This window comes from Bacteroides salyersiae (genome assembly GCF_031172035.1).
GTDB lineage: Bacteria > Bacteroidota > Bacteroidia > Bacteroidales > Bacteroidaceae > Bacteroides > Bacteroides salyersiae.
Genome location: NZ_CP133452.1, coordinates 1095756 through 1557128, shown reverse-complemented (window position 1 = coordinate 1557128; position 461373 = coordinate 1095756). Strand labels below are relative to the sequence as shown.

General features: G+C 41.7%; 342 protein-coding genes, 2 tRNA genes and 1 pseudogene (2 of these 345 running past the window's edge). 163 read left to right on the top strand and 182 right to left on the bottom strand.

Features of this window, described 5'->3' with window-relative positions; genetic code table 11:
- Nucleotides 1-203, bottom strand: partial view of a SusC/RagA family TonB-linked outer membrane protein gene (locus tag RB604_RS05755; protein WP_055293634.1) — the beginning only. Its footprint begins 3136 nt before the window's first position; only the first 203 of its 3339 coding nucleotides appear in the window; the start codon lies at nt 201-203; the stop codon falls past the left edge of the window.
- 234 nt (nt 204-437) lie between these two features.
- The gene (locus tag RB604_RS05750) at nt 438-1460 is read right to left on the bottom strand and encodes a FecR family protein (protein WP_055293345.1); all 1023 of its coding nucleotides are present in this window, start codon (nt 1458-1460) and stop codon (nt 438-440) included.
- A 448-nt stretch (nt 1461-1908) separates the two neighbouring features.
- Here RB604_RS05750 and RB604_RS05745 point away from each other — a divergent pair, with 448 nt between their 5' ends.
- Entirely contained in the window at nt 1909-2412 is a 504-nt protein-coding gene (locus RB604_RS05745; RefSeq protein WP_005927170.1) for an RNA polymerase sigma factor, read from the top strand.
- 508 nt (nt 2413-2920) lie between these two features.
- On the opposite strand, the gene RB604_RS05740 is transcribed toward RB604_RS05745, so the two are convergent.
- From RB604_RS05740 to RB604_RS05645, 20 genes are all read right to left on the bottom strand, one after another.
- Nucleotides 2921-3313, bottom strand: coding sequence for a hypothetical protein (locus RB604_RS05740; protein WP_007479136.1), 393 nt, complete (start codon nt 3311-3313; stop codon nt 2921-2923).
- The gene (locus RB604_RS05735; protein WP_007479138.1) at nt 3310-4068 is read right to left on the bottom strand and encodes an ankyrin repeat domain-containing protein; all 759 of its coding nucleotides are present in this window, start codon (nt 4066-4068) and stop codon (nt 3310-3312) included. The genes RB604_RS05740 and RB604_RS05735 overlap by 4 nt, the downstream gene beginning before the upstream one ends.
- 456 nt (nt 4069-4524) lie before the next feature.
- Nucleotides 4525-4707 (bottom strand): hypothetical protein, encoded by a 183-nt coding sequence (locus RB604_RS05730; protein ID WP_044093620.1) that lies wholly within the window; start codon nt 4705-4707, stop codon nt 4525-4527.
- A gap of 114 nt (nt 4708-4821) precedes the next feature.
- Nucleotides 4822-5073 carry a hypothetical protein gene (locus RB604_RS05725; RefSeq protein ID WP_021937227.1) on the bottom strand — a complete coding sequence of 84 codons (252 nt, stop codon included), beginning with the start codon at nt 5071-5073 and terminating at the stop codon, nt 4822-4824.
- Between the two features lie 175 nt (nt 5074-5248).
- Nucleotides 5249-5479 carry a hypothetical protein gene (locus RB604_RS05720; RefSeq protein WP_044093623.1) on the bottom strand — a complete coding sequence of 77 codons (231 nt, stop codon included), beginning with the start codon at nt 5477-5479 and terminating at the stop codon, nt 5249-5251.
- 6 nt (nt 5480-5485) lie between these two features.
- Nucleotides 5486-6400 (bottom strand): RHS repeat-associated core domain-containing protein, encoded by a 915-nt coding sequence (locus RB604_RS05715; protein ID WP_122282054.1) that lies wholly within the window; start codon nt 6398-6400, stop codon nt 5486-5488.
- Nucleotides 6401-7299: 899 nt separating this feature from the next.
- Complete coding sequence (locus RB604_RS05710; RefSeq protein ID WP_055293338.1) at nt 7300-7752, bottom strand: hypothetical protein; 453 nt, start codon at nt 7750-7752, stop codon at nt 7300-7302.
- Nucleotides 7749-7964 carry a DUF8192 domain-containing protein gene (locus tag RB604_RS05705; protein WP_055293336.1) on the bottom strand — a complete coding sequence of 72 codons (216 nt, stop codon included), beginning with the start codon at nt 7962-7964 and terminating at the stop codon, nt 7749-7751. The genes RB604_RS05710 and RB604_RS05705 overlap by 4 nt, the downstream gene beginning before the upstream one ends.
- A gap of 154 nt (nt 7965-8118) precedes the next feature.
- Nucleotides 8119-8637 (bottom strand): hypothetical protein, encoded by a 519-nt coding sequence (locus RB604_RS05700; RefSeq protein ID WP_055293334.1) that lies wholly within the window; start codon nt 8635-8637, stop codon nt 8119-8121.
- 2 nt (nt 8638-8639) lie between these two features.
- On the bottom strand, nt 8640-10313 hold the full coding sequence (locus RB604_RS05695; protein WP_055293332.1) for an RHS repeat domain-containing protein: 1674 nt from the start codon (nt 10311-10313) through the stop codon (nt 8640-8642).
- A gap of 9 nt (nt 10314-10322) precedes the next feature.
- Nucleotides 10323-11048 (bottom strand): hypothetical protein, encoded by a 726-nt coding sequence (locus tag RB604_RS05690; protein ID WP_055293330.1) that lies wholly within the window; start codon nt 11046-11048, stop codon nt 10323-10325.
- Between the two features lie 32 nt (nt 11049-11080).
- Nucleotides 11081-11620, bottom strand: coding sequence for a hypothetical protein (locus tag RB604_RS05685; RefSeq protein ID WP_122282056.1), 540 nt, complete (start codon nt 11618-11620; stop codon nt 11081-11083).
- A 107-nt stretch (nt 11621-11727) separates the two neighbouring features.
- Nucleotides 11728-12201, bottom strand: a complete 474-nt coding sequence (locus RB604_RS05680) for a hypothetical protein (protein ID WP_055293324.1) — start codon at nt 12199-12201, stop codon at nt 11728-11730.
- A gap of 64 nt (nt 12202-12265) precedes the next feature.
- Nucleotides 12266-12814 (bottom strand): hypothetical protein, encoded by a 549-nt coding sequence (locus tag RB604_RS05675; protein ID WP_055293323.1) that lies wholly within the window; start codon nt 12812-12814, stop codon nt 12266-12268.
- A gap of 40 nt (nt 12815-12854) precedes the next feature.
- Nucleotides 12855-19064: an RHS repeat-associated core domain-containing protein gene (locus RB604_RS05670; RefSeq protein ID WP_122282057.1), complete on the bottom strand. Its 6210-nt coding sequence runs from the start codon at nt 19062-19064 to the stop codon at nt 12855-12857.
- An 11-nt stretch (nt 19065-19075) separates the two neighbouring features.
- Nucleotides 19076-19507: a T9SS type A sorting domain-containing protein gene (locus RB604_RS05665; RefSeq protein ID WP_147398881.1), complete on the bottom strand. Its 432-nt coding sequence runs from the start codon at nt 19505-19507 to the stop codon at nt 19076-19078.
- 47 nt (nt 19508-19554) lie between these two features.
- Nucleotides 19555-20184 (bottom strand): hypothetical protein, encoded by a 630-nt coding sequence (locus RB604_RS05660; protein WP_055293314.1) that lies wholly within the window; start codon nt 20182-20184, stop codon nt 19555-19557.
- A gap of 48 nt (nt 20185-20232) precedes the next feature.
- Nucleotides 20233-21270 carry a hypothetical protein gene (locus RB604_RS05655; protein WP_055293312.1) on the bottom strand — a complete coding sequence of 346 codons (1038 nt, stop codon included), beginning with the start codon at nt 21268-21270 and terminating at the stop codon, nt 20233-20235.
- 18 nt (nt 21271-21288) lie between these two features.
- The gene (locus RB604_RS05650; RefSeq protein WP_172680651.1) at nt 21289-21711 is read right to left on the bottom strand and encodes a DUF3244 domain-containing protein; all 423 of its coding nucleotides are present in this window, start codon (nt 21709-21711) and stop codon (nt 21289-21291) included.
- Between the two features lie 166 nt (nt 21712-21877).
- Complete coding sequence (locus RB604_RS05645) at nt 21878-23584, bottom strand: hypothetical protein (protein WP_055293308.1); 1707 nt, start codon at nt 23582-23584, stop codon at nt 21878-21880.
- A 257-nt stretch (nt 23585-23841) separates the two neighbouring features.
- Between RB604_RS05645 and RB604_RS05640 the strand changes: the two are divergent.
- A pseudogene (locus tag RB604_RS05640) lies at nt 23842-24237 on the top strand (RNA polymerase sigma factor); the annotation flags it as partial.
- Between the two features lie 140 nt (nt 24238-24377).
- Here the strand turns inward: RB604_RS05640 and RB604_RS05635 are convergent.
- From RB604_RS05635 to RB604_RS05610, 6 genes are all read right to left on the bottom strand, one after another.
- On the bottom strand, nt 24378-25535 hold the full coding sequence (locus RB604_RS05635) for a hypothetical protein (RefSeq protein ID WP_055293306.1): 1158 nt from the start codon (nt 25533-25535) through the stop codon (nt 24378-24380).
- 427 nt (nt 25536-25962) lie between these two features.
- The gene (locus RB604_RS05630; RefSeq protein WP_309008949.1) at nt 25963-27138 is read right to left on the bottom strand and encodes an RHS repeat domain-containing protein; all 1176 of its coding nucleotides are present in this window, start codon (nt 27136-27138) and stop codon (nt 25963-25965) included.
- A 51-nt stretch (nt 27139-27189) separates the two neighbouring features.
- Complete coding sequence (locus RB604_RS05625; RefSeq protein ID WP_032536584.1) at nt 27190-28170, bottom strand: IS982-like element IS1187 family transposase; 981 nt, start codon at nt 28168-28170, stop codon at nt 27190-27192.
- A gap of 5 nt (nt 28171-28175) precedes the next feature.
- Nucleotides 28176-30236, bottom strand: coding sequence for a DUF6443 domain-containing protein (locus RB604_RS05620; RefSeq protein WP_309008947.1), 2061 nt, complete (start codon nt 30234-30236; stop codon nt 28176-28178).
- Nucleotides 30237-30266: 30 nt separating this feature from the next.
- Nucleotides 30267-33683, bottom strand: a complete 3417-nt coding sequence (locus tag RB604_RS05615) for a hypothetical protein (RefSeq protein ID WP_055293300.1) — start codon at nt 33681-33683, stop codon at nt 30267-30269.
- Between the two features lie 20 nt (nt 33684-33703).
- Nucleotides 33704-34861 carry a T9SS type A sorting domain-containing protein gene (locus RB604_RS05610; RefSeq protein ID WP_005927189.1) on the bottom strand — a complete coding sequence of 386 codons (1158 nt, stop codon included), beginning with the start codon at nt 34859-34861 and terminating at the stop codon, nt 33704-33706.
- A 644-nt stretch (nt 34862-35505) separates the two neighbouring features.
- On the opposite strand from RB604_RS05610, the gene RB604_RS05605 reads away from it, so the two are divergent.
- The 14 genes from RB604_RS05605 (at nt 35506) to RB604_RS05540 (ending at nt 52166) form a co-directional block, all read left to right on the top strand.
- Complete coding sequence (locus RB604_RS05605; RefSeq protein WP_122282058.1) at nt 35506-35952, top strand: HU family DNA-binding protein; 447 nt, start codon at nt 35506-35508, stop codon at nt 35950-35952.
- 105 nt (nt 35953-36057) lie between these two features.
- On the top strand, nt 36058-36978 hold the full coding sequence (gene rsmH / locus RB604_RS05600) for a 16S rRNA (cytosine(1402)-N(4))-methyltransferase RsmH (protein ID WP_005927195.1): 921 nt from the start codon (nt 36058-36060) through the stop codon (nt 36976-36978).
- Nucleotides 36979-36997: 19 nt separating this feature from the next.
- Nucleotides 36998-37357 carry an FtsL-like putative cell division protein gene (locus RB604_RS05595; RefSeq protein ID WP_005927197.1) on the top strand — a complete coding sequence of 120 codons (360 nt, stop codon included), beginning with the start codon at nt 36998-37000 and terminating at the stop codon, nt 37355-37357.
- A 151-nt stretch (nt 37358-37508) separates the two neighbouring features.
- Nucleotides 37509-39608: a PASTA domain-containing penicillin-binding protein gene (locus RB604_RS05590; RefSeq protein ID WP_005927199.1), complete on the top strand. Its 2100-nt coding sequence runs from the start codon at nt 37509-37511 to the stop codon at nt 39606-39608.
- A 16-nt stretch (nt 39609-39624) separates the two neighbouring features.
- Complete coding sequence (locus RB604_RS05585; protein WP_122282060.1) at nt 39625-41076, top strand: UDP-N-acetylmuramoyl-L-alanyl-D-glutamate--2,6-diaminopimelate ligase; 1452 nt, start codon at nt 39625-39627, stop codon at nt 41074-41076.
- Between the two features lie 55 nt (nt 41077-41131).
- Complete coding sequence (gene mraY / locus RB604_RS05580; protein WP_122282061.1) at nt 41132-42400, top strand: phospho-N-acetylmuramoyl-pentapeptide-transferase; 1269 nt, start codon at nt 41132-41134, stop codon at nt 42398-42400.
- 178 nt (nt 42401-42578) lie between these two features.
- Entirely contained in the window at nt 42579-43913 is a 1335-nt protein-coding gene (gene murD, locus RB604_RS05575; protein ID WP_122282062.1) for a UDP-N-acetylmuramoyl-L-alanine--D-glutamate ligase, read from the top strand.
- A 47-nt stretch (nt 43914-43960) separates the two neighbouring features.
- Nucleotides 43961-45259, top strand: a complete 1299-nt coding sequence (locus RB604_RS05570; protein WP_007479194.1) for an FtsW/RodA/SpoVE family cell cycle protein — start codon at nt 43961-43963, stop codon at nt 45257-45259.
- Nucleotides 45260-45276: 17 nt separating this feature from the next.
- Nucleotides 45277-46398, top strand: coding sequence for an undecaprenyldiphospho-muramoylpentapeptide beta-N-acetylglucosaminyltransferase (gene murG / locus RB604_RS05565; protein WP_007479196.1), 1122 nt, complete (start codon nt 45277-45279; stop codon nt 46396-46398).
- A 144-nt stretch (nt 46399-46542) separates the two neighbouring features.
- Nucleotides 46543-47922, top strand: a complete 1380-nt coding sequence (gene murC, locus RB604_RS05560; RefSeq protein WP_055293632.1) for a UDP-N-acetylmuramate--L-alanine ligase — start codon at nt 46543-46545, stop codon at nt 47920-47922.
- Between the two features lie 45 nt (nt 47923-47967).
- Entirely contained in the window at nt 47968-48702 is a 735-nt protein-coding gene (locus RB604_RS05555; protein ID WP_005927219.1) for a cell division protein FtsQ/DivIB, read from the top strand.
- Between the two features lie 139 nt (nt 48703-48841).
- A complete protein-coding gene (gene ftsA, locus RB604_RS05550; protein WP_055293295.1) occupies nt 48842-50269 on the top strand; it encodes a cell division protein FtsA in 1428 nt (475 codons plus the stop codon).
- A gap of 59 nt (nt 50270-50328) precedes the next feature.
- Entirely contained in the window at nt 50329-51627 is a 1299-nt protein-coding gene (gene ftsZ, locus RB604_RS05545; RefSeq protein WP_007479202.1) for a cell division protein FtsZ, read from the top strand.
- An 89-nt stretch (nt 51628-51716) separates the two neighbouring features.
- Complete coding sequence (locus tag RB604_RS05540) at nt 51717-52166, top strand: GatB/YqeY domain-containing protein (protein ID WP_005927230.1); 450 nt, start codon at nt 51717-51719, stop codon at nt 52164-52166.
- A gap of 374 nt (nt 52167-52540) precedes the next feature.
- Here RB604_RS05540 and recO read toward each other — a convergent pair whose 3' ends face one another.
- Nucleotides 52541-53269 carry a DNA repair protein RecO gene (gene recO / locus RB604_RS05535; protein ID WP_055293293.1) on the bottom strand — a complete coding sequence of 243 codons (729 nt, stop codon included), beginning with the start codon at nt 53267-53269 and terminating at the stop codon, nt 52541-52543.
- Between the two features lie 288 nt (nt 53270-53557).
- Between recO and RB604_RS05530 the strand changes: the two genes are divergently transcribed.
- The 5 genes from RB604_RS05530 to RB604_RS05510 all read left to right on the top strand — a co-directional run bounded on the left by RB604_RS05530 (nt 53558) and on the right by RB604_RS05510 (nt 57802).
- Nucleotides 53558-53629 (top strand) — tRNA-Glu (locus RB604_RS05530).
- Between the two features lie 42 nt (nt 53630-53671).
- Nucleotides 53672-53926 carry a 30S ribosomal protein S20 gene (gene rpsT, locus RB604_RS05525; protein ID WP_005927235.1) on the top strand — a complete coding sequence of 85 codons (255 nt, stop codon included), beginning with the start codon at nt 53672-53674 and terminating at the stop codon, nt 53924-53926.
- Nucleotides 53927-54129: 203 nt separating this feature from the next.
- A complete protein-coding gene (gyrB, locus tag RB604_RS05520; RefSeq protein WP_007479204.1) occupies nt 54130-56097 on the top strand; it encodes a DNA topoisomerase (ATP-hydrolyzing) subunit B in 1968 nt (655 codons plus the stop codon).
- A 91-nt stretch (nt 56098-56188) separates the two neighbouring features.
- Nucleotides 56189-56749: a hypothetical protein gene (locus tag RB604_RS05515; RefSeq protein WP_229103539.1), complete on the top strand. Its 561-nt coding sequence runs from the start codon at nt 56189-56191 to the stop codon at nt 56747-56749.
- Nucleotides 56750-56773: 24 nt separating this feature from the next.
- On the top strand, nt 56774-57802 hold the full coding sequence (locus RB604_RS05510) for an acyltransferase family protein (protein ID WP_055293291.1): 1029 nt from the start codon (nt 56774-56776) through the stop codon (nt 57800-57802).
- A gap of 286 nt (nt 57803-58088) precedes the next feature.
- Here the strand turns inward: RB604_RS05510 and RB604_RS05505 are convergent, their stop codons facing one another.
- From RB604_RS05505 to gpmI, 3 genes are all read right to left on the bottom strand, one after another.
- The gene (locus tag RB604_RS05505) at nt 58089-60128 is read right to left on the bottom strand and encodes a hypothetical protein (protein WP_055293630.1); all 2040 of its coding nucleotides are present in this window, start codon (nt 60126-60128) and stop codon (nt 58089-58091) included.
- A 163-nt stretch (nt 60129-60291) separates the two neighbouring features.
- Nucleotides 60292-60873, bottom strand: coding sequence for a DUF3109 family protein (locus RB604_RS05500; RefSeq protein ID WP_005927251.1), 582 nt, complete (start codon nt 60871-60873; stop codon nt 60292-60294).
- A gap of 61 nt (nt 60874-60934) precedes the next feature.
- The gene (gene gpmI, locus RB604_RS05495; protein WP_055293288.1) at nt 60935-62449 is read right to left on the bottom strand and encodes a 2,3-bisphosphoglycerate-independent phosphoglycerate mutase; all 1515 of its coding nucleotides are present in this window, start codon (nt 62447-62449) and stop codon (nt 60935-60937) included.
- Nucleotides 62450-62762: 313 nt separating this feature from the next.
- Between gpmI and RB604_RS05490 the strand changes: the two genes are divergently transcribed.
- The 3 genes from RB604_RS05490 to RB604_RS05480 all read left to right on the top strand — a co-directional run bounded on the left by RB604_RS05490 (nt 62763) and on the right by RB604_RS05480 (nt 67284).
- A complete protein-coding gene (locus tag RB604_RS05490) occupies nt 62763-63689 on the top strand; it encodes a magnesium transporter CorA family protein (protein WP_005927257.1) in 927 nt (308 codons plus the stop codon).
- Nucleotides 63690-64007: 318 nt separating this feature from the next.
- A complete protein-coding gene (locus tag RB604_RS05485; RefSeq protein ID WP_007479216.1) occupies nt 64008-65780 on the top strand; it encodes a hypothetical protein in 1773 nt (590 codons plus the stop codon).
- A 28-nt stretch (nt 65781-65808) separates the two neighbouring features.
- A complete protein-coding gene (locus tag RB604_RS05480; protein WP_007479218.1) occupies nt 65809-67284 on the top strand; it encodes a DUF5723 family protein in 1476 nt (491 codons plus the stop codon).
- Here RB604_RS05480 and rnhB read toward each other — a convergent pair.
- From rnhB to RB604_RS05465, 3 genes are all read right to left on the bottom strand, one after another.
- Complete coding sequence (gene rnhB / locus RB604_RS05475) at nt 67273-67875, bottom strand: ribonuclease HII (RefSeq protein WP_055293628.1); 603 nt, start codon at nt 67873-67875, stop codon at nt 67273-67275. The genes RB604_RS05480 and rnhB overlap by 12 nt on opposite strands.
- 97 nt (nt 67876-67972) lie before the next feature.
- Nucleotides 67973-68392 (bottom strand): lipocalin family protein, encoded by a 420-nt coding sequence (locus tag RB604_RS05470; protein WP_005927269.1) that lies wholly within the window; start codon nt 68390-68392, stop codon nt 67973-67975.
- Between the two features lie 325 nt (nt 68393-68717).
- Nucleotides 68718-70922: a sodium-translocating pyrophosphatase gene (locus tag RB604_RS05465; RefSeq protein WP_005927271.1), complete on the bottom strand. Its 2205-nt coding sequence runs from the start codon at nt 70920-70922 to the stop codon at nt 68718-68720.
- A gap of 354 nt (nt 70923-71276) precedes the next feature.
- On the opposite strand from RB604_RS05465, the gene RB604_RS05460 reads away from it, so the two are divergent.
- Nucleotides 71277-73202: a heavy metal translocating P-type ATPase gene (locus RB604_RS05460; protein WP_055293285.1), complete on the top strand. Its 1926-nt coding sequence runs from the start codon at nt 71277-71279 to the stop codon at nt 73200-73202.
- A gap of 86 nt (nt 73203-73288) precedes the next feature.
- Nucleotides 73289-73705: a Fur family transcriptional regulator gene (locus RB604_RS05455; protein ID WP_005927275.1), complete on the top strand. Its 417-nt coding sequence runs from the start codon at nt 73289-73291 to the stop codon at nt 73703-73705.
- Between the two features lie 134 nt (nt 73706-73839).
- Here RB604_RS05455 and RB604_RS05450 read toward each other — a convergent pair whose 3' ends face one another.
- The 10 genes from RB604_RS05450 to rimP all read right to left on the bottom strand — a co-directional run bounded on the left by RB604_RS05450 (nt 73840) and on the right by rimP (nt 87011).
- Entirely contained in the window at nt 73840-74160 is a 321-nt protein-coding gene (locus RB604_RS05450; RefSeq protein ID WP_005927277.1) for a heavy metal-binding domain-containing protein, read from the bottom strand.
- Between the two features lie 49 nt (nt 74161-74209).
- Nucleotides 74210-76447: a RagB/SusD family nutrient uptake outer membrane protein gene (locus RB604_RS05445; RefSeq protein WP_122282063.1), complete on the bottom strand. Its 2238-nt coding sequence runs from the start codon at nt 76445-76447 to the stop codon at nt 74210-74212.
- Nucleotides 76448-76492: 45 nt separating this feature from the next.
- Nucleotides 76493-77704 (bottom strand): cysteine desulfurase, encoded by a 1212-nt coding sequence (locus RB604_RS05440; RefSeq protein ID WP_005927282.1) that lies wholly within the window; start codon nt 77702-77704, stop codon nt 76493-76495.
- Between the two features lie 47 nt (nt 77705-77751).
- Nucleotides 77752-79095 carry a Fe-S cluster assembly protein SufD gene (gene sufD, locus RB604_RS05435; RefSeq protein WP_005927285.1) on the bottom strand — a complete coding sequence of 448 codons (1344 nt, stop codon included), beginning with the start codon at nt 79093-79095 and terminating at the stop codon, nt 77752-77754.
- A 30-nt stretch (nt 79096-79125) separates the two neighbouring features.
- A complete protein-coding gene (gene sufC, locus RB604_RS05430) occupies nt 79126-79881 on the bottom strand; it encodes a Fe-S cluster assembly ATPase SufC (protein ID WP_007479224.1) in 756 nt (251 codons plus the stop codon).
- Nucleotides 79882-79992: 111 nt separating this feature from the next.
- Nucleotides 79993-81447, bottom strand: coding sequence for a Fe-S cluster assembly protein SufB (sufB, locus tag RB604_RS05425; protein ID WP_005927291.1), 1455 nt, complete (start codon nt 81445-81447; stop codon nt 79993-79995).
- Nucleotides 81448-81450: 3 nt separating this feature from the next.
- Nucleotides 81451-81954 (bottom strand): CvpA family protein, encoded by a 504-nt coding sequence (locus RB604_RS05420; RefSeq protein ID WP_007479225.1) that lies wholly within the window; start codon nt 81952-81954, stop codon nt 81451-81453.
- A 130-nt stretch (nt 81955-82084) separates the two neighbouring features.
- Nucleotides 82085-85135 carry a translation initiation factor IF-2 gene (gene infB / locus RB604_RS05415; RefSeq protein ID WP_055293281.1) on the bottom strand — a complete coding sequence of 1017 codons (3051 nt, stop codon included), beginning with the start codon at nt 85133-85135 and terminating at the stop codon, nt 82085-82087.
- A gap of 143 nt (nt 85136-85278) precedes the next feature.
- Nucleotides 85279-86541: a transcription termination factor NusA gene (gene nusA, locus RB604_RS05410; protein ID WP_005927301.1), complete on the bottom strand. Its 1263-nt coding sequence runs from the start codon at nt 86539-86541 to the stop codon at nt 85279-85281.
- Between the two features lie 2 nt (nt 86542-86543).
- On the bottom strand, nt 86544-87011 hold the full coding sequence (gene rimP, locus RB604_RS05405; protein ID WP_021937203.1) for a ribosome assembly cofactor RimP: 468 nt from the start codon (nt 87009-87011) through the stop codon (nt 86544-86546).
- Nucleotides 87012-87810: 799 nt separating this feature from the next.
- On the opposite strand from rimP, the gene RB604_RS05400 reads away from it, so the two are divergent.
- The 4 genes from RB604_RS05400 (at nt 87811) to RB604_RS05385 (ending at nt 97876) form a co-directional block, all read left to right on the top strand.
- Nucleotides 87811-90471, top strand: a complete 2661-nt coding sequence (locus RB604_RS05400) for an MG2 domain-containing protein (RefSeq protein WP_055293279.1) — start codon at nt 87811-87813, stop codon at nt 90469-90471.
- Nucleotides 90472-90556: 85 nt separating this feature from the next.
- Complete coding sequence (locus RB604_RS05395) at nt 90557-93361, top strand: hypothetical protein (protein WP_055293277.1); 2805 nt, start codon at nt 90557-90559, stop codon at nt 93359-93361.
- A 209-nt stretch (nt 93362-93570) separates the two neighbouring features.
- Nucleotides 93571-95592 (top strand): glycoside hydrolase family 2 protein, encoded by a 2022-nt coding sequence (locus tag RB604_RS05390; protein WP_007479228.1) that lies wholly within the window; start codon nt 93571-93573, stop codon nt 95590-95592.
- Between the two features lie 46 nt (nt 95593-95638).
- Nucleotides 95639-97876, top strand: coding sequence for a GH92 family glycosyl hydrolase (locus tag RB604_RS05385; RefSeq protein ID WP_055293275.1), 2238 nt, complete (start codon nt 95639-95641; stop codon nt 97874-97876).
- A gap of 164 nt (nt 97877-98040) precedes the next feature.
- On the opposite strand, the gene RB604_RS05380 is transcribed toward RB604_RS05385, so the two are convergent.
- The 9 genes from RB604_RS05380 to RB604_RS05340 form a co-directional block, all read right to left on the bottom strand.
- Nucleotides 98041-99894 carry a discoidin domain-containing protein gene (locus RB604_RS05380; RefSeq protein ID WP_229103537.1) on the bottom strand — a complete coding sequence of 618 codons (1854 nt, stop codon included), beginning with the start codon at nt 99892-99894 and terminating at the stop codon, nt 98041-98043.
- A 128-nt stretch (nt 99895-100022) separates the two neighbouring features.
- Complete coding sequence (locus RB604_RS05375) at nt 100023-100385, bottom strand: hypothetical protein (protein ID WP_005927322.1); 363 nt, start codon at nt 100383-100385, stop codon at nt 100023-100025.
- A 345-nt stretch (nt 100386-100730) separates the two neighbouring features.
- Complete coding sequence (locus RB604_RS05370; RefSeq protein WP_007479232.1) at nt 100731-101408, bottom strand: hypothetical protein; 678 nt, start codon at nt 101406-101408, stop codon at nt 100731-100733.
- 270 nt (nt 101409-101678) lie between these two features.
- Nucleotides 101679-102161, bottom strand: a complete 483-nt coding sequence (locus tag RB604_RS05365; protein ID WP_007479233.1) for a helix-turn-helix transcriptional regulator — start codon at nt 102159-102161, stop codon at nt 101679-101681.
- A gap of 4 nt (nt 102162-102165) precedes the next feature.
- Entirely contained in the window at nt 102166-103731 is a 1566-nt protein-coding gene (locus tag RB604_RS05360; protein ID WP_007479234.1) for an O-antigen ligase family protein, read from the bottom strand.
- A 101-nt stretch (nt 103732-103832) separates the two neighbouring features.
- Nucleotides 103833-106760, bottom strand: coding sequence for a DUF4982 domain-containing protein (locus RB604_RS05355; protein WP_007479235.1), 2928 nt, complete (start codon nt 106758-106760; stop codon nt 103833-103835).
- A 19-nt stretch (nt 106761-106779) separates the two neighbouring features.
- A complete protein-coding gene (locus RB604_RS05350; protein ID WP_007479236.1) occupies nt 106780-108756 on the bottom strand; it encodes a T9SS type A sorting domain-containing protein in 1977 nt (658 codons plus the stop codon).
- Nucleotides 108757-108816: 60 nt separating this feature from the next.
- The gene (locus RB604_RS05345; RefSeq protein ID WP_007479237.1) at nt 108817-109827 is read right to left on the bottom strand and encodes a glycoside hydrolase family 43 protein; all 1011 of its coding nucleotides are present in this window, start codon (nt 109825-109827) and stop codon (nt 108817-108819) included.
- Nucleotides 109824-113831 (bottom strand): hybrid sensor histidine kinase/response regulator transcription factor, encoded by a 4008-nt coding sequence (locus tag RB604_RS05340; RefSeq protein ID WP_007479238.1) that lies wholly within the window; start codon nt 113829-113831, stop codon nt 109824-109826. Before RB604_RS05340 ends, RB604_RS05345 begins: the two co-directional genes overlap by 4 nt.
- A 695-nt stretch (nt 113832-114526) precedes the next feature.
- On the opposite strand from RB604_RS05340, the gene RB604_RS05335 reads away from it, so the two are divergent.
- Both RB604_RS05335 and RB604_RS05330 read left to right on the top strand, forming a co-directional pair.
- On the top strand, nt 114527-116299 hold the full coding sequence (locus RB604_RS05335; RefSeq protein ID WP_055293625.1) for a T9SS type A sorting domain-containing protein: 1773 nt from the start codon (nt 114527-114529) through the stop codon (nt 116297-116299).
- Nucleotides 116300-116376: 77 nt separating this feature from the next.
- A complete protein-coding gene (locus RB604_RS05330; RefSeq protein WP_055293273.1) occupies nt 116377-120681 on the top strand; it encodes a glycoside hydrolase family 2 in 4305 nt (1434 codons plus the stop codon).
- A gap of 640 nt (nt 120682-121321) precedes the next feature.
- Here the strand turns inward: RB604_RS05330 and RB604_RS05325 are convergent.
- The 35 genes from RB604_RS05325 to RB604_RS05160 form a co-directional block, all read right to left on the bottom strand.
- Nucleotides 121322-121525: a hypothetical protein gene (locus RB604_RS05325; protein ID WP_007479241.1), complete on the bottom strand. Its 204-nt coding sequence runs from the start codon at nt 121523-121525 to the stop codon at nt 121322-121324.
- A 131-nt stretch (nt 121526-121656) separates the two neighbouring features.
- On the bottom strand, nt 121657-121821 hold the full coding sequence (locus tag RB604_RS05320) for a hypothetical protein (protein WP_153881783.1): 165 nt from the start codon (nt 121819-121821) through the stop codon (nt 121657-121659).
- 197 nt (nt 121822-122018) lie between these two features.
- Nucleotides 122019-122489, bottom strand: coding sequence for a hypothetical protein (locus RB604_RS05315; RefSeq protein ID WP_007479244.1), 471 nt, complete (start codon nt 122487-122489; stop codon nt 122019-122021).
- Nucleotides 122455-122652: a hypothetical protein gene (locus tag RB604_RS05310; RefSeq protein ID WP_007479245.1), complete on the bottom strand. Its 198-nt coding sequence runs from the start codon at nt 122650-122652 to the stop codon at nt 122455-122457. Before RB604_RS05310 ends, RB604_RS05315 begins: the two co-directional genes overlap by 35 nt.
- A 1-nt stretch (nt 122653) precedes the next feature.
- Nucleotides 122654-123319, bottom strand: a complete 666-nt coding sequence (locus tag RB604_RS05305; protein ID WP_052315317.1) for a hypothetical protein — start codon at nt 123317-123319, stop codon at nt 122654-122656.
- 22 nt (nt 123320-123341) lie between these two features.
- Nucleotides 123342-123878: a hypothetical protein gene (locus tag RB604_RS05300; RefSeq protein WP_007479247.1), complete on the bottom strand. Its 537-nt coding sequence runs from the start codon at nt 123876-123878 to the stop codon at nt 123342-123344.
- A gap of 3 nt (nt 123879-123881) precedes the next feature.
- Complete coding sequence (locus tag RB604_RS05295; RefSeq protein ID WP_007479248.1) at nt 123882-124316, bottom strand: zinc-dependent metalloprotease family protein; 435 nt, start codon at nt 124314-124316, stop codon at nt 123882-123884.
- A gap of 23 nt (nt 124317-124339) precedes the next feature.
- Nucleotides 124340-124507 carry an RHS repeat-associated core domain-containing protein gene (locus RB604_RS05290; RefSeq protein ID WP_227096831.1) on the bottom strand — a complete coding sequence of 56 codons (168 nt, stop codon included), beginning with the start codon at nt 124505-124507 and terminating at the stop codon, nt 124340-124342.
- 7 nt (nt 124508-124514) lie between these two features.
- A complete protein-coding gene (locus RB604_RS05285) occupies nt 124515-125048 on the bottom strand; it encodes a hypothetical protein (RefSeq protein ID WP_007479250.1) in 534 nt (177 codons plus the stop codon).
- 937 nt (nt 125049-125985) lie between these two features.
- Nucleotides 125986-126534, bottom strand: coding sequence for a tetratricopeptide repeat protein (locus RB604_RS05280; protein ID WP_007479253.1), 549 nt, complete (start codon nt 126532-126534; stop codon nt 125986-125988).
- A gap of 292 nt (nt 126535-126826) precedes the next feature.
- Nucleotides 126827-127144 carry a hypothetical protein gene (locus tag RB604_RS05275; protein ID WP_007479254.1) on the bottom strand — a complete coding sequence of 106 codons (318 nt, stop codon included), beginning with the start codon at nt 127142-127144 and terminating at the stop codon, nt 126827-126829.
- Between the two features lie 239 nt (nt 127145-127383).
- Nucleotides 127384-127608, bottom strand: coding sequence for a matrixin family metalloprotease (locus RB604_RS21420; protein ID WP_007479256.1), 225 nt, complete (start codon nt 127606-127608; stop codon nt 127384-127386).
- Between the two features lie 25 nt (nt 127609-127633).
- Entirely contained in the window at nt 127634-127912 is a 279-nt protein-coding gene (locus tag RB604_RS05270; RefSeq protein ID WP_007479257.1) for a hypothetical protein, read from the bottom strand.
- A 180-nt stretch (nt 127913-128092) separates the two neighbouring features.
- On the bottom strand, nt 128093-128827 hold the full coding sequence (locus RB604_RS05265) for a hypothetical protein (RefSeq protein ID WP_007479258.1): 735 nt from the start codon (nt 128825-128827) through the stop codon (nt 128093-128095).
- A 4-nt stretch (nt 128828-128831) separates the two neighbouring features.
- Nucleotides 128832-132128: a DUF6443 domain-containing protein gene (locus tag RB604_RS05260; RefSeq protein ID WP_055293271.1), complete on the bottom strand. Its 3297-nt coding sequence runs from the start codon at nt 132126-132128 to the stop codon at nt 128832-128834.
- A 65-nt stretch (nt 132129-132193) separates the two neighbouring features.
- Nucleotides 132194-135364: a hypothetical protein gene (locus tag RB604_RS05255; protein ID WP_055293623.1), complete on the bottom strand. Its 3171-nt coding sequence runs from the start codon at nt 135362-135364 to the stop codon at nt 132194-132196.
- Nucleotides 135365-135392: 28 nt separating this feature from the next.
- Nucleotides 135393-136532, bottom strand: a complete 1140-nt coding sequence (locus tag RB604_RS05250; RefSeq protein WP_055293621.1) for a hypothetical protein — start codon at nt 136530-136532, stop codon at nt 135393-135395.
- A gap of 98 nt (nt 136533-136630) precedes the next feature.
- Nucleotides 136631-138583: a sialate O-acetylesterase gene (locus RB604_RS05245; RefSeq protein ID WP_007479262.1), complete on the bottom strand. Its 1953-nt coding sequence runs from the start codon at nt 138581-138583 to the stop codon at nt 136631-136633.
- 96 nt (nt 138584-138679) lie between these two features.
- Nucleotides 138680-141268: a xylan 1,4-beta-xylosidase gene (gene xyl3A, locus RB604_RS05240; RefSeq protein ID WP_007479263.1), complete on the bottom strand. Its 2589-nt coding sequence runs from the start codon at nt 141266-141268 to the stop codon at nt 138680-138682.
- A 25-nt stretch (nt 141269-141293) separates the two neighbouring features.
- The gene (locus RB604_RS05235) at nt 141294-143852 is read right to left on the bottom strand and encodes a glycoside hydrolase family 3 protein (protein ID WP_007479264.1); all 2559 of its coding nucleotides are present in this window, start codon (nt 143850-143852) and stop codon (nt 141294-141296) included.
- A 29-nt stretch (nt 143853-143881) separates the two neighbouring features.
- Nucleotides 143882-145276, bottom strand: coding sequence for a glycoside hydrolase family 30 protein (locus RB604_RS05230; protein ID WP_007479265.1), 1395 nt, complete (start codon nt 145274-145276; stop codon nt 143882-143884).
- 11 nt (nt 145277-145287) lie between these two features.
- Complete coding sequence (locus tag RB604_RS05225) at nt 145288-147576, bottom strand: GH92 family glycosyl hydrolase (protein WP_007479266.1); 2289 nt, start codon at nt 147574-147576, stop codon at nt 145288-145290.
- Between the two features lie 122 nt (nt 147577-147698).
- Nucleotides 147699-148685, bottom strand: a complete 987-nt coding sequence (locus tag RB604_RS05220; protein WP_005927401.1) for a BT_3044 domain-containing protein — start codon at nt 148683-148685, stop codon at nt 147699-147701.
- A 29-nt stretch (nt 148686-148714) separates the two neighbouring features.
- Nucleotides 148715-150727: a RagB/SusD family nutrient uptake outer membrane protein gene (locus RB604_RS05215; protein WP_007479270.1), complete on the bottom strand. Its 2013-nt coding sequence runs from the start codon at nt 150725-150727 to the stop codon at nt 148715-148717.
- Nucleotides 150728-150758: 31 nt separating this feature from the next.
- A complete protein-coding gene (locus RB604_RS05210; RefSeq protein WP_005927407.1) occupies nt 150759-153875 on the bottom strand; it encodes a SusC/RagA family TonB-linked outer membrane protein in 3117 nt (1038 codons plus the stop codon).
- 27 nt (nt 153876-153902) lie between these two features.
- Nucleotides 153903-155222: an IPT/TIG domain-containing protein gene (locus tag RB604_RS05205; protein WP_025819013.1), complete on the bottom strand. Its 1320-nt coding sequence runs from the start codon at nt 155220-155222 to the stop codon at nt 153903-153905.
- Between the two features lie 26 nt (nt 155223-155248).
- Complete coding sequence (locus RB604_RS05200; RefSeq protein ID WP_229103535.1) at nt 155249-157354, bottom strand: alpha-amylase family protein; 2106 nt, start codon at nt 157352-157354, stop codon at nt 155249-155251.
- A gap of 651 nt (nt 157355-158005) precedes the next feature.
- On the bottom strand, nt 158006-159325 hold the full coding sequence (gene fucP, locus RB604_RS05195) for an L-fucose:H+ symporter permease (RefSeq protein WP_005927413.1): 1320 nt from the start codon (nt 159323-159325) through the stop codon (nt 158006-158008).
- A 58-nt stretch (nt 159326-159383) separates the two neighbouring features.
- A complete protein-coding gene (locus RB604_RS05190; protein WP_005927415.1) occupies nt 159384-159773 on the bottom strand; it encodes an L-rhamnose mutarotase in 390 nt (129 codons plus the stop codon).
- 22 nt (nt 159774-159795) lie between these two features.
- Nucleotides 159796-161187, bottom strand: coding sequence for a rhamnulokinase (locus RB604_RS05185; protein WP_007479277.1), 1392 nt, complete (start codon nt 161185-161187; stop codon nt 159796-159798).
- A gap of 81 nt (nt 161188-161268) precedes the next feature.
- A complete protein-coding gene (locus RB604_RS05180; RefSeq protein ID WP_005927419.1) occupies nt 161269-161907 on the bottom strand; it encodes a class II aldolase/adducin family protein in 639 nt (212 codons plus the stop codon).
- 5 nt (nt 161908-161912) lie between these two features.
- Nucleotides 161913-163067, bottom strand: coding sequence for a lactaldehyde reductase (fucO, locus tag RB604_RS05175; RefSeq protein WP_005927421.1), 1155 nt, complete (start codon nt 163065-163067; stop codon nt 161913-161915).
- A gap of 9 nt (nt 163068-163076) precedes the next feature.
- A complete protein-coding gene (fucI, locus tag RB604_RS05170; protein ID WP_007479280.1) occupies nt 163077-164849 on the bottom strand; it encodes an L-fucose isomerase in 1773 nt (590 codons plus the stop codon).
- Nucleotides 164850-164921: 72 nt separating this feature from the next.
- The gene (locus tag RB604_RS05165) at nt 164922-165902 is read right to left on the bottom strand and encodes a GntR family transcriptional regulator (protein ID WP_007479281.1); all 981 of its coding nucleotides are present in this window, start codon (nt 165900-165902) and stop codon (nt 164922-164924) included.
- A gap of 208 nt (nt 165903-166110) precedes the next feature.
- Nucleotides 166111-168450, bottom strand: coding sequence for a glycoside hydrolase family 3 N-terminal domain-containing protein (locus tag RB604_RS05160; protein WP_055293269.1), 2340 nt, complete (start codon nt 168448-168450; stop codon nt 166111-166113).
- Nucleotides 168451-169022: 572 nt separating this feature from the next.
- Here RB604_RS05160 and RB604_RS05155 point away from each other — a divergent pair.
- Nucleotides 169023-169418, top strand: coding sequence for a hypothetical protein (locus RB604_RS05155; RefSeq protein ID WP_005927434.1), 396 nt, complete (start codon nt 169023-169025; stop codon nt 169416-169418).
- A gap of 14 nt (nt 169419-169432) precedes the next feature.
- Here RB604_RS05155 and RB604_RS05150 read toward each other — a convergent pair whose 3' ends face one another.
- Nucleotides 169433-170131, bottom strand: a complete 699-nt coding sequence (locus RB604_RS05150; protein ID WP_025819011.1) for a YgjP family zinc-dependent metalloprotease — start codon at nt 170129-170131, stop codon at nt 169433-169435.
- Between the two features lie 138 nt (nt 170132-170269).
- On the opposite strand from RB604_RS05150, the gene RB604_RS05145 reads away from it, so the two are divergent.
- Nucleotides 170270-171010 (top strand): head GIN domain-containing protein, encoded by a 741-nt coding sequence (locus RB604_RS05145; protein WP_055293267.1) that lies wholly within the window; start codon nt 170270-170272, stop codon nt 171008-171010.
- A gap of 12 nt (nt 171011-171022) precedes the next feature.
- On the top strand, nt 171023-171742 hold the full coding sequence (locus tag RB604_RS05140; protein WP_055293265.1) for a head GIN domain-containing protein: 720 nt from the start codon (nt 171023-171025) through the stop codon (nt 171740-171742).
- A 298-nt stretch (nt 171743-172040) separates the two neighbouring features.
- Here RB604_RS05140 and RB604_RS05135 read toward each other — a convergent pair whose 3' ends face one another.
- The 7 genes from RB604_RS05135 to RB604_RS05105 form a co-directional block, all read right to left on the bottom strand.
- Nucleotides 172041-172523: a DUF4252 domain-containing protein gene (locus RB604_RS05135; RefSeq protein WP_005927446.1), complete on the bottom strand. Its 483-nt coding sequence runs from the start codon at nt 172521-172523 to the stop codon at nt 172041-172043.
- Entirely contained in the window at nt 172523-173032 is a 510-nt protein-coding gene (locus tag RB604_RS05130; RefSeq protein WP_005927448.1) for a PG0215 family putative anti-sigma factor, read from the bottom strand. The genes RB604_RS05135 and RB604_RS05130 overlap by 1 nt, the downstream gene beginning before the upstream one ends.
- On the bottom strand, nt 173022-173531 hold the full coding sequence (locus RB604_RS05125; protein ID WP_055293263.1) for a GFO_1088 family ECF-type sigma factor: 510 nt from the start codon (nt 173529-173531) through the stop codon (nt 173022-173024). The genes RB604_RS05130 and RB604_RS05125 overlap by 11 nt, the downstream gene beginning before the upstream one ends.
- A gap of 62 nt (nt 173532-173593) precedes the next feature.
- Nucleotides 173594-174367, bottom strand: coding sequence for an acetylglutamate kinase (gene argB / locus RB604_RS05120; RefSeq protein WP_055293261.1), 774 nt, complete (start codon nt 174365-174367; stop codon nt 173594-173596).
- A 31-nt stretch (nt 174368-174398) separates the two neighbouring features.
- Nucleotides 174399-176291 carry a biosynthetic arginine decarboxylase gene (gene speA, locus RB604_RS05115; protein ID WP_005927456.1) on the bottom strand — a complete coding sequence of 631 codons (1893 nt, stop codon included), beginning with the start codon at nt 176289-176291 and terminating at the stop codon, nt 174399-174401.
- A gap of 120 nt (nt 176292-176411) precedes the next feature.
- On the bottom strand, nt 176412-176939 hold the full coding sequence (locus RB604_RS05110) for a shikimate kinase (RefSeq protein WP_007479296.1): 528 nt from the start codon (nt 176937-176939) through the stop codon (nt 176412-176414).
- Nucleotides 176940-177019: 80 nt separating this feature from the next.
- A complete protein-coding gene (locus RB604_RS05105; RefSeq protein WP_055293259.1) occupies nt 177020-177622 on the bottom strand; it encodes a nitroreductase family protein in 603 nt (200 codons plus the stop codon).
- A gap of 109 nt (nt 177623-177731) precedes the next feature.
- Between RB604_RS05105 and RB604_RS05100 the strand changes: the two genes are divergently transcribed.
- The gene (locus tag RB604_RS05100) at nt 177732-178367 is read left to right on the top strand and encodes a ribonuclease H1 domain-containing protein (protein WP_055293257.1); all 636 of its coding nucleotides are present in this window, start codon (nt 177732-177734) and stop codon (nt 178365-178367) included.
- Between the two features lie 7 nt (nt 178368-178374).
- On the opposite strand, the gene lpxZ is transcribed toward RB604_RS05100, so the two are convergent.
- The 5 genes from lpxZ to RB604_RS05075 form a co-directional block, all read right to left on the bottom strand.
- Nucleotides 178375-179613, bottom strand: a complete 1239-nt coding sequence (gene lpxZ / locus RB604_RS05095) for an LpxZ family protein (RefSeq protein WP_055293619.1) — start codon at nt 179611-179613, stop codon at nt 178375-178377.
- Between the two features lie 16 nt (nt 179614-179629).
- Nucleotides 179630-181462 carry an ABC transporter ATP-binding protein gene (locus RB604_RS05090; RefSeq protein ID WP_021935790.1) on the bottom strand — a complete coding sequence of 611 codons (1833 nt, stop codon included), beginning with the start codon at nt 181460-181462 and terminating at the stop codon, nt 179630-179632.
- Between the two features lie 206 nt (nt 181463-181668).
- Nucleotides 181669-182607, bottom strand: a complete 939-nt coding sequence (locus RB604_RS05085) for a glycosyltransferase family 2 protein (RefSeq protein WP_005927471.1) — start codon at nt 182605-182607, stop codon at nt 181669-181671.
- The gene (locus tag RB604_RS05080) at nt 182604-183401 is read right to left on the bottom strand and encodes a glycosyltransferase family 2 protein (RefSeq protein WP_005927474.1); all 798 of its coding nucleotides are present in this window, start codon (nt 183399-183401) and stop codon (nt 182604-182606) included. Before RB604_RS05080 ends, RB604_RS05085 begins: the two co-directional genes overlap by 4 nt.
- Nucleotides 183402-183417: 16 nt before the next feature.
- On the bottom strand, nt 183418-184239 hold the full coding sequence (locus RB604_RS05075; RefSeq protein WP_005927477.1) for an alpha-1,2-fucosyltransferase: 822 nt from the start codon (nt 184237-184239) through the stop codon (nt 183418-183420).
- A 1094-nt stretch (nt 184240-185333) separates the two neighbouring features.
- Here RB604_RS05075 and RB604_RS05070 point away from each other — a divergent pair.
- Complete coding sequence (locus tag RB604_RS05070; RefSeq protein WP_005927486.1) at nt 185334-186104, top strand: glycosyltransferase family 2 protein; 771 nt, start codon at nt 185334-185336, stop codon at nt 186102-186104.
- Nucleotides 186105-186145: 41 nt separating this feature from the next.
- Nucleotides 186146-187123 carry a glycosyltransferase family 2 protein gene (locus tag RB604_RS05065; protein ID WP_005927488.1) on the top strand — a complete coding sequence of 326 codons (978 nt, stop codon included), beginning with the start codon at nt 186146-186148 and terminating at the stop codon, nt 187121-187123.
- 1 nt (nt 187124) lies between these two features.
- On the opposite strand, the gene RB604_RS05060 is transcribed toward RB604_RS05065, so the two are convergent.
- The 4 genes from RB604_RS05060 to RB604_RS05045 all read right to left on the bottom strand — a co-directional run bounded on the left by RB604_RS05060 (nt 187125) and on the right by RB604_RS05045 (nt 191813).
- Nucleotides 187125-187919: a LicD family protein gene (locus RB604_RS05060; protein WP_005927491.1), complete on the bottom strand. Its 795-nt coding sequence runs from the start codon at nt 187917-187919 to the stop codon at nt 187125-187127.
- 10 nt (nt 187920-187929) lie between these two features.
- The gene (locus tag RB604_RS05055; protein ID WP_005927493.1) at nt 187930-188832 is read right to left on the bottom strand and encodes a hypothetical protein; all 903 of its coding nucleotides are present in this window, start codon (nt 188830-188832) and stop codon (nt 187930-187932) included.
- Nucleotides 188829-190649, bottom strand: coding sequence for an aminotransferase class I/II-fold pyridoxal phosphate-dependent enzyme (locus RB604_RS05050; protein ID WP_005927496.1), 1821 nt, complete (start codon nt 190647-190649; stop codon nt 188829-188831). The genes RB604_RS05055 and RB604_RS05050 overlap by 4 nt, the downstream gene beginning before the upstream one ends.
- A gap of 180 nt (nt 190650-190829) precedes the next feature.
- Nucleotides 190830-191813 carry a glycosyltransferase family 2 protein gene (locus RB604_RS05045; RefSeq protein ID WP_229103533.1) on the bottom strand — a complete coding sequence of 328 codons (984 nt, stop codon included), beginning with the start codon at nt 191811-191813 and terminating at the stop codon, nt 190830-190832.
- A 221-nt stretch (nt 191814-192034) separates the two neighbouring features.
- Between RB604_RS05045 and RB604_RS05040 the strand changes: the two genes are divergently transcribed.
- The gene (locus tag RB604_RS05040; protein WP_025819009.1) at nt 192035-193150 is read left to right on the top strand and encodes a glycosyltransferase; all 1116 of its coding nucleotides are present in this window, start codon (nt 192035-192037) and stop codon (nt 193148-193150) included.
- Nucleotides 193151-193156: 6 nt separating this feature from the next.
- Here RB604_RS05040 and RB604_RS05035 read toward each other — a convergent pair whose 3' ends face one another.
- The 5 genes from RB604_RS05035 to RB604_RS05015 are packed head-to-tail and all read right to left on the bottom strand — an operon-like array spanning nt 193157 to nt 198498.
- The gene (locus RB604_RS05035) at nt 193157-195118 is read right to left on the bottom strand and encodes an LTA synthase family protein (RefSeq protein ID WP_055293252.1); all 1962 of its coding nucleotides are present in this window, start codon (nt 195116-195118) and stop codon (nt 193157-193159) included.
- Complete coding sequence (locus tag RB604_RS05030; RefSeq protein ID WP_005927505.1) at nt 195115-195525, bottom strand: GtrA family protein; 411 nt, start codon at nt 195523-195525, stop codon at nt 195115-195117. The genes RB604_RS05035 and RB604_RS05030 overlap by 4 nt, the downstream gene beginning before the upstream one ends.
- Nucleotides 195519-196703 (bottom strand): glycosyltransferase family 87 protein, encoded by a 1185-nt coding sequence (locus tag RB604_RS05025; protein WP_007479338.1) that lies wholly within the window; start codon nt 196701-196703, stop codon nt 195519-195521. The genes RB604_RS05030 and RB604_RS05025 overlap by 7 nt, the downstream gene beginning before the upstream one ends.
- A gap of 21 nt (nt 196704-196724) precedes the next feature.
- Nucleotides 196725-197702 (bottom strand): glycosyltransferase family 2 protein, encoded by a 978-nt coding sequence (locus RB604_RS05020; protein WP_172680656.1) that lies wholly within the window; start codon nt 197700-197702, stop codon nt 196725-196727.
- A gap of 10 nt (nt 197703-197712) precedes the next feature.
- Complete coding sequence (locus RB604_RS05015) at nt 197713-198498, bottom strand: polysaccharide deacetylase family protein (protein WP_005927512.1); 786 nt, start codon at nt 198496-198498, stop codon at nt 197713-197715.
- A gap of 166 nt (nt 198499-198664) precedes the next feature.
- Here RB604_RS05015 and RB604_RS05010 point away from each other — a divergent pair, with 166 nt between their 5' ends.
- Nucleotides 198665-199795: a glycosyltransferase family 4 protein gene (locus RB604_RS05010; protein ID WP_044093646.1), complete on the top strand. Its 1131-nt coding sequence runs from the start codon at nt 198665-198667 to the stop codon at nt 199793-199795.
- On the opposite strand, the gene RB604_RS05005 is transcribed toward RB604_RS05010, so the two are convergent.
- From RB604_RS05005 to RB604_RS04995, 3 genes are read right to left on the bottom strand one after another with little or no spacing between them, the layout of a single operon-like run.
- Nucleotides 199792-200721: a lysophospholipid acyltransferase family protein gene (locus RB604_RS05005; protein ID WP_005927517.1), complete on the bottom strand. Its 930-nt coding sequence runs from the start codon at nt 200719-200721 to the stop codon at nt 199792-199794. The genes RB604_RS05010 and RB604_RS05005 overlap by 4 nt on opposite strands.
- A 45-nt stretch (nt 200722-200766) precedes the next feature.
- Nucleotides 200767-201804 (bottom strand): glycosyltransferase family 9 protein, encoded by a 1038-nt coding sequence (locus RB604_RS05000; RefSeq protein WP_005927520.1) that lies wholly within the window; start codon nt 201802-201804, stop codon nt 200767-200769.
- A 3-nt stretch (nt 201805-201807) separates the two neighbouring features.
- Complete coding sequence (locus RB604_RS04995) at nt 201808-202413, bottom strand: DUF4254 domain-containing protein (protein ID WP_005927523.1); 606 nt, start codon at nt 202411-202413, stop codon at nt 201808-201810.
- Between the two features lie 117 nt (nt 202414-202530).
- On the opposite strand from RB604_RS04995, the gene pdxB reads away from it, so the two are divergent.
- Nucleotides 202531-203574 carry a 4-phosphoerythronate dehydrogenase PdxB gene (pdxB, locus tag RB604_RS04990; RefSeq protein WP_055293246.1) on the top strand — a complete coding sequence of 348 codons (1044 nt, stop codon included), beginning with the start codon at nt 202531-202533 and terminating at the stop codon, nt 203572-203574.
- Nucleotides 203575-203647: 73 nt separating this feature from the next.
- Nucleotides 203648-204676, top strand: a complete 1029-nt coding sequence (locus tag RB604_RS04985) for an endonuclease/exonuclease/phosphatase family protein (protein WP_005927527.1) — start codon at nt 203648-203650, stop codon at nt 204674-204676.
- A 210-nt stretch (nt 204677-204886) separates the two neighbouring features.
- On the opposite strand, the gene purN is transcribed toward RB604_RS04985, so the two are convergent.
- Nucleotides 204887-205459, bottom strand: a complete 573-nt coding sequence (purN, locus tag RB604_RS04980; RefSeq protein WP_007479344.1) for a phosphoribosylglycinamide formyltransferase — start codon at nt 205457-205459, stop codon at nt 204887-204889.
- Between the two features lie 149 nt (nt 205460-205608).
- On the opposite strand from purN, the gene RB604_RS04975 reads away from it, so the two are divergent.
- The 3 genes from RB604_RS04975 to rnc are packed head-to-tail and all read left to right on the top strand — an operon-like array spanning nt 205609 to nt 208025.
- Nucleotides 205609-205845: an acyl carrier protein gene (locus RB604_RS04975; protein ID WP_002558672.1), complete on the top strand. Its 237-nt coding sequence runs from the start codon at nt 205609-205611 to the stop codon at nt 205843-205845.
- A gap of 16 nt (nt 205846-205861) precedes the next feature.
- Nucleotides 205862-207124 carry a beta-ketoacyl-ACP synthase II gene (fabF, locus tag RB604_RS04970; RefSeq protein ID WP_005927537.1) on the top strand — a complete coding sequence of 421 codons (1263 nt, stop codon included), beginning with the start codon at nt 205862-205864 and terminating at the stop codon, nt 207122-207124.
- Nucleotides 207125-207128: 4 nt separating this feature from the next.
- Complete coding sequence (gene rnc, locus RB604_RS04965) at nt 207129-208025, top strand: ribonuclease III (protein ID WP_005927539.1); 897 nt, start codon at nt 207129-207131, stop codon at nt 208023-208025.
- 2 nt (nt 208026-208027) lie between these two features.
- Here the strand turns inward: rnc and RB604_RS04960 are convergent, their stop codons facing one another.
- On the bottom strand, nt 208028-209041 hold the full coding sequence (locus tag RB604_RS04960; protein ID WP_007479364.1) for an ATP-dependent 6-phosphofructokinase: 1014 nt from the start codon (nt 209039-209041) through the stop codon (nt 208028-208030).
- Nucleotides 209042-209175: 134 nt separating this feature from the next.
- On the opposite strand from RB604_RS04960, the gene RB604_RS04955 reads away from it, so the two are divergent.
- Nucleotides 209176-210687, top strand: a complete 1512-nt coding sequence (locus tag RB604_RS04955) for a GH3 auxin-responsive promoter family protein (RefSeq protein ID WP_007479366.1) — start codon at nt 209176-209178, stop codon at nt 210685-210687.
- 109 nt (nt 210688-210796) lie between these two features.
- On the opposite strand, the gene RB604_RS04950 is transcribed toward RB604_RS04955, so the two are convergent.
- Together RB604_RS04950 and mnmA are read right to left on the bottom strand one after the other, a co-directional pair.
- Nucleotides 210797-211045, bottom strand: a complete 249-nt coding sequence (locus RB604_RS04950) for a hypothetical protein (protein ID WP_129647852.1) — start codon at nt 211043-211045, stop codon at nt 210797-210799.
- Between the two features lie 2 nt (nt 211046-211047).
- Nucleotides 211048-212109, bottom strand: a complete 1062-nt coding sequence (gene mnmA, locus RB604_RS04945; RefSeq protein ID WP_007479368.1) for a tRNA 2-thiouridine(34) synthase MnmA — start codon at nt 212107-212109, stop codon at nt 211048-211050.
- A 54-nt stretch (nt 212110-212163) separates the two neighbouring features.
- Between mnmA and RB604_RS04940 the strand changes: the two genes are divergently transcribed.
- From RB604_RS04940 to cysS, 4 genes are all read left to right on the top strand, one after another.
- Nucleotides 212164-215211, top strand: coding sequence for a DEAD/DEAH box helicase (locus tag RB604_RS04940; RefSeq protein WP_055293243.1), 3048 nt, complete (start codon nt 212164-212166; stop codon nt 215209-215211).
- Between the two features lie 151 nt (nt 215212-215362).
- Nucleotides 215363-219670: a pectinesterase family protein gene (locus tag RB604_RS04935; RefSeq protein WP_007479371.1), complete on the top strand. Its 4308-nt coding sequence runs from the start codon at nt 215363-215365 to the stop codon at nt 219668-219670.
- Nucleotides 219671-219854: 184 nt separating this feature from the next.
- Nucleotides 219855-220670, top strand: a complete 816-nt coding sequence (locus RB604_RS04930; protein WP_005927555.1) for a Cof-type HAD-IIB family hydrolase — start codon at nt 219855-219857, stop codon at nt 220668-220670.
- A gap of 58 nt (nt 220671-220728) precedes the next feature.
- Complete coding sequence (gene cysS / locus RB604_RS04925; protein ID WP_005927558.1) at nt 220729-222204, top strand: cysteine--tRNA ligase; 1476 nt, start codon at nt 220729-220731, stop codon at nt 222202-222204.
- A gap of 90 nt (nt 222205-222294) precedes the next feature.
- On the opposite strand, the gene RB604_RS04920 is transcribed toward cysS, so the two are convergent.
- Nucleotides 222295-223842: a sulfatase family protein gene (locus RB604_RS04920; protein WP_005927560.1), complete on the bottom strand. Its 1548-nt coding sequence runs from the start codon at nt 223840-223842 to the stop codon at nt 222295-222297.
- A 176-nt stretch (nt 223843-224018) separates the two neighbouring features.
- Nucleotides 224019-225221, bottom strand: a complete 1203-nt coding sequence (locus RB604_RS04915) for a glycoside hydrolase family 88 protein (RefSeq protein WP_007479372.1) — start codon at nt 225219-225221, stop codon at nt 224019-224021.
- Nucleotides 225222-225484: 263 nt separating this feature from the next.
- Here RB604_RS04915 and RB604_RS04910 point away from each other — a divergent pair, with 263 nt between their 5' ends.
- Nucleotides 225485-225889 carry a PaaI family thioesterase gene (locus RB604_RS04910; RefSeq protein ID WP_005927565.1) on the top strand — a complete coding sequence of 135 codons (405 nt, stop codon included), beginning with the start codon at nt 225485-225487 and terminating at the stop codon, nt 225887-225889.
- On the opposite strand, the gene RB604_RS04905 is transcribed toward RB604_RS04910, so the two are convergent.
- Together RB604_RS04905 and RB604_RS04900 are read right to left on the bottom strand one after the other, a co-directional pair.
- Nucleotides 225879-226754 (bottom strand): DUF3108 domain-containing protein, encoded by an 876-nt coding sequence (locus RB604_RS04905; RefSeq protein WP_007479373.1) that lies wholly within the window; start codon nt 226752-226754, stop codon nt 225879-225881. The genes RB604_RS04910 and RB604_RS04905 overlap by 11 nt on opposite strands.
- Nucleotides 226699-228603, bottom strand: coding sequence for an Ig-like domain-containing protein (locus RB604_RS04900; RefSeq protein ID WP_007479374.1), 1905 nt, complete (start codon nt 228601-228603; stop codon nt 226699-226701). Before RB604_RS04900 ends, RB604_RS04905 begins: the two co-directional genes overlap by 56 nt.
- Nucleotides 228604-228919: 316 nt before the next feature.
- Between RB604_RS04900 and RB604_RS04895 the strand changes: the two genes are divergently transcribed.
- From RB604_RS04895 to RB604_RS04875, 5 genes are all read left to right on the top strand, one after another.
- Nucleotides 228920-230080, top strand: coding sequence for an efflux RND transporter periplasmic adaptor subunit (locus tag RB604_RS04895; RefSeq protein WP_044093649.1), 1161 nt, complete (start codon nt 228920-228922; stop codon nt 230078-230080).
- 26 nt (nt 230081-230106) lie between these two features.
- Nucleotides 230107-233310, top strand: a complete 3204-nt coding sequence (locus RB604_RS04890; protein ID WP_005927577.1) for an efflux RND transporter permease subunit — start codon at nt 230107-230109, stop codon at nt 233308-233310.
- A 19-nt stretch (nt 233311-233329) separates the two neighbouring features.
- On the top strand, nt 233330-234715 hold the full coding sequence (locus RB604_RS04885) for a TolC family protein (protein ID WP_025819125.1): 1386 nt from the start codon (nt 233330-233332) through the stop codon (nt 234713-234715).
- Between the two features lie 28 nt (nt 234716-234743).
- Nucleotides 234744-235514: an acyl-ACP--UDP-N-acetylglucosamine O-acyltransferase gene (gene lpxA, locus RB604_RS04880; RefSeq protein ID WP_055293241.1), complete on the top strand. Its 771-nt coding sequence runs from the start codon at nt 234744-234746 to the stop codon at nt 235512-235514.
- Between the two features lie 369 nt (nt 235515-235883).
- Entirely contained in the window at nt 235884-236819 is a 936-nt protein-coding gene (locus tag RB604_RS04875; protein ID WP_007479395.1) for a tyrosine-type recombinase/integrase, read from the top strand.
- A gap of 1030 nt (nt 236820-237849) precedes the next feature.
- Here RB604_RS04875 and RB604_RS04870 read toward each other — a convergent pair.
- Nucleotides 237850-238491, bottom strand: a complete 642-nt coding sequence (locus RB604_RS04870; protein WP_005927644.1) for a carbohydrate-binding family 9-like protein — start codon at nt 238489-238491, stop codon at nt 237850-237852.
- Between the two features lie 73 nt (nt 238492-238564).
- Between RB604_RS04870 and RB604_RS04865 the strand changes: the two genes are divergently transcribed.
- The 6 genes from RB604_RS04865 (at nt 238565) to RB604_RS04840 (ending at nt 251683) form a co-directional block, all read left to right on the top strand.
- Nucleotides 238565-242605: a hybrid sensor histidine kinase/response regulator transcription factor gene (locus RB604_RS04865; RefSeq protein ID WP_055293239.1), complete on the top strand. Its 4041-nt coding sequence runs from the start codon at nt 238565-238567 to the stop codon at nt 242603-242605.
- 206 nt (nt 242606-242811) lie between these two features.
- The gene (locus RB604_RS04860) at nt 242812-244347 is read left to right on the top strand and encodes a sulfatase family protein (RefSeq protein ID WP_005927648.1); all 1536 of its coding nucleotides are present in this window, start codon (nt 242812-242814) and stop codon (nt 244345-244347) included.
- A 37-nt stretch (nt 244348-244384) separates the two neighbouring features.
- Nucleotides 244385-246217, top strand: coding sequence for an alpha-L-fucosidase (locus tag RB604_RS04855; protein WP_005927651.1), 1833 nt, complete (start codon nt 244385-244387; stop codon nt 246215-246217).
- Nucleotides 246218-246244: 27 nt separating this feature from the next.
- A complete protein-coding gene (locus RB604_RS04850; protein WP_055293237.1) occupies nt 246245-249283 on the top strand; it encodes a chondroitinase family polysaccharide lyase in 3039 nt (1012 codons plus the stop codon).
- A gap of 18 nt (nt 249284-249301) precedes the next feature.
- Complete coding sequence (locus RB604_RS04845) at nt 249302-250426, top strand: glycoside hydrolase family protein (RefSeq protein ID WP_007479399.1); 1125 nt, start codon at nt 249302-249304, stop codon at nt 250424-250426.
- Nucleotides 250427-250750: 324 nt separating this feature from the next.
- A complete protein-coding gene (locus RB604_RS04840; RefSeq protein ID WP_055293617.1) occupies nt 250751-251683 on the top strand; it encodes a lysophospholipid acyltransferase family protein in 933 nt (310 codons plus the stop codon).
- 19 nt (nt 251684-251702) lie between these two features.
- On the opposite strand, the gene RB604_RS04835 is transcribed toward RB604_RS04840, so the two are convergent.
- The 5 genes from RB604_RS04835 to RB604_RS04815 form a co-directional block, all read right to left on the bottom strand.
- On the bottom strand, nt 251703-252533 hold the full coding sequence (locus RB604_RS04835; protein WP_005927663.1) for a hypothetical protein: 831 nt from the start codon (nt 252531-252533) through the stop codon (nt 251703-251705).
- A 382-nt stretch (nt 252534-252915) separates the two neighbouring features.
- Nucleotides 252916-258039 (bottom strand): chondroitinase family polysaccharide lyase, encoded by a 5124-nt coding sequence (locus RB604_RS04830; protein WP_007479404.1) that lies wholly within the window; start codon nt 258037-258039, stop codon nt 252916-252918.
- An 82-nt stretch (nt 258040-258121) separates the two neighbouring features.
- Entirely contained in the window at nt 258122-259615 is a 1494-nt protein-coding gene (locus RB604_RS04825) for a RagB/SusD family nutrient uptake outer membrane protein (RefSeq protein ID WP_005927669.1), read from the bottom strand.
- 17 nt (nt 259616-259632) lie between these two features.
- Nucleotides 259633-262677 (bottom strand): SusC/RagA family TonB-linked outer membrane protein, encoded by a 3045-nt coding sequence (locus RB604_RS04820; RefSeq protein ID WP_005927672.1) that lies wholly within the window; start codon nt 262675-262677, stop codon nt 259633-259635.
- Between the two features lie 83 nt (nt 262678-262760).
- Nucleotides 262761-264536, bottom strand: coding sequence for a right-handed parallel beta-helix repeat-containing protein (locus RB604_RS04815; RefSeq protein WP_007479412.1), 1776 nt, complete (start codon nt 264534-264536; stop codon nt 262761-262763).
- Nucleotides 264537-264798: 262 nt separating this feature from the next.
- On the opposite strand from RB604_RS04815, the gene RB604_RS04810 reads away from it, so the two are divergent.
- Together RB604_RS04810 and RB604_RS04805 are read left to right on the top strand one after the other, a co-directional pair.
- Nucleotides 264799-265716 (top strand): alkaline phosphatase family protein, encoded by a 918-nt coding sequence (locus RB604_RS04810; RefSeq protein ID WP_005927678.1) that lies wholly within the window; start codon nt 264799-264801, stop codon nt 265714-265716.
- Nucleotides 265717-265854: 138 nt separating this feature from the next.
- Complete coding sequence (locus RB604_RS04805) at nt 265855-266790, top strand: tRNA-dihydrouridine synthase family protein (RefSeq protein ID WP_007479414.1); 936 nt, start codon at nt 265855-265857, stop codon at nt 266788-266790.
- 316 nt (nt 266791-267106) lie between these two features.
- Here RB604_RS04805 and RB604_RS04800 read toward each other — a convergent pair whose 3' ends face one another.
- The 4 genes from RB604_RS04800 to RB604_RS04785 all read right to left on the bottom strand — a co-directional run bounded on the left by RB604_RS04800 (nt 267107) and on the right by RB604_RS04785 (nt 273158).
- Complete coding sequence (locus RB604_RS04800; protein WP_055293235.1) at nt 267107-270178, bottom strand: chondroitinase family polysaccharide lyase; 3072 nt, start codon at nt 270176-270178, stop codon at nt 267107-267109.
- Nucleotides 270179-270203: 25 nt separating this feature from the next.
- Nucleotides 270204-270899, bottom strand: coding sequence for a DUF6250 domain-containing protein (locus RB604_RS04795; RefSeq protein WP_005927686.1), 696 nt, complete (start codon nt 270897-270899; stop codon nt 270204-270206).
- 142 nt (nt 270900-271041) lie between these two features.
- Nucleotides 271042-271593 carry a hypothetical protein gene (locus tag RB604_RS04790; RefSeq protein ID WP_005927688.1) on the bottom strand — a complete coding sequence of 184 codons (552 nt, stop codon included), beginning with the start codon at nt 271591-271593 and terminating at the stop codon, nt 271042-271044.
- A gap of 218 nt (nt 271594-271811) precedes the next feature.
- Nucleotides 271812-273158, bottom strand: coding sequence for an LruC domain-containing protein (locus tag RB604_RS04785; RefSeq protein ID WP_021936137.1), 1347 nt, complete (start codon nt 273156-273158; stop codon nt 271812-271814).
- A gap of 415 nt (nt 273159-273573) precedes the next feature.
- On the opposite strand from RB604_RS04785, the gene RB604_RS04780 reads away from it, so the two are divergent.
- From RB604_RS04780 to RB604_RS04760, 5 genes are read left to right on the top strand one after another with little or no spacing between them, the layout of a single operon-like run.
- Nucleotides 273574-274746 (top strand): HEAT repeat domain-containing protein, encoded by a 1173-nt coding sequence (locus RB604_RS04780; RefSeq protein WP_055293233.1) that lies wholly within the window; start codon nt 273574-273576, stop codon nt 274744-274746.
- Nucleotides 274747-274753: 7 nt separating this feature from the next.
- Entirely contained in the window at nt 274754-276223 is a 1470-nt protein-coding gene (locus tag RB604_RS04775; protein WP_005927694.1) for a glycosyltransferase family 2 protein, read from the top strand.
- Between the two features lie 13 nt (nt 276224-276236).
- Nucleotides 276237-279203, top strand: a complete 2967-nt coding sequence (locus RB604_RS04770; protein ID WP_172680650.1) for a tetratricopeptide repeat protein — start codon at nt 276237-276239, stop codon at nt 279201-279203.
- The gene (locus RB604_RS04765; RefSeq protein ID WP_055293231.1) at nt 279178-281343 is read left to right on the top strand and encodes a DUF4838 domain-containing protein; all 2166 of its coding nucleotides are present in this window, start codon (nt 279178-279180) and stop codon (nt 281341-281343) included. The genes RB604_RS04770 and RB604_RS04765 overlap by 26 nt, the downstream gene beginning before the upstream one ends.
- Before the next feature lie 12 nt (nt 281344-281355).
- Nucleotides 281356-281871 (top strand): DUF1573 domain-containing protein, encoded by a 516-nt coding sequence (locus RB604_RS04760; protein WP_005927703.1) that lies wholly within the window; start codon nt 281356-281358, stop codon nt 281869-281871.
- Nucleotides 281872-281875: 4 nt separating this feature from the next.
- On the opposite strand, the gene RB604_RS04755 is transcribed toward RB604_RS04760, so the two are convergent.
- Nucleotides 281876-283144, bottom strand: coding sequence for a DUF2851 family protein (locus RB604_RS04755; RefSeq protein ID WP_055293229.1), 1269 nt, complete (start codon nt 283142-283144; stop codon nt 281876-281878).
- Nucleotides 283145-283228: 84 nt separating this feature from the next.
- On the opposite strand from RB604_RS04755, the gene dapB reads away from it, so the two are divergent.
- The 10 genes from dapB (at nt 283229) to RB604_RS04705 (ending at nt 297985) form a co-directional block, all read left to right on the top strand.
- On the top strand, nt 283229-283981 hold the full coding sequence (dapB, locus tag RB604_RS04750) for a 4-hydroxy-tetrahydrodipicolinate reductase (protein WP_005927709.1): 753 nt from the start codon (nt 283229-283231) through the stop codon (nt 283979-283981).
- A 16-nt stretch (nt 283982-283997) separates the two neighbouring features.
- A complete protein-coding gene (lepB, locus tag RB604_RS04745) occupies nt 283998-285425 on the top strand; it encodes a signal peptidase I (RefSeq protein ID WP_005927712.1) in 1428 nt (475 codons plus the stop codon).
- A 46-nt stretch (nt 285426-285471) separates the two neighbouring features.
- Nucleotides 285472-286410 carry a signal peptidase I gene (lepB, locus tag RB604_RS04740; protein ID WP_005927715.1) on the top strand — a complete coding sequence of 313 codons (939 nt, stop codon included), beginning with the start codon at nt 285472-285474 and terminating at the stop codon, nt 286408-286410.
- 53 nt (nt 286411-286463) lie between these two features.
- Nucleotides 286464-287105, top strand: coding sequence for a WbqC family protein (locus RB604_RS04735; protein WP_005927718.1), 642 nt, complete (start codon nt 286464-286466; stop codon nt 287103-287105).
- Nucleotides 287106-287213: 108 nt separating this feature from the next.
- Nucleotides 287214-287417, top strand: a complete 204-nt coding sequence (locus RB604_RS04730; protein ID WP_025819120.1) for an alginate lyase family protein — start codon at nt 287214-287216, stop codon at nt 287415-287417.
- Nucleotides 287418-287661: 244 nt separating this feature from the next.
- Nucleotides 287662-291237 carry a rhamnogalacturonan lyase family protein gene (locus tag RB604_RS04725; protein WP_055293227.1) on the top strand — a complete coding sequence of 1192 codons (3576 nt, stop codon included), beginning with the start codon at nt 287662-287664 and terminating at the stop codon, nt 291235-291237.
- Nucleotides 291238-291892: 655 nt separating this feature from the next.
- Nucleotides 291893-294085, top strand: a complete 2193-nt coding sequence (locus RB604_RS04720) for a hypothetical protein (RefSeq protein ID WP_122282066.1) — start codon at nt 291893-291895, stop codon at nt 294083-294085.
- Between the two features lie 16 nt (nt 294086-294101).
- The gene (locus RB604_RS04715) at nt 294102-295871 is read left to right on the top strand and encodes an O-antigen ligase family protein (RefSeq protein WP_082430589.1); all 1770 of its coding nucleotides are present in this window, start codon (nt 294102-294104) and stop codon (nt 295869-295871) included.
- 25 nt (nt 295872-295896) lie between these two features.
- On the top strand, nt 295897-297420 hold the full coding sequence (locus RB604_RS04710; RefSeq protein ID WP_055293220.1) for a hypothetical protein: 1524 nt from the start codon (nt 295897-295899) through the stop codon (nt 297418-297420).
- 4 nt (nt 297421-297424) lie between these two features.
- Nucleotides 297425-297985 carry a DUF6705 family protein gene (locus RB604_RS04705; RefSeq protein ID WP_055293218.1) on the top strand — a complete coding sequence of 187 codons (561 nt, stop codon included), beginning with the start codon at nt 297425-297427 and terminating at the stop codon, nt 297983-297985.
- 88 nt (nt 297986-298073) lie between these two features.
- On the opposite strand, the gene RB604_RS04700 is transcribed toward RB604_RS04705, so the two are convergent.
- The 3 genes from RB604_RS04700 to RB604_RS04690 form a co-directional block, all read right to left on the bottom strand.
- On the bottom strand, nt 298074-298418 hold the full coding sequence (locus tag RB604_RS04700) for a HigA family addiction module antitoxin (RefSeq protein WP_055293216.1): 345 nt from the start codon (nt 298416-298418) through the stop codon (nt 298074-298076).
- Between the two features lie 258 nt (nt 298419-298676).
- Nucleotides 298677-300902: a glycoside hydrolase family 3 C-terminal domain-containing protein gene (locus RB604_RS04695; RefSeq protein ID WP_055293214.1), complete on the bottom strand. Its 2226-nt coding sequence runs from the start codon at nt 300900-300902 to the stop codon at nt 298677-298679.
- A gap of 119 nt (nt 300903-301021) precedes the next feature.
- Nucleotides 301022-302257, bottom strand: coding sequence for a M16 family metallopeptidase (locus RB604_RS04690; protein ID WP_055293212.1), 1236 nt, complete (start codon nt 302255-302257; stop codon nt 301022-301024).
- A 101-nt stretch (nt 302258-302358) separates the two neighbouring features.
- On the opposite strand from RB604_RS04690, the gene RB604_RS04685 reads away from it, so the two are divergent.
- The 6 genes from RB604_RS04685 to RB604_RS04660 all read left to right on the top strand — a co-directional run bounded on the left by RB604_RS04685 (nt 302359) and on the right by RB604_RS04660 (nt 308758).
- Nucleotides 302359-302898 carry an LOG family protein gene (locus RB604_RS04685; RefSeq protein WP_007479440.1) on the top strand — a complete coding sequence of 180 codons (540 nt, stop codon included), beginning with the start codon at nt 302359-302361 and terminating at the stop codon, nt 302896-302898.
- Nucleotides 302895-303500, top strand: coding sequence for an SIS domain-containing protein (locus RB604_RS04680; RefSeq protein WP_005927732.1), 606 nt, complete (start codon nt 302895-302897; stop codon nt 303498-303500). Before RB604_RS04685 ends, RB604_RS04680 begins: the two co-directional genes overlap by 4 nt.
- Nucleotides 303488-304405 carry a carbohydrate kinase family protein gene (locus RB604_RS04675; protein WP_021936125.1) on the top strand — a complete coding sequence of 306 codons (918 nt, stop codon included), beginning with the start codon at nt 303488-303490 and terminating at the stop codon, nt 304403-304405. Before RB604_RS04680 ends, RB604_RS04675 begins: the two co-directional genes overlap by 13 nt.
- Before the next feature lie 178 nt (nt 304406-304583).
- A complete protein-coding gene (locus RB604_RS04670) occupies nt 304584-305642 on the top strand; it encodes a tyrosine-protein phosphatase (RefSeq protein ID WP_055293210.1) in 1059 nt (352 codons plus the stop codon).
- A 74-nt stretch (nt 305643-305716) separates the two neighbouring features.
- The gene (locus RB604_RS04665) at nt 305717-307651 is read left to right on the top strand and encodes a DEAD/DEAH box helicase (protein WP_005927740.1); all 1935 of its coding nucleotides are present in this window, start codon (nt 305717-305719) and stop codon (nt 307649-307651) included.
- A gap of 243 nt (nt 307652-307894) precedes the next feature.
- The gene (locus tag RB604_RS04660; RefSeq protein ID WP_055293208.1) at nt 307895-308758 is read left to right on the top strand and encodes a DMT family transporter; all 864 of its coding nucleotides are present in this window, start codon (nt 307895-307897) and stop codon (nt 308756-308758) included.
- A 140-nt stretch (nt 308759-308898) separates the two neighbouring features.
- On the opposite strand, the gene RB604_RS04655 is transcribed toward RB604_RS04660, so the two are convergent.
- The 14 genes from RB604_RS04655 to RB604_RS04590 all read right to left on the bottom strand — a co-directional run bounded on the left by RB604_RS04655 (nt 308899) and on the right by RB604_RS04590 (nt 322673).
- Nucleotides 308899-311037, bottom strand: coding sequence for a S46 family peptidase (locus RB604_RS04655; protein ID WP_005927746.1), 2139 nt, complete (start codon nt 311035-311037; stop codon nt 308899-308901).
- A 50-nt stretch (nt 311038-311087) separates the two neighbouring features.
- Nucleotides 311088-312443, bottom strand: a complete 1356-nt coding sequence (locus RB604_RS04650; protein WP_055293206.1) for a TIGR00341 family protein — start codon at nt 312441-312443, stop codon at nt 311088-311090.
- A gap of 3 nt (nt 312444-312446) precedes the next feature.
- Nucleotides 312447-313892: a polysaccharide biosynthesis C-terminal domain-containing protein gene (locus RB604_RS04645; RefSeq protein WP_021936122.1), complete on the bottom strand. Its 1446-nt coding sequence runs from the start codon at nt 313890-313892 to the stop codon at nt 312447-312449.
- Between the two features lie 96 nt (nt 313893-313988).
- Nucleotides 313989-315011 carry a Holliday junction branch migration DNA helicase RuvB gene (gene ruvB / locus RB604_RS04640; RefSeq protein WP_005927755.1) on the bottom strand — a complete coding sequence of 341 codons (1023 nt, stop codon included), beginning with the start codon at nt 315009-315011 and terminating at the stop codon, nt 313989-313991.
- 117 nt (nt 315012-315128) lie between these two features.
- Complete coding sequence (locus RB604_RS04635) at nt 315129-316679, bottom strand: PD-(D/E)XK nuclease domain-containing ATP-binding protein (RefSeq protein WP_055293204.1); 1551 nt, start codon at nt 316677-316679, stop codon at nt 315129-315131.
- A gap of 79 nt (nt 316680-316758) precedes the next feature.
- Entirely contained in the window at nt 316759-317547 is a 789-nt protein-coding gene (gene tatC, locus RB604_RS04630) for a twin-arginine translocase subunit TatC (RefSeq protein WP_005927761.1), read from the bottom strand.
- Nucleotides 317537-317758 (bottom strand): Sec-independent protein translocase subunit TatA/TatB, encoded by a 222-nt coding sequence (locus RB604_RS04625; RefSeq protein ID WP_005927765.1) that lies wholly within the window; start codon nt 317756-317758, stop codon nt 317537-317539. Before RB604_RS04625 ends, tatC begins: the two co-directional genes overlap by 11 nt.
- The gene (locus RB604_RS04620) at nt 317758-318030 is read right to left on the bottom strand and encodes a CXXX repeat peptide modification system protein (RefSeq protein ID WP_005927768.1); all 273 of its coding nucleotides are present in this window, start codon (nt 318028-318030) and stop codon (nt 317758-317760) included. Before RB604_RS04620 ends, RB604_RS04625 begins: the two co-directional genes overlap by 1 nt.
- Nucleotides 318031-318108: 78 nt before the next feature.
- On the bottom strand, nt 318109-319050 hold the full coding sequence (locus tag RB604_RS04615) for a CXXX repeat peptide maturase (RefSeq protein WP_055293202.1): 942 nt from the start codon (nt 319048-319050) through the stop codon (nt 318109-318111).
- A gap of 4 nt (nt 319051-319054) precedes the next feature.
- On the bottom strand, nt 319055-320311 hold the full coding sequence (locus RB604_RS04610; protein WP_021936119.1) for a radical SAM peptide maturase, CXXX-repeat target family: 1257 nt from the start codon (nt 320309-320311) through the stop codon (nt 319055-319057).
- A 13-nt stretch (nt 320312-320324) separates the two neighbouring features.
- Nucleotides 320325-320636 (bottom strand): Cys-Xaa-Xaa-Xaa repeat radical SAM target protein, encoded by a 312-nt coding sequence (locus RB604_RS04605; protein ID WP_005927778.1) that lies wholly within the window; start codon nt 320634-320636, stop codon nt 320325-320327.
- Nucleotides 320637-320647: 11 nt separating this feature from the next.
- Nucleotides 320648-320989: a hypothetical protein gene (locus RB604_RS04600; RefSeq protein WP_055293200.1), complete on the bottom strand. Its 342-nt coding sequence runs from the start codon at nt 320987-320989 to the stop codon at nt 320648-320650.
- A 30-nt stretch (nt 320990-321019) separates the two neighbouring features.
- Entirely contained in the window at nt 321020-321460 is a 441-nt protein-coding gene (locus RB604_RS04595; RefSeq protein WP_229103531.1) for a hypothetical protein, read from the bottom strand.
- Nucleotides 321461-321968: 508 nt separating this feature from the next.
- Nucleotides 321969-322673 carry a DNA alkylation repair protein gene (locus RB604_RS04590; protein WP_021936117.1) on the bottom strand — a complete coding sequence of 235 codons (705 nt, stop codon included), beginning with the start codon at nt 322671-322673 and terminating at the stop codon, nt 321969-321971.
- A gap of 120 nt (nt 322674-322793) precedes the next feature.
- Between RB604_RS04590 and RB604_RS04585 the strand changes: the two genes are divergently transcribed.
- The 12 genes from RB604_RS04585 to RB604_RS04530 all read left to right on the top strand — a co-directional run bounded on the left by RB604_RS04585 (nt 322794) and on the right by RB604_RS04530 (nt 335157).
- Nucleotides 322794-324026 (top strand): spore maturation protein, encoded by a 1233-nt coding sequence (locus tag RB604_RS04585; protein WP_005927789.1) that lies wholly within the window; start codon nt 322794-322796, stop codon nt 324024-324026.
- A gap of 12 nt (nt 324027-324038) precedes the next feature.
- Nucleotides 324039-324455, top strand: a complete 417-nt coding sequence (gene ybeY / locus RB604_RS04580; protein ID WP_005927791.1) for an rRNA maturation RNase YbeY — start codon at nt 324039-324041, stop codon at nt 324453-324455.
- Nucleotides 324456-324692: 237 nt separating this feature from the next.
- Nucleotides 324693-325082 (top strand): hypothetical protein, encoded by a 390-nt coding sequence (locus RB604_RS04575; protein WP_005924744.1) that lies wholly within the window; start codon nt 324693-324695, stop codon nt 325080-325082.
- Between the two features lie 8 nt (nt 325083-325090).
- Nucleotides 325091-325966: an IS3 family transposase gene (locus tag RB604_RS04570; RefSeq protein ID WP_129649191.1), complete on the top strand. Its 876-nt coding sequence runs from the start codon at nt 325091-325093 to the stop codon at nt 325964-325966.
- A gap of 758 nt (nt 325967-326724) precedes the next feature.
- Nucleotides 326725-327633 (top strand): alkaline phosphatase family protein, encoded by a 909-nt coding sequence (locus tag RB604_RS04565; protein WP_005927793.1) that lies wholly within the window; start codon nt 326725-326727, stop codon nt 327631-327633.
- 198 nt (nt 327634-327831) lie between these two features.
- Nucleotides 327832-329706 (top strand): tRNA uridine-5-carboxymethylaminomethyl(34) synthesis enzyme MnmG, encoded by a 1875-nt coding sequence (gene mnmG / locus RB604_RS04560; RefSeq protein WP_007479468.1) that lies wholly within the window; start codon nt 327832-327834, stop codon nt 329704-329706.
- A 50-nt stretch (nt 329707-329756) separates the two neighbouring features.
- Complete coding sequence (locus RB604_RS04555; protein ID WP_122282119.1) at nt 329757-330287, top strand: adenine phosphoribosyltransferase; 531 nt, start codon at nt 329757-329759, stop codon at nt 330285-330287.
- Nucleotides 330288-330338: 51 nt separating this feature from the next.
- Nucleotides 330339-332183: an excinuclease ABC subunit UvrC gene (gene uvrC, locus RB604_RS04550; protein ID WP_007479471.1), complete on the top strand. Its 1845-nt coding sequence runs from the start codon at nt 330339-330341 to the stop codon at nt 332181-332183.
- Between the two features lie 166 nt (nt 332184-332349).
- On the top strand, nt 332350-332802 hold the full coding sequence (gene dtd, locus RB604_RS04545) for a D-aminoacyl-tRNA deacylase (protein ID WP_005927803.1): 453 nt from the start codon (nt 332350-332352) through the stop codon (nt 332800-332802).
- The gene (locus RB604_RS04540; protein WP_005927806.1) at nt 332802-333140 is read left to right on the top strand and encodes a nucleotide pyrophosphohydrolase; all 339 of its coding nucleotides are present in this window, start codon (nt 332802-332804) and stop codon (nt 333138-333140) included. Before dtd ends, RB604_RS04540 begins: the two co-directional genes overlap by 1 nt.
- On the top strand, nt 333127-334029 hold the full coding sequence (gene deoC, locus RB604_RS04535; protein ID WP_055293980.1) for a deoxyribose-phosphate aldolase: 903 nt from the start codon (nt 333127-333129) through the stop codon (nt 334027-334029). The genes RB604_RS04540 and deoC overlap by 14 nt, the downstream gene beginning before the upstream one ends.
- Before the next feature lie 408 nt (nt 334030-334437).
- A complete protein-coding gene (locus RB604_RS04530; protein ID WP_007479478.1) occupies nt 334438-335157 on the top strand; it encodes a DUF1266 domain-containing protein in 720 nt (239 codons plus the stop codon).
- Here RB604_RS04530 and RB604_RS04525 read toward each other — a convergent pair.
- Nucleotides 335133-336110 (bottom strand): polyprenyl synthetase family protein, encoded by a 978-nt coding sequence (locus RB604_RS04525; RefSeq protein WP_005927813.1) that lies wholly within the window; start codon nt 336108-336110, stop codon nt 335133-335135. The genes RB604_RS04530 and RB604_RS04525 overlap by 25 nt on opposite strands.
- Before the next feature lie 86 nt (nt 336111-336196).
- Here RB604_RS04525 and polA point away from each other — a divergent pair, with 86 nt between their 5' ends.
- Both polA and RB604_RS04515 read left to right on the top strand, forming a co-directional pair.
- Nucleotides 336197-339004 (top strand): DNA polymerase I, encoded by a 2808-nt coding sequence (polA, locus tag RB604_RS04520; RefSeq protein WP_055293977.1) that lies wholly within the window; start codon nt 336197-336199, stop codon nt 339002-339004.
- A gap of 174 nt (nt 339005-339178) precedes the next feature.
- Entirely contained in the window at nt 339179-339808 is a 630-nt protein-coding gene (locus tag RB604_RS04515) for an HD domain-containing protein (protein ID WP_005927820.1), read from the top strand.
- 240 nt (nt 339809-340048) lie between these two features.
- Here RB604_RS04515 and RB604_RS04510 read toward each other — a convergent pair whose 3' ends face one another.
- Nucleotides 340049-340822, bottom strand: a complete 774-nt coding sequence (locus tag RB604_RS04510; RefSeq protein WP_005927822.1) for a LytR/AlgR family response regulator transcription factor — start codon at nt 340820-340822, stop codon at nt 340049-340051.
- On the bottom strand, nt 340819-342855 hold the full coding sequence (locus tag RB604_RS04505) for a tetratricopeptide repeat-containing sensor histidine kinase (protein WP_055294025.1): 2037 nt from the start codon (nt 342853-342855) through the stop codon (nt 340819-340821). Before RB604_RS04505 ends, RB604_RS04510 begins: the two co-directional genes overlap by 4 nt.
- Before the next feature lie 124 nt (nt 342856-342979).
- On the opposite strand from RB604_RS04505, the gene epsC reads away from it, so the two are divergent.
- From epsC to RB604_RS04435, 14 genes are all read left to right on the top strand, one after another.
- Complete coding sequence (gene epsC, locus RB604_RS04500) at nt 342980-343879, top strand: serine O-acetyltransferase EpsC (RefSeq protein WP_005927827.1); 900 nt, start codon at nt 342980-342982, stop codon at nt 343877-343879.
- Nucleotides 343880-344010: 131 nt separating this feature from the next.
- Entirely contained in the window at nt 344011-345324 is a 1314-nt protein-coding gene (locus tag RB604_RS04495; protein WP_055293975.1) for a THUMP domain-containing class I SAM-dependent RNA methyltransferase, read from the top strand.
- Nucleotides 345325-345350: 26 nt separating this feature from the next.
- Complete coding sequence (locus RB604_RS04490; RefSeq protein ID WP_172680665.1) at nt 345351-345920, top strand: ORF6N domain-containing protein; 570 nt, start codon at nt 345351-345353, stop codon at nt 345918-345920.
- 7 nt (nt 345921-345927) lie between these two features.
- A complete protein-coding gene (locus RB604_RS04485; RefSeq protein WP_055294023.1) occupies nt 345928-348069 on the top strand; it encodes a S9 family peptidase in 2142 nt (713 codons plus the stop codon).
- A gap of 112 nt (nt 348070-348181) precedes the next feature.
- Nucleotides 348182-349456 (top strand): phosphoribosylamine--glycine ligase, encoded by a 1275-nt coding sequence (gene purD, locus RB604_RS04480; RefSeq protein ID WP_055294021.1) that lies wholly within the window; start codon nt 348182-348184, stop codon nt 349454-349456.
- Complete coding sequence (locus RB604_RS04475) at nt 349456-350460, top strand: hypothetical protein (RefSeq protein ID WP_005927842.1); 1005 nt, start codon at nt 349456-349458, stop codon at nt 350458-350460. Before purD ends, RB604_RS04475 begins: the two co-directional genes overlap by 1 nt.
- Nucleotides 350445-350915: a YqaA family protein gene (locus RB604_RS04470; RefSeq protein WP_005927846.1), complete on the top strand. Its 471-nt coding sequence runs from the start codon at nt 350445-350447 to the stop codon at nt 350913-350915. The genes RB604_RS04475 and RB604_RS04470 overlap by 16 nt, the downstream gene beginning before the upstream one ends.
- Nucleotides 350912-351640, top strand: coding sequence for a tRNA (5-methylaminomethyl-2-thiouridine)(34)-methyltransferase MnmC2 (gene mnmC2 / locus RB604_RS04465; protein WP_021936106.1), 729 nt, complete (start codon nt 350912-350914; stop codon nt 351638-351640). The genes RB604_RS04470 and mnmC2 overlap by 4 nt, the downstream gene beginning before the upstream one ends.
- Before the next feature lie 23 nt (nt 351641-351663).
- Nucleotides 351664-352545, top strand: coding sequence for a metal ABC transporter solute-binding protein, Zn/Mn family (locus tag RB604_RS04460; RefSeq protein WP_055293972.1), 882 nt, complete (start codon nt 351664-351666; stop codon nt 352543-352545).
- Between the two features lie 8 nt (nt 352546-352553).
- A complete protein-coding gene (locus RB604_RS04455; RefSeq protein ID WP_055293969.1) occupies nt 352554-353303 on the top strand; it encodes a metal ABC transporter ATP-binding protein in 750 nt (249 codons plus the stop codon).
- Nucleotides 353304-353632: 329 nt separating this feature from the next.
- Nucleotides 353633-356989 carry a glycosyltransferase family 117 protein gene (locus RB604_RS04450; protein ID WP_055293967.1) on the top strand — a complete coding sequence of 1119 codons (3357 nt, stop codon included), beginning with the start codon at nt 353633-353635 and terminating at the stop codon, nt 356987-356989.
- Nucleotides 356990-356995: 6 nt separating this feature from the next.
- Entirely contained in the window at nt 356996-357652 is a 657-nt protein-coding gene (locus tag RB604_RS04445) for a polysaccharide deacetylase family protein (RefSeq protein ID WP_055293964.1), read from the top strand.
- Between the two features lie 18 nt (nt 357653-357670).
- The gene (gene queG / locus RB604_RS04440) at nt 357671-358609 is read left to right on the top strand and encodes a tRNA epoxyqueuosine(34) reductase QueG (protein WP_055293962.1); all 939 of its coding nucleotides are present in this window, start codon (nt 357671-357673) and stop codon (nt 358607-358609) included.
- A gap of 66 nt (nt 358610-358675) precedes the next feature.
- Nucleotides 358676-359053 (top strand): hypothetical protein, encoded by a 378-nt coding sequence (locus RB604_RS04435; RefSeq protein ID WP_229103644.1) that lies wholly within the window; start codon nt 358676-358678, stop codon nt 359051-359053.
- 119 nt (nt 359054-359172) lie between these two features.
- Here RB604_RS04435 and RB604_RS04430 read toward each other — a convergent pair whose 3' ends face one another.
- The 12 genes from RB604_RS04430 to metK all read right to left on the bottom strand — a co-directional run bounded on the left by RB604_RS04430 (nt 359173) and on the right by metK (nt 369319).
- Nucleotides 359173-360414, bottom strand: a complete 1242-nt coding sequence (locus tag RB604_RS04430) for a BT3233 family polysaccharide utilization protein (RefSeq protein WP_055293957.1) — start codon at nt 360412-360414, stop codon at nt 359173-359175.
- Nucleotides 360415-360496: 82 nt separating this feature from the next.
- Nucleotides 360497-361291 (bottom strand): gluconate 5-dehydrogenase, encoded by a 795-nt coding sequence (locus tag RB604_RS04425; protein WP_005927873.1) that lies wholly within the window; start codon nt 361289-361291, stop codon nt 360497-360499.
- A gap of 153 nt (nt 361292-361444) precedes the next feature.
- Nucleotides 361445-362287: a 5-dehydro-4-deoxy-D-glucuronate isomerase gene (gene kduI / locus RB604_RS04420; protein ID WP_005927876.1), complete on the bottom strand. Its 843-nt coding sequence runs from the start codon at nt 362285-362287 to the stop codon at nt 361445-361447.
- A gap of 342 nt (nt 362288-362629) precedes the next feature.
- Nucleotides 362630-362700, bottom strand: a tRNA-Gln gene (locus RB604_RS04415).
- A 79-nt stretch (nt 362701-362779) separates the two neighbouring features.
- Nucleotides 362780-364072, bottom strand: coding sequence for a tyrosine--tRNA ligase (gene tyrS, locus RB604_RS04410; RefSeq protein WP_005927879.1), 1293 nt, complete (start codon nt 364070-364072; stop codon nt 362780-362782).
- 68 nt (nt 364073-364140) lie between these two features.
- Nucleotides 364141-364782, bottom strand: coding sequence for a TatD family hydrolase (locus RB604_RS04405; RefSeq protein WP_007479505.1), 642 nt, complete (start codon nt 364780-364782; stop codon nt 364141-364143).
- A 6-nt stretch (nt 364783-364788) separates the two neighbouring features.
- Complete coding sequence (gene yidD, locus RB604_RS04400; RefSeq protein WP_005927884.1) at nt 364789-365010, bottom strand: membrane protein insertion efficiency factor YidD; 222 nt, start codon at nt 365008-365010, stop codon at nt 364789-364791.
- The gene (rnpA, locus tag RB604_RS04395; RefSeq protein WP_055293955.1) at nt 365007-365387 is read right to left on the bottom strand and encodes a ribonuclease P protein component; all 381 of its coding nucleotides are present in this window, start codon (nt 365385-365387) and stop codon (nt 365007-365009) included. Before rnpA ends, yidD begins: the two co-directional genes overlap by 4 nt.
- Before the next feature lie 79 nt (nt 365388-365466).
- On the bottom strand, nt 365467-366219 hold the full coding sequence (locus tag RB604_RS04390) for a uroporphyrinogen-III synthase (protein ID WP_309008724.1): 753 nt from the start codon (nt 366217-366219) through the stop codon (nt 365467-365469).
- A 4-nt stretch (nt 366220-366223) separates the two neighbouring features.
- The gene (locus tag RB604_RS04385) at nt 366224-366949 is read right to left on the bottom strand and encodes a DUF4271 domain-containing protein (RefSeq protein ID WP_005927892.1); all 726 of its coding nucleotides are present in this window, start codon (nt 366947-366949) and stop codon (nt 366224-366226) included.
- On the bottom strand, nt 366946-367533 hold the full coding sequence (locus RB604_RS04380; RefSeq protein ID WP_055293953.1) for an LOG family protein: 588 nt from the start codon (nt 367531-367533) through the stop codon (nt 366946-366948). The genes RB604_RS04385 and RB604_RS04380 overlap by 4 nt, the downstream gene beginning before the upstream one ends.
- 493 nt (nt 367534-368026) lie before the next feature.
- Nucleotides 368027-369319, bottom strand: a complete 1293-nt coding sequence (metK, locus tag RB604_RS04375; RefSeq protein ID WP_007479509.1) for a methionine adenosyltransferase — start codon at nt 369317-369319, stop codon at nt 368027-368029.
- 208 nt (nt 369320-369527) lie between these two features.
- Here metK and RB604_RS04370 point away from each other — a divergent pair, with 208 nt between their 5' ends.
- From RB604_RS04370 to RB604_RS04340, 7 genes are all read left to right on the top strand, one after another.
- Nucleotides 369528-369710: a hypothetical protein gene (locus tag RB604_RS04370; RefSeq protein WP_005927901.1), complete on the top strand. Its 183-nt coding sequence runs from the start codon at nt 369528-369530 to the stop codon at nt 369708-369710.
- Nucleotides 369711-369816: 106 nt separating this feature from the next.
- Nucleotides 369817-371298 (top strand): tetratricopeptide repeat protein, encoded by a 1482-nt coding sequence (locus RB604_RS04365; RefSeq protein WP_007479510.1) that lies wholly within the window; start codon nt 369817-369819, stop codon nt 371296-371298.
- A gap of 135 nt (nt 371299-371433) precedes the next feature.
- Nucleotides 371434-371796: a DUF3244 domain-containing protein gene (locus RB604_RS04360; RefSeq protein WP_007479512.1), complete on the top strand. Its 363-nt coding sequence runs from the start codon at nt 371434-371436 to the stop codon at nt 371794-371796.
- Between the two features lie 95 nt (nt 371797-371891).
- Nucleotides 371892-372389: a hypothetical protein gene (locus tag RB604_RS04355; RefSeq protein WP_044093659.1), complete on the top strand. Its 498-nt coding sequence runs from the start codon at nt 371892-371894 to the stop codon at nt 372387-372389.
- Between the two features lie 17 nt (nt 372390-372406).
- On the top strand, nt 372407-373018 hold the full coding sequence (locus RB604_RS04350) for a hypothetical protein (RefSeq protein WP_055293951.1): 612 nt from the start codon (nt 372407-372409) through the stop codon (nt 373016-373018).
- Between the two features lie 4 nt (nt 373019-373022).
- Nucleotides 373023-373760 carry a hypothetical protein gene (locus RB604_RS04345; RefSeq protein WP_007479517.1) on the top strand — a complete coding sequence of 246 codons (738 nt, stop codon included), beginning with the start codon at nt 373023-373025 and terminating at the stop codon, nt 373758-373760.
- 85 nt (nt 373761-373845) lie between these two features.
- Complete coding sequence (locus RB604_RS04340) at nt 373846-374442, top strand: hypothetical protein (protein ID WP_007479519.1); 597 nt, start codon at nt 373846-373848, stop codon at nt 374440-374442.
- A 145-nt stretch (nt 374443-374587) separates the two neighbouring features.
- On the opposite strand, the gene folK is transcribed toward RB604_RS04340, so the two are convergent.
- The 7 genes from folK to RB604_RS04305 form a co-directional block, all read right to left on the bottom strand.
- The gene (folK, locus tag RB604_RS04335) at nt 374588-375055 is read right to left on the bottom strand and encodes a 2-amino-4-hydroxy-6-hydroxymethyldihydropteridine diphosphokinase (protein WP_005927903.1); all 468 of its coding nucleotides are present in this window, start codon (nt 375053-375055) and stop codon (nt 374588-374590) included.
- Between the two features lie 11 nt (nt 375056-375066).
- Nucleotides 375067-376122 carry a tRNA preQ1(34) S-adenosylmethionine ribosyltransferase-isomerase QueA gene (gene queA / locus RB604_RS04330; RefSeq protein ID WP_005927906.1) on the bottom strand — a complete coding sequence of 352 codons (1056 nt, stop codon included), beginning with the start codon at nt 376120-376122 and terminating at the stop codon, nt 375067-375069.
- 17 nt (nt 376123-376139) lie between these two features.
- Complete coding sequence (gene truB / locus RB604_RS04325) at nt 376140-376853, bottom strand: tRNA pseudouridine(55) synthase TruB (RefSeq protein ID WP_005927909.1); 714 nt, start codon at nt 376851-376853, stop codon at nt 376140-376142.
- A gap of 81 nt (nt 376854-376934) precedes the next feature.
- Complete coding sequence (locus RB604_RS04320; protein ID WP_007479522.1) at nt 376935-377735, bottom strand: undecaprenyl-diphosphate phosphatase; 801 nt, start codon at nt 377733-377735, stop codon at nt 376935-376937.
- A 2-nt stretch (nt 377736-377737) separates the two neighbouring features.
- Nucleotides 377738-377977 carry a DUF3098 domain-containing protein gene (locus tag RB604_RS04315; RefSeq protein WP_005927915.1) on the bottom strand — a complete coding sequence of 80 codons (240 nt, stop codon included), beginning with the start codon at nt 377975-377977 and terminating at the stop codon, nt 377738-377740.
- Between the two features lie 67 nt (nt 377978-378044).
- Nucleotides 378045-378926, bottom strand: a complete 882-nt coding sequence (locus RB604_RS04310; protein ID WP_005927918.1) for a cell division protein FtsX — start codon at nt 378924-378926, stop codon at nt 378045-378047.
- Entirely contained in the window at nt 378926-379825 is a 900-nt protein-coding gene (locus tag RB604_RS04305; protein WP_055293947.1) for a methyltransferase domain-containing protein, read from the bottom strand. Before RB604_RS04305 ends, RB604_RS04310 begins: the two co-directional genes overlap by 1 nt.
- Nucleotides 379826-380101: 276 nt before the next feature.
- On the opposite strand from RB604_RS04305, the gene RB604_RS04300 reads away from it, so the two are divergent.
- From RB604_RS04300 to RB604_RS04245, 12 genes are all read left to right on the top strand, one after another.
- The gene (locus tag RB604_RS04300) at nt 380102-380689 is read left to right on the top strand and encodes an RNA polymerase sigma-70 factor (RefSeq protein ID WP_005927928.1); all 588 of its coding nucleotides are present in this window, start codon (nt 380102-380104) and stop codon (nt 380687-380689) included.
- Nucleotides 380690-380820: 131 nt separating this feature from the next.
- The gene (locus tag RB604_RS04295) at nt 380821-381825 is read left to right on the top strand and encodes a FecR family protein (protein WP_007479530.1); all 1005 of its coding nucleotides are present in this window, start codon (nt 380821-380823) and stop codon (nt 381823-381825) included.
- Nucleotides 381826-382010: 185 nt separating this feature from the next.
- On the top strand, nt 382011-385490 hold the full coding sequence (locus RB604_RS04290; RefSeq protein ID WP_224206666.1) for a SusC/RagA family TonB-linked outer membrane protein: 3480 nt from the start codon (nt 382011-382013) through the stop codon (nt 385488-385490).
- A gap of 15 nt (nt 385491-385505) precedes the next feature.
- Complete coding sequence (locus RB604_RS04285) at nt 385506-386984, top strand: RagB/SusD family nutrient uptake outer membrane protein (protein WP_005927937.1); 1479 nt, start codon at nt 385506-385508, stop codon at nt 386982-386984.
- A 93-nt stretch (nt 386985-387077) separates the two neighbouring features.
- Nucleotides 387078-389030, top strand: a complete 1953-nt coding sequence (locus tag RB604_RS04280; RefSeq protein ID WP_007479535.1) for a putative Ig domain-containing protein — start codon at nt 387078-387080, stop codon at nt 389028-389030.
- 66 nt (nt 389031-389096) lie between these two features.
- Nucleotides 389097-390905 carry a T9SS type A sorting domain-containing protein gene (locus RB604_RS04275; protein ID WP_229103643.1) on the top strand — a complete coding sequence of 603 codons (1809 nt, stop codon included), beginning with the start codon at nt 389097-389099 and terminating at the stop codon, nt 390903-390905.
- Between the two features lie 4 nt (nt 390906-390909).
- Complete coding sequence (locus RB604_RS04270; protein WP_055293945.1) at nt 390910-392199, top strand: MFS transporter; 1290 nt, start codon at nt 390910-390912, stop codon at nt 392197-392199.
- Between the two features lie 19 nt (nt 392200-392218).
- Nucleotides 392219-393049, top strand: a complete 831-nt coding sequence (locus RB604_RS04265) for an endonuclease/exonuclease/phosphatase family protein (protein WP_055293942.1) — start codon at nt 392219-392221, stop codon at nt 393047-393049.
- Nucleotides 393050-393067: 18 nt separating this feature from the next.
- Nucleotides 393068-393907: an endonuclease/exonuclease/phosphatase family protein gene (locus RB604_RS04260; RefSeq protein ID WP_005927952.1), complete on the top strand. Its 840-nt coding sequence runs from the start codon at nt 393068-393070 to the stop codon at nt 393905-393907.
- Nucleotides 393908-393928: 21 nt separating this feature from the next.
- Nucleotides 393929-394633, top strand: a complete 705-nt coding sequence (locus RB604_RS04255) for an N-acetylmannosamine-6-phosphate 2-epimerase (protein ID WP_007479539.1) — start codon at nt 393929-393931, stop codon at nt 394631-394633.
- 30 nt (nt 394634-394663) lie between these two features.
- On the top strand, nt 394664-396118 hold the full coding sequence (locus RB604_RS04250; RefSeq protein ID WP_007479540.1) for a phosphohexomutase domain-containing protein: 1455 nt from the start codon (nt 394664-394666) through the stop codon (nt 396116-396118).
- Complete coding sequence (locus tag RB604_RS04245) at nt 396115-397389, top strand: acetylxylan esterase (RefSeq protein ID WP_055293940.1); 1275 nt, start codon at nt 396115-396117, stop codon at nt 397387-397389. The genes RB604_RS04250 and RB604_RS04245 overlap by 4 nt, the downstream gene beginning before the upstream one ends.
- A gap of 536 nt (nt 397390-397925) precedes the next feature.
- On the opposite strand, the gene RB604_RS04240 is transcribed toward RB604_RS04245, so the two are convergent.
- Both RB604_RS04240 and miaB read right to left on the bottom strand, forming a co-directional pair.
- The gene (locus RB604_RS04240; RefSeq protein WP_055293938.1) at nt 397926-399029 is read right to left on the bottom strand and encodes a glycoside hydrolase family 88/105 protein; all 1104 of its coding nucleotides are present in this window, start codon (nt 399027-399029) and stop codon (nt 397926-397928) included.
- Nucleotides 399030-399120: 91 nt separating this feature from the next.
- On the bottom strand, nt 399121-400494 hold the full coding sequence (gene miaB, locus RB604_RS04235) for a tRNA (N6-isopentenyl adenosine(37)-C2)-methylthiotransferase MiaB (RefSeq protein WP_007479543.1): 1374 nt from the start codon (nt 400492-400494) through the stop codon (nt 399121-399123).
- Nucleotides 400495-400841: 347 nt separating this feature from the next.
- Between miaB and RB604_RS04230 the strand changes: the two genes are divergently transcribed.
- From RB604_RS04230 to RB604_RS04215, 4 genes are all read left to right on the top strand, one after another.
- A complete protein-coding gene (locus tag RB604_RS04230; RefSeq protein WP_224203611.1) occupies nt 400842-401198 on the top strand; it encodes a hypothetical protein in 357 nt (118 codons plus the stop codon).
- Nucleotides 401199-401233: 35 nt separating this feature from the next.
- Nucleotides 401234-402733: a butyryl-CoA:acetate CoA transferase gene (locus RB604_RS04225; protein ID WP_005927971.1), complete on the top strand. Its 1500-nt coding sequence runs from the start codon at nt 401234-401236 to the stop codon at nt 402731-402733.
- 377 nt (nt 402734-403110) lie between these two features.
- The gene (locus tag RB604_RS04220; RefSeq protein WP_005927974.1) at nt 403111-404202 is read left to right on the top strand and encodes a DUF4434 domain-containing protein; all 1092 of its coding nucleotides are present in this window, start codon (nt 403111-403113) and stop codon (nt 404200-404202) included.
- Nucleotides 404203-404211: 9 nt separating this feature from the next.
- The gene (locus RB604_RS04215; RefSeq protein WP_055293936.1) at nt 404212-405612 is read left to right on the top strand and encodes a sugar porter family MFS transporter; all 1401 of its coding nucleotides are present in this window, start codon (nt 404212-404214) and stop codon (nt 405610-405612) included.
- A gap of 34 nt (nt 405613-405646) precedes the next feature.
- Here RB604_RS04215 and RB604_RS04210 read toward each other — a convergent pair whose 3' ends face one another.
- A complete protein-coding gene (locus tag RB604_RS04210) occupies nt 405647-406423 on the bottom strand; it encodes an endonuclease/exonuclease/phosphatase family protein (protein WP_005927981.1) in 777 nt (258 codons plus the stop codon).
- A gap of 282 nt (nt 406424-406705) precedes the next feature.
- Here RB604_RS04210 and RB604_RS04205 point away from each other — a divergent pair, with 282 nt between their 5' ends.
- The 23 genes from RB604_RS04205 (at nt 406706) to RB604_RS04095 (ending at nt 444434) form a co-directional block, all read left to right on the top strand.
- Nucleotides 406706-407278 (top strand): RNA polymerase sigma factor, encoded by a 573-nt coding sequence (locus tag RB604_RS04205; protein WP_005927984.1) that lies wholly within the window; start codon nt 406706-406708, stop codon nt 407276-407278.
- A 66-nt stretch (nt 407279-407344) separates the two neighbouring features.
- Nucleotides 407345-408382, top strand: coding sequence for a FecR family protein (locus tag RB604_RS04200; RefSeq protein WP_055293934.1), 1038 nt, complete (start codon nt 407345-407347; stop codon nt 408380-408382).
- Between the two features lie 15 nt (nt 408383-408397).
- Entirely contained in the window at nt 408398-411712 is a 3315-nt protein-coding gene (locus tag RB604_RS04195; RefSeq protein ID WP_055293932.1) for a TonB-dependent receptor, read from the top strand.
- 12 nt (nt 411713-411724) lie between these two features.
- The gene (locus tag RB604_RS04190; RefSeq protein WP_055293930.1) at nt 411725-413488 is read left to right on the top strand and encodes a RagB/SusD family nutrient uptake outer membrane protein; all 1764 of its coding nucleotides are present in this window, start codon (nt 411725-411727) and stop codon (nt 413486-413488) included.
- Nucleotides 413489-413525: 37 nt separating this feature from the next.
- The gene (locus tag RB604_RS04185) at nt 413526-415565 is read left to right on the top strand and encodes a DUF6259 domain-containing protein (protein ID WP_055293928.1); all 2040 of its coding nucleotides are present in this window, start codon (nt 413526-413528) and stop codon (nt 415563-415565) included.
- Nucleotides 415566-415569: 4 nt separating this feature from the next.
- On the top strand, nt 415570-417285 hold the full coding sequence (locus RB604_RS04180) for a phosphodiester glycosidase family protein (protein ID WP_055293926.1): 1716 nt from the start codon (nt 415570-415572) through the stop codon (nt 417283-417285).
- Between the two features lie 49 nt (nt 417286-417334).
- Nucleotides 417335-418609: a hypothetical protein gene (locus RB604_RS04175; RefSeq protein WP_224203606.1), complete on the top strand. Its 1275-nt coding sequence runs from the start codon at nt 417335-417337 to the stop codon at nt 418607-418609.
- A 131-nt stretch (nt 418610-418740) separates the two neighbouring features.
- Complete coding sequence (locus RB604_RS04170) at nt 418741-421053, top strand: beta-glucosidase (RefSeq protein WP_055293924.1); 2313 nt, start codon at nt 418741-418743, stop codon at nt 421051-421053.
- Between the two features lie 7 nt (nt 421054-421060).
- Nucleotides 421061-422179, top strand: coding sequence for an SGNH/GDSL hydrolase family protein (locus RB604_RS04165; protein WP_055294019.1), 1119 nt, complete (start codon nt 421061-421063; stop codon nt 422177-422179).
- Complete coding sequence (locus RB604_RS04160) at nt 422176-423450, top strand: DUF4855 domain-containing protein (protein ID WP_229103642.1); 1275 nt, start codon at nt 422176-422178, stop codon at nt 423448-423450. The genes RB604_RS04165 and RB604_RS04160 overlap by 4 nt, the downstream gene beginning before the upstream one ends.
- A gap of 242 nt (nt 423451-423692) precedes the next feature.
- Complete coding sequence (locus RB604_RS04155; protein ID WP_055293922.1) at nt 423693-424772, top strand: DUF4855 domain-containing protein; 1080 nt, start codon at nt 423693-423695, stop codon at nt 424770-424772.
- A gap of 49 nt (nt 424773-424821) precedes the next feature.
- Nucleotides 424822-425961, top strand: a complete 1140-nt coding sequence (locus tag RB604_RS04150) for a hypothetical protein (protein WP_055293920.1) — start codon at nt 424822-424824, stop codon at nt 425959-425961.
- Nucleotides 425962-425980: 19 nt separating this feature from the next.
- A complete protein-coding gene (locus RB604_RS04145; protein ID WP_055293918.1) occupies nt 425981-426739 on the top strand; it encodes a glycerophosphodiester phosphodiesterase family protein in 759 nt (252 codons plus the stop codon).
- A 507-nt stretch (nt 426740-427246) separates the two neighbouring features.
- Nucleotides 427247-427813, top strand: a complete 567-nt coding sequence (locus RB604_RS04140) for an RNA polymerase sigma-70 factor (protein ID WP_055293916.1) — start codon at nt 427247-427249, stop codon at nt 427811-427813.
- A 91-nt stretch (nt 427814-427904) separates the two neighbouring features.
- Nucleotides 427905-428873: a FecR family protein gene (locus tag RB604_RS04135; protein WP_055294016.1), complete on the top strand. Its 969-nt coding sequence runs from the start codon at nt 427905-427907 to the stop codon at nt 428871-428873.
- Nucleotides 428874-429079: 206 nt separating this feature from the next.
- The gene (locus RB604_RS04130; protein WP_007479554.1) at nt 429080-430951 is read left to right on the top strand and encodes a DUF4838 domain-containing protein; all 1872 of its coding nucleotides are present in this window, start codon (nt 429080-429082) and stop codon (nt 430949-430951) included.
- Nucleotides 430948-432840 carry a beta-N-acetylhexosaminidase gene (locus tag RB604_RS04125; RefSeq protein ID WP_007479556.1) on the top strand — a complete coding sequence of 631 codons (1893 nt, stop codon included), beginning with the start codon at nt 430948-430950 and terminating at the stop codon, nt 432838-432840. Before RB604_RS04130 ends, RB604_RS04125 begins: the two co-directional genes overlap by 4 nt.
- Nucleotides 432841-432964: 124 nt before the next feature.
- Nucleotides 432965-436306, top strand: a complete 3342-nt coding sequence (locus RB604_RS04120) for a TonB-dependent receptor (RefSeq protein WP_007479557.1) — start codon at nt 432965-432967, stop codon at nt 436304-436306.
- 11 nt (nt 436307-436317) lie between these two features.
- The gene (locus RB604_RS04115) at nt 436318-437745 is read left to right on the top strand and encodes a RagB/SusD family nutrient uptake outer membrane protein (RefSeq protein ID WP_007479558.1); all 1428 of its coding nucleotides are present in this window, start codon (nt 436318-436320) and stop codon (nt 437743-437745) included.
- A gap of 7 nt (nt 437746-437752) precedes the next feature.
- Nucleotides 437753-438256 carry a hypothetical protein gene (locus RB604_RS04110; RefSeq protein ID WP_007479560.1) on the top strand — a complete coding sequence of 168 codons (504 nt, stop codon included), beginning with the start codon at nt 437753-437755 and terminating at the stop codon, nt 438254-438256.
- 29 nt (nt 438257-438285) lie between these two features.
- A complete protein-coding gene (locus RB604_RS04105) occupies nt 438286-440787 on the top strand; it encodes a glycosyl hydrolase family 18 protein (protein WP_005928032.1) in 2502 nt (833 codons plus the stop codon).
- A 106-nt stretch (nt 440788-440893) separates the two neighbouring features.
- Nucleotides 440894-443308: a glycosyl hydrolase family 95 catalytic domain-containing protein gene (locus RB604_RS04100; protein ID WP_007479562.1), complete on the top strand. Its 2415-nt coding sequence runs from the start codon at nt 440894-440896 to the stop codon at nt 443306-443308.
- A 724-nt stretch (nt 443309-444032) separates the two neighbouring features.
- Nucleotides 444033-444434 carry a hypothetical protein gene (locus RB604_RS04095; protein WP_005928038.1) on the top strand — a complete coding sequence of 134 codons (402 nt, stop codon included), beginning with the start codon at nt 444033-444035 and terminating at the stop codon, nt 444432-444434.
- A 15-nt stretch (nt 444435-444449) separates the two neighbouring features.
- Here the strand turns inward: RB604_RS04095 and dacB are convergent, their stop codons facing one another.
- From dacB to RB604_RS04080, 3 genes are read right to left on the bottom strand one after another with little or no spacing between them, the layout of a single operon-like run.
- Nucleotides 444450-445850: a D-alanyl-D-alanine carboxypeptidase/D-alanyl-D-alanine endopeptidase gene (gene dacB / locus RB604_RS04090; protein ID WP_055293914.1), complete on the bottom strand. Its 1401-nt coding sequence runs from the start codon at nt 445848-445850 to the stop codon at nt 444450-444452.
- Nucleotides 445851-445866: 16 nt separating this feature from the next.
- Nucleotides 445867-447210, bottom strand: coding sequence for a dihydrolipoyl dehydrogenase (lpdA, locus tag RB604_RS04085; RefSeq protein WP_055294013.1), 1344 nt, complete (start codon nt 447208-447210; stop codon nt 445867-445869).
- A gap of 1 nt (nt 447211) precedes the next feature.
- Nucleotides 447212-447619 carry a PH domain-containing protein gene (locus RB604_RS04080; RefSeq protein ID WP_005928046.1) on the bottom strand — a complete coding sequence of 136 codons (408 nt, stop codon included), beginning with the start codon at nt 447617-447619 and terminating at the stop codon, nt 447212-447214.
- Between the two features lie 106 nt (nt 447620-447725).
- Between RB604_RS04080 and nadB the strand changes: the two genes are divergently transcribed.
- A complete protein-coding gene (gene nadB / locus RB604_RS04075; RefSeq protein ID WP_005928049.1) occupies nt 447726-449297 on the top strand; it encodes an L-aspartate oxidase in 1572 nt (523 codons plus the stop codon).
- Between the two features lie 139 nt (nt 449298-449436).
- Complete coding sequence (locus RB604_RS04070) at nt 449437-452316, top strand: TIM-barrel domain-containing protein (protein WP_055293912.1); 2880 nt, start codon at nt 449437-449439, stop codon at nt 452314-452316.
- A 2-nt stretch (nt 452317-452318) separates the two neighbouring features.
- On the opposite strand, the gene RB604_RS04065 is transcribed toward RB604_RS04070, so the two are convergent.
- From RB604_RS04065 to RB604_RS04050, 4 genes are all read right to left on the bottom strand, one after another.
- Complete coding sequence (locus tag RB604_RS04065; protein ID WP_055293910.1) at nt 452319-454604, bottom strand: alpha-N-acetylglucosaminidase; 2286 nt, start codon at nt 454602-454604, stop codon at nt 452319-452321.
- Nucleotides 454605-454761: 157 nt separating this feature from the next.
- A complete protein-coding gene (locus tag RB604_RS04060; RefSeq protein WP_005928059.1) occupies nt 454762-455649 on the bottom strand; it encodes a T9SS type A sorting domain-containing protein in 888 nt (295 codons plus the stop codon).
- Nucleotides 455650-455689: 40 nt separating this feature from the next.
- Nucleotides 455690-456925 (bottom strand): glycoside hydrolase family 88 protein, encoded by a 1236-nt coding sequence (locus RB604_RS04055; RefSeq protein ID WP_005928062.1) that lies wholly within the window; start codon nt 456923-456925, stop codon nt 455690-455692.
- 187 nt (nt 456926-457112) lie between these two features.
- Nucleotides 457113-458219, bottom strand: a complete 1107-nt coding sequence (locus RB604_RS04050) for an alginate lyase family protein (protein ID WP_055293908.1) — start codon at nt 458217-458219, stop codon at nt 457113-457115.
- Nucleotides 458220-458583: 364 nt separating this feature from the next.
- Here RB604_RS04050 and RB604_RS04045 point away from each other — a divergent pair, with 364 nt between their 5' ends.
- Both RB604_RS04045 and RB604_RS04040 read left to right on the top strand, forming a co-directional pair.
- On the top strand, nt 458584-459519 hold the full coding sequence (locus RB604_RS04045; RefSeq protein WP_055293904.1) for a hypothetical protein: 936 nt from the start codon (nt 458584-458586) through the stop codon (nt 459517-459519).
- Nucleotides 459516-461373 carry the 5' portion of a polysaccharide lyase family 8 super-sandwich domain-containing protein gene (locus RB604_RS04040; RefSeq protein WP_055293902.1) on the top strand. Its footprint extends 530 nt past the window's final position, so the window shows 1858 of its 2388 coding nt (coding positions 1-1858); it begins with the start codon at nt 459516-459518; its stop codon lies beyond the right edge, outside the window. The genes RB604_RS04045 and RB604_RS04040 overlap by 4 nt, the downstream gene beginning before the upstream one ends.

The following is a 461373-nucleotide window of genomic DNA, read 5'->3' as shown; positions in this document are numbered from 1 at the left end:
TTCTCAACAGAAACCACCCGATTCTTATCTATCGTCTTATCATTGTATAAAAACACAAAATCAGAAGTTTCTTCTATCCTATTCAAGACCTGTTCGACAGAGACCTGCGACATGGAAATAGGAACCTTTGTTTTCTGAGCGTATCCATTTCCGGCTCTAAGCTGTATCACAGCTACAAAAAGTAATACTAAAGCAATCCTCATAATTAAAGGGAGTTTAAGGTTGAGTACACACTTTGAACAATGTGTAACAATGGAATAATTTTTCTTCATAAACTTGTGGTTAACTAAAGTGTTTTATGAATTAATAAATAAAGATTTACACACCCGGATTCACGTAATACAACATCTCCGGTTTTTTCTCCAGTACAGGATCGATAAAGCAATCCCGTTTTTTACATTTAGAACTATACAATCATAGGCAGTCTATTTTTTATATCAATACAAATCCACTATTATCTTTTTCCTCACAAATGTTCCATCAGATTGCAGCACAGATTCTTCCTCCGTCTTCCACTTTATCATAGCCGATTTACTCAAATAATCAAGAATCTGTGACAATGTCTCATCTCTGAAAGTAGCCCGATATCTATACTGTTTTCCCGATCTGTTATTAAGTGCAATATCGACATTAAAATGCCGTGACAATCTTTTCAAGACCTCTTCTAAAGAAGAATTTCTAAAGATCAATTTTCCATCTTTCCATGCGACCTTCTCCGAGACATCAACTTCGGATTTCACAAATTGCAATGCTTTTTTATCATAAAGCAAATGTTCACTGGGTTTCAAAGCCACAGATGTTTCATACTTAGGAATAAATATATTGACACGTCCCGACTCCAATACTGTTTCAACATAATCTTCATTGTCATAAGCACAGACATTAAACCGTGTTCCATATACATATACCTGTACCCCCGAAGGCGTATTCACATAAAACGGATGCTTTTCATCTGACTGCACCTCAAAAAAAGCTTCTCCCTGCAAATCCACTTCACGCCTTTCTCCCTTAAAAATATTCGGGCAGCGAAGCTTGCTCCCCGAATTCAACCAAACGACCGAATTATCAGGTAGCTCATAACGAACAACCGAACCAACAGTTGCCGTTATATTGGTATATTGAATCTTTTCATCGGGTTTCTTAAAATACAAATACCCCAGCGCCATAGAAGAAAGTAATAGCGGGATGGTCAAAAAAGCGGCATACCTAACCAATCTCTCTTGAAATATTCTAATTTTTTTTGCTCTTATATCAGCCTTAATTTTCTTATAACCTAATTCCGCATCAACCGCTTCCATCAATTTTATATCTTCTCCCAAAGCCCATGCAATCTTAGAATCAAGGAATTGTAACCGATATGCCTCTGATCCGTTCAGCAACTTCTCAACTTCATCCTTTTCAGCCTTCGTACACAAGCCTCTATGATAGCGGAAGAATAATTCTGATTCCTGATGCTTCATCTATTTTTTTATTTGATTATTTTGGTTATTTTTCGTTTTTAAATTCGCTTTATAATTACTACAATTATTAAGAGACAAAAAGGACAAGACGTCTTGTGTTTTTTTTCATTTTTTGAAATTAACCACTCAAACAATTATCAGAAAAGAGAAAAAACAAAATAACATTGTGGTTATTTTCTGAAATCACATCAGATCACAAGCTTATTATTAACGAGAATATTCCATATGAAAGGACCCATGAAAGAGGATTTTAATAAAAATAGCTTTATTATCACATTAGGTTCCCTCTAAGACCACCTGAAAACTATCAAAAATGACCTGAAAACTATCAATTGATAGTTTTCAGGCTAAAGAAAGATAAAATCCCCCCTATCGCAATCAGCAAAATGCCGTAAACTTGCAACATCGAAATAAACAACGATATATTCACAATTTAAAAAGCAACGTTATGAAAAGTATAAGCTTCAGAAAAGATTTAATAGGAGTTCAGGATGAACTGCTGCGTTTTGCATACAAACTGACCACGGACAGAGAAGAAGCAAATGATTTGTTGCAGGAGACCTCATTAAAAGCATTGGACAATGAGGACAAATATATGCCGGATACCAATTTTAAAGGATGGATGTATACCATCATGCGCAATATCTTTATCAACAACTACAGAAAAGTAGTACGTGATCAGACATTTGTAGACCAAACAGAGAACCTCTACCACCTGAGCCTCCCGCAGGAATCGGGATTTGAGAGCACGGAAAGTTCGTATGACCTGAAAGAAATGCACCGCATAGTAAACTCACTGCCAAAAGAATACAAAGTGCCGTTCTCTATGCACGTTTCCGGATTCAAATACCGCGAAATTGCAGAGAAACTTAATCTCCCGTTGGGAACTGTAAAGAGCAGGATCTTCTTTACACGCCAAAAGCTACAGGAAGAATTGAAAGATTTCAGATAATCGCATTATATAACCTAAACCGACGACTTATCGATTTCTATTTCTATATGAGTAATTTTTAGTGCAGATTTTTAGTTGTGTTAATTTAGGAGCAAGAGGAAGAGATTCCACGCTTGCTCCTTTTTTATCCCATGAAAAGCCTCAACAAATCAATACTACATTATTTTCCCTTGAACTCTACCGTTTAGAACCCATACCTCTATAACATATGCATGATATATATTAAAGAAAGAGTTTAAAAACGGAACTATAGGCAACGAACTATTCATTTTGATTTATCTAAAAAACGACACCAAACCCAGAAAAACACACAGTATTCCGCAAAACAACAAAAAATACAATGGCGAACTCAATGATGTTTCTAAAACAGCGCTCTGCGGTTTCTGCGGATTATAAAAGTTCGCCAAAAGTATCTTCCATATTCAATTCATTCAATATAATAAAATTTTGCAGACCCATCTAATTCATTCGTTAGTTCCGAATCAAATTTAAAGTTATAAAGCATCCATCATATCTGTATCGCATTTATTATCACACGCATATCTTCTCCTTCATAATACAACAAGACTCCTGGGACACAAGATATAATGCAACCGAAACCTCTTCCATAAACACTATCCAAGGCATCTCTCAGCAACAGGTTTCTTTTATCTAAGGAAGACATGCTTGACAAAATATAGCAATCATCCGATGCACCTTTCTTCTTCAAATATTCCAAAATCATTTCAGTTGTAAAATTACTAGGAAGATTCGTAATATATTTATTTTCAAAGGCATTAAAATGATCTAACTTGGAAATAAACTTTGCCCGACCTTTTTTACTATTCAAAAGTAGCTTAATACGCTCTTTGCTGTCACTACTTATTACGTTAGGCAACAAAATTTCATGTACATTCATCATTTAAATTGTTCTAAATATTTATAGATATAAGGTAACTCTTTTGCTGTATTTTCGACTCTTTCCATCATCGACTTGGATAATAGATCTTCAAAATCAAGTGTATCACCTTGGATTGTCACAGTGTACACTTGATGAAAATCAGCATTTTGTTCTATCAATAAATATCTAACAATATTTGCCCGATTCCCTATTATCGCATTATGCAAAGGAGGGTAACCCGGTTCTATTGCCAAATTAACATCAGCACCTGCTTTTATCAATAATTCAACCTTTTCTATATTATCAGAAGCTGCACATATTAATGGGGTCTCTATTGATCGCATATAAGTTACAGAATCCGAATCTGACACACAATCGTTGGGGTCACCTCCATACTTTAACAACAACCTCAATATTTCAATATCCTCACCATAAGCACTCGAAGCTAATACAACAGGAGATTGTCCATTAAAATAATCATGCATATTAGGATCTGCACCTTTAGATAAAAGAAATTGAACCATTTCTGTTTTATTATGCCATATCGCCCAAAACAACAGACTTTGTCCAAAGATAGGTTCTCTATAATCAATATCAATGCTATCTCTTAATAAAATCTCATTAATACGAATTGTGTCACCGGAACGAACAGCCTTGGCGAGCTTCCAACCTGGAGTATCTTGCCATAAACGTATATTCCTACCTGTCATCTTTTCCTTAGGTACTTGACAAGAAAAGAATATAATTAGTAATAAAACAAACGCACCTATTCTCATTGCTATTATTTTTTTTAATTCTTTGTTATAGAACCAATAGAACAGTCACTACTACACTTCTAAAAGGCTTTCCTAATTACTGTAATCTCCGTTTTAGTATAATGCATACCCTCCGAGACTTCAACATAAAAGACGAGAGTTATTCTTATTGTTTTCATTGTAAAAAATATAACATGTATCTCTTAGGATAACAAAAGTAAATATCATCACCAACTTATTATACTTCATATCAACCTCTTTCAATAACATTGATTTTAATCTTTTCATTTTCCAAGTATTATTCAATTCATTTTGTCTTTCATCAAATTGCTTACATATTTTGTCCAAAGTTCCATTTGCATCATAATTTAACGCCTCATGGTAAATCCGGGTTTCCCGGAATATGCTTCATTCCACTTCCGGCATAAAAGTAATAATAAGTTTTAAGAATATTATCTGTTCTATCCATTTCAGTTTCTAAATTCCCTCTCGAATTGTATTAACCACTCCCACACCCGGTTTATATTGATAAGTCGTAATGTGTGCTGAAGGTAACTTCGCCCGTAATTGATTGTCCCAGATAAATTCATTCGCACCGACAGCAGTCAACAGAGCCTCCCTAAAGTCCGATAAAGTTACATTTGTGATTTTAGCTATCAAAAAGTAATCTCTTCACCATTTGGAATAGCTATCTTTATCAAATACCAAGAGGTGGCAATCCATTCATCCTCATACCACATAAGAAATCTATTGATATGTATCATCAAAGACTACCTATATCGGTCGATCACACTGAACAACCCATTGTCGTTTATGATTCAACAAAAATTTCCCTTGATAACCTCCAAAGTTAAAATAAAACTCATCCGGTGCAGTATCTTTAATCACTTTGTCGATATCTTGAGCAACCTGACGCAATCTTGTTCTTTGATTCCATTCGGCACTATTCAAAACTGAATATTGAAAATAATATCCGGCTTCTTTCCCACTACTGCCATAATGGAGATTATTGAATTCATCCGACATATCATTCACTATACATGAATACCAAAAAAATATTTCTCATATCATACAATGCTAAATCAATAAAATTCTCAACAGTTCTTCTCTGTTATGTCATCAAAAAATTATAAATCCCATTATTGCGTTCTCTACAGATTATAAAGAATACATAACGGTGATACCATATAAAACGGTTAAACTAATTATCAAACAATGACCGCGCCCACTCTATTGGAATACCAATGTAATGATCATAACCAACAACATGATTATTTAAAGCAACCAATATTATAAATACAATAACAGCCGCTATAATAATCCATGTCCCTAACGTATCATACCATTTCTCAGGTTTTATATACTCATTTTCATTCATCCTTTTTATATGGGTGTTTTTAGTTGTCCATTTTTTCTTTTTTCTTTTATTCATAAATCATCATCGTTGATTAAATTCTGGTAAGATTCTCTTTTCTTGTTGCATAGGTCGGAAGGTTTCTGGATTTTTAATAAATTCAATCATTATTAGATCCTTAGGTGATAGCCCTAACTTTTCCTCTATAATTTTCTTCCGTTCTGCAGACATTTTTATTATTTCCATTAACGATTTTCCCTCATAATCAAGTTCTCCTAAATTCTCATTTATTTTTGCAGCTCTATTTTCATAATCAAGTTGTTGAATAGCCAAATTAGGGTCACTAATCACAAGTTCTGTATTATTTTCAACGATACCATCTTCACCATACTTTACTGTAGTAACGATACTTGCTAATTTCTTCTTAAAATCAATATATGCATCAGAAAATTCAGTCCAATTAGTAATTTTATTTCCTATTACATTATTACTGCTCATCTGTACTTTATTTCCTCCCGGCGTATTGACTGTTTCTAAAAAAGTTTGCGGCCCTATTGGCATTGTTTGCCGTAAACCATTTCCTGTATAGGAGAGATTTGTAGTTTGCACATAAGATTGTGGTTTGATACCCCTTGGATAGAAAACGTAAGGATTTGGCCTTCCCGCATTTCTATAGCCTCTCCTAACTGGTGGTCTTATATGTCTTGGCTGATTTCCATCCGGATCAACATATTTAAGAGGATTATCCAAACAATACACATACGGACTCACCGAATAGTATTTCTCACACAACGGATCCATCGAAGTAAAGCTTGGAATAATCGAATATTGCCAACGTCCTGTAAAGTCATACTCATTCAGCCCATGCATGCTCACCAGCTCCTTTCCGCCAAACATGTACGGCTGACGTTCCTTTTCCGTGCTACGATCAAAAAGAACACCGGAGGGATGTATCAATTTGCTTAGCAGACCAACGAGGTCCATTGAAAGACATCTCATAATATCGTTTTTTACGAGGAGGAATATCAATAGTTATCAGACTATCAGGAGGACAATTATAAATAACTCTCACTTCACCTTCTGTCTTGTTATCAAATCGTATCCAAACAAAATAAGAACATCCAGACAAAAAAGACACAACAAATAAGACAAATACATTTTTTATACATAACATGAGTCCACTTTAAAAAAAAACAAAATATTTATACATCGTGTCAATGTGTTATATCGCAGATCCAATTGATGAATAGTATCAAGATACAGAAAAATATTAGATAGTAAAATTGTAATTACAACTAGTATTTACGTCTTATCTTGAAAAATAAAAGCAATGCCATTCATTGTAGCATAACCCTTGTCAATTAACAAGTCAATCAATTTGCCGCCAACCGATTTATTCAATTTTGACTTCATACTTATATTGGTTATATAGTTTTCCCAAATACTCTTGCACTTGTATCTCTTTGTTATTAATCGAAGGAATTTTATAAACTATCAATTTTTTTACAAGATTTTCACGTAATTGTTTCGAGGTATAATGGCTAAATACGATATTTATATAATAACAATTTTTGCTCACTACTGTGAATTCTACCTCTTTCATCTTACATTTCTCCATACTTTCCTTGGAAATACAACACGAAGAAGATATTACTATCATAACCATAACAAACATAATACACTTTAAATGCCCCATAATCATCTATAGTTTTGTAAATGATAAGAATTATTAATTAAAGATGGAGTAATCCCATTATTCCAAAGCCAAACAGATGCCTGCACTGTATAATAAAAGCCACGCCTTGCATCCCAATATTTAATAGGATATGCTACAATGAAGACTTTATCATAATAAAAACTTAACTAACTATTAAGTATAGATACCCATTGTTTAACATTCACCTCTTCAAGCTACGTGCTGTTAAAAAAATATCATCAGGCATTCTTATAAAATTATTATCACACTCAATAAAATTGTCCATATTCAAATAAAGAGTGTCGCTTACCTGACAATCTACGTAATACTGTACAGCGAGTATATCCAAACTATCTATCTTTACTATTTGATCAGATAACAAGGAGCGACCTGCTATTGACATTTTTAAATCAATTAGTTCTCCATTATGAGATATTCTAATATTCTTTGTATGAATATATACTGGGACATTGATGTTGAACGTTTGTGTCATTATATATTTCCTTTTGCCCAAGGTATGACATTCTAATTCTACTATACCACATTCTAATTTTATTTCTGTTGTATAACTGCCATTTATTTGTACATGATAAAAAATATCACATGAAAGAAAAGTTAATAAAATCGCTAATATTATTATTCTGATATTTTTCATACTTTACTAATTAAAACCATTATTACAAATATTATTTTTATCAAGAATATGCTTTTTTGCATATCAAAATAAAGGAATTTACTATTTTCTCCACTGTTGATAAATCCTATTTTCTTCCCATGAAAATCAAAACCATTTAAACTATCTTTGAAAACTACATTTAAATACTCACTTTCATAGCTATTTAATAATGGAGAATTATCAATACCCATTTTATCTAACTATTCCAAAAACACCTTTGGTATATCGTTAGAATTTTGTATTTGTCCAAATAGCCCACACTAAAAAGCAGCATAATTGACTCCATTAAATATCTCACAGTCTGATTGTTAACAAAAAAAACGAACATCTATTTTTGATAAAATTCTATTTTCTTTGAAGATCAAAGCTATTTAAACACATGTCTTCATAATATTTCAGCAATAGGGAATCATTATTAACTCCTGCTTCTTTTAACTCCACTTTCTTTTTCAAATTATACTTTATCAATAAATCATTAATCCATTTTTGATATTTAGTATTTTCAATTTTATATTGTTTTCGGTTACTCAAATTAATAATACATTTTTCACTAAGCAAAATATTATTTCCCAAGCCGTCTTTAATGTAAATTGAAAAAAAACATTCGTTTAGTTTCGTTTGGTGATGCCGTTTTGACTTAACTCTACTTAATATAACTTCAAACTGCGCTACCTCACTCTGAGATAATTCAATCTTTTTTACATTAGTTTTTTCCAAGTCAATAAATTGACCAACAGCCCCCATAGTTGTATATCCTCGATTTGGGAAAAACTCATAAAGATACATTTTTTGAGTATGAATAGTTTGACTATCTAAAGAGATAATAGGCAAACACGTCAGTAATACTAATAACATTGTTTTCATAATTAATTAAAGTATTCAAAATAATACGAATTGATGAATGGTCTAAATCCTATGGAACGCATATACATTTGAGCATGTAACAAATAGGGATGAATACCAATGTTAAAAACGCCACTCCTATTTAAAGCTCGGGAAACCTGAGAAACACAACTGTTAAAAAACAAATTATATCTCCCTCCTTCATTCAAATGCTCTGAAATCTTAGTAAGCCTACCTATATTTACATTTTTAACATTTAACGATTTCCATTTCATTTTTTCTGTGGAGATAGGAATTCCACCCTCATAAGAATTTGTAGCTTCTACCCATTTGAACTTCGTAGTTTCTACAGGCCCCCAATCTATCAAAATTTTATCATTATTATCAGATAATTGAGTATGTCCAATTAAATCCTTTTTCAGTCCCGGATCATTTTCTGTCCTAAGAACAGCGCTTCCTGGTTTCATTCCTGCCAGAATATCTTGCAAATTTCCTAATCCTCCTAATCCATACATCCAATTATCTATTTTTTTATTCCCTTTTTTTCCAAGATAGCCCAATATATTATTAGTCATATCATAAGATACTCCTCCTAAATTTAAAGATACGGGTACTTGCCCCCCTGACATCATATGCATTCCAATAGAATTAACATATGAACCAGTTAACATGGATGCAGTATTAGCCATAGGCATTCCAGAAGTAGCTACGTAAGAGCCCAAAACTCCAGATACCGCACCAATAATGGCACCACCGGCCATGTAACCCCATGTCTTACCAGAACTATAATCCCATTTGCCTGGGTTATAACTATGATTTGCAATACTTCCTCCAATATAAGTACCGATAATAGCACCTACAATTAACTCTACAAGAAACTCTCCGCTTGGATCCGTATACAACAACGGATTTCCATAACAATACCCATAGCGATTGTAGTTCAACCAATTACCCGGTGCCTGTACATAAGGATCGGGACTTAAGAACATACCTAACAAAGGATCATATACACGACCATTCATATTTATCAGCCCCAAAGCATCCAAATGTTCATGCAGGGTATACCCTCTGTCAATGATAAACTTAGTGCGTGTATCCGCGTCTTTCCATAAAGCAGGATTACGACGATTTCCCCACGGGTCATAGGCGTATTTCTCTTTGACAACCCCATTTATATCCGTCAAAGCCAACAGAGAGCCTTGATAATCACAATAGGCAGAATAGAAATTACTGTTGCCGTCATCGTTTATGTAAATTCCAGCTAAACCGTCTCCACCGCTGATATGATGGATCTTTTTAATTTTTCCGGACGAGCTGATCTCTTCTTCATAATTTCCTGAATAATAACGGATAAAAGTAACATTTCCCTCTTTAAAAACGCCTTTACGACGTTGTTTGTCAATCCCATAGTCCAAAACCAACGATTTATTTCCTAAACTGATTGTTCCGGTAGTCGGGTTATAGTTAATGCTGTTATTTACTTGTGAGACATTGCTTTTACTGACATCCCAGACTGTCAGTCGGTTCATTGTATCATACGTAAAGCCCTCCTTATGACCGGTGAACAAGTCGCTTCGGGAAAGCAGATGACCTTTATTATTAAAGGTATAAGCCATGCCTATGATCCCGGCTGCCGTAATGGAAGAAAGCAACCCCCAGCTGTCATAAAGCTGGATTTTCTCTATACTATTTCTCATTATAACAAACTAATTCACTTTTATAAAAGTTGCATTTTTATAAATCCCAGGTAAACATATGCTTCTCAATGAATTGCCATCCAGCCAGACCGAAAAAGTCGAACTTAGCGACATATCAACTAATACAATTTCATTTATACCTCCTTTCGCCAACTTGCCTTTAGACAAAAGCAATCCTTTATAAAATAACATATAATTATTTTCTTTTATACACATTGAATAATCGTCACCTGTCATTTTATAATATCCATCAAGAAACAATTTTTCCAATGGATAAGGGAAGTTTATCCGCCCTCCTTCTGCCGAAGATAAGTTCCACGTCATTTCAATATGATAATCAAAATCGTCTTCAAAAGATACAGACATAAAAAACTTATCTTTTAAAAAGGGGAAACAATGTATAAAAGACAGTCCTTCTTTTTCTAATCGGGCACTCATCTGTATATCGTGAACATGATCATACATTATTAATATGTTATCTTTTATAGAACACTCACCGTATGATATCAATTTAATAAAGTGTGAATCTGAATCGGGATACAACCCTATGGAGATAAGATACCTCTGTTTTTTCAAATCAACATCAACATCATAATAAAAAATCTCATCAATATCAAAAGTCGTTTCTTTATCCACATCTTTATCTGAAGAAATGTAACAGTATGACTCTTGTATCTGCGAATAGATAGGCAAAGACCATATAATAAATCCCCAAAATAATATTTGTTTAATCATCTCTAATTATATAAACCAAATTTAGAAAACTTCTAATTCAACCAGAAAAACTTCTTCTTTTTCGAATGTTCCCTTTGAATACCTTTATGAACCAGTTTTTTCTTACCCTCTTCCCATGAATAGAGACTAATAAATATAGAATCACTGTCTACACTCAATCGACTTTTCTTAATCCTTATAAAGAATTCTGGATTTTCAGCCACTAAATCAGAAAAGTGAATCTTTTTCCTATCATTCTTCGGGCAACTATAATTATCAGCCTTATAATCATTCCAACATATCGCTTTAATAATATCGTTATGCAACATTCTAATAAAAATGATTTTCTTACTTGTTTGCAAATCCATACAAACAATCGTGTCGTTTTTATATATTACACTTCCTTTAGCCCAACAGATCATTTCACTATCATAGTCTGCAGAACAATCAAAATACATTGTAAGGTCAAATTCATTATTAGAGCTAAGCGTCAAACGCAGTTTACTATTCGTAAACATATCCGAATAGAACATTACTTGACCAAAACCGGACAATGGGAACAGCAAATAAAATACAAAAATAAAATGTTTCATATCCAAGTTATCTACTTAGTTCAAATCTAAAAAACTCATAGTATATGTATTTTGAGCAACTCAAAAACAATCGAATACCATTTATCACATCACTTATTATCCCGATATTAAGGGATAGTATGTTTATATATTCTGGCACTTTCCCTATCTTCATTGACTACAAACTCAACCGCCGCCTGCCCCAAAATGGAAGGAACCGAAATAAGATGGATGGGCGATGGAACGTCAAGCGAACGAAAATCTTTCCATTTTTCATCTGCAAAATCCCAGTACGAAAGATCATCAAGCAACATATCGTCAAAATGAGCGAGAACCGGACAATCATTCCCTTTCACTCTGAGAAGAATATAAGCATCGCAAAGCTCTTCGCCGACATCTGTTGAGTTCGTAATTGGCGCTATCCAAGACTCATCCTGACCTTCTTCATAATCTTCCTCGTGGTCTATCGCAAATACCCAGATTGGATATTTCTCTAAATCGGATAGGAAAACAGCATCAATAGGCGAAAGCTTTCCTGTGATGTATTCCACTTTTTCTTTACGTTGGGGCGTCTTCTTAGAAAACAATTTACTTAAAAACATATTTTTTCCTCCTATATTTTATAGTAGGATGAATCCTACTTTACATATTTCGTTTTTTAAGATGCTATAAAAAAACTTTATTATAATACATTCCTTTTAAACCATAGGCCTCCATTGCTACCGCTGTATCTAAACCGACAATTATAAGTGGGAATTTACATCCATACGATGCAAAGTAATACTCCGAACGACATATAAAGTCGTCCGTTGGCATTGAAAAGTCTAAAGCTTTATAGAATATACTTCCAATTGTTTCATCATAGCTATCACAACAATCTCTTTTATCAATAAATCTTATTCTACTGCGAATATTATCTAATCTGTAAATATCTTCCGGCATAAAAAAATAATATCCCATAGATTTAGTTAATGCAACAAAGGTTAAATGCGGATATACTCTTTCATCACAAAAACTTTTAAAGTTTTCAGAAACAATACAAAAGCCATCATAAGTATAGAACATATCTCCTTTCTTTTTAGGAACTTTATACAAAGGATCCGGCACCTTCTCTATTGTATTGTGACAGATAGGGCATGTGCCTGGTCTATTCTCATTACTGTACATATGTGCAATGTCATGCCCCATTGCGATTTTTGCTACTAATTTTTCCATACCGTCCTATTTGTTTAATAAATTTAGTGTTACTTCTTTATTACCAAGGTCTCCATTGTCTCATGATATGATTATTCCGATAAAAGCCACGCCTTGCATCCCAATATTTAATAGGATAATTATCATAAAATCTTTTTAAAGCATCAAACCTTTGTGATTTAGGGAAATGTAGTCGAATGTCAGCACCTGAGTTATTCGGTAGAGGTCGCATATGATTTCCATTTGCATCCGTATGTTGCTCCAAATGGCGATACATATCCTGATGTAAATCTTTATGACGAGATACTGACATTGGAGTCAACCTTTGTTTGGGATCTCCACCTATAAATATCGGTTCAGTATGATGTCGTTGAATTGGTTCTCCGGTCCAAGGACTTACGCGCGCCTCTTTTGCCCTTTGCCATCCCGAGAAGGAACCGGTAGCTCCTCCAACAGCAAAACCTACTTTTGCAGAGTTCCAACCCGCTTGCATGGATTCTTCAAAACTGCCTCCACTGAATGCCGTCCATCCTGCACCAACAGTAAACCCGGTAGCTCCACTGACTACACTATTGGTAACCATATCTTGCAACATAGGACCATCGAATATTTTAGAAACGTACTTATTTACATAAGGGCTAAATTTATCAGACAATTTCCCTCCTAAAAAGCCGGTAATGGCTCCTGAAATTCCACTTATTCCGACTTCTCCCCAATTGATATAGCCACTCCAAGTGTTTCCACTTCCATATGCAAAACCTTGCGAGACAAGATTATTTCCTGCCCCCGTTATTCCTCCTGTTATAGCAGGTACAATAGCTGCCCCTACACCCGTTATTGATATTAAAGTTGAGGCACCTGCCAAAGCACCGACACCAAAATAACCAAGCCCTTCCCAAGTGAAATCGGCTCCATTTGTTGCCCAGTTTATGACAGCACCGACTGCAATAGGGATCAACCACCAAAGTTCCCCATCAGGGTCTGTATAAATCAATGGATTATTTAAACAATACCCATAGCGATTGTAATTCAACCAATTACCCGGTGCTTGTACATAAGGATCAGGACTTAAGAACATACCTAACAAAGGATCATATACACGACCATTCATGTTTATCAGCCCCAAAGCATCCAAATGTTCATGCAGGGTATACCCTCTGTCAATGATAAATTTAGTGCGTGTATCCGCATCTTTCCATAAAGCAGGATTACGACGATTTCCCCACGGGTCATAGGCGTATTTCTCTTTGACAACCCCATTTATATCTGTCAAAGCCAACAGGGAACCTTGATAATCACAATAGGCAGAATAGAAACTACTGTTGCCGTCATCGTTTATGTAAATCCCAGCTAAACCGTCTCCACCGCTGATATAATGGATCTTTTTAATTTTTCCGGACGAGCTGATCTCTTCTTCATAATTTCCTGAATAATAACGGGTAAAAGTAACATTTCCCTCTTTAAAAACACCTTTACGACGTTGTTCGTCAACCCCATAGTCCAAAACCAACGATTTATTTCCTAAACTGATACTCTTCACTTTCTTGAAATCGGTATACGTAATGGTTTGAGCCGAATGAGGAATCCTATCCGGCTTACCACTGATAGAAGTCAAGGCATGGGGCTTGCCATTTTCTTCACCATAGTTGAAAGTAAAACCGACATCACTCTTAGTAGTGATCGTTCCGGTGGTCGGGTTATAGCTAATGCTATTATTTACTTGTGAGACATTGCTTTTACTGACATCCCAAGCTGTCAGTCGGTTCATGGTATCATACGTAAAGTCCTCCTTATGACCGGTAAGCAAGTCGCTTCGGGAAGTCAGATTACCTTTGTCATTAAAGGTATAAGCCATGATTATAATCCCGGCTGCCGTAATGGAAGAAGGCAACCCCCGGCTGTCATAAAGCTGGGTTTTCTCTGTGTTTCCCTGCTTAGACTTGATAAGCTGTCCGCGAGCATTCGCCGACAGACCTTGCCAGATCTTATTATCATAAGAATCCGTTACAGATATCAGATTACCATAAGAATCATACGAATTGTTTACAGTGTATCCGTCCGGATAAATCTCCTTTTTTATCCTGCCAAAGGCATCATAAACAGTTTCCGTAGTATATGTCTTTTCATTCTTTATGTTTTCCACTACTTTTATAACCCTGTCCAGACGGTCATATGCAAATTGCTGGCTATGCTTACCGTCCATACGGATTCCACTTACCCTATTATTACTGTCATAATCATAATTCGTTATCTCACCCTGGCGATCTACCTTCGATAGTAACCCTTTCGAATAAGTATAGTTTGTGACCACCGGAGATTTTCCGATATGGATACTTTGTGTTTCACTTTTCAACTGCCCCCAAGCGTCATAAACAGTCGTAATAACACCGGCATCCGGATCAGTCAGTTTTGTACGATTCCCTACCAGGTCATATTCCATATTTATAGGTGCTCCACCTTCAGGAGTAGCAGTCTTCACCGCTCCGGAAGCATAATAGGTATAAGAGACCTTTTTACCGTTTGTAGTTTGTGAAACGGTTTCACCCAAGGCATTTTCTACAGTGACAGTGGTCGTGTTAGGCGATGTCACTTGGGTAGTCAGTCCGCTATAAGAATAAGAAGTAGTACCTAAGGGAGTAACCGAACGCTGCAAACGTCCGTAAGTATCATAATAATTAGTGGAGGCCCATGTCACTGTTTCTCCGGAGAAATAAGGTTCGGAAATCCGATAGAGACGGCCTTTAGTATCATATTCCTTACTCGAAGTGATCTCTTTTCCACCTAACCCGTAATACTTCTGTCCGAGTTCACGCTCCATAGGGTCATACCAGACGGTAACAGGAGACTCACCGGAAGTTTCCGTATATTCATAAAACTTGCTTCCCGCCATGCTTCCGGTACTCGCCCATTTCAAAAGTTTCACGGTCTCCACCTTATCCGGTGAAACCACTTTGGTCTGACGGCCGAATCCGTCATATGCATAAGTCGTAGTACCCAATCTGGAAGTTTCGCTTAAGAGCAGGCTCCGGCTTTCGTCATAATTGTAAGTGACGGTTTCATTTAACAGGTTATTGGTTTTCCGGGTGATAAAACGTCCGGTAGAAGAGTAAGCCAAAGAGGTAGAACGCGACTCATTGCCGGCCTTAAGTGTTATTAAGCCCGGATTTCCATATTTATCGTAATTACTATAAATGGTAGAGACGGCAAAGGAAGTGTTCGGATCTTCCGTCTTTGTCAAAAGATTGCCTTTACCATCATACGCATATTCTTGTGTGCGAATATCATCAGGAACACCGGTCCGAGACTTGGTTGTAGTCATTTTTTCTATTTTATTGGCACACCAGGAACCTTTCCTAATATATTTTATTTCTTGAGTCTCTGTGAAAGAATTATCATACTTCGTTACTATACTTTGAGGATTGTTGCTGTCGTCATAGCGATTGTATTCTTTGGTCACGGTGACATTGCGCAAATAGTCTTTCTGAGTTTGAGATTGAAGCTGGAGCCGGAATGCCCTTTGCTGCTTGACAAAGTTATAAACATTGGTATTTTCACTGATACGGCTATTGCTCGTAGTAGTCACCAATGTACTTTTGGGATACGTGACAAAATATTCAGTATTCATCTCATTTTCATTAACGGTTTTCCGACCGTTAATATTATCAGTTATCTGGATTTTTTTAAATCCGAAGAAGCCTTTTCCCTGTTTATGGATCAATGGAGTATTGAATGTATATACCTGATTAAATAGAGGTCCGGTTATCTGGCTTGTCACTTCAAACTCAGCAGGTAAAGAGGTAAGGATATTTGCGCTTTCAGTAATGCTTGTATTTCCATTGAAAGGGCTTTTTGCGCTTTTATAATTGATAACATATTCATTTTCATAAGCGTTTTTTACTTTTAGAATCTTATTGAACTTAACGCCCCGGCTGAATGTGTAATAATTAGGTTTTGTTGTTGATGATACAACTGAATTATTCTCTACAAAAACATTTTTATTCAAATCAGAATCAAATTTTCCATAAGCAGAAAAATCAAAATCCAGTGATTTTTTATTATTTAGCCCCAAAACATTAACAAATGTATTACCAACACTCAATAATAATTTCATGCTATAATCTTTTATTTGAGGAAAGTAACCACTATCATAATAATTCGGATATTTTACCAATATATCCGTCTTTCCGTCTTGATTTATATCCAACAACATCAATTTGACAGTATTATCATTTGGAATTACTTTTTTATCAATACCGATATCAAATAATGATGTACCCGTTGATCTCCAAATACTCCAATATCCATAAGAACGTATATACTCTTGTCTCAATATATCCGTATTACCATCTCCATTAAAATCACCAATATGTATCTTATCTTTATGATGAAATTTATCTGTTGAATATATTTTAACAAACGAATTAGACAATTTACTGTATTCATAAAAATTAGTAGTATTATCCGTCATACACATCAGCTCCTGTTTGCCATTTCCATTTATATCAGTAAGATATACTTTTTTAGAGTAACCTATATTAACGGTAACACCACCAATAGAAAAAACCCCCAAATAATTGTTAGCAACTACCATCATAAATTGAGTACTTCCATTCCCTAAAAAATCACCAGGAATTGCATAAACTTTCTCTCTCTCTGCAAATTCATCAGAAGATAATCCCATATTAATATCATCACTTTTATCAGTTCCAAATACACCATTTCTATATTTGTAACATTTTATAGTATAGTAAGGTCTAACAGAAGCTTCTCCTATGTAAAGTTCATCTTTCCCATCATTGTCATTATCTGCAAATGCAAATGTCGTACAAGTATCCCAATTAAACTCAGCGTCAATTACTGAATAATAATAACCATTACCGCCATTACGATACATAGTCCATAAATATTTCATATCCCCATTATCTTTATGTGTCAGTTTGAATTTAAGCAATGGATCCGAAATACCATCTCCATTAATGTCACCCCAGTACTTCACTATAAATGAAATTCTATAACCTTTTGCAGCTAAAGCTTCCATTTTCGGAGATTGGTAGATATCTTTTACGGCAGTATAATCTTGAGTATATTTATGTTCGCCCCATGTGAATTCTATAGGCAAAAATGATTCACCGTTTGCATTGGTTTTCTTTACACTACTCAAATGATAAAGATCCCTCTCTGTCTTATAACTCAAGTCATAGGTTTCAAGCACTTGAGAGTTTCGTCCTTTAACAATTATCTTTCTTAAGCAGTTACGGTTTCTTATTTCCATTCCACTAATATACATCTGCGGCATATTAGATAGGATATCATACTCAAAATCAATGGATGCAATTGTTTGTGTAATTCCATTCTCTTCGTGTCCATAGTTAATAGACGAAAGCCGAGTATCGCCCAATAGATACGACCCGGAATAAGGATTCGTTACATAAATGTATTCCACAAAATTATGATTCGGATCAGTTATTTTATGAATAGCCCAACCTAAATTGTAGAAATCAGTATTCGGAAGAGTTAATGAAGGTGATTTAATTGGAAAATAAGAAGCCAAAGACGATGGATCCCCATATTCCAAAACATTCCCATCTTTTTGGAATACCTTGAAATATTTAGGTCCCCATGCCGTAATATTGTAACCGACTATTTTATTGGATTCATCATTCTCCGTCCGATACTCAATCGTATCGGAAGAAGATTCCAAAGGCCCATTTACAACCAAACGTTGTCCGTCCAGTGCCAATGGAGAATACTTGTCCCAAATGATTCCACTCTTTTCGTTATCATAATAATAATTTTTAGGAACACGGGAAATCATGGATAATCCACCCAAATTCCATCCCCAACCGGCAATACCGTTACCGGATTGGCTATTATAAACCAAAGACAAATTAGGCTGCATGCCGTTAATTCCCGGCGGACAAGAAATAGGAATTGTATACGTTGCTGCTCCACTGGGACTCACATTCAACTCTCCCGGTATTTTGCCAACAACAAATCCCTGCGAAGCATCTCCCACAATTGTTCCGTCAGGTCTGGCATAAGTATTATCTGACGGAGGAAATAAAAGACAAGGATTCGTATACGCATGAAAGCTTTCTTCCTTGTTCGCTTTATAAGAAAATCCGGGCTTAAGCAGTATATAGTCACGAGCTACATAAGAGCTATTGCCCGACTGAGGTGTTTGAAATACCCAATTGGGTTGTACATTTTGTGCCTTACCGTTAACTATAAAACATATCACGAGGATATAAATAAAACATATCTTTTTCATAGCAGCAGATTTTATTGTTTGATGATCTTATATTGCACGGTCTCTTCACCATATCTCAGAATAAGAATATAAATACCGGCAACATATGCAGATAAATCAAAAGAGACATCTCCGTTTCCTATTAACCTTTCACCTAATAACTTTTGTCCGGAAGAAGAATAAAGTGTAAAATTATAACAACAGTTTTCCTCACCGGCAGATATTTTCATATTCAAAAAACCTTTTGTCGGATTTGGAAAAACATGTATCTGACATTTGACCAGTTCTTGCTCCAAAGGAGAAACATCAGCATCCATTGACTTAGCCTGCGCATTCATCGTGATAACAGTCCTGCTTATACGATTACCTGCATGATCATACTCATAAACCACCTTATAAGTTTGTGCCAATAGTTGGGATACGGCAAAAAGCAACAACAGGCAGGATAGATATACTCGTTTCATATCGTTTGGTATTTTATAGTTCAACAAATAGTATACTTTTCATAATATCAATTATTCACTTGTGATTTCAAGTCCTCTATCTCTTGCTTTAATTCAATAATATACAAAGTCAATTCTTCAATTTTTTGAAGTAATAAAACATCCGTTTCTGCCAAATTAACCCCATTAGCTTTTACCTCTTTTTCCGAAGGTACACCGGGAAGAGTTCCTTTTTCTTCAATATGCTGTTCCACTTCTTCTAAAGTAGGAAGGTTATAGTCTTTCTTAAAGACAAAATCCGCCCACTCGGATTCCACCTTAACTTCTTTGGCCCTAATTGTACCATTTACATCCAATTTGTTTTTGGGATTAGCTATCCCAATTCCCATATTGCCATTAGTTTGAAATACAAACTGCTGTGTAAACTCTGCCTCATTCCAAAATTTTCTACCAATGACGAACTTGTCTTTATCATCGTCACCTAAGCTCAATATTAGATCAGTTCGATCAGATTCTATATTATTTCTTATAAAATATACATCATCACTGTTACCTTTAGGACTTCCGAATTGCAATTTCTTTCCATAACCTTCAGTAATCAAACCTCCTATTTGCACATCCTTATCTATGACCTCGGTCTGGGAATAAGCGCCACAGCAAAACAATCCTAAGAATAATCCTATTAAAACCTTTTTCATAAAAACATCTTTTTATAATCAGAACACACTCTTTTTCAATAAAACCTGCTAATCTACCTTCATCATACTGTCAATTTTGGCTTCCATCACTTCCATCCGTTTTTCCTGTTGAATAATGTACAAAGTCAATTCCTCAATTTTCTGTAATAACAGGACATTCGTTTCAGCAAGATTAACCCCATTAGCTTTTACTTCTTTTTCCGAAGGAACACCGGGTAAAGTCCCATTTTCCTCAATATGCTGTTCCACTTCTTCTAAAGCAGGAAGGTTATAGTCTTTCTTAAAGACAAAATCCGCCCACTCGGATTCTACTTTAACCTCTTTGGCGCGAATTGTACCATTTACTGCCAACTTATAACCTTGTGTATCCGACGTTCCTATACCGACATTACCGTTTACGGACAAATCATTGAGATCGGTTGCCTCATAATAAGAGGGATATCCGATATTCAACCCTCCCTTTGGACCAATTATGACACAAGAATGCGAGCTTTCCCCACGACATGTTTGGATAGCAAAACGTCTCTTACAACAGTCATCTTGCGATACATCAGCAGGATACTCCCATATTTCATAACCATTCGATTTAACCCCCTTATATCCGGCGTAAGATGCCGTCATCATTTTCCAACGATGCGGCTGACCATTCACTCCCTTATTACTAAGAATATAAGAAATAAGAGACTCCTCATTCTGATTAGCAGGATGTCCTGCTACTTCTATATTACCATCTAAATCACATAAGACCAATTTATTCCAGACATTCCATGATGTTTTAGACGCATCTCCATTCCTATAAAACACACCGTTATTATTAAAATTTAATTGATGGATATAACCGGCAGAAGCGTCAGGCCATGGAGAAATTGTCAGGTTAGTAGAGAATCCATAGGCAGTACTGATACCAGCAGTCGCCAATGTTTTTAAATCAGCCCTGATTTCCTGTTTAAAAAACGAAGGAGGCTCGTTTACATCTCTTGTATCACGTACCATCAACGCATCCGTCTTTTGCGAGCTCTGTGCATTGACAGCGACTTGAGAAGAACAGAGAAGACACATAAATAGTACAAAAAAGCTCTTTTTCATATATAACTATTTTTTATATTAACGAATAAATTCCCCCTCCAGAAAGCCATCCTGCGGATTCGTGAGACGTAAGACATACGTACCTGAACCGGAACAAACAACAGGAACAAGTACTTCAACATCAGCCGGAAGATCAACAAAAGATTCGTAAATGACACATCCGTCTTTCAACACGTTTACCGTAACATCAGACAAGGAGGAGGAAGCATTCAGATAAATACCCTCATTTTCCACAAAAACAGCATCTACAGGAGCAGCCAAAGGCAACGAACGTTCCGGTTGTTTGATAAATCTTCCTTTCAAAACAATAGTAGTAGCTTTATCCGTAGTTTTTTTGCCACCATCATCCATAATAACACCGGTTGCAGAAAAGGTATTCGCAAAAAAAGGAATTGAAGACATCAAAAACAGTCCCAATAATAAAAAGTAAATCTTCTTCATACATTTGATCATTTAAAAGTTAATGCCCAAACGTAAGAAAAATTAAGGGGAGGAAAGAAATATTCACATAGACAAATAAAACGCTTATTATCAATAGAATAAGTCACAGACACGTTCTACACCACCCTGTAAGCGTGCATTCACATAGACAAATTAAGAAGCATTTTTATAAAGTACAGATCAAATCTTCCAGTTTACGAGCATCTGCATGCACATATCTTGATTTCAACCGCGATTTTCTTCGACTCAAAGTCTCGGACGTATTCCCTAAAAAATCGGCCACCTGTTGATGAGTCAACCCGATACGAAACAAGATACACACTAACTTATCCTGAGGAGTAAGACCGGCCAACACTTTTTCCAAAGAAACGATAAAGGCGGCATCAACGGTCTGATAGTAAACAACGACATCTTTACAGTCTTTTGTTTGCAATGTTGTACGCTTTTTACCAGTCAACGCATTTTGACAGATATTCATACCATTAACAATGGAGACACAAGTACACATTTTCTGATAATTGGCACGCTTTGCTTTGTAAAGCTCCTTCAGCTCACTCAACTCGCTCTCGCGTTCCTCAACCAATTTTCGAAGCCTTTCTATCCCTTCTGAGTTTTTCCGTTCGGAACTTTCGGCCAATTCCAGACTCAACTTATAGGAACTGATCTCCTGCTCTTTCTGAGAAATGATATTCCGGAAACGAATCTCCATTACAGTTTTCTCCTTCTTATTCTTCGCATATAACAACCAAATGATAAAAAGAATGACGATACAAAACAAAGACAAGCACAAAAGAAAAATCTTATATTGCAGGTTGGCAACCTTCAACACTTCATTATCATAGCGGGCCTGAATCTCTGCAACTTCTTTCGCAGTTGTGCGCCGATACAAAGAATCGGCATAAGCAATATAAGAAACAGCACGATCAGCAGCCACCCTATAATCTCCTTCTGCATACGCGAAATCAGACAGACATTTATAGAGATAAGCTTTTACTTCCGGGTCTTCCGTAGCACACGCAACTTTCCAACATTGTTGTGCCTTGTCTTTATCTCCTTGCTCATAATAAAGCTCACCCATAACAACATAAGAACGGTATAACTTATCCGAATTCCGGGATTTTTTCATTGTCTCCCCGAGATAACCGAGTGCTTTATCCGGACTACCGCAATAGAAATAGAGAACAGCCATGTTATGCCAAATATCACAAAATTTTTCATCCGCTTTTACACCCGGCAGCAAAGACTGCATTTTCTCCACACAATAAGAAACGCTATCCGGCTGCTCCAACAATATAAAACACTGACCTATATTTTGTAAGTTAGATATCATGCGCAAAGTATCCCGGCAATCTTCTGCATAATTAAAAACCTTTCGGAACTGTACAATAGCTTCAGGATACAAATCCGATTCATAATCAGTATAGCCTAAATTATTACAAATCAAACTTACCAACCGCTTATTCCCTGCACGTAAAGCGTATTCTTCGGCTTTCTTAAAAGCAACAGTCGCCTCTTCATAATGCCCAATATCATAACAGATACGGCCTTTATAAAAATAACAAAATGCTTTATTACCAAAATTATCCGAATCGGCATAATAACCGGTTATCAAATCAATCAATGAATCCATTTCTACAATGGACTGGCCACATTTGTCCATAGCCTGTATCAATAATAAATGGTAACGCATTTGATCCCTATCGTTTAATTCCTGCACAGAAAAGGAGGTCCGGAGGATATTTAATACACTATCCGGCTTCTCTTCCACCAACGTTTCTACAATAGACAATCTTTTATCCACAGGGTCACAAGCCGCCCAAAAAGAACAAAGCAAAACCAAAAAGCAGAAAATAGATAGCAATCGTCTCATCATAATTTTTTTTGTCGAATACAAAAATAGTGAAAAATCCTGCTAATAAAATATTACGCACACCTTAAATTACCAGTATAAAATCCACGGCGTCTCTATATGGATCCCAACCCCCTCATTCACAAGGCATAACAAAAAGATATCTTTTTGTTATGCCGTAGCACATGGTTATTACTTGCACAGCCATATACTTTAGCATATCTTTGTGAAAAGATTCAGCACTAAAGACATCCCCATGTTGTCGTTCAAAAGTCACAAACAAGACGGTTTCAAAAGCATTGGACAATGAGGACAAATATATGCCGGATACCAACTTTAAAGGATGGATGTATACCATCATGCGCAATATCTTTATCAACAACTACAGAAAAGTAGTACGTGATCAGACTTTCGTAGACAGAACAGAGAACCTCTACCACTTGAGCCTTCCACAGGAATCGGGATTCGAGAGCACGGAAAGTTCGTATGACCTGAAAGAAATGCACCGCATAGTAAACTCACTGCCAAAAGAATACAAAGTGCCCTTTGCAATGCATGTTTCCGGATTCAAATACCGCGAAATTGCAGAAAAGCTCAATCTACCGTTGGGAACCGTAAAGAGCAGGATCTTCTTTACACGCCAAAAGCTACAGGAAGAATTGAAAGATTTCAGATAATCGCATTATATAACCTAAACCGACGACTTATCGATTTCTATTTCTACATGAGCAATTTTTAGTGCAGATTTTTAGTTGTGTTAATTTAGGAGCAAGAGGAAGAGATTTCCATACTTGCTCCTTTTTTTATTTCATTCCTGTCAGAATGAATAGCCCAAAACACCGGACCATCCGGTAAAGACACTGTTCCGTGCAAAAGTATCCCTCGTTCCTTCTAATTGCGCACGAATCATGATAGCATGTTGCCATTTTTTAGAAACGGGAATCAGCAAACCAAGATTTACATAATATCCTGGAAAAGCTCCACCAAAGGGTTCCAACCGTGTGTTCCCTATTTTATACTTAGCCGATAGAAAGCCACAGACCACTGCACCGGCTCCAATAAAAGGACGTACTGCTCCCCTCGGAAAAGTATATCCCCCACCCAACTTGCCGGAGAGCAATATACTTGAATAGTCGCTCTTCCTTCTTGTATCCTTCGCCGACAGCTTGGACACAGACAAATCGACAACCAAACTAAGCGAACTTATCCAACGGGGACAAGAAACAGCAGCATTAACCCCCACCAAGTATGTTAGTACAGGTTTTCCATATTCTTTTAGATCATCGTGCGAAGTGTATTTTTGCAAACCGATATACGGAGTTACAGCGACATGAATTTTCGGTTTGTCCGCCTTTGCCACAAACTCGATACAGTCTTCTTCATTGTTACACATCATACCGTGATAAGCTTTCACCAGATCGACCATTCCCTTATGCGTAAAAGGGGTACGATCTATTTTATCCTGAATCCCGAAACAATCCCGAAAGACATAGTGTAATGTCGGAATATAACGATTCACTTCTTTCTTAAACGTACGCCCATCGCTCTGTGTATTTTCAATCAAAGGTGCATCCAATTTCACCAACCTGTCATGACTTTCTATAAAATAAAACTCTTTATTATCCTCGCTTTCATAGTAATACAAATTCTTCATACCCTGAAATAAGCACTCCAGAAATAGTTGAACAGTACTGCCATGACTCAATTCAACCGAACGCGAAACATACAATTTTCCATCGTTCACAAAATGATATTCTTGGATATCACCGGGGTAATAAATAACAGGAGATGCATCCATATCCGACTTAAACATGCAGCAAGCTGCATTTATCTTATCCGTCCGCAAATTGATTAACCCTTGCACAGTATCCTGTTTAAGGGTAATGATATATCCCTTGTTATAATTATCTTGGGCAAATACGGAATATGAAACCCAAAGTACTGAGAAACTAATTAGTAACTGTTTTAAATCCATCTTTGTAATATTTTATAAACCTATTAAATCATAAAAGAGATATTTCCGACACCATTTTGATTTATCTAAAAAGCGACACCAAGCCCAGAAAATTACTATGGGCAAAAGGGGGGCGTACTACGAAAACATAAACCTTGCTAAAATTATTTTCTCCTTATGACAAAGATTGACAAAACCAATCCACATATAGCATAACCAACAATAATTTTAGCAAATAAAATCAATTCTTGGAAAAATTCTTTTTTGCAAATTGGTATTGTGTTCTCGCTACTGTATATCGGAGTTGGAAGAGAATGGTCAAAATAGTATTTCATATTGACCATTTGACTGATAATAAACAACAATCCGTAAATGATTATCACCAACGACACTATTATAAACAGTGAAAGAAGTATCTTTTTTAATATTGTATTCATAATTACCAAAGTTATTCATTGGGTAGCTTTAATTCCTTTTTGATTTCTTCAGTAGGAATTTTTATCACATTACTTTCTCTTTGTTCTGACTGTACATTAAGTACATCTCTTACCGCCATAGGACCTTTCAAATTACCAAGCTTTAAATCTTGTTTTGACCCACTTTGTACACCTTCCACAGAAGTAGTAACACAATTATTAGTAAGTACATTATATGTATCAATCACTTTCGCATTTTCTTTACCAACATAATCACCTTTTGCTGGAGTTTTATTAGAACTATCAAATTTGCCATCAAAATGCTTTGACACTGCTTCATCAGACCCTTTGGTAAACTCAAAAGCGACAGCTCCTTTGTTTGTTATTTGGTCTTGAATAAATGATTTTGCTTCATCGCCAGTCAATTTTATAAGAACTCCTTCTCCTGTTGGCGTTGTACTTCTTGCGGAACTTTTATTTTTACCTAATTCACCATATCTGCCATAAGTATAAACAGTAGTGTTATTACCTGTTCCTGTTGTTACAAATACGTGTCCAAAACCTTGTGTTTCCACATAAATTCTCGGTTCTCTCCCATCAGGGTCAATGAATCTGATAGGATTATTCGCACAGTATGCATACGGACTTATCGAATAATATTTCTCACAAAAAGGATCTATTGTTAAAAATCCTCCGACGACTCCATCATAAGGCCTCGCACCGAAATCATACCAATCTAGCCCATGCATCCTATCCAATTCCTTACCGCCATATTTGTAAGGCTGCTTACTCTTTTCCACTCCTTCTCCAAATAAACCACCGTAAGGATAATAATGATTCACCTCTTCTACAGTACCATATTGATCTGCCACAACTCGATTATTTCCTTGATGATCACGTAAATAATAATGATAAGTAGACACATTACCATTCAATGTTATATATCCGTCTTCCGTTAAGATTCTGCTTAACTCCCCGTCTTCATATATAAAATTACCACAATAATCGGTACAAGTATATCCCTTATAGCGTGCGCGTGAATCTAAAACAAGGTTAGATACATCCCGTTGCATTGCTAAAGAAGAAGCTAAGTTATTCGATATTTGAAAACCCGGAATCGGATCGACTACCTGTTCCAATTTCGTATAAGACTCTTTACGGCGTTTTACACCATCCGCACTGTATTGATAATCGATATATCCACTCATATGTAGAATTACTTGCGAAGGCAAATTTAAACTATTAACCTGTTGGCGGAATTAATTTAGTGCATACTTAATTCTGCCAATGGGCTTGTCGTTAATGAAGTTTACGTATTGCAGAATGGTAAGTGCACTAATTTTGCCAATGATTCTGGCAAACAAACCATTCGTTATTTTCGCGTAGTTCCTGATGACCAAGAACTGGTCTGTAAGTTGTGAGAATATTGTCTCAATCCTCTTTCTTGCCTTTGCAAACGGAATGAATGTCGGTTTCCAATCCTTTTGGTTGAGCCGATACGGACACTCCAGTCTTATGTGTGCGGTTTCGAACAAGTCAAGCTGTACGTCAGCTCCAATATACCCTTTGTCACCATAGATGCTACAGTCGTGATAAGTATGTTTTACATCCTTCATATAATGGAGGTCAGCCACACTTGCCTTTGACAGATCATAGGAATGGATAACTCCACTTAACCCACAGAGAGCGTGTAACTTATAACCAAAATAATACGTGTTCTGCGAAGCACAGAAGCCGAAGTCGGGAGCTTGCGAGAAATTGCCGGCACGCCCCATCTTGCAACGTTTTCCTCTTGCAACCCTACAGACCTCTATCGGCTTGGAGTCAACAAAGAATTGTTCCTCTCCGCCATCCATTTCCATGGCAATCCGCTTGCGCAGTTCCTCACACAGGCCTGACGTTTTCTTCCTGCGGTCATTGAACTGTCTCCTTGATATGAGATTGGGAATGCTGTCCTTGTATTCTTGCAATTTATAGTCGAACAACCACTTCTCACTATCAATGCTCTCGGTCTCTGCCGTCAGGGATAGCGCCACCACTTCCAAATCCGAAAACTTGGGAACAGGACCACGACGTGGAACATTACCCGAATCATTGACGAGATTTTCAGAGAATTGCTTGCATATCTCAAGTATTTTGACGAATTTTGCATAAAGGTTGTACATACGATGGTTTGAACTTAATGTTTTAATCACCACTAAGTTACTAAAAATCAGCGACATGTACAACTTTTTACTCATATTTATCAACTTAAATTAATTCCGCCAACGGGTCTATTATATCTAATTGAAGTAATTCCTTTATTTAAATCTTTAACCAAACTTCCATTTGCATCATAAAAATATTCCTGCGGTTTAGACGAACCATCTACAAAATTAAAAGCTCCCTCATAAAGAGGATCTCCCGCTGAATTATCGTCTATTGCTTTTAACTGATTCCCATTATAATCTATAAATAAATCATCAATCATATCAAAATCATCCGGTTTATTTAAAAGTCCATAACGTCTCACGAGAGTCAAATTACCCATTTTATCATATACATAATCAACTCCATAATCAGGACAATAGTTAGGATCATCATTACTTTCTCCATATATAGCTCTCTTTAGACGATTCAATTCATCATATTGAAAATTATAATTGCGTATAAGACCAGCTTCCGAAGTAACAGACCAATTCATCTGGCTAATATTCCCATTATAGCAAGGGGTATTGTCTTCATCTTGTTCATTATAAAACAATTTTTGAGTAAACTTTGAGCCAGTAATACCAGTCAGCCAATTACGAATATTATAAGTATATGTACTTTTAAGCGAATCATTCTGATGATAAGTTTTGGTTGATAATCGTCCCAATTCATCATAAGTATTTTCAGACAACACAACAATAGGGGCATTAGGGCCTAATTGATGGGTCGTTTTTACTAATCGATCTGCATGATCATAAGTATATTTATATATTTCAAGTTTAGCTGTTTCTTTTGTATGATAATGAGCATTGACCACCTGCGAAGGCTTACCTGTAAAAGTATAATTAGTAACAGTTATTTTATATCCACCAAGATGATCATCTTGAGTAACCCGAATGGGTCGGCCCTTTATATCATAATAAGCCGCAGTATATAGTTTGGCAGAAGTATCGAGTACTGAAGATATACTTCCTGTTAAAAAGCCATTCGCCGCTACAGTTTGAGCAGGAAATTTAGCACGATTCTGGAAACCGACCAATGACAAAAAGGAATAGTCATCATAATAATTAACCTGATGAATTATTGGAGAAACAAGCTCAAAGTCAGAACTATAACCAGTATTCTCCAATCCATCAGGAATAATACCACTATCATCTTTATTTAATGAGCATACCACTATCCTTTCACTCACCGAAGAAGTGTTAGTATTTCCACATATTCCTTTGACAGTTAACCGATGAAAATTATCATACAGATAAAAAGTCCATTCTAATTTTTCTCTCTGTACACCATCCTGTGAAAAAATCAAATTATCTGCCTGATCATACACATATTTGATTGGTTGACATCCCGGAATTTTTTTCTCTATACAATGGCCCCAGTTGTCATATTTATATTGATAAGCATATAAATCCAAATCAGGCTCGTCTTGGTAAGCTGGCGGAAGAACAAAAATCAGATTATCACAAGCATCGTACACAAAATAGGTATCATGTGGTATATCACCTAACATCTGACGGACTAACACTTTACGATCTTGCTTATCCCTAAAGGTATAAGTCTCATTATGATCTTCGTCTTTCTCTCTTACAACAAACAACTCCTTTTCTGCATAATTGCCATTTAAAACAAGTTCCCCTGTAAACGTGACTTTATAAAGTTTACACAAAAGTATCCCTGTTGCTTTATTAGAGGAATATCCTGTAGACAAATCTCTTGAGAAATTTTCACCAGGCCCCATTATACTAATTACGCGCTTCAATGGAGAATAGTCGTAAGCATATTCCGTATAATACACTCCATCATTATAAGTAGCCATAGCTTCTTTATATGAATAAACGCGGTCTGATGTTGTCACTATAGGGAGACGATCCTCTACGAGACGCCCTGTTTCATCACGCCATTGCTCAGTCAAAAGGTTTTTTCGAGAAGGAGTTACCCCTTTTTGAACGGTCATAAAAGAGCGCCCTAAACCATCAAAATATTGAATCGTTTCTATACATTTACTCGCTGCCTGATCCAACATCACGTAAGAATGAATATAATTCTTACAAGAGTCTTGAGAGTATAAATTCAACGTTAAACAGGATAAAATAAAGATATATAAATACTTCATACTTCTTCAAATTTAACTTACCTACAAAATTTATTGTTTATAATTATATTTTAAACGCTTAACAACTTTCCCATTATGATCCAAAATCGTTTGCAGACGTCCAAAAAGATCATAGTTATAGGTAGTATTCATCCCTGTTGGAGATACTGTCTTTTGAATTCCCCACGGTACTTTATAAGTATAAGTAGTAATCAGCGATTTCTTTAGTAAAGAGCGTAGATTTTCTATAGACGTCATAATCGGAGACAAAGAATTCTCAAATGAATCAATATTTCTAAGGTGCATAGCCACCTCATTATAAGTAGCATTCCGGATCTCTGCTATCGGATAAATACTTTTATATCCCCACAAGTATGTTACAGGTATATTATCTTTTTCAGACATCTGTACAATTTTACCATGTTTATTATATAGGTCTATCGAATATTTTTTTCGATAGAATGAACTATACATAGACAACGAAAGCGGAGAGGATGCTTTTAAAGCATACACTATTTTAGGTAGAATCAACCCTAAAGTATCTATATAACTCGTTTTTTCTGCTTTTGTAACAGAACCGCCACACATATAAATTGTTTCAAGAGGTTTATTAACAAGATTGCGGTTCCTCATCTTTTGCGACATCTGATCCGCATAATCGGTTGAATATTTATATTGTATCTGCCTAATACTCTTATCACTATTACCATAGGACACCATAGACGGTAAATCATTGGAAGATAAATATTTATAATCTTTATAAAACTGAACTGATGGAGTCCCATAATTACTGCCATAATTACTAGGGTCATATGTAGTTGTTATTTCTCGTGTCAAATTCCATCTCTCAGATACCGTATCATAAAACCTGGCATATATATAGTCAAATTCACTTGTCGAAAATGTTGAGAATATTAAAGGAATATACACCTTAAAGCCTTTAACCGTTTCTTGTCTATCTACGGTATAAATATAATTTGTTTCCTCTACCTTTCCCCCGTCATCATCATAGAGTATTTTCGACAATAATTGCCCATTTCGCAAACTCCCTGTAGTGGGAAATCCCGGTATATAAGATTCATCCGAAGATAATGCTCTATCCGGTACATTATAATAAGAATATTCTTCATACCCTGTACAAAAATTCTCGCGAACAGTAACCGTACTATATCCCACAGAAGCTCCCATAGCAGAAAAACTAAAAGGAGTATATGGATAAGACATACCACAAACATAAAATCCGGTCACATCTATCACATCAACCCTAACTCCTCCAATATCATACACTCCCCTTAAGGTCAAATTTCTTGTTGTAAAGGGATAAGTAAAAACCGGACTATTCATCAACAATCCTGTACTTTTCCCTTTTTTCATATAGCCATATTTTAAGTCAGAAATTATTTTTCCCTCAAACGTACTATAGATTCTTTTCACCCTAACACCTCCACCTTTAGACACAACATTTGTATCTATATTTTTCACAACCTCCATACTGACACTTAACGACATACCATAATTTCCGGGAGTTATAATATTCTGAGTTGCAACATTTACAGTATACTTTCCTGCGGGAAGTACAAGTTTTTGCAAAATAAATCGTCCCATTTCTCTTTCAACAACACTTATCTCTTTCAAAATTTTCCCCGATTCATTTTTTAAAAATGCACATCTATAAAAAGAAACTTCTCCATCCTCATCTTTTTTAGGCTCTTCATCATAAGTAAGAACTCTCCATTGCAATGTAATTTCAGTTTCTTTTGTCAATGTAAAAGCAGCCATTTTAGAATTCTCATACATATTCTCATCTTCATCTTCATCCCAAAGAAAGTTTTGATAATAAGCAACTCCTAATACCACTTGTTCTTTTTGAAGAGTACTATTACTTCCATTTTGAATAGCGTGAGGTTCGTATTCAAAATTCGTAATTAATCCTGTCGGATATTTCATTGAAGACAACATTCCGCATGTAACATATTCATTAACAACCTCACGACTTCTTCCTAAATAACTCAAATCATAAGTATATCCCGACAAAGGGCTCATTGTCTTCAAACGATAAGCAGGCACATAAGTAATATTAGATTCCCCTCCTTGCTGCTGTTCGGTACCCCAACGTCTATCCGAAATAGTCTTACCATTATAATATCCCCAATCATCAATGGCATTTGAATCTTTATTCGGAAGCTTAGAAGCTCTATCATATGTAAACTCATACACGTGTCGTTCTTCCCCAGCTTTATCTGTCACACGTTTCAAGAAAAGGCGGCAGCTACAATAGTTCGACACAAGACCTACATATTCATAGTCAAAAATTATATTTTTTACAACCAAACCAGAATTATCCTTTATTTTTATTTCTGATACTTTTTGAGGGAGCTTCGTAGTCTGTACTGATTCAATATCCAACCTGTTATCAGTAATAATCTCTATTGTCAACAAGTCTGTAACTATTTTCTTTAATACTTTCTGATTTATTTTAGAAAATGAATATACATAATTTTCTAAATCATGAATCATACCACTAGCAAACCGAGCAGGAACTGCATCCACTAAATGGTAAATAGTTTCCTGTCTTTGTTTTTGAGTGTAAATATAATCTTCTCCATATTCAAATGTTATTTTATTCTTCTGAGGAGATACAATAGAATCCAAATACCATGTAGTAATAACATCTGGTTGTATTCCTCTAGAGTCATGCATTATCCACCCACGAATAGTATTAGACAATTTTGAATTACTAGTAGTTGAAAACTGATAAGACTCTGTCATTTCATATGTATTAAAATAATAAATATATCCATCTCCATCTACTATTTCCCAACTTTTACTTTCAATATTATATTCCACCTTAAGATTATCTTTCACTTTTGTCAATAACGGATAGGCTCTATTAGCTAAGTTATTCCCAACCCCATTGCATTGAAAAAACATAGTACCACTATAATTTCCAAAATTAAAATGAAATAAGTCGGGCTCTCCGTCTCTTTGACTATAAATCGAATAATCCTTACATTCACTAACTGATCCATTTTGGTAATCATATCCATTATCTTCTGTTGGTATTGGTAAATTTGTATTCCAATAATAGCCTTTAGGGAATGACTCAAAATCATCAAAACCACGAACTTGCTTCGTTATAGCTCCATATCCTTGTAGTGCCCACCCCAAACCAATACAACCGGACTCTTGTGCCACCTTTATTCCAGATGCATGATAAGCAATATTTATAGGAAACTTCTTTCCATCAAGTGCTATCTCATACAAAGGAACCGAAATATCCGCCGTACCAGTATAGTGCCCAACTGGAATATAACCAAACTGTCCTAAAGAAGCAGCAGTCGGCGATACAGGAACAACCTGTACTACAGACGTATTTTCTCCTTTTAAGTATTCCCAATTTAGAATAGAAATGAATAGCATGCTAATCTTCAAGTAAGTTGTAACTTTATCATTTAATAGTAGTTTCATGTCTCAATTGTATTATTTTATTAAGGTTTCAATATTTTCTCTCCATACATCTTTCCATTAACCAATATTTGCAACAAATATTCACCAGAAGGATAAATATTAAATGACAACCGATCCTGATAACTTCCCTTCTGTAACAATCCTATATTCGATCTCAATAATTGTCGTCCTTGAAAGTCATACAGCATTACTTCAACTTTCGCATCTTCCTCGAGAAAGTAGTTCAATTGTAGATTACCCGTTTCATCCATATAAAAGCTATAAATCACATGTTCATCTTCATATCTTCTCCCTTTCCCTCTTTCAACAGTTCCCCATAAACGGTTGATTCCTTCTTCATCAACACGTTCTCGCCGTAATTGATTTTCAAGATCATCATTCAAATCATAAGATTGTCCATAAGGTGGATAATAAAATGACGTCGTAAAATGTTCATAACATTTACCAGATCTATAAGCCATACTTTTTATCGTTTCAAACACTGGATAACGATAGCCGTCAGCATACCAACGCCAAGTACTTATCTCTAAACAATCAGAATCATTTGCCAAATGAAAATCTATGCTATCATGACAGAGAACAAAAGGGATGGTATCATTCTTGCTTTTTTCTGAAACAAATTTTGTTTTTTCCACCACTTTCTTAATTGTATATATTCGTAAAACATTACGCAAAGTATCCCCATCAGGAAGAATCATGCCCCCTGTCGCATCAGCAGTTACAATAGATTTTCCTTGTATATGTATTCCTAAGCGATTGCAATAGTTGCCCATTCCATCGAAATAATCAGTAAAAGAGTGTCCATATGAAAAAGGAAAAATAAGCAAAGTCTCCGGTTCACGATAACGTATCCAAGTCGTTGGATTTTCATATCCCAATAATAAAAGAGAATCTGTAATTGATTGATAATAGTACATCGTACGATGCTCTATACCGACAATAGAATCAGAAAGTGTTTTAGGAGTAATATATTTTAATTTATAGTTCTCATTCACAAGATCTTGTTCACTAAAATCCCATATAACATTTTCCCCCTTAGGTCCTGGAGATTTACATTTCACCTGTTGTTTAATAATACAATCTCCTTCCCGAGGAGAATTCGAGGCACACCTCAAAAAGAACTGCGCCGACATCTGGGAAGGAGCAAAGAGTAGCAAAAAGAACAATAATAACTTCATATGCATTTATTTTTTATAAAGATAAAGAGTTTTAAATAAAAATTCCAAATATATAACCCGGACAAATCACAACTAACACTTTTTCCAATAAACATCTATTTATCAAAAAGATACAATAAAAAAGAGATTAAAAAAAATGATAATACCCGGACAATTCAAAAAAAAAATCATTGACCCTAATACAAAAAAAACAAAAAAGACCTCGTAAAGCCGAAAATTAGCGTACATAACAACTGAATCATTTATATTATTCTCTTCACACTTTATAGTACAAGCGACCTCTTCCACAAAAGCAAATTGGAATCCATAGGAGGAGGGGATATATCATTTCTTTGCCATTCCAATCTATTATGAGTTACAACCCACTCATTTACAAGGCATAACAAAAAGATATCTTTTTGACTGCCGTAGCACATGGTTATTACTTGCACAGCCATATACTTTAGCATATCTTTGTGAAAAGATTCAGCACTAAAGACATCCCCATGTTGTCGTTCAAAACATCCGGATGTTCTTGTTTACAACATGCCCATGTTTTGTATCAAGACATCCCCGTGTTTTTAAAGCAAAAGTATAAAGTCACAAACAAGACAGTTGCAAATTTATAAACAGTACAAGTATAATTATCAATAACAGAAGAATATATGGCTATTAATTATGTAGTTACCAAGAAGGTGGACACAACAAAGGGAGAAACAAACGTGCGTTATTATGCTACCACAAGAGCTTTACAAAAGAAACCCGTCGACAGTGCGGAAATAGCCCGGCAACTGGCGGAAAAGAGTTCACTGCAAGACGGGGATGTCATGTCGGTACTTGTACAGTTATCAGGTGTTATCGCCGAACATCTGCACCAAGGACGCACCGTTAGCATCGACGGGCTGGGCAATTTCTTTCCCACAATCACGAGTAAAGGAGTGGAAAAACCGGAAGAGTGTACTGCCGACAAGGTATGGGTAGCACGTATCGGCTTTAAATCAGCACCGGCATTTCTGAAAAAGATACGGATGAAAACCAAGTTTCTAAGCATCCAACTACAGGAACAGAAAAAGGCAAATACCCAAAAGAAAAACACTCCGGGGAACATTTAACAATCTGTTGAAAACTTTATTCCATATTTTCCATACAGGAGGTTCTTTTTTCTTTGAGAAATATGTATTTTTGCCGTCACTTGCTTATATAATAAGGTAGAACAGATGAAGGAGACACAAGAGGAATTGACATATCACGTACCGGTATTACTAAAAGAGAGCGTAGACGGAATGAATATCTGCCCGAATGGCACGTATGTAGACGTGACTTTCGGTGGTGGAGGGCATTCCCGCGAGATACTTTCGCGTTTGGAAAAAGACGGACGTTTATTAGGATTCGATCAGGACGAGGATGCCGAACGAAACATTGTCGATGACCCGCGCTTCATTTTCGTGCGAAGCAATTTCCGCTACCTGCACAACTTTCTACGCTATCACGATATAGAGAAAGTAGACGCCATACTGGCAGACTTGGGAGTATCCTCCCATCACTTCGACGACAGTGAACGAGGATTTTCTTTCCGCTTCGACGGTGCATTGGATATGCGTATGAACAAACGGGCCGGACTCACAGCAGCAGATGTGGTAAACACTTATGCAGAAGAACGGTTGGCAGATATCTTCTACCTGTATGGAGAATTGAAAAACAGTCGCAAATTAGCATCGGTCATCGTCAAGGCCCGTGCCAACGGACAAATAAAGACAATCGGCGAGTTTTTGGAGATCATCAAGCCACTCTTCGGCCGGGAACGCGAGAAGAAAGAACTTGCCAAGGTGTTTCAGGCACTTCGCATTGAAGTAAATCAAGAGATGGAGGCGTTGAAAGAAATGTTGACCGCAGCAACGGAAGCCTTGAAACCGGGAGGAAGATTAGTCGTTATCACTTACCATTCATTGGAAGACCGGATGGTTAAAAACATTATGAAAACCGGTAATGTGGAAGGTAAAACGACACAGGATTTTTTCGGTAACCTGCAAACGCCTTTTAAATTGGTGAACAACAAAGTCATTGTGCCGGACGAAGAGGAAATAGAACGCAATCCGAGATCACGGAGCGCCAAACTAAGAATCGCAGAAAAGAAATAAGCAGAAGAGATAGAAACTTATGGAAGAGAAAAAGATAAATAAAAACGAGAACAAAGAACCCAAAAAGAAAAAAAGGGCCTCTTTGAAAAGCATTTTAGGAGGAGATATCTTAGCTACAGACTTTTTCCGCCGCCAGACAAAATTGCTGGTACTCATTATGGTATTTATTATCTTCTATATCCATAACAGATATGCCAGTCAACAACAGCAGATTGAAATAGATAAGCTGAAGAAAGAACTTATCGACATTAAATATGACGCGCTCACACGTAGCTCGGAATTGATGGAAAGAAGTCGTCAGTCACGTATCGAGGAATACATATCGACCAAAGAGAGTGATCTGCAGACATCTACAAATCCTCCTTACCTGATAGAGTAAAAAAGGAAGAAAGGAGAAAAAAGGGAAAAGGGAGAATGGAGAGTGAAGAAGGAAAGAAAAAGTAAATTATCAATCATTAATTGTCAATTGCCATTTGTCAATTGTCATTTATAAATTATAAATAGTTTTGGCTGTCAATAAAAAAAACATAATGACCCGTTACTTCTTTGTTATCCTCATAATGGGGCTGATAGGAGTAGCAATCGTGGTAAAAGCAGGCATCACCATGTTTGCCGAGCGACAATACTGGCAGGATGTTGCCGACCGTTTCGTAAAAGAGAATGTAACGGTAAAGCCTAATCGGGGTAATATCATCTCCTCCGACGGCAAACTGATGGCAAGTTCACTGCCCGAATACCGCATCTATATGGATTTCAAAGCAGGAGCACCGGCCAAAACCGACTCCTTGAAAAAGCATATGAATGAGATCTGTGAAGGGTTGCACCGGATATTCCCGGATAAAAGTGCGGCTGAATTCAAAGCGCATCTACAGAAAGGGATGAAAAAAGGAAGCCGCAATTATTTGATTTACCCGAAACGTATCTCGTACATTCAATATAAAGAGGCCAAACGCCTGCCTGTTTTCAACATGAACAAGTATAAAGGCGGATTCCATGAGTTAGCTTACAACCAGCGCAAGAAACCATTCGGCTCTCTGGCAGCACGCACATTGGGCGATCTCTACGCAGACACCGCACAAGGTGCCAAGAATGGAATAGAACTGGCTTTCGATACCTTGTTGAAAGGACGTGACGGAATCACGCACCGCCAGAAGGTGATGAACAAATACCTCAACATCGTAGATATTCCTCCCGTAGACGGTTGCGACCTTATCGCCACCATCGATGTGGGCATGCAGGACATCTGTGAAAAAGCATTGGTAGATAAGTTGAAAGAACTAAATGCCAGTGTAGGCGTTGCTGTTTTAATGGAAGTCGCCACAGGCGAGGTGAAAGCAATCGTCAACATGATGAAAGCGGCGGACGGCAATTATTACGAAATGCGTAACAATGCCATCAGCGACATGCTCGAACCGGGTTCCACCTTTAAGACAGCTTCTATCATGGTGGCTCTTGAAGACGGGCACATCACCCCCGATTACGAAGTGGATACGGGAAACGGTATCAAAATGATGTACGGACGGCCGATGAAAGACTGGAACTGGCATCGCGGCGGATATGGCAGAATCAACGTAACCCGTATCTTGGAAGTGTCGTCCAACGTGGGGACATCCAGCATCATCGACCAATTCTATCATGACAACCCGCAAAAGTTCGTAGACGGACTGAAACGAATGAGCATCGACCAGCCGTTGCACCTGCAGATCGCAGGAGAGGGAAAGCCCAACATCAGAGGACCGAAAGAACGTTATTTTGCCAAGACTACCCTCCCGTGGATGAGTATCGGGTACGAAACGCAGGTGCCCCCGATGAATATACTGACATTCTACAATGCCATAGCGAACGATGGCGTAATGGTTCGCCCGAAGTTCGTAAAAGCGGCTGTAAAAGACGGGGAAGTAGTAAAGGAGTTCCCGACAGAAGTCATCAACCCGAAAATCTGTTCGGATAATACGCTGAAACAGATACGGGAAATTCTCTACAAGGTAGTGCATCAGGGACTGGCAGGACCGGCAGGCAGCAAGCAGTTTGCCGTATCCGGCAAAACAGGAACGGCACAGATTTCACAAGGCGCCGCCGGATACAAAACGGGCAGGACGAACTATTTAGTCAGCTTTTGCGGATACTTCCCTTCGGAAGCGCCGAAATACAGTTGCATCGTCTCCATTCAGAAGCCGGGGCTTCCGGCTTCCGGTGGGTTGATGGCAGGTAGCGTATTCGGCAAAATAGCAGAAAGGGTATATGCCAAAGACTTGCGTCTGCCACTGACAAACGCCATCGACACCAACAGCGTGGTAATTCCCGACGTAAAAGCCGGAGAGATGAATGATACCAAACGGGTACTCGATGAACTGAAGATACAGAGCCAGGCCAAGTTCGAAATCAAAAGCGGCAAAGAGACTTGGGGCAGTACACATGCCGCCCCCAAAAGCGTCATCTTAGAAAGCAGAGACCTGATGCGTGATTTTGTTCCGAGCGTGATCGGCATGGGCGCACGGGATGCTGTCTATCTGCTCGAAAGCAGAGGGATAAAAGTAAATCTGGTAGGTGTAGGCAAGGTAAAAAGCCAGTCGATAGCCAATGGAACAAGAGTAAGAAAAGGACAAACAATCGTATTGCATCTGAACTGATTATATATAATAAGGTATGAAACTGAACGAATTACTGAAAGCGATCCAACCGGTACAGGTTGTGGGGGCTTCGGACATAGAAATAACAGGAATCAACATAGACTCCCGACAGATAGAAGCAGGACATCTGTTTATGGCCATGCGCGGCACGCAGACAGACGGGCATGCCTATATCCCGGCTGCCATAGAAAAAGGGGCCGTCGCCGTACTTTGCGAGGACCTGCCGGAACAGCCGGCAGAGGGAATCACCTATGTGCAAGTGAAAGACAGCGAGGATGCCACAGGCAAGATGGCGACTCTGTTTTTTGGAGATCCTACTTCTAAAATGGAACTGGTAGGCGTAACGGGAACCAATGGGAAAACGACTATCGCCACCTTATTATATAATACATTCCGCTATTTCGGATATAAGGTAGGACTCATCTCAACGGTATGCAACTATATCGATGACGAAGCAATCCCAACCGAGCATACTACCCCCGACCCCATCACACTGAACCGTCTGTTAGGCAGGATGGCGGACGAAGGTTGCAAGTATGCTTTTATGGAAGTAAGCTCCCACTCCATCGCCCAAAAACGCATCAGTGGGTTAAAATTCGCCGGAGGTATCTTTACGAATCTGACCCGCGACCATTTGGATTATCATAAAACGGTAGAGAACTATCTGAAAGCCAAAAAGAAGTTTTTTGACGATATGCCCAAAAACGCATTCAGCCTTACCAATCTGGATGACAAGAACGGACTGGTAATGACGCAAAACACACGTTCGAAGGTATATACCTACTCTTTGAGAAGCCTGAGCGACTTCAAAGGGCGAGTATTGGAATCGCACTTCGAAGGAATGTTGCTCGACTTCAACAACCATGAACTGATGGTACAGTTCATCGGTAAATTTAATGCATCTAACCTTCTTGCCGTATTCGGCGCTGCCGTATTGCTCGGTAAAAAAGAAGAGGATGTACTGGTGGCGCTCAGTACACTACACCCGGTAGCAGGACGTTTCGACGCCATCCGTTCTCCGCAGGGGTATACGGCAATCGTGGATTATGCCCACACTCCGGATGCACTGGTCAATGTCCTGAATGCCATTCACGACGTACTCGAAGGCAGAGGTAAAGTCATTACTGTGGTGGGTGCCGGAGGCAACCGTGACAAAGGGAAACGCCCCATCATGGCCAAAGAGGCTGCCAAAGCGAGCGACCGTGTCATCATTACTTCGGACAATCCCCGGTTTGAAGAACCGCAGGATATTATCAATGACATGCTGGCCGGCTTGGATGCCGGAGACAGAAAGAAAACGATCAGTATTGTAGACCGCAGGGAAGCTATCCGCACAGCATGCATGCTGGCCGAAAAAGGAGATGTAATTCTCGTTGCCGGAAAAGGACACGAGAACTACCAGGAAATAAAAGGAGTGAAACATCACTTTGATGACAAAGAAGAGTTGAAATCAGTGATGAATGATTAGTGACAACATCACTTATCACCAATCACTCATCACTAACCCCTAATCATTATTTACAATGTTATATTATCTATTTGACTGGCTACACAAACTCAACTTTCCCGGTGCGGGAATGTTTGGTTATACATCATTCCGTGCATTGATGGCTATCATTCTGGCACTGCTGATCTCGAGCATCTGGGGGGATAAGTTTATCAAATTGCTGAAGCGAAAGCAGATCACGGAAACACAGCGTGATGCCAAAATCGACCCGTTCGGTGTAAATAAAGTAGGAGTGCCGAGCATGGGTGGCGTCATCATCATTGTAGCCATTCTGATCCCCTGCCTGCTGTTAGGAAAACTACATAATATCTATATGATCTTGATGCTTATCACTACCGTTTGGTTGGGATCATTGGGATTTGCCGACGATTATATCAAGATATTCAAGAAAGACAAGGAAGGATTGCACGGAAAATTCAAGATCATCGGGCAAGTGGGATTGGGACTGATTGTGGGATTGACCCTCTATCTCAGCCCGGACGTCGTCATTCGTGAAAACATAGAAGTACGGACACCGGGACGCGAGATGGAAGTCGTGCACGGGACAAACGACTTGAAATCGACACAGACCACCATACCGTTTTTCAAAAGCAACAACCTCGACTATGCCGATCTGGTAGCTTTTATGGGAGATCATGCCCAGACTGCCGGATGGATCCTGTTTGTGATCATTACCATCTTTGTAGTGACGGCCGTATCCAATGGCGCCAACTTGAATGACGGCATGGACGGGATGGCAGCAGGCAACTCTGCCATTATCGGACTGACTTTGGGAATACTGGCCTATGTATCGAGCCACATCGAATTTGCCGGTTACCTGAATATCATGTACATCCCCGGTTCGGAGGAGCTGGTAATCTTCATATGCGCTTTCATCGGTGCACTGATCGGTTTCCTATGGTACAATGCCTATCCGGCGCAGGTATTCATGGGCGATACCGGGAGCCTGACCATCGGCGGTATTATCGCCGTATTTGCTATCATTATACATAAGGAGTTGTTGATTCCCATTCTTTGCGGTGTATTTTTGGTAGAAAACCTGTCGGTCATTCTGCAACGCGCTTATTACAAGGTCGGAAAGAAAAAAGGGGTAAAACAACGCCTGTTTAAACGTACGCCGATACACGATCATTTCCGTACATCGATGAACCAGATAGAAAGCGGATGCCGGGTGGTATTCACCCAACCGGACAACCTCTTCCATGAATCGAAAATCACTGTTCGTTTCTGGATTGTAACAATCGTATTGGCAGCAATAACGATCATCACATTAAAGATCAGATAAATCATGGTTCAATGTGCCGATATGCCGATCGGGGAAGAAGCGGATGCAGGTGAAAAGGCAGGGAAGCGGCAATGAACCCATAAATAAAACAGAGAGAATTAACCGGATTATTAACCATTAAAGTTTATGTGTTGCCGGTGGCATACGGCCACATCGGTATATCGACACATTATTGAGAATGAAAAGGATTGTAATTTTAGGAGCAGGCGAAAGTGGCGCGGGTGCTGCCGTATTAGCCAAAGTGAAAGGATTCGAGACGTTCGTATCGGACATGTCCGCCATCAAGGACAAGTACAAAGAACTGCTCGACAGCTACGGTATTGCCTGGGAAGAAGGCCATCATACCGAAGAAATGATTCTGAATGCCGACGAGGTAGTTAAAAGCCCGGGTATTCCAAACGATGCTCCGTTGATTCTGAAATTGAAAGAACAAGGCACACCGATTATCTCGGAAATAGAATTTGCCGGACGCTATACGGATGCCAAGATGATCTGCATCACCGGTTCGAACGGAAAGACTACCACCACCAGCCTCATCTATCACATTTTCAAGAGTGCAGGATTGAATGTCGGCCTGGCCGGTAATATAGGCAAGAGTCTGGCCCTGCAAGTAGCCGAAGATAAACACGATTATTATATTATCGAGCTGAGTTCATTCCAACTGGACAACATGTACGATTTCCGTGCCAACATCGCCGTCCTGATGAATATCACACCGGATCATCTGGACCGTTACGACCACTGCATGCAAAACTATATAGATGCGAAATTCCGTATCACCCGGAACCAGACGCAGGACGACGCCTTCATCTTCTGGAACGATGACCCTATCATCAAACGGGAGTTGGAGAAACACGGACTGAAAGCACACCTATATCCATTTGCCGCAGTAAAAGAAGACGGAGTCATTGCCTATGTAGAAGATCATGAAGTAAAGATCAACGAACCGATTGCCTTCAATATGGAACAGGAGAAGCTGGCACTGACCGGACAGCACAATCTATACAACTCACTGGCAGCAGGCATCTCGGCCAATCTGGCGGGAATCACGAAAGATGATATCCGCAAAGCGCTGTCCGACTTCAAAGGAGTGGAGCACCGTCTGGAGAAGGTGGCCCGTGTAGGAGGAATCGATTTCATTAACGATTCTAAAGCCACCAATGTCAACTCCTGCTGGTATGCCCTGCAAAGCATGACCACCAAGACAGTCCTCATCCTCGGTGGAAAGGACAAAGGCAACGACTATACGGAAATCGAAGACCTGGTACGCGAAAAATGCTCCGCATTGGTGTACTTAGGATTACATAACGAAAAGCTGCACGCATTCTTCGACCGTCTCGGATTGCCGGTAGCCGATATACAGACCGGCATGAAAGATGCAGTGGAAGCGGCGTACAAGCTGGCCAAGAAGGGTGAGACCGTCTTATTGAGCCCCTGTTGCGCCTCGTTCGACCTCTTTAAGAGCTACGAAGACCGGGGAGATCAATTTAAAGAGTATGTGAGAGAATTATGATTCATAAATCTTCTCTCATAATTCATAAATTATAATTCATAAATCAAGTGGACTTATTAAAAAACATATTCAAAGGCGACAAGGTAATCTGGATAATCTTCCTTTGTCTCTGCCTCATCTCGATTATCGAGGTGTTTTCGGCAGCGAGCACGCTTACCTATAAAAGCGGAGATCACTGGGGCCCTATCACACAACACTCCATCATACTGATGGTGGGAGCAGTGGTAGTGGTACTAATGCACAACATCCCTTACAAATGGTTTCAGGTGTTTCCAGTCTTCCTGTACCCTGTCTCGGTAGTGCTGTTGGCTTTCGTCACTCTGATGGGAGTTATCACGGGCGACCGTGTCAACGGCGCGGCGCGTTGGATGTCGTTTATGGGTTTACAGTTCCAGCCTTCCGAATTGGCAAAAATGGCGGTGGTCATTGCCGTCTCCTTTATCCTGTCGAAAAAACAGGATGACGAAGGAGCCAATCCGAAAGCATTCAAATACATCCTGATTATTACAGGAATCGTCTGCCTGCTGATTGCCCCGGAAAACCTTTCTACAGCCATGTTGTTATTCGGAGTAGTATTCCTGATGATGTTTATAGGCAGGGTGGCAGCCCGAAAGCTGCTGATGCTGGTAGGTTCACTCGGATTGGTGGGTGCGGTAGGTGTCGTATTTCTGTTGGCTATCCCGAAAGATTCGGACATTCCCTTCCTCCACCGTTTTGATACCTGGAAGAGCCGTATCGTCAACTTCACCGAAAAAGAAGAAGTGCCGGCTGCTAAATTCGACATAGACAAAGATGCCCAGATTGCTCACGCCCGCATTGCGATCGCCACGAGTAATGTCGTAGGGAAAGCACCGGGAAATTCCGTTCAACGTGATTTCCTGAGTCAGGCATTCTCCGACTTCATCTTCGCCATCATCATAGAAGAACTCGGACTGGTAGGAGGTATATTTGTGGTATGTCTCTATATATGGTTATTGGTACGTGCGGGGCGTATCGCGCAAAAATGCGAACGAACCTTTCCCGCTTTCCTCGTAATGGGGATTGCCTTAATGCTGGTATCGCAAGCCATCTTGAATATGATGGTGGCCGTCGGCCTGTTCCCGGTAACCGGGCAGCCTTTGCCACTGATCAGTAAAGGAGGTACTTCGACACTGATAAACTGTGCATATATCGGTATGATACTGAGTGTGAGCCGCTACACTGCCTACCTTGAAGAGCAGAAAGAGCGCAATGCCCAGCTACAAATGCAGACAGAAGCAACCGGCACAACAGAAGCGCAGACAGCCGCCGAACCGACTGCACAAGTACTGAACAGTGACGCAGAATTCGAAGAAGAAAAGAAATAGGAAAATTACGAGTTACAATGGAGAAAGAACTTAGAATCATTATCAGTGGCGGAGGTACGGGAGGACATATCTTTCCGGCCGTATCCATCGCCAATGCCATAAAAGAACAATGTCCGGATGCCAAAATATTGTTTGTAGGTGCCGAAGGACGGATGGAAATGCAACGTGTCCCCGATGCCGGTTATGAGATTATCGGATTGCCGGTAGCCGGATTCGACCGCAAGCATTTATGGAAAAACTTTGCAGTACTCGTAAAGCTGGCTCGCAGCCAATGGAAAGCAAAGAGTATCATCAAAAAGTTCCGTCCGCAGGCAGCAGTGGGAGTTGGCGGTTATGCCAGTGGTCCGACATTGAAAATGGCCGGTATGATGGGAGTTCCGACATTGATACAAGAACAGAATTCGTATGCCGGAGTGACGAATAAATTGTTGGCAAAGAAAGCGCAAAAGATATGTGTAGCCTATGACGGAATGGAAAAATTCTTTCCGGCAGAAAAGATTCTGATGACCGGCAATCCGGTACGTCAAAACTTACTTGACCATGCCCTGAACCGCGAAGATGCGATACGCGCTTTCGGTCTGGACCCGAATAAGAAAACCATATTGATCCTGGGAGGCAGTTTGGGGGCACGTACTATCAACAACACGCTTATTGCCGGACTGCCGACTCTAAAAAAGAATAACGACATCCAATTTATATGGCAAACCGGTAAGATATACCATCAGCAGGTGATAGAGGCCGTCGGTAGTGCAGGAAGCATTCCGAACTTATACGTAGCGGACTTTATCAAAGACATGGCTACCGCCTATTCAGCTGCCGATCTGGTCATCTCACGCGCAGGCGCCGGTTCCATATCGGAATTCTGCCTACTGAGCAAACCGGTCATCCTGGTGCCTTCGCCTAACGTTGCGGAAGACCATCAAACTAAAAATGCACTTGCACTGGTAAATAAAGGGGCGGCCATCTACGTAAAAGATGCAGAAGCCGAAACAAAACTTTTGCCCGCAGCTTTGGAAACGATAGCCGATACGGCAAAGCTAAAAGACTTAAGCGATCGGATAGCCAAGCTGGCCTTGCCGGACTCGGCAACTATAATAGCGAAAGAGGTTATTAAATTAGCGGTGAGAGAGCAAGAGTAAGGGAGAATAGAGAGGGGAGAAGTAAAAAAAGAGATGAGAAACGGGCGATGATATCTCGCTACTGCATAAAAGAAATGTGAACAAAAAATGGTGAACAGTTTAATGGTGAATAGTTTAATGTAAACAGTAAATAAGATGGTGAATATCAATATAGATAATATTAAATCGGTGTATTTTGTCGGTGCCGGAGGTATCGGAATGAGCGCACTCGTACGTTATTTCCTCTCTAAAGGGAAATTGGTGGCCGGTTATGACCGTACACCCAGTGAACTGACGGAATGCCTGATAGCTGAAGGGGCGCAGATACATTATGAGGAAGACGTTCATCTGATTCCGGAAGCGTGTAGAGACAGAGAGAATACGCTCGTCGTGTTGACTCCGGCCGTTCCACAAGAGCATGAAGAACTAACCTACTTCCGTGACAATGGTTTTGAAATTCAAAAACGGGCACAAGTGTTGGGTACAATCACGCATTCCAGCAAAGGACTTTGTGTAGCGGGCACGCATGGCAAAACCACCACTTCGTCTATGACTGCCCATCTGCTATATCAGTCGCATGTCGGCTGTACGGCTTTTTTAGGAGGTATCTCCAAAAATTACGGAACCAACTTACTGCTTTCGCAAACAAGCCCTTATACCGTAATCGAAGCAGACGAATTCGACCGTTCTTTCCATTGGCTATCTCCTTATATGTCTGTTATCACAGCCACAGACCCCGATCATCTGGACATTTATGGAACAGCCGAAGCGTATCTGGAAAGTTTTGAGCATTACACCACCCTTATCCAACCGGGCGGGGCACTGATTATCCGCAAAGGAATTTCCCTGCATCCTCAAGTGCAACCGGGTGTAAAGGTGTATACTTACTCTCGCGATGAGGGTGATTTTCACGCAGAAAACATCCGTATCGGAAACGGTGAGATCTTTATTGATTTTGTCGGACCGGAGGTACGCATCGAGGATATCCGGTTGGGAGTTCCTGTAAGCATCAACATTGAGAACGGGGTGGCTGCTATGGCCTTGGCGCATCTGAACGGGGTGACGGATGAAGAGATCAAACAGGGAATGGCAAGTTTCCGGGGAGTGGACCGCCGTTTTGATTTTAAAATCAAAAATGACCGCATTGTGTTCCTCAGTGATTATGCCCATCATCCGTCGGAGATCAAACAAAGTGTACTGTCTATCCGCGAGTTATACCGGGATAAGAAAATAACAGCCATTTTCCAACCTCATCTTTATACCCGTACACGCGATTTTTACAAAGACTTTGCAGAGAGCTTGTCTTTACTGGACGAGGTAATCTTAGTAGATATCTATCCGGCACGTGAGCAACCGATACCCGGTGTGACCAGCCAACTGATTTATGACAACCTCCGTCCCGGTATTGAGAAAAGCATGTGTAAAAAGGAGGAGATACTCGATGTATTGAAAAATAAGAAAATAGAAGTTCTTATCACTCTCGGAGCCGGAGATATAGAAAACTATGTCCCTGCCATTACGGAAAAATTAAACACCATGGATTGAACAAATTCCGATTGTAATTTGTCAACCTATCGTAAATATCACATTATGCTGAAACGGATTCTTTTATCTATCGTTCTGTTGCTCATCACTGTCTACCTGGGTGTAGCTGTGACAGTATTCAATCGCAAACCCGCCGATCAGGTGTGCCGTGACGTAGAGCTGATTATCAAAGACACGGTGTATGCAGGCTTTGTCACCAAAGATGAAGTAACCGGTATATTGCAAAAGAAAGGCATCTATCCGGTAGGAAAAAAGATGGAGCGCATACATACGAAAACTCTGGAAAACGAGTTGGACAAGCATCCGCTTATCGATGAGACAGAGTGCTATAAGACCCCCAGTGGCAAGCTTTGCGTGGAGGTCAGACAGCGTATCCCGATCCTCCGTATCATGAGTAATAACGGTGAAAGCTACTATGTAGACAATAAAGGAACGATCATGCCGCCCGAAGCCAAATGCGTAGCCCGGCGAACAATTGTAACCGGAAACGTAGAAAAGTCGTTTGCAATGAGGGATTTATATAAGTTTGGTGTATTTTTGCAGAACAATCCGTTTTGGGATGCACAGATAGAACAGATTCATGTGCTTCCAAGCAAAGATGTAGAACTTGTGCCACGAGTAGGCGACCATATCGTCTATCTTGGGAAACTGGATCAATTTGAAGATAAGCTGGACCGCCTGAAGGTATTCTATAAAAAGGCGTTGAACGAAGTGGGATGGAATAAGTACTCACGTATCAGCCTGGAGTTCAATAACCAGATTATCTGCACAAAAAGATAATACATAATGGGCCAATGGGCTGATATGCCAATGAGCCAATTAAAGAATGAGAAAAGTACTAAATTGAATAATAACCAAATTAAAGCGCCAGCCAATCGGCATATCAGCCGATTGGCAGATTGGCACATTATTTAAATATATGGCAACAACAGAATTTATCGCCGCTATTGAACTGGGTTCATCAAAGGTAACCGGCATTGCCGGAAGAAAGAACAGTGACGGAAGTATGCAGGTGTTGGCTTATGCCAAAGAAGACTCCTCTTCGTTTATACGGAAAGGGGTTATCTATAATCTGAACAAGACAGCCCAAAGCCTCACTTCCATCATCAACAGACTGGAAGGCGATCTGAAAGAATCGATCGCCAAGGTATATGTAGGTATCAGCGGACAGTCACTCCGTACTGTACGGAATGTCGTAAGCCGCGACTTAAAAGAAGAAACACTCATCTCGCAAGAATTAGTGGATGCCATCTGCGACGAAAATCTGGAAATTCCGTTGATAGACATGGATATACTGGACGTTGCTCCCCAGGAATTTAAAATAGACAATTTTCTTCCGGACACCCCGGTAGGAGTGCTCGGCAATCATATTGAAGGACGCTTCCTCAATATCGTAGCCCGCGCCTCTATCAAAAATAACCTGGAACGTTGTTTTGAACAGGCAAAAATAAAAATTGCCGATCTCCTGATCGCACCATTGGTAACCGCCAATGCCGTATTGAGCGAAAGCGAACGCCGTTCCGGATGTGCTTTGGTAGATTTTGGTGCCGATACAACCACTATCTCCGTTTATAAAGGCAACATACTCCGTTTCATGACCGTACTCCCGTTGGGTGGTAACTGCATCACCCGTGACATCACCTCTTTGCGGATAGAAGAAGAGGAAGCGGAATCGCTGAAAATAACGTATGCCGATGCCACCTATGAAGAGGAAGGTGAAGAGAAAGCGACCTGCCAACTGGAAGACGAGGAACGAACCATCGAACTGGGCATGCTGAACGACATCATCGGTGCACGTGTGGAAGAGATTATCGACAACGTATGGAATCAGATACAGTTATCCGGTTACGACGACAAGCTTCTGGCGGGTATCATCATTACAGGCGGAACAGCCAATCTGAAAAATCTGGATGAGGTGCTCCGCAAGAGGACCAAGATCGATAAAGTGCGAATAGCACGCAATATCCGTAACACCATATACGCTGACGGAGACCTGATAAAGAAGGACGGAACACAGAATACGCTGTTCGGCCTTTTGTTTGAAGGAAAAGAAAACTGCTGCCTTGTAGAGACACGCCCTGTCACCCCGCCATCTGCCGCAACCGAACCGGTAAATATGTTCGAAGAGGACGAAGCGCTGAAAGAACAGGAAGCCGCCGCCCGTGAAGCGAAGAAGAGAAGAGAAGAAGAGGACAAGCGCCGAAAGGAAGAAGAAAAACGCCGCAAAGAGGAAGAAAAGAAAAAGAAAGAAGAAGCCCGTAGAAAGAAGAAAGAAGGACCGAGCTGGTTTGAAAAAACCTTCAATAAAATCTCCAACGAAATTTTCTCTGATGACGACATGAAATAAGAGAATGAACGGTGGAAACGAGCAAATAACAAATTGTAAATTATAAAACAGTAAATATTATGACGGACGAGATAGTACAATTCGATTATCCTCAAGACTCACCTAAGATCATCAAAGTGATTGGGGTAGGCGGAGGCGGAGGTAATGCCGTAAATCACATGTATAAAGAAGGTATACATGACGTAACATTCGTTCTCTGCAATACGGATCATCAGGCACTGGCCGACTCTCCGGTACCGGTCAAGCTACAGTTAGGTAAAGAAGGATTAGGAGCCGGTAACCGCCCGGCACGCGCACGCGAAGCAGCCGAAGAGAGCCTGGAAAGCATCAAAAGCATGCTGAATGACGGTACAAAAATGGTATTCATCACCGCCGGAATGGGAGGTGGTACGGGTACGGGTGCCGCGCCGATCATTGCCAAGACAGCCAAAGAAATGGATATTCTCACCATCGGTATCGTTACCATACCGTTCCGTTGGGAAGGTGACAAGAAAATCGACCAGGCATTAGACGGTGTCGAGGAAATCAGCAAGCACGTAGACGCATTGCTGGTGATCAACAACGAAAAGTTAAGCGAAATATATAATGACCTTTCCGTAGACGATGCTTTTGACAGAGCGGACGATACCCTCTCGATAGCCGCCAAGAGTATCTCGGAGATCATTACCCTGCACGGAAAAGTCAACCTCGACTTTAACGATGTAAAGACGGTGCTGAAAGACGGTGGCGTAGCCATCATGAGTACCGGATACGGGGAAGGGGAAGGACGCGTAAGCGCTGCCATACAGAATGCGCAACACTCACCGTTGCTAAACAACAACAATATATTCGACTCCAAGAAAGTATTGCTGAACGTCTCTTACAGTTCTCAGCACAAACTGATGATGAATGAGATGGACGAGGTAAAGGAATTTATGAACCGTTTCAGTCGTGATTTTGAGACCAAGTTTGGTATCGCTATTGATGACAGCTTGGGCGATCAAGTGAAAATCACCTTGCTGGCTACCGGATTCGGTATTCAGGACATTCATATGAAAGAAATGGATAACCGCATCTCGCAACGTAGCGTCGAAGAGCAACAACGTCTTGCAGAGCTGGAAGAAAAAGAGGAGGAAAGACGCAACCGCCGCGAAAGATTTTATGATGATAAAGGAGGAAGCAAACAGAGAAAGCGCCGCCATATTTATATCTTCAGCGCAGAAGATCTTGACAATGAAGACATCATCGCCATGGTAGAAAGCACCCCGACTTACCTGCGCAACAAGACAACCATAGATAAAATCAGAGGCAAAGCATCCTTGAAAGAGGAAATCACTCCTGAAGAAGCGGTGGATGAAAGCGGACTAATCACTTTTTAAGGGGAGAAAAGAGCATGGAGAGGGAAGAAGGAAAAAAGACCCTTCAACTTAATCGCGAATAATAAACAGCTAAATAGTAATATAGAATCATGGATTTATTTGAAAGAGTCAGCGAAGACATTAAAAACGCAATGAAGGCGAAAGACAAAGTAGCCCTTGAAACATTGAGAAACGTAAAGAAATTCTTCCTTGAAGCTAAGACTGCTCCGGGGGCTAACGATACTTTGACAGATGATGCAGCACTGAAAATCATTCAGAAGCTCGTGAAACAAGGAAAAGATTCTGCGGAAATTTACATCGGACAAGGCCGTCAGGATCTTGCAGAAGGTGAATTGTCACAAGTGAGAGTAATGGAAGCTTATCTGCCCAAACAAATGACACCGGAAGAACTGGAAGCCGCACTAAAGGAAATTATTGCCGAAACGGGCGCCACCAGCGGTAAGGACATGGGCAAAGTTATGGGAGTAGCTTCTAAGAAACTCGCCGGCCTGGCCGAAGGTCGTGCCATCTCTGCAAAAGTAAAAGAGCTCCTGGGATAATCACATTTTCCGTACAGGAAGGCTCGGGAATCGAAAAAATAGAGAAAAACAGGGTATTCCTGTTGTTTTTACTCCCTTCACCTGCTTCACCTTTTTGGGCAATCGCCCTATCCATCGGCGATACAGGGTGAAGGGTCGTTACATTTTTATGCATAGTGCAAAATCTTCCCGGAAACGGTACCTATCACCCCTAAGCACCGTACATACAGACTGAATGGACAGTGCTTACGATTGCCGATATGCCGCCATACCTTTCTCCCGCAGGCTTTTGGGGTAGGCCCTTCACCCTATATAGCCGATGAATAAGGCGTTTACCTCTAAAAGGTGAAGCGGGTGAAGGGGGCAAAAACAAACAGGATAAAACCGGAATAAAGTCAATCGAACAGCTCTTTTAATACATCTAAGGATTTTAGTACCGGAAAGTCGGGCAGATGGAGCCGGTAATATTCATTAATGATCGTAAGGCAACGCGCCCGTTCCAAACGGTTCATACCGAAAAGATGCATTGTGTCATAATTCATCCGCATCAGCACTATCAGCCGGGAAGCCTCCTGTGGAGTGATATAAGAAGAATGCAACTGTGGCCGCAACGAAGTAAAACAGGCATTCAGCATATCAAAATAATCTCCGTCATGATAATCCTCCAAATTAGGATATAATCCCAAAAAACGGGAAAGACGCATTAAAAACACCAAATGGAAATTAGCAAACCCCTCGCGGCATTCGTCCAGCCAAGTGATGGAATGTACCAGATAAGCAAACAACGGCCGATTCTCTGCCTCTTCACGAACCACACGATAAAGGAACTCGGCCAAGAAAAGCGCAATAGACGATTTATAAGGATCGTAAGGTATCGAAGAGAAAGGGAAAAAAGACTTCGCTTCTTTTATTTTATAAAGAGTGGCATTGGGACGGAAATCGGCTTCAATCTCTATCAAGGAAAGAGGTTGAAACAATACGGACTTTACCGCCGATTTCCTTGAACGCGGCACCGGAACCAAAAAAGAAACACGCCCCGACAGCTCGGTATACATCTCAACAATATTGGATGTATCATTGTATTTTAGTGTATGAAGAACTATTCCAACCGTTTTTTGTAACATTTTTCTTTCGTTTCAATTGATCGCAAAACTACAAAAAAAAGACGAGAAGTAATCAAGGCTACGCTCTATAACCCCAAAAAGCAAAGAAAAAAAAGAAAATTTTTCCTTGCGTTATCTCACTGATAATCAAAACTAAAAAACGTACAAAGGGGAAAAGCGCTCCATTTCTATGAAAATTTTTCCAGTGAAATATTTGCTAATTCAAAAAAAGTATCTACCTTTGCATCCGCAATCGAGAAACAAACACTCGAAAAGCGAAAAAGAAACGGAAACGTTTCACCAAATGATGGCCCGTTCGTCTATCGGTTAGGACGCAAGATTTTCATTCTTGAAAGGGGGGTTCGATTCCCCCACGGGCTACAATTAAAAAAATAAACGAATTAAAAAAACAGATTAGTCGAGATGGCAAATCACAAATCATCACTTAAGAGAATCAGACAAGAAGAAACAAGAAGACTTCACAACAGATATTATGGTAAAACCATGAGAAACGCTGTTAGAAAGCTTCGCTCAACTACTGATAAAGCAGAAGCTACTGCTATGTATCCTGGTGTTACAAAAATGCTGGATAAGTTGGCTAAAGTGAATATTATTCACAAAAACAAAGCAAGCAATTTAAAATCTAAATTGGCGATTTATATCAATAAACTTGCTTAATACAAGAATTTAGCAATACTTCATACAACACAGAGACTGAGCTTTTTAGCTTGGTCTTTTGTGTATTACAACAAGTCCAAAACCATATTCTCACGGTTCTCCCCTCCCCCTTTCTCCAATTCTTGTTTTTTCACCCTTTATTCTTCCTCAATTCATTTTTTTTTGCTATTTTTGCTCTGTTATTATAACTTAGAAAGGTAATTATGAGCGAAGACTTAATTCCCCAAGTTCCCCAGAACGAAGGATCGTATTCTGCCGATAGCATCCAGGTATTAGAAGGCTTGGAAGCAGTGCGTAAGCGCCCCGCGATGTACATCGGCGACATCAGCGTAAAGGGACTTCATCACTTGGTATATGAAATCGTTGATAACTCTATTGATGAAGCATTAGCAGGTTATTGCGACCACATTGAAGTAACCATCAACGAAGACAATTCAATCACCGTACAGGACAATGGACGCGGTATCCCCGTAGATTTCCATGAAAAAGAACAGAAATCAGCATTGGAAGTAGCAATGACAGTGCTTCATGCCGGTGGTAAGTTCGACAAAGGTTCGTATAAAGTTTCCGGTGGTCTGCACGGTGTAGGTATGTCTTGTGTAAACGCACTGTCTACCCACATGGTTACCCAAGTCTACCGTAACGGTAAGGTTTATCAGCAAGAGTATGAAATAGGAAAACCGCTTTATCCTGTAAAGGAGGTAGGTGTATCGGAACATACCGGAACCAGACAACAATTCTGGCCGGACAATACGATCTTTACCGAAACGGTCTACAAATATGAGATATTGGCAGGCCGCATGCGCGAACTTGCTTACCTGAACGCCGGTATCAAAATCACACTGACAGACCGTCGTACTGTAAATGATGAAGGACAGTTCAAACAGGAGGTATTCTATTCGGAAGAAGGTTTGAAGGAGTTCGTCCGTTATCTGGAATCATCACGTGATCACCTGATCAATGATGTCATCTATCTGAACACGGAAAAACAAGGTATCCCTATCGAAGTGGCTATCATGTATAATACCGGATTCTCCGAAAGCATCCATTCGTACGTAAACAACATCAATACCATTGAAGGCGGTACGCACTTGGCCGGTTTCCGCCGTGCGTTGACGCGTACGCTCAAAAAATATGCCGAAGACAGCAAAATGCTGGAAAAGGTAAAAGTGGAGATTGCCGGAGATGACTTCCGTGAAGGTTTGACAGGTGTCATTTCCGTGAAAGTAGCCGAACCGCAATTTGAAGGACAGACCAAAACGAAGTTAGGAAACAACGAAGTGATGGGAGCCGTAGACCAAGCTGTAGGTGAAGCTCTCTCCTACTATCTGGAAGAGCACCCGAAAGAAGCCAAACAAATTGTCGACAAAGTGATTCTTGCCGCAACCGCCCGTCATGCAGCTCGCAAGGCACGTGAAATGGTGCAGCGCAAATCACCGATGTCCGGTGGCGGACTTCCCGGTAAGCTGGCCGACTGTTCGGACAAAGATGCTACCAAATGCGAGTTGTTCCTTGTCGAGGGAGACTCGGCCGGCGGTACTGCCAAACAGGGCCGTAACCGTGCATTCCAAGCAATCCTGCCTTTACGCGGCAAGATTCTGAACGTAGAGAAAGCTATGTATCACAAAGCTCTTGAGAGCGAGGAAATACGTAATATCTACACAGCATTGGGGGTCACTATCGGAACAGAAGAAGACAGCAAAGCTGCCAATATCGATAAATTGCGTTACCACAAGATCATCATCATGACCGATGCCGACGTCGATGGTTCACACATCGACACGCTGATCATGACGTTCTTCTTCCGCTATATGCCACAAATCATACAGAATGGTTATCTGTACATCGCCACTCCTCCGCTCTACCTGTGCAAAAAAGGTAAAATAGAAGAGTATTGCTGGACAGACGCACAACGTCAGAAATTCATCGATACCTATGGCGGCGGTTCTGAAAACGCTGTTCACACCCAACGTTATAAAGGTTTGGGTGAAATGAACGCCCAGCAATTATGGGAAACAACCATGGATCCGGAAAACCGTATGCTGAAACAGGTAAATATCGAAAACGCAGCTGAAGCCGATTACATCTTCTCCATGTTGATGGGTGAAGACGTAGGTCCGCGCCGCGAATTCATAGAAGATAATGCAACGTATGCAAATATCGATGCATAATACGTTTTTATAAACCAACCTCACATCTTACAACGAAGAAGCGCCGGCAGCAAAGGTAAATCCTTTGAGCCGGCGCTTTTCTTTATAAGACATGGAAAAGCCAATCCATCCGAAAAAGAATCATTTATTTTTATTCTATAAAAATTTAGTACAAGCGGCACATATTCCCGTTTTTTTAGTATTTTTGTTTACAGTATTCAAAAAGGAGGTTCACATGAAAGCGACTACGGCATTCAAAAGTACATTTATCAGCTTGCTATTTTGCATCCCTGCTATTCCTGTATTTGCGCAATCCGTCCCAATAGTTGGAGAGACATATGCTCCATCCCCAAAGCAACTGAGCCCTGCCGATATAAATCTTCCCAACAATTTATTCCGTTGGGAACCTACATATCTACAGACATTAGCTAACCAAAAAGCTATGACAAACCAACACATTCCCTATTTAAGTTTAAATGAAATTAAAGAGAAGAAAGATGTATTCCCTAAAACCCGTCTTTCTTATCACTTAAACACATCTCCCATGACTTTTACAGACACCCTTTTAGGATTGATTAGTGTGGCAACCGAACTTTGGTGTAGCCATTATTACGGAAGAACCGGATCTGATATCTCCACCGCTATTCCCACAACACAAAGCAATACTTTTTAAACCAATCCTCAAATTAGTATTAAAATGCAATCCGACAGTAAAAGAATCGCCTTTTTAGACATTACAAAATGTTTCGCCATTTTTTGTGTTATACTTGGCCATGTCATTCAACAAACATTTCCGGGAGACCCATACCATGATAGTTGGCTATTTCAATTCATTTATTCATTTCATATGCCGCTTTTCATGGTAGTCAGCGGGTATTTCATGGAGAAGGCGTTCGCAATGTCTCCTCTATATTTTCTCAAAAGAAGGTCTATCCAATTATTACTCCCCACCTTAACCTTCTCTATATTATTCATCCTGTTTCACAATATCATATACACCCGCTTTACAGATAAAGACAGCATCAATTTCTTTGCATATTTATCCGGAGGCTGGATGTGGTTTTTGAAATATCTATTCATCTGCGCGGTTATTGCATATGCAAGTAAAAAGATATTCCGCAACGATATCTTAGCTGCATCTCTACCTACAATACTATTAATTATACTGACTCGTACCACCATATTCAGATTATTACCTTTCTTATGGCTTGGGTATTTCCTTCATAAGTACAATGACAGGTTATTTAGGCGTCCCTTAGTCCCCCTCATAGGCAGTCTGATATTTTTCATATTCTTTTTAATCTTTTGGAAAGGAGATTATGACGCCGCTTATCGCATCATTTTCTTCAAAGATGCAGTCAGATTTGATATGCAGAATTTCATCATAACACTCATCCGTTTAGGAGTAGGAGCAGCCGGCAGTATATTTTTTATCGCATTATTCAAAATACTGCTGGAAAGAATAAAAGGTGGAAAACTATTGCAGTTATGTAGCGAAACAGGAAGAAACACATTGGGCATTTATTGTATACAAATCTATCTATTGGAGTTTGGTTTAGAACATATAGCATTCAGATTTAACTTTCCCGGAGCAGTAGTCGCCCAATTAGTTTATGCCATCATCGTATTAATCCTTTGCGATGCCCTTGTCCGTCTCGTCAACAAGAACAAATGGACAGCACTGTTTATGCTGGGACGCTGGAGTCATAAGCCACAGACGAATTAAAAAGTATTTAACTTAAAGAGTATATCTATCTTAAATCCAAACAAATCCATAGACACTACCCTTAAAACAGGAGAATGTATCGAGACTCAATCTCAGAGAAAATAAACTTTTAATCTAAAACTTGACAATCCTCATCCGCAATAAAAAGAGCCATATCTTTACTCAAAAATAGAGTATAATATGGCTCTTTTATATTCACCAGTTATAGCCTGTAACTTTTCTGAAGATTCATTTTAGTTCTGACAACCTCTCACAAAAAACAATCCGACTAAAGATACCTTAAAAATCACTGCCTGAAAAAACGTTCTGTCCTTCCGGGCGAAAACAATTCCCAAAGAGAAGCGACCGTCCATCCCGGAGCAAAAATATCATTATAAAAACCTTTACCATTACGACCATAATCCCAATTGGTGTGTTGCACTACCTCCGGATAATATCCCGTTTTTGCAATGCCGCAAAAATGCCCCTTATGAGGAAGAAGTTGACGCATAGAGGTACTCATCACCGCAGCAAACTGAGAAAAACGGGGCTCGCCATATTCCTTCGAAAGCCAGTTGAGAATAGAAGCAAATTCAAAAACAAATACATCGATGTGATTATTTTCAACGGAGACATTGCCCCAACCACGAGTTTTAAACCCCAAGTCACCCAACATCTGCCCCGGTGCAAAGGGTACATCCCAAGTATAGTACCAGGAAAGGGCGAAATAGGCAGCTTTCTTAGCCAAAGCAGCATAATGCTCCCTTTCGGCTCCTTTGGAAACCAATGCCAGATAATAGGCAGCAGTAGAAGCATAAAGCGAAGCCTCCTTATCCTCACAGTTTGCATCCAGTGTAGACGAAAAGTAATCTGATTTTGAGATCAATTCTTTCTCCAGATAATTTACGGTACGCTTGGCACTCTCGAGATAACGTTTATCTTTGAAATATCGGGCCCCCATTACCAAAGGAAGTGTAGCCGATGGAGTACTCCCCCCACTCTTATCCGTAATGGTAAAGTCATCCTTAAACTTACGTGGAAAACTGCCATTCTCATTCTGGAGTTTCAAGAACATATCGAGCATCGTTTTCAAACGCTTTTCCCATTCGGGGTGTTTCCGCCCTCTCTCCTTTTCATATTGCAGATAATGCAACAAAGCATAAATCCCCTCTGACTGACGACGTATACTATGCATTTCACCAGAATCGCCCTGGTGATAGTCCACACGCTCATTGAAGAACCCAGACTCAGAGAAACCCTCCTCCAGATAGCTGTCGATAACTGCATTAGCATTTTGAACCAATTCTGCACGCTGATTTGCTTCTCCATATTCCAAAGCATTGAAGGCATTCAACAATGTGCGACCTACAAAACCGATTTCTGCCACAGAACCACTCTCACAAGTAGCCGTAAGCAAGCCTTCGCCAGAAAAGTAATTGGTAGCATTGCCACTTACATAACTCTCCACAAAGAAATTACTCATCACCTCTTTCATCTTATCCTCCGAATAGGGCGTTTCTACCGGCTGTGGTTTATAAGTGTCATAGCAATACTCCCAAGCCCGCTGTACAAACTGAGAAAAATCCTCACTTTTATCGTTGCGAAGTTCCCACACAAGGGAGATACTCTCCCCTTTAGCCAGTTTCTGAAAAGCCTCTACGGCAGATGCCAGCGTAAGTTTACGGATGTATGTTTTGGGAGCTTCCCGGAAAGGGAATCCGAAAGCGAGATAAGAGATACCACCTACATTCTCGAAACCCGTATATCCGACTGAAGTCTTTCCAGAGAGAATCACCTCTCCTTCTTTATGGGTAGTCAAAGCATCCGTATCGTAGGTTGCCAGACGAATCACCGACATCGATTCGCCGCTCTGTTCATTAAAAATAGCCGTCAAAGGAGAGCTCAACCGATCCTCACGTACCACCCAACTATCAGAGGTGTGAAAAGAGGGTGCTTCCTGGGGCGAACGCAAATTACGCCGATACCAAAAACCCGGTAAATAGAACTGACAGTCTTTATGATGAAATCCGGTTTTCACCTGCTGGCCGTAATTGAAATAAACGTCTTCCAATGCGGTTAAAAAGACAGTGATCCGTTCTCCATTATCACATTTTTCTACTTTCTGGAAAATATTCACCGGCAGTTTCTCCGTTCCAGCCAACTCGTAATCAAAGTAATTACCAACCAACCTCTGCATCTTGAGTGCATGAACTTCTGCCGAATTCCCAGGAACCTTTAATGCCAACGTAGCCGATACAGACTCCGGAGTATAATTGACTGCCCCCAACATTGCTATACCCGACAACGCTACCGCACAACAAAAAAATCGTTTAATCATTGCATTCATGTTCATTTATCTTTTTATTGAATATATACTTTGAAATAAACTTAATAAAGATAAGCTTAATGAATACAAAGATAAAGGCAATGAAGGCTTACAAATAAAACAAAAATTCCAATATATAAAACTATATAGTCAAATTCGCTTTTAAAAGAATATTTAAAGGGGATCAAATAATTCCTTGGGTCTCTAACTCCCGCGCTGTAAGTTCCAATTCTTCATACCATGCTTTTCCGAACTTACGAATCAACGGTTCTTTCAAGAATTTATAAACAGGCAGATTTTCTTTTCTACCAAGCAATACCGCCGCCTTGCAAACATCCCAACGATGATAGTTTACCGCTTTATAAGACCCATAATTTCCGACACGGATCGGGTATAAATGACATGAAACAGGTTTATAGAAATCAACCTTCCCGGCACGATAAGCTTTCTCTATTGCACAATAGCAGCAACCTTTCTCATCATAACAGGTAAATACACAATCTTTATTATTCACGATGGAAGTTACCAAGTCTCCCTCTTGATCCGTATATACCACCCCCTGCTCTTCAATCACCCTACGCGCTTCAGGTGACAATTCGTCCCAAATCGCAGGAAGTGCTTCTTCCAGTTTGGCTACTTCTTCCAATTCTACCGGCGCCCCGGCATCTCCTTCAATACAACATTCGCCTTTACAAGCATCCAGATTGCAAAGGAATTTCTCGCGAAACACATCAAAACTTACTACAACGTTGTCGATCTGAATCATAATCTTATTCGAAAAAAAGGGCGGATAGAAACCCGCCCTCATTATAATATAAGGATCGTTCTTACTTAATCAATACTTTGCCATTCATTTCGGCAGGGACTTCAAGGCCCATAATTTTCAAAATAGTAGGCGCTACATCGGCCAAGCGTCCATTTTCTACCTTAGCGTTCTTATTCTCTGTAACATAAACACAAGGAACAGGATTCAAAGAGTGGGCTGTATTCGGAGTGCCATCTTCATTCAATGCATGATCGGCATTACCATGATCGGCAATAATGATGGCTTCATAACCTTGTGCTTTAGCAGCTTCGACCGTTTCTTTGACACAAGCATCTACTGCAACCACTGCCTTTTCGATTGCCTCATAAATACCGGTATGCCCTACCATATCACCGTTTGCATAGTTCACAACGATGAAATCATACTTATTCTCATTAATGGCAGCTACCAATTTATCTTTTACTTCATAAGCACTCATTTCCGGCTTCAAATCATAGGTTGCCACCTTAGGCGAAGGAACCAGAATACGGTCTTCGTTTTCATAAGGAGTTTCACGACCACCATTGAAGAAGAAAGTTACATGAGCGTACTTTTCTGTTTCAGCGATATGAAGCTGTTTCAAACCTTTGGCTGCCAGATATTCACCCAAAGTATTCATTACGTTCTCCTTATCAAACAATATATGAACTCCTTTGAAAGAAGCGTCATACGGAGTCATACAGTAGTATTGCAATCCGGGTATGGTATGCATTCCCGCTTCCGGCATATCCTGTTGGGTAAGAACCACGGTCAATTCTTTGGCACGGTCGTTACGATAATTAAAGAAAATAACCACATCACCTTCTTTGATCGTACCATCTACATTGGCATTTGCAATCGGTTTGATAAATTCATCGGTAATCCCTTCATCATAAGACTCCTGCATAGCTTGGACCATATCCGACGCTTTTTTTCCCACACCGTTCACCAACAGATCATAAGCTTCTTTTACACGCTCCCAACGTTTATCACGGTCCATAGCATAGTAACGTCCGATGATAGAAGCTATCTTACCGGCAGACTTTGCACAATGCGCTTCCAGTTGTTCGATAAAACCTTTACCGCTCTTAGGATCCGTATCACGACCATCCATGAAACAGTGTACATACGTATTCTCAATACCGTATTCTTTGGATATATCGCAAAGTTTGAAAAGATGGTCCAATGAACTATGCACACCACCGTCTGAAGTCAGCCCCATGAAATGAATATTCTTCCCGTTTTCTTTAGCATAAGTGAAAGCAGAAACGATTTCGGGATTCTTCATGATACTGTTGTCACGGCAAGCCAGATTGATTTTCACCAAATCCTGGTAAACCACACGTCCGGCACCAATATTAAGATGACCGACTTCCGAGTTCCCCATTTGTCCATCCGGCAAACCAACATTCTCACCGCTTGCCTGTAACTGAGAATGAGGATATGTTTTTACTAAATAATCCCAATAAGGAGTAGGAGTATTGAAAATTACATCATCTTTCCCCTGGTCGCCTATTCCCCAACCATCAAGGATCATTAAAAGGGCTTTCTTACTCATAATATCTATAAATTAAATTGATTTTTATACTCATTCTTAATTTCGGGCGCAAAGTTACAAAAAAACAGCTGTTAACAGACTCTGTTTATCTATAAATTACCTAATATTCGATACTTTACGCAAAAAGAAAAAGGAAAATACAGGCAGTACAGAATAAAATCCGTACTTTTGCCTCGCTTAAAAAATAGATGAATATAAATATGGACGATTCAAACCCGCGAACGTGCAACAGTATTAACTAAAGCGAACAGAGCCATACAAGTGTCATGATGCCTCTGTTCGGATTAAAAAACAAACGAAAGGAGGCAATAAGATGAGAAAGTATCTTTATTGTGAGGCTGGCTTTGTGGAAAAATCACAATGGCTCCCCAATAGTTGGGTAAATGTAGTATGCCCCGATGCTAATGATTTTGAATTCCTGACCAAAGAACTACAAGTTCCCGAGTCTTTTCTAAATGACATCGCCGATACCGATGAACGTCCCCGTACAGACACTGAAGGCAATTGGCTATTGACAATCTTACGTATTCCCGTACAGAATAATCAAAACGGTATCCCATTCAGTACAGTACCTATCGGTATTATCACCAACAACGAAATCATCGTTTCCGTATGCTATCATAACACGGAATTACTTCCGGACTTCATAGAGCATACCCGTCGGAAAGGTATCGTTGTACGCAATAAACTGGATTTGATCTTGAGATTAATCTATTCCTCTGCCGTATGGTTTCTGAAATATCTGAAACAGATCAATGTAGATATCACTGCTGCAGAAAAAGAATTGGAAAAGAGTATTCGCAATGAAGACTTGCTCCGCCTGATGAAACTGCAAAAAACACTTGTATATTTCAATACATCCATCCGTGGTAATGAAGTGATGATCGGTAAATTGAAGAGCATTTTTCAGGACACAGACTATCTGGATCAGGAACTGGTAGAAGACGTTATCATTGAATTAAAACAGGCATTTAATACAGTCAACATCTACAGTGATATTCTTACAGGTACAATGGACGCTTTTGCTTCCATTATTTCCAACAATGTGAATGCCATCATGAAACGCATGACAAGCTTGTCTATTACGTTGATGATACCAACGTTGATAGCAAGTTTTTACGGTATGAATGTCGATATCCATATTGACGAAATCCCTCATGCTTTCGTCTGGATAGTACTGGCTTCTGCCATATTATCTGCACTGACATTCATTGTTTTCAGAAAAATTAAATGGTTCTGAATAACTTTCAGCACAAATACAAGCATCTTACCACACTATTATTTTAACTAAACGAAGCAAACGTTTCCACAGATAATAAAATCGTCCGGATGAAAAAGGCAATCAATTTCATCCGGACACTAAAAAATAGAAAAATAACGTCTAAGCGGTCTAAAATCATGTCTAAACATAAATAAGAAGTGCCTAACTATAACATATTGTCTTCTTACCCAATAAATTATAAAACACTTTTTAACCCCAAAATTTGCCACATTCAGTAATATTGTCTATTATTGCAAATAAAATTATATTAGCGTTAAAAACCCAAAGCAAACATTTATGGAAAAAAGACACTTAAGACTCATACCTATCGTCCTTTCCGCTTCATTATTTACATTTTCCTGTGTAGATAATGATTACGATCTGACCGATGACATTGATCTCACGATTCAAGTAGGAGGCAGTGAATTCGCTATTCCCGGAGGAGAAACAGAACCGATTCTGCTTAGTAAAATTCTGGACATAGAGGAAGACGGCGTTGTCAAGACAGATGAATACGGCAATTATTACTTATGGCAAGAAGGCTCAGAAACGACTACCGATATTTCAGTAGATGATTTTGAGATAAACAGTCCCGACATCAATCCAATAAATCAAGTGTTGAATTTCAACCTTCCATCTATAGGCGGTGTTCAGGAAAATCTTCCTCCTATCACTTTGGATGAAATGACTACAAATTTCAAACTTGACGGAACAGAACTTCCCAAAGAAATCAAATCTCTGTCTCTTATCAGTATGGACATGGAAGCCGTCGTTCATTTTTCATTTGAACCAGCTATTGCTGAAAACTTATACTTAGAAGTCATTAACCTGCAATTCCCGGAGTTCATACAATCATCTCGATTAACTCATGGACTTTTACAACTTGAAAATGAAAAAGCCAACAGGATAGATGGACTGTCTGTCACAGTACCTATTGATGGAATAGATTGCAGGCAAGATGGCGTCAGATTCGAAGGAGGCAATATCCTTATTGAGGGAAATATTTCTTTGACAGGTGAGGTAACTATTAATACCGGAGAAATCCTTGTAGGTGAGGGGCCTGCTTCCGTTACATTGAAAGTTGATATCACCCTGCAAGATAAACAGACTAAAAAACAAATCATCAAAATAAAAAGTATAGTAGGTAAAGTGGAACCGGATATCGACATCACTATTGACCCGGTAACTATATCCGGATTGCCCGATTTCTTGGATGACGAAAGAGTTACCCTGTCGGTAGAAAAGCCCATGATATTCTTCACAGCCAATAATAATACACCTGTAGCAGCCCAAGTAAAAGGTGAAATCACTTCTTATATCACTAAAGATAATCAAAAGGAACAACTTGGAGATCCTGTGAATCATCCTGTTAAATTCGATTTTACAATAAATAAGGAAACAGAAGAAAAGTTCTGTCTTTTGCCACCGGATGTACCGACAGATATTGAAGGAGTTACTACTTTTGTCGAAGTGGAAAATTTACCTACCTTGATTTCAAGAATACCGGATTTATTTGAATTCGAAGTAACCGCTGAAGCAATCCAGGCCGAAACGGAAATCCAACTAAACCATACTTATGGCATTACCACCGATTATGATGTCAATGTACCTTTTGTTTTCGGTAAAGACGTTACTCAAATTGTTTATAAAGACAGCGTAGACGGATGGTATGAAGACCTAAAAGACTATGAAATAAAACAAGTAAACGCAACAGCCACAGCTGTTAATAAAATACCGTTAGGATTGAACTTTACAGCGAAAGCACTGACTGTAGATGCTCAAGGTAATCCGGAAGAATTAAAAGGCGTAACAGTCACTGTAAAAGTTGACGGAGAGAAGGACGGTATCATCAAAGCCGGTAAAAACAATGTAGCCGCCGAAAGCGCATTAGTCATCGAAATAAAAGAAACAACCGCCGGTGCAGTTAAGAAATTAGACGGATTGGCTTTCGAGATCGTTGCAGCCTCAGGAACAGACGCCCAAGGACAACAACTAAACGAAAATCAAACGTTACAGTTAAAAAATGTCCGATTGAAAGTACCTGGCGGTGCAATTGTTGATTTGAATTAATTTGAAGATGTATAAAAACGATAAAACAATGAAACACTATAAATTAAAAGCCATACTGGCCTCATTCTTCATTCTTTATACCACAGGTGTAGGAGCACAGAATCTCAATTCAAGCTACTTCATGGAAGGTATGACTTATCGCCATCAGCTCAATCCGGCATTCATGGGTGAAAGCAACTATATAAACATGCCGCTTTTCGTATTGGGTAATTTTAATGTCGGCGTCCAGGGAAATATCGGCGTTAACGATTTCCTTTATAAATACAATCAGAATGGATATAAGCTGACTACATTTATGAATCCAAGCGTCAGCAATAGTGAGTTCTTAAGCAACCTACACACCAACAATCATCTAAGCATGAATTTGAGCATGCCGATCATTGCATTCGGCTTCCGGGGCTTTGGTGGTTTTAATACATTTGAAATAGGATTCCGCTCCAATACTTCTATCAATCTGCCTTATGGACTCTTTGATTTCATGAAGACAGGAATGAGCAATGAAGCCGGTAGTCACTACACTGTAGAAGATCTGACCGTACGCTCTAATAACTATGCAGAGGTAGCCTTAGGGCATTCTCACGAAATCATCAAAGACCGCTTAACGATCGGTGCTAAAGTCAAATTTTTGGTAGGAGGCGCCAATGCAGAAGCCAAAATTAAAAAGATGGATATCACCATGGGACAAGATGAATGGCTCATCGATGCAGAGGGACAATTAGAAGGATCACTAAAGGGTGGTTATTTTGAAAGCAAAGAGCCGGACGAAAATGGCAAGCCCGGTGAAATTGACGGTTTCGATATTGATGGTCCCGGCATAGGCGGTTTTGGTGTCGGATTCGATCTGGGTGCTGTATACAAAATGGATGACTTTGTAGAAGGATTGACGCTATCTGCAGCTTTGCTGGATTTGGGTTTCATCAAATGGAATAACGGATTAAAGGCTAAAATGATACATCGTTACACTTTTAAAGGATTTGAAAACCCGATTGCCGTAAAACCGGACGAAGGCCAGCCAGGTGATATCGACGACGAATTAGATAACTTGGGAGACCAATTCGAAGAATTCATCAAATTCCGCGATGAAGGTACAGTTAGCAGCCGTACTACTAAATTGGCAACAACAATGAATATCGGAGCAGAATACGTTCTTCCTTATTATAAAAACTTGAAATTCGGTTTGCTTTCATCCACTCACTTTAACAAACCGTTCACATGGTCGGAAGCACGCCTTTCTGCCAATGTTGCTCCGGTAAGATGGTTTGAAGCTTCCGTCAACTATGCAATAAGCAGCTTTGGTTCATCGTTAGGATGGGTATTGAATTTCCATCCGAACGGATTCAACTTCTTCATTGGAACAGACCATATGATTACCAAAGTTACACCGCAATATGTACCTGTAGGCAATGCTAATGCAAATGTAAGTTTGGGATTCAATATTACTTGGGGAAAGAAGAAGGCCAAAAAAGTTGTAAAGACTACTACAACTACAATATCAGAATTCTAAAGACAACTGACCATCTCCTAAGAGATTAAAAGTCATTCGATGATAAGGAGAGACACCGTGTTCTGCGATAGCAGCACGGTGTTTTTTCGTAGGATATCCTTTATTATGATCCCAATCATAGTAAGGAAACTCTTGGTGCAACCGGTTCATGTAATCATCACGATAGGTCTTGGCTAAAATGGATGCTGCTGCAATAGAAAGATATTTTCCATCCCCTTTTACCACCGTCGTATGAGGGATTTCCAGATATTTCTTGAAACGATTCCCATCAATCAGCAAATGTTCAGGACGTACCTTCAACTGATCTATCGCCCGATGCATAGCAAGAAAAGAAGCATTAAGAATATTTATCTCATCAACTTCTTCGGGAGAAACAACTCCTACCGCCCAAGCAACAGCCTCTTTCTCTATCACCTCACGCAATGTATAACGTTGCTTTTCGGTGAGTTGCTTAGAATCATTCAACAGTTCATTCCTAAAGTCTTGTGGAAGAATAACAGCAGCAGCATAGACAGAACCGGCCAAACACCCCCGACCAGCCTCATCACAACCGGCTTCTATTGTATCTCCATTCAAATACGGTAATAACATAATCGTTTTATTATAACTTAAAAACCGTACAAAGATAAGAGAATAAAAAAAGGATGCCGAGAAAAAGCATCCTTTTATATTGAACATAGTTCTAAAATTATATTTTTTGAAAAGTAGATTTGTCATAGTATTCATAGTCGGAATCTTTCTCTGATGACTCCAATATCAATTCAGAATCAGTCAGTTTCAGAACTGTGTAAACTTCATTATCTTCAGAATCATCATCATAGGCATAAATTATAGTCAACTTATCACCTTCCAATTTCCATTTTCCGGTATCACCATCAGCAACTACCGTACCATCTTCATTGAATGTAACTGTAAAATCCCCTTCTTCATTCCATTCATCATTATACTCTGGATTATTTGCATACTTTTCATATCCTTCCGACCAAGTGCATTGCCATTTACCTACCAAAGTATCTCTTCCTCCTATCTCATCATCATCGCCACAAGAAATAAGACTTACACTCATAATAGCAAACAACATAAAAGATAAAAACTTCAAGTTTTTCATATATAACAACTATTTTTCGCTTATGGCTCTCACTTTCAGCATTCATTAATAAAACATAGCACAAGAGCCTTTAAAGAGAATATTTCTCTCTAACATGCCATAAATAAATTATAATTCACAAAGATAAAGCTATTATAAACAACCAAAAAATACAAAAATAGCTAAACAAGAATATTTTGCAAAATAATGTGATTATTCAACATAAAAAAGTGATTATCTTGCAAAAAAAATCAGTGACCGATTATTATCAGATGAAACGATATAATAAAATAGTGGCGACTAAATGTATTTTCATTCAGCCGCCACTACCCTATATTTTTTAATTTTAGAATATGCTCCAAGCAACTGTTAAGCCTGCCATTACAATGGCTACCATACTCATAAGCTTGATTAAAATATTCAGACTCGGTCCGGAAGTATCTTTAAATGGATCACCCACCGTATCCCCCACGACAGTTGCCTTATGAACCTCACTCCCTTTACCGCCAAAGTTACCTTCTTCCACATACTTTTTGGCATTGTCCCAAGCTCCTCCGGCATTAGCCATGAAGATAGCCAACACAAAACCACTGCTCAAACCACCAATCAACAACCCAACGACTCCGGTTACCCCAAAGACAACTCCGGTCAGAATAGGGGCTATAATTGCAATAAGTGACGGAATAACCATTTCCCGTTGAGCACCTTTGGTAGAGATAGCTACGCAACGTTCATAATCCGGTTCTGCTTCTCCGGTCAAAATTCCTTTTATTTCACGAAATTGACGGCGAACCTCATCAACCATATGCCCGGCAGCTCGTCCAACGGCATTCATTGTTAATCCACAGAAGAGAAAAGCCATCATAGAACCAATAAAAATGCCGGAAAGTACCTTAGGATTCATCAAGGTAACATCGTAATAGTTCATGAAATCGACAAAAGTAGCATTAGCTGTTGCAATAATATCACCATTTGGCATCGTTAATTCTATGGTACCGAGACGGGTTAATCCGATGCGTATCTCTTCTATATAAGAAGCAAGCAAAGCAAGTCCGGTCAAAGCAGCAGATCCGATAGCAAAGCCCTTGCCGGTAGCTGCGGTCGTATTACCCAACGAATCAAGGGCGTCCGTCCGTTTACGGACTTCCTCACCGAGAGCAGACATCTCGGCATTACCACCCGCATTATCTGCAATAGGACCATAAGCGTCGGTAGCGAGGGTGATTCCTAAAGTGGAAAGCATGCCGACAGCTGCTATACCGATCCCATAAAGCCCCATGCCGACATTGTCGAAATCAAAACCGGAAGCAAACAGGAAAGAAGCAATAATACCTACCACCACTGCCAAAACCGGAATAGCCGTGGAAAGCATACCTAAACCAATGCCGGAAATAATAACGGTAGCAGGCCCTGTCTTACCGCTTTCACTCAATTTCTGTGTCGGACGATAGGATTGTGATGTGTAATATTCGGTAGAACGCCCGATAACAATACCGACGATCAATCCCACCACTACAGCACAGGAAATCCACATCCAGTTATCGAGTTGCAACAACCAGAGAATAAAGAAAGTGGCCACAACGATTAAAACAGAACTGAGATTTGTTCCGAAAGCAAGAGAATTCAAGAGGTCTTTCATTTTGGCATCTTCCTTCGTGCGGACAGAAAAGATACCGATAATGGAAAGTAAAATCCCTACAGCCGCAATCAACATAGGCGCAATAACTGCTTTGAACTGCATGACTGTATCTCCTGTATGCATAAAAGCGGCGGCTCCCAAAGCAGCAGTAGCCAAAATGGATCCGCAATAGGATTCATAAAGATCGGCACCCATGCCGGCTACATCACCCACATTATCACCTACATTATCAGCAATTGTAGCCGGATTACGCGGGTCGTCCTCAGGAATACCAGCCTCGACTTTACCTACAAGATCAGCCCCCACGTCGGCTGCTTTGGTGTAAATACCGCCACCCACACGGGCAAACAATGCCTGAGTAGAAGCACCCATACCAAAAGTAAGCATAGTGGTAGTAATAATGCATAGTTTATGAGTAGGAGTCAATACATCCGCAGGAATGGCCCAATTCAACAGCAGATACCAGAAAGATATATCAAGAAGGCCGAGACCTACCACCACCAATCCCATCACTGCCCCGCTACGAAATGCAATCCGCAACCCGGCATTCAAAGATTTACGAGCCGCATTTGCCGTACGGGCAGAGGCATAAGTAGCTGTCTTCATCCCCAAGAATCCCGACAATCCGGAGAAAAAACCTCCTGTAAGAAAAGCAATAGGTACCCACGCATTCTGTACTTGAAAGCCATAGGCCATAATTGAAAACAATATTACCAAACCGAAGAACACCCACCCCACAATCTTATACTGTTGTTTCAGATAAGACATGGCACCTTTGCGCACAGCAGCAGCAATCTTAATCATTTGAGGAGTACCTTCACTCTCTTTCATCATCTGCTTATGAAAATAATAAGCAAAGCAGAGAGCCAATACAGAGGCGGCCGGAACCAACCAGAAAAGCAAGCTATCCATAGAATAAATATTAGAGGTTTAACGAAAGGATAAAAGTATTGATTCTAAATGAAATAGGCAAATAAAAATTAAAGAAATTTCGATGGTCACACTCTGCTTTCTTTTCGAACGGACTACAATGAAATCATTTCGAACGAGAGAGAGCCTCTCCCTTGACAATCCGTATTCAACTTGGATCCGATATAACTTTTATTCCACATAGTTTCCCTATCTTCCAAAAAGCGATGTAGCATCATGATTATATCGAACTGAGGCTATATAGAGACGGCAATCAATAAATTCGTCCTTGTACTGGTTTGCAACACAGTTGCACCACAAATCTCCTACCTTTGCATCAACAAAAGAAAAAAAGTCATGGGATGTAATTGTAATCATCACTCCGGTTGTCATATACAGGAGGAAAAGAAGAAGAAAAGTAAAAACCTACCCGTCATTATCAGTCTTATAATGTTGGGAACGGGAATGGGAATGAATCATTTCGGTTGGTTCACCCTGCCGGGTAGTGCATTGGTATGGTATGCGATCGCCTACCTCATCGCAGGCTGGCCTGTATTGCGGGAAGCTTTCGAACAGCTCCGTCAAGGAGATTTTTTCAACGAATTCATGCTGATGGGAATTGCTACCATCGGTGCATTTTGTATCGGCGAATATCCTGAAGGAGTAGCCGTAATGCTCTTTTACTCCATAGGTGAGGCTTTTCAAGACCGTGCGGTAGGGAATGCACAACGAAATATTAAAGCCCTATTGGATGTACGCCCGGAGACAGCTACCGTGATACGTAACGGGCAGCCCGAAACAGTACATCCAGAAACAGTAAACGTAAATGAACTCATTGAAATAAAAGCCGGAGAACGCGTCCCTCTTGACGGAACAATGCAAAACGAACAAGCCTCATTCAATACTGCTGCTTTAACAGGTGAAAGCCGCCCGCGCACCATCCGCAAGGGAGAACCGGTACTTGCCGGTATGATTGCCACCGACCGTGTGATACAGCTCATTGTAAGTAAACCATATAATGAAAGTACACTTGCACGAATACTTGTCATGGTACAGGAAGCAAACGAACGGAAAGCTCCCGTAGAACTGTTCATCCGGAAATTCGCACGCATTTATACACCCATTGTAACCGGATTGGCCGTACTGATTGTTCTGATTCCTTTCTTGTACTCACTGGGCATGCCGGCATTCGATTATATATTTAGAGACTGGCTCTATAGAAGTCTGGTATTTCTGGTAATCTCTTGTCCTTGTGCACTCGTTGTCAGTATCCCGTTAGGATACTTCGGAGGAATCGGAGCCGCTTCTCGCGCGGGTATCCTATTTAAAGGTGGCAACTACCTGGATGCCATCACACAAATAAACACAGTGGTATTCGACAAAACAGGTACGCTGACAAAAGGAGTTTTCGAAGTACAACACGTAGAAAGCGTCTTATCTACCCAAGAAGAATTATTACGATACATCGTCTCTGCCGAACAACAGAGCACCCACCCGATAGCCCGCGCCATCAGTGAATATGCCTATAAGAAAGAAATCCCCCTACTCCCGTCTTCCGCCACAACGGAAATCCCCGGGCATGGGCTGGAAGTATATCTGGACGGACACAAAGTATTGGTAGGAAATCCACGACTGCTCTCCCGTTATCAAATAGCCTATCCTATGGAATTGAACACGATAGCAGATACCATTGTTGTCTGTGCTGTCGATGGTGTCTATGCCGGTTATCTGCTGTTATCGGATACTCCGAAAGAAGATGCCATAACCGCCGTCAAAGAGCTAAAAACATTAAATATTGATAATATACAGATCTTATCTGGAGACAAACAAGCAATTGTTTCTAAATTAGGGACGGAATTAGGGATATCACAGGCATACGGCGATCTATTACCGGAAGGAAAAGTTGCTCATATTGAAGCATTAAAAACCAATCCCTCCAATCGTATCGCCTTCGTGGGAGACGGTATCAATGATGCACCTGTACTTGCCATGAGTAATGTCGGCATAGCGATGGGAGGGTTGGGAAGTGACGCGGCTATCGAAACTGCAGATATCGTTATACAAAACGACCAACCCGCCAAAGTAGCTACCGCCATTCGTATCGGCCGTGCAACGAGACGCATTGTATGGGAGAATATCATTCTCGCTTTCGGGGTTAAGTTCGCAGTGCTGCTATTAGGCGCTATCGGCATAGCCACCATGTGGGAAGCGGTCTTCGCCGATGTCGGAGTTGCTTTAATCGCGATCCTTAATGCCATACGGATACAGAAAAAGAAATTCTAACCTCCTGTGGAAAGATGGAAATTGTTCTATCGGGGAAAGAAAGGTATTCGGGAAAAGTAAAATACCGTAAAAAAGGAACACTTATTATGGAAGAAGATATTTATTTGAAAAAACTGGCGCAACGGAACATCAAGCCGACTGCCATGCGGTTGCTTATCCTTCGCGCCATGATGCAGTTTGACCGTGCTTTCAGCCTGCTCGACCTGGAAACATACTTGGATACAGTGGATAAATCCACACTATCACGTACCATCAACCTCTTTCTGAAACATCATCTGATACATGGTATAGACGACGGTTCCGGTTCACTGAAATATGCAGTCTGCGGCAATGAATGTAATTGTGATATTGACGATTTACATGTACACTTTTATTGTACAAACTGTCATCGGACATATTGTTTGCGGAATATCCATATACCCACCGTAAGTCTTCCCCAGCACTTTACAGCAGAAAGTATCAATTATGTGATAAAAGGATTGTGCGACCATTGCTCACACTAAATAAAACAAAAAGGTCACACAAAGAGACTAAAACTCCCCCGATACCGGCTTTTGAACCGCACTCCAAAAGTTAACCACGAAACTTTTGGAGTGCAGTTTGATTTCCTGCCTGACAATCGGGGGAGTTTTATATTCTATTCGATGGTTACCGCAGTTCCGGTAGCTGTTACCATTAGCATGCTTCCGCTACCTCCTACGGTTTCATAATCCAGATCGACACCGATAACGGCATTGGCTCCCAAACGGGCAGCTTGTTCTTCCATCTCTCTAATTGCCGTATCTTTCGCCTGTCTCAGCACCTCCTCATATGCTCCGGAACGTCCGCCTACAAAATCGCGGATACCCGCCAAAAAATCACGAAACACATTGGCACCGATAATCGTCTCACCGGAAACGATACCATAATAACGAATTATTCTTTTCCCTTCAATAATGGGAGTGGTTGTTACTAACATACTCTTTTCTTTTTTAGTTTACTTGTACCAAATTAGACGTACAAACGACCTAAAAAGTTGCAGTTTCTTCCTGTTTTTTTCCCCATCCGGGATTCTGGATAAGTTTCGAATCCGGATAATCTATCTCTTGCTGAGGGATAGGCAGAAGCTGCTGATAGCTCTCTATCTTCAACTGTCCGGTAGCAAGATCATTACGACGCAAGAAAGCGAAGTAACTGCCAAAGCCTTTCAACTCACCTTGCCAGGTAGAACGCAAAGATTCAATAAAATCGGCTCCACTGACCGGCGGTAAATTACGGGCTTGCCGTACACGATTCAGATAATCCATAGCTTCGCCTTGATTACCCAAACGATAAGCACACTCGGATGCAGACAGCAGTACCTCAGTGTAAGTAACGAAAGGCACATAATCATTCTCTTTCAATACATTTTCATACGATTCCGGTTGTGCGCTGGTCAACAACCCCCAAATAAGTTCTCTTGAATTTCGGGTAAGAGAAGCACTCGAAGACAGTTCCAAAGCATATACACCGCTATCAATGATTCGTTTTAAATGAGCATAAGCTTGATCATAAGACTTTTGATGCAGATACATCTTTGCCAATAAAGCCAACGAAGCGCCTTGTGATGGATATAAGAAACTTTCCGAAGAGTCAAATTTACCCGGTTCCAGTTTGCTGTGTTCCACACAATAATTCAAATCCTCCACTAAATTCGCGAACAAGTCTCTACTAACCAACTGCTTGGTGACAGCAAACGAATTATCATAACTTATCACATAAGGAACGTTCTCCCACCAAGATGCCAACTGAAAATACTGAACGGCAGCCAATTGATGGATGTAAGCCATAAAAGGCGGAATCTCAGTCACTCCACTCCTTTCAAGCAAACTATCAAATATTTTAATTCTGCTAATGGTACTATACACATTGCCCCAAACACTATAAAGTTTACTGTCAGAAGGTGTCAATGTATGTTCGTAAATAAAACGATAAGCCGTACTTCTACCGTCAAAACTTTGTGTATAGTAGCCATCCAAATTAGAGAAATCCTGCATAGAAGTTGCCATCATAAGAGCTATGCCGGTAATCACTTTCTGACCATCCTCTCCAAATTCCACCGGTTTAGACGGATCTCCTTTTTGCGTAAGTCTAAGATCTACCGAAAGCCTTCCACTCGTAGTATAAACCGTAATCGTTTTATCTCTCACCAAAGCACCGGCAGCCGGTTGAACCACAATCTCCAACTCATTTTCCTGAATGGTTCCCGTATAATCGATATCGGAAAACTTAAAAATCTTCAAGGTTTCCACTGATATAGACTCTCCGGGTATACCCGCCGGTTTTTCCAAAGTAACCGGCACCTTACAGTCTATCTTAACACGGAAAGTCCCGCCCTCAGCAGGGATTTCCAATTCTTCCTTATCAAGAGTCAGTGTCACATCACCACCGGCATCCGGTTCATTGCCGGCAATACCGTCTCCATCCCAATCAATGAAATAATTCAAATTGGGAACAGTAACTTCCACACCTAAATCTTTATAGCGTCTAATGATATTATCCGAAATCTCATTTACTTTCAATAACATGGAACTCTCTCGGATTTTCTCTTTAGTATCATCCATAAACCTACCTTCCGCTTTGAATTCGGAACTCAACATAGCAAGGTATTCCGTCAATTCGGCATCACTACGATCTTTCAACAAAGCAGATGAAACGACAATCAACGCACCGGCCTCCTCTGTTCCGGAAGCAATAGAGAAATTACAAACATCCTGATCGGCATAGCGCTCCAAACCAAAATTTCTCAAAACCTCCTTCTGTACTTTCGCATCAGCCTCATCAAAATCCATGATATTGTTTCTGATAAGCTGCATCATACGTTGCGTCTTCAGGTGAGTAAGGATATTAACATTAGCCTGTTTATTATCAGTCAAATTTACAATCGATTGCATGGATATCTGACCATCAGACAATTCACCGTACACCTCATTAAAGTAATACCCGTCAGCCGTAAGCAACACATATGGAGAATTCAAATTAATCTCACCGAAATCAAAGGAACCGTCATTATCAGTAATAACGCCTTGATAGACTTCACCGGTCAGATTATAATTCTTATCCAACGCCTGTGCAGTAATCTTAGAACCATTAATAAAAGGCCCTTTTTCTACCTTACCCGATACATTATATGTTTTCGGAGTAAAAATATCCTCCTTATCTTCACATCCGGCAACGAATGCCAAAATAAAAAACAAACAAAAATAGTTTAGCAGTTTATGTTTCATAGTCTATGTTATTTACGCCTTACGGCCATATTTTACCGATCCAAATCAGAACATCTTACTCACTCTCTCTATACCGGCTACAAGTGCATCTACCTCTTTCTTCGTATTGTAAATGGCAAACGAAGCACGCACTGTACCCTCTATACCGAGACGCTGCATCAAAGGCTGTGCACAATGATGCCCGGTACGCACGGCAATACCCAGCCTATCAAGTAAAGTTCCCATATCAAAATGGTGAATATCCCCCACAAGAAAGGAGATAACACTGCTTTTATGTTCTGCTTGCCCAAAGATACGGATATTGGGTATCTCCTCCAATAATTTCGTACCATAAACCGTCAGCTCGTGCTCATGGGCCGCAATATTTTCGATACCGAGCCCAGTGACGTAGTCGAGTGCTTTTGCCAATCCGGTCGTACCTATATAATCGGGTGTACCGGCTTCAAACTTAAAAGGAAGTTCATTGAAAGTTGTTTTCTCAAAAGAGACATGTTGTATCATCTCCCCTCCACCCTGATAAGGAGGCAGACGATCGAGCCATTCCTCTTTTCCGTAAAGAACACCGACACCGGTAGGTCCATATACTTTATGAGCAGAAAAAACAAGAAAGTCCGCATCGAGTTCCTGTACATCCACTTTCAGGTGAGGAACAGACTGAGCCGCATCCACCAAGAAAGGCACCCCGTGTGCATGGGCTGTAGCAATCATCTCTTTAATAGGATTGACCGTTCCCAACACATTGGAAACTTGGGTTACACTGACAATCTTCGTCCTTTCCGAAAACAGTTTTTCATATTCATCCAGCAGTAGCTCACCTTTATCGTTCATCGGAATCACCTTGATGGTAATACCCTTGCGTGCAGCCAGCAATTGCCAAGGCACGATATTACTATGATGTTCCATGACAGAAACAATCACCTCATCCCCCTCCTGCATAAATTCCTCACCAAAGCTGGAAACAAGTAAGTTTATGCTCTCTGTCGTACCACGGGTAAAAACGATTTCGTTCGTACTCCGGGCATTGATAAACCGACGGACAGTCTCACGGGAGGACTCATGCAACTCCGTAGCCTGTTGGGAGAGATAATGCACTCCACGATGCACATTTGCATTGACGGAGTAGTATTCGTCAACAATAGAATCAATCACCAAACGAGGTTTCTGCGTAGTTGCCGCATTATCGAAATAAACCAAAGGTTTCCCATAAACCGTACGGTCAAGAATAGGAAAATCTTCACGTATCTTTTGTATATCCATAATGGTAATGATTAGTGAGTTGTGATAAATAATTAGTTACCACCAATTTACTTGCATATTGCACATCCCTGGCATTTGTTCAGTTCACCCCGGAAACGTTTTTCCACCAACAGGTGTAAACGATCTTTCAAGGCATCCAGACGGATCGTATCTATTACCTCATTCACAAAAGCAAACATCAGCAACAGGCGGGCCTCCTTTTCCGAGATACCACGCGCACGCATATAGAAAAGGGCACCCTCATCCAACTGACCTACCGTAGCGCCATGAGAACACTTCACATCATCGGCATAGATCTCCAACTGCGGTTGTGTATACATACGGGCATCACGTGTAGCACACAGATTACGGTTAGTCTGCTGTGAATTTGTATGTTGTGCATCCGGACGTACCAATACCAATCCGGCAAAAGCACCGACAGCCTGATCGTCAAGTACATACTTAAACAGTTCATTGCTGGTACAATTAGGAACTGCATGGTCTATCATGGTGTTATTATCCACATGCTCGTTCTTGTCTGCAATGGCCATACCGCAAAGATTTATTTCCGCTCCCTCTCCGGCAAGGGTCACTTCAGTAGTGTTACGGGTAGTACCGTTGTGCAATGTCATACCATTCAACAGTACATTACTGTTTGCTTCCTGCCGTACATAAAGGTTACTGATACGTACCGTACTTGTATGCGTCTCTTCCAGTTCATACAGATCGAATACAGAGTTCTCTCCGGCAAACACCTCGATAACCTGTGTTGACAGGAAATTTACATTATCCATAGCATGGTCACAAATCAGCAGACGTGCCTGCGCTCCATCTTCAAGGATTATCAGCACACGACGGTTTACCATGAAATTAACATCGGCACGCAAAATATTTACCAACTGAACAGGTCTTTCAACGATCACATTTTTAGGCACATACATCAATATTCCGTCCTGAGCGAAAGCTGTATTGAAAGCCGTCACTCCGTCTTTTGAAGTATCAGCAAGTTTGCTATAATATTTCTTCACCAACTCAGGGTGCTGTTCCGCCATTTCTTTCAATCCACCGAACAATACTCCCTCTGGTAAGTGAGATTTAGGCAGCTTCCTGCTATAGAACGCATCGTTCACCACAAAGAACAAAGACGTACTCATGTTCGGCACATCGCATTTGAACACCTCATAAGGATTCACCGGAATCTCCAACCGGTTCAAATTAAGTCCGTAATCGGGTTCAAAGAATTTGCTGATATCCGTGTATTTATATTTCTCCTGCTTGCGTGTCGGAAACCCCAACCGCTCGAAATCGGCAAAAGCCGCAGCACGCGGTGCATTCATCACCTCAGCACTATGCCGGCAAATCATAGCTTCCGTTTGAGAAAATAAATCTATATATTGTTGTTCTACAGTCATCTTATTGATTTATGAGTTATAGATTATGATTTATAAATCATCAACCTCTTTCTTAATCCAATCGTATCCTTTCTCTTCCAACTCAAGCGCCAGTTCCGGGCCGCCGGTCTTCACGATACGTCCTTTATAAAGCACATGTACGACATCCGGTTTGATATAATCCAACAGACGCTGGTAGTGAGTGATAACGATACAACTCGTATCGGGAGTTTTCAATTTATTAACCCCTTCAGCTACGATACGAAGTGCATCGATATCCAAACCGGAATCTGTTTCGTCAAGGATACTGAGACGCGGTTCGAGCATAGCCATCTGAAATATTTCGTTACGTTTCTTCTCGCCACCGGAAAAGCCTTCATTCACCGAACGGTTGGCAAGCTTGTTATCCAATTCTACCACCGCCCGTTTCTCACGCATCAGTTTCAAGAATTCACTGGCCGTCAGGGCAGGAAGTCCCTTATACTTACGTTGTTCATTCACAGCCGCACGCATGAAATTCACCATACTCACTCCCGGAATTTCTACCGGATACTGGAAACTAAGGAAAATGCCTTCATGGCTACGGTCTTCCGGACTCAACTCCAGCAGATTCTTACCATAAAAAGTCACACTCCCCTTCGTCACCTCAAACGCCGGGTTGCCCACCAGCACGGAAGAAAGCGTACTCTTACCCGAACCATTGGGCCCCATGATAGCATGTACTTCTCCTGCATTCACAGTCAGGTTGATGCCTTTCAATATCTCTTTGCCATTAATACTGGCATGTAAGTCTTTTATCTCTAACATGATTATATTTACGATTTTACAATTTACGATTTACGATTGGTAATACTTCTAAGACGATCCGCATTTACAATCCAGTTTCAATTGTAAATCGTAAATCGTCTGACCGTCCAATCATCCCACGCTGCCTTCCAACGATATCGTCAGTAGTTTTTGTGCCTCCACGGCAAACTCCATCGGAAGCTTGTTAAGCACCTCTTTGGCATATCCGTTTACAATAAGCCCGATAGCATCCTCAGTCGGGATACCGCGCTGATTACAATAGAATATCTGGTCTTCACTGATTTTACTGGTTGTAGCTTCATGTTCCACTACAGCCGTCTCATTATGAATATCCATATAAGGGAAAGTATGGGCGCCACATTTATCGCCCAACAGCAGTGAGTCGCATTGACTATAATTACGAGCATTATCCGCTTTCTCGGATACGCGAACCAGACCACGATAGGAGTTCTCACTCTTTCCGGCCGAAATTCCCTTACTTACAATCGTACTGCGGGTATTCTTTCCAAGATGTATCATCTTCGTACCGGTATCTGCCTGTTGATAATTGTTTGTCACTGCCACCGAATAAAACTCGGCTGTAGAGTTATCACCGGAAAGAATGCAGGAAGGGTATTTCCAGGTAATCGCCGAACCGGTCTCTACCTGTGTCCACGAAAGTTTGCTATTTACTCCCTTACAGTTACCACGCTTCGTCACAAAGTTATAAACACCTCCTTTTCCTTCGGCATCACCCGGATACCAGTTCTGAACAGTAGAATATTTCACTTCAGCCCGATCATGCACCATGATTTCCACAATGGCGGCATGCAACTGATTTTCATCACGCATCGGTGCGGTACATCCTTCCAGATAAGAGACATACGAATCTTCATCGGCCACGATCAAAGTACGTTCAAACTGCCCTGTATTTGCCGCATTGATACGGAAATAAGTCGAAAGTTCCATCGGACAGCGAACGCCTTTCGGTATATAGACAAATGAACCGTCGGAGAATACAGCCGAATTCAAAGCTGCAAAGAAATTATCACGATAACCAACCACCGAGCCAAGATATTTCTTCACCAAGTCGGGATGTTCACGAACCGCCTCACTGAATGAGCAGAAAATAATTCCCTTCTCCATCAATGTCTCCTTAAAAGTAGTCTTTACAGAAACAGAGTCCATCACAGCATCCACCGCCATCCCGCTCAGCGCCATCTGCTCTTCCAACGGGATACCTAATTTATTGAACGTTTTTATCAACTCCGGATCTACCTCATCCATACTTTTCGGCCCTTCTTTCTTCTTTGTCGGGTCGGCATAATAAGATATTGCCTGATAATCTATTTCAGGAATTCGGAGATGCGCCCAAGTAGGCATCTCTAACGTCAGCCAATGGCGATACGCTTTCAAACGGAACTCCAGTAACCATTCCGGCTCCTCCTTTTTGGAAGAAATGAGACGGATAACGTCTTCATTGAGTCCTTTCTCAATGATATCCGTATGTACCTCCGTAGTGAAGCCATATTTATACTTCTCCTGCGTAAGTTCCTTTACATATTTATTGGGTTCTTCTTGTTGCATCATTTAATTGAGTATATATTGTTGTGTCACTTCTTTTGCCACAGGGAAGAATATTCCCGCAAATTTTTCCATAGGATAATATAACACAGATTCCTCCTTCTTTGTTTTACTAATCAATGTGTTATCTGCATCGATAAATTCTATTACACAAATTATCAGACTGGTAAGCAACAGAAACTTCAATGCTCCCAAACCACTGCCAAGCCAACGGTTCAGCCATCCCAAAGAAACAGCCTCCATCGCTTTTGTCAACAAAGATGCCACTAAAGTAAAAGTTAGTGGCACAGCAATCCAGATGATAACAAAAGCAAGAATCTGCGCAACTGTCATCGAATCGGTTATCGTAGGACAAAGCTTCTCAGCCAATGACGCATACAACGCCTTTGCCGCCAGCAATCCCACGATTAGTCCCAATATGGAAGCAAGCTGCCTAATGAAACCCCTCATAAAGCCAACAACCACACCGGCACCAACAATAACCAAAATCACAATATCGATAGTTGCCATAAATACAGTTGAAAATTGAAAGTTGAAAGTCTGAATACAGTTAAGAGTTGAGAGTTAAAAACCAACAGTGCTGCTATCACACTGCAAGTAACTTTCAACTTTCAACTCTCAACTTTCAACTAAATAAGGCTTATAGCGTTTGTTTTACCTCTACCTCTTCATAAGTTTCGATCATATCGCCTATCTTCAGGTCGTTTGTACCTACCAGACTAATACCGCACTCGAAATTCGTGCCGACTTCTTTCACATCGTCTTTGAAACGTTTCAATGCGTTGATAGCACCCGAGAAGATAACGATACCGTCGCGAATCAAGCGCGCCTTGTCGCTGCGTTTCACTTTTCCGGTCTTTACCATCGCCCCGGCAACCGTACCGACTTTCGTTATATTGAACACCTCACGAACCTCGATAGTGGCAGTAACCACCTCTTTCACTTCCGGAGCCAACATACCTTCCATAGCCGCTTTCACCTCTTCGATAGCATCGTAAATAACCGAGTATTTGCGAATATCCACACCTTCTTTGTCAGCCATTCTTTCAGCAGAACCGGAAGGACGAACCTGGAATCCGATAATGATAGCATCAGAAGCAGCAGCCAAAGATACATCCGATTCGGAAATCTGTCCCACACCCTTATGGATCACATTCACCTGGATCTGCGGAGTGGAAAGTTTGATCAGTGAGTCACTCAGAGCTTCTACAGAACCATCCACGTCACCTTTCACGATAATATTCAATTCCTGGAAGTTGCCCAACGCAATACGACGGCCCAACTCATCCAATGTAAGAATCTTCTGCGTACGCAAGCCCTGTTCACGTTGCAACTGCTCACGCTTATTGGTAATTTCACGTGCTTCCTGATCGGACTCTACCACGTGGAAAGTATCACCGGCAGCCGGCGCACCATTCAATCCCAAAATCAATGCAGGCTCCGAAGGACCGGCCGACTTAATACGCTGGTTACGTTCATTGAACATGGCTTTCACACGCCCGTAGCTTGTTCCTGCCAACACGATATCCCCCACTTTCAACGTACCGTTGGATACAAGTACCGTAGCCACATAGCCACGCCCTTTATCCAAAGTAGATTCAATGATAGATCCCGTAGCATTACGGTTCGGATTAGCTTTCAGCTCCAGCATTTCAGCTTCAAGCAACACTTTTTCCATCAACTCACTAACGCCCTGACCTTTCTTGGCAGAGATATCCTGTGACTGATACTTACCACCCCATTCTTCCACAAGGTAATTCATAGCAGCCAATTCTTCTTTTATCTTATCCGGATTAGCCGTCGGCTTATCCACTTTATTAATGGCAAATACGATAGGAACACCGGCAGCCATTGCATGGTTGATAGCCTCCTTCGTTTGCGGCATCACATTATCGTCAGCTGCAACAATGATGATGGCGATATCCGTCACTTTCGCACCACGGGCACGCATAGCCGTAAATGCCTCATGACCCGGAGTATCCAGGAAAGTAATCTTACGTCCGTCCTCCATTGTCACGTGGTAGGCACCGATATGCTGTGTGATACCACCCGCCTCACCGGCGATAACATTCGCTTTACGGATATAGTCGAGCAATGAAGTCTTACCATGGTCTACGTGTCCCATCACAGTTACAATCGGCGCACGCGGTTCCAGATCTTCCTCCGCATCTTCTTCTTCGACGATAGCCTGTGCCACTTCCGCACTTACATATTCCGTCTTAAAGCCGAACTCTTCTGCCACCAGATTAATCGTTTCCGCATCCAGACGCTGGTTGATAGAAACCATTATACCGATACTCATACAAGTAGCGATAACCTGATTAACAGATACATCCATCATACTCGCCAACTCATTGGCTGTTACGAACTCCGTCAGCTTCAACACTTTGCTTTCTTCCATCTCCTGGTTTTCCAATTCCTGCATACGGTTGGAAACCATCTCCCGTTTTTCCTTACGGTATTTGGAAGCCTTGTTTTTGCCTTTCGTTGTCAGACGAGCTAATGTTTCTTTTACCTGCTTAGCTACATCTTCTTCGCTCACTTCCTGTTTTACAACCGGCTTTTTGAAGCGATCTTTATTATTGTTACGGTTACGGTTTTGTCCTCCGCCTTGTCCGCCATGTCCGGCAGGTTTCTGACTGTTAGGAGTAGGATGTGTAAAGTTGGAAGCCACATTGTTGACGTCCACCTTCTCCTTATTGATGCGGATGCGCTTTTTCTTTCCATTTGCATCGGCATTTTCTTTAGGAGCACTTTTAGCAACCTTACTGTCGTCTTTACGGATCTCCTTGATAATAGCATCTTTCATCTGCTTTCTCTGATCCTGACGCTGTTTTTCCTTTTCTTCGCGTTCTTTCCGTTTCTCCTCTTTCGATTTTTTCTTCGGACGGGTCGACTGGTTCAAAGCAGCCAAGTCAATCTGGCCGATTACATTAATCTTGGATACAAATTCCGGCTGACGAATCTTGAAAACATCCTCCTCTTGTTTCTCGGTTGCAACCGTCTCCGGAGTTTCTACTTTAGGCTCAGCCTTTTCTTCTTTTGTCACTTCCGGCATCACCTCCACCTTCGGTTCTTCCTTTTTCACTTCTTCCACTACTTTTTCTTCTACTACCGCCGGCTTCGGTTGTTCTATCACTACAGGCTCCACCTTTTCTTTCACAGGCTCCGTCTGTACGACCGGTGCTACGATTTCTTCTTTCTTCACCTCGGCGGCAACGGGTTTCGCTGCCTCCTCTTTTTTCTTCTCTTCAGTTACCACCGGAGCGGGCTGTTGAGTTTGAGGTTGCGACTGTTGTTTAGATTCGCTTACCGGTTCTTTTTCTACTTTCCGGTTGAATTTATTCAAATCAATTTTTCCGACAGGTTTAAACTTCGGACGTGCATCTTCGGGAACGACTGTCTTGATAACATCATCCGCCTTAGACTTCTCCGGCTGCTTTTCGTAACCATCGATAGACACCGATGCCTTATTACGATCCTTGTTCTGACGTTCTTGGATAAAACGTTCTGATTCAAGCCGAAGATTCTTATCCGTGCTAAACTCTTTCACGAGTATAGCATACTGTTCCTCGGTAATTTTTGTATTCGGGTTTGCCTCAACGGTATACCCTTTCTTTTGCAGGAACTCAACTACCGTTGCGATTCCTACATTCAAATCTCTTGTTACTTTGTTTAACCTTATCGTCATACTTTAAATTAAAAGAATAATGGAGCGAAGATATTTACGATTTCACGATTGACGATCAGACATTTAATTTCCTTTCATCTACAACCCACAATATAGAGAGCAGCTCCAATCGCAAATCGTAAACAGTCTAATCGTAAATGAAATTATTCATTGTCTTCAAACTCCGATTTCAAAATACGTAATACCTCGTCCACAGTTTCCTCTTCCAGGTCCGTCTTTTCGATCAACATCTCACGAGGTGCATTCAATACTGCCTTAGCCGTATCGATTCCGATAGCTTTGATAGCATCGATTACCCATCCGTCGATTTCATCTTTGAACTCTTCCAGATAGATATCTTCATCCTGCGCACTCTCATCCAGTTCACGGAACACGTCGATAGTGTACTCGGTCAACATACTGGCAAGTTTGATATTCAAACCGCCTTTACCAATAGCCAGCGAAACCTCTTCCGGGCGAAGGAAAACCTCAGCCTTGCGTTCTTCTTCATTCAATCGTATAGAAGAAATCTTTGCCGGGCTCAAGGCACGCTGAATAAACAAGGAGATATTCGATGTATAGTTAATCACATCGATGTTCTCATTGCGAAGTTCACGAACGATGCCATGAATACGACTTCCTTTTACACCTACACAGGCTCCTACCGGGTCGATTCTGTCATCATAAGACTCTACCGCAATTTTGGCACGTTCGCCGGGGATGCGGGCAATCTTTTTAATGGTGATCAGGCCATCGTTAATTTCCGGTACTTCCATTTCGAACAGACGCTGCAGGAAAACAGGAGATGTACGCGAAAGGATAATCTTCGGATTATTGTTTTTGTTATCCACACGGGCCACCACTGCACGTGCCGTTTCTCCTTTACGATAAAAATCCGCCGGAATCTGTTCTGTCTTTGGCAGCAACAGTTCGTTTCCTTCGTCATCCAGCAGCAGCATCTCTTTTTTCCAAATCTGATATACTTCTGCATTAATGATCGTACCTACTTTATCAATATATTTATTATAAATACTGTCTTTCTCAAGCTCAAGAATCTTAGAAGCTAACGTCTGGCGGAGATTCAGAATAGCACGACGGCCGAACTTTGCAAAAATCACTTCATCAGTAACCTCTTCACCGACTTCATATGAAGCATCTATCTTCTGTGCTTCCGTCAAGGAAATCTGCATATTCGGGTTTGTTAAATCTTCGTCTGCCACTACCTCCCGGTTACGCCATATTTCAAAGTCCCCCTTGTCCGGGTTCACGATTACGTCGTAATTTTCATCAGTGCCAAACATTTTCGCGATAACACTACGGAACGACTCTTCGAGCACGCTTACCATCGTTGTTCTATCGATATTTTTCAGTTCCTTAAATTCCGAAAATGTATCAATCAAGCTGATTGTTTCTTCTTTCTTGGCCATAATTATTTAAAACTAATTAAGTATTTAGTGTATTTTATCTCATCATAACGGAAGGTTTCGTCTTCTTCCATCAATTTAGGACGTTTTGCTCCTTCTACTTTCACTTTCTTTTGTACAGCCACCACAAACTTTTCCTCATCGGCATCTTTCAATACACCGGTCAGCTTGCGGCCATCTTTCGTCAAAACCTCCACATCGCTACCGACATGGTTGTAATACTGTTGCAACACTTTAAAAGGCTGCCCGATTCCAGCCGAACCTACTTCCAGTTCATAATCTTCCTCTTCACGGTTCAGCTTCGATTCGATAAAGCGGCTCAGCTCCACGCAATCTTCAATCCAAACACCTTCTGCATGGTCTATCTCGACCACAATCTTGTCGTCCGGGCTTACGGTCACTTCCACCAGAAAGTAGTCTTTTCCCTCCAGCCACTCTTCAACAATCTGACTAACAGTTTTCTTTTCTATCATTGATTAGCTATATAAGAACAAAAAAAGGAGCTTAATCGCCCCTCCACCTTTCATCCATTTCGGGTGCAAAGATATAAATAATCTGTTCGACTACAAAATATTAGAGAAAAAAAGTTTATTATAACATTGCCCATAAAGAGCATGATGAAATTTTGCGTAATCAACGAAGAGAGTACTATTCGCATCAATTTTGACTATTTCGGTACATTATCCACATCGTTTTTACCCCCTTCACTCTCTTCACCTTTTTCGCTTAACCGCTCTATTCATCGGTAATACAGGGTGAAGGTGCAATCTGGTTTTCCAAGCATAATGCGCACCGTCCATATGCATGGTGCCTACGAGTAGTATCCACGGTGCTTACAAGCCGTAAACACAGTACTTGGAAGACATTTGCATAGAGACTGGAGAACGGGAGCAGCCCTTCACCCTGTATTACCGATGAATAGAGCGATTAAGCGAAAAAGGTGAAGGGAGTGAAGGCAGTAAAAATATCATAGGGCAGGTATTCTGAAGAATAAAAAACACCTGCCGAAAAACAATATTGTACTTTTTCTTAAAACCTACCACTTCTTCTCCCGGCCTCTCCCCCAGTTAACGTACATGTAATCCTTTTACCCAACCCATGCAAAACAAATGACAGAAAGGACAGTGTAAACATCAAAACAGACACGACACCCCACATACAATTCGGCTACTTTTGTAAAATCAATTGAACAAATTTCATTCAATCACAGCAAGCAAGTTAGTGAAACCCAATTTACTATCACACTAACCTGCATGCACTTTTTAATATTATATGAAAACATGCATCTATTTAATATTTTCTTTATATGCCATATGCATTCAGGCTCAAGATATCTACAATAATTTAAACCAAAAGTTCACTCAATATTTAATCAAGACGCTCCCCGAAAACATTTATGTACAAACTGACAAGCCCTATTATGTAGTAGAAGACACCATCTGGATGAAAGCTTTTGTAGTGAATGCACAATTACTTCAACCCTCACCCAGCAACTTTGTTTATGTAGAACTCATAAATCAGCAAAATGAAGTACTAAACAGAATAAAGCTAAAAAAAGATTCTGCCGGATTTCAAGGATATATCAAATTAAACGAGCACATCCTCGCCGGAGAGTATGCACTCCGTGCCTATACAAATTGGATGAGAAACGAAGTGCCGGAATACTTCTTCCAAAAAAATATTACTATTGAACGAGTGAAGCAAACACCCCAGCTACTCACTATAAAATATATTCCTATCGAAAAAGACAGATTACAAGCCGTTGCCAAATATACATATAGCGACGGTTCAGCTATCAAAGGACGAAGAATAGATTTTACATACACCAAAGACGGACGTAAATATAGAAAAAACTATTCTGTCACTAATAATGAGGGAGAAATACGATTCAACATTCGGTTGAATGAAGAAAAACCTGATAAGCAGAAGCTGACAGCAACCATTTTCGATCAGAAATGGATCATCTCGCACGAACAGAATTTCGTTATTCCTAACCTCAAAAAAGATTTTGATGTACAGTTCTTCCCGGAAAGCGGCACATTATTAACAGAGACATGGCAATTTGTAGCTTTCAAAGCGATCGGTCCAGACGGACTATGTGAACACATCTCGGGAAAAGTGATCAGCGAAGGAGGAAATGAAATAGCCCAAATACACACCCAGCATGACGGTATGGGAAAGTTTGCACTGTGGCCTCACAAAGATAGTATATATTATGCTGTGGTAACTAACCGGGAGGGTGTTGAGAAAAAGCTCAAACTTCCCGAAGCACGAATTGAGGGAATGACACTCCGGCTTAACATTAAAGAGGAAAATTGCCTCTACTCTATTGAGAATCATACGGCATACTCAACGGATAGTTTATTTCTAATTGCCCATACACGTGGAATGATTTCCGTAACCAGACAACTGACCGAAGAGAAAAGAAGCGGAAAGTTTTCTTTAAGCCAATGCCCTGAAGGTATCTTGAATGTTGCCGTCGTCGACCGGATAGGAAACGTATTCTGCGAACGAATGTTATATGTCAAGAAAGCACATAGCCCGGCTGTACAAATTAAAACCAATTCACAGGAATACGGAAAACGAGAGAGAGTGGAAATGCTACTAAATACCGGACAGAAAGGAGAATTTTCCCTGTCTGTTACTGATGCGAAAGTTGTGAAATGGGATTCTCTGAATAACCATATCATCAGCCAATTATTACTGAAATCAGAAATCAAAGGACACATCGAAAAACCCGGATATTATTTCACAAGTGATAACAAGGTAGTCAACGAGCATTTAGATCTCCTAATGCTTACGCAAGGATGGAGACGCTATAATTTACCGAACATCTTACAACAACAAGTACCGGAAATGAAAATACCTTTAGAGCGGGGACAGGCTTTGAGTGGAAGAGTAAAACCTTTTCTCCGAAAGAAAATTAAGGGGGCAGAAGTAGTAGGATTCACTGATAAGTTGAAAGCCATACATGCAAAAGTAGATACCTCCGGAAATTATGTTTTCGAAGGAATTGAATTTCCGGATAGTACGGCATTCACAATCAATGCAGTTAATAAGAAAGGAAAAGCAAAAGGAATCATGATTTATCCGTCACCGGAGATATTTCCCGACACAAGAAACCTATTTATCCCAAATTCACACCACTTTGAGGAAGTGGAGGCACACCTTAGGCTATACAAAGAAACATATATACAAAACGATATAAGTAAAGAAATTGTATTAGATGACATCGTTGTGACACAAAAATATATCAGTCAGACCGGTAAATTGGCAGGTGAATTTGCCGCTTATGCGGATTATGTTGTAACAGACAAAACGATCGAGGAAGAATATAAGAATAAATCCGTGGCAGACATAATACATACTGCCATCATGCAACGTTTCCCTGGCATCACTATGGTAGAGGAAGACCATTTTTGGTATAGAGGAAAGCCACTACGATTTGCTGTTGACATGAAACTGATTCAATACGATGAATTACGATTCTATATGGCTGAAGAGATTGCATCAATCTCCTTCTTTAAAGAAGCCTCTGAGGTGCCTCTATATGTACCCATGCATGACGAATTCATAACGGCTCAAATGAACAAATATAGAGGAGTGATCCTTATCGAATTAAAAAAAGGGGGTACAGCTCACTACTTCCGCCCCTCACTCGGTCTGGCTACTCTCTATCCGTTAGGCTACCAAAAGCCGGCAGAGTTTTATTCACCCAAATACGATGTGCCCGATTCGTTACAAGCCGATAAAACTGATTTCAGAACCACCGTTTATTGGAATCCCAAGATACAAACCGATTCTACCGGACATGCCAAAGTATCTTTCTACACCACGGATATGAAACATGATATGGAATACATATTGGAAGGTATTACCGAGAACGGAATACCTTGCCGGGCGACAGGACGGATAAAAGTGAAGAAAGAATAGGGTAAATACCTAAAAAGAGTAGGGAAGTCCCTTTCCTTCGGGGATTTTCCTTTCTTACTTTTGAAAAATCAAAATCTTATTATGTATGAAACACATCATTTCTATTTTATTCATTTGTTTGTCAAATATGACTTCTCAAGCACAAAATAGTCCAAGTGATCTCAACCGGAAATTTGTCAATTATCTGACTTCCTCCCTCTCTGAAAGCATTTATTTACAAACTGATAAGCCCTATTATACGACAGAAGATACAATCTGGTTAAAAGCTTACGTAGTTAATGCACAAATTTACCAACCATCGCCCAGTAATTTTGTATATATAGAATTGATCAATCAACTCGACAGCGTGGAAAGGAGGATAAAAATCCGAAAAGAAAACAATGCTTTTTCCGGATATTTAGCCCTTGATAAAAAGCTTATTCCCGGAGAATATGCCTTACGCGCATATACCAATTGGATGCGAAATGATTCACCAGATTACTTTTTCCAAAAGAATATCTCAATCAGTAAAGTCATACAAAACCCTAAAATACTGACCGCCAAATTCTATCCGGCAAAGGAGAATAAACAACAAGCCCTTATTCAATATACTTATAGTGACGGTTCCCCGATTAAAAATTGCCGGATCGATTTTGCTTATAACAGGAATGGTAAGAAATATCGGAAAAGATATGCCTTAACCGATTCTAAAGGAGAAATCGAATTACAAATACAGCAGCAAGATCGTCCCACAGAAAAACAACAATTATCAGCTACTGTCTTTGATAATAAAGGAGGAATCATCTATGAACAAAAGTTTGCCATACCCGAAAGAGGAGAAGATTTTGACGTCCAATTTTTTCCCGAAAGCGGAATATTATTGGCAGGCACTCCTCAAACAGTCGCATTCAAAGCCATAGGAGCAGACGGGTTGAGTACCTCTGTATCCGGAAAAGTGTTCAGCGCGGGAGGAACATTTATGGCTGACATAACGACCCTGCACAATGGCATGGGAAAGTTTCCGCTATTAGCACAAAAGGATAGTATCTATTTAGCAATTATCACCGACAATAAAGGGATTGAAAAGCAATTCCGACTCCCCAAAGTACAAGAGAAAGGAATAACGTTACAACTCCGCCAACAGGGAGAGACTTGTATTTACATGCTCGAAAACAATACGAACTTCCCAACGGACAGCTTACTGATAATTGCCCATACTCGGGGGATACCTTCAATAGTCAAGCCACTAACTACAAACAACAAAACCGGTAAGTTCTCTCTAAGCCAAGTACCCGAAGGTATTCTTAACGTAGCAATCACCAACCAAACGGGCCGGGTATTCTGCGAACGAATGATGTACATAAAAAAGGAAACTCATATTACCCCCCGGATACAAACCGACCAAGCTGCATATGGGCAAAGAGAAAAAGTAGAAATGCAAATAAGTCTACCCGGCAATGGAGACTTCGCCCTTTCTGTCACTGATGCCCAACTTATAAAATGGGATTCATTGGAAAACAATATTAGTACTCAGCTTTTAATGAAGTCAGAATTAAGAGGGCATATAGAAAGCCCTAACTACTACTTCACTGCAAACACAACACAGATAAACGAACATCTGGACCTGTTGATGCTAACCCAAGGATGGAAAAAATACGATTTGTCATCTATCTTACAGGAACATGTACCTCAACCCCAACATCCGATGGAGATAGGACAATCACTTACCGGAAAGGTTAAGCCGCTCTTCTGGAAAAGCATGAACGGAATAGAGGTTGTCGGCTTCAGTAATCACTGGAAAGCCGTACACGCACAAGTAGACAGCGTAGGGAACTACTTTTTCAACGGAATTGAGTTTCCGGATAGTACCGCATTCACCATTAACGCCATTAATAAAAGAGGAAAAGCGAAAGGGGTAATGATTTACCCGGACGCAGAGGTATTTCCGGATTCCAAAACATTCATCCCCGCCCCCAAAGGAGTCATACAAGAAAGAACTCAAAGTGCGATGGACGAATACCATCAAATTTATCGGCAGAATAATATCTGGAAAGAGATTATGTTGGATGAGATAAACGTTACAGCCAAATATATCAGCAAGACAGGAAAATTAGCAGGGGAGTTTGCCGGATATGCCGATTATGTAATAACCGACAGGATGATAGAAGCAGAATACAAAAATAAGAGTGTGTGGGATATTGTCTATGAAAACATTATACTCAAAACACCGGGAATCGGAAAATTAACAGAAGACCAATATATATACCGAGGAAAAGAGCTGCGTTTTGTTGTAGATATGAACCTGGTAGAATCTACTGACTTGCAATACTATATGGCAAGTGAGATCGCATCTATCTCTTTTTTCCGGGATGCTCAAAGCGTACCGGTTTATGTCCCGAATGCACCTTTCCTGAAAGGAGCCGAATGGCAGGTAGGCCCCAAACTGAAAGAGAGTAACACGATCACCGGAGGAGTAAGCTTTAAGGAAAAAATAGAAGAAGGGTGGAAAAACGATGCAAACGAGAATACCGGATGGAAGAATACAGACTTTCAGAAGCATACCGCCGAAATGGACAAATACAAAGGTGTCATTCTCGTCGAATTGAAGAATGGAGGCTCCGCCCATTATTATCGCCCGTCGCTGGGATTGGCTACCCTTTATCCGTTAGGTTATCAAAAGCCGGCAGAGTTTTATTCACCCCAATACGAGGTACCCGATTCGCTACAAACCGGCAAGACCGATTTTAGGACAACTATTTATTGGAATCCCCAAATACAAACCGATTCTACCGGACGTACCAAAGTATCTTTCTATACCACAGATATGAATCACGATATGGAATACGTACTGGAAGGGATTACTGAAAATGGAGTACCCTGCAGAGTTACAGGACGGATAAAGACTAAATAGGACTTGCATCCAAGTAGAGTGATATTACTTAATTCAAGGTTTCAAAAAATAGAATATCCGTATCAAACGTTTTTTTCAAACCGAATTATTGTCGGAATAATACATATTTGCTATAAAATGAGTGCTTCGTTACTATAGAATCAGGATTTTCTACGCTAAATTTGCCATATCATCCTTATCAATATTGTTATCTTAAATTTTATGCACTCATGTACATACGAATGAAATTTATTATTGTTGTTGTTTTATGTTTATTCCCTTTTTTGCAATCTTCCGCCCAATTGCGCCAAAACCTTCTATTGGATCAAGAATGGGAGTTCCGTTCAGACAAAGACGGAAATAATTTAACTTGGGAAAAAGTAACAGTCCCGCATACCTGGAATGCAACAGATGGCCTGACTCCCGACTACTATCGGGGAACGGGCGAATACCGCTATCATCTGAACATATTGCCGGAGATGTTAAAACAACGTGCTTTCCTACGTTTTGAAGCAGTCAGCCAAGTAGCTGATGTCTTTGTGAACGGCATCCCGGTGGGGAACCATAAAGGTTCATTTAATGCTTTCTGTTTTGAGATAACTTCTTCATTAAAAAAGGGAGACAACCTTATAGAAGTAAAGGTTTCCAATCGTTTAGACAACGATATCGCTCCCCTATCCGGCGATTTTACTGTTTTTGGCGGTATCTACCGACCGGTATCTCTACTTGTACTGCCCAAGACTTGTGTCACTCCATTAGATTACGCTTCTTCGGGAGTCTATATACATCAAAACAAAGTAGATTCCAAACAGGCAGAATTATCTGTCGTAACCAAAGTGAATAGCAACAAGGCAGAAAAAGATTTATCTGTAAAAACCAGTGTGTTTAATGCGAAAGGACAACTTGTAGGCAACTGTATCACCCGGAAAGCATCCGGAAAAGACGAGACCGTTGAATTTGTCAACAAGCTGAACATAAAACAACCTGTTTTGTGGAACGGAAAAAAATCCCCTCATCTGTATCGTGTTTTTATAGAAGTAATGAAAGGAAATACCGTAGTAGACACTTTATCTCAGTATGCCGGGTTAAGATACTACTCCGTCGATGCTCAAAAAGGTTTCTTCCTAAACGGTAATCCCTATAAAATAAAAGGTGTAAACAGACATCAAGACCGGGCCGGAAAAGGATGGGCAATAACAAACAAGGAGCATAATGAAGACATGGAATTGATCAAAGAGATAGGAGCCAACGGAATAAGACTGGCCCACTATCCACATTCTGACTTTTTCTATTCGCTATGCGACCGGGAAGGTATGCTGGTATGGGCAGAGATTCCTCTTATAGGCAAAGCATCTCCTACCCCTGCCTTCACCGAAAATATAAAACTGCAATTAACCGAGTTAATCCGGCAGAACTTTAATCATCCTTCTATCTTTTGCTGGAGCTTGTTCAATGAACTGTGCGAAGGAGATGTAAAAAAACTGATACAGGAATTGAATGAAGTAGCCCATAAAGAAGATCCGGGACGTCTGACAGTTGCTGCCGCCAACGTAGAAAACCGACCGGAAAATGTAATTACAGATATCATGGCGTACAATACTTACCCGGGATGGTATTGGGCACAACCTTCCACTATGAAATCGTCCGTAGCACACTGGAACCGTCTGGTGGGAAGCAAAGGTATCTGTGTCAGTGAATATGGTGCAGGAGCCAATATCTGGCATCACCAACAAGACGTTCAATCAGCCCCCAAAACAGATGGAATCTTTCATCCGGAAGAGTGGCAGGCCATTGTTCACGAGCAGAATTACCGGGGAATAAGTAGCAGCGATTTCGTGTGGGGATCTTTTGTATGGAATATGTTCGACTTTGCAAGTGCCTCCAGAAACGAAGGAGATATACTGGGACTAAATGATAAAGGGCTGGTTACTTATGACAGAAAAGTCAAAAAAGATGCTTTCTACTTTTATCAATCGGCATGGTCCGAGTCACCGGTTCTACATATCACGAGCAAAAGAGATATTGCCAGAAGAGAACCCGCCACTGATATCAAAATTTATTCTAACTGTGATCACATTCACCTAAAAGTGAACGGACAAGACTGTGGACATCCTGACAGAGAGGATAATATCCTTATCTGGAAAAACGTATCACTCAAAAAAGGAGAAAACCGGATCGAAGCATCCGGAAAGAAAGGTACTGTCGAGCTGACAGACCAGTGTAAATGGGTTCTTTTAGATAAGAAAAAGTAAACATAACCCACTATCTTATAAATGTATAACACCCCAAATAAGCACCATGAAGAAAATACTTTTTTTGTTTCTATGTTTCTATACAAGTCTCACCTATTCTCAAACTAAAAAAGAGGTTGTGGACTATGTAAATCCTTTCATCGGCACTGCTCTCAAAGGTGAAGGAGGCACAGTACCCTACGTCGGTACACCTTTTGCCATGACCAGCTTTCTCCCGCAGACCAGAGAGAACAAAATGGGAGGTATGGCATACGTCTATGATGATAAACACATTATGGGATTTTTAGGTTCCCATCAACCCACCATCTGGATGGGAGATTACGGTTATGTATCGGTTATGCCCCAAGTAGGAGAAACGGTGAAAGTTCTTCCGGAAGACAGAAAGATGAGTTTCAATCACAAAGATGAAAAAGCCTCTCCCCATTATTATTCCGTCACTCTAACCGATAAACAGAAGAACCGCATTTTTACAGAATTGACAGCATCCAGCCGGTGCGCAATGCTCAACTTCCGTTTCCCCAAGAATCAGAAACCCCGGTTAATCATCCAAGGCATTAATCTGAACCCTGCCCTGAACGATTGGTGCAATCATCTGAGCCATCGCCTGAACACCATAAAAGGTTGGGTGAAAATAGATACGGAAAACAACGAGATTATCGGTTACAATCCGGACAGGCAATCGGCACAAATAGGACCGGACCTCCCCAATTTTAAAGGATACTTCATCATCCGCTTCAACCGGGATATAAAAGATTTCGGTTGCTGGAACGATTCCACCCTCTATCCGGGAGAGAAGGAGATATACGGCACCCGAATGGGAGCCTATATAGACTTCGATAAAAGCTCCCCGCAAATACAAGTGCAGATCGCAACCTCTTTCATAAGCATCGAACAGGCACGTATGAATCTGGAACATGAGGTTCCCGAATGGGACTTCAAACAGTTATGCAATAATACCAAAAAGGCATGGAACGACAAGCTCTCCAAATTCCACATCAAAGGAAACAATAAAGATGATGCACCGATCTTTTACACAGCACTTTATCATTGTTATCTGTTTCCCCGTGAGTTCTCAGAATACGGAAAATATTACAGCGCCTTTGATGATAAAATCCACGATGGATTCTCGTACAATGACTATTCCCTTTGGGATACATTCCGTGCATTCCATCCTTTAATGACCCTTATAGAGCCCGAGTTGACCGGCGACTGGATTACTGCATTACTACAAATGTATAAGGAGGGCGGCTGGCTGCCTATGTGGCCCAATCCCAGCTATACCAATATTATGATAGGTACTCATGCAGATGCCGTGATAGCCGATGCCTACATGAAAGGGATTCGCAACTACGATATCGGTCTGGCCTATGAAGCCCTACGCAAAAACGCAATGGTCCCTCCTGATTGCGACACACAAAGAAGATACGGAGACCGTGACTATTGGACCTCTTTTGAAGGACGTGCAGGAGCCAGCTATTACCACTCCCTCGGATATGTAGCCGATGACAAGACAGCAGAGTCCGTTTCCAGAACTTTAGAATATGCATACGATGACTGGTGCGTGGCACAAATGGCAAAAGACTTAGGAAAAACCGAAGACTACAACCGCCTGATGCAGTTCAGCCAGAATTACAGAAATCAATACAATGCCGAAAAAGGATTCTTCCTGCCACGTAATTACGACGGAAGCTGGATAGATTTGGACGATCACTCACGTCACGGATTAACAGAGGGTTCCAAATGGACCTATCTATTCTGTGTTCTTCAAGATATCCCCGGCATGATCGACATGATGGGAGGAGAAAAGGCATTCTCCGCCAAACTGGACCGTAACTTCGAAGAAGACCATTACCGGCACGACAACGAACCGGGACATCATTACATCTACCTGTACAACTACTGCAACGAACCGTGGAAAACACAGGAACTGGCTCGTAAACACGTGAGAATAAACTATAAGAATTCTCCCGACGGCGTAAATGGTAATGACGATTGCGGTCAAATGTCCGCCTGGTATCTTTTCTCGGCAATGGGATTCTATCCGGTAACTCCCGGAAGTAATGAATTTGCCATAGGAGCTCCCCAATTGCCGGAAATCAAAATCCAATTGAAAGATCACGAATTAACGATAAAAGCAGAAAACCTTTCAGAAGAAAACCAATATGTACAATCCGTATTTCTGGATGGAAAAAAACTTCTAAAGCCTTTTATCAACTATTTCGACTTGATCGGCGCTAAAGAACTACGCTTCATTATGGGAAACAAACAAACCGTCTACAAATAAACCAAATTACAACACGACTTTACTATTATTTTATCAAAGTATAAGAGGGTACTTCGCAAACAAAGAAGTACTCTCTTATCTGTTTTTGAAGAAGCTGATATATTGTCCAATACTGATAATCAGAAAATTTTACAACTAACTTGACGATTCATCTTGAGCTTCTTTTACCAGAACACCTGCTCTCCATCTACATACGTAAAAATTCGTTCTTCTTTTCCTCTCGTTAGGTTTCTTAAAAAATACAGTCCGCCAGAAGGCACTTCGGTATATTCCAACTTTATAGTAGTAGCAATTTGTTTTCCTAAAGAGGCCCAATGATGGTCTGTCCAATAGAACAATTCATATTCATCTCCAATACCGATTGTATTACCGTCGCCTCTCGGTGTATAAATAATTTTTTCTATATCCACCGGATGTCCAAAATCCATACCTACCCAACCACCGGCAGGAAGTGCCGAATCGAAAAAAGTAAGTAAATCTCCATCGAAAGCCGCCTCCTTATACGTATTCGGATCATTATTCCACGAGCGTGGAAGACCTATCACCTTACCTTGATTCCTCAGATGAGAGTCCCGTTCTACAAAGGTTATTTCAGCAACATTACAATGCGACCATTCCGGCTGAAACAATCGCCAATACCTATATTTATTACCTAAGGGGGGGATATTGATCTCTTCTCCTCTCGTACCCCATTTATCTATTCTATATATAGATACAGAATCTTCAAAAGTAGGTTTATTTACCGCTTGAAATTTAGCTCCCAGTATTCGATATGCTATATCCTGAACATGTTTAAACAATGGATACTTTCTGTAAAGAGTCATTGATTGCAATACCTTTTTATTGGAGATAATTGTTGTTACTTTGCCTTTAGAAGTTAGAATAAAAGGATTCCCCACTGGTTGTATTCCATACTCCGTATAACTAACCGGAAGATATAAAACATTCTTTCCCAATTTCTTGAATTGTGCAATATGGTTCTTGACTTTCGCAAATGCGATAGGAATCCAAGAAGGATTGTTAAAAACGGCCAAATAAACATATTTACTGTGTTCGCTGTCTATTTTAATATCCACATCACAAGTTGCCATATATTCAGCTGTCACATCCTTTATGAAAGAAGTTCGAAAAGTTTCAGGGACATATCTTTCACTTCCCAGCAAATCCTGCATTTCTGCATTCCTTGCATAGGTTCTCCTATAAACTTTTGCCATTTTCTCACCTAATTTGTGCGGTTCTCCCGGATTACTCTCCGCTCCGCTAAATGGGATATTCTTTCCATTATTAGCTAATAAAACATTCCAAGAATGCCCCAAGTCAAGAAAAGGCCACTGAGGAGTAAAATCCATCATAACAGGAATACCGTTACTCCGCATAACCGAAGTTGCCATTTCAACATAATCTTCACAAACACCAAAAGGCAGTTTCGTTTTCGTCCTTAAACGATGAATCGGATACATGTTATAATCAAGCAGATAAGGATGGACATCTTCCCTCAATTGATTATTCACACGATGAGTGGCCCAAACAGCCGACCCTCTATATGCCTCGCAGTACTGTAACTCATCAAGGCCCTTACTATACTTAATCCCCGCAGAATCTCTCCAACTATCAAAAGGCTGTAATTCCACTGCCTTATAAGGAAGCAGATATTCGCAGAAATCCTGAAAAGAGACATGAGTGGCCCATTCTCCCTCTTTCCATTGACTAAAAGCTTTTTCAATGTTTGCAATCAGAAAATCAGATCTGATAATCTCCACATCCGGAATGGTATAATAGTTCATAGCAAAATGCTGGGATACCTTCTCCAAAGTATCCCGTATCTCCTCCCTTGAACATTGCACATACTTTAATACAGAATCTACAGCATCATAATATTTCTCAATGCTATCCACCTCTCTATAAGAGTAATGTCCGGGCATATTCTTTATTAAAAACTTCGCAGCTTCCAGTTTCAATGAATCCTTTTCATAAAAGGCCAATGCCTTCTCCAGTTCTCCCCGATTTTCTTTTGCCAAAATTAATGCTTCTTCTAATTGAGAATCATATCTTTGACAACTCGAAAAACAAGATAAAAAACAAGAAAAACATAAGATAATACATTGTTTCATAAATGTGCCTTTCATTAAATTCAATACAATAGAATTTACTTTTCAGATTGACTCCGAGTTCCAGCATTAGGAAGTAATCTAAACACTAAATACCCAACAACTATAGCAACCAGAATACCTACAAAAATACGAAACGAACCTAATGTTTCTGTAAAATAACGAATTCTTATATATAAATCAATAATCGAACTACCAATAAGTATCGTAACAAATAACTGCCAAGGTTTTACCCTTCCACACAACCTGCCTATTACAACAGTTGTAAATGCTTGAAAAATCACACAAGTGATGATTGCAGCACTTTCGGTTTGTATCATCAACAAAGGACTAGTAACTATAAATAGCAATACAGATGCAATAAAAACGCCAATAAGAATCTTCACACTATTCCCATGCATAACTCATATAATTAGAAGTCAAACAGTTCAAATTCGCAACTAAACGTCTATACCCAACCAAGCGCATTTCAAGAAACCTCACCTTAACATATCCACTAAACAAACTATCATCATTAAAATAGTAATAATGATAGGAAAATAATCTACGGACTGTTCTTTCTTATTTCCTTTTATTATAAGCACTTTTCTTATTTCAATAAAAAACAGAGTTCCCCATGTCGAAAAATACATAACATTATTCAATAGATACTCTTTTCCCCCTATAGGATATACTCTATTTATTAATGAAAATAGTATAGATAAAAAACAGACAATTATATATATAGTATAATCATTTCTCATATATCAATGATGCTGACGTTGGCAATTTTCAAAATCACGCTTAGCAGCCTGCAAATCATCATCCAATTTATCTAAAGCTGCAAGAACACATGCACAAGCACCCGGTCCAGAAACAATCAAACACGAACATGCCAATACTGCTGCACTGCATTTAGCTTCAGCATAGTTACGAGCAGAATTATATTGTTCATAACATGTGGCATACAATACCTCTGATCGAGTCTTTACTTTTACAATATTAGAAGCTTCAAAGTAATCATTAAAAAGTTGTATCTTTTCCATCTGATTTAATCGTTCATATTGCGTATTAGCCAATAAACTATTCATCTTCGCTCCTAATCTCTGTAAATCGTTAAGCATATCAGCTTTATTTATAATATCCAACAAATAATCATCATCATTCACATTAGACATTAATTCATTATAATCACTTTCACTTAATGTTTCCTTATACATAAGAAATTTAGCCATAACTGATTCATTCTCTTTAATAAAAGCTAAAAACTCATTTGAATTTTCAACAGATATCATAAGCGGATTTTTATTCACAACAACATCCTCCATTGAACTATTTATAATGTCACATTCATCAGAGGAACAACTGTAAATCACCCCAAAAATAGCTGCAGAAAAGATCATAGCACTACAAAGAGAGGCTATTGCTTTAAATTTTAATTTCATATTATTACTTTTTTAATTATATAAACAATCCTAACCAGCCAAACATTTCAAATTTGGTATATTCCTATATTTTTTCACAAAAACAAATCAAGTAACATTGGTCTTTATCCTCCTACCCAAAACAATTTTATATTTCATCATTAAGTGTACACAATATAAGTCGTATACTTTTTTAGTTACAAACATAGAGGAACTACCAATAATTCACAACAAACAATTATAGACAAACACCATAGACAAGCATTTGTCTATGAAATCTTAGACAAGTATTCAGTATTTTTCATTTCTAAGCATTCCCGTTATAGCCTCATTAATAGACTTCACTTCCTTCAATCCCATTTTCTTGGCAATACGATAACGGTGAGTAGCCAAAGAGGCCAATTGGATATGATAATAGGATGCAATCTGTTTATTACTCACTTCTAAACAAATCAGTATTATTAAATGAATATCTTCATTAGACAACGGATAATTATTACGTAACTTCTGAATAAAGCCATCGTATGTATTATCAAAATATGCCTCCAAACAGTGCCAATCTTTATCATCTGAAGGCATATTGAGTAATACTTGCTTCTTCTCAAGAGAAGTTGAGATCGTATTTACTTTTTGTGGACAACCCTGTCCTATACAAAAATTCTTTCCAGCCCTTTTGCTACTTTTCTTTTGTTTTTTAGGATAAATAAGATAACCAACAAACAAGATAAGTAATATTACTATCCAATATCCAATGTGAATAAAAGTATTAGACATAGCATTATATTTTTAAGGTTAAGTAATTTTCCATTTCACTCTTTATTCGCTCAATAATAACTGATGGTATTTTCACTGGTTTAGAAATAATAATCGTAGCAAGTTCTCTTGCTTCTGTTTGCCGTCCTTGTCTATCCAACAACCAAACCAATCGATACAATGGCATAAATCGATTAGGACACATATCAGAAGCCAATCTAAAATGTTCCTCCGCTTCTACCATTCGATTTATTTCCCAACAATTCTGCGCAATCAACATTTCCAAATCATAATCACTCCATAAATGACGGCATTTCATCGCAATATCAAGACTTTCCTTGTAAAACCGGGCTACATTAAGCTCAGCTGCATAATTGTATAAAAAATAGCGATCATTCCCCAGCACACGCTCTGCCGCATCATACAAAGGTTGTGCCTTTTCGAAAAGCCCACACGAAGACAGGGACAATGCATGTTTCCATTTCATCTCTGCCTTTACCCGAATAACCATCGTGTTCGTTATGCACAAACTCCCCATAACACATAATATCACCAACCACTTTCCAACAACAGAAAATATCTTCCAATGAATATGCCACGTATTCCCAGCCAATATAACCAAATCCAATAAAACAACAGCCCAAGTAAATGGATATAGAAATGGGTAAGAAAATAAAGAGAAAACGGTTATTGAACAAAGACTTAATGCAGCTAAGTCCTTATAGCGACTGTTACATTTTTGATAGCAAAGTATCAAAAATACAATCATTCCCAATAATCCCAACAGCCCACCTAAACCATAATCTACGGCTATGCGAAGAAATTCATTAAATGGCTGCTGAACCGTATCAGCAAGAATAGCGTATCCGCTATCTGGATTCCGATGAAAAAATTGAGCCTGATAATCCATATAATGTGCTTCAAATCCTCCGGAGCCAAACCCGAACCAAGGTTTGATTGCTATCATATTTAAGCAACAAATCCAAATCAATAATCGGCCATCGGCCGAGTTTCTTTTCAGAAAATAAAGAAAAACAATCAGCACTACTAAAGCACCTATTACCAATACGATTTTCTGTAGTTTACTCCAGGAAACAGACTGATACCCCCAAATAGCAACCAACATAAATATACTCAATACTCCTGCCCGTGAGCCTGACAAAAAGACACCACATACAAGTAATAGGATAGTCATTACACACAGCAACTTCTTCCATCCTTTTAACCCATTCCATACAAACCACAAAAAAGGTATACCGGCACATAAAGAAGAGGCAAACCCTGCCGGATTATCAAAGCTACCGGTTATCCTAAAAGATGAAGTACATTGTAACACTCCCCAATATTGTAGGATTCCATATAATGCCTGCAAAGCACATGAAATAATAATAGCATAGATGATCCCTTGCATTTCAAAAGAAAAAGATCTTTTTCGCTGTGAGAGAATTAAATAATAGACAACTAATACAATTCCCATAGTAATAGTCATATACCATTTAGGCACTATTCCTGTGTCAACAAATTCAGAGCTATTAAAGAATAACGCTCCCAAACAAAGTAGTGAAAACAGAATCATCTCCCTAATAATCATATCTGTCTCCTTTCTTTGTTAAGAAGCGTACATTCTTTACAATCTCCATATACTAAGCCGATACTTTATCGGTACCTATGCAAAATCACATGGATTTTAAATCACAGTCTAACCTTCTTGGATTTCACAGAACCTTCTCCCGAAACCAATCCGTCTGCACTCACTTTTACTTTTATTTTTCCCGGATTAAAGGTCGTTCGTACGGCCACTCTCATCAAACCGCCCTCTGCTTGCAATTCATGATCTCCGGGAGCATGATAGGCTAAATCCTTACCCTCAGTCACATAGAAGTTATAAGACCCCTTATAGACTCCTTCCCCCTCTACTTCAAACTTCAAAAGATGATCGGCCCTGGGACACCAGCGACCGGCTTTATCCACAATCTTAGCCGTCACAATAAAGGCATCGGAAGCATTGGCACGTAATACAAACTCTTCACCGTCGGGTTTGGCAGTCTGCTTCTCGATAGTGAGCTGTATTGCATAAGGTTCATCGGACGACTCTATCTTTTCGGAGCAGACAGGACGCTTATCATAATCCAGCCCGATCGCCTCAACAATACCCGGTTCCCAATGAATCTCTTTCCAGGTACAACGACGGGTTGCCTGATCCGGCTCAACGATCCCATAGGATTTCTTATTGATAAACAGTTCTACATAAGGACAATTACTCCAGGCATCCACATCCTGAATACCCGAATAGTTCCAATGGCTTTGAAGAGCAACTCCCGGCCGTTTAGAAAACGGTACCCAAAGTGCTTTCTGATAAATCCGATACTTCAACTTTGGAAAGCGATTGGCGTCCATCGCACAGGAACCCAGACTCTTCTGATTCCTCATCCCATTCAGATAAATCGTATACCCCTCGCCATACGTCTCTGCCAACATCCAATCGATCCAGCCGCATGCCTGCCTGTCGAGATCATGAAGATAATCCTGTACATAAGCCTGAGAGAACTGCTTTTCATTATCGTAATCGAAGCGGGCAATACACCAGCTGGGCTGACCGTTCCAATTGGTACCATAAACTTCCGTATTCAGAGAAGGATGTCCCTGTACTTTCTCATAACGATTGGTATAGCCTATCACAATCGGCTCCTTCTCATCCCATTCCGGAGGATAACCATCACGATTCAATACCAGACGCGGTTGTATATAATCCCATTTCTTTACCTCCTCAAGCGTATAAGAAGGCAAATATTTATCACCTTCATAGGCCAGCCCATTGTTCGATTCCCAAATAACCACCGAAGGATGATTGCGGAATGCAATAATCGCATCACGGTCGTACTCCCGTTTGTAAGTCTTGGCCGGTTCGTTTTTCAAGGCCCATTCATTGTCTCCACTGTTTACAATCAGCAGAATGCCATACACATCACAAGCCTGAAAAGCTTCGGCAAACGGAGGTTGATGCCCTACGCGGAACGCATTTCCTCCACACTCGGCAATATAAGCGATGTCCTGCCAACGCAAAGCTGCCGGAACGGCGGCTCCCAAACCCGGATAAATGTTTCTGTTGCCAAATCCCCGCAAAATACATTTTTCACCGTTGACATAGCAATGATTTTCATCCCAGGTAATTTCACGTATACCGAATTTCTCACTTTTACTATCCACCTGTTTACCGTCTACATACACTTTATTCTGCACGGTGTACAAATATGGAGTGCCCGAACAGCCGATAGGATACCATAAGTTCGGATTTTGAATGGTTTCCGTCCGATCAAACAGATGAATAGCGCCGGGTGCCACATTTCGCTGTTCGGTAAATGATAGCACCGTACGTCCCCGTTCATCTTGTAAATAAGTACGCAGTTCGACTGCCTGTGTATGCTCCGAAGAGTTCTCAACATTCGTCTGAAACCTTACTACAGCCTCCTGCGGCGTAGCAGATACCGTTCCGAAATAAGTACCCCATTTGTTTAAAGGAGAGTAACTGTTGAATGGGATATGCACTTTATCTTTCTTATGCATATAGACAGGACTCACAATACCTCCCATTGCCTGTCCGAATCCTTCATTCTCACCAAATCCCGGCCAGGCAAAGAACGTATTTTTCGCATTCGAGACTTTAATTGCAATCTGATTCTCTTCACCCCATTTTATATATTTGCTGATATTCACCACAAAAGGAAGAGAGCTGCCTACATGAGTCACCACTCCCGGTTGTTTAACCCGTGTATTCCCGGAAATAGCCTGCCCGTTCACAAAGACAATAGCTGCCAGATTCACTCCCTGGAATTCCAAAAAAATCTCCTTCTCCCTATCCTTCCCATCGAAAAAGAGTTTCTTTCTGTACCAGCCTTCTCCCCGCCAGCAACGTTCTCCCGTACTTGCATTCAGATAAGTATCATGTTCGTTGTAGCAATGCGGGATGCCGACCTCTTCCCATCGTGTATCATCAAAATCTGCTCCTGCCATTTCCTGATCCGGATGATCATTTTCAACCGGATGAATGGCCAGCTCACTGACACGCACCGGTAATTCTTCTTTTTTTTCAGAGAAGCATTTCAAACCGGAAAGCTTTATATAACGGTAAGTCACCGGAATCGGTACAGAAAGTGAAGTGCTCGTAACGGTTGCAACGTACCCTACCGTATTATTGACACTCGAGATATCACCTTCTTTATACAATTCGCACTGCTGTCTGTCTGTACCGTCTGTCAACGAATTCCATTGTTTATTATCAAGGCTTACTTCCACTTTTACAGTAGCAAAATATACCCGGTTCCCCTTGAAAGACAATTTGACTTTTCCCGCCTGTTTATTCTCATGCAGATCGATGAGCAGACTTGGTTCCGGTGCATCATTTGCTACCCATTCCGTATTCATATCACCATCATTGATCACAGGTACTGCCTGCGTACCACAGAGAATACGGGCATCTTTTGCCAAATCCATCTCCTGTCGAACGACTTTGGAAAACCTCCAGGGTGTTTCTCCCAGATTTATAGGCTTCTGCTCTTTAGCATATCCGCTCTGAATAAACAAAACAGCACAAGCAAAACATAAATATTTTCTCAATATCATACAGTAAAAATTCTTTTTATTACATCATTACTACTTTCTGTCTTTTCACAGCAGAATCGGTCTCAATCCTGACAATATAAGTGCCTTTTCCCATCAGATTGACAGTACCGGTCCCGTGAATCCGACTTTGATACGTCACGCTGCCATCAATGCCGAATACAGTCATCTTCCCCATGCCAGAGATCGAATAATTCAGAGACTGCCCATTGGAAGAAATTAAAATAGCATCCTCTTCTTTGAGGGTAGTAATACCGGTGGTTCCATCCACCTTCACAGTAGCTTTTGCAAAAAGTCCACCTCTTCCTCCATTGTCAATGGCTTGTACTCCCCATTCATATTCACCGTCCGATTCTACTTTAATCTTATAAGAACATTGAGTGAGATAACCGGAAACAGAACCGACTTTAATAAAACCGGAAGTAATATCTGCCGGTACGGTCATACAGCATTTATCACCTTCCTTCTTCTTCAAATAAACATTATACCGTAAAGCTTTCTGAGGAGTAACATCATCGGCAGCCTCTTCCCATGCCAAAGAAAGAATATCGGAACCTTCAATCAACTTTGCCCGTAAATTTTGCGGCATCCCCGGCGCTTCGTTCTTGCCGGCAACAGAAGTATTTTTCCAAAGTTGTGTATCACAACCGGAAGAACAGGCCCCATTGGACCATCCGGAAATCCATGCATCCAACAGTCCGTCATTATCAATGTCGATCAGATGTTCATTGCCATGAGTGACTCTGGGGAATGCCCATCCGTAATCGTCCTGATTGTACCATGCCATCGGCTCAAAATCAAAATCACCTTTATTGACATATAGCCACGTGCTGTGCTGATGCGTATTATTATGACCACCTACTAGCATATCGGGCAGTCCGTCATGATTCACATCGCCAAAAGAGAGCTGTCCGCCATCTATCGGCAGCAGATGTTCATTTTCTATTTTCTCAAAATTACGCTCTCCCTTGTTTTTATAGATATAGAATTGCTTTTGATTATTATTGAAATAGACTCCCGTCATAATGATATCTGCCAGACCATCGTTATTCAGATCATATACATCACATGAAGAGTTACAAGTAGTGTCAAACTTAAAATCCGATTCCTTAAATGTACCGTTCTGCTGATTCCAGTAAACGTGTACTTCCGACTCTCTTGAATAACCATATCCGGTAGACACGATATCCAACCAGCCGTCATTATCCAAATCGACAAAGCAGACACTGCCATCGGTCAAACCATGGAAAGGCTTTGTTCCCTCCAAAGGAGTTTTCTGCAGTTCGAAATACTCTCCTTTTATATTCTTAAACAGATATACCGCTCTGACCGCATCTTCATAATCTTCCCGGTTCACCCTCGTATGTTCATCAAAGCCCGTTACAAGCAAGTCCGTATAGCCATCGTTATCATAATCACCCGCAACCGCCCAATTGTGTCCTTTTCCTCCGGTCTTTCCATTAAACACCGGCATCAAACCAGATTCCGCCACCGGCATTTCCTTAAACTTGCAAGTACCATTATCCTGTACTCCCTGATTAATATACAAACGCGCCTGGATATTGGATAGGCGTGTATCCAGATCATTCCACTGATAATACCAATCGCCCAGTCCCGGAAGAAAAAGATCCAAAAGACCGTCGTTATTCATATCAAACCAAACCGGGCATGAAAAAGCAACTCCTGCAAATGGGGAGGTTAATTTACGGAAAGTACCATCCCCGTTGTTCTGGTAAAAGTTGCTCTGAATTTTCGTAGCACTACCGTGATTATTCTTATCACTATAAAACAGGTCGAGTGTCCCATTATTGTTGTAGTCCCCCCAAGCTGCATTCACATAGGTGGCATGAATAAAATTAATCGGGTCACCTCCCGTACTCGACTGTACCGGTTTATCCATATATTCAAACCTGATGTTCTCAATATCTCCCGGAACCTGTGCGTGCAGCAACAAACTAAAGCAAAAACTGCTGCATGCAATAAAAAATAGTTTCTTCATAATATAATATTTAAGAGAAGGTTTTACATCTGTCTATTATAGATTTTTCAAAGGTTTCTATTACAAGTCGTTTAAAGACCATTCGTCTTTCCATTCTATCGTAATACTGTCTGCCGAATGAAATTGAACAGGTAACCAAATATATCTGGAATTGATTAAATCCAGTTTATTCCATTTGTCGAACATGGCAATGTATTTATCATTTTCGGGATCTACTGTTATGACATGCGTACTTTGTCCGCCAAACGTCCTGTCGGCATTCTCACCCACACAAGGGTTCCCCATTGCCGTCCACTCTCCCAACATAGAATCTGCTATAGCATATTCCGCTTCATTAGGATCCCAACCGCTACATCCGGACGTGATCATATAATATTTATCCTGCCTTTTAAAGATAGCCGGTGCTTCTCTGAACTTTCCGGGGAAAACCGCCTTATAAGTTTCAGTATGTTCCAGATAATCATCCGAAAGTAAATGAATATATAAAGTAGAATTACCTTTAGCAGAGTAAACATGATAAGCCTTCCCGTCCCCGTCTTTGAACAGTGTCATATCCCGGCTTTCTTCTCCATACGGACGAAGAGAGTGCAAATACTTGAAACCACCGGTCGGACTATCCGATACGGCAACACCGGTAGCTGCTTTCGAATAATTATAACTATCAATGTGCATCCACATCACAAACTTACCGGTCTTCTCATTATAAATCACTTTAGGTCGTTCTATCACCATAGAAGGATGGATATCCGATTCCGGATTGGCCATATCCGGCTTTAATGCTACCCCCTCGAACTTCCAGGAATGCAAGTCTTTGGATGAATAACAGGCTACCCCGCCGGCCTCTGTCCGGTAACAATCCCATTCTACGCCGGGTGCATGATAGGTAGAATCATTTTTATATTCGCCATACCAATAATACGTCCCGTTATGATACAGAACCCCTCCTCCATGCGCATTAATCATGTTCTGCTCCGTATCCGTCCAGACCTCACCGGGATAAATCATTTTTGGGCCACATGAATAAAGTCCGATTGCAACTATGCTCAACAGTAAAAAATTAAATGTTTTCATTTTGTCAAATTTATATTATAATCATTTGTGTTTGTCATCCTTTGTTGTTTCTCAAATTCCTTCGGTGTCATACCAAACTGTTTTTGAAACAATTTGATAAAATAAGAGGGAGAGTTTATTCCGACGATATAACACACCTCTCCTGTGCGGTAATGCCCTTCGGCTATCAGCTCGGAAGCCTTTTTCAATCGTATCAAACGGATAAAGTCCGTAGGCGATGTTCCGGAGAGTGCCTTAATCTTACGATGCAGGCTCGACCGACTCATGTTGATAATCTCCGACAAGCGTTCCACACCGAAATTAGAATCGGTGATATTCTCTTCAATGATACCTATGATTTTATTTATCAGCTCTTCATCCGCTTTGCACAGTCCTATCGACTGCGAAGTGACATAAGGTTTCTTGATAAACGCTTCCTTCTCCCTCTTTCTGTTTTCAAGAAGTGAATTCAGTTGTGTCGTCAGATACTTAAACGAGAAAGGTTTCTCGATATACGCATCAGCCCCGGTTTCAAGTCCTCTGATCTTACTGTTCAAGTCATTCTTAGCCGTTAGCAACACTACGGGTATGTGGCAATACTCAATGTCCGTCTTTATTTTCCTACAGAGTTCAAAACCGTCCATGATAGGCATCATGATATCCGTAACGACGATATCGACATTCACCCTTTGGATAATATCAAATGCTTCTGCACCGTTAGTGGCTTTTTCCACAGAGAAGTTCAAACTCAGCTTTTCGGTCATAAACGATAGCAGTTCAAGATTATCTTCTACCACCAAAATCGTTTCCTGTTTCGATTGCTGCTCTACAAAATCGTCATTATAAATATCGATGTTGGTTTCTTGCCGGGATATATCGCCCTTTGGAATGGCTAATGTAAAAATATTCAGCCCATCGTTACTTTTATAGAGCAACACACCATGATGCAATTCGGCAAGTGACCGTGCCAATGACAATCCGATGCCGGAACTTGCATTTATATTTGCATTCTTTTTCAATTGATAGAAAGGATCGAATATTTTATCGCCCATTTCGGGAGGTACTATCTCACCATCGTTCTTTATAATCAAATAGAATTGCATATCGTCCTCTTCAAGTTCCACATCGATTGTATGTTCGGAGTAACGAATTGCATTTGAAAACAGATTGTTCAGAATTTTAATAAAAGATCCCCGGTCGATCAATGCATGAACAGGCAGCTCCGGCATATGAAGTTCTATTTTCTTATTTATAGACAATGCCATCGGAAGAAACTCCTGATATACCTCATCCACAATAGCCGATATATTCCCAACGACAAAATTCATTGTCACCTTATTGGCATCCACCTTTCTGAAATCCAGGATCTGATTAATCAAAGTAAGCAGTTCCGATATGTTCCTCTGCATGAGTTGGACATTCTTCTTTATCTCATGATCTTTAATATCCATCTCGGCCAAAGACTCGAGAGGACCGTTGATCAACGTCAGCGGCGTTCGTATCTCATGGGCTATGTTAGTAAAGAAATCGATTTTGGAGCTATACAGTTCTTTCTCCTTTTCACTCTCAAACATTCGTTGCTTTTCCAATGTCTTCTTCTTACTCACATACAAGTAATATCTGGTTGTTAACCAAACACATACAATCAGAAGGATCGCATAGCAAATGTTGGCGGTCCAGGTCTTCCACCAAGGAGGAAGGATGATAATCTCGACAGAAGCCCCCTCCTGATTCCATACTTTGTCATTATTACTTGCTTTCACAACAAACCGGTATTTTCCGGGAGCAAGATTGGCATAAGTCACACTTTGATTATCTCTTGTAAAGATCCAGTCTTTATCAAGATTCTCCATCTTATAAGCATATTGATTGGCCGCCGGGCAGGCATAGCTTAACGCAACAAATCCCAGTTCTATACTATTCTGATCGTGTTGTAGGGTTATCTGTTTAGCCTGCAGATAGCCGCTATTCGTCCCCTTATCATATAATTCACCGGATGCTTCATCGTTTTTATGCTTTATATAAGTAATATACACAGGAGGGATAAAGCTATTCTGCTCCAGTCTCTCAGGAAAGAAAGAGATCAGCCCTTCCAAAGTTCCAAAAAACAATTCACCCGTACTGCTTGCCAATGCAGATTTATAATTGAACTGGTTGCTGGGCAGACCATTATCCGTTGAATAGGTCTCAATGGTAAAATTCTGCGGATCAAACTGTACCAGCCCGCTATTAGTACCAAACCATAAATAGCCGTTTTTATCCTCAACAATCTTGTATGCAGTATCATCGGGTAACCCCTCTGCCAGTGATACGGTACGGAAATTATTCTCCTTACTGTCGTATTTACAGATACCGCCCCGGTCCGTTGCAAACCAGATATCGCCATTGCTCGTTTCCGTAATACTGCTGACGGAGTTAGAACTTATCGAATGTTTATCATTGATCTGGTTCGTGTAATGCTCTATCTGCTGAGTTTTCTGATTATACTTGAACACACCGTTTCCCATCGTCGCTATCCAGATATTGTCGTTAGCATCCTCCATAATATCATATGTATAGCACAGACCAAATTCGGGCATATTGACAAATTCCATCGTTTCCTTATTACCCTTATAAATCCCCCAGGCATTCCCTAACCAGACGTTGCCGAATTTATCTTCCCCCAAAGCATATAAACTGAATTCATTCAAGTCTAACTGTTTTCCGGAATAATGCCGGGTGTTATAGCTACCGGCAGAAACGATATCCAATCCTTTCTTAAACAATCCTACCCAGATATCTCCGTTAAGGTTGAGCAGACTCAGCGTCTGTTCCGAAGTCAAGTCTCTACCTATATCTCTTCCCAACTTTTTAAATGTCTGCTTTTCGGGCGAGAAAATATTCACTCCCGCATCTTCGGTACTTATCCATATATTTTGGTTATTATCTTCAATGATCTCTCTTATCCGTTTACTGCTGATCGTTTCTTCACGACTCAACGGTATATACCGGGTGAATTTCAGTACAGAACTGGAGAGATAATTAATACCTCCGGCATTGGTTCCTACCCAGATTCCCCCTTCCCGATCCTGATAAATCTCCCCGACCTGATTGTCCGAAAGCGAATAACTACACATAGGATCGTTGTATATTCTGAAAACCTCTCCTTTTTCTTCATCGATAATGTAGATACCATATTGCGTACCGACCCATAATTTGTTATTCAACTTCGCTATACAACGGATAATCTTATAATGCACATCCGGTGCATTTACATCGGTTACCGCGTTCTTCCTCTTATTTATTCTACGCAGTTTACCTTCATGTATACCCAAAATAAGATGCTCGCCATCGTCAGACATCGTATAAATATTCTCTCCCGCCAGTGTATTGCCATTCGTATCACCAAGGTATTGAGTAAATTCATCCGTCTGTTTATCATATAGATATACTCCTTTCCCATTTGTCCCAATCCAAACCCGGTTACTTTGATCTATGCACATACTCTGCGGATTCCCATGATCGGGAACCGTTTTCTTTCCAAATGCATAAAACTTCAGCTCTTTGCTATCCTGAATATAGCGGAATAATCCCTGATTAGGAACAACAATCCATATATTGCCATCCCGGTCCTCCCCGATATCCGAGATCCAATCGGTCATGGTAATCCCTTCCGCCGTCTGTGTATTCATATAAGTAAAAATTTCGGTTTGAGGATCTAATATAAAGACCCCTTTATCCGTACCGACCCAGAGATGTTTCTCCCTGTCTTCAAAAAGAGAGGATATGTTGTTATTCTGTTTTTGCGCTACATAATCATAGCAATCGAATATTTTGAAAGTATTCCCGTCATACCGGTTCAGCTTATTGCGGGTGCCAAACCACATAAAGCCATTGCTATCCTGAATGATCGCTTTCACATTGGATTGCGACAATCCCTTATCTCTACCGATTATGTTGAAATAATAATTATTCAACCCATATCCGGATATGTTGAACAACAACATCAAGAGGAAAACGGTAATAGTCAATTGGGGGTGTTTCATATTCTTTATAAACGAATTATTTGAGGGCAAATATAAATAAAAAGAAGAGAACGATTCTTTCAAAAAATAGCAAATTGGTAGTACGTATCACCATCATACAAGGCTTTCCAAAGCACTTCGTACAAATACAACATAAAATGAAACCTATGTAAAGAAATACACGAAGCCAACAAATAACCATCCATACCTTGTCAGTTTTTCCTTCCGGAACAACAAACAATAACCGATTAACGAACAGCCATTGTCATCATACACGGAAAATGATATTTCACCCACATAAATAAAACGTATTCCTTAATATATAAAAACACCCGGATGTTTTTCGTACACAAAAAGCAATTCTTAATTTCCAACGAATACAATCTCTAAAAGATTCGTTTCAATTAATAAAAGAAACGGGATAGATAGCAGATGCCTGTGACCAACTTATTATTTTTTGAATGATTCGTTCTATATAAAAATGGATAGAACGCGTAATTTTGGCATTGGTAATTCACTATATATAAACCGGTTCTTACATAAAATAAGAGTTCATTTCTCAGTTTTCAATAAATAAAGCAAGGAAGATATAACAGTTCAAAAATAGGATCAGATAATAAAGAATCAGGCATAAGTAGCACGCAGATGTTATAAAAATAATCCGGGATAGCTACAGGCCTAATCAAGAATAGATGTTTAATTTAAATTATTTTACAATGAAAAAAAACACATTACTCATCGGAGCGCTCGCTCTATTAGGAATGAATTCTGCATTTGCACAGGATTTAGTGATCGAAACAATGAAAGGGAATGAGAACATCGAATTGGTTACAGATGCTATATTCGATGTCGGTTATGGCAATATCGGCCAAACATCCACCTCAACAATTATTTGCTTGGGAGAAGTTGATTTTGGAGCTGATGGGAACGCTTATCAAGCTACCGGAGTTGAATTCGCACAAGGATGGGGAGATTTCGGAGTAGAAAGATATGTAGTCCTTCACGCCGGAAATACGTTTGAAGAATCCGTAACTTTCACAGAAATGACGGTAGACAGAACATTCGGCTATCACTGCTTTGAAACATTTGCATGGAATATGAAAGAAGGTGAAGAATTCGAACGTCCTACCGGTAAACAAAAAGTTTGGTTAACTTTCCGTGAAGGAAATGGAAATTTACGTTCTGTCATCTTCTATAAAAATACGATTGCAGAAGAGGGTATGCAACCATGGATCAATGAATCACCGGAATATGCAGATAAAGCAAATATCATATATGGCGATATCTTCCGAGTAGCAGTCGATGTAGATCCGGAAAACCCAGATGATCCTTTCAAAGATTGTAAGTATAATGAAGAAACAGAATGTTGGGGAGGTGTAGTTAAGGATTTCATTGTCAAATCCGCAGAACCGATTGATTTCGGTGAAGGAGAATTCCAACAATTAGTTGCCTACATTGGTCATGATGGTGAAAGATATAAAGAATATATGGAATTCTACATTGACGAAGTAAAACCGGAAAATATGATTGCAAGAACTTGGACAGGTATCAATTTGCAAAAATGGAACGATTTTACCCCAGTTGCTACCAAACTAAAAGAAGTAAAAGGTTCTCACTATCTGTTTGTGAAATGGGGAGATGCAACCAACCTTCACAGAATCGATCTATTGAAAGAAAATCTTTGGTTTGAGAATCCGGATTGCGGTGTTGTTTATGAGGATATAGCACCGTCTGAAAATGCTGTAGTATTTGTTACCAAAGGTGCAGGTGACGAAGGTGGCGATTGGAGCCAAGGCGATATGGAATGGGAAGTTATAGTTAAAGGCGGCGATGGTGCCCGTGGTGAAGGCTCAAATATCGGTTATACATCCAATGGTGTTGTTGTGGCCTATTATGACATCGATTTCAAAGACGGTGATTACAAGAGAGTTCTTATCAATCATTCCTGTGATAAAAATTATATAGGTACCATTGAAGAAGCTAATTTCTCATTGTATATCGACTTGGATAATATAAATTGGAACAGTGGTAGTACTCCGGAAGATGTACAAAATGCACTTGCAGGACACGAACCGATCGCTGTGGTCAGAGCTCAGGGTACCGGTAAATGGGATACCAAAATGACAACTGCAGCAGCATTGAAAGAAGTGAAAGGAGAACACACCATATATGTTGTTTACAATTTACCAAGTAGTGTAGGTGCTAATATCTATGGTCTCTATTTAGATCCTGATGCCGGTACTGGAACGGGGCTCAAACCGACTGCTACAATCGAGGGCCTAAACGTATATTCCGTAAACAGTGAAATTATTGTAAATGCTACTGAACCGGTAAGTGTTGTTATCTATACAATAAGCGGCATGCCGGTTGCAAACAAAATATTACCGGCTGGCAATACTACCATCAGCAACTTGCCCGAAGGTATGTATCTATTGAAAGCGACTAATCAGAATGGCGCTGTAAGTATCAGCAAGTTAATGGTAAAATAAGAATCATTATAACTTCTAATTACATAAGGGTACCACATTTCCGGGTACCCTTATTTTTATCCCTCATCTCTAACAACATGAAAACAATGCATATACAAAGACTTTCAATCGTAGGACTTTTCTGCATCATGGGTATCTTTCTTTCGCACGCTCAAGAATGGAAAATGAAGCAAGCCCCTATGATGACTCCATGGAGTGAAACAATAGACGTGAACAACGTGTTACCCGAATATCCGAGACCACAAATGGTAAGAAAAGAATGGCTCAACTTAAATGGCATCTGGGATTTGCGAAAAGGCATAAAAGGCGAAGCATACGATCCGGAGAATTTCACTTTTACACAAAAGATATTAGTTCCTTTCCCCATAGAATCCGCCCTCTCCGGAATCATGGAAGAGAGCGACAGCCAATGCTATTGGTATAAACGTTCAATAAGTATCCCCGAAACGATGAAAGGGAAAAATATTCTGCTTCATTTTGATGCCGTAGATTGGGAAACCGTTGTTTATGTAAACGGCATAAAAGTAGGCGAACATACCGGTGGATACGACCCGTTCTACTTTGACATAACCTCCGCTTTAAAAGAGCAGGAAGAACAGGAGTTAGTTGTCTATACATACGATAATACCGGTGCCGAAGGACAAGCGAAAGGCAAACAGGCATTAAATAAATGGGGATGCTGGTACACTCCGGTAAGCGGCATCTGGCAGACGGTATGGCTGGAACCTGTCAATTCGGTTTACATAGAGGACTTAATGATACGACCCGATGTAGACAACTCCTGTTTGAAAATGAGAGTCAATACCAATGAAATATTCGGAGTAACAGTAAATATCAGCTTACTCGACAAAGAAGGCAATAAAATAGCAACGCTGGAAAACGGCAAAGTCGAAAGGTTACTGACCATTCCTATCGATAACCCTCATTTATGGTCGGTAGAAGACCCATATTTATACGACCTCGACATAGCCATCCTAAAAGACGGAGTACAGACAGACGCCGTAAGCAGCTATTGCGGAATGCGCAAAATCGAAGTAAAGAAAGTGGGTGAAACGCCCCGTATCTTCCTCAATGGAAAACAAATCTTCCAGATGGGGCCACTCGACCAGGGATGGTGGCCCGACGGCCTGTATACTGCTCCAAGTGACGAGGCACTCCTGTTTGATATAAAAGCGATGAAAGCTTTAGAATTCAATATGATACGGAAACATATCAAAATAGAGCCTGCACGTTGGTATATGCATTGCGACAGGGAAGGAATATTGGTATGGCAAGATCTGCCCAGCCCCAACTTACCTTCCGGATACGAAGACTATGCCAAAAAGAACTTTGAAGATGAATCGAAAAGAATTATCACAGCTTTCAGAAACCATCCGAGTATTATCCAATGGGTGGTATTTAATGAAGGTTGGGGACAATTCGATACAGAAAGAATGACTCAGATCGTCATAGGAGAAGTAGGCCAAAGCCTTGTCTGTTGTGCCAGTGGCTGGGTAGACGCTCCCATTGGTGACATTAAGGACTCCCATAGCTACCCGAACCCCTCCTGCCCACTGGACGAAACCAGAGCCGGCGTCTGTGGCGAGTATGGCGGCATTACATTGAAAGTACAGGGACACATCTGGCCCGGAGGCGATTTCCAATACACCACCGTAGAGACCGGAAAAGACTTCACCGTCTTATTCAACAATTTAGCCGACAAAGTAATAGACCATTATTACTACGGATTAAATGCTGCCGTATATACCCAGCTATCCGATGTGGAGATCGAAAAAAACGGAATCTACACATACGACCGGCGCGTATTGAAGCCCTATTCGGCAACCGGAGAACTAAAAACAAAAATAGAGGAATGTATCAATCTGCCACAAAGCGGAATAAAAGTAAGACCGATTCTTTCTACTGCCAAAGAGCATAAATACAAGTGGAGATATATAACCTCATCCGATGTTCCCCGCCGGTGGTTTGCCAAAGAGTTCGACGACCGCACCTGGGCGGAAGGAGAAGCCGCATTTGGTAGCTCCTCCATATGGAATGGGGCAAACTTAATCTCAACTCCCTGGAATACCTCACAGATTCATATGCGCCGCTGGTTCCGTCTGGGCGACGTCACTCCGGAAATGATCAATGCCATGCGCTTCCTGCTTTATCACGACGATGATATTCACATCTACATCAATGGTGTTTGGGCAGCAAGCAAAAAAGGGTCGGTTTCCAATTACATTCCGTTCGATATCTCTTACGAAGCCAAACAGACATTAAAACCGAATAGCTGGAACTTGATCGCAGTAGAAGGCCTACAAGACGGTGGTGTGCAAATTATGGATGTGGGTATATCCACTTTCTCAACAGAGGATTTTAACTATACGGAAATATACGATGACTTATCCAATCCAGACTATTCGGAAATCGCTACTCCCGGTAATCCGGTATCCCCTGTCTTTACCAAAATAGCAAGACCGGTTCCTGCCGAGCCCATAGCAACGTCCCTCATCAGAGGGCAGTTCTACCATACGGCAGATCGCTCCAATGTGGCATGGGGGGATTACGATAATGATGGCTGGCTGGAGATTGCCTACTCCGGAAAGAATCCGCATCTCAGAACAGCCTCCGCTCAAAAAGTATCGGCTCTGTATGACTATGACGGTACAGAATCTTTCGTCCGCCTTACCAGTCCTTTTGATGTTTGCTACTATGCCTGTCCGGTCTGGTTCGATTATAACAACGACGGATTATTAGACCTGTTTGTCCCCGGGTTAAAATCAATGGATTACGAAAATAACCTGGAAGAGATTGCTGCATTTTTATACCGTAATAAAGGGGCGGAAAAAGGTGGGCAACCTGTTTTCGAGGAGGTCAATACCGCCACTCCGGCAGGAAGCAAAATGGGTATCTCCCCGATTTACAGTTCAAAAGACGGTGGCCGGTCACGTCAATGGGTTTCGGTAGGCGACTATGACAAGGATGGCTATCTGGATCTGATCATTGCAGGGCTGGACGATTACGAAGACCCCGATGGAAGAACAGATGAAAAAGGAAATCTCATCGTACACCACGACCGGCGCGCACTTTATCTATACAAAAACAACAAAGGCAAGGGATTCATCCAGCAAGAAACCCCATTAAATGGTACAGAACCGTTCTTAGGTCTTTCGAGAGGTTCCGTGCACTTTGCTGACATGGATAATGACGGTTGGCTGGATATTGTATCCTCCGGTTATGGTCCGGGCGAAGGCAACCTCCGTATCTATTGGAACAATGGAGACGGAACATTCTCCGAAAACCAACAGTATTTGTATGGTTCCAACGATTCTTCCTGCTCCTTATGTGATCTGGATGCCGATGGTTATATGGATATTGTGGTGACAGGTTTTTCCAGTAATAAAGGTTCGGGCGCCAAGTCTTTTTACATCTATCGGAATTGTGGCGGACGCAACTTTGAAATGCTGAACGACCTCTTTTGCGGTTTTGAAGGAGTAGACGGTGCAACCCCTTCCTTTGGGGATGTCAATCACGACGGTTTGCCCGATATCCTGATAGGCGGTCACGGAGAAAAACATGAAATTACAACCTGGCTGTATATGAACCGGGGCGATTTCAGTTTCAAAGCTTGCGGAGCCTACTATGATGCAGATCAGGAATGGACTTTCGATCGCATCAGTCACGGCAACAATCATCTGATCGATTACAACAATGACGGTTATCTGGATGCATGGAACATGGGATGGGCACAAAGCAACGTCTGCTCTTTCAGTTGTGCCACTCAACTCTGGAAAAACACGTCCTCAACAGCAGGTATATTACCTAATGAGGCTCCTTCCACTCCTTATAATCTAAAAAGTTCCTACAACAAAGAAACAGGTATGGTTACCTTCTCTTGGGATGCCGCCACAGACGATGTAACTCCCTCCCGGGCATTACAATATAACATATACGTGAAAAAAGCCGGTTCCAAGGAATATTTCATGACAGTCCCTGCCGATCTCCAAACCGGATTTATCAAAACAGGCGAAATATCCGGCCAGATTATGACCACTTCCTATTCCATGTATATCGATAACGAAGATACCGAATACGAATGGGGTGTACAAGCCATTGACAACGGTAAAAGAGGAGGTCATTTCGCTTTATCTTCATTTAATCCGGCAGCCACCGGCACACAAGAAAATAAACTTTCGGAAGTATGTGTATACACAGCCAATGGCGATATTCACTATAATGTAAGTGAGAACACAATTATTGAAATCATCAATACATCCGGCATAAGTATTGTACGAGCTTCAGTTAATGGTAGTGGAGTGTACAGAGATTTAGAAAAAGGAGTCTATCTGGTATCAACCCTTATCGGAAAACTATCCCGGACGTTTAAACTCGCCCTATAATCGCCATAAAAGCATTTTAAATATATAGTAATTATGAAGCTATCCCTGCTGCATATGATTGTGGCAGGGATAGTTTCATAATTATCAAAAGAAGAACTATATATGTTTCAAAAAAATGAATTAAGAACTAAAACAGCTGATTACCATATACACAAACCACTGATTATCAAGCAATAGAACCCACTTGTTTCATAAATCATAAAAGTATATACTCTTCATTATATTAAAACTATACTCTTACCGTATAAAAATATGCACTTCTACTGCATGAAGGTATATTCTTTTGTATAGCAGAAATAAAACGTTAAAAGTTAGATTAACAAAATTAACACAGTATGTTTCCATATTATGTCACATCTCAAACGTATTTCAGCTAAATATTTACTAAACATCTAACTTGTAGATTCATTAATACGGAACAGTCGTTGTAAATTGTATGATAAATCTTTATATAATCTCTCAAACGATAGGGCTAATTCTTTTTGAAAGAGTACCCTTACCGGATATTTTTAATCAATTTGATAATTCTAAATTAGAGCCGGATACGGACGAGCAACTTAGCTTGTTCTGAACTATTCCGGACACTAGTGATAGGCATATTCTTTTATCTTTCATAATTTCTGTAAAAACACATACCTATCTATTGAAAACCTTGGTTTTTCACCGCTACCAACACATTCTCTCCACTAAGTTTCTTTTCCTCTACCAAAACATACATACCTGGCAAAAACTCCCATTCTTCATCTTCCGGATTATAACATTCAGAACCATCTATTTTATAAATATTCTTTTCTATCAAATATGCAGAGACCGGCCTATACGCAACAGATCCTTCATTTAACAACTGTACACAAATTATTTTTTCATAATTCTATTTTTCTAAACGGCACCATGCTTAATGCCGATAATAACAACTAGAATACTCTTCTCATCTTTTCTTTATTTGTTGAGTCTCTAAAACTATTCCCTAAATATTTATCCTGTATAAAATACATCAATCAGTTCTTCCAATAATCTACTATCCGAAGTTAGGGCATAGTTAATATCAAATCCAATCTGCATCTGAGTATCCATCATCCAATCCCTTATTTCATTTGCACACTCTTCATCATTTTCAATAGTTACAAAGGAAGTATCCAATTCTTTTACACTAAAATTATTTCTCAGATTACTTCGTTATTTTATTCGTTTATCATTCAGATAATCCAACTGATTTTTCGTTAATTTTATCGTCATTGGCCTAATCTTTTAACAGTTCTGTTTTTCGATAAGAAAGAATTTACTGATACCATCTCCTCCACTTGTACAAAAGTAGCATTTAATAAATTGCATTTTAATCAAGGAATCCATTTCAAAGCCTCTTTACTAAACAATAAATAAGATTTATTATTTATATAAATAGAATCTGAGTTTTTCCTTTTCAATATACAATCACCTTGACTAACATTATTATAGATTTGCTTGGAAACCAAAAATTGCATTGTATTATTATCCAAATCAAAAACATAATAATTATAATAAAAAGTCCTTCCCCATTCTGGAATAATTATATCCGAATCTAACCTTACCACTATAAAATACGCTGTAGCATCCCCTTCTATATACTTACGATCAACAACATTTCCGAAAAATTCATAATTAAAAAAGAATGCTTTTGCCTTTTTAAAGTAATGTCGACTTTCGATTGCTATCCCATAGCCTATCTTAAATCGGTGATATCCATAATATGATAAGCACATCAAAACTAAACTAGCAAATGCCACATAAATATACTTATTTCGCACCTGTCTTTTTTTTATCAATTTCATTTTGTATATCTTTAGAATTTTTCTTTATACTTTCAAACACTTCATTAGGTTCAGATGATATATCCATATGCATATCTATACCTAAAGCCTTTTCTAAAACTTGTTGTACTGCATCCGCACAATTGTTTTCAAAAGCATTGTACTTAATCTCTTTTGTATCCATTTTATTGAGAATTTGAACATATTATTCTATATGAGGCCATAACATTGACTTTCTCCCCATTATCTTGTGGAGGAGAAAATGCAGGCAATTCACTAATTTTTTGTTCTATCCATTGTGAGATAAGAGTGTCTTGGCTGTGCATACTATGTATATAGGCTCTTCCTAATGTATCTATATCAAGATAAATCAAAAATGGATTTTTGATTTTAACATTTTCTTCTTTTGCTTTTTTGCTAATAAATTTATTTATTGATAGTTTATTATCTTTATTGGTTTGTGAACCTGGTAATAAAGGAGGTGTGTCAATATCAAAAATTGGGCACCACTTAGTATTTTTGTGTTCCTTTTTGGTAGTTTTTTCTTCTCTGTCTACCAATTTATAAATGCTGATAAATTTGTTTTGGTATTGCGTTAATCCTAATTTTATTTTCAGGCTATCTCCTATTTCAAAATAAAAAGGATTATATGTGTCTTTGATATAAATTCTATTTCCAATCAAATATGTAGAATCCAAACCTTTGCCTTCTATTTTATTAAAGCAAATTTTATATTGTATAATGGTGCCACTTCTCCATGGCGTATATATGACCTCGGTAACACGTCCAATAACAGTCTTATGACAAGAAGACAATACAAATAATAAAAAGTATAGAAGTATATATTTCATATTTCTAAAATCAACAAATACATTAATTAGCAACACCATAGGGAATCGCAACCTTATAATAAGAAAATTTTTCATTTTCTAATTCAAGTGTCGGTGGACCGTCTAATCCCGTATAAACTCTGTTATAAAAGTCGCCCCGAATCAAAACCAAAAGAAAAAAATCCGGTTGTCTACCAAAAGACATAAGTTCTTTTACTTTTTTCTTGTCACTTTTTAACGGAATGCGATCATTTAAATAGGAGTATGAGTTTGACAATATATATTTATTATATAATTCGCTTGGTATATATATAGGTAATCTCAACTCTAATAAAAAAACATCCTCTCGTTTAAATAAAGTTTTTTCCTTTCCATTAAATGAACTAAACGCTTGATGTGACATTACAAAACAATATCCACTCTTTGTCAAAACAGATACCGGATCATCTATCTGTATTGTATCAACAACATAAAGACTTTTATATCCATCTTGATTAACATAATCAGGATAATTTAAATCTACTGATTTACAAGACAATATAAAAAATAAACAGAATAAACAAATAACATTTCGGATCATAAATTACCTCCTTCTTATTTTTCCCCATTTACTAACAGAATAATATGAACTACCTATAGAATATGAAAAATCGAAAACACTTAAGTGCCCTTCACCAGCTACACCTCTTCCTTCAGAATTGCTCTTTCCTCTGATAGGATAAGTTATCATATCTTTGAGTCCCACTGTATTTAAATCTAATGAACGATAAGGATCTGTAGATGATGACGTCATCAACCCAGAAGAACCATGAGTGAGTCCAAAAGTATGACCCACTTCATGTGCACCTGTATTTTCATCCTGCCGCGAATATTTTACTCCAATATGATTACCATTGACAGTCACACCATTTTTATTGGAATCTTTAAAACTTGATACAACTTCATAGATATTAGCAATTCCAGACTTATCTGCCCGGAAAGCCTCCGTAACAACACTACTTCTTTGAGCTACATTCATTGATTCATCGGTTGACACCTCAACTACTGATAATGAGTAGTCAACCTATAATCTCTTCCATTAGGATCAATCGCATTTACCGGATTATTATTACAATATGCATACGGACTTACCGAATAATAGTCTTCACATAGTGGATCCATTTGATTAAAACGATTTATTATCCTCCAAAAATAGTACGCAAAATTCAACCTGTCGTTATTTTAAATAACAAGGAATTGCAATCTTATAGAAAGAGAACTTATTATTTCTCAGATTAATTGTAGGTGGACCGTCAAATCCCGTATAAGCCCCATTATAGTAATCACCTCGAATCAATACCAAAAGAAAGTAATCCGGCTTTCGAGTAAAAATCTTAAGATCTTTAATCCCTTTTTTATCAAATTCAATTGGAATAAGAAAATCAAAATAAGAAAATGAATTTGCCAATACATACTTACGAAACAACTCAATTGATACACTCATTGGTAAGTACTCATTTAATAAAAAAGTATCCGGTCGTTTAAATAAGGAGTCTTCATTCCCACTAAACGAATCAAAGGCCTGCTTAGACATCACAAAGCAATATCCGCTATTCGTTAAAACAGATACCGGATCATCTATCTGTATTGTATCAACAACATACAAACTCTTGTATCCACTACAATTTGCATAATTAGGATAGTATAAATCTATTGATTTACAAGATAACATAAAAAACAAACAAAATAAACAAATAACATTTCGGATCATAAACTACCTCCTTATTATTTTTTCCTATTTACTAACAGAATAATGTGGATCACCTGTCAAATATGAGAAATTAAAAAACATCTTACTTTTAACAAGCATCTTAAAATATCATGTTAATTTATTGCACCACAAAGATCACTTCATTTTTAATACAAATACATTAATTAGCAACATCATATGGGATCACAACCTTATAATAAGAAAATTTTTCATTTTATTCTTTTTACTGATTTTAAACAGCGCATCCTTATAGCGATTGTTATAATGGTTGAAAGAGAATATACCACCAAGAAATAATGAATAAATATATAAACAATAGTATTACAATTAATAATATATACCATCTTTTTAGTGCCCATTCTTTATGTAGAAATATGAGCGATATACTTACTATTATTCCCCAAAGTGGAAAATAATTTAATCCTACAACAAATATCCTTAGCAAGAATTGTTCTCCTCCCGGATGTTTTGATTCCATATAAAACATTATTATAAAAGTGATAATCCAATAGGATAATAGTGCGATTGTTAGCGTTTTAAGAGGATGTTGTCTTTTGGTATTCATATATCTATTCTGGTATAATTTGTCCATTTATTACATTGTATTTTCCTGTTGGTAAACTAAGAATTGATTGGATAAAATTTAAATTCCATGTTTCTTGTTTTTATCATCATCAACAGATAGTATTGAAGCTTCTTCTATCTTTCCAAAAGGACTTCTTAATAATTTATTATTTGCTACTTGGTCATTCTTATTAGTGAACTGGAAAGTTTGAACACCATGAACTGCTGCCTGTTTTGTGGGTTGAAAAGAGACAAAATCAACTTCAAACGCAAAAAGAGAAAGATCAATACCTTTATCAATAAATGCTTATATCATTCCTTTTGCATAAGCTGCTCCCATACTATGTGTAATGACCTTATTTCTCAACCCATATCATAGTAAAACTTTTGTTGATTCATATACCAACAGCATAAATTCTTTGAGATATTCACCCAACAAACCTTTCTTCATAATATTTTTCATCAACATATCATTCTCTAATATTTGCCTTGAAAGAAAATATTTTGTTTCAGTATTCACTTCTGCCCTCTGATTTAGGATACAACAATAACCCCATTTATAAAGTAGACTTTCAGGATCAAGATAAGTTGCTTTTTTAAGCATAGATTCAACATCTTCCATTTCTATATCAAAGTACCATTCAGACATAGAAGCGATAAATCCGATATAAAAAAGATATTCTGAATTATTCGAAAACCTACTATATGATTCAAGAAAATACTTTTTTAATAGATCTGCATAATAATCATGTTTACTATTATCATACATTTCATTAACCAAAATATCCATAAGCAAATAGTTCATAAAAAGATAGCCATCTATATCGTTAGGATTATCATCTATTACTACCTGCATCAGCTTAATTGCTGCATTCCAATTTTTATTATACTCATATTGCTTCAATTGTTCTCTCCAGCACATAACATTTAAACCATTTTTAGTTTTTCGAATATTATATTATCCTACCTAAGTCAATAATAAGATTCCATTTTTAAATAGAAATCGGAACCCAAAATTATAACTATCTACTCAATAGTTTTAATCAAACCCAACACGATCTTATAAAGGTTATTCTCTCTTATTGGATATTGAATATAAAATAAGAAGATTTCTAAAATTAACAAAAACAAAATCCTACTAAGCGATAAATTTCTTTAAGAACATTACTTAGAATGTTTATACATTTTATCCAAAAAGGTTAAACAATGATTCTTTATTTGGATTCTCCTTTAAATAAAGATTTATGCTTCATTTTTTCTTCATTAAGATGCAATTCCAATTTCTTTTGCCCGTATTCTTCTTTAGATAAAGGCCCTATCTTCTCCCATGGAACCCCTTTCTTTACAGGAGGGAGCAATTTTACAATATAATATCCTTCTATACTGTCACTATTTGCACCATAGTGTGTCTTAACCAAAATGTATTGTTCATTCCAGTAAATATCTTTAATGCAACCTCCAACTACGCCTTCCAGCCTATCTCTGTGATATAACCCCCAATAACGAGTTCCTGGCGGACATCCATCCAACAAGATAGTAATCAGTTTTTTCTATTATTTTCGAACGCGTAAAATCAAAAGAACCTAATACTAATCCAAAGACAAAAAACACAACTAAAATAATGCATAATAATGTCAATACTATTTTCTTCTTCATACTGTAACTATTTTGATGATTTCCAAATATAAAATTGATATGTATTCGAATAAAAAGAAAGAAAAAGTGACATAAATAAACACGATAAAACTAATTTCTTCATTACACATTATTTTTATTTTGTCATCAATATACCCAAAGGAGATACTCGTGGAACATTCACTCTATTTATCATCAAAAAAACTCTTCTTTTATCAATAGAAGCATAATCAGTAATAACAGAAGTTCCATTCATCGTACTGTTAATTTTTATCAAATTGTTCTGTTTCATAATTGTAGTTTTATCACTATGATCTAATCCCAAATTATGCCCTATCTCGTGTATATAAGTAGCTTTCATTAATCGAGATTGAATATATCCAAGTTCAACTGAACAACGATTGCAAATAAAGAGCTATGCTTAAAGTCCAAATAATTAGTAATATTAAAACCACAACAACAGCTCTTCTATGGCTGTTTATCCAAGTGCGATAAAAAAAAGCACTAACAATAAAAGCTATAGTACAAATAAACGGAGCTAAATAAATAGAGTACATTACAACAGCAAAAGGTTTCTCTGATACATCCTCTATAAAATGCACCCATACGAATGTTGCTATTACCCATACTCCTAATACAAGCAAAGTCATTTTAATAGGATTCATAAACTAACCTGATTAAAATGGAACAATAACATAAAGGTTTTTATATCCATCTTGATTTACATAACCTGTTTAATTCAAACGCACTGATTTACAAAAATAAGCATAGCATATTTCCATATCATGCCACATCCTATGTACATCCCAGTCAAACATCTACTAAATACTTAACTTGTAGATTCATCAATACGGAACAGTGGTTATAAATTGTATCATTTGTATATTTCTATTCAGCAAAAATGTATCCAAAGAACATCCTAATTCTTTCAAATAATCATTCTTGTCAATATCCACTTTTGTCGAACAAAACACTTTATAGCCAGTATCTCTATTATATCTCAAAAGAATGTTTTCAGATGCCCTCTTTAATTCCTGATCGAAATAATATTTTTGACAAATATTCTTTCTCAAATTAATAAAAGAATCTTCTGCGTTAGCATCCATAGGAATAGCAACGCCAACAGAATCAAAGAAACAATAAAAATGCCATTGATCCCGATAGTTATCTTTAAGTAAACAATAATCATAATTTACCCGAAATGCCTTTTTACCTTTCCACAGCACATATAATTCACCACGTGATTGCCGGAAAGCTAAATCAGTCTTATTTTTCAACATAAAGCGAAGTAAATCCTCAACACCCGTTCCATTCGTTTTCATTTTTTCTACTTTTTCAAATTCAGTAAATGATTGAAAACGAAAATCATTAGCACTATTGGTAATTCTCCAACAATAGGTATACAACTCATCTACAGTAGGATATTTTAAATAATCACAATAATACAGTTTGACATACCTATTCACATCATATGCTAAATCGCGAAAAATATAATTCGTAGTTCCAGTAACAAACAACAAATCATTAGAACAAGACAAGTTTATACAAAGCATTATAACAATTAACCAGAAATGTTTCATTTGTTTATTTTTTAAATAAATTTTCGTATTTTCTCAGTAATACAGATGCATCTTGACGTGAATATTGCAAGTGAATAATATCATATCCTGTTTTATTTAGAAATCTAATATGATACATTTTCTCGCCCGATTGCCATCCTCCAATGTGTTTTGGCATATCTTTATCACCTACCCAGTTTTCCATGTATGCTTTCATAGCACTCTTTTCACCTACTATTCTATAAACTCCACTTGAGCTATTCTCATAATTAATTAAATATGAATTTCTATGCGAATCCACACCAAAATATTTAGTATCCTTATAATTTAACCCAGAGATGGAAAAGTCAGTTGCAGGACTCCCTATGTTTTCTGAACCAAAATTGTTAATTCCTGCTTGAATCGCATTAGCTTCTTTCATTATTGCTTCGTCTATTTTTTGATAAATAACTCCTTCAAAAGAATTAGCTGCCATTTGACTTCCAAATAAGCTATAATAAGCACCATCTTCCATATACGTTTTCCCCAGATATGTACCATTTTTGATCACTTTATCCAACTCTTCTTGAGAATGTACTTTATCATTATATATATATTGCCATTCCCCATGATTATTTTGTATTTTATACCAATCCCTGCCATCAAAATCAACATTATTTACCGGATTATTATTGCAATATGCATACGGACTTACCGAATAATAGTCTTCACATAGCGGATCCATTTGATTAAAACGATTCATGATCGCATACATTGTACGGGCACCAAAGAAATACTCATCCAAGTTATTTGTACTCATGAATTCTTTTCCACCCAATGCAAAAGGATGGTAGGGGTCTACCTTATTATCTAAAATACCGGAAGGGTAATAAGACGGATAAGGGGACTTACCTAAAGAAGTATCACCTGGTTCCCAATATCCCCGGATAGAACCGACATGATCTTTTGCCACATATTGCATTAATGGACCTTTACTATTGTTATAAAGACTGATATGCCCTTCTGGAAATGTTACACGTCTAAGTTTTCCTGATCCATAATAATAATCCTCGCACCAATCATTCGTACCGCTAATATAGGGATCAGTATTATTCACAATGTCATCCAATGGGGTAGATGTTCCTGCCGGGTAAGATCCATATGCATCACGCACTTTACGTCCATCGGCCATATAATAAAAGGTAAGCAGATTTCCGTCACTAAATGCAACTACCTCGGGCAAGTTGATGATATTATACTTGATACGTTGAATCATATTATCCAGATTCTTCACCAGATTACCGTTACTGTCATAGAAATATTCTACATCACGATTCACAGCATCCGGGTAGCGAAGCGAATAATAATTAACACTACGGTAATCATCTGCTGCTTTCTGAATCTGATTGCCATGATATTTTATCGTCAGTTTGTTCATATAACGGGGGTAAAAATCAAAGTAAACCCGATAATAGGTAAGCAAATTACCCATTTTGTCATAAGTGAAATCTTCCGGAGTGAAGATTTCACTCCCATCCGGTTTGTATTGGCGAGTGGATATCAGACGATTCAGACCGTCATAATTGAAACACGATGTATAATTGTTGTCTATCGAATTGGAAAAACAAGCAATATTGCCATTATATAGAGGAGTAACTCCTTGAGGGAGATTCTCGTTATAATAGATTTTCTGCGACATACGCGGCTCATTAATCTCGGTAGGCCAACCACGAACATTATATTTATAAGTAGAAGTGGCTGTTTCATTATGTAACAGTTTCTTTTCCAAGCGTCCCACTTCGTCATACTCATATTTGGCTACGAGAACTTTGGCATCGTTATCATAAGTCTGGTATAGCTTAGACAAACGCCCTGCATGATCATACTCATATTCATATGTCAGGATATGGTCAACATCATCCACAGAAGCAGGAGGTGTGTCCCGGTAAATACTCGTATGCTCTTTACGGACAGAAACAGGCTGGCCGGTAAAATCATAGTTAGTAAAAGTGTAATTTCTAAAACCGAAAGCAGAATTCATCGTGGACTGTACTTCACGCCCGCGCTGGTCGTAATAATAAGCAATGCAGTCTCTTTTGGAAGGATCGTTCAAAAGAGCTACAACTTGGCCGGTAAGTTTATCACGTGAAGTAAGAGAGGAAGCGGAGAAAGAAGAGTAATACCCTGGACGATTGAGAAAGCCAATGAATTCATTGAATATAGTAGTATATTCATAGTTATCATAATAATTAATGATTAATGGGGTACATAAATAACTTATTCTAGGAACCGAAGTATACCCATAATTTTCTGAACCATATGACGTGCCTCTAAAATAAATTCTGAGATCCAGATTTTTACATATACGTATCCAATCAGCGTGTGTTTTGTTGCGAGTCATAAAGCCCCATATCACTTGCCGCCCTAAACGGTCATACTGAAAAGATTGCCATCTCCCAGCCTCCCGGTCATTACCATCCTGCTTCAGCACCAAATAGTTACACCTATCATACACATAATAAATCGGTTCACACCCCGGAAGTTTTTTCTTGATACACCGGTCTCGCTCATCGTAATAATAGAGATACCCGTATAATTGGACCTCTTCAACCTGACTACACATGAAAGTGCTATGTCCTCCCAACGCATCAGCAGCAAGAGGTGGCAGGACTACCCGTTTTCTTCCATGATCATCATAAACAATATAAGTATCGTGCGGAATTCCATTTGCCTTCTGCCGGGTAAGAATCAGTTTCCCTTCATGATCGGTAAACTGATCGGTCACATTGCCGTCTTCGTCTGTTGTCCGCAGGATAGACACTTCATTTGCATCATAAGATTTTACTTCAACCTTTATATCCTCTCCAACATCTTTTGCAGACAGGCAGTAGCAATGGTCATCACCCGTTTTCGTATTATATAAGTAAGTGTACTTCACAGATTTCCCATTCTCCCGCCATGTTTGTCCGGGGCCATAGCTTTCGCGAATGCGGTTTAACTCCGAATGTTCATAGACCGTATAACTTTCCGGATTGGAATCATTATAGAAATTGGTATTCCCCACAGGCCGGGGAAGCGATTCGGACACTTTGCGGAACGCGCCGTCATATCCGACAAATGTTTGTAGATCGTTACCTTGAGGGGAAGCCCCTATCTCTCTAATTTCATCATTTAATCCGAAAGAATTATAATAAGTTATCGTCTCCCTAAAACTACTACCATCGTCTTTGGTCATTAGTCGGGTCCGCACATAATGACGGTTCTTATCTTGCCCTTTCAAAAGAGAAGGAAAAAATGAGAAAAGGCAAACAAAAACAAAGATAGAATAAAGTGTATATTTCATGCTGTTTTCATTTTTTAATTAGTTACAATCGTTCTCTTGCTTTCTATAGAAAATAGAAACAGATATTAATGAGTAGGGAAATTATAATCAAAAGCAGTTATCGTCTTCTTGACATTATTCTCCCAAATGTATGATTCGACAAGACGGCCAAAACTATCATAGGTAAAATAGGTAGTTATTCCGTCCGGACCTTTAATAGAAGTGACCCCGATCAAAGGTCGATAAGTATAGAAGTATCCCCGATAACCGGGCATTTCCTGAAGCATTTTCATATACGTCGCAGCAGTAGTTGTGTATGCTCCCTGCTTTTCCATATCCGTAATCCACGTACCATCGGATTGTGTTTTCTTAATTATTTCATCAAGCGTCATTCCTTCCATTTTAAATACCGGATGTTGGTTATAGTATGACCATAGATAGCTGGTAGTAGAACCATCAGAAGTGACAGAACTAATGTTGCCATAAGGAGTATAGGTGTAAGAAAGGCGATCTTCAAAGTTAGAAAGTAACGGATTCCACGTTTGTACCTTTTGAACAGCCAAACCGGAATAAACGTTTCGCAGAGTAGTGGTATCCGCTCCGCATATGCGTTTATATGCTATCAAGTTATTCAGTGCATGCAATTGCAACAAGAAATCTTGTCCCAAATCTTCCGTTATGCTATCTTTCGCCTCTTCCGGATAAATGAAATGTTCGATCGTTTCAGAACTACCGGTAGTAGTACGTATCCGTATAGGATTCAAGTGCCTTGTTGCAAACCACACGGTTGTCTCCACTGGACTATCAAACAGGTCTCCTGAATTTTGTGGACAATAAATATAATCACGTGTCTGTGTTCTTTTATTGCCATCGTCCGCAAAAGTGGTAATACGTTCTCGTTTCAAACGGGAAGCTCCGGCCGTTATAGCCCAAGTAAAGTCTTGATATATCTCTTGAGGATAAGCACCGTATTCTTCCAAATTGCAAGCACGCGTTTTATAAGGACGACCGATAATGACCTCCGGACCATTAAACTTCATAGGATCTCTATAATAATTATACTCGTACTCACGGCGCTCAAGCAGGGTATTGCCTTCATATATCTCTTTCTTTATCAGTTGCCCATACTTTAAAGCCTCTAAGCCGTCATCCGGATCAAAAGGCTTAGTGATATCCTGACGAACTTGAGTACGGGGATCAAAAGGATCATTAGGAATTCCGCCAGCAAGTTCCCAATATGGAGCACTAAAAAAATAATCCGTACGGTTCTCTTCGACACCTGCATTATCAATAACCTGTTCTCTTACATATGGATAAATAACAGAGCTGCCATTGCTAAAAGTGATATTGGAAACTGGATTCGCCCCCCAGGTCCGTAAACGGCAAAGCTTTGTATTACCACTTGCAGGAATTATAGTCAACCGCTCCATCTGTGTACAGTAATCCCGCTCTGTCAAGGCATGTTTAGGCACTCCAAGATCCTTTTTATACTTACCATCCGACCCTTCCGGTTTAGCAAGAGCATAAGAGAACACGCGTGTCCTTGAAAAGCCACTATGCATATCCTTTTCCCTTATTCGTTGTACACGCAAGCCTCCGGCAAGATAGGTACCCTTCGCATAGTTTGCATCTCCACTGAACATCTTTCCATAACGGTTGGCTTCGTAGGTAAAATTGGTATGTACACCCTCCGGTGAAAAAATATCAGTCAGAATTCCGACTTGCATACAAGTTTCATTACAGTTACGGGTGCTGTCACCAAAATTAAAATAATACTGGTCATTGCAATAATAACGCCCATACGGAATAGGAAGGCGGTTCCTGACATTTTCCCCGTTATAATATCCCCAGTGATCCATTGCATAACTAGCTTCTGACTGGACATTATAAGGCATTTTATATTGAAACGAATAAACCTGTCTCTCTAAAGGAGTTCTACCGGAAGTGACAACTATCGAATCTAATTTAGTAAGACTCGTTTTTTCGTTATAGCGGGTTATATAAAATTGAACCTTTCGAATAATTTCCCCACTCTTGGATTTAACAGTAATAGTACTCAAATTCATATCACCGCCCTGTACAAAAGAAATAGAACCATCGTCAAATTGAATCGAATTTAATTTGCGTTCTTGTACGGAAGTTGCAAAATAAGGGCTGGGAACCAGATATTCCTCAAAATTAGAGTATGAACCGGCAACTCGCGCTTCGCCATTTTCAATACGATAATAATATGTGGTGGCACCTTGCTTGGATATCAACCTGTAGTTACCCGGAGATGCAGAATATGCTCTAGAAGCATTTAAAGAATCCTCGCGGCGCAGAAATGTATTCTCTTTGACAGAAAAACAATCAAAATCAAGTGTATCAGGTGCTTGTCCACTATTCCGGAAAGTTCCCGGATACTCTTCCAAAGCTACATAATCGGTAGAATAAGACGATATGATCGGTGCGGATTGGAAATCAGTGTATGTAAAAGAGATATTTGCTCTGGTTTTGTTAGATACAATTCTCCGACACAACCAACGAGTATTATAATTTCCGGTCTTTTCCGTATAGCCGTCCGTTTCACTACCAAATTCATATCTGAGCCCATTATCATCCGTTATATGAAGTTCATTAGGCCCAAGTATTTCCCAACCGACCACATGTATAGGAACATAAGGACGAGTGCAACAAGCACTGACACGGGTAACCGGTTTAAACCCGGAAGTTTCTACACCCAAATAGAATGTGCCGCTCTGCTTTGCCAGTTTATAATAAAAACGATCGGGTTCGCTATCGATAATCTTCTTTTCAACCTGCTTTAAGAAACGAGTCTTTTTGTCCGGATCGCTCTGTTCTCTTTCATTAAAATACTTGGCAGTAAGATATCCTCCATATTTCTCCTCATCCGGAATACCTCTGATCTCACGCATAATGGAGGGTTCCGCATTCAAGGTCCAGTTGGTTCCTACCCAACCGCTCAACTGACGGAGTTTAATGCCGGCGGAGTGATAAGACAAGGTTATAGGAAGTTCCATATCCCCCACTTTTATTGTATAAATAGGAATCGTTATGTCAGCCAATCCCGTACTATGATTCACCGGATAGCAAACGTATTTCTGAACTGCAGCAGCCTCCGGAGAAACCGGAACAATCTGGGGTTGGGAAATGGTAATAGGCATCTCTCCGTTCTGTGCATAAAGAGTGTAGCTGTATCCAAAGTTAACGGACAAAAGAAGTGCCAACAGTTTATAAAGGTTTCGTCGATTTTTCATAATAGTGTATTCTAAAAGTAGTTCATGTTCAAATTTTCTCACCATAGGTTTTACCATTGACAACCAAACGTAGTATATAATGCCTAAAGAGAGAAGGATCGATGGTGATAGATTCGCGATATTGCCCCGGACGCATTTCCCTCTTTGGAAAGACGGACAAAAGCTCTCCCTGCACAGTGTATAAAGCGATCTCGACTTCACAAGGAGCAGTCAGTAAATATTCTACAACCAGATGAGCGTCCTTCTGATAAAAATTACATTTACCAAAACCATCTCCCAAAGGGAAAGAGCCGTTACGGGACTGTTCCTCTTTTTTCTGTTTCTGCATGGACCTTTCTTCACGTGTCTGTTGATTGTCCGCATCTTCATTCAGAGTATAATATTGCTCGGACGGTGAATAATAAAATGCCGTTCGAAAATGAGATTCATGAGTACCACGACGAATCAATGTGTTCTCCACTGTTTCCAGAATAGGATAACGATAACCCGGAGTATACCAAGAGTAGGTATCCGTTTGCGTGATAAGGGTATCCGCATGGATACGGGACAAAATGCTATCCGGATGGAATTTACATAACCATCCGGCAGAGTCATCTACCGCACGGTATACACCGTGAAAATCCAGGTCCTGAACAAACCGGCGCTGCGTATGTACACGCAACACATCCGGCACCGTATCTCCCTCTATCACGAGAATACCTTCCGCATCTGCCGTAACGGTAGTCTTACCTGACAACTCCATACCATACGCGTGCTGATACTCACCGATATAGCCGAACAAACTTTCGAAACGGTCATTCAGTTTCATAGGATACACAGCCAGAAGTTCCGGAAAAACGGCTTTCTGGTAAGTCGATCTATTTTCTACGCCGACTTTCCATAAAGAATCTCCCTGTATGCGGTATTTATACATGGTACAGTGCTCCGTACCGGTTAAGAGAGAATCACTGCCGGTATAAACCAGTTCATATTGTTCTTTCACCGGAGTCAGTTGCTCTATTTGCCAAACTTGACCCGGACCCGGCTCACCGGGTGAGAAGTAATTGATCTCCTGCTTACAGATTTCATCGCCTACCCGGGGAAGCGTAGCCGATTTATGCAAAATAGTTTGTGCGTTCGCATGCAGGCAACAGATACCTAACAAAGCGATAAATATTTTTTTTCTCATAATATAGTAAGTTAACATCGTTGTATATCGGTTAACATCGTCTGATAAAAGAACCTGCCTGAAAAATCAACCCAATCAGACAGGTTCTTTCTTTACGTCTACTTGTCTGTGCGGAAAGGGCCTACCGGTACTCCGGACGGGCTATACAGATTCCCGTTCGGGCAGTCGGCCCAGTTGTAACGTGCCGCAATGGGAATTTCCACTTGAGGAGATTCCAACACGACACTTTTACCATTTTGCTGCAACGTTGCTTTAGCCGGATAGAATACTCCGTCGGGGCCAGCCAATACAAATCCTTTTACTTCTCCTGCATTAGCTTGTACAGGTGAATCGAATGCCAAAGCAAGTGTACGGTCATAAACCTTATATCCTGTACAAACCGGCATGTGATAAGTACCTTTCCGGTAAGTATCGGCTAATGACAAAGCCGCCAGCCGCTTACCGACATCCTGCTTGTTCTTCGGATGAATATCATACGGATCGCCTAAATCGACGGCTGTTATCATCCCTGTATTGGCTATATGCAAAGCCTCGGCCTGTGCCTCGCGAAGAACTGCCCACCGGGAATCCGGCTGTACTTCCTGCGGAGTCATATAACCGGCCAATTGTACAAAGTAGAAAGGCAAATCAATTTTCCACTGTTTCCGCCAATCGGCAATCAATGCCCGGAACAAAGGAGCATATTGCTCGGCTCTACTGGCATTTTCTTCTCCCTGATACCAGATGACACCCTTAACGGGGAAAGCAGTTAACGGACTGACCATGGCGTTGTACAACCCGGAGGGATAATGAGAACTCTCGGGAGAAACCGGTTTCGCAGGAATATCGGTAACCGACATACCTATCCGGTAAATCCACTTTCCGGCCAGTGAGATCCGTTCGCCACCAACTTCTGCATATAAATCTTCGGGAGCGCCATTGATTCCTCCTTCACCTCCATAATCGGTCACACGTATGGTCAGAACACCCTTTCCGGCTTTTACCTCGTTGGCAGGAATCATATAAGACCGGGGAGTCGCGTGCCCCTGTCCCCTTGCTATTTCTTGTCCGTTATAGTAAGTAATATCTTCGTCGTCAATCTTTCCCAAAGACAGCCTGACCTCTTTTCCTTGCCAAGCCGCAGGGATTTCTATTTCACGTTGAAACCATACAACACCATCAAAACCATCCAGACCGCTCCGTTCCCAGAATCCCGGAAGTTGCATCGGTTGCCAACCGTCACCGGTTTGCAAGGAAGATATCCATAAAGGCTGCCCCTCTCCATAGCCGGCATCCCGGTTCATAAACTCTCTTTCCCATGCCTGCATCTCTTTTTGATGAGCTGCCATCAATCGTTCTTTATCAAAGCCGAGTGCTTCCATCTCAGTCAGTTTTTCCCGGAATTCCGCCACTTGCTTCAATGTACCCGCACTGGTCCATGACTCGGCAGGAGTTCCTCCCCAAGTACAGTCAATCACCCCGATGGGAACATTCAGATTCTTCCATAACTCACGGGCATAGAAATAAGCCACAGCAGAAAAGTCCGCAACAGTAACCGGACTGCATTCCTTCCAACTGCCACCGATGATCTCCACATCCGTAGCAGGAGTATATCCGATCCTCCTCTCGATCTGCAACAAACGGATGGAGGGATATTGTGCTTCTGCCGTCTCCTGTTCATAGTTCATCACTCCTCCCCACTGCGCTACCGGCATTTGCATATTCGACTGGCCGGAACAAAACCAGACTTCACCGGACATTACATTATCCAATATCAATTTTTCTCCATCGGAAAGAGTCAATGTATACGGGCCACCAGCCACAGGTGTCGGTATCTCCAACCGGAATGAACCGTCGGCCTGGGATTTGACAGTGTATTTTTGCTTATTCCAACTTGCTACAACCGTTACCGTACGCTGCGGCTTCGCTTTCCCCTCCAAAGTCAGCATACTATTTTGCTGTACTACCATATTGTCTGTGAAAAAAGCAGGCAAAGTAATCCTGGCAGATACAGGAGCTACCAGCATGAACAATGCCGCTCCTACAAAAAATGATTTCAAATGATCTTTCATTTCTTACTTTATTTAACGATGAGAACGATGTTATCTGACGGTGAATAACATCGTTCCCAACTAATTTACAAACAGTTCGTTTCAGCGTTCAGAGCATCATTTCAGCCTGATACTCAATTTATTTCCCGGTAACGTTTCCGAGCTATTACCATACATAATTTCATAATCTCCCGGCAGGATACGCATGGTATTGGTCTCCGGATCGAAGAATTCAAACGTTCTCGGCGGAAGGTCGATAGAAACGACTGACGATTTACCGGCTTTCAACGGTATACTGCGGAAAGCACGGAGAGTCTTGACAGGTCCTTCCTTATCACCCACTTTGCGAACATATACCTGAACAACCTCAGTACCTTCGCGCTTGCCTGTATTCTTCACATTGGCTTTGAAGGTCACCGTCTGATTGGTAGAGATCACATTTTTACTCAAACGGCCTTTGGATATATCAAAAGTAGTATAGCTCAATCCGTAGCCGAAAGGATACAAAGGAGTTTCTGTCATGTATCTGTAAGTACGTCCTTTCATGTCGTAGTTTTCAAAATCAGGCAACTGATCCGTATTCTTGTAGAAAGTGACAGGCAGTTTTCCACTCGGATTATAATCACCGAACAGCACATCCGCTACAGCCGTTCCTCCGGCCTGTCCGGGATACCACGCTTGTAGAATGGCATCACATGATTTCGTTTCGGGTACCAGAGCGACAGCCGAACCGGAACAGTTCACGAAGATCACCTTTTTACCGGCCTGTTTCAATGCCTTCAAGATGTTACGTTGTACTTCCGGCAGCTCGATCGTCGTACGGTCACCACCACTGAAACCGGGGCAGTTGACAAAATACTTGTCTTCACCCTCCAGATCCGGAGAAATTCCGCCAACGAAAATCACAACATCAGCATCCGATACTCTTCCGGCAACCGCTTCAGGAGCTATCTGACGATAAACACCGATGTCAAAGCGCAACAACGCTTCCGCACCCGCCTGCATATATTCCACCTTGATTTTATAATCCTTTCCGGCAATAGCTTTCAGTGTATATTCTCTTTTTGCACTGGCATGTGCCCCCCAGTAATCAATCACTTTCTCACCGTTGACATAGACACGATACCCGTCGTCACCCTCGATAACCAGAGAATAATCACCGTTATTCTTCGGACGGAAAGTTCCTTCATAAGATGCAGTGAAGTTATACAGTCCGACTCCCGGAGCATAAACGGTATTTCCACCGTTGTTGAAATTGAAAGGGGTGCTTACCTGCTGTATAGCGGCTACTTCGCCTTTCAGATCCATATTATTCCAATAAGTGCCGGTGAAGCCCGGTTTGCCATTGTTGGACACCTCACTGAAATAAGAATCGAACACCTGATTAGTCAATAACTCGCAGCCCTTTTCATAAGGCACGTTACCAATCTTATTACGTATTCCTTCCAAAATGGTGGATGTGTGTGACGGAGTCCCTTTATAATTACCCCATTGCATCACAGAATCCACTGCGTTCGGCCCCATAACGGCAATACGCGTACCTGTTTTGGCAAGCGGAAGCACACCGTTGTTATGCAGCAATACCATAGACTTACGGGTTACATCCAGAGCCATCTGCTTATGGGTTTCACAATCCACTGTATCGATACTGATTTTACTCCACGGAACCAGGGCATCATCGTCCATCTCTCCCAGTTCAAAACGGGCCTTCAACAGACGACGCAGGCTTGTATTGATCCGTTCTTCCGAAATAAGCCCTTTCTTTACCGCTTCTTCCAGATGGGCATATTCAATACCGCATTCCAGATCAGTACCGCTTAGCACGGCGGCGGCACTTGCATCCGCCGCATCCTTATGAGTGGCATGGCGGTCTTTATAAAAGAAATCGCTGATGGCTCCACAGTCACTTACCACCATGTGTTTATATCCCCATTCATCACGCAGAATCTGAGTCAACAGACGATTGCTGCCACAACAAGGATCTCCTTCAAAGCGGTTATAGGCGCACATCACCTCTTTTACATCCGCTTCCTGTACCAGGTCTTTAAAGGCCGGCAAATAAGTTTCCCACAAATCGCGGGGCGAAATATTCTCCGCATTGAAATAATGGCGTTTGGCTTCCGGACCGCTATGCACGGCATAGTGTTTGGCACAGGCATGAAGTTTGTCATATTTGGCATCGGCAGGCCCTTGCAGCCCATTAACGACTGCAACTCCCATACGGCTGGTCAGGTAAGGATCTTCCCCATAGGTCTCCTGTCCGCGTCCCCAACGCGGGTCACGGAAGATATTCACGTTCGGTGTCCAAAAAGTCAATCCCTCACAACGTACCCCTCTGCGGCCTTCCCGATGTGCATTATGATATTTGGCACGGGCCTCATCACTGACAACCGTAAACACATCTTCTACCAGCTTATCATCAAAAGTGGAAGCCATTCCCATTGTAATGGGAAATACCGTAGCTATTCCGGCACGGGCTACTCCGTGCAGCGCCTCGTTCCACCAGTCGTAATGGGCAATACCCAACCGCTCCACCGGGAAAGATTCGTTTTGCATCAGCCGTACTTTTTCTTCCAAAGTCAACCGCCCCAATAAATCCTCCGCACGCTGTTCCGGAGATAAATCCGGATTCTTGTAAGGTGCATTTTGCGCTACACCAGTGATAGCGATAGCACCCAGACATAAAGTAAATATAAGTTTTTTCATTCTTCTTTTCTTAATTAGGGAGATATTATAATTCAATGGTTTCCTGAAGTTTAATATCTTCAGACGAGCTTCCTATCAGGAACACATATTTACCCTCAGGAGTCACGAACTGCCGGGTTTTCTCATCCCAATAGCGCAGTTCCTTTTTCGGTACGGAAATGGTTACGTCTGCGGACTTCCCTTTCTTTATATGTACTCTGGAGAAACCTCTCAACTGTTTCAGAGGCATATAAGTACCTGTCTCCGGATACTGAACATATACCTGAGCCACTTCATCACCATCGTATTTACCGGCATTGGATACCTTGAATGTAATATCGATCGTATCATTGGCTATTGAAACATTCTTCTTCTTGTAGTTGAACTTCGTATAGCTCAACCCGTAACCAAACTCATATAAAGGCTTACCCTTGAAATACTGATAAGTTCTGTTTTGTACCGAGTAATTATCGAAAGAAGGAAGCTCGTCCAATGAGTTATAATAAGTCAACGGAAGGCGGCCGCCCGGATTGTAATCGCCAAACAATACCTCTGCAATAGCTGTTCCACCCTGTTCGCCGGGATACCAGGCATTCAATATGGCCGGAACATTTTCATCGATCCAGTTAATGGCCAAAGAGCTTCCGGCAACCAACACGACCACCGTATTCGGATTTACCTTGTAGAGCTCACGGATAAACTCCTGCTGATCGGTAGGTAACTCCAAAGAGTAACGATCCTGCCCTTCTCTCTCGATCGATTTATTGATACCCAAAACGGCAACGGTTACATCACACTCTTTGGCAGCCTTACCGGCATCGCCAAACAATGCCAAACGATCTACCTGATCGGTAGTAGGTACCTTCCAATAAAGACGCGCAAAACAATCTCCGCCGCCATCAAAATACTCCACCTGCAAGTTATATTCTCTGCCGGCTTCCAACTTCACTATTACATTATCCATCTGGGCACTTCGTTCTGTCCACGAGTCAATCAGTTTCTTTCCATCCAGAAACAGACGGCAACCGTCGTCCGTTTTCAGTCCCAATGTGTATTCTCCCGAAACGGCCGGTTTAAGAACACCTGTCCAGCGAATGGACATGGGTGCCTGCGGCTGGAACGGATCAGGACGGTTGGCGGGATCATAAATCAACTCTTCCTCCGTACGAACCGACGGTGTACCTTCCAACTTGCTATTTGTGAAATACTCTGCTTTCAAGCCGTTCGGGAAGTAGTTCTTGCTAATCGGATCAAAATCCGAACCCGTAGATACCCAAGGGGCATATACAACTTCCACATTCGCTTTTTCAGCATACTTCCTGATACCATCGAGCACAGAAACGGGAGCGTTCTTCGGAATGCCGCTATAATCTCCAAATTCACAGTGACCGGCATTGATACCCACCACAGCAATGGACTTTACTTTCTTTAAATTTAAAGGCAAGAAGTTTTTCTGATTTTTCAGAAGAACCATACTTTGCCGTGCAGTTTCCAATGCCAGTTCCTGATGCTTCTTACAACCGATAACAGAGGGCTCTATCTGATTATAGGGATTCTGAGAAGGATCGTCAAAAAGCCCCAGGAGCATTCTGCCCCGCAAAACCCGGTAAGCGGCAGAATCGATATCGGCTTTGCTTACCATCGATTCGTTATAGGCTTTCAATAACGGAGCCGTATATACACGGTCACCGCACTCCAAATCGAGTCCGGCTTTAATAGCTAATGTCGCAGCTGCGTCCAGATCTCTCACATATTTATGTTTAGTCACCATCCACTCGGGGGCGCTGCAATCTGAAACAATATAACCGTTAAAGCCCCAGTCTCCACGCAATACATTCTTTATCAGGTAGGTATTGACTGTACAGGGAACCCCGTTCACCGCATTGTAGGCCATCATGATGGACTGCGCCTTTGCATCGACGATACAACGTTCGAAAGAAGGCAGGTAGAACTCTCGTAAGTCCCGTTCGGACATTCGTGCATTACAGCTCGAACGGTTGTGCTCCTCATTATTGGCAGCAAAGTGTTTAGGAGTAGAAACCGTTTTCAAATAACGGGGATGATCGCCTTGCAAGCCCTTGACAAACTCGCAGCCGATCACTCCGGTCAGAAACGGATCTTCTCCGTAAGTCTCCGGAGTTCTGCCCCAACGCGGGTCACGGGCCATATTTACAGTAGGCGACCAGAAAGTCAGCAAGTCACTGGCACCGGCTATTTGTTTCTTACCATAATCCAGCTCTTTCCAACGTCCCCGCGCCTCATCCGAAATGGCGGAAGAGACCTCAAAAATCAGCCCGGGATTCCAAGTTGCCGCCAACCCGATAGCTTGAGGAAATACCGTAAACTCACCCGGGCGGACAATACCGTGCAAAGCTTCGTTTCCATGATAATATTTATCAATATTCAAGCGGGGAATCTCTCTTGCATCATTCACCAGCAAAGAGATTTTTTCCTCTATCGTCAATCTGGAGAGCAAATCTAAAAGACGTTCATGCTGAGGAGCATTCATGTCGCGGAACAGCTCGCCACCGTTCTGTGCCTGCCCTGTCAACGGCAATGCCAACAGAGATAACGAGCATCCGATTAATTTAAGAATCTTCATCATGTAAGTTTGTAGTTTAAATATTTAAAAGTTTAAAGGGTTATCGTGTTAAATGTTTTGGGAGCCAGTTTTACATTGGCCACATGTCCTTTGCAGGCTATCCTGATATTCCGTTCTTCCGTATCTTTATTGGCGCAAAGAATAACTACCTGTCCATCCGGATTTTTAAATGCCAATACATTATTTCCTTTCGATACATTCAGCCGATGAGCGCCTTTCTTCACGAAATGGCTCAAATGCTTCATCACATAAAACTCCGGTGTATAAATGACCTGTTTCGTCTGTGAGTCGATACGTATCATCGCATTTTGTCTCCATCCCCAAGAACTGGCACCATCATCCTGCAAAACCATATTCCAGTACATATAAGAGTTCACACCTCCGTTCAAATAGGTATTCAGCAAGTCAAATGTATGTTCTGCCGCTCCCCAGTCAAAAGTACCGCCGCCACACTCGTTTTCTGTCTGCATCAGTTTCATATCAGGGTATTTTTGATGAACATCAGCCACAATATCTTTTCCTTCCCACTGCAATCCGATGCCACGGATATATTGGGCGGCATCAGTATCTTCCATCACACAAGCCAAATCTGCCATCTTATTGCAGTTAAAAGTACCGAACCATAAATCGACATTCGGATGCTTCTCGCTAAATGCCGGTCCTAAATATTTCCCGATAAAATTGGCCATCGACTTCGGAAGCCAACTGCAATTGGGCCATTGATGCTTTGTATAGGGTTCATTCTGAAAATACAATAACGAAACGTCAATGCCATTCTGTTTATACGCATCAATGAATTTGGATAAATAAAGCGCATAAGCAGTCAGATATTCGGGCTCTTGTATAAGATGATCACCGGCCACTTCATTTCCTTCTCTGAAATCGTTGTGCTCACCGGGAGCAGTCGCATAATGTTTGGTGGCTTTCATCCAGACAGGAGGACTCCAGGGTGAAGCCCATAACTTGAGATTCGGATTGATGGCTAATGCGGCTTTTATATAGGGTATCACCCCACCCTTATCGCGCTCTATACTGAAATTCTTCATTTCAAAATCTCCCGGAGTTTCATTATAACTATACCAGTCACGGGCATAATCATTCGCGCCGACCGGTAAACGGCAGAATGTAAAATGCACACCATCCGGGCCAAACAAAGCATTTAATACCGTATCACGCTGCCCTTCGGATAATAAAGACAAAGCATCCCATCCCAATTCATTAAAGCATCCGCCAAAACCGTCAATCACCTGTTCTTCCGTATCCGAAACAATAATGTCGGCATCCACGTCTGTCTGCCTCTGGACCTGCACGGGCGACCTCTGCCACTGAGCCTGCTCGGATGTACTATAAATTTCCGCTTCTTGAATATCAGGTGATTTACAGCCCTGAATTGCTAAAAGTGATAATAATAAAAATTTAAATCTCATAGGTATATAGTTTAGTAGTTGTGTTTATGTTCCATTACATTAAGTGAGGGAGGTACATCATCGGCACTCGCTCCCCATTCCGTATTACATTGATTACCCATTACAAATTCGAGTTTTCCTCCGTTTTCTATATCTTCATGACGAAACCAGGGCTTTGACCATACTTTACCATTCAGCTTAGCCGACTGAATATATTTATTATCAACCGAACAATTACGGGCAATAATTTCCAAGACCTTTCCATTGCTTAACTTCATTTTTACGGAAGAGAAGAAAGGACTTCCGATATGATATACCGGCAAGCCCGGTGTAACCGGATAAAAGCCCATCATTGAGAAAACGACAAAGGAAGAAAGACCGCCACCGTCTTCATCTCCGGGAACTCCCATCAAATCATTCCGAAACCACTGATGAACCAGCGAACGGATCCGTTGCTGGGTTTTCCAAGGGGTCTGTGCATAATTGTACAGATAAGGAATGTGTAGAGAAGGCTCGTTAGCCATAGAAAATTGCCCCACATTTCCTGTGTGATCAGGGAGTTGGGCGTAAAATTCGTACTTCGGTTTCCCCAACCATTCACTGAAGGTGGCATCCAGGTTTTTAACAAAAGCCGAAGCTCCTCCCATCATATTTACCAAATCGCCGAAGTTATGCTGAACGTCCCACCGATAAATCCAACCGTTGTTTTCTCCATAATATTCACGTGCACCGAGTCCCCCGGAAAAACGATAATCAAAAGGCTCTAAAAAACGGCCATCCTTATCCTTGGGGTGGAAGAAAGAGGTTTGGGGATTAAACAAATTACGATAGTTGTAAGAACAGGACACATAATGATCCGCTTCCTTCTCCAATCCGAGAGCAGAAGCGATACGCGACAGACACCACTGGTCATAAGCTGTCCCTAACGTTACAGCGACCGATTGCCTTTTCTCAAAAGAGTTCACTTCAGGCACCGTTTCCTGTTCTCCCGATGCCAATGACGGGATATATCCTTTCTCTTTATAAAAACGGTCTATCCATCCGGCCTTTGCACTCGACCAGGGAGCCAGCGTCTTTTCTTCAATAGCAGCCTTCGTATAGGTATAGGCCTTCTGTAAATCAAAATCACGTACTCCTTTATACCAGGCATCCGCTATGACAGAGACTCCATGATTGCAATTCATCCGGCGCGAATCTCCCGTCACTTCCGGAAAATTAGGAAACCAATGGTCCGAACTGAACTCGGACATCCTCAGAAATGAACGGATGATATCCGTATGTTTTTTCCGGTCGGTCAATATTCGTAAAGGATGGGCCGCCCGATAACTATCCCAAATCCAGTCGTCCGTATAGTAAGCATAACCACCGTCTTCATGTATCCGATTATCGTATACACAGAAATAGCGGCCTTCTTCACTGATGTTTACCGGACGTTCCAGGCAACGGTACAGAGAAGTATAGAAAACGAAACGGTCATTTTCCGTTCCACCGGAAACACTGATTTTTCCAAGTTCTTCGTTCCAGATTTTGCGTCCTGCCGACGTTACCTTTTTCAGATCAAAGTCTTTGATCTCTCTTCGTAAGTTCCTTTTCGCTTGCTCCACACTGATATACGAAACTCCATAACGGACATTCAACGAAAGCGGAGCGGCATTCCAGCCGACCACCACGCAGGTATTATCCCCTTTTGCCTTGCGTTTTCCTTCCTCCCATTTATCAGATTGGAGAGTACCCGTCTTCATCGGCTCCGTATCCGTCTCCATATAGATATATACCCGCAGGTTATTCCACATATTCTGATAACCGGAAATCACGTTACCGCTAACCTCCAATTCACCATTTCCGGCATTTAATATGAGATAAGGAGTTTTATCTTCCTTATAATCAAAATGATAAATTGCCGATTGGTGCGAAGGTGCAAACTCTACATGTAACTGCTGATTGCATAAATCCACCTGATAGTGATAAGGTTTGGTCACCTCGTTATCATACTCAAAATTGATTACCCGGGACAATCCGGATGCATCCCCCTGAAAAGGCGACAGGTTAAAAGCAAAAGAACCGCGATGGCTGATCTGTATCAATGGGAGCCCATGAATTTTATCCGAAGTATAATCACCACGCTGCGGATAAACTCTTAACATACTGTTGGGCAGATGTACGATCGGATAGGTAGGAACCAGCAAATGACTGATATTCCCCATATATGGATTCACATAATCGACCGGAGCTTTCGCCGAAGCAGCTTCCAGTTTTGTGATACCCGTCGTTCCTGCAACCAACAATAAAATAAGTATTTTCCGAATTATAGTATTTACCATAAGTATTACGTCTGTAAAAAAATGCTACCTTAATAAAAACAGGTCCCATGGAACGATTGGTTGTACATCTCTATCCATGAGACCTGTATTCAAAAAATCACTGAAAACAATACCTTTTTACCTTACGAATTGATCAAAGGTTCTTTCTTTGTCATCGTTTCTTCTATATCGTGCCAAACGTCATAATCGGCATCGCCATTACTACCGTCACATCCGTCTTTCAACAGACGATACCGGTAATGTAAATAGAACCTTTGAATTCTATCCAAATTGGTCTTCGTCTCTACATATAAATTGCTTTCACTGCTATCTACCATTTCAACCTGCATGGTACCCACCGAAGTTATTGTCAAAGTCGCATCCTCATTCACTGTTATACGTATCGCATATTTCTGAATATCCTCTTTCGTCAATTTAGAAACATCATACGTATTCATACCGGCAAAACAACGAATCGAATTCTTTGTCAAGGGAACAACCGGACGTGTCAATGAGAACGAACTATACCGGTCGATATCTTCTCCATTTTCCTTATAGAATATATCCATACCTACCGTCGAGTAAGTAGTTGAAGGCGATTGAAGAGCATAATCATTTTTCAGCAAAACGCGGTATAGAACCGTACGTTTATCCGGATTAATTTCATAAGCCGATACACTTTTAATTCGAAGAGGAATCAGATAAATAGAATCGGGAGACAAACCTTCCGGACGTACATGTACCGGAATAGTACCATAATTATCTTCACTCTCCGCTTTTAATACGGTGGTCATATCAGGTATATCGTACCGCTGTGGGTCGAGTGCGTGGGCAAACTTCGACTCATCAATATCAAAATTCAATCGGTTATACTCTGCCAGCGCTTCATTATCCGGTTCCAGTTCCACCAATACATCCGTATCTATATGCTTGGTTCCTCCACATCCGATACTTATATATCCGGTGGACTCTTGCTTATTCAGATCATGGTTCACTGAAAAAACCAGGTTATCATCGCTTAAGACATTTATCACTTTCTTGTACAATTCCTTATCAAACTGTGCATCTTCATTACAAGCTGTCATGCAAAAAGTTACAGCAGCTGCCAATAATATACGACTTGTTTTCATGTTCTTTTCCTTAAATACATAGGTTTATATTAATCATCCCATCCCGGATTCTGATCCAACTTAGGAGCTTTTCTCACTTCATTCCGGGGAATAGGCAAAAACACTGTTTTTTTATCAACCACCCGGTTACGATAGTCCGCATGATTGACAACTGTACGCTGGAAAAATTCGTTTTCAAGTCCGTCTATATTCATACCCTCGATAGGTTTGCTTTCTTCCTCTTCATAAATACCCCAACGGCGAATATCATAGAAACGACGTCCTTCACCTAAAAACTCAACCATACGTTCTGTCACGATCTGTGCATCCATATCCTCCTCAGTTGCATAATCCTGTGCCCGTAATCCCGGCAAGCCTGCTCTATAGCGAATCATATTGAACGCTGTGATCATATCCTGCAAATTACCGGCTCTCGAGAGTTCATAAGTTTCGCCACTCTCCATGGTTACCGTATGCGTAGAATTTAAATGATTGATGGCTTCCGCATAAGACAAAAGAATTTCAGCGTAACGAATAATCGGAAAGGCTTTGGCTACACGAGCAGAGCCGTTACCATTATACCAATTGTCTGAAGGATGAATATATTTCTTCAATACATATCCGGTTACAGCATAATTTCTATCCTTATGGTCTCCGGTAGCCATATTCTTTCCTGCATTACCATTCATATAATAATTCACCGTCAAATTGAAAGAACCGCTATTACTACAAGAAGTTCCCGGCCAATAACAACCACTAAATCCTACACAAGCATAGAATCGCATCTCACGATTACTGTACATATTATAAGTACCTCTATTTAAGCGATAACCAGAGAATGTCTGAACCCTTGTCGTATTACCTTCTTCCGAATATTCATCGGGAGCAGCTTCCTGAATTGTTTTTCCGTTACGCGTCTTATAAGCATCCACTAATTTCTGTGTCAGGCACATACCGCTATATCCTCCCATAACTGCTGGGAAAGATTGACGGGTATACTCTGCCACTTCTCCTGAATTACGCGCCCAGATCAATTCTTTATTTTGTGTCGAATAAGTTTCTCCATTAAACATATCCGTATAAGATTTCAAAGGGTCGATTCCTCCGGCGCCATTCGGAAAAGTTTCCGTAGGAACACCTTCCGGCAACTCAGGGGTAACATATGCGCCGGAACTTGAGGCTCCTACCGTATGCAATGTATAGCGTTGTCCGCCATCCATATCCATTACACGCTTGGCAGCAGCAGCTGCCAATGCCCATTTTCTTTCATCATAGGTTTGGGATACATATTGTACTCCATCCGTACCACGTTTCCAGTTTCCAAAATAGCGATAAGCTGCCGTTCCTCCATTAAATGCCGGACTAGCCGCCTGTAAACGTACGCGGGCTATAATTGCGTAAGCTGCCCCCTTTGAAGGACGGCCATAATTTACGACAGAAACATCCGCTGGAATGTATTTAGCAGCTATTTCCAGTTCGGAACAAATGTATTCCACTGTCTCATCATACGTGGCACGAGCCCGATCATAATACTCCGCCTCTTCATTCGTTTCCAGAACCTCATCACCCAAGAGTACTGCCGGACCATAATTCATCAGAATATAATAATAAGCATACCCACGAAGAAAATGAGTGTAACCCAATAACTCCTGTTTTTGCAAAGGCGTAATATTCGTACATTCGTCCATTCTGTTCAAAATAAGATTCGCTTTACGAATTACCTTATAACAGGTACTCCATACTCCTAATCCCTGAGTATTGGCAGCAGAAACAAGTCCTAAAGTCAATGCTTTTCCATGGAACAAGTCATAGCCCATCAACGTAAATATATCATCGGCAGCCGTAATACCGGGAGTTTCGTCATTTCCAAATATCTTACTCTCATCCGGCAACTCTCCTGCCGTTCCCCATAAATATTTCTCCAAATTTACCCGGTTGGCAAATACCGAGTCATATTTCAATGTATCATCAAAATATTTGTCAACACTCAAAAAATCGCATGAGCTCATTAATCCCAATACCAAACATGGGATTAACCAAACACTCTTATTTATGAATTTCATACTCATTCTATTTTAAATCAAAAAACAATTCTTAAAAATTCACATACATCTGGAAAGCAAAACGCTGTGGAATCGGATAAGCTCCACCATTGTGATCGGCCTGCTCTGCATCCCACAATTTCATCGGGCTCCAGATACACAGGTCAGATGCAACAAACTGTAAATCAAGAGAACGTACTCCCAAATATTTCAGTAATCTACCAGCCGGTAAATTATAGTTAACACTAATTTCCTGCAATCTCAGATAGCGTGCATTTTGATACCAGAATGACGAGAACTGAGTATTATTCTCATTCTTACCATAGCTAAGACGTGGGAATCTTGCATTCGGATTCTCTGTCGAAGGATCACCGGAATAAGATGCCGGAGTCCAACGGTTACTTTGGTCAGCAACAATCTTCAGCACATTACCGGTTTTTCCACCATAAAACGGTATATACCCTTCACCATTCTTTCCTTTATCCCAATATCCGTTGTCATCTACAAAATAGTAGTCTGTCTTTCCAGTTCCTTTAAACAAGACCCCTAAAGTCAAATTCTTATACCGGAATTCTCCACCAAAACCATACATCAGACGCGGATAGTTCGGATAAGATAAAGGCACTTTGTCATCATCATTAATCACACCATCCCCATTTACATCTTTATATTTGATATCTCCCGGCAAATAATCTCCGAACGTCTGCTTCGGACTGGCGGCTATGTCCGCTTCGTCACGGAAAAGCCCCAAAGCAATATATCCACGGAATGCATTGTTTACATAACCTGAATAGTTTTGATAATCATACTTTTGTACAGCCTGTTCCCAATTTTTCACTTCATTGGCCGAATAAGTAAAGTTTCCGCGCAATGTAAACGACATATTTTTATTGATATTCTGAGTAAATGAAATATTACCGTCTGAACCATAACTTACCATCTTTCCGACATTACCGAAAGGCATTTTCTGTAAACCAGCATAGTCAGGGATTTGTTGACGTTCCTGATAGATACCGTCACGTTTATCATAGAAAACATCTACTACAAAATTTAAACGTTCTCCAAACAGTTTACCTTCAATACCAATATCCGTTTTCTTGGCAATTTCCCATTTCAAGTTATCAGCGCCTATCGTCTCTTCTGTGATATATCCGTTGGTACTTCCCCAACCACCACCATCACCAGTTTTCAATAGCGTCAGATAAGGGAAACGAGTATTTGTCAAACGGTCGTTACCTACCGTACCGTATGATCCACGGATTTTCAAAAAGTCCAACCATGGCAATTTCTCCCGTACCCAATCATATCCGGTAGGAACCCATCCCACAGCTACTGCCGGAAAAAATCCGAAACGATCTCCCTTTGCAAAGTTGGCCGAACCGGTATAGCCAAAATTCAAATCCAAAAAATAAGTATCACGCAATCCGTAAGTGATTCGTCCTGACAGACCCTGATAACGGATAGGAATAGCATACATGCTCCTTAAACTTTCATCTTTATCATCAATATCCTTATTCATCTTCTGCTCACTACTCATATAGTAGTACAACAGCCCACTCAGGCGGTGTTGTTCGGCAAAAGTCCTTTCATAATTCAACATCGATTCGAAATGTACTTTATAATATTGCTCGTCTTCATGAGTGTACTTCACCGGTTCGCTGTCTAACTTCTTATATAGTCCCAATTCTCCGGTATAACGACGGCGATCTGCGTAATACATCTCGGGACGCACATAACGTTTCTCCTTCAAGTTCAACTCCGTATCATAAGCTATCTGTGCCCGGGCACTCAAACCTTTAGTAACCATAGAAAGATCTTGCTTCAACTCTACAGTCGATTTTCCACGGAAATGACGTGTATTACTCATACCGGTGTAATTCAGCATGACATAAGGTGAATAAGCATTATCTGCTCCATAAGCCGGTAATTGTCCGGTAGAATAAACTCTTGGAATAGTCAACGGTGTCAAATTGCGCTGTGTGGCCCATAAAGCATCCGTATCGGCATTACCGGGCTCTGCCTTTTCTGAAATAAAACCATCGGACCCAAAGTAAACCGTAGTTGTTTTAGTCAGATTAATATCTAAATTGACGCGATAATTGTAGGTGCGATATCCGACTTTTGTGGAATACTTAGAAGATTTTTCCTGTTTGTAGGCAGAAGATTCATTAGACATGCCCAAACTCAGATAATAACGTGCAAGGCTACCACCGCCTTTTGCATTTATATAATAAGTCTGCTGCAAAGCATTACGATTCAAAACCTCTTTCTGCCAGTTTACATTCGGATACAAGTCCGGGTCTAACTGATATTTGATCAAGTCCAATTCCATGTCTGAATACAAAGGCGTGTTTCCTCTGACTCTAAGAGCCTCATTCGCCAATTTTGCATAATCATAAGCCTCCAGATATTCGGGCATATTTACCATATGAGAAATAGTCCAATTGGCGCGGGCTGTAATCTGCAATTTATCTGCCGTACCTCTCTTAGTAGTTACCAAAACAACACCGTTTGCACCACGAACACCATACACTGCTGTTGCAGACGCATCTTTCAATACCGAAAAACTCTCGATATCCGAGGGATCTATCTCGCTCAAATTACCCTCCAAACCGTCAATCAACACCAAAGCACTGCTGTTGGCACCGAAAGTACCGATACCGCGAATCCAAAACTCTGAGATATTTTTTCCGGGTTCACCACTACGCTGAAGTGAAATAACACCCGGAATACGTCCACCCAACATATTGTTGATATTCGTTGCCGGAGTTTGTATGTCTGCTATATCGACATTGGTGATAGCACCTACAACGCTCACTTTACGCTGCGTACCCATACCTACAATAACCGTTTCTTCAAGTACTTGCGAATCCTGTTTCAATTTAATAGAAATATTACTCTCCGATTTCGTCACCAAATACTCTTCCTGCTTATATCCCAAAAATGAAACAACAATCACATCATTTTTCTGAGCTTTCAAAGAAAATTTACCGTCAATATCCGTGACAGCTCCCACTCCCGGAGAATTCTTAATAAAAACACTGGCTCCAGGAACCGGCATATCCAAATCATCAAACACTTGTCCGGACACTGTAAATGTACTTTTTTGTTGTGCAAACACAGCAACACAGCCACACAACAAGAACAATAAAAATATATATTTCTTCATACTGTATTATCTTAAAAGTCTCAATTATCATTCAATAGCAAGTCGGCGTACACACTGATTTTCACTATCACCAATATAGATAGTTCCATCGGTATCTAATGCTACACCAAAAGGTTTGTCAAACAATGCTTCTTCCGGAGTTCCATCCATAAATCCCGATTGACCGGCAAGTCCGATTACCGTACTGACAATTCCATCTTGTGAAATCTTTCTGATCACATGATTATTCGTATCGGCCAAATACAACTCATTATCCGCACTTACTATCATCTGACGAGGTTCGTTAAACATAGCATACTCACAAGGGCCATCTGCATATCCCGAACGATTCGTCATACCGGCATACAATTTATGTTCACCTGTTTTTAGATTGTATGTATAGATACAATGAGAGTTAGTATATGCCAAATATAAAATATGTTCTTCCCCTTTAATCGGACTAAATACTATATAAGAGTCGCTCTCGGCCATCAATTTCGTCTGTGTTGAAACAGCCATTGTATATCCCGTTGACGGATCAAACCGTAATAATGTGCCATCCTTTGCGCGTGTATACATAAATCCATCATATTTGCACATTGCAAATGAGTGTTTAAATTTAATATCAAAATCATCACTGGAGGGATCTTTACGCAAAGATGATTTACGGGGGATCCACATGTTCTCTGACGAAAGTACCCAATACTCCATTCCTGCATCTGACGGAATATACACCGTTTGTCCATCATCGGCTATACAAGGCTGATTGAGCGGTGCACCGGTATTGGGGATAAGAATCTGACTCTTATCTTCCAATTCATTTACCAGCATCACTTTGTTGTTATCATAATAACTATCCAATTCCCGGCAACAAACAAATATATTATGGTCAGTATCAATTGCCAAATAAGTAACCTTCGGGAATTGAGTTTCGGCAAGATTTCCCACTTGCGCTCCGGGAGTTCCTTTCATACCGCAAAGCGTAGTTACCGTAGTTTGAATATGATAAGTAAAATGTTCGTCAAACGCCACTTTATTATCACCTACAGAAACTGTAATAGTACAGTCTTCGCCCGGTTTACGCGGGGTAATTACATACATTTTTTCGCCGGTACTTCGAACTACAGCTGCTTTTGTGTCATTAAAATACACATTGATTTTACTCACATCCGTACCGAAATTTTCCCCACTAAAGACCATTTTAGTAGCAATACCACCTTCTTTCGGATAAAAATCCGTCAACACAATCGGCTTGTTGGGATCGTGTTCATTCTTTTGGCTTTCATCATCTTTACAAGAAGAGAATCCTGCAATAAGGAAGCCCATCAACAAAGATGTGAAAATTCTAAATCTGTTACTCTTTTTCATAATATAGTTATTTAATTCCATGAATCTCATTTTTTATACAAATGGTAAATTTCGGCCTGATGCTTAGGTAGATTGTAAGAAAGCTTGCCCTCTTGAATCTGTACGTTATTTCCCGACCAACACTCTATACCACCGGAAACTTTCTCCGGAGTGATCCCAAGATCCTGAAGAGTCAGTTCACCACTCTTCACACCTTCGTCATAATTAAAATAAGCAATGTAATAAGCGTCTTCCGTTTCTAAAGTAAACAGGTCGACCGAGCGGTTAGAACCGAATACTTTATGACCATAAGCCGGTCTGAACGTTTTACCAAGATTGACAACTGCATTGATCCGGTCGTTAACAGCGAATTTCTTCACCTTTTCCTGTGACACCTCTGTTCCGATATAATTTCCTTTAGTCGATAAGTTATCGCCAATCATGAAATAACCCGTCACAGCTCCACTTGTGATACGAGACATATTTTCCGCTTCGCTCCGGTCTCCCATCACAAGATGGTCAGGATCATTATAAGCATATACGCGATCCAGCCACCATCCGAAAGACAAACTGTTCATCATGTAATTGGTGTGCCACATTTCTCCCCAGGCATCACAGCTGATACGACGGGCATTCGCATACTGATAAGGGAAAAGGGGAGCGATCGATTCGACAATAAACATTTCGTCTCCACAGCGTTCACGCAGATATTTCATCCCGTAGTTAAAGGCTTGGGTACCTGTTGTTATATCCTTATTATACCATTTGTCTGCCTCAACCATACCGGCAGTAAGAAAATCCAGTTTGAGATATTTAAAACCGGCTGCTTTAAATTTATCAATGAAATAATTAATTCTCGACAGTGTAGCCGGGGCTGTAGGGTCCATACAGCCGGCACCATATAATTTCCGTTTCTGACCGTTCACCTTTAAGTGTGATTGGCTGTATTTATAGCCATTATTCCCTTCAATATCACGTTCATTGTCCGGAAACCAGTCATTGAACGGAGTCCAGTAAATACCCGGCACCTGCCCATTGGCAATACAATGCCGAGCAAAATCTTCCAGTTGCTCCCAATTCAAGTTATCCCAATAAGAATCCAAACCGACAAAAACAACTCCGCTTGCGCCAAAACCGCCTTTCCCCTGCAAATACTCTTTCACAAAATCAGAAGCGGAAAGCACTCCTTCATAATTCACATGCGTACTCATACCCCCCCAGCTATTCCAACCGAACGGAGTTCCCTTGGTCCACTCCCGTTTAGGAACAACGGCTGCATTCGCTTCTCCAAACGTTTCCATACCCAGCCTCCAATCATCAAAGAAACCCACAAACATTCTGGATGACTTCACCGTTGTGCTTTTTATAGAACCGTGCACCTTATCATCACGTGTAGCAGAATGGCTGGCACCGCTATAACATTCCAATTTAGTGATACTCCGGTTATCACGGGATCCTACCATACGTATAGCCGACTTCCAGGTATCATGCTCTACGGAACCAATCACAAGACCATTCTGGCTACCACCGTTAAAGATGGAAGTCACTTCGAATGAAATCGTATCGCGAGCCAACGGTCCGGAAGCGTGTATGGCGCTTGCCGATTTTGATTGCGACAACGGTAACGAACCGTAAGTTATAAAACCATCATTATCAAAAGGGACAAACAATAGACGATTGTCAGTATCCTGAGGTAAGAATTGATTGGTTGCCGTCGTATAAATCGGAGAGATATAATTGGTTACCAACACCTTTCCATCCACAGAAGTAAGATAAACTTCCGTCAGAAAAAAATCTTTGGAAGAATAAAGATAAAAAATCTGTTCGATGGTAGGAGCACCCTCTTTCTTATACTGTATCGTACATTTTTGAGCCGGACCGAACTCATCGGTAATCTCATCCTTTGTAAACTTCACATCTGTATATTCGGAACTATTATAGTAATTCGAAGAATTATTGAACCGAACAAACACATCGCTCAAAATGAGCTCTCCATTCTTCAACAAATCAATTTGCTTTGTCTCGTCTTTAAAACGAACCGTCCACTCACCGGCAGAAAATTCACGGCTATCGGCACAAGCACTTTCCAAGAATAAGATCTGAATGAACAATAAGCAAAGCGAATACTTAAATATACAATTTCGTCTCTTCATTTTATTAAATTTAAAAATTAACAGATGCATTACTTTGTTAGCCAAAAGTAGCCGATTCGTATATCTTAAAATTGCAAAATACAAGCAAAAAATAGAAAATTCGTAGTAACAGCAGGGGCAATATCCATGGAATAGAACCTCCATACCATTTTATGGAACAGATATACCGATTAAGGTAATGACAACCTATCAGAAGAAATTCGAAAAGTAATTATAAATAAGAATGGAAAAACCTCACAGAATTAAGTGCTGAAAACAGCCGATTCGCTAACCGGCACAAGCAAAAAACAATAGGGAATTAGACAATAAGTCTAAGAAACAAAAAATTCACTGCTCCTATCAGTTATCCAAAAACTAAAATTGTAATGATTTAAACAAAACGGCAGGTTGCTTAAAAGTAAAAACAGAGTTTCTTTTACAGTAAAGATAATACACAGGGTAAACAAAACACACAGAGCTGGCTATCAGCACATTAGATGAATACATTTTTTTCCCGTAGAGAATCAGGTCGTTTCTCTACGGGAAAAAGATAGTTCCTCTACGAGAAACGATACTTTTCTCGTAGAGGAACTATCTAAAAGTCCATAAGATATGACAAAGGGAGTAAAATGAGAAAGTAAGCCCCAACCTCCCTTGTAAAGATAAAGGCAATTACCCTTTTCTCACACGTTTATAAGAACGATGTCCGTATATAGTTACCACCACAAAACAAATAAATGGAAGTATAAACGAAAGATTCACCGCCGGCATTCCAAATAAAGCATGCTGATCAATGATACTTGCCTGCAACGGAGGTAAAACCGAACCGCCTAAAATAGCCATAATCAACCCGGCAGCGCCAAATTTGGCATCATTACCCAAACCTTGAAGAGCTATTCCGTAAATAGTAGGGAACATCAATGACATGCATGCCGAAACACCGACCAAACAATACATACCTCCGATATTCTGCAGGAAAATAACTCCCGTTGTGAAACAGCAGGCGGCAATAGCCAAAATCTTCAGCAGTAGTCCGGGATTGAGATAACGCAGTATAAAAGTACAGACAAAACGGCTCACACAAAAAATAACCATTGCTATTATATTGTATTGCTGAGACAAAACTTCCGCAGCCTGTTCACTCATCCCTTGCGAGGTAAACAAACGGGTACCGTATTGAATGATAAATGTCCAACACATGATTTGTGCACCCACATAGAAAAATTGAGCAATCACCCCTTCACGATAATGATGAATGGAAAAGATACGCTTCAACGTAGGCAGAAAATCGATGGAATGAGACTGGTCAGCGTTTTTGGGCATCTTCACCATACGGATCAGCAATAGCATAACCAGAATGACAATACCGATTACCAGATATGGAGCAATCAGTACGGCCAAGTCCGAATCACGCATCGCCTCGAACTCGGTTTGAGACAACTGAGCCCGTTCGGCAGTATCCATCGGATTCAGACGGTTCTGGATAAAATTCATCGCCACATACATGCCTAATAATGACCCCATCGGATTGAAAGACTGGGCCAGATTGAGCCGACGCGTAGCCGTCTCCTCCGTGCCCATCGACAGGATATACGGATTAGCACTGGTCTCAAGAAAGGAAAGTCCGCAAGTCAAAATAAAATAGGCAATTAAAAAAGGATAATAATTTCCGGTCATCATGGCAGGAAAGAAAAGGAGAGCACCGAATGCATACAGCCCCAATCCCAACAAAATGCCGGCCTTATAAGAATACCGGCGGATAAATATAGCAGCCGGAAAAGCCATTGCAAAATAACCACCATAAAAAGCGACTTGCACCAATGCGCCATCCGTCACACTCATACGGAATATCTTGGAGAAAGCTTTTACCATAGGATTGGTTATGTCATTGGCAAATCCCCAGAGTGCAAAACAACTGGTGATGAGAATAAAAGGAATAAGATAGCTGACGCCGTCTTTGCTCAGGATAGAAAAGCGTTTGGTGTTATTCATAATGGTATAAATTCGTTAGGATATAAACTCGTTTGAGGTTGTTCGTAAAAATAAAAGGTTATTCGTATAAATGGAACATACGTTCCATCGGTTGCCATTTTTGTGCGGAAGTAGATCCGGGAGTCACAAGTTGGAAAATCGCCATATAATCTTCCCATTCCTGCTGGCGGGGCAAAGTGGCAAGCCGTTCCATTGCCGTGTCCCAATCAAAATCGAGTGCAGTCTCGACTATCATAAACAAACGTGTATCCAAAATGTAAATTTCCATTTCAAGGATACCGACTTCCCGGATACCGGCGATAACTTCCGGCCAGATTTCCGCTTGGCTGTGGCGTCGGCGATACTCGGCTATCAGCTTCGGATCGTCACGCAGATCCAATGTCCGGCAATATCGTTTCACCGGTTGATGATGCTCTTTAGCCGCATAACTTTTAATAGATGTTTCCATGGTTTTATTTTTATCTGTCCCTTTAAATAATTTCTGTAATTTCATCACGTGTCTTAATCTCCCCACACGCCAAAGCTTGCACAAGGATATTTCCAATAGCAGTGGCCTCAACAGGACCTGCATACACCGGAATGCCCAATGCTTCTTCCGTCAGGCGGTTGAGAAGGCGGTTACGACACCCTCCCCCTATGATATGAAGTTGGGTAACAGGTGACGGTAACAAGCTGTTTAACTGAGTGACTCCTTGTTTATAACGTTGCGCGAGCGATTTAAGTATACAAAGAACATATTCACCACAAGTTTTTGGTACGGCAAGGCGATGTTCACGGCAATAATCGGCAATTGCTTTCTCCATATTCAACGGACTTTGAAAGACCTCGTCATCCACACGAATAATTGAATCGATTTCCGCATTCTCCGCAGCAGTTATCAGAGTTTCGTACTCCGCATCTTCGCCTCGTTCTTTCCACTGAGCTATAAGTTGCTGCAAAATCCACAAGCCTGTGATATTCTGCAAAAAACGGATTTTACCTCCCACGCCTCCTTCGTTGGTAAACCCTGCCAAGCGGGCCTCTTCGGTAAGGATAGGTTCGTCTAATTCAACTCCAAGAAGCGACCAGGTTCCTGAACTCAGGAAAGCTTTTCGGGTATTAACACCACCGGTGACGGCAGGCACTGCAAATACGGCGCTTGCAGTATCGTGCGAACCTACGGCAACCACATCGACCTCACCATTCATACCGATCTCTTCAGCAATATCGGCTTTCAGTTTTCCCCGTACGGTTCCGGGCATTACTATTTCTCCGAAAAGACGTTCGGGTAAACCCAAACTGTCTATTAATGGATAGTTCCAAGTACGCTTGCGGGCATCGAGCATTTCGGAGGTGGAAGCAATGCAATATTCATTATTTGCCACGCCTGTCAGAAAGAAACTGAAAAGATCGGGCATAAACAGCAACTTATCTGCAAGTTCCAATTGTACATCCCCGTTCTTTTTCATACTGTAAAGCTGAAAAAGCGTGTTAATAGGCATCACTTGAATACCGGCCTCCGCATAATGACGGGAAATATCCATATGCCCGAACAGTTCTTCGGGTAATCCATTCGTGCGCGGATCGCGATAGCAAACCATATTGCCCAACAAATTGCCTTGCCTGTCTATCAATCCGAAATCGACCCCCCAAGTATCGATTCCGATACTTTTTATGGAATATCCTTTATGGGCAGCCAGACGAAGCCCGGTTTTCATTTCACCGAACAATGCAAGGAAATCCCAATAAATATAGTTCCCCATCCGGATTTGCCGGTTGGGAAAACGATATACTTCCTCCAGTGTTAACCGCCCGTTGTCGATGGTGCCGGCCATCACTCGCCCGCTACCTCCACCAAAATCCACTGCTAAATATGTATTCATAGCTCAACTCTTTTCTAAATAATAAGGAGGAGAAAAAGAGACTTGGAAATACATCCCCATTTTCCCCTCCTTTTCATCTTATTATTTAGTCTTCTTACCCAAAACGTAAGTCTCGAGATCATCAATCTCTTCGGGCGTCAACACGGTATAATCACCGCCGGACTGGATAATAATGCGACATGCCATCTCGAAGAACATGGCACGTTCAAAAGCTTCGTCGAAGTCTTTTCCACATACCACTTGTCCGTGCTTTAACAGTAATACCGAATTGTGGTCTTTCAATCCATCTATCACCCCTTGTGCCAATTCTTTCGAACCGGGACGATAATAAGGAACTACCGGCACTTCTCTGCCTACATGACAAGGTATTTCGGCCGTTACATTCAAATTAGTGGGACGATTCTTCATACAAGCCACCGCAGTAGCATAATGAGACTGGAAATGAAGCACCACATTCACATCGGGACGCTCACGGAGAACACCGAAATGGAAACCGCTCTCCATAGATGGCTTCACACCATTCAGCACTTCTCCCGTCGACAGTTTACAGATGGAGACCTTTTCTTTGGGCAGAGAAGGCACCCAAGAGCCTGTACCGGAAATCAGCACTTCATCCCCTATACGCCAGGAGATATTACCGCTACTGCAAATAGTAAGTCCGGCATCGCCTACACGATGAGCCTGGGCTATAAACTGTTCTATCTGTTCATTCGTTATCATAATGACTACAATGCTTTTTTATAAAGTTCAAGTATTATTTCTTTGCTCACTTCACGGGGATTTCCCGGGGTACATACATCGGCAAACGCCGCCGTAGCCAACTTATCCAGATCTTCTTCTTTTATTCCCAATTCGGATAAATGCTGCGGGATCCCTACACGGACAGAAAGTTCCCGGACTGCCTTGACCGCCGCAGCAGCGGCTTCTTCACGAGTCATATCCGGCGTATATACATTCATAGCCTTGGCTATCTCTACATATTTATCGAGTGCCGCAGGAGCATTGAACTCCATCACAATAGGCAACAGCAAGGCATTTGCTACACCGTGAGGTATATCGAAAATAGCTCCCAACGGATGTGCCATGCCATGCACAACTCCCAAACCTACATTAGAAAACGCCATACCGGCAATGTACTGGGCAACCGCCATACCATTACGGGCTTCGGCATTGGATGGCTCATTGACAGCCGTCTCAAGATAACGGGCAATCATTTCGATCGCTTTTATCTCGAACATATCGCTCATCTCCCAGGCACCTTTCGTTATAAGTCCTTCAATGGCATGCGTCAAAGCATCCAACCCGGTAGAAGCTGTCAGTCCTTTGGGAAGGGTATACATCAATTCGGCATCTACAACGGCAACTACGGGAATGTCATTGGGATCTACGCAAACCATTTTCTTTTCATTGGCTTCATCGGTAATCACATAATTAATAGTAACCTCGGCCGCCGTACCCGCCGTAGTAGGCAAAGCAATAATGGGAACAGATTTGTTTTTCGTATCTGCCACCCCTTCCAGAGATACTACATCACTGAATTCCGGATTATTGGTTATAATACCGATCGCCTTGGAAGTATCGATCGATGAACCGCCACCGATTGCAAGAATAAAATCGGCACCCGAAGCTGCAAAAGCCTGTAGACCAGCCTTGACATTAGCTACGGTAGGATTCGGTTTGACATCACTGAAAACCTCGTATGGAACAGAAGCTGTTTCAAGTACTTTCAACACTTTATCGGCCACCCCGAATTTAATAAGATCCTTATCCGTAACGACCAGAGCCTTATGCAGCCCCAAACGGGCGATCTCTTTCGGGAGCACTTCCCGTGCTCCCGGTCCGAAGTATGAAACTTCGTTTAATATAAATCGATTAATCATTTTATTCCATTATTTATAAATAGGACCATAAACAGCACATGCTCTGTAATCCGCTCCTTCTTTCTCCATACCGAAAGCATTCCATGCGGCCGGACGGAAGATGGCGTCTTCTTCGACATTGTGCATACATACAGGAATACGCAACATAGAAGCTAATGTGATCAGATCCTGTCCGATATGCCCATAACTGATAGCACCATGATTGGCCCCCCAATTGTTCATTACCGAATAAACATCTTTGAATGCAGGTTTATCACACAAACGGGGTACAAACCAAGTGGTCGGCCATGTACGATCCGTACGTTCATCCAGCAAACGGTGAACTTCCGGATCAATCTCTACCGTCCATCCCTCGGCAATCTGGAGTACCGGGCCTAATCCTTTAATCAAGTTCAGACGTGTCATCGTAACAGGCATGCCTCCTTTGGATAAGAAATTGGAAGAGAAGCCGCCGCCACGGAAATAATCACGGTTAGCAGGATACCAGGTAGTAGCTTCCAGACATTTCTCCATCTCTTTTTCCGTGATCTCCCAGCAAGGTTTCATCGCCGGTTCACCTTTCTCATCGGTTTGCTGACCGGTTCCGTCGAGCGTTGTAGCACCGGAATTGATCAAGTGAATAATACCATTGGCAGCCATGCCTGTAAGTTCTTTTCCTGTCACGCGTTTTACCGCTTCGGGGCTCCAATAGGTACGCACGTCCGAGAATATCTGCGCACGGTTTGTCAACAGATGCCCGAAGAGCATCGCTACGCCGTTACAGGCATCATTTTCGGTAGCTACCACATAAGCTTCACGAATACCGTTCCAGTCAAAAGAGGTATTCAATAAGGCTTCCGAATAATCCCCGTTAGGATAAAAGTCGGTCCATTGGCGTTGCCCCTGGAATCCGGCAGCGATGGCATTGTGCCCTAAAGCCTCTTCTTTGAAGCCCATCTCACGCAGTTTCGGATTTCCCTGCATCAAATCGCGCATGATAATAGTCATCTTGACAATGAATTCCCAGTCTTCGTCTTTCTGCTCACGGGTTTTTGTTTTCTCCGGAAGGTTGAAGTCTTTTCCTTCGTTCTTCTTACAATACTTTTCGGTCCAAGCCATTGCTTTGGCGAACTCTTCTTTATCATAAATACCCTCTGTCATGCGACGGATGATTTCTGTGAGGTCGACAGACTCATTTCGCATACCGAGATATTCCTGGAAGAAATCCGGATTAACGATAGAACCGGCAATACCCATGGAAACACTACCCATAGAAAGATAAGATTTTCCTCTCATAGTAGCTACCGCCTGGGCAGCACGGGCAAAACGCAATATCTTTTCGGCTACATCGGCAGGAATGGAATTATCATTCAGATCCTGTACATCGTGTCCGTAAATACCAAAAGCCGGCAGGCCCTTCTGTGCATGTCCTGCCAATACGGCTGCCAAATAAACGGCTCCCGGACGTTCGGTTCCGTTAAATCCCCAGACCGCCTTCGGGTAATACGGGTTCATATCCATTGTTTCGGCTCCATAACACCAGCAGGATGTCACGGTAATGGTTGCCCCCACCCCTTCACGTTCGAATTTCTCGGCACATGCAGCACTTTCGGCCACACGTCCGATCGTACCGTCGGCTATCACACACTCTACCGGAGTACCGTCTCCGTTTCTTAAATTTGTAGAGATCAATTCGGCTACGGCTTTAGCCAGATTCATTGTCTTTTCTTCAAGACTTTCACGAACACCACCCTGACGACCATCAATGGTAGGGCGAATTCCAATTTTCGGATACTTTTTCATATTCTTATGATTTAAATAAGTAAAACATTTCCATCTGTACTGAACTGTGCTGAAACATAGGAATAAAAAATCCTATAAAGATCCTCTTAAACGTATCTCGGTAGGCAAATACGTATGTATCTGCTTGCCGGTAAGGATAAAATCGGCTGTCAATGTCCCCATCTTTTCCCAATCGATACTCAGCGTAGTTATTCCCCTGTCTATCACTTCATAAGCAGGAGTTTCATTATAGGCCAACAAGCCGAAATCAGTTCCGCAAACCAAACCTTCTATCCGGCTTTGTTTGATGATATGTACCACATCGACCTGTCGGATAGCGATATAAACCTCGCCTTCGCGCACTTTCATTCCTTCCACATCCTCCCTCACTTCGCACATGAATTCCCGGTCGGCACAAAACTTCCGGAAACTGTCACAAGTGCTCCGGGGGTGCTTTGTCCCTTTCACAAACAACAAAACGAACCTTTTATAGTGCCGCAACCGATCGGCCAGTTGCAATAATGCCTGATAAAAAGAATCATCGAAATCCTGACATATATAAGAATAATCTTTCTTGTCGAACTTGCCGAAGTCGAGCAATAAGAGTTTGGAAGAGTCTATTTTATAAAGATTAGGAGAGAACTTTTCGTTATCGAAGTTCATAACAACGTATTTATTATACCGCCCCAAGGATTCACGAAGAATAGCATTGAACAGGCTCTCATTATATTGGTGAAACCATAAATCGACCTTATAACGGGAAGACAAATGCTTGATAATGCTATTGTAAAGGGTGTCTTTAAATGGGGAATATTCATCAAGCAACAACAATATGCTTTTCTGCCTGTTTACCACATAATACCCTTTTCCGGGGGTGGAATCGATAATTCCCCGTTCTTTCAAATCGATGAAAGCTTTGAAAACCGTATCACGTGATACCTTATAATCCCGGCTCAACTGATTGATAGAAGGCAAAGCATCGTCTACCTTATATCTACCCATTGAAATATCTTGGCTGATGAGATCGGCCAATTGCTTCACTTTGGTTGTTTGCTGTCCGAATATAATCTCCATATCTACAGATCAAAAGGTTTTCAGAAAACGTCCGGCAACTATGCTGAACCATCCTGCTGCAAAGAAAAGTAATTTATTTAAGATCAACAAGAATAAAAAATATGTTTTGCAACACAAGATCGAGGATAATCGTATAAAAAAACATCCTGATACCTTTTATTCATAGTATCAGGATGCAACTATATTTCTTAAAATCAACAGATTGATTTTATTTATTCGGTGTATTCCACTTTTTTGTTTCCGAGCAGGTTATATTCAGCGTTTGCTTTCCTGTTTGAATTCTGAAATCTCCTTTTTCCAGTATCCATCTACCATCATAGCCTACAAAAGCCAAATCGCTGCCTTTTACTTTCAATGTAATGGTTTTCGTTTCACCCGGTTGCAGTTCTACCTTTTCGAAAGCACGAAGACGGCGGATATCAGGAGTCAAGGAAGCCACCAGATCACTACTGAAAAGCAGAACACTCTCCTTACCTGCCTTATCACCGGTATTGGTCACATCGACCGTAAAAACGAGTTCATCACCGGCAGTAAACGAAGGTTTATTCACGCTCAGACGATCATAGGCAAAAGTCGTATAGCTAAGCCCGTAGCCAAAAGCCCACTGAACAGACATCACCGCATCATAATCATAAGCTCCCTGCATCTTCTCAAGGTCTTCACACGGTTTATAATCATAAGTCACCAAAGAATTGATATCTTTAGGATAAGTATAGGGCATCTTCCCACTGAAATTGACATCGCCGGCCAAAAGATTAGCCAGTGCATCGCCCCCGTAATTACCCGGCAACATGATGTTGACAACCGCCTTTACCAACGGCTCTATCTCATTGATAATACGCGGACGCCCCTCATTCAGAATCAGAATTACCGATTTTCCGGTAGCCGCCAGAGCTTTCACCAGATTCAACTGGTTTTGTGAGAGGAAAAGATTAGTCAGGTTGCCCGGTGTTTCACAATAAGAATTTTCACCGACACAGGCCAGAATATAGTCCACTTCCGAAGCGGCAGCAACCGCTTTTTCTATTTTCGGAGCATTCTCTTCCCAGTAAGCACCTTTCTGCTTATAAGTCACTCCTGGTTCGTATACCACATTTCCCACACCGAATTTTGCCTTGAATGCTTCAAGGATCGTATTATACTCACCGGCAAACCTATCTGCCTTATGGCCTTGCCAGGAATAAGACCATCCGCCATTCAGCGTACGCATCGAATTGGCATTCGGTCCGGTAATCAATATTTTCTTTCCGGAAGCAAGTGGCAGAATCCGATCCGCATTCTTCAATAGGACAAGTGATTCCTCTGCCGCCAGCAAAGCAGTTGCAGCATGCGATTTACTCGCAAATTCCGGGTATTCCGAAGGATCCCAATATGGCTTGTCGAACAGCCCGAGACGGAATTTCATGCGCAGTACCCGGCGTACAGCATCATCAATGCGGCTCATAGGAACTTCACCTTCTTGCACAAGTTCTTTCAGATAATTACAGAAACTCCATTCATAAGGCACCATAGACATATCGATACCGGCATTAATAGCCATTTTTACGGCTTCTTTCTTGGAAGCGGCCACTTTGTCACGGGTATACAGGTTGTTTATATCCGCCCAATCCGTTACGATGAGCCCGTCCCAATTAAGGTCTTCCTTCAGCCATTTCGTCAAAAGTTCATAATTGGCATGAAAAGGAAGCCCGTTGTTCATAGCAGAATTCACCATAACAGACAAAGCACCGGCTTTCACAGATTCCAGAAAAGGGGCAAAATGCTTTTCACGCATCTCCTGCACCGTGATAGACGATGGCGTACGATCTTTGCCGGATACGGGGACACCATAACCCATATAATGTTTCAAACAGGCAGCTACCCGATTGGGACCTATATGGTTCGGATCCTCGCCTTGAAAACCAATCACAGATTCACGTCCCATCTCTGTATTGACGTAACAGTCTTCTCCATAATTTTCCCACATACGAGGCCAACGGGCATCACGGCCAAGATCCACAACGGGCGCGTACGTCCAAGGAATGCATCCGGCTTTTGTTTCGTAAGCCGATATCTCGGCTCCTTTCCGTACCAGTTCACGATTGAATGTAGCCCCCATATTGACGCCCTGCGGAAAGAAAGTTCCACCGGCCGTATAGGTGGTGCCATGTATCTGATCGACGCCATACACGCAGGGAATTCCCATAGACTTTATCGATTCTTCCTGAATTCTTTTGATAAGAGTGGCCCAGACCTCCTTCGTCTGTGCTTCGCCATAAGGTACATTCAGTATAGATCCCACTTTATATTTACCGATCACGGTATCGAGCATGGCTTCATCAAAAGTAAAACCCGGTTGCCCTGTTGTTTTCTTATCAGTCAACACATCGATCGTCAATTCGGTCATCTGCCCTATTTTCTCTTCCAGAGTCATCTTTTCGAGCAACTTCTCAACCTTATCCTCTATCACTTTATCAACAGGAATAGCCGGGGAGATTATCGTATTCTGTGCAAAAACAGACCATGCAAATCCTGCGAATACCAAAGGAAATAATAGTTTCTTGTTCATGTTATCAATTTGATTTGTAGTAAGCCGTACACCGGATATCGTTATGATACGTGAGCAAAGATAATACAATGTACCCGATATAATATTGCCGAAGGAGATAAACTTGAATTCCACAAGCAGGAATTCGCAGCGTCAGGCGGTAAATATCCAGCCAAAAGCATAAGAAGTATTTGACAAAGACAGGAACAGAAACATAGACAGCGAGAGTCTGCACAGATCCCTTACGCAATTCTGAAATGCCTTGCTTGCCGCCATTACAGAGCGGAAGGGGCTCCAAGAGCTGGAAATACGAGGCACAATCACCATATTCACATAAAGCATAATCGAACATTGACAATCCCCCCTTCCGCACGCAAACACTGATGAACAAGGGGAAGCGTAAGGGGTAAGGAATCAATTCAAGTTTCTATTCCATACTTTTAATTCCGACTTCTGTACCTTTTGCAAACGAACAAAGCCTTTATTATTTTTTTGATAGGTATTCGCTACGATTCGCTATGATTCGGACATTCCTATACCGGTAATCACAAATAAAATCAGTACCTTTACACCGAAATTTTAAAAGAATCGTTATGGCACATCGTCTGAACACTAATAAGCAATTTATGGTAGGCAATGGTATTCTGGCATTCGCCGTTATTTTTGTTGTAGTCATCTTTGTCTATATGAGTATGAGGCTGCAACGCGAAAAACAGGAAGAACGCCACTTCATAGAAACTTACACGATCCATCTTACCAAAGGATTCACCGGTGATTCGCTCTCACTTTTCATCAATGACAGTCTGATAATAAACAGACGAATAACCGAAGAGCCCTTCGCAATCGAAGTAGGCCGATTTGCAGAGCAAAATGCGCTGATGATCGTCGATAATCTGACAGACGAACTGTCTACATTCGACTTAAGCGAAAAGGGGGGCAGCTACCGCTTTGAAAAAGATGCCGACGGAATTAAACAACTCTCCCGTTAGACGTTGCCATCCTTTCAAATCTCCGTCTTATAATTTTTCAATTCTTCGCGTAGCGCAAGCGCTTTCCCATCGGTCAACGAATCGAGTAACGACCAGAAACGATCGCCATGGTTCATCTCACGCGTGTGGCACAATTCATGAAGCAGCACATAGTCTATTAAATGCTGAGGCAACAAAACAAGAAAGTAAGACAGGTTGATTGCCTTACGAGCCGAGCAACTCCCCCACCGTCCACGGCTGGAATTGATTTTCACACTCTTGTAAGGAAGGTTATGCCGGCCGGACAGCATGTACAGTCGTGGCGGAAGAATGATTTTTGCATTTCTTCTCAGCGCTTCCTCAATGACCTTATGCAACCATTCCTGCAACTTACTATCAGTAAAATCAGCAGTCGGGGGACAAACGATACGCATCTCTCCTAACTCCGAATGCGCCAGAAAACGATCACGCTCACCGGCTACCAAAGACAGCTTAAAATATTCCGTCTCAATCCGGTAATCCAAATCTATCGATGGGCGAGCAGTCTTCTCCTTGAAGCCACGCAATTTCACACGCAATTGATTGATAGCATCGGTGATCTCGGCAGATGTGGTTCCGGGAGGTACGCTTACATAAATGGCATCACTTTTCGTCCGGAAAATCAGCCGCTTGGCACGTGGATTAACACGTATCACCAAAAGCCCCAATTCTTCATCTTCAAGTATCTTATCTATTTTTTCCATACACCTGCAAATAAACAAATATTCTGCGGGAAGAACAAATACAACAGACTCAAAAAAAAGTAGTACCCGATGCAACCTTTTTGAAAGAGTCTACGTCTAATAAACAGAAACCTCAAAAAAACTTATAAGATGAAAGCAAAATTAAACGTATTCTTAATCATATTCCTGACTGGATTACTGACCGGTTGTACCTTTATCTCAGAAAGAGCGGAAGGCATAGCTCCCTGCAAAAATTACATCACACGGGATTACCAAATAAAAGATTTCAATTCCATAGATGCCACTACGGTAGGTGACATTTATTATACCCAATCTACAGATGGGAAAAGTTCCCTGCAAATCTATGGACCGGATAATTTTGTCAAGTTAATACAGGTATCGGTAAAAGGTAATACTCTGATATTAGCTATGGATAAGCATAAGAAAATAAAGAATGCCAAGAAACTCAAAATAACCATCAGCTCTCCGGATCTGAACCGGATCCAATTTAAAGGCGTAGGAAACATTCACATCGATAATAAGTTTGTTACCGGCAGGCTCGACATCGAAAGCAAAGGAGTCGGCGACGTCAATGTTCAGGAACTGGACTGCCAGAATCTGACCGTAAACTCGATGGGAGTGGGTAACGTAAACCTAAAAGGGAAAGTAGTCAACGCCAATCTCAGTTCTAAGGGTGTAGGCGATGTAGAAGCAACGGATCTGGAAGCAACACACGTGAAAGCCTCCTCCAATGGAGTGGGCAATATCTCATGCAATGCTACCCAATCTTTAGACGCAGCCGTCAAAGGAGTAGGAAGTATTAACTATAAAGGAAATCCTGCACAAAAAACATTCAGCAAAAAGGGTGTGGGAAGTATCAAGGGTATTTAAATATATAAAAACATGAAATCAATTTCAATTTCTTCATTCGCTGCAATTTTACTGATCTGGACAATAACTGCCTGCTCGCCCAGCAATCGGGTGACCGGAAGCAATAACTACATAACCAAGCAGATCAAAGTAGAGAAATTCAACGGGCTACAATTAACAGGAAGCCCGGATGTTATTTATAAACAGGCCCAAGGAAAGCCTTCTGTAGAGGTATACGGCCAAGATAATATAGTAGAACTGCTGGATATCTATGTGCAAAACAATAGCCTGACCGTAAAATTCAAAAACAACACAAGCATACAGAACAGGGGAAAATTGGAAATAAGAGTTTCCGGTCCTGCACTCAACCGAATAGCCTTATCGGGTTCCGGTGATATCAAACTTGTAAACGGAATACAAACCGACGATAATTTAAGTATTAAAATACAAGGTTCGGGAGACATTGCGGGAAACAAAATAAGCTGTAATTTGTTATCATTATCCATCAACGGGTCGGGAGATATTTCCCTTTCCGGAATCTGCAAAAATGCCGAATACAGTATCAACGGTTCAGGAGACATTCAAGCTTCCGAATTGGAAACAGAGAATGTAACGACCTCTATCAATGGTTCGGGAGATATAAGCTGTTATGCCACAGAAAGCTTGAAAGGGCGTGTCTCCGGCAGTGGTGAAGTAGCCTACAGAGGAGAACCACAAATAGATTTCTCCAAAAAGGGACTGCGTAAATTATAAAATTCTCTCTTTACATATAACTTTATCTCTCTAACAGAGATGGAAAAAGGAAGTTTCCGTGAGGCAACTTCCTTTTCTCTTTAATGCCATTCTCTGGTATTCTCTTTCTCCTTTTTCCAAGCAATCCATATGAACCGGCAGGATAAATAAAAGGGCTACTGCATCACGCGGTAGCCCATCTATTTAGTTAGTTTTTCTATAAAAATTTGAGAGAATTGAAACTTCACAGCCTCAAGTTGTTTTAATTAAGCACACTAACTATATTTATGTTTAAAGCAAATGAAAATGTCTTTTCTTATCAAGAGCGCTTGGGCTTCATCGAAGCTGCCAGCTTCGAAATGAATTCCGGACTCATATTGCCCGTAAAATTAATCACGGCAAACTGATTCTTTTCATGCATCAACATCACCAACTCGACAATCGCATCCTTCTTCTTTCGGATCATAATCTGACAATTTTCAGCTTTATCCTTAAAAGAAAGAAACGGTTCGAACCTTCCGGAATTCTTTTCCACCACCTTTAGAGCTTCATCGTAATACTTCTGCCCTTCCACTTTGGCAGTCAGCATCTGCATGCTCTTCAAATTAGAAATAATCTCCAGAACTTCATCATCTTTCTCAGCATCGCTTTTCATGATCTCCTCCATCATCTTCGGGCTGATAGTTATACACGTCAGATTTGAATCCGCCTTATGTTCAGTCAGAAAACGCGAAGCAAAGTCCTGAGCCGATACGGCTACAGATAGCAATGCCATCCAGCACATTAAAAGAACGCTCTTCATTATTCGTTAATCATATCGACTCCGCCCAACCGCACACTGTCGGCCAAGTTTTGGTCTTGTGATTTATTGATTCCTTCAGACAGCATCATCAATGCAGAAGAAACTTGCTTATAAGCCACTTCCGGATCATCATATGTATCTGTATAAGTATCGTAATTATAATCCAAAGTTTCATTGGCGAAAAATGTATGCTGCGCCACACTCCCCAATGAAAGCATAAAAGCAACAACCGCAGCCGCCTTCAACAAAGGCATGAACCTTCCGACCAATGTCAGACGCCGTGCTTTCACTACCGGCGGTTCTACCTGAGCAAGAATACGTGCATCGAAGTCTTCGCCCAGCCCCGTCTCACGCTGAACCTGCTGATAAACAAACAGGTCTCTATATTGAAGCAGATGAGCCGGTATTTCTCCCTTTGAGAAGAAAGCGCGCAACTCCGATTCTTCCTCCAAGGAAGTCTCACACTGCCAATATCGCTCCAAAAGCTGTTCTATATACTTATAGTCCATATTCGTCAATCTCTATATACCGTTGTTTCACTTTTTGCCTTGCCCTGAAAAGGTTTACTTTAACTTGTTCCTCCGTCAGTTGAAGCACTTTTGCAATATCTTTATAGCTCTCACCCTCTATATCCCGCAACTGCATAATAAGCCTTTGTTTTTCGGGAAGTTCATCAATCAACCGGTGAATAATTTTCATACGTTCATTATTCACCAATCGGTCATAGGGGCCGGATGTATCCGCTTCTTCCGCCATTTCGGGGGACAGTTCTACATTTTGGGCATCTTTCTTCTGACTTCTGTCTATCGCCAGATTCTTTGCCACTATCAGGCAATAAGCCTCGACAGATTCAAATTGTTGCCACTCATCACGCTTATTCCACACCCGTATCATGGTATCCTGAACAACATCCTCGGCCTCTGCCCTATCCAAAGTTATTCTGAGGGCCAGTCGAAAGAGTTTATCTTTCAAAGGCAATATATCGTTTCGGAAGCTGATTTCTTGCATCTCTATAAGAATGACGGATGAGAATATGAAAAGTTACAGGTACACTCTTATTTTTTTTCGGATTATTTTTTGATCCGTGTTCCTTCTTCTCCGCTAATAGCTGATGCTAAAGTTATTATAACCTCCGAAACTCCGGCATCAATTGCAGCAAAAGAGTTCTCGAGCTTTGGAATCATCCCCCCCTGAATAACGCCATCGGCCACATATTGCTTAAATTCCGCAGGGGTGATCAAAGGAATCACGCTATCGTCATCATTTTCGTCACGCAACACGCCTTTCTTCTCAAAACAGAAAACAAGAGTCACATCAAAAAGAGCGGCAAGCGCCTTTGCCGTCTCTCCGGCAATGGTATCGGCATTGGTATTAAGCATATGGCCTTTACCGTCATGAGTAAGCGGTGCCATAACAGGAACCACACCTTTATATATAAGATCGGATAACAGTGAAGCATCCACTTTTTCCACGTCACCCACAAAACCGTAATCCACTTCTTTCACCGGGCGTTTCACCGAACGCATGACATTCATATCCGCTCCGGTCAATCCCAAAGCATTCACTCCGCGAGCCTGCAGGCCGGCAACCACGTTTTTATTGACCAATCCGCCATATACCATCGTCACCACTTTCAGTGTCTCAGAATCTGTAATACGGCGTCCGTTCACCATTTTACTCTCAATGCCAAGCTGCGCCGCTATCTTCGTAGCCGAACGCCCCCCGCCGTGTACCAGCACTTTATGGCCTTCTATCGTTGCAAAATCATCTAATAATCGGTTAAGTGTAGCTTCTTCTTCTACAATCTTACCGCCCACTTTAATAACAGTCAATTTTTCTCTCATATATTCTAAAAGATAAGTCTCTCCCCACCCTCTATTCCAAATATGTATATCCGTAAAGTCCCGAACGATAATTCGACAAGAATTCCTTCCCCTCTTCTACCGATATTTTTCCTTCTTTTACGGATTTGGTAACCCACGTCTCTAATGTACGCACCAATTTCTTGGGGCTATACTGCACATAATCCAACACTTCGGCAACCGTCTCACCATCGATAATCTGCTCAATGGAATAACCTTTCTCGTTTACGGAAACGTGTACTGCATTCGTATCGCCGAACAAGTTGTGCATATCACCCAATATCTCCTGATAAGCTCCGACCAGAAACACGCCGAGATAATAAGGTTCCTTACTTTTCAAGCTGTGCAACGGCATATAATGTGACACGTTCTTCGTTGAAATAAAGTTGGCAATTTTTCCATCCGAGTCACAGGTGATATCCTGTAAGGTAGCCGAACGATCGGGCTTCTCGTCAAGCCTCTGAATAGGCATAATAGGGAATATCTGATCAATAGCCCAAGAGTCGGGAAGCGACTGGAACAATGAGAAGTTACAGAAATATTTATCTGCCAACAATTTGGATAAACTACGGAATTCATCCGGTGCATGCTTCAATCCGGCAGCTATCTGATTTATTTCACGGGTAATAGACCAATATAAGCGTTCAATCTGTGCACGTGTTTTCAAGTCGACAATACCATGACTGAAAAGATCAAGGGCCTCTTCACGTATTTGTTGTGCATCGTGCCAAGCCTCAAGCATCTTATTCTGATTCAATGTATCCCAAATCCCATATAGCTCCTGCACTAACTCATGAGCATCCGGAGCGATTTCTTCTTCATCGTCCCATTCGGGCAGAGTAGTTGTTTCCAATACCTCAAAAATGAGCACCGAATGATGGGCTGTCAATGCCCTGCCGCTTTCAGTAATAATGTTCGGATGAGGAATACCATTCTTATCACTGGCATCCACGAGAGTAGAGATCGAGTCATTGACATATTCCTGAATAGAATAATTCACGCTACTTTCACTGCTGGAAGAACGGGTACCGTCATAATCAACTCCCAATCCGCCTCCAATATCGACAAACTGCACATTAAAGCCCATCGCATGAAGCTGTACATAAAACTGAGACGCCTCACGCAATGCCGTCTTAATACGACGGATTTTAGTAACCTGGCTTCCGATATGGAAATGGATCAGCTTCAGGCACTCTTTCATCTCCTTCTTTTCCAGAAAATCCAATGCTTCAAGCAATTCACTGGAAGTCAGCCCGAACTTACTGGCGTCACCGCCCGAATCTTCCCACTTACCACTTCCGGAAGAAGCCAACTTGATACGAATACCGATATTGGGCATTACATTCAATTGCTTCGCCATCTTAGCGATAAGTTTCAATTCATTCATCTTCTCTACGACGAGAAAAATACGTTTTCCCATCTTCTGAGCCAATAACGCCAGTTCTATATAACTTTCATCTTTATATCCGTTGCAAATAATCAATGAATCAGAATCCGTATTTACGGCAATCACAGCATGAAGTTCGGGTTTAGATCCGGCTTCAAGACCGAGATTGAACTTCTTTCCGTGGCTGATAATTTCCTCCACAACCGGACGCATCTGATTTACCTTGATTGGATAAATAATGAAATTCTGAGCCTTGTAGCCGTACTCTTCGGCAGCCTGCTTAAAGCAGTGAGCTGTTTTTTCAATACGATTGTCCAAGATATCCGGAAAACGTATCAACATGGGAGATGCCACATCACGTAACTGCAACTCATCGACCAGCTCTTTCAAGTCGACGCCGACGCCGTCTTTTCGCGGTGTAACAACAACATGACCTTTGTCATTAATACCAAAGTACGAAGTACCCCAACCTGTAATGTTGTAGAGTTCCTCAGAATCTTCAATACGCCACTTTCTCATTTTAATGTATTCAGTTGTGTTTATAAATTATTTAAGGCAACAAAAATAACTATAAATCCATAGTATACAATCAGAAAGCCATGTTTTTTAAATAAGATATTTACAAAAGGTACAAATAAGCTACAGTTTCAATAAGTCACGCAACTTTTCCACCGATTTTTCTATCTGGGAACGATCCTCCAGTTCATCGGCATTAAAAACATATTGGGCTTGCGAATAAAAAGGAGTACGTTTCTCCAATGCCCGGATAATAAATTCTTTCAACTCGTCGTCCTGTTTACCCTGTAAAATAGGACGTTGCTGCTTAGCCACACGCAACCTACGGAACAGCACGTCGGGATGTACATTCAAAAAGACCGTCTTACCGTTGCGGTTCATAAAATCCATATTATCAAAAAAACAGGGAGCACCGCCACCTGTGGAGATCACAACATCCTCAAAGGCGCCTACTTCATGCAGCATATTCTTTTCCAACTCCCGGAAACCTGCCTCACCACGTTCCACAAACAATTCGCCTACCGTTTTATGAAAACGTTCTTCCATATACCAGTCCAGATCGACAAACGGAAGATTTAATTTCCGTGCGAATGCTTTCCCTAATGTCGTTTTACCGGCTCCCATATAGCCGGTCAGAAATATACGAATCATAATTGCCTATCTTTTTGAGACAAAGATAGGCAATTATATATTAAAAAGCTCACGGTATGTAGTAAATAAAACCGATATGCTTATTTAAAAACTTTCACTCTTTCCGAAAGTTCCTTGAATTCTTTATCGCCCGGTTCTCCGGCGGGCATTCCAAACGGCATCTCGGCTATTAAATGCCAACTTGCCGGAAGTTCCCATGTGCGACGAACTTCTTCATCGATCAAAGGATTATAGTGTTGCAGAGAAACACCAAAACCGGCATCTTCAAGCATCGTCCACACCGCTAATTGGTGCATGGCAGATGTTTGCATAGCCCATCCCGGAAAGTTGTCTTTATAACTGATAAATCTATTCTGCAGATCCTGCACCACATTCTGATCCTCAAAAAACAGTACCGTACCATATCCACTGGCAAAAGAATGATCTATCTTCGCTTCTGTATTTTTGAAAGCTTCCGGAGTCACTATCTTCCACAATGTATTTTTAACGATCTGCCACAATTTCCGATGGTTATCGCCCAATAGCAATACGACACGGGTGGATTGTGAATTAAAAGCCGATGGTACATGTGTTACGGCAAAATCGATAATTTCTTCTATTTCTTTATCGGAAATCGGCGAGTGGTTTGTAATTGCATAGTAAGTCCTTCTGTGTTTTAAGGCCTCTTTAAAAGATTTCTCCATTATAACTCCTTTCTTTATTATGATATCTATAATAAAGAACAACCGATCATGAAAAGTTGTTCGGTAAAAGAAAATATTTGTACCTTTGCCATTCAAATGAAAAAGATAAATGGGTAAACAAAAGTTTTACGTGGTATGGGAAGGAGGCACTCCGGGGATTTATACCTCCTGGACAGAATGCCAACTCCAAACAAAAGGTTATGAAGGTGCTAAATACAAATCCTTCAGTACCCACGAAGAAGCTGAACGTGCCTTTCATTCGTCTCCTTATGCCTATATCGGAAAAAATGCCGTAAAAACAGAAAACAAGCACAAACCCTCTTCCGAAGTATTACCCGCAGCCGTAGTAGAAAACAGTCTCGCAGTGGATGCCGCCTGTAGCGGTAATCCCGGTCCGATGGAATACCGTGGAGTACATGTGGCCAGCAGACAGGAGATTTTTCATTTCGGCCCCATGAAAGGCACAAACAACATCGGAGAATTTCTGGCATTGGTACACGGACTTGCCTTGTTGAAACAAAAGGGGTTTGATATGCCCATATATAGCGATAGCGTAAATGCAATCAGCTGGGTGAAACAAAAAAAATGTAAGACCAAACTGCCCCGTACCCCAGAGACGGAAGCATTATTTCTCCTTATCGAACGTGCGGAAAAGTGGTTAAGAGAAAACACCTATTCCACCCGTATTTTGAAATGGGAGACCAAAGAATGGGGAGAGATTCCTGCTGATTTCGGACGAAAATAATTGCAGACTACTTGAATTTCTTAATCAGAAAAGCCGGATTTACCCTAAGATAAACACCAAATGAGAAATTAGTCATGCTTCCTTCCGGAACAAGTTCACCACTCGCCAGCTTCATGGTACCGGGCATTGAATAATACAGATCGCCTTTTGCACCGAAAGCGTAGTGTTTTCCAAAAGTCCGGGAATATTCGACGGAAAGGAAACAAGTTTGAGGGTCATCGTAAACCGCTCCCTCTGTCTTCATAGAAACAGCACCAAAATAAGGGATGCCGAATAAAGAGATAAAATCTTTGCAAACAAAATAGCCGCCTTTTACACGAATATTATTTCCTAAATCAAAAGAGGCTTTCGTATATAATCCCACCCCTTTGTCAAAAGGCCATAACTTGCCGGATTCCTGATAATATCCCAACATGTCCGCCTCAACATTTATCCGTTTCAATACTTTGCGGTTTACGTTCCAGACAATACCGGCACCAACAGAGCCATTTGCCAAAGTTTGCACAGGACGGTCGTTATCCACGATCTGTTCTCCCCCCCGGTGCTGAATGGTCATCTGTACCGGCAAATAATAATGGAAACGGGATTCCGGTCTATTAAATTTAACCAAAGAAGAGAGACCGACCGTAAAAGCCTCCTGATGGGTGTCCGCTTCAAAAATAAAGCTCTGCCAGTTGATCCAGGCATCGAAATGCCAACGTTTTAAGTCACACAATACTTGAAATCCGGTTTCCGGATCGGCCGTCAAGTTCAGTTCGGGATTATAAAGGGGCTCAATCAGTCTATGATTTTCACCGCCATACAGATTACCCAGAACCAGATTTACCCGCGACAAAGCCAGTTGCGCACGGAAATAAGGCAAAATATGCGTACCACGCTGATACTGGTTTCCTTTCCAGATTGCAATATCATGATAAGCATAATTGGGAAACTTATAAGCACCGCTATAAATCAAGGCATGAACTCCCAATTCCAACTTTATATTCTTCAATGGATAAAACACTCCCTTAGGCTGTAGCCACAGACCGGGCAAAGAGTATCCGTTTATAACGCTTCCTGCAAACTCATTGTCCTTAAAAAAGCTGATATTATCAAGTTCAACCAGAAGTTCTCCCTGTCTTTCCGGATCAATCTCGTAATCCGTCCGGCATAAACGTTCTACCATCTGGGCATGAGCTGCCGAGCCAAGCAAAGCAACAACCGTCAGACAACAGGCTATCCTACGGACATATTTATTGAGTTTCATCGTATCTGCAATTTTATCAAAGCGACTGCATGTCATTAAGACGTTTATAATACCCATTCAAGGCCAATAATTCTTCGTGCTTACCGCGTTCTACTATTTCCCCTTCATAGAGAACACATATTTCATCCGCATTTTTTATTGTAGAAAGCCGATGGGCTATTGCAATCGTCGTACGAGTTTTCATCAGACGTTCCAACGCTTCCTGTACCAGACGTTCGGATTCCGTATCCAAAGCAGAAGTAGCCTCATCCAGAATCAAGATAGGAGGATTCTTCAAAATAGCGCGTGCGATACTGATCCGTTGTCTCTGGCCACCCGAAAGCTTACTTCCACGATCACCGATGTTGGTGTTGTAGCCATCCTCTTTCTCCATAATGAAGTCATGTGCATTGGCAATCTTCGCAGCCTCAATCACCTGCTCCATAGTCGCATTCTCTACACCGAAAGCAATATTATTAAAGAAAGAATCATTAAACAAAATAGCTTCCTGATTAACATTGCCAATCAAGGTTCGCAAAGCAGAGATACGCACATCCTTTATACTGGTACCATCAATCGTTATTTCACCTTCCTGCACATCATGATAACGCGGCAACAGGTCAACCAATGTCGACTTACCCGATCCGGATTGCCCTACCAAAGCGATTGTTTTTCCTTTAGGCACAGTCAGATTGACATGCTTCAAGACTTCTTTCTTACCATTATAACTGAATGAAATATCCTTAAACTCAATTTTATCATTCAAGCCGTTCAATGGTTTCGGATTAGGAATTTCCTTTATATTATTCTCAGCCTTCAATATCTTGTCTACGCGCTCCATAGACGCCAATCCCTTAGGAATGTTGTATCCGGCTTTAGAAAATTCTTTCAACGGATTGATAACACTATACAGAATCACCATATAGAAAATAAACGAAGGAGCATCAATCGTAGAGTTCTTCCCTAAGATCAACGAACCACCGAACCATAGTACAATAACAATCAATATGGTACCTAAAAATTCGCTCATCGGATGTGCCAGCGCCTGCCGCATAGCCACCCGGTTATTGGCATCCCTCAATTCATTACTGCATTTGGCGAAGCGATCCACCATTCTTTTTTCTGCAATGAATGCTTTGATAATACGCAATCCTCCCAGCGTCTCTTCCAATTGTGACATTGTATCACTCCATTTTCCCTGCGCTTCCAACGACTGCCGTTTCAGTTTCTTACCAACCACTCCCATAAGCCATCCCATCCCGGGAAGAACCAACAGAGTAAACAGGGTCAACTGCCAACTGGTGATGATCAATGTTCCAAAATAGAATATGATAAGTATGGGGTTTTTGATCAGCATATCCAGCGAACTGGTTATAGAATTCTCTACCTCCCCCACATCACCACTCATACGAGCGATAATATCTCCTTTCCGTTCTTCTGAAAAAAAGCCCAAAGGTAATGACATCACCTTTGAGTAAACCATAATACGAATATCCCGAACTACTCCTGTACGCAAAGGAATCATGACTGCCGAAGAAGCAAAGTAACAAGCGGTTTTAAGCAAAGTCATAAAAGCCAAAAACAGTCCTAAGAAAAGCAAAGTCATCGACGGACCATTTACCTCAATCATGTGTGATACATAATAATAGAAATTATTCACAGCTATGTCTTTCAAGCTCCCAGTCGAATCCCAAGGCATAAATTCATATACCTTACTATCCATTTCAAATAAAATTTGAAGGATGGGAATCAATAGCGTAAACGAGAATATATTGAATACTGCTGACAAAATATTCAAAAACACGGCTCCCACCACATATCTCCGGTAAGGAGATACGAACCGTTTCATGAGTTGCAAGAATTCTTTCATTAACTTGTACTAAAATGATTTAGGCGACAAAGATAGAGGAAAATCTCCGAAAATCATATCTAAACATCGATAGAAAACACAGGAATTCAACAATTATCTTAATTATAGTTTGTCTGGCACATTATTATCCCCTTCTCATTCATCAGCATGTATTTTTCAACAAGTATAATAAAAAAGCATTATCAACACCCTCCTTTATTCTATCTTTAACGATGTAAGTGTGAAATATTAAATATCTTATCAAATTCATACAGCCAAATAGAAAATACTCCCCCTCGGAATAATTCAGGATGAGCATTCAAAGCTTTCTGCTTCAACCCAACGCGGGTTTTAGCATCTTTCAAAAGTCGTTTTAAAGTACGTCCACCAACAACGTATTGTTGATAAGAGGATAAATTCAGCAAAGATATCATATATTCAAGAATTCGCCCCCCCTCTATAAAATATGCACCCTCTTTTTCTGCCTTTGGTGATACTTTATTATCATGCTGTCGAAAATAATTCAATTTACGGTTTATACGAATAACATTACCCTGCCGACATATCTCTATCCAAAAAAGCCAATCACCACAATAACGAAACTCTTTATAGCCACCATTCACTTTCGTATAGCATTCTTTTCGAAACAACACCATGCTGGCATTATATACACTGGGGCCCCATAGCATATTCTTTATAAGAAAATCTCTACTCGCAAATTTTGTCTGCAACGGCAATTTAGATGAAAATTTATCCCAATCCAACGCCATGTGTTGTCCATCAGCATCTACCATCTGCGAACCGGTAAAAGCTAAAACGACATCCGGATTTCCTTCTAATGCCGTAACCGTTTCTGTTAAAAAATTCTTTTCAGCAAAATCATCACTTTCAGCAATCCAAATATATTTACCTCGAGCTAAAAGCAAACCCTTATCCCATTGTTTAAAAGTCGTACCACTATTTTGTTCATTAAACACGATATGGGTAACCCGATTATCGGATTGATATTTTAACAAGATATCACGACTATTATCAGTAGAACAATCATCCAGAAGTATCAACTCGAAATTATCAAAATCTTGAGCCAAGATACTATCAATACGTGACATTAAATAGGCACTATGATTATAATTCGGTACAATTACAGAGACCAGAGGTTCGTTCATCTCAAATATTTATCAATTCCATTATCACACCACTTAACATGGTTTTCCTTTACTACTTCCAGAGCATGCAAATGTTGCCCCTCATTATGGCGGGAAGCCTCCTTATGCCAAAGATGATAAACAATTCCTCCCATCTTTAAAGCTTTCTTTCCAACTCCTGCAAAATGCAAACGATACACCAGCTCTCCATCTTCATGTCCCCAATCCTGCAAATCCTCATTATACCCATTTATTGATATAAAATCATCCCGCCAGAAAGCCAGATTACACCCACGCATATGATCTATGACTTTTGCATACCGTTCTGCCAGGAAAGAACGCAGTAATCTGGAACGAAAGCCATTCAGGATAAACCCTGCTTTAATTTCCGAAACATTCAGCTTTAAACTGATATCACTAATCAATCTTTTAGTCACCATTGGTCCTAACTTAGTACGGCTTCCACAGACAAAATATCCTTTATCCATCATCTCAATATGATCTTGGATAAAATGACGTTCCATAATTACATCACCATCTATCTGGATGATATAATCGCCTTTAGCTTGCGCAATAGCCTTATTTAAGATTGAAGTTTTTCTAAATCCTTTATCTTCTTGCCAAATATGGACTATAGGAACTTTTAATACTACTCTAAAATCATCTATCAATTTACGAGTATCCTCTCTCGAGCCATCATCAGCTATCACAATCTCATCCGGAGAAACCGTTTGAATAGAAGCACTCAACAGACATAATCGTAACGCATCTTCCCAATTATACGTAGAAATCAGCAATGACACTTTTGTATCCATCTCTCTTAAAGTTAGGTTAAACAGTCATGAACAATTTTTCAAAAGAACTAAAATTACTCAATTGCAGTGGCGCATTCTTATCCATGATCCAATAAATCGGACGATTATTATAAAATGCAGCCATCAACGAGAAAGTACTCTTTACACCTATTATATAGTCGCACTGAGACAGCAAACACAAGTCCTCCGCCTCATTTCCCTTCGGACAATAAATACTTTTCAGCCCTAAAGCCTCCCTGTAACAATTCACATTTAAATTACGATCATTGGTACAAATAAAAACAGAAACTTTTTTATCAGGAAAATTGTCCAAAAACTGACGTATGTGCTCAATATACACATCATCATTAAAAAAATATTTTCCGCCCATCCAGACCTTATAATCACCTCTGCGAATATGAACGGCCAAACGTACGTCCGTACCGTCTGCTTTTGTATGTTCCTCTAAAAAAGATTTTATTTTATTTAAAACCAAAGATTTAAAGGCAAACATATCTTTAATTTCTGTCCGATATTTCATAAATAATTCAGGAAAACGAAACTGCCAACCATCAATAGCAACCATTCGATGCCTTTTCAACTCTGCAAGTACATCAGGGGTTACATCTGTTGGCTCGTCCAGAAAAAAACACTTTATCAACTGCAATTTAATCAACATTTTTGCAAAAAGATAAACCGGCCAACGGTGATACTTATAATTACAGACTTCAAAGTAACGATATTTATAAGCAAAACGCATTGATACGACTTTTACGTTGTTTTCCTTTCCCCATACATAGGCATGTGCGTATTGCAGAATGTTATTACACATTTGCCCATATCCTTTTACAAAAATCATATTCACAATATTTGTTTTTACTTTTCCTAAGAACTTACTTTCGCTCTATATTCTGCAAAAATAACAATAAAAAACTGATTATTTTAACTTTAAGCCTTAATTCTTCCTACCAAGATGGTTAATAAACTCATAGCCTTTTAATTATTATCACTTTTCTTCTGCTTAATTTAAATTTCCAAATACATACAATAAAAATGTGAAAGACACATGCAGAAATAAAAAAAAAAGGAAAATACAAGTTTGCAATACAAAAAGAATATCATTTATATTTCCATCTTTGACAAAAACATAAACAAACATTCCTTCATTACTTTAGTAGTCTGCATGAATACAAATAAAAAATCTCCCTCTAAACTTACAATTTGACAAAACGACATTCTTTTTTTCATAGAATCCTTTCGTTAAGAGAAGATACCGGTACGAATGTAAAAAACGCCATTATTCCCTAACTCCTTTTTCCAAAATCATCTATTCACAAGTAATTAACTGACATATTTCTCTTCAATTTCAACATCCGCCGGCAATTCACCATCAGAACCTACATATTTCATACTTTTTTCCATACGAAAGCCCTCCAAAACAGAGAAGCAATTAGAGTCAAAAAGCGTTCTTTCAAAAAGAATTATTTTTTCTCATAGAGAATCTTACCGTTCCTCTACGACTTTTAAGTCGTTTCTCGTAGAGCAACCGGGTTTATCAAGTAGAGACATTCCGACTAAGATACCAAGAAAATATACATATATATTCAATTTAAGCAAAAAATATGCAATAAGAACCGTATATTATCTACATTATCATGCAACCCATTTTCTATTTACTACTTTTTTGCAAAAGTGAATTACAGGAAAACAATCAATACAACAGCAAAATGATAGTATATTCTCTTTTTTAATAACTTTCGCACAAACATCAATCAGTAAATCTAATTACTTCATCACAAGAATCAGACCAATTCTATTCGTTTTAACCCAATTTTTCAACTAATATCTTTCACATCATGCAGATCAAAAACAGAATAAAAAGCTAATTATATAATATTCAATTATAATTCTTTCTATCTTTGCTTTAGAAACGAATCAATAAAGCATATCACAATGAAAATATCAGTTATCATAAATACCTATAACGCATCAAAACATTTAAAACAGGTTCTTGAAGCCGTAAAAGGTTTTGATGAAATAGTTATCTGTGATATGGAAAGCACTGACAATACAATTGAGATTGCAAAAACATTTAATTGCAAAATTGTAACTTTCAAGAAGGGAAACCATAATATCGTAGAACCAGCACGCAACTTTGCTATCCAACAGGCTTCACATCCTTGGGTGCTTGTAGTAGACGCAGACGAAGTGGTACCCGAGCAATTAAAAGAATATCTTTATAAACAGATAGCAAGCCCCGATTGCCCTGCAGGTATTTACATTCCACGCAAGAACTATTTTATGGGCAGGTTCATGCATTGTCATTATCCGGATCATATTTTAAGGTTTTTCAAAAAAGAAGGAACTGTATGGCCCCCCATAATCCATGTGTCCCCTATAGTAGAAGGAACATTGTTTTCGATTCCTGCCAGACGTAAAGAGTTAGCTTTTGTCCATCTGGCCAATGACAGCGTTTCTGATATTATAAGAAAAACCAATGAATATACCCGAAATGAAGTAGAAAGAAAAAAAAATAAAAGATATGGAACCCTCGCATTCTTTTATCGCCCTTTTTTCCGATTCTTCAAAACATATATACTGAAAGGAGGTATACGAGACGGTAAAGAAGGCTTTATAAAAGCCTGCCTGGAAGGATATTATCAATTTGTAATGCTCGCAAAGCTTACAGAACACCATAAAGGCAATCATACAGATAATAAATAAAGTTCACCAAAAAGAATCTAAACACATATATACAAGCCGCCATGCAACCTGTTTTTCCTTTAGTTTCAATCATAACTCCAGTGTATAATGCTGAGAAATATTTAAAAACATGTATAGATAGTGTCTTAAAGCAGACTTACACAAACTGGGAACTAATCCTGGTAAATGATGGAAGCACAGACGGCAGTTTAGATATTATAAAACAATATGCACAACTCGATGTCCGAATTAAATATATAGATAAAATCAATGAAGGACCATCCTTATCCAGAAAATCAGGCACAGAGCAAGCAAAAGGGAAGTACATTCAATACCTGGACAGTGATGATTTTCTGCAAGAAAATGCGATTGAATATTTAACTGATAAAGCAGAAGCAACCAATGCAGAAGTTGTTGCTGCCCCTTTCTTTTTCTATTACTCAGAAAACAAGATGGACATTTCCGGGCATTTTTCATTTCAGGAAATGACAGGTATGGAATATTTTAACGAGATTCTTTCAGGAAGAGCTTATTGGAGTGTCTGGTCCAACTTTCTTTCCCGTTCTCTTTTTGAAAGAAACGATATATCATTCGTTCCGGAAATATCTTTCGGTGAAGACGCCATATTAATGGTACAACTATTATATCACACACAAAAAGTAGTAGCTTTGGAACAGCCCATTCTCTATTACAGACAAATAGAGTCGTCCATTTGCCACGACATAACCCCTAAAAGACACGAAGACTTACGGACTTACACCAAGTGGATAGAAAGATTCATGATAGAAAAAGGCTTATACGAATCCTATCGTAACAACCTGATACTAAAAAATATAGAAATGGCTTTTTTATGCATGCATTGGGGATATTATGAGAATGCAGACAAAGATATGAAGCGTATTGTCAAAGATATAAAGAAGCGTCCGCAATTACTCAAATGCCTGCCGGGAAGACAAAGAAAAATCATCAAAGTATACCGCTTCTCTTCCTGGCTGGGATTTCTAAACCTGATGCATTACAAAAAACAAGGGAAATTATAATTCAATCCAATTCTACATCTGCCGTATGCACCTCTATTTTCTCTATATCCGGTAATTGAAGATAATCTCCATAGAGACGGGTCAGATACTTGTCGACACTTCGGGGAGCAGGAAAGTAGCTCCCTTCAAACTCCACCTGTGAAAGAGGAAACAATTCACTCTTTCTGCGAGATATCGAGAACCAACTTCCCCAAGTATGCCTGACTTCGTCACGAATACTTACCCATGACCAAAGACGAATCCAGAAATATCTGACCGACAAGAAAAACCACTTCCGGACAATCAGCTTTTCTCTTTTCTGCCTGTCTTTCTCCAAAGCAGCCTTGTCTTTCAGCTTTTGATGCTTTCTGACAAACTTCCGTGCCAGCTTTTCCGACAATGGCTCTAAAGGAAACAAGTCAACATACACTCCTTTATACTTATAAAAGATATCTGCATCATGTGTCTCTTTAATCACAGAATGTAAATCCCTTAATTTCCCAAAAGGATAAAGATAATGTGTATCTGTTTTATGCGTTTGCAAAGCATATTTTGAGTCTATTTCCCGTCCAAGAACTTTCACAAGCTTCAAATAATCTTTCCGAAGCATCTCAATATCCAGATCATCGTCCCAAGGAATGAAGCCGCCATGCCTCACCGCCCCCAAGAGAGTTCCGGAGCTTAACCAGTAAGAGATATTGTGCTTTTTGCATACACCGTCAATATACTTCAGCATTTCCAACATACGTAATTGGTGGTTGCGCAACGATGAACCATCCGGATTAAAACGCTCTCTCAATTCTGCTTGATTGGCCATAACAGTTTCATTAACGGTTAGTTATCATATCGTATATATTAGATGCAAAAAAGACATCATGAAGCCCCAGTCCAATATTATACGACAAAATTCGCTCCTTATCATTTTCCCGGCCACGGCATGTTCCATCAAGTACATCTCCTATCTCATTAAACCATTTAAATTGATTGAAATACCGGAAGCTTCTAACGTGCTCAGTATCGTCAGCAAAAACCTTATCAAAAAACAGATCACAATTTTGAAAGCCACGCGTGTGCACCGGAACCAACAATATACCGGGTTTAAACAATGCATCGTTTCCTATTAAAAGTCCGTCCGCATCAGTGATACAGGACACCAAGACATCCGCATCTTCCACTAATTCCTCCATCGTATCCACAACGCTAAAAACGACATTTCCAAATGTTCTAAAATAGTCAATGAAATACTCTGCCTGATCTTTATAACGAAATAAAACGACTTGAAATATTTCATCCGGGAAACTGCTCAATAGACAAAGCAATGTCGCTCTTGCCGTATTTCCCAATCCGATGAAAGAATATTTCCGGGCGGAAGAAGAACGCAGCGTTTTAATTGCCAACGTAGCTACCGCCCCTGTGCGCATGCTTGTTATCCAATCCGCATTTATCAACGCCAGCAACTCTCCATTTGCACTATTGTAAAGCAGTATATCACTACTTAAAGAAGGGGTTCTACCCAATATACGAGACACTACTTTAACACCGAACCGCTCTTTATCCGAAGGGAGCAAACAAGGCATAGTAGTAAAAAAATCATTTCCTGCAGGGTGCACAGAAACTTTTGCCGGCAATTGGCTATCCTTTTTCATCCGGAAACTTTGTGCAACCCAATCCACACACAAAGAAGGAGAAATAAATAAATTTTCTATTTGCTGGGAATCGATAGTAATCATATTCTGTTATTTATAACGCTCAGCGCGTCAATCAGTCGGTTGTTGTCTTTCTCACTCCGTACCGCAATACGGATATAATTTCCACCATTAAATGCCGATTTCGCAGAACAGTCTTTTATAAGAATATTATGCCGTTCAAGCAACAACCGGGTTAGCTCCCCGGCACTATAGTCAGAAATAATCTCACATAAAAAATAATTGGCTTGCGAAGGGATAACCCTCAGATAAGGAATTTGCTGCAACAAGCCCCAAAAACGTTCCCGTTCCACAACAAACTTCTTACAAGCCCTCTGATAATCATCTTCGTATTTGCCAAAGATTTGCATATAAAATTCGGCAAACGAATTGATATTCCAGATAGCTACATCTTTTCTAATGCTGTCAATCAGTCTGGTGTCAGAAGTAGCAAGTACCCCTAAACGAAGTCCGGGCACACCATAAGATTTTGAAATACTCTTTATTATAATAAGATGTCCATTCTTTTCCAGAATATCATTTGAGAGAAGCGAGTTCAGCTTGCCTTCTGTAGAAAAGTCAACAAATGATTCATCAATAATCAACCGGATATTTTTGCGCTGAGTCCACCTTATCAGATTCTGCACATCCGGTATAGATATAAAATTGCCCGAAGGATTATCCGGATTAATCAACAACAACGAAGAGACAGGCTTATCTTCAAAAAAAGCTTGAAGTTCCTCAACCGTATAAGTAAAATCTTTATTATTCGGAACATATGGAATCACCGTCCGATTATCCAACCGGTTAGGATATTCCTCAAAAGTGGGAAATACCACACCTATGTTACCGCTAAGCTTTTCCATCAGACTTTTAATTAATTCGGCGGCGCCATTACCTACACAAGCAAATCTTTGTTTTATACCAAAATACTTAGCAATCAAAAGACTGTTGACATTCATCCCCGACGGATATTCCGTCAATAAAATATCAAAATTAGCTTTCATTTCCTCCCGCATACGACGAGTAGGGAAATAAGGATTAACCAAATAACAGAAGTCTAAAAGATTAGGGAAGCGCCAATATCCTCCAAAACGTTTCTGATAAAGCGATACTTGTTTTCCAGAAGGAGCAAAAAGAGATTCGGCAATATCCAAGTCCTGAACATCATCTATCTCATACCATTTCTGTCCGGTCAGTGGAAGGGCCTTCAAATCGCAGTTATCCAGCAACGTTATAACACGCAGCACCTGCTCGTAATATTCATTATTGCCCAACGCTTTAGTATAGGCCTCCAGGAACGGAACATAATGTGTCGTTAAGAACTCTTTACTGAATTTATAAACATTCGTAGTTTTATAGTATTGTTCCGCATCACTGTATTTAAATGCTTTCTTCGGTATGAAGTTTACAATGTTATTTTCATCATCCAAACGCACCATTGTACCGTCCATCCAAGTTTCATACTTATCCACCAAAGCTAAATTAGGATAAGGATTGTCCAAGATCAGACGAAATAAAGAGTCTTCAAAAATCAAGTCCGATTCTATCAATAAAGTATCATCTTTCTGCAATTCTTCCTTTGCCAAAGATAAAGAATATATATTATTCGTTTTATCATAAATCTTATTCTCTATATATTCTATGGCAAGTCCATTATAGGTATTTCCTAAAAAAGCCCTCAGTTCTTCTCCCTTATACCCTATTACAATAATGATCCGCGTCAGGGGTAAAGAAGACAGTTGAGTTAAAACACGCTCTATTAAAGTTATTCCATTAACTTTAATCATACATTTTGTATTGTTCTTTGTCAGTTCGCCCAGACGTTTTCCCATCCCGGCAGCCAGAATAACTGCTTGCATGTTTATATTTTAAATATTAATACGTTATAACTTTAAAAGGATAAGAAATCCAATGAATGCAAAAGTCGAGTTTTTTTATAACATGAGCAAATTCTATGCATTAATCTTAATTGAAAGTCAATAATTTTAAAAGCATGAAGAGCACATTATCTATATTTTTCCCAGATATTCGTTTCAACATCAAGGACGCCAATCTTTTTTCTTAAAATAGAAATTGAAAAAGTAGTATGGCTTCCAGAAATAAACAATTTTCCTCAAACGTTTATAACACCGAGGCTCTATCTCTTCTTTCGACAAATAAAGCAAAATTTTCAACTTTTGCCTCATATCCTCAATCGGTTCCCGAAAATACATCACTTTGGTCATCGACAGAATCTGTTTGAATAAAGCAAAACAGATATTTATAATTCTCGTCAATTCAACATAAAGTTCTTTTCCCTCGAACAAAGCCTGTTCTTTTATAAATTGTATCCGTGCAAACTCTGACAAAAAATGATGATACAAGTTCAAAGGCTTAACAGTATGGCAAATACTTCCCTGGCGTTCTACATAAAAATAAAACGCTTTGTCAATCCATGCTATCCTCTGACACAGAAGTATACATTGATGCATCGCCGCCCTATCTTCATAAAGAACTCCCTCGGGAAAAAGAAATGAATCAAAAAGTTCCCTCTTAAACAGCTTCGTACAAGCCGAACAGCTCATTTTCTCCTGCATCATTTCCTTTAAAACTTCACGTTGAGAACACAGATGAACCTCCCCGGAGTTAGGATAGGGAGAGTCAGTGTGCATATCCGGATATTCATAACAAAAATTACAATACGTCATATCAGCCTGATTCCGTACCAATGCACCAACCATTTCCTCATACATAGTGGAGGATATATGATCATCACTATCAATAAAACCTATATATTCAGATGTTGCTTCTTTAATACCGGCATTGCGTGCCGTCGAAAGATCTGCAACAGGCAAATGGAGAACTTTGATACGCGAGTCGAGCTTAGCATATGCGTCGCACATTGCAGGAGAATCGTCTGTTGAAAGATTATCTACCAGAATTATTTCAATATCTTTCAAAGACTGGTCTCTCACTGACTCTACACACTTGCGAAGATAATCTGCAGTATTATGAACCGGAATAATAACACTTACTATACTCATTTCCAAACCCTTTTCTATGCATAAATGCATTTAGTTACAACAAAAATACAAATAAATATCCGCCTTGACAAGTTTACAAAAATATTTCTTATATTTGTCGAAAATCCAAGCTACTAATGTCAAAAAAGAATATTTTAATTACAACCTCGGTTTTTCCATACCCACTTAACTCAGGAGGAGCACAAGCCCAGTATCATATGATTAATGCTCTTCGAAAAAAAATGCAAATCTCTTTTGCATATGTTTCTACAAATATAAAAAATGAAACGGCTTTAAAAAAAGAGTGGCCTGATGTAAAATTTCATCCTTATCAAGAGCAGCGCCCTTGCTGGCTCATCAGAAAATACAGAAAGAAAATAAAAAAGCTATACAAAAAGATTGATAATAACAGGGCTATTATAAATCCTTACCTATCTCATTCTTTCGAGGGAGCTATCGATTATGGCTTTGTCCGTTTTTTGCAACAAGTAATAAATGAAGATGACATTGAGATTATACAATTTGAATTTGCAAATTCCCTGAATCTGGCATTTGCATTCCCCGACATTAAACGCATCTATGTGCAACACGAGATCCACTTCATCCGTAACCTAAGATTCATTAAAGACGTAAAAGCCTTATCATCACAAGATTACTACCAATTCAATATGTTAAAGCAGCAAGAGTTGACAGCAATGAACGCATGTACGGGCATCATTACGTTAACAGAGACAGACAAGAACATCCTGAACGAAGAAGGAGTCATCCGGCCCATATTCGTATCACCGGCTATCATTCCTTCTCCTGCTGAAATCTCGGCAGATTACAAATTTTCCAATAGTCTGATTTTCATCGGAGGAGACCAGCACCAGCCTAACTACGAAGGAATTATGTGGTTTCTCGACAATGTATGGAATGATATATTAAAAGAGAAACCTCAAACTACTCTATTCATTATAGGAAAATGGAGAAAGAGAAACCAGAAAATGATCCGTCAGACATATAAGCAGGTTGAAATGACCGGATTTATTCCTTCTATCAGCCCTTACAGCAGCCACTCAATCATGATCGTACCTATACTTACCGGTAGCGGAATGAGAATGAAGATTATAGAGGCCGCCAACAATGGCATACCATTCGTCACCACTCAAGTCGGAGTAGAAGGGCTGACATTTGAGAATGGAAAAGACTGCTACATAGAGAATACACACAGCGCTTTCGCTCAAAGCACACTCACCCTCATGAACGATCCTAATACTCAATTGACATTCAGAACTAATGCTTTTAAAAAGATAAAAGAAGCATATGATACCGATAAACTAATAGAGCAAAGAATGAATGTATATCAACAAATTTGAGAATTATCATTCCACCGTCATCCTATCTCCATTCATCCGCTCCATGTACTGCTGAATGATGGCTTTCAGCTCAAGTTCCATAGCACCTTGCTGTGGTACTTGACCAACCAAGTTTTCTTTCAACAGCTTATCTGTTTTAAAGGCATAGACAGCTACCGTTTTCTCACCGTCGAACTGCAATATATAATCGCCTTTAAAATATTGGTAAATGCCATTATTGTAATTTACTGCATAAGTATCTTCAGCAGGCGTATTCAATAAATCACACCCAAAAGAGACGTAAGGCTTGTCATACCCAAGATAGCTCAGTACTGTCGGCATGATATCGATTTGCTGTGCTATGGCATCTCTATATCCTTTTAAATCACCATCCGGAGTATAGAAAATAATAGGAACGGCATAACGGCCGTAATCTGTCCAATATTCAGGATGTTCTGTCTGATTGGTGTGATCGGCAGTCAGCACAAATAATGTATTTTCAAACCATGATTCTTTAGAAGCTTTTTCAAAAAAGAGTCTCAGAGCATTATCCGAATAACGGATACACTTATGTATTTCAAGAGTACCATCCGGAAAAACCCCTTTGTAACGATCCGGAATTACATAAGGGTGATGTGACGAAGCAGTAAAAATACCCGCAGAAAAAGGTTGGGGAAAGCTGCTCATCTTATCAGCAAAGAACTGTAGAAATTCTTCATCCCAAATAGCCCAGTTCCCATCAAAATCATCATCATTCCCATACTCCTCACGCCCGAAATAATCAGGATATCCCACTGCACGTGCATAAGCCTGAAAGCCCATAGAACCGTCTCTCGCACCATGGAAAAAAGCAGTATAATATCCCTTCTTCTTGAGTTCACCACCAACACTCGACAATTTATTCAAGGAAGCAGGAGTCAGAAAAAAGGGTTCTACAAAACGCGGTATTCCCGATAGAATAGAGGGCAGACCATCAATGCTCTGTTGCCCGTTAGCAAAAGAATATTTATAAACAAGACTTTCGGAAACCAAAGAATCCAGAAAAGGAGTGTAACCTTTGTAATTTCCATCCTCAAGCTCTTTATTCAGAGAACCAAAATACTCCTTACCGAAACTTTCCAGCACAAGTACCACCACATTTTTGGAGCGAAAAGTCACACTGTCAGCCGGTACATGAACGGGAGTGAACAGCGCGGTCATCTCCGCCTCATCCGCGAAATAATCGGGAACGACAAATGGTTTCTTTCCGATAGTACGGAATATCGAGAAAGGGGTATTCAATACAATGGCAGTTTCTGCCGGCCGGTTTACATACTGATTGGCATTACTGATTGTAATAGGTCGCACATCCCTTCCTATTCCCCCGCGCATTCCAAAAACACACAAAGGGATAAATGCTACCAACACGATTAAATAAGTCAAGTAATACGTCACCAGCCGATACTGTGTATTTACCTTCGGAGTGCGATAAAGTTTAAACAACGCATATCCGAAAGCCACAGCTATCAAGACCAGATACCAATGTCGTACCAATTCAATGCCAAAAATCCCCGCCAGATTATCTTCATTGGCAAATTGACTGAAAACAGAAGTAGTAGTACGTCTGTTGGAATACTGAAAATAAACCGTATCTACCAGATTCATTATAATCATTACCATATTGGTAATGACGAATATCCACTTCACAACAGATTGATATTTAGGATTCTCTTTATAATGAAACGGAAAAAGAACCAACAGAATATAAAGGGCATTAGTATAAAGAATAGCCGACGTATCAAAAACCAAACCTCCGCGAAACATTTCCCAAAAATGCGAGAAAGTCAAATCGGTAAAATAATTATGATTCACCCAAATAAACAACAACCGACACAAGCTAAAGCTCACGTATATTAACAACAAATTGACAATAAGAGCCAAAGGCGCTGAAAATATCGTCTTAAAACTGTTCTTCATCTTCTTCTCTCCTAACATTAAATGGAAATTCATTTTTCTTCAAAATTTTCGGCACATTCTTTCTTTTTGTGCTTAAACACCCAGCGAAGTAACAAAAAATTAATCGGAACTGCAACTGCCAATACCAATATAGGAGCTAATATCCGCGAAATTCCGATATATAAAAAGAAATTAAACAAAAACATGTGAATTAAGTAATTGACAAGATGACTCCCTCCAAAACCAATTACTTTCTTAATAGACGGTGCACTGTGGAAAGTCAAATAAGCCGTCAGAAAGAAATTACACACCAAACTTATCAAATAACCGGTCGTATAAGCTACGTTGACATTAATATATACCTGTAACAAATAATAAATCCCATAATGAATTCCGGCAGCAATCGTTCCAACGAAACAAAAACGGATAAACTCAAACAGTTTTTCTTTATCTTTCAACATTCTATCTTACTTTCTCCGATCTCGATGTAATTTCTAAAACACATCTCATACGATAATTTAAACCAGATAATGGCACAGGGCAACGCTTTCAACGCATAGGGTTGTACAAATTCCTTCCGCAAATAAGCAGGAAACAGATCGGAAGGTGAAAAGCTGGTCAATATAAAAGCAAAAACCATCAGTGCAATATCCCACTTCGAACGCTTCCAGGGAACAGACCAATACCAGATACCAACCCCGACAAAAGCAATAATATAGGTACTGGATTCACTTCCGGTGCTGAACAAAACAACAAATAATAACACGGATGCCAGCAATGCATAGCGAAATGCCTTATATTTATACTGAGCAATACGGAGATAAGGCAACCCAAAAATGATAAGCCCACCGAGTATAAGCCACAAATCGGAATAAGAGGCGCATCCGGAAATTTTACGCACCATGCCAAGCAGAGAGATGTTTTGTCCGCCGGAAAATATATTTTCGGCATTCTTGGCAGACAGGCTATCCCACCATCCTACATATTGGGAAATGATATAATCCGGACTACTGATAGCCATAGGAGCAACAAACATAACCAACGCCCACCCCAACAAAGCAAGGAGAAATTTCACCTTATGCTTGGAAAAGAAGAAAAAGGCCAGTCCGACAATACCATACAGCTTTACAAAAGTGCCCAACATAATAAAGCACGCCGCCCAAATATCCTTCTCTTTCTCTATACAATAGAACGTAGCTACAATAATGGCTGCAATAGCAATATTAAACTGCGACATAAACAGGGCAGTCAGCAACTCATGTGCGCAAAACCAATAAAGAAATATCCGTTTCCGGTCGGGAAAAGGTAATTTACGTATTGCATAATACAAAGACAGGGACAAAACGATCAACCAGAAAAACAGCCCCCACCGTACAGGAAGCATTGCAAACGGTGCAATCACCAAACTAAAAAAAGGTCCATAATGATTCGTATCCCAATACTCATCATAAGCTACATATAACGGTAACTGCTCGATAGTATGCCAATATACATATCTGAATATCAGAAAATTATTATGTTTCGACAATTTCAGGAGAGTGGCAATGACCGGCAATAGCAACCATAGCCCAAAAAGAGTACGATAATCACTAAAAAACGGTTTTTGTAAAAACAGGTAAAGTCGTTGCACTTGTTTCATAAAATACTCTTATTTCAATAATTATTTCGATGACGTATCTTGGAGTTTACTCTTCTTATCACACAAAAGTGTTTCAATGTTATAGAGGGGACGATTCTTGACCTCAATATAGATTTTACCTATATACTGCCCTATAACCCCTATGGCTAAAAGCACAATGCTACCGATAAACCACAAAGACAGCATCATAGAAGTCCATCCGGGAACCGTAGCATGTTCCCAATAAGACAGCAAGATATACACGGTCATGACAATACTGATAAACAGGAAGAAAAATCCGGCTCCTAAAATTAATGAAATAGGTTTGGTGGAAAAAGAAGTAATACCATCCATTGCCAAAGCCAACATTTTCTTCAGCGTATATTTTGACTTACCGGCCGTACGCTCACTAATAGCATCGTCTACCGTGGTCGACTTATAACCAATCAACGGAACAAGCCCCCGCAAATACAAATTCCGTTCCTTAAAATGCGAGAGCTGCTCCAGAGCCCGACGGCTCATCAAGCGAAAATCAGCATGGTTATGAATGGCTTTCACTCCCAACGAACGCTGCAACTTATAAAATACAAGCGCGGTATTCCTCTTCATGAAGGAGTCGGCATCACGCGATATCTTCACACCATATACAATATCATATCCCTCATTGTAACGATCCACCATTTCTTCAATAGCCTTCAAGTCATCCTGCAAATCGGCATCGATCGTTATCACAGCATCACACATGTCTTTTGCCGTCATCATTCCCGCCATTATAGCATGCTGATGGCCTACATTTCCAGCCAGGTTCACCCCATAGACATAAGGATTCACTTCGAACAAATAAGAAATTATCTCCCATGTGTTATCCCGGCTTCCATCATTGACAAAAAGAATGAAACTATCCGCATCTATTTTCTTCTTTGCAACGAGATCATCCATCAAGACAGTCAGACGTCCGGCCGATTCCGCCAGAACTTCATGTTCATTATAACAAGGGGCTACAATACCTAATTTCATAATCTTACCGTATTTATAGATTCTGTCGCTTCTCTCTGGCAAATTCAGAATAGGTGACAAATTTCTCTCCTGTCGATTTAAAATAACAGATCAAGTCATTCAGACGCTTCTCCATGCCTTTTCCCGAATGGTTACGAATAATAAAGGGCATTTTAAGCTCCGGATGCTCTCCCAGAGGATAAAATTCCCAAGGATGAAAGTAAGTGACAAAATATCCGTCATGCCGCAATGTGCGACGACATAACCAACGATACAATCCGGCAGGCAAATTATGACAAGAAAGCCAAAACAGAGGAAAACGCAACCAAGGAGTCACAGAAGCGGGTATCTGCAATACCCCCTCTTTCATGAAACAGGTACGAGGCTCTGTCAAGTGCATATAACGCCCGGGAATAAAAGCCGGATTCAAAGAAGAATTATACAAATACCCTTGCCGGGCTATCTCACTCTCAGACACCGGAAACATACGCGGCTGACGATAACCATAGATAGTACATGCCGTTAACTTCTCTAAGACTTGTTTGGAACGGGCCACATCCTCCGGTTTCGGATTCCAATGGTCACAGCCATGTGCAGCAATTTCGTGCCCTTCATCGATTATACGCTTCATCACTTCCGGGGCATTCTCTGCAAAATTCGTGGTACAAAAGAAAGTCGCTTTCACGTCATTACGCAACAAACAGTCCAAGATACGATTTGTCCCGTAGACTGATACTTTCATAGCCTCATCCAATGGATAATCTACCCCATGCTCACGGGGAACATCAAATTCTTCTGTATCAAAACTTAGCAATATCATTACACTCGCTGTTTTTATTTGCAAAGTTACATTTTTTTTATGGAACTCACCCAAAATATTATCTATTAAAAAGAATGACAGATAAATGTACCTGAATATTGGGTACAAATAATTATCTTTGGCAATAAAATAAAGATAATCTGTTCAACTCATATACAAACTGATCATGATGATAGGTTTCGATGCAAAACGCGCCGCACAGAACAAAACCGGCTTAGGCAATTACAGTCGCTTCGTCATTGAAGCATTGACCCGGTTTGCACCCAATGAACGCTATTTACTCTATATTCCCAATCCGAACCGGACTTCTTCGCTAAACGGAATAGAAAAAGCGAACAACGTGGAACTGCGTTATCCTCAAACCACATTCTGGAAAAAATTCCGCTCACTCTGGCGGGTATGGGGAATTACTTCCGATATTGAAAAAGAAAATATCCGTCTTTTTCACGGATTGAGTAACGAACTCCCTTTGAATATCCGTAAAGCGGAAAACACACGAAGCATTGTCACAATCCACGACCTTATCTTTTTAAGATATCCTGAATATTATCACTATATCGATCGCAAAATATATGCATACAAGTTCCGTAAAGCCTGTCAGAATGCCGACCGGATCATCGCAGTCAGTGAATGCACCAAACGGGATATCATATCTTTCTTTCATATTCCCGAAGAAAAGATCGATGTTGTTTATCAAGGATGTGATGCACAATTCAAGCAAGCAGTACCCGAAAATACAAAGGAGGAAATCAGAAGAAAATACCAGCTTCCACAACGCTATATTTTATATTTAGGAAGCATTGAAAGCAGAAAAAATCTGTTATTGATAGCCAAGGCATTGCTACATATCCAAGAGCCGATAACCGTTATCGCCATTGGCAAACGGACACCGTATGCGGAAACCGTAGAAGATTTCTTAAGAAAAAACCACCTGGAAAACCGGATGCGTTTATTAAGCAACATTCCTTTCAAAGAATTACCCGCTTTCTATCAGATGGCAACCACTTTCGTATATCCCTCCTTCTTTGAAGGATTCGGAATACCTTTACTGGAAGCATTAAACAGCGGCGTACCGGCAATCGGCGCCACAGGTTCCTGTCTGGAAGAAGCCGGCGGCCCCCATTCCATATACATACATCCCGAAGACGATAAAGGGCTGGCAAAAGCCATAGAGCAGACATTAACCGATCAATCGCTCAGAGAAAGAATGATAAAGGAAGGGAAAAAGTACGCATTATTATTCGAAGAAGAAAAGCTCACTAAAGACCTTTTAAACGTATATAGAAAAACAATCTAATCAAGTCTCACCCGTTTACTTTCTTCATCGTATCGTCGATTGAACTCTTCGCGGGTACGTTTCCAACGGTTATGAGTCCACAACCAATATTGCGGAGCTTTTTGAATCGTTCTTTCCAACTCTCTGAAATACAATTCCGTCAGTTGAAACTCTTCCAACCGACGAGGGTCGTGAGCAACCTTCTTCAACCGACATACATAATACCCACGCTTCACACGGACAATATCCGCATAATAGACCACAAAATCCACCTGTCGCGCTATGCGTTCCGCACCCGTCAGTACCGGTGTGTCATGATTCAGAAAATTTGTCCAATAATGAATGTTGTTCCAAAAAGGAGTCTGATCCGATATAAACCCGATAATCATCTTTTTTCCTTCACGGCGATAGGAGATTATTTTACGGAGTGTCTCTGCCATCGGGATATTCACAGCCTGAAAACGACTACGGACACGCACAAAAAGATCATTGAAGGTCTTATTCTCCAACACATGATAAATTTGTCCTAATACAACTTCTTCTTTATCAAAATGCAAGGGAAGCGAAGTGATCCACTCCCAATTACAGTAATGCCCCAGGTAAACACAACACGAACGCCCCTCTTCAAAAGCAGCTTTTACGTCTTCCACTCCTTCAAACCTCATCCGCTTCCGCATCTGCTTTTCACTAATTGTAAAAAGCTTTATCGTTTCCATCAAATAATCACAGAAATAAGAATAAAACTTCTTTTCAATCCGAACAATCTCTTCAAGGCTTTTCTCCGGAAATGAGTCTACCAAATTTCGGCGTACCACTTTCCTGCGGTATCGAATACAGTAATAAAGAGGGAAATAAAGTAAATCTGAAAAAAAATAAAGTACTCGCAACGGCAAAAGAGAAACAACAAACCAAAAAGCAAAAATCAGATAGTATAATAAAGATTCCATGTAATCAAACAATGTATTTCAAACGGTTATCTCTGAACAATATTCCTAATCAACCAACATACCTTCTATCTTCTGTATGATCTGCTCGGGCTTAATATTCCGCATACACGCATAATCCTTGCGAAAACAGGGTTTCTGCCCGTATACCGAACAAGGACGACAGGAAAGATCGAGTTGTACCGTATTGGTAGGCAACTGTTTCCATCCCATAAATCCGGCGTAAGGGTGAGTCGCTCCCCATACCGAGACAACCGGCGTATTCACCAATGAAGCCAGGTGCATGTTGGCAGAATCCATAGAAAGCATTACATCCAGATGACTCATGAGATTCAGTTCGGTGCTCATATTCAGCTTACCGATCATCGATACTACAGTCGGGTATTTCAATATCCACGAGTCAAAAACCTCCTGTTCACTTCTCCCTCCCCCAAAAAGGAATACCTTTACATCGGGGCGACCGGCAAAATGAGCTACTACCTGTTCTTCCAATTCTATAGGATATATTTTGCCTTCATGTTTGGCAAAAGGAGCAATACCAATCCACTTTATCCCATCACCTTTAGGTCCCGTCACCGGCTCTATCAAAGAAAAGTCTCCTTTTCCCTCACCATAGATCGAGGTAAAATTCAATAAAACCGGAAAGCCTAACTTCTCCAAGACATCGGCATAACGCCTGAAAGAACTTTTCTGATTCTCTAATACTTTATCATGACGGCGTACCAGTTTCTTTTTTCCTTTACGCCCTTTATCAATGGATGCTACCGGTATTCCAGACATCCGGAATCTTAGACAAAGATATTTCGTACGCAGAACATTATGAAAATCAGCCACATAATCAAAATGTTGCTTTTTCAACTCTGAATACAATGTATTCAATCCCCATAATCCCCGGTGCTTACCGGTCAGATCGGCACTCATAAAATGCACATTGGCAGGCAATCCCTGAAAAAGCGGTTGCAAAACCGCACGGCTCAATACGGTTATTTCATGTTGAGGATATTGAGCCGCCAGCGAATAGACCACCGGAATAGTCATAGCGACATCACCGAGCGCAGAAAAACGAATTACAAGAATACGGGACATTTCTTATTTTTTAGCATAAAGCACCGGATTCAAAGCCGGATCATTATACATCTTCATCTGTTTGTATACTTTCATATATTTCCTTCCGGCCTCAATATCTGCCAACAACTGGTCGATCGCCGTTGAAAGGTCTTTTTTCTGTTCCAGCAAGATAGCAAGCTTCACCTGACACTGGTCATGATGCTCTTTTGTTGTATCCGTGCGTTCCACTTCCTGTTGCATGTGATAAATTTTCAATGCAAGAATAGAAAGGCGGTCTATTGCCCAAGCCGGACTTTCCGTATTGATCGTTGCATCCGGTAGAGCAAGCACTTCTTTGTACTTATCAAGGAAATAGCTGTCGATCAACTCTACCAGATCCGTACGGTCCTGATTGGATTTATCAATTCTACGCTTCAGTTTCAATGCCTCCACCGGATCAATCTGGGGATCACGTATAATATCCTCAAAATGCCATTGCACGGCATCAATCCAGTTCTTCAGATACAAATAATATTCTATCGACTTCAGCTCGTAAGGATTGTTCATCGGAGCGTCTACACTGTCCGTAATATGATAATCGTTAGTCGATTTCCAAAAGATGTCATTGCAAAGGTTACTAAATGTCATAATCTTAACTTGCTTATATATATGTACAATAAGACAAAGCTAAAGAATATTTCTCACACAAGCAACCCTTTCTTACTTTTTTATTCTATCTTTGCTTGTCTCTAAAGAAAAATGTATATGAAAATTATTGTAGACAACAAAATACCCTACATACAAAAAGCCATTGAGAGAATCGCCGATGAAGTGGTATATATTCCCGGAAAAGACTTCACTCCGGAACTGGTCCGCGATGCGGATGCATTAATTATCCGTACACGGACACATTGCAACCGCGAGTTATTGGAAGGCAGCCAAGTGAAGTTTATTGCAACTGCTACCATCGGCTTCGATCACATCGATACGGAATACTGCCGGAAAGCCGGCATCACATGGGCCAATGCTCCGGGATGTAACTCTGCCTCCGTAGCACAATATATAGAGTCTGTACTTGCCCTTCTCAAACTCGTAAAAGGAAAAGAACTTCACAAAATGTGTATAGGCATCGTGGGAGTAGGAAATGTAGGAGGCAAAATCATCGACGTTGCTCAAAAACAAGGTATGCGAGTGTTACTAAACGACCTTCCCAGAGAAGAAAAGGAAGGGAACACGAACTTCTGTTCACTGGAGCAAATTGCCCGGGAATGCGATGTGATAACTTTTCACGTCCCTTTATATAAAGACGGGAAATACAAGACTTTCCATCTGGCCGATGAAGTTTTTTTCCGGTCATTAAAGCGTAAACCGGTTATCATCAACACCTCTCGCGGAGAAGTGATAGAAACCCAAGCACTGTTAAATGCCCTGCAGAATGGTTATATTTCCGAAGCCATTATCGATGTCTGGGAAAACGAACCGAATATAAACCTCGAACTATTAAATAAGGTAATGATAGGCACTCCCCATATTGCCGGTTATTCGGCAGACGGAAAAGCCAATGCGACCCGCATGTCATTGGACTCTCTTTGCCGGTATTTCGGAATAAAAACAACATATAACATTACTCCCATACAACCGGAAAACCTCGCGATACAAGCGGCAACCACGGAAGAAGCATGGTTGAAAATATATGATCCGCAACAAGACAGCAACAGGCTGAAAGCCCATCCCGAACAATTCGAACAGCTTCGGGGAGACTATCCCCTAAGAAGGGAAAAAGCGGCCTATCATATAAGCATAAGCTAAAACGTCCATATTTGCCGTATTTTTTGAACTACTATATTAAAACCAACCATAACCTATTTAAATTTCAGAAATCATGAAAAAAATTCTTTTATTTACTTTTCTTCTTTTGTGTACTCTCCCGGTAAGTAGCAAAAAGGCGGGGGAATTTACTGTTTTGCAATGGAATATCTGGCAGGAAGGAACATCTGTGCCAGGTGGCTATGAAGCAATCATTAATGAAATCGTTCGTCTGAAACCGGATTTCGTCACATTCAGTGAAGTCAGAAATTATAAGAATAGCAACTTCAGTGCCCGAGTCCTGTCTTCATTGCGTGAAAAAGGCATGACTTATTACTCTTTTTACAGCTACGACAGTGGCTTATTGAGCAAACATCCCATTACGGATTCCCTGACTGTATTTCCCGAGAAGGAGGATCATGGCAGCATTTACAGATTGTTATCTACCGTAAACGGACATAAAGTGGCCATTTATACGGCTCATCTGGATTATTTGGATTGCGCATATTATAATGTACGCGGATACGACGGTTCTACTTGGAAAGAAATAGCCAGACCACGAACAGTAGAAGAAGTTCTAAAGGTCAATACTGATTCACAACGTGATGATGCGATTCGCTTATTTATTGAACAGGCACGTAAAGATATAGCAGAAGGATACAGCATCATTTTGGGTGGTGACTTCAACGAACCTTCCCATCGTGACTGGGTGGAAGCAAACAAAAATCTGTACGACCATAATGGCATGGTAATCCCCTGGACAGTAACCACTCTGCTCGAAGATGCAGGATTCATTGACAGCTATCGCGAAATTTATCCTAACCCACTCACCCATCCCGGATTTACTTATCCATCGGACAACCCTTTAAAAACTCCCGAAAAACTCACATGGGCTCCCAAAGCCGACGAACGGGACCGGATTGATTTCATCTTTTATCAAGGGAAAGGCCTTCAAGCAGAAAAGGCGGTTATATTCGGCCCTAAAGGTTCTATCGTACGGAGCCAAAGAGTAGAAGAAACGTCAAAAGATCAATTCCTCACTCCCAAAAACGTATGGCCAACCGACCATAAAGGATTACTGGTTACCTTCCGTTTTAAGAAATAAAAAAACAAGAAGAGTCGCAACAGTTCAGAGGAAGAAGATGTAGATCATTAATAGTCAATCATGTAAGCATGTGCACTTGAGATTATCAGGCTTCTTCTTATATCAGCCATAAATTCATATTATTAAAACACCCGGATGTTGTCATGCACAACATCCGGATGTTTTTTATAGGAACATGGGGATGTTATTACTCAGAACATGGGGATGTTGTTATTTCCCAAGTATTGTCCTCTCTATTATTAAAGGATAATGTTTATACTCCAAAGAGTGTACCTTCTGTGCCACATCAATTGCAGAGTCATCCGGCAGTACCGGACACTTCGCCTGAAAGATAGTATCACCTTCATCATAATGTTCATTAATATAATGTATAGTAATTCCGCTTTCTGTCTCTCCGGCAGCAACCACCGCCTCATGTACACGATCGCCGTACATCCCCTTTCCACCAAATTTCGGAAGCAGAGCAGGATGTATATTTATAATTTTATCGGGATAAGCATGCAAAAGTCTCTCCGGAACACGTACCAAGAAACCGGCCAGAACAATAAAATCAATATGATATTCATGCAACAAAGCAAGAATCTGCTCACCGGAGACCCAATCTTCCTTCAGAAACACCTCTGAGGGCACCTGTAACCGATGTGCACGCTCTAAAACATACGCATCGCTTCTGTTAGAAAGCACCAACGCCACCCTAATCAAATCATTCTCTTGGAAATACCGGATAATATTTTCGGCATTCGTGCCGGAACCGGAAGCAAAAATTGCGATGTTTTTCTTCATAATCAGCTTATTCTATGCACAAAACAGTGAAAAATGTGCAAAAGATTGCATTTATTTAATCAAATATTTGCGCAGAACGATAAATATTTATTCCTTTGCACCGCAAAATTAAAGAAATAAAACTATTTATTAATTAAAAACTTAAAGTTATGTCTGAAATTGCATCAAGAGTGAAAGCGATTATCGTTGATAAATTAGGCGTTGAAGAATCAGAAGTTACAACTGAAGCAAGCTTCACTAATGACCTGGGAGCTGATTCTCTTGACACTGTAGAACTTATCATGGAATTCGAAAAAGAATTCGGTATCTCTATTCCTGATGACCAAGCTGAAAAGATTGGTACTGTAGGTGACGCTGTATCTTACATCGAAGAACACGCTAAGTAAATCGGATTTCATCAATATGGAATTAAAAAGAGTTGTAGTAACAGGTCTGGGCGCCATTACTCCCGTTGGCAATAGTGTACCCGAATTTTGGGAAAATCTTGTGAACGGGGTTAGTGGAGCAGGGCCTATTACTCATTTCGACGCTTCGCTATTCAAGACCCAATTTGCATGTGAGGTAAAGAACTTCGATGCAACCAAATATATCGACCGTAAAGAAGCACGCAAAATGGACCGGTACACACAATTAGCTGTTGCCGTAGCCCAGGAAGCAGTATCAGATTCTGGTCTTGATATCGAAAATGAAGATTTGAACAGAATCGGTGTTATTTTCGGTGCAGGTATCGGTGGTATTCGTACGTTCGAAGAAGAAGTAGGCAACTACGCTCTTCATCAGGAAAACGGTCCGAAATTCAATCCGTTCTTCATTCCCAAAATGATCTCGGATATTGCGGCCGGACAGATTTCCATCATGTACGGTTTCCATGGTCCTAATTATGCAACCTGTTCCGCATGTGCCACTTCCACCAATGCCATCGCTGACGCATTCAATCTTATCCGTCTGGGTAAAGCGAATGTAATCGTATCCGGTGGTTCGGAAGCAGCAATTGCTGCCGCCGGTGTAGGAGGTTTCAATGCAATGCACGCTTTATCAACCCGCAATGATTCTCCGGAAACAGCATCACGCCCGTTCAGCGCAAGCCGTGATGGATTCGTCATGGGTGAAGGCGGCGGTTGTCTGATTCTTGAAGAATTGGAGCATGCAAAAGCACGCGGTGCAAAAATTTATGCAGAAGTAGCCGGTGTAGGTATGTCAGCAGATGCGCATCACCTCACAGCCTCACATCCCGAAGGATTGGGAGCCAAGTTAGTGATGCTGAATGCATTGGAAGATGCCGAAATGGACCCGAAAGCAGTTGATTATATCAACGTACACGGAACATCTACTCCCGTAGGTGATATCTCGGAAGCAAAAGCTATTAAAGAAGTTTTCGGTGATCATGCCTTTGAATTGAACATCAGTTCGACAAAATCAATGACAGGTCACTTATTGGGTGCTGCCGGTGCGGTAGAATCTATTGCCAGCATCCTGGCTATCAAAAATGGCATCGTACCTCCGACTATCAATCACGAAGAAGGCGACAATGACGAAAACATTGACTATAACCTTAATTTCACTTTCAACAAAGCACAGAAACGTGAAGTTAATGTTGCCCTGTCCAATACATTCGGATTTGGCGGTCACAATGCTTGTGTAATCTTTAAGAAATACGCAGAGTAATATCGTGTTACGAAACCAAATAGACAAGATAAGGCTCCTGTTCTGTAAGGACAGAGAGTCTTATCTTTGTTTTTATAGGATACTTGGATTCTATCCTCGCAATATCCATCTTTACGAACAGGCACTCCTGCACAAGTCTACTTCCATCCGTTCGGAAAAAGGACGCCCTCTAAACAATGAACGTCTCGAATTCTTGGGCGATGCCATCCTTGATGCCATTGTAGGAGATATCGTTTATAAACACTTCGAAGGGAAGCGGGAAGGGTTCTTAACCAATACCCGGTCTAAGATCGTTCAGCGTGAAACATTGAATAAGTTGGCCGTACAAATCGGGCTCGACAAGCTCATCAAGTACTCTACCCGATCTTCATCTCACAACAGTTACATGTACGGCAATGCATTTGAGGCATTCATCGGTGCCATTTACCTTGACCAAGGATATGAACGTTGCAAACGCTTTCTTGAAGAGAGAATTATCCGTCCCTATATCGACCTGGATAAATTATCCAAGAAGGAAGTGAACTTCAAATCCAAACTGATCGAATGGAGCCAAAAGAATAAAGTAGAGGTATCTTTTGAACTCATCGAACAATTTTTCGATAAAGAAAGCAATCCGGTATTCCAAACAGAAGTACGCATTGAAGGACTTCCTGCAGGTACAGGCACAGGGTATTCTAAAAAAGAATCACAACAAAACGCAGCTCAAATGGCACTTAAGAAAATTAAGACACCGGATTTTATGGCAAGCATAAACGAAGCCAAAATGCTACATTCTCAAAAGGAAGAGATAACAGAAGCCGTATGCGAACAAACGGAAGAAACAGTGATCCCCGAAAAACTCATGCAAGAGGAGCCTGCCGAAGAACACAAATTGTCCGAAACGACATTCGACGAAAACTAAGTTTATCCGAAGCAAATCCCCATACGACGTCCTTGCACCACCAGATCATGGTCTTCAGTGACCAGCTTTAACTTACCGGCCACTTCATTCAAAGGAAGAGAAGATATTTCGTCCCCTTTCAAAGCAATCATACGGCCGAATTGCCCATCAGCAATCAGTTCGGTAGCATGCCCTCCCATCCGTGTGGACAAATTACGGTCAAACGGTGTAGGTGAACCTCCCCGTTGAATATATCCGAGAACAGTCTCACGGGTTTCAATACCGGTTTCGTATTCTATCTCCTGAGCGATATACTCGGCAGCACGTTTCCGCCCGTCCGTCTGAATACCTTCTGCTACAACCACGATGGAATACGGTTTTCCTTTCCTCAAACGGTTCAGGATCACCTCACCGATATTCTTTATATCATAAGGAATTTCCGGAAGAAGAATTACATCCCCTCCACCAGCCATGCCCGAATACAGAGCAATCCAACCGGCTTTATGTCCCATGACTTCAATGACCATCACACGTTTGTGAGAACTGGCAGTGGAGTGTAGGCGGTCGATGGCATCCGTAGCAATACTCACGGCAGAGTCGAATCCGAAAGAGATATCCGTCCCCCAGATATCATTATCAATCGTTTTAGGGACAGAAACAATATTAAGCCCCATAGCGGCAAGCTTGGCTGCTGTTTTCTGTGTTCCATTACCACCGATGCAAACGACGCAGTCGAGCCCTATTTCCTTGATATTATGCTCTATCAAGGCAGGCTTATTCACATCTTCGGCAACTACCCCTCCTTTTTTAAAAGGTTTCTCACGCGAGGTACCCAAAATAGTGCCACCCAAATTAAGCAAACCGGACAATGACTTATCCGTTATCAGCTCTACATCCTTGGTTAACAGACCTTGAAAACCACTATGGATACCGACGACTTCCATACCATAATAATTTATGGCAGTTTTACACACGCCACGAATGGTAGCATTGATGCCGGGACAATCGCCCCCCGAAGTTAAAATTCCAATTCTCATCGCCGTTTATTGTTCTAAAGTTCGGAACTACTCTACTCTTCTTTAACTTTTAACTATTATTTCCGTGGTAAAGATAGAAAAAAAAGATAAATAAGGTTACTTTTGCACGATTAAACATTATCCCAGTAAGAGAAATGAATATCACAAAGATTATAAGACAAGCGTTCAATTCCCGTTTAAAAGAAATAGACCTCTATGCGAGCCAGGCCGGAGAAATACAGCATCGTGTCATGACACGGCTCGTTAACCAGGCTGCCAATACCGAATGGGGAAAGAAGTATGATTATAAATCGATACGAAATTACGAGGAGTTTAAAAGCCGTATCCCTGTACAAACCTATGATGAGATAAAACCTTACGTAGAACGTCTTCGGGCAGGAGAACAGAATCTACTCTGGCCCTCGGAGATTCGTTGGTTTGCCAAGTCTTCGGGAACCACCAACGATAAGAGTAAATTCCTTCCCGTAAGCAAAGAAGCCCTGCAAGATATTCACTACCGCGGAGGAAAAGATGCGGCGGCTCTCTATTTCCGGATAAATCCGGACAGCCATTTCTTCTCCGGCAAAGGATTGATTTTAGGTGGCAGTCATAGTCCGAACTTAAATTCCAATCACAGCCTTGTAGGCGATTTATCTGCCATTCTTATACAAAACGTAAGTCCCCTTATTAATCTGATACGCGTTCCCAGCAAGAAAATAGCTCTGATGAGCGAATGGGAAACCAAGATAGAAGCAATTGCCAACAGCACGATTCCGGTCAATGTTACCAATTTGTCGGGCGTACCTTCATGGATGTTGGTACTCATTAAACGTATTCTCGAAAAAACAGGCAAACAAACATTAGAGGAGGTATGGCCTAACCTTGAAGTATTTTTCCACGGAGGGGTGGCTTTCAATCCTTATCGTGAACAATACAAACAGGTGATCCAATCGCCCGGAATGCATTATGTGGAAACCTACAATGCTTCTGAGGGTTATTTCGGAACGCAGAACGATCTTTCAGACCCGGCCATGCTGTTGATGATCGATTACGGAATATTCTACGAATTCATGCCATTGGAAGAAGTTGGCAAAGAATTTCCCCATACCTGCTGTCTGGAAGAGGTAGAATTGAACAAGAATTATGCAATGATTATCTCTACTTCCTGCGGGTTATGGAGATACATGATTGGCGATACTGTAAAATTCACAAGTAAAAACCCGTATAAGTTCATTATCACCGGACGCACCAAACACTTCATCAATGCCTTTGGCGAAGAACTGATAGTGGATAATGCAGAGAAGGGACTGATTAAAGCCTGTGCAGCAACCGGTGCACAAGTCAGTGATTATAGTGCAGCACCGGTATTCATGGACGAACATGCCAAATGTCGCCATCAATGGCTGATAGAATTTGCGAAAATGCCTGATTCCATCGAGAATTTTGCTGCGATATTGGACGCTACTCTTAAGGAAGTAAACTCCGATTATGAAGCCAAACGCTGGAAAGATATCGCCTTGCAACCACTTGAGGTGATCGTAGCCCGGAAGGGATTATTCCATGATTGGCTGGCCCAAAAGGGCAAATTGGGCGGACAACACAAGATCCCCCGCCTAAGTAATACAAGAGAGTATATCGAAGAAATGCTGGAATTAAATGAAGAATAATGTGACAATATGCCAATGTGTCAATTTGCCAATTGCTATTCAGCATTTAGTATTTAGTATTCAGCATTTAGTATGATAACAGTACGGGTGGTTGACACATACTGACATATTACAACCACAAAAGCGGTGGAATATCACTATCAAATTCTCCCCATTCACCGCTTTCACCTTTTCGAGCAATCAGCTTGTTCATCGGCATTTGAGGGTGAAGGCTCGTCCCCCCGTTTTTATGCACCGTGCAAAAGTCTCTTACGAACGCTGCATACGGGTCGTATGGATAATGCCCAGTGAAGGTAAGCACGCTGCTTACGATTACTGATGTGCCGTGACAGCGCAGCCAATTGGTACATTGGCACATTGTCACATTGTTATAATACCTCCCCCCAACAGCAAGCCATCTTTATAAAAGGCGGCAGCCTGCCCGGGCGCAACAGCTGTAAGAGGTTCAAGAAGCCGGAGATGTAGCAATCCCTCTGTTGTCAACCGCACCTCGCAATGGTTTGCCTGTTTCCGGTAGCGTATTTTTACGATAATATCGTCATGCCCGAACAAACGAGGCTCGTCGATTATGTTCCAATCTTTCAGCCACATCTCCGTCTTCTCAAGAGCCTGCAATGAGGATAAGACGATTTTATTTTCCGCCGGCCATATTTCTTTCACAAATACAGCACGGTTTAAATCGATACCCAACCCTCTACGCTGTCCGATTGTATAAAACGGATATCCGTCATGCCAGGCAATAAAATCCCCCTTTTCATCGACAAATTTTCCTCTTTCAATGCCGGTTGTCGTAAAACCGGACTGCAAATTCTTTTTCAAAAAACTACGGTAATCCATCGGGCAAAAGCAGACCCCGATACTGTCTTTTTTAGTGGCGGCTTTTTCAAACCCTCTCGCAGCAGCAAAAGCACGTGCTTGCGGTTTCGTCATTTCCCCCATTGGCAGCAACATCCTCCGAAGAATATCCTGTTTCAACCCCCATAAAAAGAAAGACTGATCTTTATCCGAATCGGCAGCAGGTGTGATATAATATTTCTCATCCATCCATATTTTGCGCACATAATGGCCGGTGGAAATATAAAAAATACCCATTTCATCGGCCAACATTGCCAACAATGGCCATTTCAGATAATTATTGCAAAGCGTGCAGGGCACGGGAGTATGACCTGCTAAATATTCATCGATAAAATAAGTGACAATACGTTCATGAAATATCTTACGGGCATCGTAAGTTATATGCCTGATACCGAGCCGTGACGCCAATATACGAGCATCTTCCAAATACTCCGTAGAGTCATTCAGCTCAAAAAAACGGAAAGTCACTCCTACCACCTCATAGCCGGCGTCCTGCAACAACATGGCAGCAACCGAACTATCGGTCCCGCCACTCATTCCCAACAATACACGTTTCTTTTGCTCCATCATGCCGCAAATTTAAACAAAATCCCGTATCTTTACCTTTTCAAACTAAATAGAATGAAAGAAACAACGCCACATAGCCAACTTGTCATCGTCCTTTCTGAACATCCGGTACTGGGCATGCTGCTCATACCGTATATCGCAGAAAGAACTACAAAGGAAGAACTTTGTCTGATGGAACAAGCTTTCCATCTTTCTCCAAAAGCTGTGGCACAATTGAGCGAAACAGAACAAAAGGCCATTGAAATCGCGTCACACTACACCGAGAAATATTTGATGACGGTCTATTCCAAAGACAAGACGATTCCCAAGTTCCTCCGTAAACTATCCGAAGATCCGGCAAAGTTGAAAAATATCCGCCTGTTCATCGAGAAAAAACTGATAGAAATGATGGAATTGATCCGTACTCATGCCCTGCTTTTATATCAGAAACAAACAGGCAGCAAATTACTCTACTCACATCACGCCTATCATGTACATAGCAAGGACACAGAAGTTCACTTCTCATTTGAAGTGAACGAGCAATCATTCAGCTATCAACTGCAATGTTATAATGAAGGTAAAATCATTCCTCTTATGGAACTAAAACCAGTAATTGTCCTGACCGCCAATCCGGCAATCTTGTTATTGGGCATGGAAGTATACATTTTCCGGCACATAGAGGCAACACGGTTGCTCCCATTTACAAAAAAAACAAAGATTCGCGTAGACGCTTCACTCACCGAAAAATATATCGACAACATTCTCATTCCTATTGCCAGTTATCACACTATCAGCGCGAAAGGATTGGATATCCGCAAGGAAGAGAGACCTTGTGACTGTCTGCTATACGTAGAGGAAACAATCTATTCCACTCCACTTTTAAGATTGAATTTCCGCTATGGGACTGAACTGTTCACACCTCAACCCACCGAAGAAATAAAGAAATTCTTCTCACGGAAAGTTATAGAGGGTAAAAACATCATATACTATTTTCAACGTAACACCGATGTGGAAGAAGAAGCCATACAAATCCTCCAAAACACCGGACTGGAACGTATTAATGATTCTCACTTCAAACTATCGGAGAAAGCACCGGAGAAGAGCATAACCGAATGGATCACCGTACATCGGGCCATGCTACAAAGTTCGTTTATATTGACCAGCGACTTACAAGACACACCGTACTGCCTGGAGGAAATTCACATCGAACAAAGCTATGATGACGGACCGGACTGGTTCGAATTACACATAACGGTGGTCATTGATAATTTACGAATACCTTTCAGCCGTTTCCGTAAACACATTTTGGAAGAAAAGCATGAATATGCCCTCCCCGACGGACGGATAATTCTACTACCTGAAGAGTGGTTCAGTAAATACGCCAATCTGATGGAAATAGGCATGACACGAGGAAAGAATATCTACGTAAAACGTCCGTTTATGGGCATCGTAGAATCTATCATGGAAAATAATAATCCTAAGGAATTCATTCCTCCCCAATTTCAACAAAAATATCCCGTACCTATAGAAATAAAGGCCCAATTACGCCCGTACCAACAAAAAGGTTACGCCTGGATGATGAATCTTTACGAACAAGGTTTCGGAGGATGTCTTGCCGATGACATGGGATTGGGAAAAACGTTGCAGACACTCACTTTACTACAAAAGATTTACAGCCGCAATCATGATGATAACGACACGGAAAGAGAAAAGACCGAACTCCCGAAAAACAAGAGTGGAATATCGGTGGAATACGAACGGAATCCCATATTAAAAAGCGAGCCGATCCGTATCGATGAAATGGGGCAATTTGAACTTTTCGGAGATCTGACGAAGGAAAACACATTGAATAAATGTGAAGTTTCCCAACGTACCGCCGAAACTACTCGCAAACCGAGTACACTGATTGTAGTTCCCACCTCACTGTTACATAATTGGAAACGAGAAGCAGCCCGCTTCACCACTCTGTCTATGGCGGAATACAATAGTAATAGCCATTACAAGGAAGGACATCCGGAGCAATTTTTCAATCGTTTTCATCTGATATTCATCTCTTACGGTACCATGCGGAATAAACTCGATGTTCTCCGGCAATACTGTTTCGAGTACATCGTACTGGACGAAAGCCAGAATATCAAGAATAGTGATTCACTAACTTTCCGTTCCGCCATCCAATTGCGCAGCCGCCATCGTCTCGTGCTGACAGGTACTCCTATTGAAAATTCCCTGAAAGATCTTTGGGCACAATTCCACTTCCTGCAACCGGATCTTTTGGGAAATGAAAGTGCATTTACCAAGCAATTCATTAATCCCATCAAGCAAGGGAACAGCCGTATGGAATTACGCCTGCGCCAGCTTATCACTCCCTTTATCCTGCGTAGAAGTAAAAGTGAAGTCGCACCGGAACTGCCACCCCTTACAGAAGAAATTATCTACTGTGACATGCCGGAATCACAAGATGAAATATACCTGCAAGAGAAAAACAGTCTTCGCAATACCCTGTTGCAACTCAGTCCGAATAAAAAACAGCACCAGCAGTTCACGGTACTCAATGGCATTTCCCGATTGCGCCAATTAGCATGTCATCCGCGAATGATATTCTCCGATTATGAAGGAAGTTCGGGAAAACTGGAACAGATCATCGACACTTACAGAACCCTCCGTAGCGAAGGACACAAAGTTCTGATATTCTCCTCCTTCGTCAAACATCTGGAGCTGATAGCTGCGGAATTTCATAAATACGGCTGGCAATATGCCCTACTTACCGGTGCTTCCACCAACCGTCCGGAAGAGATCGCCCGATTCTCACAAACAGAAGAAATACAAGCTTTCCTCATCTCCCTCAAGGCCGGAGGGGTAGGTCTCAACCTGACACAAGCAGATTATGTATTTATCGTAGATCCATGGTGGAATCCCGCCGCCGAAGCACAGGCCATAGCCCGCGCACACCGCATCGGACAAAACAAGCAGGTCATTGCCTATCGTTTCATTACGAAAGACAGTATTGAAGAAAAAATCATCCGGCTACAGGAAGACAAACGGTTGTTGGCCGAAACATTTATCACCGATAGCGAATCGATTCCGACATTGACCGACCAAGAGTGGATCGGTCTGTTAGAATAAGCTAACCTTGTATTTTTTAGTATGATAGATAGACAAACTGTTTTATCTTGTGTAATATCTGACTTAATCAAAAAACAGGTAACCGCCTTATTTAGAGTTTATATTATATTCGCCCCATCAGAATAATATTAACTTTAATCATTCTTGTATTATGAGAAATGTATATTACACTATTCTTGTAGTTGCATGCCTGATAGGTAGTTTAACCGCCAAGGCGTCAACAAGGGCGGAGAACAGCTCCGGGTTTACAGACATCAAACTTGATTTGATGAAGGGAAATTTCCTCACTTCCGATGAAATTGCAAACAAAAATCAAGTCACATTTGGCATAGCGATTGCAGAAGACGGTACTCAAACCCGCGTATCAGCAGACGATGCATCTGCCAATATCGTACTAAAAGACTTTAAATACCACAGTGACGAGCATGGTCTCAATCCGGGTACAGCCATTGTAAAAGTACAAGGAGCCGTAAAAATCTCTATTGGAACATGTGCCTGGGGTGGTGATGTGACCATTACAAATGCCGATGGAACAACCGTGGCAAGTATGAATACCAATAATGGAAAATGCTACCACAATGATCAGACTTGTGCTGAAGCATACTACAATGGAGCAGCAACTACGCTTTCCATAAAAGGAGGCAACTATGTGCCCTATATAGCAATTGAAACAGCCAACGATGTTCCTGCAAATTCCAAAATCACCTTTTCTTTAGGTGAATATACCAATGCCGGCACAGCTCCTTCAGAAACTGAAGTGCAGACAGGTGCTACCTACACACTTCCTTTGAACAGAACTTTATATGTGGAAGGTAAAACATTGACAGCCTGGACCGATGGTAACAATAGCTACCAACCGGGTGAAGAAATAACAGTTACCGAAGACTTAGCTTTAACAGCCGTTTTTACTGATAACACCGTATCTCTAAATGACCGGGAAGACGAAGTGACGGTTAGCTGGGATTTTCAACGTAAGAATGGTGCCCCTACTTTAGCCTACGAAAAAGTAACCGGTATCTATGTAGCCCAAACTACCGTTAACGGCCAAGTTATTGATGTAAAAATAGATCTGGATACTACTTCCGGAAAAATAGCCAATGCCGGTTGGACAGACTGGGCACAAATGAATCCAGGTACTATCCTTACTATTCCTGCTGCCAAAAACTGTACAATTTCTTTGGAATCATACAGCGCAACGACCACTACCACTATTGCCGGTGATACCAACTATCAACTATCCGGAAACGTAGCAACCTATGTTTATGGAGGCGATGCTGAAAACATTGATATTGTTATAGGTGATGGTTCTTACTTCAGATACTTCACAGTAGTTTATCCCAAAGTAGAAAGCAATATCCAAGAACGTCCCGTTTATGTGACGGATTTCACTGACTGGCAAAGTTTGTCTTCCAGCAGCGCACCGGCCACTGTTGATCAAACCACTAATTTCAGTAATGAAACTCTCACTTTTACATTTGATGGAGTAACCGTTTCTCCTAATGGAACCAATAGTAAATTCCCTGCTGATGCAATGGGATATGCCATGGCAGAAAAAAATATGGCAGGTACGATCGTTACTTCAAAGCTGAGTAACATCACCCGAGTACGTTTCCGCCATGCTGCCACGGGAAGCAAGCGTGGTTATAAACTGGAAAAGAAAAATGCCACAGATGCTGATTGGGTAGTATTATCCGATGCCGTTGCCGATCCGGCAGGCGGAGCATGGGTGGAATGTGCCGTTAATGAAAACGATGTACAGTTACGTTGGACCAATCTGGCACCTGCTCAAAATGCCTATATGCTCGACCTTGAAATTTATTCCAATGTTGAAATCACCGTACCGCAAGTCACATTGGCAACAAACGTATCGCCCGCAGAAGCCGGAAGTATATCCGTTTCCCCTGTCAGCAGCCAATACGATGAGGGTTCTGAAGTGACGCTGACTGCTAACAAGAATTTCGGCTATAAATTTGTGAAATGGGTGGATGCAGCCAATCAGACGCTCTCCACCGATGCAAGCTACAAACAAATATTAAACGAAAGCATGGTGATCACGGCCGTGTTTGAACAAATAGCGACCTATTCACTCAAAACCAGCGTAGAAGGTGGAGCAAACAGTTATATGATAACCGCTACTCCCGATGCGACCTTAGTAAATGGCGAGAAAATGTATGAAGGAGGAACTCTTGTCACTCTTACGGCAACAGAAAATCCTATTCTGAAATTTACTAACTGGAAAAGCGGAGAAACGACCAATGAACTATCCGTAACCATGGACGATAATAAAGAGTACGTTGCCGTATACAGTGCTTCTGACTATATCGTAGGGTGGGATTTCATCCTAAAAGGCAACAACAGCCGTCCCGCAGACTTCATCTCCACAAGTGAAAATGAAGCAACCGCACTGATTCTTCGCAAAGAAGACGGAACCACTCAAAGCTGGCTGGATAAATCAAAAGAGTCAGGAGGCTACGAGGGTGAACCCGCTGCCGTAAACTGGAAAAACATCTCTGAGAAATATTACTACGAGACCAAAGTAAATGCAGCCGATTTCATCGACATCAAAGTTACTTCCAAAATGCTGTATAATTACAATGCATATTCCGTGCAAAAATTAGAATATTCTTTGGATGGAACCAATTATAAGGAAGCCGCCCGCATCACCCTGACAGGTGCAAAAGCGTGGACACCGTTGGAAGCTACGTTACCCGCAGAATGTAACAATGCAGAGTCATTACATCTCCGTTGGATTCCTGATTACAGCTCTGATATTGTAGGTACAGCATCCGACAATGACGGTACGGCTATCGGTGCAATTTACATCACCGGAACAGAAAACGGGATTCCTCCGGCAGATCCACCCAAATTGTTATCCAGCATCCCGGTAAACAACGCCGAAGAGATTTCGGCTACAGGACGTATCGTATTGACCTTTGACAGCAAAGTAAAAATGGCAGACGGCGCCGTAGCGACTTTGGGAAATAAAACACTGACTCCGACCGTATCAGGCAAGACAATCACTTTCTCCTATATGGGCTTGGACTACAACACTACTTATACATTCACATTGCCAGCCAATAGTGTATCCAATTTATTCGATAATGAGGTAAAAGAGGATATCACCATCCGGTTTACCACCATTGCCCCTCCGGCAGTGACTCCGGGCATGTATGATGCCATCGTCAGCAATGCCGACGAATTGCTTGAAGCCTTGGCACAAGGTAACGCTGCTTCTACTTCCGGTGCACGTTTCCGCATCTTCCTGCATGACGGGGTTTACGACTTGGGAAGCAAATGCCTGACGGACGTAAAATCGAACATATCACTGATTGGTGAAAGCATGGAAAACACAATGATCGTAAACAAGGCCCCTGCAGAAGGAATCTCTATCAGCGCTACCCTACAGCCAACAGGAGAAAACATATACATGCAGGATATCACCTTGAAAAATGATTATGACTACATAGGAACTACCGGACGTGCAGTATGTCTGCAAGATAAAGGAAACAAAAACGTATACAAGAACGTGCGTATGCTAAGTTATCAGGATACTTACTATTCTAACAACAACCGTATGCGTTCATACTTCGAAGACTCTGAAATTCATGGTACCGTAGACTTCATCTGCGGTGGCGGCGATGTCTTCTTCAACCGTACGTTACTCTATCTGGAAAATCGTTCTGGAAACTGTATTACAGCACCCGCCGGTGATACCGATTGGGGATATGTATTCAATGATTGTATCATCGACGGATACGATGCAAACAAAGGTACATATGCATTAGGACGCCCTTGGCAAGGTGCTCCGATGAGTGTATGGATTAATACGACGATGAAGGTTATTCCAAAAGCAGAAGGATGGAGTGATATGAGCGAAACGATTATTCCGAAATTATTTGTGGAATACAACAGCCACACAGAAAGTGGTATGGCAGTAGATTGCAGTGCCCGTAAAACGAAATACACCGGTGGAACCATCCCGTACAGCCCTGTACTTTCAGCAGAAGAAGCCGCCCGCTTTACCCTTGAAAACGTATTGGGTGGCAGCGATTCCTGGCAACCGGCTTTATTGACCGAACAGGCTGCGGCTCCGATTCTGACAGTCAACGGTTCTACTCTTACTTGGAATGCCAGCGACTACGTATTCTGTTACGCTATCTGCAAAAACGGAAAAGTAATAGACTTCACAAACGAAACTACCTATACGATTCCGGCAAATGCAACCGACGAAGATGTATTCACTGTACGTGCAGCCAACCAGATGGGTGGACTCGGACAAGCATCCAACGGAAGTAACGCTACCGGCATCGATCAAAGTACCGTAAACAAAGAAGTGGTAGAACGTCAATACTACAATGTAAACGGTATTCGTATCAATAATACAGAAAAAGGTCTGAACATCATCCGTACCATCTATAGCGACGGTACCATTGATACAGTAAAAGAATTCGTAAAATAAAGTAAGAAAAGGTTTCCCGACATACTTTGCCGGGAAACTATTCTCTATTACTGAATGCCGGCTGCATCCCTTTCATATGCAGCCGGCATTTTATTTGCAAGTAGCTGTTAATTGAAAGAAAACACCCTACCAAAAACAGAAAATATTATCTTTGCGCTCTCATAAATCAAACACTGAACAAAAAATGAATTACAAGCTCCTCGTTCTCGATCTGGACGGCACTCTGACCAACACAAAGAAAGAGATAACACCCCGTAACAGAGAGATACTGATACAGGCACAACAACAGGGCACACGACTGGTATTGGCTTCCGGCAGGCCCACTTATGGCATCGTCCCCTTGGCAAACCAATTACAAATGAATCAGTTCGAAGGATACATCCTCTCCTATAACGGCGGAGAAATCATCGATTGGAAAACTCACGAAATACTCTATTCAAACGTATTGCCCGATACCGCCATTCCTCAATTATACGAATGTGCCAAACGGAACGGCCTTGCCATCCTTACTTACGACAAAGAATACATCATCACCGAGAATCCGGAAGATGAATACGTAAAGAAAGAAGCCTTTCTGAACAAAATGCAAATCCGGGAAACAAACGATTTCCTAGCCGACATCCGCCTGCCTTTGCCCAAATGCCTGATAGTAGGAGAACCGGATAAACTGATAGCAGTGGAGTCAGAATTGTCCCTTCTGATGCAAGGCACAATCAGCGTTTACCGTTCAGAACCTTATTTCCTGGAATTAGTGCCGCCGGGTATCGATAAAGCCCGGTCACTTGCCGTATTATTGGAGAAGCTGAACATGAAAAAAGAAGAAATGGTAGCTATCGGCGACGGTTATAACGACTTGAGCATGATTAAATTCGCCGGATTAGGAGTAGCCATGGGCAATGCTCAAGAACCGGTAAAGAAAGCTGCCGATTATATCACTCTCTCCAACGATGAAGACGGCGTAGCCGTTGTTGTAGAAAGATTCTTTTCAGCATCAAAATAAGAAATATCAATTATTTATTCTAACTTTGTGGTTTCAAACAGAATAAATATCAAACGTTATGGAACATCAACTGACTATTTACAACACTTTAGATAGGAAAAAGGAATTGTTTGTGCCTTTACATGCACCCCATGTAGGTATGTACGTTTGCGGACCTACCGTGTATGGTGACGCCCATCTGGGGCATGCACGTCCGGCCATCACATTCGATGTACTCTTCCGTTATCTCACCCATTCAGGATATAAAGTGCGCTACGTGCGCAATATCACCGACGTAGGCCATCTGGAACACGATGCCGATGACGGTGAAGACAAAATCGCCAAAAAGGCACGCTTGGAAGAACTGGAACCAATGGAAGTGGTACAGTATTACTTGAACCGTTATCATAAAGCGATGGATGCATTAAATGTACTTCCACCAAGTATCGAGCCGCATGCATCCGGACACATCATCGAACAAATCGAACTGGTAAGTAAAATTCTGGAAGCCGGTTATGCTTATGAAAGCGAAGGTTCCGTCTATTTCGACGTAGCCAAATACAATAAGGACTATCATTACGGCAAACTCTCCGGCCGCAATCTGGACGACGTGCTGAATACCACCCGTGACTTGGACGGCCAGAACGAGAAACGTAATCCTGCCGACTTTGCCCTATGGAAGAAAGCACAGCCGGAACATATCATGCGTTGGCCCTCACCGTGGGGAGATGGTTTCCCCGGATGGCACGCTGAATGTACAGCGATGGGACGGAAATATTTAGGAGAACACTTCGATATTCACGGAGGAGGTATGGACCTGATATTCCCGCATCACGAATGCGAGATCGCTCAATCGGTGGCCTCTCAAGGCGATGACATGGTGCATTACTGGATGCACAATAACATGATTACGATTAACGGTACCAAGATGGGCAAATCGCTCGGCAACTTCATCACATTGGATGAATTCTTTAGCGGAACCCATAAGCTGCTGACGCAGGCATATACCCCGATGACTATTCGCTTCTTCATTCTGCAGGCGCATTATCGCAGCACGGTAGATTTCAGCAATGAAGCTCTGCAAGCATCTGAAAAAGGGCTGCAACGTCTGATGGAAGCCGTAGATAACTTGGAGAAAATCACCCCGGCAGCCACTTCTACAGTCAGCGTAAAAGAAATCCGTACGAAGTGCTATGAAGCCATGAACGATGACATGAATACGCCCATCGTTATAGCCAATCTGTTCGAAGGCGCCAAAATGATTAACAATATCATTGCCGGAAACGATACAATCTCCGCTGAAGACTTGAAAGATTTAAAAGAGACATTCCATCTGTTCAGTTTTGAAATTCTCGGTTTGAAAGAAGAGAAAGGCTCTTCAGATGGCCGTGAAGCGGCTTATGGAAAAGTAGTCGATATGTTGCTTGAACAACGTGTGAAAGCGAAAGCAAACAAAGACTGGGCGACTTCCGACTTCATCCGTAACGAACTGACCGCACTGGGATTCGAGATCAAAGATACCAAAGACGGCTTTGAATGGAAGCTAAACAAATAAAGAGGAAACCCTGTCTATAACAATAAAATGCCGGATCAAAACAAGTCGATCCGGCATTTTTTCTTTACCTATATTCACTAATACCCCAATTTATTCATAAGAAATCATATTTGACAATATACGTTCCCTATACCAGGGATCATCTATCTCTTTCAGCATTCCCCCCATTTCCGAACAAAGTTGTTTCACCACCTCTTTATTCTCCTCCAATGAAAGGTTATTCATCTGATAAGGGTCTTTTTCATCATCAAACAACAGACTCTTTTTCAATTGCTTCGTATTGCGATCGATATAAAGCGCCATTGTATAACGATGCGTCTTGATTCCCCTTGATGAAGGAAAATAAGATGTCACTAACCCGTTTTCATCTTTCTCTCCATCCAGATTCTGAATGTATAAGGCACCTGTCGGACGTACGATATCAGCTTTTTCATCGAAGAAAAGCGGAGCAAAATTGCGTCCCTGTACTTCAGCAGGAATAGAATCTCCAAGACCGCACAATCCCAACAGGGTAGGCATAATATCCGGTGAAGAAAGCATCAGATTATCCACTCGCGGGCGGATTTTATCCGGATACCGCACTATAAACGGAACATTCATCGACTCTGAATAAGGAGAGTTTTTCGGGTCATCCGTACGCTGGCTACACATAGTTTCTCCATGATCCGAAGAGAAAACGACAATTGTATTCTTATCCAGTCCCATCTCCTTCAATGTTGCCAATATCTGACCAAAAGCACGATCGACGCCAGTCACCGATGCAAAATAGTAACGAGCCGATTCCGCCTTTTCCATTTTCGCATCTGCATTGGGCCGAATCAAAAGACTATCGAGCGGACGGTCTTTATACAAATTGAAATCTTCCTCCATACAGTCGTCCAATGAACGATACGGACTATGCGGAGGATTCATTCCTACCATAATAAAGAACGGCTTTTTCATATCGCGCACATTGCCCTCGTTTTTCAAGTACGAAACAACCATCCCGGCTTCGTGTAAGGGCGACCATTCCTTAGGGTCATGACGTTTCCCGTCCGTATCCCAATAATGAGGATTCTTATGTTCATCAAATGTGCCGTAAGAATACCAATAATTAAATCCGTGTCGACGTTCCTTCGGAGTATAAGCATCCCATACCGGCCGCTTTTCTTCTACATACTGTCCCGGATTTTCCGGATCATTCGGTGTCGGAAAATCAGCATGCAATTTTCCAAAATAAGCACAATCGTAGCCTGCACTTTGAAACACGTCACCGATACACTCTGCATCTTCACGCAAGGAACTGATGGGGCGATTCGAATTACAATTCAAAGGTATACCACTCTTGTTAGGATACATTCCTGTCAACAAACTGCCACGATGAGGGCTACTCAACGGACAATTACTCTGTGTTGAAGTCAGTACCACTGATTCGCGGGCAAAAGCATTCAAATTAGGTGTATGCACGGGATCGGCTTTAAAATTCACCTTTTCCCGGAATCCCTCCTGTCCCCAAAATTCCATCGCCTGATTGCGATACTGATCAGGAAAAACATAAATGATATTGGGATGTTCGATTTGTTCAGCCTGTGGAGCTTTACACCCCTGCATAGCAAACAAACTCAAACCGCCGAATAATAAATTTATCTGATTGTTCATGACAAATGACTATTGATTAGTAGTAAGCAAGTAGTTAAGTAGTCAAGTAGCAAGTAGTCAAGTAGTAAGTAGTAAGTAGTCAAGTAGAATAGATTCATTCTGAAACATGCACTCTTTTTTGATAGCCGGACTATCACCTACTCACTACTTGACTACTTAACTACTTGACTACTTAATTACTTTTTCTCCATATCTCTCTTACGCATCAATCCCTCCAAGAAGTAATAATCGGCATAGTTCAACGGAACGTCGATTTCGGAGTCGTGAGGGATGCTGCCTACGGAGTGCATCAGTATAAAATTACCGTTTGTTCCTACTGCTGCACGGTAAGCCGGCGAGCCAAGACTCTCCATGATTTTATCAGCCGTAACCTTATAATCATTTCCCGGAAGATAGTTTTCCATTTCATATAGTGCGGAAGCTGTACAGGCAGCAGCCGAGGCATCACGCGGTTCATTCGGAATATTGGGAGCATCAAAATCCCAATAGGGTACGAGATCTTCCGGCAGATTTTTATTGGTAAAGATAAAATTGTAGACTTTCTGTGCTTGATCAAGATATTTCTTATCATGGGTATAGCGGTAACAAACCGTGTATCCATACAGTGCCCATGCCTGTCCACGAGCCCATGCCGACTCATCCGCATATCCCTGCGCTGTCTGTTTCTTACGCACTTCACCTGTTTCCGGATCATAATCCACCACATGATAACAACTATTATCCTGACGGAAATGATGCGCCATCGTTGTATCGGCATGTTTCACTGCAATATTATAAAAAGTAGAATCTCCCGAAAGCGCTGTCGCTTCAAACAACAATTCAAGATTCATCATATTATCAATGATAACCGGACATTTCCAGCCGCGTGTACTCTGCCATCCTCTGTCGGCATCCCACGACTGAATAACTCCTGCATTCGGACGAAAACGAGTAGACAATGATCTGGCAGTTTCCACAATCACATCTTTGTATTCTTTCTTATCAGCCAGGCGATACCCGTTCAGATAGCTGCAACCAATCATAAAACCTACATCATGATGCCATTTCAAATGTTTTACCGAATCGAGTGCTTCTGTATATTTCACTGCCAGTGGCAACCACTTCTTATCTCCGGTAAGCTCATAAGTGAGCCATATACTACCCGGATAAAAGCCAGAACACCAATCATCAATGGGAATATAAACAATATTACCATCTTTATCAATCGTGCGTGGATTCAATACTCTACCCGACTTCTCTATAATATCAGTCTGGATCGTATTCTGCGCAGCAGCATTATCAATGTTATCCTGAATAAAGTCTTTTTCAACCGTTTTAGTGTTGTTGCAACTTGTCAGAATCAGCAGGGAAAATCCCAATACACTCAAAATCGTTTTCATAATACCTGGATTATTTGTGATGTAATTAATTTCATGATGGCAAAAATAGCGCAATCCAACAGATTTGACTGTACTAAATAATCCAATTAAGAGACAAATTTGGTACATTTGCAGAAAATAATATGCCAATGAGCCAATATGCCAATATGCCAATATGCCAATATGCCAATGAACCAATATGTCAATGTCCAACTGCACGTCCAGATATGGCAGCGCAGCCAATTGGCACATTGGCATATTGACCAATTAACCAATTATTAATCATGACACCACAGGATTTTTTTAAAAACGATCTTTTTGCCGAAAGGGCAGGCATCGTACTCATGGAAGTACGCGAAGGATATAGTAAAGCCCGACTGGAAATAAAAAAGGAACATCTCAATGCAGGAAACCGCACACAAGGAGGAGCTATCTTCACCTTGGCCGACCTTGCCTTAGCAGCTGCTGCCAATTCGCATGGGCAACTTGCTTTTTCCTTATCGTCCAATATTACGTTTCTCCGTGCCAGTGGTATTGGTGATACATTGTATGCCGAAGCCCGGGAGCGATATATCGGCCGGAGCACCGGATATTATCAGATAGATATCACTAACCAAAAAAATGAATTAATCGCCACATTCGAATCAAGCGTATTCCGCAAAGATCAACAAGTACCTTTTACTTTGTGACAATCGAAGTAAGCGGATAACGATTCCCGGTAACACTTCTGAGAAAAGCTTTGGCCGACCCGATATTCAAAAACATATCCAAACGAACCGGGAGGTGGTTTTTATCATCTGTAATATAGAATGTAATCACCTCCTTTTCTTTATCTTTGTCGGTATATTCCACAAATGAGAAAACAAGGCATCGGTAAGTCGTATCATTCTCTGCTTTGATATTTTTCATCCCGCGATAAATCAAGGTCTGTTCTTCTACCCTGCGACCGGTAGCCATAGGAAAGTTTATTTTCTGCCCGATCGTATAGTCGTTCGGATCGTAAGAGCGGGCTTGTGCCAAAATACTGAGCATATCAAAAACACAGCGACTGTCACTATATTCGGTCTCTATAATCTCACCATCCCGGTAAGTACGCTTTTGATTGACAAAGCACAGTCCGTCTTTATAGGAAAACCATGCCTCGTCTACCGTGTAACGTTTTCCCTCTTCAGCTCCTTTGCGGAAATAACGGGGTTCGAGTTTCTCACTGACAATACAAGTCAAAGTGTCCCGCATTTTAAAGAAAAAATCAATTTTCTTACTGCTCACCGACAAGAGATTAAAACGGTAGGCCGGTTTGGAGTGATAAGTCGTCGCATTCGTGGTAAGGCTTGCCAAACCTGCCTTTATCCATACAAATTTCCAGTTGAAATACAAATCGTACATTACATGTTCACCGGACTTGAAAGCTTCGTTCGTAGCTTCACACTGAGCCTTGACCGGCATTGAGAAGCAAACACTAACAATCAATGTCAACCATAGCAGGTTTATACGACTCTTAACGCTGGCGACCGCTTTGATTATTATTCTGGCCTCTTTTCTTCTTGTCTTCATCTGGTTTTTGTTTTTTAAGTTCATCCGGTTTTTGTTTATCCAATGGTGTTGCCTTCACATCCCAAGTCTGTTCGACCTCCCAATTGGCTCTCGGTTCCAATATCTGCGGATAATAGTACACCATTTCCGGCTGCCGCTTCGTTTCGTATTCACCGGTATCCCAGACTCCATTTCCATTCGTATCATTCACCAAACGAGCGCAGTACTTACCCGGATTCAAGAAATAGAAATCTGCTTTCCCATCAACGACAGGTACTTTACGCACTACCTTATCCTGACCATCGAGCAATTCCACAAAAGCAATGGAATCACACCCTGTAACATTAAAATAAATGGCCCCGTATTCCTCCAGAGAGCGTACTTTTATGTTCTGCTTTATCTTATCGGTAAACAACCCGTAAATACCATGAAAAGCAGTCGAATCTACCGAGAACTCGTATTCCGTCGCCGGCTCCCAATCATAATACAAATTATACTTACGTAAGTTCAACGAATCCTGTGTAAAATCAAAAGAAACCTCCTCCCATAACGTATCCACTTTCTGTTTCAGGTGGATAGCCGCAGTATCAAACCAGGCTATCGGCTCCTCAAAAGTCAATGAGATATAATCGTACACATCCATAGAAGAAGAGGCACGCGATGATACAGGCAGGAATTTGGTCGGTTCCGGCTCATCCTCTTCATCTTTCTTTCTCTTCTTTTTCTTGGGCTCATCCGTATTCTTTTTCACATTCTTGGCTACAAGCTTCAATGTATCCGTCCGCGGAACCAACTGATTCAATGTATCCGTATACAAATAGCTAAGACTGAATGACAACGTATCTTGCTTATAAAGCAACGAATCTTTTACCCAATAATGAATAGTATCATTTTTCAGGCTCTTCTCAATAACAAAAGCATCCTCCTCTTCAAAGTTCAACCCCTTCAACACCGGCAAAGTATCGGCTTTGGCCGCAAAATAAAGCGTAAATTTCTCCGGAGTCAGACGTTCGCTTTTAATAAGATATTGCGAAAACAGATTTTCCGTAAAAGAACGCAATACAATATTATCCGGCAGATAATAAGTATATTTTCTTTCAACAATCGTATCAATAGTCAAAGAGTCCACCCAAGTCGTATCCTGTCGCATACGTTCCTCCCAACGGGGAATAACCAAAGAGTCATTAAAAGCCAGCGCTTCGCTCTTCTGGCTGAAAGAAAAATTCTGATCGGCATCCATCAGACCAAAGATACGGTATTCTCCCGGAGCAATCCCCCGGATTACAAAATGTCCGCGACTGTCCGTACGGGCTACCCGGTCAAACGGCAATTTAGTAAATGCCGTATCGGATAAATTGGAATGTAAGCCCACCAGCATTCCCTTTACCGGCTCCAGATTGGAAGCTTCGAGTAACGTACCGGATACCTCTAACGTATCGATCACATCTCCGGTAGAGAAAGTAAACGCAAAATTACCCAACGGATTTCCTTCATTGTTATCAACGATGGCATCCGAAAAATCAATCGTATAAGTGGTATTGGGTTTCAGTGAATCGAGCAGGTTTATGTTTATCTTCTTTCCCGAAGGTTTAATTTCAGGCTGCTGTGCCTGAGGCGGAGAAATCACAACCTTTTCATTCGCTTTTTCCAATTTTATATATTCATCAAATTCAAGTGAAATTTTCTTCCGGGTGCTGTTAAGTGCCCCGGCAACAGGTGAACTCTTCATAAAACGGGGAGGTGTCTCATCCCTCGGGCCACCGTCCGGACGGCCTATACTGGCACATGAATAAAAAGCAGCCACTCCTGCGACTACCGTCAACACCTTGCGAATAAGCAACTTTATATTATAAGATCTTTTACGTAACATGATGCAAAAATAAAGGTTCTCAGAGAATAAATACTATACTTTACACTAATTTAATGAAAAATCGGGCAATACCGTTCCAAGCATCACTCAGCTGTCATTATTTACCAACAGATGCGACATTTGGAACGAAGTCTCTATTAATAAGAGAAAAACATAGTTAAAAAAGCGGGTATTATAGAACATTCTTACAAGAAATTAAAGTACTTTTGCAGCGAAAACTGAAAAAGCGTATTTCGGTTTTCTTCTTCCATCCTTATACATTACTATGAGCACACAAATTTGTAGAAATTTATCAATAAACACTGAATATAGAAGTATGAAAAGTAGAATTGTATTATTCGCATTTTGTTTGACCCTCTTGTCGAGTTGTGGCAAAAAGGGTTTTGACATGGGAGGAGCTCCGGAATGTGCAGTGCAAACCCTGCAACCCGCAACAGTCAATCTGACCAGTTCTTATCCGGCTACTATTAAAGGAAAACAGGACGTAGAAATTCGTCCCCAAGTATCAGGTTTCATCACCAAAGTTTGTGTAGACGAAGGTTCCATGGTACGCAAAGGACAGGTATTGTTCATCATTGATCCTACGCAATACGAAGCTGCCGCACGTTCGGCCAAAGCAGCCGTAGCAACTGCCGAAGCTGCTGTAAGTACGCAACAGATCACTGTTGACAATAAACGTGCCTTGAACAAGAAAAATATTATCAGCGACTATGATCTGGCTATGGCCGAAAACTCGCTTGCATCAGCCAAAGCACAACTGGCCTCGGCAAAAGCACAGCTTATCAGTGCAGAGCAGAACCTCGGATTTACCAACGTAAAAAGTCCTTCCGACGGTATTGTCAATGATATCCCTTATCGTTTGGGAAGTTTGGTAAGCCCCTCGATCACTACCCCACTGACTATTGTTTCAGATATTACCGAAATGTACGTTTATGCTTCTCTGACAGAGAAAGAACTCTTGGAATTGGTACGTAAAGACGGTTCGCAAAGCGCTGCCGTAGAGACCTATCCCGAAGTACAACTCCAACTTTCAGACGGAAGTACCTACGATCAAAAAGGAAAAATAGAAACCATCAGCGGTGTAATCAATGCAAACACAGGTGCGGTCAGCATTCGTGCTACTTTCCCAAACAGTAACCACCTGTTGAGAAGTGGCGGTATGGGTAATCTCATCATCCCTTACCACATGGAAAACGCTCTTGTTGTTCCGCAAAAGGCAACGACAGAAATACAAGATAAGAAATTTGTATTCCTGCAACAACCGGACAATACGGTTAAGATGAATGAAATCACCATACTTAACATCGATAACGGACAAGAGTATGTAGTTACCTCCGGACTGAAACAAGGCGATCTGATCGTTATTGAAAATGTAGGTACTCTGAAAGACGGACAAACTATTAAACCGACTACTCCTGCCCAGTCGGAAGCAAACTTCCAGCAAGCTATGCAAGATCGTAAAGAAGGAAAAATGTAAATTCAGCTTATAGAGATAACAAAACTATGAAATTAGATAGATTTATTAATCGCCCGGTACTATCTACGGTAATCTCCATCGTAATAGTCATTCTGGGTATATTGGGACTGTTCTCGCTCCCTATTTCCCAGTATCCGGACATCGCACCGCCTACGGTAAGCGTCTCCACCACTTACCAGGGAGCTAATGCCCAGACGGTATTGAACAGTGTGATTGCCCCACTCGAGGAGCAGATCAACGGTGTGGAGAATATGATGTACATGACATCTACTGCAACAAATACAGGTGAAGCCCGTATCGACGTTTATTTCAAACAGGGAACAGATCCGGATATGGCCGCCGTCAACGTACAGAACCGTGTAGCCAAAGCACAGGGCTTCCTGCCGGCCGAAGTTACCCAAGTAGGTGTAATCACCTCCAAACGCCAGACCAGTATGTTGCTGGTATTCTCGTTGTATAGTTCAGACGATAAATACGATAACGAATTCCTTGAGAATTATGCCAAAATTAATGTAATCCCTGAGGTTCAGCGTGTGCCCGGTGTGGGTGATGCCATGGTGCTCGGTGCCGACTACTCTATGCGTATCTGGTTGAAGCCGGATAAAATGGCCCAATACCACCTGATGCCTACCGATGTCTCCACTGCTTTGGCCGAACAGAATATAGAAGCCGCTCCGGGCTCGTTCGGTGAACAAGGCAACCAGACTTTTCAATACACACTAAGGTACAAAGGACGCCTGCAAAGTCAGGAAGAATTTGAAAATATCGTCATTCGTGCTACTTCAGACGGACAAGTGCTTCGCCTGAAAGACATTGCAGAAGTGGAGTTAGGACGTTTAACTTATGGGTATACCAACAACGTTAACGGACACCCGGGTGTTACCTGTATTATCTTCCAAACAGCCGGTTCGAATGCAACACAGATTATCAAAGACATCGAAGCATTGCTGCAAAAATCTGAAGAGACATTCCCTCCGGGTGTAAAAGTAAATATTTCCCAGAATGCCAACGACTTCCTTTTTGCTTCTATCCATGAAGTAATCAAGACTCTGCTCGAAGCATTCGTACTGGTATTTATTGTGGTATACGTCTTCCTGCAAGATTTCCGTTCCACATTAATTCCGGCCATCGCTATTCCAGTAGCTTTGATCGGTACATTCTTTGTACTTTATTTGATCGGATTCAGCATTAATCTGCTGACGCTTTGCGCTATGGTACTCGCCATTGCCATCGTGGTCGATGATGCCATCGTAGTCGTCGAAGGGGTCCATGCAAAACTGGACCAAGGATACAAATCTTCCCGATTGGCTTCTATCGACGCCATGAATGAATTAGGTGGCGCTATCGTATCCATCACGCTCGTAATGATGTCCGTATTTATCCCTGTAAGCTTCATGACAGGTACTTCCGGTACATTCTATCGCCAGTTCGGTTTAACAATGGCTATCGCTATCGGTTTATCGGCAGTCAATGCATTGACACTGACCCCGGCGCTTTGTGCCATCCTGCTGAAACCGCATAAAGAAGATGAAAAGAAAAAATCAACTTTCGTCAGCCGTTTCCATACAGCATTCAATGTCTATTATGACAATATATTGAAACGATATAAAAAAGGTACACTTCGTTTCATCCACAAGCCTTGGTTGACCATCGGTAGTGTAATAGCCGGCATCGCCCTGTTGATGTTCCTGATGAATATTACTCCAACCGGTTTGGTTCCAAATGAAGATACCGGTACTATTATGGCAGTTGTCGACATGCCGCCGGGAAGTTCTATGGAGCGCACCACCGAAGTTATGCAGCGCATCGACAGCTTGTTGGGTGCTGACCAAGCAATCGAAAGCCGGACGATGATTGTCGGTTACAGCTTCCTCGCCGGACAAGGACCAAGTTACGGTTCATTTATCTGTAAATTGAAACCTTGGGAAGAACGAAGCATCAAGCAACGTTCCGATTTCGTATCCGGAATGCTTTATCTGAAAGCCCGTGAAGTCATCAAAGATGCACGCGTATTGCTGTTTGCACCTCCTATGATCCCGGGATATAGTGTATCCAACGGTTTCGAGTTGAACTTGCAGGATAAAACCGGTGGTAGCCTGGATAAGTTCTACGAAGTAGCACAAGACTTCATTACCAAGTTACAAGCGCGTCCGGAAATTCAGTCTGCACAGACATCCTTTAATCCGAATTTCCCGCAATACATGATCGATATTGATGCCGCCGCCTGTAAAAAGGCCGGTCTTTCACCAAACGATATCCTGACAACCCTGCAAGGATATTATGGCGGTCTATACTCTTCCAACTTCAACCGATTCGGTAAGTTGTACCGTGTAATGATCCAGGCAGATCCCGATAGCCGTGCCAACCTTGAATCCTTGAAATCCATCAAGGTGCGCAACGGAAATGAAATGGCACCCATCACCCAGTTCATGAGCGTTAAACGTATCTACGGACCGGATAATATCAAGCGATTCAATATGTTTACTGCTATGACTATCAACGGTTCCCCCGCTGACGGCTACAGTTCCGGGCAAGCTATCCAAGCAATGCAAGAAGTAGCTCAAGAATCGTTGCCTACCGGTTACGGTTATGAGTTCTCCGGTATGACCCGTGAAGAACAAAGTTCCAGTGGAAGCAGTACAGCCATGATTTTCGTACTCTGTTTTGTTTTCGTATATCTCTTGTTGAGTGCGCAGTACGAAAGTTATATTTTACCTTTGGCCGTATTGCTTTCTATTCCGTTCGGTTTGGCAGGTAGTTTCATTTTTGCCCATTTGATGGGATTGGCAAACAATATCATCCCGATACTCGGAGCAGCTACCAATAATATCTACATGCAAATCGCCTTGATCATGTTGATGGGACTTTTAGCAAAGAATGCCATTCTGATCGTAGAGTTTGCCCTCGACCGTCGTAAGATGGGTATGAGTATCACTTGGGCAGCCGTATTAGGAGCAGGTGCCCGTTTGCGTCCTATCCTGATGACTTCATTGGCCATGGTTGTCGGATTGATTCCATTGATGCTGGCCATGGGAGTAGGTGCCAACGGTAACCGCGCATTGGGTACAGCTGCCGTAGGCGGTATGTTCATTGGTATGATCTGTCAGATCTTTGTCGTACCGGCCTTGTTCGTAATCTTCCAATACCTGCAAGAAAAAGTTAAGCCGATGGAATGGGAAGATATCGACAACTCTGATGCGGAAACAGAAATAGAACAATATGCTAAATAAAGTTAGAAAAAAATTAAGCATGAAAAAACAAATCATATGTATGTTGTGTGCAACTGCCTTTTTAAGCAGTTGCCACATCTATAAATCATACGACAGACCCGAGGATATTGAGATCTCCGGTTTATACCGTGATACGGTAGCAGGAGGTGATACGTTGGTATCCGATACGACCAACTTCGGGAATCTGCCTTGGAGAGAGGTTTTCACCGATTCTCAGCTACAAACACTCATTGAGCAGGGATTGGCGAATAATACCGATCTGCAGACCGCCATACTGAAAGTAAAAGAAGCACAAGCAGCTTTGATGACTTCCCGTCTTGCCTATGCTCCAATGCTGGCATTATCCCCTCAGGGTACTATCAGCAGTTTCGATAAAAGTGCCGCAACCAAAACGTATTCCTTACCGGTAACCGCCAGTTGGGAACTCGACCTCTTCGGTAATTTGTTAAATGCAAAGAGAGGTTCTCAGGTAGCTCTTCTACAAACGAAAGCATACCGCCAAGCCGTACAAACTCAGATTATCTCCGGCATTGCCAATACATACTACACCTTGTTGATGTTGGACAAACAGTTGGAAATCTCCGAACAAACAGCCGATGTAATGAAACGCAACGTAGAAACGATGCGTGCCATGAAAGATGCAGGTATGACGAATGCTGCCGCCGTTGCGCAAAGCGAAGCCGCCTATGCGCAGGTTATCGCCTCTCTACCGGCTATCCGTCAAAGTATCCGCGAAGCCGAAAACGCCCTCTGCATGCTTTTAAGACAAGCACCGCAAGCTATCAAACGCAGCACATTGGAAGAGCAGCAATTACCCACACAATTCTCTGTTGGCGTACCTTTGCAGCTATTATCCAATCGTCCGGACGTGAAAGCCGCCGAAATGAATCTGGCAAGTACTTATTATAATACCAATGCCGCCCGCGCTGCTTTCTATCCGCAAATCACGATTAGCGGTTCAGCCGGCTGGACAAACAGTGCCGGTAGTGTTATCGTTAACCCAGGTAAACTCCTTGCCTCTGTTGTCGGTTCACTGACCCAGCCTCTCTTTTATCGCGGCAGCAACATCGCCCGTTTAAAGATAGCCAAGGCACAGCAGGAAGAAGCTAAACTCGCTTTCCAACAGACCGTATTAAATGCCGGCAGTGAAGTAAGCAACGCGCTCTCTTTATACCAGACTACCGCCGAAAAGACCTCTGCACGTCAACTTCAAGTAGAATCTGCCGAAAAAGGCGCCGAATATACAAAAGAATTGTTTAATTTAGGCACGTCAACCTATTTGGAAGTTCTCTCGGCCGAACAGTCACTGCTGAGTGCGCGTCTGTCACAAGTATCCGACCATTTCGACAGCATGCAAGCCGTAGTCAGTCTCTACCAAGCATTAGGTGGCGGAAGAGAAAATTAAAAGGTATTAATTGTAAATCGTAAATATCATGATTAGTCCGTTAGCTTATGTAGATCCCGGAGCAAAAATTGGAAAGAATGTCACTATCCAACCGTTTGCCTATATCGAAAAAGATGTCGAAATCGGGGACGACTGTATAATCATGGCTTATGCCAGTGTTCTGAATGGTACCCGTATGGGAAAAGGCAATAAGATACACCACCATGCAGTGTTAGGTTCCGAGCCTCAGGATTTTCATTATACAGGTGAAGACAGTAGCCTGATTATCGGTGACAATAATCATATCCGTGAGAATGTAGTGATCAGTCGTGCCACATTTTCCGGTAATGCAACCCGCATCGGTAATGAAAACTTCCTGATGGACAAAGTACATATCTGCCACGATGTTCAGATTGGCAATCACTGCGTAGCCGGTATCGAGACAACCATTGCCGGTGAATGCAAACTCGATGATTGTGTCATCCTGAGCGGTAATGTAATCTTGCATCAGTATTGTCGCGTGGGTAACTGGTCATTGGTTCAGAGCGGATGTCGTATTTCCAAGGATGTCCCCCCATATGTGATTATGTCCGGCAATCCCACTACCTATCACGGAGTGAATGCTGTAGTACTTACCCAGCATCACAATACATCAGAACGTATCTTACGTCATATTGCCAATGCCTACCGTTTGATCTATCAAGGTAACTTCAGTATTACAGATGCTGTACAGAAAATCGTAGACCAGGTTCCTATGAGCGAAGAGATCGAGAATATAGTTAACTTCGTGAAAGGATCCGAACGAGGAATTGTAAAATAACTACAGATTAAAATCTGCATTTAGTATAAAAAACTCCATTGTTCTTTTTTAGAATAATGGAGTTTTTTTATTTCCAAAATAAAAGAGACCGGCAACCTTGAAAATAGCCCGATACCCCAACGTGCCCACAATCTATTCTACATACGACAATAATCCTTCGCCAAAGAAGTACATCTTCCCCAATTTCAAAAATGAAAGTTAATAGTCTCCTCTATAAGCTAAGTAGTCTGAAAAATTAAGATAACTTTCCTCTAAATTTGTTCTTTATCATCTTCCATCCCCATAAATTGTAATGATATATACCATCATCCATAAAAATGGAAGAACAACAGATTTTTATCCATTATTCATAAACTAAAATTAGAAAATATGAGACAAGATGATTTCGTGAACTTCATGCGTGCAACTATTTGTAAGTTTGAGCAAGGCAATAGCTATGGAACAGCGCATATATACAAAAATAGCCTGAGCAATCTTATTGCATTTTATCGTACCGACAGGATACCATTTAAGAAAATAACTCCAGAGTTACTGAAAGGATTCGAGTTCTACTTAAGACAGAAGCAGCTCAGTTGGAATACCGTCTCCACTTACTTGCGCACAATCCGGGCAACTTATAATCGGGCTGTCGACAGGCACTTGGCACCCTATATCCCGCGATTATTCAAACAAGTATATACAGGTACACGTGCAGATCGGAAAAAGGCACTGAACGCCAAGGAAATGGCGCAAATATTTCAGAGTTGGAAAAACCGGGATATATCGGAGACACACTCTCGCACGCACGGTCTGTTTATCCTCATGTTCCTACTTCGTGGTTTACCTTTCGCAGACCTGGTAAACTTGCATAAGAAAGACCTAAACGGAAATACAATCTCTTACCGGCGTCGCAAAACCGGCAGGCAGCTAACCATTGACATCCCCCGGGAAGCATGGGCTATTTTAAATGAATACATGGATACCGATCCTCACTCTCCCTACCTATTTCCATTTCTGACGGGTAAAGAGGGCAGTATAGAGTCCTACCGTGAATACCAATGGGCCTTACGTACTTTCAATCAGCAGCTCAATCAACTCAAAGGAATACTGCATTTGAAAACTCATTTAAGCTCTTATACGGCCCGCCATACATGGGCTACCTTGGCCTATTACAATGAAATCCATCCGGGAATCATCTCGGAAGCAATGGGACACTCATCCATAACAGTCACGGAAACCTATCTAAAACCCTTCAATGCAACGAAAATAGATGATGCCAACAGGAAAGTCATTTCATCAATAGCACAGCATCGTTTGGTGAATTAATTATGACACATTACTTTGTAGGTAACAGAGTTTATTTTTGTCACAAAGATCAATATATTTTTCGTAAAAGCAAAATAAACATCACATTTTTTTATCAATGCGAGGAAACACTATTCAAATATCAATTATTTAACAATATTCTCCCAAAAAATTAAGTGGAGTTTTTCTGCAAAAGCAAAAAAGAGTTCTCTCCATATTCATTCCGATAAATATGGATCACATCGCTATGACATTTACTCTACATCAAACAATAAATCAATTGAAACAGTAGTCTCTCTAAACGCTTTCAGAGGTGTATTTTATCATTATTCCGTTACCTACAAAGTAACAGAAGAGCACAGCCCAAAATACATTATCAATACAGAAAAACAAAACAAGTGGTTTATGACAAAATGGTTTGGTAATTTTTTATTTTCAGAAAACAGAAATGAGTACATTAGAATTGCGTTTGAGTACAATTCTACCCCATGGCGGGTTTACAATTTGGCACATAGATCAAAGGCCCGTAGCAGAAAAGAGGAAAGAATCCTCATGGAACTGAAGGAAAGAGGCATAATCACAGTTATTCGCCTTTTCTGATCAAAAAGGATTACCAAAAGAGTGGGACCATTTTCTTTATACTCTTCATCTCAAGTATTTGACATGCCCACTCTATTTGGTAATTTACATAAAACATTTATAAAAAGAGACTTGATACGAAGGTCTTTTAAAACCGTTTTGAGAATTATAATTCCGATTCTTAAAACTTATTTAAACTTTGCCCGGCATTATTTTGAGAAGAGAACTTAAAAACAAACCTTTAACACGACCTTAAAAGTTATACTATTCTTATCAACAACAATAGATCTTTATACAGATAAGCAGTAGCTTTCATTTAAAACGAACATTAAACTCTTACTACAACAACATCCGGATGTTCTTATATAAAACATGGGGATGTATTCATGCACAACATCCCCATGTTCTGTATGACAACATGGGGATGTTTTTAGAGTGTAAAAAAAGAAAGGAAGAAATCCTGTGCAAAAGTTTATTCCATTTCCAACGTACCGAAGAAGTCCGGACGGTGAAAATCCGGTTGTTCTATCTCTATCGGATTCCAAGAAAGAAAATGCGGAGTTTGAAGTTCATCGCCGCATTTATAGAAATTAGCTTTGATCTCCTTTCCATCCAACGAAGTTATCTGATGTTTAAAGAACACAGTATAAGGAACAACCAAAGCGACCTCCCAGGTCACCTCCTCTACACGCTCTTCAAAGGGGGTACGTCCGAGACTTGACCAACGCTGTATCTGCGCTGTAACATCCGCAGGAGCATGTTCGCGATTGTTCCGTTGAGGTCCCACTCCCACAAGAACAGTACCGATACAATTACATTCAATGTTATAGTAGATTCCGTCGCCGGCCGGAATAGAGAAGAACTCCACACAGGAATCCGTCCACACCGATCCATTATCTTCGCCATAACGGGCACGCACACTGGCTTCCGTTACCTTGAAATGCAGTAAAATGGCATCCTCCGTATGAGCAACCCGGAATTCGACTTTCGGGCAATAAGGATATTCGTTCCAATTCACTTTGCTGACAGGCTGGAAACCGATCTTTTCTTCATCCAGCAATTTGGGAAGTGAACTGACTTCCACATTAGCTACACTAATTTTTTTTACTTTCATGGCTTCTTGTATTTCTATAAGTCAAACAAAAGTAATATATTTGTGATTAGTTTCACCTTAAACCCGATAAAAAGTGAAAAAATTAATTCTTTTATTTTTAATTATACTGAACATAGCCACGGTTCTTGCTCAAAAACAAAACATCACTTTCAACCATTTGACCACCGATGACGGTTTATCACAATTCTCTGTGAACAGTCTTTACGTGGACGAGCAAGGGGTACTTTGGATCGGTACGCGTGAAGGATTAAATCGTTACAACGGTAGCGATATTAAAACTTTCAAGCTACAGAAAAACAATCCGAACAGTCTGTTCTGCAATACAGTACTTCGTATTACGGGCGATCAGCAAGGAAAGGTCTTTCTGTTGTGTACGGAAGGTGTTGCCGAATTCGATCTAATCACGCAGAAATTTACAACACTTCTGCAAGGGAACGTCACCAGTATTTACTTCAATAAACGTCTCTTTATCGGAAAAAAAGACGAAGTATACGTATACAACAAAGAGACACGGAATTTCGACCTTTCCTATCATCTGGCGGGCAAAGACATCTCTATTTCCTGCCTTCACCTCGACGATGAAGGTAGTCTGTGGATGGGAACCGATAACAGTGGGGTCTACAAATTAGACAAAGAAAAAGTACTCACTCATCCCATTGAAAAAGGGAATACAACGAGTATCTATCAGGATTCCTCAGGCGAATTATGGATAGGGAGCTGGGAATACGGATTATACCATGTGGACAAAGACGGTGTTATACACAACATGCGCCACGACCCGCAAAATCCCAACAGTATTGCATCCGATTTTGTAAGAGATTGCTGTGAAGATAATAACGGTAACATATGGATAGGTACCTTCAAAGGGCTGAACCGTTATCAGAAAAGTATCGGGCGCTTCGACAATTATGTAGCAAACAATGATACGGAAAGCCTTACACACTCCTCTATCTGGTGTATTGTAAAAGATGCCCAAGGAACTTTATGGTTGGGTACTTATTTCGGAGGTGTCAATTACTTTAATCCGGAATACGAAATTTATACCCGATACAAGGCAACCGATACAGAACAAGAAGGATTGAGCAGCCCCATCATCGGCCGTATGATAGAAGACAAGAACGGAAACTTGTGGATATGCACAGAAGGAGGCGGCGTGAACGTTTATGACAGAAAAAAAGGAATTTTTCAATGGTTCCGCCATGAAGAAAGAAAAAATAGTATCTCACACAACAACGTCAAAGCGATCTATTATGATGAAAAGGCAGAAAAGATGTGGATAGGCACTCACTTGGGCGGACTCAACAAGCTGGATTTGCGCACCAATACCTTCACCCATTACCGGATGAAAGAAGACGATCCGAATTCATTACCTTCGGACATTATCCGGGACATAACCCCCTATCGCGACCAACTGATTATAGGTACCCAAAACGGAGTATGCCTTTTCGATCCGGCAACAGGTATCTGCCGGCAACTATTTAAGGATACCAAAGAGGGACAAGCCATAAGGATGGTAGCAGATCTTTTTATGGATAAAGACAGCACGTTATGGATTGCCGCGACGGGCGAAGGTGTATACAGCTACCGTTTCGATACCGACCTGTTAACCAACTATCGTCACGACCCGGAAATATCCGGTAGTCTCAGCAACAACAATGTAAACAGCATTATGCAAGACAGCCGAGGCCGTCTGTGGTTTTCCACCTCCGGTAGCGGACTTGATTTGTATCATAAGGAAAACAACAGTTTCGAGAACTTCGACATGCAGAAAAACGGGCTCTCCAGTGATTGTGTTTATGAAGTGTGCGAATCCTCTTTTGAACAAAACAGTTTGCTGCTCATTACCAATCAAGGATTCTCCAAATTCGATGTTCCTAACAAGACATTTCATAATTACAGTATTGAAAACGGATTCCCGCTAACAGCCGTCAATGAAAACGCACTCTATATAACCCGTGACGGTGACGTGTTTTTGGGTGGGGTACAGGGAATGATATCTTTTCACGAGAAAAAACTCTATTTTACACCTAAATCATATAATATTCTTCTATCACGCCTGATTGTTAACGGAAAAGAGGTTACTCCGGATGACGAAACAGGGATTCTACAATATGCCCTCTCATATACGCAAGAAATCACCTTAGAAGCCGACCAGAATATCTTCAGCATAGGCTATACCACCTCCAATTATATTTCGGCCAACCGAGATAAAATACTTTACCGCCTTGAAGGATTCTCTAACGAATGGAGCAGCGTGCAACGCGGACAAAATATCATCACATATACAAACCTAAACCCGGGAAACTATACATTCGTAGTCAAAACACACCGGGATGAAATCAAAGAAACCAGATTAAAAATACGGATACTGCCTCCCTGGTATGAAACCTGGTGGGCTTATCTCATCTATATAATATCAGTAGGAAGTTTATTGCTGTATCTTATTCATGCCTACAACTCCAGAATCCGTCTACGCGAATCTCTCAAATACGAAAAAAAGCATATTGAAGATCTGGAAGCACTCAATCAATCCAAATTGCGCTTCTTTACCAATATTTCCCATGAGTTCCGTACTCCGCTCACACTGATCGTAGGCCAGATAGAAACCCTGTTACAAGTGCAAACTTTCACCCCTAACGTATACAATAAAATACTAAGAATTTACAAAAGTAGTTTACAGTTGCGGGAATTGATAAGCGAACTTTTGGATTTCCGGAAACAGGAACAGGGGCATATGAAAATTAAGGTAAGCAAACATAACCTGGTAACATTCCTTTATGAAAACTACCTGCTTTTTCTGGAATATGCCAGCAGCAAAAAGATAAACTTTAACTTTAAGAAGGAAGCAGAGGATATTGAAGTATGGTATGACCAGAAACAAATACAAAAAGTTATCAATAACCTGCTCTCCAATGCTTTGAAACATACCAAGGCAGAAGACACCATCTCGATCAGTGTGAAAAAGCAAAAAGGAAATGCAATTATTGAAATACAGGATACAGGATCGGGTATCGACGCTACCGAAATAGATAAAATATTCGATCGTTTCTATCAAACCGAACAACTCGATTCATTAGCTGTAGGTGCAGGAACCGGAATTGGCCTGGCATTAACAAAAGGCATCATCGAATTGCACCACGGAACAATTTCCGTGGAAAGTGAACTCGGAAAAGGCAGTAATTTCATCATCACGTTAAAGTTGGGCAACGGACATTTCGAACCGGATCAAATTTCTCTGAAAGAAGAAATCGTGCAACAACAAGAGCCTCTGCACCCCGGTGTCTCCGCTATAATGGCCGAAGCTGCCCTCGATAATGACATCATCCCTTCACAGCCCTCAGATGCAAAAATGCTTATTGTTGAAGACGACGCTTCTATCCGTGAGATGTTAGCCGACATATTCCGGACATTCTACCAAGTTATCACCGCTTCGGATGGTGTAGAAGCCATGGAATTGGTGGAGAAAGAGATGCCGAGCATCGTATTGAGTGATGTAGTAATGCCACGTATGTCTGGTACTGAGTTGTGCAAACAAATAAAAAAAGAGTTCAACACATGTCACATCCCTGTTGTTTTGCTTACAGCACGAACTGCGGTAGAGCACACTGTAGAAGGCCTTCGAATCGGTGCAGACGACTACATTACGAAGCCTTTCAACATCAATATACTGGTGTCACGCTGTAACAATTTAGTTAACTCCCGCATCCAGTTACAGGAAAAATTCACCAGACAACCGCAAGCCTTTGCACAAATCCTGGCTACTAATCCAATGGATAAAGAAATGCTGGACCGTGCCATGGAAATTATAGAGAAATATTTGGATGATTCGGAGTTCAATGTCAACACCTTTGCCCGGGAAATGGGTATGGCCCGTACCAACCTGTTTAGCAAGCTAAAAGCTGTAACCGGACAAACGCCAAACGACTTTATTCTGACCATTCGTCTGAAAAAAGGAGCTATCATGTTACGAAGCAATCCGGAACTGAATATTACGGAAATCTCTGACAGAGTAGGTTTCTCTTCCTCTCGATATTTCAGTAAATGTTTCAAAGATGTATACCATGTTAGCCCGATGAGCTATCGAAAAGGAAAAGAAAGCGAAGATGAGGAATAAAGGAAGAGGGGAGATTTGAGAAGGGAGAAGTACTATTGTGCAGCATGATAGCGCAGCCTACTTCTCCCCTCTCAAATCTCCTTTCTCCCTTTATTATGTACTTTTCTTGCCTATAATTCGGACTTCATTAGCCTATATTCTTCCTTATTTGGGGGTATCTTTGCATATATTAAAAGAACAAAGAAATCCTTAGATAAGAAAAGATCATGAAACAAATCTTGTATACTTTATCCTTATTACCCGGTGTTGCTCTAATAAGTAGCTGCGGAAATGCAACCAGCAAAGAAACAAGAAATCACAAACAACAAAAACCTAATATCATCTACATTTTCGCCGACGATCTCGGCATCGGTGATCTTAGTTGTTATGGAGCAACCCAAATCAGTACTCCAAATATCGACCGTTTGGCCGGACAAGGTGTCCAGTTCACCAATGCTTACGCTACATCAGCCACCAGTACCCCTTCACGCTTCGGCCTATTAACCGGAATGTATCCCTGGCGACAGGAAAACACCGGTATCGCCCCGGGAAATTCAGAGCTGATTATCGATACAGCCTGTGTCACTATGGCCGATATGATGAAAGATGCAGGCTATACTACCGGAGTAGTAGGCAAATGGCATCTCGGTTTAGGGCCTAAAGGAGGTACCGACTTCAACAAACAAATTTCTCCCAATGCACAAGATATCGGTTTCGACTACGAATTCGTGATTCCTGCCACGGTAGACCGTGTCCCCTGTGTATTTGTAGAGAACGGACGCGTAGTGGGGCTCGATCCTAACGATCCAATAACGGTAAATTATCAGCATAAAGTAGGGAATTGGCCCACAGGTGAAGAAAATCCGGAACTGGTTACTCTTAAACCCAGCCAAGGACACAATAACACCATTATTAACGGTATCCCACGTATCGGATGGATGACAGGAGGAAAATCCGCCCTCTGGAAAGACGAAGATATTGCCGATATCATCACCAACAAAGCCAAACAATTCATTTCTAAGCATAAAAACGAACCTTTCTTCTTATACATGGGTACCCAAGATGTACATGTCCCCCGAGTACCCCACCCTCGTTTTGCAGGAAAAAGTGGCTTAGGTACTCGTGGCGATGTCATCTTACAGTTAGACTGGACTATTGGAGAAATCATGAATACACTGGACAGTCTGAACCTGGCAGACAATACAATGTTGATTTTTACAAGTGACAACGGTCCGGTTATTGACGACGGATATCAAGACCAAGCCCTCGAAATGTTGAACGGACATACCCCGATGGGTATCTACAGAGGAGGCAAATATAGTGCCTATGAAGCCGGCACGCGTATTCCATTTATTATCCGTTGGCCTGCGGGTATCAAACCAAGCAAACAACAGGCCCTTTTTTCACAAATTGACGTTTATGCCTCTCTTGCCGCCTTACTGAAACAACCTTTACGGAAAGGGGCAGCGCCCGACAGCCAAGAACACCTAAGGGTATTGCTTGGCAAAGAAGCCGGTAATCGCGATTATGTGGTACAACAAAACCTGAACAACACCCTTGCCATCGTAAAAGGACAATGGAAATATATTGAACCCAGCGACGGACCAGCCATTGAATATTGGACAAAAATAGAACTGGGTAACGACAAACAGCCACAACTATACAATTTATCATCTGATCCTGCAGAAAAACAGAACGTAGCCGATGAGTACCCGGAAATTGTGAAGCAATTGTCCACCTTATTGGAAGAAGTAAAAAAATAGAATTCCTCTATTACATTCACTCTTAATTCTAAAAAAAATGAATCTGTTATTAAAGAAAAAACTGTTTATACTCTTGGTTGTCCTGAGTTGTACTTCCAATCAATTCATCCTTGCACAACCAACCCATACTACAACAGAAACGCGACTAAACTGGTGGCGTGAAGCCCGATTCGGTTTATTCATTCATTGGGGATTATATTCTGTAGCTGCCGGCCAATGGAACGGCAAAGACATAGATGGTATCGGTGAATGGATACAGAACTTTGCCAAAATACCTAACAGTGAATACAATAAGCTAACCAAAGATTTCACACTTCTGAACTATCATCCGGAAGAATGGGTCGCATTAGCCAAACAAGCTGGTACCAAATATATCGTTTTCACAGCAAAGCATCACGATGGATTCGCTCTTTATCCAAGTGATGCCAGTGAGTTCAATATAAGAATGACACCATATCAAGAAGACCCGTTAAAACAATTGATTACAGCTTGTCGAAAGGCCGGAATTAAAGTCGGAATTTACTATTCACATCGTCAGGACTGGCACGAAGAGGATGCAGCCGTTATGTCTAATGAATACGATGGACACTATGGAAAACCGAAATCAGAAGTCAAACCCAACCTCGACAGGTACATTCGACATAAAGCGCTCCCACAGATACGTGAACTGCTGACACGGTATGGCAATATTGACTTAATATGGTACGATACCCCTTTCGATCTGACCCTTGAACAAAGCCAGATATTTGTCAATGTGATACGAGAGTTACAGCCAAACTGTATTATCAATGGGCGTGTAGGATACAACCTGGGAGATTATGGACCATTGGGAGACAATGAAATGCCTTGTAGCAAAGCAACAACCGATCTGGAAATGGTGGCAACCTTAAATCATACTTGGGGATATAAAAAGAACGACAACCATTGGAAAGGGAAAAAAGAGATTCTCTGTTCCTTGATCGAATCTGCAAGCCGCAATATTAATTATATGGTTAATATCGGTCCGATGGCAGACGGTACAATACCTACGCCAAGTGTGGATATTCTAAAATTTGTAGGTAACTGGATGGCAGTAAACTCCGAATCCATTTATGGTACAGAAGGTAATCCATTCAATGATAATTTCCCTTGGGGCTATGTCACCCGTAAAGAAAATAATCTATACCTGCACCTGACACAATGTCCGCAAAACAATTGTATATTGCTAAAAGGCTTACATTCAGACATCCGGCAAGCGATGATACTGGCAACTCAACAACCATTAACCGTTGCTAACCGGCAATCCGTCAAAACAATCACAATCCCTGATGGACTGGACTATGAAAAAATTCCGGTTATCAAACTTGTCTGCGAAACTCCAATAAAAACAGATACCAGAAACTTAATGAATGAAGGAATTATCTCCATTCCGGCAGCATCAGGAACAGTTAAGGCCGGCCAAAAGGGAAAAATAACTTTCGCAGAAGGAGGAACGACCGAAAATTTCAACCCGCAAACCGGCAGCCTATTGTTAGAATGTGAAATAGACATTCCCGGAGAGTATGAAGTAAAGCTATATACCAGTCGCCACTGGAGAAAATCATTTGCAGAAGGAACATTTGTTACCTTAAAAACAGGAGACAATATTCTCAGTAACCGCCTGCTTAAAAAAGACGGCGAACTGGCCAATGTACGCCAGAACTCTTATCCGGAAACTTGGAGTACCATCGGTACTGTTACATTCCCCAAAGAAGGTACGCAGAAAATAGAACTTTCTATCGACAAAATCGGAACATTCACCCGGCTCGGTCATTTTGGAGAAGACCTTCAAGGTGAAAGTGAAAATAATATACGAATCATGAAAATAGAATTAATCTACAAAACACAATAATTATTTTATCACTAAAGCCCTATTCATATGACAAAATATCAATCATTCAAAAATGGCCTTTGCGCCACCATTATGGCCATCAGCCCGATTTTACTATCAGCCCAATTAGTGAAACATGACAGACTGTTGTCCTTCGAATCAACAGAAGTACCTTCATTCGTCGCCGGTATTCATTCTGATTTATCTATCTCCGGTCAACATTATAAAGACGGTACACAATCGCTCCAATGGAAATTCCAGCCGGGAGGAAGCATTATTATCCATAAGGATTTGAAATTTGAAAAGAAAGATCCGACAGGAACGGACAAATATCTGTCAGTCTTTGTGGTATGGATATATAACGAAAAACCGATAGACAAAACGCTTCAATTCGAATTTCAAAAAGACGGAAAGACCTGTAGCTCATTTCCTTTCGGATTGAACTTTCATGGATGGCGTGCTGCCTGGGTTTCTTACGAAAGAGACATGAAAGGCACTCCGGAAGAAGGTATGAACGAAATACGGATCACAGCTCCCGATGTGGCAGGGGAGATTTATATCGACCATCTGCTCACCGCTGCCAAAATGGATCATCGCTACCAGACAGCCGACTTACAAGTTCCATTCGTGAACAAAGAGACCGGTAATCACTGGTTGTTCGCTCTGAAATATTCCAGACTGACTCCGGATATTCCATTGGAAGCAACCGTCAGCAACACTCAGAAACAAGAAATTGAAATCATAGAAAAACGCTTAAGAGAAATAATCTGTCCTCCGGGCGAAGTTACCTCACAAACAATAGCCAACTTACGCAAAGCTTACGAACATTATGGCATCGTATACAAAGACGGAAAAGTTGCCGGACTCCCTCTCTTTTATGGGCGGGCAGCCGAAGCCTACGAACGTATCCTCCCGAATTGGAAAGGCAACTTAATGGCTGCCAACAATATGGATGTAAGCAGTTTTTTCAATCTGATGAACAGAATAGCCGTAGCCTATAACAATACAACAAATCCTCAAGATAAAGCAGTGCTTAAACAAATGTTCATAGCCATGTACGACCATATCACAGATCAGGGAGTAGCTTATGGCAGTTGTTTGGGCAATATCACTCACTACGGTTATAGTTTCCGTACTTTCTTCACCGCCTATTTCCTGATGAAAGAAGTATTCAAAGAGATAGGTAAACAAGAAGAAGCGGAAAAAGCAATGCTCTGGTACTCGACAGTGAACGACGTATACAATAAACCCCAAACAGCAGGGATTGATATCGACTTCTTCAATACCCTCAGTACCGGACGTATCGCCAGCATCCTGTTTATGGAAGACACACCGGAAAAAGTACAATATCTAAAATCTTTTTCACGTTGGATCGATAACGGCTGTTTACCGGCAGAAGGTTTGAATGATGCCTTTAAAGCAGACGGCTCTGCCTATCATCATTGCAACAATTATCCGGCATATGCCACAGGTGGACTAACAGGAGCTACAAATATGATTTATCTATTGAGTCACACAGGATTCGCCGTTTCTGAATTGGCCCACCAAACGGTCAAAGAAGTACTTCTCACCATGCGTTTCTATTGCAACAAACGGAGTTTTCCTCTCTCCATGTCCGGCCGGCATCCAAATGGAAAAGGAGAATTAATTCCCAGCCATTATGCCATTATGGCTCTCGCCGGTTCTCCTGACCGACACCAAGAAATAGATACCGCCATGGCCGGTGCTTATTTGCGCCTGACAGAGAAGCCCTATAAACGCAGTAAACAGGAAGAACTATTTACGGACTTGCTGTCCGCTAAAGGATTCACCCCGGAACAAACTCCCGAAGGAAATAAGGCAATGGGATATGCCTGTGTATCGGTACAACGCCGCAACAACTGGTCTGCAGTAGCCCGCGGACATTCCCGCTATTTATGGGCTGCCGAACATTACCGGGGTGCAAACCTTTTCGGACGCTACCTGGCTCATGGCAGCTTGCAAATCATGACAGCTCCCCAAGGAGAAGAGGTATCCTCTACCAGTGGAGGATGGCAGGAAGAAGGATTCGACTGGGGACGCATACCGGGCACAACAGCCATCCATCTCCCGGTAGACCAATTGGAAGCCAACATCCTCAATGTAGATGTTTTCTCAGGATATGAAGAAATGCTGTACTCAGACGAAGCATTCGCAGGAGGGATTTCACAAGAACACCGCAACGGAGCATTCGGGATGAAACTTCACGAACATGATAAATACAACGGTTCCCATCGTGCCCGTAAATCATTCCATTTCTTCGACGGAACAATCGTATGTCTTGGTTCGGATATCGAAAATACAAACAGTGAATACCCTACGGAAACAACCATCTTCCAGCTTGCCGTAAAAAACGATGCCGACCGCAATTTCTGGAAGAACTATAAAGAAAATGAAAAATACTGGATAGACCCTGTCGGAACAGGCTACTACACTCCTGTAACAACCCAATTCGAAAAAAATTTCCCGCAATACTCCCGTATGCAAAACACCGGCGAAAAGACTCAAGGAGATTGGGTTTCGCTAACCATTGACCATGGGAAAGCTCCCCAAAACGCTTCTTATGAATACGCCATCCTTCCCTGCACCAACCAGGCTGAGATGAGTGCATTTGCCAAAAAGCCGTCGTACAAAGTACTGCAAAAAGACCGTAATGCACACATCGTACGCGATTTGAAAAGCAATACGACCTCTTATGTTTTATTCGAAACTCCGGACGCACTGCCAAAAGGACTCATACAGAAAGCAGATACTTCCTGTCTCATCTTATTACGTGAGAATAAAAAAGAAGCAGTGCTCACCGTATGCCAACCGGACCTCGCACTGTATCGGGGCCCTTCAGACGATATATACGATGAAAAGGGAAAACGTATCGAGCGCAGCATTTATTCCCGTCCCTGGATAGGAAACCCGAGCCAACCCATACCAGTACATATCGAACTGAAAGGAAAGTGGGAAATGGACAAAACTCCTTACTGCAAAATCCTCTCTTCGGATAACAAAAAAACCGTATTGGAATTCACTTGTACGGATGCAGCAAGTTTGGAAATAAAGCTTCACAAAAAATAAAATCAAACAAAGTAAAACATGAAAAGCCAAATCTTATTTATCGCATATCTTTTGATAGGAACTGCCCTATATGCCCAAACCTTGCAAGAGGTACAACAAAAAAAAGCAGAATCACAAAACCCGTTGTTTCATAAACTCGGGAAAGCCTACAAAACACCAGCCTTCGAATGTGAAGGCTGGTGGGTATGGGGAAGTTCTGTCATCAAAGGAGAAGATGGCAAATACCATATGTTCGTATCCCGCTTTCCTAAGTCTCTTCCTTTCCATCCGGGATGGATGGTAGCTTCGGAAATCGTACATGCAACCAGCGATGTTCCACAAGGACCTTACCAGCTCTCGGACATTGCATTAAAAGAAAGAGGTGCCCAATATTGGGACGGACGTTCTGCTCACAATCCCCGAATTTTAAAAAGCGGAGATACTTATTATTTGATCTATATGGGATCTACCCACCCTTTTGACACTCCTACAGCCGAACAACTTACATTGGAAAGCCCGTGGTGCATCGTGGCCCGTAGCAATAAAAGAGTAGGTATCGCCAAATCAAAATCACTCTACGGCCCATGGACACGTCTGGATGAACCCATATTGAAGACCAAGCCCAACACCTTTTATAGTTTTCTGACATCAAACCCCTCTCCTATTGTAGAAGAAGACGGATCGGTAACAATGATATTTAAAGGAAGAGAATATATCGGTAATGACAAATACTCTGATATGGCATTAGGAATCGCTAAAGCAAAACACATAGAAGGCCCTTATGAAGTGCAGAACAACAATCAGCCCATCTTTCAAGTAAACGGCCAGGGAGAAGCCGAAGATCCGTTCCTATGGAAAGATAAAGAAGGATATCATATCATCTTCAAAGACCATGTAGGAAAATATACGGTTGAATCCAAAGCCGGAGCAATGGCACACTCCAAAGATGCTATTCGCTGGACAGTAGATAAGGATGCACAAGCTTACTCCAAAACCGTGGAATGGGAAGATGGCACAGTTACAACTCAAGGACAATTAGAACGCCCGTTCATCTTGTTTGAAAATGACAAACCTGCCTATATATTTTTCGCAACAATGGATGGTCCCGGAGGATTTGATAATGCAACACGGTCATGGAACATGGTAATTCCGATTGCAAAATAGCAAGACAAAAAAACGAATTCACCTCGTACCCAGAAAGAGAGTCATAAGATCTTTTTGGGTTACCTTTATTTCTCTACAAAAAGGCAGTAAGAAACGAGCTATATCAACATAAAATCAGAAGATATACACTTCTTTCGAAAAATGAGATCGAAGATACAATGTTAAGTTTTCATTCAATTAAAGCCAAATAAAAACACCAAAGGGTTGTCCGTATAAGAAATATTCTTTAGTTTTGTCCGATATTTCAAATTTCGGTTATACTTGTTTGGTTCTGTTGAACCAATTCAAGCGGAAGTATAGAATCTTATGGATCAATTCGGCTGTATGAAATCTTCTCTATATTACTTGATTTTTGCCTTTTGGTATATCATCTCTTTATTGCCATTGAGATTGCTTTATATATTCTCTGATTTGCTTTATTTTCCTCTTTATTATTGCATCCGTTACCGGCGGAAAGTCGTTCGGCAAAACTTAATCTCTTCATTCCCGGAGAAAAGCTTAAATGAGATTTTATGCATTGAAAAAAGATTTTATTCTTATTTCTGTGATTATCTGATGGAAACGGTGAAATTATTCTCCATGAGTAAAAAACAGATGCAAAAACGAATGTATTTCGAAGGAATCGAGCAGATTACAGAAGCTTTCCAAGCAGGTCGTTCTTGTTCGGTATACTTAGGGCATTATTGTAATTGGGAATGGATCAGTTCGCTTCCTATGCATTTGGGCAATGCAGGGATTAGCGCACAAATTTATCATCCATTGGAGAATAAGGCTTTTGACCGGCTTTTCCTATACATGCGCGGACGCTTCGGAGCTACATCCATACAAATGGACGACACTTTCCGAACCATTTTAGGCTGGAAAAAAAAGGGGCAAAAAAGTATCGTAGGTTACATATCAGACCAAGTTCCCGGATACAATAACATCCATTATTGGACAGATTTCCTTAATCATGACACACCGGTGTTTACCGGTGCTGAGCGAATCTCCAGAATAGCAGATTGCGTAATCTTTTATCTGGACGTATACCGTCCTCAAAGAGGATATTACAAGGCTCGCTTTCTAAAAATAGCCGACTCAACGAAAAACCTGCCCCAATTTCAGGTAACTGAACAATATTTCCGTTTATTGGAAAAAACAATTCAACGCGAACCGCCATATTGGCTTTGGTCGCATAAACGCTGGAAACGTACACGTGAAATATATAATCAGCTCTATCCGAAAGAAATACAGGAAAAAAAACTTAGCCGGCTTTAATTCCGTGACAAGAAGCCGTCTATACGGAAATACGGCTTAAATAGAAAAACAGCAATGTTCTGAATTTCCGCAATGGATTTTCCGTCAGTTTATTGATATAAGTTACAAATGGGTTCTCCACAGGGCTGCTCATGTCTGCCCCACGGATACCTTCTGCTGAAATTCGGGATGCCAATACTGCCTGCCCACCCGAAAGTCTTTTTTCCATCCTTTCCGGTATCAGATAATATCGTCGCAAATCTTTCGACATGCAAATACAACCGGTCAACACTGCCTGGTCATGCCTATGTTCTTTAACAGAAGGATTTTCCTTAAAGCGCTCGTCTTGATGAATATCAATAAACAGGTGAGGATGGGTTGTTGCCAATTGATACCATCGCTTTATCACTTCATTACTTTTTGTCTTTTTTATCATGAAAAAAGTAGCTTGTATCTGATAGGCATTTCTCCATAGACTATTATTCGGATTGAAAAAAGTAAATACTTCCTTTTTACACCATTTCTTGTTCTTGCCCTTCGTTATAAAGAAAATGGCCTCTTTTCTTTTAAGTATTCGAAAATAGTCTTTCCAATCCGTATGCCTCAACAAAGTACATCCGGCATCAGCATACACAATGATATCCCCCTCATCAACCTTGCTCAAAGCATCAAAAAGAACATACGGTTTCCATAACCAATACCCGCCTCCCCTTTCGTATTGTCTTACATATTCTTGAAACAAATCCGGAAGTAATTTATCGTTGTAAAGATGAATTTCATCAAAAATCTCCAATGCCTCCGCTTCTTTTTTTATCCGTTGCAAGGAATCTTTATACTTCTGATCACCATATGTAATGAAAACCTTCTTCATTGTAAAATGTTTCAAAAAATTAAATCAGCATCATTGTTTTTATATATTTTATTATTGTATAAAAACACTACAAACATTCAAATCCAATATCTTTTTACAAAGATAGTTAAAACAATAACATATTATAAAATATAGATGAAAAACAAATAAATTTCATCTTATATTCATCTATCATTGTATCCAATTGTAAAATTTGACACCTAACAACTAACCATTTCATTCTCATCGGGGATATTTAGAAAGAGAAATATGATAAAAACACGTATCCAATATCAAATTAAAAACATATCTGTAATAACAATAACAAGGTTATATAAAAACAAAAACCGACCCTTTCGGGCCGGTTTCAATCATAGGTTAGAAGAATTACGAAATCGAAAGGTTATCGAATCATAACCTTTTCCGTTTTATCATTGATTTTCACGATATAGCATCCCTGTTGTTCAAGAGTGAAACGTGCCGTACCATCTACATCAACCGTTTTAACGGCTTGTCCGGCAACATCATACACAACTGCCGTTCCTACAGCATTCACAACGAAAACATCGTTTCCTGCCGTATAAACTTTGGTCTGTACAGATTGCTCTACATTTCCTATACCCACGGCGTCTTTATCAATCAGTTCAATGTACACCGGTTCACCTTCGGCAAGGGTCAAGGTTATCATTGTCGTATTATCACTCTGAGGAGTAACTACAACTCCATCGACATCCTGACTCAATACCCATTCTCCATCGACAACGATATTTGTCTCTGTAGGAGTAGCTACCCAACCATAAGTTTCATCATCCTTCGGACGTAAATTAGGATTCGCCACTGCTAATGAAAGCGTTTTCTTTTCAGTATCCAGTTTTTCCATCAACAGCATCTCTGAACCGGTAGATTTCACACAACCGAAATTCAAATCACTCATAGCAGTAAAGATAGAATAAGCTGTAACATTAGCAGGCTTGTAAGTCAGAGCATGCAATTTCTCATTTTGAGCTTTTATCTCAAAAATTTCCCCGCCATTATTAGCCATCTTAGCAGCCAATTGAGTCATATCCGTAGTATTCGTTGCCGGAACAGCCACAAATACATATTTTTTATCGGAAGTCTTTACACCATGATCAATATAAGCTTTAGCAGCAGTTACAGTAACAGGACTATCCACATTGTCACCTGTCTCGTTCGGAGACTCTTGTTCACCATGCTTAATAACGATCGGATCGTTTCCTTTCGGCACGAAATAACCGGTACCTTGAGGTGTTAGCATCCATAAATCAGCAGACGAATCATTTGTTTTAGCTTCCGCACCGGCCGGCATTGTCTCACCATTTATTATCAGATCACCACTAACATCAGAATCAATACCCTGGAATAAGTTAGTTGCAGTAATCATATCATCACTATACGAACCGGATGCAGAGATATTGCTACCTAAGCTGATCAACATTCCATCAAATGCATATACAGACTTTTTAAAGGTCAGATTAGTCGGAGTGAAACGCTGGCTTCCCCAAGAATCATCCTGATCAAATTCTGCTCCGAACATACCACAATCTTTCCAAGCCAATGCACCGGCAAAGTTCGTCGTTTTGGAATATTGGTCGAAACGATCGGTTACATTCTTATTCGGCATCATTTCTTTCCACGAAGTATAATGTACGGTAGTTGAACCGGCTTCTACATTCCAATCCCATCCACCAGTTTCTTTAGTTGTACTGTTATCATTGTCTTTTTTCGGGAAACCGGAATTCTCCATAGCCCCGTCATACATTATCTCAAGAGTTCCATGAGCCTGATAACGACCAAAACGATTCGTTTTACTATAAATCTCACCACCCCAGAATTTTGTAGTCGGACAACGCATGGTAGCCACCCAATTATCCTGACGGTAAATACCGGCCGGACTATAATTAAATTGATAGAAACCATCCATATCTGCCTTGTTGACTCCAGAATAGAAATCTTCCATAAAGAAATAATTGTATTGAGAAGCTAACTCTGAGTCAATACCAGTACCCATAATATCGCCACCAACTTCTACCAGTGTCTTGAACAAGTCTTTTGTAAAAGTCATTTCTGTACCACCTACCAATGGATGGCGTCCAGCCAAACTATTGGCAGAAAGTTGTATCTTGCCATCTTCAGATTTTGTAGACATGATATACATTGATACTACCGCTTTTTTAATACGTTCATATGCATCCTGGTTGATTCTGAAGCAAGTACCTTTAAGTTTTCCTATATATTCTACCCAACTTCTATATGCATACATATAATTATTATAATGGGTGTTGTGATGGAATCCCGTTCCATCCGGCTTCAAAATATCATTCGACCCCGGAGAGTATTCACTAGCATTTTCTAACAATCTCGTTAATGCTTTCATATTTTCAATTGCTACATCTTGATCCGGATAATTGGCAGCACATCCATACAAATGTGGCAAGAAATTATAAATATAATCTGAACTCTGGTTAGGGAGCGTGTATTCTAATGGTGCATAAGCCAAATTAAATTCCACAATCCACTTCACTGCTTTGATAATTTCAACTTTCTGTGCTTCCGTATAAGCATTCATCGCATTAAGGAAACCTGCAGGAATTGCTTTTACATTTGTATAATCACTATAAGTAAGTCCACTGAAATTATATAAGAGTCCTTGATCTATTATATGATCAACCAGATTATTAAATGCAGTTTTTACCTGTTGGTTACTAATAGATGCAGCTAAAATTTCAACATCAGAAGATAACTCATTTAAATAATCCAAAGTCAACTCTTTAGGAGTAGGCATCACATCACCAGACACAGTACCATCACTATTTCTCACAATATTCATTGCAGAAACTTTACTAAGCAACTCCCTGATCTTACCGGTATTACCAGTTGGGGTTCTACCAAAGCCCAATTTCAATGTATTGAAATCACTTATTTCCATATCAGTTGCCTTTTCCGGGATTATATCTGCGCCAAAAGCATACACCTTCAACAAACGTGAATTATCTTCACTGAGATAGGCTGCATCCAATACCATCATGTCCGGATATTGACGTTTACTATCCACTACAGCATTAAAATCTACATTGTCAAAAAATATCTTTTGCCCATCGCCCTCTTTTGCAGCATAAGTAAATCTTACTTTTTTCACTTTTCCATTAGCTTTATTCTCATATTCATTATATGGGCGACTAAATTCACGCCATCCCTTAAAGTTTACGAGAATCGTAGCTCTCTTCACAACTTCATCGTCAGCATCCAGAAACTCTGTATAAATAGTATCATTATTAGCATTCATACTATAGATATTAAAGAATGCTGCATTTTGATCACTAACGGTCAAATTATCACTAAACCCAATCTCCACTGTTGCTTTATCAGCAGCGTCCCAACATAAAGACTGCACTCCTTTCTTAAAATGCTCTTTAGTTAGACTAAGTTCACTTCCTACAGCTTTCCATTCCGTAGGAACTACCGTTTCCTCAAAGTCATATTGAATAATCAACTTCTGATCTTCATCATCAATATCAGCAATTTTCGCAAAACTTACATTATCAATATAAACTGTGGCATTTTCCTTATTACCTAAAAAACAAATATTCAAATTAGTCAAATCAATATCTGTTGCATTCTTCACAATCCCTTGATCAAATGTCCACTGGTACATACTATTAGCAGTCTTTGACAAGTTAAAGTCCACATAGTATTCTTTCCATGTATCTGTTAAAGTAAAACTTTGCCAGCATCCGTACCAACTTTGAGTTGGATCACTCGGTTTCCCAGTTTCCTTGATAAAGAACTTATTTACATTACTATTATTTTCATCCGTAGCACGTGTATAAACTCTTAATTGGCCACCGTCATCCGAACGTCCCAAAAATGAAAAGCGGTAAATCCCAAGGGGAACAGTACCATCAATACGCTGAGATAAAACAGTCGTATACCAAGAAGAAGTTTTTCCAGTAATAGCAGCCACCTTACCTTGTGTTGTATCGTCACTCACACCAATAGTTACAACATTTGTTTCATATTGATCTTTATAAGCAACCCATTGCCCACAAACAGTAGGTTCTTCCAACTGTAAAGTTAAATCTGGATTAGATTCAAAATCTGCATCCTTTACCAAGTTTTCACCTGGTTGGTCAGGGTCTTCCGGATCAGACATATCTTTGACAAGAGTAAGCGAAACACCATCAATTAATATTGTCTTATCTGCGATATCACCTTGAAAACAAATACTAAAATCGGTCAAGTCAATATCATCGGCATCAATAGCGTCACTCAAAGGTGCACTGTACATACTATTAATCGTTTTTGTAAAGTCAAATTCAACAGAATATTCAACCCATTCCGCAGTCAAAGCTGTACTATAAAAAGAACCATACCATTTTGATGAAGGATCAGAAGGTTTTCCAGTTTCCTTAATAAAGAATTTTTGTACATCTTTACCACCGGCATCCGTGGTACGAATATAAACCTTGGCCTTACCTCCATCTGTCGATTTACCCCAGAAAGAAAGTTTATAAATTCCCTTTTTAGCAGTAGTTTCAATTCTTTGTGCAAAAAATGAGGTATACCAAGAATAAGGTTTGCCTGTATAAGAACCGACTTTACCCCTAACTGCATCATCAGCAACAATATAACTGATATTATTTTTCTCATTTTTAGCATCTGTATACGTTACCCATTCGCCGAAAACAACTGGGGTCGCATCAAATGTCTTAGTAAAATCTGCATTTTCAAAATCAGAATCTTTAATCAACTCAGTTGGAGTCTCCGGATCCGGTTCTGATAAATCCTCCACTAATTCCAATTGTACATCATCAATCAAAATCGTTTTATCAGCAACATCACCTTGAAAACAAATACTAAAATTAGTCAGATCAGTCTCATCCGCATCAACAGCATCACTCAACGGCACGCTGTACATACTACCTATCGTCTTGGTAAAATCAAATTCTACAGAATATTCTGCCCATGTAGAAGTAAGTGAAGTATTGTAGTAAGAACCATACCATTTAGATGAAGGATCAGCCGGTTTACCGGTTTCTTTAATAAAGAATTTCTGCACATCTTTTCCATTTGCGTCAGTCAAACGAATAAAAACTTTAGCTTTACCTCCATCTGTCGATTTTCCCCAAAAAGAGAGTTTATAGATTCCTTTTTTAGCAACGGTTTCAATCCTCTGCGCAAAAAATGAAGTATACCAAGAATAAGGTTTGCCTGTAAAAGATCCAACTTTACCTCTCTCCAGATCATCTACTATATCATAAGAAGTAACATTCGTTTCTTTGGCATCTTTATAAGTTAACCATTCACCATATAAATAAGGTTCCGCATCGAATACTTTCGTAAAATCAGCATTATCAAAGCCAGAATCCTTTATCAGATTTACAGTTGTAGTTGAAGTTTGTGAGGTCTGTACCATCTCTTCATACCACATTACCGCATTAGGAGCAAACCATGCCGAGGCTAATCCGGCACAGCCCAAAAAGGACAGTGTTAAGAAAATGTTTTTCATAAATTTTATTGATTTTGTGAAGAAGTTACCCTTCATTAAAGGATAACTTCTTCGAATTATTTTCTAAAAAACGTAAGAATCGTTAACGAGGATTTTGGGTAAATCCACAAGATTGTACTTCCTCAGAAGGAAGAGGCATCAAATAAACATTTCTATTATCTTTAGTCACACCATAGCTATCAATCCCTTCCTTTATTCTTGGAGTGAACTGATTGGCATCCCAAACCTTTTCCGTTCTGACGAGTTGGAACCAACGTTTAAATTCACAAAAGAATTCCCAACCTCTTTCGTCAAATACCGCTTTATCAAACTCTTCTTCATCCAAATTCGGAGTTAAGGGATTATCAATACCACCCATAGCACGTTTACGAACTTTATTGATCTGCTCATAAGCAAATGTATTGGGTCCATGATCCGCCTTGTTCTGAGCCTCGGCGTACATTAACAAAACATCAGCATAACGATAAATAGGTGTTATACCCAACGACTGAGCAGAATTAACACCTCCATAATCACGATATTTATTAATAGCAGGAGATCTCATTGTCGTATTTTTAAAGCTAACTTTCCTTCTATTAATAATAAATTCATCTATAAAGTTAAACTCTTTACGCTCGTCCTCCGGATATCTTTCATAGAAACAGGAATCAGCTACATAATCAGACCAAGCCGACGTAGATTCTTCTGTAATATAATAAGATTTACCATAATTACTGTACATGTCCGTAGAATGATTCAATGCAAAGATATGTTCTTTATCATCACTTTTAGTAGCTTCTTTCCATAAATCCTCATAGTGATCAACAAGATCATAACCACCATCTTCTATTATTTCAAAAGCTTTATCTCTTGCATCTGCATAATACTGAGTTTGTTTCAACGGCCAACCCGCCATTGTCAAATAAACCTCTGCCAGACAAGCTTTAGCCGCCCATTTAGATACCGTAGAATTAGGAGCATCAGAAACACGACCTCGGTTAGGCAACAACGTTTCTGCTAATTGTAAATCAGGAACAATCAATTTCTTATAAATATCTTCTACACTATTTCGAGTAATTGTTGAATTACCCAAAAAATCTGTAGCACATTGTGAATCGGTAAACGCTGGTACGTCACCAAACCAACGAACTAAATTAAAATGAGCAAATGCTCTCATGAAGTAAGCCTCACCCAAATATTGTTTCTTTTCTTCCTCTGTCATTGAAGATGTTGCCGTCAGACCCTCAATCAACTGATTACTTCCTTGTATCAACTTATACATATTGTCCCACATTGTCATGAAGTCATTCTCCATACTCGCCATATCGACATGCAGTTGATCCCAATGAACACCACGTTTAGTATAAGAACCACAAGAAACATCATCAGCTCCCAACCCCATTAATATCGTACGACAATTGTATGCATAGTTACCTCCCCAAAGAGAAGTATATAAACCATTTGCCAAACTTGTCACATTTTCTTCTGTATATTCAATATTCTCAGGTGTAGGAAAACTTAAAGGCTCCTGAAGCAAATCAACACATCCGGTAAGTAATATACCACTAATCCCAAATGTTATAATTAGTTTTTTCATACTTTGTAATTTTAATTTTAGAATGCGAAATTAAGCCCTATCAAATAGTTGCGTCCATTAGGATAATATCCCCAATCGATACCAGAAGTCAGTGGACTTTTCAATGTTACCTCCGGATCAATTCCAGAATATCCCGTAAACAAGAATGGATTCTGGATAGATGCATAAATTCTAAGTTTACTAATGCCTGCCTTACTTAGGTTTGCATTCGACAAAGAATATCCCAATGTTATACTTTTCACCTTTACAAAATCACCTTTTTCCACAAACTGAGAGGAAGGAGTCAAAGCATTAATTCCCTTCACAAACCCTACAATATCCGTATTTTCATTCTCAGGAGTCCAACGATTAGCCCATTCCGGATTAGGACCTAAATTAATAAGTCCATTAGTAGCAAAACGAGCTTCCCGTGTATAATTATAAATATCAAACCCGTGTACTCCCATAATAAATATACCCAGATCAAAATTTTTATAAGTCAATGTATTATTCCATCCCCATTGGAAAGACGGCTGGCCATTACCAATAGCTGTTTGATCATCTTCTGTAATACCTTCAACCCCATCAATATCTTTAAACTTATACGATCCGGCTTCTGTTCCGGCAGGAGCATCCGCCAATTCCCAAGATTTCCATACACCATCACTTACATATCCCCACATTGTAGCCAGTTTTTTCCCTTTTACATTACGGAAATATTTATTTTCATAATTTCCACTAATAACCATATAAGATTTATCACTATAAAGTTCCTCAATAGTGCCTTCATTATGAGACAAAGTAATATTTGTATTCCAATTAAAATCTTTAGATACAATAGGATCAGCTCCAATCGTTATTTCAAAACCTTTATTCAGGATATGGGCAGCATTCTCCAATCTACTGGAAAAACCTGTATAATGTGGAGCATCTACCTCTAAAAGTACATCCTTACTCAACTTATGATATACGTCCAATGATACAGTCAAACGATTATTAAATGCACCGAAATCAATACCTCCATTCCATTGTTGCGTTCTTTCCCATCTCAGATTAGGAGTTCCGATGCGTTTAGTAGATAAAGCTAAATGATTCTGAGCATCTCTAGTAGCTTCTAATTCTGTATATGCCGAATATGGTTCTACTGCCTGATTACCAGTTTCACCATAGCCAACACGAAGTTTCAACTGACTCAAAAAATTGACATCACGCAAGAATCTTTCTTGTTTTGCATTCCACGCCAAAGCAACAGAAGGGAATTGTTCCCATCTATTATCTTTATCCAAACGAGAAGAACCATCATAACGCCAAGAAGCCGTCAACATATATCGGTCCATAAGTACATAGTTCACACGCCCCATCCAAGACATCATTGCTGTTTTCGTTCTTTCACCGGAAGCATACATCACATCACCTAAAGCTGTATTATTAGCACCTATTATCGTTGATACTAACCCGCCTTTAGCTTCAGTTTTATGAATAAAGTCATCAGAATACATTTGCTCAAACACAGCCGTAGCATTAATTCTATGATTTCTATTAAATTCTTTCACATAAGATAAAATATTCTGATTGGTCCAACTATAATTATGTGTACTAGTAGCAGTAGCACTTGTTTTATCTCCATTTGCCATCACAGTAGTATAACTATCTCTTCCATAAGTTGACCGAGATACATTATCTCCAAAAGTAAAACCTTGCGTCATTCTGAAAGTCAAACCTTTCAAAAGGGTTACATCAACATAACCTTGTATACGAGAAGTATATTTATAACCATCAGTATCTATTTCCCAAATATGTCCCATTGGATTATATTGGGGACCCGTCAAATTTGCATTATTATAATTTCCATCTTCATCTTTAGGCAAAATAGTATTGGGGAATATTAAAGATTCTATCAATACTCCACGATACTGACTGAAACGAGGACCTTGGCTTTTTGAATAATTACCCCAAAGATTAGCACCAAACTTTAGCCATGATTTAATCTCAGTATCAACCTTTAAACGATAATTATAGGTATCTGCACTTGAACTTTTAGCAGTACCTTGATTATTATTATAACTTCCAGAAAATAAAAATTTAGTTTTTTCACTACCGCCAGAGATGGAGAGTTCATGGTTATTCTCAATAGCAACATCACGGAAAACATTCCCTACGTAATCATATACATTTTCACCTCTATCAAAAGCGGCAATTTGCTCATCAGAATAAAAGCGATACGGCTCCCCTGTATCAGTAGCCGGATAAAGTGCCGCTCCATATTCATTTGCCACTCTTGCAAAATCACCGGGAGCCATAACATCAGGAAGACTATAAGGGGTCTTAAAATTCACATAACCACTGTATTCTACTCTTACTTTTCCTGCTTCCGGATTACGGGTTGTTACCAATATTACACCGTTAGCACCCCGAGAACCATATATAGCTGTAGCAGAAGCATCCTTCAAAACCTCAATAGAAGCAATATCCGAAGGATTCAATGAACTTAATGAACCTCCAATAAAACCATCGATTACTACTAACGGACCGCTATCTGCCTGCACGGAATTCATACCACGTACACGAATAGTAGAAGAAGATCCCGGTTGTCCAGAAGAAGAAACAATACTTACACCCGCCAAACGCCCCTGCAATGAAGAAGTTATATCAGCAGCAGGAGCATTTTTCAGAACCTCGCTACCTTTTACAGATGCAACAGCACCAGTTAAGTCTGATTTACGTTGTACACCATATCCGACAACCACAACTTCCTCTAAAGCTTGTGTATCGTCAACCAATTGTATGGTAAAACTCTTCTTACCTGCAACATTCACTTCCTGAGTTTTAAAACCAATATAAGAAATTACCAATGTAGCATTAGAAGGTACATTATCCAACTTGAAATTTCCATCAATATCCGTAATCGTACCACTTGTAGTCCCTTTTACCAAAACGGACGCCCCGATTACACTTTCTCCGAGACTATCAAGAACCTTACCTGTCACAGTAGAGTTCCCTTGTGCCAACGTAGTTTGTGTCAATAGAAAACTGACAACAAAAAAACAGACAAACTGCATCGACAATAAAATAACTTTCTTCATAGTGTTATAATTTTAAATTATTAAAAGGAAATACAAAGAACGGTATTGCATCATTACCGTTCTTTGTTATAGATAGAAGGTTATTATTTGATAATAACTTTAAATGCCTTAACTTGATTACCAGCCACTACTCTAACCAGATACAGTCCTTTTTCAGATACAATCATAGAGGAGTTACTACCTGCTCTAATTTCTTTAGACTCAAGCATCGCACCATTTATATTATAAAGAGTAGTATAACCATCTTTTTCCGACAAAACATAAATGATACCGTCTTCAACAATCACATCGCAATTCACTGTTTCTTTTTCATTATTGAGACCAGTACCTTTTCCACCTTGGTAAGCACCCATATTTATTTTGCCATCTACTATTCGATCATTATCTGCAATATCTTTACTCATAAATTCATCCATCCATTCTTCTGTCATAAAAAATTCATCTATAAATTCTACAGAACCGGCATTATTACAGAGCGAAGTGCTGGTCAAGGAGAAATCCGCATTTTGTAATGCCTGAATATCAGTCTCATCCGTAGTAGAACCGACAAAAGTAGTTGTCTGAACAAAAGGATTAGCTTCTACAATATTATTCAGAAGAGTTACTGAGTTTGTAGAAGAATTATCTGTAATTTCTATATCAGAAGCACTGTATTGAACTGCTGAATTTTCAGTAGTAAAAACAGCCTTATCATTATGAGTAGGTTGATTATTTACCATAATTGAATTCACTACTTGCGAATAGTTTTCACCGACATAAATAGTTCCCTTATTATTTGCAATTGTATTATTAAATATGGTACTGCCTTGCAAATCTATTAACAAATTATCTGAAGAGTTATTAACTATCAAACAATTCTCTATTTGTGCATTTTTCTTTGTTGCTATTATCGAGTTTCTCCAAGAGTCACCACCAGCTACACTCGTATTTGTATTATTACGGATTATGTTAAACGCAAAATCATAATACACTTCCGAATTACCAGAAAGTACAGTACCTATATTACTAGATACATTCCCTTCAAACAAGCAATGAGTTATTTTCAAATAACGTTTAGCCCATTGATTATTTATCTGAATACAAGAAGATTCATTATTTCTGAAAATACAATTCGTCACAGATGTACCATCTTGGTCACTCAACTGTTCTTCCGTATTATAAATGGATAAACTAGGGACTTTATTACCTTCAAATACGCAGTCATACAACTGATTACCTGGAAAATATTCAGAATGACAACCTCTCAACTGAAGAGTCACTGTAGCTTCGTAAGTAGCGTCAGAAGTATTATTACCTGAGAAATAACAATTACGGACTATCATGTTTTCTTCACCATAAACAACTGTACCCTTACACGCATTATTTAGAATCTGGCAATTTTGAAGAGTTACAGAATTTCTTAAGTAGAGAACCCGACTGTCTGTTGAAACATTGTTTTTAAAAGTAATACCATCTATAATAGTATTTTCCCAAAATGTATCTTTATCAACACGGTCTACCAAACGGAAAGTCTGATTTCCACTGGTAATTATCGTTTCATTTGTAAATTTCCAAGGTTCTGTAGCAGCATTCGGGCGTACACGATTCTCAATAGAAGTCTCTCCTTTGGCAAATCCACCATAGACATGTACTCCTTCTATCATATTAATAGTAGCAGTAACCGTATAAGTACCGGCTGCCATGAGAATTACATCCCCTTTGGATGCTTTTGAATAAGCTGTTCCAAGATCACTGATTGGAGAATCCCAAGAATTACCATTATTAGAGGTAGAGCCATCCGGGCTAACATAGATGTTTTTCGCATTCGCACCCGTCGCAAGCATTAGAGCTAAGACTGAAGTAATAATCACATTTTTCATAAGCGATAGTTTTTATTGTATTAAAGTTACTATTAGGCTTGTTTTTCTGCAACAAAAGTATGAATAAAGACTATATTCAATACACATTTTTGTTCATCAATGCTCCAAAATTGTACAAACCTTTTTTTAATATTTCAAGAGCCAAAAACAGGCCGTATCATGTACTATATTGTAATAAATAGCTCCGTTATAGGTAGAGAGCTATAATGAGGAGAGGGTATCTTTGTGAACTGAACAATACTTAATCTAATTTTTAACAATCATGAACAACAAAATTTTTAAGCTTATCATTTGCTTTACTTTATTATTATTGTGTACTCCTTCATTCGGGGCTAAATGGAGAGCTAAACATGTGGTATTTATCGGATTAGACGGATGGGGTGCCTATAGCATGGAAAAAGCAAATATGCCTACTGTAAAACAATTAATGAAAGACGGTTCATACACCTTGGAGAAACGATCGGTATTACCTTCCTCAAGTGCCGTAAACTGGGCTTCTATGTTCATGGGGGCAGGTCCGGAACTACACGGATACACCGAATGGGGTTCAAAAACACCGGAACTCCCCTCGCGAGTACTTAGCCATTATGGTATCTTTCCAAGCATCTGGGGATTATTCAGAGACGCCAATCCGCAAGCAGAAATCGGTTTTTTCTGTCAATGGAACGGACTGGAATATCTGGCAGAGATGAAGGCTATGAGCAAGGAGATGCATGTAAAAGCCGAAGACGATCCTTCCGGAAAAGCCGATAGAGCGGTAGCGACTCACTCTTGCGCTTATATTAAAGAAAAAAGACCTGACCTTATCGGTATATTTTTCGATGAACCCGACCATTTAGGACACCAAATCGGACACGACACAGAAGCCTATTATCAAAAATTAGAAGAATTAGACGGATACATTGCTGAAATAGTAAATGCTGTAAAGGAGGCCGGCATGTGGGACGACACAATCTTTATATTAACAGCAGATCACGGTGGCATCAATAAAGGACATGGAGGCAAAACAATGCAAGAAATGCAGACTCCGTTCATCATTTCGGGAAAAGGTATCAAAAAAGGATATAACTTTACGGAAAGTATGATGCAATTTGATGTGGCTTCCACAATTGCATATATCTTTAAATTACAACAACCTCAAGTATGGATTGGCCGGCCGATGAAGCAAGTCTTCAAATAAACACGCTACTTCTACCTTAATCAATTTGAATATCTCCAAGCCTCGTTCTTCCCCCCAATAAAGAATGAGGCTTTTTTCATTTTATTATTGGCAATAAAGAATATTCCCTCTACTTTTGCATGCAAAAAAGAAATGCTTATGCTTGTTGAAACGCTTCCTATCCACTTCGCTCCTTTACAAGGCTACACCGAAGCTATTTACCGAAATGCACATGCTACCGTTTTTGGCGGAGTAGAGACATATTATACTCCTTTCGTACGGCTTGAAAAGGAAACATTCCGCAGCAGGGATATCCGGGATATCGAACCGGGCAATAATACCGTCTCCCATCTGATCCCACAACTTATCGGAGCAGATACCAATAAAGCGGAAGCAATTTTATCCCTTTTCATCGAGAAAGGATATAAAGAAGTGGATATCAATATGGGATGCCCGTTTCCGATGTTGGCCAAACGGCATAATGGTTCCGGTATATTACCCTTTCCGGAAGAAGTGGAGAAATTATTAGAAATAATACATAAATATCCGGAAATAAACTTCTCAGTTAAAATGCGTCTGGGATGGGAAAACACAAAAGAATGCCTGAATCTACTTCCGATAATGAATGCACTCCCACTCAAACACATCACAATGCATCCGCGATTAGGGAAGCAGCAATATAAAGGAAACGCCGATATGGAGGGATTTGCAGCTTTCGCAAAGGCATGCCGGCATCCACTGATCTATAATGGAGATATAAAAAACGCAGAAGACATAGAACGCATCCATTCCCGATTTCCTTCTTTAGCCGGAATTATGATAGGAAGAGGATTATTGGCCAACCCCGCTCTGGCGATAGAATATAAAGAGAAGAAACACCTCTCTGCTGAAGATATGAAAGAGAAGCTGTTTGCAGCACACAAAATCGTATTGTCCGGTTATGAAAAACGTTTGCAAGGAGGAGAAGATCAGTTGCTCAATAAAATGAAAACCTTTTGGGAATATCTTGAGCCACAAATCGGACACAAAGCTTGGAAAGCAATTCATAAAAGCACAAATCTGATAAAATACAATGCGGCAATAGGACTTATATGATAAATACACCTCATTTTTATTTACAATATATTATAGTGCAATTTTTCATAGCGTACTCAAAATGTCACATCTTATAAAACTTCAATGAATTTCTCTACGAGATATACCCAGTTTCTCTACGAAGAAACGATCATTCCTCGTAGAGTTTCAAGTCGCTCCTCGTAGAGAAAAAAATAGCAAAAGCAGAATACTGATAACCAAGCAATTAACAAAGCAGATAATTGTACAATATTTTCAACACCAAAATCCATACTTCCAAAAATTAAAAACAACATAACCCATCCTTTTTTTCTTACAATACAAAAAAAACGGGGTATCAATAAGGGAATATTTCCACATCTTGACTTTTGCCATCCTTACAAATAAAACGAAGAACCGTATACTTCTTATCCGATGATACAACCTGGCAAGCAGGCGTCTCTCTAATAGCCCAACGTCCTCTCAAAATAATTGTTACAGGAATTTCGCCACTATCATTATCAATCCAAGGACGAGAATAGATACTACGCTCGATACGTTTTCCCTTTTCATCGTATATATCGTCTGAAGGGCCCCGATACAGTGCGAGATCCGGCTGAGCAACAGTCAGCAACGCCTTCTCTTTTTCCTCACGTATCATCACCAGGCAAGAAGTATCCGCTTTCGCTAATAATCCTTGGGGCAGAACGGTAGAAGGCGTTTCAAACAGAACATACGAAGTGGTATGATCCGGCAATGATTTTACAATATGGGCATTACGGTCTTTTTGCAACACCTTGTAAGTTGGTTTCCTTGCAAAAGTTTTCATGGCAGCAACAGTCGTTTGTGGAAGTACGGCATATTCATATGCAGCCCCCTCAGGTGCTTTTCCGTGATCAATAATCAAAGAGACCCAATCTCCTTTTGTCTCCTTGTTCGCTTTTTGAGCACGCGAATACTGTGGAAAGTTCTTCTCGAATTTAGTTGTTACGGGAGTGTAATAGCCTGTTCCGGCAGGGTCCACCCAATACTTCCCATTTTCTTTATAATCCTTCCAGAAGTTGCGGTCGGTATTGTCCCTTACGGCAAGCTGGAAAATGGTGGTTTCCGTAGGATACTCACTGTTTGTATTCTCGATATCCGAACCGAGGCATACGATTGTTTCGTCGAAGAAATGGAATGATTTACGGGCGCGATGGGAACCATTGTATTTGTCATGCTCATGAAGTTTCATTCCAAAATTTCCATTCATATGCTGCTGAGATAAACCACCGGCAAAGGCTTCGTCCGAATAAAGCATCTCCTCCATACCGGAGTAAGTATCGACATTATAGATTTTTGCCTGTAAATCGTCAAAAGGCAAATGAATAGAGGTAACTCCCGGAATACGATTCCAGTCGAACCCCTCCTCTTGCCATCCGCTTGTGGCAGGTGTCACTGTACCCCCCGGAGCAGCAGTAAGCAACTGCATACTTCCGTGTGCCAGATAACGTCCATAAAGATTAGCACCCAGATAATGCTCGGCAGCCCAGAAATAACGGGAATGCCCGCGTACGATTGCCGCCCAATTGCCACGACGCTGTACAGAAATACATCCGTATCCCAAAGCAAGATTTCCCTGCGGATCAGCCTCAGGACGGAATCCTTTATCAGAAAGAAAAGTTGCCATCTGCTGTTCCTCTGCATTGGTAAATTGAGGTACATATTCCGGTTCCTCGCCCGAAGTAACTGTTGAAGCAGAAACCAACCGAAGGTAAGCGGCAGCCATATCAGGATCAAAATCCTCCTTTCCATCGGGAGTACCGGCAATAGCCATCATGGCATACTGCATAGGAACCAGCTTTCCTTTTCCATCCGGATGCCGGCCGGACATAGAGAGCGGAAAGTGGAGTTTATTACAATAAAAACGCATGGTAAGCAGAACCGTCTTTACAGTTTGATGAGCCAACTCAGAAATAGCAAATCCTGTGTGATTCAACAGATAGATCATATTCGTAGCCCCTTCCAGTCCGCCAACTGCATAGGCCGGATAATTATTACGATGATGAAAAGCACCTCCGTCTTTCTTGAACGAACCGGCAAGTCCCAAAGCCGGGCGGCAACCATAATCAATCCACCGGGAGAAAGACTTCAAATATTGAAGTTTTTCCGGTGTATCTTCCATCATCAATATACTTGCAATACGCCCCGTAGTCTGAGTATTAAAAGAGTCCATATCGATACCATCCACCTCCGGTTTCGGATAAACCTCATTCGTAATGGCATACCAACGCAGAGTAGCCTCCGCTTCATTCAGTTTGCCGGCTTCACGAAGTACGTCTTTCATCAAAAAATAGGCCAGATAAAGTCCCCGGACACTATAACCGTAATGATGAATATTTCCCCAACAACTGCCATAAGCAACTCCCTGATCGGTAATATGATCGTACATCGCGAGGAATTTATCTTTCATTTCTGCTCTGACAACAGCATCTTCAGCATTGTTATAGGCAACAGCTATCCGTTTCATCAAATCAAAATAAGCTTTCATCTCGACTCCCAACTTAGTCAGCATATCCTTATCCCAATCGGGTATCATCCGTTCATAAGCTTCTGAAGCACGTACCATAAAAACAGGTACTCCGGATACCTGACCGTCTTTATAAGAAATATCATAAAACTCATACTTTTTACGAATCGTCTCAATCTCTTTCTGTGTCAACGCAGAAGGAGTATACACCATATCTCGGAAACGACTCTCTATCAATTGCATTTCCTGTCTTTGCCTTTCACTTACAGGAGTCAGCTCGATATCAGGTTTCAGCAACGAATGTTTATAAACCACAAGCCAGTGATTTGTCGTAGCCGCATTCACAAAAGGAACCTGCAGATCAGCTGTCTGCTGGCGGGCATCGACCTTTGTTGCGGTAATCAAATGATCGATAAAAAGCTCTCCTTTTACATCCGGCGCAACCATGCACAGTTCATTCATCCCCTCTTCGGGAACACCTTGCATATCCCGTTCATAACAAACCCATGCGGCACGCCAACCCTTGAAATTGATACCGAACGGAAAAGAGGTACATATTTTTCCGTCCTTCAAGAACTGAAATTCTATTTTTTTATCCTGCGGCTGTTCGTTATATACCCATACGATAAACGCGGAAAGAAATAAATCTTTTCCGGTGGGATCTTTCTTTTCAAACTTCAGGTCTTTCTTTAAAGAAAGTATTCCGCCCGATTCAAACGACCATGCCAAAGAATGTTTTCCATCCTTATAATGCTCCGTTGAAATGGATAATTTTGAGTTTTCACTACTCATGCATGCCGGTACTTCCGACTCCTCAAAAGAGAACATACGATCATTCCGGACGAACTGGGCAAATAAAGAAAAAGAACCTCCGAAAGAGAGAAAAAGTACTATTTCCAATCTGATAAAAAGCAGCTTCATTATTCAAAGTATTAAATGTCAGTTATTAAATCGATTGTACTTCAAAACCCGTCACCAATACATGATTCTGAAGCAAGCGCAGGCCAAAATAACCGTCACCTTCTCCGGGTTTCAATGAAGCACGGAATAATTCCTCGCCATTCACAGAATAAGTAGTATATTCTTTCTCTACACGAATCACAATATGATACCATTTACCCGGTACCAACAGGTGCTCCGGATCCGTATATTCCGCTATCAATGGCTTTACGCGAGCATCATCCACACCATTGTATTCGGCATAATAGCGACGAAAACGAGTGGTGGTATTTTCATTTCCGCCATAACCCACATAGAAAAGATTCAATGTATTATAATTCTTAAAAACTCCGTTCCGCCATTCGCTACGGGCAAAAATATGATCAGGATGCAACGGGTCATTAGCTGCCCAGAAGCAGTTAAGATCGCTCAAACGATCGAATTCACCGCCTTCCATCAGCATGGCAACCTGATAACTAATCTCATAATCGCCCGTCAAAAATTCATTATACCACAAAGTCAGCCCAGCGGGTACAACGAGTTCCATCGTATCGGATATCAATGACAGTTGCATTGCCGCAGACTCATCTTCCGCAACCCATTTTTCAAGAATCGGATTACTTTTTTTATTAGAAGAAAAGCAAGCAACCAACAGGCAACTCCCAATTAATAAAACTGAATATCGGATCAAAGTTCGTCTCATGAATATATGTATTAGTTTTAAAGATCACTACCGGTTACAAAGAAACCCCACTTTTTGAAAAAAGCAGGGTTCAAATCGTACAGAATATTACAATAATTATTCAAAATATCCCATCGTGTATAATTCAGAGCAGCACCTCACATCAAGGATGTATTTCCTTGAAAGCCTTATTGTCCTCCTGAATCTGCAGTATAGTCTCTTTCAACTCGCTTATAGGCAAATCAAACCCATACCATCCTGTATAGCAATCGGTCACGTACCATTTACCGTCAATACATTCGAATTCTACGCGAAGATCTACCTCCGATTCTTCATAACCGGCTTCAAAAACTTTATGACCAGGCTCATTAAGCGTAAACTTTGAAACATAAATCCCTCCTTCTTCCTGAGTGATGCGTTCCTCTTTCAAAGTCTCACTATCCAGCAGAGGCCATTTATCTTTAGTAAAAGGAAATGTTTTCTCACTATTTCCATCATCGGTCATCAATGTAATGGGAGTTTTCATCGGAAATTTTATTCTTGTATACTGAAAAGCCGCACTGGAAGTAAACTTCTCCAGAAAAGACTCAAAATCCTCAATTTCCGTTCCTACGTTTTCCCCTTTCGCTTTCGAATGATTGGCACAGGAGATCAATAGTATGCCTGCAAACACAATGCAAGCAAATAATCCGGATACAAATTTCTTGATTCTCATAAAAAACTGTCTAATGTTTGAATATTCAACTCTCTTTCTCTCACTTCTAAAAAGTAATGCAAGTTATCAAGAAAATCCCGATCCAGCAAAAAAGAACAAGAAAATATATATTGCCCTTTCATTTTCTCCAATAAAAAACTCCGGTGAAGTAAAGACTTGGTCTTTACTTCACCGGAGCATATCGTTGGAACGAATCTATTTACCCGTTCGGAATACACTTACCAATAACGGATCACCTTACCGGCAGCCGGATGCAAATACCAATCTTTATTCTTGGCACCATCACTTTCCACCCATTCTTTAAATTTCGGGTATGCTGTCGAAAATAAAACTTTTTCAGAAGCGTGTGCTATACCTACAGGAACTTTGATCCCCCAGACAAAACCATTCTTATTACAATAAGGTACATTATCCATCATCAATCCCTTTGAATCGGTATCATAATTTGTATATGAATAAGTCGGTTTATAACCTTTCATATGGATTTCCTTATTATCATGAGTAACAATAAAGAAGTTCTGTTTCTTCGTATCTGTGATCAGTTCACGATAAGCAGCAAGTTGCGCATCGCTTTCGGCCTTTGTTACCCCTGCATCTGAACGATTTACTCCCGTCAATTTAACTTCCGCTCTCAACATCGGACGTCCTTCCTCTACATAACCGGGAGTTACCTGGAAGAAATTTGTATTATCACCCAGATCAGACAAACCGTCCAAAATAACGACCGGAGAGTCCCCCTTAGTATCTATTGTCACTTTACAATATTGTGCCTGCCCATTCACCTCTCTTACTTCCGCCATATCCGTACCAGTAGCCAATTCCTGCTCCGTACCCTGTCCGCCTTTCAACACTATACGGACAGTGGTTTCCTTTATATACTTTTTATCCAAACCACCCAATACAACACCCAGTTTAGTAGGATATCTGCCTCCCTTTGCACGTACATCCAACGTCATCAGTAATCCTTCTTTATATCCCTGAGCCGGCAATAAGTCCTCTTTCTGACACTCCGTAACCTTCAAATCATATTCAAACACCACATCATTCATGTCATTGTCATTTCCCGATTCATTCGGCCAAGTGTCTTCAAACATTGCCACTCCCGTATTATGATAAAAGCGGAAACCTGCATCCTCTTCACTTGTAGGCTGCACACAATCTTCCGGCACTATGGCCGCAACAACCTCGCTTCTTGTGTTGGTGTTCAAAGCTATTGGCATCGTCTTTTTACCCGATACGGAGTTATACTTCAGATACAACGTTTCGCAATGAATCGGAATATTCAATTCAAGAGAAGTTGTTGTAGAAGAGACAAGCAAGTCACCTACAAGCAAAGTAGCCTCACTGCAGTCCTTGTCCGAATAGATAGAAACTACTGTAGTTTTCGGCGATGAGACCGACACTGAAACATTACGACTGGTTGCCCAATCGAACCCTGCCGATGCAGTATATTCAGTTGAACCCGTTTGGTTCTCATTACTGCCATTTACTCCCTCGACATTATCGGAACATGAAGAGATCATAAAAGCTCCTACAAGAACATACATTAAATTGTTTGTTTTCATCATTGCATATTTTAAAATTACTATATTTCAATCGTTTACCATTAAACCAAACGCCTTTTATAAAAAACATTATTTAATAAAATATAACTTATATTTTCTTAAATAACCTTTCAATCCGAATGCTTCCCATATAAAAATGAAAATAAAGCAATAAATAAAAGCACCGAACAATCATCCATCCATAAAGCATTCTCGAATCGCACACAGTTAATAAGAATTAAATTAATTTAATATTTCTCTTATAAAAAGCCACTCGAATTGACTATTTCTATCCATTCCAACGGTACGCACTGTAATAGAACCATTTTAATCCAAATATGTTCCCCGAACAGAATAATGAATAATCGGTTATATTTGTATCAAATATACAACTTTTCATCAGAATATACAACTTCGATTTTAGAATATACAACTTATGAATGAAGTCTTATACGGCATAGATTACTTGGAATACTACTTCTATTGGATATATTACAAGTTCATGGGATATCCGCTGATCATACGAATATGTACCGCTGTAGTAATGCTGTGTATCTTTGCGTACTTTTGCCTTCTCATCAATATCATTTATGGTATATTCAAAAGAAAAAGAGAAAAACGCAAGTATGCCAAGATTCATAAACGGTATTACGAAAAGCTTAAAGAGATATCTTTAAATACAAACCATTTAACAGATGAAGAGATAGCAAACATAGTAGAATATAACGAGAAAAAAAGAATAAAATCAAACGAGATCCGCATTATCACGCAATTATTGGCTGAGATAAAAACAGAGTTTGAAGATCAAATCAATGAACTCAATTTCCAAGGCATACAAAACGTATTTCAAATTACCCGCTATTTTGAGCGGGAACTTCAGTTTGGGCCACAAAGAAGCAAAATCCAAACCCTGAAACTAATCCAATCCATCAACGGATACGCTTCTGAAGCAGTATTAGTACGGTTTCTATATCATCGTGAATTAGAGTTAAGAAACTCTGCCCGGTATGCCTATATGTGGTTAAGTCAAGGTAATCCTTTCCGCTTTTTCGACGAAGACATCGGCATGAAATTACGAAAGTGGGACATGATGGAACTCCATGCCATTTTGGAACATCGCAAAAAAGCAGGATATGCAACGCCCAGTTTCATTAAATGGGTAAATACTTCGGCAGAAGAAGATGTAAAGAAATTCTTTATCAACGAAATCCGATTTTATAACGAGACAGAGAGCGCCCCTATACTGGCAAAACAGATAAATGCCCGTTCACCGGAAATACGAAGTGAAATAATACGGGCTTTAGGGACTTTGAAATATAAAGAAATCGAACCTAAGCTATTCGAAATGTATAACACGCAGCCGGAAGATGTAAAACAAAACATCATTGCTGCTGTTTTAGAATTAGGAACGGGCAATGCGGTAGATTTTCTTAAGAACGCATATGAAGAAGCAGATAACTGGAGTACCAAGCGATCTATTCTCAAAGCCCTTTATGGATACAATGAAGCCGGCAGACAAATGTTTAATGTACTGGAGACCCAGGCAAATGCTCACACAGCTATTTTATTTGCCCATACTAAGGACTTATTAATTAACCAAATAAGCTAAGCAAAATATGAGAGGATTTATATTAGACTTTTTCAACTATTTCGTATTTTTCTATACAAGCACTCTCGCAACTTGTTTTATCTTGTTTGCTTTCTTGTCTTTTATATCCTTAAAACGAAGAAAAAGCTACTACGTAGAGAGTTATATCCGGAAAACGATTAAGGAATCTCCCTATACACCGGGGGTTTCCGTTATTGCCCCCGCATACAACGAGGAGAAAACGATCATAGACAATGTCAGTTCCATGCTCGCCCTGGAATATCCTGTTTTTGAAGTAATCATCGTGAATGACGGTAGTACGGATAAGACTTTAGAAAAAATGGTCAAGCATTTCGATTTGGTAGAAGTACCATTCGCCTATATAGAACGTATTAAAACCAAACCGTTCCGCCGATTATTCAAATCCACAAATCCCGAATATAAAAGGCTGATTCTGGTAGATAAGGAAAACGGAGGGACGAAAGCCGATGCATCCAATGCGGGAATCAATGTTGCTTCGTACCCCTATTTCATCTGTACCGATGTGGATTGCATCCTCGAAAAATATGCACTTCACCGCTGCATACTGCCGGTTATTTCTTCTGAAAAACAGGTAATTGCCGTCAGTGGTACAATGCTCATGGCAAATGGGTGCGTTGTCAGCGAAGGACAGATAGTAGATGTAAGATCGCCCCATACTCCCATTCCCCTCTTCCAGAACTTAGAATATATGCGTTCTTATCTGATAGGCAAAATGGGCTGGTCGGCCATTAACGGTATGCCGAATGTGTCCGGCGGATTCGGGCTTTTCGATCGTTCTGTAGCAATCGCTGCCGGAGGATATGACGGTACTTCTTTTGCAGAAGACATGGATTTGATTACGCGTATGGTGGGATATATGTGTGACTTCTCACGGCCGTACAAGATCGTGCAGATTCCCGATACCTGTTGCTGGACAGAGGGACCATCCAATTTGGCAATGCTTTACAGACAGCGTACCCGTTGGGCGCGAGGACTCTTCCAGACACTAAGTATTCACCACAAAATGATCTTCAAAAAAACCTATAAGCAGATGGGGTTGCTTACGTTGCCCTATATGTTTGTATTCGAATTCTTAGCACCGATTATCGAAGTCGTCGGATTCACCGTATTCCTGTATCTGGCCTTTACGGGAGCCGTCAACTGGAATACAGCCTGGATGATATATCTGACAATATACATATTCTGCCAATTCTTATCCATTGTGGTAATCACGTACGATTACTATGTGGGCATGTTATATAAGAGAGGATATGAATATCTATGGATTATCCTGGCTTCCATATTGGAACCGATTATTTACCATCCCATCATCACATTCTTTTCATTGAGAGGTTATTTCAGCTACCTGACACAGCGAAATTTCAAATGGAAGAATATGGAACGAAAAGGATTTAAACAGAAGAAAAAAGTAGTCCGGGAAAGTGAACTTTCTACAGTACAAAGTCCCGCCACTTAGCTATCACGAACCTATGAACAAAGAACTCTATCATAAAATTATCATGCTCGGCTGTTTGTTCCTTTTGATAACTTCATCAATCGGTACGAACAACGATCCCCTATTGCCCGAAGATTATGCAAAAATAGTACAGGAACATTTTGCAAATGAAGAGTGGGAAGAAGGAAAAACCCTTCTGGAAGAAGGACTCGGAAGATATCCGAAGGTTTCCGATCTGCAATGGTTGATGGGAAAATACTGGCATCATAAAAAAGACTATGACCAGGCACGCTATCATTTGATAAAAGCAATAGAAGATAATTACAATAATGTAAACGCCAAACAATTGCTGGTAGACGTAGAAGAGAACACTCAAAATTATTCCAGCGCCATCTGCTATGTAAACGAACTATTGGAAGTAAACCCGTATTGGCGGGGTTTATGGCGCCGAAAAATTGATCTTTACCGCAAACAGGGCAACGATGTAGAAGCCGACCGCCTTTTAAAGCGCATCAATCAGATTTATCCCAACGACACCATTTTAAGAAAAGACTATATCTACAGCATGGAACTGGGATATCAGCACATGAAAAAAGGCGGTAACCGGAAAGAGGCTATCAACACCTTGACCGAACTGATCAAGGCGGCACCGGGAAACGAACAATACTATCTGGATATTATCAATCTGCAATTGCAAGAGGGAAATCAGGAAGCAGCTTTAGGATGGGCTTCCAACGGTTTGTCCGAAATACCCGGCAGTTATTCTTTAATAAGCAAAAAAGTGGGAATTCTGGGCGAACTGGCCCGTTATCCGGAAGCGTTGGTTTTCATGCGCGATCAGATGAGAAAAAACAACAGTGCGGCTTTACGGCAATTATACAACCATATCCTTTTAGAAGCGGCACAGGCAGAAAGGCAGCGTGATCCGTACGTCCTGTACGGCATTGTGTACGACAATGGAAAAAACAACAAAGAAGCATTGGATTACCTGCTAAACACTTCTGTCACCAGGGGATATAGCGACGATGCTTTCTACTATTTACGGGAAGCAAAAAAGAAATACGGCGATACGGACAAAGGCATTCTCTACAAAGAGTACCTACTTTACCGTAAGATGAACGAAAAAGACCGTGCCTTTTCTACTTTAAACAAATTATACGAGTTATATCCGGACGATTATGACATTCTGCTGGCCATATGCGAACAACATATGGAAAAAGCCGAAAGGCTTATAGAATTGGGATTGCACGCGGAAGCACTCCCTCACACCCAGTTTATTATTCAGAAACAGGTAGACAGTGAAATCACCGGAATAGCCTGGGAAAGAGCCTTAGGATGTTATATCAGCATGAAAAAATATAATGAGGCATTGGCAGCGCTGGACACGCTCACCACCCGCTATCCCGAATATGAAAACGGCATCTGGAAGAGAGCCTTCATACTCGACAAGATGGATAAGACCGCAGAAGCGTTGGACATCTATCTTTCAGCCATCGAGCACAGTGACGAAGACATGCGCATGTTCTACGTTATCGGCTACGAAGAGCTTGCAATTCCTTATATCAAAAAGTGCATGGAGGCAGGAAATACACAACGGGCACATGACACGGCATGCAAACTCGTGCAACTCAACCCGTCGAGCGACCTCGGTTTACGGTATGCCATCAACACGTCGGCATTATTAAAGCAGTATGATAAGTTCCAGCAATACACGGAACAAGGACTTCAATATTACCCGAATGAGCCGTTTTACCAAACAAAACTGGCTACTATCTATGACCGGGACAAACAGTACGATCTATCCATCGGACTCCTGCACCCGATCGTACAGAAGTATCCGGACAACAAAGAGGTAATAGGGGCCTTTTCACAAAGCAGCGAATACCGCGCTTTACAGTTATCAAAATCAAGAAAGGCCGTAGAAGCCATCGCCGTACTCGATACAGCGATCCAATTCGACAGCCAAAACAAATCACTTAAATATACCAAAGGATTGGTATACGAAAACAATAAACAGGCAGATTCGGCTTATTACTACCAGAAGTATTATGAACCGTCCCTCATGGAGTACAAGTCTTTCCAACGTCATCTGAACGGTTTGAAAAGCCAAATGCTCAAGAATGAGATTGCTTTGATATATCTGCGCGCACGCTATGGAGAAGAAGACATCATAACCTCGGTTGCCAGCTTGGAATATACCCGGAAAGCCCGTAAAAACACCTATACCGGAAGGATCAATTATGCCGGACGAAGCGGATCGGCCAATAAAGACATGACTGCAGAAGAACAGACTCCGGGAGGAGTCGGCATACAGATACAGGGTGAGTGGACGCACCGATTCTCATCAACAGTCTCCGGCATGGCAAATGTTGCCTACGCCACACAATATTTCCCGCAGATAGCTGCCAATATTGCGGTAACCAAATATTTCAAAAATGACTGGGAACTGGACATTCATGCCGGATACAGGCGCACTACAGCTTTCAAGAAGTCTTTCAGATTCAATGAAAACGCTCTAAATGAAGAAACAGGGCACAATGGAATATGGGAATTCGATTCGTGGGAGAAGTCACGAACCAATCTGTTCTCTGCCGGCGCGGGAGTAGCCAAAACCATCGATAAGGTCTGGCTAAATACCAAACTGGATCTGTATCTCTTGAATTCGGACATCTACTACAATGCTCAGATAGGGGCTAAATATTTCCCGGCGGATGATGGTAAAACAAACATCATGGCAACGGCAAGTATGGGATCGGCTCCCGAAACAGCCGTATTGGATTATGCACTTCCCGGTTCTTTCTCACACACAAATACAATGGTAGGACTTGGAGGGCAATATCTGATAACCCCGAATATTACAATCGGTGTAATGGGCACATGGAATACTTATTATAATCAAACCAATACAAGAACGGGAGGACAGAACAATTATATAGACAAAGTATCGACACGATACAAGAATTTATACAATATTTATGCACAGGTTTATATTTCATTCTAACAAAGTATCTTTTATTATAGAGATCGTAATTTTATGCTATTTTCTGATAGGCTGCGGCACACAGGGCCATACCGAGCCTACACTATTGTCCAAGGAAGGCTATCTCGTCTCGATATCCGACTACGCAACGGAAGAGGATACGCGTTGGGCCAAATACCTGTATGATCATCTTAAAAAACGTGCAGAAGACGAGGATATGATCGCATTCGGTGTTTCGGAAAAAGACATGTTCCGCATTATCGTACAAATCGACCCGGCACTCAAAAATGATTTCAAGGTAGAAACCCATGCCAACGGTATAAAGCTCATAACCTCCGGACCCAAGAAAATGCTATGGCTCCAATACCAGATCATGAAAAAAATCGGCGATATGGATAAACGCATAGAGTCTTCTGATCTCCCCCCAGCTTTGGTCAACCTAAATGACACTTGCGGTTCTTTTGCCTTCAAATACCAAAGCATTTATTCACCGACCGGACTACATCCCGACTATCCAGGAATAACGGGACTGGATAACTTCGATGAAAGTTGGGGAATCTGGGGACACAACCTCGGAAAAGTACTGGGAAAAGATCTCGATGAATTCTATGCCACAATAGACAAGAAAAAATACGAAGAGCAGCTTTGCTTTTCTTCCGATGTCATATACAGACGTATAGAGAATTACATCATAGACAACTATGGAGAAAAGAAAACAACGCGTTTCGTCATTGCTCCGAACGATGACCCTTCAGCCTGTATGTGTCCGGCCTGTAAAGCATTAGGCAACACTTCCGGAAACGCTACGCCGGCTGTAACACAACTAATTACCCGTTTGGCCAAACGCTTTCCCCACCATCTTTTTTTCACCACTTCTTATTTGAGTACCCGGCAAGTCCCGGCAATGGAATTACCATCCAACATCGGTGTCCTCATAAGTGCCATCGAATTACCCCTCCGCCTTGTCAACAAAAAACACACACAAGAGAAGCAATTCATACAATCATTAAAGCAGTGGAAAAATGTAACAAAGCAAATCTATGTATGGGACTACATCAATAATTTCGATGATTACCTGACCCCCTTTCCTATATTGAGAATAGCCCGTGACAGACTGGCTTTCTTCCGGGAGAACGGTGTAAGCGGTGTTTTTTTCAATGGAAGCGGATACGACTACTCCAGTTTCGATGATATAAAAACCTTTGCACTTTCAGCATTGCTCATCAACCCGGAACTGTCAGTCGAAGAGTTGATCGGGAAATATACGGCTCAAGCATACCCTCGGTCCAAAAAACTGCTAACCTCTTACTACTGTAACCTGGAAAACCGGATTCAACCGGGTAAAAGGCTTCATATGTATGCCGGAGTACAAGAAGCCGAGAAGGCTTTTTTGCCGGCAGCAGAATTTGTAAAGTTCTACAATGAGTTAAGCACACTTACGGATGAAGCGAAAGGCGATGAACGGAAAAAGCTCCATATGCTCAGAACCGCCCTTTCATTCACCCGGTTGGAGCTGGGGCGTATCCATAATTTCACACCGTATGGATATGCATGCCGGAAAGGAGAAAAAATCGAGACTATACCGGAAACCGGAGATTGGCTAAACCGCCTGAACGAACATGAGGCATTCCCGGAAATGAGATATTACAATGAAGCTTCCGACGGAATCGACAATTATTGTGAAGAATGGAAACAATATATAGCCCAACCAATGAGTTCTCCCAACCTGCTGTTAGGAGAAAAACTAACCGCAGGTTCCAAACTGGATGAAAACTACACCGACCTTTCCGTACTCACCGACGGTACGTGCGGTTTACCGGGAAGCTATCATTTCGGCTGGTTTATTTCTTCATCCGACGATTTAATATTAAATTTACCGAAAAAAGCGGCCGATAGAACCGGAAAACTCTGCATTCGTTTTTTGCATTTGCCGAGGCATCGAATTTATACGCCGCAATCTGTCGAATTGCTAAAAGACGGGGAATTTTACAAAAAGTTTCCAAGACTTCCAGGCAATACCGGTGAAAAGGGAGAAATTACAGAGTCATGCCTCCCGGTGGAACTAAAAAGCAATCAACAACTGACGCTGAGAATTAAACGGGCCGATAAGAAAAAAGCCCAGATCGCAATAGACGAGATATCATTTATACCTCAAAAATAAAAAGCAGTAACAATGAGCAAATATGTATTCTATATTTTTTTATGGCTGATACCGGCACTCTTACTATCATCGTGCCGAAAAGAAGTGCGTCCTACCAGCATAGAGATAAAAGACCCCGACAGGCATTATTACCCCATCAAACAAGGGCAGCAGCTCGATATCATGTTCACAATAACAAATACGGGCAATACTCCCCTGCTTATCACCGACATACAGCCCTCTTGCGGATGTATCATCATTGATAAAAGTTCGCATGTCATTATTCCGGAGCACGGAACCAAACAGTTCCGGGCAACATATAACAGCATAAAAAACATCGGTTTGGTTACTCACTGTATCCGGATCTACGGAAATATTCTCCCTGCGGGAAAAGCAGAAATCAAATTCGACGTCAATGTTGTGCCGGACGCTGATTACACCCGCGATTACGAAGAACTGTTCCAAGACTTTAATGTCAAAAACGGAATCGTGAAAGAGATGGTGGATGGAAAAGAATCCGAACAGGGATATTATGTAGGAAATCCTTAAACAATCATTTCCGCCGTAAATATTCATATCCGAAACGGCAGTACAGGCACTTCTTTTTATCACAATATTTTTTCTGAAGCTGTAATAAAGCCTGGCTGTCGGCAGCCGAATGTACAGACAAGCCTGCCCCATTCCACATGCGGGTGACATAATTGTTTTCCGCTTTCAGTTCTTCCAGAAAACGGCCGGCACGATCACAAAGACGTTCATCCGCTTTATGCAACCCATAAGTATAAAGAAAAGGAATCACCGTATTTATAATCAATAGATTCTGCGCATTTATACCGATCGGCTTTTCCTTTTTGGCAGACGGCTTGCCAAAAACAAAATGCTTCTCCCAATAAGGAGAAGTACGGGCAACCAGAATTTGCCGGACTGCTTTCAACGTTTCCGCTTCCATAATGCGGGAAAACAGAAAATGCTCTTTATGATAAAGCGATGCTAACTGTGCCAAACGGACATATGGAAAATTATCCGGACGAATACGCAGGAAACGCCACAAAGTGACATCCATTGCAGCAGGCAATTCGAATTTGTATTGTAAATAACGAAATTCATTCTGTATCCGTATCTGATAATCATCGATAGCATCTCCCTCCAACAGCCCTGCCAACCCAAAGAAAAAAGCCTCTATCTGCATTAAATCATCACGGTGCTTGTCGACGGCACGGAAAGGTATCAAGTCTGCCCACGTCTCAAAGGCATCCCCATTCAGTCCGAAACCAAAATTACGGGAAAGAGTGATAAAAAAAGCATCTTCCCAATTATTATTACAACGCTGTAATCGTCCGGCAATAACCTCTGCTTTCTGCTGAAAACGCTCTGTTTGCAAAGCAGTCAGCCAAGAATGAATGGTCAGTCCGGGCAAAGAGGCAAGAACAGAATAACAAGGAGGATAAGTATCTGCCCGGCAAAGTTCGTCATAGTGCAGTCTTATGTGCTCCGGGCAAGTAAGCTGTATTTGAGGCAGTTGTTCGCCGTTGGGCCGTATCACTTCACAATCGGCCTGCTCCACCACATGCAGGATGACCGAATCGTAAGCCTTGTCCTGATCATGTCCATGCCTGTACCAATCGGAAGAAGCTGTGTGTATTTCTACGTTTCCCACCCAAAGAGTACCATCTATCTTTAACTTTGCATTAAAAAAATCCGGACCGGCATGTGAGTTTTGCAAACCGGCATCAATGACCTCTACCGGCAAGCCGGAAGTTGTCTGCAATAAGTTGAGGGGAAATATTTTGTGTTTCCAGACATAGTATAGAAGTTGTTCCATGTTAACAAGACGTTAATGTATTCGACAAATGTAATAAAAATCTTATCTTTGCGACTATTATTTTGAATATAAGTCAGTAAAACAATGAAAATAGCATTAATCGGCTACGGAAAAATGGGCAAAGAATTGGAAAAAGTCGCCCTCAGTCGCGGACATGAAATTGTCTGCATTATCGATATCAATAATCAAGACGATTTCGAATCCGAAGCATTTCGCTCTGCGGATGTAGCGATCGAATTCACCAACCCGATGGTAGCTTACAGTAACTATATCAGAACCTTCAAAGCCGGTGTAAAACTGGTTTCGGGCAGCACCGGATGGATGGCCGAGCATGGTGACGAGATAAAAGAACTTTGCGAGAAAGAGGGAAAGACCCTGTTCTGGTCTTCTAATTTCAGCTTGGGAGTAGCCATTTTCTCCGCTGTCAACAAATACCTGGCAAAGATTATGAACCAGTTTCCGGCATACGACGTGACTATGAGTGAAACGCACCATATTCACAAACTCGATGCACCAAGCGGAACCGCCATCACTCTGGCCGAAGGCATTCTTGAAAATCTGGATCGCAAAAGCCATTGGGTAAAAGAAGAAGCCGCAACAACGGATGAACTGCCGATCCACTCCATCCGCGAAGGAGAAGTATTCGGAATCCACACCGTTCGTTACGATTCTGCCGCCGACAGCATTTCGATTACCCATGATGCCAAAAATCGCGGTGGGTTTGCCTTAGGCGCCATTTTAGCAGCCGAATATACAGCCGGTAAACAAGGATATTTAGGAATGAGCGATCTCTTTCCGTTTTTAGCCGACGAACCTTCGAAGCCGAGTTCTAAATAAACAAAAAACTATAATCATGAGAAAAGCAACGCGCGCACAATGGATTAAATGTGCCATCGCTATCATCCTTTACCTGATCTTCCTGGTATGGGTGAAAAGTTGGTGGGGACTCATCGTAGTACCTTTCATCTTCGACATTTACATTACCAAGAAAGTCCCCTGGTCCTTTTGGAAAAAATCGAAAAACCCGACCGTACGCAGTGTTATGAGCTGGGTAGATGCCATCGTTTTTGCTTTGGTAGCCGTATACTTTGTGAATATATATATATTCCAGAATTATCAGATCCCTTCTTCCTCTTTGGAGAAATCTTTGTTAGTGGGTGATTTCCTGTACGTCAGCAAGATGAGTTACGGCCCCCGGGTACCGAATACCCCCCTCTCCATGCCGTTGGCACAGCACACACTACCTATTATCAACACCAAATCATACATCGAGTGGCCTCAATGGGAATACAAGCGTGTTCCCGGATTCGGAAAAGTCAAAATGAATGATATCGTGGTATTCAATTTCCCGGCCGGCGATACCGTCGCCGTCAACTATCAGCAAACGGACTTTTACGACAACATCGTTTATCGGGAAGGTAAAAGGCTGTATCCCAACCAAATCAACATGGATAGCCTCAGCCGCCAACAACAGCGTATCGTATACGACCTCTATCGCAATGCCGGAAGAAAATATGTACTTTCCCATCCCGAAGAGTTCGGTAAGCTTATCTACCGTCCGGTAGACCGTCGGGAGAATTATGTGAAACGTTGTGTCGGATTACCGGGAGATACATTACAGATCAAAGACCGCATCATATACATAGACGGTAAAGCACAGGAAGAACCGGAAGATATCCAATTCTTCTACAAAGTGGAAGCTACCGGAAACATCATACCGGCCGCCTTCCTGCATGATGAATTGGGATTGAGCAATGAAGATACGCAAGACTATCAGCCGGGAGCCACTACTTTCTATCTGCCTCTGACCAAAAAAGCACGCAATACACTGCTCGGCCGCAAGGATCTTGTCACTGCGATAGACCCCATTCCTACGAGGCCATTACATGACCTCTATCCACAAAATCTATACACAAACTGGACAGTAGACAATTACGGCCCTATATGGATACCGTCCAAAGGTTCTACCATCACATTGACCATGGACAACCTGCCGCTTTATGAAAGATGCATCGTTGCCTACGAAGGCAATAAGCTGGAAGTAAAAGAAGACGGCATTTACATCAACGGACAAAAAACGGATAAATATACTTTCGGGATGGACTACTACTGGATGATGGGTGACAACCGCCACAACTCACAAGATTCCCGCTATTGGGGATTCGTGCCCGAAGATCATGTAGTCGGTAAACCCATCGTCGTATGGCTGTCTTTGGATAAAGACCGCGGATGGTTCAACGGCAAAATCCGTTGGAACCGTATCTTTAAATGGGTAAAATAGTAATTATTCAATCGATCAATGCGCCAATGTATGCATTGGCTGTACTATGAAGAGAAACCTGAAATGGATAATCGCCTTAACCGGAGCAATAATCATCGTACTATTGCTCCGTGGTTTTGCTTTTACCTCCTGTCTCATTCCTTCGGCAGGGATGGAAAATTCTCTTTTTCGCGGCGAACGCATATTGGTCAATAAGTGGAGCTACGGACTCCGCCTGCCTGTCATGTCCCTTCTCTCCTACCATCGATGGGGAGAACGGAAAATCCGGAAAGAAGATATTGTTGTTTTCAATAATCCCGCCGCCGTAACGGAACCGGTCATTGATAAACGGGAAGTGTTCATCAGCCGTTGTATAGGTGTGCCCGGCGATACTTTGCTGGTCGATTCTATTTTTTCCATCGTATCGTCCCGAAGTGCCTCCGCCCCCGACCGGAAAAGGCTGTATGTCTATCCACGAGAAAAAGAACAACTGCTGGATTCTCTCCTATCCATCTTATCCATCACTCCGAATGACCTGATGGGACAAGATTCCATCAACAACGTACGGAGTTTCAGCCGCTATGAATACTATTTACTGGAACAGGCCATGAACGGCAACAATTGGATACATCTGCTGGAACCCGGTCAAGAGAAACAGATAGCCAACCCGTTGATTATCCCGGGAAAAGGAAAGGCCATACGGGTATACCCGTGGAATAAAACCCTCCTTCGCAACACATTGGTACTGCATGAAGGGAAACAGGCCGAAATCAAGAACGATACATTATATGTGGAAGGACATGCCGTACAGCATTGTTATTTCACAAAAGATTACTATTGGATGGTCTCCGACAATTCCATCAACCTGTCCGATTCACGTCTCTTCGGTTTTGTCCCGCAGGACCATGTCATAGGAAAAGCCGCTTTCGTCTGGTTTTCTAAAGAAGACGGGAGCGGGCTATTCAACGGATACCGATGGAACCGTTTCTTCCAGCCGGTAAGATGAATGAGGGATTTATGATTTTTGAATTATGAATTATGATTTATGAATATAGAAAGATGAAAACTGCATACTTATCTTCCGCCTATCTGGCTCCTGTAGAATACTACACTAAGTTAGTAACTTATGATAAAATCTACATCGAGCAACATGACCATTACATGAAGCAGACCTATCGCAACCGTTGCACCATTGCCGGCCCGGACGGGGAAATAGCGCTTTCTATTCCTATCATAAAGCCGGAAAACCTGAAATGCCCGATGAAGGACATTCGTATCTCCGATCACGGTAATTGGCGGCATATGCATTGGAATGCCATAGAATCAGCTTACAACAGCACACCGTTTTTTGAATATTACAGGGACGACTTTTATCCTTTCTACGAGAAGAAATATGTATTTTTAGCCGATTTCAACGAGGAGCTATGTCACCTTATCTGCCAACTGGCAGACATTCAACCGGACATCACACGAACGACAGAATACAAAACGGACTTTACTCCGGATGAATACGATTTCCGGGAAGCCATTCATCCCAAGAGAGATTTCCGGCAGACAGATCCGGAATTCATCCCCCGCGCCTATTATCAGGTATTCGAGCATCGAAATGGTTTCCGCCCAAATTTAAGTATCATAGACTTGCTGTTCAACATGGGCCCTGAAAGCCTGTTGATACTACAACCGGAAGCAAAAAGCAAATAAGAAATAACTTCCAACAAAAAAGAGGTCAGAAACAAATATTTCACCTCAAAATAAAGGCAGGAAAGAAACCGGAGTTTCCTTTCCTGCTTCCATGTCCTAAAGTAAATTGTGAAAAAACTCTTTCCTCCTGCCTTAAAACCGTCTATCACTTCTTTTAGAAGGATTCTGACCAGCGGACAGGGAAAAGAAGAACATGAAGCCTCCAATAACCACAGTGTAGCCTATGATGCACAAGTCATTGCTTTCGCCATGTATGCCGGAGACAAGGCTACAGCCAGCCGGTTCATCAAGGAGTTTCCGGAATTCTCTTGAACAACCCATATCCTCAAAGCCCGTCCGGTCCCAATCGATTAGTCCGACGGGCTTTTCTTATGTCCCGCAAAACAGATGTAACACATCTTCCACCTTTCAAAAAGAAAAAAATCATTTCGTCCACATCACTCCAAGAAAATCCCAATTTTTCCACTTTATAAAAAAGTATATCCCCCTCCGTTTCATCGATATCAAATATTTTTGCAATGATTAAAACATGTGAAACTTTATAAATCAATCGATTATGAGAAACTATTGGAGGATTATCCTTTCCTTATTTTTAATCGGCAACGCTTTATCCGTCCAAGCTGCCGTCAAATCCTTTACCGAAACATTTGTTCTTTATACCGACTCGGAAGGATTAACCACTGCATACAATGAAGGTTGGTGTCTGGACGGAAAAGGTTCGGGCACATTCGGATATTATTCATCACGTTCCGGCACATTTCCCGACCCGTTAGACGATGGTACCATTACAATGGAATCGGACTGGCTGGACGTCAAAGGAGCCGGCAACAATAAAGGAGCGGTCTTCACTGTCACAGGAATTTCCGGATTGAAGCTCGCATTTCAAAGCGGCAGTTCGGTAACCCGTTACGTCCGTGCCGATATATCCGGTACTTCCGGCGCGAACATTACTTTAAAAGGAGGTAATGACGGTACAGAGGGCAGCATGCTGGAAACTTCCGAACTGATTCCCGCCGAGCAATACACGATTACCATCACATCCTGGGCAGACGAAGAATGTACCAGTGGCGCTGACAGCCGTTTGTATTATGTGGCTTTCATGGTAAATTCTGCCGATCTGCCTGCAGCAGCCTATGTTTACGATTCCCAGTATGCCAATTATTCAATATCCAAAGATCCGGTCTATCTGACACTGACAAAATCCTATAAGGTAACAGCCGTCGATGCAAACAATTACAATTCTGTTCCGGGTACTTATTACACAGAGACTTTAAAGGATTATGACCTGGTAGTTGCTTCCGAGTCCGTTGCCAGTACGAATAAATTCGGTATTGCCTTGGCCGGCCTTGCAGGCAAAGTACCGATGCTAAACCTGAAGGCATTCTACTACGGAAGCAGTTCATGGAACTGGGCGACGGCCGCCAATCCGACGGCAGGAGCTACCGGATGGAATCAGATTATTGTAGCCGATGCATTTAAAACCCATCCTCTCTTTGCAGATATCGACTTCACAAACGCCATCACCCTCTTTGACGGTACCGCAAAGACAAGCAACAATGTACAGAGCTACCATTCCCCCAAAGAAATCATCTCCGCAGACGATGTGCTGGCAACCAATGGTGCAAACGGGTACAATGCCATTCACGAACATAAGCAAAGTAATGGTAAAAACACCTATATACTGATTCCCCTTTCGTATTCTGCCATCGAGACATTGACTCCGGATGCGAAAACACTGATTGCCAATGCGGCATCCTATGTAGCGGCTACTAAAAGCGAATACACCGCACCGGACCAAGTAGAAGCTCCCGTCATCAGTTATGACAGTGACAATAAGGTGACTATCAGTTGTCCTACCAAAGGAGCTACCATCTATTACGGCAAAGATGTTTCCGCCCTGTCTGCATCTGCATCCGTTTATACGGAAAGCTTCTCTTTGGGCATCACGACAACAGTCAGAGCCATCGCCGTAAAAGAAGGCATGCTTCCATCCGAAGAGGTTTCCGAATACATTGAAATCATCAGAGAATGCGGCCCGCAAGTACTCGACCCGGAGCGTCTGAACCGAGGTACCATTGCCACGTACACCAATGACGGTATGTTAGTCAGTTGGCGTTGGCTCGCTACCGATCCGGACGACATCGTTTTCAATGTATACCGCGACGGAACGAAGCTGAACTCGCAACTCCTGTCCTCACGCACCAATTATCTGGATGCCGAAGGTTCGGTTAACTCTAATTACACGGTTGAAGCAGTGAGTGGCGGTAAGATCATTGAGACTTCTACGGCATTGGTTCTGGAGAAAGGGTATCTGAATATTCCTCTCGACCGCCCGGCAGGAGGTACAGTTCAAGGCAGCAGCTATACTTACACCCCCGGTGACGCCAGCGTAGGCGATGTGGACGGAGACGGCGAATATGAGATCATCCTGAAATGGGATCCTACCAATCAATGCGACAACGGGCAGAACGGTAGCCAAAACTATACCGGAAACGTTTATCTGGACTGTTATAAACTGAACGGGACAAAATTATGGCGTATCGACTTAGGCGTCAACATACGTGCGGGCGCCCACTATACCCAATTCATGGTTTATGACCTGGACGGCGACGGAAAAGCCGAAGTAGCCTGCAAGACCGCTCCGGGTACCATTGACGGGAAAGGAAACAATGTAATCATGGGTAGTGATGACCCTAAGGCCGATTATCGCGGAACGCACGGCGGCAAACAAGGAGTTATCAAAACCGGACCGGAATATCTGACGGTTTTTGAAGGCGCTACCGGTAAAGAACTGTCTACAGTAGCCTATGAGCCGAGCCGTAACATCCTTTCAGATTCGGCATGGGGAGACAGCTTTGGCAACCGCTGTGAACGCTATCTGGCCTGCGTTGCCTATCTGGATGGGAAAAAGCCGAGCCTTGTGATGTGCAGAGGCTATTATACAGCCGCTTACCTGTGCGCTTGGGACTTTGACGGAAAAGAACTGAAAAAAAGATGGCTGCACGCATCTACTACGAAAGGGAAAGGAGCTTATGGCGAAGGTGCCCATAGCCTTACAGTAGGTGACGTAGACGGTGACGGATGCGATGAAATTGTTTATGGAGCCTGTTGCATCGACCATGACGGAAGCGTACTCTACCGCACCGGATTGGGCCATGGCGATGCCCTTCATTTAGGTGATTTCATTCCCGACCGTGAGGGTTTGGAAGTGTTCATGGTACACGAAGAAAAATCTGCTGCCTACGGTTTCGAGATGCGTGATGCCCAAACCGGTGAAATCCTTTCCGGGAGAAAGATGGGCTCAGATATTGGCCGTGGTCTTTGTGCAGATATCGATTCCCTCTCCCGTGGAGCCGAATATTGGTCATTGGCAAAGTTTAATATGACCAGTGACGGCAAGTATAACAGCATCACTTTCGACTGCAACGGCGACTCCATCTCCACCAAACGCCCGTCTGTCAATTTCCGCACTTACTGGACAGGCAATCTATCCGAAGAATTGCAGGAAAAAGGAGTCATCTCGCAATGGGTAAACAAAACATCCAGTTGTACTACCGTTACCGACTTTGTTTCCACTTACGGCTGTGGAGTGAATCTGATAAAAGATACCCCCTCTCTGCAAGCCGATATTTTGGGAGACTGGCGCGAAGAGTGTATCTATTATGACGAAAAGACCAAAAGCAATCTGATGATTTTCTCAACTCCGTTTACGTCTCCTTACCGTGTTCCCTGCCTGATGCACGACCATATTTACAGAATGTCTATCTGCTGGCAGAACGTGGCTTATAACCAACCGCCTCATTTAGGATACTATCTGCGCGACTACGTCAAATACCAGCAATCCAACCCTACGGGTATATCACGGCCAGTCCTGACGGATGAACAAAGTAATGTTGAGATTCCTTTCACTCTGATTTCCGATGGCATTGTTATCCGGTATACGGATATGGACAATGCCTCCTCCAGCATCCGCGTCTACTCTTTAGACGGATTGTGCGTATATCATGTCACGAACCAACTTCAAGGAAGCGGAGAAATCAAACTGGAAGGTCTGGAAGGACTTAAAAAAGGCGTTTACCTGCTTTCTGTAGTTGTTGATGGAGCAAAGACTGTCAGAAAGATCATACAGTAAAAGACGATTAATTGAAGGATAAGCCCATCATTGGCAAATTGATTGCCGATGATGGGCTTATCTGCTATTCCACCTGGGAATCCCCCTCCTCACCTTTTTTGCTATATCGGTTTGTTAATCATGAAAGCGCTCTCCCACCTTACTATATACACCATGCTTACGGTCGGTCTAAAGCGTGCTTACGATTCACAAGGACCGTATTCATGACACATAAGGAGTGTGCAGGTTAGGGATTCACTTTGTATCTACAATGGATAAAGGCTTTGATTAAGAAAGATGCTAAGTTCTTTTCCGAAAAACTTATATATTGATGTGTACTGGATTTAGTCGTTGACAACTTCGATTGTTATTACTGTATTAGTACACTTAATGTTTTCTTTAAAATTGTTAAGTCCCCTGATATTTCAAAAACACAGATTGTTAAATCCAGTAATCCCAATTGTACCAAGTTATTTTTTATCATTACCAAATGCAGATTTATCTTACTTAAAGCCAAGCAAGATTCTAAATATTTCCATACAAACCAGCAATTAGTTATTCAAAAACATTAACAAAGACAAATATTATAACTAATCAACCAAATATTACAACTAATCCTAATAAAACCGACGTAATATTGCAGTGAAATATTTAATCTTAATTCATCTAATACGACATGAAAAACATTATGTTATTTATTTGGATATTATGTGGTTTCATATCATGTAAAAATCATCCTTCAAAAGTAGAAGAAGCACTAATTTTATCAGGTGAAAACCGCGTAGAACTGGAAAAAGTACTTGAATATTCTAAAAAGAAAGGCAAAATAGCCTACGAATCCGCTTGTTTTTTAATTGAAAACATGAGATACCATAGGAGTGAAAATAAATTAGAACTGGATAGTTCATACATTCATTTTTTTAATCAAACAGATTCCATGTACAACTCTCTTTTTAAAGGAATGAATTTAGACGAGATTAAGTCTTTTAAAGGTAAAAAGTATGATTCAATACGTATTGCTTTAGCAGAAACGTTTAACAACATTAAAGCTACCAACAAAAATTACAAGAAAAATAAAAGCACAACTGACCTGCAAACAATTCATGCAGATTTTTTAATTGATAATATAGAATCTGCACTTCACATATGGGAAGCTAACGAATATACATATAAAAAAGATTTTGCTTTCTTCAAAGAGTTCATATTACCTTATAGAACCACTGACGAATACCCCGCTTACAATCGCAGTACCATCCACTCACTTTACAATAAAATAATATCAGATTCTGCAGATATAAACGCTTCAATCTACTCAAAACTCGAAAGATATAAAACATATGTCAATAAATGCAGATGGATAAACAAGTACGTCGAAGCCAAAGAACATTTGGGTATTTATGATCTATTCATCCCTAAATTCAAAATGGATTGTCACAACATGACAACCTGGAGTAGCGATATACTCAGAGCCTGCGGAGTAGCTACAGTATATGAATACACTCCACAATGGACAGACAGAGACAGAAAACACTTTTGGTGTGTATCACCTGATTCCACCGGGATTTTCCAACCTTACACAGCACCCGACAATAATATAAGAGAGGATTGGGAGAGCGACATAAAATACGCAGGAAAAGTATATAGAAAAACATTTGAAGCTCAAAGAAACACCCCTTATTTTTTAGCGGGAGAAGATGAGTATATTCCAGAATCACTACGTTCCCCATTATTATCAGATCAAACCTTTCGCTATCACCAAACAATAACACTAAGGATACCACTTTCCCCAAAAATAAGAACACACCTCGTTTACCTATGTATGTTTACAAGAGAAAAATTAAACCCTGTCGGCTGGGGAAAGGTAGACACCAATAACGGAGAAATCATTTTCAACCAAATACCTTTAAACATTCTTTTTTTTCCAATATATTTTGATGAGGAAGAAATGAAACCCGCCGCCCAACCATTTATGATTTGCTCTAATGGTATTCATCACGAAATACCTCAGCCTCTAACCATCAATGACATGAAACATGAGATGGATGTGACACTCCGCAACAACAGTCTTTATATATCCAATAGTATCAACAAAAAAACATCAGGGCTTAAATACATAAGTATAGATTGTGATACCACAAAAAAAAATGAATTGGTATTATTACGTAAATATCCGGAAAAAAGAAAATTGAAAGCATCATATAACAGAATGAAAGGAAATATATGGCTGGCCGGTAATAGAGAGAGAGGACAATATGACACGTTACACACCCTTGACTATGTGCCTTCTCCATATATTCAAGAAGTTTCGCTGAACAATAATAAGGAGTATAGATATTATCGTTATGTGAGTCCTAACAAATTTCCCATCGACATTTCACACATGGAATTTTTAAGTACAGACTCTAAACTTGAATCTCATTCTCTCCCGACTGCGCTTCCTATATTCCCCAATCAAAAAAATGAAAACAGTCAAGAAAAGAAATATCGTATATCCGGCAAACCAATCCACACAGGAAAAAAACCAGAACTCGCATTTGACGGTAACTTTGAAACTTATGTCGGTTCGTCCGGCATAGGCATGGATTTTGGAAAACCTGTTAAAATAACACATGTACGTTTCGTCCCCCGTAACGCCAACAATATGATAGTCATCGGTGACTGTTACGCTTTAATGTATTACAACAATGGATGGAAAAGATCAAAAGTTCAGAAAGCTGATAAAAATTATCTCAAATTCAATAATGTCCCGAAGGCTACATTATATTTATTAAAAAATCTAACCAATGGGACAGAGGAATTACCCTTCTTCTATATCAAAGGCAAACAGTACTTTTTACATGTAGACACATTGGATTACAACTCCTTATGAATAACACAACACTTTTATGAAAATAAATAATGAAAACGGGGTTAAAGGAATCTTTTTGGTGATTTTTTGTATCTCTATATTTCTTTTTACCCGTTCAAACGGATATAATATTTTGCCATTCAGCAACAATATCATGCTATATTTATATAGCGTTATTGGTAGTATTGTTATTTTATATCTATCAACATCACGTATCAAACTAAAAGCAATTGACATTTTATGCCTTGTATACTTCATATATAACCTTCTTTGGCTACTTGTGACATCTAAAACCAAAAATATAGAAACAATATACCTATTTTTTTTCCTTGCCATGTTATATATAAACATTCGTAATATATCATCCATATACTATAAATACATTCTTTACTCATTCCCATTCATAGTCATCAGCCATTTTATATACTACATATGCTGGGAAAACCCATATTATTTCTTATATGAGCACAAAGGCGTTTTCACCGGTTTCCTACACAATTCAGGTCTGTGGGGAGAATTCGTCGCCATGACACTTATTTGCAATATAGGATTAATTCATCTTAATAAAAAGAGCAAAAAAACATCCACATTATTGATATTTGTGTCCTTCATTGTTTCCTTTATGCTTTACGAATCCGACTCAAGAGCATCTTGGCTTTCTTTCGCCATAGGGATACTGACTTTCTTTTCACCTCTCATCATCAAGCATTTGCCAAAATCAATTATTATCCGAACCGGAAGCTTATTAATATTAATTTGTCTTTGCACTTATCTTATATCAGGGTTGTATTCATACAAAAAAGATTCTGCAGATGGAAGAATTCTAATCTGGAAAATTTCATTAGAAATGGTGAAAGATAAGCCAATATTGGGTTATGGATTTGATGGATTTAGAAAAAATTACATGAACTATCAAGCTGCATATCTTCAAGAAAAGCAACTTCCGGAAACAATCAATAATCTTGCAGATGACAATCACCATGCATTTAATGAGTTTTTAAGGATAATCATAGAGCAAGGCATTATAGGGGTAATCATACTATTTATCTTTTTAACAACCATAGGTTACACTATATATAAATACAAATTATATATAGATACCGTATCAAGAACGATAATCTCCTGTTTGACCGCATTGCTGTTTTTTTCTTTTTTTTCTTATCCGCTTTCGACATTTCATATAAATGCCTTAATAGTGATATTACTGGCAGGATTAGCTTGTTCTTCTCAAGATACTCCAATATGGAAGTTACAAATAAGATCTATTAGTCTTATAATACCATATAGCATAATATTCTTCATAAGTTCGGTTTATTTATTCTCCTATTCCAAGGCAAATTCAGATTGGCTAAATACTCTGAAAGGGGTGTACACAAATGACAACATTCTTGAAGAAGCGAGAAAAAAACTATCAGGAAACCCATACTTCTTATCTACATATGGCAAATATTTAAACAAGAAAAAACGTTACTCAAAAGCCGCTTCAATACTTTCTCAATCCATAAAAGAATACCCATCATACTATACAGTGATGGAACTGGGAATAAGCTATAAAGCACAAAAAAAATATACAGAAGCAATGCATTGCTTTTACAAAGCAATGCATATGATTCCACACAAAATCAAGCCACTCTACTTTATGATGGAGCTATATTATGACCAAAAGGATTACAAATCAGCAATCCAACTATCAAATAGAATACTATGTAAACAACCCAAAATCCGATCATCCGAATTAAATATAATATTAAAAAGAACAATTTTATTGCAAGAAAAAATGAACGCGCGTTACACTAATATAAACTAAAATTATTAACAAAAAAAGACAAGTAATGAGAAAACGACTAATTAAATGGGTTGCTCTTATCAGTATTCCATTTGGCATACTTTTTGCGTGCAAAGAGTATGATGAGCAAGGGTATCCGCAAAAAGAGCCCAAATTAGACAGAGCAACTGAAATTGCCAATGCCAGAACATGGTATGAGTCACAAGCCGCTGTCAGAAGCCGTACAAGAGCATCATCAAAAGAAGACAGTCCTCAAGGTACGCTTTTAAACATGGAGCCTAATTGGAAATTAACTTACCGAAGAAAGAATGATAGGTATAGAACTGTAGAATCAGTTATGACAAGTAATGAACGAGTTACATTTTTGAGTCCCGAACTTATCAACAAGTTGGAGCAAGATCGTGATTATAGATTCAAGAAATCCATAACCAGGCTCATTGTCAGAACCGATAGGGAAACACAAGAGGTTGTTGGTTTTACTATGACTATAATTCCTTCTATAGAATATTTAGAACTTACAGCATTTAATCCTTTTCATAACACATATGTTAATCGTGACGAACATTTTGGTGGTTACATTATATATCACAATTTGGATGGAACTTTTGCCAATGGGTGGAAATATGTTGACGGAAAAATCACACACACAGTATCAGAATCTATTGTTCCAGTTGACTCTATCAAAAATAGCCCATCAGTTCAAACAAGAATGCATGAAGAATGTGAAGAATTCGTATACGAAGTATTAGTGGAGGAATGCTTTGAATGGTGCACTGAAACAGAATGGGGTACCACATGCGAAATTGACCATTGTGATTACTATACGGAAATCCGCGACTCATGGGAAGAATGCGATTGGGTAGAAGATGAGGACGATTATGGTGGCGGTGGTTATATCCCCAAACCAAAGCCAGATCCGGACCCAAAACCCGAGAAAACTAAGGACCCCTGTGAAACTGCAAAGGAGACATCCTCCAATCAAGGATTGAAAGATAGAGTTAATGCAATATTCGACCAGACATTCCCTTACAGAGTTGGTGCAACAGAACATGGTTATATCAGGACAACCTCCGGAGAAATGATTTACCCTACTACTCTTACAGCAACAAGCTTGCAGTATTCCACTAAGGATGTAGCGAACAAATCATACTCAGAATGGTATCATTCTCACCCAACAGGTGTACCGATAACATCATTAAGTGATTTAAAAGCATTAAGCGAAGCCTATTTAAAAGGGAGAATTAAATCTGATAATTTCACCTATGGTGTTATGGCATCAAATGGATGCACAATAATTTCAATAAAATCAGAAACCAACTTTAAAACCTTTGCAACTAACATGCAGAATGGGGCATACGACGTTTTATTCGACAGATTAGTTCAACATGGGAAAAAAGGAGATTTCGATCAAAGCCTGGAAAATCTACTACTCTTCTTCGATAGAATCAGTGCCGGACTTTCCATGTTATTCCGCCCCATGAATGATTGGGAAACAGGAAAGCACCAAGGAAACTGGACTCCCAAAGAGTTAGATGAGAATAATAAAATGACAAATTCAAATTGCAATTAAGATTATGAAAACAATTAAGATTATTTTACTACTACTTTTAATAAGTAATTCCCTTATCGCACAAAAGATTAATATTGATATTACTTTCTACACTAAAAATTTAGGAGCGTATGAAGGTACATGGGTATATCAGTCAAATGACACCATATTTAAAATAGTTCTACAAAAAGGCCCCATAGTTTATCCAGATGGCGTTGCTATTGATGGACTTTTAGGAGGATATTTCCTTTCTGTAAAAGGAGATATCCTTGAAAACTATTTATCTCCTCTACCTGCTTGCTGGAAAACTTTTACTACGACAAACAACTTATACATATGGGCGACAAACTATTCACCCAATGAACAAGACGTTGATCCCAACAGCCTAAGATTCACATTTTGGGATCAGAAGAAGAGACATTACGATGGCAACGGAATTATGGCAGGAACTATAAATTTGCTATCACCGAATAAAATCCGGTGGATTCTTGATGAAATAGAAGGAATTAGGGCGACAATAGACCAAACAGCAGACCCGATAGGCTTTTCTGTGCCAACAGATGTTATTATGATAAAAGAGGAATAACTTATTATACAAATTGAGAGGATGTATAAAAAAATAATACATCCTCTCCTTATGCTTTTATAGTAGTTCTACGTAAACTCAACACCAATTATAATATTGCTGCAATTTTACGCACCTTATTAATTTTTTCCATCAAGCTGCTATCCTTCTTTGCCATCTGCAAATTGTAGGATGTTTGCATCCGGAGCAAAGGTTCAGCATCTAAAACTAACGCGGCTTCTATAAGCATAGCATACTCTGTATTTAGTAAACGCTTTGCATTCAGAATTTCATTTAATACAGTATAAGACACTCCCATTTCTTTAGCAAGTTTCTTTTGAGAAATACCCCTAAATTCAATTTCATCCTTTAACACCTCTCCCGGGTGCGTCGATTCAAAAGGTATTAAATTATTAGCTATCATTTTAGGGTCTATGCCATCTATTTTAATCATAACTTTTTATAATAGTTAAGCAATTCAATTATATTACATATTTTGCCTTGCACCTCCGTGGTTGTAGCACCAAATAAAGCAACTCATCGTTTCAACCTATTGAAACAATGAGTTGCATACTGAAGAAACGGACAGTGCCAACATATTGAAACGAATGGTTGCATACTGAAGAAACGGACAGTGCCAACATATTGAAACGAATGGTTGCATACCGAAGAAACAAACAGTTTCAAACCGGTTGAAACTACCCCGCTATTCTTATCTCAATTCGAAAGGAACCACTCCTCTGATATCGGCAGCAGAAGCGGCAATCACAGCTTCGAACTTACCCGGTTCCGCTATCCACTCATGCTTAGCGTCATCAAAAAAGCTCAGAGCATCTTTGGCAACAGTGAAAGAGACCTTTTGCTCCTCGCCCGGTGCGAGCTTCACTTTCCGGAAACCTTTCAACTCTTTTACCGGTCGCGGCAAAGAAGATTTCTTGTCACTAATATAAAGCTGCACGACCTCTTGCCCTTCACGGTCGCCGGTGTTCTTTACAGTAACCGTAAAAGTAATCGTATCGTCGGCCGTCATCGTCTTTTTATCGGCAACAGGCTTACCATATTCAAAAGTAGTATAACTTAGTCCGTGACCAAACGGGAAAAGCGGCTTCGCTTTCTTCTGTTTGTCGGCCCAGCGATAGCCTACAAAGATGCTCTCATTGTATTTCTCATTCACAATGTCACCCACCTTTTCACTACCGGGATACTCACCCAACTGATGGGCAGGTACATCCTCCAAACGGGCAGGAAAAGTGAAAGGCAATTTCCCGGAGGGGTTTACATCACCCATCAATACGGCAGCGATGGCATTTCCGGCCTCCGACCCCAAGAACCAAGCCTGCAAAACTGCCGGAACTTCCTTGATCCAAGGCATCGCTACAGCATTGCCGGAAACATTGACCAGGACTAAATTCTGATTTACCTTGACCAATTCCGTGATAACCCTGTCCTGACCGTACGGCAAACCAAGACCGGTACGGTCAGAGTCTTCGCAATCCTGATGCGCACTCTTATTCAATCCGCCAATGAAAATAACATAATCGGCTTCACCGGCCACCCGGACAGCTTCGGCAATCAATTCTTCCGGGCTACGGCCATCTTTCAGATTCTGCCCGGAAACAACGCCGTTGTATTCGCCACTGACATCCCCCACATATCCACGGGCATAAACCACTTCCGCACGATTACCGACACGATTGCGGATACCATCCAACGGAGAAATTTCCCGTTGTACCTTCAAAGAAGAGGAACCACCTCCCACAGTCATCATCTTCACGGCATTCTCGCCTATCACGGCAATCTTCTTTGTTTTAGCTAAATCGATGGGCAACAGGTTACCATTGTTTTGCAGCAATACGATACCCGCTTCCCCTATCTTACGGGCGGCATCATAATGCTCCGGAGAACGCATGGCACCATAAGGCCGGTTACGGTCCATCGTTGTACGGAAAGCCAGACGAAGAATGCGGCGCACTTTATCATCCAGTTCTTTTGTGCCTGCCTTACCCGATTGGATACGTTCAAGGTAAGGATCCGCTAAATAATAATTATCATAAGCATTGCTTGCCCCGTTGGAAAGACCATCTGTCCAGCTACCGAATTCCATATCGAGTCCGTTGGTTATCGCCTGGTCTGTATCATGCACACCGCCCCAGTCGGATACCACCACTCCATCAAATCCCCATTCACCTTTCAGGATGTCATTCAGCAGATATTGATTGTGACAGGCATGCTGGCCTTTGTATAAGTTGTACGCCCCCATGATACTCCACGCTTTGCCCTCCTGCACAGCTGCTTTGAAAGCCGGGAGATAGATTTCATAAAGGGCGCGGTCGTCTACGATGACATTTGTGGTATGGCGGTTCACCTCCTGATTATTCAATGCATAATGTTTCACACAAGCGGCTACTCCGTTCTGCTGTACTCCCTGCACATAAGGGACGACCATACGTCCGGCCAGATAAGGATCTTCGCCCATATATTCAAAATTGCGCCCGTTCAACGGGGTACGATAGATGTTCACTCCCGGCCCCAGCAGCACGGTTTTATTGCGATAACGCGCTTCCTCACCGATGCTTTTGCCATAGAGCATAGACATATCGGTATCCCAGGTAGCGGCCAGACAGGTCAATGCCGGAAAAGCCACACAAGAGTCATTGGTCCATCCTGCCTGGTCCCATTCATCCCATAACACTTCGGGACGTATGCCGTGAGGGCCGTCTGTCATCCAAAACTCAGGAATTCCCAAACGAGCCACGCCCGGAGAACAGAATTTAGACTGTGCATGCGTGACCGCAATCTTTTCCTCCAGTGTCATTCGAGACAAGGCATCCTCTACTCTCTCTTCAACAGGTTTGCTATCGTCCAGATAGACGGGTGTCTGTGCCAATACCGGCAGAGCAACCAGGGATAAACCCAATAAGACTGATTTTGCTTTCATGATATGATCTATTGTATATAGTTAATCAAAGGAAATTTATCATTCATACATACTTCCCGAATATGGCCGCATATTCTCGCTTTCCGGTATTCAACCGTATTTCATTTTCCTACTGTCTCCTATCTATAAATCAACGTCGACAGATATTCTTCCGCAAACATCTCATTCGCCACTTCCAACAGATCGTCCGCCGTCAGTGCTTCGATCCGCTTACAGACCACTGCCAGATTCTCAAACTTATTATAATGCAGGAAGGTTTTAGCCATACTCAGTGCATTGTTCTCAAAATTATCCGAAGCAACACAAATCTGGCCGATCAACTGCTTCTTGGCTGCCGCCAATTGCGAAGAAGTCATTTTCATGTCACGCATCCGCTTCAATTCCTTATAGGTCAGTTTCAGGCAGGTATCCACGTCTTCCGGATCTGTCCCGAAGTAGATGCAGAAAGCACCCGTATCCGTATAAGAGGTAAGATTAGACTCTACATTATACACCAATCCGCGACGCTCGCGCAAAGCAACATTCAAGCGGCTATTCATACCCGGACCTCCCAAAATATTATTCAGCAGATAAAGGGCTGTACGTTTGTCGTCATAAGCATTGTAAGCACGGGCCCCCAGCATCACATGTGCCTGATGGGTGTCTTTGGGGATAACCAGATATTCAGGCACATACAGAGGAGGCGGAGTACGTACCCCCTTTACCTCACCAGCCGGTATATCCGCCATCCATTTTTCGAGCATATCGACCAGCTTTCTGAAATCGACCTTTCCCTGAACAAAGAAAACCATGTTGGAGGGCTGATACAACCGCCTTGTAAAATCCAAAGCATCGGATGTACGAAACCGCCTCAACAACTCCGGCCGCCCTAAAATGTTGCGCCCCAACGGATGTCCACGAAAGATCATATCTTCAAAATCATCGAAAATAAGTTCCGAAGGATTATCTTCATAAGACTGTATTTCGTCAATGATCACTTCGGTTTCCCTTTCTATCTCCCTTTGAGGAAAAGTAGAACGAAATACAATATCTACCAGTAATTCCACTGCCCGGGACAGATCATCGGTCAGAAAAGCAGAGTAGACTACCATTTCCTCTTTATTCGTGTAAGCGTTCAAGTCTCCTCCCACCGCTTCCATCCTATTCAATATATGCCAGGCTTTCCGTTTCTGTGTTCCTTTAAAGATAAGGTGTTCTACAAAATGTGCCATTCCCTGCTCATTCTCAGTTTCATCCCGGGTTCCGGCATTAACTGCAAAACCACAATAAGTCACGTCAGAAGCAACAGGTTTACAAATAACTCTCAACCCATTCGACAGAGTTTTCTCCACCTGTTCCGTTAGTAAATTCTTCATTCTCAAGACTAAGTTTTATTGATGCCACAAAAATACAATAAAACTTATTGTCGTTTATAGAAAATTGCAGATATTTGTAGACTATAACAGCGACAACGTGTATGGAAAAGATAGGAATATTCTGTTCTGCATCGGGAAACATTGACAAAATGTATTTCGATATGGCCGGCCGGATAGGCAAATGGATGGGAGAAACAGGAAAAACTCTTGTATATGGCGGTGCCAGTCTCGGACTTATGGAATGTGTAGCGCAAGCAGTAAAAACAAACGGCGGCCACATTATCGGCGTAGTCCCTGCCAAACTCGAAGAGAACGGAAAAGTGAGCGCATTGCCCGACCGTATCATCAACACCCGCAATCTTAGCGACCGTAAGGACATGATCGTAGAAGAATCGGATGTACTCGTTGCCCTCCCCGGAGGTGTAGGTACCCTCGATGAAATATTTCATGTGATGGCAGCCGCATCGATCGGTTATCACCACAAGAAAGTGATCTTTTATAATGAGGACGGCTTTTATGACACCCTATTGAAAGCACTCAAGGAGATCGAAGAAAAAGGATTTGCCCGTCAGCCGTTCTCGACTTACTACGATGTAGCCAACACGCTGGAAGAGTTAAAACAAATAATAACAACCATATGATAGAATCCATCAAAGACCTTTTGCAAAAGGAAGCACAAGCCGTGCTGAACATCCCCATAACAGATGCGTATGAAAAGGCGGTAAACCTGATTATCGAACAAATACACATCAAAAAAGGCAAGTTAGTGACCAGTGGTATGGGAAAGGCCGGACAAATAGCCATGAACATCGCAACGACCTTTTGCTCTACGGGCATCCCCTCCGTTTTCCTGCATCCGAGCGAAGCGCAACACGGAGATTTGGGCATCTTGCAAGAAAATGACCTGTTATTACTCATCTCCAACTCCGGAAAAACACGCGAGATTGTGGAACTGACCCAACTGGCTCATAATTTGAACCCGAATTTGAAGTTCATCGTTATCACAGGAAATCCGGACAGCCCCTTGGCTGATGAATCGGACGTTTGTCTCAGTACCGGTAAGCCGGCAGAGGTATGTACATTAGGAATGACTCCTACCACATCGACTACCGTTATGACCGTCATCGGCGACATTCTGGTGGTACAGACCATGCAAAAGACCCAATTCACCATTGAAGAATATTCCAAACGCCATCACGGCGGCTATCTTGGAGAAAAATCAAGAGAACTATGCGTAAAGTAATCGGTATCGGTGAAACGATCCTCGACATTATTTTCGAAGGAAACCAGCCTTCGGCCGCCGTACCGGGCGGTTCTGTATTCAATGGTATCGTCTCGTTGGGACGGGCAGGAGTAAATGTCTCTTTTATCAGCGAAACAGGAAACGACCGCGTAGGAAACATCATCCTGCAATTCATGCGTGAAAACAACATACCGACAGACCACGTCAATGTATTCCCGGATGGAAAATCACCCGTATCACTCGCATTCCTGAATGAGCACAGTGATGCGGAATACATTTTTTATAAAGACTACCCCAAACAAAGGCTCGACGTCCTGTTTCCGGAAATCCATGAAGACGATATAGTAATAGTCGGTTCGTATTACGCCCTTAACCCTGTGCTTCGCGACAAGATACTGGAATTGCTGGAAACGGCAAAAGAGAAGAAAGCGATCATCTATTACGATCCCAATTTCCGGAGTTCACATAAGGACGAAGCTATCAAGCTGACATCAACCATCATCGAGAATCTGGAATATGCCGACATTGTACGCGGATCGGCAGAAGATTTCTTCTATATGTACGGCCTGAATGACGCAGACAAGATATATAAAGATAAGATCCAGTTCTATTGCCCGAACTTCATTTGCACCGCAGGAGCCGAACAGATCTCATTGCGTACCAGAAATTGCAGAAAAGAATATCCGATAGAACCGTTAAAGGCCGTCAGCACAATCGGTGCAGGGGACAACTTCAATGCAGGACTTATTTATGGGATGTTGAAATACGACGTGCGTTATCGTGATCTCGACAATCTGGACGAAAACACCTGGGATAAAATCATCCGGCACGGTAAAGACTTTGCAGCAGAAGTGTGTAAGAGCTTTAACAATTCAATTTCAAAAGAATTTGCAAAGAGCCTGTAACACCAACATATCGCCACGGAATAATGTGAGAATCCCGTTTTCCCTCCCGGTCATGCATCATTCTGTGGCAATATATCCACGTTAAAAACCCTATACTTTGGCTAATAATCGCAAAGGAATTATATTGTGCGCCAGTAATTCCTATCTTTGCATATAGAGTTATTAGACAAATTATACTATGTATAAGAACCTGTTAAGCTGGCTGACCGTCCTCGTGCTGTTTCCATCCTGCTCCAAAACTCCGCCGAATATCTCGGTTGTCTGTGAGGAGAACAACGTAGGAAACTGCATCATCAAATGGGAAACCGCCCCTCTCATACACGGGCAGGTGAAAGTTTATGCATCCGCCAATCCGGAGTTAATCCCGGAAACAATGCCGATTGCGGCCGCTCCCATTTCTGAAGGGAAAATGGTCATTGTCACAGACGACCCCTCCCGACGCTACTATTATACAATGGTATTCAATAATAAATACCGCGTGAAGGTGGCTACCCGTAACATCAATATCCCCGGAATACAAAATTTCCGCGACTTAGGAGGATACAGATCCTCCACTACAGGGAAAAATGTCCGTTGGGGAATGCTCTACCGTTCTGCACAAATCGACAGTTTAGGTTGTGCCGCACGCCGGGAGTTGAGAAATATGGGCATAAGGACCATCATCGACCTCCGTACTCCCGAAGAGCTGAATAACTATCCGCAGATCCAGAAAGGTTTCAATGTGGTGCATATTCCTATCGCTACGGGAAATATGGAGAAAGTGTTGCAGGGAATACAGGAAGGGAAAATAAAAGGCGACACAATCAACCGGATCGTGGAACGCATGAACCGCGAATTGGTAATAAACTATCGCGATGAATACAAAAAATTATTTGAACTTCTGCTCGATCGCAATAATTATCCGGCCATCATCCACTGTTCTTCCGGCAAAGGACGTACGGGCATTGCTTCTGCACTCGTGCTCGCCACATTGGGTGTAAACGAAGATATCATCATGCAGGATTACCGCCTGAGCAATGATTATTTCAACATTCCCAAAGCGTCTAAGTATGCCTACAAGCTTCCGGTGAATTCGCAAGAAGCCATTACCACCGTCTATACAGCCAAAGAGGATTTTCTGAATGCAGCGAAAGAAGAGATCGAACGGACCTATTCCGATATCCCCACTTATCTGCGGAAAGGACTTGGGCTAACTGCGGAAAATATAGAGAAACTACAAAACATTATGCTCGAATAATTTGTAATTTATAATTCATAATTCATAATTAATCTCTATCTTTGCCACCGAATATAAAGATATACAGAGATTTAATGAAGACATTTGAAGAGCTTGGCGTTTCTCCTGAGATACGTAGAGCAGTCGAAGAAATGGGATATGAGAATCCCATGCCGGTACAAGAGGAAGTGATTCCGTACCTTTTAGGAGAAAATAATGATGTAGTAGCTCTTGCCCAAACGGGAACAGGGAAGACAGCCGCATTTGGTTTGCCGCTGATACAACAGATTAACGTAAAAAACCGTGTTCCCCAATCACTTATCCTTTGCCCTACACGGGAGCTTTGCCTGCAAATAGCGGGTGATTTGAACGATTATTCCAAATACATTGACGGACTGAAAGTACTGCCCGTATATGGCGGATCGTCGATAGACAGCCAGATACGTAGTTTGAAACGCGGTGTACATATCATAGTAGCCACTCCGGGACGTTTGCTGGACTTGATGGAACGTAAAACCGTTTCACTGTCTACCATCAGCAACGTCGTAATGGACGAAGCGGACGAAATGTTGAATATGGGATTCACAGACAGTATCAATGCTATTCTGGCAGATGTTCCCCAAGAACGCAATACGCTCCTTTTCTCAGCGACCATGAGTCCGGAGATTGCCCGTATTTCCAAAAAATACCTCCGCGACGCCAAAGAAATCACTATCGGCCGCAAAAATGAAAGCACCAACAGTGTAAAGCATATTGCATATATGGTGCAAGCGAAAGACAAATATGCCGTACTGAAACGCGTGGCAGACTATTGCCCGCAGATATACGGCATCGTTTTCTGCCGTACCCGTAAAGAGACACAGGAAATTGCCGACAAACTGATGCAGGAAGGTTACAATGCCGACTCACTGCATGGCGAACTCTCACAGGCGCAGCGTGACGCCGTTATGCAGAAGTTCCGCCAACGGAATATCCAAATCCTTGTAGCTACAGACGTAGCCGCACGCGGATTGGACGTAAACGACCTTACACACGTGATCAATTACGGCCTGCCAGACGATACGGAAAGTTATACCCACCGTAGCGGACGTACCGGACGTGCCGGGAAAACCGGAATTTCCATTGCCATCGTCAATATGCGCGAGAAGGGCAAAATGCGCGAAATAGAGCGTATCATCGGCAAAAAGTTCATCATGGAGCAGGTACCCACAGGGAAGCAAATCTGTGAGAAACAACTCATCAAGGTAATTGATGATATCGAAAAAGTAAAGGTCAATGAAGAGGAGATTGCCGACTTTATGCCCGATATTTATCGTAAACTGGAATGGTTGAGCAAAGAAGATGTTATCAAACGTATGGTATCGATGGAGTTCAACCGTTTCTTAGAGTACTATCGTGACCGTGAAGAAATACAAACAGCTACCGACAGCCGTGGTGAACGCGGAAGCCGTGAAGATCGCGGAGGCCGTGAAGGTGGCAGCCGCAAGGCAGCACCGGGATTCACCCGCCTGTTCATCAACTTGGGTAAGATGGATAATTTTTTTCCCAGTGAACTGATCAGCCTGCTGAACAGTAACACCCGTGGACGTATTGAGTTGGGGCGTATCGATCTGATGAAAAACTTCTCTTTCTTTGAAGTAGAAGAAAAAGAGACTCAGAATGTAATAAAAGCCTTAAATCGCGCAAACTGGAACGGTCGCAGGGTTTCGGTCGAAATTGCCGGAGAAGAGGGCGGAGAAGGCCGTAGAAACAGCGACAGAAGCAATGATAAAAGTGGCGTCAAAGGTAGAAACGGCAGAAGTAAAGATACTCAAAAAGATAATTCCACATCGGCATCAGCTAAACCGCGCAAAGAAAAAGCAAGCAAAACACCTGCTTCCACCGACAGCAAGAAGCAAAAGCCAAGCCGTGAAGAACGCGGTTATAAAAATGCACGTGGAAAGAAAGACGATTGGAAGCAATTCTTCAAAGATGAAGAACCGGATTTCAGTGAAGAAGGCTGGGCACGCAGAAAACCAAAGAAAAAATAAGAATATCCTTTTCAGCAAAGGAAGTGAGACTGTTTCCAATCAGGGATTCAGTCTCTTTTTTTTCGGAACAGCACTCTATTTAAGCTCAACCCGGCAATAAGAACCATACGGCATAACTTCTCCTCTTCCGGGAAGGAACATCCATAAAGAACGGCGGCCGATAGGATAAAAGCTATGTAGGACTCAAGTTATTTTATTACCTTTGCGGCGTTTTTCAAAACAATGAACCCTATTCCTTAAAATATGAATAAATTAAACGGTTTTCTCTACGGACTGCTGTCTTCGGCATCTTTCGGCCTCATTCCGCTATTCACCATTCCGGTGATGCGGCAAGGGATGCAGTTCGAATCAATTTTATTATACCGGTTTGCTTTTGCCACACTGGCACTGGGACTTATCTTGTTACTCGACGGACAATCTTTCCGTATCAACCGCCGGGATATCCCTTCACTCATATTGTTGGCATTTCTTTATCTGATGTCCGCCGTATTCCTATTCTGGGGATATAAATTCATGGCGAGCGGCATCGCTACCACCCTTCACTTCATGTATCCGGTACTGACCACTTTGATAATGATGCTATTCTTCCGTGAAAAGAAATCCATCTGGCGTTTTCTGGCAATTATTCTCGCTGTAAGCGGAGTGTTTTTCCTGTCTCAAGGTGACGATTCGGGCAATATCACAATCACCGGCATTCTTATTGTCCTTCTTTCAGCTTTGGGATATGCACTTTATCTGGTAACCGTAAGTCAATTAAAAGTCGGCCAAATGAAAGGATTACGACTCACATTTTATGTATTTCTATTCGGAACTTTATTGCTTCTTGCAGGAATCAATGCCACAGGAGATATCCAACCTATCGGTAATTGGCACATAGCCGGGAATCTGATGATGCTCGCCATCATTCCAACCGTCATCTCCAATCTGGCACTGGTGAGAGCCGTGAAATGCATCGGTTCTACCCTTACTTCGGTTTTAGGAGCTATGGAACCGGTCACCGCCGTATGTGTCGGCATCTTTATGTTCGGAGAACCTTTCACAAGCAGCATCGGCTTGGGAATCGCCTTAATCATTACCGCAGTAACGGTAATAATACTAAAACGGTAAAGTCACCCGGCATTTACAAGATATTGACCGGCCATCCAGAGAGGGAGAATGTGTCAAAGCTCGACTTTAGAGAAAATGAATTTTTAATCTGAAACTTGATACCCTTCATCAATTGTTCATTTTAGCCTTGCCCCCCTCTTCTATTTGGAACCATTGATTTTCAGTTCCTTGATCAAATTGGCCGCCCCACCATATTTCTCTATAATAAAAAGCATATAGCGCACATCCACACCAATGCAACGTTGCAAATCCGGTTCAAAAACAATATCACTGCTCATCGCTTCCCAATTTCCATCGAAAGCAAGCCCCAACAACTCACCTTTTGCATTGAACATCGCACTACCGGAGTTTCCGCCCGTAATATCGTTATTAGAGATAAAACATACCTTCATTTCTCCCTTTTCATCCGCATAACGTCCAAAATCTCCGGCACTGAACAGTTCCAATAAACGCGGGCTGACCTCAAAATCCGGATCTCCCTGATGATCACGCATCTTTTCGAATATTCCCATCGGAGTAGTATAATAATTATAAACCGCCCCATTGAACGGAGAATAGCTGCAAACTGTTCCAAAGCTAAGCCGCATAGTCGAATTGGCATCCGGATAAAAATTACGATCGGCATACATCCGGCGAACAGCCGCATTGAATAACCGCTCATCTCTCTCTATCTTTTCCGAAGCCTCCACTACCGCATGATTCATATCATAATAAGCCACAATAAGGTCGATACCTAACGAGATTGCAGGATCGTCGATGATATTGAACGTTGTATCACGTTCCAGAAAGCGTTTCAAGCCTCTTGGAGAAGTTATTTCCGAGCGGGCATACAAAGTGTCGATATAAGCCTGCTCATTGCCATTATAAAGTGTATCGATAGTCTGATACATCGGTGGCAGATACTTGGCAGGCACCTCTTCGCGATATTCTCTCAAAAGTGCTGTAAACACCTCCTTATCAATGTCAATATCCAGATTGGCATACTTTTCCAATAAACTTTTCAACCGTGCAACCACCTGCTTCTCCTCTGCTTCAAAATCAAAATTAAGAATTTCGAGCGACAACTGTACCAACTCCGGCCCGTTAATGAACGATTCACCGAAATAAGCCAGCGCCCGATTCACTTCCCGCCGGCTCTTATAGTTCAATTCGAGCGAAGAGAGCAGATGCATCAGCTTTTCACGCTCAGCAGGAGTATTCTGAATCCATTGCCTCAATGTAGCTTCCAACTCCCGCTTCTTCTCAAGTACTTTCAGCTTACGGATCGCCTTGTTCGTTCCTATGCTGTTTTTCCAATAATTAGAACTTTCATCATACTTAGAAGCATACTTAATGCGGATATCGTCTCTGCGATCCATCTCGCGCTTCCAGATAGCCTGTTTCACACCACGCACATCTATCATCGCCTGGTTCATGCCGTTCATCATCTCTTCAATGCCAAAAGAAGATAGAAAACGTTCCGTACTGCCCGGATAACCCAAAGTCATACAGAAAGAACCTTCCTTGTACCCATCCAATGAGACAGGAGCTACATACGACGGGTGATAAGGCACATTATCGGGTGAATAATCGGCCGGTTCGTTCTTCTTATCGGCATAAATACGAAAAACCGAGAAATCACCGGTATGGCGCGGCCACATCCAATTATCCGTATCCCAACCAAATTTTCCAATAGAAGACGGAGGAGCAAATACCAGTCGCACATCGTTGAAATCGCGATAAACCGACAACCAAAATTCATTTCCGCCATAATAAGCATCAACCACCCCCACAAGTGTAGAGTCTTTGAGGCTCACCTCATCGGCTATCAAACGTGTAATGGAATCGACGGCCGCTATACGTTCCGGCTCGGTCATGGAGTCACGGGTTACCTTGAGCACGCGTTTCGTCACATCTTCCGTACGCAGTAAAAAACGGACATACAGTTCCGGATTAGGCAGTTCTTCTTCAAGAGTGCGGGCTACAAACCCCTCTTTCAAATAATCGTGTTCAACCGTAGAATGTTGTTGTACGCTACTGAAACCGCAGTGATGATTGGTAAAGACCAATCCGTCTTCCGAAACGACAACACCGGAACAAAATCCCCCGAAACTGACTACAGCATCTTTCAAAGAGGCTTTTTTAGGATTATAAAGTTTCTTAGCGGGCATCTGCAAACCAAGCTCTTTCATCGATTTCTGCGTTTGTTTATTCAAATTCCCTAACAGCCACATCCCTTCATCGGCATGGGCGGCCGATGAAAGGAAAAGAGCAATCATTGCAAATAGTTTAAGTTTCATTCAATTGGGGGATTAAGTGGACATTTTTTATAATTCAAATCAAAGAAGCATCATTCGGTTATCAGACGTAACTTCTTCGCTCCTACACGGGCTTGCAGCCATTCGGAGATTTTCTTCTTCTCACTTTCGCTCGGATGGCGGCCAAACTTCAACACAGCAAGTGCAACCGTATCCGTTTTCAACGAATCTACCGTAGTCTCCAAAGTATGAGAAATAGAGACCGCCGTCACCGAAGGATATAATACCTTCAATTCGGGTATGATGGTACGGCTCATTTCATCATAAGATTTATATTTCTCCAAGTTCTTCTCCAAAGCAGCGATCTTCTTTTGCTGTTCTTGCAAGCGCTGTTCACTGTTTTTGTAAAAGTCTTCCATCACCATAGCCCGTATAGACGAAATGTCCATCGCATCATTATTCATTCCCTGTAATACGATGAGCTTAGTCTCTTCCAACTTGTATCGCTCCATCTTACTACGCGCCAGCTCTATCGAGGCCTCAGGAACTTCCGGCCCGATAAGGACGACACGTATTTCGCGATGTTCATAACTCACCTTCTTGTCGAGTACCTGCGTATTCTCAAAGTTCAGTTCCGTATTGATGAAATGATTGGCAGCCGTTTCATAGAAAGTGCTCTTAATAATGCCAAAAGTCAGATAAACAGCCGGGCACATGGTAATAACGACAATAAGGATAATGTATTTGCGAACCGTTTTTTCCCGATTCTTATCTACAAATTCTTTTCGCTGAAAATGCATCACCCGCACACCGAGAAAGGTAGCCAGACTGATAAAGACAGAATTTATGAAATAGAGATAAAAAGCACCGAGAAAGTAAATCAGGTTGCCGGATGCCAATCCATATCCTGCCGTACAAAGTGGCGGCATCAATGCAGTGGCGATGGCAACACCCGGTATCACATTTCCTTTCTCCTTGGTAGAGAGAGCCACAACACCGGCCAATCCACCGAAGAGAGCTATAAAAACATCATAAATGGTAGGAGATGTACGCGCCAAGAGTTCCGATTGCGCCTCAGCAATAGGGGTAAAAAGAAAATAAACAGTAGCGGTGGTTACGCTGAATGCAGTCGTAATAAGGAAACTCTTCAAAGAGCGTTTCATCAGTTCAAAATCATTCATTCCAACGGAAAGCCCCACTCCCATAATAGGCCCCATCAACGGAGAGATCAACATCGCACCGATTATTACGGCAGTAGAGTTCACATTCAATCCCAATGATGCCATAAAAATGGCAAATATCAGAATCCACAGATTGGCCCCTTTGAATTCGACTCCCTTGCGGATGGAATCGATGGTTTCCAACTCATTATCTTTGTCCTTTCGTAAGTCAAGATACTCGCGGAGAAAGCTCTTTATGGCAAAAATGTTCCGATTGTCTGTTTTCATATTTTACCTCCTTAAAAAACGATTAATAACAGGGATTTGCTTCAATGGTAAGTCATGTTTAATAATATATGCTATAAATACAGCCAATAACACTGTACGGAAAAGCAAACGGAGTACTGTATTCTCCAAAGGCATCCATTCTCCCACAGCGTAGATGACCAATGCTAAAAGTACGTATCCACCGATACTTTTCAAATCATAATTTATCGGATATTTCTTTTGCCCGACAAAGTAAGATAGCAGCATGGCAACTGCGTATCCGGTGAAACCGGCCCAGGCACAAGCCACATAACCATAAACGGGAATAAGGAAAACGTTCATCAGAATAACAATCGTACAGGCCGTTATAGAAAAATAAGCACCCCACTTTGTTTCATCTGTCAGTTTATACCAGAAGGAAAGATTGAAATATACCCCCATAAACATTTCGGCAGCCATAACGATAGGAACTACCTTCAATCCTTCCCAATAGTCACGCCCGATGACATAACGAAGGATATCGAGATAAAACATCACTGCAAGAAATGCCAATAACGTGAAGATGATAAAGAACTTCATAGCCTGTGCATACATCTGCCGGTTGTCTTTCTCTCTGCTTTTGCCAAACACAAACGGTTCATAAGCAAAGCGGAATGCCTGTGTAAACATAGCCATGATCATGGCTATTTTACTTGTTGCACCATATATTCCCAACTGTACGGCCGCCTCTGCCTCATCGGGATAGACAAACGGGAAAATGATTTTATCGACAACCTGATTCAGTATACCTGCAATACCCAATATCAGAATGGGAAAGGAATAACGGAACATCCGCTTCACTAAATCACGGTCGAGCGTATAGCGGAAACCACGCAACTCAGATATCAGGCAGACCATCACCAACGATGTACAAATCAGATTGATCAGAAAAGCCGCACCGACATCGGTTCCTTTCATAAATACGAAATAAACAATGTTCAATGCAATGCTGGCGAAGATAAACAGCATCTTCAAAGCGGCAAACTTAATAGGACGGTTCTTATAACGCAGGTAAGCAAAAGGAATGGCCTGAATGGCATCCATAGCTATTACTATCAGCATCATCCCCAAATACCAAGGATGCTCTTCATACCCCATCACACCGGCTATCGGCTTCAAAAACAACAGACAGACTGCCAGGAATGAAAGAGAAATCGATCCGACGGTAAGCAAAGTAGTAGAATAAACCCTTATAGGGTCATCGTCACCCTTATTGGCAAAACGGAAAAAACCGGTTTCCATACCACACGTAAGCAGGACAAGCAGTAACGCCGTAATTGCATACATATTCGTAATCACACCGTATCCTCCCGTAGAAGCAGGCATGGAAATAGTATAAATAGGCACCAGCAGATAATTGAGGAAACGCCCTACGATACTACTGACACCATAGATAGCGGTGTCTTTTGCCAATGATTTTAATCCGGCCATGTATTTTATTCACAATTAGACGATTTACTATCAGACGATTCAGAAATAATTTACGGTACAATTTCAATCGTAAGTCGTAAATCGTCTGATCGTAAATCAAAACAATGTTTGTTGACTATTATAAATACTCCGTCCCAAATGTTTATAAGCAAGCTCAGTTACTTCACGCCCGCGGGGAGTCCGTTTCAAGAACCCTTCTTTGATGAGAAACGGTTCATATACCTCTTCAATGGTTCCGGCATCTTCACCTAACGCGGTAGCAATGGTTGTCAATCCCACGGGGCCGCCTTTAAACTTATCGATAATGGTGCAGAGTATCTTGTTATCTATCTCATCCAAACCATATTTGTCAATATTCAATGCTTCAAGAGCAAAAGTAGCGATATCCGTATCGATGGAACCGGAGCCTTTCACCTGTGCGAAGTCACGGACACGACGAAGCAGCGCATTGGCAATACGAGGCGTACCGCGACTGCGTGAAGCTATCTCGCCTGCTGCGGGTATCGAGCAAGGCACATCCAAAATAGCAGCCGAACGCCGGATAATATTACTTAACACGTCATCATCGTAATATTCAAGATGCAGGTTGATGCCGAAACGTGCACGCAACGGTGCTGTCAGTAAACCGCTACGGGTAGTTGCACCTACCAAAGTAAACGGATTCAAATCAATCTGAATACTTCGTGCAGACGGCCCCTTATCTATCATTATATCGATACGATAATCCTCCATGGCAGAATACAAGTATTCTTCCACCACAGGAGACAAACGATGGATTTCATCGATAAACAGAACATCGTTGGGTTCAAGACTGGTGAGCACACCGGCAAGATCACCGGGTTTGTCGAGCACCGGACCGGAGGTGACTTTAAAGCCTACCCCAAGTTCATTGGCAATAATATTTGAAAGTGTAGTTTTTCCCAATCCGGGAGGACCGTGCAACAGCACATGATCAAGTGCCTCTCCACGGAGACGGGCTGCCTTTACAAAAATACGGAGATTCTCCACGACTTTATCCTGTCCGCTAAAATCCTCGAAACTAAGCGGACGGAGCGCATTTTCAAAATCCCGTTCTTTACTGGTCAGTTGTTGATTACGTATATTGAAATCTTCTTCCATAAAATTACATTCCCGTTCTTCTATATATAGAGGGCAAAGATAACATAATTCAAAGAAAGATGATGCCGGGGGGATAAGATAATTATTACCCCGGCATAGAATTAAACCGGAAAAAGATTATTCCACAATCCACTTCTCTATATTTCGTGTCTCCGAACTAAAATTCACACCAATCCTGAGAAGTTCACGAGGATCGGATTCAAAAGGACGGGTATATTGCCGCTCATTGATTTGCTGCAATGCGGCCTCTGCCGTGCCATCTAATTTGAACTCCATGACATAAATAAATTTATCCGTCTGTAAAACAAGATCAATACGTCCCTGTCCCGTATGGTACTCGACATGAACATAAAAGCCAACAAGTTTAAAGACGATAAAAAGGACATTTTGATAATGTAGCTCCAAATCACGGATCAATTCATAAGGAGTATCTGCAAAGAAACTTTGAAGACGACGGAAAAATGCGTTATAATCACCAGCCTCTATTTCATTGACAAAATTTTGTATCTCAAATGGAGACTGCACCGCACTGCGATTAGCATAAAAAGGTAATAAGAACTTTATAAAACCCTCTTCCACTTCCCGATTAGGAAAACCCAGACGATAAATACCAAAACGAGGATCATATTCCTTAATTGTCAGATAGCCACTTTGATAAATAACCGGGATAGGATCGGTAGACGAAGAATCGATACTGTTCAGCACATCGGCACTGGTCTCTTCGTGTGTCATACGTTCTAAATTGTAATGGTGCTTCTTCAACAACTCAACCAAATAAGTAGGTGTCCCTGTCTCAAACCAATAACTACCGAATTTATTCCGTTTGAAAGCATTCAAGAGACTAAAAGGATTATAAATACCGATGGAATCTTCCACAAAATGATAGCCGTCATAGCACTCACGCAACTCTGAACAAAACTTTTCATAATCCATCTGCTGAGCAGCTGCAAATTCATGCATTTCCGGAGTGAGATAATCATACAACTCCTGTTCGCTAATACCGCAAAGACCTACGTACTCATCCCACATCGAGATATCATCCAGATTGTTCAAGTCACTGAAAACGCTCACCTTGCCAAACTTCGTAACCCCCGTCAGCATACCGAACCGGATGCAGCCATCCATCGTTTTCAAAACGCCATAAAAAGGTTTTAACGTATCGCGGAAATGGGCTTGCAAGGCCTCGTTATTGATAGCCTGAAGCATTGGTTTGTCATATTCATCGACCAGAATAACGACTCGCTCACCTGTCTGTTCATAAGCCCGCTTTATAATACCGGCAAAGCGCAACGCCAAAGTCGTTTCAGCCGCCCCTGTACCATAAATGGCTTCCCAATCCGTCAAAGCCTTGTTCAATATACGGTCAAGACTATCCGGCGTATCATACTTTCCGATATTAAGGTCCATATGGAGAATCGGATGCCGCCTCCACTCCTTTTCAAGTTTCTCCATCGCCAGTCCCTCAAAAAGTTCTTTTTTCCCCTGAAAATACGCTTCAAGCGTAGAAATGAGCAGACTCTTCCCAAAACGGCGGGGGCGGCTAAGAAAATAGTAGCTACCTGTCTTGACCATTTTATAGATGAGTGCAGTCTTATCAATATAAAAATAACCTCCCAAACGAAGTTTCTCAAAATTCTGTATACCGATGGGATAAATCTTGTTACTCATAATCTTTTGGAGTTTAAAAAGTTCCTGTAGACAAAGATAGCACAATAATCACCTAAGAAGCAATATAAATACTTAATTTTTATTCTATCCGCTTAATTATGACAATGCATAGTTCATACAGCAAATACATTGGAACCGTCACCAATATCAAAGTAAACAAATCCGGCGGAGTAATAATGGCAGCCGTTACCATAACACCGATAAAGGCATGTCTTCTGTATCGAACCATAAAAGTAGAAGTAATCAATTCGAGCTTAGCCAATATAAATGCCACTACAGGTAATTGAAAGACCAGTCCCATAACAAATGTCAGAGTTGAAAAAGTTGAGATATAAGATGCCAAGGTTATCGTACTTCGAATGGACGGATCCACTTGATAAGTTCCTAAAAATCGGAATGAAACAGGAAATACAATGTAATAATTCATCAATACTCCCAATGAAAAAAGGACATACATGGATACAACTATCATCAAAGAGTACTTTTTCTCGTTTTCATATAAAGCCGGACTTATAAAACGAAACAACTCGTATAATATATAGGGTGAAGCCCCCAACAAAGCCAAATACACCGATGATGAAATATGCATCATAAACTGCGATGCCAATTCTGTACTTATCAGATCGATCTGATAAGGTTCAAACCGAAAATCAAATCCGCACCAACGGACAAATTCTTCAATACATCTATAAGTAGCAAAATTCCATTCACGCGGAGCTAACAAAAGTTGAAAAGTCCACTCTTTAAAAGAAAAAATCAATATCGTGAACACGACTATAACCAAGACAATACGGAAGAGCATCTTTCTCAACATCTCCAGATGCCCCCCGAATGTCAAAAGCTGAATATCATCCGATTTATTCTTCATCTATCCTTTTCAACTCGTCTGTAACTTCCGTTTTTTCCAACAACGATTCATCTTCCGGCTCACTTTTTTCGTGCATGCCTTCCTTGAAATTTTTCACTCCCTGTCCTAAGCTACGCATCAGCTCCGGAATCTTCTTTCCACCAAATAAAAGCAGTACAGCACCCCCAATCACAATTAATTCAGTAGTGCCAATCATTAAAGGTTGTATCATCATTCGTATATTAAATAAATTTCATTTGTATCAAAATCAATCTCCCAATTACCATTTTCGGTACTTTCCCATTGATATTGACTTGACATACGATCCCACCAATTCTGAAATTTCATACCGGTTTCACCTATATCTTTTACTAACTTTTCATACAGCACTTCATTATCTACAGTAAGTATCCCGGCCAATTCATTCAATCCGTTACGCCGCTCAAAAAGTGTTTGGATTTCACACTTTTCTTCATTTGTAACAGTTCCTACCAGTTTTTTCATAATACTCATTTTTTTTATTTACTCATACAACAACTTTCCCGAGGAAAGCATACTCCATAAGAGTATCCTTATAACACATCAAAACTCCTGTCTCACATCAAATGGATCCAAATATGTAATCTCTTTTATCTCATGTCCGGGAAGAAATGTCCCGTACCGGCGAATATCAAGCAGTAATGAGCGAGAGGTATTACGCTCCAGATGAGCTACTACACACTGCTCATGCGAGGGTGTATTTACCTCTAAAGTCGTTTTCCAATTCATCCAAATACACCGTTTACATTGGTATGCATCACAATTGCGACACAGAGGTGCGTAAGATAGTTTATAGAGTTTTGGATTTTTTATATCCAAAACTTCAACCAAGCTGCCGATGGAATACCCGTCGTCAGCCAAATAAAATGCAGGACAAATATAGAATTTACCATCAGGAGCCAATGTAATATTTTCAACTCCGGCATTACAATTATTCATTTTGTCCAGCATCATACGGTCGGTCAATAAATTCAATTGCGGAGCCATTCCTTCCAGATACATGCCTTTCAGTTTTAAAGCCAATTCATCTAAAACCGATTTATAGATATCGAAATCAGATTCGGTAAAGGTATCAATATCAACCAGAACAACATTCAACCTTAAAACCTTATCCAACACTTCATTAAGAATTGTATAATTTTTAAAGAAGCCGGTCTTTCCTGTTCTCAATACATAAGTTTTTTGAATATCACAACCTGATACCGACAACTGTTCCCAATCATCAAGAACCACCACATCAGCCTCATCCCGGTATTCTACCGGAACAATTTTGCTATGATCGATTGTTTCTATCTCATCTTTATAGGCTTGCGGTAATTCATAATGCGGATACACAAATTGAAGCATCAGGTTTTCTTTCATAGCAAAAAGAATACCTTCCTTTAAATTTTCCAGACTAATTAATCTGTGTTCAGATTTCCGGTTATCATAATGACAATAAGAAACGCTCGTATCGTCTAATAAAATTACAAGATATTGAAGCATAAAATTAACTATTTATATCGTTTGACTCATTCTTGCCCGTTCCAGACCTGTCACATTCATCCTCCGATTCCAGTTTCCGGTAAAGTTTGTTCCAATAGTAATTATTGGCTCGAACACGCGCTTTATGCATTTTGCAAATAGCCGTACTACGTTGATAAATCGTATTTGTATCCGCCGCATCATAATTCTCACCTTGACACCAAGCGCATCCCTCAGCCGCCTCGCAATCAATACATTCCGGGGTACTTTGTGTACATCGGTCAAGAGTTAAAAAAGGACGCAATTTATTTTTATCAAGACCATCATGCACATTACCTATAATCCATGCTTTTTTGTTTCGGAGAGAATATTGGGCAAAACGTGTACAAGGATAAAAGTTACCGGCCGCATCTACCGCCAACATCATTCCGGCACCACACCAATTCTGATTTTGCAATTTACAGTCCAAAGGCTTACCCAAATGCTCGGAAAAAAAAGAGCAATCGTTTTTCTCATAAAGTCCATTATCAATAATCGAATCGGCCAGTTGAATCAGTTGCTCCTCAAACAAAGAGTCATCACCCTCTTGCCATACATCTTCGAATACACAATTAATATTGACCTCATGAATACCTAAATTATACAAATGCAAGACACTTTCTTTTATATACGGGAGATCCGGGCTACTAATCGTCACTTTAGTACCGTCACCGGGAAACTGTTCTAACCACAGCGGAATATTTCGTACCACATCCTTATATGAGCCTTTTCCGGTGTTCTTATAAATACGGTTAAGATCATGTTTTAATTCTGTCCCGTCAATAGTTATACCGATACTCAAATGATCTATATTTTTCTTAATAAAGCTCTGTACTTTTTCCTCATGATAATTAAGACCATTAGTAGAAAAACTAAAGCGATATGAATCAAACCAATGATGATTTCGTTTAAACAATTCAATCTTTATATAATTACATATTTTTTCTATCAATTCTATTTCAAGAAAAGGCTCTCCGCCGATAAAGTCCCAAACTACTGATTTTTCCTGAAAACTCTGTTCATTATCCAATATATAATCAATAGCTTGTTTGGCAATGTCCCAAGACATACGTTCTTTCGAGTTCTTACCTACGAGATAACAATATTTACATGCTAATTGGCAATCTTTCGTAACAATAAAAGTTATATTTTTAGCTATGCCATCTTGCCACAGTTTTTTAGCTTCCTTTATTTGTCCCATCATTTTATGATTTAAAAAGGATATACCCACTAAATGCAGCATATCCTTTTACATGTTAATAGTTATTCCATCCCGCACATGAACCTGTACACGAGCCTGTACAGGTACCTCGACAGGTCCCAATACAACTACCTTGGCAAGTTCTCTCACAAGTTCCCATACAGGTGTTGTTACAGCCATGATAGCAGGCACGGTAACAAGAACCTGTACAATAACTTTCACACCCCATAGCGACTTTAGCCGCTTTAGAAGCAACAGGATTGCTAACCAATACCACTGTAGCTATAATCGGCAAGGCTGTTTTCACTGCTTTTTTGAAGAATTCACGCCTTGAATAAAGTTCTTCATTCTTGATTTTCTTTTTCATACCTTAAATATTTAAAGCCCTTTCCGGGCAGTAGCCATACACAAACCCTTACATGTACTTAAACACGCACTTTTACAAGTTCCCGAACATCCAGAAGGATAATAAGACGACTTCCCCCGACATGCAGTGGCACAACTCGCTCCACACCCTCCTACACAAGTAGAGCAACTTGAAGAACCGCCACCGGAAGAACCGCCACCACCATACGATTCGTCATCGTCAGGATCGTCACAAGAAGACAAAATAGAAGGAACGATCATAACAGCCCCTAAAAAAGGAAGTATTCCTTTCAGTGCTTTTTTAAAGAATTCACGTCTGGAGTGAAATTCTTCATTCTTTTTTTTCTCTTTCATAAATAATAGATTGATTATTAATATATAATATTACCAGTCTGGTCGTATCTTATTCTGCGCAGGAATCAAGCGAGCCTCGGAGAAGTACCCTGCATCATATAATCCGGAGTGCCGGATAACAGATTTATCCTTGTAAACATATAAGGTGGCACAGCCGGCATAAGGAATACAGGATTTATAAATGTACCAACCGTTCTGATACTGCTCATATGCATACATACCAACCGATTCCCCATTGATAAGCAAAGAAATCGTTGAATTACCATAAAAGTCTTTGAAAAATCCCAGATTATACATACGCCCTTTTAGGTTAAGGCAGAGTGGATGACTGGAGTCAACCTGTCGGAAATCGGAATCAAAAAGTTTACTAAACACATACTCTTCACCATGTGCAAGTATAAAAGAAAATAAGAATAAAAAGAGGAACAAGAAAAACCGCATCCGTTCCTTTACAGATGTTTGTAATTGCATTGCGTCATGTTCATGTGCCTATAGCCTCCCCGGATTCGGTATTATACAAAAAAGACGTGGGAGTCTGTACTTTTGCTTATCCAGATTCCAGGCCTTCGCATTGCCTACCTCCAAAGATAAGCAACGTACACAGCCCACGTCAAGATAGATATACAGAACACCACGTCGCGCGTAATGTTTAGATATAATCTAAAGTGGACGTTTCCGTTGCTCTATCTTTTTTGGAGGTTTCAAATTTGCGAAGTTTGGAATCCAAAAGATAATGCCGTAAACGTCTTTTTTTACATTTTATAAATCTCCTTTACTCTTAAAGTTGAGATTATTCCTTGCAAAGGAAGCACTTTTTTATTTAACAACAAACTCTTTCACAAAATTATTTTCTATTTTTAAAACATGTATCTTAACCCACATTAAATTAATTATTCGGTCATATTGCCGCACTTTAATGAATCATATACTTCAAGATAAAGTAATCAAAATATTATAAGCGTACGCAAATACAGTAACATTACCGTTTCATATAATATTTCCGTTCTTCCTCCGTCAGCTTTTCTATCGAATAGCGAAGCATCGTACGGGGCATTTCACCGGCATGTTTATCAAGAAACTGTAACAGCAGGTTCTGGTCGCGTTTACCCATCTCACGGAGCATCCAACCTATGGCTTTTTGCATCAGGTCATGTTTATGATGCAACAACAATTCGGAAAGACGAAGAATGTCGATAAAATCATCATTTCTGATCAGTGTAATCGTAGAAACTACTGCAATACGCTGCTCCCAAAGAAGTGTGCTGTCAGCCAGACGGTACAAATCCTCACGGGGGTTATCCTTTAAATATTCTCCTACAATATAAGGAGCAGACAGGTCCACCAAATCCCAGTTATTAATACGGACAGTCTGTGTCAGATAGAAATCATAAATCTCTTTTCGTGCCTTTTCACCGGACTTCTTGAAACGCTCCACCAACATCAGCAATGCACATAAGCGGCATTCATGCCACTCACTCTCTAATAAATCCGCTATCACTTCAAACGGTTCTTCTTTATGACGCTTTGCCACCAGGCGGGTATTGGGAACGACAATCCCGAGAAATTTATCACCCTCACCATACTGCCCTTTTCCTGTTTTGAAAAAATTGGGCAAATACTCCCTTTTCACCGGGTCGATATACATTTCCAACTCTTTCTGAATCTCTGCTGCCTTTGTTCTCATATGATCTTCCGTATAAATTCAAGCGGCTTGCAGTAAAGCAATCCGCACCAAAAATAAACAAAATATGGGGGAATAATGGAAAGTTATATCTATTTTTGCAGATAATACAGTAATCAGACTATGGTTTTAAATTACATCTGGATAGCATTCTTCATCGTCGCTTTTATTGTGGCATTAGGAAAGCTCATCTTTACAGGAAACACACAAATATTTACCGATATCATCAATTCCACTTTTGATTCGTCAAAGACCGCCTTTGAAGTCTCACTCGGATTGACCGGTGTTTTGTCTTTGTGGTTAGGCATTATGAAAATCGGAGAAAACAGCGGCCTTATCAATGCACTGTCCCGATGGCTGAGTCCTGTGTTTTGTCGTCTCTTTCCGGATATTCCGAAAGGACATCCGGTAATGGGATCCATATTCATGAATATGTCTGCCAATATGTTAGGACTCGACAATGCCGCTACTCCGATGGGACTGAAAGCAATGAAAGAACTGCAAGAACTGAATCCCCAAAAAGACACAGCCAGTAACCCGATGATTATGTTTCTCGTTATCAATACTTCGGGGCTGATACTTATACCTATCTCCATCATGGTATATCGTGCACAGATGGGAGCGGCACAACCAACCGATATTTTTATCCCTATCCTATTGAGTACGTTCGTCTCGACATTGGTTGGAGTGATTGCCGTCAGTATATCTCAACGTATCAATCTGATAAACAAGCCTATACTAATATTAATCGGCATCCTGAGTCTCATTTTCGGAGGGTTGATGTATCTCTTCACCACCCTTTCACGCGAAGAAATGGGAACCTATTCTACGCTGATAGCCAACATCATACTGTTCGGAGTCATCATTCTTTTCATCTTGACGGGAATACGAAAAAAGATCAATGTATACGACTCTTTTGTAGAAGGGGCGAAAGAGGGTTTCACCACCGCCGTACGCATCATTCCTTATCTGGTCGCTTTTCTGGTAGGTATTGCTGTATTCCGTACTTCCGGGGCAATGGATATCCTCGTAGACGGTATTGGCTATGTAGTAGGACTCTGCGGACTGGACACGAGCTTTGTCGGCGCTCTACCCACCGGATTGATGAAATCGCTCAGTGGAAGCGCTGCCAACGGATTGATGATCGATACGATGAAAGAATTCGGACCGGACTCTTTCGTATCGCGCGTCAGTTGCGTTGTACGCGGTGCTTCGGACACAACGTTTTATATTTTAGCAGTGTACTTCGGCAGCGTAGGCATCACTAAAACACGTAACGCAGTTACGTGCGGGCTGATAGCCGACTTCTCAGGAATCATTGCCGCCATACTAATCAGTTATTTATTCTTCTTTTAATACATCAATATCATGGCTGTAACTTATCAGACAGAGGGCGTAAAAATGCCCGATATCAAAAAAAGGGAAACAACGGAATGGATTAAATCTGTGGCTGCCACATATGGCAAAAAAGTCGGTGAAATCGCGTATATTTTCTGTTCGGACGAAAAAATACTGGAGGTAAATCGCCAGTATCTGCAACACGATTACTACACGGATATCATTACTTTCGATTATTGTGAGGGTGATCGTCTTTCCGGCGATCTTTTCATCAGTCTGGACACAGTAAAAACCAACTCCGAACAATTCAAGACTACGTATGATGAGGAACTTCACCGAACAATCATCCATGGTATCCTTCACCTGTGCGGCATTAACGATAAAGGGCCGGGTGAGCGCGAAATTATGGAAGCAGCCGAAAACAGGGCATTGGAAATAAGAAAATAAACCGACGAATAATCTTGTTAATGGGAAAGGCATATTCAGTCATAAAAAAGATTTTATCGCTGATCCATAAAAGAGGTATTTATCCCTGTTTCAAGGAGTAAGACATCGCTATAATATATTATATATCAACAATATACATAACAAGATACACTTCTCAATGTACAATAGATATATTATATCTGTTTATCAGTACTGTAGTGTACTGAATAAGTTGACACTTTCTAAATCAAAAAAAGTATGTCAACCAAAAGAAAACCTCACAGAAAGTTTACAGAATTGGAAAGTAAGTCTTATATTCGCGAGTATCTTTCCAGCTCCGACCGTCGGAAAACATTTGAACGACGTAATGGATTAAGTTTAGGTACATTGTCCCGCTGGATGAAAATGTACGAGATAGAAGATCCTAAGATGCAAAAATCCATCATTGATCCACAGCTGATAGACGAAGACTCAGCGGCCCTTATTGCTCAGCTTCGTGCTGAAAATGAAACGTTACACAAGTCTAACCGTCAACTTCAACGGGATTTGGATACGACAAAGATGCTTCATGAAGCCTGCGAGGTGCTAATTGATCTGACAGAGCAGACCTATCATATCCCCGTGCGAAAAAACTCAGATGCCAAGTAATCGACACCTTGTCACAGAGAGGCTCGGTCAACCGTAAATGCGGTGGTCTGAACAGACTCTGTGGTTACTTCGGCATAACCAGACAAGGTTACTATAAACATGTGGACAGACAGTGTGAAGTTAATGTTTTGAAGACAAGTATTGTTCTGTATTGCAAAGAATTAAGAACTTTAATGCCCCAATCGGGTATGCGTGAGCTATATGTATGCTGTGTTCGTTACTTTAAGGAGAAAATGGTGATAGGTCGTGACCAGTGCTATGAGATATTCCGCTCTAATGGTCTGGTCCAGAGGAAGAAGCGTGTACGTCCCAAAACAACGAACTCCAATCATAATTATTATATATATCCTGATTTGCTGAACACGACACCTAAGTTCGTAGCAAGCACAAGCGGAAGTATGGTTGTGGCAGATATTACCTATGTCTCCACCAGGGATGGCTGGGCATACCTGTCCTTGCTTACTGATAGCCACAGTCGTGCAATAGTAGGCTATTCGTTCTGTCCTTCATTGACAACGGAAGGCCCGATGAAAGCTTTGGAGTCAGCTTTCCTGTTTTACAGAGAGAACGGGATAGACATCAGCGGGTTGATACATCATTCAGACCGTGGGGTTCAATACTGCTCAAACCAATACGTTGACACGTTAAAAGCACAACATATAAGCATAAGCATGACACAGTGTGGTGATCCTCTGCATAATGCATTGGCCGAGCGGATGAACAATACTATTAAGAACGGATGGCTCTTTGACTGCGGGAAGGAGACTTTTAACCAGGTGGAAGAACGTATTAAACAGGCTGTGTACACATATAATAATATCCGGCCACACCAAGCTTTGAAAATGCGCACACCAATGGAAATTATAAAGGAGGAGAAGGTATGAAAGTGCCCCGACTCAGGTTGTGCTCGTCGGGACGGGTGGTCACGCCCCTTGCCGCACGGCGATCCCCGACCAAGGATATTTCTTGGCAAACGAGATAATAACAAAAATCAGTTCAACAACATTGGAATAAATAGAATAATTAGCATTATATTTGGAAATCCAAATAGGACAACTACAGTAGGGCTAACAAACAGAAATGTAAACCTATTCAGGTATTGAAAATTGTTGAGTGAACGAATACAGTAATAACAATCGAAGTTGTCAACTAAATCCAGTACACATCAGTACAGTCCCAAGCCCTCACAACATCCCCATGTTCTGCATCACAACACCCGGATGTTTTATATGACAACATCCCCATGTTTTAGATAAGAACATCCGGATGTTGTACGAATGGAAAATAGAGTTCCAACAATGTAAGGATACAGACCATTATTTACTAAGAATAAGATGAAATATCTAACATAAATTCAATTAGAATACATCCATCACTTTGCCTAAGTCATAAAGCAACTAAATATATGTTTATGCAAGGTTCTCCACCATCCAATACCCAATCAAAACCGACATGTATTATCTTTAATAAGGGGTAATTTTGTCCGAAATACAATTATGGTAATTACCAAAACACAGAGTACAATTCTCACTGGACGAAATCCACTTTATTTGCATAACTCGAATGATAAACCATTCCAGGGTCGACGTAAAATTAAAATTATGTATATTATAAACATTAACCATTTATAAAACTATAAACCATGAAACATTTATTTTCAACTTGGGCAATCCTATTATTTGCCCTGTTTATCGTAGTTCCCAACAGTTTTGCCACCAAAAGGAAAGCGCAACACGTCGTTCTGATCGGCCTGGACGGATGGGGAGCATACAGTGTAGAAAAAGCGGATATTCCCAACATCAAAAACGTGATGGCGAATGGAGCGTACACGTTGAAAAAACGTTCGGCACTCCCCTCGTCAAGCGCCATTAATTGGGCCTCCATGTTTATGGGAGCCGGTCCCGAACTACACGGCTATACCGAATGGGGATCCAAAACGCCGGAACTTCCGTCACGCGAATTGAACCAACACGGTATTTTCCCAACCATCTTCCAACTACTACGTGATGCTTCTCCGGAAGCGGAAATAGGTTGCTTATACGAATGGAACGGCATCAAATACCTGGTAGACACGCTTGCATTGAGTTATTACCAACAAGCTCCGGATTACAACAAACACCCCACTGCCCTGTGCGAAATGGCCGTAAGCTATTTGAAAGAAAAGAAACCCGCCCTTACCCTTGTGGCATTTGATAACCCCGATCACATAGGTCATGGTGTCGGTCATGACACGCCCGAATACTATGCAAAACTAAAAGAACTGGACGGATATATCGGACAAATCATCCAAGCTACCAAAGATGCAGGAACATTTGACCAGACTATTTTCATCATAACAGCCGACCACGGTGGTATCAATAAAGGTCACGGCGGAAAAACAATGAATGAAATGGAAACTCCTTTTATTATTTGCGGAAAAAACATCAAAAAAGGATTGAATTTCAATGAAAGTATGATGCAATATGATGTGGCATCCACCATCGCCTATGTATTCGGCCTAAAACAGCCACAAGTATGGATAGGACGCCCGATGAAACAAGTGTTCAAATAAGCGGAAAGGGTGCACCCCTACCATCAAATCGCCCACATTATAACCATGAATGCGCTCCAAAAGTTTTATATCTGACTTTTGGAGCGCACTCATATGCCCCACAGCCCATCTTCTTAAGTGCTTATAACTCTCTTTTTCATTATAAAAACAGAACTTTTTCGTAACTTTGCACCGTTTGAAAAAGAAGTATTAAAACGAATGGACTTTAAGTACGACGTAATAGTAATCGGTGCCGGCCATGCCGGTTGTGAAGCAGCAGCAGCCTCAGCAAACCTGGGCTCAAAAACCTGTCTCATCACGATGGATATGAATAAAATCGGCCAGATGAGTTGCAATCCGGCAATAGGCGGTATCGCCAAAGGACAAATTGTACGTGAAATAGATGCGCTGGGTGGGCAAATGGGACTGATAACGGACCAAACAGCCATTCAATTCCGTATCTTGAACCGCTCGAAAGGGCCGGCAATGTGGAGTCCGCGCGCGCAATGCGACCGCAATAAATTTATCTGGGCTTGGAGAGAAGCATTAGAAAACACACCCAATCTTCACATCTGGCAAGATACAGTAAAAGAATTGCTCGTTGAAAACGGAGAAGTTGTGGGATTAGAAACAATGTGGGGAGTTACTTTTCATGCAAAATGTGTAATACTTACCGCAGGTACATTCCTCAACGGACTGATGCACGTTGGGAAAAACATGCTGCCGGGCGGACGTATGGCAGAACCGGCATCTTACCAGTTGACCGAATCCATCGCACGGCATGGTATCAGCTATGGTCGGATGAAGACAGGTACCCCTGTGCGTATAGACGGACGAAGCGTGCATTATGAATTAATGGATACGCAAGACGGAGAAGCCGATTTCCATAAATTCTCTTTCATGGATACTCACGTGCGTCATCTCAAACAGCTACAATGCTGGACATGTTTCACCAACCCTGAGTCACATCGTATTTTGCGTGAAGGATTGTCCGAATCTCCCCTTTTCAACGGACAAATTCAAAGTATAGGGCCACGCTACTGCCCAAGTATAGAAACTAAAATCGTCACCTTTCCCGATAAAGAGCAACACCAATTGTTTTTGGAGCCCGAAGGGGAAACCACACAAGAATTATACTTGAACGGATTCTCTTCTTCACTCCCTATGAGCATACAAATTGAAGCGTTGAAGAAGATTCCTGCTTTTAAAGATTTGGTTATTTATCGTCCCGGATATGCGATTGAGTATGACTTCTTTGATCCGACCCAACTAAAACATTCGTTGGAATCGAAGAAAATCAAAAACTTATTCTTTGCCGGACAAGTAAACGGAACTACCGGATATGAAGAAGCCGGCGGCCAAGGAATCATTGCCGGTATCAATGCACATATCAATTGTCATGGAGGTGAACCGTTTACACTGGCGCGTGACGAAGCATATATCGGAGTACTCATCGATGATCTTGTAACCAAAGGAGTAGACGAACCTTACCGGATGTTTACTTCCCGTGCTGAATATCGCATTCTATTACGAATGGACGACGCAGACATGCGCTTGACAGAAAAAGCATGGAAATTGGGATTAGCAAAAGATGATAGATATACATTGCTAAAAAAGAAGCGAGAAGCGATAGAACGCATTGTCTCTTTCGCGCGCAACTATTCGATAAAAGCGGCACTTATCAACGATTCACTCGAAAAACTGGGTACTACTCCTCTACGTCAGGGATGTAAATTGATAGACCTAATAAACCGTCCTCAAATCACAGTAGAAAATATAGCCGAACATGTGCCGGCATTCAAACGGGTACTCGACGAAATCACAGAACGCAAAGAAGAAATTATCGAGGCTGCAGAAATACTGATTAAATACGAAGGGTACATCGGCCGCGAACGAATTATCGCAGACAAGCTTGCCCGGTTGGAGAGTATCAAAATCAAAGGAAAATTTGATTATAATTCCATTCAATCCCTATCCACCGAAGCAAGACAAAAGTTAGTCAAGATAGATCCGGAGACTATAGCACAAGCGAGCCGAATTCCGGGGGTATCACCAAGCGACATCAACGTGCTGTTGGTACTTTCAGGAAGATAAGAGCGTGCGTTTCACGTGAAACAAAACATTTAAAGAAACGAAATAAATCAATGATTATGAGCAAAGAAAGGCTTATCAAAAGCATTCGGGAAATACCCGATTTTCCCATTCCGGGAATACTCTTTTATGATGTTACTACCCTATTCAAAGATGCTGCATGCTTGCAGGAACTTTCGGATACAATGTATGAGATGTATAAAGATAAAGGAATCACAAAAGTAGTGGGAATAGAATCCAGAGGCTTCATTATGGGACCAATTCTCGCCACACGATTAGACGCAGGCTTTATCCCGATCCGTAAACCCGGGAAATTACCCGCCGAAACGATTGAAGAGAGTTACGACAAAGAATACGGAAAAGACACGATACAGATACATAAAGACGCTTTAGATGAAAACGATATCGTATTACTGCACGACGATCTGTTGGCTACAGGTGGAACAATGAAAGCTGCCTGTGAACTGGTCAAAAAGCTAAAGCCGAAAAAAGTATACGTAAACTTTATCATCGAGCTAAAAGAGTTGAACGGAAAGGCCGTATTTGGAGACGATGTAGAAATAGAATCGGTATTGTCTTTATAAATAATTTCCTATATTTGCAGGGCGTAGCCATACAGCTACGCCCTTTTTAATATGGAAGCCGATCAGAAAACCAAAACCAGCGAATACCTGAAAGGGATTGTAGCAAATCTCCCGGAAGGCCCCGGTATTTATCAATATTTAAATGCCGAAGGAGTAATTATATATGTAGGAAAAGCAAAAAACTTAAAAAGAAGAGTATATTCCTATTTCAGCAAAGAACACGAACCTGGAAAAACAAGAGTATTAGTCAGCAAAATAGCCGATATACGTTATATCGTAGTCAATTCCGAGGAAGACGCTCTTTTATTAGAAAACAACCTGATAAAAAAATACAAGCCTCGGTATAATGTATTACTGAAAGACGATAAGACCTATCCGTCTATTTGCGTACAAAACGAATACTTCCCGCGCATATTCAAAACCAGAAAGATTATCCGTAACGGTTCCTCTTATTATGGCCCATATAGCCATATGCCATCGATGAATGCCGTACTCGATCTCATCAAGCACCTCTATCCGCTACGCACTTGCAATTTAAACCTTTCACCGGAAAATATCCGTGCCGGAAAATTCAGTGTTTGCCTTGAATATCACATAAAAAATTGCGCCGGTCCTTGTATCGGATTGCAATCGCAGGAAGAATATTTAAGAAACATCGGTGAAATCAAAGAAATTCTAAAAGGAAACACACAAGATATCAGCCGCATGCTATTTCAGCAAATGCAGGAACTGGCAACCGAGATGAAATTTGAGGAAGCACAAAAGATCAAAGAGAAATATACTTTGATAGAAAATTACCGTTCCAAATCCGAAGTAGTAAGTTCAATATTGCATAATATCGACGTGTTTTCCATTGAAGAAGACGAGAACAACTCCGCTTTTGTCAACTACCTGCACATCACTAACGGAGCAATCAACCAAGCTTTCACTTTCGAATACAAAAAAAGGCTGAACGAAAGCAAAGAAGAACTTCTTACACTGGGCATCATTGAAATGCGCGAACGTTACAAAAGCCTCTCACGAGAGATTATCGTACCGTTTGAAATAGACATGGAGTTAAGTAACGTGGTTTTCACCGTACCGCAACGCGGTGACAAGAAAAAGCTCCTTGAACTGTCGCAACTCAACGTTAAGCAATACAAAGCCGACCGCATGAAACAAGCGGAAAAGCTAAATCCGGAGCAGAGAAGCATGCGATTGATGAAAGAGATACAACAAGAGCTACATTTAGACAGACCACCCCTTCAAATAGAATGTTTCGACAACTCCAACATTCAAGGATCGGATGCCGTAGCCGCCTGCGTAGTATTCAAAAAGGTTAAACCATCCAAACAGGACTACCGGAAATACATTATCAAAACGGTAGAAGGACCGGACGACTATGCATCCATGAAAGAAGTGGTCAGAAGACGTTATCAGCGCGCCATAGACGAAGAGAGCACTCTTCCCGACCTGATCATTACCGACGGTGGAAAAGGGCAAATGGAAGCCGTAAGACAGGTTATGGAAGAATTGCATCTCACCATACCCATTGCCGGTCTTGCCAAAGACAGAAAACACCGGACTTCCGAACTTTTATTCGGCTTTCCACCGCAAACCATTGGGTTAAAACAACATTCTCCCCTCTTTAAATTACTGGAACAGATACAAAATGAAGTACATCGTTTTGCCATCACTTTCCACCGCGATAAACGCAGCAAACGCCAAGTAGCATCTGCATTAGACACGATTAAGGGTATCGGAGAGAAAACAAAAACAGCCTTACTAAAAGAATTCAAAAGTGTAAAGCGCATAAAAGAGGCTTCATTGGAAGAAATCAGCGCCATCGCAGGAGAAGCAAAAGCCAAAATTATCAAAGAGGCACTCCCTACCCCGGAAGCCACCAACCGGCAATAGATCAACATGTAGTGCACTAAATAACCTGTATCAACTTATTTAGCACACTGCACTTTTCATTCCCTATACCGATTTAAATATTTTTTTGAGAAAAACCATTTAAACTTCTGATTATCTATAACGTTTTTTGTAAATTTGCCTTTCCAAAAGCAATATAAAAGAGAAAATGAGAGTAGTAATACAGCGTGTCGGCCATGCATCAGTAACCATTGACGGGCACTGCAAATCAGCCATAAAAAAAGGAATGTTAATCCTCGTAGGCATCGAAGAAGCCGACGGAACAGAAGACATTACATGGCTGTGTAAAAAAATTATCAGTCTCCGCATCTTTGATGACGAAAATGGAATTATGAACAAATCGATCGTAGAGACTGGAGGTGAAATACTGGTAATCAGCCAGTTCACCCTACATGCATCAACCAAGAAAGGAAATCGTCCATCGTATATAAAAGCAGCTAAGCCGGATATTTCCATCCCTATTTACGAACAATTTTGCAGAGAATTGAGTTCTCTCCTTGGTAAGGAGATAGGTACGGGAGAATTTGGTGCAGACATGAAAGTGGAACTACTGAACGACGGCCCGGTAACCATTTGTATAGATACCAAAAACAAAGAATAATGACACTGGAAGAAGCTCAAAAACAGGTAGACCTGTGGATAAAAAAGTACGGAGTGCGCTACTTCAGCGAACTTACGAATATGGCCGTACTCACCGAAGAAGTAGGTGAATTGGCGCGTATAATGGCACGCAAGTATGGTGACCAATCTTTCAAGGAAGGAGAGAAAGACAACCTTTCCGATGAAATGGCAGATGTACTCTGGGTACTTCTTTGCATCGCCAATCAAACCGGTGTAGATCTCACCGATGCCTTCACCCGCAATCTGGAAAAGAAGACCCAAAGAGATAATAAAAGACATATAAATAACCCCAAATTGAGTGACCATGGAACAGAATGACACCCACCTAAGCAAGTATGAAGCCGCGTTGGCTAAGTACAATACCAACCTGAGCGATGCCGACGTGCAAGCCCGCGTAGCTGCAATCATTGCAAACAAAGTAGCGGAAAATAATACGGAAAAGGTAAAAAAACTCCTTTTCAATTGTATAGATCTTACAAGTCTGAACAGTACGGACAACGATGAAAGCATTATGAAATTTACTGAAAAGGTAAATCAGTTCGATAACGAGTTTCCCGACTTGAAAAACGTAGCTGCTATTTGCGTATATCCGAACTTTGCAGAAGCCGTTAAAAACACATTGGATGTTGACGGGATAAAGATAGCCTGTGTATCAGCAGGTTTCCCTTCTTCGCAAACATTTATCGAAGTAAAAATAGCCGAAACAGCCATGGCGCTAATGGAAGGTGCTGATGAAATAGACATCGTTATTTCCGTCGGGAAATTCCTTAGCGGAGACTACGAAACGATGTGTGAGGAAATTCAGGAATTGAAAGACACCTGTAAAGAACGCCATCTGAAAGTAATCCTTGAAACCGGAGCTTTAAAAACAGCCTCCAACATCAAAAAGGCCTCTATCCTATCCATGTACTCGGGAGCGGATTTTATCAAAACATCTACCGGAAAACAGCAACCGGCAGCCACTCCGGAAGCAGCATATGTAATGTGTGAAGCCATCAAAGAGTATTACGATAAGACCGGAAACAAGGTCGGATTCAAACCGGCCGGAGGCATCAATACTGTAAATGATGCACTGATTTATTACACCATAGTCAAGGAAATATTAGGAGAGGAATGGTTAAACAACGAATTATTCCGCTTGGGAACAAGCCGATTAGCGAACCTGCTGCTTTCTGAAATAAAAGGTGAAGAAACAAAATTCTTCTGACATACTGCCAACTCCTCCTCCCGCAAAGAGGGGGAGTTTTCATATTAAGACTCCTGCTACGATTGCAAACTCATATCTATAATTAAGAAAAACTAAAGTTCCTTACTTACAAATACTCATATTTTTACTATCTTTGCCGGACATTAGACTATAGAGAATAGGATAATGCACTGTATTAGAGAACGTTTCATTTATTATCTTTTTCCTGGAATTCGGCAAAATTCATGTTATGAAAGGTAATAAGCAAACGGGTCTCACGCACCTTCACGTATATACTCTTGTTATATATCGAACGGAGCGTGAGACTGTTGCTTGTATCGTCATAACGGCTTGCCGAAGCCCCAGGAAAGATACAGAGCAACAGTTCTCACGCTTTTCGGTTAACAAAAGATTAAAAAAGACAAGAGTATGGAACAAAACAGTATTTCAGTACGTTTCAACCCGAACAAAAGAAACGACATCTTAGCAGTCAACAATACACAGAATTTGCTTATCGGGCTAATATCCAGTATGAAAACGGGCCTTTTTGTCGATAGTTTGGAGACAGGCATAGAACATGAAAGACTCCATCGACTACTGGCAGAAACGCCACAGCTGAAACAGGAAGCCGCTATCATCGAAATGCTGTCCCTCCTTCGCAACGAAGGCGAACGAACCTCCTACTCCATCCTTATACCTTATCTGCTCACAGCCAACAACGGAGACGAAACAGAAAGAATCCTTCGCGAACGTTTTTTCGGCATAGAATTGTTTATACACCGCGCTAAAAACTTATATCATTTCTTGGAATATGTGGATAAGAAAAACATCGTATCCATCGAAAAAGAAGACCTTAAACGGGGGATTCTGGCATGGGATATGGGAGAACTGATCAGTTGGGCACGAATCGCTTGCGAAACCGGATATATCGACGAAAAAACCGCTTGGGAATATATTAAATATGCAGGAGAACAATGCCGACAGACATTCCGGAACTGGAATGAAATAGGAAAGAGTTATTTAATCGGACAAGCCATGATAACGGACAAAAAAGAAGAAGCCGACAGAGCAATCAGATACTTTCTCCTGGCCACACAAGATGAAAACAGTCCATGGAGAAAAAATCATTTCTCCCTATCAACCACATAATCGAGATAAGCTTCAAGCGCTTCACAAACATCGGAACCAGATGTGATGGTGTGGAGTAAATCAAGGGCTTTTTCTTTGTAAAACTTCATCTTCTCTACGGCATATTCGATGCCACCATTCTCTTTGGAGAACTCTATCAAACGGGCGATTTCACCGGATGTAGCAGTACCCTCCTTTATTCTGACAGCTACTTCCTGTGCCCACGCATCGGCAGTAGAATTTAAAGCATAAATGGCAGGCAAAGTCAATTTCCCTTCCAACATGTCATTACCCGTCGGCTTACCAAGCGCTTTATTCTCAAAATAATCAAAAATATCATCTTTTATCTGAAAACAAATCCCAATATATTCGCCAAACAAACGGGCAATCTCCGCCTTTTCATCATCAGCATGCACAGATAATGCCGCCGATTTAGTACAAGCAGCAAAGAGCGCTGCTGTCTTCTTACGAATCACATCGAAATAGATTTCTTCAGAGAATTGCGGATTGCTTACATTGGAAAGCTGCAACAATTCGCCTTCAGCCAAATCTTGGCCCAGACAAGAAACAACCTCCAATATCTCGTGACTCATCGTTTTTCCGGCATGCACAAGACTGGTAGCCAGTAGAAAATCACCCACCAACACCGCTACTTTATTATTATAAATGGCATTAACAGAGAGCTGCCCGCGACGCTCGGTACTCTCATCCACCACATCATCGTGAACAAGGCTGGCCGTATGAAGAAGTTCCAGCGCAACAGCCGCATGAAGAGTGGCAGGCCGAATAGCACCATACAAACGTGCCACCAATAACACTAAAATAGGACGCATCATCTTCCCATTCCTCTGCCGGATATGAGCAATCACGTTATTCAGCAGAAGATTCGAACTGGACAGAGAACTATCAAATAGTCTCTTAAAGTCTTCCAGTTCCGTTGTTATCGGAGACTTTATTAGGGGTAAACTATCCATATATGACACAATTTGAGCACAAAAGTAATAATAAAACGGTTAATACCGTATTTTTTTGTACTTTTACCATGAAAAATTAGATAAATATGAATCAAAACAGTAAACTTTTCTTTTTGGATGCTTACGCACTTATATATCGGGCTTATTACGCCTTTATCAAAAATCCACGAATCAATTCCAAAGGTTTCAATACCTCGGCAATCTTAGGTTTTGTAAATACATTGGAAGACGTATTGAAAAAAGAGAACCCTACACATATCGGCGTGGCTTTCGATCCTCCGGGCCCCACCTTCCGACACGAAGCATACGAACAGTATAAAGCACAACGTGAGGAAACACCGGAAGCAATCCGCCTATCGGTACCTATCATAAAAGATATCATCCGGGCCTACCGCATACCTATACTCGAAATAGCGGGCTATGAGGCGGACGACGTAATCGGCACACTGGCTACTAAAGCCGGGCAACAAGGTATTACTACCTATATGATGACCCCCGACAAGGACTACGGCCAATTGGTAACAGACCATGTATTCATGTACCGCCCCAAATACGGAGATAAAGAATTCGAAGTAATGGGCGTGGAACAGGTCAAGGCGAAATTCGATATTCAATCTCCTGTACAAGTCATCGATATGTTAGGATTGATGGGGGACGCTTCAGATAACATTCCGGGTTGCCCCGGTGTAGGAGAAAAAACAGCACAGAAACTAATTGCCGAGTTCGGTAGTATCGAAAATTTACTTGAGCACACTGACCAACTGAAAGGTGCACTAAAAATAAAAGTCGAGACAAACCGGGAAATGATTACTTTCTCCAAATTCCTGGCAACTATAAAAACAGATGTTCCTATCAAATTAGACATGGACGCATTGGTTCGTGAACAAGCAGACGAAGAAGCACTACGAAAAATTTTCGAAGAATTGGAATTTCGTACATTAATAGATAGAATCTTCAAAAAAGACAATCAGCCTCTCTCCTCTTCTCCCGGACCTCTTTTTGCACAAACAAACACTCCGATTCAAGGCGATTTATTCGCAGAATTTACGGCCAACGGGACAGTTGAAGAGAAAAAAACGAATCTACACACGTTAGAAACATTAAAATGTGATTACCAACTTATTGATAATAAGGATAAAAGGAGCAAATTAATTCAAAAGTTACTTACAACGAAAATTCTCGCGTTAGATACGGAAACTACAGGTACCGAGCCAATGGAAGCAGAATTGGTAGGAATGAGTTTCAGTTTTGCAGAAAATCAGGGATTTTATGTACCGGTACCCGCCGAACGGGAAGAAGCGTTAAAAATAGTAAATGAATTCCGGAAAGTCTTCGAAAATGAAAAATCATTGAAAGTCGGGCAAAATATCAAATATGATATGATCGTCCTCCAAAATTATGGAGTGGAAGTGAAAGGCCCTCTTTTCGACACAATGGTAGCACACTATGTCCTCCAACCGGAACTTCGTCACGGAATGGACTATCTGGCCGAAATTTATCTCCACTACCAGACCATTCATATCGAAGAGCTTATCGGCCTTAAAGGAAAGAACCAAAAAAACATGCGCGACCTCGATCCCAAAGACATCTACCGATATGCTTGCGAGGATGCAGATGTCACACTAAAATTAAAAAATGTACTCGAAAAAGAACTGAAAGAGAATGATGCTGAAAAGCTTTTCTATGAAATAGAAATGCCACTCGTCCCTGTACTTGTAAACATTGAAAGCAATGGTGTACTTTTGGACACAGAGGCGCTCAAGCAATCGTCAGAACACTTTACAGCACAAATGGCAGCCATCGAAAAAGAAATTTACGAATTGGCCGGTGAAGAATTCAATATCGCTTCTCCCAAACAGGTAGGCGAGATACTATTCGACAAACTAAAAATTGTAGACAAAGCCCGGAAGACCAAAACCGGCCAGTATGTCACATCGGAAGAGGTACTCGAAAGCTTGCGGCATAAGCATCCCGTAGTAGAAAAGATATTGGAACACCGTGGGCTGAAAAAATTACTGGGTACCTATATAGACGCCTTACCGTTACTTATAAACCCACGTACAGGACGTGTACATACTTCTTTCAATCAAACGGTTACGGCTACCGGACGTCTCAGTTCCAGTAATCCCAACCTTCAAAATATCCCTATTCGTGATGAAAACGGGAAAGAGATCCGCAAAGCATTTATTCCCGATGAAGGATGTCTGTTCTTCTCTGCCGACTATTCGCAAATAGAATTACGTATCATGGCACATCTGAGCGAAGATAAGAATATGATAGATGCTTTTCTAAGCGGTTATGACATTCACGCTGCCACGGCAGCCAAAGTGTATAAAACCAATATTGAAGATGTAAACTCCGATATGCGCCGTAAAGCCAAAACAGCCAATTTCGGGATCATATACGGCATTTCCGTCTTTGGCCTGGCAGAAAGAATGAATGTGGACCGGAAAGAGGCTAAAGAGCTCATAGAAGGTTATTTTGAGACTTATCCACAAGTAAAAGCCTATATGGACAAAAGCATCGAGGTAGCACGTGAAAAAGGCTACGTCGAAACCATATTCCACCGTAAACGTTTCCTACCGGATATCAACTCGAGAAATGCAGTAGTACGCGGATATGCCGAACGTAATGCCATCAATGCGCCCATCCAGGGAAGTGCAGCCGATATAATAAAGGTCGCTATGGCACGTATCTACGAACGTTTCAAACGCGAAGGGCTGAAAGCTAAAATGATACTGCAAGTACATGACGAACTAAACTTCAGTGTTCCGATAGAAGAACGGGAACGGGTAGAACAAGCAGTCATTGAAGAAATGGAAAAAGCCTATAAGATGCATGTCCCCTTAAAAGCAGATTGTGGTTGGGGAAAAAACTGGCTGGAAGCACATTAAAAAAGCCAATCGCCACATGCCAGAGAACCCTGAAAGTTTTTATCAGACTTTCAGGGTTCTCTTCAAAAACGGCTTCCCACTTCCTGTGTGCCACGTGGAACAAATGCATAAAGATGAATACATTAGAAGATATTTATTACCTTTGTCTACTCATAAACACCAAAACAACTCCTCATGAATCAAGAATTAAAGCAGTACGTAGAAACCACCATTATTCCAAAATATGAAATGTTTGATAAGGCCCATAACCGGACACATGTATGCACTGTCATTGCCGAAAGCCTGATACTGGCAAAAGATTACCCCCTAAATACGAACATGGTTTATACCATAGCAGCTTACCATGATCTCGGATTATGTAAAGACAGAGCCACACACCATCTTGTCTCCGGTGAAATTCTTGAGAATGATAAAATGCTGTACAGATGGTTTACAGAGGAAGAAATAAGAGTAATGAAAGAAGCCGTAGAAGACCACAGAGCCTCTTCTGACCATGAGCCACGCAGTATTTACGGAAAAATTGTAGCAGAAGCAGATAGAATTATAGATCCGGAAATTACATTAAGAAGAACCGTACAATACGGATTGAAACAGAATCCGGCAGAAAACACAGAATGGCATTACAACCGCTTCCTAAATCATCTCTTAAATAAATATGCCGAAGGAGGATATCTGAAGTTATGGTTCGAACACTCAAAAAACGGAGAAAAATTACGAGAATTACGGTCACTTATCAACAACCGGGAAGAATTAAGAAATGTTTTTAACAAGATATTTGAAGAAGAGACAAATCTACAGATATAAATTCGTACGAAAAATTAACAGAATAGAAAAAACAGCCGGAGTTTTTTCACAAAAATCCCCGGCCCAACCAGTTACAGAGAATTTATCATCTAAAAACTAAAAAACATTCAATCTTTACCTAACTCTACAAAAGTAACACAAAAAAAGGAAAATATCAAATATCAGATTTGCGAAAAACGAACATTCCGAATCAAAACACGCTTAAGGCGACAAAATTAGAGTTTATATAGCGAAAAAAAATCATATCAGACAGAAACGTTCCTGCAATTCTTTCAAGAACCCACGTGAAATACGCAAATCCTCCCGATCATTAAAAGGGGGATACAGTTGGCATTGTTTGCCATTAATAACAGCCAGATAGCTGACATTTATAATTATTGATTGACTAATCTGTACAAATGACTCCGAATAGCTTATAATATCTTCAGCTTTCGTGTTTTTCTTAAGGCTCAACCTGGCCTGATTGAAAAGTGTCACCTGCCACTGTCGTTTATCTTTCGAATATTCAAAGAAACCTATCTCTTCAATACGAAGCAACTTAAAACCTGTCACAGTACTTATCATGAAGGTATCGCGTTGTGGCAATAATGCACTCACAGACGCCGCAAAGGCCGGAATCGCCGGATGGGAAAGCGCTGCTTTCCGATAACGTTCAATAATCAATTCGAGATCTCCTGAAACAAAGGGTTTCAATAAATAATCAAATGCCGATTCCCGCAATGCCTGAAGCAAATATTTGTCATAGGCTGTATAAAAAACAACCTTCATATCCCACAATACCTCGTCGCGCATTTCACTCAGTAACCTGATCCCCTGGATATCCGGTAATTCTACGTCTAAAAACAGAAGATCAGGATGTTGCTCCATGATTAATTTTCTTCCTTTAGCCCCATTGACAGCAGTCCCTCTGACATCCATTTCGGGATATAACGCCAATTCCCGACACAGATTTTCTATCGCCGTACGATCATCATCCACAATCACTACTTTGCAAATTCCATTCATTGTTATCATAGATCATAAGAATAATTGCATGGGATATACACAGAAACACCAGTTCCGGTTCGCATCCCGTCAGCAAGGTTTGTTATTTCAAAACGTATCTTTTCTCCTTTATTTTTTGCATTCAACAACTGAATTGTCTGATAAAGCACTTTCAGACCTGTGCCTGTTCCCCGGGTAGGCGACATAACCTGAGGTAAATATCCCCGTCCGTTATCTGCAATCATTATCCGTACGCCATTCCCTTCAGGCATAACAGATATCTCTAACCGCTTCTCCCCTTCCATACCAGCAAGTCCATGCTTAATAGCATTCTCTACCGGAATCTGCACAATCATGGAAGGTACAATGATTTTCTCTACATCCAAGGTCGTATCGACCGATAAATCCAATATAAAGTTTTCACCTAACCGGTCCCTTTCCAAGCCGATATACGTCTGTACAAAATCCAATTCCTCCCGTAGCGGCACACTTAGTTTCTCTGTCATTTCCAAACTCTTACGCAACAATTTCACTAAATCAACCAATCCCGAACGTTCTCTGTCAGTCCCTTTAAAACGGCTAATCTCACGATTCAGCACATTAAAAGTAAAATGAGGTGAAACATGATTACGGATATTCTCCATACGAAGGCGGCTTATCTGGTTAAGAAGACGTTCCTGCAAAAAAGCACGTTTCTTTTTCATCAAACGATAAAGAAAAAATAATATAGCGATAGAGCCAACACAGGCAATAGCCCAAATGTACGATGTAAGCCGCAAGACTTTCATCTCTCCCGACTGTTTTTCAATCAAAAGTTCACGCCGCATTACAATCGTGTCCTGACTATATCGCATGTCTAACTCCGCAACACGAGTACGTATCTGCTCGTTCCGGATAGAATCATTCAACTCCTGATCACGTCTCAAATATTCATAAGCACGCCGATAATCACCTGTCTGCTCAAAATAGTGCTGCAAATACTGATTACGGATATTAATCATATTGGCATCGACATGCCCGTCAGGAACAGTACGCGCAATCATCCGGCTGGCAAGTGACACATCACCCTGTCGGAGTGCAAGTTCTATCATTTGAGTTTCAATATAATACATCGCCGAACGATTATTCATACCGGAAAAGAAACGATAACTGTCATTCAGATATAGTTGAGCGGAATCCAACTTATCAGTCAATACATACAACTCACCCAGATTGGCTTTACACAGATTCTGTTCATAAATCATCTGAGAATAAGGAGCTACAACAGCTAAAGCACGCTCCATGTAGCAAGAAGCTTCCCGGTAATCTTTCTTATAATAAAAATGGTTACCACGATTGTTGAGATAAGTAAACTTCTCAGGAACACTCATCTGCGAAAAGTAACGGCCGGCCATCTCATAATAATGATTAGAAAGATCGAAATCACGCAATTCCATATACGTCTGTCCCAAACCATAATAAATAGGAAATTTATTGCGGTCGGGCAAGCCTAATGAATCACAAAGGAACAACGCACGCCGATAATAATAAGCCGCATCGGTATAATCGCTTTTATGAACATTACCGTCGGCCAGATTTATGCAAATATCAGGCAAATAAGACAATTCATTACCCTGCTTGCGATGTTCATAAGCTTTCTGATAATACACAACCGCAGAATCCGGAAAATTCCATCTCCCCCATACATTTCCCATCATATTGTAAGTGGCAGAAAAGAGATCGTGTATTTGTGGAGAGTCAGAAGATTTCTGACAAAAATGAAGAATTATCCGGCTGTAATACACAACCGAATCAAACTGAGAAGCAGCAAAACAGGCCTTAGAATAGACATTCATTAATCGATAATAGGACAAACTATCTGCAGTCTGCGACATATTCTTACGCAATAAAGAACGGGAATAGGCATTATTCGTGAACAGAGAATCCATCGCTTTTCTTTCCAATAAAGTCACAATATCATCTTCGTCACCCGTTTCTGATATGTCTACATGCTCGTCACATCCACACACAAACAATAATGAACAGATGAATACAATAACTCCCTGAATATATCTATCTACCATCTCCTTATCTATAGAATATTGCAACAAAAATACATTCTTTTTCTGAATGATATATATATTCTGATAGAAATTATAAGCAAAATTACTTATCTTTGTAGCCAATATTATAGAATACAGGAATCTAATGAGTCCATTAAACTTCACTCACATTCTGACACAGGCAGTCGATGAGCTTTCGGAAAGCGAATCATATAAAGGACTGTTTCATCAACACAAAGACGGCGAACCCTTGCCCTCTGCACGGGTATTGTGCGAAATTATCGAGTTGTCACGTTCCATTCTCTTTCCCGGGTATTTCGGTAATTCCACGATCAACAGCCGGACAATCAATTATCACATCGGAGTTAATATTGAAAAATTATTCGGCCTGTTGTCAGAGCAGATTCTGGCAGGATTGTGTTTCGGAAAAAATGAAGAATGCGGTACTTGCAACGAATTACAGCGCGAAGAAGCAGCCCGTCTTGCCGCAAAGTTTATCAGTAAGTTACCACATATGCGTCGTATTCTGGCCACGGATGTGGAGGCAGCTTACAATGGCGACCCTGCAGCCCAAAGCTTCGGCGAAGTGATTTTCTGTTATCCGGCCATCAGAGCCATCAGTAATTATCGCATTGCCCACGAATTATTGGAATTAGGTGTACCGCTCATTCCCCGTATCATTACGGAAATGGCACACAGTGAAACGGGCATAGATATTCATCCGGGTGCTCAGATCGGAAGCTATTTTACCATAGACCACGGAACCGGTGTGGTAATCGGAGCCACCAGTATCATCGGACAGAACGTGAAACTGTACCAAGGGGTTACGTTAGGTGCCAAAAGTTTCCCGTTGGATGCCGACGGCAAGCCGATCAAAGGCATTCCCCGCCATCCGATACTGGAAGACAATGTGATCGTCTATTCCAACGCAACTATCTTAGGACGTATCACTATTGGTAAAAATGCGACAGTAGGCGGTAACATCTGGGTGACGGAAGACGTACCTGCAGGAGCGAAAATCGTCCAGACCAAAGCCAAAAAATAAAGGAAACAATGTGCAAGTATGCCCATGTACCGATTAAGAGAATAAGAAATTAATAACTTGAATAATTAACAAATTAACGCGCCAGCCAATCGGCACATTACCCCCATTGGCATATTGGCACATTATTCATTATGAGCGAACAATTTGAAATGATTGCCAAAACCTTCCAGGGATTGGAAGAGATACTGGCAGAGGAGTTGACGGCATTAGGAGCCAATGACGTACAGATAGGTCGAAGAATGGTTTCATTCACCGGAGATAAAGAGATGATGTACAAAGCGAACTTTTGCCTGCGCACCGCCATCCGCATTCTGAAGCCTATCAAAAATTTTAAAGCCAAGGATGCCGACGAAGTTTATGATCAAATCAAAGCCATCGATTGGGAAAATATATTGGATGTAAACAAGACCTTCGCCGTAGATGCCGTTGTATTCAGTGAAGAATTCCGTCATTCCAAATTCGTCTCTTATAAAGTGAAAGACGCTATCGTTGACTATTTCCGCGAATTGAACGGCAAACGTCCATCCGTGCGTATCAACAAACCGGATGTACTATTAAATATCCATATCGCACAAACGACCTGTACTCTCTCCCTCGATTCATCCGGCGAATCCCTACATCGACGCGGTTACCGTCAAGAAGCTGTTGAAGCACCGCTAAACGAGGTATTGGCAGCCGGTATGATTTTAATGACCGGATGGAAGGGCGAATGCGATCTCATCGATCCGATGTGCGGATCGGGAACAATCCCCATCGAAGCTGCATTGATAGCCCGTAATATCGCACCGGGTGTATTCCGCAAGGAGTTCGCTTTTGAAAAATGGGTAGACTTCGATCAGGAACTATTTGACAATATCTACAACGACGATACGCAGGAACGGGAATTCGGACATAAAATATACGGTTATGACAACAACCCGAAAGCCAATGAAATTGCCATGCATAACATCAAGGCTGCCGGTGTATCAAAAGACATCGTTTTGAAACTACAACCGTTTCAGCAATTCGAACAACCGGCCGAAAAATCAATTATCATCACGAACCCGCCTTATGGTGAACGTATATCCACCAATGACCTTTTAGGACTGTACAGCATGATCGGCGAACGATTAAAGCATGCATTTGTGGGCAATGATGCATGGATACTCTCGTATCGTGAAGAATGTTTCGACCAGATAGGATTAAAACCCAGTCAAAAGACCCCACTTTTCAACGGAGCACTGGAATGCGAGTTCCGTAAATACGAAATATTCGACGGTAAATACAAGGAATTCAAGAGTCAGGAAAGCGGCGAAGAGAATGGAGAAAAAACATCGAGAGAGAGAAAAGAATTCCGTCCACGCCGTGAAGAAGGAAGCCGTAGTTTCTCCGGAGACAGAAGGCCAAGAGAAGGACAAAGCTTCAATAATGGCGACAGAAAGCCGAGAGATTTCAAAAAAAATTAGAAGCCGAAGGCTGAAAAGTAGCAATGATGGATGAATTAGCTATCATAGAAAATAAGATCTATGAAATCAGAGGACAGAAAGTAATGCTGGACTTTGATCTGGCAGAAATGTACGGCGTAGAGACTCGAGTATTAAAACAAGCTGTACGGCGCAACATCGAACGTTTTCCAATAGAATTCATGTTTGAACTTACTAAAGAAGAAGCAGAGTTTTCAAGATCACAATCTGTGACCTTGAAAACAGGACAAGGACATAACATTAAATATCTTCCTTTTGCTTTTACAGAGTATGGAGTAGTGATGTTATCAAGTGTACTAAAAAGCAAAACGGCCATTGAAATCAATATCAATATTATCCGTGCCTTTGTCCACATGCGCCAATATTTGCTTTCGAACATCCCCAAGCAAGAACTGGACGAATTAAGAAAACGTGTGGAATATCTCGAAGAAGATATATCCTCCGATCGGGAAAGCTATGAAAAACAGTTCGAAGAGCTGTTCACAGCCTTTGCCAAAGTCAGTGCCATCATTCAATCTAAAACGGCTCCTTTAAACAGGGTCAAGATACAAGGATTCAAAAACCAAGAGGATAAATAAGAAAATGATGAATAAAAAAGGTTATCTACTGATAGGATTGATCTATAGCCTATTTATCACAAATATCATGTCGCAAGAGTTAAAAACGCCGACACTGGAAGATCTGATTCCCGGCGGCGAGACCTACCGTTATGCCGAAAACCTTTACAGCTTACAATGGTGGGGGGATGAATGTATCAAACCAAGTATAGATACTCTATTCGTTATCGATCCCAAAACAGGAAAAGAGAAGATCATCGCCATACGGGAAACCGTAAACAAAGTACTGGAAAAAGAACAGACAGGTAAACTGCCGCATTTCTATTCCACAAGTTTCCCTTGGGCAGATAAAGAAGAAATGCTGATCGAACTGCCCGGCAAATATGTTGTCTATGACTTCAAAAACAACCGGATCGTTTCTACCGTTACATTGGCAAAAGGTGCTTCTAATCAAGATTATTGTACCGCTACCGGAAACGTGGCCTATACGGTCGGGAACAATCTGTACGTAAACGAGAATCCTGTTACCGATGAGCCCGAAGGCATTGTTTGCGGTCAATCCGTACACCGAAACGAATTCGGCATCTACAAAGGCACATTCTGGAATCCCAAAGGCGATCTGCTGGCATTTTACCGTATGGACGAAAGTATGGTGACTCAATATCCACTGGTAGATATAACCGCCCGTATAGGAGAAGTAAACAACATCCGTTACCCAATGGCGGGAATGACCAGCCATCAAGTCATGATAGGTATCTACAATCCGACTACCGGCAAAACGCACTATTTAAAGACCGGAGACCCTACTGACCGTTATTTTACCAATATCAGTTGGTCACCGGACGGGAAAAGCCTCTATCTGATAGAATTAAACCGCGATCAGAACCATGCAAAATTGTGCCGATATGATGTAGAAACCGGAGAACTGGCCGCTACCCTCCTCGAAGAGACACATCCCAAATATGTAGAACCTCAGCAACCCATCGTTTTCTTACCTTGGGATTCTACTAAGTTCATCTACCAAAGCCAACGTAGCGGTTTCAATCATTTATATCTGTATGACATCACCGGCAAGCTGATCAAGCAACTGACCGAAGGGCAATGGCTGGTTAATAGCATCTTGGGCTTCAATGAAAAAAAGAAAGAAATTCTTTTCAGTGTCAACGATGCTACAGGACGGGATAACTTCTCCGTAAATGTAAAAACAGGCAAACGCAGTCTGCCTTTCAGTATGCATACAGATACCGAAGGAGTACACAATGCTACAGCCAGTCAATCAGGCCGTTATGTGATTGACAGTTACTCTACTCCCACCATTCCCAGAAAAATTGACATCATCGATACTCAAACGGGAAAGAACATCAACTTGCTCACAGCAGCCAATCCGTTCGACGGCTACAAAATGCCGGTTATCGAAACCGGTACGATCAAAGCCGCAGACGGTGTAACCGATTTGTATTACCGCCTCATCAAACCTGCTGACATGGATCCGAACAAAAAATACCCCGTCATTGTATATGTCTACGGAGGTCCCCATGCTCAAATGGTCACAGGAGGCTGGCAAAACGGTGCCCGCGGATGGGATATTTACATGGCCAATAAAGGATACGTCATGTTCTGTCTGGATAATCGCGGCAGCTCTAATCGTGGACTGGAATTTGAAAATGTTACCTTCCGCCAATTAGGTATCGAAGAAGGAAAAGACCAGGTAAAAGGAGCCGAATTTCTACAAAGCTTGCCTTATGTAGATAAAAACCGGATCGGCGTGCATGGATGGAGCTTCGGCGGCCACATGACTACTGCACTGCTACTCCGCTATCCGGAGATTTTCAAAGTAGGTGTAGCCGGTGGTCCTGTTATCGACTGGAGTTATTATGAAATAATGTACGGAGAACGGTATATGGATACTCCTCAAAGCAATCCCGAAGGTTATGAACAGTGTAATCTGAAAAATCTGGCCGGTAACCTGAAAGGGCATCTGCTCATCATCCATGATGACCACGATGATACCTGTGTGCCCCAGCATACACTTTCATTCATGAAAGCCTGCGTAGACGCCCGTACTTATCCGGATCTCTTCATTTACCCGGGACATAAACACAATGTAATGGGACGCGACCGCGTACATTTACACGAAAAGATAACCCGCTATTTTGAAGATAACCTGTAAACTGGTGCCTGTTTTAAAGATGCGATAAATAAATTATAAGTAAGAACAAATGCCACATATCCGGTGCCGGACGCGCACATTGGTATATCGGCATATTAACCCAATTATCAATATGAAACTGTTACTCTTAGGTTCGGGCGGCCGTGAACATGCCTTAGCATGGAAAATAGCCCAAAGCCCCAAAGTGGAAAAGTTATACATCGCTCCCGGTAATGCCGGAACCTCTTCGGTCGGTGAGAACGTAAACATCAAAGCTACAGATTTCGATGCACTGAAAGCATTTGCTCTTAAAGAGAAAATCGATATGATCGTAGTCGGCCCCGAAGATCCGTTGGTAGAAGGTATTTACGACTATTTCCAAAACAGCCCTGAAACAAAGCATATCTCCATTATCGGGCCTACTGCCGAAGGTGCCCGTTTGGAAGGCAGTAAAGAATTTGCCAAAGAATTTATGCAACGCCATCACATTCCGACCGCACGGTACAAGAGTATCACAGCCGATACCCTGGAAGAAGGATTTGCTTTTCTGGAAAGTCTGGAAGCACCCTATGTATTGAAAGCCGACGGACTCTGTGCCGGAAAAGGAGTATTGATACTTCCGACTCTGGATGAAGCAAAAAAAGAGCTGAAAGAGATGCTTAGCGGTATGTTCGGAGACGCATCGGCAACAGTGGTTATCGAAGAGTTTCTCAGTGGAATCGAGTGCAGCGTATTCGTATTGACGGATAGCGAACACTATAAAGTACTTCCTGTAGCCAAAGACTACAAGCGTATCGGTGAAGGCGACAAAGGTCTCAACACGGGAGGTATGGGCAGCGTTACTCCGGTTCCCTTTGCCAATGAAGAGTTTATGGAAAAAGTCCGCACACGGATCATCGAACCTACCGTCAACGGACTAAAGACAGAGGGCATTCTTTATAAAGGCTTTATCTTCCTGGGGCTGATCAACGTAAAAGGAGAACCGATGGTGATCGAATACAACGTCCGTATGGGAGACCCGGAAACAGAAAGCGTAATGCTTCGCGTCAAAAGCGATCTCGTAGAGCTTTTCGAGGGAGTAGCCCAGAAAAACTTAGATACAAAAACGCTCGAGATCGATCCTCGCACGGCAGCATGTGTCATGCTGGTAAGCGGCGGCTATCCGGAAACTTACCAGAAAGGATTTCCTATCAGCGGCATTGAACAGGCCCAAGATACGGAAAGCATTCTCTTTCATGCCGGCACGGCCTTAAAAGAGGGTCAAATCGTAACCAACGGAGGACGTGTCATTGCCATCAGTTCGTATGGAAATTCCAAAGAAGAAGCACTTGCAAAGAGCTATCAAGTGTCCGAGATGATACAATTTGAAAAGAAAAACCTCCGGCACGATATCGGATTTGATTTATAATGAGAAATAGAAGACTACAAGGCCGGATAACAGCAGGCAGATTCACACTGCCCGCTGTTATCCTTATTTGCATCGTCTGCTGGATAGGCACTTCCATCCTGTTGCCTGCAATGAGTTCGGAAAAAGAAGCCGGATATGCATTGTGGCAGTCGGTCTGCACACTTTATCTCCCTGCCTGGGCCGACAGGGTCATCAGCTTTATGCTATACGCCGCCATCGGATATTTTCTGATCGAGCTCAACAATACGTTCGCCATTATCCGTATGCGGGCTTCGGTACAGACCTCCATTTATTTTTTATTGGTAACCATCTGTCCGGGCATGCACCTGTTGTATGCAGGAGATATAGCCGCCGTAGCCTTCCTCATCTCTCTGTTTTTCTTATTTAAAAGTTATCAGCACCCCCGTCCGGTGAGTTATATATTCCATTCTTTCGTTTTTATAGGAGCGGGAAGCCTGCTGTTTCCACAATTATTATATTTCATTCCCCTTTGGCTGATAGGAGCTTATTACTTCCAATCACTCACAGCCCGTAGTTTTTGTGCCGCATTGATAGGGTTGAGTGTTTCCTATTGGTTTTTGTTCGGCCATGCGTTCTTCTACGGCCAGATGGAGCTGTTCTACCAACCATTCGTCGAGCTGGTTCATTTCCAACCGGTCAATCCCGGCAAGGACCTTCAACTTTGGGAGCTCGTTACGCTTGGTTATCTATTCATCCTGTTCATAGTCAGCGCAGCGCATTGCATTGTCAGTGGATTCGAAGACAAGATACGTACCCGTTCTTATCTGCATTTCCTGATTTTCATAAATTTCTGCATATTCCTGTTCATATTCCTGCAACCGGCCCACTGCATGGACCTACTATCGTTACTTCTGATAGGAGTCAGTATTCTTGTGGGACATTTGTTTGTTTTAACCAACAGTAAAGCCGCTAATCTATTCTTTATCGGTTCCATGACCGGATTAATTCTCTTATTCTGTTTCAATGTATGGACGCTTTTATAAATTTTCTTATTGAATGGGGTTATTTAGGCATGTTTCTTTCTGCCGTACTGGCTGGGAGCGTTGTTCCTTTCAGCTCGGAAGCGGTGTTGGCAGCATTGGTTCTGCCCAGTACAGGTTTGAGTCCTGTTATCTGCCTGTTATCAGCTTCGGCAGGCAACCTTTTAGGTAGCCTGACCTGCTATGCAATGGGGCGCATGGGCCGTATGGATTGGCTTGAAAAATACTTCCACATGAAACGGGAAAAGGTAGAACGTATGCAAGCCTACCTCAACGGACGAAGCGGCTTCATGGCTTTCTTCGCTTTTCTTCCCATTATCGGAAGCGTAATAGCCGTTGCACTGGGATTTCTGCGAAGCAATATATGGGTAGTTTCCATCTCTATGCTGGCCGGAAAAATGCTGCGTTATATATTAGTAATCCTTGCAGCGAGGGGGCTGATCGACTTAATGGTATGAAACGAATCATTGAACTGACTGCCGATGGCAGCGCCACTCTTTTCGTTCCGGAGTTGAACGAACATTATCATTCTGTGAAAGGCGCCAGAACCGAGTCTCAACATATTTTCATCGACATGGGATTGAATGCCTCCGAAGCCGTAGAGCCACATATTCTCGAAATAGGTTTCGGAACGGGATTTAATGCTCTGCTTACACTTGAAACAGCAGAAAGATCCCTTCGGAAAGTGCACTATACCGGTATCGAACTCTACCCGCTTTCCTGGGATATCGTAGAGCCGTTGGGATATAGTAACAACCCGTTGTTCAAAACATTACATATGATTCCCTGGGGTGAGGATGCAATAATAACGCCCCACTTTACGTTAAGAAAAGTACAAGCGGATGTAAACAATGTATTTATGTGTCCATGTGGCAATCTATCTGCTGAAAACACGGTGATACCTGACAGTAACCGGGGGATCGGCACGGCAACACATTGGGACATTATCTATTTTGATGCTTTTGCACCCGAGAAACAACCGGAGATGTGGTCGCAAGAACTATTCAACCGGCTATATGTTATAATGAATCCGAAAGGCATACTCACCACTTATTGTGCGAAAGGGATAGTACGCCGTATGTTACAGGCAGCAGGCTTTACAGTGGAACGCCTTCCCGGCCCCCCAGGAGGAAAACGAGAAATACTAAGAGCCCGGAAAGACTGTCCGCCGGAGAAAAAATAACCATCTAAAAAGAAACAATATATATGAGACATATCTTCGCTCTTCTCCTGATAATCATCTGCCTGACATCGTGCAATACAGGAAAGCCAAAACAAAATAACGAGAAGCCGGTTATTGCCGTCACCATCGAGCCGCAACGTTATTTCACCGAAGCCATTGCCGGAGATAAATTCGATGTCATCAGCATCGTACCCAAAGGCAGCAGTCCGGAAACCTACGATCCGACGCCCCAACAGCTCGTTTCACTTGGAGACAGCAAAGCCTATTTCCGCATCGGCTATATTGGCTTCGAACAAGTCTGGATGGATCGTCTCACAGACAATACCCCACACATTCAAGTATTCGATACGTCGAAAGATGTAGACCTCATTTTTGAAGAAGAAGAGATTCACGGAGACCACCGCCATGCCGGAGGCGTGGAACCACATATCTGGAATTCGACCGGCAATGCCCTCATCATCGCGCGTAATACGTACAAAGCGCTTTGTCAGCTGGATAAAGAGAACGAAGCCTATTATCTGGCCCGATACGACAGTCTGAGCCAACGTATCATACAAACAGACAGCATTATCCGGGAAACCTTGAAAGAGCCCGGTGCTACCCGGACATTTATGATTTATCATCCGGCCCTTTCCTATTTCGCCCGCGATTACGGACTGCAACAAATCAGCATCGAAGAGGGCGGAAAGGAGCCCTCTCCTGCCCATTTGAAAGAGTTGGTAGATGTTTGCCGCCAAGCAGACGTCCGTGTTATTTTCATCCAACCCGAGTTTGATCATCGTAATGCAGAAATCATAGCTAAAGAAACCCGGACAAGAATTGTCCCCATCCATCCTCTCAGTTACGACTGGGAAGCAGAAATGCAGGCAGTTGCCCGGGCATTGGCAAACAACGATAAACAATAAACGATCCGATGACGACACAACCGATAATAGAAGTTCACGGACTTTCCGCCGGATATGACGGACGTACCGTGCTGCATGACATCGACCTTACTGTCTATGAAAATGATTTCTTAGGCATTATCGGCCCCAACGGAGGAGGAAAAACAACTCTTATCAAATGCATTTTAGGGTTATTAAAACCTACAGCCGGAAAGATTACATACAATATTTCGACTATGGGTTACCTCCCGCAATACAATACGATCGACCGTAAATTTCCTATTTCCGTTGAAGAGGTAATATTATCCGGACTCAGTTCCAAAAAGTCACTCATCAGTAGATTTACAGACGAACAACGCGAGAAAGTGCGTTCAACCATCGCCCGTATGGGACTGGAAGGCTTGGAAAGCCGTGCGATCGGACAACTCAGTGGCGGACAATTACAACGTGCTTTATTGGGGCGTGCCATTGTCAGTGGCCCGTCGGTCGTTATCCTCGACGAACCGAGTACTTACATAGACAAACGTTTCGAAGCCCGCCTATACGAGCTTTTGGCAGAAATAAACAAAGAATGCGCCATTATCCTTGTGAGTCACGACATCGGCACGGTACTGCAACAGGTCAAGTCCATCGCCTGCGTCAACGAAACACTGGATTATCACCCGGATACGGAAGTCACGACAGAGTGGCTGGAACGTAACTTCAACTGCCCTATCGAATTATTAGGGCACGGTACATTGCCACACCGCGTACTGGGAGAGCATCACCATCATCATTAGAGGAAAGAGAGAAACCAATAAGAGTCTTAATCGTTTCACAGTTGTGAAACGAGTTCCTCACATATGAGAGACGTGCGTCTCACAACCATGAGACGCTCTCCTCACAATTGTGAAACAGTAAAAAAGCAATAGAAAAAACATAAAAGAGCGACTGCCTTATCACCTTTATTCAACCTGCACACTCCGCAAACAAAGCATATCGACGGACATCCCGTATAGGCTTCTTCCTAAAATCTTATAATTATTCCTCCCTTTCCACTTCTTTATACATGTAAATCATTATCTTTGCGCCCACTTAACATGTTAATGAATAAACAACTATCGTTTTAATGAAACAGTACAAAACCGTAAACAACCTCGTCGGTTGGCTTACTTTCATTATCGCTGCCACGGTCTATTGCATGACAATAGAACCGACAGCCAGTTTCTGGGATTGTCCCGAGTTCATTACTACCGGCTATAAACTGGAAGTCGGTCACCCGCCCGGCGCACCTTTCTTCATGCTGACAGCCAACCTATTCTCACAATTTGCATCCGATGCCACCACCGTGGCCAAAATGGTGAATTACATGAGCGCCCTGATGAGCGGTGCCTGTATTCTGTTCCTTTTCTGGAGCATCACCCATCTGGTACGCAAACTCATTATCAAGGACGAAAACAACATTACGACCGGTCAACTGATCACCATTATGGGTAGCGGACTTGTCGGTGCATTGGTATACACCTTCAGCGACACCTTTTGGTTCAGTGCCGTCGAAGGTGAAGTTTACGCCTATTCATCCCTGTTCACAGCCGTTGTATTCTGGCTGATTCTGAAGTGGGAAGATGTGGCCGACCAGCCACACAGTGATCGCTGGATCATCCTGATCGCCTATCTCACAGGATTAAGCATCGGTGTTCACTTGCTGAACCTGCTTTGTTTACCCGCCATCGTATTGGTATATTATTATAAAAAAGTTCCCAACGCCAATGCCAAAGGTTCGCTTTTGGCCCTTTTCGGTTCTATGGTACTGGTAGGAATCGTACTTTACGGCATTGTACCGGGAGTTGTAAAAGTAGGCGGATGGTTCGAACTGCTCTTTGTCAACAGCATGGGGCTGCCATTCAATACCGGTGTTATTGTTTATATCATTATACTTGCAGCGAGCATCATCTGGGGAGTATACGAAAGTTATACGGAAACCAGCCGCCCACGCATGAATATCTCTTTTATGCTTACCATTGCCCTGTTGGGTATCCCATTCTACGGACACGGAGCAAGCAGTGTCATTATCGGTATTATCGTACTGGCAGCCTTGGGACTTTACCTGTTCGCAAAAAAACTCGATCAGAAATACCAGATATCTGCACGCACCATGAATACCGCCCTACTCTGTACCATGATGATCATGGTAGGCTATTCGTCGTATGCCCTGATCGTTATCCGTTCAACGGCCAACACTCCGATGGACCAAAACTCTCCCGAAGATATCTTCACACTGGGCGAATACTTGGGACGTGAACAGTACGGAACCCGTCCGTTATTTTACGGACAGGCCTACTCTTCAAAAGTAGAATTGGAAGTCAAAGACGGATATTGCGTTCCTGTAGAAGCCAACAGTACCACCAAATATATCCGTAAAGAAAAAACATCCGCAGACGAAAAAGACTCGTACATCGAGGTTCCCGGACGTGTGGAATATAAATATGCACAAAACATGCTCTTCCCGCGTATGTACAGCAGCGCACACGCAGCACAATACAAAGGATGGGTAGATATCGACGGTGTCGACGTCCCTTACGACGAATGCGGCAATGCCATCATGGTCAACATTCCGACCCAATGGGAAAACATTAAGTTCTTCTTCCGCTACCAGCTCAATTTCATGTACTGGCGTTACTTTATGTGGAACTTTGCCGGACGTCAAAACGACCTCCAGGGAAGCGGTGAAATAGAACATGGCAACTGGATTACAGGCATCCCGTTCATCGACAACTGGCTGGTAGGCGACCAGAGCCTGCTTCCGCAAGAACTGAAAGACAACAAAGGACACAATGTATTCTACTGCCTGCCTCTGCTCTTAGGTATTATCGGCCTCCTTTGGCAAGCCTACCGGGGACAGAAAGGCGTACAGCAATTCTGGGTAGTATTCTTCCTGTTCTTTATGACCGGTATTGCCATTGTGCTCTATCTGAATCAGACCCCGAGCCAGCCCCGTGAACGAGATTATGCATATGCAGGCTCCTTCTATGCCTTTGCCATCTGGGTAGGTATGGGCGTGGCAGGTATCATCAAGCTCTTGCAGGACTACGCCAAAATGAAGGAACTTCCGACGTCTGTCCTTGTTTCAGTACTCTGTCTGCTGGTTCCCATCCAAATGGCAAGCCAGACATGGGATGATCATGACCGTTCGGGACGTTACGTCGCACGTGATTTCGGGCAAAACTACCTGATGTCTTTACAGGAAAGCGGCAATCCGATCATCTTTACCAATGGTGACAATGATACATTCCCCTTATGGTACAATCAAGAGACGGAAGGTTTCCGTACCGATGCCCGTACCTGCAACCTGAGCTATCTGCAAACGGACTGGTACATCGACCAAATGAAACGCCCGGCTTACGATTCCCCGTCACTCCCCATCACATGGGACCGTGTAGAATACGTAGAAGGAACCAATGAATACATTCAGATCCGTCCGGAAATCAAACAGACCATCGACGCCCTCTATGCCCAGGCAAACAGCAGCGACAATCCGGAGGCCTTGCAGAATGTCCGTAACGAGTTCGGAGAAGATCCCTACGAATTAAAGAACATCCTCAAATACTGGATACGTTCCGAGAAAGAAGGGTTACACGTTATCCCGACTGACAGTATCGTCATCAAAATCGATAAAGAAGCCGTACGCCGCAGTGGTATGAAGATTCCGGAAGCATTGGGCGATTCAATCCCCGATCACATGAATATCCTGCTGAGAGATGACAACGGAAGACCCAAACGCGCACTTTACAAAAGCGAGCTGATGATGCTCGAAATGCTGGCGCATGCCAACTGGGAACGGCCGATGTATATGGCCATCACCGTAGGCCGGGAAAATCAGTTAGGCATGGACAAACACTTTATCCAGGAAGGTCTCGCTTCCCGCTTCACACCGTTCGAAACCAAAAAGTTAGGAACAACCGTGGACAGCGAAAAGATGTATGACAACCTGATGAACAAGTTCAAATTCGGCGGCATCGACAAACCGGGCATCTACATTGACGAAAACGTAATGCGCATGTGCTACACACACCGCCGTGTGTTCGCCCAGTTGATAGAGCAGCTGATGAAAGAGGGCAAAAAAGACAAAGCCCTCGCAGCACTGGATTATGCAGAGAAGATGATCCCTGCTTACAATGTTCCCTACGATTGGCAGAACGGTGCCGTACAAATGGCAGAAGCCTATTACCAGTTGGGAGAGACAGAAAAAGCAGATAAGATTATGGACGCATTGGCCAATAAAGCCATCGAATACCTCACTTGGTATCTCAGTCTGGACAATTCGCAATTCTTCGTATCATCACGGGAATTCGAATACCACATCGCTCTGCTGAACGAAGAATTGAAACTCATGGAGAAATATAAATCAAAACTGTCAGACAACTATTCCGGCAAACTGGACGAATTGTATGGCATGTATGTTTCCCGCATGAAAGGAGCAAGATAAAAGGCAATGTTTATAGAGCAACCACCGTGGATTTTCCGCGCTCTATATCCGAAAGCTATCTTCCGGATGAGTCCCGACGAGAAGGCTGTTTATCTGACCTTCGACGATGGTCCCATCCCGGAAGTAACTCCGTGGGTATTGGAGTTGCTGGATAAATACGACATCAAGGCCACCTTTTTCATGGTAGGCGATAATATACGGAAATATCCGGATATATTCAGAATGGTCGTCGAACGCGGGCACCGGATCGGGAATCATACATTCAACCATATTCGCGGATTCGAATACTCTGCCGACGAATACCTAAAAAACACCGATCTCGCCAACCGGGAAATGAAGACCGACCTCTTCCGCCCGCCACACGGACATATGGGCTTCAAGCAATATCACACACTAAAACAACACTATGATATCATCATGTGGGATTTAGTGACACGTGATTACAGTAAAAAGAGACGTCCCGAGCAGGTCTTGGCCAATGTAAAACGGTATGTGCGCAATGGTTCCATCATCACCTTCCACGACTCACTAAAATCGTGGAACAATGGGAATCTGCAATACGCTTTGCCCCGTTCAATCGAATACCTGAAACAACAGGGCTATGCCTTTAAAGTGCTTCCTGCCCGGAGAAGCTCACCGGACAACGGCAATAACAGAAAATAAAATCGTGAAAGCAAAACCATGGAGGTAAAAACCCTTTCTGCAAGTCAAATAAAAGCCGAAGCTCTACGCCTCGGCTTTTCTGCATGCGGAATGGCGCCGGCAGAACCGGTAAACACAGCCATTGCCGACGCTTTCAGCCGATGGCAGGCACAAGGAATGCAGGCGAACATGAATTATATGGGCAACTATCTTGACAAACGCCTCGATCCCCGCCTGCTGATGGAAGGGGTACGTACCATTCTGTCCGTAGCTCTCAATTATTATCCTGCCCGGCAATTACGGGAAGACCAATACCAGTTTGCCTGGTACGCCTATGGCAAAGACTATCACGACTTGATGAAAACCAGACTGACCGCGTTGCAGGCATACATTTCCGCACACTCTCCCCTACCCTTGCAAAGCCGTGTGTTCTGTGATACCGCCCCCGTATTAGAGCGTTATTGGGCCTATCGCGCAGGGCTCGGCTGGATAGGAAAAAACACCCAGCTCATCATTCCACATGCCGGTTCCTGCTTTTTCTTAGGAGAATTGTTTCTCGATATGGAAGTAGACGAATACGACCAGCCACAGAAAAACCGGTGCGGCAATTGTACCCGATGCATACAGGCCTGCCCTACGAAAGCACTGGAGGCCCCTTTTTTGCTCAATTCAAGACGTTGCCTGTCTTACCTTACCATTGAGAACCGCGACGCCATTCCTCTCTTAGAGGGCAAAAAAATGGGCAATAAAATATATGGCTGCGACGAATGCCAGAAAGCCTGTCCCTGGAACAAGTTTGCCACCCCTTGCCAGGCACCGGACCTGCAACCCACAGAGCTCTTTATGCAGATGGAGAAAGAAGACTGGCACACACTGACAGAAGAGCAATACAGAACTCTTTTTAAAGGAAGTGCCGTAAAAAGGGCCAAATATGCCGGACTAATGAGAAACATACATCAGGTGGAAAGTAACGAATAAGCTCCAATCGCATCGCCCCTATCCGGCAAAGTCAAACATGAGACGGCAGTGACAATTTTTGAGAGAATGCCAATAAAAGAAATAAAAGGTTACGATATCCTGCCGTTAATCAAGGATCCCGCCAAACCTGAAACAATACGGGAAGCCACCGTACATCATTCCATCCGTGGAGAATTTGCCATACGAAGAGGGAAATGGAAATTACTATGCTCACCCAGATCCGGTGGCTGGAGCTATCCGAAACCCAATGCAGACAAAGAAGCAATTGCCTCATTACCTCCCATCCAACTTTATGACATGGATCAGGATCCGGGAGAAAAACATAATGTATACAAAGAACATCCGGATATCGTAGAAGAATTGAGAGCACTCTTACAGCAGTATATAAAGAACGGAAGAAGTACTCCCGGAACTCCCCAGAAAAATGGCGCCGTCCATAAATGAGAACAGGTAAAAAGCATCATGCACGATGATTAGAGTCATTTTCCGAGCATAAAAAAGAGACCGCCGCACAGCATCATGCTCCACAACGGTCTTTTTTTCTATTTGAAGTATTCTTAATCTTACTGTACGGTCACCGTCAACGGGGCCCGCAACTTCTGTGCAAACGCAGCTACATACTCATTCCAGGCATCAACCGTTTTGATATCAGCCTTGTCCCATGCAGCTCCCCAGTAATAAGTGTATTCCGAACCCGGCTCGTAGTCACTGACAGCCAATACATGGCCATCTGCCCCACCGCGCAATTCTTTCTTCTCTTTCTCCGGGAAAAGAGCAACTTTAGCCTCTTTTACCGTAGCAGGGAAAGCCGCACCAACAAAAATCTTTCCATTATTGTTGTTTACGTTATCCGTCGGGTCTACATAAGTGATATAACCGTTAGCGGCATCGGCTACAACAGCACCATCCGGTTCATGGAGAACAATACCGGTAACTACAGAAGTCGTTTCTTTCAGATTGCTGTAAGCAACAACCGTCTTGTTCATATGCGAACCTGCATCCAGAGAGATCAGACGAGTTTCTACCACATCCGTATTCTCTTTCACTGTCAATGGGTTATACACCAACTTCACAGTAAAACGCAAGGGGCCATTGTCCAGAATTTCCTGCGTAGCATAGCAATAGGGATAAACAATCTCGTCATCAACCATCAAGGCAGCCGTACCGCCACCCAGTGTAGGCCCTACTTTATAGCAATCCAACCCATTACCATGATCTACATGATAAGAAACAGAGCGGTAAAGCTCACTCGCTGCTTTCGGATCCGTCTTCTTCAACTCATCGATCTTCGCTTTAGTTTCCGGATTCAATTCGCTTGCATAACGGGCCTCTACAACCGGTTCCGTTGTGTTGTATTTGGTCCATACATCATAGCCGAAAGCACGTTCGCCGGTAGCCTGCAAAGCCGGGCCATAAGCACGGAAAGCAACCAGGTCATTCTCCCATGCCACATCATCCACACGTTCGGGATAATAGCGTCCGCATGCCTTCGTATCGAAAACAGCCGGCACACCTGCCTGAATAGTATAAGCGGCAGTCCCGTTTGCCTTTACCGTGGCCGGGAAAATCACTTTCTCATCATAAGTAATCTGATAAGGTACTTGTTGCCCGTCAGCATCGAGTACAATAATTTGTGCCGTATCGGCCAATTGCAATTTAGAAGTAACATCACTCATGGATACCTCCACCATTTCACCGGCACGCTCCATAGCAGTTGGGTTCGTTACCGTTACAGTAACCGTTTTGCTCTCATTACAAGCGAAACATACAAGAGCAGTTGCAATAAAGAAAAATAGTTTTTTCATCTTTCTGTCGTTATTTTGATTATAAAAACCCGAAAGGGCGGAGTTCTCCCCCGCCCTACAGTATATAACTGTATTTTGTCTCTTATTTCGGTTGTTTTCCGATGTATGCCAGAATACCGCCGTCAACGTACAATATATGCCCGTTTACGAAGTCAGAAGCATCCGATGCCAGGAACACAGCAGGTCCTGCCAGATCTTCCGGAGTTCCCCAACGGGCAGCCGGAGTTTTAGCTATAATGAACGAATCAAACGGATGACGCGAACCGTCCGGTTGGATCTCGCGTAATGGAGCAGTCTGTGGAGTAGCGATGTAGCCCGGGCCGATACCATTACATTGGATGTTGAATTCACCGTATTCAGAAGCGATATTTTTAGTCAGCATCTTCAAGCCGCCTTTAGCAGCAGCATAAGCCGATACAGTTTCACGTCCCAGCTCACTCATCATCGAGCAGATATTGATAATTTTACCGTGACCTTTTTTAATCATAGAAGGGATAACAGCCTTTGACACGATGAACGGGCCATTCAAGTCGATATCGATTACCTGACGGAATTCGGCAGCAGTCATTTCATGCATCGGAATACGCTTGATGATACCTGCATTGTTTACCAGAATATCAATAACGCCTACCTCTTTTTCAATCTGAGCTACCATAGCGTTTACCTGCTCTTCGTTGGTCACATCACATACATATCCTTTAGCCTCGATACCTTCAGCCTGATAAGCAGCAAGACCCTTATCCACCAGTTCCTGCTTGATATCGTTAAACACAATCTTTGCACCGGCCCGAGCAAAAGCAGTGGCCAAAGCTAAACCGATTCCGTAAGACGCACCTGTTACCAGTGCTACTTTACCTTCTAATGAAAAGTTTACCATAATAATAATTTATTAATGTGCCAATGTGCCAACATACCGGCAAAGGTACTAATTCACACATCCAGCACGAAGATTGTTAATTAATTGTTCTTATTAAGCTATTTCTTAGAGCCTGTTTAAATTGATACATTGGCACATCAGTGCATTGTATCCTTATTTAAGGTCTGTAATCAACGAGAAGTCCTGATCTCCATAGTCAAGGTTTTCTCCTCCCATACCCCAGATAAATGTATAATTGTGCGTAGCGGCAGCCGAATGAATAGACCATTCGGGAGACAGGACAGCCTGGTCACCCTTCATCCATACGTGACGTGTTTCATCCACCTCACCCATGAAATGACATACAGCATGCTCTTCGGGTACTTCAAAATAGAAATAAGCTTCCATACGGCGGCTATGGACGTGTGCCGGCATTGTGTTCCACACACTTCCCGGAGCCAGTTCCGTCATACCCATTTGTAACTGACAGGTAGGCAATACCTGATTCACCAGCATTTTATTAATATTACGGTGGTTAGAACCTTCCAACGATCCCATTTCTGCAACCACAGCATCTTTCTTCGTCACTTTCTTATCCGGATAATTGCGGTGGGCAGTCAATGAGTTGAAATAGAATTTGGCGGGATTCTTTTCATCTTTGCTCTCGAAAGTCACTTCGCGGTCTCCCGAACCTAAATAAAGGGCTTCTTTATAATCGAGTTCGAATACTGCATTACCGGCTTTCACCACACCGGGACCACCTACATTAAAAATACCCATTTCGCGACGAGTCAAGAAGTAAGGAGCTTTTAGCGGATCGATCGCTTCCAGTTTAAGCACCTCTCCTACCGGCATTGCACCACCGACCACCATTCGGTCATACATAGAATATACCATATTTACTTCGTTAGCTGAGAATACTTTTTCAATCAAGAAGTCACGACGGATTCTCGTAGTGTCGTAGCTTTTTGCATCTTCCGGATGCGCAGCATAGCGAATTTCATAGTTCGTTTTCATACTTTATTTATTTAAATAGTTTATAATATTACAGTTCAGGTGCACGTCGTTTGCGTACACGATGCAAAAATAGAAAAAGAAAATGGCAAAACCTTGCATTTTTGTTCTTATTATCTATCAATATTGTCCACAGACAGATAATAAACGAAGCGTTTAACAAACTATAATACGAATTAGAGAAGTACCATTCAATATTTTTTCAGAAATACCGAAAGATCATTTTTACATTAATTCCTCAGAATTTTACGTTGCCCCCCAATTGTTGTTCGAAATAAAGAGAAGCCGGATGGCAGAAAAAGCAAAATCCCCGACGATCATTGATCACCGGGGATTTCTATTTTGTTGTCCTACCAAGATTCGAACTTAGACAAACAGAACCAAAAACTGTTGTGCTACCATTACACCATAGGACAAACTCGCTGTGCTTTCTGTTAAAAAGCGGTGCAAAGATAGTGCTATGCAACTAAATCTCCAAATATTTTGGCATTTTTTTTATTTAGCAATGATCAGATAGTAGTTCTTCTTGCCCCGTTGAACAAGTAAATACTTCTCATCCAGTAAATCTGCCGTAGTAATCACCTGGTCGAATGCGGCCAACTTTTCTTTATTCAGAGAGACGCCTCCGCCCTGTACCAACTTACGCATTTCACCTTTTGATGCAAATACAGCCGCATTGTCTACAAACAAATCGACCGCCTTCACACCTTCAGCCAATACATCACGAGACACTTCGAACTGCGGAACACCTTCGAAAACCGCCAATAGCGTGTCTTCATCGAGTTTTCTCAATGCATCGGAAGTAGCATTACCAAATAAGATATTAGAAGCGTCTACAGCCGCATTATAGTCCTCTTCAGAGTGAACCATAATCGTCACCTCTTTGGCCAGACGTTTTTGAAGCACACGCAGATGCGGGGCTTGCTGATGCTCTGCAATCAATGAATCGATTTCCTCTTTTGAAAGAGCAGTAAATATCTTGATGTAGCGTTCCGCATCCGAATCGCTGACATTCAACCAGAATTGATAGAATTTGTACGGTGAAGTATATTTCGCATCGAGCCATACATTACCCGATTCCGTCTTACCGAATTTACCGCCATCCGCTTTGGTAATCAACGGACAAGTCAAAGCAAAGACCTCTCCTCCGTTCGTGCGACGTATCAGCTCGGCACCCGTAGTGATATTGCCCCACTGATCCGAACCACCCATCTGAAGCTTACAACCCTTAGTCTGGTTCAAATGCAAAAAGTCATATCCCTGAAGCAACTGGTAAGTAAACTCCGTAAATGACAACCCGTCACGGGCTTCCCCGTTCAGACGTCTCTTTACCGAGTCTTTTGCCATCATATAGTTCACAGTAATATGTTTACCCACTTCACGAACAAAATCAAGGAAAGTGAAATCTTTCATCCAGTCATAATTATTCACCAACTCTGCGCGATTCGGTACCTCCGATTCAAAATCCAGAAACTTGGCCAACTGCTTCTTGATACAAGCCTGATTATGACGCAAAGTCTCTTCATTCAGCAAATTGCGCTCTGCCGATTTACCGGACGGATCACCAATCATACCTGTCGCACCACCGATGAGTGCCAACGGTTTATGACCACAACGCTGGAGGTGGCGGAGCATCATTACGCCACACAAGTGACCAATATGCAATGAATCAGCCGTCGGGTCAATCCCGAGATAAGCTGTTACTTGCTCCTTAGCTAACAATTCTTCTGTGCCCGGCATCATATCTTGCAGCATGCCACGCCATCTTAATTCTTCTACAAAATTCATCGAATGATATTAGTTTTTAAATATTTAGTCAGGGCAAAAGTACGACTCTTTCTTTGAAGAAACAACTCTTATCCATTAAAAAAAACTTTCTTGATATTATGCTGTATCTGCTCCGTAAGTTTGATTACGGAGATTCCCAACGTACGAGCTGCCCTCTCGTATACTTGGCAGATATCCGTCTCGCTGTCATCCGTCTCTAAAAAGAGTCTGTCAAGCGGTATTACCCGTAAAGAATCCTCATTATAACGAATCCCCAAAGAAAGATAAAAGCCCGAACGCAGCATTTCCAAAGCCAATTCCGGCTTTCCGCGAAAACCGTGCTGAATCCAGGGGATATGACCGGAAGCGTTCTTTTTCAGAAGTCCGATAATCCCGGTAGACTTCACATTATGAATCAAAACCGGTTTTCCTAACTTTTCCGCAACAGCCAACTGACGCGAGAAAATGCGTTCCTGAGCCATCAATAACTCCGGATAAACATGTTTATCCATACCGCATTCGCCAATAGCAAGCACTTGCGGATGCCCGGCCAACTCCTCAAACAAAGTCCAGTCTATCCGATTTTCCAACGTCACTTCCCACGGATGTACACCTACAGAATAAAACCGTCCTGCTTCCGGAAAGAACTTATCTTTCGGAAAACGAATATTCAAGATTGCCCGGAAAGGATCTTCGGACAAATGATGAGAATGTATATCCAACAGTTTCATAATCAACTAAGGTACAGGGTCATATCCGGAACCACCCCAGGGATGGCAACGCAGTATCCGTCTTACAGCTAAATAAAAACCCTTAAAAGGACCGTGTTTTTTAATCGCCTCGATGGCATACTGCGAACAAGTCGGAGTAAAACGGCAGGAGGGAGGGAGCATAGGAGAAATACATGCCCGGTAAAAATAGATAGGAATCAATAATATGTACGACAACAGACGCTTCATTCCAGCCTCTCCGCGATACGGGCCAACAACACTTTTACCTTCTCTTCTATTTCCTCAGTACGGCACAGCTCATCCGACAGATAAATAAAAGCAATCGTCAACCCAAGTCCTTTTTCTTGCAGAACCTGCCACAACGGACCCTTATTCTTCCGGTAAGCCTCACGTATCTGACGTTTTACCCGATTACGCTTTACCGCCCGCTTAAACCGCTTTTTGGGGACACTGATAAGGATAGACACAGGCACTTCCTGCTGCTCCACAGACATATACACCGCACGCAGAGGAAAGACGGAAAACGAACGTGAAAAACCGCCCGCAAACATCTTTTCAATAACAATCTTACTATGAAGCCTTTCAGTTTTACACAATGTATTCATCCGTACGATATAAAAAACAACGAGCTACAAGCACACGCACGTGCGCAGCACTTGTAGCTCGTCGTTTGTCATTTATTAATTACTTTCCTTTGTTATTCTCCTTAATGAACATATCCAAAGCGGCTGTCATAGAAGGAGCCTGTACGGTAGGAGCCTCTAAATCCAAGCGAAGCCCGGCATCACGAACAGCTTGTGCTGTTGTAGAGCCGAATGTTCCGATCTTAATATTCTTCTGATCAAAATCCGGAAAATTCTTCTTCAGCGAAGAAACACCGGCCGGACTAAAGAATACCAACATATCATAGTCAAATTCTTCATCCTTGCCAAAGTCATTACTAACAGTGCGATACATCACTACCTCCGTATGCTGGATATTATGTTTATCCAACAGGTTCTTGATGTCATCATTGTGCACATCCGACATCGGCACGAGATATTTCTCAGTCTTATGTTTCACAATAGAAGGAATCAGATCTTCAATCTTACCTGTAGCGCCAAAGAATATCTTGCGCTTGCGGTATTGCACATACTTTTGAATATAAAGTGCAACTTGTTCCGTTACACAAAAATACTTCATTGTTTCCGGAATAGTCACACGAAGCTCCGTGCAAAGATGGAAAAAATGATCAATCGCATGACGCGAAGTAAATATGACAGCTGTGTGGTCAAGGATTGACACTTTCTGTTGTCTGACCTCTTTAGCAGAAACACTTTCTACTTTGATAAAGGGGCGGAAATCTATTTTTATGCCATACTTTTCGGCAATGTCGTAATAGGGAGATTTCTCTGAAGCAGGTTTTGGCTGCGACACAAGTACTTTCTTAATTTTCAACGTCCTAAATTTTTATTACCAATATATTGTTTAGTTCTCTCAAGCCCTGATACAAAAGTAAATAGGGCATGATTTCAAGGGCACAAAAGTACAAAATTAAAAGGAAAAGGCTGCTAATCTTATCGAAAAAAAGCTTTATCCACTTATAAAACATCAATATTTTAGCAAAAATTATCAAGAACAGCCCGATTGAAACTAAAAACAAGATATTCAAATCGAAATAAACAAGGAGAAGAACAAACGGAAAAAGAACGAATCCGAGGTAATAAATCAGTGTAGAATAAGACTCCAACCATATAGTTGTCCGATTTTTATCAAAAAACACCCACCCTAAGAAAGAATAAAACAGCCACTTTAGTAAAAGATAAAGCAAACAGATAAGAATATAAATTCCTAATAGGAGAGGAGGGGAAACCTTTTCCATCAAAGTCGGCTGCACATCATTAAAGTAGTTAAAAATGCAGATACCACTCAAGATACAGGTCTGAAATACCAGCAACAACAGATAACGGACATCCGCCGCCGTAGAGGCAGCAAAAATACTTGTACGTTCGCGATGAAGCATAAAGTCCTTTGCTTGTTGAGAAAGAAACTTCTTGCTCCGTGCCAACGCAAAGGACGAGAAGAAGAAACAGGCAAGCAGAACCAATGCAATTACATCGTCCGTACGGGGAGAATAGGGAAGGGGTATCCCCTCAAAACCCGATACAAGCATCAACCACGCACTCATATAGCCGCAAATTTACGGATGGACGCATCCCAAACGGGAACCCTATACACCAGTTCGACAGCCTCTTCAGGAGTGGCAGCCACATGCCAGATATCGCCATGCTGTCTCCGCATAAAATTCTCGTCAATAGCCCGCTTAAGCTGGTCGAGCAACGGATCGAAAAAGCCGTTTGTATTCAATATCACAATCGGATTAAGATAAAGCCCCAACTGTTTCCAGGTGATAACTTCAAGCAGTTCCTCCAATGTACCGCATCCGCCGGGTAAAGCTATGACAGCATCACTCAAATCCGCCATGAGCTGCTTCCGCTCATGCATACTTTCCACTTCAACCAACCGGGTCAATCCTGTATGATGCCATCCCTGCTCCACCATAAACCGGGGAATAACCCCCGTAACCTCACCTCCGTTTTCAAGGACAGCATCGGCTACAGAACGCATCAATCCAATACTTCCAGCACCGTTCACCAAACGGATACGCCGTTCGGCAAGCAACTTGCCCAACCGGCCGGCTGCTTCAAAATACACTTTATCTATCTTGCTACTCGATGCGCTGTAAACACATACGGAATTTATCTGATTCATACTTCTATATCATATGTTTAGACCACAAAGGTACGTTTTTTTGGGTTACACATAAAATCCTTCAATAAAAGAAGTATAAAAAATGGTCCTAATTCAGAGAGTGGATCATTATCGTCTTCACAAGATATTCTATATACTTATCAACAACCATTAATCCTACTTCATGCAACCCCCAAATTAAACTTCTATTCCCAAAACATCCGGATGTTCTTATATAAAACATGGGGATGTTCCAGTGCAGAACATGGGGATGTTTTCACACACAACATCCCCATGTTTTATATGTACATCTTACACAAATTCTGCCCCAGATACATATATCCATTCAGACATATACTATATTACAATAGTTTAGCAGACACTATACTGCTGAACACAAGAACAATCAAACAACAATTACATATCCAATTTACAAAAAGAAGAAAGCCGCCTCTCGTTGCATGATGCACGGGAGGACAGCTCTCTATAATAAATAGCTGTAAAGCTACGCTGATTACAAACCGAAAGCGGTTTTCACCTTATCTACATAATCCAGTTTCTCCCAAGTGAAGAGCTCTACTTCAACAGTCTTGGAAGGTTGATAACGGGAAGTGAAAGTTTTGGTAACGACACGCGGTTCGCGTCCCATATGGCCATAAGCTGCTGTTTCACTATAAATCGGATTACGCAGCTTCAGACGTTCTTCGATAGCCTTCGGGCGAAGGTCGAACAATTCGTCAATCTTTTTGGCTATTTCGCCATCGCTCATCTTCACATGGCTACGTCCGTAAGTATCGACATAAATATTGATCGGACGGGCTACGCCAATCGCATAAGACACCTGTACAAGGATCTCGTCGGCTACACCGGCAGCCACCAGATTCTTGGCAATATGGCGGGCTGCATAAGCAGCGCTACGGTCCACTTTGCTGGGGTCTTTTCCGGAGAAGGCACCACCACCGTGCGCACCTTTACCGCCATAAGTATCTACGATAATCTTACGCCCGGTAAGACCGGTATCACCGTGAGGACCGCCAATCACGAACTTGCCCGTCGGATTTACGTGATAAATGATACGATCATTAAACAATGCCAGCACATCGGCATGATGAATGGAAGCGATCACCCGGGGCATCAAAATCTCGATTACATCTTTGCGGATGATCGCAAGCATCTCCTCATCAGCCTTCAATTGAGCTTCCACAGAATCATCTGCCGGCTGTATAAAGTCATCATGTTGAGTAGACACCACAATCGTATCGATACGTACGGGTTTGCCATTATCGTCATATTCAATAGTCACCTGACTCTTAGCATCAGGACGCAGGTAAGTCATCTCCTTTCCTTCGCGACGGATATCTGCCAGTACCAACAAGATACGGTGTGCCAAATCAAGAGAAAGAGGCATGTAATTTTCTGTTTCATTCGTAGCATAACCAAACATCATTCCCTGGTCGCCCGCCCCCTGATTCATCGGGTCTTCGCGTTCTACACCACGGTTGATATCGGCACTCTGCTCATGGATGGCAGAGAATACACCACACGAGTTACTTTCGAACATGTACTCGCCTTTGGTATAACCGATTTTCTTGATTACTTCGCGTGCAACAAGCTGTAAATCAATGTAAGCACTGGTTTTCACTTCTCCCGCAAGTACCACCTGTCCGGTAGTTACTAAGGTTTCGCAAGCTACTTTCGAACTGGGATCAAATGCCAACAGTTTGTCAAGTACAGCGTCCGATATTTGATCGGCCACTTTGTCGGGGTGTCCTTCAGACACCGATTCGGATGTGAATAAATATCCCATAATTAGAATTATGATTTATAAATTATGATTTATGAAACAGGGATAAGATGAGTAGAGACGCCAAAAGACACAGAAAGGAATGTTGTTTTAGCATTTTTTTCTGTGGTTGCAAGCTACTCAAATCTTTCCACATTTCATTTCGGAAGACAAAGGTAGAGATTATTTCTGATTAATTACTAACTTTGCTGCACATTAACATCATTTTTGTATGAAGAAGAGACTGAAAAGAGTAATAACTCTGCTGATATACATCGGGGTGACAATAGGAATCTATTATGTCGTTTGCCTGTCGATGCACAAGCCTTTTACAGAACTACACTATCTGTATGGAGCCTTAATAGGATGCATTGCTTACCTGCCGCAATTTATTGCGGAGAGAAAGAAGAAGTAAAAAGTTCTTTCATTGTTTTTGCAAACATTAATCTAAAGGTAGTATTAGACGCACTCAATAAGACGAATAACCCACACACAAATAAAAACTATAAGATACAAAAATCATGAACAGAATTGGCGAACCAATCGCAAAGTGTATTATAAGCACTTTAATATCAGTCACTTTATTTTCTTGTCACATGGATAAAGAGTCAGCTATCACACTGTTTGAACAAGGAAAGAAAATGGAAAAAAGAATGCTGCCCGATTCTGCGGTAATTATGTATCAAAGAGCCATAAAACAATCTGCCACTCAAAAGGACATAGAGTTAACCGGAATAATTTATAATCAGTTAGGAGACTTATATTTATCACATTATTTATTTAATAAATCTCTTTCAGCATATAAATTAGGACTAAAATACACCCAGTTATCATCTGATAAAACAAATAAATCCAAATCCCTAAGAGGTATCGGGAAAAGTTATACATACAACTCCAAACCCGATTCAGGATTGATTTACTTATCTCAAGCTTTACTACTATCCAAGTCAATAAATGACAAAGAAGAAGTCGTTCGTATTCACAATAATATCTCTAATGCCTATTTTGAACTAAAACAGTTTAAAAAAGCATTAGAACATAACTCCCGAGCATTGAATATAACAATGGATAGTACAAGCAAGTATATTAATAGTTTCGCAAGAGCTGATATTATGTATCAAATGCAGAAATATGATTCTGCACTCTATTATTATACCATTGGAACCCAGTGTGATAACCTTAACACCCGAACCGGTTGCTATTATATGCTCTATAAACTTTCAAGCCTATTGAATAAACCGGATTCTGCATATTATCTTAGCCATTTTACAACAATTCGAGATTCGATAGAAGAAGCCAATCACCCAGACCTAATTCAATCAGCAGAGAATAATTATCTCACTGATAACATCATCAAGAAGAAAAATAATAATTTAATAGTGGGACTGGGCTTTATTTTATTTCTTTCATCTATCACATTCCTAATAACAATATCCACCCACAAAATAAAACTCAAAAATCATGAAAGAGCCAAAGAAAAAGAAATAAAGAAGTATACTGAAGAAACAAACGAGTTACAACGAAAATTGGCTATATATGCCAAGGAAAAAGAAAGACAAGCAATCAAGCTCTCCCAAACCGAAGCAACACAAAAATTGTCGTTAATACAAAACAGAATTGTTAATGACATAAAAATACATGCAATCGAGTGCAGTGAAGATTTCATGAAGTCACAACTCTATAATGAAATGAAAATACATTTCAGAAAAGACCCTTCATTGTTAACAACTAAAGAACAAAAAAAACTCTTAGACGTAATAAATAAAAGACATCATACATTCGTTCAATATTTGCAAGCATTCACTAACATGCCGGAAGACGACTGCCTTTTGTGTTGTTTAGCTTTAGCTCAATTTACCACCAAAGAATGCTCATTTATTCGTGGTGTCACAAGTGATGCTATTCGCTCACAAAAAGCCCGAATAAAGAAAAGATTAATAGAATCTTTTTGCTCCATAGAACTATTTGAATACATTTTTTCCACAAAAGAAAAAAACAAATAATAGGTTTAGCACATTTTATATTTATACATTACTGATAATGTGATAATTACACAGAACAGACTTCGCACACTTTTTAATTGTAACCATTTAAATTTCATTCTACATTTGCACCATAAACAATTATAATAACAAAAAATGAAAAAAATTATTTTTATTATTATTGCATTAGTTGTAAATGTAAATATGCTAATGCATGCTCAGCCAAAAGTGCCGACAAAAGTAATCATCCTCACAGGTAAAGGACAATTAACCTCTGAAAGTGTCGAAGTAGAAATGGCTTGGAAAGGTGGCTTGTTAGCAAAATTTAACGAACCATTAGAAAATGCCACGATTGAAATTCTAAGCATAGATAGAGAAGTTATTTATCAACAAAATATGGATGCTAAAACTAATGATACACTCTCTATTGAACTACCCAAAAATAAACCAGGAAAATATATAATTGAAATTATTTCTCCACAAGGTATATTAGAAGGAGAATTTTATATCCACAATTGATTAGACAAAATATATCCATGTCTGCCTACTAACAGTAATTATCTACCTACTGCTTTATATCATTTCGATTTTTCATTTGAACACGCAGTTTAATTATGAAAATATTAAATATTTTATCAATACTATATTTACTTCTTTGGTCTATGACTTCATGTAAACAAGACACTAAAAGTTTAGAAATACCGAATTTATGTAAAATCAAAATCTCCACATATAATGATTTTGAGAATTTCGACTTATTCGGTGTTACAATGAGCACATCATCCGGTACATCCATATTATATGATGGAGAATACAAGAAACTAGGAAACGCATGTCAGTTGAGGAACACCGATTTTGAGTCGGGCGAGAAAGAAATTAACTTTTTATTTTTTGATAAATCAAAAAATGAACTTGAAATAGTGACTTTCGGTATTGATATAATTGCAAGAGAAGAAGAGAGGAAAATATTAAAAATCAGAATACAAGGTTACAATAACGGTAATCAAATTATTGATACGATGTTCACTTTCCATTCTATATATAATGACGAATTGCCACCGACGGGTAGTATATTAGATATAAACACATATCAAATCAACTTAATAAATTAACTCAAAAAAAAGACCATATGAAAAAACAATTATTATTATTAATTTCAGGTATTATGTTATTTTCGTGTGCCAATGAGGATGACAACATTAAAAAACATTCTACATCTGTGGAATCCAGTAGTCCTATACCGATCGTAGGTAGTTTTAAAGAACTTTATGAACTAAGTGGAATAAAATTTGAAGAACCTATTCAACAATCTTCAGATGATATTATACCATATAAATTACAAGATTACACAGCAATAGGTTATACAAGAATAACCGAAAGCAGGTATATGATTACAATGTTTGAACCTGTATTTGCTGACGCTATTGGACTAGTACCGTATACCACTTACGTATATAATTGGCTATTTGTAGAAAAAGACATCAATACTAATGGTGCAAGATTCTATCGAGGGAAAACATCTCCTAAATGTGGAATGACCCCTGTTATGAGTGATGACTATCAAGAAATTACCGATTTTTTAAATAGAGGTTATAGGATTCTTGATGAAGGAAATCCAACCATATTGAGAACTCATATCTTCTATGTGCTTAGCATATATAACGGTGCTCAACTTAATAAATATGTACCGTGTTTACCTGAAGATTTGCAGTGGAATTATTACTTACTAACTAATGATTAAAAACATGAAAAGAGACATCAAAGAAGCTTTAATAGTGACAATTATAATATGTACGGGATTAACATCATGTGACAACGAATTTGACCCAACCAAAATTGATACTCCTATGGTAAAAGGTGAACTTGTTTCGGATGATATACGGATGAAAATAGAGTTAAATCTTGACACGACAGTTTTTTTCATTGATAACATGGATGACATTAATGCATTGTTAGAAAAAGTATCCCAAGCGAAAGCTTTTGAATTAGAGCACAAGGGTTGGAAAAAGGCAAAAGCAAATACCCATAACGTTTCAACACGAGCAACTGTTAAAGATTATACCATATATGAAGCTACCAGTTATCCTATAGCCAACAGTCAATTCAAAGCAAAATTCAGCGCAAGTCTAGTAAATGAAATAAATGCGGTAACTGGCTCTGAGTTGGATATCAGTTCAAATAAAACATATATATGCGAGTGGAGATATATTGAACCATTTGTAAACCTTGGACCATCTGACATAGTAGCTCAATTGGAATCTCCTCTATGTGGTCTAAGACCGTCAAAAAGAAATGGCTATAGCGCTAGAGGATATGAATCATATACAAATTCATCAGGAACACAGTTTCTTATGCTTACAAATCTTCTGACTATATTATATGAAGATGTCAATCATACAACTACATATCTTAGTATAAAATATCCTTTCTTTTTCAATCATAAGGGGTATGAATTCAATTATTCCATATTAACATTGGATTAAGCCAATTTAGTATAATTATCTCACCTCTCTCGACAGCAACAAGATACTATCGAATTATTTTCTAATTTCTAAGAATCACCTTATTATGATGAAGATTTTATTTATTATATTTTTATTAGGTACAAGCATGTTTTACTCGTGTACAAGTGATATAATTGATGATGTTAATTCTTCTATAAACACAAATATAGATATGACTTTATCCAACTCTTTAGACCAAATAAATGCATTCGATAATTTAAATATTATCTCGGATTCCACAACAACTATCATAACGGCATCAATACTACCCAAAGGACATTTATTTGAAGATTCTTGTCATGGTTACGCATCGTTTGAACAAGGACCTGTAGAAAAAACTATATTTGCTCCCGAAGTTGCTAAAATTTTAGGAGTGGAACCTTATGTATTATATTTATTTAGGCGCGTATGGGTAACAACGACCATTCATTTTCAAAGTGATGCCGATTTTCGTGTTTTCGACCGTCCCTCCCCCGAATGCGGTCTACTTCCCGCAAGCAATTATGAAATAGGATATACATCCACTGTGGAGGGGAGAAAGTTTATAATGACAACGATTTTATACTACATACAAACACATGTGTCCGGCCAGACAATAAATAAATGGGCTCCAAAACACATAAATGATCTTGTGTGGAATTATGCTTATTACTTTCCATAAAAATCTATGAGCAGTTTTTTTAAATTAACTTGATATGAAATTAGTATATATCAAAGTGAGAATAGGAATCTATTATGTCGTTTGCCTATCAATGCACAATATCTGTATGGAGCCTTAATAGGATGCATTGCTTACCTGCCGCAATTTATTGCGGAGAGAAAGAAGAAATAAAAAGTTCTTTCATTGTTTTGTGCAGTACCGGATGTACCACATCGGGAGCAATTTCCGATAAAGGTTCCATTACAAAACGACGTTCGGTCATCAAAGGGTGGGGGAGGATAAGACCCTCTGCGTCCATCACCCTATCGTCATACAATAACAAGTCGATATCTATCAAACGATCGGCATACAGGCCGTTTACCGATTTCTCAGTCCGCCCTAATTCCCGCTCTATCCTCTGAGTTTCCTCAAGTACCTGCAAAGGCAAAAGAGTCGTTTCTACACAAACTGCCGCATTCAGAAAACTATTCTCAGAAGAGAAACCCCAAGGAGCAGTTGCATAAAAAGCGGAAAGAGAAACAACATTCCCTATCCGCTCTTCTATTTTTTTTATAGACATCCGGAGATTCTGCTCTTTATCACCTAAATTGGTACCAAGACCCAAATAAACCATAAAAATAGTGATCAGTCAATAATCAACATCGCATCTCCATACGTACCGAAACGATACCCTTCTTTCAACGCTACATGATAAGCATCCATCACCTGATCATACCCGCCGAAAGCAGCTACAATCATCAGCAAGGTGGATAACGGCATGTGGAAGTTGGATATCATGGCATTGGCTACCGTAAACTCATACGGAGGGAAGATGAACTTATTCGTCCAACCTTCAAACTCTTTCAGATGACCGTCTGTGCTGACCGTACTTTCGATGGCGCGCATCACAGTAGTACCCACGGCACAAACATTCTTTCCGAGGTCTTTGGCACGGTTTACAGTCTTTACCGCCTCTTCGGTCACAAACATCTGCTCCGAATCCATCTTATGTTTCGTAAGGTCTTCTACATCGATATCACGGAAGTTGCCCAAACCGGCATGCAGCGTAATATAAGCAAAATCAATACCCTTAATTTCCATACGCTTCATCAGCTCACGGCTAAAGTGCAAGCTGGCGGTAGGAGCAGTAACCGCTCCTTCGTTCTTAGCAAAAATAGACTGGAAACGCACAGCATCTTCTTCTTCCACCGGACGGTTGATAATAGAATGCGGCAGGGGCGTTTCACCCAATGCATAAAGAGCTTTTTTAAACTCGTCATGAGGGCCGTCATAAAGGAAACGCAAGGTACGGCCACGCGAAGTGGTATTATCGATCACCTCAGCCACCATCGAATCGTCATCACCGAAATAGAGCTTATTGCCGATACGGATCTTACGGGCAGGGTCTACCAGCACATCCCACAAACGGAGCTCTTCATTCAACTCGCGCAACAGAAAAACTTCGATACGTGCACCGGTCTTTTCCTTATTACCGTACAAGCGTGCCGGAAACACCTTCGTGTCATTGAAGATAAACACATCCTTATCATCAAAATAATTCAAGATATCCTTAAACATCTTGTGTTCTATCTTCCCCGTCTTACGATGGAGCACCATCAGACGCGACTCATCTCTGTACTTCGTCGGATGCAAAGCAATTTTGTCCTCTGGTAACTTAAATTTAAATTGTGACAGTTTCATATCTATTCTTCTTTACGTTAATTATCTTCTGTTATTTCAATCTCTTGCCGGTCTATCCACTCGGCAAACGTCAAGGGATCAAGGCAATCCTCTAATTTTACTTCCCCCACACGGGTACGTACTAATCCTGTGAGATGGGCACCGCTATGAAGCGCCTCTCCGATGTCACGGGCAAGAGCGCGGATATAAGTACCTTTGCTGCAAACCACCCGTATCTTTATTTCCATCTTCACCAGATCACATTCCAGCAATTCAAGCTCATCGATCACAAGCAGCTTCGGCTTCAACTCCACCTCTTCTCCCTTGCGTGCCAGATCGTAAGCCCGCTTACCATCTACTTTACAAGCTGAGAACACAGGAGGAACCTGATGTATCTCTCCCAAAAACTGCTTCAATGTTTCTTCTACCATTTCGCGAGTGATATGCTCCGTCGGGTAGGTGGCATCTATCTCATGTTCCAGATCGTACGATGGAGTAGTGGCACCCAATTGTATGGTAGCAATATACTCCTTGGTATGATACTGAAACTCTTCTATTCTTTTGGTCGCCTTACCGGTACAGACAATCATTACCCCTGTGGCTAACGGATCCAACGTACCGGCATGACCGACTTTCAACTTCTTTACTTTCATCCTCCGACAAATGTGATAACGTGCATGACCTACCACTTTGAACGACGTCCAACCGAGAGGCTTATTGAAAAAAAGTACTTCTCCTTCTTTAAAATTCAAATGCTTGCTTATTTATTTACGATTTGACAATTTACGATTTACGATTGAGATCACTCTTTCGTTGAAAAAACTCAATGCTTTTTAATTCAAAAGACCCAATACCAATGTAGCCGTACCTGCTATGGCACAATAAATGGCAAAATAAATCAGCTTCCCTTTCTTCACAATATTGATCATCCATTTACAAGCCAGGCAACCGGAAACAAAAGCGGCAATAAAACCCACGATCAATGAAAGAGCAGGAATATCCCCTGCCACAGCCTCACCTTTCATCATCTTCATCCCATCCAGCAAAGCTTCGCCCAAGATGGGAGGGATCACCATCAGGAAAGAGAATTGTGCCAATTTCGCTTTATTATCACCCAATAAAAGCCCGGTAGCAATCGTCGAACCCGAACGGGAAAGTCCCGGAAGCACGGCACACGCCTGAGCCAGGCCGATGATAAAGGCATCCTTCATGGATATATTCTCTTTCAGGCGGGGTTTCGCATAATAAGAAAACGTAAGCAGAAGAGCCGTTACAAGCAAACAACAACCCACAATCAACAATCCCGAGCCAAATATAGCTTCTACATAATCTTTAAAAAACACGCCTACAATCCCGATGGGAATCATCGAAATCAGAATATTTATCACATAACGGGTTTCGGCATTCATTTCGAACTTGAACAATCCACGAAAAATCCAGTCGATCTCTTTCCAAAGGATCACAAGAGTACTGAATACAGTAGCCACGTGCACCACAATCGTGAAAGCCAGATTATCTTCTCCTTTGATGTCGAACAAAGCAGAGCCAATAGCCAGATGACCACTACTACTCACAGGTAAATACTCCGTCAGTCCTTGAATGAGACCGAGGATAAGAGCTTCGAACCATTCCATTCTTATTCTTCTATTTTAGTTTTGGGTTTGCGCAATACTGCATATATCATAAAAATAAAGCCGAAGAAACAAACGACCGGCGCTACTTTAATTCTTCTCACACTAAAAATATCCGGTTCGAAAACGGTCTCCGTAGAAGAAGGTCCCGTCATCAGGATAAAACCGATAATTACTACTGCCATTCCGATGGCGAGTAATATAAAGTTAGTTTTATCAAAAGCAAATTTCTGTTTGTCAGCCATGATGTTATTTACGATTTAACGATTTACAATTGAAATTACAATGTTTATATTATGTTGCATATTCAGACTATATGTAATACAAGGTACTTGCCTTCATCCTCAGATACTTGTTGATGGACAGGTAAGCACACAGGAACGTAATAATAATACCAAATACCAGAACAGAACCGGATACCAGTAACATCACCTCAGGAGTTATCACACGAATCAGTTCGGGTTCATAAGAGACCAGCCAATACGCTGCTCCCATCAGAATTGCATCGGCCATAATACCGGCCAGCACACCGCTCCATATATTTCGCCGCAAAAACGGACGGCGGATAAAACCCCAACTGGCTCCCACCAACTTCATAGTATGAATAAGGAAGCGTTTGGAGTAAATAGCCAAGCGTATCGTATTATTTATCAAAGCAAAAGAAATAAGCGTGAGCACCACTGCCAAAGTCAGGAGCACCAGACTTATGTTCCGGATATTCTCATTCACCAGATCGATCAGTTCACGTTGATAAAGCACCTCCTGAATATTGGTGTTTTTCTTTATCAGCTTCTCTATCTTGGCGATACTGTCGGAATTGGCATAATCGGAATGCAATTTGATTTCAATGGAAGCCGTAAAAGGGTTGTATCCTAAAAACTCCTCCGGATCGGTTCCCATTGCTTCAGTCTGCTCTTTGAGAGCCTGTTTTTTAGAAATATATTCCGTCTGCTTCACAAACGGTTCTTTATCCAGTCTTTTCTGTAATTTCAAAATATCGGCCTCTTTCATATCATCGCTGATAAGAACAGAGAAATTAATATTTTCCCGGACATAAATGGAAAGATTGTGTGCTGCCAAAACAAAAAACACGACAAGCCCCAACAGCAACAACACCAACGTCGTACTGATGCTCGACGTTATGAATTGCATGTCGAAATAGGAGACTGAATTATTTTTGTTTTTACTCTTCATCAGCGTTTCTTTCTAAATACATAAATCATCGAACTGCTACGTTCTTTCTTACCTAACGCACTAAGCCATGCTACCACTCCGGTACACATTCCTTTCACAAACGGAAACGAACTTCCCCGATGCTTCTCGCTCAACATCGATACATAAAAAGCATCAAACGGCATCGGATGACGCGCTGCCATGATAAATCCGTGTTTGGAAGCAAGTTGCTGTATAGTGACCGGAGTGAAGTGCCACAGATGACGGGGTACGTCATACGCCGCCCAATACTCACCATATTTACCGGCATCGTAAGAAGAACAATTAGGTACAGCTACGATAAGCACACCTCTATCGGACAAAAGCCCGCGAAGACATTCCCACGTTTCATCCAGATGCTCCAGATGCTCCATTACATGCCATAAAGTAATCACATCGAACGAGCCGGGTTCGAACTCCTGCAAGGCTTCCTCTCCTTTCACTTCCAGTCCGAAGTGCTCTTTGGCAAACACACGTGCCTGAGCATTTTTTTCGATAGCTTCTACTTTCCATCCGCGTTGTTCCATCGTTGCGGCAAAATAGCCTGTCCCCGTACCTATATCGAGCAAACGTCCTCTTTTACGATGAGATTCCTTGGCTACCAGACGCGCTTTCTTGCCCAACATGTACTTACGCACCTGATGGTAAATGGCATTCATTGCACCTTTTTTCGTATCGGAGTGGGAAATGTAATCGGGAGTTTCATAATAACGCCCTATCTCTGCTTCTACAGGAACATCCTGCGTGAAAGTAAATCCGCAATCTTCGCAGGACATCACATCGAACTGTTCACCCGATGCATAGAAATCCGTACAAGTCATGACACGCTTCAAGTGCGTGCCACCGCATAGCGGACAAGCATTTATAGAGAGTTTATTCATTGATTATTGCCATAAATTAAGTGCGGCATTAAGTCACAAGACTGCACTTCACCCGAATTTGGTGCAAAGAAACAAATAAAAAGTGATGTAAGGTAGTTTCTTTGAGGTCTTTTAACAGATAATGTAACTCAAATGCAATGTATATAAAACTGCGATGAAAAGTTGGCATGCCAGATAACCGGCTCATACACAAATTCAATACCGGCATAAAGAATATTAGATTTTTTATTTAACTTCGTAGCCATATTCAATTAGAATACTTCAATAAATTTAGAAATGGAAAAGATAAACAAAGAAATAGTTTTATTACTTATCAATGGTAGTCATTCTGCCTTTTCTAAAATATACGTAAAGTGTCACCGGCAATTCTTTCTACTGGCATTGCGTTATCTGAAATCAAAAGAAATGGCAGAGGATGCCGTACAATATTCATTCATGAGACTGTGGGAAACCCGCACCCAGATTGACGTAGAGCAGGGAGTAGAACCTTATCTGTATGGAATCCTTAAAAACCACTTATTAAACACATATAAATTCCATCAGTTAACCCTCGAAAAGAAAGAAGAAATCATATTGGGAATGCCACTTTTTGAAGAGGAGAATATCACACAAACCCTGTACAGGAAGCAACGGGATGAAGCTATACGGAAAGCCTTGGCCTTATTGCCGCCACAAAAGCGCCGCATTTGCCAAATGAAAATTTTCGAAGGACTTTCCAATGCCGAGATAGCCCAGCAACTCAACATTACAGTAAATACGGTAAAAGTATCCTATTACAAAGCTATATTGTCATTGCGTGAAAGCCTCAACGAAAAAGATTTTATCTGTATTTGCATGGTGTTGCTCAGCGCCTCTCTTTCTTGATTACACCCGCATCGAAGTGTTTATAAAAGTTAAACATCAAGAGTTGAGTAATACTTTCTTTCGCCAAGATTTTACTCTATATACAACGCAAGAGCAAACCGTTTTTCTCTCTGCCACTTAAAACTAATAAAATGACAACAGAAAACCATCATCCAATTACCGACGAAGACATCCGCCTTTATTTATGCGATGCCTTGTCACCCGACCGGAGAGCAGAAATACGTCGATGGTTCGGTACCGAAGAAGGGCAGCGTTATCTATCGGAAGTAATTGACGAGGATGTAGCCCGTATTCTGTCCGGAGAAGAACTGCATAGCTCAGAATCCATAGAGATACAACCGCTTCATATCGAGATTCCAACAGAAAAAAGCAAGAAACGCTTTCAACCGACAATCGGATGGTGGTTGCGCAGTATCGCCATATGGATACCGGCCATTTTATTATTAGCCACCGGAGGATACATGTATTACAACCAGACACAATCTCCCCGCCTGGCCGAAATATATGTTCCTAAAGGAGATATCCAAACAATTATCTTTCAAGACGGCACCAAAGTCATACTGAACGCCGACTCCCGGTTAAAGTACACACCCGGATTCAAATTATTCAGTCGCGAAGTAGAGTTAGAGGGAGAAGCTTACTTTGAAGTAACCAAAAACAAGATTCGTCCATTCACAGTACACACTTCGGGAGTAGACATCAGAGTGCTGGGAACAAAATTCAATATCAAAGCATACAATGACGAATCGGATATCATTACTACTTTAAATCAAGGCCATGTCCGGGTCAACGATATTCGGGGAAGAGCTTTAGAGCTATTTCCGGGAGAACAAATCGTTTATGAAAAGAAAAACGGGACAATGCATAAACGTACTCTCGAAAATGTCGCCGACTACTCGGGCTGGAAAACAAACAGCCTGTATTTTACAGATACCCGTCTGGATCATATCTCGAAAGAACTATCCCGCAAGTTCAATAAAGAAATTGTATTAATGGATCCGTCTTTGGAAAGCTCCATATACACAATATCTTTCAACAACATGCCATTAGATTCAATATTGGAAGATCTGACCCGCATCTCTCCGGTCAGGTATGAAAAAATCAACGACAAGATACTAATATACAAAAGAAAATAAAAAGAGGTAGCCAATAAAGGAATAGGGCCCTTCCATTGACTACCAGTTTCATTTTTTAATATAAAATACAAAACAAAAGTATGAAAATTTTGCCAGTTTTTATCAGAAGACGGGTGATAAGGATTCGTTTTTTAAATTTTCTTAAAAAAGAATCACATTCATTCGTTTTAAGAGGTACAGTAGCCATGCTATTCCTTTTTAGCACAGGGATACTTTATGCTCAAAAGGTATCGGTACGGTACAAAGACGTACCTTTAAAAAACGTATTAAACGACGTTGCCAAACAATCCAAGCTGCGCTTGGCATATAGTGGCAGCTTTACAGACTTATCAGTGAAAGTCTCGGTACAAGCATCCGGGAAAGATGTAAAAGAGGTACTCGCCGAACTCTCTCAAAAAACCAATGTAAATTTTGAGGTGCGTAACGGAAGTATTTATATTTATATCAAGGAACCTCCGCAGAAAGAAAAAAAAGAGAAAGCAAGCTTCTCATTGTCCGGCACTGTTTATGACGAGAACAATCTTCCTCTGATAGGCGTCAATGTATTGATCAAAGGCACCACCAAAGGAACGAGTTCGAATATGGACGGCGAGTTCACCATAACAGCCGAAAAAGGAGACATTCTCGTGCTTTCTTATTTGGGCTATACATCGAAAGAACTGACGGTAAAAAACAAAGAACCGATGCGGATCGTAATGTCTGAAGATACCAAAGTACTTTCCGAGGTTGTGGTAATCGGATACGGTGCAGTTCGTAAAACAGATGTGACGGGTGCCATCTCCAGCATAAAGATGGATGATCTGAGTATCACCACACCGACACTCGAACAGGCGCTGGTAGGTCACGCTGCCGGTGTCGAGATCAAACAGACATCGGGAAGTCCGGGCGAAGGTTTATCATTGCGGGTCCGTGGGGTAAGCTCCATCAATGCCGGTTCGGAACCGCTTTACGTAGTCGACGGATTTCCGACATCCAAAGATGTATATATCAATCCGAACGATGTAGCTTCCATAGAAGTGCTAAAGGACGCAGCATCTGCAGCTATATATGGTTCACGTGCTGCCGGAGGTGTTGTTTTAATAACCACCAAACGGGGTACAAACAGCGGACGTGCAAAAGTAGAGTATGATTTTCAATATGGTTTTCAACAGGTAGATCACAAAATAAAAATGCTGGATGCTTATGGCATGCGCGACTTATCGATAGAATGCGCCAACAATGCCTATCGCGACTGGTGTACCAAAAACGGGAAAGAATACGATCCGTTACACAACAACGAATACCGCATGTCCGTAGCCGGGGCAACCAGTGGAAAAATTTTCCAGATACCGGACATCTTCTTTGATTTCACCACAGGGCAACCTGTAGAACCGGCTTATAACACAGACTGGCAGGATGCCATATTCTCCACGGCCCCCATAATGAAACATAATCTGAACATTACCGGTGGTAGTGACCGTATCAGATACATGGCCAGTGCCGGATATATGGAACAGGACGGTATCATCGCTCCTTCTTATCACCACCGGTTCACAACACGTTTCAACATCGACGGCAAGCTGACCGACCGGTTAAGTATAGGTGTCAATACTTCGGCCTCCTATACGAAAAACCGGATTGTACAGGCCGAAGGCCGCCATTACAATGACGGTATCATCATGAGTGCCCTTGTCATGTTCCCACAGTTTCCGGTATACAACACAGACGGCTCGTATGCCGTAGACCAACAAATGCAGTATGCAAAGAAATATTCGGTAGCACCGGCCGAGAATCCGGTAGCCTTAGCACATGAGATTGAAGATTATCAGAAAAGATACATGTCTTCTGTTTCCGGCTATCTCGAACTGGAAGTTATAAAGGGGCTAAAGGCGAAAGTGTATTCGGGAATGCAGTATATATCCCAAACAGAAAGCTACTACCGTCCGTCCACAGTCGGAGGCACCATTATGAATACCGATGGGACAACGGCAGGTAGCGGATATGTAGGCGATCAACGGCTCTCACATGCTTCCTACAGCACACAGACCAATCTCGACTGGATATTGGAAGCAACGCTTAATTACAACCGCACATTCGGAGATCACGGGATCAATATTCTGGGTGGTTATTCCATGCAGGAAAAAGTATACGACAATTCTTCCATCGGGGCCCGCAATTTTGTAGACGATACCATTCGGGAATTAAGTGCCCACGGCACAGCTCCCGGAGACAGTTGGGGAGATACCGACAAATTCGACTGGGCCATGATGTCTGTATTCGGACGTGTGGTATATTCGTGGAAAGACCGCTATACATTCACCGGTTCGTTACGCGGCGACGGCTCTTCCCGTTTTGGAAAGGACAATCGCTGGGGAATATTCCCGTCTGTTGCCTTGGGATGGAACCTGTCGAACGAAGAATTCTGGACCAACCATATCGGCGAAAACTTCGGTGCCAAATTGAGAGTTAGCTGGGGTATCAGCGGTAATAACAACATTGGCAATTACGAACATGTAGGCTACATGAGTAATTTAGGCGGTTACGTATTAGGGGGGCAGATAGTACCAACCCGCTATCCGAGCGCTTTCGTCGACAATCTGTTAGGATGGGAAAAAACAGACCAATATAATGTCGGAATGGATTTGAGTTTTCTGAGAAACCGTCTCACACTGTCCGCCAATTATTATAACAGTATCTCGAACGACCTGCTGTTCAACAAACCGATATCCGCCATTGCCGGAGCGACACAATATAAATCGAATCTATCCAATGCCAAAATACGCAACACCGGTTTTGACATACAAGTCGACGGACGTATTTTAACCGGCCCTGTCACCTGGAATGTCGGTGCAAACCTTTCTCTGAACCGGAACAAGGTACTCTCGTTGCCCGATTCTCAATCCATTGTCAGTATCGGAGAAAGAAGTGCCATCAGCCACATTACCATGGTTGGAAAGCCGATCGGTTCTTTTTATGGCCTGAACAGTCTCGGAGTCATTTCGGAAGAAGAGTATCAACGTATTCTGGTAGACAAACAACACATCGGTGAAGAAGGTTACCAACTGACCGGTCCGGCCGTATGGAACTATGAAAATGTACAGCCGGGAGATGCAAAATGGAAAGACGTAAACAATGACGGTAAAATTACGGATGACGACCGGGAAATATTAGGAGACAACTACCCCGACTTCACCTACGGCTTCAGCACCAACATCAGCTATAAAGGAGTGAGCCTGAGCGCCTCTTTCTCCGGTGTACAAGGAGCACAAGTCATCAGTTTCCAGAATTACTATCTCCTGAACATGGAAGGCACCTGCAATCAGTTTGCATTGGCCGCCGACCGTTACAACTCCGTAACCAACCCTGATCCGGCCATGTATCGTGCCAACATTGCCACTACCAACAAAAACACTTATGGAGTTTCATCTTACATGGTAAATGATGCATCCTATTTCCGTTGCACTAACATAACCTTAAATTACAACCTGCCTCAGAAATGGGTAGAAAAAATAAAATTAAGGGGTGTATCGCTTTTTGCCTCCATCGATAATGCGTTTACGATCACCGATTATATCGGTTATAATCCGGATGTAAGTTATAAATCGGGTAATTTGATGCCCGGCTTCGATTGGGGAACTTACCCTCTCTCACGAGCTTATAATTTCGGTTGTAAATTATCATTCTAAAAACAAAGCTGCATTATGAAAAGAATAAAATCAATAAAGAATATAATCCTCCTCGGCTACCTGATTATCGGGTTTACTTCCTGTGACTTTCTGGACCGTTCGGATCCCGACAAATTGAACAAAAACGATTTCTATAAAACGGAAAACGATATGTATCAGGCATTAAACGCAGCCTACGACGGATTAAAAACAAACTATTACAACAACATGTACTACTGGACCGAAATCAGATCCGACAATACGACTTTGGCATCCAAAACAGCCAATTCGGGCATATACAATGATTTCGATGTATACAACCTTACATCCAGTAATGCAGAGGTACAACGGGCCTGGTACGGAATGTTTACCTGTGTCCACCGAAGCAATGTAGTGCTCGACTATATCGATAATGTACCGATGGACGACGAAAAGAAAAGCCAGTACAAAGCAGAAGCCCGTTTCTTACGTGCCTTGTCTTACTACAACCTGTCGCAACTGTTCGGAGATGTTCCTATCGTAGACAAGCAACTAAACAGTGAAGCAGAAGTCCTCAAATACGGACGGCGCCCGATAGCGGAAGTCTATGATTTCATTGTAAAAGACCTGAAATTCGTAACACAAAGCCAACTGCCCGACAATTGGGGATTTGACGGAAGTAATCCCAACTTCGGACGCGCCTCAAAAACGGCCGGATATGCTTTATTAGGTAAAGTATACCTCACAATGGCCAAACGACTGAACAACGGCGCTACCCAAGATTACCTCCAACTGGCAAAAGAGGCTCTCGATGCCGCTTATAGTGCACGGCCATTCGGAGAACTGAAAGACATTGCATACGGCAAAGTATTCGGAGTAGCCAATATTACCTGCAACGAAATCATCTTTCAAGTAATGTATCTGCAAGGAACAGACGAAGGCTCTTATTTTGCTAAAAATTTCCAACCTCTCAGCGCCACAGGAATCATTTCGCAATCACAGGGTTTGGGAGACAATATTCCGGAAAACGACCTGATTCAGGAGTATGAAACCGGCGATATGCGCAAAGTCGTCTCCTATAAAACATATGGAACTACCCCTTACGTAAACAAATATGTAGATTTGGGAGATTCCCAAGGACGTGGCGGTTCTTGCTGGATCGTACTTCGTTATGCCGATGTCATCCTGATGCTTGCCGAAGTAAATGAAGCTCTCGGACTCGAACCCGAAGCCATAACCTATATAGATATGATCCGTACCCGTGCCAAACTCAAATCCTATGAGCAGGCCCCGGAATCTTACAAAAACGACTACCCGACAATAAAGGATGTCATCTTGCATGAGCGACGTATCGAGTTGGCTTTCGAAAATCATCGTTGGTTCGACCTTCTCCGTTTCTATAAACCGGACGATTTAGTAAAATTCTTAAATGACAAATCGGTACAAGGATGTTCCAAGCGTGATTTATTGCTTCCTATACCGTGGCGGGAAGTATCTATAAACCCATCCGGGATGTATCAGAACGACGGATACTAAGATCCGGATAACCTCTATTTAAAAACTTTTCCGCAGGGAGTCAACCCTCTCTGTTGGCCCTTGCTATACCTATAAATTAAAAACATTACAATTATGAGAACAAAAGTATTCCTTTTCACAGCACTGGTAATGAACTGTTTAACCGGTTTCTCCCAGAAATATTTATGGAACAGTCAATTTGGTATCGCCGATACAGAAACTTCTGCAAAAAGCATGGCGATAGACACTGATAACAATGCATACCTCACAGGAAACTTTACCGGAGCAGAAATGACAATCGGAAATAAGGAGGTAACGGGAGCCTCAATGGTAATGGATGCATATGTCGCAAAATTTACCCCGAACAATCAATGTGTATTTGCCTCATCAATCAAAAGCTCTTCCGGTTCGATCCTTGTACAAAGTATTGCTGCAGATGCATCGGGCAATTCATTTGTGGCAGGTAACTTCGAATCGGACGCGGAGATCACCGAAACATTAAAAATAGAATCCGACTATAAAGATTTCTTCATCGCCAAATACGATGCCACAGGAAATCCTCTCTGGCTAAAAGGAACCACTTCGGGGATAGAGCCTGTCATCAAGAGTATAGCGGTAAATCCAAACGACGGCAGTTTTGCCATCACGGGAGCTTTCACCGGAAACTTAAACATAGAAATGAACGGAGGTGAACACGAAATCTCATCCGGCAATTCCGAACTCGCCTTCTTCATTGCTAAATACGACAATAATGCTAATCTGATTTGGGCGAAAACAATGTCGGGAAACGGCACCGGGACAGGAAATCTTATTTCCATAGACGAAAAGGGAGATATTTATGCAGTCGGTACATTTAGCGGGACCATCCAATTCGAAACACAGTCCATGACAGCAGCTTCTGTAGAAAATACCGATAATTTCCTTGTGAAATATGCAGCCGACGGAAGTATGGCCTGGGCACGCAGCCTAAAGGGCAGTAAGTTGGATGATATCAATGCGATGGATGTAGCCAACCATCAAGTGGTAATCGGTGGAGTGATACGAAGCGAAGACCTTGCGGTGGATAATGCTCCCGGCATCCTTATGAAGACTTTGGACACTACGGGAACGTGGAACAGCATGCTCATTATTTCTTTCGACACCGACGGAAATTATCAATGGAATTATATAGCAGGCAGTAGCAACCAACCGACCGATGTGAAAACGATTGCCATCGAAAAGGACGGTTCGATATGGAATGCCGGTACAACCTTCGGCACATATTATTTCAATCCAGATGCAGAAGATGAAGCGAAACAATTCCCTTCTAAAGCTAAAGGAGGACAGGATATGTATCTGATGAAACTGTCGTCGAAAGGGGAAGTGTTGATAGGACACCGTGTGGGAGATGCAACCAAGGAAGGAGCAATGGCAATGGCGGTAGGTAACGAAGGCATCTTGTACGTAGCCGACATGGTATCTACCCGTAGCGGTGCTACGGCTTCCCCTGTCAATCTATTCGGTGATCCCATTACAGTGCCGACCATTGGTACTGCATACAGTGTCGCCCTATTGTGTTATCAGCAGATCTACGCCACACCTGCCATCCTGCCGAATGCAGTGCCCGGAACAGCATTCAGCCAAATAATCAATGCCGAAAATGCAAATGGAGATGCCGAATTTACATTATATTGCGGCACACTCCCCGAAGGGTTCACCCTAAACCCGACTACCGGGGAACTAAGTGGAACAAGCACCGTCACAGGAAGCTATCCGATTGTCGTCTGTATGAAAGATGCCGATGGAAATACGGGATTTGCAGAGTACCTTCTCAACGTCTCTACCGGTACCGGATTAGAAGATTACCGGCAGGAGGCAGTCAGGGTATGGGGAGACCACGGCGCTATCGAGATATTAACCGGCACATCCAGCTACCGGGTAATGATATTCGACCTTTCCGGCAGACTGGTAAAACAAGAGCGTTTGCAAGGCAACGAACGTTATTCTCTGGAAAACGGTATCTATACAGTAGTAATGGAAGACAGCATCTCAGGCAAACAGTCCGTATACAAGGCAAGCGTCTATTAATATTAACCCATGGGGAAAATGCCCGGTGCAATGTCCGGGCATCCCTTTCTTTATGACATATATATCATGAACAGAATCCTAATCATCATTCTACTTCTTACCTGTACCGTATCTCATGCGCAACCGCCCGAGACTGTGCAACATTTAGGAAGTACGATAACCACATACGGACGTAAAATCATATCGGATAAAGGAAGCATCTGGCTGACCGGAGAATTCAACGGAGAACTCATTACCGATACGCAAACCGACCTAACATCCGCCCTACCTACTGTCTTCGTAGCCCGCTATTCGGTCGAAGGCATTCGTGAGCATCTGAGTATGATTGAAAACGAGTCACAGGTCAGATCGGCTGTAACAGACGAGAACGGAACATTATGGCTGCTCACTGGGACAGACGGAAACGAGAAATTGTACTCCATCTCTCCGAAAGGTGTCCTATCCGCTCCTATGTCATTCGCAGAACATATGGATCTCATCTTGAAAGATTTTGTATTGCTCGACCATACATTGTATCTCTGTGGGAATTCCGAGGAACAATATTTTCTGGCTGCCTATTCAATGTCCGGAGAGCAACTGTGGAAAATCTCGGAAAGCGAATATGCATCTGCTTCGGCAGAAAAGATAGTGACCGATGGAACGGATATTATTCTTGCCGGAACATGCAGGGGAACAATGACAGGCGATACAAACCTATTTGCGAGCCGTTTCAACACATCCGGAAAGAAATTATGGACTTGCCCGATAATCGGGACAGGAAACGAATCCCTATCCGACATGGCATGCATGAATAACGGTAAGATTGCCCTATCCGGATCTACAACAAGCAAAGAACTTACAATCGGCTCGTCTGTACAAGCCACGACATCCGCAGGCGTACAACATGCATTATGTATCCTGCTAAATCCGGACGGCAGCTATTCGTCTATATACACAGCCGGAGGAACCTCCACAAGCAAAAATACAATGATCAATGCCCTATATATCAATGACAACGACGAAATATATGCCGGAGGTTATTGCACGGGAAAGGTCGTCTTCAATCCGTCCGGTGACAACCGTTACAATCTTCCGGACAAAGGAGCTAAAGATGCTTTTCTGATCAAACTCTCTCCGGAAAACCGGGTGCTGAACGTAAAACGTTTCGGTAATAAAACTGAGGAGGAGATAACCGACCTGCTGTTTATGCCGGATGCGGATGAAACGCGCCTGTTCATTCTGACCAATTTTAAAGAAGCCGATGAATATGGCATTACGTATCATACGACTAATCTTACCCTATCCGGCACAACAGCATTTCCATTGGACGCAACCGGTACGGGCAACAACATTGCATTAACCTCTTATCCACATATCCGTATATTCACCGACCATGTGATACCGGCACAAGAAGACATCGCTTACCGTAATTGTATCTACCATCGGGGCGGATCACGAAAAGTGACTTATCAATTGCTATCCGGTAATTTGCCGGCCGGCATATCCCTCTCAATACAAGGCGACCTGTCGGGTATTCCTTTGGAAAACGGCTCTTTCCCCTTAACAATACAGGGCACTGATGAATTGGGAGATACCTCGGTATCCTCCTGCACACTACAAATTGCCCCCAACGGTGGTACCGGTTTCACAAAAGCTGAAGAGAGCAACCTGCAAATCTATCCTAACCCGGTAGAAAATGAATTCTTTATCGAAGGCATAACCGGAGCACCCCAAATACGGCTTCAAATCATATCGGCTCAGGGACAACTGGTGCAAGACCGTAAGTTGACCTCCCTCTCCGAAGCGATCAATGTATCCGATCTGCCGCAAGGAATCTACATCATAAGATGTATCTCGGAACAAAACATCCGGTCACAAAAAATCATTAAGAAATAGAACGATGAACCATACTCAACAAAATAAATATAACCGGACCAAATGGGCTGTATTTGCAGCAGCAACTTTGGGTTATGGCCTGTTTTACGTCTGCCGGCTAAGCCTGAACGTTGTCAAGAAACCGATAGTAGATGCCGGATACCTTACAGAAACAGAGTTAGGAATCATCGGTTCCGCCCTATTCTTTACCTATGCAATCGGTAAATTTGTAAATGGATTCTTAGCAGATAGGGTAAATGTACGTTATCTGATGGCAGGAGGCCTCTTTGTGGCAACTTTGGTAAATGCCGCACTCGGCTTTGCCGTACCCTTTTGGGCGTTTGTCATACTCTGGGCGTTAAACGGCTGGTTTCAATCGGTAGGCGGTCCGTGCAGCGTCATAGCACTCAACCGTTGGTTTACGGAGAAAGAACGTGGCACAGTATACGGTTTCTGGAGCGCGAGCCACAACATAGGAGAGGCGCTTACCTTTATTTTCACTTCATTCATTGTCGGTGCCTTGGGATGGCAGTGGGGATTTATGAGCGCCGCATGTCTGGGAGCCATAGGGGTTGCCCTGATATTTACTTTCCTAAAACCGACACCTCCCGAATGGAAAGCCGGATTGCCCGGCTCGACCAGCCAGCCAAAGGATTCGACTGTAAAACATAAACAGGCCGAAGTCTTAAAGAACCCGATGATATGGATGTTGGCACTCGCCAGCGCATTTATGTATATCAGCCGTTATGCCGTAAATAGCTGGGGAGTGTACTACTTCGAGATAGAAAAGGGTTACAACATCGTAACAGCCAGTACACTCGTTTCCGTCAGTTCGGTTTGCGGCATTGTAGGGACAGTATTCTCAGGCCTTATTTCCGATAAAATGTTCCGCAGTAACCGGACCATACCGGCCTGCCTGTCAAGTTTGCTTAATCTGGCAGCATTGGCATTATTCCTCTTCGGGCCACGGCAGTGCGAAATACTGGATATCATCTCGATGATATTGTTCGGTATATCTATCGGTATCCTGCTGTGTTTTCTTGGCGGACTTATGGCCATAGATATCGCTCCCAAAGAAGCCACAGGCGCGGCAGTAGGAGTTATCGGCATAGCCAGTTATGCAGCAGCCGGCTTACAGGACGTCGTCAGTGGTTTTCTGATAGAGTCGCGTAAGGCTATCGTCGATGGCAATCCTGTTTACGATTTCTCCGCCATCCGCATTTTCTGGCTTTCGGCCGCACTCGTATCCTTGTTGTCCCTGCTGATTATCTGGGGAGCAAGAAAGAAACATGTATCATCGAACATTCATTACTAAATATAAAATACTACCAGTCATGAAAAGAAACTTTCAAATCCTGTTTATCCTATTATTTGTTTTGACAGGAATCATTTCTCCCGTCCGGGGAAAAAACAAAACCGGCGATTGCAACATCCGCTTCTGTACTTACAACATTCGGGGAGACCTGCCTAACGATGGCATCAACTCCTGGAAATTCCGGAAAGACTCGTTATGTAAAATAATAAATAATCACGATTTCGACATCGTATGTATGCAAGAAGTATTGGCCAACCAACTGGAAGATATAGAGCAAGCCACAGGTTATGCCTTTGTAGGAATCAGAGGACTGTACAACCCTATATTCTACAAGGCCGAACGCTTTGAACTATTGCACAACGAGATGTTCTGGCTATCCGAAACAATGGCTCCTTTTTCAAAGGGATGGGACGGAAAGTACGACCGTTACTGCACTTGGGCCAAATTCCGCGATCGCAAAAGCGGAAGAATATTCTATGTTTTCAACACCCATCTTGACCACAAAGGACGTATAGCCCAACAGGAAGGTGCGGCATTAGTCTGCCGGCAGGCAAGAAAATTTGCGGGTGATGCCCCCCTGTTTATATGCGGAGACATGAACAGCTTCGATACTACCGATGCATACAAAGAATACACTGCACATTATAAAGACTCCCGTACCATCGCTCCACATCTCTTAGGCCCGGTAGGTACAGCCCATAACTTCGGACAAGTAGAACCGGTACGAATCGACTACATCTTTGTAAATGATAAAATCAAGATACTGGATTATACAGCCGATGACGAGCATTATCCCAATGGCTTCTTCCCTTCGGACCACTATGCAGTTTTTGTCAATGCCTCTTTATAACCCAATAAGAAAAACGATATGACTTTCAGAATATATATTTTCTTTTTCATTTGCCTCGGTCTTTCGTGGATGCCGGCACAAGGCGAAAATTACGAGAACGAAATTACAATCTGTAGTTTCAATATCCGCGGTTCGAATATGGACACCGGAGTAAATGCCTGGTCGAACCGCAAGAAGATGGTAATCAGAGAATTCACCAATTACCGGTACGACATTGTATGTATGCAGGAACCGTTGGCCGACCAGGTACAAGACTTCCTGTCTATCGGGATCTATGAATGGTTAGGAGTTTCCGCACAAGGTACGGCAGACACCGATGTCTTTACCCCTATCTTCTACAATAAGAAAAAGCTGAATGTATTAGATTACGGAACGTTCTGGCTCTCTGAAACCCCGGATGTTGTCAGCAAAGGATGGGACGGGAAGTTTCCCCGCATCTGTACATGGGCTAAGTTCAGGGATATAGAGAATTGCCGCACGTTTTATGTATTCAATACCCACCTCGACCATGTAGGTACCATTGCTAAACTGGAGGGTGCCCGGCTGATTTGCAAAAAGATAAAAGAAATGACGACAGAGGAAGCCGTATTCATTACAGGAGATATGAACAGTATACCGGGAACTCCGCCTGTCAACGCCTTTCTTAGCGAATTTATCAATTCAAGGGACATCGCCACTGAGAAATCCGGCCCTGCGGGAACGGCACACAGTTATGGTAAACTGTATCCTCCCTCACAGATCGATTATATTTTTGTGAACGAATACGTATCGGTTACCCAAGCTGTAACCATCACCAAAAATTCCGATCCGGTTTATATGTCGGATCACTATCCGATAGTGATTACTGCTGACTTTTAAGAACTTATTATCAAGAAAACAATGATTGACATATTTCAGAAAGTAAAAGGCCGGCTCATCGTTTCGTGTCAGGCCGAAGAGGGTTCACCTTTTAATTCTCCCGAAGGGGTAGGGGCTTTTGCCCAATGTGCCGCCCAAGGAGGTGCCGCCGGCATTCGTTCGTGTGGCATAGAGAAAACCGACTACCTTATACGCCATAGCCGCTTGCCGGTAATCGGACTGACAAAATCTCATTTTGCAGACGGTTTTGTACGTATCACCGGTTCATTCAAGGAAGTAGAGGCACTCATGGCAATCGATACCCCGCTCATTGCCGTAGACGGTACCTTCCGTTTGCGGGAAAACGGGCTCACCGGCCCGGAATACATCCGGAAGATAAAAGAGAGATATGACGGGATAAAAATAATGTCGGACATTTCGACCGTAGACGAAGCAATAGCATGCAGAGAAGCCGGTGCCGACTGTGTTTCGACCACTCTATGCGGTTACACGCCCTATACCATGAAAGAAACTAAGCACGGTCCGTCTCTGGAGATTCTCCGCAATTGTGTCAAAGCCCTTCCCGACTGCCCTGTATTTGCCGAAGGGCGTTATAACACCCCCGTCGAAGCGGCAAGAGGAATAGAAAACGGTGCCTGGGCAGTCGTTGTAGGCTCGGCCATTACCCGTCCCCACCTCATCACACAATGGTTTTCGGAAGCTCTGCAACATGCAAATATCGTCTAAACAGTCAAAAATTCAATAAATAATAAAAACATGAATATATTTTTTGGAACGGATGGATGGCGGGCACACATCGATACGGAAATAAATGAAGAAACCGTATCGATAGCAGCTCAGGCATTTGCCGATTTTATACACCGAGATTATAAAGAAAAATCTCCCTGCGTGGCGCTGGCTTACGATACCCGCAAGAATTCACAATTATTTGCCACTACATTTGCCGAAGTATTATCAGGCAATCGAATACAGGTATTATTATCCGACCGGATCGCCCCGACACCCGTATTATCTTATGCCACCTTACACCTTAATTGCTGTGCCGGCGTAATGATTACCGCTTCACACAATCCGCCTTCATACAATGGCATTAAATTCAAATCGCGGTTGGGAGGTCCGTTCTGCTCGGACGACACACGGAAAGTAGAGCAATATTTATATGCATCTCCAGTGGTACGGTCTACCACGCATATACATAAAATGAATTTCATACCTGCCTATGTAGAACACATCGAAAAACGGATCGATTTTGAGATAATCAGAAAAGCAGCACTGAATATATTAATAGACAGTATGGGCGGGGCAGGTCTTACACTCATTCAAGAGATACTACACAGCCACAACTGCCTTGCCCGAAGTATCTGTTCCGAAGCTTCCGAAACTTTTCACGGACGCTTGGCCGAACCTATCGAAAAGAACCTATTACCCCTAAAAGAAGCGTTGAAAGAAGGTAATTTCGCTTTGGGTGTAGCAACTGACGGAGATGCCGACAGGGTAGGGGTATGTCTCGACACCGGAGAGTGGCTATCAGCACAAAACACCATATTACTACTGGTAGACTATTTAAAACGGGTAAAACAGATTCCGGGCGGTATTGTGAAGACCTCCTCCGTGTCCGACAAGATACGCAGTATTTTTGAATCTCCCCAAACGCCGGTATATGAAGTTCAAGTCGGGTTCAAATACATCGCCGACCTAATGACCACCCATCCCATTGCCTTTGGCGGAGAAGAAAGCGGTGGTTTCGGCTATGGCATGCATATACCCGAACGGGACGGTATATTTTCTTCGCTTCTTCTCCTCGAAATGCTCGCTGCATCGTCTTACCGTAAAATCTCCGATTATCTGAAAGACCGGCAGCAAGCTATGGGACCTATCTATTATGACCGTATCGACATGAGTTACGGACAATCGGATAAAAATGAACTATTACCTTGGTTATATGAAAATCAACCTCTTGAAGTGGCAGGATTCTCCATTCGGGAAGTAAAATCATATTTAAGCAGCCGGGGTGTCGTAAACGGGCTTAAATTTATTTTTAAAGGAGATTGCCGATGGTTGTTGATCCGCAGTTCGGAAACGGAAGATATGATCCGCTTCTATGCAGAGGGACAGACCGGTGAAGAGGTATCGGGCCTGCTCCGACAAGGACAAAATCTGCTTCTTCAGGTATCCGGCAATATCATTCATTCAAAAAGACATAAAGCATGAAAAAAATATTCATCTTATCCGTTCTGGTTTTCTTCACCATTGGTGCACAGGCAACGAAAGGAAACAAAGATCTCATAACAATTCAAATCACACCCGATCATTATGATTGGAATTATAAGATAGGCGAACCGGCGCATTTCACCATTTCGTTGTTCCGCGATCAACAGAAGCTGAACAATATAAAGATAGAATATGCAGTAGGACCGGAGAAAATGGTGCCAATACAAAAAGATTCTGTTTTACTCAAGAACGGCTCCGTCACAATAAAATCTCCGGGTATGCAACAGCCCGGATTCCTGTCGTGTGAAGTCAGAGCTACGGTAGACGGATTTTCTTATCGCAATCTCATCAACATCGCGTACGATTGCGAACAGATACGGCCTACCACTTTGATACCCAAAGATTTCCATTCATTCTGGAACGATCAGATCCGCCGTATGAGAGAATATCCCATGAAATCAGAAATGACCTTCATACCGGAAGAGAGTGACGCCGATGTAAAAGTATACCGTGTAAAAGTTACCCACTATATCCGTGGAAATCACCTATACGGAATATTATGCATTCCCAATAAAGAGGGACGTTTCCCCGCAGTTTTACGCCTGCCGGGAGCCGGTGTGGCAAAACATACCGGTGATAAAGAACTGGCACGCCTGGGAGTCATCACCTTCCGGATCGGAATTCATGGTATTCCTCTGGATTTAAAGGCGGAGGCATACGGCAGTCTACAATTCGGAGCGTTGAAGGATTATATGTATCATCGCATGAACGACCGCGAAAACTACTATTACAACCGGGTGTTTCTCGGTTGCATACGGGCAAACGATTTTCTCACTGCACTCCCACAGTATGACGGAAAGAATCTGGCCGCCTACGGCGGTAGCCAGGGAGGAGCTTTAACTTTAGTGACAGCCGCCCTCGACTCCAGAGTGAAGTATCTGGCAGCTTTCTATCCCGCCCTCTGTGACATAGGCGGATATGCCCACAACCGGGCAGGCGGCTGGTTTGGCGTAAAAGAACTCACACCCGAGGAAACGAAAGTACTGGCATACTACGATGTGGTCAATTTCGCACGTTACATCCGTATCCCCGGATTCTACTCTTGGGGATACAGTGACGAAACCTGCCCACCCACCTCTTTTTACAGTGCATACAACATCATAAAAGCACCCAAAGAACTCTATCTGTTGAAAGAAACCGGACATTGGCGTTATCCGGAACAGAATATAAAAGTCAATCAATGGCTGATAGATAAACTGACCGGAAAATAAGAGTCACAATCCGAATGGGTACAACCGGAAATGGAACCTGCTACGTCTTTTCTTCATCCGAAGGAATTAAAATTTGATGAAACAGTTGGTATTCACTTCGTTTTTACCCCCTTCACCGCATTCACCTTTTTCCATCAAATCCCTTATTCATAGGATATACAGGGTGAAAGACAGAAAGAGAATACGAACTGGGAAACCGATAATTGCAGCCCGGATGCCCACTGTCTCTGAGCACCGTCCTTACAGGCAGTGAAAACAATGCATAATATATACAAGAACCGTCTTCAAGGAACTTTTGCACAGTGCATAATTTCCGGAAGTGCCCTTCACCTTATACATCCGATAAATAAGGGATTTGATGGAAAAAGGTGAATGCGGTGAAGGGGGTAAAAACAAAGTGAAATCCGGTTATTTATACCGGATTTCAATAACAAAGCAGTCGGTCGTAATAATAATATTTCAAGACAAGCAACCTCTCTCCATAATAACAGCGTAACCAGTTAGTTCATGGATATATTAACCCATCAGCCAATTATTTATATTAACTTATAAATCTGATTTCCCGCCAGCAAAAACGCTCCCACACCGTATACCTCGGTCATATCACGTGTCACTTTTTTAGGATCAGCCCCGATAGGTTGTACATATCCCAACTTTCCATCCGTCTCAACAGCAGAGACCAAAGCTTTCCATCCTTTCTCCACGACAGGCAGATAGATATCCTTGTCGAGCAAGCCTTCATTTATCCCATAAGCCAGTGCATATACGATGAATCCGGTAGCACTGGTTTCCGGTGACGGGTAAGATGCCGGATCGAGCATACTGGCATGCCAGAAACCATCGGGACTCTGCAACTTCGCCGCACGTTCGGAAAGAGTAACGAACAGATCTTCATAAAATTTCCGGTTCTTGTCTTTCTTCGGAAAATCCTGAAGCATTTCCGCCAATCCTCCAAGTACCCAGCCGTTGCCACGCCCCCAGAATACTTTCGCACCATTGGCCTCCTTTTGGGTAAGATAACGGGAATCGCGATAAAACAGGCGTTCGTCTTTATCAAACAGAAGATCATAAGTGGCCTTATACTCCTTATTCATGAATTTGATAAATCTCTTATCTCCTGTCAGCACATAAAGCTTCACATATACGGGAGGTGCCATATAAAGTGCATCGCACCAAGTCCAGCGCTCCAGCGTCTCGCGCTTTTTATAATCCAGTTCCATCGGCCCGTCGGAAGGATGGTTAACGACCCATTCTGCACGTGCCTGTGTAGGATACAACATATTCCTATCTTTATATTTACAATATAAATCGACAAAGACCTGCCCTACAGCTATGTCATCAGCGTGATACATCCGCTTATCGGGTTGCCAGCCATAACGCCGTCCCAACTTTACCAGCCAGTCATAATAAGAAGTGTCGCCGGACTCTTTTTCCGCCAGTTCGGCCCAATCGAGCATGCCCATATACAATGCGGCATTGGTCCAGTCGAGCGGTCCGTGTTTTACATCTTTCTGGTGTGCAATCTGCCAATCGGCCACTTTCTTCATTACCTCTTTTACTTCTGACTTTTGAAACGGCAACTGCCCCGACATCGATAACGAGACCAACAAGGAGACGATAGAAAGGAAAAATCTGTTCATAGTAGTATCATTTTAGTGTTTTCAGGACAAAGGTAAACCTTTCCGGTATTTATGCAGGAATTTTCGTATAAAAATTCCTGCACCGGCAGATTTATGCCATTACCTCTTCGCCTTTTAGTGTAGCCGAACTGGACTCGGTAATTTTCACATTTACAAAGTCACCGATTTTATGCGTCCCTCGGTCGAACACCACCACACGATTCTGCTCCGTACGCCCAAAGAGCTGCTCGCGCGAACGTTTGGAAACGCCCTCTACCAACACCTCGTAAGTCTTCCCGATGCAACGTGCATTCGATTCGGCCGACAAACGGTTCTGCAAAGCGATAATCTCGTTGAGGCGGCGTATTTTTACCTCTTCAGGCACATTGTCTTCAAGATGCTTGGAAGCATATGTGCCGGGACGTTCGGAATATTTAAACATAAAAGCGGCATCATAACCACAAATTTCCATCAGAGAGAGAGACTCCTGATGATCTTCTTCCGTCTCCGAATGGAAACCGGAGAAAATATCGGTAGTCAACCCACAATCTGGAATTATACGTTTGATGGCATCCACGCGTTCCAGATACCACTCACGATTATACTTACGGTTCATCAGTTTCAAAATACGCGAACTTCCGCTCTGTACCGGCAGATGAATATGTTTGCAAACGTTAGGCATCTGTGCAATAACCTCCAGGGTTTCGTCACTCATATCCTTGGGATGCGAAGTCGTGAAACGGATTCTCACGCCCGGCGCCGCTTCGGCCACAATACGCAGGAGCATTGGAAAAGTAACCACTTCACCGTCCTGCTTTTCAAAACGATAAGAGTTTACATTTTGCCCTAAAAGGGTAATTTCCTTATAACCTTTTGTTACCAAATCCGCCACTTCATTGAGAATGCTTTCGACATCACGGCTACGCTCGCGGCCACGGGTATAAGGCACAATACAGTAGGTACAAAAATTATTGCAACCACGCATAATAGAAACGAAACCGGAAATATGATTCCCGCAAATACGCGAAGGAATCACATCACGATACGTCTCGGTAGTAGACAAATCTACATTAATGGCCTTCTCGCCGGCTTCCACCGAAGCCACCAGTTCAGGCAGAGTCAGATAGGCATCCGGTCCCACCACCAAATCGACATGATGATGCTCGATCAGATCGTCTTTCACACGTTCTGCCATGCAACCCAATACCCCAACAATCAGATTCTTCTTCTTTTTTTTCAATGAGTGGAAGAATTCCAGACGGTTCAAAATCTTCTGCTCCGCATTATCGCGGATAGAGCAAGTATTCATAAACACCGCATCCGCTTCATCCAATGATCCGGCCACGCCATATCCCGCCATCTGCATCACAGAAGCAATTACTTCACTGTCGGCCACGTTCATCTGGCAACCATACGTTTCAATAAACAACTTTTTGTTGTCATCGGCAGTTGCGGATTTAAAGTCCGCTCCCGTTAACTCGTTCATAATTTTATAATTTAAATTTTCCTTGCAAAGATACAGCTTCACACCCAATAAGCAGCAAATTGAAACAAAAATAACGCTTTAAGTTAGTATCTGAAGCCTAAATCTTTAATTTACGTTAAAGAAACAAACATTTTTTCACCTACCGCTTGGAGCTTTCTATTTTATTTCACACTTTTGTGCAATGAAAGAAACATTAGATTTTTTCATAGTTAAGGTTTAGGTTAAAAAAATTAAGGGGAGCTGTGAAGCTGCCCTTTTTTCATGCTAAAATGTTAGCTCTAATCAGATTAAATAACTACCTTTGGCGAACTATAATCCTAAAAAACGGACAACAATCCAAAAAGACAATGGAAGATGTAATGCAATTTCTCTTGGTGGCAGGCATTCTTGCTTTTGGAATTTTCAGACAGTTCAATAAAGAAAAAAACAAAAAGTCTGAAAAAGGAAATTCCATGCCTGCTCCGGAATACGAATATGAACCCGAATTCGAAGAACCTGTAATTATTGAAAAAACTTACGAGCAAGTAACAGCCTCCCCGAAACCACCCGTTTTTCAAGAAGGCACAAGAAATACCTATGCTCCTCCGTCACCACCCAAAACAAACAAAAAAGCGGAAACTTGCAAAAATGATTTTTCCATTCGTTCGGCAGAAGAGGCAAGGCGTGCCATCATCTGGTCGGAAATACTTCGAAGAAAATATTAATATAGATATTCTAACACGAAAAATATACGATTTTTATGGCACTTAATTTTATCTCGGCAGCAGAAGCTGCAAGCCTGGTTAAACATGGCTACAACATCGGCCTGAGCGGGTTTACTCCTGCAGGAACGGCCAAAGCCGTTACGGCGGAAATTGCAAAAATAGCAGAAGCGGAACATGCAAAAGGAAACCCTTACCAGATAGGTATTTTTACAGGTGCTTCTACCGGCGATTCTTGCGACGGTGTGCTGTCACGCGCTAAAGCAATTCGTTATCGCGCTCCATACACCACCAATTCCGATTTCCGCAAGGCTGTGAACAATGGCGAAATAGCTTACAATGACATCCATTTGTCACAAATGGCACAAGAAGTTCGTTACGGCTTCATGGGGAAGGTAAATGTTGCCATCATCGAAGCCTGTGAAGTGACTCCGGACGGAAAAATTTATCTGACTGCTGCCGGTGGCATTGCTCCTACCGTTTGTCGTCTGGCAGATAAAATCATCGTGGAGCTGAACAGCGCCCACAGCAAAAACATGATGGGAATGCACGATGTATACGAACCGCTCGATCCCCCTTATCGCCGCGAAATACCGATCTATAAACCCAGTGACCGAATCGGTACACCTTATATACAAGTAGACCCGAAGAAGATTATCGGCGTAGTGGAAACAAACTGGCCGGACGAAGCCCGTTCTTTTGCCGAAGCAGACCCGTTGACAGATAAAATCGGTCAGAACGTAGCCGATTTCTTAGCTGCCGACATGAAGCGTGGCATCATTCCATCTACTTTCCTTCCGTTGCAATCGGGGGTAGGCAATATAGCCAATGCAGTATTGGGAGCCCTCGGACGTGACAAAACGATTCCGGCTTTCGAAATGTACACCGAAGTGATTCAGAATTCCGTTATCGGATTGATCCGCGACGGTCGTGTTAAATTTGGTAGCGCCTGCTCGCTGACCGTTACCAATGACTGCCTGCAAGGTATCTATGATGATATGGATTTCTTCCGGGACAAGCTGGTTCTCCGCCCTTCAGAAATATCCAACAGTCCGGAAGTCGTTCGCCGCTTGGGTATCATTTCCATTAATACAGCTATCGAAACCGATATCTACGGCAATGTCAACTCTACCCACATCGGTGGTACAAAGATGATGAACGGTATAGGCGGTTCGGGAGATTTCACCCGCAATGCTTATATATCCATTTTCACCTGTCCGTCTGTTGCCAAAGAAGGCAAGATCAGTGCCATTGTTCCGATGGTATCTCATCTCGACCATAGTGAGCACTCTGTGAATATCGTTATCACCGAACAAGGAGTAGCCGACCTGCGTGGCAAGAGCCCGAAAGAACGTGCGCAAGCTATTATTGAAAACTGTGCTCATCCGGACTACAAACAAATTCTTTGGGATTATCTCAAATTGGCAGGCAACAAGGCACAGACTCCTCATTGTATTCAAGCATCGTTGGGTATGCATGCCGAACTATCTAAAAGTGGTGACATGAGAAACATAAATTGGGCAGAGTACACTAAATAACAGCGCCCGTTCAATAACATCATTTAAGAAACAACGACATAAATTCAAAGTTATAACAAGACGAATTTATGCCGTTGTTTTATTTTATATACTCCCCCTTCCCAATACATCTTCAATAATTCTTATTAGCGAAGTGACATTATAGGGCTATTTAATAAAATATTTAATCAAATGCTTGCATTATTATAATTTTATTATTTTATTTGTTCCCACATTAGATACATTATTAGCCAATTAATGATTTTAGCCCCTTGTTTGCCAAGGGTAATCCGGAAAAGCACATAGACACGTGTCCGGCTACTACTCCTTATTAGGAATACAGACAATTCCCGATAACCAAGATAAATAGCAGAATCCAAATAGAAAAACCAGAGAATATGAAAAGCAACAATCGTAGAGAATTTCTGAAGAAATCAGCATTGGCAAGTGCTGCCGCCATTACGTTACCGTCATGGTTGTCTTCCTGCAACTCCAAAAGAGAAGAAACGCCAACTGATGAAATCCGGAGCAGACTCATTGTCCCCAAAAACAATGCATTAAAAATAACCGGCACTTTCCTGGACGAGATATCCCATGACATCCCCCACCAAAATTGGGGAGAAAAAGAATGGGATGCTGACTTCCGGCATATGAAAGCAATTGGTATAGACACCGTCATCATGATCCGATCAGGATATCGTAAATTTATCACCTATCCCTCCGAATATCTGATCGGGCAAGGGTGCTACAAACCTTCAGTCGATCTATTGGATATGTATCTGAGACTGGCAGATAAATATGGCATGAAATTTTATTTCGGCCTGTATGACTCCGGAAAATATTGGGACACGAACGACCTTACCTGGGAAATAGAACACAACAAACATGTAATCGATGAGGTATGGAAAAACTATGGAGAGAAATACAAAAGCTTTCAAGGATGGTATATCAGTACGGAAATCAGCCGAAAGACCAAAGGGGCAATCGGAACATTTCATGCATTAGGAAAACAATGCAAAGATATATCGAATGGATTACCTACATTCATATCTCCATGGATCGATGGGAAAAAAGCCGTGCAGGCATCCAGCTCGATACTGACCAAGAAAGAATATGTTTCGGTAAAGGAACATGAAGAAGAGTGGGATGAAATTTTTGCCGGAATCAGTGACGTAGTAGACGCCTGCGCCTTCCAAGACGGTCAGATAGACTATAATGAACTCGACGCTTTCTTTGAAGTCAACAAAAGGCTGGCCGATAAATACGGGCTGAAATGCTGGACCAATGCCGAATCTTTCGACCGGGATATGCCGATCAAATTCTTCCCGATCAAATTCGACAAGTTACGGCTCAAGCTCGAAGCCGCCCAAAGAGCCGGATACGATAAAGCCATCACATTCGAATTTTCTCATTTTATGAGTCCGCAATCGGCCTATCTTCAGGCAGGCCATCTGTACAACCGCTATAAAGAATATTTTGATATTAAATAATATACGGAAATGAACGAATCAAAAACAAATATAGGATATATCCTATTTCTATCGATTGTAGCCGCCTTGGGAGGTTTCCTATTCGGATACGATACAGCGGTTATTTCGGGAACCATTGCACAAGTATCCCAACAGTTCGGATTAACCACCCTGCAAGAAGGATGGTATGTCGGTTGTGCATTGGTAGGTTCCATCGGGGGAGTTGCCTGCGCAGGAGTCCTTAGTGATAAAGCCGGCCGAAAGAATACCATGATCCTCTCGGCTATCCTGTTTTCCGCCTCTGCCATAGGATGCGCTTTATCAGCATCTTTTAACGAGTTGGTTGTATACCGTATCATCGGAGGAATCGGCATTGGGATCGTTTCCATTATTTCTCCGCTATATATATCCGAAGTATCGATTGCCCAGTATCGTGGACGATTGGTATCGCTATATCAATTAGCTATCACTGTCGGCTTTTTAGGTGCATACCTGGCCAATTACCAATTGATGTTGGGGGCAGAATCCGCCGCCCAGTCCGGTTATCCATGGATCGTTAAGATATTCTCAGATGAAATATGGAGAGGTATGTTAGGGCTCGAAACTGTTCCGGCATTACTCTTCTTCCTGATCATTTTCTTTATTCCCGAAAGTCCGCGCTGGCTGGTTCTTCGAAATAAGGACGTCGTAGCCGGTCGCATTCTGCAACGAATTTATGGCAGCAAGAATGAATCCGAAATACAGATAAATGCCATCCGCCAGGTCATCGGTAAAGAATCGAAATCAGAATGGGCCATGCTATTACAACCCGGCATACTCAAAGCTGTAATGATCGGAGTAGCCATCGCCATTTTAGGACAATTCATGGGAGTGAACGCAGTACTTTATTACGGACCGTCCATTTTCGAAAAAAGCGGTTTATCCAACGGCGATTCCCTTTTTTATCAGGTATTGGTAGGAACGGTTAATATGCTCACCACTGTATTAGCTCTGGTAATCATTGATAAAGTAGGGCGAAAAAAGCTGGTATATTACGGTGTATCGGGCATGATACTCTCGCTGATACTCATCGCATTCTATTTTATCAAAGGGGCAGAATTAGGAATACCGAGTATTGCATTACTTGTCTTCTTCTTAAGTTATATTTTCTGCTGTGCCATATCGATATGCGCAGTCATCTGGGTACTCCTTTCCGAAATGTATCCGATCAAAGTCCGGGGCCTGGCTATGTCCATTGCCGGCTTCTCACTCTGGATCGGAACATACCTTATCGGACAATTAACCCCCTGGATGTTGCAGACAATCACTCCGGCCGGTACTTTCCTGATTTTCGCAGGTATGTGCATCCCCTACATGCTGATTATATGGAAACTGGTTCCGGAAACAACCGGAAAAAGCCTTGAAGAAATCGAGAAGAATTGGATCAAGTAATCATCGGTCAACGGATGAAAGGTATATCGATAAATTATTGTTCACGTATGTATTCAAGCTCTGCGACAATAGGAAGATGATCGGACAGCAGCGACTGAACAGCTTGAGTTCTTATCAGCCTCCACCCCTTTTTAGGACGGGCGTAGATGTAATCAAGCTTCACTTCCGGATTCCAGGCAGGAAAAGTCGGAGCCGAGTCAGTAGCGTCAAACCAATTACGGGTCATTATATTCTTTATGACCCCGGAGTTGGGTTCCGCATTAAAATCTCCACCGATAATCACAGGATAAGGGGAACTTTTAAAATGATCGGTAATGCATTCTGCCTGCAATTCACGAGTCTTTTCATCCGTTACATCCAAATGGGTGGCTGCAAAGCAGATGGTATCTTTTTTCCCTACTTCGAACAGAGCTTCAAGAAGGACACGGGGTTCAATCTCCGGACGAGGATTGGGTAAAGCTATTTTAGTAACGTTTATATAAGGATATTTGGAAAGTATTCCTATTCCATAATAACCATTACTGAAATGAATGGTTTTCCCGTAAAGACCGAACATATTGGTTTTTCCCGCCAATTCGGAAAGCATGTCTTTGCCGTTCTGATGGGGAGCAAGTGACCGCTGAGTATTTACATCTACCTCCTCAAGCGCCACAAAGTCAGGGTGAAAAGCTTTAATATGTTCAGCCAATTGATCGATAGTTGCAAGTTCTCCGAATCTCAAGTTATAAGTCATGACTTTAAGTCTTAATGTATCTTGAGCATTTAGGTCTAAAGTAAATAAGAGAATAAAAATAAGAAATAAGTTTTTCATGGTACAATCTGTTTAGGCAACAAATATATCATTTATATTTTTTTTCAGTGACAAATATTGCGGTTTATTAACAAGAAAGAAAATATGAGCGGATAAACAGGCAATCACACTTTATGACAACCGGCCATATTGAAGATTAATACAATTTTAAAACTGCCGAAAAGTAAAAGTTAAAAAGAAAGAGAGAGCAAACAAAATCCGTTAACCCACTTGACTGTAACCGAAATAAATGGTATATTTGAAATATACAAAAGCAGAGGATAACCACACATCAATTTTTTCATGAGTAAACTGTATAATATAAACTCCTTCATTTCCGGTGATATGAAAGCCTTTGAATCACTATATAAAGCTTATGCAGGAAAGGTTTTCAATTATATAAATTCTTTTATATATGATCCGGATTTGGCAAAAGACATTACCCAGAACACATTTCTTCAATTATGGGAAGTGCGGTCACAACTTGACCCGAACGGTAATATCGAAGGATACATATATTCCATTTCCCGGAATCTGCTGTTCCGCGAAATACGCCGTTTAAATATCCTTAGGAATTATACCGATCGAATAAAGGAAGAGATAAAAGAAGCAGAAGAACCACAAATAGAAGAAAATCTTTCACGTGACATGATAGAACAACAAATTCTCGCATTATTGGCAGAACTTCCGGAAGCACGCCGCAGGATATTCTTGATGAGATGGAGTAATGGATTGTCCAACAAGGAAATAGCACAGAAGTTATCTATTTCCGAGAAGACGGTCTCTACCCAAATACATCGTACCATCCATTTCTTAAAATCCAAAATAGGCCCTATATTTATGGTCTTTTTAATCATTACTTCAACTAAATTCTAAAATATTTCATTTTCTTGTAATCCTTTTATGGGTGCTGTGGATATATATTATAAATAACCACAGAAAATGAATATAGAACGCATAAAACATTTAGTCACCAATCTGCTCACAGGCTCTTCCTCTACATCGGAACGCACCGAACTTGCCAAGTGGATAAATTCGGAAGACGCCGAACGAGCCAGCAGGGAAGCATGGAAAAATGCCTCTGAGAAGATTGACGATTCTCTCGAAGACGAGATGTGGAATGAAATACGGTCGAAGATAGAAGAAGCAACGCCTCAACCGGCCCCAACACTTACTATCCGACACAGGTCTTATTCTATTTCGAGAATTGCCGCTTCAATTGCCGTTATTCTATGTTCAGCTTTTGCTTCCTATCTGCTATACGATCATTTCACAGGACACAAGGATAAGATAGAAAGCAATATCTATACTTTCGAAGTAGAACCGGGACAAAAAGGAAGCATGCGTCTGGCAGACGGTACCATAGTACACTTGAATTCCGCATCGAAAATATCATTTGCAGGTAATTACAATTCCGAAGAACGAGTAGTAACGCTCAATGGTGAAGCCTATTTCGAAGTCGCTAAAAATCCGGATAAAAGATTCGTCGTAACATGCAACGGAGTGGAGATAGAAGCCTTAGGCACTGAATTCAATGTGAAAGCATATCCGGCCGACAGTGTTATCACTACGACTCTTGCCAAAGGGAAAGTGAAAGTTTTCAATAATGAACAAAGCGTAACGCTGCTTCCCAACGGAGTTGCCACTTACCATATGAAACAACAGACCATCCAATCATCAACAGTAGATGACATATCGGTTGCCAACTATTGGAGAACAGGACAACTTGTTTTCGAAGCCGAACCCCTATCTTCCATCGCCCGGACGATGGAAAGAATGTACAATGTAAAAATCTGCATTGACGACACCAAATTAAAAAACATGAAATTCACGGGAACAATCCAGAACAACTCATTAAACAATGTCCTGTATATAATGAGCCTGAGTTACCCGCTTACATATACAATGACCGACTCTGTCATAACCGTATCATCTCATAAAAATAAAATAACAATTGTAGACCAGAAAAAATCAAATTAGAAACAACAAAAACCTATGAAGAACTATCATTTAAAGATGCTCATATCGTCATGTGTGCTTGGGCTGCTATTGACTATAGCCCACCCGGCAAACGCACAGCATTCGGTTAATATTACGAACAAGACGATCGCTCAGGCAATCAAAGTCATTGAAGGGAATACCGGTTACAAGTTCTTTTACGCAGAGAACCTACCGGATTTCAACAAGAAAGTAAATTTTAAAATAGACAACAAATCTATTGAAACGATTCTTACCAGTCTCCTCAAAGACACGGAGATTGCATATGTTATCAAAAGTCCGAAACAAATCATCCTGTCGAAAAAAACATCTCAAATATCCGATCCGAAAGCGACATCCGGAACTTTTACAATCAGAGGACAAGTGAAAGGAAGTGACGGAGAACCGTTGATAGGCGCCTCTATCATATCGACCAACAACATAGGAACCATTACAGACTTAGACGGTAACTATGAATTGCAACTAACCCAACCCACCACATTGACGTATACGTATATAGGCTATACGCCGATAAAGGTAAAGGTCAGCAAATCCGAAACAAAGAATATAACCTTGGAAAGTTCCGATGTCATTCTTGACGATGTAGTAGTAGTGGGTTACGGTACACAAAAAAAAATAAACCTTACAGGATCCGTACAGAGCATAAATAGTGAAGACATCCTCAGACGTAATGTATCCACCGGTTCCGCCGCTCTACAAGGTGTTATTCCGGGACTTACCGCGATTCAGTCGTCCGGACAGCCGGGAGCAGACAATGCCTCTATCAAGATCAGAGGATTAGGATCTCTCAATTCGGCAACCTCTCCATTGGTATTAATCGATGGAGTGGAGGGGGACATGAACCGTATCGACTTAAACTCTGTAGAATCGATCACAGTACTAAAGGATGCAGCTTCTGCCTCTATCTATGGTTCACGAGCTTCAAACGGAGTGATACTTATTACTACCAAACGAGGCTCTGAGGGAAAAGTGAAACTGACATTCAACGGTTATGCCGGATTCAATACACCAACAACCCTGCCTACTCCTACAAGTGCCATAGAATATATGCAGGCAGTAGACGTGGCACGTGCCAACGCAGACCAAGCTCCGTTATACACCCAAACCATCGACATATACCAAAACGGCGGAGTAGATAATATCAATTATTACGACACAGACTGGCGTAACGAGGTGATTAAAGAATCAGCATTGATTCAGAACTACTCGCTCAGCATCAGTGGAGGAAATGATATAACCAAACTTTTCGCCACAGCCGGTTACTATGCACAGGACGGATTGATTGATAATAACAAATTTACACGGACCTCCTTACGTGTCAACACCGATACAAAAGTAAACAAGTGGATGAAGCTCGGAGTAGACATAGGAATACGGCAGTCAACGGCAAAATCACCAGTAATGGATACTGCCGCCAACATTATCGGTAAAGCATTGACAATGACCCCTATCATGTCCGGTATCAACGCCGATGGCACATGGGGATACGGCATTAACGGTACTAATCCCATCGCTATGGTACGGAACGGATGTGTAACGAACAGCACCGCCCCCGAATATACGGCAAGAACCACTCTATCCATCGATCCTTTCGACGGATTCAACATCTTCGGAGCCTATACATGGAAACGTGCAGATGGCGAAACCAACGCTTTTGTAAAACCTTACCAAGTATATGAAAATGGTGTATCCAAAGGAGAATTCCCGACTACCGGTTCATCCAAATCGGAGCAAAGAACAAAAACCGTTACCAAACAGTACAACCTGCAAGGTACTTATGAGAAAAATTTCCATAAGAACTACCTAAAAGCATTAGTCGGATTTCAAAGTGAAGAATTAAATTACAGCTATCTGTTGGCCGGTCGTAAGAATTATTATTATGACGGATACGAAGAACTGGTAAACGGAGATATCAGCACAGCCTCCAATTCAAGTTCCAAATATGCATGGGCCATGTTATCGTATTTCTTTAGAATAAACTATGCCTATGACGACCGATATTTACTGGAAGTCAACGGCCGGTATGACGGTACTTCAAGATTCAAGAAAGGACATCGTTGGGGGTTCTTCCCTTCGGTATCTGCCGGATGGAGAATATCCGAAGAAAACTTTTTTGAATCGGCAAAGAGCGTAGTAAGCAATCTGAAAATAAGAGCCTCTTATGGCGAACTGGGCAACCAGGCTATCAGTGGTTATTATCCTTACGCTTCCTCCATAGGCAGTGCAACGAGCTACGGATACTGGTTCGACAAAGAGTTGGCGACAGGTGTTGCACAAATACAGTTGGCGAACGAAGCCATCACTTGGGAAAAGTCGAAACAAATTAATACAGGTCTCGATCTCGGCCTGTTTAATAACCGTTTCAACGCAACTTTCGATTATTACATAAAAGACATCACCGACATGCTTCAACAGTTTCCTGTTCCATTATTCGTCGGTATGACCGCTCCATGGGAGAATGCCGGTTCGATGCGCAACAAGGGCTGGGAACTCTCATTAACCTGGCAAGACCGGGTGGGCAACTTAAACTATTACATCAAAGGAAATCTTTCCGATGTAAAAAATGAAGTAACCGATTTATATGGAAAAGAATATGTAGGTACTACAACGATTACCCAAGAAGGCGAACAATACAACTCATGGTACGGATATGTGGCCGACGGTTATTTTCAAAGCCGGGAAGAAATCAACAATTCTCCCGTATACGGTGGTAATCCCGACAATGTAAAACCGGGATATATAAAATATAAAGATATCAGTGGCCCGGAAGGAGTACCCGATGGAAAGATAGACAGTTACGACCGTACAATACTCGGAAACCCCACTCCCCGATATGAATTCGGACTGACATTGGGTGGTGACTGGAAAGGACTCGATTTTTCCTTGTTCTTCCAAGGAGTAGGTAAAAGAGACGTATATTATTCCGGTGCCGGCGCACGTGCTTTATCGGGCAATTATACGATTTACAAATACCAGTTAGATTACTGGACCGAAGACAATCCAAACGCCAAATTCCCGATATTGCTCGAAGATCCCAACGGGACAAATCCCAATAATATGATATCGAGTTTCTGGGTAAAAAGCGGGGCTTATTGCCGTTTGAAAAACATAGTGATAGGATACACATTGCCACAAAGATGGACACAGAAAGCCACCCTATCCAAAGTTAGAATCTATGCAAGCGCACAAAACCTGTTTACGGTAAAGAATAACTTCTACGAAGGTTTCGACCCGGAAAACAGCATCGGATCAGGTGCAAGCTGCTATCCGCTAAACAAGACATTTATATTCGGACTCAATGTAGAATTTTAATTCACCAGAAAGATGAAAAAGACATTATTATATAACTTAACTGCCACAGTTCTTACCGTCATAGGACTTTCCTCATGTGCCGATTTCCTCGACAAGGAGAACCCTGCATACGATGCCGAAGGATTCTATGCCACCGAAGCGGGATTAAAAGAGGGCGTTACAGGAATTTATTCCCTTTTGTATTTCGACATGAACTGGTCGGTACCCGCATGTATCGTTCTTGATCATTACACTGCATACGGACTCGAGCAAGACGAAAACAACTCGATCGGAGCAGGAGGAACACTGAACCCCGATAATGGTAAAATTCAAGCCTTCTGGACCGGAGAATATGCGATAGCCGCCCGCGCTAACTCTGTAATTTACGGTGCCAAAAATGCCGTTGCAGGGATGAGTGATGCAGCCCGGCAATATTATGCCGAAGCGCGTGTACTCAGAGCATATGCCTATTACAACCTCGTATCGGCATTTGGCGACGTACCTTTCTTTACGGCTCCCGTTACCATAGACGAATACCAATTGGGCCGTACCCCCAAAGGAGACATTATCGATTTTCTGATCGAAGACCTTAATGACGCCGCCGACTATCTTCCTTGGACCGGGACTGAACGGGGACGCGTAGATAAAGCCGTAGCATATGGTCTGATAGCCCGCATCGGCCTGTTCGGCGGAAGTTTCAATGTCAACAATAAAGGCAGCGAATATTTCAGAACGGCTGCGGATGCCGCCGAAAAAGTGATTGGAAAACGCAAATTGGCTACCAACTTCTCCGACCTGTTCAACTTAACCGGTCAGGCCAAAAGCGATGTCCGAAATGAACTGCTATGGGAATTGATGTATTCCACAAGCGGAACAAAAAAACTGCATACCGTAGGTTACGGGCATTCATCCCGTAATTATGGCTCATCAGTACGTTTCCCCAGTTCCTTAATCGTAGATACCTATGAATGCATCGACGGCAAACGTATCGACGAATCGGAACTTTATGATCCGAAACACCCCACACGAAACAGGGATCCCCGTTTCAATGCAACATTGGCCGGTCATGGCGACACCATAAATTATACCAATACCGACGGCAACAATCCATTGAAACTCGTTCTCAACATATACGATGATAAAACCCGGTTCTATCCTCGTAGAAATGCCTGGTATACTGCTCAGAATGTGGATGTAACCACCACCAGTCCATCGCTCGTCAACAATGGAGTAGGGTATTTATGGCGTAAATATGCCGATGAGAACACAGAACAACTGATGAGTTCTTCAAGCAATCTGATCTTGATGCGCTATGCCGAAATACTCCTTTCGTATGCCGAAGCCAAGATAGAACTCAACGAACTGGACGAATCGGTGTACTCTGCCATCAATGAAGTGCGCGGACGTGTCGGAATGCCGGATGTATCCACCGATCGAAAAGGAGATCAAACTAAAATGCGCCAATTGATACGCCGTGAACGCAAAGTCGAATTAGCACTTGAAGGATTACTGTTCGTCGACGTCCGCCGTTGGGGCATCAGTGATATGCTGAACGAGCATCCTTCTTACGGACAACCCAAAACCGACATCAGATACGAAGGGCTGGAAGCTACCGATATTCCCAATTTCAAAACGGACGAACGTCACGACCTGAACGATGTTCCTTCCTATGAAAGCTACAAAGATAAACTCAGGGTGCGCGATAAAAACAGATTCTGGGCTTCAAGATTTACATGGTGGCCTATTCCACGTCTTGAGACAGACCGTGATCCGAATCTGACCAATCCCGAATATTGAATCTAAATTTTGTAATACCAGTAATCTATTTAATATCATGATGAAAAGTTGTTTAATATCTATTCTTGTCTCTCTCGTAAGCTTTACTGCGGCGTGGGGCCAAGCCAGTGGTACGCAAGTGACCGAAACCGACTCGACCCTAACACTCCGGAACAGCAAAGTGAGAGTGGAATTTCCCAAAGGGGAAGCTTTCGACATCTCAAAGCTGACACTTAACGGAAAAGAATTAGTATTGAGCAAAGGATACAATACCGTTCCCTGGACGCTTACCTACAAAGGACCGCAAGGAGAAAACCCGGTACTTTTCCCCTCTCACGGCGAGTATGCCGGATGGGCAAAGACAACGAAGGACGGACATGTCGCCATTGCCTTCAAATGGAACATGCGGCTTACTTACCAAGATCTGGTTCCTGTAGTAATGACCGTTTCCCTTCCCGGCGATTCGGAACTCGCTTATTGGGATATTCAAGCGGGCACTCCGGATGGATGGCTGGTAAGTAATACGCAATTCCCCCGTATCACGGTAACCCGTCCCGATAAAGCCAAGTTGATCACCTCGGCAGGTTGGGGTGCAGAGTATAACCTAAGTAACCCGCAGGTATATACTTCCAGCTATCCCTCGGTGACCGGTTCCATGCAACTCCTGTTTCTTCACAACCCCGACGGATCAGTATATTATGCTACCGAGGACAGAGAAGCCTGCGGCAAAGATTTCAGAGCCGCAGTGGGCGATAAGAGCGTAACTCTCTTAACAGACATTGTAGCCTCCGAAGGATGGTCGGACCATACAAGCAAGACCTTTACCCTTCCGTGGCCGACAGTGATCGGATACTCCCATCTCGGATGGCAGGATGCAGCAACGAAATGGTATCGTCCTTTTACGTTTACCACCGAATGGGGAAGCAAACCGTTAGCATCGCGCAACATCCCTCAATGGCTCTTAGATACCGATACCTGGATCAGAGCCAAAGGAGTGAATGACACCGTACGGACAGCCGTAAACAAAGCCATCGATTTATATGGCAAAAACACCTTCGTGCACTGGTACTTCTGGCATCATCACCCTTATGACACTCACTATCCGGACTACTTCCCCGCAAAAACGGATTTTGCCGAGATGATAGCCGAAGTCCGGAAAAGAGGTTGCCACACCGTCCCTTATATCAACGGGCGGTTGTGGGATCCCGCAAGCGACAGTTATGCTGCCCTGAATGGTGCCTCAGCTTCATGCCGGAAACCGGACGGAACGCTCTATACCGAAATTTATCCCACATCCAAAGTACTGAACTCCGTCACCTGCCCCGCATCCAAACTGTGGCAAGGGATCATTACCGATCTTGTCATTAAAATCCAGAAAGAACTGAAAACCAATGGAGTTTATATTGACCAGATCGCTGCCGCCGCTCCCCAGCCTTGTTGGGCCACCAATCACGGACATGCCCGGGGCGGAGGTGACTACTGGCACAAATCTTACCGCCATCTGATGGATTCACTCCGCACCTATCACCTGGAACCGGGAAATATCTTAATCAGCGAAGAGAATGCAGAATGTTACATCGACATGTTCGATCTGTTGCTCACGGTCAATTCACCCCACAACGGTTGTAAGATAGTACCTTTGTTCCCAATGGTCTATTCCGACAGACTTATCACATCGGCATATACCTATTCGCCTACCGACAGAGTAAATCGTGGCGACTTCCTGTATCAGACCATGCAATGCTTTCTGTACGGTTCACAGTTGGGTTGGGTAGATCCTACGCTTTTAATGAAGGAGGAAGCCAAAAGAGAAGCCGACTTTTTAAAAACACTCTCGGTGCTTCGTAAAAAGCAACACGATGTTTTTGTAGGAGGAAGATATGTAAAGGAGATCATCCCGAAAGGGGATAATCCGATAACCGACGTTCACGGATTCGGCAAAATGAATGTGGTAGCCGGCTCCGAATGGATTTCTCCGAAAGGTCAAAGAGTGCAATATTACGTGAACATGGACAGCGTGGACCATGAAATAATATTGCCCGACAATAATAAAAAACGGACTGTAAAAGCCCTGCAAGGCATACGAATTAATTTATAGAATCATGAAAAACAGCTATTCTTTACTATTGTTTTTATTGAGTTGCATCCCGTTCGGCTCTTTTGCTTCCACCACCTGGAAATTGCAAAACGTCGAATATCGTGTAGATACATTGTCGCATGTAGTGATAGGCCCCGGTACCACCCAGACAACTTTGATGCTGGAAGGTCCGGTGAAGCTGCGTGTATTCTATACAACCACGGACATGACCAATCCGAATGTGAACTTGAAATTGATAATGGGAAAGGATAATCTGACAAGCAATGTAACCGTACCGAACATGCCGGCATCCCATAATGATCCGGAAAACATCTATTTTGCTGGTGTAAATGCCGACTTCATTGGTGGTATGGGGCCTGTCGGTACTACGGCTGCGAACGGAGAGATGTATAAAAGTTATAAGGGGACCGGATGGTATGCAATAGGTATTGACAAAGATAAAAAACTTCATTCCGGTGCTCCTTATACTACTTTCAAATTAGTCTCGCCAAACGCCGGACAGGCTTCCATCAAAGCCGTTAATGCCGTACGCAGTGACAATGAGATGATATTGTATACTTCTCGTAAAGGCAGCACTACGGGTACCAAAGGGGCAGGAGTAGAGGTTGGTGCCGTAGCTGTCGACGGCCCGTTGAAATCAGAAGGAACTACCCGGATGCGCGTAACGGTTGCACCGGTAAAAGATGTCGGCAATATGGCGATTCCGGAAAATGGGTTCGTACTTTCCGGAACAGGATTTACGACCAATACACTGACCAAGATGCAACTTGGCGAGGAGTTCGAAGTTACCCCGACCATTTATTTCGATAATGTGGCAACAACAGACATCACAGACATGTGTGGCGGATGCCCGATGCTACTTCAAGAGGGAAAGATTCTTGAAACACAAGGTTCCCTGGATCACCTGGTCAATCGTGAGCCTCGTACGGCAATAGGTTACAACACTGATGGAACAAAGGTAATACTACTTGTTGTCGACGGTCGTCAACCGGGAGTATCGGTCGGTGTACCCTCTAAAGATCTGGCTGCAATACTGCTCAATCTGGGGTGTACGGAAGCGCTGAACTTTGATGGAGGAGGTTCCTCTACCCTGTATGTCAAGGAACTGGGCGTTATCAACACGCCGAGTGAAGGAAGCCTGAGAGCTGTAAAAAACGGCCTTTTCATTACAACTCCTGTCACTACAGATAAGGAAATAGCTCAAATCCGCTTTGCCGATTATGCGAAAAAAGCGGAACAGAACAGTTACTACTCTCCAGTGATATACGGCTACAACGCACAAGGATTGCTCATCGATACAAACGTGAAAGGAATAACTCTTTCCTGCAGTACCGAATTGGGAGAAGTACAAGAAAACGGTACTACCGTATTATGTAGCGGTGCAGGTACTCACCCCCTAACTGCTTCATTAGGTGAATTGACCACAACTTTACTTGTTACCGTAAACGGTTCCGGCACAGGAATCGTTTCAACCGCCACCGGCTCTATCAATGTATATCCCAATCCTGCAAGAACAGGAGACCAGGTCTATATCGATTTCAACGGAAGCGGTACTGTCTGCATCTACAGTACCACCGGGCGGTTGATCCATCGTTTCGAATACAAGAAAAACGGCAATACACCGACAGTACTGCCCACAGAATCGTTGACCCCAGGTTTTTATATAATCACCTTATCAGATAAAACATTCAACAGGATAGCTAAATTAATGATACAATGACAAAAAACAAAATCAAAATAATTTCTATTGTTCAACTTAAATTTCAAAAATGATGAAAAAACAATTACTTACAGCAACGATCATGCTAACCGGCATGTTCGTTTTGACTCCTTCTATTGCAGATGCGAAGTCTTCTATGGATTCAAATCTTAAGTTGCTATGGATGAATACAGACGTCGCTCCATTACACACAAGTGCACGTCAAGGATTCGGTATGAATGGAAAATTCTATCTCCAAAACAAAGACACCAAACAAATTGAGGTATGGGATGAAACCGGGAAAATAACAGACATCCCTTCCGGAGAAGGAACCAATATTACATTTGACGATGCGGGAAACATCATTGTGCGTATTGGAACTTTTAACACCAATTATGTCAGTACCCGAAACGAACTGAGAATTATTCCTGCAGATGGTTCAGACGTAATAGATATTCCATTAAGCGGAATTACACCGGGGCGTCTCGACTTTTGGGGACATGTCAGAGGTAACGTACTCGACAAAACGACTGGCGGTCTCCTGTATATGGGTACAGCATGGTATCCTCAACTGATTGAAATACCAATCATAAACGGCCAACAAGACGTAGCCAATACGTACACCTATACTTATGAAAGCCCATTCGGAGTATCGGGAAATTTTGCTACCACCACGATAATATCCAGTTGGGAAAATGGCGAAGACTTAGCTATTCTGAGTCCATTATATAATAAAACAAATTGTAACTCCATCCAAAAGTTAGCGTTAGATGATGACGGTAACTGGTCACATGAGTCTTACTATATAACTCCCCGCCATAGCGGATGTGCAGGGTTCTACATCTTCAAGTTAGGAGGTAAAGACTACATCGTATATCCTTCCGGCGATAACAATGCCGACGGCTTCACCGTATCCAAATTGGCTACTAAAGCTACATCTGAAATAGAAGACAGTGATGCAGATGTAAGAATAGCAACCAAGTATTCGGAACAAAAAGATGATGGTAATCCTATGTATACAAACAATGCTTTTTATGGAAATCATCTGACAGCAGAAGCTGTCAGCGAAACCGAAGCCTATATTTATCAGTATTATCCTAACGGATACATTGCAAAATATTCATTCACAGTTGGTACAGATACCGGTGTTGAAAAAACAGAAACTCCTAAAGCAACCGTTATCGGTGGTACCGGAGAAATTACAATTGAAGGTGAACCTGCTTCTATCGAAGTCTATACCATAAGCGGTATTCTCATCAGCCGTAATGAGAATAACGTGAAATGTATTCCGGGAACATATATTGTCAAAACCGATAACAATGCAACCAAAGTAATAGTCAAATAAAAGGTTTTTATTTCAAGAGCCTGTTCAAATTCCGACCGGTATCATCCGAAAGTAAATTCAGACAGGCTCTTTCTACATTTTCATAAAAATAGCACCAGTTACATAGAACAAATCAAGACATTTACCACACCATGCACAAGGCCATCATACCCCTTTTATATGTACTCATCTTTTCTGTCAGCAATCTCTTTGCCGGCAACGGCAGTAAGCCACACTACAACGATAAAGACATCAATCATATTGTCAGCCAACTCACTCTGGAACAAAAAGCCCGGCTTTTAGTAGGATGTCCGGGTAGTGATAAAGGAGTCAGCCATATAGTTGCAGGATCTGCAGGATATACTTTTCCGATCGATTCCCTGGATATTCCCTCCATCAATCTGGCAGATGGTCCGGTAGGAGTACGAATCACTCCTGTCCTACCAAACAAACCGTATACTTCTTATTGCACCTGTTTCCCCTCGACCACAGCACTGGCCGCCACTTGGAACAAGGACATAGCCCGGCTGGAAGGTAATGCAATCGGTGATGAGGCTCTGGCCTACGGTGTCGACATCGTACTCACACCGGGCATCAATATTATGCGCAACCCTCTTTGCGGACGCAATTTCGAATATTTCTCCGAAGATCCCTATCTTTCCGGTATAATGGGCGCAGCCATGATCAACGGAATCCAGGACAAAGGAATCGGAGCGAGCCTGAAACATTTTATTGCCAACAATCAGCAAACAGGTAAACTCTACAACGATGCACGCATCTCCCAACGTGCCATCCGTGAGATTTATCTCAAAGGATTCGAAATATGTATCAAAAACTCCGATCCGTGGACCGTGATGGGTTCTTACAATAAAATAGGAGGGCAATATACACAAGCCAATCCGGAACTGCTCCGGACGATTCTCCGGAACGAATGGAATTATAACGGTCTGATTGTAACCGATTGGTATAAAAAACGGGATACTGCCGACCAACTCAATGGCGGAACGGACCTAATGATGCCGGGAGAACAATCTCAGGTAGATGAAATAATAGCCGGAGTAAAAAACGGCCGGATCAGCGAAACCACTCTAAACAAAAGTGTGAAGTACGTATTGAAACTCATTTCCAAATCCATCTCTAACAAAGGATGGGAATATAATGAAGCTCCCGACCTTGCTGCAAATGCAGCATTGGCACGCCGTATCGCTACCGAAGGAATGGTGCTCCTGAAAAACGACCGTTCCTTTCTCCCCATATCCCAAGGCGCGAAAATAGCTTTGTTCGGTGCCACTGCATACAAGTCCATTGCCGGAGGTACCGGATCTTCCAACGTAAACAAAGCTCATATCACAGATATATCTACCGGACTCGAAAAGGGCGGTTATACACTAAGCAACAGATTGAAAGGACTCTATACAAAATTCGTGGAATTTCAGAATGACCTTCTCGACAAACATCCGGAAAGCACCGACTGGGAGAAACTATCATACAACCGGACGGTAATCGCCGAAATGGATCTGTCAAAAGCGGAAAGCATTATCGGGCAGGAAGCTAAAAATTCCGACATCGCACTCATCGTCATCGGCAGGGGTTCCGGCGAAGAGTCCGACCGCAGACTGGAAGGTGACTTTTACCTTACGCCCGAAGAAAAATTCATGATTGAAAACGTATCTTCCCAATTTCACGCTGCAGGAAAAAAGGTAGCGGTGGTAATGAACGTTTGCGGGGTCATGGAGATGAACTCCTGGAAGGATGAACCGGATGCCATACTGCTGGCTTGGTTTCCGGGACAGGAGTGCGGAGATGCCATAGCAGATGTAATCAGCGGAAAAGCAAATCCTTCCGGCAAACTTCCGATGACTTTCCCGATAGACTACTTCGACATTCCTTCCTCCAGAAACTTCCCGATGGTGGGAGAGACCAAAAGCGGCAAAAACTTCGATTATACTAATTACGAAGAAGATATCTGGGTAGGCTACCGCTACTTCAATACGGCCAATAAAGCCATCGTCTATCCTTTCGGATACGGATTGTCGTATACGAATTTCTCTTTCGGCAAACCGAAGCTCGAAAGAAAGAACGAAAAATGGGTAGCGACCATCCAGATAACCAATACAGGAAACCTATCCGGAAAAGAGACCGTACAATTATACATTTCCGCCCCGCAGACTTCCATCCAAAAACCAAGTGTAGAGCTAAAAACTTTCGGAAAAACACGGGAATTAAAGCCGGGGGAAAGCGAAACGGTAAAACTTGAATTTACCGATTACGATCTGGCCTCATTTGATGAAGCCAACTCGCAATGGCTTACATCCAAAGGGGAATATACGCTCTCTTTCGGCGCGTCAAGCAAGGATTTCAGAGCTACGCTTCCTCTCAACATCAGCAAAAATAGAACCTGGAAAGTAAACAATGTACTTCGCCCGGTAGAGAAAATAAACGTCATGAAATTTCCCTTAAAATAACCGGATGATGAAACGCTTGGCATTGATTTTTCTATATGTATGTCTATCGACTCTCATTCTCTTCGGAAGTACCACACAGGCGTCCGGTACCTCCGGGGCGGACTCATTGACATATTTCGATGCCGTCCGGTTCCCGGTTATCGGAAAGATATACCCCGATTCCCTGCCGTTTTTTTCCCGTATTCCCTATTTCCTGAAACCAACTACGCGGGAAGCGGTATGGAACTTAGGACAGAATTCCGCCGGAATTGCAGTACGCTTCCGTTCCGACTCGCCCGTGATCGCTGTGAAATGGGAAAATACGTTCAACAATTCCATGAAACACATGGCACCGGTCGGTATCAAGGGACTCGACCTCTACTGCTTTATCGATGGCAAATGGCGGTTTGTGAACAGTGCGCAACCTTCGGGTAAAACCAATCAATGGCAGATCATATCCGGCATGGATGCCACCGAGCGTGAATATATGCTCTACCTTCCCCTGTACGACGGGATTCATTCATTGCAGATCGGAGTCGCTGCACCGTCTCACATCGGGCAGCCTTCGTTACCCTACCCCGATACCCGAAAACCCATCGTATTTTACGGAAGCAGCATTACGCAAGGAGCCTGTGCCTCACGTCCCGGAATGGCTGCCACCAACCTGATAGGAAGAAAACTAAACGTAGAAACCATCAACCTGGGATTCAGTGGCAATGCTTTCATCGACTATGAAGTGGCAGAGATGATGGCCCATGTGGATGCATCCGCTTACGTGCTCGATTATGTGCCGAATGCATCTCCCGAACAGATTCTGGAAAAAACGGAAAAGTTTGTACGGATACTGAGAGAAAAGCATCCGGACGTCCCTTTGATATTTGTCGAGGACCCCATTTTCCCCCATTCTAAGTTCGACCTTAGAATGGCCAAAGAGATTAAGGACAAAAACGATGCTATGAACCAAGCCTTTTCATCACTGAAAAAGCAGGGACTGAAAAAAATATATCTGGTGAAAGGGAGGTCATTAATCTCCGCCAACGGCGAATCGACTGTCGACGGTATCCATTTCACCGATTGTGGATTCGAACAATACGTCGACGCAATATTACCTATATTAAAAAAAGCCATAAACCATAAAAAGAAATGATGTCAACTTTAAAAAAAACATATATCACACTCGCCATTACGGTCATTACCGTTTTCCTCGGTGCAAGTACGGCAACAGCTGCTTATAAAACGGATGTAGTCTCGGATATGGCCCTCATCTATCAGGGCGGTAACCATCGACCCGAGTGGACGGAAGACGAACTGCGTCCTTACGTGGTCCACACTTTTGCCGATGGTCGTATGGAATGGTTTTTCGACTCGTTTCTCTTTTTCGAATTTACAGATAGCTGGCAGATAGCATTCGGTTCCAGCTACGGAACACGGAATGCCCAAAGAAGCGACTGGGAATGGTTGCTGAACAGAGTATTCGAAAAGGGTAAGTCTCTCGATGCCTTAAATTCGTGTATCGAGCATTACAAAACGATCATCGGAGAGCCGTCATTCAAACACCGAATTGTACTTGGAGTCGTATCGCCCATCACCGGTCAAACCGACTGGGGAAGTCTTGATGGGAAGACGTTGGATTTCACAAACAGAGACGATCAGATAACAGCCGCCAAATGGTATATAGACCAACTGATGGAACGATTTGCAGAAGAAACCTACAACAATCTGGAACTGACAGGTTTCTACTGGCTCGAAGAGAGTACAGCCAAGTGCGGAGATCTGCCTAAAGATGTCAGCGAATACATTCATCAACTGGACAAACGCTTCTATTGGATTCCATATTGGAATGCATCCGGATATAACTTATGGAAAAAATTAGGATTCGATACCGCTTTCCTACAACCGAACCATTTCTTTAGCAAGGACATACCCGACATCCGGCTGGATCAAGCCTGCAACACTGCCCGAAAATTCGGAATGGGACTGGAAATGGAGTTCGACAGCAACGTGCTATACGAAAAAGAGGATTCTTATTATAGCAGATTGGAAAGCTATATCAATGCTTTCGAAAACAACGGCGTCTTCGAAGAGTCATCCATTGCCTATTATTCGGGAACCAAGGGAATCCTCGATATGTACCGTTCAAACTCTATCGAGAATACGCTTATTCTGGACAGGATTGCCGGCCACATCCTGAACAGACGTAGCCGGGGCGTGGGCATTGAAACGCCCGATCCTCCTAAAACCGATGTCATCGTTGCAGGAGGTGTCGGAGAACTGTATATATCGGGAGATCCCGAATCGATCCGGATATATACCGCCAACGGCATACTGGTCAGCGAAAACAGGAAAAGTTTTCAATGTCCGTCCGGCATTTACATAGTGATAGTCGATGGAGAGACCAGAAAGGTAACCGTTCGCTGATAGTCTAATAATCCCTATTTTACAAATAAAAAAATTAGTAACATTAAAGAGCCTGTTTAAATTTTCCTCTTAAAAGTTTTTATCAGTTTATTTTGAGTTTATTTTCGATCTGTTTTCCTGTTTTTACTCGTCAGATAGCCCACTATCCTCCTCATAAAAACAGAAAAACATCCTCAAAAATAACTCTCAAAATAATACTGAGCAAAATTTAAACAGGCTCTAAAAAAACAAAATTATTAAACATGAAAAAGATTCTATACCTCTTAACAGCGCTCATTCTCATGGTCCCTTTCCACTCCTCAGAAGCCGGAGAAAACGAAGGAAGCAAGTACAAAACCAATAAAATCCGCGATCTGGCACTCATCTATCAAGGAGGCGTGCAAAGAATCGACTGGACACCCGACCAGTTTGTCCCATACGTCACCCACCAGTTTGCCGACGGTACAAAAGAATGGCTGTTCGACGGCTTTTTATTCCTCGAGTTTGCCGATGGCAAAGGCTCCACTTATGCCTACGGATATACCAAAAAACAGGCACGGAAAACGGAATGGGAATGGCTTCTCGACAGAATCTTTGAAAAAGGGAAAGCACTGGACGCTCTCGATCAATGCATCGAACAAGAGAAAAAAGAGATTGGGAAACCCCGCTTCAAGCATAAGGTTGTTTTAGGAGTCGCCATTCCCCTGTCCAAACAAAAAGACTGGGGATCGATAGACGGAACTCCCCTTGATTTCAACCGGCAAGCCGATCAGATAAAAGCTGCCCAATGGTACATAGACCAATTGATGAGCCGCTTCAAAAAGGCCAAATATAAGAATCTGGAATTATCCGGTTTCTATTGGGTGGACGAGGATATTGCCACTTGCAAAGATCTCCCGAAATACGTAAGTCAGTACATCCATGCCAAGAAAAAGGAATTTGTCTGGATTCCTTATTGGAAAGCGAAAGGATACGATCAGTGGAAAGAATTAGGATTCGACATCGCCTATCAGCAGCCCAATCATTTCTTTACAAAAGACATCCCCGATTCGCGTCTGGACGAAGCCTGTGAACTCGCCCTGCGTCACGGCATGGCTATGGAATTCGAATGCGACAGCAAGGCCCTTTATGACTGTGAGGATTCTTCTTATGACAGGATGCTTGCATATATCAAGGCATTCGAAGACCACAATGTTTTTGAGACTTCGGCTATAGCCTACTACACCGGCAGCAAAGGGCTATTGGATTTATACCATTCCTCCTCGCCGGAAGATAAAAAGATTATGGATCGGCTGGCGCGCCACATCGTTGCCCGCAGAAGCATAAAGGCACTGACAAAATAGAGAAGACGCTAACCGAATAGATTAAATCATCGACCTAATAAATAAAGCTATGAACAGGCTCATACTCATTTTCTTTTTGCTTTCCCCCCTGTCGATGCAGTCTCACAACGGACTCTGCACGATCAGAAAAGCAGGAGAGAATGTGTATGTGTCTTCTCAAATCGACGATCATCACGAAATAAACTATTGGTTCAAAAAGTGCATGGCAAATGATTTATTCACTTTTTACCGTGTTTCCGTCACCTCCGGCACTACCGGTACTACGGTCGTAAATGAAGCATACAGTGACAATATCGGCCCATTTGAGATCCGGGGCGGCGGTTGGTGTGGCGGCAACCATCTGTTTACGGACGAAAAGACCCAAACAGCCGAGACTTTCTCGATAAAACTCTATGCCGACGGACAAAGCATTTCCTCCGACACCCTCTTGAAAGCACAAATAATAAAGTTGGAAGTAAAAAACCGGATATTCAATCCTCTAAGCGCAGAACAGACCGGAGATAAGACCTATTTTACCGATACGCTATGTATTGAGAACGTAAATTACACGATAAGGGGCAACAGCATCCAGGTCGATTTATCTCACGACTACATCAACCGGACTCCCGTCATAATAACCAAATATTACGGAATGCAATCCATGTTCAAAGATGAAAACCAGCTTCTCACCCCCTTAGGAAAGTATCCTTTCTGGACCAACATACACCAGACAAACCGATTTAAAAAGCAAGATTTCCCCCGGTTCAACCGGTTCATCGAAAAAGGCGATTCGTATTTTCAATCCTCTTTCCTCCTTCACCGCGGATTGGGAACACATGATGAGCTCCCCGATGATGACGTGATTTTCATAGGTAATTCCTGGACTAAATGTTATCACAAGCTCATCGGAAATACCCTCCGAACCATCGGTCATCATGATTCGTGGAGCGGGGTATACACCTGGATCGCCACCCCGTTGCTCGATACAGGGTCTGCATTTGCTTACGACGGATTCATCAACGGGAAAAGGGTCATCTTTTTCAGCAATCCCGTCAAAGGCAGTTTCCGGCTCTCTCTCCCTCCAAATTCAACCTATGGAAAAGTTAGCATCATAGAAAATACTTCCCATGCGAAAATCAAAAAGAAGAAAGACTCACTCCGCCTTTCCTGCCATTCTCCCGGAAGTGTAATTATCTCACTCGAAAAATAACTTCAAAATTCAGTATATCATGAAAAGAAAACTTGTATTCATCTGTCTGATGGGAATCCTCGTAACTCTTACCGTAAATGCCCAACCCAAAATAGTGGCTCACCGGGGATATTGGGACATCGAAGGCTCGGCCCAGAACTCCATCCGTGCCTTGATAAAAGCCGACTCCATCCAATGCGACGCATGCGAATTCGACGTATGGCTGACAGCCGATAAAAAACTGGTAGTAAACCATGACGATCATATAAACGGTTACGTAATAGAAACCACGTCATCCGACACCATTCTGAATCAGAAATTGAAAAACGGAGAATACCTACCGTCATTGGATCAGTTTCTCGACGTTGCCAAACGCCTTACGATAGACTTGGTATTGGAAATAAAACCCCATAAAAACAGGGAACATGAAAAAGAAGCCGTAAAAATGATACTCGACCTGGTAAAAGCCAAAGAACTGGAAACAAGAACCTCCTACATTACTTTTTCCAGAAATGCTTTCGATGAACTTGTGAAACAGACCAACTGCCCGATTCTCTATCTGAACGGCGTAGCACCGGACGTATTAAAGAAAATCGGAGGAACAGGAGCCGACTATCACATCAACGTATTCAAAAAGAATCCTGAATGGATAAAGCAACTCCATGATTCAGGACTCGAAGTCAATATCTGGACGGTAAGCGAACCCGAAGAAATACAATGGTGTATCGATCACGGTGCCGATTACATCACGACAAACAACCCGGAACTGGTACAGAAAATGATCAAAGATCCATTATAACCATACAAAAGATACTTTATCACAACATCCGGATGTCTTTGGCCAAAACATGGGGATGTTGTGATTCTGAACATGGGGATGTTGTGGTATAAAACATCCCCATGTTTTGCATATTAAGAAATCGATTTTCAACAATACAAGAATATCTATCCTTCTCTATTCATTATTATACTTGACCGACATCAGCTTATTAATTGCTTGACCATATCCATCTTCCCAACATGAGAAACACTCAAAATTCCAGCCTTTTTGAACAGAAAATCGGGAAAAGGCAAACTATACACACAAAAGTCACTATATTTGTGTTAGAGAAAATATAATAACGTCTATCTTTGAAGTGCAATAGATAGATTCCATACGTGTTTTGAGAAAGGTATGCCCTACAATGACCGGACATACCTTTTTTTATTTGTAAAATATACCCGCCTAATATTTTTCAATCGAATCAATTCTCTTTATCATATATTTCTCTAACTTTGGCACCACTATTAAAAACACCTCTTCTTTATGGATGAAAAATACATTTTAGGTCTCCGAAAAGGATCGCATGCCGACTTCAACAAACTATACGATCTTTATGCCGACAGATTGTATGGCTTTGCCTATAACCTGACACATTCGTCCGAAATGGCGGAAGAGATTGTTCAGGAGGTTTTCCTGAAAATCTGGCAAATGCGAGAACATCTGTCGCCCGAATATTCTTTTCGTTCTTTCCTCTTCACCATTGCCAAAAACAAATTTCTGAATGATCTCAGAAACAGGCTTACCCTGCTCTCTTATGACGAATATACTGCACAACTGGACGCTGCCGAAGAGGGTGCAAACACTACCGAGAACGACTTTAACTTTCATGAACTGAACGAACAGATTCTTCAGGCGAAAGACAAACTGAGCAAACGGCAAAGAATGATATTTGAAATGAGCAGGGAAGAAGGGCTATCCAGCCAGGAGATCGCTCTAAAGCTCGACATCTCCGAGCAGTCTGTGAGAAATCAGCTAAGCAGTGCACTCAAAGTACTCAGAGAAGAGCTCATCAAGACAGGCCTTTGCTTTGCTATTCTTTTCATGAATTAATGGTAATACTTAAAAAATATTAATAACAGGAAGTACGCATGTTACAGGTTTGCCGTTTCTGTGTACTACCTATAAACGGACAGGATCGATTATGGAGAAAAATAATAATATACTCGAAAAATATATTCACGGTAGCATCAACGAAGAAGAATACAAGGAGCTACAGCAAAAGATTCAGGATGATTCCGACAGAAGTATCCCGAATATGCTCGATGACTGCTGGCAGAAAGACATGAATATTCACGTTATGCCTCCCAGCGCTAAAGAGCGTACCCGCAGACGCATTGACGAAGAGATAAAGAAAGATCTCAGACGGATGTGGCTGAAACGGGTATCTACCGTTGCCGCTTCTCTGCTGATACCGATCCTGATTTTCTCCACCGTTTATCTCTACCGTGAGATGGACCATTATAAACAAATACCCAATATCGTATCCGTCAACAGAGGACAACGTGCCGGTATCACGTTACCGGACGGGACAATCGTTCATCTGAACAGTGAGTCTAAATTAACGTATACCCCCGAATTTAACGGGAAATTGAGAGAGGTGTCCCTTGAAGGAGAAGCATTCTTTGAAGTTACTCCCAATAAAGAAAAACCGTTTATCGTAAAGACCTCCGTTTTCGATGTGGAAGTATTGGGGACTTCTTTCAATGTTTCTGTTTACAACGATGAAAACATTGTAGAAACGGCGCTTATAGAAGGAAAAGTCAAACTGACCATGAACGGTTATCCGTCCAAACCTGTTTATCTGACCCCGTCACAAAAATTCGTCTATTCCAGAAATGAGCAGAAAGGTAACATTTCCATTATGGAGGAGGATTCGGAACTGGCATGGAAACAAGGCATACTGGCATTCAATGCCGTACCGTTGACGGAAGTTTTCAAACGTATGGAAAGATGGTATGGGGTCACTATACACTATGATAAAGAAAATCTTGTGAACGATAAGTTCACCGGACAATTTAAACTGATTTCCATACAAGAGATGATGAATATATTGCGTATACACTATAACCTGAAATTCAAGATAGAAAACAATGACATATATATAATCTAAAAAAACAGAAAAGCGCATGAAAAATACAAATTAAATCCACTCATTCTTAACAACTTACTAATGTTGCAAAAGATATTATAATCTCTTTTGTCCGTTACTTTTTTGTCCTTTTTCTTACATCCGATTCGTTTTAAAAAACTCAAGAGGGAACCTTCGCAGGTTGGTTCCAAGCCATTGTCATACCCTTTTTTAAACAAAAAATGCTTATGAAGAAATTTATATTGTATATTACGCTATTAATGATGCCGGTTCTCTGTTCGGCCAAGAAAGCTTTTGTCATAGAAAAAGACCGGACATTTATAGTGACCGGCGAGCAACCGTCTCCTTCGGCAATACTTGCAGCGCATGAACTGCAACATTTCATCAAACAATCTCTGGATATTCATCTGCCTATAGTCAGCGAAGTTCCCCAACAGCCGTCGAAAATCATCTTTGTAGGCGGTAGTAAATATACGGAAAAAGTTCGTTTCAAGGAGCAAGAATATCTTATAGAGATCACTCCGGAGACAATTACGCTCATGGGACAGGACGAAAACTTCGACACAGACGGCGGACGTGACAATAACGGTATCACTCCTTCGAAAGACCGGACGAAAATCAATTATTCCCAATCCACTGGTGATCCGTCAGCTACTGCCGAACTCACCCTTCCGTCTATTTATGATGCGCAGGGCACCTGCTATGCCGTGTATGACTTCTTGGAGAACTACTTGGGTATCCGTTTCTACGGTCCCGATTCACTGAATATCATCGTTCCAAAACAGAAAAACTTAAAACTCTCACCTGTCAGAATAATGCGTGCGCCCGTTCTCAAATACAGAGACGGCAGTTATTCTTTCGATTGGCCGATGATGAAAGAACAATATTTCAACGCAACTTCGGAAAATTTACAGCTATTTCTCAGACGCATCCGGTTCGGTGGTGAAAAGTGGGCAGCCAACCATGCTTTCACTGCCTATCAGGACCGCTTCCTGCAAAAGAATCCGGAACGGCCGGAATTATTCGAAAGCTATCATCCCGAATACTTCGCAGCAGGACGTACGGGTGGCCCTCACGAACGTCAGTTCTGCTATACCAACCGGGCATTCATCGAGCAAGTGGCCCAAGATGCCCGCGACTATTTTGACGGTAAACCTTTGAAAGGTGAACAAATCGCTTTAGGAGATTATTTTGCAATCGTTCCGTTGGATAACGCAAACTGGTGCCAATGCGAAGAGTGCACCCGGCAGTTGGCAATCGATAAAGACAACATCCGTGGAGAGCATTTCAACTGCGGTACCGCCACTCATTATCTCTGGACTTTTATTAACAACGTGGCCAAAGAGGTTAAGAAAACACATCCAAACAAAAAAATATCGGCTTTAGCTTATCATGTGTATGCCTATATGCCGGAAGACATGACACTGGAAGACAATATATCGGTAGCTCCCTGTCTGCATCCAAGAAATTACTGGGCACCGAAAATGAAAGAGAATGAAGTAGATTATTACAAGAAATGGATAGAAGAGAGTAAAAAGAGCGGCCGCCCTGTCTACCTGTGGAATTACTTGTGCTTTCCAACCGAACGCGGTCTGGTACAAAACTTCCATGTATTCCCGGGGTTCAGTATCCATGAAGTAGCCGGACAAATAAAAATGTATGCAAAAGATAAGGTACGGGGAATCTTCCTGTGCGGTATCGGCGAACAACTGGATTTCTACATCACCATGAAACTATATGATAATCCATCATTAGACCCGGACGAACTGATCGACGAGTTCTTTACCTCTTATTTCGGCAAAGCAGCCAAACCGATGTCGGATTTCTATGACAAGATAGAAAGCGTTTATAGCGATTCGAAAAACTATCCGTCGGATATCCAGACCAAAGACGCACAATTTCACCAGACGGAGTCCATCGCCTGGGAATACCTCGGTACGGACAAAGTGATGGAAGAACTGGAAAAATTGGTACATAAAGCACAAGCGGCTGCAAGTACCCCCGTAGAAAAAGCCCGGGTAGACTCATGGGTAACAGGTGTATGGGAATATATGACAACAGGCAAAGCCAAATACATATCTAAAAAAACAAGTAAATGAAGATCATCAATCATTTCGCTCTTCTCCTTCTGTTCGGATGTGCAGTCAGTTGTACCCAACCGGAGAATAGCATATCCAACGAATCCATTGGGATTATTCCTCTGCCGAGTACGTACGAACTGAAACCGGGTACCTTCTACATAACCGGGCAAAGCAGCATCGGCATAGACAAGTCCGATCCGGAAATGACGGCCTTAGCAAACTACTTCAATGAAGAAATCAGTGACGCCACAGGCTTTTCCCTGCCGGTAAACAACTCCGGTACGATTATTTTCCAGTTAGGCGAACACAAAGAACTGGGTGAGGAGGGATATCAGCTCTCGATATCGTCAGATCAACTGATTTTGAGCGCATACAAGCATCACGGAATATTCAACGGTATACAATCCGTACTTCAGTTACTCCCGCCGGAAATAAAGTCGAAAACGGTACAGGCAGACGCCACCTGGAGTATTAACTGCATAGAAGTCACTGATAAACCCCAATTTGCATGGCGGGGACTGATGCTCGACGTCAGCCGGCATTTCTTCACCAAGCAGGAAGTAAAGAAATTCATCGACCAGATGGCCGAATACAAATACAATGTATTCCATTGGCATCTGACCGATGATCAAGGATGGAGATTAGAAGTAAAATCACTGCCCAGACTCACTGCCATCGGTGCATGGAGAGCGCCCCGCGTAGGTAATTGGTGGGAGCGGGAACCGCAACTGCCGACCGACTCCCTGAGTTACGGAGGATATTACACAACAGAAGATATCCGGGAAATTGTAGAATATGCACAACAGCGCTATGTAACCATCGTGCCCGAAATAGATATTCCCGGACACAGCATGGCAGCCCTGTCGGCCTATCCGGAAATATCCTGTACGGGAGGACCGTTCCACGTCAATGTAGGCAACACTTTCTATACCAAAATAGAAAACTCCCTGTGTGCCGGCAATGAACAGACATTTGAAGTGCTGGACAGCGTATTCGCCGAAGTCGCCCGCCTCTTCCCTTCTCCTTATATCCATATCGGCGGTGACGAATGCTATAAAGGATTTTGGGAGAAGTGTTCCAAATGCAAAATGCGTATGCAGAAAGAACATCTTAAAAACCTGGAAGAACTGCAAAGCTACTTTGTGAAACGTGTGGCCGCGATGGTTCAAAAAAGAGGGAAACAGGTTATCGGATGGGATGAAATATTAGAAGGCGGCTTGGCACCGGAAACTATCGTCATGTCGTGGAGAGGTATGAAAGGAGGTATAGAAGCTGCCAAGCAAGGACATTCCGTCATCATGACCCCAACCGACCATTGCTATCTGGACTTTTATCAGGGAGATCCGACAGTCGAACCAAACACCTATTCCATGCTGCGCCTACAGGACTGTTACAAATATCAACTCATTCCCGATAGTGTGGACGCTTCCCTGATCATGGGCGGGCAAGGAAATCTCTGGACGGAATCCGTCCCCCACTACCGGCAAGTGGAATATATGATCTGGCCCCGTGCCCTGGCGATATCGGAAACCCTGTGGACCGATGCCCGGTTGCGCAACTGGAAGTTCTTTGTAAACAGGGTGGAGCAACAGTTCGAACGTTTCGACCGATCCGGCGTCAATTATGCCCGCAGCATCTACGATCCTATCATTTATCCCCATTGGGATAAAGAGCGCCAACTGAAAATAGCAATGAAGACAGAAATAGAAGGATTAAGCCTGTTCTATACATTCGACAATACCATCCCCGATATCTATTCCAATATGTATACAGACACTCTTTCTATCCCCAAAAATGCTTCAATGCTTCGTGTAGCCGCCTACAAAGGGCAAGAACAAGCAGGCCGGCTGATCGATATAACCATCGATGCCTTGAAAAAAAGGGCTGCCGAGGGAGAAAAGAAATAACCTGCTATAAAACATAAAAAAACAAATGTTACAAAAAGAATAAATATGTGTACTACTTATAGAACGGACAAGGAAAAAAAGAAAAAGAAAACTTCAAACCAATAAGTAAAAAACACCTTAAAGAATGAAATACTTTAAAACAGCCATGATCACAGAAAAATTTCGTATCATATTCTTTTTATTACTAATGAACGGATTCATGGGCATTCTGAATGCCCAGAATCTTCAGAATGCACCGGAGCCGAAGCTCTCTCTTTCGCTTAGCAATGTCACACTCAAGCAGTTCTTCGAAGAAATCCAACACAAAACGGATTACTATTTTTCGTATCGCGAAGGAGTGGTGGACAATCGGAAGGACATTACCGTATCTGTACAGGATCGAAGCCTGACGGAGATTCTCAAAACGGTTCTTGCACCGAGAGGACTGAGTTTTAGCATACAGTCCAAATCAGTCATCATTACTCTGCAACAAGCCGTTGCAAGTAAGCCCGTCATCATCAAAGGAAAAATTACAGATGCCATGGACGAACCGCTTGTCGGTGTCACCATCCGGGTTAAAAACGGTAATGAAGGTGCGACCACCGATATGGACGGTAACTATTCCATCCAGTTAAAAGACAAAAACTCCGTACTCCAGTTCTCTTACATCGGTTATAAGCAGAAAGAAGTAAGAACGAAGGACAAAGCGGTTATCAACGTTCTGATGGAAGAAGACAGCCAGATGCTCAATGAAGTAGTGGCAATCGGCTATGGAGTCATGAGAAAAAAAGACCTGACAGGTGCTGTTGCCCGCTTGGGAGGGAAAGATATAAACAATATCCCGACCGTACGTCTCGATCAGGCACTTACCGGTAAAGTATCGGGTGTACACGTTACCAATACTTCCGGCGAACCGGGTGCGGCAACTAACATCCTTATCCGTGGCGGTAACTCCATCTCGGCAAGTAACCAGCCGTTGTATGTGGTAGACGGATTTATCGGTGCAGGCGATCTGAACCTGATCGACCCGAACGATATAGAATCGATAGAAATCCTGAAAGATGCTGCCGCCACCTCCATTTATGGTGCCAGAGGTGCCAACGGGGTAGTTATCATCACTACGAAAAGAGGAACAGAAGGAGGCAACAGCGTCACAGTCAATGCCTATGTAGGCGTTCAGCAGGTTGCCAAACGCCTGGAAATGCTCAATGCCCGCGAATATGCCGAGATGTTAAACCAACAGGATGTCGCCGCCGGCCAGGAACCGTCTATCGAAAACCCCAGCATCTATGAAAAAGGAACCGACTGGCAAGACGAAATTCTCCAGACAGCATTGATGCAGAATTATCAGGTAGCCGCTTCGGGAGGTAACAAAGACACCCGCTATTATCTGTCATTAAGCATGTTCGATCAGGAAGGTGTAATCAAAAAATCGGGAATCAGACGCTATCAGACCCGTCTTAATTTGGACAGGAAGATCGGTAACAAAGTAAATATCGGTGCCAATTTCCAGTTCTCGCATTCTGCCCGAAAGCCCAATCTGGTAAGCCTGGGAGGTTTCGACTACCAAAGTTCCGCTTTGGCAACTCCGCCGACCATGCCTATCTATAACGAAGACGGTTCATATGCCGCCGACAGCCCTTCACGTGTAGTGAGCAATAAAATCGATAACGTAGTTGCCCAACTCAATCTCCGCAAAAAAGAAGAAAAGTCGACTACCGTATACCTCGGTGTTTTCGGAGACTGGGAGCCTATTAAGGGATTAAAGTTCAAAACCTCCTTAGGTCTGAATGCCAGTACCGCCAAGACGAGTGAATATAAGCCCGGATCTCTACCTACCATGATGCAGAATAAAACCAAAGGCGAAGCACGGATCAACCAGTCGGAAGGATATTCCATCTTGTGGGAAAACACAGCCAACTATATGAAAGAGATAGTGGAAGGCCATCACCTCACTGTTTTGGGAGGATATACGCTCCAATTCGGACGCAACGAAGGATTGGATCTCTTCGGAAAGAACTTCACCAACGACCTGCTCGACTGGAATAATCTCTCCGATGCCGAAACCAAAACCCGTCAGATAGGAAGCTCGGCTTCCGAATGGGCCATCATCTCTTATTTAGGACGAATCAACTATTCCATCCGCGACCGCTATCTGATTACCCTTACAGGCAGATATGACGGTTCGTCACGTCTGGGCAAGGACAACCAATTCGCATTCTTCCCTTCGGCAGCCTTAGGCTGGAGAATCTCGGAAGAGAAATTCATGAAACGTTTCACTAAACTGAACAACTTAAAAGTAAGACTGAGTTACGGTCTCTCCGGAAACCAGGATATTGCCCTGTATCAGACCTTGCCTCTGATGAGACAACAGAATGTCATGTTAGGAGAAATTCCGCAAATCGGCTACGTCCCCGACCGTTTGGGTAACGACAAACTGAAATGGGAAACAACCGCCCAAGTCGATTTCGGTATCGAGGCCTCTTTCTTCAATTCACGCCTGAACGTAGAACTCGATTTCTATTCCAAAAGAACCAAAGATCTCTTGCTGGATGTGGAATTCCCTTATGTTTCGGGCTTCAAGAACGGCTTTATGAACGTAGGAAAGATTTCAAACCGCGGTGTGGAATTAATGATCCGTACTACCAATATCATGACGAAAGATTTCACATGGTCTACCGAATTCAACATCTCGACCAATAAGAATGAAGTGCTTGCCATGGGACCGGATAAAGACTTCGAATACACCTTCCGCCCGGGCTTGGGAACCCATCCTTATTCCTGGCTGAAAGTAGGTCAACCTGTCGGTGTATTCTATGGCTATATCATGGACGGTATCTACCATTCTCGCGAACAGATCGATGCCGGAAATGAACCGACAGCCTCTCTCGGACAGAAAATATACCGGGATATCAATGGCGACGGTGTCGTATCGATTGAAGACCAGACCACCATCGGTGACCCGAACCCCGACTTTTTCGGAGGTATCAACAATACTTTCACCTACAAGAATTTCACCTTAAGCATATTCCTGCAAGGAACCTATGGCAACGATATATTGGCCGGCGGTGACTTCCTGTATGCCACAGTCGATCCCCGGTTCGTAAACCAATATAAGCGGATAAAGGATTTCTGGTCGCTCGACAATCCGCGTGCGGCTTATCCCAAGCTCTATTCCAATGACGAATACCAGCCCTCCACTTATATGATTCATGACGGTTCACATCTGAAGATTAAGAGCATCAGCCTGTATTACAATTTCCCGGTGAAGAGCTGGAAGAAAAATAAAGTAATTCAGGATATGCAATGCTACGTTACCGGAACTAACTTGTTCACATTTACCTCTTATAAAGGATACGACCCGGAAGTAAATACGGGAAAGGAAGGTGGATATAAAGTTTATTCGGCAAATGTACTCCGGGGTATGGACTTCACCGCATACCCATCGGCAAGAACGTATACTTTTGGTTTTAAGATTACACTATAATGAAAAGAATCATGAAAAGATTAAAAATAATGGTATTATGCACCCTGACAGTGACGTTAAGTTCGTGTCTGGATATGCTGAACAAAACACCGATATCACAACTGAGTGTCGATAAACTATTTGAAACGGTAGACGGAGCCGAAGCTGCCGTAGCCGGATGTTACAGCTTCCTTTACGGAACCGGCTATTATAGCCAGGACAGATGGTGTTTCGCTTTCGAAGGCACCGATATATCCGGTAGTGCGGGCGGTTCCGCCAATTATCAATGGACTTCGGGCGAAAACAGATGGAGTGACTGGTGGCTTACCACTTATCAGGCTATCGGTGCCTGTAACACAGCCATAAGCCGCATAAAAGAATCAACGTTCGATGAAAACAAACGTATTCTTCTGTTATCAGAAGCCCGTTGCCTGCGCGCTTTCTATTACTATCACGCATTGACATACTGGGGAGGCGTGCCGTTGCTACAAGATGAAATCACCTCATTGGATCAGGTGAAGAACGTAAAAAGGGCTACAAAGGATGAACTGGCCAAGTTCATCATTGACGAACTCGAAGAGGTGTCTCCACTATTGGAAAAGAACCCCACCGTTGTAGCCAGAATCAGTAAAGGTGCCTCCTATACCTTATTAGCGAAAATGTATCTATTACAAAAACAGTGGGAAAAAGCGGCAGGTGCATGCGAAGAAGTCATGGGATTGAATAAATACAAATTATTCGACAATTACAGCGACATCTTCTCCCAGGCTTTTGAAAATGAACAGGAACACATTTTCTCCATACAATTCAATGCCGATTATACCGACTTCTCAGCCCGCATGTTGTGGTATTTGGGCCCGAGCAAAGAGGAATGGGACAAATTCAACGGACTGGGAGGCAGCTCCGCCCCAACATCCTTCTATAATAAATACGACGAATGGGATTTACGTCTCGAACACAATCTGGCCAAAACGTGGCGCGGGCAACCTTTCAAGGACAGCCGCATCGCTGTTATCAAATATTGGGACAGAACCGGCAAGCAGATGCTCGACCATGACGGTTTAAATTTCCCCGTATTTCGTTATGCCGATGTTCTCTTGATGTATGCTGAAGCACTGAACGAATGGAAAGGCGCCCCTACCGAAGAGGCCTACGATGCCGTAAATGAGATCCGTCTACGAGCCGGTATAGACGAAGTGGAGGATCTGAATTACAAGCAGTTCCAATCCCTTATCCAAGATGAGCGCGCCCGCGAACTCTGCTATGAAGGACACCGCCGGTTCGACCTTGTACGATGGGGAATACTCGTAGAGACCGTAAAAAGAGTCAGTAAGGAGATCAACTCCAAAGGTGGCGAATATGTGAGCGAAGCGCACAACCTTTGCCCCATTCCTCAAACAGAAATTATCAAAAATTCAAATTTAGAGCAGAACCCGGGATATGAAACCACTCAAAAATAATAGCAAGATGAAAGCAACCGTAAAATTAATACTCTTTCTGATCACTTTTTCTTTTGTAGCCTGCGATAAAGACGAGGATGACTTTTCGAAAAAGGACAGCTATCTCTACGTATGGAACGTACGCACCTGGGAGGTTGGTAAAGAAAGCAAACTATCTGACATCAAAGTCACCTATTTCTTCAAAGGCGATACCACCCGCGTACAGAATATCAACTTCTGGATAATCAAAGAGAAAAGTACGCTCTATGCCGAAGACGCGATGGAGCACACCGACAAGGCTTTTCAGATAAGCCGTCTCCAGAAAGATCCCGACCAGAAAGAATTTAAGAACCAGTGTTCGTTCCGCTTCGACGAGAGCATCACTACCGATTTCGACGGTGACCCCATCGTAGCCGGTGGAAAATACCGCTTGGTAGTGAAAGCCATCGCCACCGACGATCTGGTAGTAGACAGCCCCACCATCGAATCGGGCGTATTCGAGATTTATGACCCCAACAAACCTCAAGAATAAACTTTGTGTAACTTAATAATAAAAGAACAATGAAAAAGAATCTATTTTTATGTCTATTTGCCTTGTTAGGCTTTCTCAGTGCAGCCGCACAAACAACGGGAAACAAAGGTTTTAAACTGAACGTTAATTCCGGTGATGCTTATCTGGATTGCGGAGATATAACACAACTCAACAAAGCAGGTGCCTATACCATCGAATCATGGGTAAATATAACCCTGGATGATCTGGACGACCGTTTCATTATTTTCAAGAAAGAACAACCCGACGAACGTAACCGTATCAAAGTACAGGTAGAGAAAAGCGGGCAGATCTATGTAATGCAAGCCAACGGAGCAGACGGTGCTTATGCACAAACTTCTGCCGGATGTTATCCGAAAAGCGGCTGGCATCACATCGCCTTAGTCTACGACGGAACCAAAACAAGTACCGATGAGGGAGTCATCATTCTCTATATCGACGGCATCCGCCAGGCTTTCTCCAATGCATTCTTTAAACCGACCACCGGTGATATCGATGCTTCTTTCGTATTGGGCGGTGCTTCTCTTGCCTGTTATGACGAGGTCAGAATATGGAATAAAGCCTTGGATCTGGAAACGATCTCTAAATGGAAAAGTTATAAAGTGCTCGATTCTCACCCGGAAAAAGCTAATTTAGTAGCTTACTACGATTTCCAGAATGTTTCCGAAACGACTGTTCCCGATCTGCAAGGTGCTTATCCGGCCACTTTCAAAACAACGGAAGCGGAAATTAAGGACATCGACCTGAAAATATTCGAAGAAGTAGGAGAAATGACAATCGAAAGTGCCATGGTTTCTCAAAAAACCGGTAATGCTTATGCTAAAGAGGAAAATATCGAATTGCTTACTTTAAAAATCAATACAGTCGGTGCCGGTGAACTTTCACTTAGCGGACTGGACATTTCTTTGGACGGTACTACCAAACTTACCGATATTGCCAGCATTAACGTATATTATGCCGGTGACAAAGCCCAAATCACAGACGAATCGTTCACGATGAACTATCAAGCACTCCGTCCGGGAAACGGTAAGTTAGAACTGCGTGACGAAGTAAATGCCGGAAAACAAGCGCTTCTCGTTGGTAATAACTTCTTTATCGTTGCCATTCGATTAAAACCGACTGCAACCGATGGTGGTAAACTGGACGGCCAAATCACCAAACTGTATTTCAGCAACGGTAACAGCATCACTCCCGAAAACCCGAATCCCAATGGTGATATGACCATCCGTCAGATCAATGAACTGGATGAGGCTGCCTATACGCAAAAATGTAAAGATTACAATAATAAAATCGTTTTCGGCTGGTTCCCCTGGTTCAGTGTTACCACCATCGACAAGGTAGACTGGAAAGGACTTACTCATGTGGCTCCCATCGGTTTTGAAATCGACAAAGGCAACTATACTCCGACTTTCGAGGATAAAGGTATCGACTTGAAATGGCCGTGGATCGATTTTATCAATGACGCACACAAAAACGGTGTGAAAGTACTTGCCGCCATCACCGGTAATGTGCGCGACGGAGGAAACACCGCCTTCTATGTAGATCTATTCGGAGATTCCCAGAAAATGCGTACGGCTGCTGCCGCCATCGCCAAGTTTACAGACAAATACAATCTGGACGGTATCAACATGGATATTGAAGAGTTTTATAACTCTGTGCCCAATCACGGTGCTAAATACAATGAACTGATCAAATACATCAAAGAGGAATTGGATAAGATCAATCCGGATTTCGAGCTCTCCGTAGCTACCTACCCGGGCAATGAAAGTAACGAATGGGACTTCAAAGGCATGCTCCAAAGTGCCGACTATCTGACCATCATGATGTACAACATCGGGCAAACTTTTACCTGCCCGTTGAACGATGCGCAAAGAAGAATCAAACAATTCTGGCTGGATATCAATATCCCGGCATCCGATATCGTCATCGCATGGCCTTATTACGGCAATCTTTATAAGAACGGTTCCAAAGTCGGTACAGCCACTTTAGGTGATGTGCCCAAATATTCTAAAGACAATAACATCACTTGGGACGATGCAGCCAAAGGTAATGTTTACAAGTACACCGATGAAGACGGTGCCAATATGACGGCCTATACGGAAGACCTCCAGAGCCTTCGCCTGAAATACGATTATACCATCAAAGGCGGTTTCAAAGGTATCGGAATCTGGGCATTAGGCCAAGATGCCGGCATGGAAGAAGAAGCTTACGGATTAATTCGTGAATTCTATGATTCTACTTATCAAGGAACAGGAATCAGCACTACCCAATCCAGTGGCAATATATCCGTATATCCTACACTGGTTGAAGACGAGCTGTTCGTCAACCTCAATGGCAATGACGAAACCAATCTGACAGTTACCGTTTACGGAACGATGGGACAGATATTAAAACAAGAAAACCTGTCCGACGGCACACGCTTCATCCACCTCAACAACTTGTCTACCGGTTATTACGTGGTAAAAGTGCAATGCGACTCGGAAACAGCAAGCTTTAGAATTATCAAGAAATAAAAAAACACTTCGTTTTTTTATACGATTCATAATATACCCGGGTTGGAATCCGTTTTTATTCTAACCCGGGTTTTCTTCGAAAAAGTTTTCAATAAATAGAGATACAATGAAACACAAGCTCCTTCTATTCGTCCTGCTAACAGCCAGTTTGCCTATTTTTGCAACCGGCTCTATCAAAGAACGTTTATCCCCCAATGAAACGTTATGGTTCACTTATCCCGCCCGAAACTGGTCGGAACAAGCTTTACATATCGGCAACGGCTATATGGGAGCTTCCTTTTACGGTGACGTAGAAAAAGAACGCTTTGACATAGCCGAAAAGACATTCTGGACGGGAGGCCCTCACTCTGTTCCCGACTTCAATTACGGAGTTGTCAAAGGAGGCAAAGACAAGATTGCCGCTATCCGCCGGTCCATCACAGATCGTCGTTTTGCAGAAGCCGATTCTCTCTCCCGTCTCTATATGGTGGGTGACTATACAAACTACGGTTATTTTTCAATGGTCGGTAACCTGTTTGTGGACTTTGGAAAGAAAAACCAGCCGGTACAGAATTATCTGCGTGGTATTGATCTGTCTACTTCCCGAGGGTTCGTCGAATATACCCAAGGAGATGTCCGGTTCAACCGCGAATACTTTTGCAGTTATCCCGACAAACTGATGGCACTCCATTTCACAGCCGACCAAAAAGGGAAGATCAGCTTTTCCCTTTCCCATTCACTTGTTTATCAACCCGAAAAAGTAACAGAAGGCAAGGATGAACTCATTTTCAACGGAATCATCCAAGGAAACGGACTGGGCTATACCATCCGTATGAAAGTACTTCACCAAGGCGGAAGTATCAAAGTGGGACACCAGCAAATTACAGTCGAAGGAGCCGACGAAGCTACCGTCTTTTATACGGTCGATACCGAATATTCCCCCGTATATCCGCTTTATAAAGGAGAAAAGCCTCGTCAAACAACCGAGAAAATAATAAAAAGTGCTATCACTAAAGGTTACGAAACAGTCAAACACACCCATATATCCGATTATCAGACATTGTACAACCGTGTTAAATTCACCCTTTCCGGTGACACCGCTTCCGAAAAATTACCAACCGATATACGCGTAAAGCAATTACAGCAAGGATTTACCGACGACGCTTCCCTCAAAGTATTGTGGTTCAACCTCAGCCGGTACCTGCTGATAAGCGCCTCCCGCCCGGGAACATTACCCTCCAATCTGCAAGGTGTATGGAATACTTTTGAAAAAGCACCCTGGAATGGTAACTTCCAAAGCAATATCAATCTTCAGGAGATGTACTGGGGTTGCGGACCTACCCAACTTCCGGAGTGCGAAGAGGCTTATCTGGAATGGATCGAAGGTTTGGTAGAACCCGGACGAAAAACAGCCGGAGAGTATTACGGAACCAAAGGCTGGGTCAGCCACTCCACCGGAAACATCTGGGGACATACCGTTCCCGGTGACGATATCCTATGGGGACTTTATCCGTCAGGAGCCGCCTGGCATTGCAGGCATCTGTGGGAACATTATGCTTTCGGCGGAGACAAATCTTATCTTGAAACCAAAGGATATCCTATCATGAAAGAAGCCGCCGAGTTCTGGTTGGAAAATATGGTAGAATACCAGAAGCATTTCATTATCGCCCCCTCCGTGTCGGCCGAACACGGCATTGAGATGAAAAACGGTTCTCCGGTAGATTATTCTACCGCAAACGGTGAACAAACCGCAGGACGCATCTTCACCCTACCGGCCTATCAAGATATCGAAATGGTCTATGATTTGTATACTCATGTGATAAAGGCATCGGAATGTTTAGGAATCGATTCCGCATTTCGTGAGAAAGTGACTATTGCCAGAAACAAGCTATTACCTTTGAAAATCGGTCGCTACGGACAACTACAGGAATGGATAGACGATGTAGACAACCCACGCGATCATCATCGGCATATCGCCCACCTCTATGCCCTGTATCCGGGAAATATGATTTCATACAGTCAGACCCCTGCACTGGCACTGGCCGTCAAAAAATCATTAGAGATGAGAGGAAAAGGAAAGTTTGGCGAAAGATGGCCCCATACCGGCGGTAATTGGTCTATGGCATGGCGTACCGCTCTTTGGACAAGACTTTATGAAGGTGATCAAGCCATCGGCACTTTCAACCAAATGATTAAAGAAAGCGGTTATGAAAACATGATGTCGAACCAATCGGGAAACATGCAGGTCGATGCCACAATGGCAACTTCCGGGCTCTTTGCCGAAATGCTCCTACAATCGCAGGAAGGCTTTATCCACCTCTTACCGGCTCTGCCTACTGAATGGCCGGAAGGAAAAATCGAAGGTTTAATGGCAAGAAACGGTTATCGGGTAAATATGGAATGGAAATACGGGAAGTTGATGAAAGCGGAAATCATACTCCCGCACAAGGCGGATAAACCGATGGTGAAAGTGCAAAGCAGTTACTTGCCGGAATCAGACAACAGGGTTGTTTTTATCCAAGATTCGGGCATAAACAACTGATAATGAGCACTTATAAGAGTATATACTTTTACACTGCAAAAATATACACTATTGCATGATAATGGTATATACTCTTGTATATTAAAAGTACATACTATTCTGAAATAGCAACTACATGATACAAACAAAAAGAAAATATGACAAACATAGTGTCCCCAAATGGATGTGCTGCGATGTTTTTGACAGAACGATAAAACTGTTTTCTACCGATACGTTTTCAAAGCCGTAATTTACAATAGCTATAAAAGATGAAGTGGAGTTATTGGTTTCCACTATTGAACAAGCTTTTTGAGAATGCCTGCTGCTTACACCACAACAAATACAGATAATTAATATGGAATCAGCAACTAGCTATTCCTGCTTTCGTATTTATGAGAGTTGTTGTCTTTTAAGAATATTCAACTCGTTTCTCGGTGAGAAACGCTCCGTTGCCCGTAGAGAATCGGTGCGTTTCTCTACGACAAACGCTTCGATTCTCACCGAGAAAAAAAGGAAACATATAACTTGTTGGTATTCAACAATTTGACCAGCAGCAAAAGAGTCATCTATTTTCAACTGTCAAATCATATCTTTATCCCCCTATTTTCTCTATAATTACATATCAGAAATCACAACATTCATTCAGGCTATTCGAATCATCTACCGGATAATTGAGAGATTTTTATAAGTTATGATAAATAAAACCACTATATTTACGATATTTATTAACCATAACTTATAAAAAATGGACTTTTTCGATCTCCTATTCGGGCCGATTGGGCCCTCACTTCAATTTATTTTCAAAATCGGATATATACCCAATGAAAATGATTTCTTGGAACTTACAGAAGACCAATATGCTGCATATGTCAAACAGTGTGGCGAGATAAAAGGAAAAATTTACATGTTCTCTCCACAAAATCCACATTTTTCCATGGATGATGACTATAACGAAATTTCATGTCTTGATGAGGAGGACTTACGAGGATTTAAAGATGCGGAACAGCTCATACAACACTATTGTGATAACTCCAAACAAATCTTCAAAACGACTGAAGAAAAATTACAGTATATGGCTTCAGCTTTGCCAGAGGTATTTTCCAAGGATACTCCCTATGAGAAATACCATCACATGTCAATTCATTGAGTTCACTAACCTTAGCTATTCACAAAGCACTTCACACACCTTGTCCTGAAATTCTCTGGCTTTTGCGGCCGAGAGAACATTCTGATTCATGATGGCAAAAGCTATTTCATGCCCGTTGACAGCTTTCAGATAACCGGCTAACGCATTGATAGCGGTATAGGAACCGGTTTTGGCATGGACATTCTTATACGCTTTACTCTGCTTCATCCGGTACTTCAATGTCCCGTCTACACCGGCAACAGGAAGTGCTTTATAGAGTTTCCGGAATACTTCCGTGCGGGAATATGCGAATTTCAAGAAATCGACTAAAAGGGCAGGGGAGAGGTAGTCATAGTTGGAAAGACCGCAACCATCGGCTATTTTGTAACGGTCGGGGTTGTGTCCCAACTGTTTTATCATTCTATTTATTTCGGCAATCCCTTCTTTGGCGGACACATATCTTTTACCGGTAGCCTGTGCCCCCAAACGACAAAACAAAGCCTCCGCACTCAAGTTATCACTCTCTTTCATGACCTGATTCAAGACATCCTGCACCGGACGCTCCCAACGAACCATGCAAGCCGACAAACTATCGGGAACAAAGACCGAAAAATCATATTCACGAGACACATCGATACCGCGATCACGAAGTTTCTCTAAAAAAGCATGCATAAAGAAATCCTGTGAAGAAAAAACATTGATATCGACACTGCGTTTTCCTTCTACATTACCCGTGACCGTGATGTTGTTCTTATTCTGAAGCCATCCCCGGGTCACGGCAAACTTTCCGGCAGAAGGAGTACGCGTCTGTGCTGTGTTGTGAAGAGAATAATAAGAGGATACAGGATAACAGGATACCTTTGCAGTATCACCGGGAGCAGCACCGGGAGCAACTGTAACCGTAACCATCCCTTTGTGGTACATCAAAGGAGAGAGATAAGGCTGATAAGCTTCCGGCGTATCATCCCATGCCCAGCCGGCACCCCAATAAAGAGAATCTTTCATGGAGATATCCCCGTAGATTTTACCACTAATAACGGAAAAAGGGAAAGTGATGACATTATCCACCAATGAATCCATGCTATGTTCGTCAAATTCGGGATCGAACCCTCCTATCACATATAAATCTCCGCGAAGCGTGTCATGCTCAATCGTTCCTTTATACCACACTTCAGTACGGAACGGCTCATCGGCATCGGGGCGTGAAAGAGCCGTAATGGCAGTCAGCAGCTTCATGGTCGATGCAGGCCGCGAAAGTTTCGTATCCCGATGGGTATAGAGGGATTTCCTTGCAGTAAGGTCATACACGGATATGCCGACTTCGGAACCTTCGGGTAAAGTTCGCAATAAGGCGTTGATACGCGAAGAAAGCACCTCCTGCCCCCATAAAACGGGAAGGCAGGAGGATAGTATAAGGAATAGGAGTAATCTTTGCATAAATTTGGAATCTTGATCAAAGGGCTTCTCTGAATATTTCGGCTACCGTGGGGTGGGGGAATACGATTTTCTTCCACTCCGCAACGGTCAGTTTCATTTCTACAGCCATGCCGGCAAGGGTAATGATCTCGGAAGCCGGATTGCCAAGGATATGAGCCCCTAAGATCGTCTTATCTTCACCGATAAAGACTTTACACATACCGTTCACCCCCTCGTTCTCGGCTACGAAGCGACCGGAATAGGCCATCGGTAATTTAATGACATGAAAAGGAATTCCTTTGGCCAACAGGCTCTCTTCGGTCTGGCCTACCCCTGCAATCTCCGGATTGGTATACACTACACCGGGGATGGCACGATAACTCATCGTATCTTCTTTATCGAGAATGGCATGTACGGCGACTTCCGCTTCGCGAACAGCCGTATGGGCCAGTAGAGAGAATCCCGTAAGATCGCCACAGACATATACTCCCGGCACGGAAGCCTGCATCTTATTATTGACAGCGACATTACCGCGTTCTGTCAGTACCAGTCCCAGATTTTCCAATCCGAAGCCTTTGGTTACAGGCCGGCGGCCGACACTCATCAGGATCTTCCCTGCAACCACGCTTCCCGTACCTTCGGCATTTTCATAAGCCACAGCCACGCCACCGTCATTCGGTGACAAAGAGGTGACTTTCGTACTAAGCAGGAATTTTACCCCCCGTTTGGCATATTCGGCACGAAGCAGGGCAGAGAGCTCTTTGTCCATTCCATTCAATATTTCGTCGAGCATCTCGACAACCGTCACCTGTACACCGAGACTACTGAAAAAAGAAGCAAATTCCATTCCGATGACACCTCCGCCCACAATGGCTAATGAGGCCGGCAACTCTTTATTGTCGAGCGCATCCCGATGTGTCCAGTAATCCACGGTATCGATGCCTGCAAACGGCGGGATAAATGTTTCCGAACCCGTACAAATAATCAGATTCTCACATTCGTAACTGTCTTCACCGCAACGGACGGTATTCTTATCGATGATATACGCTTCACCGTTCACAACCGTTACGTTGTTGGAAGTAAGCTTGCCTTTTACACCCAATACCAATTTACGTACTACCTTACTTTTACGGGCAATTATCTTTGCCAGATCGAAAGAGACTTCCGGCACATTCACCGCATATTTAGAGGCATGCCTAACTCCGTCGTACGTCTTTGCCGAATAAAGCAAAGTCTTGGTAGGGATGCATCCTTCATTCAGACAGACTCCGCCTAAATTCTGTTTTTCGAAAAGCAAAACGCTCAGTCCGGCCTTACCGGCGGCTTCGGCAGCTGTATAGCCCGCAGGGCCGCCTCCAATGATAATTACCTGGTATTTCATATTATTCATTATTAGATTGGATTCTTCTCTTCTCCACCGACTCGATGAATTCCCGTTCTTTGACAGGCATTACCGATGCATATTTCTCTTGGCCGTACTCTATGAGCAGATACTCCGTCACTGAAAACCGGCCGAATTTCATCGAATGGTGCTTCCGTATGGAAATGATATCTTTGATGGGAATTGTTTTTTTACGTGTAAAACGTCCATAAGAAAGGATCAGTTCTCCTTCCGGCGTAACGGTATAAGTGGTGTGAATCACCTGTTCGATCACCACGATCAACAGCAACATCATAAAAACAGCAAGCAGAATATACTTGCACCAGAGAAAGCCAAACGCATTTGCTCCCAATACAATCAGCAGGAAATATTGATACCAGGCAATACGAGCATGGAAGATTCGGTTCATTTTGTCAGATTTTTGCTGCCAAGTTAGCAATTTTATGAATTAATGGCAACGAAAAGTACAATGAAAACAGTTATTTTGTAGTTTTGCGGTAATAAACATTTAGATTATGGTTAAAAAGTTCGATTTCCTCGTCATCGGTTCCGGTATTGCCGGAATGAGTTTTGCCCTGAAAGTGGCACACAAAGGAAAAGTAGCCCTTATCTGTAAAAGCGGTTTGGAAGAAGCCAACACCTATTTTGCACAAGGAGGAGTAGCCTCGGTCACCAATCTGCTGGTAGACAATTTCGATAAACACATAGAAGATACGATGATTGCCGGTGACTGGATAAGCGATCGCGCCGCCGTAGAAAAAGTCGTACGCGAAGCTCCCGCACAAATTGAAGCGCTCATCAACTGGGGAGTGGATTTTGATAAAAATGAAAAAGGCGAGTTCGACCTGCACCGCGAAGGAGGGCACTCGGAATTCCGCATTCTCCACCACAAAGACAATACCGGCGCCGAAATACAGGACAGTCTTATCAGAGCCGTACAACGGCATCCCAATATTACGGTTATCGAAAATCATTTCGCCATTGAGATACTGACACAGCACCATTTAGGGGTAACCGTTACCCGCCAGACACCGGACATCAAATGCTACGGTGCTTACATTCTTGACCCGAAAACCGGAAAGGTAGATACCTATCTGGCCAAGGTGACGTTGATGGCAACCGGCGGCGTAGGAGCCGTATACCAGACAACGACCAATCCGTTAGTAGCTACCGGAGACGGCATCGCCATGGTTTACCGTGCCAAAGGAACGGTGAAGGACATGGAGTTCGTACAGTTTCACCCGACAGCGCTCTATCATCCGGGCGACCGTCCGTCTTTCCTGATTACCGAAGCCATGCGTGGATACGGTGCCGTGCTCCGTACGATGGACGGTAAAGAGTTCATGCAAAAGTATGACCCGCGCCTTTCACTCGCACCACGGGACATCGTAGCACGTGCCATCGACAACGAAATGAAGAACCGGGGAGACGACCATGTTTACCTCGACGTGACCCATAAAGACCCGGAAGAGACCAAAAAACATTTCCCGAACATCTACGAGAAATGTCTCAGCTTAGGCATCGACATCACAAAAGACTATATCCCGGTAGCCCCGGCAGCCCATTATCTATGCGGAGGTATCCTGGTGGACCTGAATGCACAATCATCCATCGAACGCCTTTATGCGGTAGGCGAATGTTCCTGCACCGGCTTGCACGGTGGCAACCGCCTGGCATCCAATTCACTGATCGAAGCTGTGGTCTATGCCGATGCGGCCGCCAGACACACGTTAGAGGTAATAGACCGGTATACCTACAACGAAGAAATTCCCGAATGGAACGATGAAGGTACCCGCTCACCGGAAGAGATGGTACTGATTACCCAAAGCATGAAAGAGGTAAACCAGATAATGAGTACCTACGTGGGTATCGTCCGCAGCGACCTCCGGCTCAAACGCGCATGGGATCGTCTGGACATCCTTTATGAAGAGACGGAAAGCCTGTTCAAGCGTAGCGTAGCCTCCAAAGAGATCTGCGAATTGCGCAACATGATCAATGTGGGTTATCTCATCATGCGTCAGGCTATGGAACGCAAGGAAAGCCGTGGATTGCATTACACGATCGATTATCCGCACGCCAAGCAATAAGGCCATTACAGATACACTTATTTCGCAGATTACACGGATCCTTATCGCACCATCCGTGTAATCTGCGTTTAAAAAGAGCATATCACTCTTTTTACATACCCTCACGACACCGAATAATCACCTCTAAAACTACCCGATCATGAAGATGAAAAACATATATCCTCTGCTGGCAATCCTATTACTGCCCCCGTCACACGCAACGGCAACAGACCACGAAACCACCAAGGACGGTGTCATCATCCGGCTCAAACAGAAAAGACCGGAAGATGTACAATCCATCCGGCTACAAGTTATCAACGAGAAGATTATCCATGTATCGGCTACTCCCGAACGAACCTTTTCAGCGAAACCCAGTCTCATTTCCGTGTTCGATACCGGAAAACATCATCCCGACTTTACCGTCAAAGAAGAAAAAGAGTCAATCATTCTGTCTACCAGATCCTTGCATGCACGGGTAAGCCTTAACACCGGGGAAATCGGCTTCACTGACCCGGCAGGAAACCCTATCCTGAACGAAAACGAAGGGGGAGGAAAAACATTCCGCGCCATCGAGGTGGAGAACACCAAAGGATACGAACTCCGGCAGGTATTCGAGAGCTCCGACGATGAAGCATTCTACGGATTAGGACAGCATCAGGCCGATGAATTCAACTACAAGGGAAAAAACGAGGAGCTGTTCCAATACAATACCAAAGTAGCCGTACCTTTCGTCCTTTCCAATAAGAACTACGGGATCTTATGGGACAATTATTCATTGAGCCGTTTTGGCGATCCACGGGACTATGCGCAGCTAAACGAAGCATTCCGGCTGTACGATAAAGAAGGCCGGGAAGGAGGACTGACAGGAACCTATATTCCCCATCCGCAAAGAGGGAAAGATACACTGGTGCGTACGGAACCTTTTCTCTATTTCGAAAACTTGAAAGCCAACCGTGAATACCTCCCCGAAGGCTTTCCGCTGATGGGGGCCAACGTTACCTTTGAAGGCGAACTGGAAGCCTCAGAGAGCGGTTTACACCGCTTTCTGCTCTATTATGCCGGATATGTAAAAGTATACCTCGACAACGAATTGCTGGTACCCGAACGCTGGCGCACGGCATGGAACCCCAACAGCTATAAGTTCACTGCCAACCTGCCAACCGGAAAACGAATCCCCCTGCGCATCGAATGGAAGCCCGACGGCGGTGAATCGTATTGCGGCCTGCGGGTGCTTACTCCCGTAACGGACAAGGAACAGAACAAGCTGTCGCTATTCAGCGAAATGGGTAATGAAATCGACTATTACTTTATCTACGGCAATTCCATGGATGAAGTGATCAGTGGATACCGTACACTGACAGGCAAAGCGCAGATCATGCCCAAATGGGCGATGGGATTCTGGCAGAGCCGCGAAAAATACAATACCCGCCGCGAATTGCTGGATGTACTCTGCGAGTTCCGCCGTCGCCGAATTCCTCTCGACAACATCGTCATCGACTGGAACCACTGGCCGGAAAATGCCTGGGGAAGCCACGAATTCGACTTGAAGCGTTTCCCCGACCCGAAAGGAATGGTAGACTCCATACATGCCCTGAACGCCAAAATCATGATCAGCGTATGGCCCAAGTTCTACACAAATACCGGACATTTCAAGGAATTCGAGGAAAAAGGATGGATGTATATGCAATCGGTGCGCGACAGCCTGCGCGACTGGGTAGGACCGGGATACAGATACGGCTTCTACGATGCCTACGACCCGGAAGCCCGGAAGCTATTCTGGAAACAGATGCAGGACCATTACTGTCCGTTGGGCATCGATGCCTGGTGGATGGATGCCTCGGAACCCAATGTACGCGATTGTACGGACATGCAATACCGTAAGGCACTTTGCGGACCGACCGCTCTGGGGCCGTCGACCCAGTACTTCAACGCTTATGCCTTGATGAACGCCGAAGCCATCTACGACGGACAACGCAAGATGGATCCCGATCGCCGAGTTTTCCTACTCACACGCTCCGGATTTGCCGGGCTGCAACGTTACAGCACAGCCACTTGGAGCGGAGACATCGCCACCCGGTGGGAAGATATGAAAGCACAGATCTCCGCCGGACTGAACTTTGCCATGAGCGGCATCCCCTACTGGACGATGGACATAGGAGGATTCTGTGTAGAACGCCGCTACGAAAAGGCACAGCGCGAATGGAACCGGACGAAAAAGGAAAATGCGGATTACAAAGAGTGGCGCGAACTAAACGCACGCTGGTATCAATTCGGTGCTTTCTGTCCGCTTTACCGCTCGCACGGACAGTTTCCTTACCGCGAGATATGGAACATCGCCCCGGAAGGGCATCCTGCTTATCAATCAATGGTTTACTACACCCGGCTGCGATACCGGATGATACCTTACATATATTCATTAGCAGGCATGACACATTTCAATGATTATACGATCATGCGCGCGCTGGTCATGGACTTCGGCAAGGACAAGAACGTATTAGACATCAGCGACCAGTTCATGTTCGGCCCTGCATTGATGGCCTGCCCAGTATATACCTATAAAGCCCGCCAGCGCAAAGTCTATTTCCCGGATGGCAACGGATGGTATGACTTCTACACCGGAAAGTACATTACAGGCGGACAAACACTTACCGTAGATGCCCCCTATGAACAGATTCCGCTCTATGTCCGTTCGGGCGCCATCCTCCCTTACGGTCCGGACCTGCAATACACAGGTGAGAAAACAGCTTCCGAAATCATTTTATACGTTTACACCGGACAGGATGGGGCATTTACTCTCTACGAAGACGAAAATGAAAACTACAACTATGAAAAAGGCCAATATTCCATGATACCTTTCAAGTATGACGAAGCCACCCGTTCGCTGACCATCGGCAAGCGTCAGGGAGAATTTTCCGGGATGCTAAAAGAGAGGACTTTCCGTATTGTTACGGTAAGCCCTACCCAAATGCAGGCTTTCGACCCGGATGCATCCGGCAAAACCATCACTTACAACGGAGGCAAACAGACCATCCGGCTTTGACCTTACAAATCTTCGCCCAGATTCTCGTAAGTGCGTTCATCCCGTGACGGTTTGATGAGTTTTATACTGTCAGTATAATACTCTTGAGAAAGCTTAAAATACTTTTTAAACAGACGTTTGACTATATCGACCTCATCCCCTTCAGTCGCGGGGATACGCGCTTTCCCATAGGTATCTACATAAGATAGTTCCCACTCTGCCAGTGTATGATAAAAATCATTGGCACGGAAAGCCTCTCTGCCGTAAATCTGTGGCAGACCGGCCTCCTCATAAGAAGTCCCTTCATCCAGATGTTGCTGCAACATGGTATAGAACTTCTGCCATCGCGGAAGATAATAGCCGTTTATCAATCCGGCCCATTCCCGCCATGAATAATCAAAAATACGCGGATCTCCATCGGCTCCCCAGATAGTGACCAGAGAAGTGGCATCGCGTTCCATCTGATTCTTTTCCTCTTCCGTCTCTCCCCAGCTACGGGCCTCGGTCAGCCATCGGTCGAAACTATATTCGCTTCGTGTACGCAACAAGGTATCCATATCGGCAAGCATTCCGAGAAAACGTCCCGAATGAAGTGTAAAAGCCTCCCGGTCTTTACTCCGGAACGCCTCGGCAGCCTTACGATGAATGAGTTGTCCCAAATTAGTCATCATCTGCCGTTGTACATCTACAAGATCGAAACGATAGGGGCGGGAAGCCGATAACTTGTCGGCATCTTCCAGCAACAAGCTCTGGGCACGAATAATCAAAGCCGGATCATAAGGAATCTCAAGACCGGCATTCGGACCGGACTTTTTCACATCCAATGCAGGGCGTGCGGCAACAATAGAACTTTTCTCCGTCCCATTCGTTCCCTGACGGTACGGCCCCTCGAGCAACAACATCCACGCTTTCTGCGTGGCCGGTGAAAAAGCACCGTAACGGCGGGTAGCATACTGCTTCAACCAAGCGCGCAGATCAATACTGTCCGGATGGCAAGGCATTTCAAAAGCCAATTCATAATATACCGGATTCTGCTCGATAGCTTCCATAAACAGCCCCGAACCACAGACAGCAGGATTCAAACGTTTCGCTTTACTGTATTGATTGGAAGCAAGAAGTGCCAGATCACCATGCATATTGATACGTCCGCCGAAATTATGCAGATTCCCCACCACAGTAGGATATCCCCAGAATTCCGCTTTCGAAGTACTGCTGCCACGTAAATCGAGAATCAGCAAAGCCTCTTTAGGGACGGCTTTTACAATAGCTTCGCGCAAGCTCCACGACTGCATTGCCCAAGTGCTTTGAGGATCGAACTCCCGGAAAAGACGATGGATGGTTTCCCCCACAGCTTTCAGGTATTCGGGCGTATCTACCGGAGGCGCACTTTCATGAAAAGGATCGGCGGCATAAACTCCGTGAGCGCCAAACAAACGGGCCTGCTCCTCAAGAAAAACCCGCCCCATACGGGTAAACAACGAATCGGTAGGATCCAACTGGGCCGCACCTTTGAAACCGCACCAGGAACGTTGTTGATTGATATTTGCCGTGGGGTATTTATCTTTTAACTCACGGGGAACGTAACCGGAAAATCCTTGCTGGATAGGCTGCATACCCAATTCCAATTGCCGTGCTATGATTTTCTTCCCTAAAGCGGCATGCCTGTCAATTACGGATTTCGGAAGAGGACCGCCATAACTTTGCAGGTTCTGCATCCATTGCCAGGCAGCATGTCCGGGCCCGGCAAGAAAGGCACGTGCTTCTCGGTCACTGAAATTGAAATGCAACAATGTATTGTACCATACCGCATCCAAACCGATGGTGAAAAGCGGCATATTAACGGAATTCATAGCCATGAAATCCAGTTCTTTTTGCCAGTGTTCCCAATCCCACCAGGCAGCAGTGTAGCTGACTGTACAGTAATTCATGTATACGCGATAACGCCCGTTGATAACACGGCGTTCCCTTTCGCGAGGCTGAGGCAGTTTCTCCGGAAGGTTCAACTGATTGCCAAACCAGGAAACATGTGCCTGACAGGTATACTTCAAATACCAATTGAAAGCAGTGGCCAAAGCAACAGGAGTATTACCACGCAAAATGATTTCTTTACCGTTTCCGTCTACTTCATAAACATCGACGCCATTATCCGGTGCAATGATCTCCAACCGGTATTGGGAAGAATAGCCGGGAGTAACCCGTTCGATAAGCTCATAGATTGCTTTCGTATCTTTATTTGCACCATAAGCCGGTAACAAAAAGATACTAAACAAGAAGATGAAAGTGATTTTGTTTTTACTGATTAAATTCATGGTGTCCAAATATTAAAATTGCGCATCTTTATCCTATATTATATACATTGCTGCATATCAACGGACAAAGATGCGCATTCTTTTTTAATTATCCCAATTATATCCTAATACCTTATGATGTAAACCGTCTCCGGCATTTCAAAATAAAGATACTTATTTATTTAACTATTACCTTACGGACTGTTTCTCCGTCTGCTGTTTGCAGCTTCACAATATAAAGCCCGCCGTCAGTAAGACTGATAGTATCAGCTCCTCCATCAGTAGTTTTCTGAGCAACCATCGAACCCAATGTATTAAATACGGTTACCATACCGGCTGCACCTTCAAAAGAGATGCCGTTGTCAATAGAGCGGACTTTGAAGTCATCTTTCTCAGAAGATACATCGATGATACTTACACCTTCAGGAATTTCACCATAGCCTACTTCCAAATCGTCGATATAGCGAACTCCATTGCTTCTGAGCTGAATATCGAATGAAGTAAGATCGAGTTTGGCAAGCTCTACATAAATACCATATTGTTTCCATTCGGTAGTAAGCTCTACATAAGGAACTTTAGACCACGCATCACTATCACCACCATTGTTTTTCGGGTCGTACAACTGAGTAGCTCCAATATACATTTTCGTCCCGTCCGTATCACTCTTTGCCCAAAATGTATAATAGAAATCATCTCCTCTGTCTATAAAAAACGGATCGGCAATATAATCCTCTGCATAAACACTCGATACTTGAGTAACACCTACATGCCAACTAAACCAAGTAGATACAATACCGGTAGCGATAATCTTACAAGCCTTATCAGCTTCCCCGTCACGGTTCTCTGCCTTTTCAAAAGTCACTTCTACCTTATTGCTACCCGAAGTCCAGTTATTGTTTGAAGGAGATACCCAGCCGGCCGGTCTCACACCTATTACATTTTCATCTGCATCCTTGATGTCTACCCAACTATCAAAACTGGTATTATAACCATCTACAAAATAAGATTGTGCATTCATGTTTGCACTTACCAATAACAATGCTACTGCGTAAAATAATTTTCTCATACGAATTGATTTAAAAAGTTAATAATTATGTTATTGAAATTCATTTCTTCGAATTGTAATGTTCATACCGGTTCAAAGCTTCCAGAAAATAATAATCGGCATAAACCAAAGGGACATCGATCTCCTGACCGTGAGGTATACTACCGACGCTATGCATCAGAATAAAGTTATTGTTAGTGCCCGGTACCGCCCGGTAAGCCGGAGAAGAGAGCGACTTAAGTATCTTCACAGCCGCATCGTAGTACGTATCTTCATTCGGTACGTACGTAGCCAGTTCCAGAAAGGCAGAAGCAGCAATAGCCGCTGCCGATGCATCACGGGGAACTACTTTGAAACGGTCGGGATCATATTTCCAATCGGGAACATAGCCTTCCTGCCCGGCATTAAAGTCCCAATACGGCACCCCGTCTTCCGGAAGATTCGGATGGTTGAGCCAATAATCCGCTGTATGTACGGCTATTTCCAAAAAATTAGGATTCTTCGTTTCACGATAAGCCATTGTATAGCCATAAATAGCCCATGCCTGTCCGCGTGCCCATGCCGAATTATCAGAAAATCCCTGACAGGTAGCCTGATGAAGTACTTTTCCCGTCAACGTATCATAATCTACCACATGATAATTGCTATAATCTTCGCGCAACTGATTCTTTGCAGTCGTCTCCGCATGAGTGGTTGCTATCTTGGCATATCTCGTATCACCTGTTACTTTAGAAGCAAAATAGAGCAGCTCCAAGTTCATCATATTATCAATAATCACCGGATAAAACCATTCATCCTTTCCATTCCATGCCTTACGATAGTTCCATGATTTGATACATCCGGTCACTTCACTGAAACGGGTAGTTAAAGAATTGGCAGCTTCAATAATTACATCCTTATATTCTTCTTTACCTGTAAGCCTATATCCGTTACCAAAACTGCAATAGATAAGGAAACCGATATCGTGATGGCTTGTCAGCTTTTTCATCGGTTCCAAAGCTTCCGTCCATTTGACGGCACTCTGTTTCCAACTCTCTTCACGGTTATGTTCATAGATATACCATAGACATCCCGGATAGAATCCTTCCGTCCAGTCATTCTTCGGAGTGGCAATCAACTGTCCGTCCTTGCCCGTAGTACGTGGGTACACAGTAGGTTCGGGAACCGCTTTCAGTTGATTACTCAAATGCTGTTCGGCAACTAAAAAATCATCTTCAATGAGTGCTTTCTTCTTATCCGCTTGCATGCAAGACATGCAAAGAGAGCAACTCAACAATAATAGTCCAATAATTCGCATATAGGTTGACATTTTCATTATATATTCTTTCTCAGTAGCTGTTTAGTAGTAGTCAAGTAGTTAAGTAGTTATCACTTCGTTAGTAGTAAGTAGCAGATAGTATATAGCTTAACAATCAGTAGTATCCTACTTGACTACTTTAACTACTTAACTACTTGACTACTAATCGGCTAATTGACTACTAAAATCACTCTTCTTCACCGTAATACCAGCGCAGATTGCTAAGGGTGAGCCGCCAGGTATAAAATGGGTTACCGCCCCGATACTTATCAACAGCACGTAGAAGGTCTTGATCCATTTCGAGAAGCTCATCGGCAACATACATTGTTCCGGCAGGGCTATAAGGTTTATTATAATCACTACGTTTTTTATCGGGTGCCCATTCCGTTTCTACAAATTCCGTATGCGGATTCTTCGCCGGGTCCAATAAATAAGGTTTCCAGAAATCGACACTTTTCTTAATAGAAGCCCCCCAGTTCACGTCTTGCGCATAAAATTCATCAGCTACCTTATATCCTTCATAACAAGCCATTCCATGACAGATTTCGGCAAAGAACAGTAAATCATAAGAATGGTAAGCAAAAGCATCACGACCCATCAAATCAGTAGTAGTACCATTGGCGTATAGATTATTTTTCACCCAACCGGAATACCTGTTTCTGAAATAAGTATTCACTACATTTTTATCATTCAATGCCGAACCGTAATAATAAAATTGCTGCATAAGACAAGTTCCCCAGTTATTATCGCGTAAATCATTATCCTTAATGAATACATTGATACGCTTTCTGAACCATCCGTCTATCTCGTCTCTATCTGCCTGCGAAATCACATTGCGAATAATGCTATATCCCTCTACAGCCGGTGTATATACACTTTCGTGAATATTTGATTTGGATACGGCCACATTCACCTTTCCCCACGCCTTCAGATATTCAACAGCTTTATTCAGAAATTTATCGTCTTGCGAGAATGCATAAACCACGCAAAGCTGGTAGATAGCGTTCATTTCACCACTTATATCCACATTATTAGGATTGTTGGAGGTTGAAACGGCAGGAGTGGTTTTCCGGTCATTGTTCACAATTGTTTCCGCCGGATTTCTCATCTGTTTGATGTAAGCGCTCTTAGGAGGATTATTGCCTTTCTTCTCAATATCTTCTTTCATCTTATCATAATGATAACGAGTCATCATCAGATTGGGAAACATTAAATCTACATTGTCCGTAGATTGAGCTTTTCCGGTAAGCGAAGTGCCTACCAACAGGAACAGGAGTAAAATGTGCTTTTTCATCGTCTATTATATTAATGTAACCAATACGGAAACAGTTGTCGCCAACTGATCACAGAGGCAAATGTAGAGAAGATGCAGCAGACTGAGGTTGATGTATTGTATCGGCAGTAGTATCGAATTATCTTTCGGACAATATAATCCCATAATACGGATAAAAACACCCACAGGCCGCTAAAAATGCGGAAAACAGAGAAGAACTTTCTTCAAGACAAGAACAAAGGGACACCCGAGGGAATATAATCCCCATTTCGTCCAACGGACAATAAAATCATCTATTTCGGACAATAGGCAACATCCCATTTTCACAACATCCTCTACTTTTGTAAGTAGTAAAACAAAATCAGCCTCACAAATTGATTGAATTATGAAAAACAAGATCATTACTTCCGCGCTGTTAACAGCATTTATCTCTTTTTCCGGCAATATGTTCGCACAAGAACTTTTCCGGGCAGACTTTGAAACTTATGAAACAACTCCTTATTTCTTCCGCTTCGGCAACACAGGAAAACGGGGAGACTATAAACCCAAATCACGTTGGATGTATTCACACGAAGTGATAGACAATCCGGTATCCGCCGAAGGCAACCATTCGGGAAAAGTACTGAAATATGCCTCTATGGAAGCACGCAACTACGGATTGAAATTTCTCTTTGACACGCCTATCTCCATCGACGACCTGAAAGTAGTAGAGTTTATGATCTATCAACCGCTCAATGTGATCGGTAAAGAAACAGACGATTGGGAAGACCCGGCAGAGAAACAAGACATCTGTATCAAACTGCTTTCGAAATTCAATACAACGAATGATCTTATACAGGACGAGGGCATACTTCTCAATAAATCGGTTTATGACTTTACCACGGAAGGAAAATGGATTACCTACACATTCACATTCAACAAAGCCGCCTATTCCAGCCAGATAAGCAAATTCACCAATGGAGTATTGGGAATAGCCATACTGCCGACCTACAACTCGAATGTCGTGCTGTATGAAGACCAACAGCACGTCTGCTATATCGATAATATCGTAGTAAACCCTTCACCGACAGGTATCTCCGGCCCGAATGCCGAAAAAACGGCAATCGAGTACAGCGACGGAAAACTCACCCTTTGCGGTGTAGAAAACGGCCCTGCCAATATCACCGTCTATGACACGAATGGATGTGCAGTGACAGCAGCAGAGATTACCGTAGAAAACGGAAAAGCTTCATTGGCTTTACCACTTGATAATAATAAGGTATATCTGGTAAACGTAGTAACACAAAATCAATGTTATCGTCAAAAGATCAGTAAACTATGAGACAGATATTAACCTGTTTGATACTAATCGGCCTCTTGTGTACCGGTGATCTATATGCAACAGACAACGGAAAGAAAGAAACCATCCGCCGGTTGCGACAAGAGTTTGCCAAACACATCAGCGGAACTCCTGTTACCAACTATACGTTAGCGGAATCCCTGTCCTTGATCGATGCAGACGGACGTTTTACCGATAAGCGCCCGGAAGAGGAGATCATTATCCGCAACAACTATGCCGCCGGAACCAACATGGCGCACTGTATCCAAATCAACAACCTGACCCGGGACTGTTTTGAACGGTTGCAGGTTATAGCCGATTCATACCGTGGAGTAAAAGGACTCGACCCGTCGGACAAGGGAGTACAAACCTTATTACGCGGCATTGCCTTCTACGGTAAGATGGAAAACGAGCGTAACAACGATGCCCCCGGACGCTTCCATGCCTCCTGCTTCGCCACCCCGCGTGCCGCAGTCAAAACCTACTTTGCCTTGCTCGATCTGATGGACCGTATCGAGGCAGGAGAAGTGAAAGATTCAATTGCCCTTGCAGCGCATCAGAAACTGTTCGATGTAGGTTTCCAGTCATGGACACAACCTTACAGACACGATGAAACGGATAAGAATGTAGTAAGCGTGGAACGATTCCGCAAGCACGTCTGGTGGGTAGGAGGCAATGCACTCGACTATCGCCCGGTACTGGAAGCAGCCGTGATGATGAGTTCCATCCCGATGATAGATGTATTGTCCGAAGTAGCGATCGGTTCGTTATCCGTAGTTTCGCAAACCACTTACGACGACGCTTTCTGGACAGAAGGAACTACCGCCGACGGTGCCGGATGGGGACATGGAATGCAATGCCTTGTATGGGGATATCCCATCGACGGGCTAAAAGGAACTTTCCGCATATTGAAACACCTGCAAGGCTCACCGTGGGCCAAACAACTTTCGCGGGAAAATGTAGAGGTGGTGCTTCACTATATCCGTTGTTCCGCTTTCTATCACCACAAAGGCATCATCCCACCGTTGGTAGACAGAGGAAACATGACGCGGAAAAACAACCGCCGTGGCAATGTGCCTTCACACATCCTTGCCAAGACATTATTGGCAGACTGGCGTACATCACTCACTTCCGAAGAAATACAGGAATTGGAACAGTTCACCGAAGAGTCTTCCCGCTTGGATGTGCAAATGACATCCGCTCCCGATGGATATTATCACGGAACCCGCTATTTTTATAACAACGACGACCTGATAAAGAAAACGAACGATTATTACCTCTTCATCAATATGGGCTCCATCCGGGTGGATGGTTTGGAAAGTGCTTATCCCGGTGCTGCCGGTTATAATTTCTACAGTGCCGACGGAGTAACCCTGTTTCAGCGGGATGGCAGTGAATACCGCCATATTATCGGCGCCATGAATCTCACTGCATGGCCGGGAGTCACTACCCGCCAGACTCCCACCGCATTGAAACCAATCGAGAATTGGAGCGGTTATACCAGTTCTTACAATTTTGCCGCCGGCGCCACCGATGGAAAAGGAGACTTCGCTACCGGATTTATCTATCAGAAGATAAACGCCAAGATGAAAGAAAATCCCGGCAACTCCGAGGCCAAAGATGTCAATAAGGACATATATGGCGTACGTGCATACAAAAGCTATTTCATGTTCGACGACTTATTCCTTGCATTAGGAGCAGGGATTACGAATCTCTCACCGGAAAAGGAGGGGGATATCACAACTACCATCGAACAGACTTACAGCCCGACCGCACCGGAAACAGTAAAAAAAGGAAAAATCGACTGGATATGCCATGAAGGTTTTGCTTACGGAATAATCCCGAAAGAGACATCCG

What these genes read in the sequence shown, in the direction of transcription:
- RB604_RS05180 (WP_005927419.1), bottom strand. Translation starts at nt 161,907, where the DNA reads ATGATAACGAATGAACAGATAGAACAGTTTATAGCCCAGGCTCATCGT.
- RB604_RS04665 (WP_005927740.1), top strand. Translation starts at nt 305,717, where the DNA reads ATGAAGACATTTGAAGAGCTTGGCGTTTCTCCTGAGATACGTAGAGCA.
- mraY (WP_122282061.1), top strand. Translation starts at nt 41,132, where the DNA reads ATGTTATATTATCTATTTGACTGGCTACACAAACTCAACTTTCCCGGT.
- RB604_RS04890 (WP_005927577.1), top strand. Translation starts at nt 230,107, where the DNA reads ATGAAATTAGATAGATTTATTAATCGCCCGGTACTATCTACGGTAATC.
- RB604_RS04825 (WP_005927669.1), bottom strand. Translation starts at nt 259,615, where the DNA reads ATGAAAAAACTAATTATAACATTTGGGATTAGTGGTATATTACTTACC.
- rsmH (WP_005927195.1), top strand. Translation starts at nt 36,058, where the DNA reads ATGAAGGAGACACAAGAGGAATTGACATATCACGTACCGGTATTACTA.
- RB604_RS04995 (WP_005927523.1), bottom strand. Translation starts at nt 202,413, where the DNA reads ATGACATTTAGTAACCTTTGCAATGACATCTTTTGGAAATCGACTAAC.
- RB604_RS05620 (WP_309008947.1), bottom strand. Translation starts at nt 30,236, where the DNA reads ATGAAGTATTTATATATCTTTATTTTATCCTGTTTAACGTTGAATTTA.
- RB604_RS05645 (WP_055293308.1), bottom strand. Translation starts at nt 23,584, where the DNA reads ATGATGAGACGATTGCTATCTATTTTCTGCTTTTTGGTTTTGCTTTGT.
- dapB (WP_005927709.1), top strand. Translation starts at nt 283,229, where the DNA reads ATGAAAATAGCATTAATCGGCTACGGAAAAATGGGCAAAGAATTGGAA.
- RB604_RS04755 (WP_055293229.1), bottom strand. Translation starts at nt 283,144, where the DNA reads ATGGAACAACTTCTATACTATGTCTGGAAACACAAAATATTTCCCCTC.
- RB604_RS05505 (WP_055293630.1), bottom strand. Translation starts at nt 60,128, where the DNA reads ATGAATGCAATGATTAAACGATTTTTTTGTTGTGCGGTAGCGTTGTCG.
- RB604_RS04270 (WP_055293945.1), top strand. Translation starts at nt 390,910, where the DNA reads ATGAACCATACTCAACAAAATAAATATAACCGGACCAAATGGGCTGTA.
- RB604_RS05050 (WP_005927496.1), bottom strand. Translation starts at nt 190,649, where the DNA reads ATGCAAGCAGTTATTCTGGCTGCCGGGATGGGAAAACGTCTGGGCGAA.
- RB604_RS05625 (WP_032536584.1), bottom strand. Translation starts at nt 28,170, where the DNA reads ATGAGTAAAAAGTTGTACATGTCGCTGATTTTTAGTAACTTAGTGGTG.
- RB604_RS05655 (WP_055293312.1), bottom strand. Translation starts at nt 21,270, where the DNA reads ATGAAAAAGAGCTTTTTTGTACTATTTATGTGTCTTCTCTGTTCTTCT.
- RB604_RS04155 (WP_055293922.1), top strand. Translation starts at nt 423,693, where the DNA reads ATGAAAAAGATTCTATACCTCTTAACAGCGCTCATTCTCATGGTCCCT.
- ruvB (WP_005927755.1), bottom strand. Translation starts at nt 315,011, where the DNA reads ATGGAAGAAGATTTCAATATACGTAATCAACAACTGACCAGTAAAGAA.
- RB604_RS05235 (WP_007479264.1), bottom strand. Translation starts at nt 143,852, where the DNA reads ATGATGAAGATTCTTAAATTAATCGGATGCTCGTTATCTCTGTTGGCA.
- RB604_RS05230 (WP_007479265.1), bottom strand. Translation starts at nt 145,276, where the DNA reads ATGAGATTTAAATTTTTATTATTATCACTTTTAGCAATTCAGGGCTGT.
- kduI (WP_005927876.1), bottom strand. Translation starts at nt 362,287, where the DNA reads ATGAAAACGAACTATGAAATTCGCTATGCTGCGCATCCGGAAGATGCA.
- RB604_RS04905 (WP_007479373.1), bottom strand. Translation starts at nt 226,754, where the DNA reads ATGAAGACAAGAAGAAAAGAGGCCAGAATAATAATCAAAGCGGTCGCC.
- RB604_RS04955 (WP_007479366.1), top strand. Translation starts at nt 209,176, where the DNA reads ATGAATATCACAAAGATTATAAGACAAGCGTTCAATTCCCGTTTAAAA.
- RB604_RS04265 (WP_055293942.1), top strand. Translation starts at nt 392,219, where the DNA reads ATGAAAAGAAACTTTCAAATCCTGTTTATCCTATTATTTGTTTTGACA.
- RB604_RS04080 (WP_005928046.1), bottom strand. Translation starts at nt 447,619, where the DNA reads ATGAACCGAATCTTCCATGCTCGTATTGCCTGGTATCAATATTTCCTG.
- RB604_RS05710 (WP_055293338.1), bottom strand. Translation starts at nt 7,752, where the DNA reads ATGAAAAATATCAGAATAATAATATTAGCGATTTTATTAACTTTTCTT.
- RB604_RS04180 (WP_055293926.1), top strand. Translation starts at nt 415,570, where the DNA reads ATGAAAAACAGCTATTCTTTACTATTGTTTTTATTGAGTTGCATCCCG.
- RB604_RS04360 (WP_007479512.1), top strand. Translation starts at nt 371,434, where the DNA reads ATGAAAAAAATTATTTTTATTATTATTGCATTAGTTGTAAATGTAAAT.
- RB604_RS04645 (WP_021936122.1), bottom strand. Translation starts at nt 313,892, where the DNA reads ATGGCCGGATTAAAATCATTGGCAAAAGACACCGCTATCTATGGTGTC.
- dacB (WP_055293914.1), bottom strand. Translation starts at nt 445,850, where the DNA reads ATGCAAAGATTACTCCTATTCCTTATACTATCCTCCTGCCTTCCCGTT.
- RB604_RS05300 (WP_007479247.1), bottom strand. Translation starts at nt 123,878, where the DNA reads ATGATCCGAAATGTTATTTGTTTATTCTGTTTATTTTTTATATTGTCT.
- infB (WP_055293281.1), bottom strand. Translation starts at nt 85,135, where the DNA reads ATGACGATAAGGTTAAACAAAGTAACAAGAGATTTGAATGTAGGAATC.
- RB604_RS05585 (WP_122282060.1), top strand. Translation starts at nt 39,625, where the DNA reads ATGAAACTGAACGAATTACTGAAAGCGATCCAACCGGTACAGGTTGTG.
- RB604_RS04870 (WP_005927644.1), bottom strand. Translation starts at nt 238,491, where the DNA reads ATGAAAGTAAAAAAAATTAGTGTAGCTAATGTGGAAGTCAGTTCACTT.
- RB604_RS04930 (WP_005927555.1), top strand. Translation starts at nt 219,855, where the DNA reads ATGAATTACAAGCTCCTCGTTCTCGATCTGGACGGCACTCTGACCAAC.
- RB604_RS05065 (WP_005927488.1), top strand. Translation starts at nt 186,146, where the DNA reads ATGCAACCTGTTTTTCCTTTAGTTTCAATCATAACTCCAGTGTATAAT.
- RB604_RS05285 (WP_007479250.1), bottom strand. Translation starts at nt 125,048, where the DNA reads ATGATCCGAAATGTTATTTGTTTATTTTGTTTGTTTTTTATGTTATCT.
- lepB (WP_005927712.1), top strand. Translation starts at nt 283,998, where the DNA reads ATGAGAAAAGCAACGCGCGCACAATGGATTAAATGTGCCATCGCTATC.
- RB604_RS05685 (WP_122282056.1), bottom strand. Translation starts at nt 11,620, where the DNA reads ATGAAACATTTTATTTTTGTATTTTATTTGCTGTTCCCATTGTCCGGT.
- RB604_RS04315 (WP_005927915.1), bottom strand. Translation starts at nt 377,977, where the DNA reads ATGGCTGACAAACAGAAATTTGCTTTTGATAAAACTAACTTTATATTA.
- RB604_RS05680 (WP_055293324.1), bottom strand. Translation starts at nt 12,201, where the DNA reads ATGTTTTTAAGTAAATTGTTTTCTAAGAAGACGCCCCAACGTAAAGAA.
- RB604_RS05070 (WP_005927486.1), top strand. Translation starts at nt 185,334, where the DNA reads ATGAAAATATCAGTTATCATAAATACCTATAACGCATCAAAACATTTA.
- RB604_RS04800 (WP_055293235.1), bottom strand. Translation starts at nt 270,178, where the DNA reads ATGAAGCTGCTTTTTATCAGATTGGAAATAGTACTTTTTCTCTCTTTC.
- RB604_RS04245 (WP_055293940.1), top strand. Translation starts at nt 396,115, where the DNA reads ATGAAAAAAATATTCATCTTATCCGTTCTGGTTTTCTTCACCATTGGT.
- RB604_RS04370 (WP_005927901.1), top strand. Translation starts at nt 369,528, where the DNA reads ATGAAGAAGAGACTGAAAAGAGTAATAACTCTGCTGATATACATCGGG.
- RB604_RS04710 (WP_055293220.1), top strand. Translation starts at nt 295,897, where the DNA reads ATGAGAAAACGACTAATTAAATGGGTTGCTCTTATCAGTATTCCATTT.
- RB604_RS05675 (WP_055293323.1), bottom strand. Translation starts at nt 12,814, where the DNA reads ATGGAAAAATTAGTAGCAAAAATCGCAATGGGGCATGACATTGCACAT.
- RB604_RS04255 (WP_007479539.1), top strand. Translation starts at nt 393,929, where the DNA reads ATGATTGACATATTTCAGAAAGTAAAAGGCCGGCTCATCGTTTCGTGT.
- RB604_RS04435 (WP_229103644.1), top strand. Translation starts at nt 358,676, where the DNA reads ATGCCAATAAAAGAAATAAAAGGTTACGATATCCTGCCGTTAATCAAG.
- RB604_RS04170 (WP_055293924.1), top strand. Translation starts at nt 418,741, where the DNA reads ATGCACAAGGCCATCATACCCCTTTTATATGTACTCATCTTTTCTGTC.
- RB604_RS05270 (WP_007479257.1), bottom strand. Translation starts at nt 127,912, where the DNA reads ATGAATCCTATTAAAATGACTTTGCTTGTATTAGGAGTATGGGTAATA.
- RB604_RS05245 (WP_007479262.1), bottom strand. Translation starts at nt 138,583, where the DNA reads ATGAAAGATCATTTGAAATCATTTTTTGTAGGAGCGGCATTGTTCATG.
- RB604_RS04910 (WP_005927565.1), top strand. Translation starts at nt 225,485, where the DNA reads ATGACACCACAGGATTTTTTTAAAAACGATCTTTTTGCCGAAAGGGCA.
- RB604_RS04920 (WP_005927560.1), bottom strand. Translation starts at nt 223,842, where the DNA reads ATGAACAATCAGATAAATTTATTATTCGGCGGTTTGAGTTTGTTTGCT.
- RB604_RS05135 (WP_005927446.1), bottom strand. Translation starts at nt 172,523, where the DNA reads ATGAAGAGCGTTCTTTTAATGTGCTGGATGGCATTGCTATCTGTAGCC.
- RB604_RS05215 (WP_007479270.1), bottom strand. Translation starts at nt 150,727, where the DNA reads ATGAAATTCATAAATAAGAGTGTTTGGTTAATCCCATGTTTGGTATTG.
- RB604_RS05220 (WP_005927401.1), bottom strand. Translation starts at nt 148,685, where the DNA reads ATGAAAACAAGTCGTATATTATTGGCAGCTGCTGTAACTTTTTGCATG.
- RB604_RS05250 (WP_055293621.1), bottom strand. Translation starts at nt 136,532, where the DNA reads ATGAGAAAAAAAATATTTATCGCTTTGTTAGGTATCTGTTGCCTGCAT.
- RB604_RS05590 (WP_005927199.1), top strand. Translation starts at nt 37,509, where the DNA reads ATGACCCGTTACTTCTTTGTTATCCTCATAATGGGGCTGATAGGAGTA.
- RB604_RS05745 (WP_005927170.1), top strand. Translation starts at nt 1,909, where the DNA reads ATGAAAAGTATAAGCTTCAGAAAAGATTTAATAGGAGTTCAGGATGAA.
- RB604_RS05445 (WP_122282063.1), bottom strand. Translation starts at nt 76,447, where the DNA reads ATGAAACATAAACTGCTAAACTATTTTTGTTTGTTTTTTATTTTGGCA.
- RB604_RS04120 (WP_007479557.1), top strand. Translation starts at nt 432,965, where the DNA reads ATGAAATACTTTAAAACAGCCATGATCACAGAAAAATTTCGTATCATA.
- xyl3A (WP_007479263.1), bottom strand. Translation starts at nt 141,268, where the DNA reads ATGAAAAAACTTATATTTACTTTATGTCTGGGTGCTATCGCTATCACT.
- RB604_RS04380 (WP_055293953.1), bottom strand. Translation starts at nt 367,533, where the DNA reads ATGAATCAGATAAATTCCGTATGTGTTTACAGCGCATCGAGTAGCAAG.
- RB604_RS05255 (WP_055293623.1), bottom strand. Translation starts at nt 135,364, where the DNA reads ATGAAAAATCGACGAAACCTTTATAAACTGTTGGCACTTCTTTTGTCC.
- RB604_RS04355 (WP_044093659.1), top strand. Translation starts at nt 371,892, where the DNA reads ATGAAAATATTAAATATTTTATCAATACTATATTTACTTCTTTGGTCT.
- RB604_RS04220 (WP_005927974.1), top strand. Translation starts at nt 403,111, where the DNA reads ATGAAAAGCAACAATCGTAGAGAATTTCTGAAGAAATCAGCATTGGCA.
- dtd (WP_005927803.1), top strand. Translation starts at nt 332,350, where the DNA reads ATGAGAGTAGTAATACAGCGTGTCGGCCATGCATCAGTAACCATTGAC.
- RB604_RS04050 (WP_055293908.1), bottom strand. Translation starts at nt 458,219, where the DNA reads ATGAAAAAGCACATTTTACTCCTGTTCCTGTTGGTAGGCACTTCGCTT.
- RB604_RS04660 (WP_055293208.1), top strand. Translation starts at nt 307,895, where the DNA reads ATGAATAAATTAAACGGTTTTCTCTACGGACTGCTGTCTTCGGCATCT.
- miaB (WP_007479543.1), bottom strand. Translation starts at nt 400,494, where the DNA reads ATGAACGAGTTAACGGGAGCGGACTTTAAATCCGCAACTGCCGATGAC.
- RB604_RS05740 (WP_007479136.1), bottom strand. Translation starts at nt 3,313, where the DNA reads ATGATGAATGTACATGAAATTTTGTTGCCTAACGTAATAAGTAGTGAC.
- RB604_RS04345 (WP_007479517.1), top strand. Translation starts at nt 373,023, where the DNA reads ATGAAAAGAGACATCAAAGAAGCTTTAATAGTGACAATTATAATATGT.
- RB604_RS05005 (WP_005927517.1), bottom strand. Translation starts at nt 200,721, where the DNA reads ATGGAATCTTTATTATACTATCTGATTTTTGCTTTTTGGTTTGTTGTT.
- RB604_RS04565 (WP_005927793.1), top strand. Translation starts at nt 326,725, where the DNA reads ATGAAACATTTATTTTCAACTTGGGCAATCCTATTATTTGCCCTGTTT.
- RB604_RS05670 (WP_122282057.1), bottom strand. Translation starts at nt 19,064, where the DNA reads ATGAAAAAGATATGTTTTATTTATATCCTCGTGATATGTTTTATAGTT.
- RB604_RS05515 (WP_229103539.1), top strand. Translation starts at nt 56,189, where the DNA reads ATGGAAAAGCCAATCCATCCGAAAAAGAATCATTTATTTTTATTCTAT.
- RB604_RS04820 (WP_005927672.1), bottom strand. Translation starts at nt 262,677, where the DNA reads ATGAAGAAAGTTATTTTATTGTCGATGCAGTTTGTCTGTTTTTTTGTT.
- RB604_RS05155 (WP_005927434.1), top strand. Translation starts at nt 169,023, where the DNA reads ATGGCACATCGTCTGAACACTAATAAGCAATTTATGGTAGGCAATGGT.
- lepB (WP_005927715.1), top strand. Translation starts at nt 285,472, where the DNA reads ATGAAGAGAAACCTGAAATGGATAATCGCCTTAACCGGAGCAATAATC.
- RB604_RS05735 (WP_007479138.1), bottom strand. Translation starts at nt 4,068, where the DNA reads ATGAGAATAGGTGCGTTTGTTTTATTACTAATTATATTCTTTTCTTGT.
- RB604_RS04130 (WP_007479554.1), top strand. Translation starts at nt 429,080, where the DNA reads ATGAAGAAATTTATATTGTATATTACGCTATTAATGATGCCGGTTCTC.
- RB604_RS05340 (WP_007479238.1), bottom strand. Translation starts at nt 113,831, where the DNA reads ATGAAACACCCCCAATTGACTATTACCGTTTTCCTCTTGATGTTGTTG.
- RB604_RS05465 (WP_005927271.1), bottom strand. Translation starts at nt 70,922, where the DNA reads ATGGATAGCTTGCTTTTCTGGTTGGTTCCGGCCGCCTCTGTATTGGCT.
- RB604_RS05460 (WP_055293285.1), top strand. Translation starts at nt 71,277, where the DNA reads ATGGGATGTAATTGTAATCATCACTCCGGTTGTCATATACAGGAGGAA.
- argB (WP_055293261.1), bottom strand. Translation starts at nt 174,367, where the DNA reads ATGAGAGAAAAATTGACTGTTATTAAAGTGGGCGGTAAGATTGTAGAA.
- RB604_RS04135 (WP_055294016.1), top strand. Translation starts at nt 427,905, where the DNA reads ATGGAGAAAAATAATAATATACTCGAAAAATATATTCACGGTAGCATC.
- sufC (WP_007479224.1), bottom strand. Translation starts at nt 79,881, where the DNA reads ATGTTAGAGATAAAAGACTTACATGCCAGTATTAATGGCAAAGAGATA.
- RB604_RS04490 (WP_172680665.1), top strand. Translation starts at nt 345,351, where the DNA reads ATGGATGAATTAGCTATCATAGAAAATAAGATCTATGAAATCAGAGGA.
- RB604_RS04575 (WP_005924744.1), top strand. Translation starts at nt 324,693, where the DNA reads ATGTCAACCAAAAGAAAACCTCACAGAAAGTTTACAGAATTGGAAAGT.
- RB604_RS05110 (WP_007479296.1), bottom strand. Translation starts at nt 176,939, where the DNA reads ATGATTCGTATATTTCTGACCGGCTATATGGGAGCCGGTAAAACGACA.
- rnpA (WP_055293955.1), bottom strand. Translation starts at nt 365,387, where the DNA reads ATGAATACATTGTGTAAAACTGAAAGGCTTCATAGTAAGATTGTTATT.
- RB604_RS04210 (WP_005927981.1), bottom strand. Translation starts at nt 406,423, where the DNA reads ATGAAAAACTTATTTCTTATTTTTATTCTCTTATTTACTTTAGACCTA.
- RB604_RS04810 (WP_005927678.1), top strand. Translation starts at nt 264,799, where the DNA reads ATGAACAACAAAATTTTTAAGCTTATCATTTGCTTTACTTTATTATTA.
- RB604_RS04960 (WP_007479364.1), bottom strand. Translation starts at nt 209,041, where the DNA reads ATGAGAATTGGAATTTTAACTTCGGGGGGCGATTGTCCCGGCATCAAT.
- RB604_RS04340 (WP_007479519.1), top strand. Translation starts at nt 373,846, where the DNA reads ATGATGAAGATTTTATTTATTATATTTTTATTAGGTACAAGCATGTTT.
- RB604_RS04110 (WP_007479560.1), top strand. Translation starts at nt 437,753, where the DNA reads ATGAAAGCAACCGTAAAATTAATACTCTTTCTGATCACTTTTTCTTTT.
- epsC (WP_005927827.1), top strand. Translation starts at nt 342,980, where the DNA reads ATGAGTCCATTAAACTTCACTCACATTCTGACACAGGCAGTCGATGAG.
- RB604_RS05210 (WP_005927407.1), bottom strand. Translation starts at nt 153,875, where the DNA reads ATGAAGAAATATATATTTTTATTGTTCTTGTTGTGTGGCTGTGTTGCT.
- RB604_RS05315 (WP_007479244.1), bottom strand. Translation starts at nt 122,489, where the DNA reads ATGAAATTGATAAAAAAAAGACAGGTGCGAAATAAGTATATTTATGTG.
- RB604_RS04855 (WP_005927651.1), top strand. Translation starts at nt 244,385, where the DNA reads ATGAATCTGTTATTAAAGAAAAAACTGTTTATACTCTTGGTTGTCCTG.
- RB604_RS05040 (WP_025819009.1), top strand. Translation starts at nt 192,035, where the DNA reads ATGCAAATCTCTTTTGCATATGTTTCTACAAATATAAAAAATGAAACG.
- lpdA (WP_055294013.1), bottom strand. Translation starts at nt 447,210, where the DNA reads ATGAAATACCAGGTAATTATCATTGGAGGCGGCCCTGCGGGCTATACA.
- RB604_RS04455 (WP_055293969.1), top strand. Translation starts at nt 352,554, where the DNA reads ATGACGACACAACCGATAATAGAAGTTCACGGACTTTCCGCCGGATAT.
- RB604_RS04175 (WP_224203606.1), top strand. Translation starts at nt 417,335, where the DNA reads ATGATGAAAAAACAATTACTTACAGCAACGATCATGCTAACCGGCATG.
- RB604_RS04770 (WP_172680650.1), top strand. Translation starts at nt 276,237, where the DNA reads ATGAACAAAGAACTCTATCATAAAATTATCATGCTCGGCTGTTTGTTC.
- RB604_RS04190 (WP_055293930.1), top strand. Translation starts at nt 411,725, where the DNA reads ATGAAAAAGACATTATTATATAACTTAACTGCCACAGTTCTTACCGTC.
- fabF (WP_005927537.1), top strand. Translation starts at nt 205,862, where the DNA reads ATGGAATTAAAAAGAGTTGTAGTAACAGGTCTGGGCGCCATTACTCCC.
- RB604_RS05555 (WP_005927219.1), top strand. Translation starts at nt 47,968, where the DNA reads ATGCTGAAACGGATTCTTTTATCTATCGTTCTGTTGCTCATCACTGTC.
- RB604_RS04495 (WP_055293975.1), top strand. Translation starts at nt 344,011, where the DNA reads ATGAGCGAACAATTTGAAATGATTGCCAAAACCTTCCAGGGATTGGAA.
- RB604_RS05185 (WP_007479277.1), bottom strand. Translation starts at nt 161,187, where the DNA reads ATGAATACATATTTAGCAGTGGATTTTGGTGGAGGTAGCGGGCGAGTG.
- RB604_RS05450 (WP_005927277.1), bottom strand. Translation starts at nt 74,160, where the DNA reads ATGTTAGTAACAACCACTCCCATTATTGAAGGGAAAAGAATAATTCGT.
- nusA (WP_005927301.1), bottom strand. Translation starts at nt 86,541, where the DNA reads ATGGCCAAGAAAGAAGAAACAATCAGCTTGATTGATACATTTTCGGAA.
- RB604_RS05370 (WP_007479232.1), bottom strand. Translation starts at nt 101,408, where the DNA reads ATGAAATTAAAATTTAAAGCAATAGCCTCTCTTTGTAGTGCTATGATC.
- RB604_RS04900 (WP_007479374.1), bottom strand. Translation starts at nt 228,603, where the DNA reads ATGTTACGTAAAAGATCTTATAATATAAAGTTGCTTATTCGCAAGGTG.
- RB604_RS05010 (WP_044093646.1), top strand. Translation starts at nt 198,665, where the DNA reads ATGATGATAGGTTTCGATGCAAAACGCGCCGCACAGAACAAAACCGGC.
- RB604_RS04835 (WP_005927663.1), bottom strand. Translation starts at nt 252,533, where the DNA reads ATGAAGAAGGTTTTCATTACATATGGTGATCAGAAGTATAAAGATTCC.
- RB604_RS04940 (WP_055293243.1), top strand. Translation starts at nt 212,164, where the DNA reads ATGAAAGAAACAACGCCACATAGCCAACTTGTCATCGTCCTTTCTGAA.
- RB604_RS04485 (WP_055294023.1), top strand. Translation starts at nt 345,928, where the DNA reads ATGAATAAAAAAGGTTATCTACTGATAGGATTGATCTATAGCCTATTT.
- RB604_RS05385 (WP_055293275.1), top strand. Translation starts at nt 95,639, where the DNA reads ATGAAGAAAATACTTTTTTTGTTTCTATGTTTCTATACAAGTCTCACC.
- RB604_RS04260 (WP_005927952.1), top strand. Translation starts at nt 393,068, where the DNA reads ATGACTTTCAGAATATATATTTTCTTTTTCATTTGCCTCGGTCTTTCG.
- RB604_RS04720 (WP_122282066.1), top strand. Translation starts at nt 291,893, where the DNA reads ATGAAAAACATTATGTTATTTATTTGGATATTATGTGGTTTCATATCA.
- speA (WP_005927456.1), bottom strand. Translation starts at nt 176,291, where the DNA reads ATGAGAAAGTGGCGTATTGAAGATTCTGAGGAACTCTACAACATTACA.
- polA (WP_055293977.1), top strand. Translation starts at nt 336,197, where the DNA reads ATGAATCAAAACAGTAAACTTTTCTTTTTGGATGCTTACGCACTTATA.
- RB604_RS04055 (WP_005928062.1), bottom strand. Translation starts at nt 456,925, where the DNA reads ATGCGAATTATTGGACTATTATTGTTGAGTTGCTCTCTTTGCATGTCT.
- RB604_RS05160 (WP_055293269.1), bottom strand. Translation starts at nt 168,450, where the DNA reads ATGAACAAGAAACTATTATTTCCTTTGGTATTCGCAGGATTTGCATGG.
- RB604_RS05605 (WP_122282058.1), top strand. Translation starts at nt 35,506, where the DNA reads ATGGCTATTAATTATGTAGTTACCAAGAAGGTGGACACAACAAAGGGA.
- lpxA (WP_055293241.1), top strand. Translation starts at nt 234,744, where the DNA reads ATGATTAGTCCGTTAGCTTATGTAGATCCCGGAGCAAAAATTGGAAAG.
- RB604_RS05035 (WP_055293252.1), bottom strand. Translation starts at nt 195,118, where the DNA reads ATGAATTTCCATTTAATGTTAGGAGAGAAGAAGATGAAGAACAGTTTT.
- RB604_RS04715 (WP_082430589.1), top strand. Translation starts at nt 294,102, where the DNA reads ATGAAAATAAATAATGAAAACGGGGTTAAAGGAATCTTTTTGGTGATT.
- RB604_RS04350 (WP_055293951.1), top strand. Translation starts at nt 372,407, where the DNA reads ATGAAAAAACAATTATTATTATTAATTTCAGGTATTATGTTATTTTCG.
- RB604_RS04150 (WP_055293920.1), top strand. Translation starts at nt 424,822, where the DNA reads ATGAACAGGCTCATACTCATTTTCTTTTTGCTTTCCCCCCTGTCGATG.
- uvrC (WP_007479471.1), top strand. Translation starts at nt 330,339, where the DNA reads ATGGAAGCCGATCAGAAAACCAAAACCAGCGAATACCTGAAAGGGATT.
- RB604_RS04140 (WP_055293916.1), top strand. Translation starts at nt 427,247, where the DNA reads ATGGATGAAAAATACATTTTAGGTCTCCGAAAAGGATCGCATGCCGAC.
- RB604_RS04935 (WP_007479371.1), top strand. Translation starts at nt 215,363, where the DNA reads ATGAGAAATGTATATTACACTATTCTTGTAGTTGCATGCCTGATAGGT.
- RB604_RS05030 (WP_005927505.1), bottom strand. Translation starts at nt 195,525, where the DNA reads ATGTTGAAAGATAAAGAAAAACTGTTTGAGTTTATCCGTTTTTGTTTC.
- RB604_RS04615 (WP_055293202.1), bottom strand. Translation starts at nt 319,050, where the DNA reads ATGCTTCAATATCTTGTAATTTTATTAGACGATACGAGCGTTTCTTAT.
- RB604_RS04690 (WP_055293212.1), bottom strand. Translation starts at nt 302,257, where the DNA reads ATGAAGAATTTACTAACGGAACAGGTGGAGAAAACTCTGTCGAATGGG.
- RB604_RS04295 (WP_007479530.1), top strand. Translation starts at nt 380,821, where the DNA reads ATGACAACAGAAAACCATCATCCAATTACCGACGAAGACATCCGCCTT.
- RB604_RS04650 (WP_055293206.1), bottom strand. Translation starts at nt 312,443, where the DNA reads ATGAAAACAGACAATCGGAACATTTTTGCCATAAAGAGCTTTCTCCGC.
- RB604_RS04915 (WP_007479372.1), bottom strand. Translation starts at nt 225,221, where the DNA reads ATGAAAACGATTTTGAGTGTATTGGGATTTTCCCTGCTGATTCTGACA.
- RB604_RS04165 (WP_055294019.1), top strand. Translation starts at nt 421,061, where the DNA reads ATGAAACGCTTGGCATTGATTTTTCTATATGTATGTCTATCGACTCTC.
- RB604_RS05125 (WP_055293263.1), bottom strand. Translation starts at nt 173,531, where the DNA reads ATGCAAGAAATCAGCTTCCGAAACGATATATTGCCTTTGAAAGATAAA.
- RB604_RS04430 (WP_055293957.1), bottom strand. Translation starts at nt 360,414, where the DNA reads ATGAAAAAACTATTTTTCTTTATTGCAACTGCTCTTGTATGTTTCGCT.
- RB604_RS05075 (WP_005927477.1), bottom strand. Translation starts at nt 184,239, where the DNA reads ATGATTTTTGTAAAAGGATATGGGCAAATGTGTAATAACATTCTGCAA.
- RB604_RS05690 (WP_055293330.1), bottom strand. Translation starts at nt 11,048, where the DNA reads ATGATTAAACAAATATTATTTTGGGGATTTATTATATGGTCTTTGCCT.
- RB604_RS04425 (WP_005927873.1), bottom strand. Translation starts at nt 361,291, where the DNA reads ATGGTAAACTTTTCATTAGAAGGTAAAGTAGCACTGGTAACAGGTGCG.
- RB604_RS04185 (WP_055293928.1), top strand. Translation starts at nt 413,526, where the DNA reads ATGATGAAAAGTTGTTTAATATCTATTCTTGTCTCTCTCGTAAGCTTT.
- RB604_RS04975 (WP_002558672.1), top strand. Translation starts at nt 205,609, where the DNA reads ATGTCTGAAATTGCATCAAGAGTGAAAGCGATTATCGTTGATAAATTA.
- RB604_RS04675 (WP_021936125.1), top strand. Translation starts at nt 303,488, where the DNA reads ATGCGTAAAGTAATCGGTATCGGTGAAACGATCCTCGACATTATTTTC.
- RB604_RS05630 (WP_309008949.1), bottom strand. Translation starts at nt 27,138, where the DNA reads ATGAGTGGATATATCGATTATCAATACAGTGCGGATGGTGTAAAACGC.
- RB604_RS05500 (WP_005927251.1), bottom strand. Translation starts at nt 60,873, where the DNA reads ATGATTCAGATCGACAACGTTGTAGTAAGTTTTGATGTGTTTCGCGAG.
- gyrB (WP_007479204.1), top strand. Translation starts at nt 54,130, where the DNA reads ATGAGCGAAGACTTAATTCCCCAAGTTCCCCAGAACGAAGGATCGTAT.
- RB604_RS04225 (WP_005927971.1), top strand. Translation starts at nt 401,234, where the DNA reads ATGGCACTTAATTTTATCTCGGCAGCAGAAGCTGCAAGCCTGGTTAAA.
- RB604_RS05310 (WP_007479245.1), bottom strand. Translation starts at nt 122,652, where the DNA reads ATGGATACAAAAGAGATTAAGTACAATGCTTTTGAAAACAATTGTGCG.
- RB604_RS04815 (WP_007479412.1), bottom strand. Translation starts at nt 264,536, where the DNA reads ATGAAAAATGTGATTATTACTTCAGTCTTAGCTCTAATGCTTGCGACG.
- murG (WP_007479196.1), top strand. Translation starts at nt 45,277, where the DNA reads ATGGAGAAAGAACTTAGAATCATTATCAGTGGCGGAGGTACGGGAGGA.
- RB604_RS04095 (WP_005928038.1), top strand. Translation starts at nt 444,033, where the DNA reads ATGGACTTTTTCGATCTCCTATTCGGGCCGATTGGGCCCTCACTTCAA.
- RB604_RS04845 (WP_007479399.1), top strand. Translation starts at nt 249,302, where the DNA reads ATGAAAAGCCAAATCTTATTTATCGCATATCTTTTGATAGGAACTGCC.
- RB604_RS04540 (WP_005927806.1), top strand. Translation starts at nt 332,802, where the DNA reads ATGACACTGGAAGAAGCTCAAAAACAGGTAGACCTGTGGATAAAAAAG.
- RB604_RS05725 (WP_021937227.1), bottom strand. Translation starts at nt 5,073, where the DNA reads ATGTCGGATGAATTCAATAATCTCCATTATGGCAGTAGTGGGAAAGAA.
- RB604_RS04290 (WP_224206666.1), top strand. Translation starts at nt 382,011, where the DNA reads ATGCTATTCCTTTTTAGCACAGGGATACTTTATGCTCAAAAGGTATCG.
- RB604_RS04655 (WP_005927746.1), bottom strand. Translation starts at nt 311,037, where the DNA reads ATGAAACTTAAACTATTTGCAATGATTGCTCTTTTCCTTTCATCGGCC.
- RB604_RS04760 (WP_005927703.1), top strand. Translation starts at nt 281,356, where the DNA reads ATGAGCAAATATGTATTCTATATTTTTTTATGGCTGATACCGGCACTC.
- RB604_RS05490 (WP_005927257.1), top strand. Translation starts at nt 62,763, where the DNA reads ATGAGAAAGTATCTTTATTGTGAGGCTGGCTTTGTGGAAAAATCACAA.
- RB604_RS05335 (WP_055293625.1), top strand. Translation starts at nt 114,527, where the DNA reads ATGAAAAAAAACACATTACTCATCGGAGCGCTCGCTCTATTAGGAATG.
- RB604_RS04595 (WP_229103531.1), bottom strand. Translation starts at nt 321,460, where the DNA reads ATGCAATTACAAACATCTGTAAAGGAACGGATGCGGTTTTTCTTGTTC.
- cysS (WP_005927558.1), top strand. Translation starts at nt 220,729, where the DNA reads ATGGAACATCAACTGACTATTTACAACACTTTAGATAGGAAAAAGGAA.
- RB604_RS04605 (WP_005927778.1), bottom strand. Translation starts at nt 320,636, where the DNA reads ATGAAAAAGAAAATCAAGAATGAAGAACTTTATTCAAGGCGTGAATTC.
- RB604_RS21420 (WP_007479256.1), bottom strand. Translation starts at nt 127,608, where the DNA reads ATGAAAGCTACTTATATACACGAGATAGGGCATAATTTGGGATTAGAT.
- RB604_RS04215 (WP_055293936.1), top strand. Translation starts at nt 404,212, where the DNA reads ATGAACGAATCAAAAACAAATATAGGATATATCCTATTTCTATCGATT.
- RB604_RS04600 (WP_055293200.1), bottom strand. Translation starts at nt 320,989, where the DNA reads ATGAAAGAGAAAAAAAAGAATGAAGAATTTCACTCCAGACGTGAATTC.
- rpsT (WP_005927235.1), top strand. Translation starts at nt 53,672, where the DNA reads ATGGCAAATCACAAATCATCACTTAAGAGAATCAGACAAGAAGAAACA.
- RB604_RS04795 (WP_005927686.1), bottom strand. Translation starts at nt 270,899, where the DNA reads ATGAGACGAACTTTGATCCGATATTCAGTTTTATTAATTGGGAGTTGC.
- RB604_RS05480 (WP_007479218.1), top strand. Translation starts at nt 65,809, where the DNA reads ATGAAACACTATAAATTAAAAGCCATACTGGCCTCATTCTTCATTCTT.
- RB604_RS05700 (WP_055293334.1), bottom strand. Translation starts at nt 8,637, where the DNA reads ATGAAAACAATGTTATTAGTATTACTGACGTGTTTGCCTATTATCTCT.
- RB604_RS04510 (WP_005927822.1), bottom strand. Translation starts at nt 340,822, where the DNA reads ATGATAACAATGAATGGAATTTGCAAAGTAGTGATTGTGGATGATGAT.
- RB604_RS04765 (WP_055293231.1), top strand. Translation starts at nt 279,178, where the DNA reads ATGCACAGGTTTATATTTCATTCTAACAAAGTATCTTTTATTATAGAG.
- RB604_RS05225 (WP_007479266.1), bottom strand. Translation starts at nt 147,576, where the DNA reads ATGGTAAATACTATAATTCGGAAAATACTTATTTTATTGTTGGTTGCA.
- fucP (WP_005927413.1), bottom strand. Translation starts at nt 159,325, where the DNA reads ATGAATAACACCAAACGCTTTTCTATCCTGAGCAAAGACGGCGTCAGC.
- RB604_RS04115 (WP_007479558.1), top strand. Translation starts at nt 436,318, where the DNA reads ATGAAAAGATTAAAAATAATGGTATTATGCACCCTGACAGTGACGTTA.
- RB604_RS05060 (WP_005927491.1), bottom strand. Translation starts at nt 187,919, where the DNA reads ATGGCCAATCAAGCAGAATTGAGAGAGCGTTTTAATCCGGATGGTTCA.
- RB604_RS04840 (WP_055293617.1), top strand. Translation starts at nt 250,751, where the DNA reads ATGAAATCTTCTCTATATTACTTGATTTTTGCCTTTTGGTATATCATC.
- RB604_RS04160 (WP_229103642.1), top strand. Translation starts at nt 422,176, where the DNA reads ATGATGTCAACTTTAAAAAAAACATATATCACACTCGCCATTACGGTC.
- RB604_RS04610 (WP_021936119.1), bottom strand. Translation starts at nt 320,311, where the DNA reads ATGCTGCATTTAGTGGGTATATCCTTTTTAAATCATAAAATGATGGGA.
- RB604_RS04805 (WP_007479414.1), top strand. Translation starts at nt 265,855, where the DNA reads ATGCTTGTTGAAACGCTTCCTATCCACTTCGCTCCTTTACAAGGCTAC.
- RB604_RS05200 (WP_229103535.1), bottom strand. Translation starts at nt 157,354, where the DNA reads ATGAAGAGACGAAATTGTATATTTAAGTATTCGCTTTGCTTATTGTTC.
- nadB (WP_005928049.1), top strand. Translation starts at nt 447,726, where the DNA reads ATGGTTAAAAAGTTCGATTTCCTCGTCATCGGTTCCGGTATTGCCGGA.
- RB604_RS05205 (WP_025819013.1), bottom strand. Translation starts at nt 155,222, where the DNA reads ATGAAAAAGAGTAACAGATTTAGAATTTTCACATCTTTGTTGATGGGC.
- RB604_RS05375 (WP_005927322.1), bottom strand. Translation starts at nt 100,385, where the DNA reads ATGCATGGGAATAGTGTGAAGATTCTTATTGGCGTTTTTATTGCATCT.
- ftsA (WP_055293295.1), top strand. Translation starts at nt 48,842, where the DNA reads ATGGCAACAACAGAATTTATCGCCGCTATTGAACTGGGTTCATCAAAG.
- RB604_RS05085 (WP_005927471.1), bottom strand. Translation starts at nt 182,607, where the DNA reads ATGAACGAACCTCTGGTCTCTGTAATTGTACCGAATTATAATCATAGT.
- mnmA (WP_007479368.1), bottom strand. Translation starts at nt 212,109, where the DNA reads ATGGAGCAAAAGAAACGTGTATTGTTGGGAATGAGTGGCGGGACCGAT.
- RB604_RS04445 (WP_055293964.1), top strand. Translation starts at nt 356,996, where the DNA reads ATGTTTATAGAGCAACCACCGTGGATTTTCCGCGCTCTATATCCGAAA.
- RB604_RS05105 (WP_055293259.1), bottom strand. Translation starts at nt 177,622, where the DNA reads ATGGAGAAATCTTTTAAAGAGGCCTTAAAACACAGAAGGACTTACTAT.
- RB604_RS05345 (WP_007479237.1), bottom strand. Translation starts at nt 109,827, where the DNA reads ATGAAAACATTTAATTTTTTACTGTTGAGCATAGTTGCAATCGGACTT.
- RB604_RS05330 (WP_055293273.1), top strand. Translation starts at nt 116,377, where the DNA reads ATGAAAACAATGCATATACAAAGACTTTCAATCGTAGGACTTTTCTGC.
- RB604_RS04785 (WP_021936137.1), bottom strand. Translation starts at nt 273,158, where the DNA reads ATGAAAACAAACAATTTAATGTATGTTCTTGTAGGAGCTTTTATGATC.
- RB604_RS04680 (WP_005927732.1), top strand. Translation starts at nt 302,895, where the DNA reads ATGATAGAATCCATCAAAGACCTTTTGCAAAAGGAAGCACAAGCCGTG.
- RB604_RS04230 (WP_224203611.1), top strand. Translation starts at nt 400,842, where the DNA reads ATGGAAGATGTAATGCAATTTCTCTTGGTGGCAGGCATTCTTGCTTTT.
- queA (WP_005927906.1), bottom strand. Translation starts at nt 376,122, where the DNA reads ATGAAACTGTCACAATTTAAATTTAAGTTACCAGAGGACAAAATTGCT.
- RB604_RS04695 (WP_055293214.1), bottom strand. Translation starts at nt 300,902, where the DNA reads ATGAAAGCAAAATCAGTCTTATTGGGTTTATCCCTGGTTGCTCTGCCG.
- RB604_RS04385 (WP_005927892.1), bottom strand. Translation starts at nt 366,949, where the DNA reads ATGAGTGCGTGGTTGATGCTTGTATCGGGTTTTGAGGGGATACCCCTT.
- RB604_RS05660 (WP_055293314.1), bottom strand. Translation starts at nt 20,184, where the DNA reads ATGAAAAAGGTTTTAATAGGATTATTCTTAGGATTGTTTTGCTGTGGC.
- RB604_RS04525 (WP_005927813.1), bottom strand. Translation starts at nt 336,110, where the DNA reads ATGGATAGTTTACCCCTAATAAAGTCTCCGATAACAACGGAACTGGAA.
- RB604_RS04060 (WP_005928059.1), bottom strand. Translation starts at nt 455,649, where the DNA reads ATGAGAAAATTATTTTACGCAGTAGCATTGTTATTGGTAAGTGCAAAC.
- RB604_RS05695 (WP_055293332.1), bottom strand. Translation starts at nt 10,313, where the DNA reads ATGAGAAATAGTATAGAGAAAATCCAGCTTTATGACAGCTGGGGGTTG.
- RB604_RS05055 (WP_005927493.1), bottom strand. Translation starts at nt 188,832, where the DNA reads ATGATTACTATCGATTCCCAGCAAATAGAAAATTTATTTATTTCTCCT.
- RB604_RS05400 (WP_055293279.1), top strand. Translation starts at nt 87,811, where the DNA reads ATGAAAACATGCATCTATTTAATATTTTCTTTATATGCCATATGCATT.
- yidD (WP_005927884.1), bottom strand. Translation starts at nt 365,010, where the DNA reads ATGAAGCGTCTGTTGTCGTACATATTATTGATTCCTATCTATTTTTAC.
- RB604_RS04405 (WP_007479505.1), bottom strand. Translation starts at nt 364,782, where the DNA reads ATGAAACTGTTGGATATACATTCTCATCATTTGTCCGAAGATCCTTTC.
- RB604_RS05750 (WP_055293345.1), bottom strand. Translation starts at nt 1,460, where the DNA reads ATGAAGCATCAGGAATCAGAATTATTCTTCCGCTATCATAGAGGCTTG.
- RB604_RS05355 (WP_007479235.1), bottom strand. Translation starts at nt 106,760, where the DNA reads ATGATATTGAGAAAATATTTATGTTTTGCTTGTGCTGTTTTGTTTATT.
- RB604_RS04285 (WP_005927937.1), top strand. Translation starts at nt 385,506, where the DNA reads ATGAAAAGAATAAAATCAATAAAGAATATAATCCTCCTCGGCTACCTG.
- fucI (WP_007479280.1), bottom strand. Translation starts at nt 164,849, where the DNA reads ATGAAAAAGTATCCGAAAATTGGAATTCGCCCTACCATTGATGGTCGT.
- gpmI (WP_055293288.1), bottom strand. Translation starts at nt 62,449, where the DNA reads ATGAGTAAGAAAGCCCTTTTAATGATCCTTGATGGTTGGGGAATAGGC.
- RB604_RS05440 (WP_005927282.1), bottom strand. Translation starts at nt 77,704, where the DNA reads ATGGATATACAAAAGATACGTGAAGATTTTCCTATTCTTGACCGTACG.
- RB604_RS05015 (WP_005927512.1), bottom strand. Translation starts at nt 198,498, where the DNA reads ATGATATTGCTAAGTTTTGATACAGAAGAATTTGATGTTCCCCGTGAG.
- sufD (WP_005927285.1), bottom strand. Translation starts at nt 79,095, where the DNA reads ATGACTGTAGAACAACAATATATAGATTTATTTTCTCAAACGGAAGCT.
- RB604_RS04775 (WP_005927694.1), top strand. Translation starts at nt 274,754, where the DNA reads ATGAGAGGATTTATATTAGACTTTTTCAACTATTTCGTATTTTTCTAT.
- RB604_RS04830 (WP_007479404.1), bottom strand. Translation starts at nt 258,039, where the DNA reads ATGAAAAACATTTTCTTAACACTGTCCTTTTTGGGCTGTGCCGGATTA.
- RB604_RS05130 (WP_005927448.1), bottom strand. Translation starts at nt 173,032, where the DNA reads ATGGACTATAAGTATATAGAACAGCTTTTGGAGCGATATTGGCAGTGT.
- mnmC2 (WP_021936106.1), top strand. Translation starts at nt 350,912, where the DNA reads ATGAAACGAATCATTGAACTGACTGCCGATGGCAGCGCCACTCTTTTC.
- RB604_RS04515 (WP_005927820.1), top strand. Translation starts at nt 339,179, where the DNA reads ATGAATCAAGAATTAAAGCAGTACGTAGAAACCACCATTATTCCAAAA.
- RB604_RS05260 (WP_055293271.1), bottom strand. Translation starts at nt 132,128, where the DNA reads ATGAAATATACACTTTATTCTATCTTTGTTTTTGTTTGCCTTTTCTCA.
- RB604_RS05365 (WP_007479233.1), bottom strand. Translation starts at nt 102,161, where the DNA reads ATGTCTAATACTTTTATTCACATTGGATATTGGATAGTAATATTACTT.
- RB604_RS04275 (WP_229103643.1), top strand. Translation starts at nt 389,097, where the DNA reads ATGAACAGAATCCTAATCATCATTCTACTTCTTACCTGTACCGTATCT.
- murD (WP_122282062.1), top strand. Translation starts at nt 42,579, where the DNA reads ATGAAAAGGATTGTAATTTTAGGAGCAGGCGAAAGTGGCGCGGGTGCT.
- RB604_RS04780 (WP_055293233.1), top strand. Translation starts at nt 273,574, where the DNA reads ATGAATGAAGTCTTATACGGCATAGATTACTTGGAATACTACTTCTAT.
- RB604_RS04985 (WP_005927527.1), top strand. Translation starts at nt 203,648, where the DNA reads ATGAAAAAAATTCTTTTATTTACTTTTCTTCTTTTGTGTACTCTCCCG.
- RB604_RS05540 (WP_005927230.1), top strand. Translation starts at nt 51,717, where the DNA reads ATGGATTTATTTGAAAGAGTCAGCGAAGACATTAAAAACGCAATGAAG.
- RB604_RS04070 (WP_055293912.1), top strand. Translation starts at nt 449,437, where the DNA reads ATGAAGATGAAAAACATATATCCTCTGCTGGCAATCCTATTACTGCCC.
- RB604_RS04885 (WP_025819125.1), top strand. Translation starts at nt 233,330, where the DNA reads ATGAAAAAACAAATCATATGTATGTTGTGTGCAACTGCCTTTTTAAGC.
- RB604_RS05595 (WP_005927197.1), top strand. Translation starts at nt 36,998, where the DNA reads ATGGAAGAGAAAAAGATAAATAAAAACGAGAACAAAGAACCCAAAAAG.
- RB604_RS05390 (WP_007479228.1), top strand. Translation starts at nt 93,571, where the DNA reads ATGTACATACGAATGAAATTTATTATTGTTGTTGTTTTATGTTTATTC.
- RB604_RS04125 (WP_007479556.1), top strand. Translation starts at nt 430,948, where the DNA reads ATGAAGATCATCAATCATTTCGCTCTTCTCCTTCTGTTCGGATGTGCA.
- ybeY (WP_005927791.1), top strand. Translation starts at nt 324,039, where the DNA reads ATGGCTGTAACTTATCAGACAGAGGGCGTAAAAATGCCCGATATCAAA.
- RB604_RS04685 (WP_007479440.1), top strand. Translation starts at nt 302,359, where the DNA reads ATGGAAAAGATAGGAATATTCTGTTCTGCATCGGGAAACATTGACAAA.
- recO (WP_055293293.1), bottom strand. Translation starts at nt 53,269, where the DNA reads ATGTTACAAAAAACGGTTGGAATAGTTCTTCATACACTAAAATACAAT.
- RB604_RS04200 (WP_055293934.1), top strand. Translation starts at nt 407,345, where the DNA reads ATGAATATAGAACGCATAAAACATTTAGTCACCAATCTGCTCACAGGC.
- RB604_RS05455 (WP_005927275.1), top strand. Translation starts at nt 73,289, where the DNA reads ATGGAAGAAGATATTTATTTGAAAAAACTGGCGCAACGGAACATCAAG.
- RB604_RS04895 (WP_044093649.1), top strand. Translation starts at nt 228,920, where the DNA reads ATGAAAAGTAGAATTGTATTATTCGCATTTTGTTTGACCCTCTTGTCG.
- RB604_RS04475 (WP_005927842.1), top strand. Translation starts at nt 349,456, where the DNA reads ATGAGAAATAGAAGACTACAAGGCCGGATAACAGCAGGCAGATTCACA.
- RB604_RS05280 (WP_007479253.1), bottom strand. Translation starts at nt 126,534, where the DNA reads ATGTGCTGGAGAGAACAATTGAAGCAATATGAGTATAATAAAAATTGG.
- RB604_RS04620 (WP_005927768.1), bottom strand. Translation starts at nt 318,030, where the DNA reads ATGAAAAAACTGGTAGGAACTGTTACAAATGAAGAAAAGTGTGAAATC.
- RB604_RS04790 (WP_005927688.1), bottom strand. Translation starts at nt 271,593, where the DNA reads ATGAGAATCAAGAAATTTGTATCCGGATTATTTGCTTGCATTGTGTTT.
- RB604_RS05090 (WP_021935790.1), bottom strand. Translation starts at nt 181,462, where the DNA reads ATGAAAGAATTCTTGCAACTCATGAAACGGTTCGTATCTCCTTACCGG.
- RB604_RS04625 (WP_005927765.1), bottom strand. Translation starts at nt 317,758, where the DNA reads ATGATACAACCTTTAATGATTGGCACTACTGAATTAATTGTGATTGGG.
- RB604_RS05145 (WP_055293267.1), top strand. Translation starts at nt 170,270, where the DNA reads ATGAAAGCAAAATTAAACGTATTCTTAATCATATTCCTGACTGGATTA.
- RB604_RS05045 (WP_229103533.1), bottom strand. Translation starts at nt 191,813, where the DNA reads ATGAGTATAGTAAGTGTTATTATTCCGGTTCATAATACTGCAGATTAT.
- RB604_RS04670 (WP_055293210.1), top strand. Translation starts at nt 304,584, where the DNA reads ATGTATAAGAACCTGTTAAGCTGGCTGACCGTCCTCGTGCTGTTTCCA.
- RB604_RS04735 (WP_005927718.1), top strand. Translation starts at nt 286,464, where the DNA reads ATGAAAACTGCATACTTATCTTCCGCCTATCTGGCTCCTGTAGAATAC.
- RB604_RS04105 (WP_005928032.1), top strand. Translation starts at nt 438,286, where the DNA reads ATGAAAAAGAATCTATTTTTATGTCTATTTGCCTTGTTAGGCTTTCTC.
- RB604_RS04950 (WP_129647852.1), bottom strand. Translation starts at nt 211,045, where the DNA reads ATGTGCCAATGTACCAATTGGCTGCGCTGTCACGGCACATCAGTAATC.
- RB604_RS05705 (WP_055293336.1), bottom strand. Translation starts at nt 7,964, where the DNA reads ATGGGTATTGATAATTCTCCATTATTAAATAGCTATGAAAGTGAGTAT.
- RB604_RS05305 (WP_052315317.1), bottom strand. Translation starts at nt 123,319, where the DNA reads ATGAAATATATACTTCTATACTTTTTATTATTTGTATTGTCTTCTTGT.
- RB604_RS04850 (WP_055293237.1), top strand. Translation starts at nt 246,245, where the DNA reads ATGACAAAATATCAATCATTCAAAAATGGCCTTTGCGCCACCATTATG.
- folK (WP_005927903.1), bottom strand. Translation starts at nt 375,055, where the DNA reads ATGGTTTATTTGGGTCTTGGTACCAATTTAGGTGATAAAGAGCAGAAT.
- RB604_RS04585 (WP_005927789.1), top strand. Translation starts at nt 322,794, where the DNA reads ATGGTTTTAAATTACATCTGGATAGCATTCTTCATCGTCGCTTTTATT.
- rnhB (WP_055293628.1), bottom strand. Translation starts at nt 67,875, where the DNA reads ATGTTATTACCGTATTTGAATGGAGATACAATAGAAGCCGGTTGTGAT.
- RB604_RS04100 (WP_007479562.1), top strand. Translation starts at nt 440,894, where the DNA reads ATGAAACACAAGCTCCTTCTATTCGTCCTGCTAACAGCCAGTTTGCCT.
- RB604_RS05395 (WP_055293277.1), top strand. Translation starts at nt 90,557, where the DNA reads ATGAAACACATCATTTCTATTTTATTCATTTGTTTGTCAAATATGACT.
- RB604_RS04505 (WP_055294025.1), bottom strand. Translation starts at nt 342,855, where the DNA reads ATGGTAGATAGATATATTCAGGGAGTTATTGTATTCATCTGTTCATTA.
- RB604_RS04250 (WP_007479540.1), top strand. Translation starts at nt 394,664, where the DNA reads ATGAATATATTTTTTGGAACGGATGGATGGCGGGCACACATCGATACG.
- metK (WP_007479509.1), bottom strand. Translation starts at nt 369,319, where the DNA reads ATGGGATATTTATTCACATCCGAATCGGTGTCTGAAGGACACCCCGAC.
- deoC (WP_055293980.1), top strand. Translation starts at nt 333,127, where the DNA reads ATGGAACAGAATGACACCCACCTAAGCAAGTATGAAGCCGCGTTGGCT.
- RB604_RS04590 (WP_021936117.1), bottom strand. Translation starts at nt 322,673, where the DNA reads ATGAGAACAAAGGCAGCAGAGATTCAGAAAGAGTTGGAAATGTATATC.
- RB604_RS04860 (WP_005927648.1), top strand. Translation starts at nt 242,812, where the DNA reads ATGAAACAAATCTTGTATACTTTATCCTTATTACCCGGTGTTGCTCTA.
- ftsZ (WP_007479202.1), top strand. Translation starts at nt 50,329, where the DNA reads ATGACGGACGAGATAGTACAATTCGATTATCCTCAAGACTCACCTAAG.
- RB604_RS05615 (WP_055293300.1), bottom strand. Translation starts at nt 33,683, where the DNA reads ATGAAACTACTATTAAATGATAAAGTTACAACTTACTTGAAGATTAGC.
- RB604_RS04145 (WP_055293918.1), top strand. Translation starts at nt 425,981, where the DNA reads ATGAAAAGAAAACTTGTATTCATCTGTCTGATGGGAATCCTCGTAACT.
- RB604_RS05510 (WP_055293291.1), top strand. Translation starts at nt 56,774, where the DNA reads ATGCAATCCGACAGTAAAAGAATCGCCTTTTTAGACATTACAAAATGT.
- RB604_RS04470 (WP_005927846.1), top strand. Translation starts at nt 350,445, where the DNA reads ATGGACGCTTTTATAAATTTTCTTATTGAATGGGGTTATTTAGGCATG.
- RB604_RS04875 (WP_007479395.1), top strand. Translation starts at nt 235,884, where the DNA reads ATGAGACAAGATGATTTCGTGAACTTCATGCGTGCAACTATTTGTAAG.
- RB604_RS05000 (WP_005927520.1), bottom strand. Translation starts at nt 201,804, where the DNA reads ATGTCCCGTATTCTTGTAATTCGTTTTTCTGCGCTCGGTGATGTCGCT.
- RB604_RS04305 (WP_055293947.1), bottom strand. Translation starts at nt 379,825, where the DNA reads ATGAATAAACTCTCTATAAATGCTTGTCCGCTATGCGGTGGCACGCAC.
- RB604_RS04045 (WP_055293904.1), top strand. Translation starts at nt 458,584, where the DNA reads ATGAAAAACAAGATCATTACTTCCGCGCTGTTAACAGCATTTATCTCT.
- tyrS (WP_005927879.1), bottom strand. Translation starts at nt 364,072, where the DNA reads ATGAATTTTGTAGAAGAATTAAGATGGCGTGGCATGCTGCAAGATATG.
- RB604_RS04450 (WP_055293967.1), top strand. Translation starts at nt 353,633, where the DNA reads ATGAAACAGTACAAAACCGTAAACAACCTCGTCGGTTGGCTTACTTTC.
- RB604_RS04065 (WP_055293910.1), bottom strand. Translation starts at nt 454,604, where the DNA reads ATGAATTTAATCAGTAAAAACAAAATCACTTTCATCTTCTTGTTTAGT.
- RB604_RS04365 (WP_007479510.1), top strand. Translation starts at nt 369,817, where the DNA reads ATGAACAGAATTGGCGAACCAATCGCAAAGTGTATTATAAGCACTTTA.
- RB604_RS04725 (WP_055293227.1), top strand. Translation starts at nt 287,662, where the DNA reads ATGAGAAACTATTGGAGGATTATCCTTTCCTTATTTTTAATCGGCAAC.
- sufB (WP_005927291.1), bottom strand. Translation starts at nt 81,447, where the DNA reads ATGCAACAAGAAGAACCCAATAAATATGTAAAGGAACTTACGCAGGAG.
- RB604_RS05470 (WP_005927269.1), bottom strand. Translation starts at nt 68,392, where the DNA reads ATGAAAAACTTGAAGTTTTTATCTTTTATGTTGTTTGCTATTATGAGT.
- fucO (WP_005927421.1), bottom strand. Translation starts at nt 163,067, where the DNA reads ATGATTAATCGATTTATATTAAACGAAGTTTCATACTTCGGACCGGGA.
- RB604_RS05360 (WP_007479234.1), bottom strand. Translation starts at nt 103,731, where the DNA reads ATGATTATTAGGGAGATGATTCTGTTTTCACTACTTTGTTTGGGAGCG.
- RB604_RS04205 (WP_005927984.1), top strand. Translation starts at nt 406,706, where the DNA reads ATGAGTAAACTGTATAATATAAACTCCTTCATTTCCGGTGATATGAAA.
- RB604_RS04280 (WP_007479535.1), top strand. Translation starts at nt 387,078, where the DNA reads ATGAGAACAAAAGTATTCCTTTTCACAGCACTGGTAATGAACTGTTTA.
- RB604_RS05420 (WP_007479225.1), bottom strand. Translation starts at nt 81,954, where the DNA reads ATGGCAACTATCGATATTGTGATTTTGGTTATTGTTGGTGCCGGTGTG.
- RB604_RS04460 (WP_055293972.1), top strand. Translation starts at nt 351,664, where the DNA reads ATGAGACATATCTTCGCTCTTCTCCTGATAATCATCTGCCTGACATCG.
- RB604_RS04530 (WP_007479478.1), top strand. Translation starts at nt 334,438, where the DNA reads ATGGAACAAAACAGTATTTCAGTACGTTTCAACCCGAACAAAAGAAAC.
- RB604_RS05720 (WP_044093623.1), bottom strand. Translation starts at nt 5,479, where the DNA reads ATGAATAAAAGAAAAAAGAAAAAATGGACAACTAAAAACACCCATATA.
- purN (WP_007479344.1), bottom strand. Translation starts at nt 205,459, where the DNA reads ATGAAGAAAAACATCGCAATTTTTGCTTCCGGTTCCGGCACGAATGCC.
- RB604_RS05485 (WP_007479216.1), top strand. Translation starts at nt 64,008, where the DNA reads ATGGAAAAAAGACACTTAAGACTCATACCTATCGTCCTTTCCGCTTCA.
- RB604_RS04310 (WP_005927918.1), bottom strand. Translation starts at nt 378,926, where the DNA reads ATGAAGAGTAAAAACAAAAATAATTCAGTCTCCTATTTCGACATGCAA.
- RB604_RS05350 (WP_007479236.1), bottom strand. Translation starts at nt 108,756, where the DNA reads ATGAAGAAACTATTTTTTATTGCATGCAGCAGTTTTTGCTTTAGTTTG.
- RB604_RS05190 (WP_005927415.1), bottom strand. Translation starts at nt 159,773, where the DNA reads ATGGAAACATCTATTAAAAGTTATGCGGCTAAAGAGCATCATCAACCG.
- RB604_RS04240 (WP_055293938.1), bottom strand. Translation starts at nt 399,029, where the DNA reads ATGAACAGATTTTTCCTTTCTATCGTCTCCTTGTTGGTCTCGTTATCG.
- tatC (WP_005927761.1), bottom strand. Translation starts at nt 317,547, where the DNA reads ATGAAGAATAAATCGGATGATATTCAGCTTTTGACATTCGGGGGGCAT.
- RB604_RS05295 (WP_007479248.1), bottom strand. Translation starts at nt 124,316, where the DNA reads ATGAATGTAGCTCAAAGAAGTAGTGTTGTTACGGAGGCTTTCCGGGCA.
- lpxZ (WP_055293619.1), bottom strand. Translation starts at nt 179,613, where the DNA reads ATGAAACTCAATAAATATGTCCGTAGGATAGCCTGTTGTCTGACGGTT.
- RB604_RS04700 (WP_055293216.1), bottom strand. Translation starts at nt 298,418, where the DNA reads ATGATTAAAATAGATGGCATAGACCCTAAAATGATAGCTAATAATTTA.
- RB604_RS05100 (WP_055293257.1), top strand. Translation starts at nt 177,732, where the DNA reads ATGGGTAAACAAAAGTTTTACGTGGTATGGGAAGGAGGCACTCCGGGG.
- RB604_RS04320 (WP_007479522.1), bottom strand. Translation starts at nt 377,735, where the DNA reads ATGGAATGGTTCGAAGCTCTTATCCTCGGTCTCATTCAAGGACTGACG.
- queG (WP_055293962.1), top strand. Translation starts at nt 357,671, where the DNA reads ATGGAGGTAAAAACCCTTTCTGCAAGTCAAATAAAAGCCGAAGCTCTA.
- RB604_RS05140 (WP_055293265.1), top strand. Translation starts at nt 171,023, where the DNA reads ATGAAATCAATTTCAATTTCTTCATTCGCTGCAATTTTACTGATCTGG.
- pdxB (WP_055293246.1), top strand. Translation starts at nt 202,531, where the DNA reads ATGAAAATTATTGTAGACAACAAAATACCCTACATACAAAAAGCCATT.
- rimP (WP_021937203.1), bottom strand. Translation starts at nt 87,011, where the DNA reads ATGATAGAAAAGAAAACTGTTAGTCAGATTGTTGAAGAGTGGCTGGAG.
- RB604_RS05715 (WP_122282054.1), bottom strand. Translation starts at nt 6,400, where the DNA reads ATGAGATGTCTTTCAATGGACCTCGTTGGTCTGCTAAGCAAATTGATA.
- mnmG (WP_007479468.1), top strand. Translation starts at nt 327,832, where the DNA reads ATGGACTTTAAGTACGACGTAATAGTAATCGGTGCCGGCCATGCCGGT.
- RB604_RS05610 (WP_005927189.1), bottom strand. Translation starts at nt 34,861, where the DNA reads ATGAAGTTATTATTGTTCTTTTTGCTACTCTTTGCTCCTTCCCAGATG.
- RB604_RS04635 (WP_055293204.1), bottom strand. Translation starts at nt 316,679, where the DNA reads ATGAGTAACAAGATTTATCCCATCGGTATACAGAATTTTGAGAAACTT.
- RB604_RS05635 (WP_055293306.1), bottom strand. Translation starts at nt 25,535, where the DNA reads ATGGATTTAAAACAGTTACTAATTAGTTTCTCAGTACTTTGGGTTTCA.
- RB604_RS05265 (WP_007479258.1), bottom strand. Translation starts at nt 128,827, where the DNA reads ATGAAACATTTCTGGTTAATTGTTATAATGCTTTGTATAAACTTGTCT.
- RB604_RS04300 (WP_005927928.1), top strand. Translation starts at nt 380,102, where the DNA reads ATGGAAAAGATAAACAAAGAAATAGTTTTATTACTTATCAATGGTAGT.
- RB604_RS05165 (WP_007479281.1), bottom strand. Translation starts at nt 165,902, where the DNA reads ATGGAGATTATATTCGGACAGCAAACAACCAAAGTGAAGCAATTGGCC.
- RB604_RS05080 (WP_005927474.1), bottom strand. Translation starts at nt 183,401, where the DNA reads ATGGATACAAAAGTGTCATTGCTGATTTCTACGTATAATTGGGAAGAT.
- RB604_RS04555 (WP_122282119.1), top strand. Translation starts at nt 329,757, where the DNA reads ATGATTATGAGCAAAGAAAGGCTTATCAAAAGCATTCGGGAAATACCC.
- RB604_RS04195 (WP_055293932.1), top strand. Translation starts at nt 408,398, where the DNA reads ATGAAGAACTATCATTTAAAGATGCTCATATCGTCATGTGTGCTTGGG.
- RB604_RS05650 (WP_172680651.1), bottom strand. Translation starts at nt 21,711, where the DNA reads ATGAAGAAGATTTACTTTTTATTATTGGGACTGTTTTTGATGTCTTCA.
- RB604_RS05025 (WP_007479338.1), bottom strand. Translation starts at nt 196,703, where the DNA reads ATGAAACAAGTGCAACGACTTTACCTGTTTTTACAAAAACCGTTTTTT.
- RB604_RS04705 (WP_055293218.1), top strand. Translation starts at nt 297,425, where the DNA reads ATGAAAACAATTAAGATTATTTTACTACTACTTTTAATAAGTAATTCC.
- RB604_RS05665 (WP_147398881.1), bottom strand. Translation starts at nt 19,507, where the DNA reads ATGAAACGAGTATATCTATCCTGCCTGTTGTTGCTTTTTGCCGTATCC.
- purD (WP_055294021.1), top strand. Translation starts at nt 348,182, where the DNA reads ATGAAACTGTTACTCTTAGGTTCGGGCGGCCGTGAACATGCCTTAGCA.